The sequence below is a fragment of the Sphingomonas sp. UBA978 genome (assembly GCF_002292295.1).
GTDB lineage: Bacteria > Pseudomonadota > Alphaproteobacteria > Sphingomonadales > Sphingomonadaceae > Sphingomonas.
Map to the genome: position 1 here is coordinate 178,104 of NZ_DBBS01000021.1, position 346,782 is coordinate 524,885.

Here is a 346,782-nt window from a genome sequence, read left to right on the forward strand (position 1 = left end):
TCGATCGGCAGATAGGGCACTTCCCACAGGGCGTCGTTGCGCGCCGCCTGCGCGGCGAAGCCCTTCTTGATCGCATCCTGATGGCTGCCCGAGAAGGCGGTGAAGACAAGGTCGCCGGCATAGGGGGTGCGCGGGTGGACGGGGATGTTGGTGCAATAATCGACCGTCTTCACGATGGCGTCGATGTCCGACAGGTCGAGGTTCGGCGATACGCCCTGCGTGTACATGTTGAGCGCGACGGTCACGAGGTCGCAATTGCCGGTACGCTCGCCGTTGCCGAGCAGGCAGCCCTCGACCCGGTCGGCGCCCGCCATCAGCCCCAGTTCGGCCGCGGCGACGCCGGTGCCGCGGTCGTTGTGGGTGTGGAGCGAGATCACGACGCAGTCGCGGTTGGGGATGTTGCGGCCGAACCATTCGATCTGGTCGGCATAGACGTTGGGCGTCGCGCATTCGACCGTCGCGGGCAGGTTGAAGATGATCGGCCTGTCGACGGTCGGGCGCAGCACGTCCATCACCGCGGCGCAGACTTCGACCGAGAAATCGAGTTCGGCGGTCGAGAAGGTTTCGGGGCTGTATTCGAAATGCCAGTCGGTGTCCGGGCGCTTCGCCGCCTCGTCGCGCAGCACCTTGGCGCCCTCGACCGCGATCCGCTTCACCTCGTCGCGGGTCATGCCGAACACGATCTTGCGCCATGCCGGCGAGACGGCGTTGTAGAGGTGGACGATACCCTGCTTCGCGCCATCGAGCGAGGCGAAGGTCGTTTCGATCAGGTCGCGGCGCGACTGGGTCAGCACCTGTACGAACACGTCGTCGGGGATGCGGCCGGTCTTCACCAGCCCGCTGATGAAGTCGAATTCGGTCGCGCCGGCGCTGGGAAAGCCGACCTCGATCTCCTTGAGCCCGGTCTTGACCAGCAGGTCGAAGAAGCGGGTCTTCTTCTCCGCGTCCATCGGGTCGATCAGCGCCTGATTGCCGTCGCGCAGGTCGGTCGACAGCCAGCGCGGCGCGCGCGTGATGACGTTCGACGGCCAGCGCCGGTCGGGCAGGTCGATGGTGGGGAAGGGGCGGTATTTGGTCGATGGATCGCGGAGCATGTGTCGGTCCCGTCTTGGCGCCGCGGACCATCGGGTCACACGCGGCGGGGGTGGCGCTGAAGCGTTATCCGGCCCTTAGGGAAGCGTGCAGGAGCAATCGCCGCCCTAAGGGCGGATAAGTCGCAGCAGGGTGCAGGCGCGCTCCATAGGAGCGGGTTCATGGCCGAGCCGGTCGGACTTGTCCACCCCGGGCGACGGCACGGTGGCGGGCGCCGTAGCCGTGGTGACCAATGGTTAACCCGCCTGCGGTATCGGCAAGAGGGACGGTCGTTCGTCCCCTTAACCTGTGTTGGGAACGACTTACGATGCGGCAACTCGTCTATATCAGCAGCATACGGCGTCAGGCGGCGGTCGATCCGGCCGCGATCCTTGCCCAGTCGCGCCGCAACAATGCCGCGGCGGGGATCACCGGACTGCTGTTTTTCGACGGCAAGCGGTTTTTGCAGGCGCTGGAAGGCGAGGCGGCGGCGGTCGACGCCACCTTCGCGCGCATCCAGCGGGACGAGCGGCATCATGCGCTCGTGCTGCTGTCGAGTCGCGATATCGCGATGCGCGAATTCGGCGCATGGGCGATGGCCTATAAGGCGCCGGGCGAAGAGGACGCATCGGCGCTCGATCGCGTCGCGCATCTGACCGCCAACGCCGACCCGACGGTGCGCGCCACGTTCGAGGGGTTCGCCAAGGTCCGGCGCGCGGCGTGATGCCGCGCGCCGGCGGGGATCATTGCGCGGCGAAGGCGGCGTTGATGTCGAGCTTCACCGAATCGGCGACGACCGGCGTCGCATAGCCGAGGCCGAAGTCGCTGCGCTTGATCGTCGCGGTGCCGCGGAAGCCGAAGTTGACCTTCTTGCTCATCGGATTGGTGCCGGCGCCGACGAAGGTCGCGTCGATCGTGACCGGCTTGGTCTGGTCCTTGATCGTCAGGTTGCCGGTGATCTTCGCGGTGTCGCCGCTGGCGACGACGCCGGTCGAGACGAAGCGCGCGGTCGGATAGGTCGCGGCGTCGAAAAAGTCCTTCGACTTCAGGTGGCCGGCGAACTGCGCCGAGGTGACCGACAGCTGGTCGATCGCGAAGGTGACGTCGAGCTTGGTCGCGGCGGGCTTGGCGGGGTCGATCGTCAGCGTGCCGTTCTGCGCGCCGAACTGGCCGCTGAGCATGCTGAACCCCATGTGGTTGAGCGTCCACGTCACCTGCGTGTGCGCGGGATCGACCTTGTAGGTGCCGGCGGTGACCGGAGCCTTGCTCTGCGTGCCCGGCAGGCCGGTCTGGGCAATGGCGGGGACCGCCGCGGCGGCGATAAGGGCGGCGAGAATGAGGCGCATGGTGGAAGCTCCGAAGAATTGTTTCGAAGGTTTAGCCATGGCTTGGCGCGCTGAGGAAGCGCTAAAGCCGAAACGGATCGTTCGTGGGTGCGTCGCCCTCACCCTTCGCCGCCTTCGGCGTCTTTCCCCTCCCCCGATGGGAGAGGGAAGGAGGCGCGAAGCGGCGGGAGGGTGAGGGTGAGCGCCGATCGTCAGTTCTTGTCCTTGTCGACCAGCTTGTTGGCGCCGATCCACGGCATCATCGCGCGCAATTCGGTGCCGACCTTCTCGATCGGATGCGCGGCGGCCTGCTTGCGGCTGGCCTTGAGCTCGGGCTGGCCGGCGCGGTTGTCGAGGACGAAGTTCTTGACGAAGCGGCCCGACTGGATGTCGGCGAGGACGCGCTTCATTTCGGCCTTGGTCTCGTCGGTAATGATCCGCGGGCCGGTGACGATGTCGCCATATTCGGCGGTGTTGCTGATCGAATAGCGCATGTTGGCGATGCCGCCCTCATAGAGCAGGTCGACGATCAGCTTGGTTTCGTGGAGGCATTCGAAATAGGCCATTTCCGGCGCGTAACCGGCCTCGGTCAGCGTCTCGAAGCCCGCCTGGATCAGGTGGGTGATGCCGCCGCAGAGAACGGCCTGCTCGCCGAACAGGTCGGTTTCGCATTCCTCGCGGAAGTTGGTTTCGATGATGCCCGAACGGCCGCCGCCGACGCCCGATGCATACGCAAGAGCGACGTCATGGGCGTTGCCGCTGGCGTCCTGATGGATCGCGATCAGGCAGGGGACGCCGCCGCCGCGGACGTATTCGCTGCGCACCGTGTGGCCGGGGCCCTTGGGCGCGATCATGATGACGTCGATGTCCTGCGGCGGCTCGATCAGGCCGAAGTGCACGTTGAGGCCGTGTGCGAAGGCGAGCGCGGCGCCGGGCTTCATGTTGCCCTTGAGGTCCGCGTCCCAGATCGCCGCCTGATGTTCGTCGGGGGCGAGGATCATGACGATGTCGGCCCATTGCGCCGCTTCCTTGTTCGACAGCACCTTGAAGCCGGCGTCGATCGCCTTCTTCGCGGTCGCCGACCCTTCGCGCAGCGCGATCGCCACGTCCTTGACGCCGCTGTCGCGCAGATTCTGCGCATGGGCGTGACCCTGCGATCCGTAACCGACGATCGCGATCTTCTTGTCGGTGATGAGATTCAGATCGGCGTCGCGATCGTAATAGACTTTCATGTCATGTCCCTTTGCTATCTCTGCCTCTCCCATCGGGAGAGGATACGAAGGCTTGGCAGCGTGCTGCCTAGCCAGAGTTGGTGAGGGTAGGGGCCGCTACTGCCCTCACCCTTCCGCGACTGCGCCGCTCCCTCCCTCTCCCGACGGGAGAGGGAATCTGCTACGCCGCTTCCTTGCCGCGGCTGATGGCGACGATGCCGGTGCGGGCGACCTCGATCAGGCCGACCTCGCCCATCAGCTCGACGAACTTGTCGATCTTCTCGATCGAGCCGGTGACCTCGAACACGAAGCTGCTGGTCGTCGCATCGACGACGCGGGCACGGTAGACGTCGGCGAGGCGCAGCGCCTCGATCCGGTGGTCGCCGGTGCCGCGCACCTTGATGAGCGCCAGCTCGCGCTCGACGTGCGCACCCTGCGCGGTCAGGTCGGTGACCTTGTGGACCGGCACGAGGCGATCGAGCTGCGCCATGATCTGTTCCATCGTCGCCGGCGAGGCGCTGGTGACGATGGTGATGCGGCTGACCGATTTGTCGGCGGTGATCTCCGACACCGTCAGGCTTTCGATATTGTAGCCGCGCGCGGTGAACAGGCCGGCGATCCGGGCGAGGATGCCCGGTTCGTTGTCGACGATCACCGCCAGCGTATGGCGTTCGGAAGCTTCGGTCTTGATGTGCATGTTCGTCTCTCGCTCCCCTCCCTTGCGGGGAGGGGTCGGGGGTGGGTGGCGTCCTGGCGGTGTACGGAGAGCGGGGCGCCACGTTGCGCCGTATCGCGAGCACTCCACCCACCCCAACCCCTCCCTTGAAAGGGAGGGGCGTGTTTCGGTCAGACCAGCGCCTTGGCCTCGTCGTCCATCGTACCCGACACCTCGTTGGCCTGCAGGATCATGTCGGTGTGCGCCGCGCCTGACGGGATCATCGGGAAGCAGTTCGCCAGCTTGGCGACGCGGCAGTCGACGATGACCGGGCCGTCATGGTCGAGCATCGCGGCGATGCCATCGTCGAGCTCGCCCATCGTGTCGATGCGGATGCCCTTCCAGCCATAGGCCTCGCCGAGCTTCACGAAGTCGGGCAGGCTGTCCGAATAGCTTTCGGCATAGCGGCTCTCATAGGTCAGCTCCTGCCACTGGCGGACCATCCCCATATATTCGTTGTTGAGGATGAATATCTTGACCGGCAGCCGGTATTGCGAGGCGGTCGCCAGCTCCTGGATGTTCATCTGGATGCTGGCTTCGCCGGCGATGTCGATGACCAAAGCCTTGGGATTGCCGAGCTGCGCGCCGATCGCGGCGGGCAGGCCATAGCCCATCGTGCCGAGGCCGCCGCTGGTCAGCCACTTGTTGGGCTTTTCGAACCCGAAATGCTGCGCGGCCCACATCTGGTGCTGGCCGACCTCGGTCGTGATGATCGGATCGCGGGCGTGCGTCGCCTCCCACAGCGCGCGGATCGCGCGCTGCGGCATGATCGCCTCGCCGTTTTCCGGGAAGTCGAGGCTCTTGACCGCGCGCCAGCCCTCGATCCGGTGCCACCAGTCGCGCGTATCCGGTTTCGGATGCTGGCGCGATTTCCAGATGCGGACCATGTCCTCCATCGCATGGCCGGCATCGGCGATGATCGCGAGGTCGACGCGGACGTTCTTGTTCACGCTCGACCGGTCGATGTCGATATGGACCTTGCGGCTGTTCGGGCTGAACGCGTCGAGCCGGCCGGTGACGCGGTCGTCGAATCGGCTGCCGATCGCGACGACCAGATCGGCCTGGTTCATCGCCATGTTCGCCTCGTACGTACCGTGCATGCCGAGCATGCCGAGGAACTGGTCGGACGAGGCGGGGAAACAGCCGAGGCCCATCAGCGTCGAGGTGACCGGCGCACCGGTGATCCGCGCCAGCTCGCGCAGCAGCTGCGATGCCGCAGGTCCCGCATTGATGATGCCGCCGCCGGTATAGAGGATCGGGCGCTCGGCCGCGGCGAGCATGTCGACGACCTGCTCGATCTGCGTCTGCGGCGCCTTCACCTGCGGGCGATAGGTCTTGTGCTGGATCGGACCGGGCTTGGTGTAGCGCGCGGTCGCGACCTGCACGTCCTTGGGGATATCGACGACGACCGGACCGGGGCGGCCCGAGGTCGCGATATGGAACGCCTCATGGATCGTGTCGCCGAGCTTCGCCGGGTCCTTGACCAGATAATTGTGCTTCGAACAGTGGCGCGTGATGCCGACCGTGTCGGCTTCCTGAAACGCGTCGGTGCCGATCAGCGCGGTCGGGACCTGCCCGGTGATGACGACCATCGGGATCGAATCCATCAGCGCGTCGGTGATGCCGGTGACCGCATTGGTCGCGCCGGGACCGGAGGTGACGAGCACGACGCCCGGCTTGCCGGTCGAGCGGGCATAGCCCTCCGCCGCATGCGTCGCCGCCTGTTCGTGGCGGACGAGGATGTGCTTCAGCCGTCCCGACCGGAACATGGCGTCGTAGATCGGCAAGACCGCCCCACCGGGGTAGCCGAACACGACCTCCACGCCGAGATCGCACAGCGCCTCGACCAGGATGTCTGCTCCGCTCTTTTCGCCCACGGTTCGTCTCCACTTGTGTTGCACTGGGTTGCTGGCAGGGGCGGGTAGACGTGCTGCACCGCGGGGTCAACCCTGTCCTTGTAACAAACTTGCTATCGAAGAACGTAATTGGATTGAATCTGTCGTCCTTACCCAGTCGGACGGCGGTTGGTTGCGGAACCATGTGTACTGTCGCTTGGCGTAGCGGCGCGTGTCCAACTGCACCTGCGCGAGGGCGTCCGCGCGGGAGCAGGCGCCCGAGAGCATCGCGGCGATCGGGGGAACGCCGATCGCGCGGCGGATCGGCGCATCGGTCGTGATGTCGTCGCGGCCGAGCAGGGTAGCGACCTCCTCGACCGCGCCGCCGGCGAACATCGCTTCGCACCGGGCATCGATGCGGGCGAGCAGAGTGTCGCGATCGGGCAGCAGGATCGCAGGCGCAATCGCGATGGCATCGCCGATCCCGCCGACGCGCGCCTGCTGCCATACGCCGAGCGGACGGCCGGTCGAGCGCACGACCTCGAGCGCGCGGGCGACCCGCGTCGTGTCGGCGGGGGCGAGGCGGGCGGCGGCCTGCGGATCCTCGATCGCGAGGCAGCGGTGCGCCTCGGCAACGGGCAGCGCGCGGACCGCGGCGCGGACGTCCGGATCGATCGCGGGGACGGGGGCGATACCGTCGAGCAAGGTGCGCAGGTACAGGCCGGTGCCGCCGACGAGGATCGGCAGCCGGCCCGCCTCATGCGCCGCGGCGATGGCGGCGCGCGCCTCGGTGGCCCAGCGCGCGGCGGAATAGCCGGCGTCGGCGGCATCGACATGGCCGAACAGGCGGTGCGGCGCCTGCGCCTCCTCTACCGCGTCCGGGCGGGCGGTTAGGACGCGAAGGTCGGCGTAGACCTGGCTGGCGTCGGCGTTGATGACGACGCCGTCATGGGCCTGTGCCAGCGCGATCGCCGCGGCGGACTTGCCGCTGGCGGTCGGCCCTGCGATGAGCGCCACCGGCAATTTTGGCCCCGGTTTCGGGTGGGAGGCAGCGATGTTCACGGCGACGCTCATAGGCGATGCACTTGCCGCAGGCGATATCCCGGCGGCGGCCGATCGGCTGGCGGCGGCGGGTTGCGCGCCGGGCGCGGGGGCGTGGCTGGAGGAGGGCGTCGCCGCCGACCTGCCGTTCGCCGCCGATCTCGGCGCGGCGCGGATCGCGCTGGAGGGGGCGTTCGCGGCGGTCGACGTGGTGGTCCAGCCGACCGCGACACGACGCAAGGCGCTGATCGTCGCCGACATGGATTCGACGATGATTACCGTCGAATGCATCGACGAGCTGGCCGATTATGCCGGGATCAAGGCCGAGGTCGCGGCGGTGACCGAGGCGGCGATGCGCGGCGAGCTCGATTTCGAGGGCGCGCTCGATGCGCGCGTCGCGCTGCTGGAAGGGTTGAGCGAGAGCGTCATCGCGCAATGTCTTGCCGAGCGGGTGCAGATCATGCCGGGCGCCAGGGCGCTGGTGCGGACGATGCGGGCGCATGGCGCGGAGGCGGTGCTGGTGTCGGGCGGTTTCACCCGTTTCGCCGAACCGGTGGCGGCCGGGATCGGCTTCGACCGGGCGATCGCCAACGTGCTGCTGATCGCGGACGGCCGGCTGACCGGCAAGGTCGCCAAGCCGATCGTCGGGTCGGCGACGAAGGAGGAAACGTTGCTCGCGGCGATCGATCGCCGCGGGATCGACCCGGCGGTGTCGCTGGCGGTCGGCGACGGTGCGAACGATCTGGCGATGATCCGGCGCGCCGGGCTGGGCGTGGCCTATCACGCCAAGCCGATCGTCGCCGCCGCGGCCGGCGCGCGGATCGATCACGGCGACCTGTCGGCGCTGTTATATGCGCAGGGGTACAGGCGGTCGGAATGGGTGGCCTGACGGTCGGCGCCTGACCTTACCCGATGGGAGGGGGAGATGGGCGCGCGGGAGTCATGGCGCGACCACCACGCACGACACGCCCGACGCGGTGCATGCCTTTTGCGCCGCCGCCTTCGATGCGAAGCCGCCCGCCTGCAGGCGGATGACATTGCCCGCCTTGGCATAGACCGGCTGTGCGTTGCCGAGCTTGCCGCGGACCCGCGACCATTGCGTCTGGGCGTTCGCCTGCGTGCTGAATGCGCCGAGCTGGATCTTCCACGCGCCGCCGGTTGCGGCGGGCGCGGGTTTCACCGGGGCCGGCCGCGCCGGAGCCGGGCGCGATTCGTGCGCGGCGATGCGATCGTTGACCGGGCGGTCGGGCGAGGGCGCCGGCACGCGCTCCGGTCCGCCACGCGGCGGCAGCTTGACGGGGCGCGGCTGCGCGGCAGGGATGGTGGCGACCGGGCGGCGCGGAGCGGTGGACTCGATCGCCATCATGCCGCCGCGGCTGCCTTGCGCGGGCGCATTGCGCAGGTCGGCGGTGTAACGGCGGGTCAGCGCGGTGCCGCGCTCGCGGTCGGCGGGGGTGATATACTGGTCCATCTGCGCGAGCGTCTCCGACGCGGACTTCAGCCCCGCCTGCGACGCCAGCGTCATCAGCGCATAGGCGCGGGGATAGTCGCGCGCGACGCCGTCGCCGTTAAACAGCATCGTGCCGAGCACCAGCTGGCCGCGCGGCTCGCCGCGCTGCACCGACTTTTCCAGCCACGGCGCGGCTTCGGATTTGCGACCCGCCTGAAACAGGGCGAGGCCGTAATTGTCCTCCGCCTGCTGATGGCCCTGCAGCGCCGCCCTGCGGAACCAGCTTTCCGCCAGCGCCGGGTCGAGCGGAACGCCGCGGCCGAGCTTGTACGCCTGCCCGAGGTTGAACTGCGCATCGGCATCGCCCGCCACCGCGGGGCCGCGCCACTGCGTCACCGCCGCATTGAAGTCGCCGCGCCCCCAGGCGTCGACGCCGGCCTTGACGTTCTGTGCCGCCGCCGGCGCCGCTCCGGCGAGGCTCGCGGCAAGCACAGCGCCCGCGATCCAACCCGTATTCCGCATGCCTGTCACCCTTTCGACCGTCCCGGCCGCATCATGCCCCGGCTGTGCCCGCAGGCAAAGCGCGATCGCACGATTGCCCCCATTAACCGCTTCTTAGCCCCGCTCTGGCAGGTCTGCGTCCGGAAATAGCGATAATTTTTAAAGGGGGCCTATGCGCGTTCTCGCGATGGCATCGCAAAAGGGTGGATCGGGCAAGACGACCTTGTCCGGGCATCTGGCCGTGCAGGCGCAGCTGGCGGGGCATGGCCCGGTCGTGCTGATCGACATCGATCCGCAGGGCAGCCTGTCGGAATGGTGGAACGAGCGCACGGCGGAATATCCGGCGTTCGCGCAGACCACCGTCGCGCGGTTGCAGGCCGATCTGGAGGTGCTGCGCCAGCAGGGCTTCAAGCTCGCGATGATCGATACGCCGCCCGCGATCACCATGGCGATCCAGAGCGTCATCAACGTGTCCGAACTGGTCGTGGTGCCGACCCGCCCCAGCCCGCACGACCTGCGCGCGGTCGGCGCCACCGTCGATTTGTGCGACCGCGCCGGCAAGCCGCTGATCTTCGTCGTCAATGCGGCGACGCCCAAGGCGCGGATCACCTCCGACGCCGCGGTCGCGCTGTCGCAGCACGGCACCGTCGCACCGATCACCATCCATCAGCGCACCGACTTCGCCGCGTCGATGATCGATGGCCGTACCGTGATGGAGGTCGATCCGAACGGCAAGTCGGCGGGCGAGATCGCGCAGCTATGGACCTATGTCGCCGACCGGCTGGAAAAGAACTTCCGCCGCACCGTGTTCAGCGTGCCGACCGTCTCCGGCGGACCCGGCTTCGGCCAGCGTCCCGCGGCGAGCGGCTTCGGCCGCCGCGTGGTGGGAGGGTGAGCATGTTCGGATCGTCCAAGCCGATGGCATCGCTGTCGTCGGGTCTGCTCGCCCGCAAGGGGCAGGCGCGGCCGGCGATGCGCAGCCAGGGGTTCGGCGGCTTCGGCGGCGGCCAGGCGGCCGACGATCTCGGCTGGAACGACATGGGGACCAACGAGGCACCTGCGCCAGTCGCTGCACCCGTGGTCGCGGCACCGGTCGTGGCGGCAGGTCCGGTTTCTACCGGCCCGGTGCCGACCGTGCTCGTCCAGCGCGAATTGCTCGCCGCGCAGATCGGATCGCCCGAAGCGACCAAATCGGTGTCCGTCGCCACCGCGACGCGCATCCGGCGCGAGACGCAGCATGGCGGCAAGGCGGCTTTCACGCTGCGGGTCGATGCCGACCGGCACCTGCGGTTGCGGCTCGCCTCCGCGATCACGAACCGCTCCGCGCAGGACCTGGTGACCGAGGCGCTCGACGCGCTGCTCGGTGCCGTACCGGAGGTGGAGGCGCTCGTCGCGCAGCTGCCGCCGGCCAAGGCCGCCCGGTAACCGACCAAGATCTGGGGAAACACCCGATGACACCACGTCTGATCCTGACCTTCGGCATGTCCGCGCTGGTGCTCGGCGGCACGATGGTCGGCTGCACCGGTTCGACCGGCCGCATCGCCTCGGCGGGTGACCGCAGCGACGCGCAGGCGGCGAAGGCCGCGGCGCGCAACGCCGACAAGGCGGCGCGCGCGCTCGCCAAGCGCGACGTCGCCACTGCCGTGCGCTTCGCGGAGGATGCGGTGGCGCTGGCGCCGCGCGACGCCGGCTATCGCATGCTGCTCGGCCAGAGCTATCTGCAGGCAGGGCGTTTCCCGTCGGCGCGCGACACGTTCGCGGACGTCGTCCAGCTGTATCCGGCGAACGGCAAGGCGGCGCTCAACCTCGCGCTGACGCAGGTCTCCACCGGCGACTGGGCGGCGGCGCAGGCGACGCTGCACGCCAATGCGGCGGCGATTCCGGTCGGCGACCTCGGCCTCGCGACCGCACTCGCCGGCAATCCCGCGGCCGCGATCGAGATCCTCAACGCCGCGGCACGCGCGCCGGGGGCGAACGCCAAGATCCGGCAGAATCTTGCGCTCAGTTATGCGCTGGCCGGGCAGTGGAACATGGCGCGGGTCGCGGCGGCGGCGGACCTGTCGGCCGCCGACCTCGACGCGCGGCTGGAACAATGGGCGGCGTTCGCGCAGCCGCGGGGGGCGTCAGATCAGGTCGCCACGCTGCTCGGCGTGATCCCGGTGGCCGATGGCGGCCGTCCGGTCGCGCTCGCGCTCAACGCCGCGGTACCGGTGACGCCGGTGCTGGACGCGCCGGAGCAGGTCGCCACCGCGGCGCCTGTCGCCGCGCCGGCGCCTGCCGAAACGCCCGAGGCGCAATTCGCCAAGGTGTCGCTTGCGAAGGTGACGTTCGGGCCGCGGATCGAGGTGGTGCAGCCGCTGCCCGCGCCGCTGATCCGCGCCGCCGCCACGCCGACCCGCGTCGCGCTGGCGACGCCGGCCGCGTCCGCGCGGGTGGTGCAGATGGTGCCGGCCGCCAAGCCGTTCGTCCGCGCGCGTGCCGCGGCCGGCGGCGACTGGTTCGTGCAGATCGGCGCCTTCCGCAACGCCGCGGTCGCCCGGTCCGGATGGGACAGCGCGACACGCCGCTTCGCCACCTTGTCGGGCCACCAGCCGACGGGGACGATGGTCGCCGCGGCGCAAGGGTCGCTCTATCGTCTGTCGGTCGGCGGCTTCACCCGCGACGCGGCCGACGACATGTGCCGCGCCTATCGCGCCAGGGGCGGTGCCTGTTTCGTCCGCCGCGAGGCCGGCGACCGCATGGCGCAATGGCTGCGCACCCCGGTGCAGATGGCCTCGCGCTAGGGCCGATCTGCAAACAGCGGTTTCGCGCGCTTCCGGCGCTCACTTACCGTTAGCACGCTGCGCTCCGGGTCGCGCGAAACCACCGTTTTCGGCACGTCATCATCTGAATGGCGATCGACCCTAGGCGATCTCCCGGCCCGCCTTCCACAGCCGCAGCACGCGGCCCTGGACGGGCAGGCCGTCGAAGGGGGTGTTGCCCTCCGACCCGACGAAGGCGGTGCCGTCGATCTGCCACGGCGTGTCGGCGTCGAAGAGCATCAGGTCGGCGGGCTTGCCCGGCTCCAGCGTACCCGTGTCGAGCCCCAGCACCTTTGCCGGATTGGCGGACAGCATCGCCAGCAGCCGTTCGAGCGGCAGCAGGCCGTCGCGCACCAGCATCAGCCCGAGCGGCAGCAACGTCTCCGCCCCGGCCATGCCCGCCGCCGAATCGGCGAAGGGCAGGCGCTTTTCCTCTGGTCCGTGCGGATCGTGGCCCGAGGCGAGCACGTCGATCGTCCCGTCCTTCACCGCGGCCAGCGCCGCCTGCCGGTCGCCCTCGCTGCGCAATGGCGGCGAGAGATGGGCGTAGGTGCGGAAATCGCTCATCGCGATGTCGGACAGATGCAGATGCGCCGGCGTGATGCCGCAGGTGACGCGCACGCCGCGTCGTTTGGCGGCGCGGATCAGGTCGAAAGCGGCGGCGGTGGTCGCCTGACGGATGTGCAGCCGCGCACCGCTCTCCTCCGCGAGCATCAGGTCGCGTGCCACCGCCAGCGCCTCGGCCACCGCCGGCGCGGAGGGCAGGCCGAGCCGCGTCGCCGTCTCGCCATCGGTGGTCACCGCGCCCGCGGTGAGGCCGCCGTCCTCGGCATGCGCGACGACCGCGATGTCGAGGTCGCGGGCGTAGGCGAGCACGCGCAGCATCACGCCGCTGTCCGCGATCCAGTGCCGCCCGGTGCCGACCGCCCGTGCGCCGGCGGAGGCGCAGACCGCCATTTCCGCCATGTCACGGCCCTCGAGGCCGCGCGTCGCCGCGGCGATCGGGTGGATCCACAGGTCCGGCTTGCCGATCAGCGCGGCACGCTGGACGATGCCGGGATCGTCGAGCACGCGGTTGCCGTCGGGCATCAGCGCGACGCGGACGATGCCGCCGGCGCGGAAGGCGGCGCGATCGATCCGGAACACGCCGAGGTCGACGATGCCGGGCGCGAGCGTCCGGCCGCCGCAGTCGACGGTCGTCGCGTCGGACGGCATTTCGAACGTCCCCGATGCGACGATCGCGCCGTCGCGGACCAGCAGGCCGCCGGACGTCACGCCGCCGACCGGGCAGGCGAGGCGGGCGTTCAGGAAGGCGATCGTGCTCATGCCCAGCCCTCCACGCCGCGCGCGCGGCGGGTGAGGACATCCAGACACGCCATCCGCACCGCCACACCCATCTCCACCTGTTCCGTGATCGCCGATTGCGGCCCGTCGGCGACGGCCGAATCGATCTCCACCCCGCGGTTCATTGGGCCGGGGTGCATGACCAGCGCATCCGGCAGCTTCGCCAGCCGCTCCGGTGTCAGGCCGTAGCGCATCCGGTATTCGCGGCTGGAGGGGATGTAGCCGCCCGCCATCCGCTCGTTCTGGACGCGCAGCATCATGACGACGTCGGCACCGGCCAGCGCCGCGTCGAAATCGGTGAACGGCGTCACCCCCATCCGCTCGATCGCGGCGGGCATCAGCGTCGACGGCGCGCAGACCCGCACCTCCGCCGCGAGCGCGGTCAGCGCGAGGATGTTCGAGCGCGCGACGCGGCTGTGCAGCACGTCGCCGCAGATCACCACGTGCTGCCCGGCGATGCTGCCCCGGCGCCGGCGGATCGTCAGCGCATCGAGCAGCGCCTGCGTCGGATGTTCGTGGCGCCCGTCGCCGGCGTTGAGCACCGGGCAATCGACCTTGTCGGCGATCAGCCGCACCGCGCCCGACGACATATGGCGGATCACGATCACGTCGGCGCGCATCGCGTTCAGCGTCTGCGCGGTGTCGATCAGCGTCTCACCCTTCTTCACGCTCGACGTCGCGGCATGCATGTTGACGACGTCCGCGCCGAGCCGCTTGCCGGCGATCTCGAAGCTCAGCAGCGTGCGCGTGCTGTTTTCGAAGAAGGCGTTGATCTGCGTCAGACCGGCGAGGCGCTTGTCGGGCGCGGCATGGCTGCGGTTGGCGCCGACCCACGTCTCCGCCTCGTCGAGCAGGAACGCGATCTCATGCGGCTGAAGCCCGTCGATGCCGGTCAAATGCCGGTGCGGGAAGACGGCGCCTCCCTCGATCAGGGCGGCGGGGCGGTGGTCCGAGCGTTGCATCAAGGGCGCCGGGTAGCGCCGGGGCGGGGCGGGGGCAAGCGGGGGACGCGTGGAGTATCACTCGCGAATTCATTCTGGATAGTTGTAACCTATGATGCGATTTGACACCTGGCTTGACGGTGCACTGTGACTGATCCCACTTCCCAGCTCATAAAATCACAACCCCGAAATTGGGAAAAGGTAATAATCTCGTCATCTGGATGGATTGCCGCTGTATTCATGGGCTTTCTCAATTGTCCGGGAAAGATAAACGAGTTCCGAAAGGAGTTCCCGTCAGCAGCGGAAAGCATGGGCCTTTGGAATCCGGTGGATTACCGTTTTTCCGGGGATTGAAGTTTGGTGCAGAGCTGCGAATTTAATCCATATGAGGTTGGAAATATTGACGAAATTGAGGCCGGGGCTGAAATGCGCAGTAGTGGACTGGACGTGAGTCTCCGCTTTGAAAATAGGAAGGGCCTAGTCACGGGTGAGATTATGTCTGAGGGGCTGAGTAAACACTACGTTTTTCCGGAGGCGCAGATGAAAGGTGCTGCTTCAGGCGAAAATATTAAACTTCGTGTTTTTGACTGGATCAATGCCAAGCCAGTGACCCTAGCAACTGTAAAGTTTAGGCGCGTCAATGAAGACTGCCTATCATTCGAGTTAGTTGATGGATCAAGCAGTATTCTACCCAGAAAAGCCTATTTGACCAGGCAAACCAAAGGCTATTATCAGAGTCGTACGAGGGAAGGTGGGTTAATGCAAAACGCGCTTCGCAAAGTGATTGAAAATATTAGACATGATGAGGCATCTAAAAGCTTAACAAGTAAATAATCTCACAGATCGCGCTACACTGGCTGCCCTAGGAAAAGTCATTTTGATATTCGGTCTTTCGTATAATGGTTGCGTCAGACCATCACCAGCGCGTCGATCGCCGCCTGCAGGATATGCGCCGCGGCGAGGTTGTCGATGCGTTCGGCCCGTTTCGCGCGGCTCATGTCCTGTTCGATCATCGTCCGTTCGACCGCGACGGTCGACCAGCGTTCGTCCCACAGCAGGATCGGCAGGCCGAGGTCCTGGCAGTTCTTAGCAAAGGCGCGGGTCGACTGGCTGCGCGGGCTTTCGGTGCCGTCGAGGTTGAGGGGCAGACCGAGCACCCAGCCGCGGACGTGCTGTGCGGTCCCGAGCGCGACGAGTGCGGCCTTGTCCTGCGTGAACTTGCTGCGGCGGATGAGGTCGGCGGGGCTGGCGAAGCTCCAGCCGGCGTCGCACAGCGCGGTGCCGATCGTCTTGGTGCCGAGGTCGAGGCCGAGCAGCCGGCCACCCTGCGGCAGCGCCTCGCGGAAGACGGCGCGGTCGAGCGTTATCATCGCTTCGCTCCGAACGCCGCCAATCGGCGGAGCGCGTCGGCCCGGACGTTGGCCCAGAACAGGCTGTAGTCGTAGACGTGGTAATTGTTACCCGGCAGCACATAGCCGCCGACCTCCGGTGCCTCGCCGATCAGCAGGAAGCCGCGCGGGCCGCAGCGGGCGGGGACCTTGCCCGGCGCGATCGTCGCGGTGGTGAGGTCTTCGCTGGGGTAGAGCGTGCCCTGATTGGCGGTGGCGGGCGCGGCGGCGCCCGGCGTGCCGGTCAGCGGGTTGGTGCAGACCATGTCCGTATCCTTGCGGGGGCGGCCATCGAAGCCCTTCGTCCGGTCGTAGATATCGGTAATCATGCTCGGATCGGCGGGTTCGGCGAAGCTTTCCCACGACAGCAGGCAGCGCGGCTGGTCGGGGCGGGTGCATTGCGGCAGGCCGAGCGCGGCGAGGTCGGTGCTCGCCGATACCGGCCAGCCGACCACGTAGGCCGCGACCACCCGCTTCGCGATCGGCTTGCCGGCGATCTGTTCGCGCAGCAGGCGGGTGAGGTGGAGCGCGCCCTGGCTGTGGCCGGCGAGGATGAGCGGGCGTTTCCGGTCGACCTGCTTGACGAAGGCGGCGAAGGCGGCGGCGACGTCGCCATAGGCGAGGTCGAGTGCGCGATTGGCATCGGCGACGCTGGTGAGGAAGGCGCCGAACGTCGCCTGCCGGTAGCGCGGCGACCAGATGTCGCCGGCGGCGTTGAACGCGCTCGCCTGCCCGCGCAGGAAGATCGCGGCGCGGGCGTTGGTCTCGGCATCGTCGAGCGCCGCGTTCCAGTGATCGCGGCCGATATAGGAGGTCGGGTGGATGAAGAAGACCGCGGCTTTCGGTTTCGCCTCCGGCGTATAGCCGGCGGGGGTCCAGAGCGCGGGGTTGCCGGGAATGTCCGGGCGGGCGATCCACATCGCCTTGTCGGCATAGATTGCGGGATCGACGCCGGGCTGCGCCCTGAACGCCTCCGACGGGACCAGCGCCATGCGCAGGATCTCGGTGCCGTAGATCCGGTAGGCGAAGGCGCCGGCGATGACGAGCGCGATCAGGAACGCGAAGACGTAGAGGAATTTGCGGGCCAAGGCGTCGGGTTCCGGACGGGGCAGGGAGCGGCTCTGATGGACGAGGGGCGCCGGACTGGCAACATGCGGTTGCGCAGGGCAAGCCGCCGCTGCTAGGCGCAGCCGCATGTCCGTAGACACCGCCACCGTGAAGAAGGTCGCCGCGCTCGCGCGCATCGCGATCACCGAAGAGGATGCGACCCGCCTCGCACCCGAACTGTCCAACATCCTCGGCTGGATCGAGCAACTGGGGGAGGTCGATACGGCGGGGATCGAGCCGATGACCGCGGTCATCCCCAACCAGCTGCGGCTGCGCGACGACGTCATCAACGCCGATCCGCTGACGGGGGGTGGCATCCGCGATGCGCTGATGGCCAATGCGCCCCAGGCGGAGCATGGCTTTTTTACCGTTCCCAAGGTGATCGAATAATGGCCGACGTAACCGATCTCGGCATCGCCGGCATCCGCGATGGCGTGCGCAGCGGCGCCTTTTCCGCGGTCGAGGTGGCCGACGCCTTCGTCGTGAAGGTCGCCAAGGCCAAGCCGCTCAACGCCTTTCTGGTCGAGACGCCCGAGCATGCGCTCGCTGCGGCGCGCGCCGCCGATGCCGCGCGCGCGGCGGGCGAGACGCTGAAGCCGCTCGCCGGCGTGCCGATCGGGATGAAGGACCTGTTCTGCACCAAGGGCGTCGCGACGACGGCGGCGAGCCATATCCTCGAAGGGTTCGTGCCGACCTACGAATCGACCGTCTCGCAGAATCTGTGGGATGCGGGCGCGGGGATGCTGGGCAAGCTCAACATGGACCAGTTCGCGATGGGGTCGTCGAACGAGACGAGCGCGTTCGGCAACGTGATCTCGCCGTGGCGCAAGCTGGGCAGCAATGCCCCCCTCGCACCCGGCGGGTCGTCGGGCGGCAGCTCGTCGGCGGTCGCCGCGGGCCTGTGTCCGGGCGCGACCGGCACCGACACCGGTGGTTCGATCCGCCAGCCCGCGGCCTTCGTCGGGATCAGCGGGATCAAGCCGACCTATGGCCGCTGTTCGCGCTGGGGGACGATCGCCTTCGCCTCGAGTCTCGACCAGGCGGGGCCGATGGCGCGCGACGTGCGCGACTGCGCGATCATGCTGGAGGCGATGGCGGGATTCGACGCGAAGGATGCGACGTCACTGCAGCTCGACGTGCCGCGCTGGGAGCAGGGCCTGTCGCCGAGCCTCGCCGGCAAGCGCGTCGGCATTCCCAAGGAATATCGCGTCGACGGCATGCCCGGGGAGATCGAGGCGCTGTGGCAGTCGGGAATCGACTGGCTGAAGGACGCAGGCGCGGAGATCGTCGAGGTATCGCTGCCGCATACGAAGTATGCGCTGCCCGCCTATTACATCATCGCGCCGGCGGAGGCGTCCTCCAACCTCGCGCGCTATGACGGCGTGCGCTACGGCCTGCGCGACCTGCCCGAGGGGGCGGGGCTGCAGGATATGTATGCCGCGACCCGCGCCGACGGCTTCGGCGCCGAGGTGAAGCGCCGGATCATGATCGGCACCTATGTGCTGTCGGCGGGCTTCTACGACGCATATTATACGCAGGCGCAGAAGGTGCGGGCACTGATCGCGCGCGACTTCGCGGCGGCCTGGAAGACATGCGACGTGCTGCTGACCCCGACCGCGCCGTCGGCGGCGTTCGCGTTGGGGGAGAAATCGGCGGACCCGATCGCCATGTACCTCAACGACGTGTTTACCGTACCCTCCAGCCTCGCCGGCCTGCCCGCGATGAGCGTGCCGGGCGGGCTCGACAAGGACGGGCTGCCGCTGGGGTTGCAGATCATCGGCAGGCCGCTCGACGAGCAGGGCGTGCTCAACGCGGGCCTCGCGATCGAGCAGCGCGCGGGCTTCGTGGCGCGGCCGCAGGCGTGGTGGTAGACGATCGGGAGCGAAAGTGTTACCTCTTGTAATACCGGAGTAACGCGATGAACGCCCAAAGCTCGATCACGGAGTCGGCCGACGGTAACATGACCAGCAAGGGGCAGGTGCTGATTCCCAAGCATCTGCGCGACCATGTGGGTCTGAAGCCCGGTGGCGAAATCACGGTCGGCCTCAACGCCGATGGTGAAGTCGTCGTGCTACCGCGCCGGGCCGCCGAGACGCACGAACAGCGTAAGGTGCGCATCCGCGCGCAGATCGAGTCGGTTGCAGGAACGATCGATACCGGCTTCGTGACGACCGACGATTATATGGATTTCATCCGTCCGTGGCGGAAAGAGGATTGGTGATCTTCGTCGATACCAACGTCGTCATCGACATCTTTCGCCGTGATGCCCGGTGGTTCGACTGGTCGGCTGATCGACTGGCCATGGTGACGGAGCAGGGCGAGGTGGCCGCCAGCGCCGTCGTGATCGCGGAACTCAGCTGGAGTTTCGATAGGTTGGAGGATCTGTTGGCGACGCTTGACCGACTGTCGCTGGTCCCGCGACCCCTGCCTGCCGCCGCCGCCTTCCTTGCGGGCAAACGGTTCCAGTCGTTCCGGCGTACCCGGTACGAAGACGATCATCCCCGGGTGCTGCCGGACTTTCTGATCGGCGCGCATGCTTTTTTCGAAGGCGCATCGTTGCTGACCCGCGACCCAAAACTATACCGCCGCTATTTCCCCGACCTCACCCTCATCACGCCAGAGACCCATCCATGACCGACACCAGCTATCGCATCCAGGGCGCCACCGGCGAGTGGGAGGTCGTGATCGGGCTGGAGGTCCATGCGCAGGTCACGTCGAACGCCAAGCTGTTCTCGGGCGCCGCGACCGAATTCGGTGCGGAGCCGAACACGCAGGTGAGCCTGGTCGATGCGGCGATGCCGGGCATGCTGCCGGTGCCGAACATGGAATGCATCCGTCAGGCGGTGCGCACCGGCATGGCGATCGACGCGCAGATCAACCGCTGGTCGCGGTTCGATCGCAAGAACTATTTCTACGCCGATCTGCCGCAGGGCTATCAGATCAGCCAGCTCTATCATCCTTTGGTGGGCGAGGGTTCGATCGAGATCAGCCCGGACGACAAGAATCCGGACGCGACCAAGGTGATCGGCGTCGAGCGCATCCACGTCGAGCAGGATGCGGGCAAGCTGATGCACGACCAGCATCCCAGCCGCTCCTATGTCGACCTCAACCGTTCGGGCGTCGCGCTGATGGAGATCGTCAGCCGGCCGGACATGCGCTCCCCCGCCGAGGCCGGCGCCTATCTGCGTAAGCTGCGGGCGATCCTGCGCTATGTCGGGTCGTGCGACGGCAATATGGAAGAGGGGTCGATGCGCGCCGACGTCAACGTCAGCGTCCGCAAGCCCGGCGAGGACCTCGGCACGCGGACCGAGACGAAGAACGTCAATTCGGTCCGCTTCGTGATGGCGGCGATCGAATATGAGGCGAAGCGGCAGGTCGAGGTGCTGGAGGACGGCGGCCGGATCGTCCAGGAAACGCGGCTGTTCAACGTCGAGAGCGGCACGACGCGGTCGATGCGGTCGAAGGAAGACGCGCACGATTACCGCTACTTCCCCGATCCCGACCTGCTGCCGCTCGAGCTGGAGGAGGATTTCCTCGACCAGTGCCGCGCCAGCCTGCCCGAACTGCCCGACGCCAAGCGCAAGCGCTACGAAGCGCTCGGCATCTCCGCCTATCAGGCGAACGTGCTGACCGCGGAGGTCGAGGCGGCGCGCTGGTTCGACGCGTTGCTGGAGGCGGGCGCAAAGCCGGTCGCGGCGGCGAACTGGACGACGTCAGAGCTGTTCGGCGCGCTCAACCGGACCGGACGCGATATCGCCACGTCGCCGGTGTTGCCGACGCAGGCGGCGGAATTGCTCGCGCTGGTCGCGGACGGCACCCTGTCGGGCAGCCTCGCCAAGCAGGTGTTCGAGGTGATGCTGGAGACGGGTGACGCGCCCGCCAAGATCGTCGAGGATCGCGGCCTCAAGCAGACCAGCGACACCGGCGCGATCAAGGCGGTGATCGCCGAGGTGATTGCGAAGAACCCCAATCAGCTCGCGCAGTATCGCGGGGGCAAGGAGACGCTTTTCGGGTTTTTCGTTGGCCAGACGATGAAGGCGATGGGCGGCAAGGCCAATCCGGCGGTGGTCAACGACCTGCTCAGGAAGGCGCTCGGCTGACCGGTGACGCGGATCGAGCTGGACGCGGGCGGATGGCGGACGCGGGCGGATTTTTATGCCGCGCTGCTGCCCCGGCTGGGGGCGCCGGACTGGGTCGGCGGCAATCTGGACGCGCTGTTCGATTGCCTCGGCGGCGGCATCTGTACTTTGCCGGTGCCGTTGCGGGTGACCGTCCGCAACAGCGCGGGCATGCCGGCGGAGGAACTCGCCTATATCCGCCGCGCCGAAACCGTGTTCGACGATGCGCGTGCGGCATTCGGGCAGGACGTGTATCTGCGTTTCGCATGACGGTGGGAGCAGGGATGTGAGCGGATTGCGTTTGGGCCTAGCGCTGATGGTCGGGCTGGCGGGTGGTGCGGCGTCGGCGCAGCAGGCCGCGCCTGTCGCGGCGTCGTTGCCGCGGGTGGCGCTGGAGACGACCGCCGGGCGGATCGTGATCGAGGCCGATACGCTGCACGCGCCGGTCACCGCGGGCAATTTCCTGAAATATGTCGACGGCAAGCGGCTGGACGGGGTCGTCTTTTATCGCGCGGTCAAGGTCGCGGACCGGTTCGGCTTCGTGCAGTTCGGCACCAATGGCGATCCGAAGCGGGCGCTGCCGCCGATCAAGCATGAGCCGACGACGCAGACCGGCCTGCATCACACCGAGGGCGCGATCTCGGTCGCGCGGTTCGGCCCGGGGACGGCGACCGGGGATTTCACGATCAGCGTCGGCGACCAGCGCGCCGCGCTCGATGCCGACCCGGGCAAGCCGGGCGACAACCTCGGCTATGCGGCGTTCGGCCGGGTCGTGGAGGGGATGGATACGATCGTCACGATCCTCGATGCGCCGGTGTCGCCGACCGCGACGGTGCGCGGATCGTTCAAGGGCGAAGTGCCGGTGACGACGGTCAAGGTGCTGACGGCCCGACGGGTGGCGGCGAAATAGCATGTCCGGCCCGGCGGCCCTTGCCGTTGTAAATTGCGTGCTTGCCGTCAATTGGGCGAGTGCCGGAAACCATAGTTTCGACGGTATGGGTGTAGCGGACTAGCAGTACCGTCAGCGCGTCCATGGGTCCCGACGTTCGTCGGGATGACGGAAGAGGGGGCCGTCGGTTTACGTCGCTCCCTCTGCGTCCTCCGCGCCTCCGCGCGCAAAGAAAAGGGGCGGCCCGGGTAGGGACCGCCCCTCGGCACAGAAACAGCGCAACTATTGCTGCGTGAGGTCCTGATTCTTCACCTCGCCGCCGGTGCCGCTGTTGCCGTCGAACGCGCCGGTGTCGGTAAAGCGGACGGGTTCGTCACCGCCTTCGCCGCGGGCCACCGCGTCGGCACGCGCCTCGACCGCCTGCTGGATGTCGGAGCGTTCGTCCTCGCGCGCATCATCGGGGCGCGGATCGGCCTTGGGGTCGGTATCGCTCATCGTCAGATCTCCGCGGGCTGCGAGGTGCCGGGGTCGCCGGCGGGCGTGCCGGGCGAGGGGATGTCGATATCCGGCGCCGGCGTCGTCACCTCGGGCGGCGGGCCGTCGGGCTGGACCGGCTGGGGCGTCGGTGCGGGCGTCTCGGGTGGGGGCTGGGTGGCCATGGTCGTCTCTCCTTCATCCCGCCCAACGCCCTGAAACCGGCCGGGTTGCCTCTTTGCTTGCTAGACGACGCCACGCTGGTATAGACGCGCGCCCAAGGGAATGCCCGACGCATGTCGTGCACGCCCACGGCGGGTCCTTCGTGCGGGCGTGGCGGAATTGGTAGACGCAGCAGGTTTAGGTCCTGCCATCGCAAGATGTGGGGGTTCGAGTCCCTTCGCCCGCACCAGTCCCGTCGCCTGCGGCGCGGGGCGGCAGCCTTAAAGAATTTTCGTCAGATTTCTCAAGATTGAAGGCCGGATATGCAGACTGTCGAGACGTTGAACGAGGGCCTGAAGCGCGCCTATACGCTGACCATCACCGCGTCGGATATCGATGCGAAGGTCGATGCCGAAGTGAAGCGCGTCGCGCCGCAGGTGAAGATGCCCGGCTTCCGCCCCGGCAAGGTGCCGGCGAACCTGGTGCGCAAGATGCACGGTGAATCGCTCGCCGCCGACGCGCTCAACACCGCGATCCAGCAGGGCGTGCAGCAGATGCTCGCCGACAACGCGCTGCGTCCGGCGATGCAGCCGTCGGTCGCGCTCAACGACGATTATGCGCCCGGCAAGGACGCGGTCGTCACCGTCGAGCTCGAAGTGCTGCCGACCGTGCCGGCCCCGGCGATCGACGCGCTCAAGCTCGAGCGCCTGACCGTGCCGGTCGCCGACGAGGCGGTTGACGAGCAGCTGCAGAAGTTCGCCGACCAGTCGAAGAAGTGGGACGATGCCGACGACAAGACCGCCGCGATGGGCGATCTGGTCACCGTCGATTTCGTCGGCAAGACCGCCGACGGCGTCGCCTTCGAGGGCGGCACCGGCACCGACATGGGCGTCGAGCTGGGTTCGGGCCGCCTGATCCCCGGTTTCGAGGAGCAGCTGGTCGGCGTGACGCTGGGCGAAGAGAAGACGCTCAACGTCACCTTCCCCGAGGATTACGGTGCCAAGGAACTCGCCGGCCAGCCCGCGACGTTCGACATCGTCGTCAAGAAGATCCAGGTCGCGGCCGAGAGCAAGATCGACGAGGATCTCGCCAAGAACCTCGGGCTCGAGAGCCTCGAGCAGCTGCGCGGCCTCATCAAGGGGCAGATCGAGCAGGAGCATAATGGCCTGACGCGCACCCATATGAAGCGCAAGCTGCTCGACCAGCTCGCCGAGGGTCACGATTTCGAAGTGCCGCCGTCGATGGTCGAGGCCGAGTTCGCGCAGATCTGGCAGCAGCTGGAGCATGAGGCGACGCACGAGGAAGATCCCGCCGCGGCGCTGGCCGAGATGGAATCGGAGCGCGAGGACTATCGCAAGATCGCCGAGCGCCGCGTGCGCCTGGGCCTGCTGCTGTCCGAGATCGGCCAGGCGAACGGCGTCGAGGTCAGCCAGCAGGAGATGAACCGCCTGATCGCGCAGGCCGCGCAGCAGTATCGCGGCGAGGACCAGCAGCGCTTCATCCAGTACGTCCAGCAGGAGCCGATGGCGGCCGCCCAGCTGCGCGCGCCGCTGTACGAGGACAAGGTCGTCGACTTCCTGTTCGAGAAGGCGGACGTGACCGACCGCGACGCGACCCGCGAGGAGCTGGAAGCCGCGATCGAGAGCGAGGACGGTTTCGCGACCGGCACGCACAGCCACGATCACGACAACCACAAGCCGCGCGCCAAGAAGGCCAAGGCGGACGGCGAGGCCAAGCCCGCCAGGAAGGCGGCGGCGAAGAAGCCGGTCGCCGAGGGCGAAACCGCGACGACGGAGGCCGAGCCGTCCGCGACGTCCGACGAAGCGCCCGCCAAGAAGCCGCGCGCTAAAAAGGCCGCCGCGCCGGTCGAGGCGGAGACGCAGGTGACCGAATCGTCGCCGGTCGCTGCCGAAGCGGCTGAGGGCACCGAGGCCGCCGACGCACCGGCCAAGAAGCCGCGCGCGAAGAAGGCGGCGGCGAAGACCGAGGGCTGACACTGATGGGGGAGGGGGCGTCGTCCCCTTCCCGCCATCGTCATCCCCTCGGGAGGCGGGGATCCAGACGCGCAGCTTCCCGATGGAGCCGCAGCGTCGGCGTCTATGGATCCCGGCCATCGCGGGGATGACGAACCGGGTGGTGCGGGCGGTCCCGCACCCTTGCTGACCCAAAGAGGACGGACGTGACCCAGCCGACGATCGCCGTCCTGTTACCCTGTTACAACGAGGCCGCGGCGATCGCGCAGACGGTCGCGGGCTTCCGTGCCGCGCTGCCGGAGGCGACGGTCTACGTCTACGACAACAATTCCACCGACGCGACGGTCGCCGTCGCGCGCGCCGCGGGCGCGATCGTCCGCACCGAGCGGATCCAGGGCAAGGGCAATGTCGTCCGCCGGATGTTCGCCGATATCGATGCCGACGTTTACGTCATGGCCGATGGCGACGCGACCTATGACGCCGCCTCCGCGCCCGCCCTCGTCGCGCGGCTGCTCGGCGAGCAGTGCGACATGATCGTCGGCAGCCGGATCAGCCAGGTGCAGGACAGCTATCGCCGCGGCCATCGCTTCGGCAACGCGGTGCTGACCGGCATGCTCGCGCGGCTGTTCGGGCGCAGCTTCACCGATATCCTGTCGGGCTATCGCGTCTTCTCGCGCCGTTTCGTCAAGAGCTTCCCGTCGCTGTCGTCGGGGTTCGAGATCGAGACGGAGATCAGCGTCCACGCGCTCGAACTGAAGATGCCCTGCGCGGAGATCGAGACGCCTTATTATGCGCGCCCCGAAGGATCGGCGTCGAAGCTCAGCACCTATGGCGACGGCTTCCGCATCCTCGGCACGATCCTGACGCTGTACCGTATCGAGCGGCCGCTGCTGTTCTTCGGGGCGATCGGCGCGCTGTTCGCCCTGCTCGGCGTCGTGCTCGGCATCCCGCTGGCGCTCACCTACATGCAGACGCATCTCGTGCCGCGCTTCCCGACCGCGATCCTCATCACCGGACTGATGATTATCGCCGCCTTGTGCGTGTTCGCGGGCCTGATCCTCGACACCGTCGTGCGCGGGCGGCGCGAAGTGCGGCGTTTGGCCTATCTGGCACATCCCGCCCCTGCCAGCGGGGGTTGAACTCCCCTGCGGGAGCGCCGATGTTGGCGTCTCTAAGGGCATAAGAGAGACACCCATGCACAATCCGTTCGAGACCGGCGACTTCATGAGCCCCATCGCCCACGCCGGCCTTGGCTTGCAGCAGACCCCAATGTCCCCCGGGGCGGGTCTGGTGCCGATCGTCATCGAACAGTCGAATCGCGGCGAACGCTCGTTCGACATTTTCAGCCGCCTGCTGCGCGAGCGGATCATCTTCGTCACCGGCGGGGTGGAGGACGGCATGGCCAGCCTCATCACCGCGCAGCTGCTCTTCCTCGAGTCCGAGAACCCGAAGAAGGACATCTTCATGTACATCAACTCGCCGGGCGGCGTCGTCACGGCGGGCATGGCGATCCACGACACGATGCAATACATCCGTCCGCGCGTCGGCACGGTGTGCATCGGTCAGGCGGCGTCGATGGGCAGCTTCCTGCTCGCCAGCGGCGAACCGGGCATGCGCGTCGCGCTCACCAATGCGCGGATCATGATCCACCAGCCTTCGGGCGGGGCGCAGGGCATGGCGTCCGACATCGAGATCCAGGCGAAGGAAATCCTGCGCATCCGGGCGCGGATGAACCAGCTCTACGCGCAGTACACCGGCCAGCCGATCGACGAGATCGAGCGCCGGATGGACCGCGATACGTTCCTCGAGGCGCACGAAGCCAAGGCGTTCGGCCTCGTCGACGAGGTATTCGACAAGCGCCCCGCGCCGACCGAGGACGTGGCGAAGGCGGCGTAAGGGCGCTGATGCGCGCCCGGCCGTGTCCATTAAACACGTTTGGGCGTTGTGGTTTGCGTATCGGCCGGGCTACCATACCCGGCCTCACCGGCGGGTCCGATCCCGCGACAAGGAAGTGTGAATGACGAAACTGAGCGGTGGCGACTCGAAGAGCACCCTCTACTGCTCGTTCTGCGGCAAGTCGCAGCACGAGGTGCGCAAGCTCATCGCAGGGCCGACCGTGTTCATCTGCGACGAGTGCGTGGAGCTGTGCAACGACATCATCCGTGAAGAGACCAAGTCCGCGCTTGTCTCCAAGAAGGACGGTGGCGTGCCGACGCCGCAGGAAATCTGCGACGTGCTCGACGATTACGTCATCGGCCAGAAGCAGGCGAAGCGCGTGCTGTCGGTGGCGGTCCACAACCATTACAAGCGCCTGAACCACGGCGCCAAGGGTGCGGACGTCGAGCTCGCCAAGTCGAACATCCTGCTCGTCGGCCCGACCGGCTGCGGCAAGACGCTGCTTGCGCAGACGCTGGCGCGCATCCTCGACGTGCCGTTCACGATGGCGGACGCGACGACGCTGACCGAGGCGGGTTACGTCGGCGAAGATGTCGAGAACATCATTCTCAAACTGCTCCAGGCGTCCGACTATAACGTCGAGCGTGCGCAGCGCGGCATCGTCTACATCGACGAGATCGACAAGATCAGCCGCAAGGCGGAGAATCCGTCGATCACGCGCGACGTGTCGGGCGAGGGCGTGCAGCAGGCGCTGCTCAAGCTTATGGAAGGCACCACCGCGAGCGTCCCGCCGCAGGGCGGCCGCAAGCATCCGCAGCAGGAATTCCTGCAGGTCGACACGACGAACATCCTGTTCATCTGCGGCGGCGCGTTCAGCGGTCTCGAAAAGATCATCGGCGACCGCCTGCAGGGCAAGTCGATCGGCTTCGGCGCCTATGTCGCCGCACCGGAAGAGCGTCGTACGGGCGAGATGCTGCGTCAGACCGAGCCGGAGGATCTGCTCAAGTTCGGCCTGATCCCCGAATTCGTCGGCCGCCTGCCGGTGATCGCGACGCTCGAGGACCTCGACATCGATGCGCTGGTCAAGATCCTGAAGGAGCCGAAGAACGCGCTGGTGAAGCAATACCAGAAGCTGTTCGAGATGGAATCGGTCGACCTGGGCTTCACCGACGACGCGCTGGTCGCGGTCGCCAAGAAGGGCATCGAGCGCAAGACCGGCGCCCGCGGCCTGCGGTCGATCCTCGAGGCGATCCTGCTCGACACGATGTTCGACCTGCCCGGCATGGACGGCGTCGACGAGGTGATGATCGACAAGGACGTGATCGAAGGCCGCAAGGAACCGATCCGCGTCTATGCCGAAAAGAAGAAGGACGGGGCGGGCGCCGCCGCCTGACCGGTCCGTCTTGGAATGGGGAAGGGCGTCGCGAGAGCGGCGCCCTTTTTCGTGGCGGCGGAGACGCGCTCCTCATCCGGCGTTAACGCCGCGCGGGCGATGACGCTCGGGCAAGCGACAGGATGACGATGACAGCGACACGGATCGAACCGGCCCCGGAGATCAGTTCCGGCTGGCAGGCGGGCAGGGGACCGCTCGCCATTCTCCCGCTCGCGCTGTTCCGCGATTCGCGGCCGTGGCTCGCGATCCTGATCGGCTGGATGCTGACGATCGCCGGCAGTACGATGCTGAGCTATGCGATCGCCTGGCTGGTGCCGGACAATGCCGGGCCTGACCTCGGCGACGCCTCCGCGCCGGTGAAGCTGTTCCTGATCGCCGGTTTCAGCCCGGTGGTCGAGACGCTGCTCATGGCCGCGATCCTCGCGATCCTGCTGCGTGTCCTTGCCGGCTGGCAGGCGGCGGTCGCCAGCGCGGCGATCTGGGGCGTGCTGCACAGCCTCGCGGCGCCTTTGTGGGGTGCGGTGATCTGGTGGCCGTTCCTGATCTTCTCGACGCTCTACGTCACCTGGCGCCCGCGCGGCTTCTGGACGGCGGTCGGCATCGTCATCGCGGTCCACGTCCTCCAGAACCTCTTCCCCGCGCTCCTCATCGTCCTGGGGCACTGACGCGGCGCCCGCGGTTCGATGTGCGGATCGTGTCAAAAGGTAAACGGGTAACGCCGCCGGACCCACAACGGACCTTTCCGCGCGCCGAAGCATTGGCTTTGCGTAACGATATCGGGGACGGGCATGACCGCAACGACGAACGAGGCCATCACGCGGCAAGCGGCGCCGAAGGGCTGGATGGGGCTGCCGCTCTGGGCGATCCTGTTTCCGGCGCTGGGCGTGCCGGCGGTGTTGCTGTCGATCTATGCGATGGGCACGGTCGGTACGATCGTCGCCGCGCTGGTGCTGATCGGCTCGGTCGTCGCGGCGGTGCATCATGCCGAGGTCGTCGCCCATCGCGTCGGCGAGCCCTTCGGCACGCTGGTGCTCGCGGTGGCGGTGACGGTGATCGAGGTGTCGCTGATCGTCTCGCTGATGCTGTCGGGGTCGGGCGACGTCGCGGCGCTGGCGCGCGACACGGTGTTCGCCGCGATCATGATTATCCTCAACTTCATCATCGGCCTGTGCCTGCTGACGGGCGGGATGAAGCATGGCGAACAACGCTTCACGCTGCGCGGGATCAGCGCGGCGCTGGCGACGCTGGCGGCGCTGGTCGTGCTGTCGCTGATCCTCCCCAATTACACGACGAGCGCCGCGGGACCGACCTACGCGCCCTCGCAGCTGATCTTCGTCGCGATCGTCAGCCTCGTCCTCTACGGCACGTTCGTACTGGTGCAGACCGTGCGCCACCGCGACTATTTCCTGCCCGCCGGCGACGTCGAGCCCGAGGCGCATGCCGCCCCGCCGAGCGACCGCACCGCCTGGACCGCGTTCGGCATCCTGCTGCTCGCGCTGGTCGTCGTCGTGATGCTCGCCAAGGGCCTGTCGGCGCAGGTCGAGGAGGCGATCCTCGCGGCGGGCCTGCCGCTGGCGATCGTCGGCGTGGTGATCGCGGCGCTGGTGCTCGCGCCGGAAAGCCTCGCCGCCTATAATGCCGCGCGCCGCGACCGGCTGCAGACCAGCCTCAACCTCGCGCTGGGATCGGCGCTGGCGACGATCGGCCTGACCATCCCGGCGGTGGCGATCGTCAGTCTCGTGCTCGACCTGCCGCTGGCGCTCGGCATCGGCGCCAAGAGCATGACATTGCTCGCGCTGTCGCTGTTCGTGACGACGATCTCGCTGGGGACGGGGCGGACGACGGTGTTGCAGGGCGTCGTCCATCTGGTGATCTTCGCCGCTTATCTGTTCACCACCGTCATTCCCTGACGGTCCGGTGACCGGAGCCAGCTCCGCCAGCGCCCGCGACGTTCAGCGCGGGCGCTGGCGGCTGGCGAGCCACAGCCCGGCGGCGATCTGCGCCGCCGCATAGAGCCGCCGCCGCCCCGGCCGGTCGACGAACGGCGCGACCATCACTTCGGTGCCGAGCGCATCCTTCTTCCACAACTCGACATGGCGGCGCGGCTGGGCGAGGCCGATCAGGCCGTCGCCGACCATGAAGATCGCCGCCATTTCGGCGGTGCGGGCGACCCAATTGGCCATCATGTCCTGCTCCCGTTCGCCGCGATGCCCCGTCATTTCGCCGGCTTCTGCTCCGCCTTCCACGCCTGGAAGGCGTCGACGGCATCGTCCTGCTTGAGCAGCCGCGCCATCGGATCGACGACGACATGCGCGTCCGCCGGCACGGTGATCGTGGCGAGGCCGCCGGTCATCGGCACCGTCTGCAAGACATCGTCGACCGCCACCTCGACCGGCAGCGGGAAGGCCTTTGGCAAGGGCGTCACCCATTTCAGCGTCAGTTGCGTCGCATTGCGGTTCACCACCAGCTTGGGCAGCGCTGCCTGATAGAGGTAGACGTCGAAGAACCACTGCCAGTCCTGCCCGGTCACCTGATTGACGATCGCGATGAACTCCGGCGTCGTGCGGAACTGCGGGGTGAAATTGCCCGGTGCGGGATCGGGGCGGCCATAGACCTCGCGCCGCAGGATCTCGGCGAACGCCTTGTCGCCGACCGTATTGCGCAGCGTGTGCAGGATCCACGAACCCTTGGTGTAGATGTCGCCGCCGCGTCCGGGCGCGCGTTCGTAGACGTCCTCGGCGCTCTGCGGCTTGCCGGTCACCAGCGGCGAGGTGTTCTGGATGCCGGTGCGGCTCGCCAGCATCATCGCGGTGTAGCGCCCGTCGCCCTCGCGCCAGCGACCGTAGAGCGGCTGCATATAGGCGGTGAAGCCCTCGTGCAGCCAGAAATCGTCCCAGTTGCTCGCGGTGAGCTGGTTGGCGAACCATTCGTGGCCGAACTCGTGCTGGAACAGCCAGTCGAACCCTTCCGGCGCCTTGGCATATTCGTTGCCGTAGGCGTTGATCGTCTGGTGCTCCATGCCCTTGTGCGGGGTTTCGACGACGCCGACCTTCTCGTCCGCCCAGGGGTACGGACCGACGACGCTTTCGTAGAAAGCCAGCGTCGGGGCGAATTCAGCGAACAGCTTTTCGGCCTTGTCCTTCTCGCCGGGCAGGTACCAATAGAACATCGGTATCTCGTTGCCGAACTTGCTCTTGTAGGTGCCCTTGATCTCCTCATACGGCCCGACGTTGAGCGCGATGCCATAGAGGTTGGGGCGCTTCACCTCCCAGTTCCAGGTGCTGCGCCCGTCGTCGAACCGGTCGATGCCGAGCAGCTTGCCGTTCGACGGCGCCTTCAGCCCCGCCGGCACGGTGATGTGCAGCGTGATCTTCTCGGGCTCGTAGGTCGGATAGTCGATGCACGGCCAGATCAGGTCGCACCCTTCCATCTGCACCGCCGTCGCCACCCAGGGCTTGCCGTCGCGCGTCTTCGACCAGACGAAGCCGCCATCCCAGGGTGCGCGGACCGCGGTGTGCGGGCGGCCGCCATAGACGATCTTGACGGATAGCTTGGCGTCCTTGGCGACCTTCTTGGCGAGGGTGATGGTCATCCGCCCTTCGGGATTGGCGAAGCCCGCATCGACGCCGTCGACCTGCACCGACGTCACCGTATAATTCTTGTCGAGATCGACGACGATCCTGTTTGTCTTTTCCAGCGCGGTGAAGGCGAGGGTCGCCGTGCCGTTGATGACCTCGCGCACCGGATCGACCTCGATCTGCAGGTCGGCACTGTCGAACGTCACCTTCTTCTGCGCCGGGTCGAGCGGGCCGCCCGACATGGCGGTCTGCGGCGTGATCGGCGGCTGGCCCTTCTCCGCGGCGATCCCCGCGGTCGACAGCATCAGCAGGGCGGCGAACGGCAGGCGAAGCGACATTCTGTACTCCCGATTGGGCGTTGCGGGTTTCGGCGCAAGCGACGGGGCCGGTTTCGACGCTCGCCCCGGCGATGACAAGTCCCGCCGTGCCGTACGCGCGACGATTGATGGATGCCGTGGCATCACCATATAGTGTATCAAAGCCGCCCCGTTCGAAGCGGCACCGGAGTATCCATGACCACATTCCCCGTTCTGCCGCTGCGCGATATCGTCGTCTTTCCGCACATGATCGTGCCGCTGTTCGTCGGACGCGACAAATCGGTCGCCGCGCTGGAAGCGGCGATGGGCGCCGACAAGGAGATCTTCCTCGTCGCGCAGCTCGACCCGGCCGAGGACGATCCCGGCCGCGAGGACCTGTACGAGGTCGGCGTCACCGCCACCGTGCTCCAGCTGCTGAAACTGCCCGACGGCACCGTGCGCGTGTTGGTCGAGGGCAAGGCGCGCGGCCGGCTCGGCGAGCTGACCGAAGGCGCGGACTATCTCCAGTCCACCGTCGAGATGATGGAGGAGCGCGAGGCGGAGGGGATCGAGGTCGAGGCGCTGATGCGCTCGTCGGTCGAGCAGTTCGAGGCCTATGCCAAGCTCAACAAGAAGCTGCCGGCGGAAACCGCGGTGCAACTGTCCGAGCTGACCGATGCCGCCAAACTGTCCGACGCGATCATGGCGAACGTGCAGGTCAAGGTCGCCGACAAGCAGGCGCTGCTGGTCGAGCCCGATCCGGTCAAGCGGCTGGAGATGGCCTATGCGCTGATGGAGGGCGAACTCGGCGTCCTGCACGTCGAGAAGAAGATCAAGAGCCGCGTCAAGCGCCAGATGGAGAAGACGCAGCGCGAATATTATCTCAACGAACAGCTCAAGGCGATCCAGCGCGAGCTGGGTAACAGCGACGACGAGAGCGACGGCGACGAGATCGCCGAGCTGACGCAGAAGATCGCGACGCTCAAACTGTCCAAGGAGGCGCGGACCAAGGCGACGTCGGAGCTCAAGAAGCTCAAGACGATGGCGCCGATGAGCGCCGAGGCGACGGTGGTGCGCAACTATCTCGACGTGCTGCTCGGCCTGCCCTGGGGCAAGAAGTCCAAGATCAAGAAGGACATCGCCGCCGCGCAGGCGGTGCTGGACGAGGACCATTACGCGCTCGAGAAGGTCAAGGACCGGATCGTCGAATATCTCGGCGTGCAGGCGCGCACCAACAAGCTGAAGGGGCCGATCCTGTGCCTCGTCGGCCCGCCGGGCGTCGGCAAGACCAGCCTCGGCAAGTCGATCGCCAAGGCGACCGGGCGTGAGTTCATCCGCCAGAGCCTGGGCGGCGTGCGCGACGAGGCCGAGATCCGCGGCCATCGCCGCACCTATATCGGTTCGCTGCCGGGCAAGATCGTCACCAACCTCAAGAAGGCCGGCACCAGCAACCCGCTGTTCCTGCTCGACGAGATCGACAAGCTCGGCCAGGATTTCCGTGGTGATCCGGCATCGGCGCTGCTCGAGGTGCTCGACCCCGAACAGAACGGCAAGTTCAACGACCATTATCTCGAGATCGACATCGATCTCAGCGACGTGATGTTCGTCTGCACAGCCAACACGCTCAACTTGCCGCAGCCGCTGCTCGACCGGATGGAGATCATCCGGCTGGAGGGCTATACCGAGGACGAAAAGGTCGAGATCGCCAAGGGCCATCTGATCGAGAAGCAGATCGAGGCGCACGGGCTGAAGCCGGGCGAGTTCACGCTGACCGACGAGGGGCTGCGCGCGCTGATCCAGAAATACACCCGCGAGGCGGGCGTGCGCACGCTCGAGCGCGAGATCGCCCGGCTGGCGCGCAAGGCGCTGCGCCAGATCCTCGAGGGCAAGGTGACCAGCGTCACGGTGACGCCCGACAATCTGGGCGAGTTCGCCGGCGTGCAGAAGTATCGCCATGGCCTCGGCGAGACGGAGCATCAGATCGGCGCGGTCACCGGCCTCGCCTGGACCGAGGTCGGCGGCGAATTGCTGACGATCGAGAGCGTCACCGTGCCGGGCAAGGGCGGGATCAAGACGACCGGCAAGCTCGGCGACGTGATGAAGGAATCGGTGCAGGCTGCCTTCAGCTTCGTCCAGGCGCGCTCGCCGTCCTATGGCATCAAGCCGTCGCTGTTCCACCGCAAGGACATCCACATCCACCTGCCCGAAGGCGCGGTGCCTAAGGACGGGCCGTCCGCTGGCATCGGGCTGGTCGTGTCGATCGTCTCGACGTTGACCGGCGTGTCGGTGAAGAAGGACGTCGCGATGACCGGCGAGGTGACGCTGCGCGGCCGCGTGCTGCCGATCGGCGGATTGAAGGAAAAGCTGCTCGCGGCGCTGCGCGGCGGCATCACCACGGTGCTGATCCCGCAGGAGAACGAGAAGGACCTCGCCGACATCCCGCAGAACATCAAGGACGGGCTGGCGATCGTCCCGGTGAGCCATGTCGACGAGGTGCTCAAGCTCGCGCTGACCGAGCCGCTGGAGGCGATCGACTGGACCGATGCCGACGAACTCGCCGCTTTGCCGCCGTCAGGCGTCGCTCCGGCCGGTGGCGAGTTGCATCACTGATCGGGCAACCTTAGGATCGGGTCGTTAACGTTTTGGAACCGCTGCGCCTGCCAAGGCGCGGCGGTATCCATTGACTCCGCCGGTCCGGACAGCATTACTTGCCGTTCTGGCTTGGTAACGATTCTTCTAAAGTATACGAAGGGGGCAGTATTTCCATGAACAAGCAAGAGCTGATCGCGACGGTCGCGGACACCTCGGGCCTCGCCAAGGGCGATGCGATCAAGGCGGTCGAGGCGGTGTTCGACGCGATCTCGGCGAGTCTGAAGAAGGGCGACGAAGTGCGGCTGGTTGGTTTCGGCACCTTCTCCGTCTCGAAGCGCAAGGCGTCGACCGGCCGCAATCCGCGCACCGGCNNGGCCTCAAGGATTCGGTCAACTAAACACCCCGGGGCCGGCGAAATCCGGGCTGGACAGGCGAGGCGGCGCCCCGTAAAGGCCCGCTTCCCGACGGCGCGTGTCACGACATGGCCTAGGATCGGGGGCGCGTAGCTCAGTGGTAGAGCACACCCTTCACACGGGTGGGGTCACAGGTTCAATCCCTGTCGCGCCCACCATGACAGCCCGCCAGGTCGCCCGACCGGCGGGCTTTCTGGTCTCTGGCGCCCTTCGTAGGGCGCGGGGGCGCTGCGGCGATCCGCTGCGCCATGTTAACCGTCTGCGTCCCGTTCATGTCCGCTTTGGTCGTTGCGGATCGGGAACAATCTGCTTTGATCGGGATTAAGTCTCTCACAAATCGATCAAAGGGAGAGTGAACATGGTGGAATATACGACCGACCGTAACGGCGACCGCGTGGTGGTGGAACGCCGTGGCGGCGCGGGCCGCGTGCTCGGGATCGTCGCCATCGTCGCCGTCGTCATCGTTGCCCTGCTGTTCCTGACCGGCTTCTGGAGCGCGGACGTCAAGAAGGGCGCACTGCCCGACGTCGACATCAGCGCCAAGGGCGGCACGCTCCCCGATGTCGATCTCGATTCGAAGAAGGTCGTCGTCGGCACCAAGGAAACCACCGTCGAGGTTCCCAAGGTGCAGACCGAAAAGGAGACCGTGTCGGTCCCCGTGGTCGGCGTGAAGGACAATGGCGAGAAGTAATCGCCGATCGACATTGCTGGCCTGACGAAAGGGCGTCCCTCGCAGGAGGGGCGCCCTTTTCGCGTCCCGGATCGGGCGGTGTCACAAAATCGTCCCACGGACGTAACGAGATCGTCTCGAAACCCTCACGCAGGAGTCATGTGCCGCCCCTAACGGCGGCGTCAGGGATCGGCAGAGGGGGAGCCTTGGCCGATCGCGGACGACGCCGTCCGACCATCAGCAACGATTTCGACCCGGGAGCTTTTCGACATGGCGAGCAACATGCGTATCGGCACATTCCTCATGGCCTCGACGGCCTGCCTCGCGCTGTCGGGCTGCGGCGGTGCCGACAACGTCGCCTCGCCGGGTGCCGGCAGCGTCGTCATCAACCAGCCGATCGCCACGCCGACGCCGACCGCGCCGACCCCGACGCCGACCGCGATCACCGCGGCGCAGTTCGCCGCCGTCACCAGCGTCAACGGCATCTCGGTCACCTCCGATGAGCAGCTCGCGATCGTCAACGCCGGCACCAACAACAACGTCAACGGCACCGGCGCCACGCTCAACGGCCTCTACCCGGTCGGCACCGCGCCGCTGACCACCGCGACCGACCCGTCGTCGATCAACAGCTTCTTCACCAGCACCAACTTCGTCGGCGCGCTGAACGGCCCGAGCGACACCAGCTTCCAGGGCTGGACCTGCAATTCAACCTCCGCGGAGTTCGGCGGTTCGGGCGCGCGCTGCACCGCGGTGCCGAACGTCGGCGCCCGGGTCGCCGCCTCGGTCTGCCCGACCGGCACGACCACCAGCGACGTCGTCGGCGGGTTCCAGGGCTGCCTGATCCCGCAGAACATCACCACCAACCTGACGCTGCCGAAGATCGCCGGCGTCTATTACCGCCTGCGTGGCCAGACCGAGGTCGGCACCGATCTCGGCACCACCGGCGCGGCCGGCGTCACGCTGACGATCGAGCCGGGCGTGGTCATCGCCGCCGATTCGTCGGAGCCAACCAACGACCTGCTGCTCGTCAATCGCGGGTCGAAGATCAACGCCGTGGGCAACCGCGACAATCCGATCATCTTCACCTCGCAGCAGAATCTCGCCGTCAACGGCGTTTCGGACGCGACGCAGGGTCAGTGGGGCGGCATCATCCTGCTCGGCCGCGCGCCCGTCGGCGTCTGCGCCGCCGGCACCGGCCCGAACAACGCGGGCGGCACCTCGACCACCTGCCAGCAGGCGATCGAGGGCGTCACCGGCCGCTTCTACGGCGGTCCGACCGCGGCGGATTCGAGCGGCCAGATGTCCTACGTCCAGATCCGCTATTCGGGCATCGCGATCAGCGATGGCAACGAACTGCAGGGCCTGACGCTGGGCGGCACCGGTTCGGGCACCGTGCTCGACCATATCCAGAGCCACAATTCGGCGGATGACGGCATCGAGATCTTCGGCGGCAACACCAACATCAAATATATCGCGGTCACCGGCGCCGACGACGACGGCTTCGACATCGACAACGGCTATCGCGGTTTCATGCAGTTCATGATCGCGGCGCAGCGCACGCTGGGCGCGACGCCGGACAGCTTCTCGACCGAGATCGACTCGAACAACGCCGAGGACCTGCTGCCGCGCACCTTCTCGACCTACGCCAACTTCACCTTCATCCAGACCGCGCTGGCCCCCGCCGCGATCCGCCAGCGTGGCGGTTCGGACATGCGCTTCGTCAACGGTGTCGTGAAGACGGTCAACACGGTCGCCTGCGTCAACATCATCGCCGGCGAACAGACCAGCGGCGGTCGCTCGACGGTCCGTCCGGCCGACTCGGCGCTGCAGGACTTCGGCCCGCCGTCGTTCAACTCGGTCTACTTCGCCTGCCAGGGCCGCTGATGATCGGGGGCACGCCGCCCCCGCTCACAGCATCGGGTCCGGGGTGGCGGCAGCGCCGCCCCGGATACCTTTATAACAGCCTCTTGATCCGGGATTGACGGTCATGCCGCAGCGGCTCGCTTTCGCCACCCTTCTATTGATGTCCTCCACCCTCGTGGCGCCGGCGGTCCTCGCGCAGGCCGGAGGCACCGCGTCGCCGGCCCCCGCCGCGCCGCTGCCCGCGCAGACGTCGACGCCCGCCACCTCCGACGCCAATGGCGCGACGAACCCGCAGAGCGCGGAGCCGACCGCGAACGATCAGCAGGACGCGCCGGTCGAGATTTCCGCGCCGGGCGCAAGCGGCGACAGCGCCGATATCGTCGTCGTCGGCCGCAACATCCCCAATGTCGTGCGCGCCACGCCGCAGATCGTCGCGGTGCTGTCGAGCGCCGACATCGCCCGCACCGGCGAAGGCGACATCGCCGGTGCGCTGACCCGCGTCACCGGCCTGTCGGTGGTCGGCGGCGGCTTCGTCTACGTCCGCGGCCTCGGCGACCGCTATTCGTCGTCGCTGCTCAACGGCTCGCCCCTGCCGTCGCCCGAGCCGCTGCGCCGCTCGGTCCCGCTCGACATCTTCCCGACCACGATCGTCGGATCGGCGCTGGTCCAGAAGACCTATTCGGTGAACTATCCGGGCGAATTCGGCGGCGGCGTCATCAACCTGACGACCAAGGCGATCCCGGACAAGAACTTCATCTCGGCCGGCGCGACCATCTCGGCGGACGACGCGACGACCAGCGAGCTGGGCTACACCTATTACGGCGGCGATGCCGACTGGATCGGCTTCGACGACGGCACGCGCAAGGTGCCCTCGTTCATCAAGAACGCGCCGACCGGCACCGGCATCATCCCAGCGGCGCAGGTCGCGCAGCTGTCGAACGCCTCGACCACGCTGCTCCAGCGCAACAACCAGTTGCCGGCGAACTGGTCGGGCGAGATCAGCGGCGGCTCGGTCTACGACATCGGCGGGTCGCGTCTCGGCGTGATCGCCTCGCTCAGCGCCAGCAACACCTTCCGCACCCGCTCGGCGATTCAGCAGGATACGGTGTCGGCGGACGGCACGCTCCGCAACGATTATCGCACCCTGCTGACCGACAACCGCATCGTCGCCAACGCGCTGATCGGCCTCGGCCTCGAATTCGGCGAGAACACGATCCGCTGGACCAACGTCTATATCCACGACACGCTGAAGCAGGGCCGCGGATCGGCGGCGACGCTGTACAACAACGCCAGCGGCCTGCGTTTCCAGCAGAACACCAACTGGTTCGAGCGTCAGCTGATCGAGAGCCAGCTGGTCGGCGAGTTCAAGCTGACCGACGCGCTCAAACTCGATGGCCGCTTCGCCTATGCCAATTCGAAGCGCAACGCCCCGTACGAGCGCCAGTTCGACTATCTCTGCTCGGCGACCACGTCGAACGGCCTGCCGATCACCAGCGACGGCGGCCAGCAGGCCGAGGGCTTCCAGTGCAACGGCGCCTATCAGGTGTCGCAGCGCTTCACCCCCTTCGCCTCGATCGTGTTCAGCGAGCTGAACGAGGACCTGTTCACCGGCCAGGCCGACGCCTCGTACAAGATCGACGGCGATCGTCCGATCACGCTGTCGGCGGGCTATTTCTACCAGGGGACGGATCGCACGTCGTCGCGGCTCCAGTTCAACTACCAGACCTCGGCGGGCGGCGGCACCGCGCCGGGCTATCCCTACAACCTGCTGCGCCCGGACTATCTGCTCAGCCCGGACGTGCTCAACAACGCCTGCCCGTTGCAGGGCACCGGCGCCTGTACGATCCAGCTGCAGTTCAACACGCCGCTCGGCGCCTATGCCTATGATGCGTCGCTCGACGTGCATGCCGGCTATCTGCAGGCGGAAGCGGAGGCGTTCGATGGCCTGCGCGCGGTGATCGGCCTGCGCTACGAAACCGGCACCGAAAAGGTGACGCCGGTGCAGACCGCGACCACCCGGCTCAAGAACAATTACTGGCTGCCGGCGGCGACGCTGACCTGGAACTTCGCCTCCGACATGCAGCTGCGCGCCAGCGCCGCCAAGACGATCTCGCGTCCGCAGTTCCGCGAGCTAGCACCGCAGCAGTTCCGCGATCCTGATTCGGATCGCCTGTTCTTCGGCAACCCGCTGTTGCAGGACAGCGAGCTGTACAATCTCGAAGCGCGCTACGAATGGTTCTTCAAGCGCGACCAGCGCTTCACGCTGGCGGGCTTCTACAAGCGGATCGACAATCCGATCGAGCAGGTCGGCTTCTACACCGGCGCCGACGACCGGTTGCAGACCGGCTTCACCAACCTGCCCAAGGCGACGCTGTACGGCGGCGAGGTCGAGCTACAGAAATACTTCCGCCTTGCGGACGTGTTCCAGGGCGATTTCTTCGCCACCCGCCGCGCGCTGTTCGTCGCCAACTACACCTACACCAAGTCGAGCATCACCGCGGACGGTTCGTGCGTCCCCAACGTGCTCAACCAGACGCTGGGCGGCTGCCGCACCGGCTTCGGCCCGGCCTCGCTCCAGTTCCGCGACGGCGCGCCGCTGACCGGCCAGTCGGACCATCTGGTCAACGTGCAGATCGGGCTGGAGGACACCGCCTCGCTGTCGCAGATCACGATGCTGTTCAACTATGCCAGCGACCGCGTCACCAACCGCGGCCCGTCGAACCTGTCGGGCGTCGGCTTCCAGCCGGACGTGATCGAGCATCCCGGCATCCGCCTCGACCTCGTCGCGCGGCAGGGCGTCGAGCTTATGGGCGGCAAGTTCGAGATCAAGGCCGAGGCGCGCAACCTGACGCGCACCAAGTATCGCGAGAGCCAGACCTTCCCGAGTGGGAACGAGGTGTTCATCAACAAATACAACCTCGGCCGCGTGTTCAGCCTCGGCGTCAGCGCGACCTTCTAGGTCGCACATCCTCCCCGATACGGGGAGATGGCATCGCGCAAGCGGTGACGGAGGGGGGCTTTCCACGCGCGTGTCGCGGGTGGAAGCCCCCTTTTCATGCCGGGGAGGTCAGCCCCAGGGCAGTTCGCGATACCATTTCGTGATGACGTATTTCACCCCGGCGCGCACCTTCATTCCTTGATGAAGCGTCGCCGGATTGAGCGATCCGTCCGGCCGCCGGTTGTTCCACGCGACCAGCTTGCCCGTTTCCGGCTGAACGATCTTGTCGACTGCCTTGAAGCGGGTCGCGCCACCTGCCTCGGGGGCGTTGAGATAGACCATGACCGTCCAGGTGCGGTTGCCCGCGACAGAGCAATATCGCGCATAATCCGCGCCCTGCGGCTCGAAATAGTCGGTGTGGCCCTTGAACTCCTGCCCGACGGCATAGCGCTGGCCCTGCAACGGCTCGCCGTGCGCAGGGTCGAGGCCGGTGAACATCGCGAGCCGCCGTTCGACCGCCTGCACCACCGGGTCGCCCGCGAACAGGTCGCCCGTCTCGCTGGTCCGGAACGCCGAATCGCCATTGGCGTCGGCGATCGTCGAGGGCCGGCGCACCGCGTCGATCCGCTCGATCAGCGCCGCGCACAATTCCGGCCCGATGAAGTTGCGCGCGAGGAACAGGTCGAGCTTCGGGCTCGGCACCTTTTGCACGCCCGGTTGCGCGAGCAGGCGCGCGGCGATCGGGGCGGGGTCCAGCCCGTTGCCGAGGGGAGGTGAGTCGTTCATGCACCGCATCCTACCGCCACGCGTTCGGCGAGGGGAAGACGCCAGACTATGGACGCGTGCATCTCACCCCTTTGACGCAAAAGCGTAACATGGCATGCGTAGGCGCTAGGGTGCGGGACGGGACTGATACATGCGCTTGAACATCGACGCGCGCACGCGGCGTATCCTGCGCCGCCTGCCCGTCGTGAACGTCTATTCGCTGGCCGAGCTGCTCCTGATCGCAGGGCTGGCGACGCAATGTGCGCGCCTGTTGTGGACGCTGGTGACGCCGGTGTCGCCGCTCGGCGACTGGCGCCCGGCGGAGATCAGTGTGCCGGGCCGCCCCTATGACGTGCTGGCGGGCTTCGATCCCTTCTTCCGGCTGGGCGGCGCGCAGCCGGGCCCGGCCACCGTCACCGCGCTCCAGCTGACCCTGTTCGGCATCCGCGTCGACGAGGCGTCGGGGCGCGGGTCGGCGATCGTCGCGGGCGCGGACAACGTCCAGAAGAGCATCGCGGTCGGCGAGGAGATCCAGCCCGGCGTCCGGCTGAAGGCGGTCGCCTTCGACCATATCACCATCGATCGCGGCGGCACGACCGAGGACCTGTTCCTCGTCCAGTCCGACGCGCCGCAGGGCGGTCCGCCGCCCGGCGTGCCCGCCCCCGCTGGGGCGCTGCCGGTGGTGGGGCAGGCTGCGCCGCCGCCGATCGCCGCCAACCAGATCCGGGGCGAGATCGGTTTCATCCCGCGCATCGACGGCGGCCGCATCTCCGGCCTCGTCGTCCGCCCGCAGGGCACCGGAAACCTGTTCCGCACCGCCGGCCTGCGCGAAGGCGACGTCGTCACCGCGATCGGCGGCCGGCCGGTCACCGGCCCGCAGGACCTCGACCGCGTCACCGCCGATTTCGCCGGCGGCGGCAACATCCCCATCACCGTAGAGCGCGGCACGCAGACGCTGGCGCTCGCCATCACGATCGCGCAAAATCCATGACATTGGCCATGAAGACGCTTGTCCCCGCCCTGATGCTGTCCACCGCCGCGCTGACGCTGCCGGTGCAGGCGGTCGCGCAGACCACGCTAAACGTGCGCGATGCCGATATCCGCGCGTTCATCGCCGATGCCGCGCGGGTGACGGGCCGCACCTTCATCATCGATTCGCGGGTGCAGGGCAAAGTCACCGTCGTCACCGACCGGCCGCTCAGCCGCAGCGAATATTTCGAGGCGTTCCTGTCGACGATGCGCGCCAACGGCCTCGTTGCGGTGCCGACCGGCAACGGCGCGTTCCGCATCCAGCCGATCGACAATGCCGCCTCGCAGCCGAGCCGCGTCGGATCGGCGGGCGCCAGCCGCAACAGCTTCGTCACCGAGATCGTCCGCCTGCGCGCGATCGACGCGACTCAGGCGATCGAGACGGTGCGCCCGCTGGTCAGCGCGCAAGGGTCGGTCAGCGCCAATCGCGGCTCGAACGCGCTCGTCATCGTCGATTTCGCCGACAACATCCGTCGCATCCGCGAGGTGCTGCGCCGCGTCGACAGCGACAATGCCGCGACCCGCGTCGTCGCGCTGAAGAACGCCTCCGCCAAGGAGATTGCGGCGGCGCTGCAGGGTCTCGCCGCCGGGGTTCCGGGCGGGCAGGGGATCGGCGCGCCGGGTGGCGTCGGCAGCAGCGTCACCGCGGTCGACAGCAGCAATTCGGTCATCATCCGCGGCGATGCCAACAGCGTCGCGCGCCTCGTTGCGGTCGCGCAGGACCTCGACCAGAAGGCGAAGAACGGCACGGAGATCCGCGTCGTCTTCCTCGAAAACGCCGATGCGGCACAATTGCTGCCCGTGCTCCAGCAGCTGGTCGGGCAACAGCCGGATGCCGTACAGGAAACGCAGTTGTCGCGGTCGCAGAGCGGCTTCGGCGGCGCCAGCGGAGCGAACACCAACAGCGCCGTCCAGCAGCGCACCGTGACGCAGGCGCCCGTCGCCAGCACCGGCGGCGGCACGAACGGCAGCGGGCAGCCGGCGATCACGACGCAGGGCGGGCGCACCGCCGCGGTCGTCACCCGCTTCCAGGGCGCGAACGCGATCGTCATCGCCGCGCCCGCGGATATCCAGCGGCAATTGTCCGACGTCGTCCGCCAGCTCGACACCCGCCGCGAACAGGTGCTGATCGAGGGGATCGTCGCCGAAGTCTCCGACGCGACCGTCAACCAGCTCGGCGCGCAGTTCATCCTCGCCAACCCGTCGGGCGGGGCGTTCGCCGCCTCGACCTTCTCGAACAGCGCGCCCAACATCCTTCAGATCGCGGGCGCGATCGGTGCGCGCGAACTCGGCCGCAACACGACGACGACGATCGCCAACGGCGTCACGACGACGGTCACCACCAACAACGCCTCCGACCAGCTGACCCAGTCGGCGATCAGCTCGATCATCGGCTCGTCGGGCGGGTTCGGCGGCTTCGGCGGCCAGATCGGCGATTTCATCTTCGGCGCGATCATCAACGCGGTGAAGAGCGACACCACCTCCAACCTGCTCCAGGTCCCGCACCTCGTCACGGTCGACAATCAGGAAGCGCACAGCCTCGTCGGACAGGAAATCCCGATCACCACGGGCCAGGCGCTGTCGAACAATTTCGACAACACCTTCCGCACCACCCAGCGCGAAAACGTCGGCATCGAGCTGACCGCGCGGCCGCAGGTCAATTCGTCGGGCACGGTCAAGCTCAACCTGCGCCTCGAAGTCAGCTCGATCGCCGGTCCGGTGTCGAGCGACAACAGCGACCTGATCCTCAACAAGCGCGAGATCGAGACGACGCTGACCGTCGACGAAGGCCAGATCGCGGTGATGGGCGGCCTGCTGAGCGACGAGGAGCGCCGCACGATCGAGAAGATCCCGCTGCTCGGCGACATTCCGCTGCTCGGCAACCTGTTCAAGTCGAAGGCGAAATCGCGTAACAAGACCAACCTGATGATCTTCATCCGGCCGACGATCCTGCGCAGCGCCGCCGACAGCCGCAAGCTGGCGGAGCAGCGTTATGGCTATCTCCGCCTGCAACAGGGGCTGCAGTCGCCGAACGAGGAACCGTCGATCGACCAGCTGGTCCGCGATTACATGGGCGCCGCCCCGCCGATCCCGTCCGCGCCGATCCCCGGCAACATCGAGGACCCGCGCGTCGCCGTGCCGATCCAGACCAACACGACGAAGGTCATTCGCCCGAGGGACCGGTGAGCATCGCCCGCCACCCGCCGCTATCCCGCCGGTCATCGCGGCAAATGCGGGGACTCATGGGCGCGCCAACACGTGCGTCGACGCCCGCCAACGGCGCTCCGCAATTCTCCCACTCGTCGTCCCGGTCAACGCCGGGACCCATGGATGCGGTAAACCCGGTGTCGGCGCGCATCGCCAGCGTCCCGCAACCATGGATCCCCGCCTGCGCGGGGATGACGGGAAGGGGAGGGCACGGTCTCATGTCGCCCACGACGAGGCTGGGATGCGGCCCCACGTCGCCGTCATCCCCGCTCAGGCGGGGATCCAGACTGGCGAACCCGTTGGATCCATCGCGCCGCTTGCTCCCATGGAATCGCGCCTGCGCGGGAGTGACGGGAAGGGGAGGATGCATTCCCATGTCACCCAAGCCGTCGTGGGTAAACGGCAAGGCCGGGATGACGGCGAGAGCGGGATGCGAACCCATATCACCGTCATCCCCGCGCAGGCGGGGATCCATACTGGCGACCGTCCCGGCTCTATCGCTGGTGATGCGGGTCTCGATTCCCGCCTTCGCGCAAATGGCGATCGAGCGGAGAGGGCGCGCATGATAATCCGCCACGGCTCCGATACCGACACCGAGACGCTGCTGATCGACGTCGCCACCCCGGTCGCCCCCGAACCCTTGCCGATGCTCGCCATCCCCTATGCCTTCGCGCGCAAATTCGGCGTCGTCGTCCAGCATACCGATACCGACGCGCATCTGACCGTCGCGATGCGCGCCGGCGCCGACCCCAAGGCGCTACTCGAGATCCGCCGCTACCTCGCCCGTCCGTTCGACATCGCGATCGTCGAGGCGCCCGCCTTCGACCGCCTGCTCTCCGACAATTATGCGATGGACGGGCAGGCTAACGCGCTCGCCGCGGTCGGCATGGGCGACGAACTCGACAGCCTCGCCGAGGGGCTGCCGACCGCCGAGGATCTGCTCGACACCGCCGACGACGCGCCCGCGATCCGCCTCATCAACGGCATCATCGCCGATGCCGCGCGCAACGGCGTGTCCGACATCCATATCGAGCCCTATGAAACCGGCCTGATCGTCCGCATGCGCATCGATGGCGTGCTGCGCGAGACGCTGCGCATGCCGCCGCACGTCGCCCCCGTCGTCGTCAGCCGGATCAAGGTGATGGCGCGGCTCGACATCGCCGAACGCCGCGTGCCGCAGGACGGCCGCATGGGCCTGACGCTCGGCGGCAAATTGCTCGACGTCCGCGTCTCGACCCTGCCGAGCCGGGCGGGCGAGCGCGTCGTGCTGCGTATCCTCGACAAGGATAACGCCGGCATCGACCTCGATGCGCTCGGCATGGATGCGGGCATGTACGCGCTGCTGCGCGGCGCGCTGTCCGAACCCAACGGCATCATCCTCGTCACCGGCCCGACCGGATCGGGCAAGACCACCTCGCTCTACGGGGCGCTGCGCCTGCTCAACGACGGCAGCCGCAACATCCTGACCGTCGAGGACCCGGTCGAATATGCCGTGGAGGGCGTCGGCCAGACGCAGGTCAATCCGAAGGTCGGGCTGACCTTCGCGGCCGGCCTGCGCGCGATCCTGCGGCAGGACCCCGACGTCGTCATGGTCGGCGAGATCCGCGACCGCGAGACGGCGGAGATCGCGGTGCAGGCGTCGCTGACCGGCCACCTCGTGCTGTCCACCGTCCACACCAACGACGCGATCGGCGCGATCACCCGCATGCGCGACATGAAGGTCGAACCCTTCCTGCTCGCCTCGACGCTGCGCGCGGTGATCGCGCAACGGCTGGTGCGGCGGCTGTGTCCCGTCTGTCGCCGGCCGGTGCCTGCGGCGGGCGGTGTCGCGGCGTTGCTCGGCATCGAACCGGACGCGATCGTCCACGAGGCGGTCGGCTGCGGTGAATGCAACCACACCGGCTTCAAGGGGCGGATCGGCGTGTTCGAGGCGGTGCGCGTCGACGACACGATCCGCCGCTTCATCAACGACGGCACGGATGAAACCGCGATCGCCGCCCACGCCTTCGCCCGCACGCCGAACCTCGCGCAGGCGGCAGAAACCCTGGTGCGCCGGGGCCTGACGACGGCGGAAGAGGCGATCCGCGTGTCGAGACGCGATGCGACCGATCCGGTGGCGGATGATGCGTGATCGACCGCACCCTTCGTCGCCTTCGGCGTCTCTCCCGCTCCCGGTGGGAAGGGTGAGGGCGACCAGTCATGGCTGACTTCGACTATCTCGCCATCGACACCCGCGGGCAGGAGCAGCGCGGCCATGTCGCCGCCGCGACCATCGACGCGGCGCGCTCGACGCTCGACCGGCGCAAGCTCTACGTCGTCCGCCTCGAACCCGGCGCACCGCCCGCCACCACGACCCGACCGCTGTTCGGCATCCGGCTCGGCCGCGGCAAGATGAGCAACAAGCAGCTGACGCTCTTCACCCGCCAGCTCGCCACGCTCAACCGCGTGTCGCCGCTCGAGGAATCGCTGCGCACGATCACCCGCCAGACCGAACAGGACAGCGTCCGCACGATCGTCGCGCAGGTCCATGCCGGCGTCGTCGAGGGCCGCCGCCTCGCCGATTCGATGGCGCGCGAGGCGAAGAGCTTCCCGCCGCTCTACCGCGCGATGGTGTCCGCGGGCGAAAGCTCGGGCAGCCTGCCGACGATCCTCGACCGGCTCGCCGCGTTGCTCGAACGGCAGGCGGAAATCCGCGGCAAGCTCATCACCGCGCTCGCCTATCCGACGATCCTCGCGGTCGTCGCGCTGGGCGTCGTCACCGCGCTGATGATGTTCGTCGTGCCGCAGGTGGTCGAACAGTTCGACACCGTCGGGCAGGAACTGCCTTTGCTCACCCGCGTGGTGATCGGCCTGTCCGATATCCTCGTCGGCTATTGGTGGGTGATGGTGCTCGTCGTCGCGCTGGCGGGGGCAGGGGGCTGGTATGCGTTGCGCGATCCGGCGCTGCGCCTGTCGTTCGACACCGCGGTGCTGCGCATCCCGCTGCTCGGCCGGCTGCTGCGCGACCTCCACGCCGCGCGCATGTCGCGCACGCTCAGCACGATGGTCGCCAGTCGCCTGCCGCTGCTTGAGGGCCTCGCGCTCACCGCGAGCACGATCCACAACCGCCGCCTGCGCGCCGCATCGGACGAGATCGTCGATGCGATCCGCGGCGGCGGCAGCCTGTCGGCGGCGATGCGCCGCACCAACGTCTTCCCGCCGCTGCTGACCTATCTGGCGGCGAGCGGAGAGGCGGCGGGCCGGCTCGACGAGATGCTCGAACGCGCCGCCGATTATCTCGAGCGCGAATTCGACCGCTTCACCGCCACCGCGCTGTCGCTGCTCGAACCCGCGATCATCGTCGTGATGGGCGGCATCGTCGCCACCATCGTGCTATCGATCCTGCTGCCCATCCTCCAGCTCAACACGCTGGCCGGACAATGAGGAAAGTCATGCGTACCGACCCGAAAAAGCCGCATCGTCGCGAAGAGGGCTTCACGCCCATGAGGCGTTCCGCCGAACACGGCTTCACGCTCGTCGAACTGATGGTCGTCATCGTCATCATCGGCCTGCTCGCCGCGATCGTCACCTTCAACGTCCTGCCCGCGGGCGACAAGGGCAAGATCACCAAGGCGAAATCGGACATCAGCACGATCGAGGGCGCGCTGGAGATGTACCGGCTCCAGATGAATACCTACCCGACGACGAGCCAAGGCCTGCAGGCGCTGGTGACCGCGCCGGCCGGCGTCAACGCCGCGGAATACCAGCGCGGCGGCTATATCAAGAAGCTGCCGCCCGATCCCTGGGGCCGCCCGTACCTCTACGCCTCGCCCGGCCAGCACGGCGAGGCCGACGTCTGGAGCCTCGGCGCCGACGGCAAGGACGGCGGCGAGGGCGTCAACGCCGACATCACCAGCTGGCAATAGAATAGGCATGCGCCCGTGCCGCAACGGTTTTACGCTGATAGAGCTGATGGTGGTCGTCACCATCATCGGCCTCGCCGCGGCCGTTGCAGTGTGGAACATGCCCGACCCGCGCGGCCGGGTGGCCGACGAGGCCGCGCGCTTCGCGCTGCGCGCCCGCGCCGCGCACGATGCCGCGATCGTCGAGGCGCGCCCGGTCAGCCTGTGGGTCACCGCCGGCGGTTATGGCTTCGACCGGCGCGCGGCGGGGCAATGGACCGCGATGGCGGAGAAGCCGCTGCGCGTCGAACGCTGGTCCGATGGCACGCAGGCCGCGACCGGCGAGGCGAGCGGCAGGTTGCGCATCGTCTTCGACCCCACCGGCCTCGCCGACCGCGATGCGCAGGTGACGCTCACCCGCAACGGCGCGCGCGCGGTGATCGACATGGCTGCCGACGGCACCGTCCGGATCGCCAGCTGATGCGCCGCAACGGCTTTGGCATGTGGGGGCGTTCCGCCGAGCACGGCTTTACTTTGAGTGGGCGTTCCGCCGAACACGGCTTCACGCTGATCGAGATCATGGTCGCGCTCGCGGTGTTCAGCCTCGCCGTGCTCGCGCTGCTCCGGCTCGAGACGGCGACGATCCGCGGCGCGACGACGCTTGACGACAGCCTCGTCGCTGGCCTCGTCGCGCGCAACGTCGCCAACGACGCGATTACCGAGGCGCAGCCGCCCGTCGCCGGCCGCACCGCTGGCAGCGAGGTCAACGGCGGCAAAAGCTGGAACTGGGTGCGCAACGTCCGCGGCACCGGCAACGCCAGCATCGTGCGTATCGATGTGGCGGTGACCAACCGCAGCGGACAGGTCGTCGGCAAGACCACCGCGATCCGCCCCGCGGACACGCCGTCGTGATGCGGCGCAACCGACACGGTGTCATCGTCGGCGGGCGTTCCGCCGATCACGGCTTCACGCCCGTGAGGCGTTCTGCCGAACACGGCTTCACGCTGGTCGAAGTGATGATCGCGCTGATGATCTTCGGCATGCTCGCCGCGGCGGGGGTGGCGATCCTCACCTTCAGCGTCCGCGCGCAGACCGCGACCGGCAAGCGCTTCGACGATATCGCCGCGCTCAACCGCACCACCGCCCTGCTCTCGGGCGACCTCGGTCAGGCGATCGACCGGCCCGCGCGCGACGAGGGCGGCACCGTCCTCCCCGCCTTCACCGGCGAGGCCGACGGGCAGATCCGCTTCGTCCGCACCGGCTGGGCCAATGTCGACGCCGCCCCCCGCGCCAGCGCGCAGAAGGTCGCCTATGCCGTCCAGGACGCCGCGCTCGTCCGCATCGCCTATCCGATGATCGATGGCGCCGCGCCGCTCCCCCCCGTCACGCTGCTCGACAGGGTCGCCGGTGTCTCCGCCCGCTACCGCTACAAGGGCGCGTGGAGCGATCGCTGGGACGGCACGCAGGGCGCGGCCCTGCCGCAGGCCGCCGAGATCGTCCTGCGCCGCACCGACGGCAGCGCCTTCCGCCTGATGCTGCTGGTCGGCTCCGGCTACGGCCCTGCGCCCCAGCCCAACGGGTTCCCCGGCCCGCAACCCACCGCCACGGCCACCCCCAATGGTCCCTGAGCGCGAACGCGGCGCCGCGCTGCTCACCGTCCTGCTGCTGGTCGCGATGATCGCCGTGCTCGCCGGCACCGCGCTCGAACGGCTGCGCCTCACCACCCGCCTCGCCGGCAACGCGCTCGGCGGCGAGCAGGCGCGCGACTATGCCCGCGCCGCCGAGGCGCTCGCGACCAGCAAGGTTACCGACATGCTCGGGCCCAGCCGCGATCGCGTCACGCTGGCGGGCGGCTGGAGCAACCGCCCGTTCGGCCTGCCGCTCCCCGGCGGCGGCCTCGCCGTCGCGCGCGTCACCGACGGCGGCAATTGCTTCAACCTCAACAGCCTCGTCAGCCGCCAGGGCCCCAATGTCTACAGCTCGACGCAGAGCTTCACCCAGCGCCTCCAGTTCGTCCGCCTGATGCGGCTGGTCGGCGTGCCGGCGCAGGCCGCCGAGCGGATCGCGCCCGCCACCGCCGACTGGATCGATACCGATGCCGACCAGCAGGGCGGCGGCGCCGAGGACCCGGCCTATCTGGCCAAGGCGACGCCCTATCGCACCGCCGGCACGCTGATGGCCGATCCCAGCGAATTGCGCGCGGTCGACGGCGTCACGCCTGAGATCTACGCCAAGCTGCGCCCCTGGATCTGCACCCTGCCGGTCGCGGAAACCTCGCCGATCAACATCAACACGCTGACCCCCGAACAGGCACCGCTGGTCGCGATGCTGTTCGCCGGTACCCTATCGGTCGATGCGGCCCGCGGCATGATCCTGCGCCGCCCGCCGCAGGGCTACAAGGACGCCTCCACCTTCCTCAACTCCGCCGGCAACGGCGCCACGCCGGAGGGCGGCGCGGGCCTCGCGATCACCTCAAAATGGTTCGCGCTCGGGATCGACGTCACCAACGGCACCGCGCGCCTGCAGGAAAGAGCCTTGATCGACGCAAGCACGCTTCCCGCACGGCTCGTGGCACGGCAATGGGGCGACGAATCATGACGACGCTGCTGTTCCTTCCCGCCGCCGCCCAGGGCTATCGCTGGCTGCGCATCGCCGACGACGGTGCGATCACCGAAGGCGAGGGCGTTCCCGCGTCCACCGACGAGCGGATCGTCGCCGTCGCGCCGGCCGAGGCGATGACCCTGCACTGGGCCGAGCTGTCCGCCCGCTCGCCGGCGCAGGCGAACGCCGCCGCCCGGCTGCTGGTCGCGGAGGCGAGCGCGACGCCGCTCGCCGAACTCCACGTCGCGGTCGGTGCGGACGGGGAGGGCGAACGCCCGATCGCGGTCGTCGGCATGGGCGCGATGGCGGGCTGGCTCACCGACCTCGCGCTGCACGGCATCGATCCGGCGGCGATGCTGCCCGCGGCCTTGCTGCTGCCGCGCCCCGACGAGGGCTATGTCCGCGGTATCGTCGCCGGCGCCGCGCTGGTGCGCAGCCGCACCACCGGTTTCGCCGACGAGGCGCGGCTGACCGACATGATCGTCGGCGACGCGCCGATGGCGACGCTCGATCGCGAGGGCCTCGACATCGCGGTCGCCACCGCCGCGGCGACGCCGCCGCTCGACCTGCGGCAGGGACCGTTCGCACGGCGCCGTCGCATCGGCATCGACTGGGCGCTGATCCGCCGGCTCGCCCTGCTCGGCGCCGCGATCCTCGCGGTGACGCTGGCGATCGACCTCGTCCGCATCGCCAAATACAGCTTCGGCGCCGATGCGTTGGAGGCGCGCGCCGAGGCGCTGGGCCGCACCGGACTTGCCCGCGGCGAGACGGTGACCGACGTCGACCGCCAGCTCGACGAGCGGCTGTCGGGGGTACGCGGCCCGGGTCTGGGGTTCAGCACCACCACCGCCGCGGTCTATGCGGCGGTGCGAGCAACGCCCGGTACGGAACTGACATCGCTCGATTTCCAGTCCAACGGCACGTTGCGCATCGGCGTCGGCGCGGCGCGCGAATCGCTGCCGACCGATCTCAAGCGGACGCTGGAGGCCGCGGGCTTCACCGTCACCGCCGGCACCTTCCAGTCCGCCAACGGCAGGGTCACGGGTGAGATGACGGTGGAGCGGCCATGACCGGATTGCGCACATGGTTCGCCGGCCGCGCGCTGCGCGAACGCCGGCTGATCCTCGTCATGCTGGCGCTGCTGGCGGTGACGATCGTCTGGGGCGGGATCATCCTGCCCGTCCGCGATGGCCTGTCGAGCGCGCGCGAACGCCATGCCGATGCGGTGGTGCGGCTCGGCGCGACGCAGGCGGAGGTCGAGCTGATCCGCGCCGCCGGCCGCCGCGTGCCGCTCACCGGCAGCCTCGCCGACACGCTGCGGCTGCGCGCGGAGGCGGCGGGCTTCGCGCTGGCGAGCGTCGAGGACAGTGCCGGCGGCCGCGTCCATGCGACGATCCAGGCGGCGAAGCCCGCGGTCCTCGGCCGCTGGTTCGCCGGGCTTGAGGCGAACGGCATCCTCGTCGAATCGGCGGCATGGCGCGACAATGCCGACGGCAGCGTCGCCGCCGATTTCGTCGTCCGGGCGCGCGCGTCGTGAGGCGCATCCGTCTCGCCACCGGGCCTGCCGCGCTGTTCGGCGGGCTCATGCTGGTCGCGTTGCTCGTCTTCCTGCCGATGCGGCTGGTGCTCGGCTGGGCCGGCCTCGGCGATCAGGGGTTCAGCGCGCGCACCGTGTCGGGCAGTATCTGGGCCGGGCGGCTCAACGAGGCGCGCTTCGGCGACCTCGCCCTCGGCTCGCTCGACGCCAGCGTATCGCCCTTCGCCCTGCTGATCGGCCGCGCGCGCATCGCGCTCGACGGCGATCCCGGCCTGCTCCACGGCGCGATCACGCTCAGCCGGCACGGGCAGGGGGTGGACGACATGACCGCGACGCTGCCCACGGGCCGCGCCTTCGCGCCGCTGCCGGTGACCGAACTCGGCCTCGAGAACGTCACGGTCCATTTCGTCGACGACACCTGCGACAGGGCGGAGGGCCGCATTCGCGCGAAACTGGTCGGCGAGGCGGCGGGCGTCGCGCTGCCGTCGGAGCTGTCGGGCATCGCGCGCTGCGACGGCGGCACCCTGCTGCTCCCGCTCGCCAGCCAGGCGGGGACGGAGAGCATCGAGCTGCGCATCACCGGCGCCGGCCGCTACACCGCCGCGCTCCGCATCGCCCCCTCCGACCCGACCGCTGCCCAACGCCTCGCCGCCGCGGGGTTCGTCGCCGGGCAGGGCGGTTACCGCCTGTCGATCGAGGGCCGGTTCTAGGGCGCGCTGATCGCACGCGACATCACCCTGCGCCGCCTTCGGCGTTTATCCCTCTCCCGCCGGGCGCGCCGGGCACACAGCGCGGGAAGGAGCGGCGTAGCTGCGCAAGGGTAAGGCCAGTGCCTCCTGTGTGGCCCGTCCTTCGTTTTTCTCCTTCGCAACCCCGCCTTCCGTCTTGACGCACCGCCTCCACCCCCGCTAGGGGCGCAGCCTTCGCGGCGACCGTAGTTCAATTGGTTAGAGCGTCGGCTTGTGATGCCGGAAGTTGCGGGTTCAAGTCCCGTCGGTCGCCCCATTTTTTCACCCGATTGCATGATGTACCGCCCGACGTGGCGCCGGTGTCATCGGGACTAGCCAAAGCGGCTGCGAAATAATATTACCGCCGCTCGCAATATTCAGCCAAGCGGAGCAGGCCATGACCTCGGTGTGGGATCTTCCCGATTTCGACAGCCATGAAGGCGTCCATACCTTCACCGATCGCGAATCGGGCCTGCGCGCGATCATCGCCGTCCATTCCACCCATCTCGGCCCGGCTGCGGGCGGTGCCCGCTTCTGGCATTATGCCTCGGGCGACCAGGCGGTCACCGATGCGCTGCGTCTGTCGCGCGGCATGAGCTTCAAGAATGCGATGGCCGGCCTCGCCCTGGGCGGCGGCAAGGGCGTCATCCTCGCCGACCAACCCGGCGCGGTCATCGGCGAGGAGCGGCTGAGGGCGTTCGGCCGCGCGGTCGAATCGCTCGGCGGCCGTTATGTCACCGCGGAAGACGTCGGCATGTCCGAAGCGCGCATGAAGGTGATCGCGGGCGAGACGAAATACGTCAGCGGCCTGCCCGTCGAAAGCGGCGCGGCCGGCGGCGATCCCGGCCCTTACACGGCGCACGGCGTCTACCTCGGCGTCCGCGCCGCGGCGAAGCGCGGCCTCGGCACCGACGACATGCGCGGCGTCCATGTCGCGATCCAGGGCGTCGGCTCTGTCGGCGGCGGGCTTGCCCGCCTGCTGGCGAAGGACGGCGCGCGCCTGACCCTCGCCGACGTCGATGCGGAGCGGGCGAAGGCGCTCGCCGCGGAACTCGGCGCGGAAACGGTCGCCGCCGGTGCGATCCTCGGCGTCGAGGCGGACATCTTCAGCCCCAATGCTTTGGGCGCGATCCTCACCGAAGCGACGATCCCGACGCTGGTGGCGAAGGTCGTTGCCGGCGGCGCGAACAACCAGCTCGCGACGCGCGAGGATTACGACCGCCTCCACGCCCGTGGCATCCTCTACGCGCCCGATTACGTCATCAACGCCGGCGGCATCATCAACGTCGGCCTCGAATATCTCGGCCAGGGCGACGAGGCCGAGGTCATGGCGCGCATCGCCAGAATCCCGGCGCGCCTCGACGAGGTCTGGGACGAGAGCGAACGCACCGGCCGCCCCGCGGCGGAGGTCGCCGACATGATCGCGCAAAGGCTGATCGGCCGCGGCTAAAGCAGTCCGCCGGTTCTCCCTCGCGGAACGGGGAGAACCGGTCGCGGACAGCGCATCGAAAACGCCCTTGGGCGCGCACGTGTGGGACACTCCGTCCCGGTGCGAATTCGCGCGAAAACCGAAACGACAGTCCGGGATGGGTCCCGTCGGTGTGTTCCTGTCGCCCAGACCGGCCATCATCGTCGACCGCGACCACCAACGCAGGTGACGCCGCCCGCAAAGCTTCGTATGGCGGACGCAGCCGTGTCGACCCTTCATGCCCTTGCCAACCCTGCGCGTTTCCTCAAGCTCGCCCGTCCCCTGACGCCGGCGCTGCTGGTCGGCGGCTGGCTGCTGCTTGCGATCGGCTGCTGGGCGGGACTGACGCAGACGCCGCCCGACTATCTGCAGGGCGAGAGCGTCCGCATCCTCTACATCCACGTTCCCGCCGCCTGGCTCGGCATGGGCGGGTGGAGCGGCCTCGCGATCAGCAGCATCGCCTTCCTCGTTTGGCGCCATCCGCTCAGCCATCTCGCCGCGCGCGCGATCGCGCTGCCCGGCGCGACCTTCGCCGCGGTCTGCCTCGTGACGGGGTCGATCTGGGGCCGGCCGACCTGGGGGACGTGGTGGCAATGGGACGGGCGGCTGACCTCGATGCTGCTGCTCTTCTTCGTCTATTGCGGCTATATGGCGCTCGCCCGCGCCGATGCCGATCGCGGCGGCGACGGCCGGATCCCGGCGCTCTACGGCATCGCCGGCACCGTGCTGCTGCCGATCATCCGCTATTCGGTGATCTGGTGGAACACGCTGCATCAGGGCCCGTCGATCGGCCTGACTCGGTCGAGCATCGCCGGCAGCATCCTGTGGCCGCTGGGCTTCACCATGGCTGGCTTCACCCTGCTGTTCGCCGCCATCGTGCTGATGCGGATGCGCACCGCACTGGCGCGGGTGAAGGCCGAGGCGCGGCTGCGGCGGATGGCACGCGCATGAACGCCTGGCCGTTCATCGCCGCCGCCTATGCCGTCACGATCGGCGCCGCCGCGGTGCTGACCCTCGTCAGCTATGTCGCGATGAAGCGCATCGAGAAATGAAGGCCAAGCATCAACGGCTGACGCTGGCGCTGCTCGGCGTCGCGGCGGTGGTCGCCGCGGCGCTGCTCGCCATGTCGGCGCTGAAGGATCAGGCGTCCTTCTTCTACGCGCCCGCGGACGTGCAGCGGCAGGGCCTGCCGCTGGGCCGCGCGGTGCGGCTCGGTGGCATGGTGCAGGCCGGTTCGATCCGCCGCGCGCCCGACGGCGTCACCGTCCATTTCGTCGTTGGCGACGGCATCGCGACCACCCCGGTCACCTTCGCCGGCATCACGCCCGACCTGTTCCGCGAACGCTCCGGCGTGGTCGCGGAGGGGCAGTTCAACCGTGACGGCAGCTTTACCGCGACCAACCTGCTCGCCAAGCACGACGAAAAGTACATGCCGCCCGAACTGGCCGGCAAGATGCACGAAACCAAGACGCTGGAGCCGTGATCGCCGAGGCCGGCCTCGCCGCGCTGTGGTTCGCCGCCGCGCTCGCCGCGCTACAACTGGCGATGGCGGCTTTGGGCCTGTGGCGCGGGCAGGCCGAGCCGGTCGCCGCCGTCCGCCCGATCGCGATCGTCCAGGGCGGCCTCGCCGCCGTCGCGATGGCGGCGCTGATCGCGCTCTTCCTCGCCAGCGACATGTCGGTGCGGCTGGTGGTCGAGAACAGCCACGCGGCCAAGCCGTGGCTCTACAAATTCGCCGGGGCGTGGGGCAATCACGAAGGATCGATGCTGCTGTGGGTGACGATCCTCGGCCTCGCCGGCGGAGCGGTCGCGATCCTCGAACGGCGGCTGCCCGAACGCACGCTGATCGCCACATTGGGCGCGCAGGCTGGGATAGCGCTCGGCTTCTACGCCTTCCTCCTCTTCGCCTCCAACCCCTTCGCCCGGGTCAGCCCCGCGCCCGCCAATGGCCTCGGCCTCAATCCGCTGTTGCAGGACCCGGGTTTGGCCTTCCACCCGCCGACGCTCTACATCGGCTATGTCGGTATCTCGGTCGCCTTCTCCTTCGCGGTCGGCGCGCTGGTGACGCGCGACGTCGGCCCCGCCTTCGCCCGTGCGATGCGGCCGTGGGTGCTGGGGGCGTGGATATTCCTGACGCTCGGCATCACCGCGGGCAGCTATTGGGCCTATTACGAGCTTGGCTGGGGCGGCTGGTGGTTCTGGGACCCGGTCGAGAACGCCTCGCTGATGCCATGGCTGGCGGCGACCGCGCTGCTCCATTCGGTGACGGTGCTCGCCACCCGCGACGGCCTGCGCGCCTGGACGGTGATGCTGGCGGTGGTCGCCTTTTCGATGTCGATGATCGGCACCTTCCTCGTCCGCTCCGGCATCCTTACCAGCGTCCACGCCTTCGCCGTCGATCCCGAACGCGGCGCCTTCATCCTCGCGTTGCTCGCCATCTACATCGGCGGCGCGCTCGCGCTGTTCGCCGCCCGCATCGGCACCGTCCGCGCCGGCACCACCTTCTCCCTCGTCAGCCGCGAGGGCGGGCTGGTCGTCAACAATCTGCTGCTGTCGGTCATCCTCGGCATCGTCCTGATCGGCACGCTCTACCCGCTGGTCGCCGCCGGCTTCGGCGTGCAACTCTCGGTCGGCCCGCCCTTCTTCAACAAGGCGGCCGGCCCGATCGCGCTCGCGCTCGTCGTGGCGATGGCGGTCGGACCGCTGCTGCGCTGGCGACGCGACGATGCCGGCGCGCTGCTCGACCGGCTGATCTGGCCGATCGCCGCGGCCGGCTTCACCGGCGCCGCGCTGGTCGTGCTCGCGCCGCCGGGCGTGCTGCCGCTGTTCGGCCTGTCGCTCGCCGCCGGCCTCGCGGTCGCCAGCGTGTTGCCGCTGGTCGGGCGCAACCTGCGCCGCACGCCGCTGTTCACCTGGGGCATGGTCGTCGCCCATCTGGGGATCGCCGTCAGCCTCGCCGGCATGGCCTGCGACAGCGCCTATACCAGCGAGACTTTGGTCGCCGCCGCCGTCGGCCAGCCGGTCCGCGTCGGCCCCTATGTGGTGAAACTGGACGGCATCAAGCCGGTCGTCGGACAGAATTGGTCGGCGCTCGAGGCGCGGCTCAGCGCCAGCCGCGACGGCGAGACGATGGTTCTGCGCCCGCAGTCGCGCTATTTCTCCGACCCCGTCACCACCACCAGCGAAAGCGCGATCGCGACCGAATGGGACGGCCAGCTCTATACGGTGCTCGGGCAGGCGGACGGGCAGGGGCGCTGGCAGCTGCGCTTGTGGTGGAAGCCGTTCGTGACGCTGATCTGGTTCGGCGGCGTGTTGATAGCGCTCGGCGGGGCGCTGTCGCTGGTCGGCCGCTGGCGCCGCGAACGCCGCATCGCCGCGCGGGAGGCCTACGCATGAGGCGCTGGCTGATCTGGACGCCGCTGGTGCTCTTCGCCCTGCTTTTCGCGATCGTCGCGGGCGGCCTCTTCAAGCCCGCCGATCGCGTCGTCCGCTCGGCGCTGGTCGGCAAGCCGCTGCCCGATTTCACCCTGCCGCCGATCGCGCCGGGCAAGCCGGGCCTGTCGAGCGCCGCCTTCCGGCAGGGGCAGCCGCGCCTGCTCAACATCTTCGCCAGCTGGTGCATCCCCTGCGCCGCCGAATCGCCGCAGCTCGTCCGGCTGAAGGCGATGGGCGTGCCGATCGACGCCATCGCAATCCGCGACACCGCGCCCGCGCTGGTCGACTTCCTGCGCCGCAACGGCGATCCCTACGACCGGATCGGCGACGACCGCCAGAGCGCGGTGCAGCTCGCGCTCGGCTCGTCGGGCGTTCCCGAAAGCTTCGTGATCGACGGCCGCGGTCGCATCGTCCTCCAGCATGTCGGCGATATCCGCGCCGACGATGTCGCAACGATCGCCGCCGCGATCCGGGACGCGAAATGAGGCGGCTGTTGCTCCTGCTCGCGCTCGCTGTGGCGGCACCCGTATCCGCCGATCCGTCGACCCCGCCCGCGGCGCTCGCCTATACGCAATTGCGCGACCCGGCGCAGGAAGCACAGGCGCGCGACCTCATGGCGACCCTGCGCTGCGTCGTCTGCCAGGGCCAGTCGATCGCCGACAGCGACGCCAGCATGGCCGGCGACATGCGCGCGCTGGTGCGCAGTCGCATCGCCGCCGGCGAGACGCCCGAGGCGATCCGCGCGTGGCTGGTCGAACGCTATGGCGATTACGTCACCTATGACCCGCCGTTCGGCGCGGCGACATGGCCGCTGTGGCTGGCTCCGGTCGCGCTGCTGGTGATCGGCGCGCTGATCGCCCGGTCGAGTTTCCGGCGGACGCGGCGCTGATGGGCTGGGTGATGCTCGTCCTGATCGCACTCGCCGCCGCCGCGGCGCTGGTGCTGCTGCGCGTCAACCGGCTGTTGTGGTCGATGGTCGGGTCGGCGCTGATGCTCGGCGCGGCGGGCTATGCGTGGCAGGGTTCGCCGTCGCTGCCGGCGAGCGATGCCCGAGCCGATGCGCAGCGCCTCGCCGACGATCCCTCGCTGATCGATCTGCGCGAACGGATGCTCGGCCGCTTCACCGCCGATTCGGCCTATCTCACCGCCTCCGACGCGATGGCGCGCGCGGGCGACCGGCGTTCCGCGGTCCGCGCGATCCTTGGCGGGCTGAACCGCTATCCGCGCAGCGTCATGCTCTGGACCGGGCTCGGGACGACGCTGGCCGCGCATGACGGCAACGTCCTGTCGCCGCCGGCGCAATTCGCCTTCGATCAGGCGATCCGCGTCGCGCCGCTGCATCCAGCGCCGCATTTCTTTCTGGGTCTCGCCCATATCCGCGCCAACGACTATCGCGCCGCGCGTGGTCAATGGGCCAAGGCGCTTACGCTGTCGCCCGAAGGCGCGTCGTACCGCCGCGACATCGCGCTGCGCCTGCAACTGCTCGACCGCCTGCTTGCCGAGCAGGGCGGGTAAGGCGACGGATCGGCTTCTGTAAAACGTCCCGCCCTCACCGCATCGGCGGCAGGGGCGGGACGCCGGATCACTGACCGCGACCGGTCTTGTCCTGCAGGGCATCGATCCGCTTCGACGCATCCGCCTTGGTCAGCGTGTCGTCGAACGTCTCGCCGGCTTCCTCGCTCAGGGTCTTGAGATAGCTCGCCTGCGCGCCGGTCATCGCCTCGTCGCCGGTGGTCCAGTCGTCCGGGTCCTTCTCGGCGTTCGAAGTCGGGTGCGTTTTGGGGTTCTCGGGTTCGGACATGGTTGAAGCCTTCCTTGGTTCGAAGGCTTCAACCATCGTGTTCCTTATCCGTTCCACGCCTCGTACGGCAGCGACAGGTCGTCGGCGACCGCCTTGAACGCGATCTTGCCCTTGTAGACGTTCAGGCCGTTGGCGAGGTGCGGGTCGGCCTTCATCGCCGCCTCGGCCCCCAGATTGGCGAGCTTCAGCGCGAACGGCAGCGTCGCGTTGTTGAGCGCAAAGGCGGAGGTGCGCGCGACCGCGCCGGGCATGTTGGCGACGCAATAATGGATCACGCCGTCGACCTCGAACACCGGGTCCTCGTGCGTCGTCGCATGGCTCGTCTCGAAACAGCCGCCCTGGTCGATCGCGATATCGACCAGCACCGCGCCGCGCTTCATCGTCCGGACCATCTCGCGCGTCACCAGCTTGGGCGCCGCGGCACCCGGCACCAGCACCGCGCCGATCACCAGATGCGCATTCTTCACCGCCGCCGCGATCGCCGCCTTGCTGGCATAGGCCGTCTTGATCTGGCTGCTGAAGAACATGTCGAGTTCGGCGAGGCGATCGTTCGAGATGTCGTAGATCGTCACGTCGGCGCGCATGCCGACCGCCATCTGTGCCGCATTGACGCCCGAGACGCCGCCGCCGAGGATCGCGACCTTCGCCGGCGCCACGCCCGGCACGCCGCCGAGCAGCACGCCGCGGCCGCCCTGTTCCTTTTCGAGGTAATGCGCGCCGACCTGCACCGACATGCGGCCCGCGACCTCGCTCATCGGCTTGAGCAACGGCAGGCCGCCGCGCGCCGCGGTGACCGTCTCATAGGCGATGCACGTCGCGCCCGACTTCATCAGCCCCTCCGCCTGCGGCTTGTCCGCGGCCAGATGGAGGTAGGTGAACAGCACGTGCCGCGGTTCGAGCAGCGTGATTTCGCTCGGCTGCGGTTCCTTGACCTTCACGATCATGTCGGCGGCGGCGAACACCGCGGCGGGATCGGGCAGGATCGTCGCGCCTGCGTCGATATAATCCTGGTCCTCGAAATCGATGCCGCTGCCGGCCTTCGTCTCGACGACGACCTCGTGGCCCGCCGCGACCAGCTCCGCCACCGACGGCGGCGTCAGACCGACACGATATTCGTGGTTCTTGATTTCCTTGGGAACGCCGATGCGCATGATTATCTCCTCTTCCGCTGCGGGTCATACAGCGTGTCGCGCGGGAGAAGGTCGCAATGTGATCCAGCCGGCGACGTACCGACAGGATATCCTCGCGTCGTATATGCGTGTAGCGCGAAATCCATGCTCGACGCCCTCGACAACCGGATTCTCGCCCAGCTGCTCGCCAATTCCGACCTCACCAGTGCCGAACTGGGCGAGGCGGTCGGCCTGTCGCCCAGCGCGGCGCACCGCCGCGTCGGGTCGCTGAAGGAGCGCGGCTATATCGCCGGTTTCCGCGCGGTGCTGACCAAGGCGGCGCGCGGCAATCCCAGCGTCGTCCTCGTCAACGTCACCCTGCGCGACCAGCGCGAGGAGACGATGGCCGCGTTCGAGCGCGAGATCGCCGAGATTCCCGAAATCCGCGACTGTTTCCTGATGAGCGGCGAGGCGGACTATATGCTGCATGTCGAGGTGCGCCGCGACGACACCTTCGAACGCATCCACCGCGAAACGCTCGCGCGCCTGCCCGGCGTCACCCGGCTCGCCTCGCATTTCGTGATTCGCGAGGTGTTTAGGCGTCCCTGACCGGCACGGAACGGCCGCGCGATCGATGCGGATCAATGGCGTCGGCGTTGCTCCGGTCGTTCAGCCCATGCTAAGGCCCGCGGTTATGGAACAGGTTGGGAACAGCGCCGGTCTTCGCATCATGTCGGATCGGCCGGGCCGCTCGTGAGCGCTCCCGTACCGGCCGCGCTCCCCGCCGTGCGCAGCGAAGAGGGGGATCACGGCCACCACGACGGCATGATCAAGCTGGCGGTCGGTGCGATCGGCATCGTCTTCGGCGACATCGGCACCAGCCCGCTCTACGCGTTTCGCGAAACCTTCGCCGGGCATCACCAGCTCGCGCTCGACCCGCTGCACATCATGGGCGTGCTCAGCCTGATGTTCTGGTCGATGATGATCGTCGTGACGATCAAATACGTCGCGATCATCATGCGCGCCGACAACAAGGGCGAGGGGGGCAGCCTCGCCCTGCTCGCGCTCGTCTCCGGCCGCACCAAGAGCAAGCGCTGGTCGACCGGGATCATCCTGCTCGGTGTCTTCGCGACCTCGCTCTTCTACGGCGATTCGATGATTACCCCCGCGGTTACCGTGCTCAGCGCGGTCGAGGGGCTCGCCGTCGCCGCGCCCGCCTTCGCCGGGTTGGTCCTGCCGATCGTCATCGCGATCCTGATCGCCCTGTTCTGGGTGCAGAAGAGCGGCACGGCACGGATCGGGCTGGTGTTCGGGCCGATCATGCTGGTCTATTTCAGCGTGATCGCCGTGCTCGGCCTCATCAGCGTGGTGCAGACCCCGGAGGTGCTCTGGGCCTTCTCGCCCCACCATGCGGTCGAATTCTTCCTGCTCGATCCGGTCCGCGCCTTTCTGGCACTGGGGTCGGTCGTGCTCGCGGTGACCGGGGCGGAGGCGCTCTATGCCGACATGGGGCATTTCGGCCGCAAGCCGATCGGCCTGTCGTGGCTGGTGTTCGTCCTCCCGGCGCTGATGTGCAACTATCTGGGGCAGGGCGCCCTGTTGTTCCGCGAGGGGCAGGAAGCGCTGCGCAGTCCGTTCTACATGCTCGCGCCCGACAGCCTGCAGCTGCCGCTGGTGATCCTCGCGACGATGGCGGCGATCATCGCCAGCCAGGCGGTGATTTCCGGCGCCTTCTCGGTGACGCAGCAGGCGATCCAGCTCGGCTTCATGCCGCGGCTGCGTATCGAGCATACCAGCGCCGCCACCGCCGGGCAGATCTACATCCCGCTCATCAACTGGATGCTGATGGTGATGGTGATCCTGCTGGTGCTGTTCTTCCGCACCTCGTCCAACCTCACCTCGGCATACGGCATCGCCGTGACCGGCGCGATGTTCATCGATTCGTGCCTGCTCGGGGTCGCGCTGACCCGGCTGTGGAACTGGCCGCTCTACGCCGCCGCGCCGCTGCTGGCGTTGTTCTTCCTCGTCGACGGCGCCTATTTCTCGGCGAACCTCACCAAGGTGCCGGACGGCGGCTGGTTCCCGCTGATGGTCGGCTTCATCATCTTCACCTTCCTGACGACCTGGTCGAAGGGGCGGCAGCTGATGATGGACCGGCTGCGCGAGGCGGCGATGCCGATCAAGGTGTTCATCACGTCTGCCGCCAATTCCGCCAGCCGCGTGCCGGGCACGGCGGTGTTCATGACCTCGACCGCCGATGGCGTGCCGCACGCGCTGCTCCACAACCTCAAGCACAACAAGGTGCTGCACGAGCGCGTCATCCTGCTGACGGTGAAGATCGTCGCCCAGCCCTATTGGCCCGAGGCGGAGCGGGCGACGAACGATGCGATGGGCGAGGGCTTCTACCGCCTCGTCCTGCGCTACGGCTTCATGGAGGAGGTCGACGTGCCCGCCGCCTTGAAGCGCGTCCACGAATGCGGCGCCGACTTCAAGATGATGGACACCAGCTTCTTCCTGTCGCGGCAGACGCTGCTGCCGTCGGAACGGCCCGGCATGATGCTGTGGCGCGAGAAGCTGTTCGCCTGGATGCTGCGCAACGCCGAAAGCGCGATGGAATTCTTTCGCCTGCCCACCAACCGCGTGGTCGAGCTCGGCAGCCAGGTCGAGATTTGAGCGACGCGTCCGGGCCCGCGGCCACCCCTGTGCCGATCCCAGCGCCTATCATCGTCACCGCCGTCTTCGGGCGGCGCGATCAGGGCTGGTTCGACGCGCAGCGTGCCGCGCATTTCCCGCCCGAACGCAACCAGCTCGCCGCGCACCTGACGCTGTTCCACCATCTGCCGCCCTCCGCGGCGGGCGAGCTGAAGCATCGCCTGTCGGCGCTGACGCGCGGCGTGCGGGCGCCCAGAGCGCGCGTCGGCGGCCTGATGTCGCTCGGCCGCGGCGTCGCCTATCGGATCGAATCGCCCGAACTGGTCGCCATCCGCCGCGATCTCGCCGAGGCGTTCACCGGCCTGCTGACCCCGCAGGACGCTGGCGGATGGCGGCCTCACGTCACCATCCAGAACAAGGTGCAGCCGAACATCGCCAAGCTGCTGATGACCGCGCTCGGCCGCGATTTCACACCCTGGGACGTCGAAATCGCCGGCCTGGCGACCTGGTGGTATCGCGGCGGGCCGTGGGAGGCGCTTTCCCGTCACATGTTCGCTTGACGGACGCCGCATCCCCCACTTATAGGCGCGCCCTCACACGGCGGGGCGGAGTAGCTCAGCTGGTTAGAGCACGGGAATCATAATCCTGGGGTCGGGGGTTCAAGTCCCTCCTCCGCTACCATTTTTGGTAGTGCCGCCGTCGTGATCCGAACGATTTGGTAACGCTCGCCGTGCGAGAATCGGGACAGGTCCCGGTCGAGGCGCGACGATGTCGTATCATTTTCCCAACGAGCGCCGTCGTATCGAGCGGCGCGTCCTGCCCGCCACGGGCCATGCCGGACCCGAGCGCCGGCTGGCGCAGCGCCGCGCGACCGAGGTGAAGCTGGTCCGCAAGCCTGAACCGATGCACCGCGGCGTATTATGGGCCGCCGTGCTCATGACGATGGTCCTCGCCGACAGCGTCTTCCTTGAGGGCGCCTATCGCCACATGGCGCTGGACTGGATCTCCGCCTGCGCCGCCAGCGTGCGCGAATGGTCGGCGCACGTCTGGGACTGGGGGCACTAGCCGAACAGGCCCCAGGGGTCGTTCAGCGCCAGCATCGTATCCGCGCGGGCGAGCGCGACCAGCGTCAGGCCATGGGCGCGGGCGTGATCGATCGCGAGGCTGGTGGGCGCGGAGATGCCGACCAGCAGCGGCGTCTTCGACACCAGCGCCTTGTCGACCATCTCGAAACTGATCCGCGACGTCACCAGCGTGAATGCCGCCGGCTCCGCGCCCGCGCGATGACCGATCAGCTTGTCGAGCGCATTGTGACGGCCGACGTCCTCGAACAGCGACAGGATCGCGCCCGCATCGGACGCGGCGGCGGCGGCATGGACCGCGCCCGTCGCCGCATTCAGCCGCTGGTGGTCGCGCAGGTTGGCAAGCGCGGCGAAGATCGCGCCCGGACGCACGGCTGGGCGGGGCGGGCGGCTCGCGACGGGGCGAACGAGCTGTTCGAGGCTGGCGATGCCGCAGAGGCCGCAGCTGGTATCGCTGGTCCGGTGGCGGATGCGATCGCGGATGCGGTCGCGGCAACGGTCGGCGAGCGCGATACGGACGATCCAGCCCGCCGGCGCTTCGAAGGCATCGACGTCGATCACGTCCGCCGGCGTATCCGCCAGTCGCTCGGTCAGCATGAAGCCGGTCGCGAACGCCTCCAGATCGGCGGGCGTCATCATCATCACCGCATAACCCAGCCCGTCGACCTCGATCGCGACCGGCGCCTCGACCGCGATCTCGCGGGTGCCGGGGGCGGTGGTGCCGTCGGGGTAGAGGATGCGCGTGGGTTCGGGGCGGGACGGCGTCATAGCGCCGCCAGATCCTCCGGCGTGTTGACGTTGGCAAGCGGCACCGGCGACGGCAGCGGCAGCGCGCCGATGCTCCGCGCCCAGCCCTGCACCGACCGCCGGTCGGACGCGGCGATATGCGCGAGCAATCCGTCCGCCAGCGCCGCGGGCCAATGGCCGAGGATCGGTGCATCGACGCAATAGCTCGGCGCCCGCCGCAGCAATGCGTCGATCAGGCCGGGCGGCAGGCGCGGCATGTCGCAGCCGATGGTCAGCACCGTGTCGAAGCCGTGACGCGCCGCATGGTCCAACGCGCCCGCGATCCCCCCCAACGGCCCAAGGCCGGGGCCGGGCAGGTCGGCGACGCCGCCCGCACGCCCGACGACGATCACCGCATCCACCCGCGCGCCGACGACGTCCCGCGCATGCGCCAGCAGCGCCTTGCCATCGAGCATCGCGACCGCCTTGTCGCTGCCGAAGCGGCTGGACCGGCCGCCGGCGAGGATCGCGCCGAGGATCAGCCTGCCTTCTCCAGCCGCACCGGCACCGACTTCGCCGCCGGCACATGGCTCTGTTCGGCCTTGTGGGTGACGGGGATCAGCACGTTGCACTCCGGATAATAGCCGCCGACGCAGCCGCGCGGGATGTCGTACGGCACCACCAGCAGCTTGGCGACGCGGCGGTCGGCATTGGCACCGGCATCGCCGACCATATCGACATGGTCATGCTCGGCGAGGCCCATCTCGGCCATGTCGGCGCGGTTCATCAGCACCACGTCGCGGGTGCCCTTGATGCCGCGGAAACGGTCGTGATAGCCGTAGACGGTGGTGTTGAACTGGTCGTTCGAACGCAGCGTCATCAGCCGGAACCGGCCCGGCGCCTCGGCGAAGCCGGTGGCGTTCAGCGCGGTCGGCACGTTGAATTCCGCCCGGCCGCTCTCGGTTTCCCATTCGCGATGCGCCGCCGGCACACCCTTCCAGAACCCGCCCGGCGTCCACATCCGTTCGTTGAACCGGTCGAACTTGTCGGGATAGGTCGCCTCGATCGCGTCGCGCACCAGCCCGTAATCGCCGACCCATGCGTCCCAGTCGACTTTGGGATTGGGCGCCAGCGTCGCCTTGGCGATCCCCGCGACGATCGCGGGTTCGGACAGCAGGGTATCCGCCGCCGGCGTCGCCCGGCCGCGCGATCCGTAGATGCGGCTGAAGCTGTCCTCCATCGTCACCGCCTGTGCGCCGCCGGCCTGTTCGTCGGTCTCGATCCGGCCGAGGCAGGGCAGCAAATAACAGGTCTTGCCCGGCAACAGGTGCGTGCGGTTGAGCTTGGTCGCGATGCTGACGGTCAGCCCGAGCCGCTGCCACGCCGGCTCGATCGTCGCGGTGTCGGGGACCGCGCGGGCAAGGTTGCCGCCGAGGCCGACGAACGCCTGCGCGCTGCCGTCGATGATATGCTCGCACGCCGCCACCGTGTCCCAACCCTTTTCGCGGGGCGGTTCGAAATCGTACAGCGCCTTCAGCCGGTCGAGCGGCGCAAGCTCGGGCTTTTCGGTGATCCCGACCGTCCGCTGCCCCTGCACGTTGCTGTGGCCGCGCACCGGTCCGAAGCCCGCGCCGGGTTTGCCGACGTTGCCGCGCAGCAGCATCAGGTTCACGAGCGTGTGGATATTGTCGATGCCGTGGACGTGCTGGGTCAGGCCCATACCATAGACGCAGATGACGCGTTCGGCCTTCGCATAGACCGCGCCCGCCGCCTCCAGGTCCTGCCGCGTCAGCCCGCTCTCATGCTCGATCGTCGCCCAGTCGGTCGCGCGGGCCTTGTCGGCGAAGGCCTCGAACCCCGTGGTGTGCCGGGCGATGAAGGCGTGATCGAGGATCGCGGGCGCGCCGATCCGCTGGCACTGGTCGTCCGCCTCGATGACATATTTGCAGATGCCCATCAGCGCGGCGATGTCGCCGCCCGCCTTCACCTGATGATATTGGCTGGCGATCGGGGTCGACTTGCCGGTCGCCATCTCGATCGGATTCTGCGGATCGGTGAAGCGTTCGAGGCCGCGTTCCTTCAGCGGATTGAACACGACGATCTTGACCCCGCGCTTGGCGCAGTCCCGCAACGGGTGGAGGAAGCGCGGGCTGTTGGTCCCGGGGTTCTGCCCGAAATAGAAGATCGCGTCGCAGCTCTCGTAATCCGACAGATGGATCGTGCCGACCGGCGATCCGATCGCCGATTTGAGCCCGACCGAGGTCGTCTCGTGGCACATGTTCGACGAATCGGGCAGGTTGTGGCTGCCGTACATCCGCGCCATCAGCGCCCACATATAGCTCGTCTCGAGGCTGGCACGACCGGAGGCGTAGAAGACCACCTTCGTCGGATCATATTCTTTTAGGTGCGTGCCGATGTCGGCGAACGCCTCGTCCCAGCCGACGGCGACATATTTGTCGGTGGCGGCATCGTATTTCAGCGGATGGGTCAGCCGCCCGGCCTGTTCGAGGTCGAAGTCCTTCCAGCCGCGCAGTTCGGTGACGGTATGCTCGGCGAAGAAGGCCGGGGTGTTGCGATAGTTGGTCAGCTCCCATGCGGTCGCCTTGGCGCCATTCTCGCAGAATTCGGCGATGTGCGGATGCGCGGGCTTTCCCCAGGCGCAGGACACGCACATCACGCCGCCGGGCTTGTTCAGCCGGGTGAGTTCGCGCGCGGTCTCGGGGCCGACCTTCTCGCGAATCGAAATCTCCGCAAGGGACTTCATCGATCCCCAGCCCCCTGCCGCGCCGGTATAGGGCCGGGTATCGATCGTATCTTCGCTCACAATGCGCACCCTTTTCGTTATCGGTCCTGCAACGCTCCGCCGACGGAGCGGTTCAAATCCGCGTCGCGATCTCCTAGATCATGGACCGAATCCCTTCCTGACGACAGGCACCCGTTTCCATGACGACTCACACCACGCGCATGCTCATCCTCGGTTCGGGTCCGGCCGGGCTGTCGGCGGCGATCTATGGCGCGCGCGCGGGGATGGCGCCGATCGTCGTGCAGGGTATCCAGCCGGGCGGCCAGTTGACGACGACGACCGATGTCGAGAATTATCCCGGCTTCGCGGACGTGATCCAGGGGCCGTGGCTGATGGAGCAGATGCAGAAGCAGGCCGAGCATGTCGGCACCCGGCTGATGTGGGACACGATCGTCGACGTCGACCTGTCGCGCCGGCCGTTCCGCCTGACCGGTGACGGCGGCGACGTCTACGAAGGCGACGTGCTCGTCATCGCCACCGGCGCGCAGGCGAAGTGGCTCGGCATCGACAGCGAGGAGGCGATGAAGGGCAAGGGCGTCAGCGCCTGCGCGACCTGCGACGGTTTCTTCTATCGCGGCAAGAAGGTCGCGGTGATCGGCGGCGGCAACACCGCGGTCGAGGAGGCCCTGTACCTCACCAACCATTCGGACGACGTCACGCTGATCCACCGCCGCGACAGCCTGCGCGCCGAGCGCATTCTGCAGGAGCGGCTGCACGCGCATCCCAACATCACCGTGCTGTGGAACAAGGAAGTCCGCGAATTCGTCGACGGCGGCGGCAATGCCGGTCTGGTCGCGCTCGCGCTCGAGGATACGGTGACCGGCGAGGCGTCGCGGCTCGACGTCGAGGGCGGCTTCGTCGCGATCGGCCATCACCCGGCGACCGAGCTGTTCCGCGGCCATCTCGCGCTCGACGACGACGGCTATATCGCGGTGGAGACGGGATCGACCCGCACCAGCGTGCCGGGCGTGTTCGCGTGTGGCGACGTCGCCGACAAGATCTACCGCCAGGCCGTCACCGCCGCCGGCACCGGCTGCATGGCCGCGCTGGACGCCGAACGCTTCCTCGCCGCGGCGGAGTTCGAGGAAATGGCCGAAGCGGCGGAGTGATCTGCCGTCAGGTCAGGGCGGCCAGCACGGCCTCGTGCAACGCCCGCTGGTCCGCGTCGCGGGCGAAGCTGTGCGATGCCGTCTCGATCTGCGCCGCCGGCAGGTGCCGCGCGGCGGCGGCATAGGCCTGCGCGGTCGCATCGCCGGTCGCGAGGATGACCTGCGCGGCGCCGTCCCATGTCGCGATCGCCTCGACGATCTGCGTGGCGAACGGCTGTTGCGGGTTCTGAGATATCTTGCGCAGGCCCCTGATCGCCTTGCCGATGGCGATCCTGCCGGTCAGCAGCCGCCGCCATGCCGCCGGACTGGTCAGCCGCTGGCGATAGGTGGCCCGGATCGCGGCAGCGGGGGGCAGGTCGTCGGCGTCCGCGATCGTCCACGGGTTGGCGAGCAGCAGTCGGTCGATGCCGGAGGCGCGGCCGTGCACCGCGAGCGTGCTCGCCGCATCGCAATTGCCGAAACCGACCAGCGTCGTGACCTGCGGCGCGTGGCCGCGAAAGGCGGCGACGGCGGCGGCAAGGTCGGGACCGGCGGTCCGGAATCCGTCGTTCCGCCCCGTCGAATCGCCGATCCCGCGCCGGTCGTAGCGAAAGACGGGGTGCCCCTCCGCGGCGACCCGTTCGGCGAGCAGCGTCATGCCGCGATGCGCGCCGCAGCGGATCTCGTTGCCGCCGGACACGATCAGCAGCCCGGTGGGGCCGGGCGCGGTATCGAGCGTGCCGATCAAGGTTTCGCCCTCGCATGGAAAGGCGATCACGCTTCGCATGCTGTGACCCATTCTGCGATATCATCGGCAAGCTGTTGGACCAGAACGGGATCGGTGCCGGGCTCGGCGCGGTGCCATAAAGGCGCGGCGTCGATTCTGCGATCCGCCTTGGCCGGATCGCTGGCGAGGCGGACGACCCGATCGGCGACGCAGGGCGCGGCCGGCAGCGACGACAGCAGCGTCGAGGGCAGGTGGTTGCCCGCGACCTCGACCATGTCGCTGCGCAGCATGCCGTCGCGATCCCCGGTGTTACCGGCCGCGCGCCACGTCCGGTGCAGGTCGCGGAGCAGCGCCTCGCCCGTCTGGGGGCTGAAATGCCACCGGCCGCGATGCGGGGTGGCGTGATCGAGCAGCGCGCCGCTGCGGATGCCGAGCGCATAGGTGCGGCGGTCCGGCGCGACCACGGCGAGCGCCGCGGCCATGCGCGGCAGCGTCAGCCCGGTGAGCGGCGTCACGCTCTCGTTCTGGCCCGGTACGTCGGGCAGCAGGCCGGCGATGCCGCGTGCCGCCAGCGCGCGCAGCAGCGCGACGACGAAGGTGCGGGTGCGGTTGGCCTCCTCGAACAGCGGCAGCGCGGCGACGACCGCGGGGCCGGTGTCGGGGCCGAAGCGCAGCAGCATCTCGCGGCCGCCGCTCCAGTCGTAATGATCGATCCGCGGGGCCATGCCGAAGGCAGGCTAGACGAGCGCCTTGCCTGCGGCAAATTCGGTGAGAGCGCCGAAGGTTTCGAGCATGTCGCCGTCGACCTCGTCGTCCTCGATAAGGATGCCGAGCCGGTCCTCGATCTCGGTCAGCACGCCGGCGACCGCCATCGAATCGAGTTCGGGAAGCGCGCCGAACAGCGGGGTGGCGGGTTCGAAGGCCGCGACGCGTTCCGCGCTGAGGCCGAGCACGTCGGCGAGCACGGCGCGGACGGTCGATTCGACGTTCTGATAGCCTTCGGGAAGCAAAGCGGCGGCCCTGATCGGTTGCGGATCGCGACCCGTTAGAGGCTGGGGCTGCATTCGGCAACGGGGTGGCGCTATGAGGGACGCATGGCGCCGCCCGACCCCCGTCCCGAACCGATCGATCACCTGCTGCGCGGACGCGCCGGCGACCCGGCGCTGATCGAGCGCGTGCGGACGTGGAGCTTCGCCGAACTGGAGGCGGCGGTGGCGAGCGCGGCGGGGTGGCTGGCGGGGCAGGGGCTGGCCCCCGGCGCACGCGTCGCGACCTGGCTGCCCAAGACCGCGCTCGCCTGCGTCCTGCCGCTGGCGGCGGCGCGGGCCGGGCTGGTGCACGTCCCGGTCAACCCCGCGCTGCGCCGCGCGCAGGTCGCCCACATCCTCGACGACAGCGGCGCGGCCTTGCTGGTGACGCAACCCGCCCGGGCCGCGACGCTGGCGCCGGGCGACGTGCCGGAGCGATGCCGCGTGGTCGAGGACGCCGCGGTGCCGCTGGCCGGTCCGGGGCCGGGCGCGTCGGATCACGACCCGCAGGCGCTGGCGGCGATCCTCTACACCTCCGGGTCGACCGGCCGGCCGAAGGGGGTGATGCTCAGCCACGCCAACCTGTGGCTCGGGGCGGTGTCGGTCGCGCATTACCTGCGGATCGCGCCGGAGGATCGCGTGCTCGGCGTGCTGCCGCTGTCGTTCGATTACGGCCAGAACCAGCTCTTCTCGACCTGGTATGCCGGCGCGGCGGTCGCCCCGCTCGATTATCTGACCGCGCGCGACGTGGTGAAGGCGGTCGAGCGGGTGGCTGCGACGACGCTCGCCGGCGTCCCGCCCTTGTGGGTGCAGTTGCTCGAGGCGGACTGGCCGGCGGAGACGGCGGCGCGGCTGCGGCGGCTGACCAATTCCGGCGGCGCGCTGACCGAACGGCTGGTGCGGGGCCTGCGCGCGCGCTTCCCCGCGGCGGATCTGGTGGCGATGTACGGCCTGACCGAGGCGTTCCGCTCGACCTGGCTCGACCCGGCGCTGATCGACGCGCATCCTGACGCGATGGGCCGCGCCATCCCCTTCGCCGAGGTGATGGCGGTCAAGGCGGACGGATCGCGTGCGATCGGCGAACCGGGGGAGCTGGTCCATGCCGGCCCGCTGGTCGCGCAGGGCTATTGGCGCGACCCGGATCGGACCGCCGCGCGCTTCCGCCCCGCGCCCGACTGGTCGGCGAGCGGCGGCATGGCGGTCTGGTCGGGCGACACCGTGATCGAGGGGGCGGACGGGCTGTTCCGCTTCGTCGGCCGCGACGACGAGATGATAAAGAGCGCAGGCAACCGGATTAGCCCGCTTGAGGTGGAGGAAGCGGTGCTGGCAGGTGGGGAAGCGCGCGAGGCGGTGGCGATCGGCGTCGCCGATGCGCGGCTGGGGCAGGCGATCGTCGTGGTGCTGGCGGGCGATCCGGCGGGCGAGGACGCGCTCCGGGCACGGCTGCGCACGCTGCTGCCGAGCTTCATGCAGCCGGCGCGCTACGACTGGCACGCGACGTTGCCGCACAATGCCAACGGCAAGCTCGACCGCGCCGCGATCCGCGACGGGGTGCGCGCATGAAGCCGATGGGGCCGCTGCCCGCCGAATTCGCCGCCCAGTCGGGCATGCTGACGATCGCCGGCACGACCGCGGCGGACTGGGCGACGACGACGCCGGTCTTCGTCTACGACGCGGGGATCGTCGCGGCGCGGGTCAACCGGTTCCGCGCCGCCTTTGCCGGCGTCGACCTTCATTACGCGATCAAGGCCAATCCGCTGGCTGCGCTGCTGGAGCGGGTGGCGCCGATGGTCGACGGGCTCGACGTCGCCTCGGGCGGCGAGCTCGAAAAGGCGCTGGCGGTGAAACCCGCCGCCGCGATCAGCTTCGCCGGGCCGGGCAAGCGCGATGCGGAGCTGATCGGCGCGATCCGCAGCGGCGCCACGCTGAACGTCGAATCCGAAGGCGAGGCGGAGCGCGCGCTGCAGCTGGGCGAGGACCTCGGCGTCGCGCCGCGGCTGGCGGTGCGGGTCAATCCCGATATCGAACTGCGCGGATCGGGGATGAAGATGGGCGGCCGCCCGTCGCCGTTCGGCGTCGATGCGGTGCGCGCTGCGGCGCTGGTGCGGCGCATCGTCGCCGCCGGCGCGGACTGGCGCGGCTTCCACATCTATGCCGGCAGCCAGGCGCTCGATGCGGGCGCGATCGCCGAGACGCAGGCGGCGACGCTGGCGCTGGCGGCGCGGCTGGCGGAGGAGGCGGGGGAGGCGCCGCCCTTGGTCAATCTCGGCGGCGGCTTCGGCGTGCCCTATTTCGCCGGCGACGTGCCGCTCGACGTCGAGCGGGTCGGCGCGGCGCTGGCGGACGCGATCGCGGCGCGCGCGGACGTGCTGCGCGACGCGCGCTTCGCGATCGAGCTCGGCCGTTGGCTGGTCGCCGAGGCGGGCGTCTATCTGACGCGGATCGTCGATCGCAAGCAGAGCCAGGGCGAGACGTTCCTCGTCACCGACGGCGGGCTCAACCACCAATTGGCGGCGTCGGGCAACTTCGGCACCGTGGTGCGCCGCAACTATCCGCTCGCGCTCGCCAGCGACATCGGTGGCGCGGCGGCGGAGACGGTGTCCGTGGTCGGACCGCTCTGCACGCCGCTCGACCGGCTCGGCGACCGCATCGGCCTGCCCGCCGCCGAACCGGGCGACCTGATCGCGGTGTTCCTCGCCGGCGCCTATGGCGCCTCCGCCAGCCCCGCCGGCTTCCTCGGCCACCCGGCCGCGCCGGAGATCGTGGCCGGCTAGGGCGGGATGACATTAAACTGATCCGTCATTGCTTCGCTGCGCTCGCAATGGCGAACATTCGGATCAATCTGATGTCATCCGAGTCTAGGCTGTATCGACGTACAGGGTTCGCGCGGAGGCGCAGAGGCCGCAGAGGTGGTGCGCGCGCAGCACCGAACACGTTTCCCTCAGCGGTGGCGATGACAGGACCACGCCGACGGACGCGACACCTCTCCGCGTCCTCCGCGCCTCCGCGCGACCATCATCCTTTCATCGCAGCGCGCCGCCTCAGTCGATCGTGATCTCCGCGGTCAGCGTCTGCGCCGGCAGGTTCGCCGACATGTCCTGCACCGTCACGATCGTGCCCGGAGGCAGCGCGCCGAGGTGGTAGGTGGTCTCGACCCCCGTCGTGACCTCGCCCGGCCGGCACGCGCCCGCGGTCACCGCCGCGCCGCACAGGGCGCGGGTGGTCGACGGCGGCGCGGCCGGTGCGCCGTTCAGCCGCAGCATGCGCGCGCGGCCGATGCCCTTGCCGCGCACGACCAGCGTCACCGGGCCGCTGTGGCGCCGCGCGGTGGCGTTCTGGCCGGGCGCGATCCGCTCCGCCTGGCTGGCCGAGGTGACGGCGACGATCTGCAGGTCGGTCAGCGGCGGCGCGGACTGGCCCGCGGCGGGCGTGGCGAGGATCGTCAGGGCGAGCGGCAGGATGCGGGGCATCCGCCGATCCTAACGCCTTGTGCCGAGGGGGGAAGGGTTCCCCGGCCGGTCGTGGTGACCAGGCGTTCCTAACGCTATCTTCACCTCTCCCGCCGCATAGCGCGCTGGAAGCCCGTGCCGCGTCCAGGCGCGCCGGGCGGCCAGGAGAAGACTCAATGCGTTCCGGTGTTTCCGTCCGTGTCCTGCTTGCCGTCGGCGCCGCCGCGTCGGTGCTGTCCGGCTGTGCGGGCGGCAGCGGCCGCCCCGCACTGCCGCCCGCCTCCTATGTCGCGAGCAAGGAACAGCCGGGCGAGGAATATGTCATCGGCCCGCTCGACCAGCTCAACATCTTCGTCTGGCGCAACCCGGAATTGTCGGCGAAGATCCAGGTGCGCCCCGACGGCCGCATCACCACGCCGCTCATCAACGACATGCCCGCGGTCGGCAAGACGCCGTCGATGCTCGCCGCCGACATGAAACAGGCGCTCGGCCAATATGTGAAGGACCCGATCGTCTCGGTCATCGTCGAGAATTTCTCGGGCACCTACAGCCAGCAGGTGCGGATCATCGGCGCGACCGAAAAGCCCGCCTCGATCCCGTATCGCGCCAACATGACGCTGCTCGACGCGATGATCGCGGTCGGCGGCCTCAACCAATATGCCGCGGGCAACAAGGCGAAGCTGGTCCGGCACGACCGCGACACCGGCGAACAGCACGAATACAAGCTCCAGATCGCCGACCTGCTGAAGAAGGGCGATTCGAGCGCCAACGTCGGTTTGCAGCCGGGCGACGTCATCATCATCCCCGAATCGATGTTCTGAGGCACCCGCGGATGAACGGCCTCTACGACGAAGCGCGCCTCGCGCTGCATGCGATCTGGACGCGGCGCTGGCTGGCGCTCGCCGTCGCCTGGGGCGTCTGCGTCGCCGGCTGGTTCGTCGTCAGCCAGATGCCGAGCCGTTATGAATCGCGCGCCCGCGTCTTCGTCCAGATGCAATCGATCCTGCCCGCGTCGATGGATGCCCCCGCGCAGACGCAGCAGAAGGACGTCGACACGATCCGCCAGACGCTCATCAGCGCGGTGAACCTCGAAAAGGTCGTGCGCGGCACCGACCTCGCGCAGACCGTGTCGAGCGACCGCGACGTCGCCGACCGCGTCGCCGGCCTCGCCTCCGCGATCAAGATCGACAGCCAGCAGGACAATCTGTTCCAGATCACCACCACGGCCGCCTCGCCGAAGCTGGCGCGTGCGATAACGCAGAAGCTGATCGACATCTTCGTCGAACAGAATCTGGGCCGCGACCGCAGCCAGACGACGCAGAGCCTCGATTTCCTCAACAAACAGCTCGACCAGCTGCAGAAGCAGCTCGCCGATGCCGACGCCAAGCGGTCGGATTTCCAGACGCGCTATCTCGGCTCGCTGCCCGGCACCGGCTCGGTGAGCGACCGGATGGGGGCGTCGCGCAGCCAGATGGCACAGGTCGACGGCGATCTCGCCGCGGCGCAGTCCAGCCTCGCCGCGGTGCAGGGACAGATGGCGGGCACGCCGCAGACGGTGCCAGGCATGGGCGGCGTCGCCGCCGGGCCGGCGCGCGCCGCACTGAACGCGATCCAGGGCCAGCTCGCCGATGCACGCGCCCGCGGCTATACCGACCAGCATCCCGACGTCGTCGCGTTGAAGCGCCAGCTCGCCGCCGCGCAGGCCGCGGCGAAGGGCGAACCGATGGGCGGCGGCACGGCCGGCACGCCCAACCCGCTGTACCTCTCGCTGCAATCCATGCTCGCCGACAAGCAATCGGCGGTCGCCGCGCTGCGCATGCGCAAGGCGCAGCTGCAGGGCGACCTCGACCAGCTCAACGCCAAATTGTCGGGCGATCCCGAGGTCGCGGCGGAGCAGGGCCAGATCGATCGCGACTATCAGGTGCTGAAGGACCAGTACGACCAGCTGCTCACCCAGCGCCAGCAGATCGCGCTGCGCGGTCAGGCGCAGACGCAGACCGACAACGTCAAATTCTCCGTCATCGACCCGCCGACGATGCCGCGCGCGCCGACCGCGCCCAACCGCATGCTGTTGCTGACCGGCGTGCTGATCGTCGGGCTGGGCGCCGGCGTCGGCGCGGCCTTCGCACTGGGGCAGCTGCGCGCGACCTTCGCGACCGGTCCGCGGCTGGAAAAGGCGACGGGCATGCCGGTGATCGGCTCGATCGGCGAGGTGGTGACGCGCATCCAGGCGGACCAGCGCGCGAAGCGGCTGAAGCTGTTCCTCGGCGGGGCTGCGGGCCTCGCCGCCGCTTATGTGCTGCTGCTGGGCGTCGAAGTGCTCCAGCGCGGCATGGCGGCGTGAGCGCGGGGGAGGACGAGATGATGCACAAGCCGATCCGTCGCGATTCGCTGCTCGAGCGTGCGGCCAGGACCTATGATTTCGGGGCGCAGCTGCGCGCCCGTACGCCGCAGTACGCGCCGGTGCCGGACCTGCCCGAGCTTCGCGAACAACGCGCGGTCGTCGAGCCGGTCGAACCGGCCGCGCCCGTCGACCGGCCCGACGCGCCCGAGCTGGACCCGACCTTCCTCGCCATTCCGGCGGAGCTGCGCGCGCCGGTGGGGCAGGAGCTGCCCGATTCCTTCTACGACACGCCCGAACTCACCGACATCGCCGGGATCGACCGCGGCATGCTGGCCGAGGCGGGGATGATCGTGCCGGGCGCGCCGGTCGGGCCGCTCGCCGAGGAATTTCGCCTCATCAAGCGGCAACTGCTCATCACCCGCGAACGCATCGCCCAGGCGTCCGGCGGATCGGGGCAGGCGGACAAGGCGCGCACCGCGCTGGTCTGTTCGGCGCGGCCGGGCGACGGCAAGACCTTCTGCGCGGTCAATCTCGCGCTGTCGCTGGCGGCGGAGCGGGATACCGAGGTGCTGCTGGTCGATGCCGATTTCGCCAAGCCCGACGTGCTGGCGCAGCTCGGCATGGCGGAACAGCCCGGGATGCTCGATGCGCTGGCCGACAGCCGGATCGACGTCGAGACGCTGGTGATCCGCACCGATGTCGGCGGCCTGTCGATCCTGCCGGCCGGGACCAAGACCGCGACCGACACCGAATTGCTCGCCTCCGCGCGCACCCGTACGGTGCTGGCGCGGCTGCTGGAGGCCAATTCGCGCCGCATCGTCATCTTCGATTCGCCCCCCGCGCTGGCGGCGTCGCCCGCGGCGGTGCTGGCGATGCTGGTCGGGCAGGTGATGCTGGTCGTGCGCGCCGATCGCACGCCCGAAAGCGAATTGCGCGAGGCGGTGCAGCGGCTCGACGGCTGCGACGAGATCGCGCTGGTGCTCAACGCCGTGTCGTTCGTGCCGGGGGGGCACCGCTACGGCACCTATTACGGCCAGGAGTCTGGCAAGTGAGGGGGCTTCTGTCCATCGGCGTCGCGCTCGGCGCGCTGGTCGCCGCCACCGGGGCGCAGGCGCAGAGTCGCCGCGTGCAGGTGACGCCCTATGTCGAGGTCGGGCAGGTCCTCGACGCCGATCTCAACAGCGGCGACGTGCTGACCTATTCGACCATCGCCGCCGGCATTGACGTCGCCGCCAGCACCGCGCGGGTGACCGGCCAGCTGTCCTATCGCTACGAACGGCGCATATCGTGGGACGACGATATCGGCGACGACGACATCCACACCGGGCTGGCGCGCGTCTCGGCACAGGTCGCGCGCGGGCTGACGCTGGAGGCGGGCGGCATCGCGACGCGCACCCGTTCGGACATCCGCGGCGCGGCGCCGGGCGTGCTGGTCGGCAACGTCGACAACATCAGCCAGGTCTATGCCGTCTATGGTGGGCCGAGCTACGCCACCCATGCCGGCCCGGTCGCGGTCGCGGCGAGCTATCAGGCGGGCTATACCAAGGTCGAGAGTCCCAGCTTCGTCGCGGTGCCGGCGGGGCAGCCGCGGCTGGACTATTATGACGATTCGTTCGGGCAGGCGGCGGGGCTGAGCCTCGGCGTGCAGCCGGGGCAGATCCTGCCGGTCGGCCTGACCGCGAGCGGCGGCTGGGAGCGGGAGGATGCGGGCCAGCTCGACGGGCGGTACGAGGGCTGGCGCGTGCGCGGCGACGTGCTCGCCCCGGTGTCGCCCTACGTCGCGCTCACCGGCGGCGTCGGTTACGAACGGATCGAGACGAGCGGCCGCGCCGCGCTCACCGATGCCGCCGGCGCGCCCGTGGTCGATCGCGACGGCCGCTTCGTCACCGACGAGTCGTCGCCGCGCCGGATCGCCTATCGCACCGACGGCGTCTATTACGATGCCGGCGTCATCTGGCGGCCCAACCGCCGCACCTCGGCGGAGGCGCATGTCGGCCGGCGCTACGGCTCGACCAGCTATACCGGCCTGCTGACCTATCGGGCGTCGGAGCATGTCGGCCTCGCCGCCGACGTCTATGACAGCGTGACGACCTTCGGGCGCCAGCTGCGCACCGGCCTGTCGAACCTGCCGACCAGCTTCATCGCCACCCGCGACGCCTTCACCCAGCAGTTCAACGGCTGCGTCTTCTCGACCAGCGGCGCGACCCCGGGCGGCTGCCTCAACGACGTGTTCCAGTCGATCTCGACCGCCAGCTATCGCGCGCGCGGCGCGGATGCATTGCTGTCGGTGACGCGCGGGCGGTCGGTCTACGGCGGCGGCGTCGGCTATGCCAACCGCAAGCTGTTCAACCGCGACGACGTGCCGGGCGTGACGCTCTACGGGATCGAGGACGAGAGCTATTACGGGCAATTGTTCTTCAACCGCACGCTGACGCCGGTGTCGAGCGTCGACGCCAACCTGTTCGTCAACTATTACGAATCGGGCGTCGCGCAGTCGTTCGGCGTCTGGTCGTACGGCGGCACCGCGAGCTACGGGCACAGCTTCGGCCGCCTGACCACCACGGCGAGCGCAGGCGTTTACGCGTTCGATACCGGTGACGTGGATACCACATGGTCGGCGCAGGCTTTGCTCGCCGCGCGCTACTCGTTCTAGGGACGACAGGATGTACGACGAGCATTTCGGACTGACGGGCCGCCCGTTCCAGCTGACGCCGGACGCGCGCTTCTGGTATGAAACCGCGACGCATCGCAAGGCGATGGCCTATCTCGGCTATGGCCTCGCGCAGGGCGAGGGCTTCGTCGTCGTCACCGGCGATATCGGTGCGGGCAAGACGACGTTGGTCGGGCATCTGACCGCGCTGCTCGATCCCGCCGCGCTCAACGTCATCACCATCGTGTCGACCGCAATCCCCGCCGACGACCTGCTGCGCATCGTCGCGACCGGGCTGGGGGTCGATCCGGCGGGCCTCGCCAAGGCGCAATTGCTCACCGCGATCGAACGCGGCCTGCACGCGGTGGCGCGGTCGGGGCGGCGCACTTTGCTGATCGTCGACGAAGCGCAGGCGCTGCCGGTCGACGCCCTCGAAGAGCTGCGCATGCTGTCCAACTTCCAGGCGGGCGGCCATGCGCTGCTCCAGATCCTGCTGCTCGGCCAGCCCGAATTCCGCGAACGGCTGCACGGCTCCGAACGGCTCGAGCAATTGCGCCAGCGCGTCATCGCGATCCACCATCTCGAGGCGATGGAGCCGCACGAGGTCCCCGATTACATCGCGCACCGCCTGTCGGTGGTCGGGTGGCAGGGGCGCCCCGACTTCGTCGACGACGCGTTCGAGGCGCTGTACCAGGGGTCGGGCGGCGTGCCGCGGCGGCTCAACCAGCTCGCCGGGCGGGTGATGCTGCAGGCGGCGATCGAGGGGCTGGAGATCATCGACGGCCGCGTCGTCCGCAGCGTGCTGCGCGACCTGCATGCCGACCTGCCGATGCTGGCGGTGGATGCGCCGCCGGCTCCGGCGCCCCAACCAGAGCCCGAGCCCGAGCCCGAAGTCGAGGACACCACGGTGCGCCGTTTCGTGCCCCGTACGGTGCAATGGCTCGATCCGATCGCCGAGCCCGAACCCGAACCCGCCGCCGACGCCCCCCCCACGGCCGCCGATCCCGCGGTGACCGAGGATCGCATCGCCGCGCTGGAAGGGCGGATCGCCGAGCAGGAGGCGGCGCTGCGGCGCGTGCTGACCCTGCTGGTCGACTGGGTCGAGGCCGATCGCGGCGAGGTCGCCGCCGCCGCCTCCGCGATGGTCGCCGGCGTCGCCGAGATCACCGACACCACCGAGGACCATGTTCCGATCCGTCCTCCGGCCGCGTGGGACCATGCAGCGTAGCATGCTCAACGGCCTGTCGGTCGATGTCGAGGAATGGTTCCAGGTCGGTGCGTTCGAACGCGTCATCGCCCGGTCCGACTGGGATTCGCACGCCAGCCGCGTCGAGGCCAACACCGCCGCGGTGCTCGACCTGTTCGCCGAAAGCGGGGTAAAGGCGACCTTCTTCACGCTCGGCTGGGTCGCGCAGCGCCATCCGCGGCTGGTGCGGCGCATCGCCGACGCGGGCCATGAGGTGGCGAGCCACGGCTGGGACCACCAGCGCGTCTTCACGATGGACGCCGCCGCCTTCCGCGCCGACCTCGCCCGCGCCCGCGCGGCGCTGGAGGATGCGGGCGGGCAGGCGGTCACCGGCTATCGCGCGCCGAGCTTCTCGATCGACCCGCGCAACCTCTGGGCGTTCGACGTGCTGGCGGAGGCGGGCTACGCCTATTCGTCCAGCGTCGCTCCGGTGCGCCACGACCATTACGGCTGGCCCGACGCGCCGCGCTACGCCTTCCGCCCGCTCAAGGATTCCGCGCTGATCGAACTGCCGGTGACGGTGGCGAAGATTGGCGCGAGGCATCTGGCGACCGGCGGCGGCTTCTTCCGCCTGCTCCCCGCCGCGCTTACCGATTTCGCGGTGCGGCAGGTCAACGGCGAGGGGCATGGCGGCATCTTCTACTTCCACCCGTGGGAGGTCGATCCCGGCCAGCCGCGCGTCGCCGACGCGCCGCTCCGGTCGAAGGTGCGGCATTACGCCCGGCTCGGCGCGATGGCGGGCAAGCTGCGCGGCCTGATCGCGCGGCACCACTGGGGCCGGGTCGATGCCGTCGTCGCGCGCGAAGCGGCGCTGCTGTCGTGATGCCACTGCTGGCGATGCCGCTCGGCGTGCGCGAGGCGCAGCTGTCCGACATCGGCGACTGCGGCGCGATCGACGCCTTCGTCCGCGGCACCGCGGGCGCGACGCCCTTCCACCTCACCGCATGGAGCCGCGCCATCGAGCGCGGCTGCGGCCAGCGCGCCCGCTATCTGGTCGCGGAACGCGCCGACGGCGGCATCGCCGGCGTCCTGCCGCTGACCGAGATGCGCTCGCCGCTGTTCGGCAAGGCACTGGTATCGACCGGCTTCGGCGTCGACGGCGGCGTGCTCGGCGAGGGCGCGGACGCGCTGGGATCGGGCGCGTGGGAGCTGGCGCAGCGGATCGGCTGCCCCGGCGTCGAGCTGCGCGGCGGCCCGGCCCCTACGGGATGGGAAACGGACGACACCGCCTATCTCGGCTTCGCGCGCGATCTCGCCGCGACCGAGGAGGGCGAATTGCTCGCCATCCCGCGCAAGCAGCGCGCCGAGGTGCGCCGCTCGCTCGGCCTCGATCTGGAGGTGGTGACCGGCGGCGAACCGCTGCTCGCCGAACATCATCGCGTCTATGCCGAATCGGTGCGCAATCTCGGCACCCCGGTCTTCCCGGCGACGCTGTTCCGCCACGTCGCGGCCGCGATGGACGCCGACGTCCTCACCGTACGCCATCAGGGCCGGGCGGTGGCGAGCGTCCTCAGCCTGTATTTCCAGGGCACGGTCTTCCCCTATTGGGGCGGCGGCACCGCGGCGGCGCGGGCGTTGCGCGCCAACGACCGGATGTATTTCGCGCTGATGAACCATGCGCGCGGGCGGGGCTGTGCGCGGTTCGACTTCGGACGGTCGAAGACCGGCACCGGCGCGGCGGCGTTCAAGAAGAACTGGGGCTTCACGCCGGTGCCGCGCAGCTATGCGACGCGCAGCGCGGGCCCGGTGCGTGAGGTCAATCCGCTCAATCCGAAATATGCGCTGATGGTGCGGACGTGGCAGCGCCTGCCGCTGCCGGTCGCCAACATCGTGGGGCCGTGGATATCGCGCGGGCTGGGGTGATGGAGCTCCTGTTCCTCGCCCATCGCGCGCCCTTTCCGCCCGATCGCGGCGACCGGATCCGCAGCTATCACGTGCTGCGCCATCTCTGCCGCCGCGCGCGGGTGCATCTGGTCGCGTTCGGCGAGGGCGCGGCGGATGTCGCCGTGCCGCCCGATCTCGCCGCACGACTGGCCAGCGTGACCATCGTGCCGCGCTGCAAGCCGCAACCCGTCGCGGCGCTGGAGGCATTGGCGCGCGGCCTGCCGGTGTCGCTGACCGCCTTCGGATCGGCGGCGATGCGCGCGGCGGTGGCGCGGGTCCGCGCTGATGCGGTCTATTGTTTCTCGGGCCAGATGGCGCAGTATCTGCCCGCGGGCGTGCCGGCGGTGATGGATTTCGTCGACGTGGATTCCGCCAAGTTCGCCGGTTTCGCCGACAGCGGCACGCCGCCGATGCGCTGGATGATGCGGCGCGAGGCGCGGCTGCTCGGCGCGTTCGAGCGGCGCGTCGCCGCCGATGTGGCGGCGAGCGTCTTCGTCAGCGAGGCCGAGGCCGCGCTGTTCCGCGCCGGCGGCGCGACGGGCCGGATCGTCGCGGTCGAGAACGGCATCGACGCCGCGGCGTTCGATCCCGCCGCCGTCGCCGCCCATGGGTCGAACGCCCCCCTCGTCGTCTTCACCGGACAGATGGATTACCGGCCCAATATCGCGGCGGTGACGTGGTTCGCCGCCAGCGTGCTGCCGCATCTGCGCGCCGCGCATCCCACGCTCCGCTTCGCGATCGTCGGCCGCGCGCCGACGGCGGCGGTGCAGGCGCTCGCCGGCGATGGCGTCATCGTCACCGGCGCGGTCGCCGACGTCCGTCCCTGGCTCGCCGCGGCCGATGTCTGCGTCGCGCCGCTGAGCCTCGCGCGCGGCATCCAGAACAAGGTGCTGGAGGCGATGGCGATGGCCCGGCCGGTGGTCGCATCCGTCGCCGCCGCGGAGGGGATCGACCACGCCGGCACCCTGTGCGTCGCCGACACCGCCGCCGATCACGCCGCGCAGATCCTGACGCTGCTCGCCGATCCATGCGCCGCCGCCGCGCTCGCCGCCGCCGCCCGCGCCCGCGTCCTCACCCGCTACGACTGGGACGCGCGGCTCGCGCCGCTCGACGCGCTGCTCGGGCTCGCGCCATGACCCCGCCGCGGGCGTGGCGGCGACATGGCCTCGCGCTGGCGCTCGCCGCCGTCGCGATCCTGCTGCTGCTGCGCGACGACGTCGCGCACCTGCTGTCGATCTGGTGGACCAGCACCACCTTCGGCCATTGCCTCTTCATCGGCCCGGTGATCGCCTGGCTGGTGTGGCAGCGTCGCCGCGAACTCGCCGCGCTGACCCCGGTCGCCTGGTGGCCGGGGCTCGTGCTGGTCGCGCTGGGGGGGCTCGGCTGGCTGATGGGCGACGCCGGATCGGTCAGCTTCGCGCGGCAGTTCGGGCTGGTGGTGATGCTGCAGGGCACCGTCGTCACGCTGCTCGGACCGCAGGTGGCGCGCGGACTGCTCTTCCCGCTCGCCTATGCGCTGTTCCTCGTCCCGTTCGGAGAGGAACTCGAGCCGCCATTACAGGCAGTGACGGTGCGGATCGTCATGCCGCTGCTGCATCTGGCCGGCGTGCCCGCCACCTCCAACGGCGTGCTGATCCACGCCGGCCGCTACTGGTTCGAGGTGGCGGAGGCCTGTTCGGGCGCCAAGTTCGTCATCGCCATGCTCGCCTTCGGCGTGCTCGTCGCCAACCTCTGCTTCGTGTCGTGGCGGCGGCGCGCCGGGTTCATGGTCGCGGCGATCGTCGTGCCGGTGCTCGCCAACGGCCTGCGCGCGTTCGGGACCATCTATGCCGCGCATGTCACCAGCGTCGAGGCGGCGACCGGGTTCGACCATATCGTCTATGGCTGGGTGTTCTTCGGCCTCGTGATGGCGGCGGTGCTGGGCATCGGCTGGCGCTGGTTCGACCGCGCGCCCGATGCGCCGGCCTTCGATCCGGCGCGCCTGCCAATCGTCCGGCGCGGCCTCGTCGCCCTGCCGCTGGCGACGCTGCTCACCGTCGCCACCGCCGGCGTCTGGCCGCTGTGGAGCAGTGCGATCGCGCATCGTGCAGCCCCGCTGCCGGCACACATCGACCTGCCGCCGGTCGCCGGCTGGGCCCGCGTGCCGCTCAGCCGCGCCGCGCCGTGGCAGCCTTATTATCCCGGCGCCGACCATGTCCTGTTCGGCCGCTACGCCCGCGACGGCGCCGCGGTCGACCTCGCCGTCGCCGTATTCGGCAGCCAGGGCGAAGGCCACAAGATCGGCGCGTTCGGTACCGGCGCGATCCGCGAGGAGGATCGCTGGGTCCGCATCGCCGACGACGCGCCGATCGCCGGCGGCGCAGTATTGCGGATGACCGCCCCCGGCGGCGCCGGACGACCGGTGGAGCGCATCGTCGCGACATGGTACGTCGTCGGCGACGGGGTAACGGCGGACGAACGCGTGGTGAAGATCGAGACGATGAAGGCGAAGCTGCTCGGCGGCCCGCAACGCGCGGTCGCGGTGCATCTGTCGGCGGAGGTGGTGCCGGGCCGCGACGCGCGCGCCGATATCGCCGCGCTGGCGGCGGCGCTCGGGCCGGTTCCCGTATTGGCCGACCATCTCGCGGCACCGCGCTGATGTGCGGCATCGCCGGCATCTTCCACCCCGGCACGCCCAAGCCGGTCGATCCCGCCCGGATCGCCGCGATGATCGCGGCACAGGCGCATCGCGGTCCCGACGGCGATGGCATCTGGACCGCGCCGGGGGTCGGGCTCGGCCATCGCCGGCTGTCGATCATCGACCTCGCCGGATCGCCGCAGCCGATGCAGGCGGGCGCGCTCACCGTCACCTATAATGGCGAGATCTACAATTTCGCCGAGCTGCGCGCCGAGCTGGAGCTGAAGGGCGCGCACTTCGTCACCGCCGGCGATACCGAGGTGCTGCTGCATGGCTGGCGTGCCTGGGGACCGGCGATGCTCGACCGGCTCAACGGCATGTTCGCCTTCGCATTGCACGATGCCGACACGGGAACGCTGTTCCTCGCCCGCGACCGGATGGGGGTGAAGCCGCTCCATTACGTCGAACTGTCCGACGGCAGCCTCGCCTTCGCATCCGAACTGAAGGGGCTGCTCGCGCATCCGCTGCTGCGCCGCGTGCCGGACGTCACCGCGGTCGAGGATTTCCTCGCTTATGGCTATGTCCCCGACGATGCCTGCCTCGTCGCCGGCGTGAAGAAGCTGCCGGCGGGGACGTTCCTGTCGGTGCAGCGCTGGCAGGGCGTGCCGCGGCCGAAGCGCTGGTGGGACGTCGGCTTCGCCGACCGGGCGACGGGATCGGCGAAGGCGCTGGGCGAGGAACTGCTGGCGCGGATGCGCGACGGCGTGCGCAGCCGCATGGTCGCGGACGTGCCGCTCGGCGCCTTCCTGTCGGGCGGGGTCGACAGCTCCGCCGTCGTCGCGCTGATGGCGGAGGCGAGCAAGGCGGCGGTCAGCACCTGCACGATCGGCTTCGACGAGGCGGGCCACGACGAACGCGCCTATGCCGCCGCGGTGGCGCAGCGCTTCGCCACCGATCATCACGCGCAGGTGGTGCGGCCCGACGATTTCGGCCTGATCGATACCCTGGTGCACCATTTCGACGAACCCTTCGCCGACGGCAGCGCGCTCGCCACCTATCAGGTTGCGGCGCTGGCGCGGCAGAGCGTCACCGTGGCGCTGTCGGGCGACGGCGCGGACGAAGCGCTCGCCGGCTATCGCCGCTACCGCTTCCAGGCGGCGGAGGAGCGCGTGCGCAGCCTGCTGCCGGCCGGCTGGCGGAGCGCCGCGTTCGGGACGCTCGGGCATTATTACCCCAAGGCCGACTGGGCACCCCGCCCGCTGCGCGCCAAGGCGACGCTGCTCGCGCTCGGCACCGATGGCGACGAGGCCTATGCGCGCGCGGTGGGTGTGACGACGCCGGAGTTGCGGTCGCGACTGCTGAGCGCGGAGGCGCGGGCGGCGCTGCAGGGCCATCGCGCCGAGGACCGCTACGTCGCGGCGATGCGGGCCGCACCGGCGCGCGACCCGCTCGATCGCGCGCAATATGCTGACATCCGCATCTGGCTGCCCGGCGACATCCTGACCAAGGTCGATCGCACCAGCATGGCGGTGGGGCTGGAGGCGCGCGAGCCGCTGCTCGACCACCGGCTGGTCGAATTTTGCGCGACGCTGCCGGCCGGCATGCGGCTGCATCGTGGCACCGGCAAATGGCTGATGAAGCGCAGCCTCGAACGCCATCTGCCCCGGGACATCCTCTACCGCCCCAAGATGGGGTTCGTGACGCCGATCAGTGCGTGGTTCCGCGGCCCGCTTGCCGCCGAGGCGGCGGGGCTGGCGCGGTCGCGGACCTTGGTCGACAGCGGCTGGCTCGACATGGCGACGGTGGCGCGGCTGGCGGAGGATCATCGCACCGGCCGCGCCGATCACGGCCGGACGCTGTGGCAGTTGCTGATGCTGGACCGCAGCGCGAAGCGGCTGTTCGGGTGAAAAACCGCCGCTGAAAAACCGTCGCTGTCATCGCGGTGTCACCAAACCCTAACCCCGGGTTTACCAGCCGCGGCCTAGCTGGTGGGCATGTTCTTCGATCTCGACCTGTTGCGGGACGGCTCCGTGTCGCTGGCGGCACGACCGCAGGGCGATGGCCGCTGCCTGCCGCGCCATGCGACGCTGGCGGCGGCGATCGACCTGTTCCGCGGCTCGCCCGACCTGCGCCTGCTCGCGATCGTCGACGAGGCGCGCCGACCGGTCGGGGTGATCCGCGAAAGCGACGTCCGCAGCATCCTGTTCAACCCCTATGGCCACGCCCTGATGCAGAACCCGACCATCGGCGGGTCGCTGGACGGGGTGATCCGGCCGTGCGGCACCGCCGACGTCGGGCTGTCGATCGATGCGCTGCTGGCGGCCTATCTGCGCGCGCGCAGCGAGGGGCTGGTGCTGACGCAGGGCGACAGTTTCCATTCGGTCATGGATGCGATGGCGTTCGAACGGCTGGCGGCGGAGCGGCAGACGCAGATGGCGGCGGAGCGTGAGGCACGGGCGGCGCGGATCGACGCGGCGGGGCAGGCCTTCACCGCCGATGTCGCCGTGCTGGCCGGCGAACTGGCCGACGCCGCCGGCCGGATCGGGTCGATGGCGGCGCTGCTGGTCGATCGCGCCGGCGCCTCGCGCGACGATGCCGCCTCGGTCGCGGCGGCGACGGGGCAGATGGTCGGCGCGCTCGACACGATCGCCGGGCTCGGCCGCTCGCTGGCGGCGACGCTCGACGGCATCGCCGGGGACACCGCGGCGGCCGACGGGGTCCGCCGCCATGCGCGCGGGGCGATGCAGGGGGCAGGCGAACGCGTCGCCGCCCTCGTCGCCAGCGCCACCGCGGTCGACGACATGCTCGGCCTGATCCAGGCCATCGCCGCAAGAACAAACTTGCTCGCCCTCAACGCCAGCATAGAAGCCGCCCGCGCGGGCGACGTCGGGCGTGGCTTTGCGGTGGTGGCGAACGAGGTCAAGACGCTCGCGAACCAGACCAGCGCGGCGGCCAAGGACGTCGCGACGCGGGTCGCGGAGATGCACCACCTGCTCGGGGAAGTCGTCGGCGGACATCGCGTGCTGGACGGAGCGATGGCGACGATTTCCGACACCGGCATTTCGATCGAGGACGCGCTGGCCCGGCAGAGCGACGCGACGCGGCAGATCGCCATGAACGTCGAACAGTCCGTCGATGCCGGCGGCGATATCGGCGTCCGCGCGGCCGCGATCAGTGGTCAGTCCGCGGCGCTGGGCGCGGATGCGGCGGCGCTGGCGGAGGTATCCCGCGTCCTCGCCGAGACAACCGTGAGGCTACGGACGCGGGCGCAGGCGTTCGTGACGCTGGCCGGCAGCGCCTGACCGCTCAGCGCAGCTTGGCGATCGACAGGCCGTCAGCCTTGGCGCGATCCTTGGTCGATTCCTCGCTGCGGGTCAGCGCCTTGGCGATCGCCTTCAGTGCCATGCCCTTCTTGGCGAGTGTGTGGAGCTTCTGGATCTCGTCCTGCGTCCAGGGCTGACGGTGGCGCTCGAAGCCTTCTCCCCTGGCCATCAGAACACCGCCATCGAGGCGTGGAGCGTCAGGGCGGCGAGCGCGACCGTGGAGGCGAGATACAACATGAAGCGAGGCCCTACCCGGTTCACCGTCGCCTGCACCAGCGAATGTATCACGCGGAGGGCGACATACACCCAGGCGATGGCCGCGTTGACGCCATTCCCGGTGCCGCTGAGCGCGATGACGGTGCAGACCGCGTAGAACAGCGTCGGCTGTTCCATCAGGTGGTTGTGATTGTGCGCGATCCACTGGACGTGCGGTGGCAGTCCGCGATCGGCGTCGGCCGCCTTCGTACCGACGAGCTTGCCCAGATCGAGGCCGGCGGCTTTCATCGCCGGCAATCGGGTGGCCAGCATCCAGACGAGCATCACCAGCGTCCCGGCGATGAGCGCCACCATCGGTCGCAGGATTTCGCTGTGCATCGTGATGATTCTCCCCGCCTTTCGGCAAGGGTGCATCACCGCCCGGTGAGACACAAGCTGGTCCATGCCCCGCGGGGAGGGGGCGTGGTCGCAACGAAACGGGGCGGAGTCCCCTCCGCCCCGTGCCCTTGTATTACTTGTCGAACAGCGTGCCCCAGCGGTGGACCGGGCGGTCCTTCCACAGGCCGCGGTGATAGGCGTCGGACGCGAGCAGCGGCATCACCGAGCCGGCCTCCGCGAAGACCATCTGCTCGATACCGGTGTTGACCTTGCCCCAGCTCGCCGCTTCCTGCAGCGTCGAGGACGAGCAGGCGCCGTCGCGCACGTCGGCGACGGTGATCTGCACCGCATATTTGTGCACCTGGACGTCGTCGTGGCCGAGGATCTCGGCGCAGACGACGGTGTCCTGGATGAAGTTCTTGGGCACGCCGCCGCCGATCATCAGCAGGCCGGTGGTGCCCGCGGCGATCTTGATCTCGGTCAGCTCGCGGAAGTCCGCGACCGCGTCGATCATCAGATACGGGCGCCCTTCCTTGGCGGCATCGACCTGATGCTTGACGAGGCCGAAGCCCGCCGAGCTGTCGACGAACGCCGGGCAGAAGATCGGCACGTCATGCTCGTAGGCGAGCTTGACGAGGCTGTTGTCCTTCTTGCCGTGCTCGACCAGATACTTGCCCATCTCGCGGATGAAGGCGCGGCTGGAATAGGCGCGCGGTTCCAGGCTCTCGGCGATCTCGAAGATCGTGTGGTCGACGTTCTGGAGCGCTTCCTCGTCGATGTAGGTGTCGTAGATGCGGTCGATGTAGAGCGAGCGCAGCGTGTCGTCGTCGGGGATTTCGAGCGCCTGATAATGCTTGTGGCCGAGCCCCTCGAAGAAATCCATGTCGACGATGGTCGCGCCGGTCGCGACGATGCCGTCGACCATGTTGTTGCGCACCAGCTCGGCATACAGGTCCATGCAGCCGCCGGCCGAGGTCGAGCCCGCGATGACGAGGAAGATCGAGCAATCCTTGTCGGCGAGCATCTGGTTGTAGATGTTGGTCGCGCGGCCGAGGTCGCGGCTAGTGAAGCTCATGTCCGCCATCGCATCGACGATCGGGCGCGCGTCGAAGCTCTTGATGTCGATATGCTTGACCTGCTTCGACAGCAGTTCGGCCTTGCGATTGTCGTTGATCGGCGCGTTGGCGCCGGCGGTCTTGGTCAGCGTGTCGGTCATGGTTCGCCCTTGGCTATCCAGAACCCGTCGTCATTCACCGTTGGGGACGCGGAAACCCAAAAACCGCCCCTCCCGCGCGATCGCGGGAGGGGGGAAGATCATCGGTATAGAGCAGGCGTTACAGCTTGACGACGTTGGTCGCGCGCTCGTCCAGCCGCTCGTCCTCGATATAAACCGACAGCATCGGTTCATCCGCGACGACGACATTCTCGCTGACGCCGAAGCCGTTGAACGCGGTCCGCATCGCGGAGCCATAGGCGCCGAGCATGCCGATCTCGAAATAGTCGCCGGTGTTCGTGTCCGCGGGCAGCGGGAATGGGCCGGCCATATAGTCCAGGTCGTCGCAGGTCGGACCCCAGAAGGCGAAGTCCATGTCCCGCGCGTCGCTGTCCGGCTGACGGAGCAGCTGCACCGGATACTTCCAGCCGATATGCGCCGCATCGAACAGCGTGCCATAGGCGCCGTCGTTGATGTACAATTCGGTGCCGCGGCGCCGCTCGACGCGGACCACGACCGAGGCATATTCGGCGCACAGCGACCGGCCCGGTTCGGCCCACAATTCGGCCGAATAGCTGATCGGCAGGCTCTCGAACGCGCGATGGATCGTCTCGAAGAAACGCTCCAGCGGCGGCGGGGTCATGCCCGGATAGGCCGAGGGGAAGCCACCGCCGACGTCGATGACGTCGACCGTCACCGCCGCCTCGACGATCGCCGCGCGGGCGCGCTCCATCGCGTTGGTATAGGCGTCGGGCGACATCGTCTGGCTGCCGACATGGAAGCAGATGCCGAGCGCATCCGCGACCTGGCGGGTCGCCATCAGCAGTTCCTTGGTCTCGCCCGGGCCGACGCCGAACTTCGAGCCGAGGCTGAGCTTGGCATATTCCGACGACACGCGCAGCCGGACGCAGAGCGTCAGGTCGCTCGCGCCACGGGTGGCGGCGACGATCTTGTCCAGCTCTTCCATGCTGTCGAGCGAGAAGGTCTTCACGTCGTGGCGGAAATACGCCTCCGCGATCGCCTCCTCCGACTTGACCGGATGCATGAAGCAGCAGGTCGCATCCGGAAGGGTCGCCTTGACCAGCCGGACTTCGGCGATCGAGGCGGTATCGTAATGGGTGATGCCATTGTCCCAGAGCACACGGAGCAGGTCCGGGCTGGGGTTCGCCTTCACCGCATACATCGAGCGACCCGGAAACTTCTCGACGAAGAATCGGGCCGCGCGCGCGGCGGCGTGCGGGCGAACGAGCGTAACCGGATCGACCGGTTTGCTCCTGGCGATGTCGATGCCCCCGCGGATGTTAGCGGAACGGGCGGTCGAGAGGGGCGCTAACCCCAACGCGCTATGGTGCTTGGCCAATTCAAGGGACCTCCAATTGCCTTACGGCATACGGTGACAAAAGCTGCCTTGCGGTTGGAAGTCCCATGGGGCAGCGGAGGCGCGATCTATGGTCGCTGGCCGTGCATGTAAAGTGGCTTGGCGCACGAAAGGACGAAAAGTGACGATTCTGCGACAGCCGACACGGGCGGGGGTACGCGACGCCGCCGAGAAAATCGTCCGCATCCTGCCGCCGACGCCGCTGTATGTTAAAGAAATCAAGGCGATAGAGGTCGCATTCAAGGCGGAATCGCTGCAGCCGATCGGCGCATTCAAGATTCGCGGCGCATGGCATCGACTGACTGCGCTGGACGAGGATGCGCGGCGTCGCGGGGTGGTCGCCTTCTCGTCGGGGAATCATGCGCAGGGGGTGGCGTGGGCGGCGAAGCGGCTGGGAATCGCCGCGACGATCGTGATGCCGGCGGACGCTCCCAGGGCGAAGCTGGAGGGGACGCTGGCGCTGGGGGCGGAGGTGGTTCGCTACGACCGCGCGACCGAGAGCCGCGAGGCGATTGCGGGCCGGCTGGCCGAGGCGCGCGGCGCGACTCTGGTGCCGAGCTTCGACGATCCGTGGATCATCGAGGGGCAGGGCAGCGCGGGAATCGAGGCGGAGACGCAGATGGCGGCGCTCGGGCTGGGGCCGGTCGCGCGCGCGGTGGTCCCGTGCGGCGGCGGCGGCCTGTCGGCGGGGATCGCGCTGGGTTTGAAGGACGCGAGCATCACCGTCGTCGAGCCCGAGGGCTGGGACGACATGCGCCGCTCGCTGGAGGCGTCGTGGATCGAGCCGGTGGGGCCGAACCCGCCGCCGACCGCCTGCGATTCGCTCCAGACCCCGCGCGTATCGCCGCTGACCTTCGACGTGCTCTCGCGGCGCGATGCGACCGGCGTGGCGGTGAGCGAGGCGGAGACGGCGGCGGCGCAGCGCTGGGCGGCGGAGCATCTGCGGCTGGTGATCGAGCCGGGCGGCGCGGTCGCGTTGGCGGCGCTGCTGGCGGGCAAGGTCGCGATGGAGCGCGGACTGCTGGTGGTGCTGTCGGGCGGGAACGTGGATATCGACGCCTATGCGCGGGCGATCGGGTAGGCGTTGGTGGTTGAGCGGCGGGGGACGCGTCGACGCATGACCGGGCGGCGACGCCGGTGCGGGAAGGTCGCGATGGAGCGCGGGCTGCCGGGGAGTGGCGGACAGGAATTGCACGTTAGTACCCCGGCGGAGGCCGGGGCCCAGTTGGGATGTCGGATGTTGGCTGATGCCGGGGTCTGCCACGATGGTTCGCCCGTCTGGGCCCCGGCCTTCGCCGGGGAACTAGGTGGGAGGGTTCGGCTTCGATGCATGGCGGGGCGGCGATGCCGGCGAGGAAGGTCGCGTAAGCGCGCAGGCCGCCGGGGTAATGCCGGACGGGATTACACGTCAGTTCCCCGGCGGAGGCCGGGGTCCAGTTGCGATGTCGGATTTTGGCGGACGCCGGGGGCCGCCACGATGGTCCGCCCAACTGGGCCCCGGCCTTCGCCGGAGTACTGGGGTGGGAGGGTTCGGCTTCGATGCATGGCCGGGCGGCGACGCTGGCGGTGAAGGTCGTGTCAGCACGCGGGCTGCCGGATTACTGTCGGACGGGAATCCCACCTCAGTTCCCCGGCGGGGGCCGGGGCCCAGTTGGCATGTCGGATTTTGGCGGACGCCGAGGGCCGCCACGATGGTCCGCCCGACTGGGCCCCGGCCTTCGCCGGGGTACTGGGGTGGGAGGGTTCGGCTTCGACGCATGGCCCGGCGGCAATGCTGCCGGGGAAGGGCGCGTCAGCGCGCGGGCTGCTGGATTGGTGTCGGACGGGAATTATACGTCAGTACCCCGGCGGAGGCCGGGGCCCAGTCGGCATGTCGGATTTTGGCGGATGCCAGGGGGCCGCCACGATGGCTCGCCCGACTGGGCCCCGGCCTTCGCCGGGGAACTGGGGCGGGTTTGTGCGGCTTTGACGCATGACCGGGCGGCAATGCTGGCGAGGAACGTCGCGTCAGCGCAAAACCCACCGGGGTTACTGTCGGACGGGAAGCAAGCCACAGTGCCCCGGCGCAGGCCCCGGGTGCGACCGTCCGATGTTGGACGGTCCCGCCGTCCGCCGCGACAATGCTCCCAACCGGGCTACGGCCCTTGCTCGGAAACCGGAAAACGGCAGCGCTCGACATCCCGTACCAGGCACGGCACACTTGCCGCATGGATGGCCCGCTCGGATCGATCGCCAATGCCGCTCCCGCCATCGCGATGCTGGGGTGTTTCGCCTGCCTGATCGGGGGCGGGGCGCTGATCGCGCGGGGTGGCGACCGGCGGAAGGGCGTGTTGCTGCTGGTGATGGCGGCGGTGCTGCTCGGCAACGTCGTCATCTGGCAATTGTGAAGCAGGCCGCGCCTAGGTTGTGGACTCATAAGTTCTAAGACGGATGCGTGTTGACGCGAGCATGACGGCGGCGAGGAAGTTTCGGGCGAGCTTGTCGAAGCGGGTAGCGACGCGGCGGAAGTGCTTGAGCTTGCAGAAGTATCGTTCGACGGCATTGCGTCTGCGGTAGATAGCTGGATCGATCGAACGCTGTATCCGACGATCTCGCTGGGTCGGGATGTGAGCGCATCCGCCATGTAATCGGACGAGATCGATGACCGCCCTGGCGTCGTAGCCGCGGTCGGCGACGAGTGCCCTGGCCGGCGGCAGGCCGTCGATCAGCGCCCCGACGGCGGCCTTGTCGGAAGCCTGCCCTGCTGAGAGCGTGATCCTGAGCGGCAATCCGTCCTGATCGACCAGCGCGTTGATCTTGGTGCTCAATCCGCCACGAGAACGGCCGATGGCGTGATCCGCACCCCCTTTTTACCTCCTGCCGCATGCTGGTGGGCGCGGACGATCGAACTGTCGATCAGATGCATCGATGCAGGCGCTCCCGCCGCCAGCGTCTCGAACACCCGGACCCACACACCCGCCTTCGCCCACCGATTGAAGCGGTTGTAGACGGTCGTATGTGGGCCATAGCGGGCTGGCAGGTCGCGCCACGGCGAACCGGTGCGCAGCACGTAAAAAATGCCGTTCAGCACCCGCCGGTCGTCCACCCGCGCCACACCACGCGGCTTGTTCGGCAGCAACGGTTCGATCAGCCGCCACTCCGCCTCGCTCAGATCAAATCGCGCCATTCCAAGCCTCCTCCTCAGAAACCTTGAATCAGCCGCCTTTCATCGCCGCAACCTTTATGAGTTCACAACCTAGGGCAGCGTGAGCGTCGCCGTCGCGGCGGAGGCAGGGTCGAACCGCTCCGTCAGCGATGCCCGGATCGCCGCGGCGGTGCGCGGCACGCGGCCGGAGAAGACCTGCCGGCCGTCGACCGTGACACGGACCGGCCGGTCGAGATCGATCAGCCGATCGGACAGGCGCAGCGTCATGCCGGCCGGAACCGTGCCGGTCAGCGCGATCGTCTGCCCGTCGACCGTCGCATCGGTGCGATCGCCTCTCTTGGCCGCCGCCGCGTCGGGAATGCGCAGCCAGTAGAAGCGGTCGGCGGTGACGTCGTCCTGCACCCAGACGATGCGGCGCGGCCAGGGATCGCGGGTGAAGCGCGCCATCCACGGCACCGCTTCGGCATCGCGCCGGTTCATCCAGTGGGGCAACCCTTCGTAGATGCGCGACAGGTAGACGTAACCACCCGGATCGGCGGCGTGGAGGCGCGCGAGCTCCGCCGTCTTCTCCGCCGCCAGCCGGTTGCGGTCATAGGCGTCGTCGGCACCGCCCATCAGGATCGCGAAGGGCAGGTCGCGCAGCGGCAGCAGCGAGGCGTCGCCGGGATGGCCCGCCATCATCGCGGCCGCGGCGAACCGGTCCGCCATCCGCGGCGCCAGCTGCCAGACGCCGTCGCCGCCTGCCGAATAGCCCATCAGATAGACGCGGTCGGGATCGACCCCGTTGATCGCGACCTGCGCGTCGATCAGCCGCTGGAGCAGCGGATCGATATGAGGCTCATGCCACAGGTTCCACGTATCGGTCGGCGCGCGCGGCGCGAGATACAGGCCCTCGGCCGGCTGGTAGAGACGGATCTGGTTGTGCCACTGGCCCTCGTTGACCTCGGGCGGGGCGTTGCCGCCGCCGTGGAGCGATATCCACAGGCTGCGGCCCTGCGCGGGGGCGGTGCCGAACGTGCGGTCGCCCCATTTCATCGTCTTGCCGCCGACCGTGATCGTTTTGGCGGCGATCGCCGGGCCGTAGGCGACGCGGATCGCCTGCCGGCGTTCGGCCGCGATCCGTACCAGTGCCCGCGCCGCCTCGACCCGGGTCAGGGCCCGGGTTTCGGACGGAGCGGACCGGTGTCGTTCCGCCGGCTGCTGGGCTTGGGCAGGCGCAAGCCCGGAGACGGGGGTCAGCGACAGGCCGATAGCGGCCGATACGATCGAACGGAGCATATTGGTACCATACCAATATGTCCAATGCTGTCCATTCCCCGATCAGCGGATCGGCGAATTCGGATCCAGCCGCATGTCCAGATAGCTGTCGACCGAGCGCATCAGCTCCGGCGTCTCGTTCTCGAAGAAGTGGTTCGCCTTCGGAATCGTGTCGTGATGGATGGTGATGTGCTTCTGCGTGCGCAGCTTGTCGACCAGCTTCTGCGTCGCCCCCGGGGTCGCGACCTCGTCGGCCTCGCCCTGGATGATGATGCCCGACGACGGGCAGGGCGCGAGGAAGCTGAAATCGTACATGTTCGCGGGCGGCGCGACCGAGATGAAGCCGCGGATCTCCGGCCGGCGCATCAGCAGCTGCATGCCGATCCACGCGCCGAAGCTGACCCCGGCGATCCAGGTGGTCGAAGCCTCCGGGTGGAAGCTCTGCACCCAGTCGAGCGCGCTCGCCGCGTCGGACAGTTCGCCGACGCCGTTGTCGAACGTCCCCTGGCTTTTGCCGACGCCGCGGAAGTTGAAGCGCAGGGTGGCGAACCCGCGGCGCTGGAAGGTCTTGTAGAGCTCCTGCACCAGCCGGTTGTTCATCGTACCGCCTGCCGACGGGTGCGGGTGGAGGATCATCGCGACGGGCGCGCGGGGACGGGGAGCCGGGGCGAAACGCCCTTCGAGACGGCCTTCGGGACCGGGGAAAATGACTTCGGGCATGAGCCTCGCCGCATAAGAAGGGGCGCGCTGGTGGAGCGCAGAATGTTGCGCGCTATATAGGCGTGACGCTCCCTTGCGCAATTGGAACGAATCCTGCCCCATCGTATCTATCTGGATCATGCCGCGACCACGCCGATGACCGCCGCCGCGCGCGATGCCGTCGTCCACGGGCTGGCGCTTTGGGCGAATCCGTCCTCGCCGCATGCCGAGGGGCGGGCGGCGCGCGCGGCGCTGGAGGCGGCGCGGCGCGAGATCGCGGCGGCGCATGGCTGGCGGGGCGAGGTGCTGCTGACCAGCGGCGCGAGCGAATCGCTCGGCATCGCGCTGGGGCGGACGACGCTGCCGCGGCGGCTCATCACCGCGGTGGAGCATGATGCGGTGATGCGCGCTGGCACTGGGGCGGCCGTAGTGCCGGTCGGTGCGGACGGGATCGTCGATCGCGAGGCGCTGGCGGCGATGCTGGCGGACGGGCCGGCGCTGGTCTGCGTGCAATGGGCGAACAGCGAGACGGGCGTGCGCCAGCCGATCGCGGCGATCGCCGATGCGGTGCACGCGGCGGGCGGCATGCTGCTGGTCGATGCGGCGCAGATGCCCGCGTCGGACGAACTGGCGGCCGTCGCCGACATGGTCGCGCTGTCCGCGCACAAGCGCGGCGGGCCGCCGGGCGTCGGCGCGCTGCTGGTCCGCGATCTGCGGCTGCTCCATCCGAGCGGCGGACAGGAGCGGGGCTATCGGCCGGGCACCGAGAACCTGCCGGGCGTGCTCGGCTATGCCGCGGCGCTGGCCGAACCGGAGCCGGACCATGATGCGCTGCGCGCGCGGCTGGACGATGCGATCCTGCGGTCGGGGGGCGAGATCGTCGCCGCCGACAGCCCGCGCCATCCGGCGATCGGGTCGTACCGGCTGCGCGGTGCGGCGGCGGCGGCGCAGCTGATCCTGCTCGACGGTGCGGGCTTCGCGGTGTCGGCGGGCAGCGCCTGTTCGAGCGGCAGCATGAAGCCGAGCCACGTCCTCGCCGCGATGGGCTGGGACGAGGCGGCGGGACGCGAGGTGATCCGGGTGAGCTTCGGGCGGACCACGACCGCCGCGGAGGTCGACGCCTTCGTCGCGGCATGGCGGCAGATGGCGCGTACGACGCGGCGCGCGGCATGATCTACCTCGACTATCAGGCGACGACGCCACTCGCGCCAGAGGCGCTGGCCGCGATGCTGCCGTGGCTCGAATCGCAGCATGCCAATCCGCATTCGGCGCACCGGCCCGGGCGGGGGGCGAGGGCGGCGGTGGAGGTGGCGCGCGACCAGGTCGCGGCGCTGCTGCCGCCGGGCGGGCGCGTGATCTTCACCGCCGGCGCGACCGAGGCGCTCAACTGGGCGATCAAGGGCAGCGGCGGGCCGCTGGTCACGCTGGCGACCGAACATGCCGCGGTGCTCGACACGGTGCGGTATCTCGCCGCCAACGGTCGTGCCGCGACGGTTCGGACGGTGGACGCGTGCGGGCTCGCCGATGACGCGGCAATCGCACCCGGGACCGGGCTGGTCGCGGCGATGCTGGTCAACAACGAGATCGGCGTGATCCAGCCGATCGCGGCGCTGGCGGATGCGGCGCATGATGCGGGCGCGCTGTTCCTGTGCGACGCGGTGCAGGGCTATGGCCGGGTCGCGATCCCCGACACCGTCGATCTGGTCGCGCTATCCGCGCACAAAGTCTATGGCCCCAAAGGGATCGGCGCGCTCTGGATCCGCGACGGGGTGACGCTCGATCCGTTGCTGCACGGCGGCGATCAGGAGGGCGGCCGTTCGGGCACGCTGTCGCCGGCGCTGTGCGCGGGATTCGGCGTCGCGGCGCGTCTGATGGCGGAGAGGCGCGAGGCGGATGCGGCGCATGTCGCGTGGCTGTGGGCGATGGCCATCGAGCGGTTGCCGGGCTGGGCGGTCAACGGGGCGGTCGAGCCGCGCTACTTTGGCAACCTCAACGTCCGGCGGGACGGGCTGGATGTGGCGCGGCTGATGTCCGACTGCCGCGGCATCGCCTTTTCGGCGGGATCCGCCTGCGCCAGCGGATCGGGCCGGTCGAGCCACGTGCTGCGCGCGATCGGGCTGACCGAGGCGCAGGCGCGCTCGAGCATCCGGCTGGGGTTCGGGCGCTACACGACGGAGGAGGAACTGCGTAACGCACTCGATGCGATCCTCGCGGCGGCGGATCGGCAGCGGTCGTGATCCGGGTGCGCTTCGTGGCGGCGGACGGCGGCGTGCGCGAGGCGGCGGGCGGCGAGGGCATGCGGCTGCTCGACATCGCGCAGGCGGACGGTCAGCCGCTGGAGGGGACGTGCGACGGCGATCTCGCCTGCGCGACCTGCCATGTCATGGTGGCGGCAGAGGATATCGCGCGCCTGCCGGCCGCGGCGGAGGAGGAGGAGGACCTGCTCGACCTCGTCCCCGCCGCGACGCGGACGAGCCGGCTGGCGTGCCAGATCCGGCTGACCGCCGCGCTGGACGGGCTGACGGTGTGGGTGCCGTCACCCTGACCGGCATGGTCCGGCAGTCAGTCTGACATTTCGACAACGGCGAATTCAGGAACCGTGCATGGCCGCGGCGCGATGGTGCGTGATGCCCGGTCGCCCGGGTGCGTGAAAGGAGTATCCATCATGAAGCTGATTGCACTGTTCAGCGCCGCCGCCCTCGCCGCGGGAACGCTCATGGCGCCCGCGCCGGCCGAGGCGCAGCGGCACGGTTACGACCGGGGCTACGAACGTGGTTACGATCGCGGCCATCACCGCGGCTACGATCGCCGCTGGAACCGCGGGCCGGACCGGCGCTGGGATCGCGGCCGTCATTACGGCTATGATCGCGGACGGGGCTATGGCTACGGGCGCGGCTATGGCCGCAGCCGGGTCGTCTGCCGGGTCCAGCGCGGCTATTACGGGCCGGTGCGGCGCTGCTTCCGTGTCTATCGTTGATCTGAACGCTTGATCCCGCCGCCCGACCCCGCCATATGGCCCGCGGGAGTCGGGCGGACGTGGTCGTCGCCAACCCGGTCAGGTCCGGAAGGAAGCAGCCGCAACGATTTCGCCGCGGGTCGTCCCGGCTCCCACCGTCTCGCATCGGCAAGCCGATGCCGGCGGCGCACGGCGTTTTTCTGACGTCACGGCGTCGCCGTGACGTGCTCCCCCACCAAAACCGTTACCGCTTGAGCCACGACCGCTCGCGGAACCACTTGGTCACGATATATTTCGTTCCCTCCACCACCGCGGTGCCTTCGTGCAGCGTCAGTGCGTTCGGCGTGCCGTCCGGGTTCATGTTGTTCCAGGCGAGCAGCAGCCCGCGGCGCGGCGCGATCTTGAAGCCGGCTTGCGGGAACCAGGTGGCGCCGCCGTCGGCGACATCGTTGAGGTAGATCATCGTCGTCCACGTCCGCTGGCCGCCGGAGGCCTGCATCTGCTGCCAGTAGCTTTCGGTATCGTGGAAGTAATCGTGATGCGCGCGGAAATGCTGGCCGGGAGCGTAGCGCTGGCCCTGCATCGTCTCGCCATGGTCGGGCGCCATGCCGAGCAGGCCGGCGATCGCTTCGTCGATCGGCTGCACTTCGGGGGCGTAGCGGTTCATGTCGCAGCTGTCGCTGGTGCGGAAATCGGGATCCTGGCGATCGGACAGCAGTGACGACGGCCGCCGGTTGGCGTCGATCAGCGCGATCAGCGTATCGCACTGGGCCGCGTCGAGGAAGTCGAGATGATAATAGACCTGCACGCCGGCGATCCCGGCCGCGATCATCGCCGGATTGGCGTCGAGACGCGCGGCGACCCGTGCGCCGATCTGCTGGCGGAGCGGGGAGGCGGCGGGCGCTTTCTTGCGAGCGAACATGACGCGAGAGATGCCGTCACGGTTCGCCGATGACAAGGGGGCGATGACAGGGGCGGCGGGGGGCAGGGGAGGCCCGGCGCCGATGCCGGACCTCCCGCCAGATCAGTAGAAGATGCCGTAGACGCTATCGATGACCTGTCCGGTGCGGATGTCGACCAGCAGCGCGTCGTCGTAATAGCGCACCCAGCGATACGGGCCGTACGCCTCGGGCAGGCGATAGGTGTAGGGATCCTCGATCCAGTAGTTGCGATTGAACAGGATCGAGGACAGCGAGACGCCGACCGAGAAGCGACGATAGCCCTGACCCCAGCCCGACGGCGCATAATAGCGCGGCAGGCGATAGGCGCCGCGGTTCAGCTGGCGATTGCGGTTCCAGTCGTACCGGTTGTCGTTGCGCCAGCCGCGGTTCCACGCGCCGCTGCGGTTGTCGTAGCGGCGGCCGTCGTTCCAGTCGTTGCCACGGCCGTTACTGCTGCGCCAGTCGCCGCGTCCCGGATCGAAGTTCTGGCCGTAGCCGGGACGGCGATCGTCCTGCCGGTCGTTGCGGAAGCCGGGACGGATTTGGTCGCGTCCGTCGCGGTCGGGCTGGCGCCAGCCGTTGCCGGCCTGTCCGCGATCGCCGTTCCAGCGACGGTCGTCGCCACGATCCGGCCGGTCCTGGCGGTCGCCGCCGCGGTTCCAGTCGCGCTGGCCGCCATCGGGGCGATTGCCGTCCGCGCGGTTCCAGCCGCGGCCGTCGCGATCGCCGCGTGGCGTGTCAGGGCGGGCTTCGGGAGCCGGCTGCTGGCGCTCGCCGCGGAACTCGGCGCGCTGCGGGCGTTCGGCGCGCACCTGCGCGTCGACGCCGACCTCCGCCGATCGATCGGGGCGGTCCGCACGCTGGCCCCATTCGCCGCGACGGCCCTGGCCCCGTTCGCGGCCGTCCTGCTCCTGCGCCTGGGCGGCGATCGGCATCAGCATGGATGCCGCCAGCAGGGCCTTGATTATGCTCTTCATGACGATCCCGTCCTCAATCCGCCGGCGCACGAGCCGGCTCCGATGATGGGACCCCTCTACGCCCTCCGTCGTGTGCTGAAGCTGAATTGGTTCGTCAGCGTTCCGACAGCTAGTCGCGCGTCGTCTCGCGGGGCGGCGGCACCAGCGCGGGGACGATGCGCGCCGCGTCGGCGGGGTCGATGCCGGGCCGGGCGCCCGCCGCGATCGTCTCCTCGCCGCGGGCGGCGCGGCCCGCACGCTGGATCGCCTCGATCAGGCGGGGATAGATGCCGCAGCGGCAGATGTTGCGGATCGCGGCGCGGATGTCTGCCTCGCCGGGGTCGGCGTTACGTTTGAGCAGCACCGACGCCGCCATGATGATGCCGGTGATGCAGAAGCCGCATTGCGGGACGCTGGCGGCGATGAAGGCGAGCTGCAGCGGATGGTTGCGCTCGCGCGACAGCCCCTCGATCGTGGTGACGTACGTGCCCTCGACGCTGCCGACCGGGACCTGGCAGGACAGGACCGCACGGCCGTCGATATCGACCGTGCAGGCGCCGCAATGGCCGGTGCCGCAGCCGTATTTGGTCCCCGTCAGGTTCGATGCGTCGCGCAGCGCCCACAGCAGCGGCGTCGCGGGATCGAGGCGATATTCGACCGGCTGGTTGTTGACGGTGAGGCGCGACATGCCGCCCTCTTAGGCGAAACGCGGCGTTTCGATCCAGACGATTGCGGCGGGCGTCGATCGCGCCGACCTTGTCGTCATGACGCTTCCGACGCTGTTCGTGCCGCATGGCGGTGGCCCTTGTTTCTTCATGGACCCGGAGGGCGGCCCGCCCGATCCGATGTGGCGGCCGATGCAGGCCTATCTGGCCGGGCTGATCGGGTCGCTGCCCGAACGGCCGCGGGCGATCCTGATGGTGTCCGGTCATTGGGAGACGCAGGAGGTGACCGTGCATATCGGCGAGCGGCCGGCGTTGCTGTTCGATTACTATGGCTTTCCCGACCACACCTACCGGCTGCGCTGGGATGCACCCGGCGCGCCGGCGGTGGCGCGCCGGGCGGCGGACCTGCTGCGCGGCACGGGCCATGCCGTCGCCGAGGAGGCGGAGCGGGGGTGGGACCATGGCGTCTTCATCCCGATGATGGTCGCTAACCCCGCCGCGGACATTCCGCTCGTGCAGATGTCGCTGCGTGCCGACCTCGATCCGGCGGCGCATATCGCCATCGGCCGCGCGCTGGCGCCGCTGCGCGACGAGGGGGCGCTGATCGTCGGATCGGGAATGAGCTTTCACAATATGCGCGCCCGCGGGCCGCAGGTGACGCCGGTGGCGACGCAATGGGACGCGGCGCTGGCCGATGCGGCGACCGATCCCGACCCGGCGCGGCGGGCGGCGCGGGTCGCCGACTGGGCGTCGTTGCCACACGCGCGCTTCGCGCATCCCGAGGCGGAGCATCTGCTGCCGCTGATGGTGGCGCTCGGCGCAGGGGGCGACGGGCCGGCGGTGCGCGACTATCGCGACGTGGTGATCGGCTGGGCGGTGTCCGGATTCCGCTTCGGCTGAACGGCTTGCCAGCGGCGGTGGACGCCGCCTATGCCGGGGCAAACGATCCCGAGAGGCTGCCTTTCCTATGGCCATGCACATCGATACCAGCAATGCCGGCGCGTCGGGCGACGCGAGCCACGGCTATGACGCCCCCGACCTGCGCGTGTTCGTCATCGCGCTGTTCTTCATCTTCGGCGGCATCACCAGCCTCAACGACATCATCATCCCGAAGCTGAAGGAGCTGTTCACGCTCGACCATGCGACGTCGATGCTGGTCCAGTCGGCGTTCTTCCTCGCCTATGCGCTGTTCTCGCTGCCGGCCGCGGCGATCGTGCGGCGGGCCGGCTATATGCGCACCGCCTCGATCGGCCTCGTCACGATGATGGTCGGCTGCCTGTTGTTCATCCCGGCCGCCAAGAGCGCGACGTTCGGCATGTTCCTGGTCGCGCTGTTCGTGCTCGGCGCGGGGATCACCATCGTGCAGGTCGTGGCCAATCCGCTGATCTCGCTGCTCGGCAAGCCCGAGACGGCGTCGAGCCGGCTGACCTTCGCGCAGGCGTTCAACTCGCTCGGCACGACGATCTTCCCGCGCGTCGGCTCGGCGCTGATCCTCGGCGGCCTCGCCAGCGTCAGCGCGGCGTCGCTGTCCGGCGCCGCGCTGGTCGCCTATCGGCAGGAAGCCTCGCAAGTCATCGTCCACACCTATCTGGGCCTCGCGGTCGCGCTGGCGGTGATCGCCGCGGTGGTGTGGACCCGCCGCAACCGGCTGAACGAGGAGCAGGATCACACCGGCAGCATCTTCCACGCCTTCACCCTGCTGAAGCGGCCGCGCTTCGCGATGGGGGCGGCGTGCATCTTCCTCTACGTCGGGGCGGAAGTGGCGATCGGATCGGTCATCGTCCTCTATCTGATGCAATCGTCCGTGTTCGGGATCAGCGATCAGGCGGCGGGCAATTACGTCGCTTATTATTGGGGCGGGGCGCTGGTCGGCCGTTTCATCGGGTCGTACGTGCTGACCCGCGTCGCGCCGGGCAAGGTGCTGGCGACGGTGGCGACCGGCGCGATCGCGCTGATCCTGATCTCCGCCAACACCACCGGCGTGCTGGCGGGCTATACGCTGCTGGCGATCGGGCTGATGAACGCGGTGATGTTCCCGACGATCTTCAGCCTCGCGAGCGAGGGGCTGGGTAAGCGCGCGGCCGAGGGATCGGGCGTGATCGCGACGGCGATCGTCGGCGGGGCGATCGTGCCGCCACTGACCGGGCTGATCGCGGACATCACCGGGTCGATGCAGTTTTCGCTGCTGCTGCCCGCGGTCTGCTACGCGATCATCCTCGCTTACGGCCTGTACGCACGGCGTCCGGTGGTCGAGGCGGAGCGGGCGGCCTAAAGCCCGAGGTCGGCGATCTCCGCCGCCGAGAAGCCGAGATCGGCGAGCGCCGCGGCATCGTCGCGGGCGGTCGCCATCGCCGGCGGGACGGTGGTGCTGGCGGAATAGCGCGGCGCCGGAGCGGGCTGGGTGACGCCGCCCGCGGACGGCAGCATCGCGCGATGCCGGTTGTGGGGATGCGCTGCGGCTTCGGCGGCGTCGAGGACCGGCGTGACGCAGGCCTCGCTGCCGGCGAAGGCGGCGACCCAGGCGTCGCGGCTGCGGGTCAGGAAGCGCGCGGCGAGCGCCTCTCGCATCGCGGGCCATGCGGCGGGATCGAACTGGCGGGTCCAGAGCGGGTCGTCCAGCGCAAGGACGCGGCGCAGCGCGGCATAGAAGGCGGGTTCGATCGCGCCGACCGCGATCCATTTGCCGTCGGCGCACGCATAGGTGTCGTAGAAGGGCGCGCCGCCGTCGAGCAAATTGGTGCCCCGCGCGTCGCTCCACTGGCCCATCGCGCGAAAGCCCCAGATCATGCCCATCAGCAGCGCCGATCCCTCGGTCATCGCGGCATCGACGACCTGTCCCTCGCCGCTGCGCTGCGCATGGAGCAAGGCGGCGAGCATGCCGAAGGCGAGCAGCATGCCGCCGCCGCCGAAATCGCCGACCATGTTGATCGGCGGCATCGGCCGGTCGCCCGCCCGCCCGAAGGCGTGAAGTGCGCCCGACAGCGCGATATAGTTGATGTCGTGGCCCGGCTCCTGCGCGAGCGGGCCGTCCTGCCCCCAGCCGGTCATGCGGCCATAGACGAGGCGCGGATTGTCGGCGAGCAGCCGGTCGGGGCCTAGCCCGAGCCGTTCCATCACGCCGGGGCGGAAGCCCTCGATCAAGCCATCGGCGGTGGCGGCGATGCGGCGGACCGCGGCGATGCCCTGCGGCGTCTTGAGGTCGAGCGCGATCGACCGGCGCGAGCGGAGCAGGGGGTCCCTGGCGGGATCGCTGAAGCCGGGCTGGACGCCGCGGTCGATGCGGATGACCTCCGCGCCGTGATCGGCGAGCATCATGCCGCAGAACGGGCCGGGGCCGATCCCGGCCATCTCGACGATGCGCAGGCCGGCGAGCGGGGGCGGGGCCATGGTGTCTCTCCCAGTTTTTCGGAAAGACTAGGTCGGGTCGCGACCGAGCACAACAAATGTTATGGCTGGCGTCAATGCTGTGAAGGACGCTGGCCGCACTATGCTATCGGGACGGAACTACTCCCGTATGCCTCCCGGAATTCAGCGCCGGAGCGGGCCGGTCGGTGGCGAGGTCGGCGTCGGAAAAGCGGATCGGGGTGCGCAGACCCCTGATCGGCTCCAGGTCGAGGACCATGCCGCGGGCGACGACCTGCGGGTCGTGCAGGGCCTGTTCGACGGTGTTGATCGGGCCGGCGGGAACGCCGGCGACCTCCAGCCGGGCGAGCAGGTCGTCGCGCTCGAAGCGGCGGGTGGCGGCGGTGATCGCCGCGAACAGCGGTTCGCGATGCGCCAGCCGGAGCGCGTTGGTGGCGTAGCGCGGGTCCGCCGCGTCGAGGCCGACGACGGCGCAGAAGCGGCGGAACTGGCCGTCGTTGCCGACCGCGAGGATGAACCAGCCGTCGGCCGTCTCGAACACGGCATAGGGGCAGACGTTGACATGCGCGTTGCCGACGCGGGTCGGGGTGACGCCGCTGCCGAAGTAGTTCGCCGCCTGGTTGGCGAGGACGCCGGTCATCGTGTCGAGCAGCGCCATGTCGATCTGCTGGCCGCGGCCGGTCCGCTCGCGCATCGCAAGCGCGGCCTGGATGGCGATGACGGCATAGAGGCCGGTGGCGATGTCGGCCATGGCGACGCCGATCTTCTGCGGGGCGCCGGCGGGTTCGCCGGTCAGGTCCATCATCCCGCTCATGCCCTGCACGATGAAGTCGTAGCCGGCGCGCGGGGCATAGGGGCCGTCCTGCCCGAAGCCGGTGATCGAGCAATAGACGAGGCGCGGGTTGAGGGCGGAGAGGCTGGCGTAATCGAGGCCATATTTGGCGAGGCCGCCGACCTTGAAATTCTCGATCAGCACGTCCGCTTCGGCGGCGAGGGCGCGGACCTGCGCCTGGCCTTCGGCGGTGGTAAAGTCGATGACCCGGCTGGTCTTGCCGCGGTTGCAGGCGTGGAAGTAGGCGGCGTCCTGCGTGCCGTCCGGGTTGTCGACGAAGGGCGGGCCCCAGCGGCGGGTGTCGTCGCCGGCGGGGGATTCGACCTTGGTGACGGCCGCGCCGAGGTCGGCGAGGACCTGACCCGCCCATGGCCCGGCAAGGATGCGGGCGAGTTCGAGGACCTTGAGGCCGGCGAGGGGGTGGTCAGGCATCGGCCGGCCGCCGTTCGTCATTGCGCGCGTCGCGCGGCAATCCAGCGCGTCCTGGCTCGGCTCCGGATCGCTTCGCTTTGGTCGCAATGACGGACACAGTCAGAACGCCGCGATGCCGGTGATGGCGCGGCCGAGGATGAGGGCATGGACGTCGTGCGCGCCTTCATAGGTGTTGACCGTTTCGAGGTTCATTGCGTGGCGCATGACCTGATATTCGCCCGAGATACCGTTGCCGCCGTGCATGTCGCGCGCCGTCCGGGCGATATCGAGCGCTTTGCCGACGTTGTTGCGCTTGACGATCGACACCATTTCGGGGGCGAAGCGGCCTTCGTCCATCAGCCGGCCGACGCGCAGCGAGGCCTGCAGGCCGAGCGCGATCTCCGTCTCCATGTCGGCGAGCTTCTTCTGGTAGAGTTGGCGACCGGCGAGCGGCGTGCCGAACTGCTTGCGGTCGAGGCCGTACTGGCGCGCGGCGTGGAAGCAGAATTCGGCCGCGCCGAGCGCCCCCCAGCTGATGCCGTAGCGCGCGCGGTTGAGGCAGCCGAACGGCCCCTTCAGCCCCTCGACATTAGGCAGCAGCGCGTCGTCGCCGACCGCGACGTCCTCCATGACGATGCCGCCGGTGATCGAGGCGCGCAGGGACAGCTTGCCCTCGATCTTGGGGGCGGACAGGCCCTTCATGCCCTTGGTGAGGATGAAGCCGCGGATCGCGCCGCCATGCGCGTCGGACTTGGCCCAGACGACGAAGACGTCGGCGATCGGCGAGTTCGAAATCCAGGTCTTGGCGCCCGACAGGACGTAACCGCCCTCGACCTTGCGCGCGCGGGTGGTCATGCCGCCGGGATCGGAGCCGGCATCGGGTTCGGTCAGGCCGAAGCAGCCGATATATTCGCCGCTGGCGAGCTTCGGCAGGAAGGCGCGCTTCTGCTCTTCGGAGCCATAGGCGTAGATCGGATACATGACGAGGCTGGACTGGACGCTCATCATCGAGCGATAGCCCGAATCGATCCGCTCGACCTCGCGCGCGACGAGGCCATAGGCGACGTAACCCGCGCCGACGCCGCCATATTCCTCCGGCACCGTCGGCCCGAGCAGGCCGAGTTCGCCCATCTCGCGGAAGATGTCGGGATCGGTGTGTTCGTGCTGGAACGCCGCGACGATCCGCGGCGCGAGCCTGTCCTGCGCGTAGCTGCGCGCGGTGTCGCGGATCATCCGTTCGTCCTCGCTCAACTGATCGTCGAGCAGGAAGGGATCGGCCCAGTCGAACTTGCCCATGCCGGCCATCGCATCGTCTCCTTTTGAAGATGCGGTACGGGGGAATGGGTGAGGGGGCAAGGGGGCGCCTTTCCGTCACCCCGGACGTGTTCCGGGGTGACGGGGGTGTTCAGAGGGGCGTTACAGCCCGAAGCGGAGCGTCACGCGGATGTCGCGGCCGGCGAGCGGCGCGAAATCCTTGAGGAAGCTCGAATGGCGGCGCGCGACCACGTCGAACAGGTTGTTCGCCGAGAGCAGCAGGCTGGTCTTGCTGTCCTTGCCAAACGGGCTGATCGATGCGCTCGCGTTGACCATCGTGTAATCGTCGGTGCGCGTCTCGAATGCGGCGAGGCGGTTCTGCGGGAAGACGTGCTCGACCTCGACCCGGCCGCCGAGCCGGTCGCCCTGCGCCTCGATCCCGCCGAGCACGCGCGCGGGCGGGATACGGGGAACGGGGCCGGAATCGACGATATTGGCGTGGACATAGTCGCCGAGCAGGTCGGCGTTGATCGCATAGCCGCCGATCTGCGCGAGCCGCACCGAGGCGTCCGCCTCGAAGCCGTAATAGCGCGCGTCGCCCTGCTGATACTGGAAGCAGGGCAGGCCATCGAGTTCGTCGGTGCGGGTCAGGCAGACCGAGGGATCGACGCGGTTTTCCGAGATATAGTTGGAGAACCAGTTGTAATAGGCGGAGGCATCGAAGCTGTAGCCGTCGCCATGCGCGTGCAGCGTCGCCTCGAGACCCCATGATTTTTCGAGGCGGAAGTCGGGATTGCCGAGCTCATAGGCCTGCGTGCCGGCGTGCGGGCCGTTGGCGAGCAATTCCTCCGCCGACGGCGCGCGTTCGGTGCGCGAGCCGTTGAGGCCGATGCGGATGCCGTCGCTGATCGCGTAGGACGCGCCGATCGAGCCCGACAGCGCCTCGAAATGGCGATTGCCGCCGAAGAAGCGGTCGTTGCCGGCCGGTACGCGCCCGGCGACGTCGGTCAGTTCGTAGCGAAGGCCGCCCTCGGCGCGGAACGGACCCGCGCTATATTGTTGCAGCGTGAAGAAGCCGGTCTGGTTGGTTTCGTTCTTCGGCAGAAAGGCCTCGTCGCCGACGACGTTGAAGATGCGGTTGAAATACTGGACGCCGGACGCGCCCTGCCAGCCGCCGCGATTGGCCTGGACGACCTCGAGCCGCCCCTCGAGCCCCTTGTTGTAGAAGGCGGTGCCGACGCTGCCGTCTTCCTCCAGCTCGAAGTGGCGATAGCTTGCCTGGCCGGCGCGGATGCGGATCTTGTCGAGGAAGCCGCCGCCGGTGTTGACCTCGCCGCGCAGGTCGACGCGGTTCTGGACGACGGAGAGGCGCGGCGCCTCCTGCTCCTGCCCGACCGCGGTCGCGTAGCGGATGGGGACGCCATAGAGGCTGTCGTAATGGCTGTAGGAGACGCCGAGGTTGCCGGTGTCGGTGATGATCGACGCGCCCGCGCCCGCGGTCCACGTCTCGGCGGCCGAATTGGGCAGGCGGTTGCGCAGCGCGGCGGTGCCGGCGAAGTCGATCGGCTCGTCGCCGTCCTGCGGCAGGCCGACCTGACTCAGCGCGGCGGCGCGGGCGGCGGGGGACAGCAGATAGCCCTTGCCAGTGCGAAGGTCGTTCGCCTTCAGATACGACCCGTCGGCATGCAGGACAAGGTGTTCGCCGACCGCCACATCGCCGGCGGCGCCGCCCGAGCGTTCGTCCGCGGCCGAGCCGTAATTGGCGATGCCGTTGAGGCGATAGCCATTTTCGGGGACGCTACGCGGGATGCGGGTGTCGATGACGTTGACGACGCCGCCGACCGCGGACGAGCCGAACAGCAATGCCGACGGGCCGCGCAGCACCTCGATCCGCTCGGCGAGCAGGGGATCGATGATGACGGCATGGTCGACGCTGGTGTTGCTGACGTCGATCGAGCCGATGCCGTCGGTGAGCACGCGGATGCGATCGCCCTGGAAGCCGCGCAGGATCGGCCGCGAGGCGCTGGGACCGAAGGAGGTCGCCGACACGCCGGGCTGGCGGGCGAGCGTCTCGCCGATCGTCGGGCGCAGGTTGCGGGTCAGTTCCTCGCCGGAGATGACCGAGGTGCCCTGCAGCACGTCGCGCTCGCTCTGCGGCAGTGCGGCAGTGACGATGATGTCCCGGCCATGCGGCGCGGCGGCCGCCGCCGGCGCGGGCGGGGTGGCGGTTTGCGCGACGGCGGGACTGGCGATCAGGGCGGCGCCGGCGAGCAGGGTGAACTTCAGCATCGATACTCCGGGAAACAGGCGATTGTGCAGACGCGCTGTCTCATAACGGCGATGTTACGTTATATCAAAATGAAATCCATGTCATGTTGGGTGCAGTGCAGCACTGTGGTTTTCCTGCCACAGGCCGGAGCGTCAGAGGCTGGTGCGGACGTCGAGCAGTTCGGGGAAGAAGCGCTGTTCGACGACGCGCGCGAGATAGGGCACGCCAACGGTGCCGCCGGTGCCGGTCTTGAAGCCGATGACGCGCTCTACCGTCTTGAGATGGCCGAAGCGCCAGAGCTGGACGTGATATTCGAGGTCGACCAGCTTTTCAGCGAGTTCGTACAGGTCCCACCAGGCGGACGGATCGCCGTAGACGGTGGCCCAGCAGGCCTCGACCGAGCGCGACGGCGCGGCGATGGTAGCGAAATCGCGGTCGAGCCGGTCGGTGGGCACCGGCAGGCCGCGGCGGGCGAGAAGGCGCAGCGCCTCGTCGTACAGGCTCGGCCGGGCCAGTTCGGCGGACAGGCGGTCGCGTACCTCCGCCTCCTCGAACACCGCGACCATCGCCGGATTGCGGTTGCCCATGATGAACTCGAGCTGGCGATATTGATCGGACTGGAAGCCCGAACTGGTGCCGAGGCTGCCGCGCATCGCCGCGTAATCGGCCGGCGTCATCGTCGCCAGCACCTCCCACGACTGGATCAGCTGCGTCTGGATGCGGCTGACACGCGCCATCATCTTGAGCGCCGGCGGCAGGTCGTCGTCGGCGATGCGGCGGCGCGCCTCGCCCAGTTCGTGCAGGCACAATTTCATCCACAGTTCCGACGCCTGATGGATGGTGACGAACAGCAATTCGTCATGGACGTCGCTGAGCGGCGTCTGGACGGCGAGCAGTTCGGGCAGGCGCAGGTAGCTGCGATAGGTGATCGTCATGGCGGGCAGGTGTAGCGGAGCCGCGGTCATGTCTCCAGCAGCAGCACCTGCAGCGTCGCGGTGGTGGCGGTGGCGGTGACGACGGCGAGGTCGGCGACGAGCCGGCCGGGGACCGGCAACTCCGCCTCGGGCAAGGCGGCGAGCCATGCGGCGGGATCGGCGCCGTCGATCGCGAGGACGAGGTCGAGCCGCACGCCGGTGAAGGTGGCGCTGGACCATGGCTGCTCGGCGGCGTCGCGCAGGGCCAGTGTCACGCCATAGGGCCGCGCGTCGGCAGCCAGCGCGCGCAGCATCATCCCTGCCGCCCGGCCATGAAGCGTTCGATCCGCGCGACATTCTCCGGCCCGATCACCCGGCCGCGCATCATGTCGGTGACGAGACGCGGATCGTTGATCGACAGCCGGCCGAACTGGCTGCGCGACATGCCGGTGTGGCGGAGATAGCGGTCGATCTTGATGAGCAGGCACATCGATTCCCTCACGAGTCCATCTGTTCTGTTCGCGATCTGTTCCGGTTGATCCAACTTGTCTAGGAAAATTTCCTACGCTATCGCATCCTATGTGGAGACGATCGAACCGAGGGGCCGGTTGACGGCGCTGGCGGCGGCGCGGGGCGACAGCCTGGCGGCGCTGTCGGCCATGCTCGGGCGCAACGCGGCCTATCTCCAGCAATTCGTCGCGCGGGGATCGCCGCGGCGGCTGGCCGACGACGACCGGCGCCGGCTGGCGGACTATTTCGGGGTGGACGAGGTGGAGCTAGGCGCGGCGCCCGGGCGGCGGCCGTTCACCCTGCCGCGACTCGATATCGCCGCCTCGGCGGGGCCGGGTGCGTTCGTCGATGGCGAGATCGCGATCGGGGCGGCGGCGATCGACCCGGCGCTGGCGACGCGGCTGGGCTTGCGTGAGGGGCAGGCGGCGATCGTGCGGGTGCGCGGCGATTCGATGGAGCCGGGACTGGTCGACGGCGACCTGATCGTGGTCGACCGCGTCCGGCGAACACCCGATGCGCGCGGCGGGGTGTACGTGGTGCGGATCGACGATGCGGTGATGGTGAAGCGCGTCAGCCGCGGACGCGCCGGGTTGAGGGTAGTGAGCGACAATCCTACGGCGCCGCCGGTGCCGGACGGCCCGGTCGAGGTGATCGGCCGCGTCGTCTGGCTGATGCGCGAACCGCGCTGATTACCGACGGTGGTCGCGTAGCCAGATGGCTACCGCGCCGAGGCTGCCGATGACGAGCCCGGCGAGGAACCCGATCGTCACCTGGCCCTGCGTCAGGCCGACGACGGTGCCGCCGATCGTGCATAGCGCGATGAGGATGCCGCCCGCGGCGGAAGGAGGAGTGTCGGCCATGCGAGCGCCCTGCCACGTCCCGCCGCGGGACGCCAGCGTGCCGGGACGGGACAGGCGGCACAAGGCGGCGGTGGGCCCGGCCGCGCCGTTTACCATCGACGCCCGCCGGATGGGGGCGATGCGGTTGAAGTGGCACGGCGATTGTAGGATGAGCGGCGTCCGTATCGTACCCGGGAGTATCGCATGTCCGCCCTTTATCTCGCCGACGCCCAGCAGGTCGTCGAGGCAGCGGAGCTGATCGCGACCTTCGGCGACGAGGCCCCTATCGAGGCGGCGATCCGGGCGGGGCGGATGCGGGACATCGGCAACCATCTGCATTTCTGCCGCTGGCGCCAGACCGAACGGCTCATCGCGCTGATGGCGTCGGACGAGGCGGTCGGCACGGTGCATTGAGGGGCGGGGTGGGCACGCGCGGTTCATGGGGTGCCGTCGTGTGACCAAACCCCGACCCCGCCATTTGACGGTCGCCATGCCCGCTTGATCGGAAAAGGGTCTGATATGGGACTGTTGCGGCGGGATCGCGCACGCTAGGACCGTCGCCATGGTGGCGCGTGTGGGGTGGTTCGGGCTTGGCGCGACTGCCATGCTTCTTCTCTCCGGACCGGCCGCGGCGCAGACCATGCCCGCCGAGCCCCTTCCGCTCGACCCCGTGACGCCGCTCGATCCCAACGCGCCGCTGGCGCCGCTGCCCGATATCGGCGTCGCCTGGCCGGACCTGGGGGCGGACGCCGGCGCCACCGTCGCGACGCAGGCGACCGATGGTGCCGCCGAGACGCGCTATGCGTGGCGGATCGACGGGGTAGACGCGGCGGCGACGCCGCTGCTGCGCCAGCGCTTCGACGATCTGTCGACGCTCAACGCCAACGACGGCAGCGCCGCCAATGCCGCGCAGATCGACCGCCGCGCGCGCGAGGATGCGGACCTGCTCCAGTCGCTGCTGCGCGGCGAGGGCTATTATGATGCGCGGGTGTCGACGCGGGTCGAGCCGGGGGCGAAGCCGCTCGTCGTGCTGCAGGCGGAGCCGGGGACGCTCTATCGCTTCAAGGGCGTGACGCTGGGCGGGGTCGCGGCGGCGGAGGACAAGGCGGGGGCGCTGCGCGACGCCTTCGGCGTGAAGGCGCAGGACGCGGTCAATGCCGATGCGATCGTCGCGGGCGAGGCGCGGCTGAAGACGCGGATCGGGCAGGAGGGCTTTCCCTTCGCCGACGTCGGCGAATCGCAGATCGTCGTCGATCATGCGACCAAGACCGCGACGCTCGACCTCGCGGTGGCGCCGGGGGCGGAGCGGCGGTTCGGCAGCGTCGTCGCGCTGCCCGGCAACGGCGTGTTCGACGCGCATCACGTGCAGGAGATCGCGCGCTTTGTGCCGGGCGAGACCTATGACGCCTCGTCGCTCGACGACCTGCGGCGGGCGCTGATCCAGACCAGCCTCGTCTCGTCGGTCGTGCTGAAACCGGTCAAGGGGACGGTGCCCGGCACGGTCGATATCGGCGTAAAGCTGGAGCCGGCGCCGCCGCGGACGATCGCGGGCGAGGTGGGCTATGGCACCGGCGAGGGCGCGCGTGCAGAGCTGAGCTGGACGCATCGCAACCTGTTCCCGCCCGAGGGCGCGCTGACCGTGCGCGGCGTGGCGGGGACGCGCGAGCAGCTGGGCAGCCTCGTGTTCCGCCGCAACAATTTCGGGGGGCGCGACCGGGTGCTGACCGCACAGGTCGCCGCCGCGCACCTGCAGCGCGATGCCTATGAGGCCAACACCTTCTCGCTGTCGGCGACGCTGGAGCGGCAGACGACGATCTTCTTCCAGAAGGCGTGGACCTGGTCGCTGGGCGGCGAACTCGTCACCTCCGACGAGCGTGACGTCATCGCCGCGACCGGGCAGCCGCGGCGCCGCACCTTCTACATCGCGGCGGCGCCGACCAGCCTCAATTACGACGGCACCGACGACCTGCTCGATCCCCGGCGCGGGTTCCGGCTGGGCGGGCGGATCAGCCCCGAATTCTCGCTGCAGGGCGCAGCTTTCGGCTACGCGCGCATGCAGCTGGACGGCAGCGCCTATCAGCCGGTGAAGAGCGGGCTGGTGCTCGCCGAGCGGATCCGGCTGGGATCGATCCTGGGTGCATCGCGCGACAGCATCGCGCCGTCGCGGCGGTTCTACGCGGGCGGCGGCGCATCGGTGCGCGGCTATGGCTATCAGGCGATCGGACCGCGCGACGTCAATAACGATCCCATCGGCGGGCGCAGCCTTGCCGAATTCTCGATCGAGGCGCGGGTCAAGGCGTTCGGCAATTTCGGCATCGTGCCGTTCCTCGACGGCGGCACGATCTATACCAGCGCGCTGCCCGGGCTGAGCGACTTCCAATATGGCGCGGGCGTCGGCGTGCGTTATTATTCCAACTTCGGCCCGATCCGCCTCGACGTCGGCACGCCGCTCAACCCGCAGCCGGGCGACAGCCGGGTGGCGGTCTATGTGTCGCTGGGACAGGCGTTTTGAGCCGCTGGCTGCGGCGGATCGGGCTGGCGCTGGCGGCGCTGGTGGCGGTGTTCGCCGCCGCGCTGCTGATCGTCGACACCGATATCGGCCATCGCTGGGTCGCCGAGCGGATCGGCACGATCCGGACGAGCAACGGGCTGCGCTTCACGATCGGACGGATCGACGGGTCGCTGTACGGGCGGGCGCGGCTGAAGGACGTGCGCGTCCACGACCTCGACGGACTGCTGGTGCAGGCGCCGGCGGTGACGCTCGACTGGACGCCGTGGCTCTGGTTCCGCAACCGGCTGGAGATACGGGCGCTGGCGATCCCGCAGGCGACGCTGTTCCACGCGCCGCGCACGCGCGCATCCGCGAAGCGCGGCCCGATCCTGCCCGATTTCGACATTCGCATCGGCCGGCTGGCGATCGACCGGCTCGTGCTGGCGAAACCCGTGCTGGGCACCGAGCGGGTCGGGCGGGTCGCGGGCCGGGCGGATATCCGGCGCGGGCGGGCGCTGGTGCGGCTCGATGCGGCGGTGGCGGGATCGGACCGGCTGGCGCTGCGCATCGATGCCGAGCCGGACCGCGACCGGTTCGATATCGACGTGCGGGCGGCGGGCGCGGCGGGCGGCGTGCTGGCGCGGACCATCGGCGTCCGCCGTGCGCTGACGCTCGATATCGGCGGCGACGGCAGCTGGTCGCGGTGGCGCGGTCGCGCGGTGGGGCGGGCGAGCAAGTTTCGCGCGATCGACCTCGCGCTGGCGGCGGACGCGGGGCGCTATACGCTGTCGGGGCAGATGGCACCCGGCGGGCTGGTCGGTGGACTGGCGCGGCGGCTGGCAAGCCCGCGGGTGCTGGTGAACGGCAGCGCGACCTTCGCCGGGCGGCGGCTGGACGGGACGCTGTCGCTGCGCAGTCCGGCGATCGCGGCGGAGGCGACCGGGCTGATCGATCTGGGGGCAAGCGCGTTCCGCAACGTGCGGGTCCGGGCGCGGCTGCTGCGCCCCGCGGCGGTGATCCCGACGATGAGCGGCAGCGGCATCGAACTGCGCGGGGTGATCGACGGCGGCTTCGACACCGCACGTTTCGATTATCGGCTGCGGGCCGACCGGCTGGGCGTCGACCGGACCGGGATGCGCGGCGTGCGACTTGCCGGCAGCGGGCGGCTGGGACAGCGTGTGCTGACGATGCCGGTGCGCTTCGCCGCCGCGGAGGTGACCGGCGTCGGCAATGTCGCGGGCGGCATCCTGCGCAACCTCAGCCTCGACGGGTCGTTGACCCTCAAGGGCTCGCTGCTGACCGGGGACGCGCTGCGGCTGCGTTCGGACAAGCTGGCGGGGCGGATCATGCTGGCGGTGGATTTCGCCACCGGCCGCTATGAGGTCGGGCTGAACGGCACGCTCAACCGACTGTATATCAAGGGGCTCGGCATCGTCGACCTGCGCAGCGACCTGCGCGTCGTGCCGGGCGCGGGCGGGCGCGGCACGCGGATCGTCGGGCGCGGCACAGTGCAGGTGGTACGGCTCGACAATGGCTTCTTGCGCGCGCTGACCGGCGGCCTGCCGCGGATCGTCACCGGGCTGGAGCGGACGCCCGACGGCGTGCTCCATTTCGCGGACATGGTGCTGACCTCGCCGCGGCTCACGCTGCGCGGCAACGGGCTGCGGCGGCGCGACGAGACCTTCCATATCGAGGCGGTCGGGCGGCACACGCAATACGGGCCGGTGACGCTGAAGCTGGACGGCAGGATCGACCGGCCGACGCTCGACCTCGTGTTCGCGCGGCCCAACGACACGCTGGGCCTGTCGCAGGTGCGCGCGCACCTCGATCCGACGTCGCAGGGCTTTGCGTGGCGGGCCGAGGGCGGGTCGCGGCTGGGGCCGTTCAGCGGCGCGGGCGCGATCCTGCTGCTGCCGCCGGGGGTGGACGACGTGATCCAGGTCGACCGGCTGGCGGTGAGCGGGACCAATGCGTCGGGGCGGCTGGGAATCGTGACCGGCGGGTTCGCCGGGCGGCTGGGCGTCGCCGGCGGCGGCCTGTCGGGTGAATTGCTGTTCCGACCCGTAGGGACGGTGCAGCGGATCGAGATCCATCTCGACGCGGCCAACGCGCGGCTGGACGCCGCGACGCTGCGGCGCGGGCGGCTGGATGCGACGATGCTGCTCGATCCGGCCGGCACGTCGATCGACGCGACCGCGACGGGGCTGGGCCTGCGACAGGGGCGGCTGAGCCTGGCGCGCTTCGCCGGCAATGCACGGTTGCGCGGCGGGACGGGCGAAGTACGCGCGTCGATCGCCGGGTCGCGCGGGCGGGCGTTCGATATCCAGACGGTGACGCAGGTGTCGCCCGACCGCTATGTCGTCGCGGCGGAAGGCACGCTCGACCGGCGACCGCTCAAGCTGCTGACCCCGGCGGAGATCGTGCGCGACGGCGACGGCTGGCGGCTGGCGCAGACCAGACTGGCCTTCGCCGGTGGCGAGGGCGCGGTAAGCGGACGGTTCGGGGCGGGGGGACTCGCGGTGGATGCGTCGCTGACGCGGATGCCGCTCGCGATCCTCGACATCGGCTTTCCCCGGCTGGGGCTGAGCGGCACCGCGTCGGGCACGTTCAGCTACGACGCGGTCGACGGGCAGGCGCCGACCGGCAAGGCGAACGTCACAGTGCGTGGGCTGAGCCGCGCCGGGCTGGTGCTGTCGTCGCGGCCGATCGACGTCGGACTGGCGGCGGCGCTGTCCGCGGACCGGCTGGGCGTGCGCGCGGTGATGGCGTCGGGTGGGAAGACGATCGGGCGCGGGCAGGCGCTGCTGCGGCCGCTGGGCGCGGGCGACCTCGCCAGCCGGATCGCCGCCGCGCCGCTGTTCGCGCAACTGCGCTATCAGGGGCCGGCGGACACCCTGTGGCGGTTGACCGGGGTCGAATTGTTCGACCTGTCGGGGCCGGTCGCAATCGGCGCGGACGTCAGCGGCCGGATCGGCGCGCCGGTGATCCGCGGCGTGCTGCAGGCGAGCGGCGCGCGGATCGAGAGCGCGAACACCGGCACCGTGCTGACCAACGTCACCGCGACCGGGCGGTTCGGGGGATCGCAGTTGCAGATCGACCGCTTTGCCGCCGACGCCGGCAAGGGCGGGCGGGTGACCGGCAGCGGCGGGTTCGACTTCGCCGCGGCGCACGGGATCGGCATCGACATCCGTCTCGCAGCCGATCGCGCGGTGATGATCAACCGCGACGATATCGGCGCGACGGTGACCGGGCCGCTGACCTTTACCTCCGACGGGTCGGGCGGGCGGATCGCGGGCGACGTGGTGCTCAACCGCAGCCGCTACCGGCTGGGACAGGCGACCGCGGCGACCGCGGTGCCGCGGCTCAACATCCGCGAGATCAACCTGCCCGACGGCGGCGAGGAGGACGAGGCGCCGGTCACGCCATGGACGCTGGCGATAAAGGCGAAGGCGGCGGACAAGGTCATCGTCAGCGGCCTCGGCCTGTCGAGCGAATGGTCGGCGGACCTCGGAATCGCGGGCGAGCCGGCCAATCCGGCGATCACGGGCACGGCGACCATGGTGCGCGGCGATTACGAATTCGCGGGCCGTAAGTTCGAGCTAAGCCGCGGCATCATCCGCTTCGCCGGCGAGGTGCCGGCCAATCCGGCGCTGGATATCGAGGCGAATGCGGACAGCACCGGCCTCAGCGCGTCGATCCGGGTGACGGGGACCGCGCTGAAGCCCGAGATCGGCTTTTCGAGCGTGCCGACGCTGCCGCAGGACGAATTGCTGTCGCGGCTGCTGTTCGGCACGTCGATCACCAGCCTGTCGGCGCCGGAGGCGTTGCAGCTAGCGTCGGCGGTGGCGGCTCTGCAGAGCGGCGGCAACGGGCTCAACCCGATCAATGCGGTGCGGCGGGCGGCGGGGCTCGACCGGCTGCGCATCCTGCCGGCCGATCCGCAGACCGGGCAGGGGACGTCGATCGCGGCGGGCAAATATGTGACGCGGCGGCTGTATGCGGAGATCGTGACCGACGGTCAGGGCTATTCCGCGACTCAGGTCGAGTTTCAGGTGACGCGCTGGCTGTCGCTTCTGTCGAGCATCTCGACGCTGGGCCGACAAAGCGCCAACGTGCGGGTGTCAAAGGATTATTGAGGGGGCGGGAATGGCCCGTTCGCGCCACGCGCTATGTCATATGTGAGTCGCCACGCCTGCCGCAAATGATCCGTCACCGCGGAACGGATGCGTGGTGACGGTTAAAGGGGTGGCGGTCGTGGGTCCCGCGGCCGTACCGCGGGACCCGACGCGGTGTCAGCGCTTGCCGACGCGCTGCTTGCGGGCGGCGTAGCGGGCGTCGCGGGCGGCCTTCATCTCGGCTTCGGTCGGAATCTTGGGCTTGGCCTTGGCGGCGGCTTCGGCAGCGGCGAGCGCTGCGGCTTCCGCGGCGGCCTTCTTCTCTGCGATTTCGCGTTCGCGGGCGGCCTGCTTTTCCGCACGCTTCTGGGCGAGGGCGGCTTCCTTCGCGTCCGCCGCAGCCTTGCGCTCGGCGACAATCGCCGGGTCGAGCGGGGGCTTGGCGCGCAGTTTGTCGAGCGCGGCCTGCTTGGCCTGGGCGGAAAGGGCGGCGCGCTCCTGGAACGTCTGGGGCTTGTAGGCTGGCATGTGGGTAGTGAAGATCCTGTCGGTTTCGTGCGGCGGCCACGCGGCGTGCGTGGTCGTCCGGACCGTCCGTTAGAGCAAAACGCCCCATTCTCCAAAAACGTGCCATCGCCATGACGGATGGGGCGCGGTACGGGCCCGGTTACAGCACGAGGGAGTGACACGGGCATGACGCCGCGCGAATTGTTGGGGACGGCCGATGTGCCGGGCGGCGAGCCGCTGCGGCTGTTCCGGCGCGGGGGCGATTTCATGATCGTGCTCGAGCGCAACGAGCTGATGAACAGCCGGATGAGCGGATCCGAAGAGGCGCTGGCGGTGATGACGATCGACCGGCTGCGCACGCCCGCGCCGCATCTGCTGGTCGGCGGGTACGGGATGGGGTTCACGTTGCGCGCGGCGCTGGCCAGGCTCAGCGGCCAAGCGCGGGTGACGGTGGCGGAGCTGGTGCCGGCAATCGTCGACTGGGCGCGCGGGCCGATGGCGGCGCTGACCGATGGCTGCCTCGACGATCCCCGAGTCGCGGTGGAGTTCGCCGACGTCGCCGAGCTGATCGCGGCCGGGCGCGGCAGCTATGATGCGATCCTGCTCGATGTCGACAACGGGCCGGACGGGCTGGTGCGTGCGGCGAACGATCGGCTCTATTCCGCCCGCGGCCTCGCGATGGCGCGCGCGGCGCTGCGGCCGGGCGGCGTGCTGGCGGTGTGGTCCGCCGCCAAGGATGCCGCCTTCGCACGGCGCTTGCGCGAAGTCGGGTTCGACGTGGACGAGGTGACGGTGCGGGCACGCAGCAATGGCAAGGGCGCGATGCACACGATCTGGTTCGCCGTCGGACGGTGACGGCGATCGGCCCCTCCGCTCGAAGGGGCCGATCCCGGGGTCAGGCCGGTTCGCCGACGATCGTCTTCAGCTCCATGAAGTCGGCGATACCGTATTTGCCGCCCTCGCGGCCGTTGCCGGATTGTTTGTAGCCGCCGAACGGCGTGCCGCTGGGGCCGCTCCAGGCGTTGATCGTGACCAGCCCGGCGCGCAGGCGCGGCGCGACCCGGGCGGCGGCGGCGGGGTCGCCGGAGATGGCGGCAGACAGGCCGTATTCGGTGGCGTTGGCAAGCGCGATCGCCTCGTCCTGCGTGCCGTAGCGGGTGATCGTCGCGACCGGGCCGAACGTCTCTTCGCGCGCGATCCGCATGTCGGGCGTCACGTCGGCGAAGACGGTCGGGCGGATGTAATAGCCCGCGTTGCGGCCGTCGGGCCGGCCCGGACCGCCGGTGACCAGCGTCGCGCCCTCGTCGATCGCCGACTGGATCAATTCCTGGATCTTGTCGAACTGCGCCTTGTTGACGACGGGGCCGATGTGCGCGCCCATCTCGGCGGGGTCGCCGATCGGCGTCGCCTCGAAGATCGCCCGGGCGACCTGCGCCGCCTCGTCCGCCTGGCTTTCGTGGACGAGCAGGCGGGTGGGGGCGATGCAGCTCTGCCCCGAATTGGCGAGCACGCCCTGCAAGGTCGGTGGCAGCACCGCGGCGAGGTCGGCGCCCTCCAGCACCAGATTGGGGGCCTTGCCGCCCAGTTCCTGATGAACGCGCTTGACGGTCGCGGCGGCGGCCTGCGCCACCGCGATGCCGGCGCGGGTCGATCCGGTGAAGCTCACCATATCGACGTCGGGATGCGTCGACAGCGCCGCGCCGACGGTGGGACCGTCGCCGTTGACGAGGTTGAAGACGCCCGCCGGAACGCCGGCGTCGTGCAGGATCTCGGCGAGGATCAGCGCGCAGCTCGGCGCTTCCTCGGACGGCTTGAGCACGATCGTATTGCCGCCGGCGAGGGCGGGGGCGACCTTGGCGCAGATCTGGTTGAGCGGCCAGTTCCACGGCGTAATCATCGCGACGACGCCGATCGGTTCATGGACGACGCGCGCCTTGCCGACCTGTTCGGAGAAGGTGAATTCGCGGAGCGCCTTCACCGCCCCCATGATGTGGCCGAGCCCGGCGGGCGCCTGCGCCGCCTGCGCGAAGCCGATCGGCGCGCCCATTTCCTGGCTGACCGCCTTGGCGAGATCGGGAATGCGCGCCTTATACGCCTCGACGATGCGGTCGAGCAGGTCGGCGCGCTCGTCCGGGCTGGTCTGCGAGAAGCCGTCGAACGCCTTGCGCGCGGCGGCGACCGCCTTGTCGACGTCGGCCTGCGTGCCGAGCGTGATCGTCGTCACCGGCTGTTCGGTCGACGGGTCGATGACCTGATGGCTGCGGCCGCCCTCGCTGGGGACCCAGGCGCCGTCGATGTAGAAGTCTTGGGCATGCATCGCATCGCTCTCCATATATGTTTGCCAGCGGTGTGCGGCGCGGCGGGAACAGTTGCAACCCGAAACGCGTATGCCCGGACGAGCAAAAGGAAAAGCGGCCGATGAGCGAACGGGTAGCGCGGATTGAACGGACGGGCGGTCCGGAAGTGATCGAATGGGTCGACGTCGACCTGCCGCCGCCGGGGCCGGGCGAGGTGCGGATGCGGCATCGCGCGGTCGGGCTGAACTATATCGACACCTATCACCGCCGCGGCATCTATCCGATCGACCTGCCCGCCGGGCTGGGCAGCGAAGCGGCGGGCGTGGTCGAGGCGGTCGGCGACGGCGTCGCGGATTTTGCGGTCGGCGATCGAGTCGGCACCTTCGGGCCCGCGCGCGGCGCCTATGCGACCGCGCGCAACGTCGCCGCGACGCAATTGCTGCACCTGCCCGACGACGTCGACGACGAGACCGCGGCGGCGCTGCTGCTGAAGGGCTGCACGACCGAATTGCTGGTCGAACGCTGTGCGCGGGTCGAGGCGGGGCAGACGGTGCTGGTCTGGGCGGCGGCGGGCGGCGTCGGCCAGTTGCTGGTCGGCTGGCTGAAGGCGATCGGCGCGACCGTGATCGGCACGGCGGGATCGGCGGACAAGGCGGCGCATGCCCGCGAAGCCGGTGCCGATCATGTCATCCTGCACCGTGACGAGGATGTCGCGGCGCGGGTGCGCGAGATCACCGGCGGGCAGGGCGTCGCCACGGTGTTCGACGGCGTCGGCATGGCGACGTGGCAGGCGACGCTGGCGGCGGTCGCACGGCGCGGGCTGATCGTCAGTTACGGCAATGCCGGCGGGCCGGTGAACGGCATCGACCTGGGTATACTGGCGGCGAAGGGATCGCTGTTCGTCACGCGGCCAACGCTGTTCGACTATTACGTCACCCCCGAGGAGCGCCGCGCCGGGGTCGAGCGCGTGTTCGCGATGCTGCGCGAGGGGGCGATCCGGCCGGCCATCGGCCAGCGGTTCGCGCTGGAGGATGCGGCGGCGGCACACCGGGCGCTGGAGGCGGGGGAGACGCACGGGAGCAGCATCTTCACCGTCGATTGATCCGCCGGTCGTCAGGGCCATTGCGGGATCGCCCGACGGCTGGGATAAGCAGGAACGTTGCGTCGGCGCGGGGGTGTCGGCGCCCTGCGATGGGAGCGGCGGGACATGGGGGTCTGGGGATCGATGCGGGTGGCGGCATTCGCCGGCGCGATGCTGGCGACGGCGGGAGTCGGCGCGCAGACCGTGCCGCCGGCCGATCCCGGCGCGGCCGCCGACCCGATCGTGGTCGAGGGCCGGGCTCTCGCGGACGAGGTGAAGACCCGGGCGCTGGCCCGCGCGATCTCGCCACGCGTCGGCTTCGACCAGCCGCTGGCGCGCTTCACCGATCCGGTCTGCTTCGCCACCGCGGGGCTGCCGTTGCCGATGCTGCGGACGATCGGCGCCCGGCTGGCCGAGAATGCCGATGCGGCGGGGATCGCGCTGGCCGGGGACGGCTGCACGCCCAACATCCTCGTCATGTTCGTCGACGACAGCCGGGCGGAGGCGGAGCGGCTGATGAAGCGCAGGCCCTGGATGTTCCGCGATTACCAGCCGAGCGAGATGCGCGAGATCCTGAAGGAGCCCGGGCCGGTCCACGTCTGGAGCGTCAGCGAGGTGCGCAGCCGCGATGGCGATCGCCTGTCGCAGAGCACCGACGGGCCGCCGACGTTGCAGGTGCCGATCGCGACGCGGATCGGGCTGGCGATCCGTCGCGACATGCTGTCGACGGTGATGCTGGTCGATCGCAAGGCCGTGCTCGGCCACAGCCTGCAGCAGATGGCGGATTATGCCGCGATGCGGACGCTGGCGATGATCCGTCCCAAGGGCGCGACCGGCGGCGACACGATCCTGACGCTGTTCGATCCCGCCGCGGCGCCGCCGACGGAAATGACCGCCTTCGACCGCGGCTATCTGAAGGCATTGTACGATGGATCGGGCACGCAGCGCGGCGCGACCAAGGTGGCGATGATCGCCCGCAGCATCGTCAAGGCTGCGGATAAGGACCGGACGGACGCACCGGCCGGCAAACCCGCCGATGGCAAGGGTGCCGGGGGCAAATGACCATCGGCGCGCCGGGCCAAATGACGTCGCAAATGACGTCCCAAATGACGTCTTTGTCATCGCGATGACGTGATCGCGCCATCGGCCGCGGTGCAAGGCGGTCGGCGGAGTGTCGTCTATGTCTCAATTGCCCGTGTTCTTCGATGCCAGCGGTCGGCGCAAGCGGCGGTTCACGCTCGGCGTGGTCGCCTTCGTGCTGCTGCTGGTGCTGTCGGTCGCCGCCTTCGCCGTGTCGATCGGGGCGGTGCCGGCCGCGCCGCTGCTGCCGGTCGAGGCGGAGCACCATATGCTGCACCGGCTGTCGCCGCCGCATGGCGTGATCCGCCGCGCCAAACGGGGGCTAGACTATTATGCCGGCCGCCTGTTCGGCACCGGGCGGGGCAAGGCGGGGGCGTCGGGCAATCCGGCGCTCGCCATCGCCTTTCACACCCCATGGGACCCGTCGAGCGCGGCGAGCCTCGAACGGCATGTCGAACAGCTCGACTGGGTGATCCCCGGCTGGGTGTCGGTGACGGGCTCGGATCACCGCATCACCGTGTTCCGCGACACAGCGGGGCGGAGCATCCTCAACCGCGCGGTGCATCGGCCGGTGATCGTGCCGATGATCCAAAATGCGATCGGCGGGACATGGGACGGGGCCGGCACCGCCGCGCTGCTCGCCGACCCCCGCGCGCGGGCCGCGCTACTCGACCGGCTGGTGCCGTGGCTGGCGGCGAACCGCGCGGGCGGCGCCTTCTTCGACTTCGAGGATCTGCCGGCGGGCGCGCAGGGCAACTACCGGACGTTCCTCGGCGAGGCGCAGCGGCGGTTCGCACCGCGCGGCTGGGTGGTGGCGATCGCCGCGCCGGTTGGCAATCCGGACTGGGACCTGCCCGCCTATGCGCGGGTCACCGACAAGATCTTCCTGATGGCCTATGACGAGCATGAGACCGCGGGGCCGGCGGGGCCGATCGCGTCGCAGCGCTGGTTCGCAGAAAAGGTCGCGACCGCGGCGCGCGGCATTCCCGCGGCGAAGCTGGTCGTGGCGGTCGGCTCCTATGCCTATGACTGGCACGACAGGGGCGGCGACGCGATGAGCGTCGACGAGGCGTGGCAGGCGGCGCGCGATTCGGCGACGGTGCCGGTGTTCGACCGGGCCAGCGGCAACAGCGGCTTCGCCTATTCGGACGGCGACACGCGCCATGTCGTCTGGATGCTGGATGCGGCATCGGCGTACAACCAGATCGCCTTCCTCCACCGCGCCGGGGTCGGCAGCGTCGCGCTGTGGCGGCTGGGGTCGGAGGACCCGGGCCTGTGGGCGCTGTTCGGGCGCGACCACCGCACCCTGCCGCCGCCATCGGCGATCGATGCGATCCCCGCCGGCACCAACGTCGATATCGAGGGGGCGGGCGAGATCCTGAAGATCGGCGCGACCCCGGTCGCGGGCGCGCGCCACGCCGTCGCCGGCACGGACGGGATGATCGGCGACGTCCGGTTCCTGCGGCTGCCGTCGCAATATGAGGTCGACCGTACCGGCTATCGCCCGCGCCAGCTGGCGCTGACCTTCGACGACGGTCCCGATCCGACCTGGACGCCGCAGATCCTCGACGTGCTGAAGCGCGAGGGCGTGCCGGCGACCTTCTTCATCGTCGGCGAGAATGCGCTGACCCAGCGTCCGCTGCTCCAGCGGATGGTGGCCGAGGGGCATGAGATCGGCAGCCACACTTATACCCATCCCAATCTGGCGACGGTGTCGCCCGAACAGGTGCGGTTCGAACTCAACGCCAACCAGCGCCTGTTCCAGGCGTTCACCGGCCGGTCGCTGCGCCTGTTCCGCGCGCCCTATTTCGGCGATGCCGAGCCGACCACCGCGGACGAGATCGTGCCGGCGCTGCAGGCGCAGGAGCGCGGCTATGTCTCGGTCGGGCTGCACGTCGACCCCGGCGACTGGAAGCGGCCGGGCGTGCAGTCGATCATCGACGCGACGATCGCGCGGGTGACGAGCGCGCCCGCGCATTGCGACGGCGATTCGGATGCCGATTGCAGCCGCAACATCATCCTGCTGCACGATGCCGGCGGCAACCGCGCGCAGACGGTCGCGGCGCTGCCGGTCATCATCGACCGGCTGCGGGCGCTGGGCTACAGCTTCGTCCCCGTCTCGACGCTCGCCGGCATTTCGCGCGAGGCGGCAATGCCGGCGATCTCTTCGAGCGACCAGCTGGCGGCGCGCGCCGATCTTGCGCTGTTCACCACGCTGGGCGGGCTGGTGGTGGCGCTGCACTGGCTGTTCGCCATCGCGATTACTGTCGGCATCCTGCGCGCGCTGGCGCTGTCCGGCCTGGCGCTGGTACAGGCGCGGCGCGAGTCGCGCACGGTGTTCCCGGCGATCGATCCCGACCGGTTCGTCACGGTGATGATCCCCGCCTATAACGAGGAGCGGGTGATCGAACGCGCGGTGCGCGGCGTGCTCGCCAGCACCGATGTGCGGATCGAGGTGATCGTGATCGACGACGGGTCGAAGGACGCGACCTCCGCCGTCGTCGCCGCCGCCTTTGCCGACGATCCGCGCGTGCGGCTGCTGACGCTGGAGAATGGTGGCAAGGCGCGCGCGCTCAACACCGGGCTGGAGGTGGCGAAGGGCGAGATCGTCATCGCGCTGGATGCCGATACGCAGTTCGAACCGACGACAATCGCGCGGCTGGCGCGCTGGTTCGACGATCCGGCGCTGGGCGCGGTCGCGGGCAATGCCAAGGTCGGCAACCGGGTGAACCTCATCACCCGCTGGCAGGCGCTGGAATATATCACCGCGCAGAACCTCGAGCGGCGCGCCTTTGCCCGGCTGAACGCGATCACCGTCGTGCCGGGTGCGGTCGGCGCGTGGCGGCGCGCGGCGATCGCGGAGGTCGGCGGCTATCCGCACGACACGCTGGCGGAGGATCAGGACCTAACCATCGCGATCCAGCGCGCCGGCTGGCGGGTGCAATACGACCAGTACGCCGTCGCCTGGACCGAGGCGCCAGAGACGATGCGCGCGCTCGCCAAGCAGCGGTTCCGCTGGGCGTTCGGCACGCTCCAATGCCTGTGGAAGCACCGTTCGGCGATCGGGCGCAGCGCCCCGCGTGGGCTCGGCTGGGTCGGGTTGCCGCAGGCGATCGTGTTCCAGATCCTGCTCGCGGCGATCAGCCCGATCATCGACCTCGCGCTGCTGGTCAGCTTCCTCGTCACCTATCTCGACGTACAGGCGCACGGTTGGGCGCAGACCAGCCATGACGTCTATACGATGCTTGCCTTCTGGATCGTGTTCACCGCGATCGACCTGCTGGCGGCGACGATCGCCTTTGCGCTGGAGCGGCGCGAGCGGTGGCGGCTGCTGTGGCTGCTGATCCCGCAGCGGATCGGCTATCGTCAGGTGATGTATTATGTGGTGCTGAAGGCGATCGCGCAGGCGCTGCGCGGCCCGATGGTGGGCTGGGGCAAGTTGCAGCGGACCGGGCGGGTGACGTCGGGGTGAGGGAAGCCGCTGGCACTTGGCCCGGTGGCCGGATAGAGCCGCGCACGGGATCCCCAGCGAAAGTGCGATCATGTCGTGGAAGGCCATGCTGCTGTTAACGGGGCTGTGTGAGAGTGGCGGCCTGCAAGCGCAGGAGGCGGTCGTCGCGACCGGCGTATGCGCACGTCTCGCACCGCAGACCGGGTTGAAGCAGCAACGTGACGGAACGTGGCGCGCGAACATGCTGGGTGGTATCGGCGCCACGCTGTTCGGCGGCACGACCGGCGCGTCCTTCCTGGTCGGACCGATCGAGGGATCGACGGCGGACCAGCATTTCGAAAAGGCCTGTGCGCAGATGGGGGCCGAGATCGGCTGCAATCTGGTCGAGCCGGCGAGGATTACGATCGGGACCAAGAGTGGCAATGCCTCCGCCGATGTCGCTGCCGGGGAGACGGCGCATGTCGGCATGAAGGGGCGCTATCTGACGTGCCGCGAAGGTAACTGACTTCCGGGGCTCGCGATTCGCCGGTCGCGTTGCAGGACGGGCGCTGTATACGGCGGGATATAACCGTTCCCGTCGAGGTGCCGTCATGATCCGGTCGTTGGTGTTCGCCCTGTCGTTGTCGTTTGCCGTCCCTGCCGCAGCGCAGACGCGCGCACCGCTGGTGCTGGCGGCGGCGAGCCTGCAGGAATCGCTGACCGCCGCGGCGGAGGCGTGGGCGAAGGCGGGGCATCCAAAACCGGTGCTCTCGTTCGCGGCGTCGTCGGTGCTGGCGCGGCAGGTCGAGGCGGGGGGCGGCGCGGACCTGTTTGTCTCCGCCGATCAGGAATGGATGGACGCGCTGGCCGCCAAGCGGCTGATCGTCGCGAACACGCGGGTGACGTTCCTCGGCAACCGGCTGGTCGTCGTCGCGGCGAAGGGCAATCCGGTGCGCATCCCCGTCCGTCCGCCCGCCGCGCTTGCGCGGGTGCTGACGGCGGGGCCGCTGGCGATGGCGGACGCGCCGGTGCCGGCGGGGCGCTATGCCGAGGCGGCGTTGCGCAGCCTCGGCGTGTGGACCGCGGTCGCGCCCAAGGTGGTGCGCGGCGACAGCGTGCGTGCGGCGCTGGTGCTGGTCGAGCGCGGTGCGGCGCCGCTGGGGATCGTCTATGCGACCGACGCGCGCGCATCGAGCATGGTGCGGATCGCGGGTGTGTTTCCCGCATCCAGCCACCCCGCGATCACCTATCCGATCGCGCGGATCGCCGGTTCGCGGAACCCGGAGGGTGAGGCGTTCCGTCGCTTTCTGGTCAGCGCCAAAGGCAAGGCGATCTTCGTCCGCTACGGATTCACCGCGCGCTGATGCTGTCGGCGGAGGAATGGACGATTCTGACGCTGTCGCTGAAGGTCGGCGGCGTCGCGATGGCGGCGGTGCTGCCGCTCGCCTTCGCGCTCGCCTGGGTGCTGGCGCGCGCGCGATTCCCGGGCAAGCTGCTGCTCGATGCGGTCGTACACCTGCCGCTGGTGGTGCCGCCGGTGGTGACGGGCTGGGTGCTGCTGCTGGCGTTCGGGCCGAACGGGCCAGTCGGCGGCGTGCTCGAACGCTGGTTCGGCGTCACCGTGCTGTTCCGCTGGACGGGTGCGGCGATCGCGGCGGGGATCATGGCGCTGCCGCTGATGGTGCGTGCGATGCGGCTGTCGATCGAGGCGGTCGACCGGCGGCTGGAAAGCGCGGCGCGGACGCTGGGGGCGGGGCCGGCGCGGGTGTTCTGGACGCTGACGCTGCCGCTCAGCCTGCCCGGCGTGCTGGCGGGTGCGGTGCTCGGGTTCGCGCGGTCGATCGGCGAATTCGGCGCGACGATCACCTTCGTCTCCAACGTGCCGGGGCAGACGCAGACGCTGCCGCTGGCGATCTATTCGGCGTTGCAGCAGCCGGGGGCGGAGGCGATGGTGTGGCGGCTGTCGGCGATCTCGGTGGCGCTGAGCCTCGTCGCGCTGGTCGCGTCGGAACTGCTCACACGGCGTGTGAGGCGGGGGCTGCATGTCCTTTGACATCCACGTCGAAAAGCGGCTGGGCGAGGCCGCGGTCGCGCTCGACCTGACGGCGGGCGCGGGGCTGACCGTGCTGTTCGGCCCGTCGGGGATCGGCAAGACCAGCATATTGAACATGGTTGCCGGGCTGCTGCGGCCCGACCGGGGGCGGATCGCGGTCGCCGGGCGGGTGCTGTTCGACGCCGCGGCGGGGTTGGACATCGCGCCGGAGCGGCGGCGCGCGGGCTATGTGTTTCAGGAGCCGCGGCTGTTCCCGCACCGGCGGGTGCGCGCGAACCTGCTGTACGGCGCGCCCGACGACGGCGCGCTGGCGGCGACGGCGGCGATGCTGGGCATCGGCCACCTGCTCGACCGCTGGCCGCGGACCCTGTCGGGCGGCGAGGCGCGGCGGGTCGCGATCGGCCGCGCGCTGCTGAGCGATCCCGCCTTCCTGCTGCTCGACGAGCCGCTCTCGTCGCTCGACCGCGCGCGGCGGGGCGAGATCATGGACGCGATCCTGCGCGTCCGCGACGAGGCGGGCCTGCCGATCCTGATGGTGACGCACGACCCCGAAGAGGCGGAGCGACTGGGGACGCGGATCGTGCGGATCGACTGACCTCAGGCCAGCTCGAATTCCTTGCGCTCGCCATTGGTCGAATCGGTCGCCACCCAGACATGGAAGGTGCCGGGCTCGACCACCCACTGGCCGTCCATCCAAAAGCGCAGATCCTCGCGCGACAGCGTGAAGCGGACCTGCTTCGACTGGCCGGGCGCCAGCGAGACGCGCTGGAACCCCTTCAGTTCGCGGATCGGCCGGGTGTGGCTCGCAACGACGTCGTGGATGTAGAGCTGCACCACCTCGTCGCCGGCGCGCGTGCCGGTGTTGGCGACGGTCGCGGTCACTTCGATCCGGTCGCCCATCCGCGTCGGCACGACGACGTTCGACACGGCGAAGCTGGTGTAACTGAGGCCGTGGCCGAACGGGTACAGCGCCTCGTTTTTGGTTTCGCGATAGCGCGCCTTGTAATCCTGCGCGCCGGTTTCGGGCGCGCCGCGGCCGGTGTTCTTGTGGTTGTAGAAATAGGGTTGTTGACCGCTGAAATGCGGGAAGCTGGCCGACAGCTTGGCGGACGGATTGACCTCGCCGAACAGCACGTCGGCGATGGCGTTGCCGCTCTCGGTGCCGAGGAACCAGGTCGCGAGGATCGCGGGCGCATCCTTCACCGCGCCCTCCAGCGCGAGAGCGCGGCCGTGGCGCAGCAGGACGACGACCGGCTTGCCGGTGGCGGCGAGCGCCTCGGCCAGTGCCATCTGCGCGGGCGGCACGGTGACCGAGACGCGCGCCTGCGCCTCGCCCGACATCAATTGCGTCTCGCCGATCGCGAGCAGCACGACATCCGCCCCGCGCGCGGCGGCGACCGCCGCGTCGATGCCGCCGGGGATCGCCGCCTCGACCTCCGACCCCTTCACCACCGTCACGTTCGCCTTGCGGTTGCGCAGGCCGGCGGCGATCGAGACGTTCAGCTTTGCGTCCGACATGAATGCCCAGGTGCCAACGACATTCTCGACATCCTCGGCAAAGGGGCCGACCAGCGCGATTTTGGCGTTCTTCGCCAGCGGCAGGACGTTGCCCTCGTTCTTCAGCAGCACGATCGAGCGCGCGCCCGCCTCGCGGCTCAGCTTGAGCATCGCGGGGGTCGAGACGCTGGTCCGCTCCGCCTTCTGGCTGACCGATCGATAGGGATTGTCGAACAGGCCGACCTGTTCCTTCAGGTGCAGCACGCGGCGGACGCCCTCGTCGAGGCGTGCGATCGGCACCTCGCCCTTCTCGACCAGATCGGGCAGCCACAGATTGTAGAGGTTCGACTGCATGGCCATGTCCATGCCCGCCATGAACGCCTTCTTCGCGGCGTCGCGGCCGTCCTTCGCATAGCCGTGCGCGATCAGCTCCTCGTCCGCGGTATAGTCGCCGACGACCATGCCGCCGAACGTCCATTGCCCGCGCAGCAGGTCGGTCATCAGCCAGCGGTTGCCCGACGCGGGCACGCCGTCGATGTCGTTGAACGCGCTCATCAGCGTCGCGACGCCGGCATCGACCGCCGCCTTGAACGGCGCGAGATGCACCTCGTGCAGCGTCGACGGGCTGATCTCGGTGAAGTTGTACTCCATGCCGCCCGACACCGCGCCATAAGCGGCGAAATGCTTGGCGCAGGCGGCGACGCGGGTCGGGTCCTTGAGATCGGTGCCCTGGAAGCCTCGGACGCGGGCGACGCCGAGTGCGATGCCGAGATACGGGTCCTCACCCGATCCTTCGGCGACGCGGCCCCAGCGCTGGTCGCGCGCGACGTCGACCATCGGCGCGAAGGTCCAGTGGATGCCGAGCGCGGTGCTCTCCAGCGCCGCGGCGCGGGCGGTGCGCATCGCGAGGTCGGGATCGAAGGCGCAGGCCTCGGCGATCGGCAGCGGATAGGCGGTGCGCAGCCCGTGGATGACGTCGCCGGCGAAGATCAGCGGGATCCTGAGCCGCGTCTGCATTGCCGCGTCCTGCGCCGCCTTCGCGCCTGCATAGCCGACGCCGTTGAACAGCATGCCGATCGCACCCGTCCTGATCCGCGCGAGCTGTTCGCTGGCGCCGCCGGTGGCGAGGCCGGGATTGAACGGCACGCCGATCGGACGGATCTGGTCGGAGAAGCACGACAGCTGCCCCGCCTTTTCCTGCGGCGTCATCCGCGCGATCAGGCTTTCGATCCGGTTGCTCTGCGCGAGCACCGGGGCGCCGAGCGTCAGCCCGGCGATGGTGGCCCCGCCGCTGAGGACCTGACGGCGATCGAGGATGGCGGGCATGACGGGGTCTCCTGGCGCGTTTCTGTCGTTGCGGAAACGGCTAGACCGCGCGTCCGGTCGGGGCAACCCGCCCGGGCGCATTGCCGAGCCCCAGTTGCTGTTGCATCTGTTCCAGCGGAACGCCTTTGGTCTCCGGGAAATAGAGCAGCACGACGACGAACTGAAGCGCCATCATCGCCGCGAAGAACAGGAACGGCGCCCCGGCAGAATATGCGGCGACCGCGGGGAAGGCGGCGGCGATCACCGCATTGAGGCCCCAGTGCGTGCTCGCGCCAACCGCGCTGCCGCGGCTGCGCACCGAGGTCGGGAACACCTCCGAGATATAGACCCAGATGACTGCGCCGGTGCTGGGGGCGAAGAAGGCGATGAAGTTGATGAGAGCGGGGAGGAGCAGCCACGAGGGGATCGTGCCGAGCAGCGACAGACCGCCGACGAGCAGCGATGCGGCCATGCCGAGGCTGCCGACCATCAGTAGCGTCCGGCGGCCCAGCCGGTCGATGAGGAGCATGCCGACGAAGGTAAAGATGCCGTTGACGATGCCGATGATGATCGCCTGCACGTCCGCCGACAGTGCGGTCGACGAACGCGAGAAGATGTCGTTGAGATAATAAAGGAACGCGTTGATGCCGGAGAGCTGGTTGAAGCCGGCGACGAGCATCGCGAGCAGGATCGGCTTGCGGTGCAGGCGCCACGACAGGCGTTCGCCCACCGGCTGTCCGGCGAGGTCGGCGTGAACGCCGGCGATCTCGTCGTCCGCCAGCGTACCGGGCATGCCGATACGGGCGAGCGAAGCCTTCGCCTCCGCATCGCGGCCGTGCATGACCAGCCAGCGCGGGCTGTCGGGGATACGGAACAGCAGGCCCATGAACACCAGCGCCGGCACCGCGGAGATGCCGAGCTTCCACCGCCACGCGACGTCGCCGGGCTCGACCGCGGCGATGATCGCGTTGGAGACATAGGCGAGCAGGATGCCGAAGATCACCATGAACTGGAAGGCGGCGACGAGCTGGCCGCGGCGCGACGGCGGGGCGATCTCGGCGATATAGACCGGCGCCAGCACCGACGATCCCCCGACCGCGAGGCCGGCGAGGACACGGAACAGCACCAGCGACCCCCAGTCCCAGGCGAAGGCGCAGCCGATCGCCGAGACGACGTAGAAGAGCGCGAGGATGCGCAACGTGTCGCGGCTGCCGTAGCGATCGCCGGGAATGCCGGCGAACAGCGCGCCGACCAGCGTCCCCCACAGCGCCGCCGAGACGGTGATGCCGAGCCAGCCCGGGGTGAGCGCATATTCGCGGGTCAGCGCGTCCGTGACGCCGGAGATGACCGCGGTGTCGAAGCCGAACAGCAGACCCGCGAGCGCCGCCGTGGCGATACAGGCGAGCAGCCCGGGATTGAGGATCGAGGGCTCGCGGCCGGCTGTCTGCGTCGCCAAGGCGGGTTCCTTATCTGGTTACCGCGGCACAACGCCCGGGATCGGCGGCGGGGTCAACGGGGTTCGTCGTTCGCTGCGGGGCGGCGACGGCGGCGGCGTCCGTGCGTCCGTGCGTTGGGGGGAGCCTGTCGCGCTCGATCCGTCGCACGCGATTCGTCGCCCTGGGCTCGTTCCGGGATGACGGGTGGGGCGGGTGTCGCCGGTCAGTGCATTGCGATGCGCGCGGGGCGCGCACGCGAAAAAGGCGGCCCGTTGCCGGACCGCCCCATCGTGGCTGCATCGCATGGGCCACGCCGTTGGACGTGGACGGCTTCGCCGCCCGCGCTGCCCGCCGTGGCCGGTCCCCGGATTGCCGACGCGATCCGGGGGAGCCCGCTTTTAGCGCTTCGAGAACTGGAAGCTGCGACGTGCCTTCGCACGGCCGTACTTCTTGCGCTCGACGGTACGGCTGTCGCGGGTCAGGAACCCGGCGGCCTTGACCGGCGCACGCAGGATCGGCTCGAAGCGGGTCAGCGCCTGGCTGATGCCGTGCTTGACCGCGCCGGCCTGGCCCGAGAGGCCCCCGCCCTTGACGGTGCAGACGACGTCATACTGGCCTTCGCGCTCGGTGATGCCGAACACCTGGTTGATGACGAGGCGCAGCGTCGGACGCGCGAAATAGACTTCCTGATCGCGACCGTTGATCGTGATCTTGCCCGAACCCGGCTTGATCCAGACGCGGGCGACGGCGTCCTTGCGACGGCCGGTCGCATAGGCGCGGCCGAACTTATCGAGGATCTGCTCGCGCAGCGGCGTCGTCGGCAGGACCTGCACCGGTGCGGCGGGTGCCTCGCCGTCGGTGGTGACGGCCGGCGCCGCGGTCGTCGCCGGTGCCGGCTGCTGCGTCAGCGACGCGAGGTCGGAAAGGGACTGGCGATTGTCGGTCATTACGCGCCCACCTTGTTCTTGCGGTTCATGCCCGCGATATCGAGAACTTCCGGGTTCTGAGCTTCGTGCGGATGCTCGGTGCCCTTGAAGATGCGCAGGTTGCGCATCTGCTCGCGACCCAGCGGGCCACGCGGGATCATGCGCTCGACGGCCTTTTCGAGAACGCGCTCCGGGAAGCGGCCTTCGAGAACCTTGGCGGCGGTGACGCCCTTGATGCCGCCGGCATAACCGGTGTGCTTGTAATAGAACTTCTTCTCGGCCTTGTTGGACGTGAAGCGGATCTTGTCGGCGTTGATGACGATGACGTTGTCACCGCAATCGACGTGCGGGGTGAACGACGTCTTGTGCTTGCCGCGCAGGACATTGGCGATGATCGACGCGGTGCGGCCGACCACCAGGTCGGTGGCGTCGATAATGTGCCACTTCTTCTCCACCTCGTGCGGCTTGGCCGACTTGGTGGTCTTCATGAGCGCCTTCATGGCGTGGACCTTTCGGTTTGAAACGATGCACGCCGCCCCGAGGGACGGCGTGATTGAGTGGGCCAATGATCGAATGCGCCCGCGAAGTCAAGCAAACCGGGGGTTTGCTGACGGGTAAAATAATACCATGCGGAGCGGGTAATCCCGATCCGGGGGTGCGATCAGGCGGTGCGGCGGCCGCAGGCGTGGGCGGCGAAGACGGTGGCGATCAGCAGCAGGGCGGCATTGGCCTGATGCGCGACGGCGACGTCGATCTGCACACCGGTCATCAGCGTGGCGATGCCGAGCATGATCTGGAGCGTGACGAGGCCGACGACCCAGAAGCCCGCCTTCGACCCCGTGCGGGTCGCCGCGACCGCCAGCCAGGTGAGCGCGGCGGCGGCGGCGAAGGCCCACCAGCGATGGATGAACTGGACGACGACGGGGTTGTCGACGGCATTGCGCCACGCCGGATCGACCAGCGGCACGCCAGCAGGGAACAGCGCGTCGCCCATCAGCGGCCAGCTGGCGAAGGCATAGCCGGCGTCGAGCCCGGCGGTGAACGCGCCATAGACGAGTTGGACGAACAGCAGCGCCAGCGCCGCGACCGCGACGCGGGTGAGGCGGGCCGGGCAGGACAGCGGATTGCGATGGAGTGCGATCAGGTCGAGCGCGGTCCAGACGATGCCGGCGAGGATGGTCAATGCGGTGAGCAGATGGACCGCGAGCCGGACATGACTGACGTCGGTCCGCTCCGACAGGCCGGAGGCGACCATCCACCAGCCGATCGCGCCCTGGAACCCGCCGAGCGCGAGCAGCGCGACCAGCCGCCAGCCATAGCCCGCCGGGATCTGCCGGCGGACGGCGAACCACAGAAGCGGCAGGGCGAAGGCGAGGCCGATGATGCGGCCGAGCACGCGGTGCAGATATTCCCAGAAGAAGATGCCCTTGAACCCGGCAAGCGTCATGCCCTGGTTGAAGGCGGCATATTCGGGGATCTTGCGGTAATTGGCGAATTCCGCCTGCCAGTCCGCATCGGTCAGCGGCGGGACGATGCCGCTGATCGGTTTCCATGTGGTGATCGACAGGCCCGATTCGGTCAGGCGGGTGATCCCGCCGATGACGACCATCGCGACGATCAGCCCGGCGACGGCGAACAGCCAGCGCGCGACGCTGTGCGGCCGGGCACGGGAAAGGAAGGCGGCGCTAGGCTGGAGCATGCGAGCGCGATACACCCGCCGCCGCCACGCGCCAAGCGTCAAGCCGTGCGCAGGGGAGTGCGTGGGGGGAGAGAGAGCCGATGCTACCGGGATTGATCGCACTGATGTTGCAGGCGGCGGCGAACGGGCCGATCCCGCCACCGCCCGAGCCACCGCCGCTGCACGGCGCATCGGTGAGCATGACCTGTCCGGTGGGTGGCGAGCCGTTCAGCGCGTGGCGGGTCAGTCATTACAGCACGTTCGGTGCTCGACCCGATGGCAAGCCATACAGCTATATGCCGTTTCCGTTTCCGTTGCCGGAATGTCCCGGCAACACACTGCTCGTTTTCGGCACGTTCAGCCCGGCCGAGATCGAACGCCTGACGCCTGTCGTTGCCAGTCAGGACTATCAGCGGCTGCGGGGTGTCGAGACGCCATATTATCGCGCCGCCTGGCTCGCCACCGCCATCGGACGTCCCGAAAGCGAGGCGCTCGGACTCCTTCTGACCGCGACGTGGGAGGCCAAGGACGAACCCGGCGGGGACCCGGGACGGGCAAGGCGGTATCAGGCGGCATTCGCGAAACGGGTGGCCGCGATGCCGGATACCGGTGAGGCGAAGGATAGAGGGTGGCTTCAGGCGCGCGCCGCCAATACGTTCAGGGAATTGGGTGACTTTCGTGCTGCCGAGGCCATGCGGCAGCGGGCGATCGCGACGTTTCGCGGCATGACGGACCCGGCGGGTTGGGACGGCTTCCTCGTCGGGCTGGGGCCCGCGATCGCCCGTGGCGACGCGACCTCGGAGCCGCTCGACCTTCTCCCCAAGTCCGAGGCTGCGATGCGATGCGCGGGCGAACCCGATCATCTCAGCGCCTTCGATCGTGGTGTCTGCGCGACGCCGGCGATAGCCGACATGGTTGCCACCTTTCGAAAGAACGAGGCCGAGCGCCATCAGGCGGCGCAAAAAACAACGATGTGATGTTGTAACCTGCTGCGCCCCGGCCTAGATGGTCGCTACGGATGCCCCAGATGACTCACCCCGTACGCCGCCTCGGCTGGGCCGGCCTCGACCGCGCGGCGATTGCGCTGTCGGGGCTGTGCGTCGTCCATTGTCTGGCGAGTGCGGTGCTGCTGGCGATGCTGTCGGCGGCGGGCGGGTTGCTGCTCAATCCGCTGTTCCACGAAGTCGGGCTGACGATCGCGATCCTGCTCGGCGCGATCGCGCTGGGGCGGGGCGTGATGGAGCATGGCTATGTCATGCCGGCGGCGATGGGCGCGTTCGGGCTCGGGATCATGGCGGGGGCGATGACGCTGCCGCACGAGGGCGGCGGCGGGGCGGAGACGCTGTGGACGGTGATCGGCGTCGGCCTGCTCGCCTTCGGCCACGACCTCAACCGGCGCGCGGTCGTCTGACGCGGCTTGCCGTGGGCCGCGCGGCTCCCTAAATTTGACCTATGGCCCATGCGCATCACACCCATCACGAACCGCAGGGCGACGACCTGACCAGGGCCGCGCAGGCGACGCTGGAAAAATCCGGCGAACAATGGACGCAGATGCGCGCCAACGTGTTCGAGGCGCTGGCCGGATTCGCCAAGCCGGCGAGCGCCTATGACATCGCCGAGGCGCTGTCGAAGCGCGAGGGGCGGCGCGTCGCCGCCAACAGCATCTATCGCATCCTCGACGTCTTCGTCGCCTCCAACCTCGCCCGGAAGGTCGAGAGCTCGAACGCCTATGTCGCCAACGCGCACCCCGACTGCCTGCACGATTGCATCTTCCTGGTGTGCGATTCCTGTGGACAGACGGTGCATCTGGACGACGACGTGGTGACGCGTGGCGTCAGGAATGCCGCGCAAGCCGCTGGATTCTCTCCGGTTCGTCCGGTCATCGAGGTGCGGGGAAAATGCGCCGACTGTGGTTGATCGGGCGTTCGCCGACAATCGACACGTTCCGACTTAGCGCGTAGACGGGCCCGATGGCCGAACTACCCGAAACGCCGTTGCTCGATACCGTCAAGACGCCGGAAGAGCTGCGAAAACTGAAGCCCGAACAGCTCCGCCAGCTCGCCGACGAGCTGCGGCAGGAGACGATCTCCGCGGTCGGATCGACCGGCGGACATCTCGGGTCCGGACTTGGCGTGGTCGAGCTGACCACCGCGATCCATTACGTCTTCGACACGCCGCGCGACCGGCTGGTGTGGGACGTGGGCCATCAATGCTATCCGCACAAGATATTGACCGGGCGGCGGGAGCGCATCCGCACGCTGCGCCAGGGCGGCGGGCTCAGCGGCTTCACCAAGCGCAGCGAGAGCGAATACGACCCGTTCGGCGCGGCGCACAGCTCGACCTCGATCTCCGCGGCGCTGGGCTTCGCGGTGGCGAACAAGCTCGCCGGCACGCCGGGGCGCGGCATCGCGGTGATCGGCGACGGGTCGATGTCCGCGGGCATGGCCTATGAGGCGATGAACAACGCCGAACAGGCGGGCAACCGGCTGGTCGTGATCCTCAACGACAACGACATGTCGATCGCGCCGCCGGTCGGCGGGCTGTCGGCCTATCTGTCGCGGATGGTGTCGAGTCGCGAATTCCTGGGGGTGCGCGACATCCTCAAGAAATTCGCCCGCCGCCTGCCGCGGCCGTTCCATCAGGCGGCGCGCAAGACCGACGAATTCGCCCGTGGCATGACGATGGGCGGCACGCTGTTCGAGGAACTGGGCTTCTATTACGTCGGCCCGATCGACGGCCATAACCTCGACCATCTGATCCCGGTGCTGGAGAACGTCCGCGACGCCGAGGAGGGGCCGATCCTGATCCATGTCGTCACCAAGAAGGGCAAGGGCTATGCCCCGGCCGAGGCGGCTGCGGACAAATATCACGGCGTCCAGAAGTTCGACGTCATCACCGGCGCGCAGGCGAAGGCGCCGCCGGGCCCGCCGCAATATCAGAACGTCTTCGGCGACCAGCTGGTCAAGGAGGGGATGCGCGATCCGACGATCGTCGCGATCACCGCGGCGATGCCGTCCGGCACCGGCGTCGACCGGTTCGCCAAGGCATTCCCCGACCGCGCGTTCGACGTCGGCATCGCCGAACAGCATGGCGTCACCTTCGCCGCCGGCCTTGCCGCGCAGGGGATGCGGCCGTTCTGCGCGATCTATTCGACCTTCCTCCAGCGCGCCTACGACCAGGTCGTGCACGACGTCGCGATCCAGAACCTGCCGGTGCGCTTCGCGATCGACCGGGCGGGGCTGGTCGGCGCCGACGGGGCGACGCACGCCGGGTCGTTCGACGTCACCTATCTGGCGACGCTGCCGAATTTCGTCGTGATGGCGGCGGCGGACGAGGCCGAGCTGGTCCATATGACGCACACCTGTGCGGTGCACGACAGCGGCCCGATCGCGGTCCGCTATCCGCGCGGGGCGGGGACCGGCGTCGCGCTGCCCGAGGTCGCGCAGCGGCTGGAGATCGGCAAGGGCCGTATCGTCCGCGAGGGCAAGACGGTGGCGATACTGTCGCTCGGCACGCGGCTGGAAGAGGCGCTGAAGGCGGCCGAGGTGCTGGAGGCGAAGGGCCTGTCGACGACGGTCGCCGACCTGCGCTTCGCCAAGCCGCTCGACGAGGCGCTGATCCGCCGCCTGCTGACCTCGCATGAGGTCGCGGTGACGATCGAGGAGGGCGCGGTCGGCGGCTTCGGCGCGCACGTGCTGACGCTGGCGAGCGACGAGGGGCTGATCGACGGCGGGCTCAAGCTGCGCACGATGCGCCTGCCCGACACGTTTCAGGACCAGGACAAGCCCGAGAAGCAATATGCCGAGGCCGGGCTCGACGCCGATCACATCGTCCAGACCGTGCTGACGACGCTGCGCCACAACAGCGCGGGCGTGAGCGAGGGCGCGCGGGCTTGAGCGGACCGGTGAAGGCGGCGATCATCATCGCCTTGGCCGTCGTCGTGCTGGTGGCGCTGAACGTGCGGATGTACCGGGCGATGAAGGCGGCGACCGCGAAGGGGCGCGAAACCGAGGCGGGCGGTGACTGACCTGCCCGGCGCCGCCTCGCTCAACGAGGCGGAGCGGCGCGTGCTGGCGATGCTGGCCGAGGGGCATACCGCCAAGACGATCGCGGTGGTGCTCGGCACCAGTGTCCATGCCGTCAACGAGCGGCTGCGCGAGGCGCGGCGCAAGACTGGCGCGGCGAGCAGTCGGGAACTGGCGCGGGCGCTGGCGGCACAAGAAAATCGGGACGACAAAATCGGGGTGGCGACGACGCGGCCTGTCGAGGAGCAAGACCTGCCGCCGTCGCATGGTGCGACGGTCGGTCTGCGAAAGGGTCTTCATCCCATGACCGTCCTCATCAGCCTTGGCCTGGCGGGAGCGTTGCTCGCCGGTGTCATGATACAAAGCGGCCAAACGGCGCGGGATCCGCTGCTCGGCGACCTGGTGGTCGACAAGGGCGGCCAGCCGGGCGATCTGTACCGGCAGCTGCGTGGCTAAACGCGTGACGCCATATGGGCAGGCGAGAGCGAGGCGGCGCTGCTCAACCGCTTCGGCGGGGTTCCGGGCATTGCGAAGCTGCGCGTCACCTGTGGGGCGACGCTGTGCGAGGTCGCGGGCGCGCTCAGGCCGGGATCGTCATCGGGTGCGGCGTTGCTCGCGGTGCAGGAGATCGCCTTGCGCGGCCTGCGCGATCTGGGGTTCGCCGACGTCGCGAGCCTTGCCACGGGTGGAGAAGGGGCCGGCGATGGCGCGCCCTTCGTCGCCTATCCGGTGCGCCTGCCCGCCAACGTACCGCACGTCGTCGCCACCGTGCCGGTTGCCGGGGCCCGGATCGCACCGGGGCCCTATGTTCTGTCGGTGACGTTCGATCGGGCGATGCGCCCCGGCAGCTTTTCGTTCGTCACGCGCGATCAGGGCGCCTATCCCGATTGCGATGGCAGACCGCGTCAGTCCGCGGATGGTCGCACCTTTTCGATGACCTGCACGGCGCGGCCCGACACGGTCTATGCGATCGGCTTCAATGCCCCCCGTTTCCGCAACTTCGTGAGTGCGACCGACGGCGTCGCCGCGGAACCCGCGATGCTGTGGTTCCAAAGCGGGCGGTAGTGCCGGGTGCCGTCGGGCGCCGCTTATGGGAAGAGGCCAACGGCCGGTGATGCGAGGACCTGCACGCCGGCCTCCTGATCGACGGGCGCCCGGGAGCCGTGAACCCGTTCGCGCCCGTCGGGTGAACCGTCATCGCCCGAGGTAATGGTCCTGCGCGGCGTCGGTCGCGTTGATCGCGAGGATCGAGCGGGCGTCGCTGGCGGCACGGGCATGACCGTGGCCGTCGGTGCTGGCGGCGATGACGCGGCCGAGCAGCTCCTGCCCCTCGCGCCACCAGCCGATGCCGCTGGCGGCGTTGAGATGGCCCTGCGGCCCGGCATCGACGAAATGGCTGCCCCATTGCGCCGCCAGGCTGTGCGCGCGGTCGATGCCGATCCAAGGATCGTCGCTCGAGGCGACGACGATCGAGGGGAAGGGCAGGGGCGTCTTCGGCGTCGGCGCGAAGGTGCGCAGTTCGGCGGGCGCTTCGGGCCGGTCGACGTCCGCAGGGGCGACGAGCAGCGCGCCCGCCACCGGCCAGCCATAGGGCTGCGGGCTGAGTTCCGCCCACCATGCGACGGCCAGGCAGCCGAGGCTATGTGCGGCCAGGATAACCGGCGCCTCGGCACGCGCGATCGCCTGATCGAGCTTGGTCACCCAGGCGTTGCGGTGCGGCGTGTTCCACATGCCGAGTTCGACACGGACGGTGTCGGGGCGGGAATCCTCCCATAGCGTCTGCCAGTGCGAGGGGCCGGAGCCGCCGAGGCCCGGCACGGTCAGAATGGTCGGTTGCGCGGCGTCGAAACTGGAAAATCCGGTCATGGCTGCATCTCCCTCCGTGGCGGGAAACGTGTCGATGCGGCGGTCCGGGACACGCCGTTCCACACGTCCCTCAAGCCCCGAAGATAATCCTACCGCGATGGTAGGCAATAGCGGTTGCGCCAGTCCGATGAGCGGCAGCGGCGGACCGAATGGGGTGACGCGGCGGCATCATCCGCGATAGGGAGCGGCGATGGCAAAGACCCGCGCAGACCAGATGCTCGTGACCCGCGGGCTCGCCGAATCGAAGACGCGGGCGCAGGCGCTCATCATGGCGGGGCTGGTGTTCGCGGGGACCCGCAAGGTCGACAAGCCGGGGCAGGCGTTCGCCGACGACGTCGTGCTCGACGTCCGCGGCCGCGACCACCCCTGGGTGTCGCGCGGCGGGATCAAGCTGGCGCACGGCCTCGACCATTTCGGGTGGAATGTCGCGGATGCGGTGGCGATCGACGTCGGATCGTCGACCGGCGGATTCACCGACGTGCTGCTCACCCGTGGCGCGGCGCGCGTCTATGCGGTCGACAGCGGCACCAACCAGCTGGCGTGGAAGCTGCGACAGGACGCGCGCGTCATCGTCCACGAACAGACGAGCGCGCGCATCCTCACCCCGGCGCATATCCCGGAACCGGTCGACCTGATCGTCTGCGATGCGAGCTTCATCGGCCTCGCCAAGGTGCTGGAGCGGCCGATGGAGTTCGCTCCCGCCGGCGCGCGGCTGATGGCGCTCATCAAGCCGCAGTTCGAGGCGGGGCGCGACGAGGTGGGGAAGGGCGGCGTCGTCCGCGATCCCGCGATCCGCGCGCGCGTGTGCGACGACGTGGTCGCGTGGCTGGACGGGGCGGGCTGGACGGTAGCGGGCGTCGTCGAGAGTCCGATCACCGGGCCGGAGGGCAATGTGGAATATCTGGTCGCCGCGTCCCGAAACGAACCGTTGACGGAACGATAATCGGATCGGACGCTTTACGAAACCTGCGCGACGCGGCAAGGCGACGGCATCATGTTCGAGGAGCATCGGGTGGGCGGCATCGCATCCAGGGGTCAGTTGCGGATGTCGTTCCTGCGCTGGGCAGTGTTTACCGTACCGTTGATCCTGCTGCTCGGTTTCGCCTCGGGTCGCGCGGTGCCGTCGGGCAGCGAGAATACCTGGTACATGGCGCTGCAGAAACCGGCACTGACGCCGCCCGGCATCGTCTTCCCGATCGCCTGGACGACGCTCTACATCCTGATGGGCTTCGCGGTCGCGCTGATCCTGCATGCGCGCGGCGGCAAGGGGCGCGGGCTGGCGCTGGGGCTGTTCGCGGCGCAATTCGCGCTCAACCTTGTCTGGACGCCGCTGTTCTTCGGCATGCATCAGGTCGGCGCGGCGCTGCTGGTGATCGTCGCGATGCTCGTGCTCGCGATCCTGACCACGATCCTGTTCGGGCGCATCCGCCCGCTCGCGGCGTGGCTGATGGTGCCCTATCTGGTGTGGATCAGTTTCGCCGGCGTGCTGACGTGGCGGATCGGTCAACTGAACCCCGATGCGGAAACCCTTGTGCCGGCGGCGCATACCTCCCAGATGCTGTGACGCAACCAGACGCCGGGAAGAGAAATATGCAGTCCGACAACCGCCTGTTCGATGATTTCGTGAAGCTGGTGAACGGCGCCGCCGGCACGCTGGCGGGCGTCGGCCGCGAAGCCGAGTCCGGAGCGCGGTCGCGTGTGCGCGAATGGATCGGCGGGCTCGATTTCGTCAGCCGCGACGAATTCGAGGTGGTGAAGGCGATGGCCGTCGCCGCCCGCGACGAGAATGACGCGCTCAAGGCGCGAATCGAGGCGCTCGAGGCCAGGGCGGGGGCATCGGAGCCCGTCGGCGACCCGGTCCCCACCGCCTGACCAACTTTTCCACAGATTTATCGACACCCTTGTCCACGACGGGGTTGCCGGGGCCTTTTTGCCTCGGCAGCCTTGTCGTGCGATAAGAGGCGTAACGATGCTCGACCACGCTGAACACGATCAGGAACCCGCCGCCCCCATCGACATGCTCGAGGCGTATTACGCCGCGCATGGCTGGGAGTTCGAGCGCCACGATGATGAGATCGTCGCCACCGTCAAGGGCAGCTGGACGAGCTACGAATTGCGCGCCCTGTGGCGCGAGGACGACAGCGTCCTGCAGTTCCTCGCCTTCCCCGACATCAAGGTCACGGACGACCGCCGCAGCGCGGTCTATGAGGCGATCGGGCTGGTCAACGAGCAGCTGTGGATCGGCCATTTCGAACTCTGGTCGACCTCCGGCGTGCTGCTGTACCGGCATGCGGCGATGATCGACGGCGAGGATGAGGGCACGATGTCGCTCGGCGCGACCGAATTGCTGGTCGAATCGGCGATCGAGGAATGCGAGCGTTTCTATCCGGTGTTCCAGTTCGTCCTCTGGGGCGGCAAGTCGCCCAAGGATGCGCTGGCGGCGGCGCTGATCGAGACGCAGGGCGAGGCCTGAACCGATGCGGCTGCTGATGGTCGGCGCCGGCAATATGGGCGGCGCGATGCTGCGCCGCTGGCTGGACGCCGGCGTGGTCGCCCCCGCGGACGTGACGGTCGTCAGCCCCAGCGGTCGCACGATGCCCGAGGGCGTACGCGTGGTGACGGCGATTCCCGGCGCCGAGGAGGGTGCGTTCGACACGATCATGCTCGGCCTGAAGCCGCAGCAGCTCTCGACGCTGCGCGACGGTCCGCTGGCGGGTCATGCGCCGCGGTTGCTGGTATCGATCCTCGCCGGCGTCGAGGTCGCGACGCTCGCCCCGCTCTGCGCGGCCGCGGCGGTGGTGCGGGCGATGCCCAGCCTGCCGGTGGCGATCGGCAAGGGCGTGGTGGCGCTCCATTCGGTGACCGAGGATGCGTCGATGCGCGCGGCGCTGACGACGCTGATGGCGCCGCTGGGCCTCGTCGAATGGATCGCGGACGAAGCACGGTTCGACGACGTCACCGCGCTGGCGGGCTGCGGCCCCGGCTTCGTCTTCCGCTTCGCCGATGCGCTGGCGCAGGCCGGCGCGGCGCTGGGCCTGCCCGGCGATCAGGCCGCGCGGCTGGCGCTGGCGACGCTGGAGGGTTCCGCGGTCATGGCGGCGGCGGCCGACGTCACGCCGGCGGTGCTCGCCGATCGCGTGGCCAGCCCCGGCGGATCGACGCGGCAGGGGCTGAACGTGCTCGATCGCGACCACGCCCTGATAGCGCTGCTGACCGAGACGCTCGCCGCATCGGCGCGGCGCAATCGCGAGATGGCGGCGGCGGCACGCTGATCCTGAAGGCGCGCCGGTCCGTCAGGCCGCGCTTATCAGGACCGCAGCCCTTCGACCTGCGCGCGATCCGGTTCGGGGATCATCCCCTCCAGCACCGCCCAATAGCCCGATACCGCATCCTGGCCCGCCGCCTGATAGGCTTGCGACATCTTGATCCGGACCGATTCGAACAGATCGCTCTCCATCCGCGCGCCATCCTCGGTCAGCCGTAGCAGTCGCTGGCGACGGTCGCGCTCGCCGGGCCGGGTGGTGACCAGCTTGCGGTCGGTGAGTTCGTTGAGTACGCGGCCCAGAGATTGTTTGGTGATCGCCAGCAGATTGAGCAATTCGCTGACCGTCAGGTCGGGTTTGCGGGCGATGAAGTAGAGAGCACGATGGTGCGCGCGGCCCAATCCCTGTGCTGCGAGCCCCTGATCGACGGAGCGGGTGAGATGGCTGTGGCCAAAATACAAAAGCTCCATGCCGCGACGGAGTTCGGGCTCGCGGAGGAACTGGGCGGAAGCGGTGGGAGCTGTGGCAGCCATGTTGACCGGTTTAGACACCGCCCGTACGCATCCGCAACCCCTGATGCCTGAGAGAAATCGATGAACGCCCCTTTAACGTCCGGTTCCGCCGCTTTTCGTTTCGACCCCAGCGCGACGCCGGTCGACGCCAACGAGCGTGCCGCGCGCCTCGTCGACCCCGGTTTCGGGCGGGTCTTCACCGATCATATGGCCGTCGTCCGCTATAACGAGGCAAAGGGCTGGCACGACGCCGCGATCACCGCGCGCGCGCCGATCACCGTCGATCCGTCGACCGCGGTGCTCCATTACGCGCAGGAGATCTTCGAGGGGCTGAAGGCCTATCGGCTCGACGACGGGGCGATGGCGCTGTTCCGGCCCGACGCCAATGCGCGCCGCTTCAACAACAGCGCGCGGCGGCTGGCGATGCCCGAACTGCCCGAGGAGCTGTTCCTCGAATCGTGCCGCCAGCTCGTCACCACCGAGCGCGCCTGGTTTCCCGAGGTCGACGGCGGCGCGCTGTACCTGCGCCCGTTCATGTTCGCGAGCGAGGCGTTCCTCGGCGTCAAGCCGTCGTCCGAATATCTCTACATGGTGATCGCCTCCTCGGTCGGCGCCTATTGGAAGGGCGGCGCGCGCGCGGTGTCGATCTGGGTCAGTCAGGATTACACCCGTGCCGCCCCCGGCGGCACCGGCGAGGCGAAGTGCGGGGGCAATTATGCCGCCAGCCTGCTCGCCCAGTCCGAGGCGATCCGGCAGGGATGCGACCAGGTCGTCTTCCTCGACGCGGTCGAGCGCCGCTGGGTCGAGGAGCTGGGGGGCATGAACGTCTTCTTCGTCTTTGACGACGGATCGATGGTGACGCCGCCGCTGACCGGCACGATCCTGCCCGGCATCACCCGCGATTCGATCATCCGCATCGCCCGCGATCAGGGCATCGTGGTGCGCGAGGAGCTGTACGGCATCGACCAGTGGCGCGCCGACGCCGCCAGCGGTCGCCTGACCGAGGCCTTCGCCTGCGGTACCGCCGCGGTCGTCACCCCGATCGGCGAGGTCGCCAGCCCCGACGGCCGCTTCACGATCGGCGGCGGCGGCACTGGCCAGCTGACCCAGCGCATGCTCGACGCCCTCTCCGCGATCCAGCGCGGCCGCGCCCCCGATGCGCACGGCTGGTTGCAGCGCCTCGACTGAGCTTTTGCCGGGGTAGCGTGAAAAGACCTGTCGCCGGGGCTTTTCACGCCCGCCGACCCGGCTATAAGGCCGCCTCCGTTGGGGCGTCGCCAAGTGGTAAGGCAGCGGCTTTTGGTGCCGCCATCCGCAGGTTCGAATCCTGCCGCCCCAGCCAGTCACTGATTGCCCCAGCTAAGGGGACGGAAAACCGCGGTTTTCTGTGACTTGGCAGGGATTCAACCATCGTAGTGGCGTCAATTGACGCCAGTCGATGGAGCCAGTCCCTGATGCCAGCGATCGAGAACGTCACCCGCCGCAGCGCTGTCTATTGGTGGCGTTGAAGACTGCGTTTGGCGCCAGCGAGCGCAAAACCTATAACCGTTGTGACGATGGTCAGCCTTCTGACGAAGGATCAGCCGGTCGCGCGTCGACGCGCGGTGGCGATGACCGGGCGGAGCGAGACGGTACGTATGAGCCTGTACGAGAAGATTGAGCGTGACGGGCTGACCGCCGATCAGGCCAGTGCCGTGTTCCAGGAGGAGATGGTCCGCTACCGGAACATGCTCGCCTATCAGCATCAGTCGATCCAGCAGGACGGCGAAGGCCGCGTCGCGGAACGCTTCGCGCAGATGCGGGCCATCTATGGCGCGGCGAACCGCGATTTCGCCGACAACGGCTTCAGCGATTTTCTGGGCATCGATTATGTTGGCGGCTTCGACCGCCGCTTCGCAGACCTTGATGACGAAGCGCGGGGGCATCTTTATGCGATGTTCGGCCGAGCGCCAGACCTGCCGAAGGATCTGCTGAACGAGGCGCGGGATCTGTTAAATCGGGTGGGGATCGACGAGGTCGGCGATCGTGGTGAGGCCGCACGCCAGATCATGTGCCAAGCCCGAGCCGCAGCGGCGGCTTCCTACGCTGATCCGGCATTTTAGGACATGGCCAACCGGATGGCCGTGGCGGTGGCGATCATGCGGCCCCTCGGCGTGGTGACCCCTTCGCCTGTACAAACCGTGGCTCCGGTAGCCGCTGCCACGTCCGCGCCAACCGCAGCGAATGTCGCGGCGGACCCCGAGCAATGGAATGAGGAGGATGAGAAGGCCGAACGGCAGCGCTACGCGCGCATGAGTCCGTTGGAGGTGGTCGAGGCGTATATGCGGCGTGAAAAAGCGTGCAAGCTGTTTGTTGAGGACATCGGCGAGCAAGATGGCGTCCCCTATTTCGACATCCGCAATACCCGTGCCGGGCGGGTCAAGACCGCCAAGAGCGCCCGGAAGGTTCCCATCTGCGCAGAACTTCGCCGGCTTGGGCTGATGGATTACGTCGCCGCGATGCGGGCGGCTGGCGAAGAGTATATTTTCTGGAAATCGTGCCCGGCAAGGGCGGACGACCGTTGGGCGATGTGTTCTTCAACACCATCTGGCTGAAGATCAAGCCGCTGTTGAGGCTCCCGGTTAGGTTTGCAAATGCCGGACGAGGAAATCCGCCGATGAAGAAGTCGAGGTTCGGTGAGCAGCAGACAGCCTTCATTCTCAAGCAGGCTGAGGATGGAACGACCGTTGAGGATGTGTGCCGGAAGGCCGGCATTTCCATCCAGACTTATCACCGATGACGCAGCAAATACGGTGGGCTGATGCCGTCGGACATTAAGTGCCTGGTGGCGAACCTCAGCCTGGACAAGGAGATGCTCCAGGACGTCATCCGCCGAAAAATGTAGGGCCTGGTCGAGTCCGGGAGATCGTCGGCTATTTGCAGGCGAGCTACCGGCTCAGCGAACGGCGAGCTTGCGGCGCGTTTCCAATCAATCGATTGACCCCGCGCTATTAGTCCCGCCGCCTCGATCAGGCCGGCCTCAAGATGCGGATCGAGGAATTGGCTGCGACCCGTGTTCGTTACGGGTACCGACGTATCCGCGTGCTGCTCCGGCGGGAGGGCTGGCAGATCAACCACAAGTGTACTTATCGGCTGTATCGCGAACCCGGGCAGCAGCTGCGCAACAAGACACCCAAGCGTAAGGTAAAAGCAAAGCTGCGCGACGACCGGACGCCGGCAAAGGCGCCAAACGAATGCTGGTCGATGGACTTCCTGTCGGACCAGCTCTTTGACGGGCGCAAGATCCGCGTGCTGTCGATCGTCGACAACTTCACGCGTGTGTCGCCGGCGCTCGACGTACGGACGAGCTACCGCGGCTCTGACGTGGTCGAGACGCTCGACCGCATTGCCGCGGTACACGGTCTTCCAAAGCGCATTCGTCTGGATAATGGCCCGGAATTCATCTCGAAGGATCTCGACCTGTGCCCGTACCAGCATGATGTGGTGCTGGACTTCAGCAGGCCCGGAAAGCCGACCGACAATGCGTTCGCAGAGGCGTGCAATGGCCGAGTGCGGCTCGAATGCCTCAACGCATACTGGATTTTGAGCTTGGACAACACACGGGTAAAATGTGAGGCGTGGCGACGCGATTACAACGAGCACCGTCCGCATAGCTCCCTCGGCAACCAGACCCGATGGAGCGCGCTTTTTCGTCAGGGCAGACATGCCTGCCCTGACGAAAAGAGAGCCGGTTTTTTTCATAAAGACCGGACCAAAGACGGGGTGAGGCTCAAGAACGCCGGAAGCTCGCCTTCAACCCGGATGAGAAACCGGGGCACCGTCAGAGTAAACTAGCGCGGCGCCATGCGGATGGCACCGTCAAGGCGGACCACCTCGCCGTTCAGCATCGGGTTGGCGATGATGCTGTCGACCAGCTGGGCGTATTCGTCGGGATGGCCGAGCCGGCTGGGGTGCGGCACCTGCTGCCCCAGAGAATCCTGCGCGGCTTGGGGCAGGCCCATCAGCATCGGGGTCAGGAATATGCCTGGTGCGATCGTCATTACCCGGATGCGCAGCTGCGCCAGGTCTCGCGCGACGGGCAGCGTCAATCCGACTACCCCGCCTTTGGATGCCGCATAGGCGGCCTGGCCCATCTGACCGTCATAGGCGGCGACGCTGGCCGTGTTGATGATGACCCCGCGCTCCTCGCCAACGATCTCGGTCGTTGCACACCTCGCGGCGAACTGCGCGATCATGTTGAACGTGCCGACGAGGTTGATCTCGACCGCGCGGCGGAACTGGTCGAGCGGGTGGGGAGCGCCCTCTCGCGAGACTGTCTTGCCGACCGGGGCGACGCCGGCGCAGTTGACCAGCACGCGCGCAACGCCGAGTCGCTCGCCGACCTCATCCAGCGCCTGTCCGACGCTGTCTGCATCGCAGACGTTTGCCCGGACGAATAGGCCGCCGATATCGGCTGCGCTCGCCCGACCGACCTCTTCGTTCAAGTCCAGGATCGCGACCCTGGCACCACGCCTGGCCAGCATGCCGGCGGTCGCGAGGCCGAGACCCGATGCGCCACCCGTGACGACGGCGGTGACGTTATGCAGCTTCATGCGTGCATGCCCCTCACAATGCCTCAACGATCGTGGCGTTGGCGATGCCGCCGCCTTCGCACATGGTCTGCAATCCCCAGCGGAGGCCACGCGCGCGCAATGCGTGCACCAGCGTCGCCATCAGCTTGGTTCCGGTCGCGCCCAGCGGATGCCCCAGCGCGATCGCGCCGCCGTTCACATTCAGGCGCGCCGGATCCGCGCCGGTCGCCGCGAGCCACGCCATCGGGATTGAGGCAAAGGCCTCGTTGACCTCGAACAAGTCGATGTCGCCCAAGGCCAGCCCGGCGCGCGCCAGCACCTTGCGGGTCGCCGGAATCGGTTCCTCCAGCATCACGACCGGATCGCCCGCCGTCACTGCCAGTGCATGGATGCGGGCGATGGGGGTGAGGCCATTCACTTTTAACGCGCGCGCGTTGACGACCAGCGCGGCGGACGATCCGTCGGTGACCTGGCTGGCGTTGGCCGCGGTGATGGCGCCGCCCGCGACGATCGGTTTCACCGCGGCGATGGCGTCCAGCGACGCATCGAGGCGGACGCCTTCATCCCGCCGGTGCATGAGGGTGGTGCCGTCGGCGAGCCTCACCTCGACCGGGGCGATCTCGGCATCGAAGGCGGCCTGCGCGATCGCCGTGGCCGCCTTGCGGTGGCTGTCGAGCGCGAACCGGTCCATCGCCTCCCGATCGAAGCCATATTTGTCCGCGATCATCTGGGCGCCGGTAAACTGGCTGAACTCCGCCACGGCATAGCGCGCCTTGATGCGCTCGCTGAGCGGTCCGCTCCCCAGCCCCGCGTCGGCAGCAAGCCGGACGGGCGAACCCATCGGCACGCGGGTCATATGCTCGACCCCGCCGGCGATGACCATGTCCTGGGTCCCGGACATCACGGCCTGTGCGGCGAAATGCAGCGCCTGCTGCGCACTGCCGCACTGGCGGTCGATCGTGACGGCCGGGACCGATTGCGGAAGCAGGGAGGCGAGCACGACATGCCGGGCGAGATGGTTCGACTGTTCGCCGACCTGGCTGACGCAGCCGAAGATGAGATCGTCGACGGCGGCCGGGTCCACCCCGGTCCGCCGCAGGAGCGCATCCACGCTGACGGCCCCCAGGTCGGCGGGATGCAGCGCGGCAAGCGCGCCGTTGCGGCGGCCGCCGGGCGTGCGGAGTATGTCGACGATATAGGCGGGCTCGGTCATCACACGTCCTGGTCGGGGTTGAGGCCCGGGTCCGGGCGATCGACGCTGCACAGCGGCGTCGAGGGGATGTCCCGCTGCGGATCCGTCACCCTTGCGGCGGGGGTGAACCGGCCGTAGCCGCCGCGAAAGAACAGCAGCGGCAGTCCGTCACCGGCGACGTCCATTGCCAGCACGCGGCCGGTCGCCATCTCGTGATCGCCCGCATCGGCGATGCCATATAGTTCGCATTCGATCCACGCGACCGCGCCGTCGAGGATCGGGTTCCCGCGGGGCGACAGGCGGTGGGCGATGCCTGCGAACCTGTCGGCGTCCCTCGAGGAAAGCTTGCGGCAGACGCTTTCCTGGTCCGCGCTCAGAATGTTCACGCAGAAATGTTCGCGATCCCGCAGACGCGCCCAGCTCCGCGACGTGCGGTCCGGAAAAAAGGCGACCAGCGGCGGATCGAGCGAAACCGCGCCGAACGAACCGACGACCATCGCGATCGGCTCGTCCTCCGCCGACCGAGCAGTGACCACGCAGACTCCGGTCGGATACTGGCCGAGGACCTGCCGATACCGGAGTGGATCGATGACGGGCGGATCAGCCGTGACGGTTGCGGTGTCCATCGTCAGTTTACGCCCGTCACATCGGCGCGGGCAAGCGCCTGCGCGACGGCCGCACGGATCGCGTTGTCGTGACCGTATGCCGACAGGCCGACGGTTTCGATCACGCGGCAGGTGTGGTCACTCACCGTGTCTCTCCCATGGTTCGGAGCATATCGGCTGCCGGGGGATCGGCCGCCGGGGGAATGGATGCCGACGCGTGAAGGCCGCCGGACGTTAAAGATAATGGGCTTTCATCGCGTCACGAAGGTCGCGTTTCAGGATCTTGCCGGCCGCATTGCGCGGCAGTCGTTCGACCAGAATGATTTGCTTGGGGATTTTGAAGCGCGACAGTTGGCGCTGGCAATGCGCCATGATGTCGTCCGTGTCGGCTGGCCACCCTTCCTTGCGCACCACGAAGGCGGTCACCGCTTCGATCCATTGCGGATGCGGCAACCCGACGACCGCGACCTCCGACACTGCGGGATGGCCGTAGAGGGCTTCCTCCACCTCGCGCGAGGACACGTTCTCGCCGCCGGTCTTTATCATGTCCTTCTTGCGGTCGACGATCGTGATGTAACCGTCGGCGTCGACCGTCGCCAGGTCGCCGCTGTGGAACCAGCCGCCCGCGAATGCGGCCGCGGTCGCTTCCGGGTTTCGCCAATATCCGGTCATCAATTGCGGCGAGCGGTGAACCACTTCGCCGACCGCGCCGACCGCGACATCCGCCATGGCATCGTCCACGATCCGGGTTTCCACATGGACGGTCGGGCGCCCGGCGGACCCGGCCTTTGCCACCTGTTCGTCGGGGAACAGGATCGTGGCGACCGGGGCGATCTCGGTCTGGCCGTACAGGTTCCACAGCCGCAGCGCCGGAAACACGGTCTGCAATTCGCCCAGCACCTCGACCGGCATGATCGATGCCCCGTAATAGCCCTTTGCCAGCCTGAGCGCTCCGGCATCGGCGATGAGCGGCGATCGCAACAGCGCGATCCAGACCGTCGGCGGTGCGAAGAACGACGTGACGCCGTGCGCCGCCAGCAGCGGCAAGATGCGCTCGGGCGTGGCCGTCGCCGTGATGACGTTGAGCGCACCGACTTGCAGGGCGGGGCCGAGCATGCAGTCGAGCTGGGCGCAATGGAACAACGGCATCGCGTGGAGTGCCACCGTGTCGGGCGTCCATTCGCAATCGATGATGCAGCTCTGATATTCCCACAGCACGGCGGCATGGGTCAGCATCGCGCCCTTGGGCCGGGATTCGGTCCCGCTGGTGTAGATGATCTGCAACAGGGCGTCGGCATCGCCGGCATCGACAAAGGGTGTGTCGCCCTCCACGATCAGCGCCTCCCAGCTCAGGATACCGTCCGGAGGGGTGCTGGTTTCGCCCGGAAGTCCGAACAGGGGCGCCACGATATCGGCTGCGGCCTGCCGTCCGACGTCGGCCGCTTCCGCATCGAGAAACAGAGCGCAGGCGCCGGAATCGTCCAGGATATAGCGCACCTCGTCGGGCTGGAGCATGAAGTTTATCGGCACCAGCACGACACCCATCCGGGCAAGAGCGAAGCGCACGGCAACGAACGCGTGACTGTTGCGCGACATCATCGCCACGCGCTGGCCCGGCGCGATGCCATGGCGCGCGAGGCCATGCGCCAGCCGATCGACCAGGGCGTCCAGGTCGGCATAGGTCCAGTGCGTGCCGCCGCAGACGATTGCCGGCCGTGCAGCGTTGCGCATGCCGGTCCGGCGCAGCACCGCTCCCAGCGATTGGCGCCGCGCCGTGCCGATCAGAGGGGAATCGGCAACGGTCACCACGTACCGTCAGCCAGAGCGACCCTGTGGGTGACGGCATCGATGACGTCCTCGGGCCGCTCGAGCTTGGCGAGATGACCACAGCCTGCCACGTCGATCAGCTCCGCGCCCGACAGCGCCTGAGCGATCGGCAGTGCGTGGTCATTGCGCGGCGCGATGCGATCGTTCGACCCGACCATGATCGTGGTGGGGATGCGCAGCGCGCGGGCATCGGTCAGGGTGTCGGTCGCCAGCATCATCTCCACGGCCTGGGTGAATCCTTCCAGCGATAGCGCATCGCGCAGTGCGAAGGCGCGTTCGGCCACGACCGGGTGGGAACCGTCCGCGATCAGCAGCGACAGGAAGCTGTCCTTGTCCGCCGCGGTCACGAAGCCCGGATCCAGCAACTGCGCCCGCACCGCCGCACGATCGCTCTCCGGCAGCGCGCCGAAGCAGGTGTTGGGCGCCAGCAATGTCAGCGACCGCACCCGATCCCCCGTCGCCGCTGCGACTGCAATCGCCAGCGACGCCCCCCAGGAACTGCCGACCAGATGGACCTGGTCGACGCCAATCGCGTCGATGAGTGCCAGCACCGCCGCCACATGGCCGCTGGAGCGTCCCCCCGACAGCGGATCGCTACCGGCAAAGCCCGGAGCGTCCCAGGCAATCAGACGACGGCCCGGCGGCAACCCGGCCAGCACCGCACGCCAGCCAGCCGAACAGGAACCCAGCCCGTGGAGGAACAGGACAGGGGCACCATGGCCGCTGCCCGTTTGCCGATAGCCGCAGCGCCGTCCGTCGGCCATGACGGTGCGGAGCAGCGGCAACGGCGCGTCGAGCCCGGTGGAATAGTCCATGATCCGGCCCCTACAGCGCGGAGGCCAATGCGGCGGCGGCGGCGCGGTCGTCGAACGCGGTCATGACGTGACGGCTGAACAGTTCGACCGATTTCGTCACCTCCGCCACGCCGAGATTGCCGAAGGCGAACCACGAGACGAGATAGTTGAAGCCACCCTTTTCCGCTTCTTCCTGGACGTAGCGGCGAACGGTTTCAGGCGATCCGGCGCAGCCATTGCCGATCGCTGCCAGATCGTCCCATTCGCGCGGATAGATCGTGCCGACCAGCGGCACGTCCAGCCCGGCGTCGTTCCACAATTTCGCAAAGCTGTCGTGCCAGTGGCGATAGGCGGTGCGCGCCAGCGCGCGCGCCTCCTGATCGGTGTCGGCGACGACGATGTGCCGGCTGACCCCCATCAACGGGATCTGATCGGCTGGCTTGCCGAGTTTCGCCCATTCGGCGCGGTAGCGATCGGTGATGGCGCGAACCCCGTCGCCCAGTGCCAGCGTGACGACGTTCGCATCGTTGGCGGCGGCCCAGATGGTCGAGTCCGGGTTGAACACGCCGTACCACAGTTCCGGATGCGGTTGCTGTATCGTCTTGCCCGTCATCGGCACATTGTCATAGCTGAAATAGGTGCCGGAAAAGGTCAGCCGATCCTCGTGCAGTCCCTGCATGATGCAGGTCAGCGCCTCATCGTACTTCGCCTGCGCCTCCTTGATGTCGACGCCGAAGAAATCGAGTTCGATCGGCGAGACGCCGCGGCCCACGCCGAGCATGAACCGGCCATCGCTCATCTGATCGAGCATGACGATTTCTTCGGTCAGCCGCAGCGGGTCATAGAGGGGCAGCAGGTAAACGAGCGGGCCGAGCTTCAGTCGCGTGGTGCGCTGGGCCACCGCGGACAGGAGAATGCCGGGGGAGGGCGCGTAGCCCAGAGGCGTTCCGTGATGTTCGGCGACGTGATAGCCGTGAATTCCGCAGCGATCATAGGCTTCCGCCATGCGAAGGCGCGCCTCCAGATGGTCGCCTATGCGTTTCCCGCTATAATCCACATGATCGAATACGCCGAACTTCATGGCACCACCTCCCACGAATACTGTGTCGATCTGGAATAGGGCCGACACGATATTGTTGGTTAGATACATTTGACCAAATCGATATTGTCGACGCATGGCGTCAATTTCTTAACCGATGACGACAATGGCGAGATGTCGATTGCCGCGCCGGCTCGCTTCGTACCATCTCGATCCCATGGAGATGACTGCACGAACCGCATCGATCGAGCCGGACGCGGGCCGTGCCGTCTGGTCGGTTCGCATTCGGCCCGTCGCGATCGGCGGCGTTCTTCGCTGTCCCGCCGATCAGTCGTTGCTCGCGGTACTGGGCCCGGCGGCACATGTGCCGATCGGATGCCGGGGCGGCGGCTGCGGCGTCTGCGCGGTGCGCGTGATCGACGGAATCGTGGAGAAAGGCATTATGAGCAAACGACACCTGACGCCGGACATGGAGGCCCGCGGCATCACGCTGGCGTGTCGCACCTTTCCACGCTCCGACCTGACGATCGCGATCGCGATCGAGCGCGAGGGCGAACGGTGATCGACGCTCCGGACATCAAGAGTTTCATCGACGGCGCGATGGCGGGTGGAGCCAGACGCTTTCCCAACATCAGTCCGCAGGACGGCCGCGTGCTGGGGCATGTTCACGAGGCCACGCGCGAGGACGTGGATGCCGCGGTGCGTGCGGCCCGGCATGCGCTGCCGGCCTGGGCGGCATTGCCGCAGGACGAGCGGGTGCGGCTGCTGCATGCGGTGGCGGACGGCATCATGGCGCGGATCGACGATTTCGTTGCCGCCGAGGTCGCGGACAACGGCATGCCGGCGGCCTTCGCCCGGCGGGTCGACGTGCCGCGTGGCGCCGCCAATTTCCGTATCTTCGCCGATCTGGTGCGCAACGTGCCGACCGAGAGCTTCGCGATGACCGCGCCCGACGGATCGCCGGCGATGAACTACACCCTACGCACCCCGCGCGGCGTGATCGCGGTGGTGTGTCCGTGGAACCTGCCGTTGCTGCTGACGACGTGGAAGGTCGGCCCGGCGCTGGCATGCGGCAACACCGTGGTGGTCAAGCCGTCGGAGGAAACCCCGACAGCCACCGCCCTGCTGGCGGACGTGATCGCCGCGGCGGGCATACCCGCGGGCGTATTCAACGTCGTGCAGGGGTTCGGCGCGGGATCGACCGGAGAGTGGCTGACGCAGCATCCCGGCGTCGATGGCGTGACCTTTACCGGCGAAACCGCCACCGGCGAGGCGATCATGGCCGCCGCCGCGAAAGGTGTGCGCCCGGTGTCGTTCGAACTGGGCGGCAAGAACCCCGCGATCGTGTTCGCCGACGCCGACCTCGACCGCGCGGTCGCGACGCTGGCGCGCGCGGCGTTCGAGAATTGCGGGCAGGTGTGCCTGGGTACCGAGCGCATCTATGTCGAGCGTCCCGTCTTCGACCGGTTCGTCGCGGGTATGAAGGCGGCGGCCGAAGCGCTGGTGATCGGGCGGTCGGACGATCCGGCGACGATGCTGGGGCCGCTGATCTCGATCGGACACCGTGACAAGGTGCTCGGCTATTATGCCAGGGCGCTGGCGGACGGCGCCACGCTGGTGACCGGCGGCGGCATTCCCGAGGTGGATGCGGCGCTGGCGAAGGGCGCGTGGATCGAACCGACGATCTGGACCGGATTGCCCGACACGTCGGCGATCTGCCGCGAGGAGATTTTCGGACCCTGCTGCCACATCGCGCCGTTCGATGCGGAGGACGAGGTGGTCGGGCGCGCCAACGATACGCCTTATGGCCTGTGCGCGTCGATCTGGACCAGGGATCTGGCGCGCGCGCACCGCATGGCGGCGGCGGTCGAGGTCGGGATCTGCTGGATCAACAGCTGGTTCCTGCGCGACCTGCGCACCGCGTTCGGCGGCGCCAAGCAATCGGGGATTGGTCGCGAGGGCGGCGTTCACAGCCTGGAATTCTATTCCGAGCTGCGCAACGTGTGCATCGCGCTGTGAGCGGCGTCGACACCCCGCCGGCCGTGACGCTGGCCACCGCGGAGGTGCGCACGTGGGGCGAGCGGCTTCACGTCGCGACCACCCGCCGTATGTCGATCGCGCCGATCACCGACACGCATCCCGACATGACGATCGACGATGCCTATGCGATCCAGCTCGACCTGATCGCGCGCCGACTGGCGGACGAGAAGGCGACCGTCATCGGCCGCAAGATCGGTGTCACCTCGAAACCGGTTCAGGACATGCTGAACGTCCGCCAGCCCGATTTCGGGCATCTGCTGTCGTCGATGGTGCGCGCCGATCGCTCCGCGGTGGCGATCGCGGGGCTAATCGCGCCGCGCATCGAGGGCGAACTGGCGTTCCTGTTGCGGCGCGATCTGGCCGGCCCGGGCGTGACCCCCGCCGATGTGCTGGCCGCGACCGACTATGTCGCGCCGTGTCTGGAGATCGTCGATTCCCGCATCCGGGACTGGCGGATCGCGATCCAGGATACCGTCGCCGACAATGCCTCGTCCGGGCTGTTCGTGGTCGGCGGCGCGATCGCCGATCCGCGCAAGCTCGACCTGCGGCTGGTCGGCATGACGCTGGAACGCAACGGCCGCATCGTCGGCACCGGCGCGGGTGCGGCGGCGCTGGACGATCCGCTGGCCGCCGTTGCCTGGCTGGCGAATACGATGGGCCGGCTGGGCATCACGTTGCGCGCGGGCGAGATCATCCTGTCGGGCGCGTTGTCGGGGCTGGTCCCGGTTCAGGCCGGCGATGCCTTTCGCGTATCCCTGGGCGGTATCGGCGCCGCCACCATCTGTTTCGACGGCGGAGACGCACAATGACGCTGGCGACATCCGTAATCGACGCGCTGGCCGAACGGCTCGACACCGCGGCGCTCACCGGCCGCGCGATCGACAAGATCACCGACGACGTGCCGGACATGAGCTGGGCCGATGCCTATGCGATCCAGCGCCGGCTGCGCACGCGAGAGCAGGCACGCGGCGCCCGGATGGTCGGCGTGAAGGCGGGCCTCACGTCCTTTGCGAAGATGCAGCAGATGGGGGTCAGCGAGCCGGTGATGGGCTATCTGACCGATCGTGGCTCGCTCGGCGCGGATTGCACCGTCGTCGTGGCCGATCTGATCCATCCGCGGATCGAGGCGGAGATCGCGTTCCGCCTGCGCGCGCCGCTGAAGGGTCCGGGCTGTCATATCGCCGCCGCGCTGGCCGCGATCGAGACCGTCCATGTCGCCGCCGAAATCATCGACAGCCGATACCGCGATTTCCGGTTCGACCTGAAAAGCGTGATCGCCGACAATACCTCCGCGGCGCGCTACGCCACCGGGTCCGGCGTGGCGATGCGGCCCGGCATGGACCTCGCCGATCTGGGCATCGTCATGGAAAAGAACGGCGCGGTCGTGGCGACCGCGTCAGGGGCGGCGGTGCTGGGACATCCCGCCGCAAGCCTGGCCATGCTCGCCGATCTGGCGGCCGTGCAGGGTGAGGAGATCGCGGCCGGTGCCCTGGTCCTCACCGGCGGCGCGACCGAGGCGGTCGCGGTCGCCGCGGGCGATGTCGTCACGATCCGGTGCCAGCAGCTCGACCCGATCACCATCTACTTCATCTGAAGGAACCGGCCGATGCCGATCATGCACGTATTCATGTTGGAAGGACGCACGGAAGCGCAGAAGGCCGCCTTCATCGCCGCGGTGACGATCGCGTCCCAGCAGACCGTCGATGCGACGCCGGAATCGGTCCGCGTCATGATTACCGACCTGCCCGCGCATAATTTCGGCATCGCCGGACAGACCGCAAAGCAGAAGGGGCGGGGTCGATGACGCAGCGACGGATCAAGGCGGCAATCATCGGGTCGGGCAATATCGGTACCGACCTGATGATGAAGATGGTCAAATATCCACAGAACATGGAGCTTATCGCCGTCGTCGGCATAGATGCGGCGTCCGAAGGACTGCAGCTGGCGCGCGAGCGTGGCATCGCCACCACGCATGAGGGGATCGACGGGCTGAAGGCGATGGCGGTCTATCCGGATATCGGCATCGTGTTCGACGCCACCTCGGCCTATGCCCATCATGCACACGACGCAGTGCTACGTGCGGACGGCAAACAGGTGGTCGACCTGACCCCCGCTGCGATCGGTCCCTATACGATCCCGACCGTCAATGGCGACGCCAACCTCGAACAGGGCAACGTCAACATGGTGACCTGCGGGGGGCAGGCGACGATCCCGATGGTCGCCGCCGTATCGCAGGTGGCGACGGTGCATTACGCCGAGATCGTCGCCTCCGTTTCGTCCCGCTCGGCCGGCCCCGGGACGCGTGCCAATATCGACGAGTTCACCCGCACCACGGCGGGTGCGATCGAGAAGGTCGGCGGCGCGACGAAGGGCAAGGCGATCATCATCCTCAACCCGGCCGAGCCGCCGATGATGATGCGCGACACGGTGTTCACCCTGTCCGAGGGCGCGGACGAGGAGACGATCCGCGCGTCCGTCGAAGCGATGGTGGCGCGGGTGCAGGCCTATGTCCCGGGGTACCGGCTGAAGCAGGCGGTGCAGTTCGAGCGGTTCGGCGACAATAACCGCCTCAAGATCCCCGGTCAGGGCAGTTTCACCGGCGTGAAGACCTCGATCTATCTCGAGGTCGAGGGCGCGGGCGACTACCTGCCCAGCTATTCCGGCAATCTCGACATCATGACGGCGGCGGCCAAGGCGACCGGCGAACTGCTGGCCAGCCGGATCGTCGCGCAACGGAGGGTTGCGGCATGAGATTCGACGTCAACACGCAGAAACTCTACATCCAGGATGTCACGCTGCGCGACGGGATGCACGCCATCCGGCACAATTACGGCGTCGATCAGGTCGCCCGCATCGCCCGCGCGCTGGATGCCGCCGGCGTCGATGCGATCGAGGTGGCGCATGGTGATGGCCTGTCGGGAGCCAGCTTCAACTACGGCTTTGGCGCTCATACCGACTGGGAATGGCTCGAGGCGGTGGCCGAGGTGCTGGAGCGCGCCGTGCTGACCACCCTGATCCTGCCGGGCGTCGGCACGGTGGAGGAGCTGCGCCGAGCCTATGATCTGGGCGTCCGTTCGGTTCGCGTGGCGACGCATTGCACCGAGGCGGATGTCTCTCGCCAGCATATCCGCATTGCCCGTGATCTGGGGATGGACGTGTCGGGCTTCCTGATGATGAGCCACATGATCGAGCCGGATGCGCTGGCGCAGCAGGCGCTGCTGATGGAAAGCTATGGCGCGCAGTGCATCTACGTGACCGACTCCGGCGGTGCGCTGGACATGGACGGGGTTCGCGCACGGTTCGAGGCGTATGACCGCGTGCTGAAGCCCGAAACGCAGCGCGGCATGCATGCGCACCACAACCTGTCGCTCGGCGTCGCCAATTCGATCGTCGCGGCACAGGAGGGGGCGGTGCGGATCGATGCCAGCCTGGCGGGCATGGGCGCGGGGGCCGGCAATGCGCCGCTGGAGGTGTTCGTCGCCGCGGCCGACCGCAAGGGCTGGAATCATGGCTGTGACGTGATGGCGCTGATGGATGCAGCCGAGGATCTGGTGCGGCCGCTGCAGGATCGTCCCGTGCGGGTGGACCGCGAGACGCTCGCGCTGGGATACGCCGGCGTCTATTCCAGCTTCCTGCGCCATGCCGAGAAGGCAGCGGCCGATCACGGGCTGGATACGCGCACGATCCTGGTCGAACTGGGCCGGCGCAAGATGGTCGGCGGGCAGGAGGACATGATCGTCGACGTGGCGCTCGATCTCGTCGGCGCGGGCGCGGCATCATCCAATGCGAAGGAGGCGTTATGTTGAAAGGTGTCCTGCGGCCCGGCCATGTGCAGCTGCGCGTGCTCGATCTCGATGCCGCGCTGATCCATTATCGCGACCGGTTGGGCCTGATCGAAACCGGACGCGACGATGCGGGACGCGTTTATCTGAAGGGCTGGACCGAGGTGGACGCCTATTCGGTGATTCTGCGCGAGGCCGACAGCGCCGGTGCGGACTTCATGGGGTTCAAGGTGCTCGATGCCGCCACGCTCGACCGGTTGGCGGACGACCTGGCGAAATGGGGCTGCCCGGTGGAGCGGATTCCGGCGGGCGACCTGCCCGGCACCGGCGAGCGGGTGCGCTTCGTCGCCCCCACTGGCCATGTCTTCGAGCTATATGCGACGCGCGAACAGCCCGGCAAATGGGGCGTCACCGCGCGCAACCCCGATGCCTGGCCGGAGGGACTGCGTGGCATGGCGGCACAGCGGCTGGACCATTGCCTGTTCTACGGCCGCGACATCGACGCCACGATCCGGCTGTTCACCGAGGTGCTCGGCTTCTGGCGGTCCGAACAGGCGGTGGACGGCGATGTGACCATCGCCTCCTTCCTCAGTTGCTCGATGAAGGCGCACGACGTCGCGTTCATCCGTCACGACGAGGATGGACGGTTCCACCATGCATCGTTTCACCTGCCGAGTTGGGAAGCGGTTCTCCGCGCGGCCGACCTGATTTCCATCCACGACATCCCGCTTGACATCGGACCCACCCGACACGGGCTGACGCACGGAGAAACGATCTACTTCTTCGATCCCTCGGGCAATCGCAACGAGGTGTTCGCGGGCGGGAATTACACGTATCCCGATCACCCGCCGGTCGTCTGGACCGCCGATGAGATCGGCAAGGCCGTCTTCTATCACCAGCGTGAGGTCAATCCGCGCTTCATGACCGTCCTGACCTGAAGGAGACACACAATGGGCACCAATCAAGAGCGGCTGGAGGCGAACAAGGCTTTCGTGCTGGCATGGCTGCGCGAGCATATCGGCGGTGACTTCCAGACGGCGCTCGCGATGCTGCACGAGGATCTGGAGTTCTGGGTCCTGCCATCGACCGCGTCGTCGGGCAGTCATGACAAGGCCAGTTTCATCGCCTTGGTGGAGAAGACCAAGGAGAAGGCGCTTGGCCCGTTTACCATGGAAATCTACGATGTTCTGGCCGAGGGCGATCTCGTCAACGTCACGGCGAAGGGGCACTGCCCGTTGAAGAGCGGTCGCGTGTTCGAAACCGATTACAGTTTCCTGTTCACGATGAAGGACGGGAAGATCGCACGGATCAAGGAATATATCGACACCGCACACTACAACGACGTCCTGTTCGCGCCGGTCGCCGCCTGATCGGTTTCGTTCCCCGTACAGGCCGGAGCGGGCCAGCATCCCTGTTGCCGTCGGCAAACATGACGGACGCGCGCTTGCCCGCAGGTATGGCTTCACCAACCGGCGGCAGCGTGCGGCCGATTGCTGTCCATGCACCGAACGACATGACGCCCGAGCAGACGCGTTATTGAGCCACGCCAGGGCGCGGCGGACGGTGCCGGTGCCGGGGGAGGGGGGTATGCGATGCCCCCTCGCGCCGTTCCCTGTGCCGATAGCGTGATCGCCGGTGTGGGGACGGCGGCGTCTGCGGAAGTTCGACAGACAGTCGTCCGCCTCGACGATCCAGTCCGTCACGACCGCTGCGCGGACCGCGTCGCGGACCGATCCGCCGGGCAACGCCGCGCGGGCGTGCCTCGGCAAACCGGTCATCGCGATCGCCGGCTATTTGAACCGGAACGACAGACGGACGCCGTAGGTGGCGGGCGTTCCGGTATAGCGAACCAGCGTTTCCTGGGCGAATATCTGGTTGGTCCAGTAATAGGTATCGAACAGATTCCGGGCGAACAGCTGTGCTGTCCAGCTCTTGTCCTGCGCTTCGATCCCGAGCTGCGCGTCGATCACCGTGTAGGCGTCGATCCTGAGGCGATCGTCCTTGACGAAATCACCGTAGGACGTCGAGCGATAGGTAAGATTGCCGCCGATGAAGCCATCGATCCCGGGCGCGACGCCCGTGCGATACTCGGCGTTGGCGCCGATTTGCCACCGCGGGGTCCGCGGGAAGCCCGTACCGCGAAGTTCGGTCTGTACGCCGAAGCGGGTCGGGTTGGGGAAGCTGCCCGTCACCTTGCTGTCGACATAGGTTGCCATCGCGCCAAGTGTCAGGCCTCGCGCCGGGCGCAACGTCGCCTCGAGCTCTGCACCCTGCACGCGGGACTTCGGGATGTTCACCAGCGCCTGCAATGCCCCGAAGACCGGATCGATCGTCGTACCCTGCACCTGCTTGTCGGTGTAATCATAGTAGAACAGGGCCGCATTGGTGTGCAAAAGCCCGGGCACGATGTCCGACTTGATGCCGACCTCGTAAGCCGTCAGTCGTTCCTGTACCGCCGGAACGTATTGATTGATGAACGTCGCGGCGATACTCGAATAGGCACCTGCCTTGTAGCCGCGGCTTGCACTGGCATACAGCATCGTCCGCGCATCGGGTTTGTAATCGGCGCCGACGCGCCATGACACGTTGTTTTCGCCCAGCGAGCCGCGGAACAGGGCCGGCACGAAGCCGCTGCTCCGCAGATCCAGCGACAGACAGTCGCCGGGATTGACGAACGAGGCAGGCACGCCGAACGCCGCGAAGATGCCCTTCGGCGAGTTCAGATTGCCGCCCTGCACCGTGCAGGACTCATCCTTTGTTCGGGTATGCGTATACCGTGCGCCGGCATGGAGGGCGAACGGGCCGGTGGTGTAGTCGATATTGGCGAACGCGGCCTCGGAACGGAACCTGGTGTTCATTCGCACCGGGACGTAGTCGATCGGCCCAAGGTTGAACGGCGGACCCGTAAAGGTCAGCGCGATCGTGCCGTCGGGGATGTTGGCGGCAACCACCTCGCGCGTCGTATCGCGCTCGATGTTGCCGCCGACGATCCATTTGACGTTGCTGCCGAGGGAGCCGTCGAGGCGCGCTTCCTGCGTGAACGACTTGATGCGGCCATCGACAGTGAAGTCCAGCACCGAGAGCTGCATGCCGTCGGCGTCCAGCCCGTAGTCCTGCTTGTTCCGCGCATAACTGGTCAGCGCGGTCAGTGTCACGTCGTCGGTCAGCGTATAGTCAGCGCGCAACGTCGCCTGCCATTGCGAATTGTCGCGCTGGCGTGACCTGCCCACGACGCCGGCAGCGTCGAAGCCGGTGGCGCGATTGTTTCGTGGTGCGATCGGATAGGCGAGCACGGCCGGGCGACCGGGAATCGTCGCCAGTCGCCCGACATATTGCGGCGTCTGCGGTTCCGAGCGGTCCCGCGTCCCGCTAAGCGTCAGGCGCAGGGTAAACCGATCCGTCGGCTGCGCATCGAAGGTCAGCCGTGCGCTCGTGCGATCCAGCGCGCCGTTTCGCCGTCCCGACAGATAGTCATATTGCCAGCCGTCACCGCCGTCGTGCGACACCGCGAGCCGTGCGTTCAGGCCAGGCGCGAGCGGCCCGCTGACAAAGCCCCCCAGATTGTACTGGAGGAACCGGCCCAGTGAGGCGTCGAACCCGTATTCCGTCGTGTCGGTTGGTTTGGCTGCGACGAAATTGATCGCGCCGCCGGTCGCGTTGCTGCCGAACAACAGGCCCTGCGGACCCTTGAGCACCTCGACCCGCTCGAGATCGAGCGTCGTACCCATCGCCATCACCGAATAGGGGATCGGTGCCTCGTCCGAATAGAGCGTGACGCTGGGGCGCGCGGCGACGGAAATGTCGTCGTAGCCGACCCCGCGCAGGAAATAGATCGGCGATCCGATCTGGCTGTCGACCGCCTGAAAGCCGGAGACGATGCGGGTCAGATCGGCCGGGTTCTTGACACCCAAGGCGGCAAGGTCATCGCCCGAAACGGCGGTGATCGACAGAGGTACGCGGTTGATCGACTCCGATCGCTTCTGTGCGGTGACGATGATATCCGCGGTATCCGGCTCCGGTTGCGACGATGGCGTCGGCTCGCGCGTCGGCGGCGCCGTCTGCGCGCGCGCCACTTGCGCATATGCGCCTGTAACGACAATCGCCAGCATCGGAAGCGCCCCGATCCGCGACAGCGCATTACCCCGCCTGTCAGTTCTCGCCATCATCCCTCTCCCCAAGTCGGTTATTATTGTGAGAGATAATGTAGCGGGTTGCCGACCGATTGATTTGACCGTTCCCGTCAATCGTTGACCAATCAGCGTCTGACTGCAGGCTTGCCTTTCGAAGCGGGCCGCTGACGTCGGTCGGTGACGGGATTCCTCCCGGCGCGACCGTCAGTCCAGGGAGTGATCGCGCTTGAAGGCTTCGAAGACGCCGGCAGCGGTTGCGAAATAATCGTCGCCTTCGGTCCAGACCGTATCCGATTCCGCACTGACGATCAGCCAGCCAGTCGATGCACGCCGCAATTCCAGCATCAGCCACCCGCCGACGATGCTGCTGCGCGAGGGATGCGCGGCAGCGGACACATGGTGCGAGATGCCACCGACGCGCGCGATCGCCGTATCCCCGGTTACGTCGATCAACGATTCGCCCAGGAAGTGGTGGGACGAGGGGTAGGGCGCGAGGAACGCCGCCCCCGCGACTGCCAGCAACGGCTTTGCAATGCGGTTGTCCGCCGGCCCGTAACCGCCGTCCTCGGCGAAGAGATCCTGCCAGGCCGCGAAATTCCGGCTATCGACGTGCACCGCATAGGACGCGATGACGTGGCGGATGGCATCGCGGTCCGCGAGACGGCGCACGATGTCCTCAAGCGACTCGACGGTCATGCTGCCCGTCCCGTGAGTTCCCGTCCGTCGATCGGCTGGCCGTTCCGGCTGAGCCGCAACCCGGCAAGCCTGCCGTCGCTGCGCCATTCGGCAAGCTTGGCGTTGAAAGCGTTGATGCCCGGGGCGTAGGTTTCGGCGAAGATGCCGCCGCGCGGCGCGCCTTCGTTATTGTAATATCCCGGCGTGCAGGATTCCAGGAAGTCGTGGTTCGCCACCGCGAGCTTGCGGATAAGTGCGACCCATTTCGCCTCCGCGGCCGGATCCGCTTCCACGACCTCCGCCCCGTGGCGCCTCGCCTCCGCCACGATGTACGCGATGTGCGTCGCCTGCTCGTCATACATATGCGTCATGTTGGGGCTGAGCGCGTTCTGCGAAATGCCGATGTAGAACCAGTTGGGAAAGCCATGGGTCGAATGGCCATGCAGCGTGCTCAGCCCGCCGGCCCAATGATCGTATAGCGAGGTGCCGCCGCGGCCGTTGATGTCGAACCCGATCCCCTTGCGGAAATCGGTGATCGTAATTTCGAACCCGGTGGCGAAGACGATCAGATCGACCGGATACTCCACCCCGTTGGCGACCACGCCGGTTTCGGTGATCCGCTCGACGCCTTTGCAGAAACTGGTGTCGACCAGCGTCACATTGCGACGGTTGAAGGTCGGCAGGAATTCGTCGTTGAACGTCGGCCGCTTGCAGAAGAGCCGATACCATGGCTTGAGCGCCGCCGCGATATGCGGTCGCGACACGGTCGCGTCGACCCGCGCCCGCAACTGCTCCATTTTCCGGAAATCGGCCAGTTCGATCATCGCGGCAGGATCGTGCGAGTCGCCATTCGCCGTATCGCCGTTCGCAGCATTGTCGTCGGCAGGTGTCGATCCCATTGCCGCCAGATTGCGAAAAATGTCGGTCCAGCTGTCGTCGACCAGATCCTCCTCGAAAGGCAGGCCTTGCACGACGGTGGCGAAATTCTCGCGCCGATGCTTTTGCCAGCCAGGCTGCAACGATGCCGCCCATTGCGGGTCGGTCGGCTTGTTGCCGCGGACATCGACCGACGACGGCGTGCGCTGGAACACATAGAGATGGCCGCAATCGCGGGCCAGGTACGGGATGCACTGGACTCCCGTCGCGCCCGTGCCGATGACCGCGACGCGCTTGTCGGCCAGTTTGCTCATTCCGCCTCGCTGGTCTCCGCCCGTGACGCCGTAATCCCATCGACTGGTATGGAAACTGTCGCCCTTGAAATCCGTGATGCCGGGGATGCCGGGCAGTTTGGCGCGGCTCGCACTGCCGACCGCAGTGATGACGAAGCGCGCCCGCATCGCGTCGCCGCGGTCGGTCCGGATGATCCATCGCGCAGCCTCCTCGTCCCAGTCGAGGCTGCGGACGCGGGTCTGGAAACAGGTGCGCTCGTAGAGTCCGAACGCCTCGCCGACGCGGCGGGAGTGTTCGAAGATTTCATCGGCGTAGCTGTACTTCTCCTTCGGAATGTATCCGATTTCCTCGAGAAGCGGCAGGTAGGAGTAACTGTCGATGTCGCATTGCGCACCAGGGTAGCGGTTCCAGTACCACGTACCGCCGAAGTCGCCCGCGGCCTCGATGATCCGGAAATCGTCGACCCCTTGCTGGCTCAGCCGCGCCGCCGACAATATACCGCTGAAACCGCCCCCGATGATCGCGACCTCGATGTCGTCGGTCAGCGGTTCGCGCGAAATGCCGCGGTCGATATACGGATCGACCTCATAATAATGGGCAAACGCGCCGGTTACCTCGGTATATTGCGCTTCGTGATCGCTGCGGACGCGTTTGTCGCGTTCGGCCTGATACTTGCGGCGCAAGGCTTCCATATCGATCGCATTCGGCGCGGCGCCTGTGGCGGTGTCGTTTCTGCTCATCGCTTTTTCCTGTAAACAGCCGTCCCCTCGGGGCTTGTCATCAACGTAGAGGCGTCCGCGGCGCCATGGATCGCCAAGCCGCGACATTGACTTGCCGATTGACGACAGATGCCAGTTCGATCCGATGACCGTTTCGGGTGACGGATCGCGACAAATGCTTGACGCATTGCGACATAGGTGAGTTGGACTATGGCAGCCCGGGCAGGGACGACGCAGATTGCAAACGCCGGCTAGGCAGTGACGGACACCTTCCGATCAACAGGCCGCGGCGAGGAGATGGAAAATGGCGACCGCGCAATCGCTTGCGACACAGGGTGGCAGTCGTCCGATCATGGCGGACGCGACGGGCGCTGCCGCGCTTGCGGCGTTCGCCCGACCCGCTCCACTGGCGGATGTGGCCGTTGGCCGGGAATTGATCCGCATGGTGGAACAGCGGCTGGGTCGCGATCCGGCAAGGATCCTGGACGCGACCGATCTGGCAATGCTGCGTCGCGCGCGACCGGGCGATCAGATCGGTTCGCAGACCCTGATCGAGATGTTCGACCGCCTCGCGCAAAACACCTTTCACTTCGATCTGGGCCTTCAATTCGCCGAATGGGTCCGGATCAGCGACCTGGGTTATGTCGCGCATTCATGGGAACATTACGCGGTACTGGAAGACCTGTTTCGGGCTGCGGCGCGCTTCATCCCCATTGAAAACGCCGCGTTGACGTTTCGGCTGGAGCGCGTCGGCGAGGAAGCGCGCGCCGTGTACACGCTCGACCCGGCGTTGCGTCGCGGGGCTGAGCAATTCATGGAAACGGTCATGGCGCTCGGCATCAAGGTCGTGCGCGAATTGTTCATTCCGGGCTGGGTTCCCCTCGATGTCGAGTTCCGCCACGCTCCGCAAGCATCGCGCCATCGTCTGTTCGAATGTTTTCGCTGCCCCGTCATCCCGAGCGGCCTGGAATATGCCATTCGTTTTCGCGCATCCGACCTGCGCATCAGGCGGAACGTCCATGATGGCGTGCTGGGCGCCTTGATCGAGAGCTTTCTCGAACAGCGTGCGACCGCAATGCCGACCGATCTGTGCGCCGAGGTAAAGCGGACGATTTCCTGGCTGCTACGATCGGGCCATGCGACGCTGAACGAAACCGCGGCGATGCTGGCGATGGGACCGCGCACGCTGCAGCGAAAGTTGAAGGGCAACGGGACCGATTTCGCGACACTGCTTGCTGCTGTCCGGGCGGAGATTGCGGTCGCCTATCTGTCGCGCGACGAGAGCCAGCCGATTGGCCAGCTCGCGATCCTGCTGGGCTATTCGGAGCCCAGCGCGGTCAGTCGCTTCCTGCGCGAAACCTTCGGCCATGACGGCAGGGTGTTGCGGCAACGGCTGTCCACGGCCGCCGGTCACGATCGGCCCGATCTGTTATCGTGACCGTCCCCTTTTGACGAGGTCGTCGGTCCGGTGTCGGGCCGACGGCGTTGCTCGGACGCGGATAAGCCGGAAATATTCGCCGAGGCGTTCCGGCCCGCCGCGGCAAGACCGCGACAGGGCGGCTGTGCGTCTTCGCAGCCGACGGCCGGGTGTCAGATAGTACGGCGGCGCGCGGCTTAATATTTCTTCACACCCGACTGCACCGCGGCTTACCCGCAAGCGCATCGCGCAAAGTTCCGCGACCTCTTCTCGGCCGACGCCTATGCCTCATCGCGGCGAAGGCATCTCTCGACCAATGCCAGCCGTTCTTGCGCATCGCTGTGAACGTCTGATTTTGCTGATAGCTGCCAACATCCTTCGCTTCCTTGTCGTGAACCCACTGTTCGATCATTCGTCCTCCAGAATCGGGTCAGTCTGCTGGTGCAGCGCCGGCTTCAGGTAGAAAGCGAGCATGCCCGCGACGACCTGGACGCCGCGAGGGATGCGCAGCAGCAGATGACCGTGGAGGCGCAGGTGGATGGGACGATGTTCCTTACAGAACTGGCGGTGGACCATTTTCGCGCTGGTCCCGGCGGATTCGGCATCACCCATTTATTGTGGAAAAAGATGAGATTATTTAACTAGGAAGTTTTATGCCTCATTCCAAAAATCTTGCAATAAAGCACACCAAAAAGCATCCAGCCAAGAAGTAATACATACGGCCGCCAGTCCGCCTCCATGCCGACGAAGATCAGCATCGTGGCGCAGGCGGCGCCGGCATAGCCGAGGCCGCGCATCGTCCGGCGGCCGAATTTGAACGCGGCTACGTCATACAGGTCCGGTTGGCGTTCGACGACGCGGGCGGCGGCGAGGCAGATGCTGCCGTATTTCAGCAGGTTCGGGATGTTGACCGCGAGAAACAGAAAGGTGAGCTCCATCGGCAACAGCATGCCGACGCAGCCGAGCGTGAAGACGGCGATCAGCGCGATATGCGGGGTCTGCCAGCGCGGGTGAACCCGGCCGAGCGCGCGGGGCAGCATGCCGGCCACCCCCATCGCGTAGAGGCTGCGGCTGAACATCGCGAACAGCGCGTTGAGCGACTTGCCGATCGACAGCACCGCCGCGAGCACGATCAGCGGCGTGGCCGCCGGACCCATGAACCGCTTTGCCGCGTCGAGGATCGGCGCCTCGCTAACACCCAGCGCATCGCCGCCGAGCACACCCAATGCGACGAAGCCGACCGCCAGATACAGCAAGGTCGCCGAACCGATCGACAGCGCGATGCCGAGCGGGATGGTACGGCGGCTGTCGCTCACTTCCGCTCCGGCCTCGGTCGCGGCCTCGATCCCGAAGAACAGGCCCATCAGCAGCGGGGTCGCGGCGATCATGCCGTGGACGCCGTGCGGGAACAGCGGTTGCAGCCGTGCCGTATCGACGGCGGTCGTGCCGCCCCATGTGATGAAGACCGCGAACAACAGCAGCATGCCGACCAGCAGGATCTTCTGCACGCGCGTGGCGATATGCACGCCGAACAGATTGGCGATCAGGGCGAGCAGCAGCACGGCGAGCATCGTCGGCCTGGTCGGCAGCGGCACCAGCATCGACGCATATTTGACGAGCACCAGCGCCAGCACGACGATCGCGCCGACGTTGGCGACGATCCGCGCCCAGCCGATATAGAAGCCCCACGCCGGGTGGAGGAAGCGCGCAGGCCAGACGAAGGACGCCCCCGAAGCCGGACAGGCGGAGCCGAGAAAGGCATAGCTGACCGCGATCAGATACATCGGCAGGGCAGCGAGCAAAGCCGACAGCAGCATCGCGGGCCCGGCGATCCGCGCGGCGGGTGCGATCGCCGAGAAGATCGACACGCCGACCGCCGTGCCGAGGCCGAGCGCGACGACGCCCCACAGATCGATTCCCCTCGCGAGCTTTGCGTCGGTCAATGCGCGGCTCCGGTGGTGAGGAAGGCGCGCAGGTCGCGCATCAACAGCCGCCAGCTGGCATCGTCCGAATAGGCGACATGGCCGGCGGGATAGCGCGCGCTGTGATAACGCCCGGAGTCCAGCGTGCTTTGCGCGAACAGATAATCCGCCGCGCCGACCGTGGTGGCGAGGTCGTAGAGGCCGGTGCCGACGAACAGGCGCAGGCCGGGCGTCGCCGCCATCGCCCGTTCGAGCCGCGCCATGAACGGCCAGTCGTTGAACGGGGAATCGCCCGATCCGTAGCGCCAGTCGTCGCCGCCGCGGACGATCACGCGATAGGCGGCGGCATCGGTCACGCCGATCCGCGTCAGCTGGCCGGTTACCGCCTTGCCGTAGAGATCCGATACCGCGGAGAAGGCGTCGGGGCCGACGGTGTCGCCGGCGTCGGGCGCGCGCGGGGCGGTGTAGCGCGCGTCGTAGCGGCCGAGCACTTTCCCCTGCGTGCGAAGCAGCTCGACGCGGAAGCGTTCCTTCGAAATGCGCAGGTCATGCGCGAGATAGAAGGCGCGGGGGATGCCGGTGAGGGCTTCCAGCCTCGCGGCCACCGCCGTGCGGCCGGCGGCGTCGAGGGCCTGCCCGCGGAACAGCGCGGCGAGATAGGTTTCGGCATAAGCGGACGCCTCGCGCGCGCTGTCCTGCGGCGTGCAGGGCGCAGGCCGGACGTGGTGGTAGCAGGCGATGGCGGCCAGCGTCGGTAGCGCCACCGGATAGGTCACGACATTGTCGGGCCGCTGTGACGTTTCGATCATGTTGAGCGCCTGGCCGAGCAGCAGCACGCCACGCAAGGCCAGCACCGGGTCCTGTTCGCGCAGGGCATCGACCATCGCGGCGGCGCGGATCGTGCCATAGCTTTCGCCGAGGATGTACAGCGGCGCGCGGGTCCGGCCATGCGCGGCGAGCCATGCGCGGGCGGTCTGCGCGACCGCATCCGCATCGCCCTGCACCGAGCGATAGAAGGCCGTATCGGCATCGGCGGCGAGCGTGGAGAAGCCGGTGCCGGGCGGGTCGAGGAAGACGAGATCGGCGACGTCGAGCAGCGTGTCGGGATTGGCGGCGACATCCGCGACAGCGGGCAGGGGAGCGGCCGGGTTCTGCGGCACCTGCGCCCGGAACGGGCCGAGCGCGCCCATCTGGAGATAGGCGGAGGCCGCGCCGGGGCCGCCGTTGAAGACGAACAGCACCGGACGGTCGGCGGGGCCGGTACGGCTGTACGAGATATAGCCACCGGTCGCATCCTGTCGTCCCGGCGTGCTGGCGACCGGGATCAGGCCCACTTCGGCGGTATAGGCGAGGCGCTGGCCATGGATCCCCGCGGTCTGTTCGCTGCGCGCCTTGATCGTCGGCGCCGCCGGCAGCCCCTGGGCCGAGGCATTGGCCCCGGCGAGCAGCATCGCCAATCCCCAGACCGCCCGGACCATCATCCTATGCCATCCCCCCATTGTGTTGATCGCGGTAGCGGATCAGCCCGTCGGTCAGCGCCTGCAAGCCATAATCGACATCCGCCGGCGCGCGCGCGAAGCCGATGCGGATATGGCCGGCTGCACCGAAATATTCCCCGGGTGCGACGATGACGCCGCAGCGATCGGCAAGCCATTCGGAAAAGCGCACGGTATCGTCGATCCCGACCAGCCGGGGAAAGGCGATGCAGCCGAAGGGCGGCAGCGTGCCGGTGACGAGGCCCCGTTCGCGCCAATGGGCATGGTAGGATTCCATGATCGGCCGCGCACGGCGCATCATGTCGGCGCGATAGTCCTCGAAGACGTCGGGATGTTCCAGCACCAGCGCGGCGACGGCGTGCGACAGGTTGGAGACGCTGAAATCGATCTCTTCCGCCAAGGCACGGATGCGCGCGATCGGCCCCGGCGCGGCGACGATCCAGCCGCAGCGCAAGGTGCTGAGGCCGTGCGATTTGGTGAGGCTGCTGATGCTGATGCAGGCGGGCGACAACTGGGCCGCAGGCGGTGGGCGACGGTCTGCATCGATGTAATCGCCGTAGACCTCATCGGCGACGACATGGATGCCGTGCGCCTCCGCCAGCGCGCCGATCGCGGCGAGGGTGTCGGCAGACAGGGCCATGCCTGAGGGGTTGTGGAGGTTGGACAGGACGATCAGGCGCGTGCGCGGGGTGATTTTGGCGGCCAGCGCGTCGAGGTCGATCGCGAAATCGTCGCCGTGGCGCTGGAAGCGGTCGACGCCATAGCCATAGGTTTCGGCGATCTTGTGGAACAGGTCGAAGCCGGGGTTTTCGACCAGCACCCGGTCGCCCGGTTCCAGCAGGGCGCGATAGATCAGCGACAGCGCGCCGGTCGCGCCGGTGGTGCAGACGATCCGCTCCGCCGGCACCGCATAATGCCGCGCGAGCTGCGCGACGACATAGGGGTTCCCGCTGGTGAAGGCGCTGGTGTAGCGTGAGGTGAGCGTCTCGCCGAACCCCTCGACCACGATCCGGCGCAGCTGCTCGACGGGTTCGGGGACCGAACTGTCGAACAGCCCGACCAGCAGATTGCGTTCGGAGCGGACGGCGCGGATCACCCGGCGGACCCAGTGCGAATAGGATTCGGCGATACCCGGCGAACCGGTCGGATCACCGACCGGTTCGGGGCACAGCCCGGGCGATCGTGTCACCGCAACTTGATCCGTGCGCCCGCGTAGAAACGCCGGCCGAGAATGTCGCCGTACGCGATCTGCGGATAGGACGGATCCTTGTCGGTGAGGTTGTCGACACCGAAGCGCAGCGCGATGCTGCCCAGATCGACCTGCGCCGACACGTCGTGGACGATGTTGCGGGCGAGCACGGGATTGGGCGTCGTCTCGATCGACACGTTCGCGCCCGCCGCGGTCCGGTCGCGATATTGCAGCTGGTAGGTCAGGCGCAGCGGTCCCTTGCTCCAGGCGGCGTTGAACCGCCCGACCCAGGTCGGCGACAGATAGGTGCCGTCGGTGCGGACGAAGGTGGTGCCGGTGACCGAGGTGGTGAGCAGGGTGTTGTGCGTCGCCGAGGCGGTCAGCTGCAACCGGCCGAGATCGCCCGCGCGCAGCAGGTCGCCGAGCGCGAACTGATAGTCGACCATGTAATTCTCGCCGCGATAGCGGATCACGCCGGCGTTGAAGGTGGTCGTGGTACCGGTCGCGATCGTGCCGCCGGGGCTGAGCCCGTCGCTGGTGGCGAGGCGGGTGAAGGCGCTGCACACGCCCGCCGCCGGGTTGGGATCGTCATAGCAGGCGGCGGCAAAATCCTGCGTCGTGAAGGCGGACAGGCCGTCCCGAAGGTCGATCTCGATCCGGTCGGCGCTGATCGTCAGGCCGGGGACGACGCGCGGCTGGAGCAGGATGCCATAGGTCCAGGTGTTGGAGATTTCGTTGCGCAAGCCGGAATTGCCGCCGGTCGTGACCGTGGCGCGGGCGAAATTCTCCGACGGGTTCTGGAAGCGGGCAAGACGGGCGGCGGGACTGAGGCCCGCCCCGGTGCCGTCCGCATCGACGCCATAGCCGGGATTGGCGGTGAACAGCGCGAGGCAGCTGGCGCGGCGCTGGGCGGGGTTGGGCCCGCTGGCGATCCGGTCGGCATCGCATGGATCGAAGCCGGTCGAGTTGAGCCCGCTCGCCGAGGGGGCGAGCAATTGCGTCAGCGTCGGCGCACGGAAGTTGCGGCTGCGCGACCCGCGCAGCGTCACGCCGGGCACGACCTCCCAGCGCAGGCCGAGATCCCAGACGTTCTCATGCCCCGCATAGCTGTTGTCGACATAGCGGAACGCGCCCTTCGCCTCGAGCAGGCGGACCAGCGGCAGCTGGAAATCCTTGCCGACCAGCGGGACGATCAGTTCGGCGGACAGTTCGTCGGTGTTGTAGCCGCCCGATTGCGCCACCTGGCGGACGCCGGTGCCGAAGCTGCCCGCGCGATTGGCGTCGAGCGGGTCGAAGCGCGCCTGTTCGTCGCGATGTTCGTAGGCGATGCTGAAATCGGCATTGCCCATCGGCAGCGTCGCGAGCGTGCCGCCCAGCGTGGCGAGCAGATCGGCCTGTTCGTTGGTCCAGTCGATTCCGGCGCGGGTGCTGACATAGTTGCGCGCGGCGGCGCTGACGTTGCCGTCGCCGAACGGGTTGATCGGCGCGCAAGCGGTGTCGTTGTTGCTGGGATTGGCATCGGCGTTGATCGCGCAGACGATCTGGCCGCCGCTCGACACCGCGTTGATCGCGTTCTGGAAGCGGCTGTTGACGACCTGCCAGCTGCGCTGCGCCCCCTCCACGCGGGCGTAGCTGCCGGCGATCGACCAGTAGAAGTTGCGGGCGCCGAGGTCGAAATCGCCCTCCAGCGCGAGCGCGGCGCGATAGGTGTCGGTGCGCGTGGTCTGGTCGTTGGCGGGCGTCAGGTCGTAGAAATATTTCGAGAGGTAGAGCGGCGCGCCGCCGGCGAAGGCGGCGTTGGCGCCGCCCAGCAGCGTGCGCGCCTGCGCCGTCAGATAGGGGTTGGCGATGGTGAAGGCGATCGGGCCGTTATACGCGCCGGCGTTGAGCGTGGTGTAGCTGTTGCCTTGCGGGATTTCGGTGCCGGTGGTGCGGGCATATAGCAATTCGGTCGAGACGCTGACGCGATCGGTCAAGTCGTAATGGCCGACCAGATTGGCGGTATAGCGCTCGACGCCGGTGCGCAGGCCGGCGAGCGCCTGATATTTGAAGCCGTCGCCACCCGCCGCAAAGGGAATGCCCTGCAACACGCCGGTGTTGTAGGGAATGACGCTGCCGTCGGGCGCGAATTGCAGCGCGTTGCCGCCGCTGCGCGCGAGGAACGGGCTGACCGGCGCGGGGCGGGTGAAGATCACGCCGTTGCTGTTGAACGGCCAGAAGGCGGCGTTGAAGATCTCCTTCACCGCCGGAATGCCGTCCGCCGGGCCGGTGTCGGCGGCGTTGCTGACGGTGAGCCGGCCGAGGTTGGAGAGCGGGCGTGCGCTGAACATCAGCGTCGGCGACTTCGAATAGCCGAGGTCGATCGCGACATTGCCGCGCCCGCCGGCGAAATTGACGCCCGCGGTGCCGCGCAGGCTGTGGGTCGCATAATCGCCGCGGCTCGAGATGCCGTTCTGCGCATCGAGCTCGATGCCGGAAAAGTCCTTCTTGACGATGTAGTTGACGACGCCGGCGATCGCGTCCGATCCGTAGACCGCCGCGCCGCCGCCCTGATAGACCTCGACCCGATCGAGCAGGCCCAGGGGAATGATATTGGCATCGACGAAGGCGTTGCCGACGCCGTCCGCCGACCCGATCCCCGATCCGGTCGTCACCATGCGGCGGCCGTTGAACAGCGTCAGCGTGCGGCCCGGCCCGAGGTTAAAGAGGTTGGGCGCCTGATAGCCGGGGCCGCTGGCGTTGCCGCTGCCGTCCGCCTGGTTGAGCACGGGCGCGTTCGATGGCAGGTTGTTGAGCGCATCGGCGGCGGTGATGAAGCCGCGGTCGGTGATCGACCGGGTGGTGATCTCCGCGACCGGGGCGGCATTGTCGAGCCCGGCGCGGCGGATGCGCGATCCGGTGACGACGATCGCCTCGTCCGTATCGGCGGCGGCATCGACGCTGGTGGCGATCGACTGGTCGGCGGGATCGGCGGTCTGCTGCGCGTAGGCCGGCATCGCGACCAGTGCGGCGAGCACCGCCGTCGATGCCATCAATCCCCGGATCGTGCCGTTCTGTGCGTGCTGCATGAAGCCCCCTTCTCGTCGCCTGTGCCGACCGGTGCGGCTGCTGCCGTCTGCGATCGATCCCTGCCGCCAAGGATAGCGTGGCGTGGCAGGGATTTTTCGGCGTTGATCGGGCCGGAGCGGGAGGTTCGGGTTCGAAATGGCGCGCGCTTGCCGCCTCCGTGCAAAATTTATGCGCCAGTCCCGAGGAAGTCAGCAAGCTCGTTACCGAAGCGGCGGGTTTCGCGCGGGTCCTCATACATCATATGGCCGCCGGCATAGCAGCGCAGCGTGAATCGGCGCGACAGGCCGTCTGGCAGAACGGCGACGGTGGCGGCATTGCTGGCGCAGCTGTTGAGCGAATCGTACAGGCCGGTGGCAACCCACACGCGCAGCGCGCGATCCTTTGCCATCGCGCGCTGGATCCACGGCTGCGACGCGCTCGGCGGGCCTTCGCCGGCCATCGCGCGGGCGAGCGAATCCTTCGTGACGGGCGACTGGTCGTAGCGCCACCCGCCGCCGACGTCGTCGGCGGGCGCATCGATCCCGGCATAGCGGCCTGCCGTATAGCCGAGCTGCGTGCGGTAATAAGCTAGCGCGACCGCGTCTTCGCCGGCGGTGTCGCTTGGGGTCGTTCGGCGCATGTCGAAGATGCCGAGCGTCTTGCCCTCCGCAGCCAGCAGGCGGGTGCGGAAGTCGCGGGGCGAAACCCACAGCGTCTTCGCATCGATCGTGGCGGGGTCGAGACCCTGATAGCGGGCGAGGCCGGCGACGACGGCCGTGCGCCGGGGCGCATCCAGCGCGGCGGGGTCGGCGAGGGCGGGGGCGTAGACGGTGTCGGCCCAGCGTTGTGCTGCGGCGAGGGTGCTTGCCTGATCGCGTTGCAGGTCGGGGGCCAGCTTGCCGAGCGCGAAGGCGGTGGCGGTACGGTTGACCAGCGACAGCGCGCGGCGGCGTTCGCCATGCCGTTCCTCGCCGAGCGGGATGCCGCCGGAGATCAGCGCGACGCCGGCGACGGGAATGCGCCGGTCGACCAGCGCTTCGGCGACGCCCGATGCGCGCCAGGTGCCGAAGCTTTCGCCGACGATGGCGAGCGGGCTGGCGGTGCGGCGATAGCGGATGCGGAAGTCGCGGACGAAGGCGGCGGTGGCGGCGATATCGGCGACGGTGCCGTAAAAGGCCTCCGCCTGCGCCGGGTCGGCGGCGCGGCTGAAGCCGGTGCCGACCGGATCGACGAAGACGAGGTCGGTACGGCCGAGCGGGCTGGCGGGATTGTCGGCGAGCGCACCGTCGCGGATCAGGCGCGGGCCGATCGCGTGGAAGTGGAGCGTACGCGAATCGGCACCGGGGCCGCCGTTCCAGACGAAGCTCAACGGCCGGCGCGGCCGCCCGGGGACGAGATAGGCGGTGTAGACGATCTGCGCGTCCGCCGTTCCGACGCGGACCGGGATCGCGCCGACGCAGGCGACATAGGCGAGGCGCTTGCCGGCGATCTGCGCGCTGTGCCGCGTCTCGACCGCGTCGGGTGCGCAGGTACGCGCCGCCGCGGGCGTCGCCACCGCCGCCAGAACCATGGCCGCCAACGCCGCTCGGATCATTGCGAATACTCCCTCGGCGTCATGGGTTAGCGGCGAACAGGCGGCATATTTATGCGCAATTGGCGGGGTGCGACCGATCGATCGGCAGGCGCGGCGGGTGGCGTGTCCGAAAGGACGCAAGATCTATGCGGCGCAGTTGGGCTAGGCTGGAACGCGACAGGGGGACGATGGTGACCGACGGGGTGACACGGCGCAACGTGCTGGCGGGGACCGCGGCCCTGCCGCTGGCGGCGCGTGGCGTAGCCGCGCCGGCGATGCTGCCGGACCGGGCGAGCTTCGCGGCGATGGCGGGGACCTATCTCGATTCGGGGACGATGCATCCGGTGCCGACCGGCGCGCGCGATGCGGCCCGGGCCTATCTCGACCAGCGTGCGACGATGGACGGCTATTTCCCGACCGACGCGGTCGAGGGGCGGGTGAAGGCGCAATTCGCGCGGCTCATCAACGCGACGCCCGAAGAGATCGCCTTCGTCCAGAGCACCACCGCGGGCGAGCAGGCGATCATCGATGCGCTCGGCTTCCCGCGGGAAAAGGGGCGGATCGTCACCGACACGCTGCACTTCTTCGGGTCCTTCTACCTTTATGAGGAGCTGGCGAAACAGGGGGTGGAGGTCGTCTGGCTGCGGCCGCGCGGGAACCGGATCGCGATCGACGATATCGAACGCGCGATCGTGCCGGGAACGCGGCTGGTCGCGCTGTCGCTGGTGTCGACCCACAATGGCTTCGAGCACGACCTGAAGCGGGTGTGCGAGATCGCGCATGCGAAGGGCGCTTTGGTCTATGCCGATATCATCCACGCCGCCGGCGCGGTGCCGATCGACGTGCGTGCGAGCAACGTCGATTTTGCCGCCTGCGCCAGCTACAAGTGGCTGATGGGGGATTTCGGGCTGGGCTTCCTCTACGTCCGCGCCGACCTGCACGACCGGCTGCGACGGACGCGCTACGGCTATTACCAGCTCGGCGGGTTCGACCCGCATGTCTATCCGTTCGATCCGCCGGCGACTAAGGCGGATTACCGCATCGCCGACGTGACGCCGCGCACCGATATGGAGGGACTGTTCGCGGGCGGTACGCATGCGCATGTGGTGTCGGCGATGCTCGACTGGTCGCTTGGCCATATCCTGGCGCTGGGTGTCGATCGCATCACCGCCTATCGGCAGCCGCTGCTGCGCCGCCTGCATGCCGGGCTCGCGAGCCGTGGCTATAGCGTGGTGACGCCGTCCAACAGCCGGACGCCGCTCGTCACCTGTGTGCTGGAGGGCGCGCGGGAGCGGCTCGCCGCGCCGCTCAAGGCGGCGAAGGTTCAGATCACGCTGGCGCGCAACCGCTTCCGCGTCAGCCCGTCGGTGTTCAACACGATGGACGATATCGAGCGCCTGCTCGCCGCGCTGCCCCGCGCGTGACCTCCGAACGAAAGTCCCTGCCGATGCGCCGTCTCGCCCTTTTCGCTGCGCTGTTGCTCACGCCCGCCGCGCTCCATGCGCAGGACGAGGGCGAGGCGCCGATGTCGCCCGCCTTCCTGCGCGCGATGGAGCCGATGGTGCCGCGCGATACGGCGAGCGCGCGGGTGGTGACGACGCGGCACCGGATCACGCTGGGCGGCAAGCCCTTCGCCTATCGCGCGATCGTCAGCGAACAGCCAATGCCGGGGCCGGATGGAACGCCGGTCGCGGTCGGGGTGAGCTATGCCTATGTCGCGGACGCGCCGCGCGGCGGGGCGACCCGGCCGGTGCTGTTCGTGTTCAACGGCGGTCCCGGCGCATCTTCGTCGCCGCTGCATATGCAGGCGTTCGGGCCGCGCCGGATCGTCGGCAGCGGCGATGCCGGGCATCTCGAGGACAATCGCTTCACCTTGCTCGACGTCGCCGATCTGGTGTTCATCGATCCGGTCGGCACCGGTGCGTCGATGCCGGTCAGGGGCAAGGATGCGTCCGCCTATTTCGGTGTCGGCGGCGATGCGCGCGGCGTCGCGGCGATGATCGCGCACTGGCTGGCGGCGAACGGGCGGACGGGATCGCCGGTGCTGCTGGTCGGCGAAAGCTATGGCACGGCGCGGGCGCTGGCGATCCTCAACGAGACGATGCAAGCGAAGACGGCGCAGGCGAAGACGGCGCTGCCCGACGGCGTCGTGCTGCTGTCGCTGGCGATCGGCGACAGCGACGGGCCGGTGGTGTCGGACGTGGTGCTGTTCCCGACGCTGGCGGCGGTGGCGTGGTATCACGGGGCGGTCGATCGTGGCGGCAGGAGCGTCGCGCAATGGTATGACGAGGCGCTGCATTTCGCGCAGACTGATTATGCCGCGGCGCTGATGCAGGGACCGGCGCTGCCGCCGGTGGAGAAGCAGCGGGTCGCGGCGCGGATGGCGGCGCTGACCGGCCTGCCGGCGGCGACGATCGCGGCGAAGGATTTGCGGCTGGAGCGGCGCGACTTCATGCTCGGGCTGCTCGCGGCGAAGGGGCTGCGCACGGGGCAGCTCGACGGGCGCGCGACGCGGGCGATCGCCGACAGCCGGCTGCGCCCGCCGTTCGACGATCCGTCGATGTCGCTGGGATCGGGCACGGCGACGGTGATCGAGACCTATCTGAAGCAGGAGCTCGGCTATCCGCTGCCGGGCGCGTATCGCAGCCTGAACCTCGGCATCAACTTCGCGTGGAACTGGGACAAGGCCTATGGCGGCAGCTATCGCGCGATGGCGTTCGCGCCCTATCTGAAGGCGGCGATGGCGGCGAAGCCGACGCTGCGGGCGTTCGCCGCGGGCGGCTATTACGACATCACCACGCCGGTCTATGCCGGCCAGTTCGCGATCGAGCAGCATGGCGTACCGGCGGATCGCGTGGCGTTCCACCGCTATGCCGCGGGTCATTCCGCGTTCGAGGATGCCGGCGCACTGGCAGCGCTGAGCGGCGACCTGCACCGGTTCGTGGCGGAGGTCGTCGCGGGGCGGTGACGCTCAGAATTCGTCCATCGCGTCGTGCGCCGGGCCGGCGCCGGCCGCTTTGGGCATGGCCTTGGGCAGCGTCAGTTTGGGCGCGGCGGCGAAGGGCGTCACTCCGAACGCCGGGTAGATGTCCGACGGAAAGTAGAGCGTGCCGTCCTTCACCACCATCGCGATACGATGGAGTTCGCGCAGGTCGCGGGTGGGATCGCCGGGCAGCAGGATGAAATCGGCGAGCTTCCCCCGCGCGATCGAGCCGAGCTGCTGGTCGTGGCCCATATATTGCTCGGGCGCGAGCGTCGCCAACCGCAGCACTTCGGGGACGGGAATGCCCGCCTCGGCATAAATCTGCAGCTCGCGATGGACCGACAGGCCGGTCTGGTCGTCGGTGCCGGGCAACAGGCGGATGCCGCGGTCGTGAAGCAGTTTCAGCACCTGCTTCACCTTCGCCATCGCGCCGTCATAGGCGGCGGCGTCGGCAGGACCGGCGATCGGCGCGATTGCCTGGCGACGGCGGCGCTGCAGGCCGATCGGCAGATGGCTGATATAGTCGGCGACCGCCGGATTGGCCGCGCCGTCGCGGCCACCCATCAGCAGCTCGAGCGTCACTGCGGTCGGATCGTGCGCGATATGGGCCGCGGCCATGCGGTCGATCGTCCGCTGCACCCGCGGCGTGGCGAGGTCGAGCGTCGCGGTGCGCTTCATCGCGGTCAGCCGCAGCGGCGTGCGCGTGTCCTCCTTCGGATCGAGCACCCAGCCGAGCATCAGCTGGTTGACGTGCGTCACCTCGTCATAGCCCGCGGCGATCATCGCATCGGCATTGGTGAAGGCGGGGATATGGCCGGTCACGGTCATCCCCAGCCGATGCGCCTCGCGCGTGATCGCCGGCACCCAGGCGGGATTCATGCTGTTGTAGATCTTGACCTGTCCATAGCCGCGGGCGGCATACCAGCGCACCGCGTCGAGCGCCGCCGCCTCGCTGTCGGCGACGATGCCAAGCCGCGCGGAATAGGGGCTGCGCCCTTCGAGGAAGCCGTTGGCGGTGATGCGCGGACCGGCGACCTCACCCGCGGCGATGCGGCGGACGAGGTCGGGCAGGAAGGCATTGTCGTTGCCCATGTCGCGCACCGAGGTGACGCCGGCGGCGAGGTAGAGCAAAGCGGATTCGAGGCTGACATGCGCGTGCATGTCGTGGAGACCGGGCATCAGCGTGCCACCCGCGCCGTCGATCGACGCTTCGCCGGGGGAGGCGACGGCATCCGGCGGCTGGATGCCGGTGATGCGGCCGTCGGCGAACACCACCGACACCGGATCGCCGCGCGTGCCGGTGACGGGATCGAACACGCGGACGTTGCGGATGCGCACCGGCGCGTCGATCCGGTGGGCGAAGCGCTGTTGGAGCGCGGCATAGCGCTGCGCGGTCAGGCGGGTCGCAAGCGCGGCGAGTGCCGGCACCTCGCCTTCATGCCCCTCGCGCACCGTCGCGCCGCCGGTGTCGAGTACGGCGAACAGCGCATCGTCCTTGTCCAGCAGGATGAGGTCGGGCGACAGGTCGATGCCGCTGATCGCAAAGGCGCGATAGTCGACGCCGCCGATCGTCGCGGGGCCGAGCGGATCGAGGCGCAATCGTCCGCCGGGCAGCGCGGGCAGCGTCGCGCCTGGCGCCTTGAGCAGCGCGCGCGCATAGAGGCCGAGCGCCCAGGGGCTCGCCGATTGGCCGATATAGAGCGCGGTGCCGCGTGCGGGTGCGGTGCGGGCGCCCATCGCGTCGGTCCAGCGCGCGGTGCCGCCGTCGCGGACTAAGCGTTCGTGAACGTCGCCGCCGAACGTCGCCTTGCCGTCGAGCGTCCAGCGCTGCGGCAGGCCGTCCGCGCCGAGTTCGATCGTCTCGTCCATCGTCGGGCCGCGGCCGTTGTTCTTGACGTCGTAATGGATCGCGACATGGTCGTGGTCGCGGACCGCATCGACGCTGCCGACTTTCTCGCCATTGGCGATCACCGACAGGCGTTCGTGGCTTGCGACCGGGACGGGCGCGGCGGAGGCGAGCAGGGCGGCGAGGATGAGCATCAGCGACGCGAACTCCGATAGAGGTGTGCGGCGGCGGCGAGGTCCTGCACCGCATGGCCGAGCGATTTGTAGAGGGTGATGTCTGCAGGCCCGGTGCGGCCGCGGACGCGGCCGAGCAGCACCGCGCCGATCTCCGCGACGATATGGTCGTCGGTGACGAGGCCGGCGTCGCGCGCGACGAGGAATTCGGCGGCGGCATCGCGCGCGGAGGCGGTGCTGTCGGCGATATAGCGGCTCTTCACCACCAGCGCGCTGTCGACCTCGACCGGGCCGGGGCCGCTCGAACCGACGAGGTTGACGTGGGTGCCGGTCCGCACCCAATCGCCTAGGATCACCGGTTCGGCCGCGGCGGTGAGCGTGCAGATCACGTCGGCGGCGCGGGTGGCGGCTTCGAGGTCGTCGGCGCGTTCGCAGGGGAGGTGGGGGAAGGCGGCGACCAACGCATCGACCCTGGCCGGCGTGCGGCCCCAGATCAGCACGCGATCGAAGCGGCGCACCAACGGCAGCGCATGGAGGTGAGTATGTGCCTGCCCGCCGGTGCCGACGATCAGCAGCGTGGTCGCATCGGCGCGGGCGAGCGCGTCGGTGGCGACCGCGGTGGCGGCGGCGGTGCGGATATGCGTGATCTCCTCCGCATCGGCGATCGCGACGGGGCGGCCTTCCGTGGGTTCGAACAGCACGACGAGGCCGCGGTGGCGGCGCTTGCCCGGTGCCAGCGGGTCGGCGAAGACGCTGATCGTCTTGGTGCCGAACATGTCCTGCTCGCCGAGCGCGCCGGGCATCTGCGCGAAGGTGCGCCCCGGACCGAGCGACAGCATGGTGCGCAGCAGCTGGCGGGTGGTGCCGGCGGACAGCGCCGCCATCGCGTCCCGCACGACACGGATGCAATCGGGATAGGACAGGCCGGCGCGCACCGCGGCGCTGTCGAAGATCGCGAGGTCGTCGCGCGTCATGTCCCGTTCTCCGCCGGCGTGTCCGGCGGACAGCCTAACCCGGTGGTGCCGCAAAAGCTTGTCGATCGGGTGCGTCCGTGGTGGAATGGCCGCAAGTCCAATCCCCATTTTGCCGGAACGGTGCATAAACATGGCTGACGCCCTCGACCGCCTCGACCTCAAGATCCTCGACAGGCTGCAGATCGACGCCTCCGAATCGTCGAGTGAGATCGCCGATCGCGTCGGCCTGTCGCAATCGCCGTGCTGGCGGCGGATGCAGCGGCTGAAGGAGGAGGGCTATATCAAGGCGCAGGTCGCGGTGCTCGACCGCGACAAGTTCGGCGAGAGCATGTATATCTTCGCGCAGCTCAAGATGGGGCGGCTGAGCGACGAGGCGCGCAACCGCTTCCTGCGCGCGGTGGATGAGATCCCGGAGATCACCGAGGCGTATACCCTGTTCGGCGAGATGGACGTGATGCTGAAGGTGCTGGCGCCGAGCATGGGCTGGTATCAGAATTTTACCTTCCGCACGCTGCTGCGCCTGCCGGGGGTCGAGGACATCCGCTCGATCGCGACTCTGTCGGAGATGAAATGCACGCACCGGCTGCCGCTGCCGACGGCGTGATCGTCTGCATCCGCATAAGCTATGCGCGCGATAGCCTTTCGGCGGGCGCATCCGGCAGAAATGCGCGACCATGTCCGGCTAGGCTGATCGCCTGAACGAGGGAGGCATCATGACCCGCCGCATGTCGCGCATCTATCCGGCGATGGCGTCGCTGCTCTTGGCGACGGGGGCGGCCGTCCCCGCAACCGGCGACGGCCCGTGCCTCGTGATCCGGCTTGCCCCCGGTGCGCCCGATGCGGCGCAGCATGTCCCGTTCGTCGATGTGACGCTGATCGCGCAGGATATGCACGTGGCGGCGGGCGAGCCGCTGTTCGAACTGCCGATGGTCGCCAACACCGTCGTCACCAGCGGCAAGGATCTGCAAGGGATCGCGCTGTCCGATGCCACCGGGCCGATCGCCGTGACGACGCAGGACACGGCGGAGGACGGGTCGAACGGCACGCGGCGGTGGCGCGCGATGCGCGCGGTCGATGGTGTCGTCACCCTGCGCTATCGCGTGCCGATCGACGCCGCCGCGCCGCCGCTGGCGCTGCCGCAATATGAGATGCGGACCGAGGGCGGCACCTTCTCCGCTGCGGGTAATGCTTTCCTGCTGCTGCCGACCGACACGCGCCCGCGCCGGGTCGCGGTGGATTGGGATTTCGCTGGCTATCGGGCTGGCGGCAGGGGCGTGTCGAGCTTCGGCGTGGGCGATGTGACGACCCTGGCGGCGATCCCCGCGCAGCAGCTCGCGTCCGCTTATTACATGGGTGGGCGTCCTGGGGTGGCGGGGCCGGAGCAGGACGGCTTCTTCGCGGCCTGGCAGGGCCAGCCGCCGTTCGCGATGGCGCCGCTGATGACCTGGGCCGGGGCGCTGCACCGCTTCTACGGCACATTCTTCGGTTATACGCCGCCCCGCTTCGGCGTGTTCGGGCGGACCAACACGCGCAATCCGGGCAGCGGCATCGGGCTGACCGACAGCTTCGCCTATACCTTCAACCAGACCTCGACACCGGACGACCTGCGGACGCTGCTCGCGCACGAGATGCTGCATAGCTGGGTCAATTCGCTCGACGGGTCGATGGACGGCGCGGGCGGGCTCGACCGGTCGTGGTTCGGCGAGGGGCTGGCGGTGCATTACCAGCGAGCGCTGCCGTATCGCGCCGGCATGATCTCCGCCGACGATTTCCTGAAGGATCTCAACGAGACGGCGGGGCGCTATTACACCAATATCAAGATCGCGACGCCCAATGCCGCGATCCCCGACGGCTTCTGGCGCGATACGCGGGTGCGGGTGCTGCCCTATGACCGCGGCTCCCTGTATTTCGAGACGGTGGATGCGCAGATCCGGGCGCGGTCGGGGGACAGGCGTTCGCTCGACGATATCGTCCGCGCGATGCTGCAGACGCGTCGCGCCGGGGGCGCAATGAACGAGGCGCTGTACCGGTCGCTGCTGCGGGCGGAGCTTGGCGGCAAGGGGATCGCCGACCTGGATGCGATGCTCGCCGGTGCGACGGTGCTGCCGCCGTCGGACGCCTATGGCCCGCGCTTCCGCCGGGTGACGCGGCCGCTGCGGCGCTACGATCTGGGGTTCGACATGGCGTCGCTACAGACGAAGCCGAAGATCGTGCGCGGGCTAGTCGCCGGGTCGAACGCCGCCGTGGCGGGGCTGCGCGACGGCGACGAGATCCTCAACGGCTTCCCGCAGGACGCGCTGCAGGGCGACCAGCAGGCCTATGTGACGCTGGACGTCAGGCGGGCGGGGCGGACGGTACAGCTGCGCTACCAGCCGCGCGGGGAGGTCGTGGATGCGTATCAGTGGGTGGCGGTGGAGTGACATGACGCCCTGTGGTGGCCGTCGGTGTTGCGCATCCCGGCTCCGTCGATCGCCATCCGTGCGGGCGCGCCGCCGATCGCACTACGTTAAACGCCCTATGGGGCTGTGCGGGGAAATCATCGATCCTCGGTGACATGAGCATGCCGAACCGCGGAGCGAAAGTCCTGGGCAGGTCCCGTTGGCGTCAATGGTTTCCGGTGGCGGCGGGGGGCGTCGCGCTTCTGTCCGGTCCGGTCGGTGCGGCCGGCCAGGCGCAAGGCGTTACCGAAGACGGTACCGCGTTGCGCCGGGCCGTCGTCCTGCCGATGACGGCATTGCCGATTGCGGCGACGATCAAGGTCGGCAGGACGGCGGATTGGGTGACCATTACCGCGGACAGGGTTTGGGTCGGCAGCACGGGGCCGAACGCCGTGAACGCGATCGACCCCCGCACCAATGCCGTGTTCTCCGTCGCGCTGCCGGGCCGCCCGTGCGCCGGGCTGGCCGCCGACCGGCAGAGCGTCTGGGTCCCCCTGTGCGGCGAGACCCCGCAACTGGCCAGGGTCGATCGCAGGACCCGGCGCATCAGCGGGGTGTTTCCCGTCGGGCCGCCTGCCGGCGAAGGCGGCATCGCCATCGGTGCGGGGAGCATCTGGCTCGTGACCGACAGGGCGGGGTCGCTGGCACGTATCGATCCCGTGTCCGGCGCGGTCGTGCGCGTCATCCAGCTGCCCGCGGGATCGTACAATCCGGTATTCGCCGGCGGGATGCTCTGGGTTACCCGCGTGGACGGCGCCGAGGTGTCGGTCGTCGATCCCGCGACGAACACGGTCGTGTCCAGCGTACCCGTAGGCCCGAACCCGCGTTTTACGGCCGCGGGCGCCGGGGCGGTGTGGACGCTGAACCAAGGCGACGGCACACTCAGCCGCATCGACACGACACGCCGCGCGGCGACGGTGCAGCCGCTCGAGACGGCCGGTCGTGGTGGCGATGTGGCCGTTCAGGATGGACGCGTCTGGACGACGATGATGAAGACGCCGCTGACGGTGAGCGACGCGCGCACGGGCATGCCGTTATGCCAGTGGAAGGGGGAGGGCGGCGATTCGCTGAACGTCGGCCATGGCGCGGTGTGGCTCACCAATCTGCGCGCCGGCACCGTGTCGCGAATTCCGCTGAAGACGCTGCCGGCGGATTGCACATCGCGCCGATAGCGTGCGACACCGGCCGTGCGCACGCCACCATGCCCATCACGGAACGACCGACACGCATGACGGACGCGACCATCGAAGCCGCAGAAGCGGCCCTTGCCCGGGGCGATGCCGCGCACGCCGCCACGCTCGCCATGGCCCTGTGTCGGCAGCGGCCGGATATCCCCGACGGATGGTATCTGCTCGGTCTGGCCGAAGCCGCGGCCGGCCGCATCGCGCGTGCGCTGCCGCTGGTACAGCGGGCGGTCACCGCAGCGCCGACGCCGCAGCGGCTCGCGCAATATGCGCGGCTGCTGAGCCTCGGGCGGCGTGACGGGGAGGCGGGCCGCACCGCCCGCGCCGCGCTGGCGCTCGGTCCGGAGGATGCGTACAGCCTCGACACGATCGGCTGCGTGCTGGCGCGGCTCGGCGATCACGAAGGGTCGTTCGGCGCGTTCGCGGCGGCCGTCGATCGCGCCCCGTCCGACACGGGTTTCCGCTTCAACCTGGCGGCCGCCTGCGGATTCACGGGACGCGTTGCGGAGGCGCAGGCGCATTATGAAGCGTTGCTCGCCCGGGAGCCGGGCCATGCCCGCGCGCATTATGCCCTGGCGATCGCGAAGCGCCACACCGCGACCGACAACCATGTCGACAGGCTGGAGGCGGTGCTGGCCGGGACGACGGACATGCTCGACCAGATGCGCTTGCGCTATGCACTCGCGAAGGAACTGGAGGATATGGGCCGCGACGCCGCGGCCTATACGCACCTCGCCACCGCCAACAGCGCGCGCAAGCAGCATCTCGGCTATGATTTCGCGACGGATGCGGCGCTGTTCGACGCGATCGAAACCGCATTTGCGACGGATGGCCTGCGCGGAGCGGGGCTCGCCGGGCCGGCCCCCATCTTCGTGGTCGGCATGCCGCGGACCGGGACCACATTGGTCGATCGTATCCTGTCCTCCCACCCGGAGGTGGGGTCGGCCGGCGAATTGCAGGCGATGCCGCTGGCGGTGAAAGAGGCGGCCGGCACCCGATCGCGGATCGTGGTCGATGCCGCCACGATCCGCGCGTCGCTGGGGGCCGACCCGGCCGTGCTCGGCGCGCGCTATATGGAACGCGCGACGCCGCATCGGCCCGAGGGCAAGGCGCGCTTCGTCGACAAGTTGCCCGCGAACATCCTCTACGTCGGCCACATCCTTCACGCCCTGCCGCAGGCGCGCGTCATATGCCTCCGCCGCCATCCGATGGATACGGTATGGAGCAATTACAAAAACCTGTTCGCGCTCAGCTCGGCCTATTATTTCTACTCCAACGACCTGATGGATACGGCGCGATACTTCGCCCGCTTCGACCGGTTGATGGCCTTCTGGCAGCGCCGCTTCCCCGGCCGCATCCTCGAACTCGGCTATGAGGCGCTCGTCGCCGATCAGGAGGGCGAGACGCGACGGCTGCTGGATCACTGCGGCCTCGGCTGGGACGCGCGGACGCTCGCCTTTCACGAAAACCAGGCCGCGGTCGCGACGCCGAGCGCGGCGCAGGTCCGCCGACCGATCAATGCCGACGCGGTCGGCCGCTGGCAGGTCCATGCCGAGGCGATGGCGCCGGTCCGCCGCTTCTTCGAAACGCAGGGCATCGCCGTGGACTGAATGCCGGCCGGGACGTGCCGATCCTTACGCCGCCCGGTCGCCAAGACGGGGCTGCGCCCGGTCACGGAAGCCGCCGGCGCCGCCACGAAGGACGGCGCCGACGGTGCAGGGTCGGTTCAATAGTGGAAGCGCATCTCCACGCCGATGGTGCGCGGCTGAATCACGCCGAAACCGTAGGAGCGGATCAGGACGCCGTCATTGGCACGCGCCAACGTATAGTCGTTCGATACGCTGGCGACGGCATATTTGTCGAAGACGTTGTTGGCGAACAGCGACGCTTCCCACGCCTTCGTCTTGTAGGTGATCGAGGTGCGGCTGGTCGAATAGCCCGGGATCGCCTCGCCATAGCCGCGCAAACCGGTGGTCGAATAGGTGTTGCTGCGAGCCGCAGTGCTCCATGCCAGATCAAGGTCGGCATCGTTCGCCATCGGCACCGTATAGGTGGCGGTGATCGACCCTGCATGTTTCGAGGACCCGGGCAGCCGATCGCCGTCGAACGCGTCGCCGGCACCCGGAATGTTGAAGGCCTTGCTGATGCCGCCGATCAGGCCGGGTGCATCCTGGGTCAGTTTCGCATCGAGATAGGTGTAGTTGCCCGACAGGTTGAAACGGCCGAGGTTGAGCGACAGGCTCCCCTCCACGCCCCGGCTGCGGGCGCCACCGGCATTGGCGGTGATACCCACCGCACCGTTCGCCGTCTGGCTGCCCAGTTGCAGGTTCGTCCAGTCGATGTTGTAGACGTCTACGGTGCCCTGCAGCATGCGATGGAACAGGCTGAAGCGGACGCCGAGCTCGTAGTTCGTCGTCTTGTCGGGACCGTAGGACAGTTCGCTCGGCAGTGCGCAGACATTCTGGCCGGCGGGCAGGGGGATGATGCAGGGTGCGACGCGGTTGACGCCGCCGATGCGGTAACCGGTCGAATAGGTGCCGTAGAGCATCAGATCCGGGGAGAATGTGTAGCTGGCGTTCGCCTTGTAGACGAGGCCGTCGTCCTTGGTCGATCCGGTGCGAATCCGCGAGGGATCGAACTGGATCAGCGGATAGGGCGTGCGCCGCCGCCCGCCCGACAGCAGCGGCGTATCGGTCGCGCCCGAGATGTAGGATTTGTACTTGTAGTAGCGGATGCCGCCGGTGACCTGCAGCTTCGACGTGATCTGCCACGTCGCCTCGGCAAAGGCCGCATATTCCTTGGTATAGGTGTCGGTGAAGGAAATATATTCGAGCCCGTCCGGGCGGACGAGACCCTGATACAGCGTGCCATAGAGACTGCCGCGGCCGGTGGAGTTGGCCCGACCGAATTCGGGGAAGCCCGGAATGCGCTCCGCGCTGAAGGTGTAGCTTTTATAGTGGTTGTAGAAGCCGCCGAGATTCCAGTTGATCGCCCCGCCATGGGCGGAGGTCAGGCGCACTTCCTGGTTGAACTGCTTGGGTTTGCTGTCCGACGTCGTCGTGCCGGCAAAGGCAGGAAAGAGCTCGTAATCGTAATCGAGGTCGAGCAGCAGGTCGGCGATGTCGCCCTGGCTGTGAAGCTTTTGCCGGGAATAGGCCGTGGCCGATACCAGTTGTGCGATGTCGCCCAGATCCATCTCGATCTCGGCGGCGAAGAGGTCGAGCGTGCGGTGGGCCGGCTGTTCGACGCGCGCGCCATTTTCATATTTGCCGGTGCCGAGTACCCCGCGGCAGCCGGTGTAGACGCACCGTCCGTCCGGGAAGGGGACGCCCTTCGGATTGAGCGTATAGGTCGCCCCATATCCTCCGTTGGTCTGGGTGCCATGCGTCCTGGTATCCTGGCGGATATAGCTGAACGTCGGTCGCAGCCACCCGAAGTCGAAGCCCAGCTGCGCACGGACGGCGTAGGTCTGTTCGTCGTTCAGATCCTTGCCGCGGCGCAGGTTCGCCGCCACCGCGGCCGGATTGTTGAAATCGGGCTGCGGCAACGACACCCCGAGCTGCTGGACGAGAAACGGCGAATCGATGAAGCCGGGGTCGATGTAATTGCCGGCGGTGACGCGGAGAGCGACCTTGTCCCGGACGATCGGCAGGTTGATCGTCGCGTCGAACACGTTGCCGACGCCGTCCGAATGGGCGACGTCATAAACGCGGGTATGCGCCTCCAGCTCGAACTTGCCGAAGTTCGGGCGGTTGGGAATGTAGCGGATCGCGCCGGCCAGCGTGCCCAGTCCGTAGAGCGTACCCTGCGGCCCCAGCAGCGTTTCCACCCGGTTGATGTCGAGGAACTTGAAGTCGACATAGAGCGGAATGTCGCCGAGATAGACCCCCACCGCGGTGCTTCGGTTGGACCCGCCCGGCCCCCCCGACGTGATGCCGCGCATGACGATGCTGTTGGCGGTTCGCGGCCCGGTTTCTGGGACGGTCAGGCCGGGGGTGTACAGGCCGATATCGCCGATGTCGTCGAGCCGGTTCGCCTGCAGCGTCGCGCTGTCGATCGCGCTGATGTTGATCGGAACGTCCTGCAACGACACCGCGCGTCGCGATCCGGTGACGATGATCTCATTTCCCCCCTGCGCATCATCGGCCGGCGTTTCGGTCGCGGGTGGCTGTTGGGTCTGCGCCTGTACCGGTGTCGTCACGACCCCGGCCAGAAAGGTCGCCGACAGCAGCCGCAGTTTCGTTGACGTGCGCTTTATCATTGTCTTGCCCCCATTTTATTGCGCTTTCCGCTCGATCCGGCATCTCCCCGATGCCCTGAAGCCGGCCTTTGGCCCGTGCTCGATCAGCGTAGGCCATCAGGCTATTTGGCGAGGGGGCCACGCAATATGGGTCGTTTGACGTAGCATCCGGAAATGCCGTCCGGCGTGGTCGGCGCGTGTTCAGGGCCGCGGTTCACGGATTGCATGGGGGATGCGCGCCGGCGTAGCGGAGAAGTGACGGAGAAAATGCGTCGAACCGGTCGCGGCGGGCCGGTAATCGGGCCTCTACGTTAAACGACGTAAAGCCCGGATCGCAATCTTCGGATAGCAAAATGACGAAACTGGATTCAATCCTCTTGCGTCGAGATTGATATGAGCGGAACCGTTGCGGTCGAAAAGCCGTCCTATATGGTCAGTGCCCCGGTTACGGTGGGACTGGACAATCTTGTCAGGGTACAGGGTGGTCCGGCCAAGCAGCTATTCTTTACGCATTTCCAGCCTGCGTTCCTGATCCTGGTCGTCGCCTTTTATTATTATGCGCCGGCCGCCTGGATCAAACCATCGGTCACCCTGTGGATCGGCTATGGCGTCAAACTCTTGATGCTCGGCATGGAATGGGTCAGTCCGCGCTACAAGAGCTGGCAGCATACCTGGAAGGAACTGGCGTGCGACGTATTCTACGTCGCCATGGGCATGATGTTCGTCAGGGTCGTCTTCGGCCCGATCAACAGCGATGTCATCATCGCCTGGTTCCAGGACACGTTCGACATCAGCAAGTTCGCCTGGTTCATAGGGCTGCCGCTGCTGCTTCAGGCGTTCGCGATCTCGTTCATCGGCGACTATTTCCAATACTGGATGCACCGCGCGATGCACAATTGGTACCCCTTGTGGGTCGCGCATGCCCCGCATCACTACGTCACGCAGTTGAACGTGCAGAAGGGGAGCGTCGGCAATCCGGTCGAGATTTTCCTGATCGGCCTCGGCATCGGCGGGCTGTTCGACTTCCTGCCCCGCGCGGCGTTGCTGGCCGGCGCCTTCGGCCTCGCCGTCAGCGGCTACCAGCATTGCAATATCCGGTTCAATACGCCGAAATGGTGGTTCAGGATATTCAACACGACCGAGCACCACAGCCTGCATCACGCGCAGGATTACGACAGCACGCGCAGCAACTATTCCGGCACCTGGATCTTCATCGATCGCATCCACGGCACCTGCAGGGACGGCGAGGCGGAACTGCTGGGTCAGGAAGGCGGGCGTCGCATGTCGATCTGGGAAACGATGCACTATACCTTCTCCGAGCCCTACAAGCACCTCAAGCAGAAATGGGCTGCCCGCAGCGAGCGGGACGATCTGTTCGTCGCCCCGGCGGAATGAATGCCCGGGTCGCGGCCCATGCGGCGGGGCGCGTCGTCTGGCCCGGTCCATGCCTCGTCCGACCAATGCTGCCCGGCGATCCGGATCGTGATCGATCCCCGCGCCCCGGCCGCCTGCAAGGAATGACCCTGTGAAGATACGGTACATCGACTGGATCTGGCGGATGAGGGGCAGCGTGCCGCTGCATCCGTTTCAGTCGCCCGCCCAGACGTTCCAAGATCTCATGCCGCTGTTCGAGGAGAAGAACACGCACTACCGGATCGACGGCGACGCAATGTGCTTCACCAAGACGAAGCAATTGCCGCAGGACAAGATGTCGGTCTTCGATAGCGGGACGCTACGGGTTGCCGACGGGGCGCTGCATTACGACCTGATAAGCCGTGCCATGCTGGCCTGCTTCCTCGCGCCCCTCCTCTTCTATGCGATGGGCAGCGCCGGCGTCGCCTTCGACAAATGGCGCAACCCGCCGGAGGTGGTCAAGGCAAAGGCGGAGGCGGCTAAGAAGAGATCGAAGATCAAGGCCGAAAACGTTCCGATGAATCCCGTCGATACGTTCCTCGGCGCGCCGAAGCCCGAGAAGAAGAAGGACGGGGAAGAGGTCGGCAAACGAAACCGCAAGCCGTCGATGACCGTCGCTTATTCGATCATGGGCGTCTTCTTCATCCTGTGGATGGCGGGGCGGATACTCGAGCACAGGCTCATCCACGCCCGGTTTCGCAAGATGCTGGCGGGGGACGGCGCGCATGCCGCGGCGATGGGCCCCGTCTACCCGGCATGATGCTGCCATGGCCGCGGCGGGCGGACCGGCCGCGCGGGGGTGGCGCCAGGCGGACCGTGCTCACAGCTGACGCACCAGCCGGACCCCGGCGCGGGGCCGCCACGCGCTTCCCTCGTCCTTCGCTGCGCCGAGGCCGGCCTGCAACTGGATGCGCTGGCCGAGCCCCTGCTGGATCTGCGGCATCACCAGCGTCGCTCGCTCGCGTCCGATCCTGAGGTTGACCTCGACCCCGGCGGTGGTGGCGGGGGCGAGGTCGTAAAAGCTGGTGTGGTTGAACAGCAAGGCGCGGGTCTCGGCGCCCGCTGCACCGACGTCGCCGACGCCGATCATCGTCAGGGTGCTGGCGTCGCGGCCGAAGCGGTTGCCAACGACGTACAGCAGCGAACTCTGGAAACGGCGATGCTCGCGGTTCCACAGGCCGAGATATTGCACGCCATGGATACCGCGGCCGTGGTTGAGCAGGCCGAACGTGCCCTGCAGCCCGAGCTTGTAGTCGGTGACCCGGCGGCCTTCGAACGGCAGCTCCAGTTCGACCGCCATATTGTCGGCAAAGGCATATTCGATCTCGGGTGCCCATTCGACCGTCCGATGCGGACCGGACAGATTGCGCTGTGCGAGCGTGTTGACCTCGAGCTCGCCGCGCCGCGCACCGAGCGGGCGGACGAGGTCGAAAACCATCGGCTCGGCGATGGCGGGCGCCTCCTGTGCGGCGGCAGCGCCTGCGAGGGCGGCGGGGAGGGCGGCGAGCAGCAGCGGCCCGAAACGCAGCCGCGTCATCGCGCCGCGCCGCCCGCGAGCAGCTCCATATAGACGTCCCAGACCATGGCAGAGGCGCCGTCCCAGCTATAGGCGGCGCTTGCCTCGCGCGCGCGCCGGCCGATCGCGCGACGCCGATCGGGAAAGGTAACGAGGCGGGCGAGCGCCTCGGTGGCGGCATCGAGGTCGCCTGCGGAATAGAGGATGCCGCCGCCGCCCCGCAGCAACGCCGCGGCACTCGGGACGTCGGCGCCGACCGTCGGCAGCCCGCTCGCCATCGCCTCGAGCGTGACGTTGCCGAAGGCTTCGGTGATGCTGGGGTTGTAGAAGATGTCCGCGCTGGCGACGGCGCGACCGAGCGCGGTGCCGTCGAGGTGGCCGGTCAGCCGCGCATCCGGCAGTCGCTGCCGCAGCCATTCGCGTTCCGGCCCTTCGCCAACGACGAGCGGTTTGACGGCGATACCGGCGGCGGCCAGCCTGTCGATGACCGCGACATAGTCCGCCAGCCCCTTTTCCTTCACCAGCCGGCCGAAGAACAGGATCGCGCAGGCGTCTTCGGCGATATCGTTGACCCGTCGCCACGATGCTTCGCGGCGGGCGGGATCGAACTGCTGCCGGTCGACGCCGCGGCTCCAAAGGCGCACCGCCTCGCCGAAGCCGGCCGCGGCGAATTCGTCATGGATCGGCTGCGTCGGGACGAGCACGCGGTCGCTGCGGCGGTAGAAGCGCCGCAGGTGGCGTTCGATCGTCGGGCGGACGAGGCCGGCGCCGTAGAACTGGGCATAGGTTTCGAACCGGGTGTGCAGGCTCGCCACCAGCGGCCGGCGCAGCGACCGCGCGAGGCGCTGCGCGGCGAGGCCGGTCCAGTCGGGCGCCGAGACATGGAACAGGTCCGGCGCGAACGCCTCGACATCGGCGCGCAGCCGGGCGGGCAGGCCGAGGCCGAGCCGGTAGTCGCCGCGCCCCGGCAGACGGATCGACGGCACCGACACCAGCGTGCCGGTCGGTGCGAAGGCGGGATCGGGGGCGGTCGGCGAATAGACGCGGACGTGGGCGCCGCGCCGTTCGAGGTCGTCGACGAGGCGGTTGAGCGCGCGGTTCGCGCCGTCGCGGACATAATTGTAATTGCCGGAAAACAGCGCGATGCGCAGGGCGCGCTGCGGCGGCGCGGCCGGTATCGGGGCGAGCGGAACCGGACGCGCGCGGGTGGCGGCGATCGCCATGACAGGTATCTCCATCTCGAGAGCGAGGGATGGCCCGCCGCCGCAGCGGGGGCGGCGCGGGTGCTGGAGATCGGCTATATCCGCCGGCTTACGTGAACCTTACGCCGGGGCGATGACGACACGGGCAGGGAAGACACGGGCGGGGCAGCTGGAGTAGCCGGGGCGACCATGCGATTGTTGATGATCGAGGACAATGTCGAACTGGTGCGTATGCTGCGCCGCGTGTTCGAGGGGGCGGGGTTCGCGCTCGACCATGCCGGCACCGCGGATGACGGCCTGCTGATGCTCGAGGTCGGCCATTATGCCGCGGTCATTCTCGACATCGGCCTGCCCGATGGCGACGGGCGCGCGGTGGCGCGGACGATGCGGATGCGCGACGATCCGACGCCGGTCATCCTGCTGACCGCGCGCGGGAGCGTCGCCGATCGCATCGCCGGCCTCGATGCGGGCGGCGACGACTATCTGGTCAAGCCGTTCGCGCCCGAGGAACTGGTCGCGCGCGTCCAGGCGCTGCTCCGCCGCAGCGGGATGATCGCGCACCGCGCAGTCACCTGCGGCAATGTCGTCTTCGATCCGGCGTCGCGCGACGTCCGCATCGCCGGCGTCGTGACCGTGCTGTCGGCGCGCGAACGCAGCGTCTTCGAAGCGCTGATCCACCGGCACGAGCGCGTCGTCGCCAAGAGCCAGCTCGAGGCGCAATTGTTCGGCATGGGCGACGAACTGGGGTCGAATGCGGTGGAGGTTTACGTCCACCGGCTGCGTCGCCGTCTGGCCCAGGCGGGGGCGCGCGTGCAGATCGTGACCGTACGGGGGGTCGGTTACATGCTCGTCGCCTCGGCATGAGGATCGCCGCGCCCCGGTCGCTGCTGTCGCGCATCCTGTGGTGGCACGGGGTGGCGGTGGTCGTCACCGCGCTCGCCGTCTCGCTCGGCGTCTATCTGTTCCTCGATGCCACCGCGGATCATCTCGAACGGCAGACGCTGCGGTCGCAGGCGCTGGCGGTGCAGGGCGCGCTTCGCATCGATGGCGAGGGGCGTCCGGCCATTGCGCCGCTGCGTGATACGGTGGCGCCCGGTGCGGCGGCGGGCATGGGGTATATGGTGGTCGACCGCGCCGGTCGCGCGCTGCTGACCTCCTCGCCCGCGCCGCCGATCGCCGTCGAGCGCATCCCGCGCCGGCGCGATGCGGCCTATTTCAGCCGGCGTTCGCGGCGCAGCGTCTATGCCGGGCTGAGCGTGCCGATCGTCATGCAGGGACGGTCGCTATGGGTGGTCGCGACACAGAATCTCGACCATCCCGCCAATATCGTCGACGATATCGTGCGGCAGTTCCTGCTGTACGGCGTGCTGATCGTCCTGCCGTTGCTGCTGATCCTGCTCGGCATCGATGCGCTGATCGTGCGGCGCGCGCTGCGCCCCGTGCGCCGCGCCTCCGCGCTGGTCGGCACGATCGCGCCGACGCGGCTGGACGTGCGCCTGACCGATCCGGCGATCCCGATCGAGGTCCGTCCGCTTGCCGAGGCGATCAACGTCGCGCTCGACCGGCTGACCGACAGCCTGCGGATGCAGCGCGACTTCACCGCCGATGCCGCGCACGAACTGCGCACCCCGATCACCGTCGCGCGCATCCGCGCCGGCGAGGTCGCCGATCCGGCGCTGCGCGGCGCCCTCATCGACGACCTCGACGCGCTGGCGCGGACCGTCGGCCATCTGCTCGACATCGCCGAGCTGGATTCGTTCGACACGCTGCCGTTGGACGAGGTCGATCTGTCGGCACTGGCGCGCGCGGGCGTCGCGGCGATCGCGCCGCTGGTCTTCCGCACCGGCAAGTCGATCGCGCTGCACGACGACGGCCAGCGGTCCGTCGTGCGGGGGCAGCCGCAGTTCGTCGCCCGCGCGCTGGGGGCGCTGCTCGAAAATGCGGTGAAGCACACGCCGGCGGGGACGCGGATTGATGTCGGCGTCGGTGCGGCCAGCGTCTCGGTCGCCGACGACGGCCCCGGCATTCCGCCGGCGGAGCAGGATCAGGTCTTTCGCCGCTTCTGGCGCAGGGACCGCACCGCGACGGCCAACGCCGGGCTCGGCCTCGCGATCGTGCAGCGCGTCGCGGCGGTGCATGGCGGACGGGTGACGCTGGAATCGCAGCCGGGGCGGACGCGCTTTACGCTGCACTTTCCGGCATGACCGGGCCGCCGTGCGCCGGCGGCGGGGGGCGTTCGGCAAGGATGCCGCCGATCGACGGGTCGGAATGCGCCCTCATCAGAGTCGCGATCGCGGCGGACGGCGCGGTCGGGTGCAGGCGGACGCCCGACCGCGCCATCGTCGGTCAGCGCGCGGCCGCGGCGCCGTCCACCTGGCCTGCCTTCACCTGCGCGGTCGAGGCGGTCAGCGCGTCGCCGACCGGTTCGGCGCGGCCGCCGAGGCATTTGGCGAGGAAGTTCTCGGCGACGGCGTTGAACGCGATGTTGTTGACCGGGCGGGCGAAGCCGTGGCCCTCGTCCGGGAAGACGACATAGGTGACGGGGATGTTCTTCGCCTTCATCGCGGCGACGATCTGGTCGCTTTCGGCGACGTTGACGCGGGGATCGTTGGCGCCCTGGCCGATCAGCAGCGGCTTCGTGATCGCATCGGCATAGGTCAGCGGGCTGCGCTCCTTCAGCAGCGCCTGCCCCTCGGGCGTGCCGGGGTCGCCCATCCGGCGGTACATCTGCTGCTTGCCCGCCTCCCAATAGGGCGGGATCGTCTTGAGCAGCGTGAACAGGTTCGACGGGCCGACGATGTCGACGCCGCAGGCGAACACATCCGGCGTCATCGTCAGGCCGGCGAGCGTCGCATAGCCGCCGTAGCTGCCGCCCATGATCGCGACCTTGTCCTTGCTGGTTACGCCGCGCTTCACCGCCCAGTCGACCGCGTCGAGCAGGTCGTCGTGCATCTTGCGGCCCCATTGCCGGTCGCCGGCCTGGACGAACTTCTTCCCGAAGCCGGTCGAGCTGCGATAATTGACCGACAGCACCGCATAGCCGCGATTGGCGAGCCATTGGTGATAGCCGTTGAAGCCGTAGCCGTCGCGCGCCCAGGGGCCGCCATGGACAAAGAGCACCATCGGCACGGGGCCGGTCGCGTTCTTCGGCCGGGTCAGATAGCTGACCATCGACAGGCCGTCGCGGGTCGGGATGTCGATCGATTCCATCGCGACCAGCGGCGCGCCGACCAGCTCCGGCCGCGGCGTGTAGAGTTCGGTCAGCGCCTTCGCGCGGCGGTCGTAGAGCCAGGTGGAGGAGGGGGCGGTGACGGGATCGAAGGTCACCAGCCAGCGGTCGTCGGCATCGGTGCGGCTGCCGACGAAGAATTCGCCCTTGTTCTGCGCTTTCAGGAAGGCGAGGTCGGCCTTCACCGCGTCGCCGACGGGGACATATTCGTTGCGGTGGAAATAGACCGAATAGGCCTCGACCTTGCCGGTCCTGGGGTTGGTGAGGCCGCCGCCGACATCGGCGCGATCGTCGGCGCCGATCGTGGTGAATGTGCCCGTCGCCATGTCCTGGGCGAGCAGCGCGCGTGTGTCGCGGCCGCGTGCGTCGGTCCAGTAGAGCGTCTTGCCGTCCTGCGTGAAGCCGAGCGGCGCGGTCGAGGACGCATCCTCGTAATCGACGCTGGTGAAAGGCTTCGGCTCGACCTTGTTGTCGACGATGCGATAATAATCGACGCCGCTGTCGGGCCGCGTCTTTGCCGCGATGCGGAGCTTCAACTGATCGTCGGTGACGAAATCGGCATAGCCGTCGTTCTGGAAGACGGGGGTGAGCGTGCCGGTGGCGAGGTTGAGTTCCTGCACGTCGTGCCAGCGGGGATCGCGGTTGTTGACGCCGACGAGGATGCGATCCTTGATCGTGTCCGACGTGCCGACGATCTGGACCCGCGTCTTTTCGAACGGGGTCAGCGCCTTTTGCCGGCCGGTCGCGAGATCGACGCCGTAGAGCAGGAAGTTCTCGTCGCCGCCCTTGTCGTTGACGAACAGGATCTGGCGCGAATCGGGCGACCAGAAATAGGAACGGATCGGCCGCGTCTTCTCCGCCGTCAGCGGCCGTGCCTGACCGGGGGCGTCGACGGGCGCGACCCAGACGTTGAGCACGCCGTCGCGCGGCGCGATGAAGCCGAGCCACTTGCCGTCGGGCGAGAGCTGGCCCGCGGTGCGGGTCGGGTTGCCGAAGAGCTTGGCGCGCTCGATCAGCGCCACGCCCGATGTCGACGCCTGCGCGCCTGCGTCCGTCGTCATCAATACTGCTCCTGCCGCGGCTGCCAACCAGATCGTCTTGCGCATGTTCGGGCTCTCCCGGAAGTGGTGTGTTAGCAATACAGCACGCTTCGCGAGGATCGGCAAGCCGGCCGCTAGGGGCGATCCTGCGCCATGTCCATCATCACCACCGCCGCGGCGAGCGCGTGGGCGAACATGGCGTGCGCGGCCGGGTCCCGTGGCGCGGCGAGGCATGGCGGCAGCTGGCCGAGCGTCGCCGGATCGGCGAGCAGGCGGCACAGCAAGGCCTCGTCGCCATCGGGACCGAACGGACAGCCGCGACACAGGGGGCGGCCGAGACAGCATTCGCCCAGCGTCATGACGCTGTCGAGGACGGGCGCCAGCATGTCGTAGCCGAGCGGCGCGAGCAGCCGGTGCAACCGCTGCTGCGCCGGCTCGTGCCGATCGCGGGCGGTGCGCCAGCAGCGCGCGGCGCGCGCGATCACGGCGGCGGGGATCGTCACCCGAGCCTCGGCGGCATGCGCCGGACGGTCCGGGCCGGCGACCATGGCCGACGGAATCGGCGCCCGGGCGCGCGGGCGGTCAAAAGCGCCCCTCGAAACTGAGGCCGACGACCCGCGGATCGCTGATCGAGCCACGCCTGCGGCCGTCGAAATCGGTGTAGAAGCTGGTGGGCCGTTGCGTATCGAGGATGTTGCTGGCGATCACGAATGCGCCGAAATGCCGCCCCTGCCATCCGGCCTTCGCATTGACCAGCGTCAGCCCCCTGATGTCGCGCCGGATCTGGTCGACGTTGGTCTGGAACAATGCGCTGCGGAAATTCGCGTTCACATTGGCGATCAGGCCGTCGGTCCGGTGCCACGTCACGCCGGCCGAGGCGGTCCAGCGCGGCGACCCGCCGAATTCGTTGCCGGTGGCCGCGCCCGACGCCGTCCCGACCGGCACGATAAAGTCGAGGAACTCGGACCGGCTGTAACCACCGCCGACGTAGAGGTCGAGCGTCCGGGCGGGGCGGCCGCGCAGCTCCACCTCAAATCCGTAGAGCCGCGATTGTCCCGCGTTCACGACCTGCGAATCGAAGGTCGCACCGGGGGTCAGCTGGACCGCCACCTGCTGGTCCCGCCAGTCGATGTAATAGGCGTTGGCGTTGACGGTCAGCTTGCGCCCGAACCATTCGGAACGGAGCGCGAGTTCGTAGTTCCAGGTATATTCGGGGTCGTAGGTAAAGGCCTGCGCGCGCTGCTGGTTGATGCCCGCGCCGCCGGCACGATAGCCGCGTTGCACGGTCGCGCTGAGCGCCACGTCGCGCGCCACGTCCCATGTCGCCCCGAGCTTGGGCAGCCAGGCGTCATAGGTCACCGTGCGGACCGGTTCGACGCTGTTGGCGCCGGCCGCCGTGGCCGCGAGCAGCGCGTTGAGCCGGGCGACGACCGGCGCCAGCGCCGCGATCGGCACCGTCGCGGGATCGGGGAGCGCGCCGTTCAGGACCACCGTCTGCGTCGCCCCGCGCTGCTGGCGTTCGCTGTCGTAGCGCAGGCCGGCGCGCAGCCGCAGGCGATCGGTGATCGGGAAGGTGAGGTCGGTGAACCCGGCGAGATTGCGGGTCAGGCGCGGCTGCGACAGGCTGTTCCGGATCGACACGACGCCGCCATAGAGCGCGATCACGGCATCCACGGTCGGCTGCGCCAGCCCCAGCGCCAGCAACTGGCGATCGACGCCGAGGCGGGTGAGGTTCAGGCTCTGCGTCGCGTCGAAGCCGTAACCGCGATTGTCCTCGCGCAGGTAATAGCCGCCGACCAGCCCCTCGACCCAGCCGAGGTGGAACGCGAGCCGCAGCTCCTGTTGCAGCGTGCTGGCGGGATCGCGGGTGCGGCTGATCTGCCCGGGTTCGGGATTGCGATCCGGATCGGACAGATAGTCGGCCTGGACCTTCGAATAATTGGTGACCGAGGTCAGCGTGCCATGGTTCCCCAGATCGTAGCTGGCCTCCAGCGTGCCGATATCGCTGACGATCCGGCTGACGGAGGCGATATCCTCGGTGACGGTCCGGTCGTTGCGGTCGTAGGGCGCGTCGAATTCGTTCGCGAACGCGCCGCGTGTGTGCCGGTCGTGCAAATAGGTCGCCACCACGCGCAGGGCGGGGAGGGCGGTGGGCGTCAGCAGCAGCTTGCCGCGGATCGTCTCCGACGCGCGGGGATCGGCGTCGCGGTGCAGCGTGCGGTTGTAGAGCAGGCCGTCGGCGCGCGCGACCTCGCCCACTAGGCGGAAGGCGACCTGTCCGTCGACGATCGGGCCGCCGATCGCGCCGGCGGCGCGGCGCTGTCCGTCGGCATCGGTCATCATCAGCCGGGCGCGTCCGTTCCAGTCGAAACCGGGATCGGTGGTGCGCACGATGACCGCTCCGGCCAGCGCGTTGCGACCCTGCACCGTCGATTGCGGGCCGCGAAACACCTCGACCTGAGCGATGTCGTAGAGGTCGAGCGGCCCGTTGTTCAGCGCCGCGCGGGGCAGCACCGCGCCGTCGACATAGACGCTGGCGAGCGCCCCGTCGCCGGCCCCCGAGACGTTGAACGCATCGATCCCGCGGATCGTGAAGCTGTTGCGGTTGGCGCCGATCGCGACGTTCGGCGTGCGTTCGAGCACGTCGTAGACGTCGATCAGATTCTGTTCGACGATCGTCTCGCCGGTCGTGACAGCGACGCTGGCAGGCGTGTCCTGCAGCGTCCGATTGGCCTTTTCGCCCATGACGACGATGTCGTTGCTCGCGTCCTCCGCGGGCGGGGGCGCCGCCACCTGCGCCACCTGCGCCTCCTGCGCCGCCAGCGGCGCGGCGGACGAGCAGAGCAGCACGGCGATCGCCGATCGAACCAGAAACATCTTGACCCCCCAATGTCGTTACGGCAGCGAGCTAGTCATGATGCACATGCGAGTCAATCGCATTAGCGAAGGGGTTGAAATGCTGGCGATATTGGGGGCGGGCGGAGTCGGAACGACGGTCGGGGCGATCGTCGCCTTGTGGCGCGGGTCGGCGAGACCCGCCCGGGGACGGGTCTTTCGCGGGTTGGCGGCGATGCTCGCGATGGCTTCCGCCGCCTGCTGGATCGCGGCGGCCGGTGCCGAAATCGGCATTCCGCTGCTGCTCGAAACATGGGCGCTCGCCGGCTTCGCCTTCATCCTGACCCGGCTGGAGCGGCGACCGGACCGGGCGGCGCGCGATCGCGTGCAGGCCGGTCCGGTCGCCCGCGGCAAGGTGTCGCACGGGATCGCCCGGGTCGCGATCGCCGGGCCGCTCGGGTTCGCCGCCGCGATCGGGATCGCCGCCGCGATCGCGACCCGCGCGCCGCTCGCCGAACAGACCCGGCTGATCGGCGCGGGATTGCTGGTGCCGAGCCTGTGGGCGGTCTTCGTCGGCTGGACGCTGATGGCGCGGCGCCTGCCGATGCCGGCGGCGGGTATGGCGGTGCTGGCCGGGACCGGTTTCGGCCTTGCGCTGTTGGGGCAGGGATAGGCCGATGCGCGCCCCTTCCAACGACTTCACCCGCCGGATGCTAGGCGGCCATGGCTGGCTCGGCCTGACCTTCGGCGCGATCCTGTACGCGATCTGCCTGTCCGGCACGCTCATCGTGCTCGTCGACCAGCTCGGGCGGTGGGAGCGCCCGCATGCGCCGGTCGTGCGGGGCATGGCGACGCCCCGGCTGGCAACGACGATCGACCGCGCGTTCGCCCGGGCACGCGCCGAACATCTCGACCACGACCTGATCGTGCGGATGCCGAGCGAGGGATATCCGCGGATGAGCGTCTTCGCGATCGGGGAGGGGCCCAGCGCCGAATGGTCGGTAGATGCGGCGGGGCGGATCGGCGATCCGGTCGCCACGCCGTTCGTCGCCTTCGTCCAGCTGCTCCATTTCAACCTGACCGTACCGGGGGCGATCGGCCGCTATCTGGTCGGGATCTTCGGGACGATGCTGCTCGCCAGCCTCGGCACCGGCATCCTCGCGCACCGGCGCATCTTCAAGGACGCCTTCCGGCTGCGATGGGGCGGATCGCGGCGGCGGAGCAATGCCGACCTGCACAATCGCATCGGTGTCTGGGCGCTGCCCTTTCATCTCGTCGTGTCGCTGACCGGATCGCTGCTCGGCCTGTCGGGCCTCATCATCATGATCGTCGCGCTGATCGCCTATCGCGGCGATCAGGATAAGGCGATCGCCTCGCTGCTCGGACCGCAGCCGACCAGGGACGCCCGGCCAGCGCCGCTGCCCGACGTGGCCGCGATGATCGCGCGGGTGCAGCGCGACATCCCCGGCGCAGGCGTCACGCAGATCTTCTTCCACGAGGCCGGCCGGGCGGGGCAGATCGCACAGGTGGCGGTGGCGGCGCCCGCGCATCTCGCCCGCAACGAGACGTTCACCTTCGCGGGCGACGGCCGGCTGCTTGCCAAGGCCGGATACACCGACGGGTCGGTCGGCATGCGCGTCTACGGCATGATTACGCCGCTGCATTACGGCACCTATGGCGGGCTGCCGCTCAAGCTCATCTATGTCGTGCTGGGGGCCGGGCTGACCCTGATCGTCGCGACCGGGGGTACCATCTGGCTGGCGCGGCGGCGCGAACAGGGGCGTGCCGCGCCGCGGCTGGAGCGGGCCTGGCCCGCGGTGCTGTGGGGGCAGCCGATCGGTATCCTGCTCGCCGCGCTGGCCGGCTTCGTCGCGCTGCCCGCGCTGCCGGTCTATTGGAGCGCGACGGTCGCCCTGCTGCTCGGCGCGCAGGGGCTGCGGTCGCCGGAAATGGTTGGGGCGATCGGGCGCGGTACCGCGGCGCTGTTGGCGCTGGCGATCGGGGCGATCCATCTCGCGACGACCCGACCGGGCGATCCGGTCGCCCTGGCGATCGACGCGGTTCTGATCGCGGCGGGATCGGCCTTGCTGTGGCGGCAGCTGGCGCCGGCCGGATAGGGATCGGCGCGCGGACCAGCACGGCGCCTGCAGCGTCTCTTGCGGGAACGATTGTCAGGAATGCCGGATAACGTATTGATCCAGATCGGTACGCGGAAACAACCGCGCGTGAGGTCGTTACTCGTTGAAACAAAACGGGGCGGCCTTGTTCATAGTACATATGGCGTTGGGGGGCTGCCTTAAGGCCCCTCCGATCAACTTTGGCATCACCGCCGATTCGGGTGGTCATCTTGCCTACGTAATGGACGCCGCGCTGGCGCATGCGGCGCTGCCCACGGTGAGCCACGTCTCCATCGTCACGCGCCGGTTCGCCGATGCGCATCTACCGGTCGAGCATGACGTCTGCCGCGAGATCGTCGCCGAGCGGGTGACGATCGATCGCATCGCCACCGACAATGCGCTCTATCTCGAAAAGGAAGCGCTGGCGGCCGAGTTGCCCGCCTTCGTCCAGGCCTTCTGCACCTGGCTAGCCCGTCTTCCGGCCCTGCCCGACGTCATCCACGCGCATTTCGCCGATGCCGCGGCGGTGGCGATCGCGGCGCGGCGGCGCTTCGGTATTCCGTTCGTCTACACGCCGCACGCGCTCGCGATCGACAAGCGCGGGCAGGGGCTGGGCGATGACGGGCTCGACGCGCGGATCGCCGCCGAGCGGCAGGCGATCGCCGCGGCGGATGCGCTGATCGTCTCGACCCGCGACGAGGCGGAGCGGCAGGTGCGCGCCTATGGCGTCGCGGTCGAGGGACGAATCCACTGTATCGCGCCGGGCGTGCCGCAGCGGCTGGGCGGTGCCACCGCGCCGACGCTGGTCGATCGGCTGGGGGAGATGGTCGACCGGCCCGACCTGCCGATCATCCTCGCGATCGCCCGGCCCGTCGCCAAGAAGAATCTCGCGGGGCTGGTGCGCGCCTATGCCGGCGATGCGTCGTTGCAGGCGCGGGCCAATCTGGTGATCCTCGCCGGGCAGGACGATGGCCGCTCGTCCGACGAGGAGGGGGCTATCCGCGCGGAACTGTCCCGCCTCTGCGATACGCCGGCGCTGGGCGGGCGGGTCGCTCTGCCGCAACGCCACGACGCCGCGGACGTCACCGCGCTGTACCGGCGCGCGGCGCAGGGCGGGGTGTTCGTTAATCCCGCGCTGCACGAACCGTTCGGCCTGACGCTGATCGAGGCCGCCGAGGCCGGCGTGCCGGTGGTGGCGACGCGGTATGGGGGGCCGAGCGAGATTGTTGCGGCGATCGGCCATGGTCTGCTGGTCGAGCCGCGCGATACGGCGGCGATCGCCGCGGCCTGTCGCGCGATCGTCGGCGATGCCGCCGCGCACGCGGGGTTCCGCGCCGCGGCGCTGGCCAACCACGGCCGCTACGACTGGGGGCGCTACGCCACGGATGCGGTCGCGGTCTATCGCGACCTCCGCCGCCAGCCCGCGCTGCTCGCCTGCGACATCGACCATACGCTGACCGGCTGCACCGCGGCGGCGGCGGCCTTCGCGGGGTGGCGGCGCAGCGCATCGATCCCGTTCGTGGTCGCGACCGGCCGCTCGTTCGCCGAGGCGCGCGCGGTGCTGGCGCAATGGCAGCTGCCGGAGCCCGACGCCTTCATCACCGATGTCGGCACGCGCATCATGCTGGCGGGCGACGACGGTGCGTGGCGGGCGTGCCCGGCCTATGCGGCGGCGCTGGACGCGGACTGGAACCTGTCCGCGGTCCGCGCCGCGCTGGCGCCGCTCGGCATCACGCCGCAGGCGGAGGCGACGGCGGGGCCGCACAAGCTGAGCTTCTTCGGCAACGCCACAGATGCCGCGGCGATCCGGGCGACGCTGGCGGCGGCGGGCCTGTCGGCGCGCGTGATCTTCTCGCATGGCCGGCTGATCGACGTGCTCGCCCCCGCCGGCGGCAAGGCGGCGGCGATCGCGGCCTATGCGGACCGGTTCGGGCTGACGCTGGCCGACTGCGTCGCCGCTGGCGACAGCGGCAACGACGTCGACATGCTCGAACGCTGCGGCGCCGCGATCGTCGTAGGCAATGCGGGCGACGAACTGGCGATGCTGGCGGAACGCCCCGGCCTGTACCGCGCCGAGCGGCATCATGCCGCCGGGGTGCTGGAGGGGCTGGAGCGGCTTGGCCTCGCCGATGCTCCCGCCATCGCCGCGCCGCGGATCGCGGCATGATGCGGCCGTTCGGTTATTTCGTCCATCATCAGGGTCGCGGCCATGCCGAGCGCTGCGCGGCGATCGCGCATGCGCTCCCCGCGGAGCGGCCGCTGACGATCTTCTGTGCGCGCGACGACATCTTTCCGGACCTGCCGCCGCAGGCACGGATCGTCCGCATCCCGTCGCTGTTCGAGCCGACCGGGATCGAGGCGGCGGACGCCGACTGGGTGCCGACCCCGTCGACGCTGCATTGCGCGCCGCTCGGCTGGCCCGGCATCCGACAGGCGATGGCAAGGATGGCGAACTGGTTCGCCGAGGCCGATCCGGCGCTGATGATCTGCGACGTCTCGGCCGAGGTCGCGCAGCTCGCACGCATCTGCAGCGTGCCGCACGTCAAGGTGCTCCAGCATGGCGACCGCAGCGACGCCGGCCACCGCGCCGCCTATGACGGTGCGGCGGGGCTGCTCGCCGCCTTCCACGCCGATCTCGCACAGCCCGAATGGGATGCGGCGATGCGGCAGCGGACCTGTTTTGCCGGCGGCCTCGGTGTCGACACGCGCGTGCCGGAGCGCGAACTCGCGCGGCAGCGGATCGGCGTCGGCGTCGACGAGGAGATGATCCTGGTGATGGCCGGCGGCGGCGGCGGCGGGTTCGGCCAGGCGCCGCTCGGCGTCGGCGCGAGGAGCCGCCCGGGGGCGCGCTGGATCACGATCGGCCCGGTGGTGCGCGACTGGCATGCGACCGAGCCCGCCAATATCCAGCATCGCGGCTGGGTGGACGATGCCGCCGACCACGTCGCGGCGGCCGATCTGGTCATCGCCTCGACCGGCAACACCACCTGCCAGCAGATCCTTGCCGCCGCCCGGCCGTGGCTGGCGGTGCCGGAATGGCGCTATTTCGACGAACAGCATCGCAAGGCGGAGGCGCTCGCCGCCGCCGGCGTCGCCTGCGTGCGCCCGCACCTGCCGTCCTCCGCCGATGCCTGGACGCAGGCGATCGAGACGACGCTGCTGACGCACGACCCCGTGCGGCAGCGGGCGATGATCGCCGATGCGCCTGCCGCCGATGCCGCGCACTGGCTGGAGGCGCTTGCCGCGCGATTGTGGCCCGAGCCCGGCCTGGCCGCCGGCGCCGATCCGGCCGTTACCCAACCCCTTCCTTCGATCTGACCGGAGCCCCGTCATGTCCGTTTCCGTCGTTACGCTGGCCGGCGGCCGGCCCGATCATCTTCGCAACCTCGTCACCGGGCTGACCCGCCAGACGCAGCCGCCGGTCGAGCTGATCGTCGCGGTCATGCAGGATAGCGCCTATGACCTGCCCGCCGCGCCCTTCCCGATCCGCCAGATGATGATCGCCGGCGGCGACCTGCCGCTCGCCGCAGCGCGCAATGCCGCCGCGGGTGCCGCCATGGGCGATGCGCTGGTGTTCCTCGACATGGATTGCATCCCGACGCCGACGCTCGTCGCCGATTATGCGCGCCGGCTCGGCGAGCTCGACGGCCTGCTGATGGGGGAGGTGATGTACCTGCCCGGGGGTGCGACCGATGGCGACTGGCAGAGCGCGGCGTTCGAGGCGATCGCCGTGCGGCATTCGGACCGCCGGGGGCCGCCTGCGGACGGCATCGAATTGTGCAACGACTATCGCTGCTTCTGGTCGCTCAACTTCGCGATGCGGCGCGCCACCTTCCTCGCCGTCGGCGGCTTTCACGAGGGCTATCGCGGCTATGGCGGCGAGGACACCGATTTCGGCAAGCTGCTCGACACCGCCGGGGTGCCGATCGCCTGGATCCGGGGCGGGCTGGCACACCATCAATACCACCCGCACCATATGCCGCCGGTCCATCATATCGACAGCGTCGTGCGCAACGCCGAGCTGTTCGAGGCGCGATGGGGGTATCGGACGATGGGGCATTGGCTCTATGCGTTCCGGCTGATGGGGCTGGTCGACGATGCCGAGAATGCCCCGATCCGCATCCTGCGCCGCCCCAATGCCGACGACCTCGCGCTGACCGGGCAGCAGAGCCATCAGCCCTATGCCAACACCGCCAGCGTCATCCGCGTGCTCGAAGCGCGCGTCGGCGGCGCGGACCGCGTCGCCGCGTGAGGATCGCGCTGCTTGCGCATGTCCGCCAGCGGATCGCGCAGCCGTTCATGGGGGGCATGGAATCGCACAGCTGGTATCTGGCCGAGGGGCTGGCGGCGCGCGGTCATGACGTCGTGCTGTTCGCGGCGGGCGACAGCGATCCGCGCTTCACGATCGATCCGGTGCTCGCCGAACATTACGAACGCACCTTTCCCTGGGCGGAGCATCGCGGCTCGGCGCCGCTGATCGCGCATGTCGATGCCGGCTATGCCGCGGCGTGCGACCGGATCGCGGCGGGCGGGTTCGACGTCGTCCACAACAACAGCCTGCACCGCTTCCCGATCGAGCCGGCGCGGACCGCGCGCGTCCCCACCGTCACCTCGCTGCACGTGCCGCCCTATGACGCGCTGCACTGGTTCGTGAAGGCGAGCCCCGCGCCGACCCACCGGCTGACGGTGACGTCGCACAGCCAGTTGCGGGCGTGGTTCCCGGACGGCGCGCCGCCCGAGGCATCGGTGGTGCACAATGGCATCGATCCCGCGGCATGGCCGTTCGCCGCGACGGGCGAGGGCGCGATCTGGTGCGGCCGGATCACGCCCAACAAGGGCACGCATCTGGCGGCGCAGGCGGCGTTGCGTGCCGGCGTGCCGCTGACGCTGTTCGGATCGATCGAGGACCCGGATTACTGGGCGGCGGCGGTCGAGCCTCTGCTCGGACCGATGGTCCGCTATGGCGGGCATCTGGAGGGGGATGCGCTCGCCGTCGAGCTGGGCCGGGCGGGGGTGTTCCTGTTCACGCCGTGCTGGGACGAACCGTTCGGGCTGGTCGCGATCGAGGCGATGGCCTGCGGCCTGCCGGTCGCGGCCTTCGACCGCGGCGCGGCGGTCGAGGTCGTCGGCGAGGCCGGGCGGTTCGCCGCCGCCGACGATGTCGACGCGCTTGCCGCCGCGATTCTCGGGGCGCTGACGATCCCGCGCCACGTCCCGCGCGACCGGGTCGAGCGTTCGTTCACCCGTGACCGCTGGCTCGACCGGTGCGAGGCCCTGTATGCCGAGGTCGTCGCGGCGCGCCTGTTGCAGGCCGCGTGACCGCTACCGATGTCGTCGCGCGCCAGCAGGCGGCGCTGCTGGCGCTGTACCGCCGCCACGTCGGCCCGGGCGACCGCTATGCGCTGGTCGATTTTCCCGACCACGCCAATGTCGGCGACAGCGCGATCTGGCTCGGCGAAATCGCGATGCTGCGCCATGTGACGGGTCGCGATCCGGACTATGTCGCGAGCTGGGACAGGTTCGACATGGCGGCGTTTCGCGCGGCGAGCCCGGCGGGTGTGCTGTTCCTGCACGGCGGCGGCAATCTCGGCGATATCTGGCGGCATCATCAGGCGTTCCGCGAGACGATGCTGGCGACGGTGCGCGACCGGCGCATCGTCCAATTGCCGCAGTCGATCCACTTCCGCGATCCCGCGGGCATCGCCGCGTTCGGCGCGCTGGTGGCGGCGCATCCGGATTTCCACCTCTATGTCCGCGACCGTCCCGGCCTCGCGCTGGCGCAGCGGCATTGGGCCTGCCCGGTCGACCTCGCCCCCGACAGCGCCTTCGCGCTCGGCCGGCAGGCGCGCGGGGTGGCGGACTGCGACCTGCTGATGCTGATGCGCACCGACGACGAGCGCGTCGCGCACGATCCGGTCGCGGGTGACGCGGTGATCCTCGACTGGCTCGACGACGGTCCGCTGCCGGAGCGCCGGGCGGGCGAGACGCGGGCGGGCCATTGCGAACGGCTCGCCGCCGCGCGGGTGAATCGCGGGCTGGCGCTGCTGTCGCGCGGTCGGCGGGTCGTCACCGACCGGCTGCACGCGCATATCCTCTGCCTGCTGCTCGATATCCCGCACGTCGCGCTCGACAATGATTACGGCAAGCTGTCCGCCTATATCGCCGCCTGGACCGCGGATTCGCCGCTGCTGGCATGATCCACGTCAGCCTGCTGATCTGTACGCGCGATCGCGGCGTTTCGCTCGACCGGACGCTGGCGTCGATCACCCGCGCCGCGGCGGCGTTCGAGGGGCTCGAGGTGGTGCTGGTCGACAATGGGTCGTCCGACGATACGCCGGCCCGGCTGGCGGCGTGGCGGGACCGGCAGCGATTTGCGGTGACGCTGGTCGACGAACCGCGGCCGGGGCTGGCGCGGGCGCGCAACGCCGGTCTGGCGCGGGCGCGCGGGCGGATCGTCGCGCTGACCGATGACGATTGCGTGCTCGACTCCGGCTATTTCACGATGCTGGTCGCGCGCTTCGCCGACGTGCCGGCGCCGGTCGTCATCGGCGGGCGCATCCGGCTGGGCGATCCGGCCGACCTGCCGGTGACGATCAAGCTGGAGGATCATGCGATGGTCGCGCCGGCGGACGGCTTTCCCGGCGGGTTCGTGATGGGTGCCAACCTCGCCTTCACGCGCGACGTCGTCGCCCGCGTCGGGCCGTTCGACGAACGGTTCGGGGCGGGGGCGCCGTTCCGCGCGGCGGAGGACACCGACTTCCTGTTCCGCGCGATGGGGCACGGCATCCCGGTGCGCTACGAGCCGCATTTCACGATCCTGCATCATCACGGCCGCCGCTCCCCCGAAGCGTTGCGGGCGTTGCTGACTGGCTATGCGTTCGGCGACGGCGCGCTCTATGCGAAGCATCTGTTCGCCGACCGGCGGATCGCGCGCGTGCTCGGCCGCGACGTCGGCGACGCGGTGGCCGGGCTGTGGCACGGGCGGCCGGTGTTCCCGACGATTCGGTTCTTCCACCTGTTCCGGCTTAAGGCGCTGGTCCGGGGTTTCGTCTTCTACGGCCTGTGCGCGCTGCGGCCGCGCAACGATGCGTCAGTCGGGCGCTGATCCGGTTTCCGGGTTGAAGCGCGGGTTGGCGAAGTCGATCGGCGAGGGCGTGACCTCGGCGGGAGCGGCACCGCTTTCGGTCCAGGCGCGGCACAGCATGTCACGCAGCATCGCCGCGCCGGCGGCGGTGCGATCGTAGATCAGCGCGCGCACGTCGCGGTCGGCGAAGTCGGCGAACCCGTTCCGCTTCTCGAGCACATAGACCCGCTCCATCGCGTCGCCGGCGGTGTCGAGGAAGGCGAGCACCGCGTCGAACATGTCGCCGCTGCGATGCCCCGGCGCGCCGATGCGGGGCGCGATGTCCGCCACCGTCAGTTTCATGCCATCGACGAAGCGGCTTTCGAAGCGGCCGTGGATCGAGCTGTCGGTGGTGTATCCTTTGGGGTTCGGGCCGCGCCAGCCGTCGCTGTTGACCGAATCGTGCAGCGGCTGGGCGCCATCGCCGATGTAATGGCCGAGGCGGATGACGTCGAACGCGCAATGCTGTTCGGCGAACCCGGCATCGCGACCCGCCGCCCGGGCGGCGCGGACGTCGCGCATGCAGACGACGATCCGGTCGTAGGCCTCGATCGCGGCATAGGGGAGGGTGCCGGTCCAGCGCACGTTGGTGCGCGCGGCCGTGGCGGGATCGGTGCGCTCGATCGTCTCGTAATGCTTGAACAGCGCGATCACGAATTCGTAGCGCGACCGCGGGATCGGGCGAAGGAAGGCGAATTGTTCGCGGAACCAGCCGTGGTTCGGATCCTCCTCGATCTTCGAGAAATTCTCGGACGATCCGCGCCAGGCATCGGGCAGCGACGCCGATCCCGCGATATAATCGACGTGGGCCCGCAGGAAGGTCGGGCCGTCGTCGGGGATCGCCTCGATCGCGGCGCGGTCGATCACCGCATGCGCGGTGCCGCCCCATGCCTGCGCGGGGGCGGGGAACAACGCCGCCAACGCGCCGGCGGCGATCATGGCAAGCAGGGCAGGGCGCATCATCGGGAGGGCTCCGGAAGGATCAGGGATCGAGGGGGTCGCGCGGATCGACGCGCAGCGAGGCGGATGCGGGCTGGAATTCCAGTTCGGTCGGCGACAGACGCTGTCCGACGCGTCCCGGCGCATAGCCCAGTTCGGTGAGATTGCGCTGCGCGAAGGCGGGGCTGGCGATCATCTCGCTCTGGCCCGGATTGCAGACGATCAGCGCCGTCATGCCGGCGGGTGCGGCCAGCGTCGCCAGCATGCGGGCGGCATTGCGCAGGTTGGTCGTGGTGTGGCGCGCATAAGGTTCGACGAGGATCGCGTCCGCCGGCACGCCATAGCGGTCGATCAGCGCGGTCCGCATCTGCTCCGCCTCGGTAAAGCGGGTGGCGCGGGGATGGGCGCGACCGCCGGTAACGATGATGAACGGCATTTCGCCGCGCGCGAACCGCTCGGCGGCGAGGCGGACGTGATATTTGCCGAACGGGCTCAACGGCATGTCCGGCGTCTCCGGCCCGACACCGGTCAGGATCAGCGCGCTGTAGCGCCAGCGTTTCCAGTCGAGCGTCCCCGCGCGTCGGAACGCGGCGGCGTTCAGCCCGCCGGTCAGCGGATCGAAGGCGATCGCATCCGTCCGGTCGCTGGCATCGAGGAGCGCCAGCGCGAATTCGACGCTGCCGTCCAACGCCTGCGCCGATCCGGCGCGGGGGGTGCGCGTCAGCCATTCGGCCGCCTGCAATCGGGCGCGCGTCTCCTGCGGGTCGATCATCCCGGCGCCGTCGATCAGCGGGTAGCGCGGCACCTGGCCGAGGCCGAAGGTGCGCAGGACGACGTTGACGCCGTCGATCTCCCGCTGCGCCTGCGCCGCGGCGCCATCGTCCGCGGCCGGCGCGTCGGTCGGGATCGCGCCGACCAGCGTCGCGGCTTCGGCCGGCGTCCAGACCAGCGCCTGTGCGATGCAGGTGAGATCCTGTCCGCAGGCGGTGCGGCGGCCGGCCCGGTCCGCGAGCATCGCGGCGATGCCCGGTCGGGCGCGCAGCCGGGCGACCGCGGCCGGGTCCGCGCCGATCGCCGACAGCAGCGGGAACAGGCGGTGCGACAGAGCAGCAGCGATACGGTCGCCGACCGCCGCCGGCGCGGGTGCGGCGGGCGCTCCGATCCCCGGCGCGCCCGTAAGCATCAGCGCCGTCGCCAGCAGCACCCGCCGTAGCCTCACCACGATTTGCCGACGACGAGGCGGACGTTGCGGCCGAAGATCGGACGGCCGTAGATCGCCTCGGCATTGCCCTGGCCGCTCAGCTGGTCGGTGCGGGTGTTGCCTTCGGTGAGGCCATGCACGTTGAACAGGTTGTCGCCGACGACCTGCAACTGCCAGGTGCCGTGGCGGACGGTCACGCCGGCACCCGTGGTGCCATAGGCGGGCAAGGCGGTGTTGTTGTACAGGTCGACGAAGCGCTTCCCCATATAGGTGTAGCGACCATAGACCGAGACGGCGTTGCCGCCCAGATCGAAGTCGAAGCTGGGACGGATGTTGCCGTAGATCTTGGGCTGGCGGACGATCTGCTTGCCCTCGGCCTGGACCGGGTCGGCACCGGTCGAGCTCTGGAAGTCGCGATATTTCGGATCGCTGACCGTCAGCGCGCCGTTGAGCGAGAACCACGACGTGAGCGCCAGCGAGCCGTCGAATTCGACACCCTTCACCTGCGCCTCGCCGATGAAGGGGATGTTGACGTCGTTGCGTCCCGTCGTCGGGTCGAAGGCGAGGAACGAGGCGTTGAGCGGATCGAAGTTCGTGTAGAAACCGGTGACGTAGAGATACGAACGCCCCGCGGCGAGCTTCAGGCCGGCCTCGTACTGATCGGCGATCGTGGTGAGGATCGTCGGGTTGATGTTCATCACCGTCTGCACGCTGGGCGGCGTCTCGAGGTGCGAGGCGCGGCCGTAGACGCCGACATGGCGGCTGAAATCGTAATTGGCGCCGACCGTCCAGTTGGTGACGTTCGGCTTGCCGCGCTGGTTGACGATGCCGCCGGTGAAGGCGCGCGTCGTATCGTCGGCGAGCGTCGCGGCATTGCCGAGGTTCGCCGATCCGGTGAGCAGGGCATAGCCCTTGTAGCCATAGCGTTCGTGGCGGATGCCGGCATCGATGCGCAGGCCCGGCACGATCTCCCACGTGTCGTTGGCGAAGACGGCGATCATCTGTGCGTCCGCATTGCCGCGGGTCAGCGTCGCGGCATAGTTGAGCACGCCATTGTCGGTGACGCTGCCGATCCGCGTGCCGGCGGCGTTATAGGCGACCAGATCGAGCGTCCGCGGCTTGCCCGCAACCTCGATCAAATAGTTCTGGTAGATGGTACGGCTGTCCTCGCCGTAGAGGCTGCCATAGACGCCGAGCTTCAGATCGTGGCTGCCGATGCCGGTGTCGAACTTCTTCGCGACCGAGACATTGGCCTGGTTCGAATAGAAGCGCGAATGGATGTCGCGATACTGGCCCTGCACGACCAGCCCGGACGCGGCATAGGGATCGTAGACCGTGTTGGTGCCGGCGAGGACGTAGCCGAATGAGGCGACCGGGCCGAATGCGGTCGTCGCGCGCGTGCGGAACCCGTTGGCATAGGCGTTGGCATCGACCGGATTGGTGGTCGAATAGAAAGCGTTGAAATCGAGCTGGCCCATGGTGAAGCCGGCCTTGGCGGAGAGCAGCCAGCCGTCGAATTCGGCGTCATATTGCGTGCCGATGTTGAGCATCCGCATATGGCGGCCGTCGGCGAGGTCGCTCGCCTGATTCTGAATGACGCCGGCGCCGTTACGGTAGCGCAGGTTGACGTTACGCAGCGCGGGCGAGTTCATCGTGCCGGAGAAATAATCGATGTAGCGGTCGAGCGACACCGACGGATTGCGCGGGTCCGCGGTCGGGATCGGCAGATAGAAGACGTTGTGGTCGTTGACGTAATTGACGCTCAACCGCAGTGAGCCGTTGTCGAGGTCGTGGCGGATGTTGGCGCGGAACTGGCCGCCCTTGTCGTTCGGGAAGCCGTTGTCGCGATAGCCGTCGTGATAGCGGACGAAGCCGCCCATCGCATAATAGGTCCGGTTGCCGAGCGGGCCGGACTGGACGACGTCGGCGCGATAGAGGCCGGTGTCGCCGAGCGTCACCTGCGCCTTGCCGCGCAGCTGATCGCGGCCGGTGACCTCGATCGCGTTGACGATCGCGCCCGAATAGCTGGCATAGACGGGGGCGGGGCCGCCGCGGACGACCTCGACCCGTTCGGTCATCAGGTCGGGCTTCAGGATGGCGTCGCCGCGGAAGAAGACGCCGTCATTCTCGTGGAACAGCGGCAGGCCGTCCTGCTGGAAACTGACGAAGCCGCCGTCGTTGGGCAGGCCGCGGATGCGGTAGATGTTCTGGACCTCACCGCCGGTGATCTCGGTCTGGAAACCGGGCAGCTGGCCGATCAGGTCGGCGAAATTGACCGGCGCGATCTTCTCGATATCCGCCTGCGAGACGGTGTTGATCGCATAGGAGGCATCGAAGCGGCGCTGCGCGCGCGTCGATCCGGTGACGATGATGTCGCTCTTCGGTTCCTCCTGGGTGGTGTCCTGCGGTGTCGCCTCCGCCGTGCCGGCCGCCGCCGTGACGGGAACGGTCGTCGCCTGCGCGTGAACCGCGGTGGCGAAGGCGGGGCAGAGCGACACGATCGCGGTGCCGGTTGCGAGAACGGATTTGAGCATGGACCCCCACAGGACATTCGTGCTGCGATGCAGCGACGTCCGCCCGTTGGTATCCAATTGTTACACCTTCAATTATGCGGACGATTAAATTGGCCGGATAGGGGGCGGCGTGGGCGTGAAGGGGGTCAGCGGCCGGCCGTGGCGACCTTCATCTGCAGGATCGTGCCGCCGGCGCGGTCGATGCCGTAGAGCATGCCGGGCTGCGATTCGTCCCAGTCGATCGCCTGTCCGGCCGCCTCGATCGGGATCGTCGCGAGATGGTCGAGCACCGCTCCGCCCGCGGGCAGGGTCATGGCGTACATCTCCGGCCGGTCGTGGCCGGTCAGGTACAATCGCCCGTCCGGCCCCCAGCCGCCGCCGGAAATGCTCATCGGGGCGATCCGGTCGAGCACGGAGGGCGGCAACGCCCAGCTCTGCGTCCGTCGCCACGCGTCGTCGAAGCGGACGAGGAGGGTGTGGCGGTGGTCGCGGCCGGGTTCGGCGCCCTTGACGTCGTAGTTGGCGAACATCGCCCACCACGCGCCGTCATGCCGGTCGACCCAGGTGAGCGAGCCGATGCCCTGTCCCAGCGCCACCGTGCGGCGGTGCGCCAGCGTGACCGGATCGAAGAATTCGACCGAACTCCATTGCGGTACGGCGGGATAGTTGGACAGGGCGCAGACCAGATCGCGGGCGATGATCGCGCAGCTGTTGAGGTGGGGGAAGCGGGCCTTCTCCCCCTCCCAGACCGCGCGCCGTTCGCCGGTGGTCTTGTCGTAGCGGGCGATCCGGAAATTGGCGATCGCGTAGAGATCGCGCGGGCCGGCCGCGACGCCCTGCCGTGCCTCGACCGCGGGCAGGCGGCGTACGGTCTCCGCGCTGCCGCCAAGCATGGCGGTGGCCGCGACGATCACGCCCATCAACCGCATTCCATGCCCCCCGTCATGCCTGTCGGCGGCTGACTAGCCCCGGGCGGGTGCCGAGATCAATGCCGCGGCGATCGCATCGCGCATCGGCTTGGGACGCAGGCGCGCATCGAACGGGCAGGGGCGCTTGGGCAGGCCATCGGCGCGCGGACGGAAGCCGTTGAGCCAGCTGTAGCGGTCGCCGAGTCCCCAGCACATCACCGTCCGCGTCTGCGGATAGGAGAGCATGAGGTCGAGATAGGCGCGGGTGTGCGCGGCGATCTCGGCATCGCGGCGGCGAATGTCGCCGGGCAGCGGATTGTCGTGGACGTCGAGTTCGGTGACGAGCAGGTCGAGGCCCATGCCGGTAACCTCGTCGAGGAACGTCCGCCACGCCCGTTCGTCGAGCGCGCCGAGCCCCGTCGGGCTGTCGCTGAACTTGCTGCCGAGATGGCTCTGCAAGCCGAGCGCATCGACGGGGGTGCCGCGCTTCCTGAGCGCCTCGAGCAGCTTGAGCACGGCGGTGCGGTGGGCCCCTTCGTCGCGGCGCCAGCCCATATAGTCGTTGTAGACGAGCTGGGCCCGGGGCGCGGCGTCGCGCGCGGTGCGGAAGGCGATGTCGATCACCGCCTCCGCGCCGATCGGTTTCGACAGCGCGGTCTCGCGGAGCAGGCCGGTGTCGGAATCGATCGCCTCGTTGACGACGTCGAAGCTGTCGACGCGCGGGGCATAGCGGCCGGCGACGGTGCGGACATGATCGGTGAGCAGGCGCTCCGCCTCGGCCCGCGGATTGGCACCGAAGTCGTGCTGCTTGACCCAGTCGGGCATCCAGCGTTCCGAATGCCACAGCAACGTGTGACCGCGGACGCCGAGGTGGTTGGCGGTGGCCCAGTCGACGATCCGGTCGGCGGCGCGGAAATCGAAGGTGCGGGCATCGGGGCGCGTCGCGGCCCATTTCATCTCCGTCTCCGGCACCACCAGCGCGCATTCGCGGGCGTTGAGCGCGCGATAGGCGGGGTCCTCGAAATTGTTGAGGCCGATCGTGCTGCCGAAGCGAATGCCCTTCGCCGCGGCGATGGCGGCGAGCGTATCCGGGGTGCGTGCCGCGGCGGGCAGCGGCAGCGCGAGGGCCGCCATGCCGCCGATCGCGGTGCGCCTGCTGATCGTCATGCTCACACCTCGCCGGTGAACGGTCCGGCGATCGTGCGGTCGGGGACCGAGCGGCTGCCAATGGTGCGGAAACCGGTGACGTCGCGCAGCGCGAAGCCGATGCCGGCGGGCACCTTGACGCGGAAGGCGTCGGCGCCGGCGACGTCCTCGAACCGGAAGGCCGGGCGCGGATCGGGTGCGGCGACCGCGACCTCGACGTTGCTCAACTGCAGGTTGCGGGCGTGGCGGACGAACAGGCCGGTGGCGGGCAGGTCGCCGAACATCGTCGCCTCCGGATAGCCCAGTTCCTCCTCGGGCGGGTTCAGCCGCGCCATCGCGGCGGGGGCGCCGCCGACGTGGTGGAGGTAGACGTCGCTGATCCGCACATCCTCGATCGGATGGCCGACGAGCCCGGCGATGACCGAGGGCAGGGGCGTGGCGTTGGAGCTGACCACATTCTGGATCGAGATGCGGCGCATCGTGCCGATGGCGCGCCCCGTCGGCCCTCGCATCCGCTTGCCGAGGCGCAGGAAGATCGGCGCATCGACGATGCCGCGCATCGTGATGTTGTCGACCACGACATCCTCGATCATCGCACCGTCGACGGTTTCAAAGGCGAGGCCGCGGCTGTCCTCGAACACGCAGTTGCTGATTGCGATGTTGCGGAAGCCGCCGTTGCTCTCGGTGCCGAACTTGATGCGGCCGTGGATGGTCTTTGCGAAGGACGCGGGCATCTTCTGCCAGCTGCCGTCGATGACCGACCCGATCTTGTAGTTGCCGGTGACGAAGCAATTCGCGATCGTCAGGTTCTCGGTGATGCGCGGCTCGCCGAGCGCGTAGCTGCTCTTGGGGCAGATCGCGTCGTCATAGGGCGAATTGACCGTGCAGTTGCTGATCCGCACGTTGCGGCAGCAATCGACGTCGAAGCCGTCCCGGTTGGTATCGACCAGCAGATTGTCGATGGTCAGATTGTCGACGCCGGTCGCGAGCAGCGCGAACCAGCCGCCCTCCAGCAGTCTGAAATCGCGGAGCAGGACGTTGCGGCAATTCTTGAGCGCGATCGCCTTGTTGCCGGTGCCGGGGCCGTTGGGGTCCTTCAGCCAATTGTCCTTGCCGTCGCCGCGGCCGAGGCCCTTGCCCCAGATCAGGCCCTGACCGACGATCGCGATATCGTGCAGCCCTTCGCCCCAGATCAGGCTGTTCCTCCAGTGGCTGTGGCCGAAGTCCTGGAACATGTCCCACGGGTTCGGCTCGGCGACGTCGTAGCCGCCGCTCGCGGTCGGGGCGGCGGCGAGGATCGTCGCGCCATTGTCGAGGTGGAGCGTGACGCGGCTCTTCAGCCGGATCGTGTAGCAGGCATAGGTGCCGGCGGGGACGTGGACGGTGCCGCCGCCGCGCGCCGCGGCGGCGTCGATCGCGCGGTTGAAGGCGGGGGTGTCGATCGTCGTGCCATCGCCCTTCGCGCCATAGTGGCGGACGTCGACCCAGCCACCGGATGCGAGAGCGGGGAGCGACGGACGGACCTGTGCGCCGGCGGTGCCGGGCAGCGCGGCGAGGCCGAACGCGCCGCCCAGGATCATCGAACGGCGGTCGAGCGTCATCGGGCGGCTCCTGAAACGAGAAAGCGGGCGGAGCGGCGAGGAGCCGCTCCGCCCAGTTGGGGGACGGGTCAGAACTTCAGCGTCGCACCGAGGAAGAATTCGGTGCCGAGCACATCATAGGTCGCCGAGAAGGTGTTGGCGTTGGGACCCTGTGTCGTGATCGGGGGCTTGTTGTTGAAGACGTTGTTGGCGCCGCCGAACAGCTGGACCTGCTTGGCGATGTCGTAGCTGAACGACAGGTCGAAGTAATTCTGGTCGTCGAGCTTGGGGAAGGCGATGCTGGCGAGCGTCGGCGCGGCGGCGCTGCCCTGGCGTAGCGGCACGACGAAGCGGTCGGTGACGACCGGTCCGACGTAGCGATGGCGGACGCTGAGGCTCAGATCCTCGATGTTCCAGGTGATGCGGCTGGTCCCGCGCCAGCGCGGCAGCGGCTGGCCGCAGGTCGGGCCGAACGATCCGGCGCATTTGTTCTGGATATTGGGGAAGGCCGCGACCGGGGTCGAGGTGAATTCCGCCAGCCAGGTGTAGTTGGTGCCGAAGTCGATCGAGCTGCTGCTGCCGAAGCCGGGCAGGCCGAAGCCGAGGTTGACGCGATAGCGCGCGGCGAAGTCGATGCCGGAGGTCTTGAGCGATCCGGTGTTGGCGTTGAGGATGCGCGCAACATAGGGGTCGTTGATCTCGCCCGTGGTCGGGCTGCGGGTGATCGCGCGGCAGAACTCGCTGTTGGCGTCCTGGAGGACGTTGTAGCAGAGGTTGAACGTGTTCTGCAGCCCGCCGCCGAGCGACGACACCGCGCCGTCGAGCGTGATGTTGAAGTAATCGACGCTGAGGTACAGCCGCGGCAGCGCCGACGGCGTGATGACCGCGCCGACGGTATAGGTGTCCGAGCTTTCCGCGCCGAGGTTGGGGTTGCCGCCGAAATCGGCGGGGATGATGTTGTTGGGCTGGACCACGGCACTGAAGACGTTCGCGGTCGGCACGCCGGTCGCGACGCATACGGCACGTACCGCGGCGGTCTGTTGCGCGGCGGGGGCGCGGCTGGAGCAGGGATCGGTGGCGACGGCGACGACGCGGTTGACGCCGCCGAACAGCTCGCCGACGTTCGGCGCACGGATCGCGCGCTGGTACTGGCCGCGGAAGGCGATGTCGCGGTTGACCCGCCAGTCGAGCCCGCCGAGATAGGTCCACACCCCGCCGACGCCGCCGAGGCTGTAGTTGGAATAGCGGAACGCGCCATTGGCGACGAGGCTGTCGATGAACGGCGTGTTGTGGATCAGCGGCACGCGGACCTCGCCGAACACCTCCTTGACGGTGGTGCTGCCGCGGGTCGGCAGGCCGGGGTTGAAGCCGGCGACGTCGCCCGACGACAGGAAGCTGTCGGGGGTGAATTGCGCGCTCGTCTTGCGCCATTCATAGCCATAGGAGAAGCCGACCGGACCGGCGGGCAGCTTGAACAGGTTGCCGGTGATCGACCCCTGCGCGACCTGCTGCGTCGCGATCGTCGAATTGGTCGCGCTGATCGATATCGCCGAGGCGCAGGCGGTCGAGACGTTGGCGCCGAAGATGTTGCAGACCGGCGCGGCGCCGTTCACCGACAGCAGGTTCGCCTGCAACCGGCTGCGCGAGATGGCGTTGCGGAGCAGCAGCGTGTCCTCGCTGCGTGCGTAGGTATAATAGACGTCGTATTTGAGATCGGTCAGGACGTTTTCGCTGACGTCGCCCAGATCGCCGCGGAAACCCCAGGCGCCGCGGAAGACGTTGCGGCGTTCGCTGGCCTGACGCGCGCCGACCTCGACATAGCGGCGGCCGGCGGTGAGCACGGCGAGGCCGTCGCCCGCCACGGTGGTGCGGCTCGCGGTGCCGCTGACGACGTTGGTGGTGCCGACCTCGGCGAGGTCGAGCTGGCGGAGCACCGCCTGCAGCTGCGGGGTGAGGTACGGGTTGTTGACGTTGAACAGCGTCGGCGACCCGACGTTGGTCGGCGCGAGGCGGGCATCGACGACGTTGTTGCTGTAGTGCAGCTCCATGTAGCCGGTGATCTTGTCGCTGAAGTCGTAGTGACCGAAGCTGTTTATCATCCAGCGTTCCTGCGGCTGGATCAGGTAGTTGTCGGGGCCGAGATTGAAATCGTCCTGCGGCGTCAGCTGCGGACGGGCGGCGGTGCCGGCGTTATTGAAGGTGAAGCCGCGCGTGCCGAGCGCGCCGAGGCCGGCGGCGGCATAAGCGGCGTTGAGCCCGGCGTTCGAGCCGCCGAAGGCGGGGATGCCCGAGAAGCGGCCGTTGGGAATGTCGCCGCTGCCGCCGGCGACGAAGCCGAGCGCGCCGCCACCGGCGACGCAGCCGAGGCCGGCTGCGGGGCTGAAGGGCGTGCCGGCGCGGTCGGGGCTGACGCTGTCGCGGGTGACGCAGCCGTCGTTGAGCGAATCGAACGCGAAGCTGCCACGATCGCCGCGGGTGATCGCGCCGCGCTTCAGATAGTTGCCGGCGACGACGAGGTTGCCCTTGCCCTCGGCGAAATTGCCGCCGAGCGTCAGGTCGAAATTATAGACGGGCGTGCCGGTCGGGCGGTCCATGTTGACCTGCGCGCGGCCCTCCACGCCCTCGAAATCGTCGCGGATGATGAAGTTGACGACGCCGGTGATCGCGTCCGAGCCATAGACCGCCGACGAACCGCCGGTGACGATCTCCGTCCGCGCGACGAGGGTCGAGGGGATGGTGTTGAGGTCGGTGACCTGTTCGGGGCCGAAGATCGCGAAGCGGCGGCCGTTGACGAGCACGAGGTTCCGCGTCGAGCCGAAGCCGCGCAGGTTGACGTCGGCATAGCCGCCGGGAACGGTGTTGGAGGTCGCGCCGCCGAGCTGCGAGCCGACCGCCTGGGGCAGCTGGCTGAGCGTGCGTTCGACGTTGACGTTGCCCGACAGCTTGATGTCCTGCGCATCGACGACGTTGACCGGGGTGGAGGCGTCGAAGCCGGCGCGAGCGATGCGCGATCCGGTGACGACGATATCCGCGGCCTCGGCATCGGCGTTGCCGGCGGCGTCCGGAGTCGCGGGCGATTGCGCCTGACTGTCGGCGGGGGCGGGCGTCGCGGCGCCCGGCTGCGGTGCGGCACCCGGCAGCGGCGCGGTCTGCGCGGCGACCGGCTGGCAGGCGAGCCCGAGTGCAACAAGCATCGTTCCGCTCAGGAACTGCGCGCGACGGCGGTGGACGAAGTCCTTCATGCAATCCTCCCTGGTGCGACGACCTGCTCGTGACGGATGCCCCGGCCGGTCGTTCACAATTATTGTCGGCGGAACCCCCGCCGTCCGACCTGCCCCCTCGGCAAATCGGATGTACCATATTATGGGAGCCATTATTATAGTTGAGGATAGCGCTGTCAATAGGTAGCGTTACCATTGCCGTCTCCAAGGCGATCCCGGCGGCCTCCCGCTGTGGTCGACGGTGGGGATTTCGGCTGTTTTCGGCGGTTCAGCTATCTGGAATCGCAGAAGATAGCGCTAACGACAAAGACGACCGGGCGATCATGCCGGCGGGATGGGAGAGACGAGGATGACGGTCATCGATCGGGCAAGATGTCGGGCAGTCGCGGCCGGCCTGCTGGCGCTCGGCATCGGTGCCGCGACCGCGCCGCCGGCTGCGCCGACCTATGCCAATCCCATCCTCTACGCCGACTATTCGGACCCCGATATCATCCGGGTCGGCAAGACCTATTACATGGTCGCATCCAGCTTTCACTTTTCGCCGGGCATCCCGATCCTGACGTCGACCGATCTGGTCCACTGGACGATCCTCGGCCATGTCCTGCCGCGGCTGCCGTTCGCGCCCGGTTACGACATGCCGGGGCCGCATACGCTGACCGACGCGATCTCCAAGCCGGTCGGCGGTACGCGCTATGCCGGGGGCGTCTGGGCACCGTCGATCCGGTTTCACGACGGCCGCTTCTACGTCTATTTCGCGACGCCGGACGAGGGCATCTTCATGGCGACCGCGACCCGCGCCGATGGTCCGTGGAGCGCACCGGTGAAGGTGATCGACCAGCCGCTGCTCGAGGACCCCTGTCCGTTCTGGGACGAGGACGGCACCGCTTGGCTGGTCCATTCGCGCCATGGCGCCGGACCGCTGATCCTGCACCGCATGTCGCCGGACGGCACGCGCGTGCTCGACGCCGGCACCGTGATCGTCGAGGACAAGGCTAAGCTGCCGATCCTCGAGGGGCCGAAGCTCTACAAGCGCAACGGCTATTATTACATCCTCGCGCCGTTCGGCGGGGTGGAGAAGGGCGCGCAGGTGGCGTTGCGCGCACGATCGATCCGCGGGCCGTACGAGCAGCGCGTCGTGCTGAGCCAAGGCACGACCGCGCTGGAGGGGCCGCATCAGGGCGGCTGGGTCGAGACGCCGTCGGGGCAGGGCTGGTTCGTCCATTTCAACAGCACCGGCGCGTTCGGTCGGATCACCTATCTGGAGCCGCTGGTGTGGCGCGACGACTGGCCGGTGATCGGCGATCCCGTCGCCGGCACCGATGGCGGGCAGCCGGTGATGCGCCACGCCATGCCCGACACCGGATCGCCGCCGACCCGCGACCGGTTGCAGGATTCGGACGAGTTCGCCTCGCCTCGCCTCGGCGTGCAGTGGGAATGGAACCACAATCCCGACTCCCGTGCGTGGAGCCTGACCGCGCGGCCCGGTTTCCTGCGGCTGACCGCGGGCCGGGCCGAACATCTGGTGACGGCGCACAACACGCTGACCCAGATCCTGCAGGGACCACGGACGCGGGTGACGGCGCGACTCGACGTCGGCCGGATGACGGACGGCCAGCGCGCCGGCCTGTCGCTGTTCGGGGTGCGGCCGAGCTGGATCGGGCTGGTCCGTGACGGCGACTCGACGCGGGTGACGCTGGCGAGCGAGGGGCGCGAGACGCCGGGCGTGACGCTGACCGCGCGGACGATCGATCTGCGCGCGGAGGTCGGGCCGGACCAGACGGTCCGCTACGGCTACAGCATCGACGGCGGCCGGTCGTTCCGGGCGATGGGCGATGCGGTGAAGCTGGCGCGCTTTTCGTGGTGGAAGGGATCGCGGCCGGCGCTGTTCACCTTCACGCGCGGTGCGCCGGGCGGGTCGATCGACGTGGACTGGGTGCGGGTCGTGCGCCCGGAAGGAGAGAGCGAATGATCGACCGCCGCCTGTTCCTCGCCGCGGGTGCGGCACTGACCGTACCGGGCGCGATCCGCGCCGAAGCCGCGCCCGCCGGCGACGCACCGCGATTCGCCACCGCCAACGCGCGCTGGCAGGCGGCCTATGACAAGGCGCTGCGCATCCTCGCGGGCAATGTGCAGGTCATGCCCTACGTCAACCGGCCGGTGCTGATCGAGGGATCGGTCTATCGCGGCATCTGGCAGGAATGCGGGCCGCACGAGGCGCTGGTCTATCGCAAGTTCCGCCCCGACGTGGCGCGCGACAGCCATCTGACCTTCTTCGAGCTGCAACGCGCCGACGGGCAATTGCCGGCGAACAACAAGGAGAGCGAGACGGGGTTCGGCCAGATCCAGATGGTCGTGCCGATCGCCGCCACCGCATGGGAACTGGCGCGCGCGACCGGCGACGAGGCGTTGCTGGCGGAGGCGTATCGGGCGTGTTCGGCCTGGGACGCATGGCTGATGCGCTATCGGAACACGCGCGGCACCGGGCTGGTCGAGGGGTTCTGCACCTACGACACCGGCCACGACAACAGCCCGCGCTGGAAGGGGCTGCCCAACCAATGCCCCAACAAGAACGCCAAGGTGCACGCGCCGATCCCTTCGCTGCCGCGGCTCTGCCCGGACCTGTCGGCGACGATCTACGGCCAGCGGCTGGCGCTGGCGGCGATGGCGGATGCGCTAGGCAGGCGCGACGATGCGGACCGCTGGCGCGCAGCCGCGGCGGGACTGCGCGCGGCGATCCTCGCGCGGCTGTGGTCGGAGGAGGACGCCGCCTTCTACGACCGCGACGCGCAGGACCGGTTCGTCGCGATCCGCGGCGACATTCTCACCCGCATGTGCGGCGAGCATGTGCCGGACCAGGCGATGTTCGACCGGATGTGGCAGCGTCAGCTCGGCAATCCCAGGGCGTTCTGGACGCGCTTTCCACTGCCCTCGATCGCGGTGAACGATCCCACGTTCGTCCGGCCGATCCCCGCCAACAGCTGGGGCGGGGCGGCGCAGGCGCTGACCGCGCTGCGCGCCGGGCGCTGGTTCGACCATTACGGGCGCGGTGCCGAATTCACGACGATGATGAACCGGTGGTGCGAGGCGATCCAGGCGGACATGAGCTTCCGCCAGCAGATCGATCCAGAGACGGGCGTGTTCACCAAGGGTGCGGACGCGCCGGACTATTCGCCCTGCGCGCTGGTGATGGTGGATTATACGTGGCGGCTGGTCGGCGTGCGCGAGGAGGCGGAGGATTTGCACTGGGCGATTCGCCCGGGCCATCCCGCGGCGGCCGGCGCGACGCTGTCGATGCGGACCGACGGCGGGCGTCGCGCGGCGATTCGCTATGGTGACGGGCGGGCCGAACTGACCCTCGACGGACGGCCGCTCGCCATCGTCAGCGGCGGCAGCGTCCGGCTGGTGACCGATGCCGCCGGGCTGCCGAAGGCGGTTCAGGGGATCGAGGCCACGCCGCAGCGCGTCGAGGTGCAACTGGCGGGAGGGGCGCGCCGCCCGTTCGTCCTGCGACCCAACCAGCGGATCGCCTGGCGCGGCTGACCGCGCTGCGGCACCTTACGGAAACGCCACTTTTTTGCCGCCGCCTCTGTCCAGAACGGACAGGATTAAGGCGTTATTATCCTCTTGTGCTGCACTGCGGTCGTCAGGGGATAACAGAAGGGTGGGCATCCGCGATGCGTAAGTGGGTTTATCTGTTGGCGGCGACGGCGAGTGTCGGTGTTGCCGGGACGGGGCATGCGCAGGGACTGCGCGGCGTGGCACCGACGGCGAAGCAGGCGGCCGAGGACAAGGCGCGCCAGGCCGCCGTATCGGAGAACAGCGCGGACATCGTCGTCACCGCGACGCGGCGTTCGCAGCGCCTGTCGAACGTGCCGATCGCGGTCAGCGCCTATGGCACCAACGCGTTGCAGAATTCCGGCGCGACCGACATCCGGCAGATGGCGCAGCTCGCGCCGTCGCTGATCGTCTCGTCGACCGGTTCGGAAGCCAATGCGACCGCGCGCCTGCGCGGCATCGGCACGGTCGGCGACAATCCCGGGCTCGAAAGCTCGGTCGCGGTGTTCATCGACGGCGTCTATCGCAGCCGCACCGGATCGGGGCTCAACGACCTCGGCGAGGTCGAGCGGATCGAGGTGCTGCGCGGGCCGCAGGGCACGCTGTCGGGCCGCAATTCGTCGGCCGGCGCGATCAGCATCTACACCAAATATCCGGAATTCGAGTTCGGCGGCTATGGCGAGGCGAGCTACGGCAATTTCAACGCCGTGCGCCTCGCCGGCGCGCTGACCGGACCGGTCATCAAGGACGTGCTGGCGTTCCGCGTCGACGGCGTCTTCGCCAAGCGCGACGGCTTCTACCGCGACGTCGTCAATGCGACCGACTATAACGACCGCAACCGCTATTTCGTCCGTGGCCAGCTGTTCTTCAAGCCGACGCCGGAATTCTCGGTGCGCCTGATCGGCGACTATACCCATCGCGACGAAAAGTGCTGCGGCGCGGTCTATACCGACACGCGCGAGAAGATCGATCCGACGCCGGGCGTCGCGGGCGATTTCGCGGTGTCGCCGCAGAACCGGATCGTGTCGGTGCTGCAGAGCCTCGGCGCGATCATGCCGAGCGACGGCGATCCCTACAACCGGCGCATCACCAACACGCTGGGCCGCGCCTATGCCAACGTCACCACCGATTACGGCGGCTCGGCGCGCATCGGCTGGACGCTGGGGCAGGTGCAGCTGATCTCGATCAGCGCCTATCGCGAGTATAAGGCGGGCGGCGCGGCCGATCTGGACTATAGCAACGTCGACATCATCTACCGGCCCGACAACGGCAACGCCTATCGCCAGTTCCATACCTTCACGCAGGAAACCCGGCTGAGCGGCGGCCTGTTCGGCGGCCGGCTCGACTGGCTGGTCGGCGGCTATTACGCGCACGAGAAGCTGCAGGTCGTCGACAATCTGACGTTCGGGTCGCAATATGGCGCCTTCGCCGCGTGCCGCATCGTCGCGACGATCAACCCGGCGGCGGCGCTGCGCAATCCGGGCAACGCCGGCTGTCTTAGCGCGGTCGGGCGGCCGACGCTGACCGCCGCGGTCGGACCGCAGATCATCGCCGGGATCGATCGCCTCGGCACGATCAATTCGGTCGGCAGCCTGCGCGACGTCTTCGACCAGACGAGCAGCAACTATGCCTTCTTCACGCACAATATCGTCCGGATCACCGACCGGCTCAGCCTGACCGGTGGCCTGCGCTATACCAACGAACACAAGACGCTGGATATGCGCTTCAACAACAACAACACCGTCTGCCCGGCGCAGCAGGCGGCGCTCGGCCCGCTGCTCGGCAGCAGCAACGCGACCCTGCAGTCGCTCGCCGCTGGAATCATCACGCTGAGCTGCACGGGCAATGCCACGTCGGGGCTGAACGGCGTGCCGATGAGCGATTCGATCCGCGAGGGCCAGTTCACCGGCACCACCGTCTTGTCGTGGAAGCCGGCACCGAGCACGCTGCTCTATGCCTCCTATGCGCGCGGCTACAAGGCAGGCGGCTACAACCTCGACCGGTCGGACCTGACGCCCAACGCCTTTTCGACGCCGGTTGCGGCGGACGTCCGCAACCTGCGCTTCGATCCGGAAACGGTGCAGGCGTTCGAGGCGGGCATCAAGTACAGCGCGCGCCGCTTCAGCGCGAACCTCGCCGGCTTCCATTCGGCCTTCCGCAACTTCCAGCTCAACACCTTCAACGGCAGCAACTATATCGTCCAGAACATCAGCGCGTGCGACACCGCGCTGAACGGCGCCGATCGCGACGCGTCGTCGGTCACCGGCGCCTGTTCGTCCAAGGTGAAGGCGGGCGTCGTCACCAAGGGCTTCGAGATCGAGGCGGGCGCCTATCCGACGCCGGACGTCACCTTCAGCCTCGGCTACACCTTCGCCCACACGCAATATCGCAAGAACCTCGTCGGCAGCGAGGCCGGCGAGGCGCTGAGCGCGGCGCTGTTCCTGCTGCCGGGCAACCAGATGTCGAATGCGCCGCGGCACACCGTCACCAGCTCGGCGACGTGGACGCCGCCGATCGGCGGCAACGGCCTGTCGGGTCTGTTCTACGTCGATAGCCGGCTGACCAGCGACTATAATACGGGGTCGGACCTGTTCGCCGAAAAGCGGCAGGACGGCTTCTTCCTGGTCAACGCGCGCATCGGCCTGCGCGGTCGCGACCAGCGCTGGGCGGTGGAATTCTGGGGGCAGAACGTGTTCGACACGCGCTACGAACAGGTCGCCTTCTCCGCGCCGTTCCAGGGCTCGGGCAGCCTGTCGCAGGTGACCCGCTTCGGCGCGCCGGGCGCCGCCGTCGGCAACGCCATCACCACCGCCTTCCTCGCCGAACCGCGCACGTACGGCATCACGCTGCGCTCGCGCTTCTGATCTCTCCTTCTGCTGGCAAACGGACCGTCGAGACCATGAAGATACCGCGCAAACTGGGGCTGTCGTTCCTCGTCATCAACGCCTCTGCGGCCATCGTGATGCTGGTGTTCTTCGCCAACATCACGATGATCCAGCGGTCGACCGACCGGAGCAATTTCAGCCAGACGATCTATGCCAAGGCGTTGACGCTGGAAACGTCGATCCTGCGGCAGAACAGCCAGTTTCGCGGTTTCCTGGTCACCGGCGACCTCAGCTACCTCAAATCCTACGAGGAGGCGCGCGAGGAGTTCGATGCGACGGCGGACGAACTCGGGCGGCTGCTGACCGATCCGAAGAAGCTGGCGCAGGTGCGCGAGGCGCGGCGCGAGACGCTGGCGTGGCGGCGCAACTGGGGCGACCGGCTGATCGGCTGGGTCAGGGCGGGGCGGCGCGACGAGGCGCAGGCGGCGGTCCGCGACGCGGGCAAGGCGGTGCTGGTGAGCAAGGTGGCATTGCCGCTGCGCGACCTGCGTGCCGAGGAAACCGAGGACATGGCGCGCAGCGCCGCCAGCCAGGAAGGCGCGATCCGCATCGCGCTGATCGCACTCGTCATCGGCGGGCTGGCGCTGATCGGCATCGCGATCACGCTGGCGATGCTGCTCAGTCGCCAGATCGCGCGGCCGATCACGACGCTGACGCAGGCGATGGCCGATCTGGCCGCGGGCCGGCACGATATCGCCATCGAGGCGGCCGGGCGCAGCGACGAACTGGGCGACATGGGGCGCGCGGTGACGGTGTTCCGCGACACGGCGGCGGCGAAGGTCGCCGACGACCGCGACCGCGCGGCGGCGATGACCGCGATCGGCGGCGGGCTGCACCGCCTGTCCGAAGCCGACCTGACCGCACGCATCGCCGACGTGCCGCCGGCGTTCCGCACCCTCGCGGAGGATTTCAACAATGCCACCGCCAGCCTGTCCCGCGTGCTGGGCGAAGTGCGCGGCAGCGTGCGGGCGATCAAGGACAATTCCGGCGAGATCAACCAGGCGGCGATGGCGCTGGCGCAACGCACCGAGCAGGAGGCGGCGGCGATCCAGCAGTCCGCGGCGGCGCTCGACGAGGTGACGCGATCGATCCGCGACGATGCCGGCGCGGCGACCGGGGCGAGCGGCGCGATGGCCGAAACGCGCGCCGAGGCGGAGCGCGGCGGCACGATCGTCCGCGAGGCGATCAGCGCGATGAACGGTATCGAACAGGCGAGCAACGAGATCGCCGACATCATCAGCCTCATCGACGGCATCGCGTTCCAGACCAACCTGCTGGCATTGAACGCCGGCGTCGAGGCGGCGCGTGCCGGCGAGGCGGGGCGCGGCTTCGCGGTCGTGGCGTCCGAGGTCCGGGCGCTCGCGCAGCGTTCCGCCGATGCGGCGACCGAGGTCAAAAGCCGGGTCACGTCCGCCTCCAGCCACGTCCGTGCCGGTGCCGAGCTGGTCGACCAGACCGGGCAGGCGCTGTCGCGCATCATCGACCGCGTCGCCGCGGTCAGCACCGCGATCGAGCAGATCGCGCGCTCGTCCGACCAGCAGGCGACGAGCCTCGGCCAGATCAACGTCGCGATCGGCGAGATGGACGGGGTGACGCAGCAGAACGCGGCGATGGTCGAGGAAACCTCGGCTGCGGCACGCCAGCTGGTCGCGGAGGCGGAGCAGCTCGCGGCATCGGTCGCCACCTTCGAAATCGACGGGCCGGAACCGGCACCGGTCCGCCGCGCGCCCGCGCCGCGCGCCGCGCCGCACCGGTCCGGCCATGGCGCACCGGCGCCGCGCCGCGTCGCCAATGGTGACTGGGACGCGTTCTGAACGTGACGGCCACGGTGTCGGACGTCAGGCGGGATCCCATGGAACAGGACGATATCCTCGCGCGGCAGGGCCGGGCCGTGCGCGCGATGGGTTCCGCCTTCGTCGCGGCGATCCTCGAGGCGGGCGATCGCCAGCTGGCACGCGCGCCGCGCACGGCGGCGCTGATGGCCGCCTGGCCGCGCGACGCCGCGTCGGATGCGCTGGCGATGCGCTTCAACGCCGCCCTGCACGCGCTGGCGCGAAGCGGGACGATGCCGGCGCTCACCGCGCTCTATCGCGCCCGGGCTGGCGATTTCGACGGCGTCGTCGGCGCGGCGATGGCGGCGGCGGACGGCTTCATCGCCGACTGGATGGGCGATACGCCGCAGACCAACGAGGTGGGGCGCAGCGCCGCGATCATGGCGGCGCTGATGGTGCTGCGCGAGCGCTACGACATGCCCTGCGCGCTGTACGAACTGGGGGCGAGCGCGGGCCTCAACCTCAACCTCGACCGCTATGCCTTCGATCTCGGCGGGACGCGGGTGGGGGCGGCGGAGACGCCGGTCCATGTCGCGCCGGCGTGGTACGGCCCCGCGCCCGCATGGCGCGCGGTCGAGATCGCATCGGCGCGCGGCGTCGACCTGCGGCCGCTCGACGTCGGCGATGCCGATGCGTGCGAGCGGCTGATGGCCTATGTCTGGGCGGACGAACCGGCGCGGGCCGAGCGGCTGGCGCAGGCGCTGGCCATCGCGCGCGTCGCTGCGCCGCGGGTGGAAAGCGGCGACATCGCGCTGTGGCTACCTGAGCAGCTTGCCGCGGCGCAGGCGTCCGGCACCTGCCGCACCGTGATCCATTCGATGGCGCTGCAATATCTGGAGGCGGACGGCCGCGCGGCGGTCGAACAGGCGTTTCGCGCGGCGGGGGCGCGGGCGACGGCCGACCGGCCGCTGGCGCGGATCAGCTTCGAATGGACACCGGCGCGCGACGCGGTCCACCTGCTGCTGACGTCGTGGCCGGATGGCCGGACCGAGCATCTGGCGACCTGCCATGCCTATGGCGCATGGCTCCACTGGCATCACGGCGCCGGCGCGACCGGCTGACATCCGGCGCCCGACGGCTCAGGCCACGATCGCGCCGCGTCCTTTCCGCCGCGCCACCAGCAGATAGACGACCGGGACGATCACCAGCGACACCAGGGTCGAGGTAGCGAGGCCGCCGATGACGCAGATCGCCATCGGCTGGCGGAACTCCGCGCCCTGACCCAGTGCGAGCGCGGTCGGGATCATGCCGGCCGCCATCGCGACGCTGGTCATCACGATCGGGCGGGCACGTTCGTGACAGGCGGCGACGATCGCGCGCCGGGGGGCGTCGCCGTCGCGTTCGCACTGCATGGCGTGATCGACGATCAGGATGGAATTCTTCGCGGCGAGGCCGATCAGCATCAGGATGCCGATCAGCGAGGGCAGGTTGAGCGCGAACCCGCCGAGCAGCAGCGCGAGGAACGCGCCGGTCAACGCCGGCGGCAGCGCGCACAGGATCACCACGGGGCGCGACAGATTGCCGAGCAGCAGCACGAGCAGCAGGTAGAGCAATCCGACCGCGGTCAGGAAGACGAGCGCGAGCGAGGTGAACAATTGCTCCATCGCGCGCTGGTTGCCGAGCGCGGCGGTGTCGATGCCGGCGGGCAGGCTGCGCATCGCCGGCAGCGCGCGGATCGCGGCGGTGGCATCGCCGAATTCTACGCCCGGAGACAGATCGGATTCGATCGCGATCTGGCGGCGCTGGTCCATGCGCGTGATCTTGGGCAGCGCCGCGGCGAAATCGAGCGTGGCGATCGCGCCGAGCGTGGTCGTGCCGCCGGTACCGGTCGGGATGCGCAGGTTGCGCAGCTGGTCGAGGTCCTGCCGGTCGGATTCGGGCAGGCGCAGGCGGATGTTCACCTGATTCTCGCCATCCGCCAGCCTGGCGAGGTTGCGGTCGATGTCGCCGATCGTCGCGACGCGGGCGATCGTCGCCAGCGTATCCGCGCTGATGCCGAGCCGCGCCATCGCCGCCCGATCGGGGCGGATCACGATCTCCGGCGCGCCGGGGGGCGCGGACAGGCGGGGATCGTCGATCGCGGGCAGGCGCTTCATCTCCGCGAGCAGCCGGTCGGCGGTCGCCTGCAACAGGATCGGGTCGTCGCCGGTCAGGACGGTGACGATGTCGGGGCCGGCGGTGTCGCCGAGGAAGTTGACGCGCGCATCGGCGAGCGTGCGCAGCCTCGGGCGCAGCCGGTCGCGGAAGGCGGTGGCGCTGGTGGTGCGGTCGGGCCGGAACACGATCGTCAGCGTCGCGTCGCGCAGGTCGGCAAGGCCGCGGTCCCCGCCCGCGCCGCCGCCGATCTTGGACCCGACCTGCGCGAAGACAGTCGCGACCTCCGGCTCGTCGCGGAACAGCGCGGTGGCCGAAGCGACCGCACGATCCATGTCGACCGCGGTCGCGCCGGGCGTGCCCTGCACCTTGACGTAGATGTGGTCGGGGTCGCCCGCGGGCTGGAAACCGGTGGAGAGCAACGGCACGATCCCCGCGGTCGCGACCAGCATCGCCCCGCACGCCAGCACCGTCCACCATGGCGCCGCCAGCGCGCGATCGAGGATGCGGGCGTAGAACAGTGAGCGTGGCGGCGTGGCGTGGCTGCGCCCGGCGCGCAGGAAGCGTGCGGCCATCAGCGGCGTCAGCAACCGCGCGACCGCGAGCGAGAACAGCACCGCGATCGACACGGCGATGCCGAATTCGTGGAAGAAGCGCCCCGGCACCCCGGCCATGAACGACACCGGCAGGAAGACGACGACGATCGCCAGCGTCGTCGCCACCACGGCCAGCCCGATCGCGTTGGCGCCGTCGATCGCGGCCGCGCGCGGGGGCATGCCGGCCTGCAGCCGCTTCTCGATATTCTCGATCTCGACGATCGCATCGTCGACAAGGATGCCGATGACGAGCGTCAGCGCGAGCAGGGTGACGATGTTGAGGCTGAACCCCAGCAACGCCATCGCAGCGAAGGTCGGGATCAGCGAGGCGGGCATCGCGATCGCGGCGATCGCGGTCGCGCGCCAGTCGCGCAGGAACAGCCAGACGGCGAGGCTGGTCAGCACCAGCCCCTCCAGCAGCGCCTTAAGCGTCGCGTCGTAGCTGGCGCGGGTTTCGTCGACGGTCGAGAAGATCCGCCGGACGCGCAGGTCGGGGTGGGCGGCGGCGAGCGCGGCGACCGCCTTGCCCACCCCGTCCTCGACCGCGAGTTCGCTGGCCGCGCGGGTGCGGGCGATCTGGAAGCCGATCGCAGGGGCGCCGTTCAGCCGGGCGAAGCTGCGCGTTTCGGCGACGCCGTCGCCGACCTCCGCGACGTCGCCCAGGCGGACGGTGCGGCCGTTGCCGGCGGGGATGGTCATCGCGCGCAGGTCCTCGACGCCGACCGCGGCATTGGCGAGGCGCATCGCCTGTTCGCGTCCGCCGATCTGCGCGAGGCCGGCGGGATCGTCGCGGCTGAACCGGCGCAGCGCCTCGTTGAGCTGCGGCACCGTCAGTCCCAGCGCGGCCATCCGCGCCGGGTCGGCGATCACGTTGATCTCGCGCGCGACGCCGCCGATGCGTGTCACTTTCGACACGCCGGGCACGCGCTGGATCGCGGCGGCCACATCGTCGTCGATCAGCGTCGACAGCGCCCCGATCGACCGGCGCGACGAGGTGACGGCATAACTGAGGATCGGGATATCCTCGATCTCGACCTGCCGTACGACCGGCGGGTCGATGCCGGCGGGCAATTGCGTGCGAACCTGTTCGACCTGGGTGCGGATCTTGTCGGTCGCCTCGCGCAGGTCCTGGCCGAGGTCGAACTGGACGACGGTGGTCGAGACGCCCTGCGCGATCGTGGAGACGACGATCTCCGTGCGTGGCAGGCCGGCGACCGCCTGTTCGATCGGGCGGGTGACATTGGTTTCCATCTCGCCCGCCGCGGTGCCGGGCTGGACGACGGTGACCGAGACGGCGGGGAAGGCGATGTCGGGATAGCGTTTGACCGGCAGCGTCGCGAAGGCGACCAGCCCGGCGACCGTCAGCGCCACGAACAGCAGCACGACGGGCAGGGGGTTGGCCACCGCCCAGGACGACAGGCGGAACGCGCGGCGGGGCGGGGGCGTGGTCACTTGGCGGCGTAGACCGGGGTGACGCGGTCGCCCTCCGCCACGAACGAGGCCGCGGCGGCGAGGACGGGGGTGCCGGGCGCGGGGCCGTCGACCAGCGTGACATAGCCGCCGCCGCGCGTGCCGGTGCGCACCGCGACGCGGCGGACGCGATTGTCCTGCCCGAGCACCATGACGCTGGCGCCGCCGGTGTCATACTGGATCGCGGCCTCCGGCACGGCGCGGGCGGCGGCGCCGGTCCCTTCGAACCGGGCGGTGCCGGAGGCGCCGGGGCGCAGCTCGACCGGGCGCGCGCCGGCGACCGGGCTGAGCCGCAGGCGGACGTTGCCTTGCGCCGATTGCTGGTCGATCCGCGTGCCGATCGACGCGATCTGCCCGTCGAGCGCGGTGCCGTCCGCCAGCGTCACCGCCGCCGGCGTGCCAGTGTGCAGGGAGGCCAGCCGGTTCTCCGGCACCTGCACCTGCAATTCGATCGTGCCGCCGGGGACGATGGTGAACATCGGCTGCGGCGATCCGCTGAGGTCGCCGACGCGGACGTTGCGTTCGATCACCCGCCCGCCGACCGGCGCGCGCACCAGCAGCCGGGCGGCGCGCGCCTGCAGGTCGCGCATCTGCGCCTCCTGCACGTGCAGCGCGCCGATCGCGGTGTCGGCGCGGAAACGACGCGCCTGCACCGCCTCGCCCGACAGCACGCCGGCGCCGAGCATCGGTGCGCCGCGCGCCGCCTCCGCCTGCGCCTGCCGCACCGCGATGCGTTGCTGCGCGATCACCGCGGCCTGCTGCGCGATCTGGCTGCGGATCAGCGTGTCGTCGAGGACGGCGAGGACCTGCCCCGCCGCGACGAAGGCGCCCTCCTGCGCGAGGACGCGCCGGACGATGATGCCGGGGACGTCGCTGGTCGCGGCATAGACCTGTCGCGCGACGAGCGTGCCCGGTGCGCTGAGGCCGATGTCGCCGGTGCGGGTTTCGACCCGGGTGACGCGGACGCTGCGCGGGGGGCTTCCGGCGTCGGCCGCGTCATGGCGTGCCGCTGTCGGTGCGGCGGGGGCGGTGCAGGTGGTCAGCGCGAGCAGCACCGCAGGCAGCCACAGCCGCGACGGCGGCGCGGGCCGTTTGTGCCGGTAGAGGACGAGCGCGGTGCCGGTCATGATGCGCCGTCCCAGCCGCCGCCCAGCGCCTTGAACGCCTGCACGGAGCGGCGCAGCACCTGCACGCGGGCGCGGACCAGATCCACGTCGGCGGACTGCCACTGGCGGCGGGCGGCNNAAGGCGGCGTCGGGATCGAGCACGCCCGCCGCCTCGCCCCGCCGCATCGTCTCGTAATAGGCGCGCGCGTCGCGTTCGCTGGTGGCGATGCCGTCGCACTGGCGGTGATCGGACACCAGCCGCGCGAGGACGCTGTCCGCCTCGCCATAGGCGGTCTGCACCGATTTCTCGTAATCGCCGATCGCCTGCGCGACGCGGGCATCGCTGGCGCGCAGTTCGGCCATCAGCCGACCGCGATCGAGGATCGGCATCAGCAGGCCGATCCCCAGCGACCAGAAGCCGGTGGCGAAGCTGTTGCGCGGGCGCTCCTGCCGCTCGATGCCGATTCCGGGCGAGAGCGAGAAAGTGGGGAAGAGGTCGAGTTTGGCGAGCGCGCGATTGCCGAGCGCACCGGTCACCGCGCTGCGGGCCGCGAGCACGTCGGGGCGGCGCTTGAGCAGGTCGCCGGGTGCGGTGCGCGGCACCGGGGGCGCGTCCACCAGCCGCGGCTCGATCGGCAGCGTGTCGAGCGCCGCGGTGCCGCGGCCGACCAGCACCAGCAGCTGGCGGCGGGCGACGTCGAGTTCGGTCGACAGCGTGTCGGCCTGCAGCGTCGCCGCGCGGAGCCGGGCGCTGGCGGGGAAGCGATCCCCGGTGGGGGCGAGGCCGCGGGCGATGCGGCGTTCGACCAGCCCGGCGGCGGCGCGTTCGGTGTCGAGCGCGGCGCGGGCGCGCTCGCGTTCGATGGCGAGGCCGCGCGCGGCGAACAGCGCGTCCGCGATCGCGGCGGCGAGGCTGGCGCGCGACGCCGCCGCCTGCAGCCGGGCGGAATAGACGCGCGCACCGGCGACCGTCGCGGTCGCATCGCGGCGGCCGAAGACGTCGATCTCCCAGCTGACGTCGAAGGCGCTGTTGAACACCCTCGTGGTCCCGGTCTGGACGACGGGGACATCGACCGGCAGATTGGGCAGGTTGATGTCTCCGCTGAGCTGGCGGACGTTGCGGGCGCCCGCGTTGGCGGCGATCCCGCCCTGCGGATCGAAGCGGCGCAGCGCGCGCGACATGGTCGCATCCGCCTCCGCAACGCGGGCCTGCACGGTTTTGAGGTCGGGCGAATCGATGAGGGCGCCGGCGATCAGCGCGTCGAGCTGCGGGTCGTGGAAGGCATGCCACCATTCGGGCAGCGCGGCGGCATCGGCGGTGTCGGTGCCGGTGTCCGCGCCGAAGCGGGCGGGAATCGGCGTGGCGAGCGGGGGCGGCGCGGCGACGCGGACGCAGCCCGCCAGCACGGCCGGTGCGACGAGGGTCATCGCCAGTCTGATCGTTCCGGTCCGCATCATGCCGCTGCTACCCGTGCCGGGGTGTCGACGAGGTTAAGGGCCGCTTCGGTAATATGACGGGCGATCGTCTCCGCCTGATCGGTATCGAGCATCGCATAATGGCCGCAGGACACCGGACGGGCGCGCACCGCATAATCCGCCAGCGCGCACCAATAGGCCTCGCGCGCGGTGTCGCGGCTATCGCCGTCGGCGCGCAGATAGGTGAGCGACGGCACCCGCCCGGTCGGGCGGTGGCGGCCGGCGAGCGCGATGCCGTTGGCGACCATACGCGCGAGGTGGCCATCGGGGATATCGCGCGGCGCGACGATCGGTGCCCCCGCGTCGCAGCGGTCGGTATCGAGCATGGTCAGCGATCCGATCGGCTCGCCCGCCGCGCGCAGTTCGACCGCCATCGCATGCGCGACGAGGCCGCCGAACGAATGGCCGAGCAGATGATAGGGCCCTCTCGGCTGCACCGCGCGGATCGCGGCGACATAGCGGGCCGCCATCGTGGCGACGCTGTCGGGCAGCTCGGCGGGACCGTCGAAGCCGGCGGCCTGCAGGCCATAGACCGCGCGATGCGGATCGAGCGCGCGGGCGAGCGCGGCATAGCCGAACACGCCGCCGCCGATCGGGTGGACGCAGAACAATGGCGGTCCTTCGCCCGGCTGGATCGGCACCAGCGGGCCGGTGGTCCCGGCGACGTCTCCGGCCAGGGCCGCGCAGAGCGTCGCGACGGTCTGGTGGCGGAACAGCAGGCCGACGGGGATGTCGCGCCCGTCGTCCGCCGCAATGCCCGCGATCAACCGCAGCGCGGCGAGCGAATGGCCGCCGAGGTCGAAGAAATTGTCATGGATGCCGACGCGTTCGACGCCGAGGATCGCGGCCCAGCGGGCCGCCATCGCCTCCTCGGCCGCGTCGCGGGGCGAGACGAAGGCCACCGCCTCCGCCTCGACCGATATCGCGGGCAGGCGCGCGACGTCGAGCTTGGCATGGGCGGTGAAGGGGATCGCGTCTAGGAAGCGATAGGCGCGCGGTACCATCGCATCGGGCAGCCGCTCGGCCAGGTGGCGGACCAGTTCGGCGGGTGTCGGGGGCGCGCCCCGGCCCGGTTCGACGACCAGATAGGCGAGCAGCCGTCTTGCGGCGCCCTCGCCGCCGACGACGACCGCGGCGGCGATGATGGCGGGATGCGCGCACAGCGCCGCCTCGATCTCGCCGGGTTCGATGCGGAAGCCGCGCAGCTTGATCTGCTGGTCGATGCGGCCGGCGAATTCGAGCAGGCCCTCGGCGGTCCAGCGGCCGAGATCGCCGGTGCGGTAGAGGCGCCGGCCGTCGCGCTCGACGAAGCGCTCCGCGGTCAGATCCGGACGGCCGAGATAGCCCGCCGCCAGCGCGGGGCCGCCGATATGGATCTCGCCGGTGACGCCGATCCCGGAGATGTCGCCGTGCGGGGTCAGCACCGACAGCGCATAGCCCGGCAGGGGGCGGCCCATCGGCAGGCCGGCGGTCGCTTCCGTGCCGCTCGCCCGGTGACAGACCGCGTCGATGCAGGTTTCCGTCGGCCCGTACATGTTGAACAGCTCGACACCGGGCAGCCGCGCCTGCAACCGGGCGGCGAGGGCGACCGGGAATGGCTCACCGCCCAGCATCAGGCGCTTGAGCGGCAGGCCCGCCGGGGCCGCGTCGATCACCGCCGCCATATAGGCGGGGCCGCTGTTGATGTGGGTGATCCGCGCATCCGCGACCAGCCGCCAGAAGGCGGCCGGGGCCATGCCGGCAAGCTCGTCGGCGATCACGACGGTCGCGCCGCTGAGCAACGGCGTGACGAGCTGGCCGACGCTGACGTCGGAGCTGACGCTGAACGTCGCGAGCACGCGGTCGCCCGGCACGATCGGGTCGTGCGCCAGCCGCGCGCGGGCGAGATGCGCGAGGCCGCCGTGCGACATGGCGACGCATTTGGGCGTGCCGGTCGATCCCGAGGTGAAGATGCCATAGGCGATCGTCGTGGGCGTGGGCGGAGTGGCGGGGACGAAGCGCGCGCCGGGACCGAGGTCCTCGATCGGCACCACCGCCGCCATCGGCGGCAGCAGCGCCGCGGTTCCGCGTGCCGCGACCGCGATGCGTGCCCCCGCCGCCGCGACCGCCGCCGCCAGTCGCGCGGGCGGATGGTCGGGCATCAGCGGCAGATAGATACCGCCCGCCTTCATCACGCCGAGCGCGACGACCGACAGGTCGACCGAACGCGGCAGCATCGTCGCGACCGCGACATCGGGGCCGACGCCGCGCGCCGCGAGCGCCGCCGCCAGCGCATCCGACCGCGCGTCCAGCTCCGCATAGGTCAGCGCGACATCGTCATGCACGACCGCGGTAGCGTCGGGCGTCCGCGCCACCTGCGCGGCGAACAGCGCGGGGATGGTCGCCGGCGGGATCGGCGCGGACCCGTCGCCGCTCCACGTCTGCAGCGTCGTGCGTTCCTCCGCACCGATCATCGCCACTTGGCCGAGCGCGCAGGCGGGATCGGCGAGCGCCGCGTCGAGCAGCGTCGCGAACCCATCCGCCAGCCGGACGATCGTCGCGGCATCGAACAGGTCGGCGGCATAGCTGATCTCGCCCGCGATGCCGTTCGCGCCCTCACCGAGCGACAGCGTCAGGTCGAAGCGGGCCGGGGCGGCGGGCAGCGCGACCGGCTCGAGCCGCGCGTCGCCGAGCGCGAGCGCGTCGGCGGGCGTGTTCTGCAGGACGAACATCGTCTGGAACAGCGGATGCTGGCCGGGGTCGCGCGGCGGGCGGAGCGCCTCGACCAGTTTCTCGAACGGCACGTCCTGATGCGCGTGCACGTCGAGCATGCGGTCGCGCAAGTCCTCGACCAGCGTCGCGAAGCCGGCGGTCATGTCGATCGTCGCGCGGATCGGCAGCGTGTTGACGAACAGGCCGACCAGCGGCTCCAGCCGGCTGTCGGTCCGTCCCGCCATCGCGGTGCCGACGACGAGGTCGTCCTGCCCGCTCCATCGCGCCAGCGTCGCGGTCCATGCGGCGATCAGCACGGTGAAGACGCTGGCGTGGCGATCGTGCGCGAAGGCGGCGATGCGCGCGGCGAGCGCGGGCGGCAGCACGACGGGGTGGAGGCCGCCGCGATGGCTCTGTTCGGGCGGACGCGGGCGATCGGTGGGGAGCGCGAGCAGTGCCGGCGCGTCGGCCAGTTCCCGCGTCCAGAAGGCGATCTGCCGATCCAGTTCGGGGCCGGCGAGCAGCTCGCGCTGCCACAGCGCATAATCGCCATAGTCGATATCGAGCGGCGGCAGGGCGTCGCCCGCACCGGCATACAACGCGCCGAGCTCGGCGAGCAGCACCCCCATCGACCAGCCATCGGCGACGATATGATGGACGACGAAGATCGCCAGATGCCGCTCGTCGGCCAGCCGCAGCAGCGTGAAGCGGCACAGCGGCGCCGTGCCGAGATCGAAAGGCCGCAACGCCTCCGCCATCGCGCGCGCCTCGACGGTTTCGGCCGCGGCGTGCGACAGATCGACGACGGTGAAGGGCATCGGTCCGGCAGGCTCGACATGCTGGGACGCGACGCCGTCCCGCTCTGCGAATTGGGTCCGGAGCGCCGGATGGCGGGCCAGCAGCGCGTCCAGCGCGTCGGCGAGGCGCTGCAGGTCGATCGCACCCTCGACCCGGAACAGCAGCGGCATGTTGTAAAGCGCCGTCCCCGGCATCATCCGGTCGGTGAACCACAACCGTTCCTGCGCGAACGACAGCGGCAGCGTCCCCGGACGCGCATCGGCATGGACGAGCGGCGGCCGCGCGGCATCGCTCGCGCCGAGGCTGTCGAGCCGCGTGGCGAAGCCGGCGACGGTCGGTGCCTCGAACAGCGTGCGGATCGGCACGGCGAGCGCGTGACGATCGCGCAGCCGCGTCGCCACCTGCGTCGCGACCAGCGAATGGCCGCCCAGCCGGAAGAAGTCATCCTCGCGCCCGACCGCCGTGATGCCCAGCAGTTCCGCGAACAGGCCGGCGACGAGGATTTCGGTCGGGGTGACGGGCGGGCCGCCGCTGCTCGCCTCGTGCGCGGGATCGGGCAGGGCGCGCGCATCGAGCTTGCCGTTCGTGGTCAGCGGCAGCGCGGGCAGCGGCAGGATCGCGGCCGGGACCATATAGTCGGGCAGGCCGGCGGCGACATGCGCGGTCAGCTGCGCCGGATCGACCCCGGTATCGACCACGACATAGCCGAGCAGGCGGAGCAATCCGCGCGCGTCGGGGCGGGCGATCACCGCCGCCTGCGCGACCGCGGGGTGGCGGCGCAGCATCGCCTCGATCTCGCCGGTTTCGATGCGGTGGCCGCGGATCTTCACCTGCCCGTCGACGCGGCCGAGGAACGCGATCTGCCCGTCCTCACGCCATGCCGCGAGGTCGCCGGTGCGATAGAGACGGCCGTGGTCCGTTTCGACGAACCGGTCCGCGGTCAGTGCCGGCGCGCCGAGATAGCCGGTGGCGAGGCTCGGGCCGCCGATGTGCAATTCGCCGACATGGCCGATGCCGACGCTCGCGCCTGCCGCATCGAGGATGTGGAGCGCATAATTGGGCAGCGGCCGGCCGATCGGCAGCGCTGCCACCGCGGAGTCGAGGTCGGCGGGGACGGGATAGACGCTGGCGTCGATGCACGCCTCCGTCGGGCCGTAGACGTTGATGATCGGCGTGCCGTTCAGACGGGTGCGCAGCTTGTCTGCGAGCGCGGCGGACAGGGGTTCGCCGCCGAGCATCAGCCGGGCGAGGCGGGCGTCCGCGGGCGCAGCGTCGAGCATGGCGTTGAGGAAGGACGGCACGCTGTTGACGTGGGTGACGCGGTGGTCGGCGAGGAATGCCCAGAAATCGGCGGCGGCAAGGGTGCGCAGGTCGGGCGCGACGACGATCGCGGCCCCGCGCAGCAGCGGCAGCAGCAGCTGGCCGATCGAGACGTCGAACCCGACCGAGATCGCCGCGAGCACGCGGTCGCCCGGCCCGATCGGATCGTGATCCTGCCGCGCGACGTCCAGGTTGACGAGCGCGCGATGCGGCACGACCACGCCCTTCGGAACGCCGGTCGAACCCGAGGTGAAGATGACATAGGCCGGATCGCCGGCCGTGGGCGGCGGCGGTAGCGTTGCGTGCACGCCGTCGTCGCGGTCCACGTCGAGGCGGGGCAGGTCCGCAGGTAGGCAGGCCGCGGCGTCCATGCGGGTGATCGCGAGCCGGGCGCCGGACGCGGCGAGCATCGTCGCGATGCGCACGGGCGGATGCGCCGGGTCGATCGGCAGATAGACCGCGCCGGCTCTGGCGATGGCGAGGATCGCGGCGACGCTGGCGGGCGACCGGTCGAGCGCAACGGCGACGATGGCGCCGGGGGCGACCCCCGCCGCGACCAGCCGCATCGCGAGGCGGGTCGCGCGCGCGTCGAGCGCGGCATAATCGAGCGTGCCCTCGGCATCGATTAACGCGATTCCATCCGGCGTGGCGGCGACCTGTGCGGCGAACCGGTCGAGCGCGGTGCCGGCGGGGATCGGCACCGTCCGGCCGCGGACGAAGCGGTCGATCGCCTGCGCCTCGCCCGGGGTCAGGGGTGACAGCGCGGACAGCTTCGTCGCGGGGCGTTCGCACAGGCGTTTGAGGATCGCATCGAACCGGTCGGCGATCCGGGCGACCTCCGCGCCGCCGAGTCGTTCGGGCGTGAAGCCGAAGGCGATCGTCATGCCGCCATCGACGGTTTCGCGCATGTAGAAGGACAAGGGCGTGGTTTCGCGCTTCGCCGACGTCGGGTGCCCGATCGTCGCGCCTGCCAGCGTCGGCTCTGCGGCGTCGCCGAGCCACGGCATGATCGTCACCGCCGCGTCGAACAGGTGCAGCCGGCCCTGCGCGGCCAGCCCGAGGTCGCGGCCGAGCCGGTCGATCGGCAGGCGCGCGTGGCGCAGGTCGGCGTCGATCCCGGTGGTGATCGCCTTCGCCGTGTCGGCGAGCGTCGCGCCGGGGCGCAGCGTACAGCGGATCGGGATCATCCGCGCGAACATGCCGACGGCGTTCATCGTCGCCGGCTCGCGTCCGTGCAGCGCCATGCCGATCGCGATGTCGTCATGGCCGGCGCGGCGGGCGAGCGCGATGCCCGCCACCGCGACCAATATGCGGTGCGGAGTGGTCGCCAGCGTGCGCGCTGCGGCGGCGATCGCGGCATAGCGATCGGGCGCGATGACGAGCGGCGGCGGGCCTTCGCCGCCGGTGTCGATGGCGGGGTCGTCGTCGAACGCGAGCGCGGGCAGCGGCGTCATCCGGGTGCGCCAATAGGCGAGGTCCGCGTCGATCGCGGGGGAGGCGGCATAGGCCTGGTCGTCGGCGATGCCGGCGACGATGCCGGACGCGGCGAGCGGCGGGCGGGCGACGGGCCGGCCGGCGAGCCGGTCGTAATGCTCGGTCCATGCCCCTTCGAGCATCGCCATCGATACGCCGTCGCAGATCAGGTGGTGCGCGGCGATCTGGATGCACCAGTCGTCGGGCGCGATGCGGATCGCCTCGATCCGGAACAGGGCTGCGTCGCCCAGTGGAAAGCCCTGCCGCATCGCCGCCGCCAGATGCGCGTCGAGCGCGTCGGCGGCGGCGAGGTCGGTGAGCAGGAAGGCGTCGGTCGGGGGCGCGATGCGCTGGCGTGGCCGGTCGGCATCGATCCGCAGACGCAGCGCCTCATGGTCCGCGACCAATGCCTCGGTCGCGGCGCGCAAGGTCGCGACGTCGAGCGGCGCATGCACCCGAAGCGTGGTGGCGACGCGATAGGCAGCGGGATCGGCAAGCAGCAGCGTGTCGAGCCACACGCCATGCTGGGCGAGGCCGAGCGGATGCCAGTCGTGGTCGGTCGGCGCGGGAGCGGTCAAATCGGCCTCGTATCGGGGAGGATGGAAGCGGCACGCGCGAACGGGCCGAACAGGGGGGCGGCGCGACCCGCCACCAGGGCGAGGCGCAGCGCGCTGGTCGCGAGAATCGCGGCGACCATGCCGGCGATGCCGTGGTGGAGCGCAAGGGCGAACCCGGCGGCGAGCGGCACGGTCAGCGCCATCGTCGCGATCTGGACCACGGCCGGCACGGTGACGTCGCGGCGACCGCGCAGCGCGGCGATCAGGAACAGGCCCATGCCGTCGAGCCACAGCACCGCGCCGCTCATCGGCAGCAGCGTGGTGAGCAGCGCCTGCATCGCGGGGTCGGCGTTGTAGAGCGTGGCGACGCCGGCCGCACCGGCCGCCAGCGCAAGCGCCGGCACCGCCAGCCCGAGCGCGAGCATCGCGGCGTCGCGCAGGAGGCGGTGGCGCTCGCCCCGCGCCACGCGCAGCGTCGCGGCGTCACCATAGCCGCCGGCGAACAGCATGAACGGCAGGTTGAGCACCCAGCACGAACAATAAGCGGCGAGCGCGAGCGCGCCCTGCCAGCCCGCCATGATCGTCAGCACGATGCCGAAGACGTGCATCGCTGCGGCGGTGCCGGCGATCATTGCGCCGATCCGCCATTGCTCGCGACCGGCGGTGTCGCGCAGAACCGGACGACCCAGCAGCGGTTCGCCGAGGCGCTGCGCCGCGCGCGCGGTCATCGCGACCAGCATCGCGCACAGGGCGATGCGGACGACGAGCGTCACCAATGCGGAGCCTGTCGCGCCCATCGCGGGAATGCCCCGGCCGCCGGCGATGAACAGCGGGTTGAATGCGAGATTGGCGAGGTTCGCGACGATCACGGCGAGCGCGACGACGGGCGCGCGCTTCATCCCCTCGAGAAACACCGCGCTCGCCACCGCGACGAGCGCGAAGACGGCGCCGGAACCGTGGATGGCGACGACGCGGCCCGCGGCGGCGGACAGGGCCTCGGGCTGACCGGCGAGCCGGAACAACGGACCGGCAGCGGCGGCGAGCAACAGGCACAGCGCACCCAGCACCAGCGCGGCGACGCAGCCGCGCCGCCAGATCGCCAGCGCGGCGGCTGTGTCGCCTTTGCCCTGTGCGATCCCGAGCAGCGGCAGCGCGCCGACAAGGAAGGCGACGCAGATGTCGAGGACGCGGCCGAAGCTGCCCTCCGCCAGCGCCGCCGCCGCCAGGTCCGCCGAGCCGTGGCGGGCGAGCATCGCCATGTCGACGATGCCCATCATCGCGAGGCCGGCGCGCGAGATGATGAGCGGCGCGGTTTCCGACAGGACGGTCAGCCGCGCGGCGATCCCGCGCCGGTCGGCGCCGACGCCCGGTTCAGGCGGCATCGGCGAGCGCCGCCGCGGCGGCGCCGTCCGCCGCCGGTCCCCTGGCGCGGATGCTGCGCATCGCGACGTTGACGACCCCCAGCACAGTGCCGGCCTGGATCATCTGCATGACGGAGACGGGGCGGCCGATCTCCTGCTCCAGCGATTCCGCCAGTTCGACCGCCATCAGCGAATCGAGGCCGAGTTCTGCGAGCGCGCGGTCGGGCTCGATCTGCGCGGCGGTCGATCCGACGACGCGGGCGACCTGTTCGCGCACGATCGTCATGAGGAGGTCGAACCGTTCGTCCTCGCCCGCCGCTTCCAGCACGCCCGCCATCGATCCGCCGCCGGCCATGGCGACGTTGATCCCCTGCGGCACCAGCCGTTCGAAGCGCGGCGTGCGGGCGAGCGCGAGCGACTGGCCGAGACGGAGCAGGTTAAACTGTGCCACCGCGACCCGCGTCGCATCGACCGCGAGCATGCGGCCGAGATCCTCCAGCGCGACCGGATACGGCGTCGCGCCCATGCCGGCACGGCTCGACAGCATTTCTTCGACCTGCGCGTTGCGGGTCAGGAAGCCCGCGCCCTTGATCGCGCCCCAGCCGATCGACAACGCCGGCAGGCCCGCGGCGCGCCGCAACTGCGCGAGCGCATCGAGGAACAGGTTGGCGCCCACATAGGCGGCCTGCCCCGGATTGCCGACCACCGCACTGGACGAGGAATAGAGCACGAACTGCTCGATCGGATCGGCCAGCGAGGCGCGGTGCAGGTTCCATGCGCCCTGCATCTTGGCGGCCATGACACGATGCATCAGGTCGCGGTCGATCATGATGATCGGCGCATCCTCGATCACCGCGGCGGCATGGACGATGCCGCGGATCGGCGGCATGTCGGCACGGATCGCGGCGAAGGCGGCTTCGACCGCGGCGCCGTCGGTGACGTCGAGCGCGATCGGCTTCACCGTCACGCCCATATTGGACAGCGTGGCGATGCCGGCTTGTGCCTCTTCGGTCGCGTCGCCACGGCGGCTGAACAAGGCGAGATGCTTCGCGCCGCGTTCCGCCAGCCAGATCGCGGTCGCGAGGCCGAAGCCGCCCAGACCGCCCGACACCACATAGGTGCCATCGTCGCGCAGCCGGATGCCGTCCGCGGGCACGACCGGCGGCGTGGCAGCGGGATCGATCGTCACCACCAGCTTGCCGACATGCCGCGACTGCTGCATCGCGCGGAAGGCTTCGTGCGCACGGCCGATCGGGGTGGCGAGATGGGGTAGCGGCCGCAGCGCGCCGCTTTCCAGATGCCGCGATACCTCGGCGAATACGCGCGCGCCGAGTTCCGGACGTTCGACCAGCAGCGTGTCGGCGTCGATGCCGAAATAGCTGAGGTTCTGGCGGAACGGGCGCAGGCCGATACGGCTGTTGGCGTAGAGGTCGCGCTTGCCGATTTCCAGGAAGCGGCCGAAGGGCTTGAGCAGTTGCAGCCCCTTGGTGATTGCCTCGCCGGCAAGCGAATTGAGCACGACGTCGACGCCCTTGCCGCCGGTCAGCCGCATCACCTCGTCGGCGAAGGCGAGCGAGCGCGAGTGGAGGACATGGTCTGCGCCCATGTCGCGGACCAGCCGCTGCTTGTCGTCCGCGCCGGCGGTGGCGAAGACGGTCGCGCCCTTCATCTTCGCGATCTGGATCGCGGCGAGGCCGACGCCACCGGCGGCACCATGGATCAGGATCGATTCGCCCGGCGCCAGCCGCGCGAGATGGTCGAGCGCATACCAGGCAGTGACGAAGGTCGTCGGGATCGTCGCGCCCGCCGCGAGTTCGATGCCGTCCGCCAGTCGGGCGACTCCGATCGCAGCGGTGGTGACATGCGTGGCGAAGGTCGAAGAGGCGAAGGCGACGACCCGGTCGCCGACCGCGACATGGCCGACGCCGTCGCCGACGCGTTCGACGATGCCCGAACATTCCATCCCGATCGTCGCGCCGGAGAAGCCGTGCTCGACCGCCTCCTCGGGCAGCATCCCCATCGCCCACAGCACGTCGCGGAAGTTGAGGCCGGCGGCGGCGATGCGGATCTCGACCTCGCCCGCATCGGGCGCGCGGCGGACGATCTCGCGCAGGTGGAGCGAATCGAGCCCGCCCTGCGCCTGCGTATCGAGGCGATAGGCCGCGACCGGCGCGGGCGACGGGGCGAGCCGCGCCTGTTCGGCATGGCCGGTCTCGCGGACGCGCGCGACGTAGCGCATGCCGTCGACCAGCTGCACCTCCGGTTCGTCGCCGATGGTCAGCAGCGCGCGGGCGACATCCTGTGCCGCGGCCACGTCGTCGGGTTCGGCATGGACGTCGATCAGGCGGCATTGCAGGCTGCCGACCTCGTTCGCCATGACGCGGCCGATGCCCGCGGCGGTCGCCTGGAACGGATCGATCGGGCCGGTCGCCACGCCGCCGAGCGCGCCGCGGGTGACGATGCGCAGCTGCGGCTGGAAGTCGATATCCTCGGGATGGTCGGCGATATGCGTCTCGATCGCCTTGACCAGTGCGATCAGGCTGAACGCGCGGCCATCCTGATGGCCGAGCATCGCATCGAGGTCGGCGGCGTCGGCGCGATGCGCCCAGCCGGCGAGATGGACGAATTCGTCGGGATGCTCTTCGGCGACCAGCGCGGCCATCGCGGCATCGTCCAGCGTCGCGGGATCGACGACACGCACCGATGGCGTGCCCAATGCCGCGACCAGCGCCTCGAGGAAGGGCGTGCCGACCTCTGCTGCGGTGACGATCAGCGTGCGGCGGCGGGTGTCGGCTGTTATCGCCGGGATGGCGACGTTCGCATCCGCATCACGGCGAGCGACGATCAGGTCGGGACCGAAGGGCGACACCTCCGCCACGACTTGTTGTGCGCTGAACGGCAGCGGGTCGGCATCGCGGGCCGGACCGCCCTCGACGGGGCCGTAAAGCAGATTGGTCAGCCGGTTGGCGTGCGGGTGGAGCGCGATCAATACGCCGCCCGGCGTGAGATAGCCGGCGAGCGCCGCCGGGTCCTCCGCCGCGCCCGCGACGACGACGTCGAAGCCGCGGTCCGCGAGCAGCGCCTCGTCCCGAACCACGGCGCGGAAGTGCATCTCGCCGCCGAACCGGTATTGCGCGCGCGCGACCGACGCCTCGGACGGGTCGGTGAACAGATAGTCGCCGCGCTGCGGTGGCAACACGGGGAGCAGCGCGGCGGCGAGTCCGCCGGTGCCGCCGCCGATCTCCAGCACGCGGATACCGCGATCGGCGGGCCATGCCGCGACGACGCGGCGCAGCACGTCGGCGGCGGCGCGGTTGGCGGCGGCGCGGCTGGGTGCGCCGTCCTCCAGCGCCTCGACCATCGCGATCCCTAAGTCGGGCTCGCCGCGCAGCCGCGCGACCAGACCGGCACCCGCACGGCTGATCGCGACCAGTTCGGCGACCCAGTCCGGATGGTCGAGCATTAGCCTGCGCAGCGTCGCCCGGGTGTCGATCGCATCATTGTCGGCATTCCAGCCGAACCGCCCGGTCGCATCGTCGCGCGTCAGCGCGCCATCGGCCTGCGCCATCGCGACGAGCGCGCGCAGCAGCGGACGCTGGTCGTCCTCGACCTCGCCCGATAGCGCCAGCCCGGCGATGGTGAAGTCGTCGGCCGTATCGTCGAGCGCGCGCAGGGCGGCGACCGCGTGGCCGCCGATCAGCCGGTCGATCCCGGCGACCAAAGCCGGGTCGATCGCGTCGGCCGCGATCGTGCCGACCAGCGTATCGAGCGCCGGCAGCGCGATCGGTCCCGACACGCGCGGCGTCCAGCCGAGGTCGGGCCGCCAGTCCTCCGCGGTCCGGGTCAGCGCGACGGCGCCGAATTCGACCTTCTGGAAGCGCGCGCCGAGCAGTTGCAGCAATATCGTGCCGTCCGCATCGGTTACGTCGATATCGGCGATGCCCGAGCGTTCGCTCTCGCGGCGCAGGGTGACGCGGCAGAAGACCCGGGCTGGGATCTGCGCGAACGAGCGGACGCGGTCGACCTGCACGGGGATGGTGGCACAGGCGCGCGCATCGTTCTGGCCGATCAGCGTGATGAGCACTTGCAGACAGCCGTCGACGATCGCGGGGTGCGAGTGATTGTCGGCCAGATCGGTATCGCCCAGCCAGTCGAGTGCGACCTCGCCAAGCGCGACGCGCGTCGCGGCATCGGGGGCGGTCAGCGCGATCGAACGGACGCCCTGGAAGGTCGGGCCGTAGCGCAGGCCGCGCCTGTCGCAGCCGGCGTAATGGTTCGCCGCGGCGACCGATACCGGCAGGTCGGCGCGGAGTGCGGCGAGGTCGATCGGATCGGGCTGCGCGCCGTCCATTTTCGACAGGCGGCCCTTGCAATGGACGGTATAGTCGGTGGCGAACACGTCGCTGCGCGAACGGATGACGATCGTGCCGTCGGCGGCGTCGAGCGTGGTTTCGATCACCGGTTCGCTGTCCACCGGCAGGATGAGCGGGCGCAGGATCTCGAACGTCTCCACGTCGATCCGCTCGCTGCCCATCGTCAGGCGGCCGGCGGCGAGGCTGATCTCGATATAGCCCGCGGCGGGGAAGACCGCCGCGTCCTGGATGACATGGTCGCGCAGATGCGGTTGCAGGCTCGGCTGGATCGCATTCGTCCACAACCCCTCGGCCGTTCGCGAGCGTGCGCCGAGCAGGGCGTGGTCGCGCGTCGTGACCGGCACCGCGTCGGGCATCTCCGCGCCGCCGCGCCAGTGACGCTGGCGCTGCCACACGACGGTCGGCAGCGTCAGCGTGCGATCGACGTGCGGGAACAGCGTCGCGACATCGCCGGCCCCGGCGGCATAGACGCCGGTGATTGCGGTCTGCAGCGTCGCCAGTTCCGGTGCCGGCTTGCGTTCGGACGGGCGGCGCAGCGTCGTGCGGGCGGCGACGCCCGCAATGCCGGCGGCCTTGGCGACCTGAAGCACATAGTCCTTGAGCACCGGATGCGGGCCAACCTCGATCAGGGTGGTGATCCCCATGTCCTCGATCACCGCACGCGCGGCGGCATCGAAGGCGACCGGGCAGCGGATGTTGCGCCACCAATAATCGGCGTCGAGCGCTTCGCCGTCGATCACCGCGCCGGTGACGGTCGACACCATCGGCACGCGCGTAGTGGCAGGGGCGAGTCCGGCGAGCGCTGTGCGCAGCGGCGCCTCGATCGGGTCCATCGCACGGGTGTGGAAGGCATAGTCGAGCGCGAGGATGCGGACGAACTTGTCGCGTTCGGTGAGGCGGGCCTCGAGGGTCTTCAGCGCCACCTCGTCGCCGGCGACGGTCACCGCGCGCGGGGAGTTGACCGCGGCGATCTCGATCCAGCCGGGGATATCGGCGATCTCGCGCTCCGCCTCGGCGGGGGACAGGCCGATCGCGGCCATCTTGCCCGCGCCGCGCGTCGTCGCCTGCTGCTGGCTGCGGTGGTAGATCACCGTCGTCGCCTGCTCGAGGCTGAGCGCGCCCGACGCCCAGGCCGCGGCGGCCTCGCCGACGCTGTGGCCGAAGACCGCCGCCGGCGCGATGCCCGCCAGCCCGAGGACGCGGCACAGCGCGACCTGCTGCGCGAACAGCATCGGCTGCGCGACCTCGGTCAGCGCAATATCCGTGTCCGCCTCGTCGCGGGCCATGCGTTCGACCAGCGACCAGCCCGACAGAGGCGCGAAGATCGCATCGACCTCCTCGATCGCGGCGCGGAACGGGGGGCATTCGGCCAGCAGCTCCCGGCCCATGCCCCACCATTGCGGGCCGTTGCCCGAGAAGACGAAGGCGATCGGCGCAGCACCCGCGGCAGCGAGGCCGCGACCGCGGACCGCGCTCGACAGGGCGGGGGCTTCACCGGCGCGGAAGGCGATCAGCTGCGCCCGGGCGTCCGCGGCGCTTTCCGCCCACAGGACGAGACGATGCGCGTGCAGCGCACGCAGGCGCGCCGCGCCGGCCTTGAGGCGTTCCCATCCGGCGGTGTCGATGTCGTCGAGCTGCGCGATCCAGGCGTCGGCCTGGGCCTCCAGTGCGGCTGGCGACTGGCCCGACAGGATCAGCAGCGGGTTCCAGACGGGCGCATCCGCCGGGGTGACGGCAGGCGCCGCGACGCTGCGATATTCCTCGAGGATGAGATGCGCGTTGGTGCCGCCGAAGCCGAACGAATTGACTCCGAAGCGCAGCGGCGCGGCGCGGTCGGGCAGGGGCGTCACGGTGTCGACGACCTTGAGCTTCCAGTCGTCGAACGCGATCTTCGGATTGGGCGTGTCGAAGTGGAGATTGCCGGGCAGCGCGCGGTGACGGATCGACAGCAGGACCTTGGTCAGGCCGGCAATGCCCGCGCCCGATTCGAGATGGCCGATGTTCGACTTGATCGAGCCAATCCGGCAGACGTCGCCCGCGCCGGTGCGCGGCGTCCCCAGCACGTGGCCGATCGCGCCGCATTCGATCGGATCGCCCGCGGCGGTGCCGGTGCCGTGCGCCTCGACGTAGAAGACGTCGTCCGCCGCCACGCCGCTCTCGCCATAGACCTGCCGCAGCAACGCCTCCTGCGCCGCGCCGTTGGGAAGCGCCATGCCCATCGTGCGACCGTCGGAATTGACGCCGGTGGCGCGAATCACCGCGAGGATCGGGTCGCCGTCGCGCTCCGCATCCGCGAGCCGCTTGAGCAGGATCAGCCCGCCGCCCTCGGCCCGGACATAGCCCTTGCCGTCGGCGTCGAAGCTCTTGCAGCGGCCGTCCGGCGACAGCATCGAGGCGCGCGCGAAGCCGATGAAGGGGCGGTGGCTGGCCAGAATGTTGATGCCTCCGGCGAGCGCGGCTTCCGCCTCGCCCGACGCAAGCGCGCGGCACGCCTGATGGATCGCGACCATCGACGACGAACAGGCGGTGTCGATCGCCATGCTGGGACCATGCAAGTTGAACATGTAGGAAATGCGGTTGGCGGCGATCGACAGCGCGCTGCCGATATTGGTGTAGGCGTCGGGGACCTCGTCCTGCGCCAGATTGGCGTAATCGTTGCTGGAGATGCCGACGAACACGCCGGTCGCACTGCCCGACAGCGTGGCGGGGACGATGCCGGCGCTCTCGAACGCCTCCCATGCCAGTTCGAGTAGCAGGCGATGCTGCGGATCGATCTGCTTCGCCTCGCGCGGGGTGATACCGAAGAAGTCGGCGTCGAACGCGTCGATCCGGTCGAGGAAGCCGCCCGCCTTCGTATAGATGCGCGTGCCATTCGAGGTGCCCGCGACATGATGGCCAAGGTCCCAGCGGCTGCCGTCCGCCTCGCCCACCGCATCGACGCGGCCGATCAGGTTCCGCCACAAGGTGTCGAGATCGGGCGCCTTGGGATAGCGGCCGGACAGGCCGACGATCGCGATCGGGTCCAGCATCGTGCGGCCGGAATCCGCGGCAACGGCAGGGGTAGGGCTCGGCAAGGTCACGGGCAGCTCCGGTCGTGATGCGATGAAGACGTCGCGGCGTCGGGTATAGCTGTCATCGTTAAAATCTTGCGTACGATCGTGATCCGATCCGGGACGGCGATTGTCATTCCCCTGAAGTTAAAAGTCTAGATCGTTGAAATAATGTCATCTTTTACTGGAAAGATCGGAACGACAACGATCCGGCAACCTACTGGATAGTGATGGGCGTCATGGGATAAAGCGTCCTTTAAGATCATTCCGCTACCAAGTCGGTGCCATGACTGCAAAAATCCTTTCTCTTCAAGATGATGCGCACCATCCGCAGAGGTGTCCGCACATCGCGGGCATGATGCAGTCGCCGCCGTTGCGTACCGAGAGCCCGATCGAGTGGCGGCGTGCCGCGCCGCATCGTGCGCCCGGCGATGTCGGCCCGACCGCCGACGCGCGCCGGGTGCTGGCGCGGTTCGTCGCGGTGCCGGCGGATCGCCTGCCGTCGCGGAGCGTGGTGCGGGCGGCGCTGGAGGCGGCATTGGGGGCGGACGGGCTGGCCGCGCTTGCCGCGGGTTTCGCCGATCCTGCCGCACTCTCCCGTGGCCGGCGTCGGCTGGCGGCGGCAATCCCGCGGGGACCGCGGACGCGCTGGCCGGACGTCACCGAGCTGGTGCAGCGCGGCAATACGCTCGACGCCGATGTGCACGATGCCTTCTTCAACATCTTTCGCGGCGAGGATCATGATGCGCTGCGCCACGTGCTGACGATCGTCGACGCGGCGCTGGCGCTGCGTGCCGATCTGGAGGAGACCGAAACCACGCTCGGCGATGCTGCGCTCGCGCGGATCGGGCGGGGGATCGAGGACAGCTTCGCGCTCGCCACCGGCGTGCGGCCGGCGACGCTCGCGCTGCCGCCGGGCCGCGAGGGGCTGACCGACGATCCCGATCACGCCGCGCGACGCTGGTTGCGCGGTCATCACGTCTTCCTCGTCATCACCCAGGGGCTGGTGGTGGCGCTCGACGATCTCGCCGCGACGATGCGGCGCGAGGGAGGCGATCCCGGGACGCAGGCACGGGCACTGGCGGCGTTCGCGGCGCTGATCGACCTGTCGTCCGACACGATGAGCCTGACCGGCGATTTCGCCGCTCATATCTATGACGGCGTCATCCGCGTCGCGATGGCGCCGCCGTTTATGCCCGAGGGCTTCAGCGGCGTCTTTTCCAGCGACCATCGCCACCTCGTCCGCCGGCTACGCGAGGAGCGGCCGATGTTCGAGGCGCTGCGCCACGGCCTGCCGGGCGCGCATGCCGACGCCGTCGCCAGCATGATCCGGCTGTACGACAATCACAAACAGGTGTGCAGCCGGTTCATCGGCGTCGATCAGGGCAGCCTGTTGATGAACGCCGCCTCCGACGAGACGGCGGTCGACCAGTTGGAGAAGTTCAAGCGGAGCCGGTTGCGCAGCCTGGGCGTCGCGCCGCCGAAGACATGACGGCGATACCCGAGGGGATCGCGATCCATCGCCGCGATCTCGCGACCCAATGGTGCGACACGTGGTGGATGCCGCTGTCGCCCGGGGAACGCGATCGCGCCGACCGCTACCGCCGCGACGACGACCGGCGGCGGTCCGTGGCGGGGCGGCACGTGATCCGCACGACGCTCGCACCGTTGCTGGCATGTGCGGCGTCGGCGGTGCCGATCGCGATCGATCGCCATGGCCGGCCGGTCGTGGACGGCGCGCCTGCGTTCAGCCTGAGCCATGCGGGCGATCAGGTCGCGCTGGCGGTCGCGCCCGTCGGGGTGGCGCTGTCGGTCGGTATCGATATCGAGGTGGTTCGCGACGATATCGACCCGCTTGCACTGGGGCGGCGGGTGTTCGCCGCAGCCGAACTGACCGCGTTGCAGTCGGCGGGGGACCGGATCGCGCTATTCTTCCGCCTTTGGACGATCAAGGAGGCGCTGCTGAAGGCGGCGGGGCGGGGGCTGTCGATCGACCCGCGGACGGTCCGTATCGATGCGGAGAGCGATCCGCCGGCGATCGTGGATGCGCCGGCGGCGCTCGGTCTGCGCGGCTGTGTGGTGCTGCCGTGTCCGCCTGGCTACGCCGCCGCGCTCGCGTGGGGAACGTGAGCCGCCCGGCGTCGTGCGTCACGCCGCATTCGCTTACGGGATCAGTCGGCCGACGCGCAGGCGGTCGAACAGGGCGAAAAACGCATCGTCGGTCGGCTGATAGGCGGTGAAACCGAGCCGGCGGCTCTTGCTCATGTCGGTCACCACCTCGATCGGCCGGCCGAGATCGGCGTCGGTGTGCCAGGGCGAGGCGAGGCGGTCGATGTCCGGCTCGACCAGACCCTCGCGGGTCGCGATCTCGCGCCACAGGCCGGCATCGCCCGCCATCTGCTCTTCGAGCGGCCGGACGATGCCGTCGAACGGCGCCGCCTCGATGCCGAACCAGTCGGCGATCCGGCTCCACATCCACTGCCAGCGGAAGACGTCGCCGTTGACGACGTTGAACGCTTCGTCATGCGCGGCTTCGGTGTCCGCCGCCCAGAGGAGGTGGCGCGCGAGCTGGCCGGCATCGGTCATGTCGGTGAGGCCCGACCATTGCGCCGCCGATCCCGGGAAGAGGAACGGCCGGCCCGTCTCGCGGCACAGGGTCGCGTAGACCGCGAGCGTCGTCCCCATGTTCATCGCGTTGCCGACGGCGAGGCCGATCACCGTGTGCGGGCGGTGGACGCTCCACGTAAAGCCCTGCCGCCCGGCGGCGGTGAACAATTCATCCTCTTGGGCGTAATAGAAGTTCTCGATGTCGAGGCGGCCCTGTTCCTCGCGGAACGGCGTCTGCGGCAGCGTGCCGTGGCCATAGGCCTCGAACGGCCCGAGATAATGTTTGAGCCCGGTGACCAGCGCGACGTGGCGCTGGCCCGGGGCGGCGGGCAGGCCGGCGAGCAGGTTGCGCACCATCGCGGCGTTGACGCGGATGTTCTCCGCCTCGCTGTCCTGCCGCAGCCAGGTGGCGATGAACACCGCATCGGGGTTCACGTCGCGCAGCGCCGCCGCGGTCGAGCCGGCATCCTGCAGGTCGGTGACGACGGGCTGGACGCCGGCCTGACCGGTCGGCCGCCGTGCGAGGCCATGGACCGTCCAGCCCTCGCGCACGAGCAGATCCGCCGTCGCGCTGCCGACGATCCCGCTCGCGCCCACCACCAATGCCGTCTTCGTCATAGAAATCTCCTGATCGGCCATAGACCTAGGCATCGCTGCCCCGGGCTTCTAGACGGCACCATTCGGGTCCCCAGGCACCAGGAGGTAACCATATGCAGGCCGGAACGCCGGACGAGGAATGGCGGGAGGATTGCGCGCCGCGCCGGGTGCTGGAGCTGTTCGCGACCAAATGGACCAGCATGGTGCTGCACACCCTGCACGCGCGTCACGACGGCGTCGCGCGCACCGGCGTGCTGCAGCGCAGCCTGCCCGGCATCTCGAAGAAGATGCTGACCCAGACCGTACGGGACCTGGAGGCGAGCGGCCTCGTCAGCCGGCACGTCCGGAGCAGCATGCCGCCGATGGTCGAATATCGCCTGACCGAATTGGGCCGCCGCTTCGTCGAGCCGGTCGAGCTGCTCTACGGCTGGGGACGCGACAATGCCGACGCGCTGGACCGGCTCGTGCCGCGGCCGGGTTCGCGGCGCGGATAGATTGGAACAGGCCGCCGGTGGATCAGCGACCCGCCCCGACATGGGCATAGGGATCGGTCTGGCCGGCGAGCCACGGGTCCCTGGTCGCGGCGCGCATCGCGCGCAGGCGTTCCGCCAGCGCCGTTTTGACCGAAGCGTACGCCGAATCGGCGGCGCGGTTGACCAGTTCGCCGGGATCGCGGGCGAGGTCGTACAATTCCTCGGCAGGGCGTTTCAGATAGGCCGCCTGCGTACGCTGGCCGAGGCGCATCGCAGGGTCGGCGGCGATGGCGCGCCATGACGGGGACCCGGCGACGTCGCCCGCGACCGGATAGTCGAGCGGGTGGGCGAGGTTGAGGATATAGCTGTGCGTGCGGGTACGGATCGCGCGCATCGGATAATATTGGTTGATCTCGTGGAAATCGTGGCTGGCGAAGATCGCGTCGCGCGCCGGGTCGCCCCGCGTTCCCACGATCGGCAGCAGCGAGCGGCCCGACAACGGATAGGCGGGCGGGGCGACGCCGGTCCAGTCGAGGATCGTCGGTGCGATGTCGGTCCAGCTGACCATCGCGTCGTTGACCGCGGCCGGCCTGCCGGGCGCGTGCACGATGAGCGGCAGGTGGAGGCCGGGATCGTACAGGTTGGTCTTGGCGCCGGGAAAGGGGCGGCCGTTGTCGCTGAGGAAGATCACCAGCGTGTCGTCGGCGCGGCCGGTGGCGGCGAGATCGTCGAGGATCATGCCGACCCCGGCGTCGAGGCGGCTGAGCGACTCGTAATAATCGGCGAGGTCGCGGCGCACCGCGGGCAGGTCGGGCAGGTGCGAGGGCAGCGGCACGCGCCGCGGATCGTAGCGGACGGGCGTCACGCCGGGCCAGGCGCGATCGTTGCCGTAATCCACCGCCGCGCGATGCGGATCGCTGTAGCCGATGGTGACGAAGAACGGGCGATCGTTGGTCGAGCGGATGAAGCTGGCCGCCGCGATCGCCAGTTCGCGGACATCGCGGATGCCCGATCGTTCGGGCACCAGCTCCTCCTCATAGGGAAAGGCGCTGTCGGGGCCGACGTGCTTCTTGCCGACCAGCGCGGTGGCATAGCCCGCACGGGCCAGCATCGCCGGCAGCGTCTCGATCCCGTCGAGCAGCGACTGGTGGTGGACGTCGTGCTGGAGGCCGTACATGCCGTTCTGATGGGTGTAGAGCCCGGTGGCGATGACGGCGCGGCTGGGGCTGCACGATGATACCGCGGCGAAGCCCTGCGTGAAGCGCGTGCCCTCGCGCGCCAGCCGGTCGAGCCGCGGGGTCCGGATCGGCACGCCGTAGCAGCCGAGATCGAGGCCCTGATCGTCGGCGATCAGCAGCAGGACGTTGCGATGCCGCCTGCCCGGTTCGGACTGCGCGCCCGCGCGGGTGGCGACGACCGCGGCGGCGGCGGCGGCGGCCGTCGCCTTCAGCATCGACCGTCTATCCATGGCCCGTCCCGATGCCCGTCAACGTGAAAGGCGCCTCCGGACCGACGCGGGGCGGTATCGGTCCGGAGGGGCGCATCGTCAGAAGCTGACCGCGGCGCTGAAGCGGAACGAGCGGCCGAGGATCGGGCGCGCCAGCACCGGGCCGGCGCCCTGCGAGCCGATGATCCGCGGATTGCCCTCCGTCAGCCCGATCTCGTCGGTCAGGTTGTTGCCGGTGACCTGCAGGCGCAGCCGCTCGCTGACGTCGACCGAGACGCCGGCGTCGAGCTGGTAGAAGCTCGGCAGCAGCTGGTTGTTCTCCGGATCGGAGAAGCGGTCGCCGGTATATTGCAGCGTGGCGAACAGCGAGGGCCGGATGCTGCCGATCGGCAGTTCGTAGGCCGGCGTCACGCGCCACGTCCATTTCGGCTGGCGCTGCACCCGGTTGCCGGTGTTGTCGATCGCGCCGTTGTTGGTGAAGAAGCCGCGATAGGTGGCGTCGAGATAGGTCCCCGATGCCGACAGGCTGAAGCCGGCGAAGGGCCGGACCGCGCCCTCCAGCTCGACGCCGGTCGCCTTGGCGCCTCCGTTCGAGCTGACCGGCACGTTGTTGATGAGCGCGGTCGTCGCCAGCCCGTCGAAGGTGTTGTGGAACACCGTCGCATAGAGGTTGAGCCACTGCATCGAGACCTTCAGCCCGCCTTCGTAGGTGTCGACCTCCGCCGTCTGGGCGAGTCCGGTCTTGTTGGCGATGTTCGCCGCCGAGGCTTCGCGCAGATTGTCGAACTGCGGGAAGCTGTTGCCGCGGCTGTAGCGGGCGAAGACGCCGACGGCGCGGCTGAAGTCGTAGTTGACGCCGCCGGTCCACGACCAGGCGTCGTCGCGATAGCGGAAGGTGCGCGGCGCGCCGATCACGTTGACGGCATTGTCGTAGAGCGTGTTGGGGTTGCCATCGAGGTTGATCGTGCCGCCCGGCGTGCGCAGCCGGCCGTCGAGGTTGTGCTTCTGATAGCGGACGCCGCCGTCGACGCGCAGTTCGGGCGTGATCTGCAGTTCGTCGACGCCGTAGAAGGCGAGGTCCGACCCCTTGTAATAGGCATCGACGAGGAAGCCGTTGCCGCTGGTGAAGCCGCGCAGCGTCGCCTGCTGCGTCGTGCCTGCGGCATTGGCAAGCGTGAGATTGAGCAGCCGCGCATTGGGTTCGGCGGTCAGCAGCACCTGATTGCCCAGCGCCCAGCGGTCGCGGCTGGTGTAATCGGCATAATAGAAGCCGCCGGTCAGCTTGTTCGATCCCGCGGTCCATTCGAAGCCGGTGTCGGCGACGAACGAGGTCAGCTTCTTGCGCACGTCCCAGACGCCGGCGCGCAGCACCTGCGTGGTCGCGCCACTGGCCAGCGCCTGCCCGCCGTTGACATAGGTAAGCCCGGTCAGCCGCGCGCCGGCGCCGCCCAAAGTCACCGCCATCGCCGAGGCCGCGGTGGGCGGTTCGGCGGGGACGAGGCCGCGCGTGTTGGCATCGCCGCCGAGGTAGCTGAGGCGTTCGCGCAGACGGAAGCCATCGGCGACCTCGTAATCGAACGACAGGCCGGTGTTGATGACCTTCGCACCGCGGCCGTCCGCCATGTCGAGCGTCACGCCCTGCAGGTTGGTGGTCCGCCGCGTCTCCGGGCCGTTCAGCGTGCCGGTGCCGGCATCGAAGCCGGGATAGGCGCTGATGTCCTTGCCGTTTTGCACGACCGGGATCGGCAGCAGCCACTGGCCACGATCGTTGAGGTAGCGGGCGTAGACTTCCACCGAGCCGCGGCCATCGAAGTCGTGGTTGACGTTGGCGGTGATCTGCCCGCCCTTTTCGGCGCGGTAGCGCGGATCGCGGATGCCGTTGCCCTGCGCATAGAAACCGCCGACCATGAAGCCGGTGTTCTCGCCCAGCGGCCCCGAGATCCAGGCGTCGCCGCGTGCCTCGTCGAAGTCGGTGTAGGAGAATTTGGCGAGGCCGTGGAAGTCCTTGCCGCCGGTGCGCGGCACGACGTTGACGGTGAGGCCGGGCTGGCCGTTCGAGAATAGCGAGCCCGTGCCGCCGCGCACCGCCTCGACCCGCTGCACCGTCTCGTCGAGCCGGACGAGCTGCGAGTTTTCGAGGAAGGACAGAGTGGGGGGCGGGAAGATCGGGACGCCGCCATATTGGAACGTGACGAACTGCGCGTCGCCGCCCGAGGGATAACCGCGGACGAAGATGTTGGCGCCGTTCTGCCCGCCCGAGCTTTCGGCCATGACGCCCGGCACGGCGCGTAGCAGGTCGGCGGTGCTGTTCGGCGCGGCGCGCTCGATCGCGTCGTTGTTGAGCGTCGTCACCGCGAAGGAGGCGTCCTGCCGCCGGGTGCCGCCGCCGGCGGTGCCGACGACGATGATGTCCTCGCCCTGCGGCTCGGTCGTGTCGACGAGGCCGGTGTCGGCCTGCGAACGTTGCGCGACATCGGCGGCGGGTGCCGACGCCGGTGCGGTCTGCGCCCAGCCGGGCACGGCCAGGACGAGCGCGCCGATCGCGCACCCGGTCATCATCGCTCTGGTCATGGTCATTGCGTCCTCCCCTTCATTCGCCTGTCGAATCCGCGGCGTTCTGCGTGCCGTCGTCAGGCCATTATTGACCGGTTTTGCGGGCGGCGTCGAGCTGTCCCGTCACCCGTGCAATCACTTGACCGCATCGGCGGCCGGCCGTGTGCCGGTGTTCACCCAGCCGTGCAGCGCGGTCCAGGCGGCCTTTGTCTGCGTGGGCGTGAAGCCGCAATGCGTATAGGCCTCGATCCCGCCGACCGGCAGCGGCGCGCGCAGTGGCGGCACCGGATATGCGGCGAGCAGCCGCGTCGTGCCCGCCTTGCGCACGGCGGCGGTCAGCATCGCCTCCTGCGCATAGGGGACGAGGCTGTCGATGCTGTTGTGCATCGTCACCAGCGGATCGGCGATCCGCCCCGTCGTTTCGTGCCAGCGGGTCATATAGGCGAGCGCCGCGGGTGAGGCGGCGATGCGCTGGATATCGCGGTTGAGCGCCGCGGCCTCCGCCGGGGTCAGCGTGTCGCTGGCATAGACCTTGCCGACATTGCCATAGGGCAGGCCGCCGGCGGTCGCCGCCATGTCGTCCGCACCCAGAGCGACGGTGACGAGCGGAAAGGCGATCGAACCCGGATCGACGTCGAAGCCGCCGATCGCCGCGACCTGTTTGAGGATGCGCGCCTCGCGCCCGGCGGGGTCTTTCCGCGCGGCGTCGAACAGCGCGAGCACGGGGGTCGCGATCCGGGTCAGCTGCGTCCAGCCATAGGTCTTCGCGTCCATCGCGCTGCCCGCCGGGGGCGTCGTCGACAGCGCGGAGCGGCGGATATCCTGTTCGCCGGGCAGCGCATAGGGCGTCCCTTTGGTGAGGACGTTATAGGCGGCGCGCATGTCGTAGAGCTGGCCGAGCAACGTCTTCCAGCTGCCGACGACACCGCACCGCGCCAATCCGCCGGCAAAGGCGCCGGGCCAGGTTTCGAGCAACGTGACGACGATGCCGCCGCCCATCGAATCGCCGGTGGCATAGACGCGCCGGGCGCCGAGCCGGACGAGGAAATCGCGCAGGCGCTTGGTGTTGATCGTGCCCGTCTCGACGCCGAGGCCATCCTTGTCATAGGCGCTGTGGCCGACCGCGACACCGTCGTCGTACGCGAAGCGCATCATGCCGCCGCCGGTGCCGGGGGCGGTCGGGTCCTCGGATACCGCGACCGGGGTGCCGGGGGTCGAATAGCCGTGCGCATAGACCAGCCCGTCGCCCTTCCATCCGGCGGGCACGGCAAGGGCGAATTGGTCGCCCTCCAGTTTGCCGACCAGGGTGATGCCACCGGCGGGCGCGGGGTGGGCGACAACGTCGGTCGCGCCGTTCGCGCGGGCCTTTGCGACGAGGGCGGATTGCGCTGCGGTGAGCGTCGTGGATGCGGGCGGAGTCTGGGCCGCGCCCGGCATGGCGAGGAGCAGCGCGAGCGGAAGGGTGGCGAGGCGAAGCGGCATGCGAAGGTCTCCTGACGAGGATCAGCGGGGGCGACGGCCGAGCTGCGCGTCGAAGAAGCGGGCGATGATGCCGAACGCCTCGTCGGATTCGGGCATGTCGGGCCACATGAAGAAGGCGTGGGGGAGGCCGTCGAACAGCTGGAGCTCGCTGTGCACGCCCGCCACGGTGAGGCGGCGGTGCGCGAGCGTGAGCGCGCTGACCGCAAAGTCGCGCCCGCCCGCGAGCAGCAGGGTGGGGGGCATCGCCCTGATCTGCGCCGGGGACGTCAGCGGATAGGCGAGCGGATCGTCCGCCGCCACGCCCTCCATATAGCTGACCGGCAGCGTCGCGGGCAGGGCCGGGATCGCGGGCGGGGCGTTGCCGGCAAGCGCAGGGGCGAGATAGGGGCTGTCGCCGCTATAGGCCGCGCCGGTGCCGCAGAAGGTGCCGAGCGCGCCGGGGCGCGGCAGGCCCTGTCCGGCGATCCACGCGGTCGCCTGCGCGGTGATGACGCCGCCCGCCGAACAGCCGTAGATGCCGATATTCTCGGGCCGGTAGCGTTTGAGCAATTCCCGATAGACGGCGGTGACGTCTTCGGATGCCGCCGGGTAGCGGTGTTCGGGGGCGAGGCGGTAATCGACCGTCACGACACGGATGCGCATCGTCGCGGCGATCGGGATCGCCTCGACCAGTGCGCCGCTGCCGCTGCCCCACATGAACGCGCCGCCATGGACGTTGATGAGGACGCGGGCGGCGTTGGCAGGCGCGACGCCGGCTTGCGGCACGACGTCGTCGACGCCGACGCCGCCGATCGTGGCGTGGCGCACATTGGTGCGGAACCGGCGGCGCATCTCGGCGAGGCGGTCGTCGTTCCAGGCGCCGTAGAAGGCGCGCTGCTTCGCGACGTCGCCGGCGATCGTGGCGGGTGCGGTCGCGGCGTCCATGCGCGTCAGCACCTGTCGGGCGGCGGGGCTGAGCTGGCTGGACGGCGGCAGGCGGAATGCCGGCACCTGCTTGACCGGCCCTTGCGACACGGCGGGGGTGGCAAGCAGGGCGATGGGCAGCAGCCGGCGGATCATGACGGTTTTCCTTGCGTGCCGCCGGCCTGCGCGATGCGGCCGAGGACGTGCGCGCTGGGTTTGACGGTGCGGGTGAAGGTGGTGCGATCGACCGCGACGAGGCCGTAGCGGGGCTTGTAGCCGCTGAGCCATTCGAAATTGTCGAGCAGCGACCAGTGGATATAGCCGAGCACCGGCACGCCGTCGCGGCGCGCGGCCTCGACCGCGGCGATCGCGGCGGGGATGAAGCGGGCGCGTTCGCGATCGTCAGTGGCGTCGATGCCGTTTTCGGTGACGAGCACCGGCTTGGCGGTGGCGCGATGCGCGTAGCGGATCGATCCGCCGATCGCTGCAGGTTCGTAGGGCTTGCCGTCGGCGCGGCGCGGGGTGGCGGCGGGCGTGTCGACCGGACCGTTCGGGCCGAGGTAGGTGCGTTCGTAGGTCTGCACCCCGACGAAATCGTCGTCGCGCCCGGCCTCGAAAAAGGGTTCGTAATAGGCGCGGCGCTTGGCGGCGAGCATGGCGTCGCCGTCGACGCTGACGTCGTCGGAGATGGCGAGGCTGAGGCCGACGGGCAGGTCGCCGCGCACCGCCTTGATCGCCTCGCGCCCCAGCCGGTGCGCGCGCAGCAGGCCGGGGATCATCGGCGTCGGATCGCCGCCGTTGAGCAGGGAAAAGCGGTCCGAACCCGACGCCTTCGCCGCGGCGGCGATCATCGCCTGCGTCGCCGCCTTGGCCCGGGCGTCGGGCTGGAACCGCGACCAGGGGCCGCTGATCGACAGATTGGGTTCGTTGAAGGTCAGCGCGTGGCTGATCCCGCGGGCGAGCGCGCGGGCGACCCGGTCGCAATAGCGCGCGAACAGCGTGGGGGCGTCGCCCGCCTCCCAGCCGCCGCGCGCGGCGAACCAGCGGGGCGTGGTGAAATGATTGAACGTCACGACGGGCGCGAGGCCCGACGCGCGGCAGCGATCGACGATGCGGGCGTAATGATCGAGCCATGCCTGGCTGAACTGGCCCTCGGCGGGCTCGATCCGGCTCCATTCGACCGAGCAGCGATAGGCGTTGAGCCCCAGCGCCTTGACGATGGCGACGTCCTGATCCCAGCGATGGAGGCTGTCGCAGGCGTCGCCCGAGGGTTCGGCGAACAGCGTCGGCTTCATCTGTTCGAGCAGCCAGATGTCCGCGTTGACGTTGTTGCCCTCGACCTGATGCCCCGCGGTCGCCGCGCCCCACAGGAATGCGTCGCGCGGGGGTAGGGCGAGGGCCGGAGCCGCCATCGTTGCCGCGCCGAGCGCCAGCGCCTGTCGCCGATCGATCATCAATAGACTCCCGGTGCGGGTTTGTGGCCGCTCTCGACCCAGTCGTGCAGCGTGTTCCACAGCATTGCCGCCTGCCGCGGGTTGAAGCCGCAATGCGCCCAGCCCGTGAGGCCGGTGCCGGGAATGTCCTTTTGCAGCGACGGCGCCCATAGCTGGAACAGGTGGGCCTGGTTGCCGGCGGCCTTGACCCGTTGCCGCAGCAGCAGCGCCTGCTGCGCGAAGACGAGGCCGTCGTGGCGGTTGTGGACCGCGACCAGCGGGGTGGTGAAGCGCCCGGTCGACCGGTGCCATCGCACCGCGAAGGCGCGCGCCGGGGCGTCGGAGGCGATGCGCTGGATGCCGGCGTTGAGAGCGGCCTTTTCGCGCGAGTTGAGCAGCGGGCTGTCATAGACCTTGCCGACGTTGCCGTAGACAACACCGCCGAAGCTGGCACGCATATCCTCCATGCTGACCATCGCGGTCATGATCGGAAAGATGAAGCTGGCGGGATCGGCATCCGTCTTCGCCACCGATGCGATCCGCGCGACCATCCGCGCCTCCGGACCGGACGGGGCGGCGCGCGCGGCCTTGAACAGATCGGCCATCGTCCCGCTCATCTTCTTCAGCTGCCAGAACAGCCAGGGATTGCGGGCGAAGCCGAAGCCGGTCGGCGGGGTGGGGGAGACGCCGTTGGCGGCGATATCGTGATTGCCGGGCAGTTCGTATTCGGTGCCGCGTGCGTAATAGTTGTAGACGGCGCGCAGGTCGACGAGGCTGCCGACCTCGCTGTCCCAGTCGCCGGTGACCCCGCAGGCGCTCATCGCCCCGGCGAAGGCGCCGGGGTGCTGCTCGATCAGCGCCATGACGATGTTGCCGCCCATCGATGCGCCGCCGAGATAGAAGCGCGTCGTGCCGAGCCGTTCGAACCAGCCGCGCAGGCGCAAAGTGTTGGCGACGCCGCTCTTCACCGCCATCGCCGGCTTGTCGAAGGCGCTCTGGCCGACCGCGAACCCCTGTCTGTAGGCAGCGGTGAGGAAGCCGCCGGACGGGTCCTTCTCGACCGGATCGGCGGGCACCGACACCGGGCTGCCGGGGATTGAATAGCCGTTGGCGAACAGCACCGCCTGCCCGTTCCAGCGGGCGGGGACGGCGATGCCGAACGGGCGGCCGGCGAGCGTCCCGGCGACGCTCATCCCGCCATCGGCACGGCCGTTGGCGGCGATCGCGCCGGCGCCGGCGCGGCCCATGCGGTCGACCAGCTGCTGCTGGTCGGGCGTGATCGCGCGCCGTTCGGAGCCCGCACTGCAGGAGGCGAGCAGCAGCGCGACGAGCGCGGCGGACAGCGGCCGGCGCATCAGAAGCGATACCGCAGCGACAGGCCATATTGCGCCGGTTCGCCGTAGATCGAATTGCTGAAGCCGGAATTGTTGTAACCGGTGTTGGCGGTGATCCGGTACGCCTTGTTCAGGACGTTGGTGCCGTAGATCGCGAGATCGAGCGGCGCCCCGCGCATCTGGTTCCATTCGAGCCGCAGGTTGAGCAGGCCGTAGGGATCGATCGTGTCGAACGGCTGCGCATCCGGCGCGACGCGCTGGCGCGACTGCCACGACCAGGTTGCCCGGATCGCCATATCGCCCTCCGCCGCCGGGATCGGCAGCGCGAGGCGCCCGTCGAGGCTGAACTTGTGCCGGGCGACGAAGGTGAAGGGCGTGCTCGACAGGTCGCGCGACGGCTGCGCCGCGGTCAGCGCGGACGGGATCGCCGGGATCGGGATGGTGATGTAATCGAGGAACTTGGCGTCGTTGTACGAATAGGTGCCGCTGATCGTCAGCGGCTTGAACGGGATGACGAGCCCTTCGAATTCGAGGCCGACGACGCGTGCCTTCTTGGCATTGGCGAGGATGTCCGCTCCCGCGATCGCGGCGCGCTGGATCACCTGCACGTCGTTGAACCAGGTGTAGAAGGCGGAGATGTTGGTGCGTGCCTGCACCCCGCCGATCGTCCAGTCGCGCTTCAGCCCGACTTCGGCATCGGTCACCCGCTCCGGCTTGACCGGCGCGAGCGGATAGTCGCTGCCGAGGAACAGCGTGACGATCGGGTTGTTCGCGCCCGATTTATAGCCGCGGCGCGACACCGCATAGACCAGGGTCTGCGGATCGGCCTGCCAATCGAGGCCCAATTGCCACGTCGGCCCGTCGCTCTTGCCGCTGAACGTCGGCGAGGTGCAATTGGGATATTTGAGCGTTGGGAAGCCGCCCGCCGCAACCGCGAGGAAGGCGTCGTAGACGCACAGATCGGCGTTGAGGCCGATCACCTGCGCCGCCTGTGCCGGCGAGACGATGCCGAGCGCGGCGAGGCGGTTGAACACCTGAAAGCTCTGCGCGTCCTGATAGCTCTGGATGTCGCCACCGAAGCTGTCCCACGTCCAGCGGAACCCCGCGGTCGCAGTCAGCGTCGGCACGATTCTGTACTGCGCCTGCGCGTAGAGCGCCTTGCTGCGGCCGCGGACGGAGGCGTCGGGCTGGATGTTAAGGGCGGGGAGCAGCGGGCCGTTGACGCCGAGCAGGGTCTGCACGACGCCCGGCAGGATGATCGGCCCGCCGCCGAGGATGCCGCCTGCCTGCAACGGATTGACGGTGAGGAAGGTGAGCGGCGAGGGGCTCTTCTCGTCGAGGTAGAAGCCGCCGCCCTGCAGCGCGAAGCGGCCGTTGTCGTAGCGCGCCTGCAGTTCCTCGGTGATCGTGCGCAGGTTGTTGTTGTACTTGCCGGGAAACGCCCCGAGCAGGTCGGCGATCGGCAGCGGCGTCGAATCGCGGTCGGTGGCGCTGGTCGAGCGGCTGCGGCCGTAGCTGAAGACGTTCTTGATCGTCAGTTCGGGGACCGGATTCCACGTCGTGTTGTTGAGCACGAGCAGGTTGCGGGCCTTTTCGAACGTGTTCACGCCCGTCGAGGTGAGGCGGGGCCCGCGCGCCTGCTGCTGCGCCAGATAGGGCTGGAGCAGCGCGGCATAGGGGCTGCCCGGGCGGACCGCGAGCAGGATGCTGCCGCCGCCATGTTCGTCGACATGAATGTAATTGACCGCGGTGTAGCTGTTGATCGTATCGGTCGGGTTGAACTGCACGCCGAGGCGCAGCGAATAATTGTCGCGGTTCAGATAGTCGCGGCCGGTCAGCACGTCGCGGACGTAGCCGTCGCGCTTGTCGAACTGGCCGGCGACGCGCACCGCGAGCATGTCCTCGACGATCGGGATGTTCAGCGCGGCCTGCGCACTACGGCGGCGCAGATTGCCCAGCGTGCCCTCGACATAGCCTTCGACCGTGTTCATCTTCGGCCGCGCGGGTTCGAGCAGCACCGCGCCGCCGGTGGTGTTGCGGCCGAACAGCGTGCCCTGCGGGCCCTTGAGCACCTGAAGCGAGGCGAGGTCGTAGAAGCTGCCGGGGCCGCTCGCCGAGGAGGGCACCTCGGCGAAATAGCCGACGACGCCCGGGCCGCTGCCGGTGCCGGCGCCGCCACCGCCGCCCATGCCGCGAATGGTATAGGTTTCCTGATTACGCGCGACATTGCCGAGCACGGTCAGCGATGGCGTGAAATTCTGCAGGTCGGTGGCGGTGTTGATGCCCTTTTCACGGATCGTATTCTGCGTGAACGCCGTCAGCGACACGGGGACCTGCTGCGCCCGCTCCTCCGTACGGCGGGCGGTGACGACGATATCCTCAATGCCGCTGGCATTCTGTTCGGCGGCGGGCTCCCGTTCGGGCGTCGACGGCGCGACGGCCACGTCCTGCACGCCGGTGCTGGCGAAGGCGACGGGGCGGGTGACGGCGATCGCGCCCGAGGCGTCGCGATGCATGCGCAGCCCCGATCCCGACAGGATGCGATCCAGCGCATCGGTATCGGCGAGCCGCCCGCGCACCCCCGGCGACCGCAGCGTGCGGACCTCGTCGGAGCGATAGAGGATCTGCTGTTTCGACTGGCGCGCCCAGGCGTCGAGCGCCGCCTTCATGCTGCCGGCATCGATGGCGTAGGTGCGCAGCGTGCTGCGCGTTTCGGCCTGTGCCGCGGCCGGCACCGCCCCGACGATCGCGCTGGTCGCCATCAGAATCGCGAGCGCATGTGACTGACGCATATCCCCCCCCCCTTTGTTATGTCCCGCCGGCCTCTTCGTGCCGCCACGGGATCAGACGAACGGCTTGACGAAAGCCGTAACGCACCGTCAGGATTTTATCGTGACGCCGTCCGGATCGCTGGTGACGGTGAGGCCGAAGGCGTCGTGGAGGAGGCGGGTGAAGGCATTCAGGTTGGTTGCTTCGAACGAGCCGCCGATGCGCAGCCGCGCGGCCTGCGCGTCGCCGAACCGGATCTGGCGGCGGTTGTAGCGATTGAATTCGGCCGCCGCCTGTTCGAGCGTCACCTGGTCGAAGGTCAGCATGCCGCGGCGCCAGGCGAGCGCATCCTGCACCCGCTGTTCCGACCGGTCGGCGAGCAGCATCGACCGCCCGCGCGCGATCGCGACGTCGCCGGCGGTGATGATCGCGGCGCGTTCGGGCGCCGCGGGGTCGGAATCCTCGACCCGCACGCGCCCTTCGGCGACCGCGACGGTGACCGTGCCGCCGTCGCGGCGGACCGAGAATCGGGTGCCGAGCACGGTGACTTTCCGCCCGCCGGCGAAGACGACGAACGGGTGGCGCCGGTCATGCGCGACCTCGAAATAGGCCTCGCCGCGATCGAGCCAGACGCGGCGCTGCCCCCCGGCGAAGGCGGCGCGGAGCGTGCTGGCGGTGTTGACGGTGACCGCGCTGCCGTCGGCGAGCGCGACCTGTCGCCGCATGCCGATCGTGGTCGCGATGCGGATCGTCGGCGCGTCCCCGTCCGGACGGAACTGCCACAGCGCGAGCGCCGCCATGCAGACGAGGACCAGCGCCGCGGCGATCGCCCAGACCGGTGCCGGCAGCCACGATCGCCGTTCCGCCGCCGGGGCGCCGCGCGTCGCGGCGAGACGGTCGGCGGCACGCCAGCCGGCCTCCAGCCGCCAGAACGTCGCCTTGTGCGCGACGCTGTCGTCGAGCCAGGTCTGGAGCGCCTGCGCGCGCTCGGCGGACCAGCCGGGCTGTTCGCGCGCGACCAGCCAGTGCGCGGCCTGCTGTTCGATCTCGCGGGCGGCGCTCATCGATCGGCCTTCCGGACCAGCGCGGCGACCCGCGCCGGCGGGCGGCTGATCCGGGCGTCGCCGCCGAGCATGAAGTTCGCGAGCGCGCGCAGGCCCAGCGTCAGCTGCCGCTCGATCGTATGGTGGCTGACCTGCATGCGGTCGGCGGTTTCGCGGATGCTCAGCCCCTCGACCTTGCGCAGGCGCACGACCTCGCGGCAGCGCGGCGGCAATTGTTCGAGGCCGAGCATCGCGCGGCGCAATTCGTCGCGCGCCGTCATGTGACGCTCCTCGGCGAGCACGTCGACCTGCGCGTCGACGGTGTCGATATCGGCGATCTGTTCGAACGAGACGATCTTGGCGCGCCGCGCCCGGTCGATCAGCACGTGGCGGGCGACGGTGAAGACGTAGCTGCGGGTCGAGCGCAGGCCATCGGCCGGCGATCCGGCGAGCATGCGTTCGTACACCTCCTGCCGGACGTCGGGGATATCCGCGCCGTCGCGGCAATGGCGCGCGATGAACCGCACGAGGTCGCGCTCGAGCGGCAGCACCTCCTGCGTGAACCAGTGTTTGATCGCGGCGTCGTCCGTCATTGCCGACCCAGACGAATGGCGACGCCGAAGCCGTAACATCAGCCGGTGCCGGTGGGTGGCGGTAGCGTCACTTGCCATGTCTCGCCCTGTAGCGGATCGCCGAACGTATCATGCCACGCGGTGGCGACGCAGGTGAAGCCGTTGCGTGCATAGATGCGGCGGGCGGCGTCCAGCACCGTATGCGTCCACAGGGTGATCCGGTCGTATCCCGTCCCGGTCGCGAAGCCGATGCAGGTCCGGACCAGCGCATCGCCGATGCCGCGCCGGCGGGCGAAGGGCTCGACGTGCAGCAGGCGGAGGCGGGCCGCTCCCGCGCCCTCGTCGGTGAGGAAGACCGCGCCCGCCATGACGCCGCCAAGGTCGGCGATCCAGCACCCTTCGCGATCCGGTTTCAGGTCGCGCAGGAATGCGGCGGTCGTCTCCGCCTCCAGCGTTTCGAGCGCGCGGCCCCAGCCGTGGCTGGCGGCATAGAGGATCGACTGGCGCGCCGCGACCTGGCTGACCTCTCCGACCCGTGCCGGGCGGATCACGTAATCGACGGGCGCATCGGGATCGAGCAGCAGACGCGCTTTGGTCAGCGACTGGACGAGGTCGTCCTGTTCGGGCCCGCTCAGCGTGGCGAGGTCATGCGCGACGGCGTCCCGCTGACGCCGGTCGATCTGGTCGAACGCCGCCCGGCCTTCGCCCGTCAGCCGGATCGGGCGGGTGCGCGCATCGGCGGCGAGGCGGTCGCGCCCGATCCAGCCGCGCTTCTCGAACCGCGCGATCATCCGGCTGAGATAGCCGCGATCGAGCCCAAGTTCGGTGCCCAGCACAATCGCCGACACCGGCTCGCGCCGCGCGATCTCGAACAGCAACCGCGCCTCGGGCAGGTTGACGTCGGTATCGAGGAAGCGCGCGTCGATCGCGCCGACGTGGCGGGTGAAGAAACGGTTGAAGGCCCGCACGGATTCGATGGCGCTGTCCATCGGCGCAGCATCACCCGGATAGTTGACCAAGGCAACTGATTCGATGGGCCGTCTCGATGGGGCGCCGATCCCAGAACCGGATGGCATCGGATTGATCCGCATGTTCGTCATTGCGAGCGCAGCGAAGCAATCCAGAGCCGTACCAGGACGCCCTGGATTGCTTCGCTGCGCTCGCAATGACGGATCGGTTCGATGTCATCCCGCTCTAGCGCGCGCCCTGCGCCCATCGGGTCGGCCGGTCCGATAGCGTCAGCCGCAATTCGCCCCCGGCGACGATATCGGCCTGGCGCAGGAACGGGACGGTCAGCGGCCGGCCGTTGAGCGTCGCCGCGGCGATGTAGATGCGCCCCGGTTTCCAGTTGCGGGCGACGATCGCGAAGCGCCGGCCCCCTTCGGTGGTGATGACCCCGCGCGGCTGGTGCGGCGCGTGGAGATAATAGAGGTCGGTGGTCAGCCTGGGGAACAACCCGAGCCGGTTGAAGACATAATGCGAGCTCATCGCGCCATTGTCCTCGTCGCCCGGATAGGCGTCCGGCGTGAAGCGACGGAAGATGCGGTCGGCCCAATAGCTCGCCAGATCGGGGCGGCCGACGTCGCTGAACAGCCATGGGGTGGCGAAGCTCGGCTCGTTGGTGATGTCGATCAGGTTCGCATCCAATGCGTGGCGCAGGCGCGCGACGAACCGGTCGCGCCCGCCCATCGCCGCGATCATGCCGGGGATGTCGTGGAGCATCGCATAGGAATAGACCCAGGCCGTCCCCTCGTAGAAACCGACATTGTCGTAGGTCTTGCCGTCCCAGCCCAGCTTCGGATCGAGCGGCTGGAAGCGGCCGTCGGGATAGCGCGGCATGACGAATCCGGTGAAGCCGTCGCTCGTCGCCGCCGGGTTCCACACGTTGCGCCAGTTCCCCGATCGGCGCAGCAGCATCGCGGCATCGTCCGTCTTGCCCGCGGCGGCGGCGAGGCGGGCCGCATAGAAGTCGTTGAGCGCGAAGGCCGGCGTCGACGATCCCGATTTGCCGCGCTGGTTGTCGGGCTCCGGGCTGCGGTCGCCGACCGCGAACCAGCCCTGCACCAGATAGCGCGGGCGCCGTTCCTCGATGGCATTGTGCAGCGACACCGCCGCCGCGCGGGGCCAGTCGATACCGGTGACGCCGCGGATCAGCCCTTCGCCAAGGACGTTGTCGACCTCGTCGCCGCCCTGGCCGACATGATAGTTGCGCCCGGCGATGAAGGCGGTGTGCGCCGCGCCATAATGTTCGAACGTCCGCACGATCGAGGCGACATTGCCGCGATAGGCGTCGGGGCGGATCAGCGTCATCAGCGGGAAGCCGGTGTGATAGGTATCCCACAGGGTGTAATAATCGTCCCAGTGCGGGGTGTCGCGTTCGGCGGACGGCTGGTCGCGGGTGCGGTCGCGCGGCTGGACGGCGGTGTGGAACAGCGCGGTGTAGAAGCGGCGCTTGTCCGCCGCCCCGACGCCGTCGATCGTCGCACGCGCCAGTTCGCGGTTCCACGCCGCCTGCGTGTCGCGGCGGACCGCGTCGAAGTCCCAGCCGGGAATGTCCTCCGCCAGCAGTTCGGCGGCGCGCTCCGCGCTGGTGAAGGACACTGCGACCTTCATCATCACCGGCCGGTCCGGCGTCGCATCGAACTGCCACCAGCCGGCGAGCTGGGTGTCGGCGGGGGCGGTGGCGCGGGCCGCGCCGGGCCGGTCCTGGCCGCCGACGTGCACGCCCCAGCGGGTCGGCTTGCGGTCCAGCTGCGCGACGAACCAGATGTCGACCTCCGCCGGGTTCCAGTAGCTTCTGGCGCGGACGCGGGCGGTGATCCGGCCGGTGGCGGGATCGAGCGCGATGTCCGCACCGGCGCTGGCCAGCTCGCCGCGGATCTTGCGGGTGACGTCGAACACCATCGTCGCCGGCGCACCCGCCGGATAGGTGAAGCGATAGAGCGCGGCGAACGGCGCCGGCGTCACCTCCGCCCGGATGCCGTAGCGGGCGAGGGTGACGGCATAGGCATCCGCCGCCAGTCGCTCGTCCGCCTTCGGCGAGAGGTGCTGCGCCTCGGCGAAGACGGGATCGCCGGTCTGCGGCGAGACGAGGAAGGTGCCATAGGTGGTGCGCCCGCCCGACCCCTGCGTGTGCAGCTGCGCGAAGCCGCTGATCGGCGCGTCCTTGTCATAGCCGGCGTTGCTGCCGACCAGCGTCTGCGGGCTCGGGTGGATCGACCCCGCCGGGCGGGTGGGTCCCGGCACGGTATCGCCCTGGTCGTCGTTGCCGGTGCCGATGCGCGGATCGACGTAGCGATAGAGATCGGGAGGCGGCGCCGGCGGGGTCGCGGCGGTCGCGAGCAGCCACGCGAGCGTGGCCAGCGCCGGGCGGGCGAAGCGGGGGGTGGCGGTCATCGGCCTCTCCTGTCTGCCGCCGACCTGTCCGTCCGATCGTGCGCCCACTCGACGTAACGCCAAGCGAGTGGCATGACCAGAGCCTGCATGCCGGCGCAGACTGGCATATCCAATTGTGACGGAGATGATGATGACCCGGCGCCTGATCCCCCTGTTGCTGGTCGGTGCGGCGAGCGGCGGCACCGCCGTGGCGGCGCCCGTGTCGCTGCAGCGGACGACGATCGTCCAATATGGCCTGGGGGAGACGGGGCCGATCGTCGCGGCGATGCTGGCGGACGATCTGGTGTCGGTCGGCGCGACCCGGCCGGCGGTCGCCGCCAGCGATGCGGCGTGCCGCGACACCTGTATCGTGATCGGCCGTCATGACGATCCGGCGATCGCGGCGCTGGCGCGGGCGCATCGCATCGACCTCACAATGCTGCAGGGCGGCTGGGAGCGCTACGTCCGGCGGACGATCCGCAGCGGGGGGCGGACGATCCTGCTGATCGCCGGGTCCGACCGGCGCGGCGCGATCTATGGCGTGACCGACCTGTCGCGGGCGATCGGCGTGTCGCCGTGGAGCTGGTGGGCGGACGTCACCCCGCGGCGCCGCGCCCGGGTGACGATCGACGACGCGCCGGTCGTCTCGCGCACGCCGTCGGTCCGCTATCGCGGGATCTTCCTCAACGACGAGGATTGGGGGCTGCAACCCTGGGCGGCGCGCACCTACGATCCCGCCAAGGGCAATATCGGGCCGCGCACCTATGCCCGCGTCTACGAGCTGATGTGGCGGCTGAAGGCCAATACGCTGTGGCCGGCGATGCACAGCATCTCGACGCCCTTCTACGGCGATCCCGGCAATGCCCCGCTGGCGGACGCCTATGGCATCGTCATCGGCACCAGCCATGCCGAACCGATGATGCGCAACAATCTGCGCGAATGGGACGAGGGTTTGCGTGGCGGGTTCGATTTCACCCGCCGCCCCGATGCGATCGCGGATTATTGGCGCGAGCGGGTGGCGGCGACGCGCGCGCAGGAGGATATCTACACGCTCGGCCTGCGCGGCATCCATGACGGCCCGATGCAGGGGGCGGAGACCAATGCCGAGCGGCAGGCGGTCCTCGAAAAGGTGTTCGGCGTGCAGCAGTCGCTGCTCTCGACCACGCTCGGGCGGCCGATCGCCGACATCCCGCAGGTGTTCGTCGCCTATCACGAATTGCAGGAGGCCTATGACGCGGGGCTGACGGTGCCGCAGGACGTCACCCTGATGTGGACCGACGACAATTACGGCTGGCTGCGGCGGCTGAGCAATGCGGCGGAGCGGAAGCGGCCGGGCGGGGCGGGGGTCTATTACCATCTGTCCTATTGGGGGCGGCCGCACGATTATCTGTGGCTCGGCACCACGCATCCCGCGCTGATCCGCGAACAGATGGGCCGCGCCTGGGACACCGACGCCCGGCGGATGTGGATCGTCAACGTCGGCGACATCAAGGCGATCGAATATCTGAGCCAATATTTCCTCGACCTCGCCTTCGACGACCGGCTGTTCACCGAGCGGCCGGAGGCGCATCTGACGCGGTTCATGGCGGAGCAGTTCGGGACCGCGGACGCAGCCGAGATCGCCGCGATCATGATGCGCTTCTACGACCTGGCATGGGAGCGGAAGCCCGAGTTCATGGGCTTCGGCGAGACCGAATGGGTGACGCCGAACCGCCCCACCGGCTATGTCACCGCCGACGGCGGCGAGGCGCAGGACCGGCTCGCCGCCTATCGCGCGCTCGCCGCACGGGCGGAGGCGGTGGCGGCGCGGATGCCCGCCGACCGGCGCGACGCGTTTTTCGAACTCGTGCTTTATCCCGTCCGCGGTGCCGCTGGGCTGAACGATCGCATCCTGTCGCTCGACCTCGCCGCGCTCTACGCGCGCCAGTATCGCGCCGGGACCAACGCCTATGTCGAGCGGGCGCGGCGCGCGCATGCCGGGCTGGTCGCCGACACCGCGGCCTATAATGCGCTCGCCGGCGGGAAATGGCGTGGGATCATGGACATGGCGCCGCGCCAGCTGCCGGTGTTCCAGGAACCGGCGTGGCCGCACTGGACGATCCCCGCGACGCAGACGGGCTGCGTGCTGACGCATTGGGGCGCATGGATGGGCGACGGCAATGTCGCCGCCTTCACCCGCGGCATCCCTGGCGCGCGGCAGGTCACGCTGTTCTCGCGGCAGCCAGTCGATCTGGCGTGGCGCGCCGAGGCGCCGCCGTCCGGCCTGTCGCTGTCGGCCACCGCCGGCACGCTGACCGCGCGCGGCGATTACGAGGTGCGGCTGACGCTGCGCTACGACGGCACGGGGCAGGGCGGGCCGATCCGGCTGGGCTGCGGCACGCAGCGGCTGACGCTGCCGGTGGCGCTGCTGCCGCGCGTCGGCGAGGGCGATATCGTCGAGCAGGAGCGCCGCGTCACCATCCCCGCGGCGGCGGGGACGACCGGCGCATGGGAGCGGATCGCCGGGCTCGGCAGCCTGGGTGCGAGCCTGCGCGCGCCGCTGCGCCTGCCCGTCGATGCCGCGTCGCGTCCCGCGACCTATCGCTTCGCGACGGTGACGGCGTCCGATGCCGAACTGCGGGTGGTGGCGCTGCCGACGCATCCGGTCGATCCGTCGCGCGGCCTGCGCGTCGCCGTCAGCATCGACGGCGCGGCGCCGGTGACGCTCGACCTCGCCACGCATGGCCGCAGCGACACCTGGCGGCGGAACGTGCTGACCAACACCAGCGTCGCGACCGTGGCGCTGCCGATGCTGGCGGCGGGGACGCACCGGCTGTCGATCGCGGCGCTCGACCCCGGCGTCATGCTCGACCGGATCGAGCTGGTGCTCGACCGCGCGCGGCCGCGCTACGGCGCGGCGCGCTGAGGCGAACGAAAACGGCGCCCCGGGATGGGGGCGCCGCAGTTGGGGGAAGCAAGCCTCAGAACGTCGCGCGCGCGGTGATCGTGAAGGTGCGGCCGTCATAATCGGCACGGCGGATCAGGCGCGGATCATTCTCATATTCGACGCGGATCGCATTGGTCAGATTGTAGGCGTCGAACGAGAGCGAGATGGCGTCGTTGACGTTGTACGATGCCGACAGGTCGAGCTGCCCGCGCTGGCGCACCTGCCGCGCCGCGCCGGTGAACGTGCCGGCGGAGGCGAGGTCGTATTTGCTGCGGATGTTGTAGACCAGCCGCACGCCATAGCCGTCGGTTTCGTAATAGCCGATGGCATTGGCATTGTGCCGCGACACGCCGGGCAGCGTCGCCTGCGCGCCGGTCGCGGTCCGGCCGCTGATGTCGGTGAAGGCGTAGTTGAAGCCGCCGCCGAGATGCCGCAGCGCGCCGGGCAGGAAATCGAGCGTCTGCTGGACGTTGAATTCGAGGCCGCGCACGGTGATCGGGCTGGTCTGGTTGACGAAGCCGCTGGCGGCGACGAGGAACGGCGTCGGCACCGCGCCGCCGGTGTAGATCAGGCTGCTCTCGCACCGGTCGCCGTTGACGCGCAGCGTCCCCAGTCCCAGCTCGGACGCGTCCGCGGGGCACAGCCGGGTCGGATCGGTCACCTGCGCGATCAGCCCGGTGATCCGCTTCTGGAAGCCCGCCAGCGAGACGATGCCGCTCGGCCGGTTGTACCATTCCAGCGACACGTCGAGCGAGGTCGAATCATACGGCTTCAGCCCCGGATTGCCGAGCGTCACCGCATAGACGCCGTTGGTCGGATTGCCGACGATCGTCGACGGGGTGAACTGGCGCGGCTGCGGACGGACATAGGTGCGATACGCCGCGCCGCGCAGCAGCAATTTGTCGGTCAGGTCGGCGACGAGGATGAACGACGGCAGCAGCTTGCCATAGGTGTTGGTGTAGGTGTTGGTGCGGAAGTCCGCGGGCGAGCCGATCGTCCCGGTCAGCGAGATGCGGTCGAGCGCGTCGATGCGGTTGTGCGCCTGTTCGTAGCGCAGGCCGCCATTGCCGCGGATGCGCACTCCGCCCAGCTGTAGCTCGTATTTGACCTGCGCATAGCCGATGGCGAGATCGGTCTGGTTGGTGAAATTGTAGAGTGCGTAATTGTTGTCGTTGTAGCGGATGTTGAACCCCGCCGGCGACAACCCGCCGCCCGGATAGAGCGTCACCGGCAACAGCTTGGCGATCGCATAATCGTAGCGCGTGACCTGCCAGTTGCGGCTGTAGCTGCCCGCCTTGCCACCGAAGAAATCGTCGACCGTCGGCGAGGTTTCGAGGAAGCTGCCGTCGATGTTCTGCGTCTGGATGCCGAACGCCTGGGTGCGATAGCCCTCCGAGCGGAACTTGTTGTGTTCGAACCGGAAGCCGGCCTGGATGCCGGTCAGGACGCTGTTGGCGAAGCTGCGTTCCGCATCCCATTGATAGGCGAGCAGGTCGTTCCTGGCATAGCTTTGGGTGCCGGTCAGCTGCAGCCGGTTGGTGCGCGCCGAGGCGGTCGCCGAATTGTAGAACTGGGTCGGATCGCCGACGCCGCCCCACACCCAGGCCGGCACCGCGCTGGTGATGAGCGGATCGGGCGACAGCGTATAGGCGAGATCGTCGACGTTGCCGGCGCCGGTGCGCAGCGAACCGCTGGCGCCGTTGCCGGCCGCGGTCTGGAGCCGGTCGAAATCGATCGACGTCTCTTCCGACTGGTTGTCCGCCTTCGATGCGGTCAGCACCGTGCTGAGCCGCCAGACGTCGTCGCTCCATTCCGCCTTGCCGTTGAGGCCCCAGGCGCGCTGGCGGATGCCGAGCCGCCGGGTCGAGGCGCGCGCGTCAGGGTTGGCGAAGTCGAAATCGGTGACGACGTAGCGGCCGTCCTTCAACTGTACCGGTGTCGAGCGCGGGGTCAGCACGCTGGCGTCGTTGTTCCCGACGATCGAGAGATATTGCATCGTTTTGGGCAGGCGGCGATCGGTATAGAAACCGGTCAGACCGATCCGCGTCTTGTCGTCCGGCTTCCATTCGGCGCCGGCGGCACCGGTGTACAGGTCGCCCGGATTCTCGCGCGAATATTGGCGCAGCTGCGAATTGTAGAGGACGCCGGCGGTCGAGGTCGCGCCGGTGCACGCCGGGCAGGCGGCCGAGCGCGGGTAATAGGCGCCGAGCGCGGCGGCGTTCGCCTGCGCCTGCGCGGCGGAGAATTGCGAATAGCTGTTGTACTGCACCGTATCGCGGCGGAAGTTCTCGCGCTTGTAGGCGGCCACGCCGAAGATCGCGAAACTGTCCGAGAACAGGTGGTTGTAGCCGAGGGTGGCGGCCGGCGCGAACTTGTCGCCGAGCTGGTTGTATTCCATCGCGACCTTGGCGAACCCGCCCTCCTTGCGGCTGAGCGCGGGCGCGATCTGGAGGTCGACGTTGCCCGACAGGCCGCCCGACTGCGCGTTGGCGAGCGGCGACTTGTCGATCACGATCGCGCTGAAGATATCGGCGTTGAACGCGCCGAGCGGTGCGGCCTCGGTCAGGATCGGTTCGGCGAAGGCGACGCCGTTCATCGTCAGCCTGGCATATTCGCCGGGCAGGCCGCGCAGGTTGATCGTCGCGTTGCGCCCCTCCGCCTCGCGGTTGATCTGCACGCCGGGCACGCGTTGCAGCGCCTCGCCGACGTTGAGGTCGGGGAAACGGCCGAGCCCGTCGGACGAGATGCCGTCGGTGATCGCGATGTCGTTGCGCTTCGACCGGATCGCATCGGCATAGCTCTGGCGGAAGCCGGTTACGACGATGTCGGTGGAGGCGCCGTCATCGACGGATACAGGTAGCGACTGCGGGTCGGCGGCGGTGGTCTGGGCGGGATTGGCCGGCGTCGCGACCGTGGGGCTGGGTGGATTGCCCGGCGCGGCGGCGTCCTGCTGCGCCCAGGCCGGCGTGCCCGACAGCATGGTGGTGGCCAGCAATGCGGCGACCATCGGCCGCGCTCCGGTAACGGTAGCGAATGTCATCCTGTCCCTCCCCTGTACGAAGCCGCGGCTTCGATCGACCGGCCCTGATAAGGGTCCGGCCGCCATCGGGTCCGATCCATCGTCCGGCTTGTGCGCCGGTTAATTGGCCGTTCCTTTTGGCAAGACCAATCTGGATGAGCTCGGCTATTGTGTCAATCCATCCGTCGTGAGATTGGTTGGGGCATGAAACCGCGTCCCGAAAAACTCTACCAGCGTGTCGTCAATGCGATCGTCGAGGCGATCGACCAGGGCCGCCACGGCATCGGCACCCGCCTGCCCGGTGAACGCGAGCTGGCGGAGGAGTTCAACGTCAGCCGGCCGACGATCCGCGAGGCGATGATCGCGCTGGAAATCCGCGGTCTGGTCGAGGCGCGGCACGGGTCGGGCCTCTACGTCACCGCCGCGCCGGCGCAGCCGCCCGCGCCGGCCGAGCTCGATATCGGCGCGTTCGAATTGCTCGAGGCGCGCATCCTGTTCGAGGGCGAGGCGGCCGCGGTCGCCGCAACGATGATCGACGACGAAACGCTCGGCGCGCTGGACCGCGTGCTGGCGGACATGGCGGCGTGCGATCCCTCGGGCGCGGACGCGATGGCCGCGGACCGCCAGTTCCATCTGACGATCGCGCAATCCACCGGCAATACCGTGATCGCGACCGTGGTCGAGATGCTGTGGAGCCTGCGCGAACGCGCGCCGCTCAGCGCGCATATGTTCGCCGAAGCGCGCCGCGAGGGCGTCAACCCGCGGGTCGAGGAGCATCGCTTGATCGTCGATGCGCTGCGCGCCCGCGATTCGGCGGCGGCCCGCACCGCGATGCGCAGCCACCTGAAGCGCGTCGTCGAGGACCTGCTGGCGGCGACCGAGGTGGAGGCGCTGCGCCGTGCCCGGTCGGAGATCGAGCAGCAGCGCGGCGCGCTGGAGCGGCGGCTGCACGCCTGACCGCGCGGCGGTATCGGGTCAGCCGCCGCCCATCGGAAAGACCAGCAGCGTCGACGTCGCGGAGGCGCAGAGCCGCCCCTGCGCATCGACCAGCCGCGCCTCCGAAAAGCCGACCCGCCGGCCCAGCGAGACGAGCTTGCCCTCGGCGCGCACCGGTCCGCTCGTCTCGGTCAGCGCCCGGTGGTAGGACACCTTGAGCTCCAGCGTCGTATAGCCTTGCCCCGCCGGCAGGCTGGAATGGACGGCGCAGCCGCAGGCGCTGTCGAGCAGCGTTGCGGCATAGCCGCCGTGGACGGACCCGATCGGATTGAAGACCTTGCGCGACGGCGAGCCCTCGAACACGACGCGGCCGCGCTCCAGCTCGACCAGCGCGAATTCGAGCGTCTCGCCGATCGGGGGATGACGGTTGGCGGCCATCAGCGCCGCGAGCTGGTCGTGGCCGTCGAGATCGGCATGGTCGGTCAGCACGTTCATGCGCGGGCATCCTTTTTGGCGGCGACCGGTGTGGCGGGGGCGGGGTCGGCGGGGGCGGGGGCGTGCGGGGGTTGCGCGGCGATCCACGCGCGCGTCTCGGTCAGCATCTCGTCCGCCAGCGCCGCATCGCCGACCGCACGCGAGAGGATCACGGCGCCGACCATCGCCGACCACCGGCCGATCGCGGCGCGCCGCCGCCCGGCATCGTCCTCCCCGGCCAGGCGATCGGCGAAGCGGCGGATGTGCACGTCCAGCCCGTGCGCCATCGCGGCCCGCGCCTCCGGCGTCTGCTGCCGCATCAGGCCGGCAAGGCTCGCCGTCGGACAGCCGTGCGCCGGATTTTCGCGGTGCAGCGGCGACAGATAGCCGTCGGTCCACGCCTCGATATCCGCCATCGCGGCCAATTCGCCCGACAGCGTGTCGGCGACCGTCGCGGCGATCAGATCGTCCTTCGACCGGAAATGGCCGTAGAAGCCGCCGTGCGTCTGCCCGGCCGCCTTCATCACGTCGGCGACGGTCACCGCGGCAAAGCCGCGTTCGCGGAACAGCCGGCTCGCCTCGCGCAGGATGCGGCGGCGGTTTTCCCCCATCTGCTCGCGACTGACCTTCATAAAATTTCTCCACCTGCCCCGTTGACAGTTTCATGATGGCCATCACATTTAGCAATCATGACGCCCATCATCAATAGGGCGGTCCACACCGAAAGGGCATTTCGATGACCACGTCTACCATCCTCATCACCGGCGCCTCTACCGGAATCGGCGCGACCTATGCCGATCGCTTCGCACGCCGCGGCCACGATCTCGTCCTCGTCGCCCGCGATGCCGCGCGGCTTCAGGCGCTGGCGGCGAAGCTGACGGGCGAGACGGGTGTCGCGGTCGACGTCCTGCCCGCCGACCTGACGCAGCCCGACCAGCTCGCGCGCGTCGAGGCGCGGCTGCGCGAGGACGACCGGATCGGCACGCTGGTCAACAATGCCGGGGCGGGGCTGGGCGGCGGGTTCGTCGACCAGACCACCGATGCGATCGACCGGCTGATCGCCCTCAACACCACCTCGGTCGCGCGGCTCGCCAGCGCGGTCGCGCCGCGGCTTGCCGCGCGCGGCGAGGGCACGATCGTCAACATCGGCTCGGTCGTGGGGCTTGCACCTGAATATGGCATGACGGTTTACGGCGCGACCAAGGCGTTCGTGCTGTTCCTGTCGCAGGGGCTGGCGATCGAGCTGGGGCCGAAGGGCGTCTACGTCCAGGCGGTGCTGCCCGCGGCGACGGCGACCGAATTGTGGGGCCGGGCGGGCGCCGACGAGGCGTCGCTGCCGCCGATGATGGACGTCGGCGCGATGGTCGACGCGGCGCTCGTCGGGTTCGACGCCCGCGAAGGCGTGACGATCCCGCCGCTCCACGACGGCGACCTGTGGCAGGCGTTCCAGGGCGCGCGGCAGGCGATGCTGCCCGGCTTTGGAGAGATCCATCCCGCGCCGCGCTACGCCGCCGCCTGATTCCCGTCTGATCCAGCCTTTCCTCACCGACACGCGAAAGACCCCGTCATGTCCGAACCCAGCCTCTTCTCCTCCTACGACCTCGGCTCCGTCCGCCTCGCCAACCGCGTCGTGATGGCGCCGCTGACGCGCAACCGTGCCGGTGCGGGCCTCGTGCCGACCGACCTGATGGCCGAATATTACGGCCAGCGCGCCTCGGCGGGGCTCATCATCACCGAAGCGTCGCAGGTGTCGCAGCAGGGGCAGGGCTATCAGGATACGCCCGGCATCTACACCGACGCGCAGGTCGCTGGGTGGCGCAAGGTGACCGACGCGGTCCACGCCAAGGGGGGGCGCATCGTCCTGCAGCTGTGGCATGTCGGGCGGGTCAGCCACGTCGACCTGCAGGAGAATGGTGCGGCGCCGGTCGCGCCCTCGGCGATCCGTGCCGAGACGAAGACGGTGGTCAACAACGGCTTCGTCGACGTGTCCGAACCGCGTGCGCTCGCGCTCGACGAAATCCCCGGGATCGTCGACGACTTCCGCCGCGCCGCCGCCAATGCGATTGCGGCCGGCTTCGACGGGGTCGAGGTGCACGGCGCCAACGGCTATCTGCTCGACCAGTTCGCCAAGGACGGCGCCAACCATCGTACCGACGCCTATGGCGGCGCGATCGAGAGTCGCGCGCGTCTCATGGTCGAGGTGACCGCGGCGGTGGCGAAGGAAGTCGGGGCGGAGCGCACCGGCATCCGCCTGTCGCCCGTCTCGCCGGCGAACGGCATCGCGACCAGCGATCCGCAGCCGCTGTTCGAGCATATCGTCGAGCGGCTCGACGCGCTCGGCATCGCCTATATTCATGTCGTCGAGGGGGCGACCGGCGGTCCGCGCGACGTCGCGCCGTTCGATTATGGCGCGCTGCGCAGCCGGTTCAGCGGCACCTATATCGCCAACAACGGCTTCGACCGGACGCTGGCCGAGGCGCATCTGGCGGAGGGCAAGGCCCACCTGATCGCCTTCGGCCGGCCGTTCATCGCCAATCCGGATCTGGTCGCGCGGCTGCGCGACGGCCTGCCGCTGGCGCAGATCGATCCGCAGACATTGTATGGCGGCGGCGCGAAGGGGTATACGGACTATCCGGTCGCGGCGGCGGCCGATGCCCGGGAGCATGCAGCATGAAGGCGTTCCTCCTCGAGTCCTACGGCAAGGGACGGGCGCTGATCCCGACCGAAATCCCCGATCCGGTGCCGGCGGCGGGCGAGGTGCTGGTCGATATCCATGCGACCGCGATCAACCAGCTCGACGGCAAGATCCGCGACGGCGCGTTCAAGCCGATCCTGCCGTACAAGCCGCCCGTCATCCTCGGCCACGACCTTGCCGGCGTCGTCGTGGCGACCGGCGCGGGGGCGCACCGGTTCAAGGTCGGCGATGCGGTCTATGCCCGCCCGCGCGACGGCCATATCGGTACCTTCGCCGAGCGGATCGCGGTTGCCGAGGCGGACCTCGCGCCCAGTCCTGCCACCCTGTCGATGGCGGAGGCGGCATCGGTGCCGCTCGTCGGCCTGACCGCGTGGCAGGTGCTGGTCGAACGCGCCGGCCTGAAGCCCGGGCAGAAGGTGCTGATCCATGCCGGTTCGGGCGGGGTCGGCACGGTCGCGATCCAGCTCGCCAAGCATCTCGGCGCGACGGTGGCGACCACCGCCAGCGTCACCAACGCCGACCTCGTCCGCAGCCTCGGCGCCGATGTCGTCATCGACTACAGGACGCAGGATTTCTCGACCCTGCTGTCGGGCTATGACGTCGTCCTCAACAGCCTCGACGGCAAGACGCTGGAGCGGTCGCTCAAGGTCTTGAAGCCGGGCGGCAAGCTGATCTCGATCTCGGGGCCGCCCGATCCCGCCTTCGCCCGGGCGCAGGGGCTCAACCCCGTGCTGCGGCTGGTGATGCGACTGCTGAGCGCCGGGATCCGCCGCAAGGCGAAGCGGGCGGGCGTCGATTATTCCTTCCTGTTCATGCACGCCGACGGCGGCCAGCTGGCGCAGCTGGGCGCGCTGATCGACGACGGAACGATCAGGCCGGTGGTCGACCGCAGCTACGCCTTCGACGCGCTGAACGACGCCGTCGCCTATGTCGACGGTGGCCGGGCGAAGGGCAAGGTCGTCGTCACCCTCCGGCCGGAGGCGTCGGCATGACCGCACGCACCAGCTGGGCGTCGGTGCCGACGGAGACGATCGTCGCGGGCGACACGTCGCTCGCCTACCGTCGCCTCGGGCCGGACAGCGGCGTGCCGGTCGTGCTGCTCAACCATTGGGGGGCGAACCTCGACAATTTCGATCCGCCGATCGTCGAGGGGCTGGCCGCGGACCGGCCGGTCTATGCGCTCGACTATCGCGGGATCGGCGCATCGGGCGGCACGGCGCCGCGCACCGTCGCCGCCACCGCGCAGGACGTCATCGCCGCGATCCGCGCCCTCGGTGTCGGGCCGGTCGACCTGATCGGCTTTTCTTTCGGCGGCTTCGTCGCGCAGCAAATCCTGCTCGACGCGCCCGACCTCGTCCGCCGCGCGATCCTGGCGGGGACGGGGCCCGCCGGCGGCGTCGGTATCGAGCGGGTCGGCGCGGTGTCCTGGCCGCTGATCCTGAAGGGGATCGTCACCTTCCGCGATCCCAAGACCTATCTGTTCTTCACCGCCAGCGCCAACGGCCGGCGCGCCGCCAAAGCCTTTCTCGCGCGGCTGAAGCTGCGCACCGCGGATCGCGACAAGGCGGTCGGCCCGCCCGCCTTCCTCGCCCAGCTGGCTGCGATCAAGGCATGGGGGCTGCAGGCGCCCCAGCCAATCGAGACGATCCGCACGCCGGTGCTCGTCGCGAATGGCGACCATGACATCATGGTGCCAAGCGAGAATTCGCGCGACCTCGCGCGCCGCATCCCCGGTGCGGAGCTCGTCCTCTATCCCGATGCCGGGCATGGCGGCATCTTCCAGTATCACGACGCCTTCCTCGGCAAGGCGCGCGCGTTCCTGGCGGGGTGACGCCGTTCGATTGGGCTAGAGGAACACGCGATAGACGTGGTTCTGCCCGTGCATGTTCGATCCGAAGACGAGGCTGCGGCTGTCGGGGGTGAAGGTGACGTTCGGCTCCAGCCGGTAATCGTGCGCGGACATGTCGACGAGGCGCGCCGATCGCATATATTCGGGCGTCACCAGCGCCGGATCGTAGGCCTGCGTCTCGCCGTCGACGACCGGCTCGGGGGTCAGCAGCACGATCCATTTGCCGTCCGGCGCGTGCGCGACCATGTCGGCATCGCCGCCGTCGCCCGCGAACAATCGCCGGTCGGGCGAGACGTTGAAATGCACCGACCAGTCGTTCCGCTCGACCCGTCGCCACAGCCGCCGCCCGGTGGCCAGCTCCAGCCCCGCGACCCAGAACACCTGCCCGCGCGGGGTCTGGAGGTCGTACCACAGCCACTTGCCGTCGGGGCCGAAGAATTCATGGCCCCAGATCTCCATGTTCATCGTGCGATCGTGCGTCGCCGCCAGCCCGCTGCCATCGGTGCGGATGCGCCACATACGGGTGACGCGGTGCCACGGCCCCTCGTGCGAGAAGATGATCTGGCCCGGATCGGTCGGCGAGAATTGCGGGTGGTTGAGCCAGTCCTTCGCCGTGTGGATGACGCGGCGCTGCCCGGTCCTGAGGTCGATGACGAACAATTCCATCGGCACGCGCGCCGCCCAGCGTTGCAGCATGCGCACCCCCTTCGCCTTGGCGAAGTTGAGCGGCCGCCCGTCGGGGCCGACCGCGGCATATTCCGCCTGGCCGAAGCGGCGGTTGCGCGGGTCGGGCAGGTCGGGCTGCAACGGCGCATCGCCATAGGCGACGGTGCCGACGAACAGCGTATCGTCGGCGTTGATCGCGCCGATCTGCCCCGCCTCGATCCGCGCGATGCGGCGAGTGCGGCCGCTGTCGACATCGACCGCGAAGAAGGTGCGCGGCCGGTCGGTCGGCTGCCCGTCGCCCGGATCGGATACGCTGTAGAAGACGGTGCGCGAGCGGCGCGCGGTGAACATCAGGTCGGCCCGCGGGTCCGCCACCAGCAGCCGTCGGGCGTGCGTCTCGATATCGACCAGCACGATGCCGCGCGGGCTCGACATCGCCATCAGATCGCCCTGCGGCGTGAAGCTGTTGCGATAGAAATACAGCTTGTTGCCGCCCTCGTCGCCGGACAGGCGGACGATGCGGCGGCCGGTCTTCGCATCGGTCCATGTGCGTGGTGGGGGTGCGCCCGCCGGCCCCTGTCCGATCGCGCCTCCGCCGCCCGTGGCCCTGCCGGCCATGGCCGTGCCGGTCATCGCCGCGGCGGCCCCCAGAAACGCGCGTCGTGTCGATCCGTCCATCATCGCTCCAGTCTCAGGGTTGCGGGGTGAAGCCCTCGGCGCGGACGCGCCAGCCGCGCTGCGGGAAGCCGGGGGCAGGGCGATCCGCACCGTCCCAGCCGCCCGCCATCAGCCCGACCGCCATCAGCAGCGCGCCGTTCGAGGGGAAATAGGTTTCCGCCGCGCGCGCATAGCCCGGCCCGTCGGGATTGACCGCCATCGCGACGCCGCCCGCGCCGCCCGATTTCGGCACCAGTCCCGCGGCATGCGCATCCAGATGGACGCGCGGCGTCATGCCGGTCGCGCCCCATTGGTTGTTCTTGCCCGTCGCGAACAGCCAGTCGACCGCCTTGTCGGGCTGGCCGAGCCGCGCCGCGGTCATCGCGATCATCGGATAGTCCCAGCCCCAGGTCTGGCGCATGTCCCAGTTCGCCTCGACCGCCTGCAACGTCCGCGCCATCGTCGCCCGGTCAATCCGCGCGCCCGGTACGAAGCCATAGGCCATCAGGAACGACGGGTGATCGCGGTTGCGGCATCCCTCCGCCTCGGCATGGCGGCGACAGCGGGCGGACGCGGCGACGCGCCAGAAATCGGGGACGGAGGCGACCGGCAGGTAGAGCCCGTCGCGCACCGCCGGCGGCGCGAGGCGCGCGACCACGTTGTCCCAGTCCGCCCGCCGCGGCAGGCCGCGCCGGACGCGCCAGTCCTGCGCGATGTTCAGCGCCCAGCGGAAATATTCCAGTTCGAACGCCGGATCGCGTGTCGTCAGCGGATCGTAATTCTCCTGCGCCGGGATCAGCGGCGGGCCGAGGTGGCAGGCGGTGGCATCGCAGGTCGGCCAGCTCGCCAGCACCTCCGCCGTCGCCTCGACCAGCGGCGCGTAGCGGTCGAGTGTCGCCCGATCCTTCCCCGCCCGATCCTTCCCCGCGCGTCCGGTGCCGGCCCGGCGGATCAGCTCGGACAGCAGGATCGGGTGCGGCTGCTGCCACATGATGAAGGGCGAGATGAGGCTGGGGCTGTTGCGCCCCTCCGGCCCGACCATCTTGGGCCACCATGCGCCCTTGACCCGATGCCGTGCGGCCTCCGCCCGGGCCGAGGGCAGGGTGCGCAGATACCAGCCCATGCTGCGTTCGAGCAGGTCGGCATGGCCCCATGCCGCCTGCCACGCGCTGTGCCACGGGTGCATCTCGAGATGGAACTTGCCGAACCAGCTGTTCGAGAACAGCCCCTCCTCCTGCGGCGGCAGTGTCCCCGCGCCGTTGATCGCCGAGAGATATTGCGACAGCACTACGCGGCGTTCGAGCTCGGACGCACGGGGATCGCTGCTGCCGGTGAAATCCACCGCCGCACCGCGGGTCCAGAATTGCCGCCAGTGCGCGGCCACCGCATCGGGCATCGCCGCAAAGCCGGGCAGGCGCGGTGCCTCCGCTCGCGGGGCGAATGCGACGACCGCGCGCAGCGTCGGCGTCCTGCCGCGGATCGTCAGCCGGTCGCCGTCGCCCTGCGCGATCGTCCCGTCGGATCGTACCGTCGACCAGTAGCGGGTCGCGTCCAGCCGTCGCTCGACCCGCCATTCGCCGGGCGTCCGCGAGACGATGCGCGTCGTCTCGCCGGCGCGCGGCGTCCAGTGCGACGGATCGGGATTGATCGCGGGCGCTACGCCCGGCCATGCGACCGACACGCCGAGCGATCCGCGCGCCACCAGCGGCGACGTCACCTCGACCGCGACCGCATCGACGCCGGGCAGCACCCGCGTCCGCACCTCGACCGGCTGGCCATCGTAGCGGAAACGGCTGGTCAGCGTCCCGGTCCACATGTCGAGCACCTGCCGCGTTGCGGAGATGCGCGCGAAATCGGCCGGCCTGCCGCCGACCGTCAGCGCGATCCGCCCGAGCGAGATGCGATGCGGATTGGCGCGGAGCCAGGTGAAGGCCGGGTTCTTGTCGGCATCTCTCCACGCCCGCATCCACGGATAGGGCTGTTGCCCGCGGCCCGGCACCGCGACCATCGTCAGCCCGTCGCGCTCCGTGTAGCCTTTGGGGTTGGGGAAGCTGTGCCAGCCCCATTGCGCCATCGTCAGCAGCGGCGTCAGCTCGGCATAGAGCGCGGGGAAGGTCTGCAGGCCGGTGATGTCGGCGGTAAAGCCCAGCTCGCCGTTGCCGAGCATGACCGGTGCGTGCGGATCGGCCGTGGTGAAGGTGATCGCATGCCGTCGCACCAGCGCCTCGCGATCGATCGGCGGCGGCGCGGCGGCGACCAGCGCGCAGGCCAGCGGCAGCGCCGCGACGCGTATCGCGCGTCGCCGGGCGACGCCCTCCATCGGCCGCGCACGACCGTTCCCCCAAGCAGACCTCTCCATGTTGGACGGGTAACTTGTCATGCAACTTCGGTCAACGAGCCTGACGGAAAAATTGCCAGTCAGACATGATTTGTATTGCAACTCGTGCATGATTTGGGGCAGTTGCGGCGATGACACCGGTAGCAAAAACGGAATGGATTGAGGGGATTATGACGGTTCGAGTGGCTTTGCGTACATCTTTCCGTGCGACGGTTTCGGCGTCTGCGCTGGTGATCGGCACCGCCGCCGCGGCCCAGACGACGCCGCCGCCGGAGGCCGTTTCACCGCCGACGTCGCAGATCGCGCCGCCGTCCACATCGCCGTCGCAGGTGCAGCCCGTCGCTGCCGATCCGGCACAGGCGACGGACGCCGCCGCGGGCGAAACCGGCGACGACATCGTCGTCACCGGCTTCCGGTCCAGCCTGCAGAAGGCGCTCAACGTCAAGAAGACGGAAGCCGGCGCGGTCGACGCGATCCTCGCGGAGGATATGGCGGACTTCCCCGACCTCAACCTCGCCGAATCGATCCAGCGCCTGCCCGGCGTCACGATCGAACGCGACGCGGGGCAGGGGCGCACGATCAGCGTCCGCGGCCTCAGCGCCGATTTCACCCGCGTCCGCATCAACGGGCTGGAGGCGCAGGCGGCGGCCGGCGGCAATCGCAGCCGCGGTTTCGATTTCTCGATCTTCGCCTCCGAACTGTTCAACAGCGTCACCGTCCGCAAGACCCAGTCGGCGGAGATCGAGGAAGGCTCGCTCGGCGCGACCGTCGACCTGCAGACCGGGCGACCGCTCGATTTCAAGGCGGGCTTCGATGCCGCGCTGTCGACGCAGGGGTCGTATAACGACCTGTCGAAGAAGGTGCTGCCGCGCATCGCCGGGCTGGTCAGCTGGACCAACGACGACCAGACCTGGGGCGGGTTGATCTCGCTCGCCTATTCGGAGCGCAAGCCGACCTCGGAAAGCTTCAACACCACGCGCTGGCAGGCCGGCAACGCGGCGCAGGCCTATGGCACCAACCAGAATTTCGCCGGCTGCACGGTCTGCGCCACGCCTGCGCAGCGAACCGAATTGCTCAACGCTTATTACCCGCGCATCCCGCGCTACACCTTCGGCCAGTTCTCCGAAGACCGGATGGGCATCACCGCCTCGCTGCAATGGAAGCCGAGCGACCGCACCGAAGTGTCGATCGATGCGCTCCATTCGCGCTTCAACCAGGAATTCGAGAGCCCGAACATCGAGGCGATCTCGTTCAGCCGCTCGACCGCGACCGGCGTGCGCGAGACGATCGTGCGCGATTATGCGATCGACCCCGAAAAGAACGTCATCTCCTACGGCGTGTTCGATCGCGTCGACGTGCGTTCGGAGAACGGCTTCGACCGCAACGAGAGCCGGTTCACGCAGGTGTCGCTCAACGCCCGCCACCAGTTCAGCGACAAGCTGCGCGGGCAGCTGAAGCTCGGCAAGTCGAAGGCGGAGGCGCTCACGCCGGTGTCGATCTCCTACCAGTTCGACGTCAACAACGTGAACGGATATACCTACGACTTCCGGCAGAACGACCGACTGCCGCTGATCCGCTACGGCTTCGACGTCACCGATCCCTCGAAGTTCACGCTGACCGAGGTGCGCGCCAGCGAAAGCGGTGCGGTCTACGATCTCGCCTCGGCATCGGGCGCGCTCGCCTACAAGTTCGACGAGGTGTTCGAGCTGAAGCTTGGCGGCGAACGGCGCGGCTATGGCTTCAACAGCTTCGGCCGCCAGCGCAACCGCGTGCTGACCGCGGCGGAACAGATCGTCGGCGTCGGCAATCTGGGCAAGCTCGCCAGCCTCGACGGCAAGCTGGCGATCCCGAACGGCACCGACCTCAGCTATATCACGCCCGACATCTGGAAGACGACCGAGGCGATCGGCCTGTACCAGAATTTTCCGCTGCTCCCGACCTTCAACGGTTTCCGCGAGGTGTCGGAGACGGACACCGGCGCCTATGCGCAGCTCGATTTCGCGCAGCCGTTCGGCGGCACGACGCTGCGCGGCAACGTCGGCTTGCGCTATGCGCGGACCGAGACGGCGTCGTCGGGCTTCCTCAACACGACCTATGTGACGGTCGACAACAAGTACGAGGACTGGCTGCCGTCCGCCAATCTGGCGCTGGATGCCACCGACAAGCTCGTCTTCCGCTTCGGCGTCGCCAAGGTGATGTCGCGCCCGACGCTCAACAGCCTGACGCCGGGCGGGTCGCTCAACACCTCGGGCCAGACGATTTCCTACGGCAATCCGCTGCTCGAACCGTTCCGCGCCAAGAACGTCGACCTCGCGGCCGAATGGTATTTCGCGCCCGAGTCGCTGCTCGCCGTCGCGGTCTTCTACAAGAAGATCGATTCGTTCATCGCCAGCGACATTTCGTTCCTGCCGTATCGCGAACTCGGCCTGCCCGATTCACTGCTGACCGGCACCCCCTCGTCGCCCGACCAGCTGTTCCAGGTCACGCGCAACATCAACGGGACGGGCGGCACGCTGAAGGGCGTCGAATTCCAGTACCAGCAGCCGTTCAAGTTCCTGCCGGCACCGTTCGACGATCTCGGCTTCATCGGCAATTACACGCACGTCGCCAGCCGCGTGAACTATCGCACCGCCGCCAACCCGCTGTTCAACCGGCTGACCGGCCAGTCGAAGAACCTGTTCAACGCGACGCTCTATTACGAAGTGAAGGGGTTCAGCGCGCGCGTGTCCGCCGCCTATCGCGACGGCTATCTCGTGGCCTTCCCCGGTGGCAACGGCAACACCGAAGAGGGGATCAAGGGCGCGACCAATATCGATGCCGCGATCCGCTACGATCTGACGCCCAAGTTCAGCCTGACGCTGGAGGGCGTGAACCTGACCGATACCTATTCCGACAGGTATGCCGACGTGACGGACCGCGTATCCAACTATCGTCACTTCGGCCGCGAAATCCTGTTCGGTCTGCGTTGGCGCTACTGACCTCCCCTGGTCGGCGCCATTCTGGTGCGGAGCGTTCCGACGCTCCGCACCCCTTTTGCCCGAATGGGTGACACCGGTTAACCGCAGCGCTCGGGTTTGCCCCAAGTTGTTGCACAACTTTGACGTGCGGCCTACACAGGTGCCGCTGAAAACAAGCATGAGGAGGGGGACGCCATGCGATCGATCACGCAGCTGGCCATGACGGCGGCGATGGCGGTGGCGGTGCCGTCCGCGGCATTGGCGCAGGGGACGGGGTCGTTCGGCATGCAGCCCGAATGGCAGGTCCTGCCGCCGCGTCCGACGCTCGCTTTCGCCCCCGATCGCATCCCCGACCGCGCCGCGGTGCTGCGCGCGGCGGACTATGTCGCCGCGGCGCAGATCGCCGACCTGGCGCGCCATCCGCTGCCGCTGTCCACCGGTGGTGCGACGGATGCGGCCGCGTCCAACTGGGTCGCCGCCACCTTCTACGTCGGGGCCGCCCGCCTCGCCCGCGTCTCGCCGCGGCCGGAGACGCTGCGTTACCTCACCGCGGTCGCCGAACATTACAATTACGCATTTCGCGGTGCGCGGTCCGGCAAGACGATGCTCAACGCCGACGATATCGCGATCGGCGACCTGTATCAGGAACTCTATGTCCGGCGGCGGCAGGAGGGGGCGCTGATGCCGCTCCAGCAGCGGCTCGATTATATGATCCCGCATCTCAATCGCGCGGAGGAAACGCCGGCGCTGATCTGGTGGTGGTGCGATGCGCTGTTCATGGCGCCGCCGGTGCTGGCGCGCATGTCGGCGATCACCGGCGATCCCAAGTATCTGATCGCGATGGACAAGGAATGGCGGCGCACCGCGAAGCTGCTGTGGGACCCGCGGCAGCGGCTGTTCTTCCGCGACGCGCGCTTCCTCGACCGCACGTCGGCGAACGGCGCGCCGATATTCTGGTCGCGCGGCAACGGCTGGGTGCTCGCCGGCCTCGCCCGCACCATCGAGGCGATGCCGGCGGATTTTAGCGGCCGCGATTTCTACATCGACCTGTTCCGCCAGCTCGCCGGCCGCAGCGCGGAACTGCAGGGCAAGGACGGCCTGTGGAGCGCCAGCCTGCTCGACCGTGCGGCCTTTCCGGAGGCGGAGACGTCGGGATCGGGGCTGCTGCTCTATGGCCTTGCCTGGGGCGTCAACCACGGGCTGTTGCCGCGCGACCGCTACGTGCCGGTGGTGACGCGCGGCTGGGCGGGGCTCAACCGGCACGTGCTGCCGTCGGGCCTGCTCGGTGCGGTGCAGAAGACCGGCGACCAGCCGGTCGCGACTGCGGCGGAGGACGTCGGCCTGTACGGCAGCGGCGCCTATCTGCTGACCGCGCTCGAAGTCGCCGACCTTGGCCGACCGGCCAGCGCCCTGCCGGTCGCGCAGCCGCAACGCGACGGCGAGCCGGCGATCGTGGCGACCACGCCGCAACCGCCGGCACCGCGCAGCGTCGTCGGCGATGCGGAACGCGCCCGCCGCGCGGAAGAGATGAAGGCGACTGCGGCGCTCGCCTACGATCCCGCCGTGCTCAAGCGCCCGGCGACGATCGAGCCGCTGACGCCGCCGACCGGCGACGCCGCCCGCCCGCGCGCGATCGTCCATTATGCCCCCGAACGGCTCGACGACATCCTGTGGGAGAACGACAAGGTCGCGCTGCGCATCTACGGTCCCGCGCTGGAGGCGAAGGAGCCGCCGTCGGGATCGGGCATCGACGTGTGGGGCAAGCGCGTCCGCTGGCCGTTCATGCAACGGCAGCTGCAATTTCCCAATTATCACGTCGATCGCGGCGAAGGACTCGACTTCTACGATGTCGGCGGAGGTCGCGGGGCAGGGGCGCTCGGCATCTGGCATGCGAGCAAGCTGTGGAATTCGCGCAACTGGGCGACGCACCGCGTGCTCGATACCGGCGGCAAGGTCGCGAAGTTCGAGGTGACCTACAAGCCCTGGCCGGTCGACGTCGTCCGCCGCGTTTGGGAAACGCGCAGCTTCGCGTTGCCGATGGGATCGCACTTCACCCGCATGGTCTCGACGCTCGAATCCGATACGAAGGAGCCGTTGGTCGTCGGTATCGGCATCAGCAAGCGCAAGGGCGGCGCCGGTGCCGGCCGCGTCGTGCGCGACAAGGCGAGCGGGCGGCTGACCTTCCACGAGCCCGCCGATCCCGGCCACGGCGCGGTGTCGATCACCGTCGCCGCCGACCCGGCGCTGGTGCAGGGCTTTGCCGAGGATGCCGACAATTACCTGATGCTGGTCCGGGTCCAGCCCGGCACCCCCTTTGCTTATTACACCGGCTATGGCTGGGACCGCGGCCTCGACGTGCGCGGCGCCGCCGACTGGGACGCGCTGGTCGCGAACACCCGCTTCGATTTCGACGCCAAACACAAATGAGAACAGGAGAGAGGATGTCCCGTCTGTCGTGGCTCGCGCTTGCCGCAGCCCCCGTCGCACTGCTCGCCGTGCCGTCTATGGCAAAGGTCATCGGCCAGAACACCCCCGCGCAATCGCTGACCGCCGATCGCATCGCGGCGCTGCCGAAGGCGCAGCAGGCGGCATGGGCGGATTATCTGCGCCGTTCGCAACGCCAGCGCGCCGCCGATCGCGCCAGCCTCGCTGCCGAACTGAAGCCGGGTGAGGCGGCGCCGCCACCACCGAAGGCGGTGGGCGGCGGACAGTATAACATGCCGCTCGATCGCGATGCCGCGTGGTATGCGAGCGCAGCCGCACGCAGCGTCGCCGACACGATCGTCAGCTTCCAGACCCCCGCGGGCGGCTGGAGCAAGAACCAGAACCGCGCCGGTCCGCCGCGCCTGCCCGGTCAGCGCTACGCCAACGATGCCGAGACGATGGACCCGGACCGGTCGAACTTCGACGCGCCGGAGGATCGCTACTGGACCTTCGTCGGCACGCTGGACAATGACGCGACCTGGATGGAGATGCGCTTCCTCGCCAAGGTGGCGGCGACGCTGCCCGGTCGCGACGGCGACCGCTATCGCGCCAGCTTCGTGAAGGGCGTCCGCTATCTGCTCGCCGCGCAATATCCCAACGGCGGCTGGCCGCAGATCTGGCCGCTGGAGGGCGGGTTCCACGACGGGATCACGTTCAACGACAATGCGATGGCGGAGGCGGCGATGCTGTTGCAGGCGGTGGCCACCGAACCGCTCTACCGTTTCGTGCCCGCCGACCTGCGTTCGCGGTCGGCCGCGGCGGTGAAGCGCGGCGTCGATCTGATCCTGCGCGCGCAGGTGCGGGTGGATGGCCGGCTCGCCGGCTGGCCGCAGCAGGTCGATCCGCTGACGCTGGCGCCGATCTCGGCCCGCAATTACGAACCGCGTTCGATCGCTAGCGGCGAGACGACCGACGTGCTGATGTTCCTGATGCAGCAGCCCGCCCCCAGCCCCGCGATCAAGGCGGCGGTGACCGGCGGCATCGCCTGGCTGAAGGCCCGCGCGGTCTATGACCATGCCTGGGAACGGGTCGGCGATGAGGGCCGCAAATTCTTCCCCCGCAAGGGCGGCGGCGCCCTGTGGTCGCGCAACTACGACATCGCGACGCAGCGCCCGATCTTCGGCGACAAGGACAAATCGATCCACGACGACGTCAACTTCATCTCCGTCGGGCGCCGCAACGGCTATAATTGGTGGGTGACCGTTCCCCAGCGCGCGATCGCGGCTTATGGTCCCTGGGCAAGCAGGAACGGCGTGGCGGGTTGAGCCGCGTGGTGGGGGGATGTGAGCGGACGATGAAGATCACCAAGGCCGCGTCCCTCGCCGACGATCTGGTCCGCCAGTTCGAGGCGGAAATCCTGTCCGGCGCGCTCAATCCGGGCGAGCGCTTTCCGACCGAGATGACGATCACCGCCGAATTCGGCGTCAGCCGGACCGTCGTGCGCGAGGCGTTCGCGCGGCTGGCGGCGCGCGGCCTGCTCGAATCGCGGCGCGGATCGGGCGCCTATGTCGCGGAGGGCGCCCGCTATCAGGCGTTTCAGGTGACGGCGAACGAGCTGCGCGAGATCGACGACGTCCTCCGCCTGCTCGAAATGCGCACGGGGTTCGAGGCGGAAATGGCCTCGATCGCCGCGCAGCGCCGGACGCAGGACGATCTCGACGCGATGCTCGACTGTATGGAGCAGATGGCGCGCAGCACCGATACCGAAGCCTCGGTCGCGGCCGACACCGCCTTTCACGCCGCGATCGCGCGGGCGACGCGCAATCCCTATTTCCTGCGGTTCACCGACTTCCTCGGCATCCGGCTGGTGCCGTCGCGTCGCCTGTATCTGCGCACCGACAGTCCGCGCTCGCACGCCGCCTACGCGAAGACGATCAACAAGGATCACAAGGCGATCTACGACGCCATCGCCGCGCAGAATCCGGCGAAGGCGAGCCAGGCGGCGCGTCGCCACATGGAGAAGAGCTTCGAACGCTACAGCGCGATCGCGCGCGTCGTGGCCGAATGACGGCGGGGGCGGTCAGGCGTCCGCGTCGCGCTGGCGACGCAATGCCTCGAGCAGCAGGCTGAAGGCGGGGGAGGGCTGCCGGCGGCTGGGGTAATAGATGTAATGGCCGTCGAAGGGTTCGCACCAGTCGTCCAGCACGCGAACGAGCGAGCCGTCGGCGATGCGCGGCGCGACGTGATCCTCCAGCATGAACGCGATGCCGCGGCCGGCGACTGCCGCCTCGACCGCGAGATCGACGTCGTTGAGCACCAGCTGCCCCTCTACCTTCACCTTCAGTTCGCGGCCGTCTTTCTCGAATTCCCAGACGTAGAGGCTGCCAGCAGTGACGAAACGCAGGTTGATGCAGACGTGGTGCGCGAGATCGCCCGGGGTGCGCGGCACGCCGTGCCGGGCGAGATAGTCGGGCGATGCCGCCGCGGCCATGCGTAGCTTCGGCCCGATCCGGACCGCGATCATGTCCTTCTCCAGCCGTTCCCCGAGCCTGACGCCCGCGTCGAACCGCTCCGCGACGATATCGGTCAGGCCGGCGTCGATGCTTAGTTCGACCTGAATGTCGGGATTCTCCGCGGTCAGCCGCGCGATCACCGGCCACAGGATCGTATAGGCGGCATGTTTCGACGTGGTGATGCGGATCGTGCCGGCGGGCCGCTCGCGCAATTCGGTGAGCGAGGCGAGCTTGTTCTCGATCTCGTCGAACGCCGGCCGCAGCGTCTCGATCAGCCGTTCGCCGGCGACCGTCGGCGCGACGCTGCGCGTGGTGCGGGTCAGCAGTCGCAAGCCCAGCCGCGCCTCGAGCCGCCGCATCGCATGGCTGAGCGCGGATTGCGACACGTCGAGCCGGCGCGCGGCGCGGGTGAAGCTGCGCTCCTCGGCGACGGCGAGGAACATGGTGAGGCTGCCCAGATCCTCACGTCGCATCGTCCGGCCTTCCGATCGGTTTCATGACGAACGGTCATAGGCTCATATGAAGTAACGTGTCTAATCGATAGGCCGCGGTGACGCTATCTGGGTGGCGATACGGCAGACGTCGCCGTCGCAACGATCGGAGAAGAGCCATGCAGACACGTGACCTCGGCAAGAGCGGCCTGACCGTATCGGCGATCGGGCTTGGCTGCATGGGGCTGAGCTATGGCTATGGGCCGGCGACCGACCGTGGCGAGGCGATCGGCCTGCTCCGTGCCGCGCACGATCGCGGCGTGACGTTCTTCGACACGGCCGAGGCATATGGCCCGGGCCTCAACGAGGAGGTGATCGGCGAGGCGCTGGCACCGGTGCGCGATGCCGTCGTCATCGCGACCAAGTTCGGCTTCGCCAATGGGGTGCCGGCCGATGGCCTCGACAGCCGGCCGGAGCGGATACGCGCGGTCGCCGATGCCGCGCTGCAGCGGCTGCGGACCGATCGGATCGACCTGTTCTATCAACATCGCGTCGATCCGGACGTGCCGATCGAGGAGGTTGCGGGCACCGTCAGGGACCTGATCCAGGCGGGCAAGGTGCAGCATTTCGGCCTGTCCGAGGCGGGGGCGGAGACGATCCGTCGCGCGCATGCGGTCCAGCCGGTGGCGGCGTTGCAGAGCGAATATTCGATGTGGTGGCGCGAGCCCGAGCGAGACATCTTTCCCGTGCTGGCAGACCTCGGCATCGGCTTCGTCCCCTTCGCCCCGCTGGGCCGGGGGTTCCTGACCGGCAAGATGGACGCGACCACGACGTTCGGCGCGTCGGATTTCCGCAGCACCGGACCGCGGTTCGCGCCCGAGGCGTTGCAGGCGAACCAGGCGCTGGTCGACCTCGTCACCGAGATCGCGGCGGACACGCGCGCGACCCCGGCGCAGGTCGCGCTCGCCTGGCTGCTGGCGCAGCGGCCCTGGATCGTGCCGATCCCCGGCACGACCAAATTGCACCGGCTGGAGGAGAATCTGGGTGCCGCCGACCTCGTCCTGACACCCGGGGATCTCGACCGGATCGCGCAGGCGCTGGCGGGCATCACTATCCATGGCGATCGCTACGCCGCCTCGAACCAGCGCTTCGTCAACCGCTAGGGCCGATCGCCATGCAGCCCTGACGGCCTGCAAACGGCGGTTTCGCGCGCTTCCGGTGCTCACGTACCGAAAGTAACGCTGCGCTCCGGGTCACGCGAAACCACCGTTTTCGGCACGTCATCATCTGAATGGCGATCGGCCCTAGGCGGGGCGTGGCGGGCCGCGTATCGCCGTTCGCGGCGTGCCGGTCGTCGCATGGCGGTTGACGCGGGGGCGCAGAACGCGAAGGCGTGCGCGTCCCCGTGCGGGCATGCCATCGGCCATGCCACCACCAACGAAGTAGCTCATCCCCTTGCGGCTTTCCCTGCCATTCGGCCTCGCGTCCCAGGACATGGCCATCGACCTCGGCACCGTGAACACGCTGGTGTTCGTCGCGGGCCGGGGCATCGTCCTCAACGAACCCTCCGTCGTGGCGATCGAGACGCGCGACGGCATTCCCAAGGTGCTGGCGGTCGGCGCCGATGCCAAGCTGATGATGGGCAAGACGCCGGAGCATGTCGAAACCATCCGGCCGCTGCGCGACGGGGTGATCGCCGACATCGACGTCGCCGAGCAGATGATCAAGCATTTCATCACCAAGGTGCACGGTGGCCCCGGCAAGTTCCAGCGCCGGCCCAAGATGGTGATCTGCGTGCCGGCCGGATCGACGCAGGTCGAACGCCGTGCGATCCGGCAGGCGGCGATGAACGCCGGCGCGTCGCAGGTGCTGCTGATCGAGGAATCGCTGGCGGCCGCGATCGGGGCGGGGCTGCCGATCACCGCGCCGACCGGCTTCATGGTGGTCGACATCGGCGGCGGTACGACGGAGGTCGCGGTGCTGTCGCTCGGCGGGCTCGCCTACAGCAATTCGGTGCGCGTCGGCGGCGACAAGCTGGACGAGGCGATCGCCTCGCACATCCGCCGCAAGCACAATCTGATGATCGGCGAGGCGACCGCGGAGCGGATCAAGCACGAGATCGGCATGGCCTGTCGTCCAGCCGAGGGCGAGGACCGCGAATTGCGCGTGCGCGGTCGCGATCTGGTCGACGGCATTCCCAAGGAGTTGAGCATCGGTCAGGCGGAGGTCGCGGACGCGATGGCCGATCTGGTCGCGCAGATCGTCGAGGTGGTGATGAAGACGCTCGAACAGATCGCGCCCGAACTCGCCGCTGACATCGTCGAACAGGGCATCGTGATGACCGGCGGCGGCGCGCTGCTGCAACGGATCGACGACGTGCTGAGCCGCGCAACCGGCCTGCCGGTGATCGTCGCCGAGGCGCCGCTGATGTGCGTCGCGCTCGGCGCCGGGCGCGCATTGGAGGAGCCGGGGTTCAGCGGGGTGCTGAGCGCCAACTGAACGATGCGCCTAGCCGGAACAGGCTCCCGCGACGTGGCGGGCGGTCTGGTCGATCGTGATCGCCATCGGCCCCTTCGGCGTCTGTCCCGCCATCTTGAGCCGCCCGGTGAAGCCGGCGGCATCGTAGCTGCCGGACCGGACGATCTGCAGCGGCGGTCCCTTCTTTTGCGGACAGGAGAGCGTCTGACTGTAACGGCCGCCGGCGACCTGGACGCTGTCCACGCGGCATTTTGCCTTGGGATCGGGAGCGAGCAACGCCGCGACGCCGGCCTGTGCGGCGGCGGGCGACAGGCATTTGCGTTCCGTCTTCGAACGGCCCTTCATCATCCGCAGCATGAACCCCGGCGCACCGGGGATCACGAGGTCTACCGCCTTCGACACGACGTCCCAGCGCCCGGCCGGGATCGCCTGTGGCGCGACGTCGGCGGCGACGAGGTTGGCGGGGACGAGGACGAACAGGGGGATCAGCCAGCGCATGGCCGCGACCGTGCCGTGCGATCGCGTCGGGAACAAGGCCGCATCGTCCCGGCACCGCTCACGTTCGTTCAGTCGCCGGTTATCTGCACGCTGTAGAATGCCGGCGTGGGGTGGCGTTCCTTCATCAGGCTAGGGGCCATGCTGGCGCTCGTCGGTAGTGGTCCGGCGGGCGCGCAGACGGCCGTGCCGATCCTGCTGCAGACGCCGGAGCAGGCGCTGGTGCAGGATGCCGACGCGATCGCCGGCACGATCGGCACGTCCAGCGACGAGGCGTTGCGGCAGTTGCGCCTCCAGCAGGCGAGCGTCGCGGCGACCGACGCGATCGGCACCCGCTTCGCGACGCGGCTGGCCGGCATCGCGATCCGGCATCGGCCGTCCTTCGGGATTGACGTATTGCTCACCGGTGCGGCGCCGCAGCCCGACGAGACGCTCGATCTGGCCGGGGAGGCGGTGACCGTCCGGTTCGTCACCGGCGCGAGCGCGACGCACACCGAACTGGTGCAGGTGATCACCGCCTATCAGGCCACGATCCGCGCCAGCCTGCTCGGAGCGCCCGGCATGGGGATCGACCCGCGCACCGGCGAACTGGTCGTCATCGTCTCGCCGCGCGACATCGCGCGCGAGGGGGAGGCGCTGTTGCGAGAGCGGCTGGCGGCGCTGACGCGGGTGCCGGTGCGGCTGCGTGTCGTCGATCAGCCGACGCTCGACATGGGCGGCGTCGTCGGCGGCGCGCGGGTGATCGGCACGGTGCCGGGCGATCCGCGCCATTATCTGTGCACCAGCGGCTTCGTCGTCACCGACGGCGTCCGGTCGGGGCTGGCGACCGCCGCGCATTGCCCCGACGCGCTGAATATCCGCGATGCCGACGGACGCGACCTGGCACTGCCGTTCGTCGGTCAATGGGGCTGGGGCCATCAGGACGTGCAGATCAACGCCAGCCCCGAACCGCTCTCGCCCCTGTTCTTCGCCGATACCGCAAAAACGCTCAACCGCCCCGTGATGGGCGCGCGCAGCCGGTCGGGGATGCGCGCGGGCGACGTCGTGTGCCACCGCGGCGAGCGCACCGGCTATAGCTGTTCGCAGGTCGAACTGACCGACTTCGCGCCGGCGGGCGACCTGTGCGGCGGCGCCTGCCTGCCGACGTGGACGACGGTGTCCGGGCCGGTGTGCAAGAGCGGCGACAGCGGCAGCCCGGTCTTCCTCGGCACGACCGCCTATGGCATCCTGAAGGGCGGCAGCTATCGTGCCGACGGCAGCTGCGCATTCTACTTCTACATGTCGACCGACTATCTGCCGGCCGGGTGGCGATTGCTCACCGCGGACCCGGAATCGGGCGGTCCGGTGCCGCCGGCGGTCGTCAACGCGGCTCCGGGGCGCTAAGGTCGCGGCCTTACGTCAGGTCTGCGGAGTTACGCGTTGGAAGTCATCTCGATCGTCCTGTTCCTGTTGGTGGCCGTGGTGGTCAGTGGCGCCGCGTCGCGCATGCTGCCCCTGCCGATCCCGACACCGCTGGTGCAGATATTGCTTGGCGGCCTGATCGGGCTGTCCACCTCCTATCGCGTCGAACTCGATCCCGAACTCTTCCTGCTGCTGTTCCTGCCGCCGCTGCTGTTCCTCGACGGCTGGCGCATCCCCAAGGACGAATTGCTCAAGGATCTGCCGGTCGTCCTCGAACTGGCGCTGGGGCTGGTGCTGCTGACCGTGCTCGGCATGGGCTTCGTGATCCACTGGATGATCCCGGCGATGCCGCTCGCCGTCGCCTTCGCGCTGGCGGCGGTGGTGTCGCCGACTGATCCGATCGCGGTGTCGGCGATCGCCGCGCGCGTGCCGATTCCGCGGCGGATGATGCACATCCTCGAGGGGGAATCGCTGCTCAACGATGCATCGGGCCTCGTCTGCCTGCGCTTCGCGGTCGCGGCGGCGCTGACCGGCAGCTTCTCGCCCGCCGCGGCCGCAGCCAATTTCCTGTGGGTCGCCGGGGCGGGGATCCTCACCGGCATCGTCGTGACCGTCGCCGTCACCCGCGCCAAGGCATGGGTGTCGCGCCGCTATGGCGAGGAGACCGCCTCGCAAATTCTCGTCAGCCTGCTGATCCCGTTCGGGTCGTACCTGCTCGCCGAACATATCCACGCCTCCGGCATCCTTGCCGCGGTGGCGGCGGGGGTGACGATGACCTTCGCGGAAATCTCGCGCCAGGCGATGGCCGCGACGCGGATGCGGCGCAATTCGGTCTGGGATACCGTGCAGTTCGCCCTGAACGGCATCATCTTCGTGCTGCTCGGCGAACAGCTGCCGGGGGTGCTGGCGGGGGCGGCGCAGACGGTGCGGATCACCGGCCACGGCAATCCGCTGTGGCTGGGCGTCTATGTCGTCGCGATCGTCGCCGGGCTGGCGGCGCTGCGCTTCGCCTGGGTCTGGGTGTCGCTGCGGCTCACGCTGTTGCGCCAGCGCAAGGGCGCGGACGGCGTCAGCCCCGACTGGCGGCTGATCGCGGCGATGTCGCTCGCGGGCGTGCGTGGCGCGATCACGCTGGCCGGCGTGCTGACGCTGCCGCTGGTGCTCGACGACGGGTCGCCGTTTCCCGCGCGCGATCTCGCGATCTTCCTCGCGGCGGGCGTCATTATCGTCTCGCTCATCATCGCCAGCCTGCTGCTGCCGGTGCTGCTCAACGGCCTGACGCTGCCGCCGGAGCCGTCGATGCAGGCGGAGGAGGACAAGGCGCGGGTGATCGCCTACGAAGCCGCGATCCGCGAGATCGAGCATGCGCAGCACGAACTGGCGGAGGCGAACGGCAACGCCGATTTCTACTCGGCGGCGGGCAGCCGGATCATGGACCTGTACCGCGACCGGATCGAGAGCCGCAGCCAGGGCGCGCGGGTGGCGGCGGAGGCGCGGTTGCAGGACCGGCTGGAACGCGACCTCCGGCTGCGCGGCCTGAAGGCCGAACGCCGCGCCATTGTCGACAGCGCGCGCGACCGGCGCATCGGCAGCGCCACCGCGCAGAAGCTGATCCGCGAGCTCGACCTGCAGGAGGTGCGAACCCGCGGCTGACCGGTCAGGACGCGATGCGCAGCGACAGCCGCAGCGTGCGCGGCTGGCCCGGATAGATCCACACCGGGCTGTACGAGCTGAGCGCGTAGCGTGCGTCGAAGAGATTGTCCGCCTCCGCCCGCACCGTCAGGCGCCGGGAGAAGGCATATTCCACTGCCGCCTTGGCCTTCACATAGGCCGGCAGCACGAGGCCGCTGGCGTCGACCGCGCCCGCGCGGTCGCCGACATAGGCCGCGCCGCCGCTGACCGACACGCCGCGCCCCGCCGGATCGAGGAAGCGGCCGAGCACGAACAGCGTGCCGCTGTGCGCGGGAACGTTGAGCACGCGATCCGTCGCGAAGGCGGCATCGTCGGTCCGGGCGTGCGTCCAGGCGTAATTGGCGATGACCTGCCAGTGCGGCGCGATGCGGATCGCTGCGTCGCCCTCGATCCCGCGGCTCGACAGGCTGCCGACCGGCGCGAGGAAATTGGGGTCGGTCGGATCGTTGGTCAGGATGCCGCGCTTGCGGATGTCGAACCAGGTCAGCGCAATGTCCACGCCCGGCCAGCGACCGGCGATGCCCAGCTCGTAGCCCTTGCCGGTTTCCGGCGCGAAGCCCTGTCCGGTGCGATCGGTACCGGAGTTGAGCACGAAATTCTCGCCCCAATTGGCGTGCACCGCGACGGCATAGGTCAGCCGGTAGCGGCCGCCGACGCGGAAGGTCACCGGCTGGTCGATCGTCCGCCCGGTCAGGCCGGTGCGATTGTTGCGGATGCGCTGGCGATAGGCGTCGAGCCGCGCGCCGCCCGACAGCGTCAGCCGGTCGCCGACGTCCCACATATCCTGCACGTACAGCGTGCCGGACCAGCGCGCCTCGTCATTGTTGGTGAACGGCAGCAGGACCGGCGGCGCCTGGCCATAGACCGGCTGGAACACGTCGATCGCATAGGGGGCGGCGGCACTCGGATTGCGCCGCATCCAGCGCTCGCCGTACTCGAGGCGATAGCCCTTGATACCGATACTCGGCCGGTGCGCGCCGAGGCGCCCGGACAGTTCGAGGCGCGCGGACAGGTCGTCGACCGAGAAATCGCGCGAGCGGCGCTGCCGCCAGAGCGTCCGCCCGTCGACCAGCCGCGACTGGTCCGACGAGAATCCCTTCAGCGTTCCCGTTCGCCAGGCGATGCCGCCGTTCACCGTCCAGTCGCCGAACGTGCCGATGCCGGTCAGCTGGTGGCGTTCGTTGCGGAAGCGGGTGACGCCGTCGCCGGGCTCGCCGTAGAAGGCGCGGCGCGGGGCGGCATTGGCGTCGTTGCGCAGGGCCGGGATGCCGCGATCGAACGGCGTGTCGAAATGATTGATCTCCGCCAGATAGGTCAGGCGGACGGCGTCGACCGGCTGCCAGGTGATCGACGGGGAGACGACCCGGCGTTTCAGCGCGACGAAGTTGCGCCAACCGTCCGAATCCTCCGCGGCGACGACGATCCGCGCGGCCAGCGTCGCCGACAGCGGGCCGGTTGCATCGAGCTCGATCCGGCGCGTGTCGAACGATCCATAGGTCAGAGTCGCGCTGGCGGCGGGTGCGAAGTCCGGCGTCTTGCTGACGATGTTGACCCGTCCGGCGGGATCGATGTCGCCGAACAGCGCGCCCGCCGGCCCCTTCAGCAGCTCGACCCGTTCCGCCGTCGCGGGATCGCGGGGCGGGCCCATGCCGCGGTTCGCGAGGAAGCCGTCGACATAATATTCCGCGCCGCCATCGGGCGTGCCGAGGAAACCGCGGATTGCGAAATTGTCGATCACGCCGCCGCGATTGTTCTGGTTGCTGACGTTGCTGACCAGTTCGAGTGCATCGGACAGGCGATAGGCGCCCGCCGCGACCAGCAGGTCGCGCTCGACCGACCGGCTCGACTGCGACGTCCGTTCGGTGACGATGTCCGACGAGCTCGTCGGATCGGCCCGCGACCGCCGCGTGCCGAGCACGACGATATCGCCCTCGTCCTTTTCCTCCGTGGCGGGGGTATCCGTTTCCGGTTCGGCGACGGCGGGCGTGGCGGACAGCAACAGGGACGACAGCAGGGCAGCCGTAGAGAAACGGAGGAGCAAGGAACAGCCTTAGAAAGAGATGATGTATCATTGCAGGTGGAGGATATGGCGCGGCTCTGTCAACCGGGTAATGCGCGTATCCGGCCCGCCGATGACGCGGGGAGGCAACGAAGCGTGTGGCATCGGCGTATATACCCGCAGGGAGCACCCGCTCCGCACCGATACAGGGAGACGATGATGGCGAAGACTGCTGAAAAGCGCGGCAAGGACGAGACCGCAGCGACCGAAAAGAAGGTCAAGGCGACCGGCAAGCCCGCCGGTGGCGCGCGCGGCGGCATCACCGCCCCGGTCACGCCGTCGGCAGATCTCGCCGAGATCGTCGGCGACAAGGACCTGCCGCGCAGCGAGGTGGTGAGCAAGGTCTGGGCCTATATCAAGAAGCACGACCTGCAGGACGCCAAGGACCGCCGCCAGATCAACGGTGACGACAAGCTCGTCAGGATCTTCGGCAAGCCGTCGGTCAGCATGTTCGAGATGAACAAGCATCTGAGCGCGCATCTGACCGCCAAAAAGGCCTGATCCGCCCCGACGAGGGGATCGGCGTGACCGATACCCTCGTCGTGCGTGGTTAGGATATCCTCTACCTTTCCGCGCTACGTCGGCGACCATGTCGTCGCCCCGCCAGGAATCTGCCGAGCCCGATCGGGTTGCCAACGTGCTGGCGGACGCGATCCGCGGCTGTCGCCGGCACCTGATGTTCGCCGCCCTGTTTTCCGGGCTGGTCAACATCCTGTACCTCGTGCCGTCGATCTTCATGTTGCAGGTCTACGACCGTGTGGTGCCGACCCGTGGCGGCGCGACGCTGCTGCTGCTGACGCTGATTCTGGTCGTATCGCTGATCGTGTTCGCGATCCTCGACATGATGCGGATGCGGCTGTTGCTGCGCGCGAGCCTGCGACTGGAGCGGCGGGCGGCGCCCGGCATCCTGCTGCGCATCCTCGGTGCCGACGATGCGACCGGCGGGCAGCGCAGTCAGGCGATGCGCGATTTCGACACGATCCGCGGCACGCTGACCGGGCCGACGATCATCGCGCTGTTCGACGCGCCCTGGGCGCCGATCTATATCGGCATCGCCTTCCTGCTCCATCCGTGGATCGGCGTGCTCTCGCTGGTGAGCGCGCTGCTGCTCGGCGGGATCGCGATCGCCAGCGACCGGGTGACCGCGCGTGCCGCACGGGACACGCAGATGCGCGCGACGCTCGCCACGCGCGAACAGGATGTGTCGATCCACGGGTCGGAGGTCGTCCGCGTGATGGGCATGCGGAATGCGGTCATCACCCGGCACCTGCTGGAGCGCGCCGAACTGGTGCGGCGCCAGTCCGCGCTGGCGGGAACGGCGGGGCAGTTCCTCGCGGTCACCAAGTTCCTGCGCCTGCTGCTGCAATCGCTGGCGCTGGCGCTGGGCGCGTGGCTGGCGATCCGGCAGGATATCTCGGGTGGCGCGATCTTTGCCGCCTCGCTGCTGCTGGGGCGTGCCTTGCAGCCGGTCGAACAGATCCTCGGCGCGATGAAGCCGCTGGTGGCGGCGCGCAACGCATGGCGCGACCTCGACGCCTTCTGCCGCCGGCCGGGTCCCTCGGCGCATGCCACCGCGCTGCCCGCACCGGTGGGGCGAATCGACGTGCGCGGCGTCACGGTGCTTGCCGACAACAGCGACCGTGCGCTGCTGTCCGACATCGCCTTCTCCGTCGAGCCGGGCCAGATCGTCGCGCTGGTCGGCCCGAGCGGGGCAGGCAAGTCGACGCTGCTGCGCGTGCTCTCCGGCGCCCTCTCGCCCGACAAGGGCGAGGTGCGGATCGACGGCGCCAGCCTGAGCGACTGGAACCGCGAACAGCTCGGCAAGCATATCGGCTTCATGCCGCAGACCCCGTCGCTGTTCCCGACGACCGTCCATACCAACATCTCGCGTTTCCAGTCGGTGCTGTCGGGCGAGAGCGAGGCGCTGGATGCCGCGGTCGTGCAGGCGGCGCAGGCCGCGGGCGCGCATGAGGTGATCCTCGGCCTGCCCAAGGGCTATGCGACGATGCTGAGCATGGCGGAGGGATCGGGCCTGTCCGCCGGCCAGAACCAGGCGGTCGCGCTGGCACGCGCCTTGTTCGGGCTGCCGACGATCCTGCTGCTCGACGAACCCAATGCGCACCTCGATAGCGAGGGCGAGGCGCGGCTGGTGTCGACGCTGGAGGCGATGCGCCGTCGCGGCGCGACGATCGTCGTGTCGACGCACCGCACCGGCCTGTTGCAGGTGTCGGACAAGATCATGGTTCTGCGCGGCGGCACGATCCAGCTGTTCGACGAACGCGCCAAGGTGGTGCGACCGACGAGCCCGACGGCGGTGCCCGCAGCCGCAGCGGGAGGCGCACGATGATCCACGCCGATCTCGCCATGCCCGAACCGGACGCCGGCCGTCAGAGCATCGCGCAACGCCTGCATCTGGACGATTCGCCGCGCGCCGCCATTCTCGGCGGAGCCATCGTCGCGATCCTGTTCTTCGTCGTCGGGCTCGGCTGGGCCGCCTTCGCGCGGCTCGACGCGGCGGCGGCGGGCGAGGGGCAAGTCGTCGTCGCGGGCAATCGCCAGACGGTGCAGCATCGCGAGGGCGGCATCGTCGCCGCGCTGGCGGTGCGCGACGGCGATCACGTCCGGGCCGGCCAGATCCTCTTCCGTCTGCAGGGTGCCGACGTCGCTGCGAGCGAACGCGCGCTTGCCGCCAGCGTCATCGATCTTCAGGCGCAGCGCGCCCGGCTGGAGGCGGACGTCCGCGGCAGCGCAATCGTCTGGCCGGCGGAGTTCGCCGCCGCGACCGGCGACGACCTGCGGCTGGTCGAGCGGGCCAAGGCGTTGCAGGCCGCGCAACGCGCCGCCCGCGCCTCCGCGCTCGCCGCCAACGGCGCAGTGCTGCGCCAGCAGGAGGCGGCGGTCGCGCAGCAGGGCAGCGGCTATAGCGCGCAGGCGCAGGCGACCGCCCGGCAGCGCACCTCGCTGCGCCAGCAGCTGGAGAGCACCCGTGCGCTCGCCGACCAGGGCTATGTCTCGCGCAACACGGTGCGGGCGATCGAACGCTCGATCCAGCAGCTTGACGGCACTGACGCCGATTTCGTCAGCCGCTCCGCCGCGGCGCGCGAACAGATCGGCCAGACCCGGGCTGAGGTGGTGCAGAACCGCCGCAAATATGTCGAGGACAGCGCCACCCTGCTGCGCGACACCCAGTTCCAGCTCAACGAGATGCTGCCCAAATGGCTGGCGGCGCGCGACCAGCTCGCCCGCACGATCATCCGCGCGCCGGTGACCGGGCGGGTCGTCGGCCTGCGCGTGTTTTCGGTCGGCGGCGTGATCCAGCCCGGCCAGCCGATCCTCGACATCGTCCCCGATGCCGCGCCGTTGGTGGTGCGGGCCAATTTCGCGCCGGGCGACATCGACGGCGTGTTCGCGGGGCGCGAGGCGGAGGTGAAGTTCCTGTCGCTGCACGAACGCGACCTGCCGATCCTGACCGGCACCGTCCGCAACGTGTCCGCCGACGCGTTGCGCGACGAACAATCGGGCCACAGCTATTTCAGCGCGGAGATCGCGGTGCCGCGCGACCAGATCGCGCAGATCGAGGCGGTGCGCGGCGGCGATACCGGCATTCGCGCCGGCGTGCCGGTCACGGTGCTGGTCAAGCTGCATTCGCGCACCGCGCTCGGCTATCTCCTCGATCCGTTGACCGAGGCCTTCTCACGGTCGCTCCATGAACGGTAAGCTGCGCCTCGCCCTGATCGTCGCTTTCGGCCTGTCCGCCGCGGCGGGCGCGCAGGAGAGCGACCCGCCGTCGATCTATGTCGAGGCGAAGCTGCCGCCGGAAACGCTGGGGCAGGCGATCGCCGATGCGTATCGCAGCAACCCGGCGCTGGAGGGGCAGCGGGCGCAGCTGCGGGCGCTGGACGAGCAGATCGTGCAGGCGAGCTCGCCCTATCGGCTCAACGCAGGCATCAACATGTCGCTGCAATATCGTTCGCAGGAGCAGCGCGGGCTGCTCGGCGAATTCGAGACGCTGCGCGCGCGCAACATGGGCGCGACGCTGACCGTGTCGCAGATCCTGCTCAACGGCGGCCGCACCGCCGCGCAGGTGTCGGCGGCGGAGGCGACGGTGCTCGCCGGGCGCGAGCGGCTGCGTGAGGTCGAGAATGCGATCCTGTTCGAGGTGGTCGATGCCTATGTCTCGGTGCGCCGCGACCAGGCGCTGGTGACGATCCAGCAGCGCTCGCTCGAGTCCTACGGTCGCCAGCTGACGCAGGCGATCGCGCGCGAGCGCGGCGGCGACCTGACCCGTACCGATATCGCGCAGGCGCGGGCGCAGCGCGAGATCATCCGGGCGCAGCTGGCGCAGGCGATCGCCAACCTGCAGGCGAGCCGCGGGCGGTTCGCGGCGGTGGTCGGGCGCAATCCCGGGACACTGATGACGCCGCCGACGCTGCCCGGGCTGCCGGCCTCGCTCGAGAATGCGTTCGCGATCGTCGAACAGGAAAGCCCCAGCCTGTGGCAGGCGATCATGGCGACCAAGGCGGGCGATGCGCGGATCGCGGCACAGCGGGCCGAGCGTGCACCGATCGTCGCGCTGACCGGCAGCTACGGCTATACCAGCCCCTATTCCTATCAGTTGCGCGACGCCGGGCCGGCGGCGACCGGCGGCGTCACGCTGACGATGCCGCTGCTGACCGGCGGCGTGATCGGATCGCGGGTGCGCGCCGCCATCGCCGAACGCCAGCAACTGGGGTTCGAGGTGGAGACGACGCGGCGTTCGGCGCTGGTCACCGCGCAGAATGCCTGGAACCAGGCGGTCGCTGCGGGCGAGCAGATGGATGCGGGCCGGCTGGCGACCGAGGCCGCGCAGGCGGCGCTGACCGGGGTGCAGCGCGGGTTCGCCGAGGGCTTCCGGTCGAATTTCGAGGTGCTCGATTCCGAACAGCGGCTGCTGACCGCGCAGCTGGTGGAGACCAACGCGACCTATGCCGCCTATGCCGCCGAGGCGCGGCTGCTGGCGACATTGGGGCGGCTGCAGGCGGCGGCGATCGACCAGGCGGTGCCGGCCTATGATCCGGTCCGCAACACGCGGGCGGTCCGCCGGCAGAGCTTCGGGCCGTTCGATCCGGTCCTCGCGCCGATCGACCGGGCGCAGATGCCGGGCAGTGCGGCGCGACCGGCGCCGGTGCTGCCGGTCGCAACCGACGTCCGCATCCGGCCGGCCGCGGTCCGGGCGGTAGCGGGACCGACCGGGCGGGCGCTGCCGATCGGGCCGGTGCTGCGCGGGCCGGTGGCGGACGACCTCAACGATACGCTGGTGACGGGCGGGTCGTAGGGCCCGCCGTTCCACCTCGGAGCGGTCTGCTCAAGCCGACAGAAGATTGGTTCGCGCGGAGGCGCGGAGGACGCGGAGGTGATTCGCTTGCGGCAGCGTCTCCTTCCCATCGGACGGTCCGCCGGTCGGGCGAACGGAGGGACGGGCCGCTGTCGCGGCAAGCGCGACACCTCTGCGTCCTCCGCGCCTCCGCGCGAACCCGTTCTTCTACCGCTGATGCGCGCCGACCGGCCACCGCTCACTCGCGGTCGACCAGTTCCCGATAGAGGCGGCGGTAGGCGCCGATGATCGTGTCGTGATCGTAGTCGCGATGCACCCGTTCGCGCATCGTTTCGCCCATCGTGCGGCGCTTTTCGGGGTCGCCGGCGATCGCCAATATGCCTGCGGCGGTCGCTGCCGGATTGACCAGCGGGGTGACGATCCCGCCATGGCCGACGTCGCCGTCGCCGCGCCCCTCGATCATCTCGCGGCAGCTGCCGACGTCGGGCGCGACGACGGGGATGCCGCAGGCGCCGCCCTCGAGAATCACCAGCGGCTGCGCTTCGGACAGGCTGGTGAGGACGAGCAGGTCGATCTTCGCCATCCAGTCCTCGATCCGGACGCGGCCGGCGAAGTCGAAGACGGGGGCGAGCCCCAGATCGTCGACCAGCCGGGTGCATTCGTCGGCATATTCGGGGTCCTCGTCGGCAGGCCCAAGCACGGTGAAGCGGATGTCGGGGCGCTCGGCATGGACGATGGCGGCAGCGCGGATGAAGGTCTTGATGTCCTTGATCGGCACCACCCGGCCGAGCAATGCGACCAGCGGATGCGCCGGATCGCGGGCGTCGGCCATGCCGGTGAAGCGACCCGAGTCGATGCCATTGGGAATGACGCGGACCCGGCCCGACGCCGCGCCGAGCCGGCGCTGGACCATGGTGTTCTCACCATAGAGCGCGACGATCGGGTCGCAGGCATCGTAGCAGGCGGTGCCGTAGCTGGTGAAGGCGCGTACCCAAAGGTCGCGCAGGTCGCGGACGCTGCGTTCGAGTTCGAGGCCGGTATCGACCTGATCGCCGATCCAGTCCGCCATCATCACCTCGATCTGCCGTTCGAGCAGGTAGATGCCGTGTTCGGTGATGAACGCCGGGCGGCCGGTCTGGCGCGCGGCGCGGGCGGCGAGCAGGCCGGCGAAACCGGTCGAGATGGTGTGGTAGGCGCGGGCGCGCGGCAGCGGCGCGGTCAGCACCGCGAGCAGGCCGCCGAGCAGCACGCGCATTGCCCAGAAATAATGGTGGAACGACGCCTTCGGCAGCATCGCCTGATAATGACGACGCAGGCGCGCAAAGACGGCGGGATGCGACAGGATGTCGCCGGTCGCCGGCGGGCGACGCAGGCCGCCGATCAGGTCGATGAGCGCGGCGAGCCGTTGCGCGTCGCCGGTCGCGACGAAGGCGACCAGCGCATCGGCGATCGGGATCGCGATGGCGTCGGCGAGCGGGCGCGGCATCGCCGGTTCGGGCGCAAGGCCGATTTCGGTGACCGATATGACGTTGGGCGGCGGCGTGAGGCGGAAGGGGGCGGCATCGGCGCCCGGCTTGATCGCGGCGATGGCGAAGCGGACGTCGGGCAGGTGGGTGATGAGATCCTGCAGCCAGCCCGACACGCCGCCGATGACATAGGGATAGGCGCCCTCGACGATCAGGCAGACGTCGGCCTCGGGTGTGTCGGCGTGGGTCACGCCGCGGCATGCTCCTGCCACCAGCGTGCCACCGTCAGCGCCTCGGGGCTGGTCGCCTCGGGCCCGGCGGCGAGCGTGTCGGCCGCCATCACGTCGATCGCGGCATAGTCGCCGGCCGCCCATAGCGCCTCGATCGCCAGCGCTTGTCGTGCGGGGTCGGTCGCCGGCATCATCGCCACCGCATCGTCGCGCAAATGGCCGCGCTGCGAATCCGACAGCAGCACGTCGGCGCGGGCATGATCCGCGAGCAACGCGACGAGGCGCGAGGCCGCCTCGGGATCGTCTGTGCGCTCCGCCAGGGTGGCGCGGGTCAGCATCAGATTGTGCGCGACGCGCGACGATGCGGCGGCGGCGAGCGCGCGGATCGTCTGGTCGCCGTCGGTCAGCGCCAGCGCGATCAATGGCGACAGCGACGGTTCGAACGAGCGGACGACGGTTTCCAGCGCGCGCCGCCGCGCGCCGACATCGCCGTGGCGGAGAATCGTGACCAGCGAGCTCAGCGTCTCGGGGCCGGCGTGGTGGACGCGCCCGTCCAGCATCCGCGCCGCGGCAAGGCTCGCGCCGCGCTGGCCGACGCGGACCGCGGCCGGGCCGAAGATGGCATCGTCCGTCTGCGCGGCAGGCGCCGTGCGGCGGCGGACCAGCGGCAGGGCGACGGCGATCCCGACGGGCCCCAGCACGCCGAGGATCGCGGCGGCGAAGCTCAACATCGGACCGCTGCGCAACCAGAGGACATAGCCGAGCGCGGTGAGCAGCGCATGCGCGCCGAGCGCCCAGCCCGGGGCGATCCCGCCGACCGCGGACAGGCTCCACAGCGCAATGTCGAGGATCGCGAGCGCCGCGAGCCGCGCGGTCATGCGACCAGCCCGGCCGGCCTCGGCGATCGCTGCGCCGCGCGCGACGCATCGGCGAGCAGCGGCGTCAGCCACGTACCGACCTCCGCCAGCTCCGCGACGCGGGATGCGTTCAGGGCGGCGAAGGGGAGGGCATGGAGGATCAGGCATCCGACCAGGTCATCGGTCGCGGGGTCGCAGAGCGGGACCGCGGCGACGCCGATGCCCTCCAGCGCCGCCCGGTCGCTGCGCCGCGCGACGTGGAGAATGCCGCGCCGGCGCAGCAGCCGTTCGATCAAGGCGGTCGGCAGCACGTCGCGACGCACCGCGGCCTGTGCGCCCCGCAGCCACGCCCGCGCCTCGTCCCCGGCGATGCGATAGCAGGTGAAATCCTCGGTCCGGGCGGCGAGCGCGGTGAGACGCACGATCGCCTCGCGCCGGTCGGCCGGATCGGCCGACGACAGCCGGGTCGCGGTGTCGATGACATGGCCCAGTGTCGCGCTCTCGGTGGCGATCTGGACCTGCAGCCGCCGGTTGGTGCGCGAGAGGGCGTCGAACGCCTCGGTCATCCGCGCGAGGTTGCGCCGGGCGACGCGGTCGCGTCGTTCGAGCCGGGCGTGGCGATTGGTACGCAGGATCGTCACCTCGCCGATCGCCACCGCGGCGACGAACCAGAGCAGCGGCGGCAGCGACAGATGGAACAGATGATCCAGATAGTCGCGCTCGCCGCCGTTCTCATGCGCGTGGAGCAGCCACAGGCCGGAGGCGATGGCGGCCGCGATCACGCCCGGCGCGGTGCCATAGGCGAGCGCCATCACCAGCACCGGCAGCCAATAGGGGCTCGGCTGGATGGCGGCGAAGCCGGTGCCGCCGGTCAGCCACCAGTCGAGCGCGACGAGCGCGGCGAAGCCGAGCGCCAGCTCGACCGCGATGCGGACCGGCCGGCGCCAGGGGGGAGGAGGCCCCGGCGTCATCGCGCCTCGCCCAGACTACGGGTCAGCTGCGCGCGCGCGAACAGCTGGCGGCCGGAAAAGCCCGCCCGCGCGATCGAGGTGATGCCGCCGCTGCCCTCGATCCGCCAGCCGATGCCGATCGGCGCCGCGACGCCGAGGCTGGCGGTCGGGCCGTCGCCGCCGAAGCGGTCGACCGTCCATCCGGCAAGGCCGGTCATCTGAACCACGCCGACGCTGCCGCTGACCAGTCCCTGCAGCGTATGGTTCTCGCGCGTGGCGAGCGGCACGATCGGAATGGCGTCGGCGCCGCGGCGCATGCGCTGGACGTATTCCGCCTCGTAGCGATAGGTGAGGCCGAGCGCGGGGAACTGGCGCCGGATCAGATAGTCGACGCCCGCGCTGGCGACGATCGTATCGCTCGCGCCGGGCAGGCCGGCGAGACCGTAGCGGTTGGCGCCCGCATCCGCCTGCACGACGACGCCGGGGGTGAGGCGATAGGTGACGCCGACGAGGGCGCGCGACAGATAGCCGCCCGCCAGCACCTGCGCGGCGGTAGAATAATCGGGCATGTGGCGTAGCACGGTCGCGCGGAACTGCGCCTCTGCCGGGCCGGCGACGAGGCGGACGCCGCCGCCGGTGACCGCATCGTCGAGCGCCGCCGATGCGAGCAATTGCACGCGGACCGTCTCCTCGATCGTCGTCGCGACCGCGGCGTCGGCGACGGTCGCGCCCGCGCGCTTGCCGCCGGCGACCCGGCTGACCAGATGACGCACGCTGCCGCCGGCGGTCAGCCGCGCGCCTATCGCGGCATCGACCCGCGTACCCAGTTCGACCTGCGACAGGTCGCTGCCGTCGCGCGCGGTGACGGTAAGGCTCGCGGTGCCGGGCTCCGCCGCGATCGCCCGGCGTGCGGCGCGATCGTCGGCGCCGAGCGCGCGATAGTCGCGCGCCGCGCCGCGCGAATCGCCATCGGCCGAGCGCGTGTCGGCGAGCAGTCGGGCGACGCTCTTGTCGTTCGGGTAGCGCGTGGCGAGCGCCGCCGCCCGCCGTCGTGCCGCGCCGGTATAGCCGGCGGCGGCGTCGGCCTCGATCGCCGCGATTGCCGCATCGCGCGCGGTGTCGCCCTCCGGTGCGGATGGCGCGGCGACGGGGGCGGATGGCGTGAAAGCGACCGATACGGTCGTCCCCGCCTGGCGCCACGTCATCGTCCATCCCGGCGCAGGGCGCAACACGAGGCTGTCGTCGTTCCAGCGCAGGTCGCCGATCGCCTCGCCGGCGGCGCTGCGGAACGCATCGATCCGCTCGGCTGCCAGCGGCCGGTCGAAGCGGGCGACCATCTCGCCCTCGGCCTCCTCGATCCGCACGTTCGAGCCGTCCGGCCAGATCAGCAGGGGGGAGGGCGCAATAACGCGCGCATCGGCGAACACCGCTGCCGGAACCGACAGGACGGGGGGCTCCGCCAGACCGAGCAACAGCGCGATCATTGCGCGAGCACCGTGCGGGCGCGGCCCGGTTGACCGCCCGCGATCAGCAGACGGGCGTGGAGGGCGGCGAGTGCGCGATCCTGCGGCGCGGCGGCGCGCAAGCGTTCGACCATGGCGATCGCCTCCGCCCGCCGGCCGAGTCGGTCGAGCAGTTCGGCGCGCACACGACTGTCCGGCGGGGTTTGCGCCAGCGCGCGTTCCAGCCACGGCCGCGCCGCCGCCGTACCGCCGGTTCGCGCCTGCGCGTCCGCCATCAGCCGCAGCGCGGCTGCATCGTCGGGTGCGGTCGCGAGATGATCGCGCAGCCATTTCACCGTCCCCGCGGCATCGCCGGCATTCCATGCCGCCCAGGCAAGGTCGATCGCATCGCGCGGCCCGGCGATGCCTGCCGCGATCCGTCGCCGGGCGAGCGCGCCCGCCGGCACCGCATCCGCCGGCGCCGTCGCGGCGAGGGCACGCAATTGCGCGGGGCTGAGGTCGCGCCCGTCGAGCAGGGTGGCCGCCAGCTTCGGTGCGGCGGCATCGTCGCCGGCGGCACGCGCCAGCGACAGGCGGGTCAGCATCACCTCCGTCCGCGCCGCGAGCGGGTGGCGCGAGAGGAAGGCTGCGGCCTCGGCCGGGCGATCACGCTGCGCGTAGAGCGCGAGCCAGTCAAGCTGGTCGGCCGGCGTGCCACGCGTCGCCTGTTGCCGCAGCCACGCGAGATCGTCCGCCGCCGGGCGCGGTCCCATCAGGTAGAGCAGGCGCTGCGTCGCCGGGCTGGCGACCGGTTGGTCGGTTGCGGCGCGGCGCAGCATCGCGCGGGCATCGTCGCGGAAGCCCGCCGCCAGCAACTGTTCGGCGATCGTCTGCACCGGTGCGCCGGTCGCAGCCGCGCGGGTGAGCAGCAGGCGGCGCAGGCCGTCGCGGTCGCCCGCGCCGGTCATGATCGTCTCGCGCGCCGCGTCGCGCTGGTCGGCGGGCAGCCGGTCGGCGGCGCGCAGCGCGGCGGCGGTGTCGCGGGAGCGGGTGGCGACGCGGATCGCCAGCCACGGGTCGGCGCTGCGCCAGTCGGCCCGCGTTGTGCGGTCGAGCATCACGATCAGGTCGCTGCGGCCAGCCTTGTCGGCGCGCCGCGCGAGATCAAGTGCCAGTTTCGGGTCGGGTGGCGGGATCGCGCCGCGGGCGGCGGCGGCGATCACCAGATCGGGCCGGTCGATGGCATAGGCCGCGGCAATCAGGTCCGCCGGTTTGACTCCGCCGCGGCCGTGGGCGGCGTACGACACCAGCGCTGCGGCTTCGTCGGTGCGGCCGGCCTGTCGCAGCAGATCGACGTGGAGCGCCCAGGTCGCCGGCGCGGCGCCGTCGGGGCGTCGCCGCAGATAGGCGAGCGCGACGGCGGGTCGCTTCGCCGCGACCAGATCATAGGCGACCTGCGCCGTCGTCACCGGTTGCCCGTCGGCGACCAGCTGCGCGGTCAGCGTGGCGAGCGCCGCCGCGTCGGCGGTGGGGATGGCGGCCGCGATCGATGGCGGCGCCGGCAGCAGTGCGTCCGGCCGCGCCGCGATCGCGGCGGACGCGGGCGGTACGGACAGGTCGACCGGCTGCGCACGCCGTTGCGCGTGCAGCACCTCGCGCCGGCCGGGCAGCAGCAGTAGCCCGCCGGCAAGGAGGCCCAGTCCGGCCAGCACGGGAATGGCGACCGCCAGCCAAGCGTGTTGACGCTTCGCGCTCATCCCGTCGGCTCGGGAATCAGGCGGTCGAGCGCCAGCGTCGCGACATAGGGGCGGAAGCCCGCCGCGCGTTCGCGGGCATAGAGGCCGGCGATCTGCCGCGGCGCGGACGGGTCCCAATAGTCCAGAGTCGTGAGGGTCAGCGCCGGATTGCGCGCCTTCGCCGCGCGCAACCGGTCCGCCTGCCATTGCCAGTCGCTGTCGCTGAGCAGCTCGTAGCGCTTCGTGGTGAAGTTCCAGCGCGACGCCATCGCCTCGCCCAGCACGATGTCGATGCTCGTCGCGACGTCCGGCAGCATCGCATAGCCGCGGTTCAGCATCATCCGCATGTTCGGGAAACGGGCGCGCAACTGACCGATCAATGCGGCCCCCGCCGCGACCATGCCCTTGTTTGCTATCGGATTCTGCTGCTCCATCGCTTCGACGCTATCCATCGTATCGATGAAGATTCCGTCATAGCCGAGCGCAAGAACCTCGGGCACGATGCGGTCGATCACCGCGCGGCGGGCGGCCTCGTGGCGCAAGTCGAGCATGCGCGCATCGGGCCAGTTCGGATTGGGCGGGCCGAGTGCGCCGGCAGCGTCCAGCGCCGCGAAATAGCTGCGGTTGCGCTCCACCTCGCCCAGGCTGACATAGCCGAGCAGGCGGCTGCCCGGTCCGCGCAGCGGCGCGATCGGGCGGGCGTGATGCGGCTCTAGCACCAGCAGGCGATAGCGGCGGGCGTTCGCGGGATCGCTCGCCGGGCCGTAATCGACCGCCCAGTTCCAGTCTCCTGCGGCGGGCAGCGCGCGTTTCTTCGCCGCGGCGTCGATCGGCGCCTTGAGCCCCAGCGTTAGCCCGACCGCACCGAGCGTCAGCATCCTGCGTCGTCCCCAATGGACCTGATCCGTCACAGCAACCGCCCCCCATGCCCGACGACCGACGGATTGTTACCGACGAACAACAGATAGGTGAGGTTGACCGTCGCCTCCGCCACCAGCGCCAGCCCGACCGACGCGCCCACCACGGCGCCGGCCATATAGCCCCAGCCGAACGCTGCGAAGCCCTGATCCCATTGCAGGAGCGTCGCGATCGCGCTGCCGATCGCGAACAGACTCCAGGTCATCAGGATGCGGCCGAACAGGTCGTAGTAGGCGAGCACCACCGTCGCGGCGATTGCGACGAGGTGGAACACCGCGCCGAGCGAGGTCTGGCGGAAGGCGAAGATCGCGCGCGCATCGGCGCCGATCCAGTCGAACAGCGGCACCGCCAGCACCCAGGACAGTGCGGCGGCGAGCGCCTGGACGAGCACGAGCAGCCGCAGCCCGTCGAGCAGCGTGGCGGCGACGTCCCGGCGTGCCTCCTCGATCCGCTCGAGCGTCGAGGTACCGGTGCAGCGCGCGATCAGGTCGCCGAACGCGCGGTCGAAGCGGGTTTCCGCGACGATCAGGATCAGCGTCAGCCCCGGCACCATCGTCAGCAACCCCAGGAAGCTGCCCTGATCGTTGATCGGGTTGAGCCGCAGCAGGCCGACCGCGGCGATGCTGTCGGGGCCGACCCACAACAGCCATTTGTCGATCCAGATCGCCGCCACCGCGGCGACGCCGGCCGCGGCGACGATCCGGGCGAGCTGGGGGGCGATGGCGTCGCGCGGCGGCAGCGTCGCGATCGTCGCGAAATGACCGCGGATCACCCGGACGATCGCGGCCAGCGTCAGGCCGATCCCCGCGGCGATGACCGCCAGCGCCGACGTGATGCCGGGATGCGGCAACAACAGCAGCGCGGTCGCGGCGAAGGCGATGCCGAGAAGATAGGCGAGCGGCACGGCGCGGTAGCGGCGCAGCGCGGTGAGCAGCGGGGCGGCGATCCAAATCTGGGTGAGCCAGGCGAGTATGATCGTCGCGATCGTCGCCTGCAGGAGCGGCAGTCCGGCGAGGAATCCGAAGACCAAGGCGCCGACCGCCAGCGCGAGCGCTCCGCCCGCCGCCAGCGCGACGATCACGATACCGGTGACGCCCGCCGCGTCGCGCGCGAAGATCCGGTCGGCGGCCATGCGGGTGGCGAGGATGCCGATCGGTGCCGCAGCGAGCGCGGACAGGCTGAAGGCGTAGACGAGCACGGTCTGGACGACGCGGCCGCCCTCGCTGCCGAGGTGGCGCAGCGACCAGCCGTCGAGCAGCGCCATCGCCACCGCGGTGATGAGCCATGGGCCGGCGCTGATGATCGCACCGAACGCGGCGGCGCCGACGATACCGCCGACGCCGCCTTCGCGAGCGGTCTTCGCAAGTTGGAACCCTATGCCGGCCATGACGTCGACCGCGTCATCACACGATCACATGAAGAAGTCGTTTGCAGTCAAAGCGTGATGGCCGAGCAAGGCGACCGAGAAATCGGCGGCGGAACCGGAGTCGGTGTTGCCCTCGACGATCGTATATTCCTTGCCGCTGATGATCTGGTAGCTGTAGCGGAGCTGGCCGGGGGCGGTGAATTTGGTGCCTTGGCCGATGAAGTTGAACGCTTGGTCGCCGCGGGCGAGCAGCGAGGTGTTGGCGTCGATCGCCGAGAGGTCGATCCGGTCCTCGCCCTGCATGAAGTCGCGGATGATGTCGCGCGTGCCGAGCGCGGCGCCGCTGTCCGTCGTCGCCTCGAAGCGGAAGATGTCCCGCCCCGCGCCGCCGGTCAGCAGGTCGACGCCGCGACCGCCGGTGAGGATGTCGTCGCCCGCGCCGCCGTCCATCGTGTCGGTGCCGTCGCCGCCCAAGAGCGTGTCGTTGCCGTCGCCGCCGTTCAGCGTGTCGTTGCCGAGCCCGCCGATCAGGCGGTCGTTGCCGCCCAGACCGTTAATGACGTCATTGCCCCAGCTGCCGTCGAGCACGTCCTGTTCGCTGGTGCCGGTCATCGTTTCGGACAGGATTGACCCCGTCTTGGTGATGCCGACCACGTCGGTGACGCCGATCGTCAGCGTCTGCGTGTCGATCGCGCCGCGCGCGTCGGTGGCGACGACCGTCACCGCATAGACATTGTCGCGATTGGCGTCGGTCGGCGCCTCGTAATCGGGCGCAGTGATGAACTTCAGCACGCCGGTGGTCGCGTCGATCGTGAAGTTGCTGCCGTCGCCGCCCGCCTGGATCGAATATTTGATCGAATCGCCCCAGACCATATTGGCGTCGGTCGCGGTGATCGTGGTCAGCGCGGTGCCGTTTTCGGCGATCGACAGCGCACCCGTGGTGCCGCCGCCGAACGAGGTCAGCACCGGGCCGACGTTCGCCTCGTGCCCGACCTTGACGTCGTGGGTGCCGATGGTGCCGATGTCGATCGTCAGGATCTCGCCGATCTGGCTGGCGATCTTGCCGCCGGTGACGGTGACCCAGTCGGTGCCGGGGGCCTTCACGTCGACGACGACCTTGCCCTCGCCCTGTACGGTGAACGACAGGTCGCGGCCGTCGCCGCTCAGCGCGGTCAGCTCGGCGCGCATCGGCAGCGCGGTGATGTGGGTCACGTCGTCGGCGACCGCACCCATGGTGATCGTATAGGTGCCGCCCGCCTTGGGCAGGAACACCTTGTCCGCGTCATAGGCATACCAGCCCGCGACGCTCTTGATGACCTGTCCCTTGCCCTGGCCGTCGATGTCGAGGCTGAAGGTGCCGGTGGTCGCGCCGACCGTCGCGGTGATCGTGTCGCCGACGACCTTCGTCGTGATCGTCGTGTTCTGGAACGCGCTGATCCGGGTCGCGAGATCGGCGAGGGTCACGAATTCGAGGTCCGCCTTCGCCGCCTGCGCGATGAAGTCGGTGAACATCTGCTTGGTGTAGCCGCTGACGGTGCCGTCGCTGGTCCACATCGTCGGGCCGTAATCGTGCCATGGCCAGACGACGACGGGGGCGTCGCCGCCCGCGGTCAGCCCGGCCAGTTCCTTCGCCCAGACCGCGCTCGCCTCGGCGACGGTCTTCTTCTGGAATTCGATCAGAGAGAAGTCGAACGAGGTGTTGGGCGCGATATAGACCTTGTCGTCCGCGGCGTTCTGCGGGGTCATGAAGCCGAAGGCGTTGGGATAGCCCGCGCCGACGCCCGAATAGCCGCCGCTGAGATAGGTGACGTACTTCAGGATTTCCTGGCTGGTCGCGATCTGTTCGGGCGCACCGGGCACCGCGGCGCCGCCGACCGTCACCGTCTTGCCGAGGAAGGCGCTGAGCTGCTTTTCCAGCTCGGCGCGCGACTGGCCGAATTCGAACTTGATCTGTTCGTCGGTCAGCAGGTTGGTGTTCTCGGGATGGGTATAGCTGTGCGAGCCCAGCTCGTTGCCCATGTCGAGCAGCTGCTTGTAATAGGGCAGCGACACCGCCCAGTCGGTCGACTGGCCCGTCGTCGGGCTGTTGCCGACGTTGACGTAATAGCTGCCGACGAAATTGTAGGTGTTCTTCCACTCGGTGAGGATCGGCAGCAGCTTGTCGTAGATGCCGGGCGCGTTGTTTGCGGGATTGACCTCCTCGCGCTCCTGGCTCTGGTCCATGTCGACGCGCGAGGCGAACATGCCGGCTTCGCGCGTCATCTGCACGCCGACCGACAGGCCGCTGCCATGGACCGAATAGTCGATCGCCTTCTGGAGCAGATTGTCGTCCGCCATCACCGCTTCGGACGAGAAGATGACGTTGCGGCCACCGGTCTGCGTCGCGATCGCGGCGGAATAGGTCTGGCCGTTGATCGTCTCGGTCGCAATCGTCGTGCCGGTGCCGCTCTCGCTCTTGAACGCATTCCAGCCGACGCCCGCATATTGGCGCACGACCTGGCCGTCGGCATAGCCGTCGAACACGGTGCCGGCCGCGTCGGTCGCCTTGATGGTGACGTCCGCCGGGAATCCGCCGGTGACGCGGGTCGCGTCGAACAGCAGCTTCATGCGCGCATAGCTGTCGCCGGGAAGCGCACTGTTGTCGGCGGCGTTGGTCATGAACTCGCCCGCTGCGACGAGGCCGATGCCGAACTGTTTGGTCGCCTGTTCCAGCGTCTGCGCGATGAGGTCGGCCTTGCCCGCCTCGACGTTGCGGAATGAGGGAAAGACGATCGAATCGTATTTCGCCAGCGTCGCGAGGCTGGTGAGGTCGCTTTCGGTCAGGATGTCGAACGGCACGCCGGCCTGCATCGCCTGGCTCTGCGCCGCCATGAACAGCTGCGAATAAGCGGTCTTGCTGAAATAGTTGTTCGCGGTGGTTTCCGACCAGACGATCGCGATACGGTGATCGGCGGCGGCGGTGACGCCGGTGTCGTTGAAGACGGTGAACGGCGCGGACGAATAGCTGCCGGGCAGGTAGACGCTGTCGTTGACGTCGTAGATCGTGTCGATCGCCTGCGGATTGCCGACCGCCACCTTGGGCACGCGAAATTCCACGGTCGTGCGATCGGCGTTCCACGCCGCCTGCAGACCGCCCGCGACGAGGGTTTCGCCGGCGCCGCCACGATAGAGCGAGACGGTGCCGTCGGCGGCGAAGTTGACGTTATATTCGGCGCCGCCGGCAAAGCCGAACACCTGATAGCCCGTGGTCGCGTTGCGATCGGTGTTGAGCCAGGCGGTGGTGTTGGCGCCGATCGCCGTCGGTGCCGTCATCGCGAAGACGAAATCGACCCCGTCCGCCTTGGCGTAGATCGCATAGCCTGCGGGCAGGCCGCGATCGATCCGGTCCGCCGAGGTCCATTCGTTCAGATTGCCGTCCAGAATGACCGGTGCCGCGTTCGCCATGCCGAAAGATTCCCCGTTAACCATCAGATGGCCTGCCGGAGGCCCCCGTTGCTTCGCCCGTAGCAAGATGCGCACAGATGTCGAAGGGGGATAAAACAGAAGAGAGCACAGGATGTTGTGCCAATGCGGCACCATGCCGGCCCCGGTGATCGGACCGGGACGTTAACCGCATATCTTTACTTGCCGACATATCTTTACGTGCCGACGGGCGATCGGCGCGCGGCGCGATTGCCTTGCGCGACCACGGCGGGCAGGGAGGGGCGGTCGGCATGCCCCGCCGACGCATCGCATCGCCGACGAAGCGGAACATCGCCTGCTCCCTCGCGCTATGCCGTCAGATCCGCGATCCGCGGATCATATCAATGCAAAGAGGTTTTCTATGGCCGCAGACAAACTCGACATCGACATCGCCACCGTGCTCGACAATCCGAACGAGCGGCAGGTGGAATTCTCCGGCGAAGTCGATGCCGAAGAGTTGCAGTTCGCCGTGCAATATGACGTGCTGGAAGCGCTGAGCGGCGATGCCCCCGAAGAGGATGATGCGGTCGAGATGTTCAACCGCTTTTCGGACGAGATCGCCGAGGCGGGGCTGGCGGCGCTGGCACGCAATCCGGACCAGTCGCTGATCGTGATAAGCGAGAACGACCTTGAATAAACGGGTCCGGGAATAGACGGGTCTGAGAAGAGCGGGGCGGCGCCGTCGAACGCCGCCCCGCCGATGACGTGACGATTATTCGTCGACGCCGAGCGTTTCCTTGGCGGCCTGCAACGCGGCCTTGCCGCCCTTGCGCACCGTCTTGACCGCACCGGCAGCCGACTGTTCGACCTTTTCGCCGGCCTTGCGGCCGAGGCCGATCGTCTTGGCCATCGCGCTGCGGCTCTCGCTGTAGGACGGCGCGACCATCGGATAGTCCGCCTTCAGGCCATAGCGCTGGCGATATTCGTCCGGCGTCAGGCCGTGCGTCGTCAGGTGGCGACGCAGCGTGCGATAGGGCTTGCCGTCGATCATCGAAATGATGTGATCGCGCGAGGCGAGCGACTTGCGCGCCGACACGGCCGGGACATGCTCCTGGGCGGTCGCTTCGGTCTCGCCCGCTTCGGGATTCGCCAGCTTGCCGACCGCCGCGAACATGGATTGCAGGAATGCGGGAACATCATCCGCCGACGTGCGCGTGTTGGGGTTGCTGAGCCATGCAATGGTCAGCTCGGTGGCAAGCTCGACGGTATTCGTCTCTTTGTTCATTCGGGTTACTCGCTTGGTCGGACGGGGTCATGTCGATACCTGGGGGAGGATCGACATTGCCGTAAAAGACTTTTGCCGGGATAAAGTCAAAAGAACAATTTCGGCTGATGTCATCGGCGCAGTCGATCAATTGTGGTTATGTGACGGTGAACCGGAATAACGGTGCCGCGCGAAGAATCGGCCGGTCTAGTCGAAGTTCCTTCAGGCGGCGCGATCCCTCATCCGGCTGCCGTGGGAGTCGGCGGGCACCGCCGGGCGGCGGGAACGGAGCGCTTCGCTCAAGTGTATTGTTTCAAGGGCTTACGAGACGGGATATTCATGGCGCTAACTCCACGTCTGTCCGGGCAGGTGGCGGCGCGCGCGCACCATTCGCCCGCGGCGGCGATATTGCAGAAGATCGAACCCTTTTTCGCGATCGGGCAGATTTCCGGCGGCCCGCTGCTGATCGCGACGCTGATCGCGCTGGTCGTGGTCAATTCGCCGATCGGGGCCGAGTACATCCGGCTGTGGGATCGCGGGGTGCGGATCAGCTATGGCAGCTGGTCGTTCGCCCGGCCCGCCGCCGAGTGGATCAACGATGCGCTGATGCCGCTGTTCTTCCTCATCATCGGGACGGAGGTGAAGCGGGAGTTCGTCAAGGGATCGCTGTCGTCGCTGCGCACCGCGGTGTTTCCGATCGTCGGCGCGATCGGCGGGCTCGTCGTGCCGATCGCCATCTATCTGGCGTTCAACCTCGGCACGCCGTCGCAGCATGGCTGGGGCGTCGTCGCGGCGATGGACACCGCGTTCAGCCTCGCGATCGTCGCGATGTTCACGACGCGGCTGCCGGTGGCGGTGCGCGCGGTGCTGCTCGCCTTTGCCGCGATCGACGACGTGTTCGGGCTGCTGGTGATCGCGGTCGCCTATACCGCGTCGATCGACCTGTGGTTCCTCGGCCTCGCCGGCGTGGCCTATGCCGGTATCCTCGGCCTGTTGCGGCTGCGCTGGGTCGCGCCGATCCCCTATGTGCTGCTCGGCATCGTCGTATGGATCGGCGTGTTCGGCTCGGGCGTGCATCCGACGATCGCCGGGGTCGCGGTCGGCCTGCTGCTGCCCACGCGGTCGCGACTGTCGGAGGGGCGGTTCGCCGAGCGGGTGCAAAAGCCCATCGACCAGTTCAAGGCAGCGCATGCCGCGGCCGAACGGACCGACGACCCGGCGGAGGCGGAGGAACAGCGGGACAGCGCGCAGCGGCGGCTGGGCTATATCCACGAGATGGCGGCGGCGACCGACGAGGCGGCCGAACGGCTGGTCCGGGTGCTGACGCCCTGGGTGTCCTATATCGTGCTGCCGCTGTTCGCGCTGTCGAACGTGCGCATCCATTTCTCCGCAGACCTGATCGCGGAGGCGGTGCAGGCGCCGCTCGCCATCGGCGTCGTCGCGGGTCTGGTGATCGGCAAGCCGCTGGGATTCCTCGCCGCGACCTGGGCGGCGACGCGGGTGGGGGCGGCGTCGCTGCCCGAGGGCGTCAACTGGCGGATGGTGCTGGGCATCGGCGGCGTCGCCGGGATCGGCTTTACCATCTCGCTGTTCATCGCCGAACTCGCCTTCACCGACCCGGTGCAGACCGAGCTGGCGGCGCTCGCGATCCTCGTCGCCTCGGTCGTGTCGGGCGTGTTCGGTTACGTCATGTTCTGGAAGGCAGCCGGGCCAGTGGGGGACGATCGGCAGGTTTAACGGAGAATGGGTTCGCGCGGAGGCGCGAAGGGCGCGGAGATGGACCGCTTGAGGCGGCGTGGCCCTCTCATCTTCGACGTTGGATAGAAAGGGACGTGGATGCGGTGGGCGCCACGCCTCTGCGTCCTCTGCGCGACCCATTGACGTGGAAGGTCGCGTCAGACCAGCGTGGCGTGGGCGATGCCGGTTTCCAGTCCGCGCAGTTCGGCGAGGCCGCGCATCCGGCCGAGCAGCGAATAGCCGGGATTGGTGTGCTTGCCGAGGTCGTCGAGCATCTGGTGGCCGTGATCGGGGCGCATCGGGATGCTGCGGCCGGTGCGGCGCTGCAGCCGCTGGACCGCGGCGACCACGGCGGGCATCCGCGCGTCGCCGCCGAGATGCACCGCCTCGTGGAACGCGCCCTGCGGCTCGCGCTGGACGGCGCGCAGGTGGAGGAAGCCGATCCGGTCGCCGAGCCGGTCGACCATGCCGGGCAGGTCGTTGTCGGCGCGCACTCCGAACGAACCGGTGCACAGGCACAGCCCGTTCGACGGATTGGGCACGGCCGCGAACAGCGCCGCGACGTCAGCCTCGGTGCTGACGACGCGGGGCAGGCCGAACAGCGGGAAGGGGGGATCGTCCGGGTGGACGACCAGCTGCACGCCCGCCGCGTCGGCGACGGGACAGACCGCCTCGAGAAAGGCGACGTGGTTGGCGCGCAGCCGGTCGGCGTCGATGCCGTCATAGGTGCCGATCGCTTCGAGGAAGGCGGCAGCGGTGAAGCTTTCCTCGCTGCCCGGCAGGCCGGCAATGATCGTGCGTTCGAGCCGGTGCCGCGCATCGGCGTCGAGCGCGGCGAAGTGGCGGTCGGCGGCGGCGATCATCTCCGGCGAATAGTCGCGCGCCGCGCCCGGGCGGCGGAGGATGTGGAGGTCGAACGCCGCCACCGCCGCCATCTCGAAGCGCAGCGCCAGCGCGCCGTCGGGCAGCGGCCAGGCCAAATCGGTCCGCGTCCAGTCGAGCAGCGGCATGAAATTATAGGTGACGACGCGGATGCCGCAGGCGGCGAGATGGCGCAGGCTGTCGCGATAGGCGTGGATCAGGCGATCCCAGTCGGGCCCGCGGCGCTTGATCTCCTCATGCACCGGCAGGCTCTCGACCACCGTCCAGTCGAGCCCCGCCGCCTGCACCATCGCCCGGCGCGCGGCGATCGCCTCCTGCGGCCAGACCGCGCCGTTGGGGAGGTCGTGCAGCGCGGTGACGACCTCGCGCGCGCCCGCCTGGCGGATGTCGCGCAGGCTCACGGGGTCGGCGGGGCCGAACCAGCGCATCGTCTGCGTCATCATCACGGGCTCACCGGCCATCACATCGCCTCACGTCGTTCCATCGGCTGCCGGGAAATGGCACCGAGGCTGACGCTTAACGGGTGAAATTTGGCCTGTCCAGATTGGTATGACCACCTGCGACAGCGATAAGCGTTTGCGTTATCGGCGCGGCCCCAGCGTGCGCCGTACCGCATCCCGCCAGCCGGCGACGAGCGGCGCGCGCGCCTCCGCCGTCATGTCCGGCTCGAAGCAGCGCTCGCGCGACCACAGCGTCGACAGATGGTCGAGCCCCGACCAGACGCCGGTCGCGAGGCCGGCGTGGAAGGCGGCGCCGCGGGCGGTCGTTTCTAAGTCGTCGGGGCGCTCGACCGGCGTGTCGATCATGTCGGCGAGGAAGCCGCACAGCCAGTCGTTCGCCGCCATGCCGCCGTCAACGCGCAGGATCGCGGGCCGGCCGCCGCCGTCCGCCGCCATCGCCTCGACGAGGTCCATCGTCTGGAACGCCACCGCCTCCAGCGCCGCGCGCGCCAGATGCGCCGCGCCCGCGCCCAGCGTCAGGCCGTAGATCGCGCCGCGCGCCTCCGGGTCCCAATGCGGCGCGCCGAGGCCGGCGAAGGCCGGGACCATATAGACGCCATGATTGTCGGGAATGCGGGTCGCGAGGTCGTCGGTCTGGCTGGCGTGGGTGATGACGCCGATACCGTCGCGCAGCCACTTCACCGCCGCACCCGCGACGAAGATCGACCCCTCCAGCGCATAGGTCGTCCGTCCGTCGAGCCGGTAGGCGGGGGTGGTGAGCAGGCGATGCTGCGATTCGACCGCCTCCTCGCCGGTGTTGAGCAGCATGAAACAGCCGGTGCCATAGGTGGATTTGGCCATGCCCGGATCGAAGCACGCCTGCCCGAACAGCGCCGCCTGCTGGTCGCCGGCGATCCCCGCCACCGGCACGGCCGCGCCGAGCAGGGCGGGGTCGGTGGTGCCGTAGAGGTGCGCATTGTCGTGGACCTGCGGCAGCATCGCCTCGGGCACGCGGAGCAGGCGGCACAATTCGGCGTCCCAACACTGGCGGTGGATGTCGTAGAGCATCGTCCGCGAGGCGTTGGTGATGTCGGTCGCGTGCACAGCACCCCCGGTCAGCCGCCAGAGCAGGAAGCTGTCGATCGTCCCGAAGGCGAGGTCGCCGCGCTCGGCGCGGGCGCGGGCGCCGGCGACATGGTCGAGCATCCAGGCGATCTTGGTCGCGGAGAAATAGGGGTCGATCAGCAGCCCGGTCCGCGCCCGCACCAGATCCTCGGCGCCGTCCGCCTTCAGTTCCTGACAGCGCGGCGCACCGCGCCGGTCCTGCCAGACGATCGCGCGATGGATCGGCTCGCCGGTCGCCCGGTCCCAGACGACCGCCGTCTCGCGCTGGTTGGTGATGCCGATCGCGGCAAGGTCCTGCGCGGTCAGCCCGCTCGCCGCCAGTGCGTCGCGCGCCGTAGCGAGCGCGTCGCGCCAGATGTCCTCTGGGTCGTGCTCGACCCAGCCCGGCTGGGGATAATGCTGCGCGAATTCGGCCTGTGCGATGCCGACCCGCCGTGCCGCGTGATCGAAGACGATGCTGCGCGTCGACGTGGTGCCCTGATCGATCACCAGGATATGCGTCTTGGCCACGTCGCCTCTCCCATAGTATTTCGCTCGAAAGTTCGGATCGTTTCGAACGAAGGTCAAGTGTTTCGGTTCGTCGCGGGATGCGTTAGGCTCGCCGACGACAACGAAGGGTGTAGCACGATGGAGCGATGGCCGGACGACCCCCTGGACCTGCTCATCGTCGGCGGCGGCATCAACGGCACCGGCATCGCCCGCGACGCCGCCGGACGCGGCCTGTCGGTGCTGCTGGTCGAGCAGGACGATCTCGCCAGCCACACCTCCTCGGCGTCGACCAAGCTGATCCACGGCGGGCTCCGCTACCTCGAATATGGCGAATTCCGGCTGGTGCGCGAGGCGCTGATCGAGCGCGAACGGCTGTGGGGCATGGCGCCGCACATCATCTGGCCGCTGCGCTTCGTCCTGCCGCAGACCCAATCGCCGCGCCCCGCCTGGATGGTACGGCTCGGCCTGTTCCTCTACGATCACCTCGGCGGGCGGAAGCGCCTGCCGGGCACGCAGAGCGTCGCGCTCGCCGCCTCGCCGCTGGGGGCGGGGCTGTCGCCGCGGGCGGGCAGGGCGTTCGTCTATTCGGACTGCTGGGTCGAGGACAGCCGCCTCGTCGTGCTCAACGCGCTCGACGCGGCGGAGCGTGGCGCGACGATCGCCACCCGCACGCGCCTGATCGCCGCGAGCCGGACGGGCACGGGCTGGACCGCCGATCTGGAACAGGCGGACGGCACCCGCCGGCAGGTCGCGGCGCGCGCGCTGGTCAACGCCGCCGGGCCGTGGGTCGCCGACGTGATCGGACGGACAGCGGGCGCACGCAACGACCGGTCGGTGCGGCTGGTCAAGGGCAGCCATATCGTCGTGCCGCGCCTCTACGAGGGCGATCACGCCTTCATGCTGCAGAATGCCGATCGCCGCATCGTCTTCGCCATCCCCTATGAGGGCGCGTTCACGCTGGTCGGCACCACCGACGAGCCATGGACCGACCCGCCCGGCCGCGCGACGATCGACGCGGAGGAGACGCGCTATCTGCTCGACACCATCCGCCATTATTTCGCGCGCCCGGTGGCGGCGGCGGATATCGTCTGGAGCTATTCGGGAATCCGGCCGCTCTACGACGACAAGGCGGCCAATGCCTCCGCGGTGACGCGCGACTATGTCCTCGATCTCGACGCGGACGAGGGGCGGGCGCCGATGCTGAGCGTCTATGGCGGCAAGATCACCACCTATCGCAAGCTCGCCGAACATGCGCTGCGCGATCTCGCGCCGCTGTTGCCCGACGCAGGTCCGGCGTGGACCGCGGGCGCGCCGCTGCCCGGCGGTGACATGCCCGATGCCGATTTCGGGCGGTTCGCGGACGCACTGGCGGCACGCCATCCGCAATTGCCGCCGGCGCTGCTGCGCCGCCTCGCCCGGGCCTATGGCACGCGGGTGGAGGCGATCCTCGCGAGCGCCGCGACCGTGGAGGACCTTGGCCCCGATCTCGGTGGCGGGCTGCATGCGGCGGAGGTCGATTATCTCGTCGCGCACGAATGGGCGCGCACCGTGGAGGACGTGCTGTGGCGCCGCAGCAAGCTCGGCCTGCACGTGCCCGCCGGCACCGCGGAGCGGCTGGCGGCGTATCTCGCATGAGCGACGCGGACGTGCCGACGCGCCATGCGCGCATCGTCGATCTCGCGCGGCAGGCGGGGCGCGTCTCGGTCGAGGGGCTGGCCGATACGCTCGGCGTGACGCCGCAGACGATCCGAAAGGACCTGACGTCGCTCGAACGCCGCGCCTTGCTCACCCGCGTCCATGGCGGTGCGGTGCCGGGTTCGGGGACCGACAATCTCGCCTATGCCGAGCGGCGCGGTATCGCCGTCGCCGCAAAATCGGCGATTGGCGCGGCCGCGGCGGCGCTGGTCCCGGACGGGGCCAGCCTGTTCATCAACATCGGCACCACCACCGAGGCGATCGCCCGCCATCTGGTCGACCGGACCAGGCTGATGGTCATCACCAACAACCTCAACGTCGTCGACATCCTCGCCGACCGGCCGGGGATCGCGGTGATCGCTGCCGGCGGTCGCGTCCGCCCGAGCGACCGCGCGGTGACCGGCGGCATCGCGATGGACTTCATCCGCGGCTTCAAGGTCGATATCGCGCTGATCGGCGCATCGGGGATCGAAGCCAATGGCGACTTCCTCGATTACGACGTGGACGAGGTGCGCGTGTCGCAGACGATCATCCATAACGCGCGTCAGGTGATCCTGGCGATCGACGCCTCCAAGCTCGACCGGCCGGCGCCCGTGCGCATCGGCACCCTCGACGATATCGACTGGCTGGTGACCGATCGCGCGCCACCGGCGTTGCGCGCCGCCTGCGTCGCGGCGGGCGTCCGTATCGCCGAAACCGATGCCGACCGGGGTGGCACTGCCGCGGCGTGACACGCACGGGCGACGTTGCACCTGCGAAACGGCTTTCGTCCGGGTGGCGGGTCGGCTAGGGGCGCGCGCATGGTACACAAACGCAACGTGATCGCCGCACGACTGCCCCAGCCCGAATTCGACGGCCGGTGGGGCCTGCGTTCGGCGCTGGACGGCCGGTGGCTGCCGGTGGTCTATGCCAGCGAGGCGGAGGCGAGCGCCGCCGCCAGCGGCCTTCGCGCGTCGCCCGTCAACGACAATGGCTCGGTGCCGTCCGCGCGGCTGTCATGGGGCTGACACAGCGCTGAGCTAAGGGTCGCCTCCGTCATCCGGAGGTCGAAATCGTGAAGAGTGCCAGCCCGTTGATGGCCGACGAACTGGTCGCCTGCGTCGCGAGCGGCATCCCCGCGACGCCGGCGCAGGTCTCGCATCTCGCGGCGCGGATCTGGGCGGAGGCGGCATGCCACCGCTCCGCCTTTGCATGGGGCGACCTGCCGCCCGGTGCGGCGGACCGGACGTTCGCCCTGCGATCGGCGACGTTGGCGCTGAACGGCGGCTGATCGAGAGCCGTTCGCGAGGGACGCGAACTTTTTTGGGTTCGGGCCGGGTCAGGCGACCATGGCTTCGCCGGCATGAATGACGTCTGAGCGGGTTTTCGACGGTGATGGGTTTCGACTTCGCCGCGCGTCGCTGCCGATGGCTGTGACAGCCGCCGCTGGTGACCCCTACGAGAATCGAACTCGTGCTTACGCCGTGAGAGGGCGTCGTCCTAACCGCTAGACGAAGGGGCCATGTGCGGTGAAGCGCGCTCCTAAGCGGCGGGCGGTGGGGCGTCAAGAGACTTCTCTCGACGCCCCACCGGAAACGCGTCAGGCGGCGGCCCGGCGGCGCTCCGCCATTTCCTCGTTGAGCATCTCGGCGAGCAGGAACGCGAGTTCCAGGCTCTGCCCCGCATTGAGGCGCGGGTCGCAATGCGTGTGGTAGCGGTCGGCGAGCGACTGTTCGGTGACGTCGATCGCGCCGCCGGTGCATTCGGTGACGTTCTGGCCGGTCATTTCGGCATGGATGCCGCCGGCATGCGTCCCCTCGGCGCGGTGGACGGCGAAGAAGCCGCGCACCTCGGCGAGGATGCGGTCGAACGGCCGCGTCTTGTAGCCGGTCACCGCCTTGACGGTGTTGCCGTGCATCGGATCGCAGCTCCACACCACCGGATGCCCCTCGAGCGTCACCGCGCGCACCAGCTTCGGCAGATGCGTTTCGATCTTGTCATAGCCGTAGCGGGTGATGAGCGTCATCCGCCCCGGCACCCGGCCCGGATTGAGCGTGTCGAGCATGCGCAGCAGATTGTCCGGCTCCAGGCTGGGGCCGCACTTGACGCCGATCGGGTTGCCGATGCCGCGCAGGAATTCGACGTGCGCCGAGCCCTCGAAACGGGTGCGGTCGCCGATCCACAGGAAGTGCGCCGACGTGTCGTACCAGTCGCCGGTCAGCGAATCCTGCCGGGTCAGCGCCTGTTCGAACGGCAGCAGCAATGCTTCGTGGCTGGTGTAGAAATGCGTCTGCGCGAGCTGCGGCACCGTCTCGGGATCGATCCCGCAGGCGGCCATGAATTCGAGCGCCTCGCCGATCCGGTCCGCCGTCTCGGCATATTTCTTCGTCCACGGGCTGCGGCCCATGAAGTCGTGCGTCCAGCGATGGACCTGATGCAGATTGGCATAGCCGCCCTGCGCGAAGGCGCGCAGCAGGTTGAGCGTCGCCGCCGATTGCGAATAGGCGCGGATCATCCGCTGCGGATCGGGGATGCGGCTTTCGGCGGTGAAGGCGATGTCGTTGACGTTGTCGCCGCGATAGCTCGGCAGTTCGACGCCATCGATCGTCTCGTTGGGCGCGGAGCGGGGCTTGGCGAACTGGCCCGCCATCCGGCCGAGCTTCACCACCGGCAGCTTCGAGGCGAAGGTCAGCACGACCGCCATCTGCAGGATGACGCGGAAGGTGTCGCGAATGTTGTTGGCGCTATGTTCCGCGAACGATTCGGCGCAGTCGCCGCCCTGCAGCAGGAACGCCTTGCCCTCGGCGACCTTGCCCAGTTCCGCGGTCAGGTTGCGCGCCTCGCCGGCGAAGACGAGCGGCGGAAACGTCTCCAGCGCGTCGGTCGCGCGGGTGAGCGCGGCGGCATCGGGATAGTCGGGGAGCTGGCGGGCCTCGGCCTTGGTCCAGCTGTCGGGGGCCCAGTTCGCGGCCATAATCATGTCGTCCTTCGGGGTGTAAACGCCGGGCGACATGCGCCCAAAACGGTCTTTGCGCAATGAAGGAACGCTTGGGGGTGGCGATGGTCATGGCGTGCCGGCCCCGCTAGAGGAGCGCGATGAGCAAGCTGACGATGCGCCTCGCCCTGGTTGCGCTGGCGACCGCGACCCCTGCGATCGGCGTGGCGGCGGACGACACCGCCGCGACCTTCGACGCGCTGCGCGCGGTGGACGGGCGGATGGCGGGGATCGCCTATCGCCTGACGACCGCCAATGCGACGCTGTGCCGCGACCGGGCGCCGACGCCGGGCTGGGCGATCCATGCGATCGGGCAATATGACGCCGGTTTGCGCGATCAGGCGCGGCGCAGCTTCGGCTTCGAAACGCCGATCGCTGTGGAGACGGTGGTGCCGGGCTCGCCCGCCGCGAGCGCCGGCGTGCGCGCCAATGACGGCATCGTGTCGGTCGACGGCCGGCCGCTCGACGCCGTACCGCCGGCGAAGGGGGCGAGCAGCGCCGGCCGCGACGCGGCGGTGGACGCGATCGCGGCGCTGCCGGCCGACCGCCCGCTCGACATGGTGCTGCGGCGCGACGGGCAGACGCGCACCGTCCGCATCCCCGCATCGCCGGGGTGCCGCAGCGCGTTCGAGGTGCTGCTCGGGCCGGGGATGGAGGCGTCCGCCGACGGCCGGATCGTCCAGATCGGCGTCCGCTTCTTCGAACGCTACAGCGACGACGAGGTCGCGGTGGTGGTCGCGCACGAGCTGTCGCACAATATCCTGCATCATGCCCGCCGGCTCGACGCGGCGGGCGTCAAGCGCGGGTTGCTGGCGGAGGTGGGGCGCAACGGCCGGCTGTTCCGGCTGACCGAGGATCAGGCGGACCTGCTCGGCATGTATCTGCTGCGCAACGCCGGCTACGATCCGCAGATCGCGGTGCGCTTCTGGCGCGATCACGGCGGCGACGTCGACGGCGGGCTGTTCCGCAGCCGCACGCACCCCTCGTCCACCGCGCGCGCGAAGGCGATCGAGGCGGAGATCGCGCGGATCCCGGCGGGGGCGGGGCGGCCGTACGTGCCGCCGCTGATCGCCGACGCGGAACGCCCGCTTCAATAGCCGGATGCGAGGTCGGCGACGTTGCGCATCGGCCGGCCGGCGACGAAGGCATGCGCGTTTTCGAGGAACAGTGCGGCGCCGCGCTGGAACATCTGGGTCTGGCTGCGGCCGGACATGTGCATGGAGATCATGCAATTGGGTGCGGTCCACAGCGGGTGGCCGGCGGGCAAAGGTTCGGGATCGGTGGGATCGAGGAAGGCGCCGGCGATGCTGCCGTCGGTAAGCGCAGCGTGGAGCGCCTGCTGGTCGATCATGTCGCCCCGGGCGATGTTGACGAGCCATGCCGAGGGCTTCATCGCCGCCAGCTCCTGCGCACCGATCAGCGCCTTGGTGGCGTCGGTCGAGGGCGCGGCGAGCACCAGCCAGTCATAGTCGCCGAGCCGTTCCACCCAGGCATCGGGCGTCAGCGTGCCGTCGCGCCCCGACCGGGTGACGCCGGTCACCTCGACCCCGAACGCCGCCAGCCGGTCGCCGATCAACCGCCCGATCGTGCCGTAGCCGACCACCAGCGTTTTGGTGCCGTCGAGCTCGATCTTGCCCGGCGCGTCCTTGAGCCAGTCCTGCCGGTCGGCGGCGCGGAGCACCACGTCGAGCCGCTTCGCCGCTGCCAATATGCCGAGCACCGCATATTCGGCTACCGTGACCGCGTTGATCCCGGCGCCGTTGGTCAGCGTCACATCCCGGTCGCGCAGCAGATCGAGCGGGAAGGCATCGAGGCCGGCATAGATGGTCGACACCCATTTGAGATCCGGCCCCGCCGCGCGGATCGCGTCGGCGACCAGCGCGGTCGGTTGCATGTCGACCCAGGCGATCGCCGCATCCGCGATCATCGCGTTCGCTTCCGCGGGCGTCGTGAACCACGCCGGCGCGATGGCGGCGGGCAGATGCGGTTCGAGCAAGCCGCGTGCGACGGCGGGGAGCACTGCCTTCATGATATGACCTTCCAGTCCCAGCCCAGCGGATCGCCGTCCATCACCTCGACGCCCAGCGCCGCGAGTTCGTCCCGGATCGCGTCGGAGCGCGGGAAATCCTTCGCCGCCCGCGCCTCGCGTCGTTCGACCAGCCGCGCGGCGACCCCCGCCGCGTCGATCCCGGCATCCTTCGGTCGCACACGCAGATCCTCGCGCGACAGCGTCAGCAGGCCGAGCCCGAGCACCGCGTCGAAATCGGCCAGCGCCGCCAGCCGGTCGGCCGGACCGATCCGCTTGTCGGCGAGCAGTTCGTCAAGCACCGGCAGGGCCTTTGGCGTGTTGAGATCGTCGGACAGGGCCGCATCCAGCCGCTCGGCATAGGGTTGCGCGGACGCCGCCCCCTTCGCCTCGCCGCGGGCGCGCAGCGCCGCGACCGTCTGCACCAGCCGCTTCAGCCGCGTCTGCGCCGCCGCCAGATTGTCCCACGAAAATTCCAGCTCGCTGCGATAATGCGCCTGCAGGCACATCAGGCGATAGGCGAGGGGGTGGAAACCGCGCTCGACCAGCGCCGGCAGGATCAGGAATTCGCCCGACGACTTGGACATCTTGCCCGCCCGGTCGACGAGGAAGTTGTTGTGCATCCACACCGTCGCGCCGCTGTCGGCGGTGCCGCTATAGGCCTGGTTCTGCGCGATCTCGTTGGGGTGGTGGATCTCGCGATGGTCGATGCCGCCGGTATGGATGTCGAAATGGGGCCCAAGATACTGGCGGCTCATCACCGAACATTCGAGGTGCCAGCCCGGTGCGCCGCGGCCCCAGGGGCTGTCCCATTCCATCTGCCGGTTCTCGCCCGGCGCGCTCGTCCGCCAGATCGCGAAATCGGCGGCGTGGCGCTTGCCCTCGACCGTCTGGATCCGCCCCTCGACCGGCCCCTCGTCGCGCACGCCCGCCAGCCGGCCGTAGTCGGGCACCGTCGAGGTGTCGAAATAGAGCCCGTCCGGCAAGCGGTAGCAATGCTTGTCGGCGATCGCCTCGCCGAACGCGATCATCCCCTCGACATGGTCGGTCGCCAGCGGAAAGCGCGCCGGATCGCGGACGTTGAGGTCCCTGAGGTTCGCCTTGAACGCCTGCGTATAATGGTCGGCGACCGCCCAGATATCCTGGCCGCTCGCCTTCGCCGCCGCCTCCATCTTGTCGTCGCCGGCATCGGCGTCGCTGGTCAGGTGGCCGACGTCGGTGATGTTGATGATGTGGGTGAGGCCATGGCCCTTCCACGTCAGCGTCCGCCCCAGCGTGTCGGTGAACAGATAGGCGCGCAGATTGCCGAGATGGGCGTAGTGATAGACCGTCGGCCCGCACGAATAGATGCGCACGTTGGCCGGATCGGCGGGCTGGAACAGCTCGAGGCTGCGGGTCAGGCTGTTGTAGAGCGTCAGCGGCGTCATGCCGTATGCCTTAGCCCGCCCCGCACGCCGCCGCCAAGGCTTAGCGCGCCAGTCCGATCAGCGCGCTGCCGGTATAGCCCGCCGCGACGCTGCCGGTCAGCGTCGGGATCTGCTGCGCCAGCTGCGCGGCGCTGTTGTCGCCGAACACATTGTCGCTGGACAGCGACACGCGGGCGAAATTGGTCGCGCTCGACGGATAGGTCGCGGTGTCGGCATAGACCGTGCTGCACACCGCCGCCGGGATCGCCAGCTGCGACACCAGCGAGGCGTAGCGGCCGCTGGTGGCGGTCGACAGGCTGGAGAAGACCTCGAAGTGGATGTGCGGCCAGCGGCCGTCGTAACAGCCCGGGACGATCATCGTGAACGTCACCTGCCCGTTGGCGTCGGTGACCTGGATACCGCGCAGATAGCTTTCCGCCGCGACCGTATAGAGCGAATAGCGGCCCTGCCGGTCGCAGCACCAGATGTAGACCGCATAGCCCGCCAGCGGCGCGCAGCTCGCGTTGACGTTCACCACGGTCAGCGTCAGCGTCAGCGTGACGCCGGTGGCGACCGTGTTGGTGCCGAGGAAACTCGACCGGATGTCGCTGCGGACGATCCCGCTCGCGGTCAGCGCGTTGCTGGTCGATCCCGACGAGGTGTTGGTGCCGTCGGCGGGGTAGGGGCCGTTGGTTTCGGTCGGATCGACGAGGCAGCCGGTCGCCGTCGCTGTCGCGGTGGGCGTGGGTGTCGCCGTCGTGGTGGCGGTCGGGGTCGGCGTGGCCGTGGCGGTGCCGCTGACCACCGCGACGCTGCCGCTCTCCGATCCGCTGCCGCCGCAGCCGGCGACCAGCGCCGCGGTACCGGCGCCCGCGAACCATTTCAGCGCCCGCCGCCGCGCTACCTGCGCCTCGAGCAGCGGCAGGTCGTCGGCGAGGCTATGACCGTGCGCATGGGGGCCGTGCGCATGGGAACCGTGTGCATGGGGGCTGTCTGTATCGTGATGCGGCATGAGGGTTCCTCCCGGTGATGTGAGGGAAGGCATGTCGCAGCCAGATCACCGCGATATGTCCGGTGCGGCTGGTTTTGTTTCACCATGTTGCAGCGGCATCGCCGGCAGGCGTCCGGCGCGACGCGCGTGGTCGCCGCCCCCGACCGATCCCGAGGTCGCGCCTATCGACGAGCCTCGCGCCGAGCCGGATCCCGTCATTGCGAGCGCAGCGAAGCAATCCAGAGCCGGACCCGGACGTCCTGGATTGCTTCGCTGCGCTCGCAATGACGGATGGGTGGAACAGCCACCCGATCATGCTGTCCCTGTCTGCATTCGTGGGTGACCGATGGGCTGCACGAACCGGCAGATAAGACCGGACGGTTGCATCTCGATGCCGAACCGCCGGGCAATCCCCAAACGAAAAAAGGCGACGCCGCAGCGTCGCCCTTATCTGGTGCGAATTGACACTTGTTAACTGCCAGACCGCGATCTCTGAGAACTCGGAATGCCTTCTCCGGTAGATGTCGTCAAGTGGCGATTGCTCCACGTCGGTTCGATCCGGACGCAGATCCTGCTTGACGTCGATAGAGCAGCTTGCACGATGGCAACGAACACCGGGGGTTACAGACGATGGGACAGGATAATCGGCCATGGCGCCTTGGCGTCGACCTCGGCGCGAATTCACTCGGCTGGGTGGCGATCGAACTCGATGCGCCGGTCGATGGCAAGCCCGTATCGATCCTCGCCGCCGGTTCTCGCATCTTCAGCTCGGGTGCGAACGGGGCCGGCCGCGACGCCAAGTCCGGCGAGTCCCTCGCCGTCGCGCGCCGTGACGCACGGGCGATGCGACGGCGTCGCGATCGGTTCCAGCAGCGCCAGCGCGGGCTGCTCAAATATCTCGTCGCGGACGGCCTGTTCCCCGCGGAGGAGGAGGAACGCAAGGCGCTGGCCGCGCTCGATCCCTATGCGCTGCGGGCCCGCGCGCTGGACGAGGCGCTGACCCTGCCCGAACTCGGTCGGGCGCTGTTCCACCTCAACCAGCGTCGCGGCTTCAAATCGAACCGCAAGGCGGATCGCAAGGCCGACGACGACGCCGGCAAGATCGCGGTCGGGATCGATCGCACCCGCGAGGCTATCGCCGAGGCGGAGGAAAAAGCCGGTGCCGAACCGGGCAGCTGGACCTACGGCAAATGGCTGCACGAACGCCGCGCCTCGGCGAGCGATGCCAACGCCATCCCGAGCGTCCGCACCCGCCTGCGCCCCGAAACCGGCGAGGGCGCGAAGGGCGACGGCTACGACTTCTATCCCGGCCGCGCCCTGATCGCGGAGGAATTCGACGCAATCTGGCAGGCGCAGGCGCCGCATCATCCCGACGTGCTGACCGACCAGGTCTATGCGCGCCTGCACGAGATCGTCTTTGACCAGCGCCCGCTGAAGGCGCCGCAGATCGGCATGTGCACGCTGATCGCCGGTGACCGCCGCCTGCCCAAGGCGCACCCCTTGTTCCAGCGCCGCCGGCTGCTGGAAGAAATCAACGCGCTGATGATCGTCCGTCCCGGCGAGGTCGCGCAGCGCCTGACCCGCGAGGAACGCGACCGGCTGTACCTCAAGCTCAAGGACAAGGCGAAGGTCACCTTCCTGAGCCTGCGCAAGGAGTTGAAGCTCGACCCCGACGCCCGTTTCAACAAGGAGAGCGAGAACCGTCCCGACCTGAAGGGGGACGAGGTCGCCGCCGTCATGCAGGCGAAGACGCGCTTCGGCACGCGCTGGCTGCATCTGTCGGTCGAGGAGCAATGGGCGGTGATCGAGGCCCGCGAACAGGTCGAGAGCGATGCCGAGGATGCGACGTTCCGCGAGTGGCTTGCGGCGACCTACGATCTGACGCCGGAGCAGGCCCGCGCCATCGCCAACGCGCCCCGGCCGCAGGGCTATGGCCGTTTCGGGCAAACCGCCACCGAACGCCTGATCGACGCTTTGCGCGACGGCGAACGCGACGGGCGCGTGCTCGTCTACAGCGAGGCGGTGGCGGAGGCGGGGCTGGGGCATCACAGCGATCACCGCACCGGCGAGGTGTTCGAGGATGGGCAGGGCCGCCCGCAATTGCCCTATTATGGCGTCGCGCTGGAGCGGCATATCATGCCGGGCACCGGCGATCCCACCGATCCCGAGGAAATGCGGATCGGCCGCCTGACCAACCCGACCGTGCATATCGGGCTCAACCAGCTGCGTCGCGTCGTCAACCGCCTGATCCGGGCCTATGGTCCGCCGGCGGAGATCGCGATCGAACTCGCGCGCGAACTCAAGCTGACCGACGACGACAAGCAGCGGCAGAATCGCGAGAACAACACCAACCGCATCGCCTCCGAGCGCCGCTCCGAAAAGCTGATCGCGATCGGCCAGCCCGATACCGGCGGCAATCGCGCATTGTTGAAGTTGTGGGAAGAACTGAATGCCGACAACGTCCTCGACCGGCGCTGCGTCTATAGCGGCGTGCGGATCTCGATCGACATGCTGTTTTCCGCTGCGGTCGAGGTCGATCACATCCTGCCGTTCAGCGCGACGTTGGACGACAGCAACGGCAACAAGATCCTCTGCACGCGGGAGGCCAATCGCGACAAGCGCAAGCGCTCGCCCTATCAGGCATGGGGCCATACCGACCGCTGGGACGCCATAGCCGCCCGCGCGGCGCAACTGCCGCGCAACAAGCGCTGGCGGTTTGAACCGGACGCGATGGAGAAGTTCGCGGACGCCAGCGGCTTTCAGGCCCGGCATCTGGTCGACACGCAATATCTGGCGCGGCTGTCGCGCGAATATCTGGCGACGCTCTATCCGGGCAAGGGCGAGGGGAGTGGCCATGTCTGGGTATCGCCGGGTCGGCTGACCGAAATGGTGCGGCGCAAGCTCGGCCTCAACGACCTGCTGCCCGACCACAATTATGCGGGCGGTGCGGATCAGGCCAAGAACCGGCGCGATCATCGCCACCATGCGATCGACGCCGCGGTGGTCGCGATCGTCGACCGCGGGCTGCTCAACGAAATGTCCCGCGTGTCGGGGCAATTGGGTGCCGAGGGCCGCGAGAGGATCGAGGTGCCGCTGCCGTGGCCGAGCTTCCGCGACGACCTGCGCGATGCGATCAACGCCATCACCGTCAGCCATCGCACCGATCACGGCACCGTCTCCAAGGCCGGGCTCGCGAAGGGCAAGGACGCGACCGCCGGGCGGCTGCACAACGACACCGCTTACGGCCTGACCGGGGAGACGGACGCCAAGGGCAACAGCATCGTCGTCCGCCGGGTGCCGCTGGCCTCGTTCAAGAAGCTCGCCGACCTCGACCGGATCCGCGACACGGACCTGCGCGCCGCGCTCTATCGCCAGCTGGAAGGGCTGGAGGGCAAGGCATTCGAACGGGCACTCGCGGAATTCCCAGACCGCGATTGGCACCCTTATGGACGCATTCGCCGCGTCCGCGTCGTCGAACCGCTTGCCGTCATCCCGATCCGTGACCGGAATGGACATATCTACAAGGGCTATAAGGGCGATTCCAACTATCGTTACGACGTGTGGGAATTGCCGGACGGGAAGTGGGTGACGAGCTGGAAGGATCGCGAGGGCAAGGCGGTGTCGAGCGTCGTGTCGATGTTCGACGCGCACCAGTCCGCCGACCAGCCGCGACCGCATCCGGCCGCGCGCAAGGTGCTCAGCCTGCATCAGAACGACCTGCTCGCGATCGAACGCGACGGCGAGGCGCGGCGGCTGATGCGCGTCGTCAAGTTCGGGCAGAACGGGCAGATCACGCTCGCCGAGCCGCAGCAGGCGGGCGACCTCAAGCGTCGCGATGCCGCGTCGAACGACGACGATCCGTTCAAATATATCGCGCCGACCTGCGGCGGTCTGAAGAGCGCGCGGGCGCGGCAGGTGCGGGTCGACGAGCTCGGCCGCGTGCTCGATCCCGGGTTCCCGGCACGCACCGCCCGACGCGCGTCGCGGGGCTGACGGGCCGGGGAATGGAGCGGATCGTCGATATCGCCACCGACGGCCGCCATCTCTCCGCGCACCGCGGCTTCCTGATCGTGTCGGACAAACGCGTCGAGGTCGGCCGCATCCCGCTCGACGATATCGCCGCGATAATCGTGAATGCCCACGGCATCACCTGGTCCACCAACGTCGTCGTTGCGCTGGCGCAGCGCGGGGCGGTGATGCTGCTGTGCGGCTCCAATCACGCGCCGGTGGCGGTGTGCCTGCCGCTCGACGGCCATCACGCGCAGAACAGCCGGATGCGTGCGCAATGGGAGGCGGGGCGGCCGCTGTCCAAGCAATTGTGGCGACGGATCGTCATCGCCAAGATCCGCTGGCAGGCGGCGGCGCTGGAGGCGAACGGCGTATCCGCGACCGCCTTCGACTTTCTCGCGCGGCGTGTCGGATCGGGCGATCCCGACAATGTCGAGGCGCAGGCGGCGCGGCGGTATTGGCCGTTGCTGATGGGCGAGGGGTTTCGCCGCGATCGCGATGCGGACGACGTCAATGCCCTCCTCAATTACGGTTATACGGTGCTGCGTTCGCTGTGCGCACGGGCGGTGGTCGCGTCCGGGCTGCATCCGTCGATCGGCGTCCACCATGCCAACCGTACGAACCCATTCGCACTGGCCGACGACCTGATCGAGCCGTTCCGGGCGCTGGTCGACCTGCTCGCGGTGCGGCTGGTGGCGCGGGGTGTGACGACGCTGACCCCCGCGGCGAAGCACGCCTTCGCCGGGTTGATCGCGCTCGATTTGCCCGGGACGGATGGGACGACCACGGTTGCAGGCGCCGCCAACCGCGCGGCGCAAAGCCTCGCGCGTGCGTTCCAGAGTGGGCAGGCGGCCGACATCGTGCTGCCCGTCCCCCCGTCCGCGCTGGAACTGGCCGGGCTCGATACATTGATCGCGGCGTGACCGCGATCCAGCTCAGCGGATATCGCCTGATGTGGATCTTCGTGATGTTCGACCTGCCGGTGACCACGAAGGACCAGGCCCGCGCCGCCACCAAGTTTCGCGAATTCCTGCTCGACGAGGGGTTCGAGAAGAGCCAGTTCTCCGTCTACGCGCGCTTCTGCAACGGCAAGGAGCAGTTCGAGACGTATATGCGGCGGGTGGAATCGCATCTGCCCGATCGGGGCGAGGTGCACATCCTCAGTTTCACCGACCGGCAGTATGAGAATATCGTCCGCTTCTCGGGGCAGAGCCGCCGCAGGCCGCGGACGAATCCCGGCCAGCTGGCGCTATTTTGATGGATGCGGGGTGTTTTTTGGATTGGCGATCGGCCGCTATCGTGTTGAAGATCAATACGATAGCGGCTGATGCACTATAGCCGCTCAGAGATCGCGGTCTAGCGGCAACAGCTTCTGCGCGCCCTTCCACTTACGGGGCACTATAGCCGCTCAGAGATCGCGGTCTAGCGGCAACTGCCCGTTCCATCCGGCCCGCGCCACGCGACTATAGCCGCTCAGAGATCGCGGTCTAGCGGCAACTCAATCGCCGCTCGTTGTTGAGCTTGTGGTACTATAGCCGCTCAGAGATCGCGGTCTAGCGGCAACTGATCTGATACCGGCCAACGGACGCCGACAACTATAGCCGCTCAGAGATCGCGGTCTAGCGGCAACGCTACGACCGTTACGGCGCTCCCAAGGACCACTATAGCCGCTCAGAGATCGCGGTCTAGCGGCAACTCGTGGCTGGAGCCGTATGTCTATATCCAGCACTATAGCCGCTCAGAGATCGCGGTCTAGCGGCAACGATCGCACGCCTCGGCGAGGTGTTCGAGCAACTATAGCCGCTCAGAGATCGCGGTCTAGCGGCAACTGGGCGGGTTGCAGCACGAGGACGTGACGGACTATAGCCGCTCAGAGATCGCGGTCTAGCGGCAAC

Annotated in this window: 282 protein-coding genes, 6 tRNA genes, 1 other RNA gene, 1 pseudogene and 1 CRISPR repeat array; of the genes and pseudogenes, 167 read left to right on the forward strand and 123 right to left on the reverse strand. The window is 69.1% G+C overall.

Features of this window, described 5'->3' with window-relative positions; all coding sequences use genetic code 11:
* Positions 1–1,094, reverse strand: a 1,094-nt coding sequence (locus B2515_RS15840; RefSeq protein WP_414711413.1) for a 2-isopropylmalate synthase, incomplete at its 3' end; no start/stop codon positions are given.
* 305 nt (positions 1,095–1,399) lie between these two features.
* Between B2515_RS15840 and B2515_RS15845 the strand changes: the two genes are divergently transcribed.
* Positions 1,400–1,795, forward strand: coding sequence for a BLUF domain-containing protein (locus B2515_RS15845; protein WP_293877980.1), 396 nt, complete (start codon positions 1,400–1,402; stop codon positions 1,793–1,795).
* 19 nt (positions 1,796–1,814) lie between these two features.
* Here B2515_RS15845 and B2515_RS15850 read toward each other — a convergent pair whose 3' ends face one another.
* From B2515_RS15850 to miaA, 5 genes are all read right to left on the reverse strand, one after another.
* Positions 1,815–2,417: a YceI family protein gene (locus tag B2515_RS15850; RefSeq protein ID WP_293877982.1), complete on the reverse strand. Its 603-nt coding sequence runs from the start codon at positions 2,415–2,417 to the stop codon at positions 1,815–1,817.
* A 191-nt stretch (positions 2,418–2,608) separates the two neighbouring features.
* Entirely contained in the window at positions 2,609–3,628 is a 1,020-nt protein-coding gene (gene ilvC / locus B2515_RS15855) for a ketol-acid reductoisomerase (protein ID WP_163958189.1), read from the reverse strand.
* 160 nt (positions 3,629–3,788) lie between these two features.
* Complete coding sequence (ilvN, locus tag B2515_RS15860) at positions 3,789–4,304, reverse strand: acetolactate synthase small subunit (RefSeq protein WP_293877987.1); 516 nt, start codon at positions 4,302–4,304, stop codon at positions 3,789–3,791.
* A gap of 149 nt (positions 4,305–4,453) precedes the next feature.
* Positions 4,454–6,199, reverse strand: coding sequence for an acetolactate synthase 3 large subunit (locus B2515_RS15865; RefSeq protein ID WP_293877989.1), 1,746 nt, complete (start codon positions 6,197–6,199; stop codon positions 4,454–4,456).
* Positions 6,200–6,265: 66 nt separating this feature from the next.
* Positions 6,266–7,213: a tRNA (adenosine(37)-N6)-dimethylallyltransferase MiaA gene (miaA, locus tag B2515_RS15870; RefSeq protein WP_293878498.1), complete on the reverse strand. Its 948-nt coding sequence runs from the start codon at positions 7,211–7,213 to the stop codon at positions 6,266–6,268.
* On the opposite strand from miaA, the gene serB reads away from it, so the two are divergent.
* Complete coding sequence (gene serB, locus B2515_RS15875) at positions 7,212–8,087, forward strand: phosphoserine phosphatase SerB (protein WP_293877991.1); 876 nt, start codon at positions 7,212–7,214, stop codon at positions 8,085–8,087. The genes miaA and serB overlap by 2 nt on opposite strands.
* Before the next feature lie 51 nt (positions 8,088–8,138).
* Here serB and B2515_RS15880 read toward each other — a convergent pair whose 3' ends face one another.
* The gene (locus B2515_RS15880) at positions 8,139–9,170 is read right to left on the reverse strand and encodes an SPOR domain-containing protein (protein ID WP_293877993.1); all 1,032 of its coding nucleotides are present in this window, start codon (positions 9,168–9,170) and stop codon (positions 8,139–8,141) included.
* 151 nt (positions 9,171–9,321) lie between these two features.
* Between B2515_RS15880 and B2515_RS15885 the strand changes: the two genes are divergently transcribed.
* The 3 genes from B2515_RS15885 to B2515_RS15895 are packed head-to-tail and all read left to right on the forward strand — an operon-like array spanning position 9,322 to position 11,932.
* Positions 9,322–10,044 (forward strand): ParA family protein, encoded by a 723-nt coding sequence (locus B2515_RS15885; RefSeq protein WP_293877995.1) that lies wholly within the window; start codon positions 9,322–9,324, stop codon positions 10,042–10,044.
* Between the two features lie 2 nt (positions 10,045–10,046).
* Positions 10,047–10,574, forward strand: a complete 528-nt coding sequence (locus B2515_RS15890; protein ID WP_293877997.1) for a hypothetical protein — start codon at positions 10,047–10,049, stop codon at positions 10,572–10,574.
* A gap of 26 nt (positions 10,575–10,600) precedes the next feature.
* A complete protein-coding gene (locus B2515_RS15895) occupies positions 10,601–11,932 on the forward strand; it encodes an SPOR domain-containing protein (RefSeq protein ID WP_293877999.1) in 1,332 nt (443 codons plus the stop codon).
* 120 nt (positions 11,933–12,052) lie between these two features.
* Here the strand turns inward: B2515_RS15895 and B2515_RS15900 are convergent, their stop codons facing one another.
* On the reverse strand, positions 12,053–13,276 hold the full coding sequence (locus B2515_RS15900) for a dihydroorotase (protein ID WP_293878001.1): 1,224 nt from the start codon (positions 13,274–13,276) through the stop codon (positions 12,053–12,055).
* Positions 13,273–14,256 carry an aspartate carbamoyltransferase catalytic subunit gene (locus tag B2515_RS15905; protein ID WP_293878003.1) on the reverse strand — a complete coding sequence of 328 codons (984 nt, stop codon included), beginning with the start codon at positions 14,254–14,256 and terminating at the stop codon, positions 13,273–13,275. Before B2515_RS15905 ends, B2515_RS15900 begins: the two co-directional genes overlap by 4 nt.
* A 339-nt stretch (positions 14,257–14,595) precedes the next feature.
* On the opposite strand from B2515_RS15905, the gene B2515_RS15910 reads away from it, so the two are divergent.
* On the forward strand, positions 14,596–15,069 hold the full coding sequence (locus tag B2515_RS15910; RefSeq protein ID WP_293878005.1) for a hypothetical protein: 474 nt from the start codon (positions 14,596–14,598) through the stop codon (positions 15,067–15,069).
* A gap of 74 nt (positions 15,070–15,143) precedes the next feature.
* On the opposite strand, the gene ruvX is transcribed toward B2515_RS15910, so the two are convergent.
* Positions 15,144–15,605 (reverse strand): Holliday junction resolvase RuvX, encoded by a 462-nt coding sequence (gene ruvX, locus B2515_RS15915; RefSeq protein WP_293878007.1) that lies wholly within the window; start codon positions 15,603–15,605, stop codon positions 15,144–15,146.
* Positions 15,602–16,711 carry a DUF3089 domain-containing protein gene (locus B2515_RS15920; RefSeq protein WP_293878009.1) on the reverse strand — a complete coding sequence of 370 codons (1,110 nt, stop codon included), beginning with the start codon at positions 16,709–16,711 and terminating at the stop codon, positions 15,602–15,604. Before B2515_RS15920 ends, ruvX begins: the two co-directional genes overlap by 4 nt.
* A 106-nt stretch (positions 16,712–16,817) precedes the next feature.
* Here B2515_RS15920 and gatC point away from each other — a divergent pair, with 106 nt between their 5' ends.
* Genes gatC through B2515_RS15955 form a run of 7 tightly spaced genes read left to right on the forward strand, consistent with a single transcriptional unit; the run spans position 16,818 to position 21,758 of the window.
* Positions 16,818–17,120 (forward strand): Asp-tRNA(Asn)/Glu-tRNA(Gln) amidotransferase subunit GatC, encoded by a 303-nt coding sequence (gene gatC / locus B2515_RS15925; protein WP_293878011.1) that lies wholly within the window; start codon positions 16,818–16,820, stop codon positions 17,118–17,120.
* Complete coding sequence (gene gatA / locus B2515_RS15930; protein ID WP_293878013.1) at positions 17,120–18,601, forward strand: Asp-tRNA(Asn)/Glu-tRNA(Gln) amidotransferase subunit GatA; 1,482 nt, start codon at positions 17,120–17,122, stop codon at positions 18,599–18,601. The genes gatC and gatA overlap by 1 nt, the downstream gene beginning before the upstream one ends.
* 47 nt (positions 18,602–18,648) lie before the next feature.
* The gene (locus B2515_RS15935; protein ID WP_293878015.1) at positions 18,649–18,951 is read left to right on the forward strand and encodes an AbrB/MazE/SpoVT family DNA-binding domain-containing protein; all 303 of its coding nucleotides are present in this window, start codon (positions 18,649–18,651) and stop codon (positions 18,949–18,951) included.
* Positions 18,948–19,364 (forward strand): type II toxin-antitoxin system VapC family toxin, encoded by a 417-nt coding sequence (locus tag B2515_RS15940; RefSeq protein ID WP_293878017.1) that lies wholly within the window; start codon positions 18,948–18,950, stop codon positions 19,362–19,364. The genes B2515_RS15935 and B2515_RS15940 overlap by 4 nt, the downstream gene beginning before the upstream one ends.
* The gene (gatB, locus tag B2515_RS15945; RefSeq protein WP_293878019.1) at positions 19,361–20,830 is read left to right on the forward strand and encodes an Asp-tRNA(Asn)/Glu-tRNA(Gln) amidotransferase subunit GatB; all 1,470 of its coding nucleotides are present in this window, start codon (positions 19,361–19,363) and stop codon (positions 20,828–20,830) included. The genes B2515_RS15940 and gatB overlap by 4 nt, the downstream gene beginning before the upstream one ends.
* A 3-nt stretch (positions 20,831–20,833) precedes the next feature.
* Complete coding sequence (locus tag B2515_RS15950; protein ID WP_293878021.1) at positions 20,834–21,118, forward strand: barstar family protein; 285 nt, start codon at positions 20,834–20,836, stop codon at positions 21,116–21,118.
* Positions 21,119–21,164: 46 nt separating this feature from the next.
* Complete coding sequence (locus B2515_RS15955) at positions 21,165–21,758, forward strand: peptidylprolyl isomerase (protein ID WP_293878500.1); 594 nt, start codon at positions 21,165–21,167, stop codon at positions 21,756–21,758.
* Between the two features lie 261 nt (positions 21,759–22,019).
* Here B2515_RS15955 and B2515_RS15960 read toward each other — a convergent pair whose 3' ends face one another.
* Together B2515_RS15960 and B2515_RS15965 are read right to left on the reverse strand one after the other, a co-directional pair.
* The gene (locus B2515_RS15960) at positions 22,020–22,232 is read right to left on the reverse strand and encodes a hypothetical protein (protein ID WP_293878023.1); all 213 of its coding nucleotides are present in this window, start codon (positions 22,230–22,232) and stop codon (positions 22,020–22,022) included.
* A 2-nt stretch (positions 22,233–22,234) separates the two neighbouring features.
* Positions 22,235–22,396, reverse strand: coding sequence for a hypothetical protein (locus B2515_RS15965; RefSeq protein ID WP_293878025.1), 162 nt, complete (start codon positions 22,394–22,396; stop codon positions 22,235–22,237).
* 142 nt (positions 22,397–22,538) lie between these two features.
* On the opposite strand from B2515_RS15965, the gene B2515_RS15970 reads away from it, so the two are divergent.
* From B2515_RS15970 to B2515_RS16000, 7 genes are all read left to right on the forward strand, one after another.
* Positions 22,539–22,623, forward strand: a tRNA-Leu gene (locus B2515_RS15970).
* A 73-nt stretch (positions 22,624–22,696) separates the two neighbouring features.
* Positions 22,697–24,367, forward strand: a complete 1,671-nt coding sequence (tig, locus tag B2515_RS15975) for a trigger factor (RefSeq protein WP_293878027.1) — start codon at positions 22,697–22,699, stop codon at positions 24,365–24,367.
* 185 nt (positions 24,368–24,552) lie between these two features.
* A complete protein-coding gene (locus tag B2515_RS15980; RefSeq protein ID WP_293878029.1) occupies positions 24,553–25,485 on the forward strand; it encodes a glycosyltransferase family 2 protein in 933 nt (310 codons plus the stop codon).
* A 55-nt stretch (positions 25,486–25,540) separates the two neighbouring features.
* Complete coding sequence (locus B2515_RS15985) at positions 25,541–26,242, forward strand: ATP-dependent Clp protease proteolytic subunit (RefSeq protein ID WP_293878031.1); 702 nt, start codon at positions 25,541–25,543, stop codon at positions 26,240–26,242.
* 121 nt (positions 26,243–26,363) lie between these two features.
* Positions 26,364–27,635: an ATP-dependent Clp protease ATP-binding subunit ClpX gene (gene clpX / locus B2515_RS15990; RefSeq protein WP_293878033.1), complete on the forward strand. Its 1,272-nt coding sequence runs from the start codon at positions 26,364–26,366 to the stop codon at positions 27,633–27,635.
* A gap of 128 nt (positions 27,636–27,763) precedes the next feature.
* Complete coding sequence (locus B2515_RS15995; RefSeq protein ID WP_293878035.1) at positions 27,764–28,300, forward strand: hypothetical protein; 537 nt, start codon at positions 27,764–27,766, stop codon at positions 28,298–28,300.
* A gap of 123 nt (positions 28,301–28,423) precedes the next feature.
* Positions 28,424–29,545, forward strand: a complete 1,122-nt coding sequence (locus B2515_RS16000; RefSeq protein WP_293878037.1) for a calcium:proton antiporter — start codon at positions 28,424–28,426, stop codon at positions 29,543–29,545.
* Between the two features lie 42 nt (positions 29,546–29,587).
* Here the strand turns inward: B2515_RS16000 and B2515_RS16005 are convergent, their stop codons facing one another.
* Complete coding sequence (locus B2515_RS16005) at positions 29,588–29,821, reverse strand: hypothetical protein (RefSeq protein WP_293878039.1); 234 nt, start codon at positions 29,819–29,821, stop codon at positions 29,588–29,590.
* 29 nt (positions 29,822–29,850) lie between these two features.
* The gene (locus tag B2515_RS16010) at positions 29,851–31,551 is read right to left on the reverse strand and encodes a M1 family metallopeptidase (protein ID WP_293878041.1); all 1,701 of its coding nucleotides are present in this window, start codon (positions 31,549–31,551) and stop codon (positions 29,851–29,853) included.
* 174 nt (positions 31,552–31,725) lie between these two features.
* On the opposite strand from B2515_RS16010, the gene lon reads away from it, so the two are divergent.
* From lon to B2515_RS16040, 6 genes are all read left to right on the forward strand, one after another.
* Entirely contained in the window at positions 31,726–34,119 is a 2,394-nt protein-coding gene (lon, locus tag B2515_RS16015; protein WP_293878043.1) for an endopeptidase La, read from the forward strand.
* 155 nt (positions 34,120–34,274) lie between these two features.
* Positions 34,275–34,607 (forward strand): HU family DNA-binding protein, encoded by a 333-nt coding sequence (locus B2515_RS16020; protein WP_293878502.1) that lies wholly within the window; start codon positions 34,275–34,277, stop codon positions 34,605–34,607.
* Positions 34,598–34,672: transfer RNA gene (locus B2515_RS16025), tRNA-Val, on the forward strand. Before B2515_RS16020 ends, B2515_RS16025 begins: the two co-directional genes overlap by 10 nt.
* 200 nt (positions 34,673–34,872) lie before the next feature.
* Positions 34,873–35,205, forward strand: coding sequence for a hypothetical protein (locus tag B2515_RS16030; protein WP_293878045.1), 333 nt, complete (start codon positions 34,873–34,875; stop codon positions 35,203–35,205).
* 261 nt (positions 35,206–35,466) lie between these two features.
* Positions 35,467–37,068, forward strand: a complete 1,602-nt coding sequence (locus B2515_RS16035; RefSeq protein WP_293878046.1) for a hypothetical protein — start codon at positions 35,467–35,469, stop codon at positions 37,066–37,068.
* A gap of 103 nt (positions 37,069–37,171) precedes the next feature.
* Positions 37,172–40,006, forward strand: coding sequence for a TonB-dependent receptor domain-containing protein (locus B2515_RS16040; RefSeq protein ID WP_293878048.1), 2,835 nt, complete (start codon positions 37,172–37,174; stop codon positions 40,004–40,006).
* 108 nt (positions 40,007–40,114) lie between these two features.
* Here the strand turns inward: B2515_RS16040 and B2515_RS16045 are convergent, their stop codons facing one another.
* Positions 40,115–40,771 (reverse strand): prolyl hydroxylase family protein, encoded by a 657-nt coding sequence (locus B2515_RS16045; protein ID WP_293878050.1) that lies wholly within the window; start codon positions 40,769–40,771, stop codon positions 40,115–40,117.
* A 130-nt stretch (positions 40,772–40,901) separates the two neighbouring features.
* Between B2515_RS16045 and B2515_RS16050 the strand changes: the two genes are divergently transcribed.
* The 20 genes from B2515_RS16050 (at position 40,902) to B2515_RS16145 (ending at position 59,152) form a co-directional block, all read left to right on the forward strand.
* Complete coding sequence (locus tag B2515_RS16050; RefSeq protein ID WP_293878052.1) at positions 40,902–41,741, forward strand: type II secretion system protein N; 840 nt, start codon at positions 40,902–40,904, stop codon at positions 41,739–41,741.
* 8 nt (positions 41,742–41,749) lie between these two features.
* The gene (gspD, locus tag B2515_RS16055) at positions 41,750–43,966 is read left to right on the forward strand and encodes a type II secretion system secretin GspD (RefSeq protein WP_293878054.1); all 2,217 of its coding nucleotides are present in this window, start codon (positions 41,750–41,752) and stop codon (positions 43,964–43,966) included.
* Between the two features lie 667 nt (positions 43,967–44,633).
* Entirely contained in the window at positions 44,634–46,118 is a 1,485-nt protein-coding gene (locus B2515_RS16060; protein WP_349676260.1) for a GspE/PulE family protein, read from the forward strand.
* A gap of 68 nt (positions 46,119–46,186) precedes the next feature.
* Positions 46,187–47,410, forward strand: coding sequence for a type II secretion system inner membrane protein GspF (gspF, locus tag B2515_RS16065; RefSeq protein WP_293878058.1), 1,224 nt, complete (start codon positions 46,187–46,189; stop codon positions 47,408–47,410).
* Positions 47,411–47,418: 8 nt separating this feature from the next.
* Positions 47,419–47,892 carry a type II secretion system major pseudopilin GspG gene (gene gspG, locus B2515_RS16070; RefSeq protein WP_293878060.1) on the forward strand — a complete coding sequence of 158 codons (474 nt, stop codon included), beginning with the start codon at positions 47,419–47,421 and terminating at the stop codon, positions 47,890–47,892.
* A 7-nt stretch (positions 47,893–47,899) separates the two neighbouring features.
* Positions 47,900–48,349 (forward strand): GspH/FimT family pseudopilin, encoded by a 450-nt coding sequence (locus B2515_RS16075; protein WP_293878062.1) that lies wholly within the window; start codon positions 47,900–47,902, stop codon positions 48,347–48,349.
* Positions 48,350–48,402: 53 nt separating this feature from the next.
* A complete protein-coding gene (gene gspI / locus B2515_RS16080) occupies positions 48,403–48,780 on the forward strand; it encodes a type II secretion system minor pseudopilin GspI (protein WP_349676255.1) in 378 nt (125 codons plus the stop codon).
* Positions 48,781–48,842: 62 nt separating this feature from the next.
* Complete coding sequence (gene gspJ, locus B2515_RS16085; protein WP_293878066.1) at positions 48,843–49,496, forward strand: type II secretion system minor pseudopilin GspJ; 654 nt, start codon at positions 48,843–48,845, stop codon at positions 49,494–49,496.
* Entirely contained in the window at positions 49,486–50,466 is a 981-nt protein-coding gene (gspK, locus tag B2515_RS16090; RefSeq protein WP_293878068.1) for a type II secretion system minor pseudopilin GspK, read from the forward strand. The genes gspJ and gspK overlap by 11 nt, the downstream gene beginning before the upstream one ends.
* Positions 50,463–51,539 (forward strand): type II secretion system protein GspL, encoded by a 1,077-nt coding sequence (gene gspL / locus B2515_RS16095; protein WP_293878070.1) that lies wholly within the window; start codon positions 50,463–50,465, stop codon positions 51,537–51,539. The genes gspK and gspL overlap by 4 nt, the downstream gene beginning before the upstream one ends.
* A complete protein-coding gene (gene gspM, locus B2515_RS16100; protein ID WP_293878072.1) occupies positions 51,536–52,006 on the forward strand; it encodes a type II secretion system protein GspM in 471 nt (156 codons plus the stop codon). The genes gspL and gspM overlap by 4 nt, the downstream gene beginning before the upstream one ends.
* Entirely contained in the window at positions 52,003–52,716 is a 714-nt protein-coding gene (gene gspN, locus B2515_RS16105; RefSeq protein ID WP_293878074.1) for a type II secretion system protein N, read from the forward strand. The genes gspM and gspN overlap by 4 nt, the downstream gene beginning before the upstream one ends.
* Before the next feature lie 218 nt (positions 52,717–52,934).
* A tRNA-His gene (locus B2515_RS16110) sits at positions 52,935–53,011 on the forward strand.
* Positions 53,012–53,131: 120 nt separating this feature from the next.
* Entirely contained in the window at positions 53,132–54,184 is a 1,053-nt protein-coding gene (locus B2515_RS16115) for a Glu/Leu/Phe/Val dehydrogenase family protein (protein ID WP_293878076.1), read from the forward strand.
* A gap of 243 nt (positions 54,185–54,427) precedes the next feature.
* Positions 54,428–55,153, forward strand: coding sequence for a heme ABC transporter permease CcmC (gene ccmC, locus B2515_RS16120; protein WP_293878077.1), 726 nt, complete (start codon positions 54,428–54,430; stop codon positions 55,151–55,153).
* Positions 55,154–55,250: 97 nt separating this feature from the next.
* Entirely contained in the window at positions 55,251–55,685 is a 435-nt protein-coding gene (ccmE, locus tag B2515_RS16125; RefSeq protein WP_293878078.1) for a cytochrome c maturation protein CcmE, read from the forward strand.
* Positions 55,682–57,598, forward strand: a complete 1,917-nt coding sequence (locus B2515_RS16130) for a heme lyase CcmF/NrfE family subunit (protein ID WP_293878080.1) — start codon at positions 55,682–55,684, stop codon at positions 57,596–57,598. The genes ccmE and B2515_RS16130 overlap by 4 nt, the downstream gene beginning before the upstream one ends.
* Positions 57,595–58,122: a redoxin family protein gene (locus B2515_RS16135; protein ID WP_293878082.1), complete on the forward strand. Its 528-nt coding sequence runs from the start codon at positions 57,595–57,597 to the stop codon at positions 58,120–58,122. Before B2515_RS16130 ends, B2515_RS16135 begins: the two co-directional genes overlap by 4 nt.
* Positions 58,119–58,526 carry a cytochrome c-type biogenesis protein gene (locus B2515_RS16140; RefSeq protein WP_293878084.1) on the forward strand — a complete coding sequence of 136 codons (408 nt, stop codon included), beginning with the start codon at positions 58,119–58,121 and terminating at the stop codon, positions 58,524–58,526. The genes B2515_RS16135 and B2515_RS16140 overlap by 4 nt, the downstream gene beginning before the upstream one ends.
* Positions 58,526–59,152, forward strand: a complete 627-nt coding sequence (locus B2515_RS16145) for a tetratricopeptide repeat protein (RefSeq protein WP_293878086.1) — start codon at positions 58,526–58,528, stop codon at positions 59,150–59,152. Before B2515_RS16140 ends, B2515_RS16145 begins: the two co-directional genes overlap by 1 nt.
* Positions 59,153–59,219: 67 nt before the next feature.
* Here the strand turns inward: B2515_RS16145 and B2515_RS16150 are convergent, their stop codons facing one another.
* Both B2515_RS16150 and ald read right to left on the reverse strand, forming a co-directional pair.
* Positions 59,220–59,438, reverse strand: a complete 219-nt coding sequence (locus B2515_RS16150; protein WP_293878088.1) for a DUF3072 domain-containing protein — start codon at positions 59,436–59,438, stop codon at positions 59,220–59,222.
* A gap of 44 nt (positions 59,439–59,482) precedes the next feature.
* The gene (gene ald, locus B2515_RS16155; RefSeq protein WP_293878090.1) at positions 59,483–60,589 is read right to left on the reverse strand and encodes an alanine dehydrogenase; all 1,107 of its coding nucleotides are present in this window, start codon (positions 60,587–60,589) and stop codon (positions 59,483–59,485) included.
* A gap of 123 nt (positions 60,590–60,712) precedes the next feature.
* Between ald and B2515_RS16160 the strand changes: the two genes are divergently transcribed.
* The 5 genes from B2515_RS16160 to B2515_RS16180 all read left to right on the forward strand — a co-directional run bounded on the left by B2515_RS16160 (position 60,713) and on the right by B2515_RS16180 (position 64,264).
* On the forward strand, positions 60,713–61,156 hold the full coding sequence (locus B2515_RS16160; RefSeq protein WP_293878092.1) for an Lrp/AsnC family transcriptional regulator: 444 nt from the start codon (positions 60,713–60,715) through the stop codon (positions 61,154–61,156).
* A 216-nt stretch (positions 61,157–61,372) separates the two neighbouring features.
* Positions 61,373–63,220: a potassium transporter Kup gene (locus tag B2515_RS16165; RefSeq protein WP_293878094.1), complete on the forward strand. Its 1,848-nt coding sequence runs from the start codon at positions 61,373–61,375 to the stop codon at positions 63,218–63,220.
* 29 nt (positions 63,221–63,249) lie between these two features.
* A complete protein-coding gene (locus B2515_RS16170) occupies positions 63,250–63,759 on the forward strand; it encodes a 2'-5' RNA ligase family protein (RefSeq protein WP_293878095.1) in 510 nt (169 codons plus the stop codon).
* 44 nt (positions 63,760–63,803) lie between these two features.
* Positions 63,804–63,880 (forward strand) — tRNA-Met (locus B2515_RS16175).
* Positions 63,881–63,967: 87 nt separating this feature from the next.
* Entirely contained in the window at positions 63,968–64,264 is a 297-nt protein-coding gene (locus B2515_RS16180) for a hypothetical protein (protein WP_293878096.1), read from the forward strand.
* Here B2515_RS16180 and fdhD read toward each other — a convergent pair.
* The 3 genes from fdhD to B2515_RS16195 are packed head-to-tail and all read right to left on the reverse strand — an operon-like array spanning position 64,261 to position 67,831.
* The gene (gene fdhD / locus B2515_RS16185) at positions 64,261–65,049 is read right to left on the reverse strand and encodes a formate dehydrogenase accessory sulfurtransferase FdhD (RefSeq protein WP_293878098.1); all 789 of its coding nucleotides are present in this window, start codon (positions 65,047–65,049) and stop codon (positions 64,261–64,263) included. The two genes, B2515_RS16180 and fdhD, sit on opposite strands and share 4 nt — an antisense overlap.
* A complete protein-coding gene (gene mobA, locus B2515_RS16190) occupies positions 65,046–65,549 on the reverse strand; it encodes a molybdenum cofactor guanylyltransferase (RefSeq protein WP_293878504.1) in 504 nt (167 codons plus the stop codon). Before mobA ends, fdhD begins: the two co-directional genes overlap by 4 nt.
* Entirely contained in the window at positions 65,546–67,831 is a 2,286-nt protein-coding gene (locus B2515_RS16195; RefSeq protein ID WP_293878100.1) for an FdhF/YdeP family oxidoreductase, read from the reverse strand. The genes mobA and B2515_RS16195 overlap by 4 nt, the downstream gene beginning before the upstream one ends.
* A gap of 119 nt (positions 67,832–67,950) precedes the next feature.
* Here B2515_RS16195 and trxB point away from each other — a divergent pair, with 119 nt between their 5' ends.
* Complete coding sequence (gene trxB / locus B2515_RS16200) at positions 67,951–68,919, forward strand: thioredoxin-disulfide reductase (RefSeq protein ID WP_293878102.1); 969 nt, start codon at positions 67,951–67,953, stop codon at positions 68,917–68,919.
* Between the two features lie 7 nt (positions 68,920–68,926).
* On the opposite strand, the gene B2515_RS16205 is transcribed toward trxB, so the two are convergent.
* The 3 genes from B2515_RS16205 to B2515_RS16215 are packed head-to-tail and all read right to left on the reverse strand — an operon-like array spanning position 68,927 to position 70,635.
* Positions 68,927–69,685 (reverse strand): hydrolase 1, exosortase A system-associated, encoded by a 759-nt coding sequence (locus B2515_RS16205; RefSeq protein ID WP_293878104.1) that lies wholly within the window; start codon positions 69,683–69,685, stop codon positions 68,927–68,929.
* Positions 69,673–70,350 (reverse strand): hypothetical protein, encoded by a 678-nt coding sequence (locus B2515_RS16210; protein ID WP_293878106.1) that lies wholly within the window; start codon positions 70,348–70,350, stop codon positions 69,673–69,675. The genes B2515_RS16205 and B2515_RS16210 overlap by 13 nt, the downstream gene beginning before the upstream one ends.
* 12 nt (positions 70,351–70,362) lie before the next feature.
* Complete coding sequence (locus tag B2515_RS16215; RefSeq protein WP_293878506.1) at positions 70,363–70,635, reverse strand: acyl carrier protein; 273 nt, start codon at positions 70,633–70,635, stop codon at positions 70,363–70,365.
* An 84-nt stretch (positions 70,636–70,719) separates the two neighbouring features.
* Between B2515_RS16215 and B2515_RS16220 the strand changes: the two genes are divergently transcribed.
* Entirely contained in the window at positions 70,720–72,216 is a 1,497-nt protein-coding gene (locus B2515_RS16220; RefSeq protein WP_293878108.1) for an AMP-binding protein, read from the forward strand.
* The gene (locus B2515_RS16225) at positions 72,213–73,427 is read left to right on the forward strand and encodes a pyridoxal-dependent decarboxylase, exosortase A system-associated (RefSeq protein WP_293878110.1); all 1,215 of its coding nucleotides are present in this window, start codon (positions 72,213–72,215) and stop codon (positions 73,425–73,427) included. Before B2515_RS16220 ends, B2515_RS16225 begins: the two co-directional genes overlap by 4 nt.
* A gap of 267 nt (positions 73,428–73,694) precedes the next feature.
* Here B2515_RS16225 and B2515_RS16230 read toward each other — a convergent pair whose 3' ends face one another.
* Entirely contained in the window at positions 73,695–74,123 is a 429-nt protein-coding gene (locus B2515_RS16230) for a DUF4879 domain-containing protein (protein ID WP_293878112.1), read from the reverse strand.
* A gap of 155 nt (positions 74,124–74,278) precedes the next feature.
* Between B2515_RS16230 and B2515_RS16235 the strand changes: the two genes are divergently transcribed.
* The 11 genes from B2515_RS16235 (at position 74,279) to B2515_RS16285 (ending at position 88,145) form a co-directional block, all read left to right on the forward strand.
* Positions 74,279–74,923 carry an XrtA/PEP-CTERM system exopolysaccharide export protein gene (locus B2515_RS16235; protein ID WP_293878114.1) on the forward strand — a complete coding sequence of 215 codons (645 nt, stop codon included), beginning with the start codon at positions 74,279–74,281 and terminating at the stop codon, positions 74,921–74,923.
* Between the two features lie 11 nt (positions 74,924–74,934).
* The gene (locus B2515_RS16240; RefSeq protein WP_293878116.1) at positions 74,935–76,446 is read left to right on the forward strand and encodes an XrtA system polysaccharide chain length determinant; all 1,512 of its coding nucleotides are present in this window, start codon (positions 74,935–74,937) and stop codon (positions 76,444–76,446) included.
* Between the two features lie 17 nt (positions 76,447–76,463).
* Positions 76,464–77,498 carry an AAA family ATPase gene (locus B2515_RS16245; protein ID WP_293878118.1) on the forward strand — a complete coding sequence of 345 codons (1,035 nt, stop codon included), beginning with the start codon at positions 76,464–76,466 and terminating at the stop codon, positions 77,496–77,498.
* Positions 77,495–79,099: a hypothetical protein gene (locus B2515_RS16250; protein ID WP_293878119.1), complete on the forward strand. Its 1,605-nt coding sequence runs from the start codon at positions 77,495–77,497 to the stop codon at positions 79,097–79,099. The genes B2515_RS16245 and B2515_RS16250 overlap by 4 nt, the downstream gene beginning before the upstream one ends.
* 10 nt (positions 79,100–79,109) lie before the next feature.
* Positions 79,110–80,324 carry an ExeA family protein gene (locus B2515_RS16255; protein WP_293878120.1) on the forward strand — a complete coding sequence of 405 codons (1,215 nt, stop codon included), beginning with the start codon at positions 79,110–79,112 and terminating at the stop codon, positions 80,322–80,324.
* Between the two features lies 1 nt (position 80,325).
* Positions 80,326–81,165: an XrtA system polysaccharide deacetylase gene (locus tag B2515_RS16260; RefSeq protein WP_293878508.1), complete on the forward strand. Its 840-nt coding sequence runs from the start codon at positions 80,326–80,328 to the stop codon at positions 81,163–81,165.
* Positions 81,165–82,205 (forward strand): FemAB family XrtA/PEP-CTERM system-associated protein, encoded by a 1,041-nt coding sequence (locus B2515_RS16265; protein WP_293878510.1) that lies wholly within the window; start codon positions 81,165–81,167, stop codon positions 82,203–82,205. Before B2515_RS16260 ends, B2515_RS16265 begins: the two co-directional genes overlap by 1 nt.
* A complete protein-coding gene (locus B2515_RS16270) occupies positions 82,205–83,362 on the forward strand; it encodes a TIGR03087 family PEP-CTERM/XrtA system glycosyltransferase (protein ID WP_293878122.1) in 1,158 nt (385 codons plus the stop codon). The genes B2515_RS16265 and B2515_RS16270 overlap by 1 nt, the downstream gene beginning before the upstream one ends.
* Positions 83,359–84,864, forward strand: coding sequence for an exosortase A (xrtA, locus tag B2515_RS16275; protein WP_293878124.1), 1,506 nt, complete (start codon positions 83,359–83,361; stop codon positions 84,862–84,864). The genes B2515_RS16270 and xrtA overlap by 4 nt, the downstream gene beginning before the upstream one ends.
* Positions 84,864–86,750: an XrtA/PEP-CTERM system amidotransferase gene (locus B2515_RS16280; RefSeq protein ID WP_293878126.1), complete on the forward strand. Its 1,887-nt coding sequence runs from the start codon at positions 84,864–84,866 to the stop codon at positions 86,748–86,750. Before xrtA ends, B2515_RS16280 begins: the two co-directional genes overlap by 1 nt.
* An 87-nt stretch (positions 86,751–86,837) precedes the next feature.
* A complete protein-coding gene (locus tag B2515_RS16285) occupies positions 86,838–88,145 on the forward strand; it encodes a methyl-accepting chemotaxis protein (RefSeq protein ID WP_293878128.1) in 1,308 nt (435 codons plus the stop codon).
* A gap of 4 nt (positions 88,146–88,149) precedes the next feature.
* Here B2515_RS16285 and B2515_RS16290 read toward each other — a convergent pair whose 3' ends face one another.
* From B2515_RS16290 to B2515_RS16305, 4 genes are all read right to left on the reverse strand, one after another.
* On the reverse strand, positions 88,150–88,335 hold the full coding sequence (locus tag B2515_RS16290) for a hypothetical protein (RefSeq protein WP_293878130.1): 186 nt from the start codon (positions 88,333–88,335) through the stop codon (positions 88,150–88,152).
* A complete protein-coding gene (locus B2515_RS16295; protein WP_293878512.1) occupies positions 88,335–88,760 on the reverse strand; it encodes an MAPEG family protein in 426 nt (141 codons plus the stop codon). The genes B2515_RS16290 and B2515_RS16295 overlap by 1 nt, the downstream gene beginning before the upstream one ends.
* Positions 88,761–88,893: 133 nt before the next feature.
* Positions 88,894–89,976, reverse strand: coding sequence for a 1,9-bis(guanidino)-5-aza-nonane synthase (locus tag B2515_RS16300; protein ID WP_293878132.1), 1,083 nt, complete (start codon positions 89,974–89,976; stop codon positions 88,894–88,896).
* Between the two features lie 118 nt (positions 89,977–90,094).
* Positions 90,095–91,333, reverse strand: coding sequence for a type III PLP-dependent enzyme (locus B2515_RS16305; protein WP_414711414.1), 1,239 nt, complete (start codon positions 91,331–91,333; stop codon positions 90,095–90,097).
* A gap of 139 nt (positions 91,334–91,472) precedes the next feature.
* On the opposite strand from B2515_RS16305, the gene B2515_RS16310 reads away from it, so the two are divergent.
* Both B2515_RS16310 and B2515_RS16315 read left to right on the forward strand, forming a co-directional pair.
* Positions 91,473–92,432 carry a threonine ammonia-lyase gene (locus tag B2515_RS16310; protein ID WP_293878134.1) on the forward strand — a complete coding sequence of 320 codons (960 nt, stop codon included), beginning with the start codon at positions 91,473–91,475 and terminating at the stop codon, positions 92,430–92,432.
* Between the two features lie 1,126 nt (positions 92,433–93,558).
* On the forward strand, positions 93,559–93,738 hold the full coding sequence (locus tag B2515_RS16315) for a hypothetical protein (protein ID WP_293878136.1): 180 nt from the start codon (positions 93,559–93,561) through the stop codon (positions 93,736–93,738).
* Positions 93,739–93,750: 12 nt separating this feature from the next.
* On the opposite strand, the gene B2515_RS16320 is transcribed toward B2515_RS16315, so the two are convergent.
* The 3 genes from B2515_RS16320 to B2515_RS16330 all read right to left on the reverse strand — a co-directional run bounded on the left by B2515_RS16320 (position 93,751) and on the right by B2515_RS16330 (position 96,473).
* Positions 93,751–94,517 (reverse strand): IS5 family transposase gene (locus tag B2515_RS16320; RefSeq protein WP_293878138.1). Its coding sequence is split into 2 segments (ribosomal slippage): positions 93,751–94,193 and positions 94,193–94,517, totalling 768 coding nucleotides; the frame shifts between segments, so codons are not numbered across the junction.
* 69 nt (positions 94,518–94,586) lie between these two features.
* A complete protein-coding gene (locus B2515_RS16325; protein ID WP_293878139.1) occupies positions 94,587–95,774 on the reverse strand; it encodes a hypothetical protein in 1,188 nt (395 codons plus the stop codon).
* Between the two features lie 42 nt (positions 95,775–95,816).
* The gene (locus tag B2515_RS16330; RefSeq protein WP_293878140.1) at positions 95,817–96,473 is read right to left on the reverse strand and encodes an alpha/beta hydrolase; all 657 of its coding nucleotides are present in this window, start codon (positions 96,471–96,473) and stop codon (positions 95,817–95,819) included.
* Between the two features lie 135 nt (positions 96,474–96,608).
* Between B2515_RS16330 and B2515_RS16335 the strand changes: the two genes are divergently transcribed.
* The 5 genes from B2515_RS16335 (at position 96,609) to ffs (ending at position 99,568) form a co-directional block, all read left to right on the forward strand.
* Entirely contained in the window at positions 96,609–97,625 is a 1,017-nt protein-coding gene (locus tag B2515_RS16335) for a cysteine desulfurase family protein (protein WP_414711417.1), read from the forward strand.
* Entirely contained in the window at positions 97,622–98,689 is a 1,068-nt protein-coding gene (locus tag B2515_RS16340; protein WP_293878516.1) for a cysteine desulfurase family protein, read from the forward strand. Before B2515_RS16335 ends, B2515_RS16340 begins: the two co-directional genes overlap by 4 nt.
* On the forward strand, positions 98,686–98,997 hold the full coding sequence (locus tag B2515_RS16345; RefSeq protein WP_293878143.1) for a 2Fe-2S iron-sulfur cluster-binding protein: 312 nt from the start codon (positions 98,686–98,688) through the stop codon (positions 98,995–98,997). Before B2515_RS16340 ends, B2515_RS16345 begins: the two co-directional genes overlap by 4 nt.
* A 120-nt stretch (positions 98,998–99,117) precedes the next feature.
* Positions 99,118–99,429: a hypothetical protein gene (locus B2515_RS16350; RefSeq protein WP_293878145.1), complete on the forward strand. Its 312-nt coding sequence runs from the start codon at positions 99,118–99,120 to the stop codon at positions 99,427–99,429.
* Positions 99,430–99,470: 41 nt separating this feature from the next.
* Positions 99,471–99,568, forward strand: an RNA gene (gene ffs / locus B2515_RS16355) — signal recognition particle sRNA small type.
* Between the two features lie 84 nt (positions 99,569–99,652).
* Here ffs and B2515_RS16360 read toward each other — a convergent pair.
* The 3 genes from B2515_RS16360 to B2515_RS16370 all read right to left on the reverse strand — a co-directional run bounded on the left by B2515_RS16360 (position 99,653) and on the right by B2515_RS16370 (position 101,993).
* The gene (locus B2515_RS16360; RefSeq protein ID WP_293878147.1) at positions 99,653–100,330 is read right to left on the reverse strand and encodes a prolyl hydroxylase family protein; all 678 of its coding nucleotides are present in this window, start codon (positions 100,328–100,330) and stop codon (positions 99,653–99,655) included.
* 102 nt (positions 100,331–100,432) lie between these two features.
* Complete coding sequence (locus B2515_RS16365) at positions 100,433–101,326, reverse strand: RcnB family protein (RefSeq protein ID WP_293878149.1); 894 nt, start codon at positions 101,324–101,326, stop codon at positions 100,433–100,435.
* 109 nt (positions 101,327–101,435) lie between these two features.
* Positions 101,436–101,993, reverse strand: a complete 558-nt coding sequence (locus tag B2515_RS16370) for a (2Fe-2S)-binding protein (protein WP_293878151.1) — start codon at positions 101,991–101,993, stop codon at positions 101,436–101,438.
* A 76-nt stretch (positions 101,994–102,069) separates the two neighbouring features.
* Here B2515_RS16370 and B2515_RS16375 point away from each other — a divergent pair, with 76 nt between their 5' ends.
* Both B2515_RS16375 and B2515_RS16380 read left to right on the forward strand, forming a co-directional pair.
* Positions 102,070–102,870: a DODA-type extradiol aromatic ring-opening family dioxygenase gene (locus B2515_RS16375; protein WP_293878152.1), complete on the forward strand. Its 801-nt coding sequence runs from the start codon at positions 102,070–102,072 to the stop codon at positions 102,868–102,870.
* A gap of 67 nt (positions 102,871–102,937) precedes the next feature.
* A complete protein-coding gene (locus B2515_RS16380) occupies positions 102,938–104,242 on the forward strand; it encodes a sugar MFS transporter (RefSeq protein ID WP_293878154.1) in 1,305 nt (434 codons plus the stop codon).
* On the opposite strand, the gene B2515_RS16385 is transcribed toward B2515_RS16380, so the two are convergent.
* The 7 genes from B2515_RS16385 to B2515_RS16415 all read right to left on the reverse strand — a co-directional run bounded on the left by B2515_RS16385 (position 104,239) and on the right by B2515_RS16415 (position 111,515).
* Positions 104,239–105,357, reverse strand: a complete 1,119-nt coding sequence (locus tag B2515_RS16385; RefSeq protein ID WP_293878156.1) for a CaiB/BaiF CoA transferase family protein — start codon at positions 105,355–105,357, stop codon at positions 104,239–104,241. The two genes, B2515_RS16380 and B2515_RS16385, sit on opposite strands and share 4 nt — an antisense overlap.
* Before the next feature lie 103 nt (positions 105,358–105,460).
* Complete coding sequence (locus tag B2515_RS16390; protein ID WP_293878158.1) at positions 105,461–106,597, reverse strand: CaiB/BaiF CoA transferase family protein; 1,137 nt, start codon at positions 106,595–106,597, stop codon at positions 105,461–105,463.
* 99 nt (positions 106,598–106,696) lie between these two features.
* Complete coding sequence (locus tag B2515_RS16395) at positions 106,697–107,881, reverse strand: acyl-CoA dehydrogenase (RefSeq protein WP_293878160.1); 1,185 nt, start codon at positions 107,879–107,881, stop codon at positions 106,697–106,699.
* Positions 107,882–107,992: 111 nt separating this feature from the next.
* Positions 107,993–110,119: a TonB-dependent receptor gene (locus B2515_RS16400; RefSeq protein WP_293878162.1), complete on the reverse strand. Its 2,127-nt coding sequence runs from the start codon at positions 110,117–110,119 to the stop codon at positions 107,993–107,995.
* Between the two features lie 132 nt (positions 110,120–110,251).
* Complete coding sequence (locus B2515_RS16405) at positions 110,252–111,034, reverse strand: tryptophan 2,3-dioxygenase (protein WP_293878164.1); 783 nt, start codon at positions 111,032–111,034, stop codon at positions 110,252–110,254.
* A gap of 26 nt (positions 111,035–111,060) precedes the next feature.
* A complete protein-coding gene (locus tag B2515_RS16410) occupies positions 111,061–111,330 on the reverse strand; it encodes a hypothetical protein (RefSeq protein WP_293878166.1) in 270 nt (89 codons plus the stop codon).
* Complete coding sequence (locus B2515_RS16415) at positions 111,327–111,515, reverse strand: hypothetical protein (RefSeq protein ID WP_293878524.1); 189 nt, start codon at positions 111,513–111,515, stop codon at positions 111,327–111,329. The genes B2515_RS16410 and B2515_RS16415 overlap by 4 nt, the downstream gene beginning before the upstream one ends.
* Positions 111,516–111,594: 79 nt before the next feature.
* Here B2515_RS16415 and B2515_RS16420 point away from each other — a divergent pair, with 79 nt between their 5' ends.
* The gene (locus tag B2515_RS16420) at positions 111,595–112,212 is read left to right on the forward strand and encodes a S24 family peptidase (RefSeq protein ID WP_293878168.1); all 618 of its coding nucleotides are present in this window, start codon (positions 111,595–111,597) and stop codon (positions 112,210–112,212) included.
* Here the strand turns inward: B2515_RS16420 and B2515_RS16425 are convergent, their stop codons facing one another.
* A complete protein-coding gene (locus B2515_RS16425; protein ID WP_293878169.1) occupies positions 112,213–112,383 on the reverse strand; it encodes a hypothetical protein in 171 nt (56 codons plus the stop codon).
* Positions 112,384–112,566: 183 nt separating this feature from the next.
* Between B2515_RS16425 and B2515_RS16430 the strand changes: the two genes are divergently transcribed.
* From B2515_RS16430 to B2515_RS16440, 3 genes are all read left to right on the forward strand, one after another.
* Positions 112,567–112,776 (forward strand): hypothetical protein, encoded by a 210-nt coding sequence (locus B2515_RS16430; RefSeq protein ID WP_293878171.1) that lies wholly within the window; start codon positions 112,567–112,569, stop codon positions 112,774–112,776.
* A 148-nt stretch (positions 112,777–112,924) separates the two neighbouring features.
* Positions 112,925–114,874 carry an autotransporter assembly complex protein TamA gene (locus B2515_RS16435; protein WP_293878172.1) on the forward strand — a complete coding sequence of 650 codons (1,950 nt, stop codon included), beginning with the start codon at positions 112,925–112,927 and terminating at the stop codon, positions 114,872–114,874.
* Positions 114,871–118,989 carry a translocation/assembly module TamB domain-containing protein gene (locus tag B2515_RS16440; protein ID WP_293878174.1) on the forward strand — a complete coding sequence of 1,373 codons (4,119 nt, stop codon included), beginning with the start codon at positions 114,871–114,873 and terminating at the stop codon, positions 118,987–118,989. The genes B2515_RS16435 and B2515_RS16440 overlap by 4 nt, the downstream gene beginning before the upstream one ends.
* A 156-nt stretch (positions 118,990–119,145) precedes the next feature.
* On the opposite strand, the gene B2515_RS16445 is transcribed toward B2515_RS16440, so the two are convergent.
* Entirely contained in the window at positions 119,146–119,496 is a 351-nt protein-coding gene (locus B2515_RS16445; protein WP_293878176.1) for a DUF6481 family protein, read from the reverse strand.
* A gap of 165 nt (positions 119,497–119,661) precedes the next feature.
* Between B2515_RS16445 and B2515_RS16450 the strand changes: the two genes are divergently transcribed.
* Positions 119,662–120,330 (forward strand): spermidine synthase, encoded by a 669-nt coding sequence (locus B2515_RS16450; RefSeq protein ID WP_293878178.1) that lies wholly within the window; start codon positions 119,662–119,664, stop codon positions 120,328–120,330.
* 40 nt (positions 120,331–120,370) lie between these two features.
* Here the strand turns inward: B2515_RS16450 and B2515_RS16455 are convergent, their stop codons facing one another.
* Positions 120,371–121,792 (reverse strand): aldehyde dehydrogenase family protein, encoded by a 1,422-nt coding sequence (locus tag B2515_RS16455; RefSeq protein WP_293878180.1) that lies wholly within the window; start codon positions 121,790–121,792, stop codon positions 120,371–120,373.
* A 101-nt stretch (positions 121,793–121,893) separates the two neighbouring features.
* Between B2515_RS16455 and B2515_RS16460 the strand changes: the two genes are divergently transcribed.
* The 7 genes from B2515_RS16460 to B2515_RS16490 all read left to right on the forward strand — a co-directional run bounded on the left by B2515_RS16460 (position 121,894) and on the right by B2515_RS16490 (position 130,011).
* Positions 121,894–122,874 carry a quinone oxidoreductase family protein gene (locus tag B2515_RS16460; RefSeq protein ID WP_293878182.1) on the forward strand — a complete coding sequence of 327 codons (981 nt, stop codon included), beginning with the start codon at positions 121,894–121,896 and terminating at the stop codon, positions 122,872–122,874.
* A gap of 105 nt (positions 122,875–122,979) precedes the next feature.
* Positions 122,980–123,915 (forward strand): hypothetical protein, encoded by a 936-nt coding sequence (locus B2515_RS16465; protein WP_293878184.1) that lies wholly within the window; start codon positions 122,980–122,982, stop codon positions 123,913–123,915.
* Positions 123,916–124,033: 118 nt separating this feature from the next.
* Complete coding sequence (locus B2515_RS16470) at positions 124,034–127,405, forward strand: polysaccharide deacetylase family protein (RefSeq protein WP_293878185.1); 3,372 nt, start codon at positions 124,034–124,036, stop codon at positions 127,403–127,405.
* 85 nt (positions 127,406–127,490) lie between these two features.
* Positions 127,491–127,889, forward strand: coding sequence for a hypothetical protein (locus B2515_RS16475; RefSeq protein WP_293878186.1), 399 nt, complete (start codon positions 127,491–127,493; stop codon positions 127,887–127,889).
* 85 nt (positions 127,890–127,974) lie between these two features.
* Positions 127,975–128,727, forward strand: a complete 753-nt coding sequence (modA, locus tag B2515_RS16480; protein WP_293878187.1) for a molybdate ABC transporter substrate-binding protein — start codon at positions 127,975–127,977, stop codon at positions 128,725–128,727.
* Complete coding sequence (gene modB / locus B2515_RS16485) at positions 128,727–129,416, forward strand: molybdate ABC transporter permease subunit (RefSeq protein ID WP_293878189.1); 690 nt, start codon at positions 128,727–128,729, stop codon at positions 129,414–129,416. The genes modA and modB overlap by 1 nt, the downstream gene beginning before the upstream one ends.
* Positions 129,406–130,011 (forward strand): ATP-binding cassette domain-containing protein, encoded by a 606-nt coding sequence (locus tag B2515_RS16490; RefSeq protein ID WP_293878191.1) that lies wholly within the window; start codon positions 129,406–129,408, stop codon positions 130,009–130,011. The genes modB and B2515_RS16490 overlap by 11 nt, the downstream gene beginning before the upstream one ends.
* A 2-nt stretch (positions 130,012–130,013) precedes the next feature.
* Here B2515_RS16490 and B2515_RS16495 read toward each other — a convergent pair whose 3' ends face one another.
* The 5 genes from B2515_RS16495 to B2515_RS16515 all read right to left on the reverse strand — a co-directional run bounded on the left by B2515_RS16495 (position 130,014) and on the right by B2515_RS16515 (position 136,279).
* Complete coding sequence (locus B2515_RS16495) at positions 130,014–132,239, reverse strand: glycoside hydrolase family 3 N-terminal domain-containing protein (protein ID WP_293878193.1); 2,226 nt, start codon at positions 132,237–132,239, stop codon at positions 130,014–130,016.
* 40 nt (positions 132,240–132,279) lie between these two features.
* Positions 132,280–133,674, reverse strand: a complete 1,395-nt coding sequence (locus tag B2515_RS16500) for a sugar porter family MFS transporter (protein ID WP_293878195.1) — start codon at positions 133,672–133,674, stop codon at positions 132,280–132,282.
* 378 nt (positions 133,675–134,052) lie between these two features.
* Positions 134,053–134,601 (reverse strand): 30S ribosomal protein S9, encoded by a 549-nt coding sequence (rpsI, locus tag B2515_RS16505; RefSeq protein ID WP_293878197.1) that lies wholly within the window; start codon positions 134,599–134,601, stop codon positions 134,053–134,055.
* Positions 134,601–135,080 carry a 50S ribosomal protein L13 gene (gene rplM / locus B2515_RS16510; RefSeq protein WP_293878199.1) on the reverse strand — a complete coding sequence of 160 codons (480 nt, stop codon included), beginning with the start codon at positions 135,078–135,080 and terminating at the stop codon, positions 134,601–134,603. Before rplM ends, rpsI begins: the two co-directional genes overlap by 1 nt.
* Before the next feature lie 161 nt (positions 135,081–135,241).
* Positions 135,242–136,279 (reverse strand): COX15/CtaA family protein, encoded by a 1,038-nt coding sequence (locus B2515_RS16515; protein WP_293878201.1) that lies wholly within the window; start codon positions 136,277–136,279, stop codon positions 135,242–135,244.
* 92 nt (positions 136,280–136,371) lie between these two features.
* On the opposite strand from B2515_RS16515, the gene B2515_RS16520 reads away from it, so the two are divergent.
* From B2515_RS16520 to B2515_RS16550, 7 genes are all read left to right on the forward strand, one after another.
* Positions 136,372–137,235, forward strand: coding sequence for a hypothetical protein (locus B2515_RS16520; RefSeq protein ID WP_293878203.1), 864 nt, complete (start codon positions 136,372–136,374; stop codon positions 137,233–137,235).
* Positions 137,236–137,285: 50 nt separating this feature from the next.
* The gene (locus tag B2515_RS16525) at positions 137,286–137,669 is read left to right on the forward strand and encodes a MerC domain-containing protein (RefSeq protein ID WP_293878205.1); all 384 of its coding nucleotides are present in this window, start codon (positions 137,286–137,288) and stop codon (positions 137,667–137,669) included.
* Positions 137,670–137,710: 41 nt separating this feature from the next.
* Positions 137,711–138,175 carry a Fur family transcriptional regulator gene (locus tag B2515_RS16530; protein ID WP_293878207.1) on the forward strand — a complete coding sequence of 155 codons (465 nt, stop codon included), beginning with the start codon at positions 137,711–137,713 and terminating at the stop codon, positions 138,173–138,175.
* A gap of 53 nt (positions 138,176–138,228) precedes the next feature.
* Complete coding sequence (gene dxs / locus B2515_RS16535) at positions 138,229–140,154, forward strand: 1-deoxy-D-xylulose-5-phosphate synthase (protein ID WP_293878209.1); 1,926 nt, start codon at positions 138,229–138,231, stop codon at positions 140,152–140,154.
* The gene (locus B2515_RS16540; protein ID WP_293878211.1) at positions 140,151–140,285 is read left to right on the forward strand and encodes a hypothetical protein; all 135 of its coding nucleotides are present in this window, start codon (positions 140,151–140,153) and stop codon (positions 140,283–140,285) included. The genes dxs and B2515_RS16540 overlap by 4 nt, the downstream gene beginning before the upstream one ends.
* Positions 140,278–140,739, forward strand: a complete 462-nt coding sequence (locus B2515_RS16545) for a helix-turn-helix domain-containing protein (protein ID WP_293878213.1) — start codon at positions 140,278–140,280, stop codon at positions 140,737–140,739. Before B2515_RS16540 ends, B2515_RS16545 begins: the two co-directional genes overlap by 8 nt.
* 153 nt (positions 140,740–140,892) lie before the next feature.
* The gene (locus B2515_RS16550; protein WP_293878215.1) at positions 140,893–141,348 is read left to right on the forward strand and encodes a hypothetical protein; all 456 of its coding nucleotides are present in this window, start codon (positions 140,893–140,895) and stop codon (positions 141,346–141,348) included.
* A 129-nt stretch (positions 141,349–141,477) separates the two neighbouring features.
* On the opposite strand, the gene B2515_RS16555 is transcribed toward B2515_RS16550, so the two are convergent.
* Positions 141,478–142,149, reverse strand: a complete 672-nt coding sequence (locus B2515_RS16555) for an RBBP9/YdeN family alpha/beta hydrolase (RefSeq protein WP_293878217.1) — start codon at positions 142,147–142,149, stop codon at positions 141,478–141,480.
* A 190-nt stretch (positions 142,150–142,339) separates the two neighbouring features.
* Here B2515_RS16555 and B2515_RS16560 point away from each other — a divergent pair, with 190 nt between their 5' ends.
* The 5 genes from B2515_RS16560 (at position 142,340) to B2515_RS16580 (ending at position 145,421) form a co-directional block, all read left to right on the forward strand.
* Entirely contained in the window at positions 142,340–143,092 is a 753-nt protein-coding gene (locus B2515_RS16560) for a TlyA family RNA methyltransferase (protein WP_293878218.1), read from the forward strand.
* A 51-nt stretch (positions 143,093–143,143) separates the two neighbouring features.
* A complete protein-coding gene (locus B2515_RS16565) occupies positions 143,144–143,713 on the forward strand; it encodes a TspO/MBR family protein (protein WP_293878220.1) in 570 nt (189 codons plus the stop codon).
* A 26-nt stretch (positions 143,714–143,739) separates the two neighbouring features.
* The gene (locus B2515_RS16570) at positions 143,740–144,021 is read left to right on the forward strand and encodes an accessory factor UbiK family protein (RefSeq protein WP_293878222.1); all 282 of its coding nucleotides are present in this window, start codon (positions 143,740–143,742) and stop codon (positions 144,019–144,021) included.
* Between the two features lie 97 nt (positions 144,022–144,118).
* Positions 144,119–144,622 (forward strand): YbjN domain-containing protein, encoded by a 504-nt coding sequence (locus tag B2515_RS16575; protein ID WP_293878224.1) that lies wholly within the window; start codon positions 144,119–144,121, stop codon positions 144,620–144,622.
* A 4-nt stretch (positions 144,623–144,626) separates the two neighbouring features.
* Entirely contained in the window at positions 144,627–145,421 is a 795-nt protein-coding gene (locus B2515_RS16580) for a pyrroline-5-carboxylate reductase family protein (RefSeq protein WP_293878226.1), read from the forward strand.
* 35 nt (positions 145,422–145,456) lie between these two features.
* Here B2515_RS16580 and B2515_RS16585 read toward each other — a convergent pair whose 3' ends face one another.
* Complete coding sequence (locus tag B2515_RS16585) at positions 145,457–145,945, reverse strand: MarR family transcriptional regulator (protein WP_293878228.1); 489 nt, start codon at positions 145,943–145,945, stop codon at positions 145,457–145,459.
* 60 nt (positions 145,946–146,005) lie between these two features.
* Between B2515_RS16585 and B2515_RS16590 the strand changes: the two genes are divergently transcribed.
* The 5 genes and pseudogenes from B2515_RS16590 to B2515_RS16610 form a co-directional block, all read left to right on the forward strand.
* Complete coding sequence (locus B2515_RS16590) at positions 146,006–147,112, forward strand: branched-chain amino acid aminotransferase (protein ID WP_293878230.1); 1,107 nt, start codon at positions 146,006–146,008, stop codon at positions 147,110–147,112.
* 79 nt (positions 147,113–147,191) lie between these two features.
* Positions 147,192–147,266 (forward strand) — tRNA-Gln (locus B2515_RS16595).
* A gap of 214 nt (positions 147,267–147,480) precedes the next feature.
* Positions 147,481–148,026 (forward strand): hypothetical protein, encoded by a 546-nt coding sequence (locus B2515_RS16600; RefSeq protein ID WP_293878232.1) that lies wholly within the window; start codon positions 147,481–147,483, stop codon positions 148,024–148,026.
* Positions 148,027–148,029: 3 nt separating this feature from the next.
* Positions 148,030–148,518 (forward strand): hypothetical protein, encoded by a 489-nt coding sequence (locus B2515_RS16605; protein WP_293878234.1) that lies wholly within the window; start codon positions 148,030–148,032, stop codon positions 148,516–148,518.
* A 62-nt stretch (positions 148,519–148,580) separates the two neighbouring features.
* Positions 148,581–149,593: pseudogene (locus B2515_RS16610) on the forward strand (IS3 family transposase); the annotation flags it as partial.
* Between the two features lie 161 nt (positions 149,594–149,754).
* On the opposite strand, the gene B2515_RS16615 reads toward B2515_RS16610, so the two are convergent.
* The 6 genes from B2515_RS16615 to B2515_RS16640 form a co-directional block, all read right to left on the reverse strand.
* Entirely contained in the window at positions 149,755–150,516 is a 762-nt protein-coding gene (locus B2515_RS16615; protein WP_293878236.1) for an SDR family NAD(P)-dependent oxidoreductase, read from the reverse strand.
* A gap of 13 nt (positions 150,517–150,529) precedes the next feature.
* Positions 150,530–151,708 carry an acetyl-CoA C-acetyltransferase gene (locus B2515_RS16620; RefSeq protein WP_293878238.1) on the reverse strand — a complete coding sequence of 393 codons (1,179 nt, stop codon included), beginning with the start codon at positions 151,706–151,708 and terminating at the stop codon, positions 150,530–150,532.
* A complete protein-coding gene (locus tag B2515_RS16625; protein ID WP_349676256.1) occupies positions 151,708–152,313 on the reverse strand; it encodes a flavin reductase family protein in 606 nt (201 codons plus the stop codon). Before B2515_RS16625 ends, B2515_RS16620 begins: the two co-directional genes overlap by 1 nt.
* 213 nt (positions 152,314–152,526) lie before the next feature.
* Positions 152,527–154,098, reverse strand: a complete 1,572-nt coding sequence (locus B2515_RS16630; RefSeq protein ID WP_293878240.1) for a fatty acyl-CoA synthetase — start codon at positions 154,096–154,098, stop codon at positions 152,527–152,529.
* A complete protein-coding gene (locus B2515_RS16635) occupies positions 154,095–154,934 on the reverse strand; it encodes an alpha/beta fold hydrolase (protein ID WP_293878242.1) in 840 nt (279 codons plus the stop codon). Before B2515_RS16635 ends, B2515_RS16630 begins: the two co-directional genes overlap by 4 nt.
* A 10-nt stretch (positions 154,935–154,944) precedes the next feature.
* Entirely contained in the window at positions 154,945–156,090 is a 1,146-nt protein-coding gene (locus B2515_RS16640) for an LLM class flavin-dependent oxidoreductase (RefSeq protein WP_349676257.1), read from the reverse strand.
* A gap of 79 nt (positions 156,091–156,169) precedes the next feature.
* Here B2515_RS16640 and B2515_RS16645 point away from each other — a divergent pair, with 79 nt between their 5' ends.
* The 9 genes from B2515_RS16645 to B2515_RS16685 all read left to right on the forward strand — a co-directional run bounded on the left by B2515_RS16645 (position 156,170) and on the right by B2515_RS16685 (position 163,144).
* The gene (locus tag B2515_RS16645; RefSeq protein ID WP_293878246.1) at positions 156,170–156,514 is read left to right on the forward strand and encodes a 2Fe-2S iron-sulfur cluster-binding protein; all 345 of its coding nucleotides are present in this window, start codon (positions 156,170–156,172) and stop codon (positions 156,512–156,514) included.
* Between the two features lie 38 nt (positions 156,515–156,552).
* The gene (locus B2515_RS16650; RefSeq protein ID WP_414711418.1) at positions 156,553–157,971 is read left to right on the forward strand and encodes a 2-hydroxymuconic semialdehyde dehydrogenase; all 1,419 of its coding nucleotides are present in this window, start codon (positions 156,553–156,555) and stop codon (positions 157,969–157,971) included.
* Between the two features lie 89 nt (positions 157,972–158,060).
* Entirely contained in the window at positions 158,061–158,801 is a 741-nt protein-coding gene (locus tag B2515_RS16655) for a fumarylacetoacetate hydrolase family protein (RefSeq protein ID WP_414711419.1), read from the forward strand.
* Complete coding sequence (gene dmpH, locus B2515_RS16660) at positions 158,798–159,586, forward strand: 2-oxo-3-hexenedioate decarboxylase (RefSeq protein ID WP_293878252.1); 789 nt, start codon at positions 158,798–158,800, stop codon at positions 159,584–159,586. The genes B2515_RS16655 and dmpH overlap by 4 nt, the downstream gene beginning before the upstream one ends.
* A gap of 12 nt (positions 159,587–159,598) precedes the next feature.
* Complete coding sequence (locus tag B2515_RS16665; protein ID WP_293878253.1) at positions 159,599–159,796, forward strand: tautomerase family protein; 198 nt, start codon at positions 159,599–159,601, stop codon at positions 159,794–159,796.
* Positions 159,793–160,743 carry an acetaldehyde dehydrogenase (acetylating) gene (locus tag B2515_RS16670; protein ID WP_293878254.1) on the forward strand — a complete coding sequence of 317 codons (951 nt, stop codon included), beginning with the start codon at positions 159,793–159,795 and terminating at the stop codon, positions 160,741–160,743. The genes B2515_RS16665 and B2515_RS16670 overlap by 4 nt, the downstream gene beginning before the upstream one ends.
* Positions 160,740–161,798: a 4-hydroxy-2-oxovalerate aldolase gene (dmpG, locus tag B2515_RS16675; RefSeq protein WP_293878256.1), complete on the forward strand. Its 1,059-nt coding sequence runs from the start codon at positions 160,740–160,742 to the stop codon at positions 161,796–161,798. The genes B2515_RS16670 and dmpG overlap by 4 nt, the downstream gene beginning before the upstream one ends.
* Positions 161,792–162,712, forward strand: a complete 921-nt coding sequence (locus B2515_RS16680; RefSeq protein ID WP_293878257.1) for a catechol 2,3-dioxygenase — start codon at positions 161,792–161,794, stop codon at positions 162,710–162,712. The genes dmpG and B2515_RS16680 overlap by 7 nt, the downstream gene beginning before the upstream one ends.
* A gap of 12 nt (positions 162,713–162,724) precedes the next feature.
* Positions 162,725–163,144 (forward strand): nuclear transport factor 2 family protein, encoded by a 420-nt coding sequence (locus B2515_RS16685; protein WP_293878258.1) that lies wholly within the window; start codon positions 162,725–162,727, stop codon positions 163,142–163,144.
* A 420-nt stretch (positions 163,145–163,564) separates the two neighbouring features.
* On the opposite strand, the gene B2515_RS16690 is transcribed toward B2515_RS16685, so the two are convergent.
* From B2515_RS16690 to B2515_RS16700, 3 genes are all read right to left on the reverse strand, one after another.
* Positions 163,565–165,883, reverse strand: a complete 2,319-nt coding sequence (locus tag B2515_RS16690; RefSeq protein ID WP_293878259.1) for a TonB-dependent receptor — start codon at positions 165,881–165,883, stop codon at positions 163,565–163,567.
* 225 nt (positions 165,884–166,108) lie between these two features.
* Positions 166,109–166,600: a nuclear transport factor 2 family protein gene (locus tag B2515_RS16695; RefSeq protein WP_293878260.1), complete on the reverse strand. Its 492-nt coding sequence runs from the start codon at positions 166,598–166,600 to the stop codon at positions 166,109–166,111.
* A complete protein-coding gene (locus B2515_RS16700; RefSeq protein WP_293878262.1) occupies positions 166,597–168,489 on the reverse strand; it encodes a flavin-containing monooxygenase in 1,893 nt (630 codons plus the stop codon). Before B2515_RS16700 ends, B2515_RS16695 begins: the two co-directional genes overlap by 4 nt.
* Before the next feature lie 283 nt (positions 168,490–168,772).
* Between B2515_RS16700 and B2515_RS16705 the strand changes: the two genes are divergently transcribed.
* Positions 168,773–169,906, forward strand: a complete 1,134-nt coding sequence (locus B2515_RS16705) for an AraC family transcriptional regulator (protein WP_293878264.1) — start codon at positions 168,773–168,775, stop codon at positions 169,904–169,906.
* A 387-nt stretch (positions 169,907–170,293) separates the two neighbouring features.
* Here B2515_RS16705 and B2515_RS16710 read toward each other — a convergent pair whose 3' ends face one another.
* The 6 genes from B2515_RS16710 to B2515_RS16735 form a co-directional block, all read right to left on the reverse strand.
* Entirely contained in the window at positions 170,294–170,497 is a 204-nt protein-coding gene (locus tag B2515_RS16710) for a hypothetical protein (protein WP_293878266.1), read from the reverse strand.
* A 29-nt stretch (positions 170,498–170,526) separates the two neighbouring features.
* Positions 170,527–171,828: an APC family permease gene (locus B2515_RS16715; protein ID WP_293878268.1), complete on the reverse strand. Its 1,302-nt coding sequence runs from the start codon at positions 171,826–171,828 to the stop codon at positions 170,527–170,529.
* The gene (locus B2515_RS16720) at positions 171,825–173,288 is read right to left on the reverse strand and encodes a S10 family serine carboxypeptidase-like protein (RefSeq protein ID WP_293878270.1); all 1,464 of its coding nucleotides are present in this window, start codon (positions 173,286–173,288) and stop codon (positions 171,825–171,827) included. The genes B2515_RS16715 and B2515_RS16720 overlap by 4 nt, the downstream gene beginning before the upstream one ends.
* Before the next feature lies 1 nt (position 173,289).
* The gene (locus B2515_RS16725; protein WP_293878272.1) at positions 173,290–174,492 is read right to left on the reverse strand and encodes a pyridoxal phosphate-dependent aminotransferase; all 1,203 of its coding nucleotides are present in this window, start codon (positions 174,490–174,492) and stop codon (positions 173,290–173,292) included.
* Entirely contained in the window at positions 174,489–177,560 is a 3,072-nt protein-coding gene (locus B2515_RS16730) for a TonB-dependent receptor plug domain-containing protein (protein ID WP_293878274.1), read from the reverse strand. The genes B2515_RS16725 and B2515_RS16730 overlap by 4 nt, the downstream gene beginning before the upstream one ends.
* Before the next feature lie 167 nt (positions 177,561–177,727).
* Positions 177,728–179,110 carry a S10 family serine carboxypeptidase-like protein gene (locus B2515_RS16735; protein ID WP_293878518.1) on the reverse strand — a complete coding sequence of 461 codons (1,383 nt, stop codon included), beginning with the start codon at positions 179,108–179,110 and terminating at the stop codon, positions 177,728–177,730.
* A gap of 149 nt (positions 179,111–179,259) precedes the next feature.
* Between B2515_RS16735 and B2515_RS16740 the strand changes: the two genes are divergently transcribed.
* Positions 179,260–180,537, forward strand: coding sequence for an aminotransferase class V-fold PLP-dependent enzyme (locus B2515_RS16740; RefSeq protein WP_293878276.1), 1,278 nt, complete (start codon positions 179,260–179,262; stop codon positions 180,535–180,537).
* A gap of 23 nt (positions 180,538–180,560) precedes the next feature.
* Positions 180,561–182,081 carry a S10 family serine carboxypeptidase-like protein gene (locus B2515_RS16745; RefSeq protein WP_293878278.1) on the forward strand — a complete coding sequence of 507 codons (1,521 nt, stop codon included), beginning with the start codon at positions 180,561–180,563 and terminating at the stop codon, positions 182,079–182,081.
* 3 nt (positions 182,082–182,084) lie between these two features.
* Here the strand turns inward: B2515_RS16745 and B2515_RS16750 are convergent, their stop codons facing one another.
* Both B2515_RS16750 and B2515_RS16755 read right to left on the reverse strand, forming a co-directional pair.
* Positions 182,085–184,136 carry an amidohydrolase family protein gene (locus B2515_RS16750; RefSeq protein WP_293878280.1) on the reverse strand — a complete coding sequence of 684 codons (2,052 nt, stop codon included), beginning with the start codon at positions 184,134–184,136 and terminating at the stop codon, positions 182,085–182,087.
* Positions 184,136–185,089, reverse strand: coding sequence for an ornithine cyclodeaminase family protein (locus B2515_RS16755; protein ID WP_293878282.1), 954 nt, complete (start codon positions 185,087–185,089; stop codon positions 184,136–184,138). Before B2515_RS16755 ends, B2515_RS16750 begins: the two co-directional genes overlap by 1 nt.
* Positions 185,090–185,219: 130 nt before the next feature.
* Between B2515_RS16755 and B2515_RS16760 the strand changes: the two genes are divergently transcribed.
* The 4 genes from B2515_RS16760 (at position 185,220) to B2515_RS16775 (ending at position 190,321) form a co-directional block, all read left to right on the forward strand.
* Positions 185,220–185,693 carry an Lrp/AsnC family transcriptional regulator gene (locus tag B2515_RS16760; RefSeq protein ID WP_293878284.1) on the forward strand — a complete coding sequence of 158 codons (474 nt, stop codon included), beginning with the start codon at positions 185,220–185,222 and terminating at the stop codon, positions 185,691–185,693.
* A gap of 109 nt (positions 185,694–185,802) precedes the next feature.
* Entirely contained in the window at positions 185,803–187,509 is a 1,707-nt protein-coding gene (locus B2515_RS16765; protein WP_293878286.1) for a peptidase M61, read from the forward strand.
* A gap of 134 nt (positions 187,510–187,643) precedes the next feature.
* Positions 187,644–188,699, forward strand: coding sequence for a hypothetical protein (locus tag B2515_RS16770; protein ID WP_293878288.1), 1,056 nt, complete (start codon positions 187,644–187,646; stop codon positions 188,697–188,699).
* A 56-nt stretch (positions 188,700–188,755) separates the two neighbouring features.
* Complete coding sequence (locus B2515_RS16775) at positions 188,756–190,321, forward strand: tetratricopeptide repeat-containing sulfotransferase family protein (protein ID WP_293878290.1); 1,566 nt, start codon at positions 188,756–188,758, stop codon at positions 190,319–190,321.
* A gap of 116 nt (positions 190,322–190,437) precedes the next feature.
* Here the strand turns inward: B2515_RS16775 and B2515_RS16780 are convergent, their stop codons facing one another.
* Positions 190,438–192,972: a TonB-dependent receptor gene (locus B2515_RS16780; RefSeq protein WP_293878292.1), complete on the reverse strand. Its 2,535-nt coding sequence runs from the start codon at positions 192,970–192,972 to the stop codon at positions 190,438–190,440.
* Between the two features lie 372 nt (positions 192,973–193,344).
* Here B2515_RS16780 and B2515_RS16785 point away from each other — a divergent pair, with 372 nt between their 5' ends.
* Positions 193,345–194,346 (forward strand): sterol desaturase family protein, encoded by a 1,002-nt coding sequence (locus B2515_RS16785; protein WP_293878294.1) that lies wholly within the window; start codon positions 193,345–193,347, stop codon positions 194,344–194,346.
* Between the two features lie 163 nt (positions 194,347–194,509).
* Complete coding sequence (locus tag B2515_RS16790; protein WP_293878296.1) at positions 194,510–195,124, forward strand: hypothetical protein; 615 nt, start codon at positions 194,510–194,512, stop codon at positions 195,122–195,124.
* 60 nt (positions 195,125–195,184) lie between these two features.
* On the opposite strand, the gene B2515_RS16795 is transcribed toward B2515_RS16790, so the two are convergent.
* On the reverse strand, positions 195,185–195,901 hold the full coding sequence (locus tag B2515_RS16795; RefSeq protein ID WP_293878298.1) for a hypothetical protein: 717 nt from the start codon (positions 195,899–195,901) through the stop codon (positions 195,185–195,187).
* On the reverse strand, positions 195,898–197,103 hold the full coding sequence (locus tag B2515_RS16800; RefSeq protein WP_293878300.1) for a glycosyltransferase family 4 protein: 1,206 nt from the start codon (positions 197,101–197,103) through the stop codon (positions 195,898–195,900). The genes B2515_RS16795 and B2515_RS16800 overlap by 4 nt, the downstream gene beginning before the upstream one ends.
* Positions 197,104–197,271: 168 nt before the next feature.
* Between B2515_RS16800 and B2515_RS16805 the strand changes: the two genes are divergently transcribed.
* Together B2515_RS16805 and B2515_RS16810 are read left to right on the forward strand one after the other, a co-directional pair.
* Entirely contained in the window at positions 197,272–197,946 is a 675-nt protein-coding gene (locus B2515_RS16805; RefSeq protein ID WP_293878302.1) for a response regulator transcription factor, read from the forward strand.
* A complete protein-coding gene (locus B2515_RS16810; RefSeq protein ID WP_293878304.1) occupies positions 197,943–199,286 on the forward strand; it encodes an ATP-binding protein in 1,344 nt (447 codons plus the stop codon). The genes B2515_RS16805 and B2515_RS16810 overlap by 4 nt, the downstream gene beginning before the upstream one ends.
* Positions 199,287–199,428: 142 nt before the next feature.
* On the opposite strand, the gene B2515_RS16815 is transcribed toward B2515_RS16810, so the two are convergent.
* The 3 genes from B2515_RS16815 to B2515_RS16825 all read right to left on the reverse strand — a co-directional run bounded on the left by B2515_RS16815 (position 199,429) and on the right by B2515_RS16825 (position 204,228).
* A complete protein-coding gene (locus tag B2515_RS16815) occupies positions 199,429–201,372 on the reverse strand; it encodes a S9 family peptidase (RefSeq protein WP_293878306.1) in 1,944 nt (647 codons plus the stop codon).
* A gap of 113 nt (positions 201,373–201,485) precedes the next feature.
* The gene (locus B2515_RS16820; RefSeq protein ID WP_293878307.1) at positions 201,486–201,899 is read right to left on the reverse strand and encodes a hypothetical protein; all 414 of its coding nucleotides are present in this window, start codon (positions 201,897–201,899) and stop codon (positions 201,486–201,488) included.
* Between the two features lie 34 nt (positions 201,900–201,933).
* Positions 201,934–204,228 carry a TonB-dependent receptor gene (locus B2515_RS16825; protein WP_293878308.1) on the reverse strand — a complete coding sequence of 765 codons (2,295 nt, stop codon included), beginning with the start codon at positions 204,226–204,228 and terminating at the stop codon, positions 201,934–201,936.
* A gap of 193 nt (positions 204,229–204,421) precedes the next feature.
* On the opposite strand from B2515_RS16825, the gene B2515_RS16830 reads away from it, so the two are divergent.
* The 8 genes from B2515_RS16830 to B2515_RS16865 all read left to right on the forward strand — a co-directional run bounded on the left by B2515_RS16830 (position 204,422) and on the right by B2515_RS16865 (position 213,408).
* Positions 204,422–204,859: a hypothetical protein gene (locus tag B2515_RS16830; RefSeq protein ID WP_293878310.1), complete on the forward strand. Its 438-nt coding sequence runs from the start codon at positions 204,422–204,424 to the stop codon at positions 204,857–204,859.
* 4 nt (positions 204,860–204,863) lie between these two features.
* Positions 204,864–206,303, forward strand: a complete 1,440-nt coding sequence (locus B2515_RS16835) for a PepSY-associated TM helix domain-containing protein (RefSeq protein WP_293878312.1) — start codon at positions 204,864–204,866, stop codon at positions 206,301–206,303.
* A 160-nt stretch (positions 206,304–206,463) separates the two neighbouring features.
* Entirely contained in the window at positions 206,464–208,470 is a 2,007-nt protein-coding gene (locus B2515_RS16840) for an HAD family hydrolase (protein WP_293878520.1), read from the forward strand.
* A complete protein-coding gene (locus B2515_RS16845) occupies positions 208,467–209,621 on the forward strand; it encodes a glycosyltransferase (protein ID WP_293878314.1) in 1,155 nt (384 codons plus the stop codon). Before B2515_RS16840 ends, B2515_RS16845 begins: the two co-directional genes overlap by 4 nt.
* A gap of 13 nt (positions 209,622–209,634) precedes the next feature.
* Positions 209,635–210,555, forward strand: a complete 921-nt coding sequence (locus B2515_RS16850) for a glycosyltransferase family 2 protein (RefSeq protein ID WP_293878316.1) — start codon at positions 209,635–209,637, stop codon at positions 210,553–210,555.
* A complete protein-coding gene (locus B2515_RS16855) occupies positions 210,552–211,622 on the forward strand; it encodes a glycosyltransferase (RefSeq protein ID WP_293878318.1) in 1,071 nt (356 codons plus the stop codon). The genes B2515_RS16850 and B2515_RS16855 overlap by 4 nt, the downstream gene beginning before the upstream one ends.
* Entirely contained in the window at positions 211,619–212,500 is an 882-nt protein-coding gene (locus B2515_RS16860; protein ID WP_293878320.1) for a polysaccharide pyruvyl transferase family protein, read from the forward strand. The genes B2515_RS16855 and B2515_RS16860 overlap by 4 nt, the downstream gene beginning before the upstream one ends.
* On the forward strand, positions 212,497–213,408 hold the full coding sequence (locus B2515_RS16865) for a glycosyltransferase family 2 protein (RefSeq protein WP_293878322.1): 912 nt from the start codon (positions 212,497–212,499) through the stop codon (positions 213,406–213,408). Before B2515_RS16860 ends, B2515_RS16865 begins: the two co-directional genes overlap by 4 nt.
* On the opposite strand, the gene B2515_RS16870 is transcribed toward B2515_RS16865, so the two are convergent.
* The 7 genes from B2515_RS16870 to B2515_RS16900 all read right to left on the reverse strand — a co-directional run bounded on the left by B2515_RS16870 (position 213,394) and on the right by B2515_RS16900 (position 224,955).
* Positions 213,394–214,389, reverse strand: coding sequence for a nuclease (locus B2515_RS16870; protein WP_293878324.1), 996 nt, complete (start codon positions 214,387–214,389; stop codon positions 213,394–213,396). The genes B2515_RS16865 and B2515_RS16870 overlap by 15 nt on opposite strands.
* A 19-nt stretch (positions 214,390–214,408) precedes the next feature.
* Positions 214,409–215,584: a YdcF family protein gene (locus B2515_RS16875; protein ID WP_293878326.1), complete on the reverse strand. Its 1,176-nt coding sequence runs from the start codon at positions 215,582–215,584 to the stop codon at positions 214,409–214,411.
* Positions 215,581–218,100 carry a TonB-dependent receptor gene (locus B2515_RS16880; protein WP_293878328.1) on the reverse strand — a complete coding sequence of 840 codons (2,520 nt, stop codon included), beginning with the start codon at positions 218,098–218,100 and terminating at the stop codon, positions 215,581–215,583. Before B2515_RS16880 ends, B2515_RS16875 begins: the two co-directional genes overlap by 4 nt.
* Before the next feature lie 125 nt (positions 218,101–218,225).
* Positions 218,226–218,999 carry a hypothetical protein gene (locus tag B2515_RS16885; RefSeq protein ID WP_293878330.1) on the reverse strand — a complete coding sequence of 258 codons (774 nt, stop codon included), beginning with the start codon at positions 218,997–218,999 and terminating at the stop codon, positions 218,226–218,228.
* 42 nt (positions 219,000–219,041) lie between these two features.
* A complete protein-coding gene (locus B2515_RS16890; RefSeq protein ID WP_293878332.1) occupies positions 219,042–220,154 on the reverse strand; it encodes an endo-1,4-beta-xylanase in 1,113 nt (370 codons plus the stop codon).
* A 2-nt stretch (positions 220,155–220,156) separates the two neighbouring features.
* Positions 220,157–221,734: a rhamnogalacturonidase gene (locus B2515_RS16895; protein ID WP_293878334.1), complete on the reverse strand. Its 1,578-nt coding sequence runs from the start codon at positions 221,732–221,734 to the stop codon at positions 220,157–220,159.
* Positions 221,735–221,802: 68 nt separating this feature from the next.
* Positions 221,803–224,955 carry a TonB-dependent receptor domain-containing protein gene (locus B2515_RS16900; RefSeq protein ID WP_293878336.1) on the reverse strand — a complete coding sequence of 1,051 codons (3,153 nt, stop codon included), beginning with the start codon at positions 224,953–224,955 and terminating at the stop codon, positions 221,803–221,805.
* Positions 224,956–225,283: 328 nt separating this feature from the next.
* Between B2515_RS16900 and B2515_RS16905 the strand changes: the two genes are divergently transcribed.
* The 5 genes from B2515_RS16905 (at position 225,284) to B2515_RS16925 (ending at position 234,267) form a co-directional block, all read left to right on the forward strand.
* Positions 225,284–226,903: a glycoside hydrolase 43 family protein gene (locus B2515_RS16905; RefSeq protein ID WP_293878338.1), complete on the forward strand. Its 1,620-nt coding sequence runs from the start codon at positions 225,284–225,286 to the stop codon at positions 226,901–226,903.
* Complete coding sequence (locus B2515_RS16910) at positions 226,900–228,474, forward strand: MGH1-like glycoside hydrolase domain-containing protein (protein ID WP_293878340.1); 1,575 nt, start codon at positions 226,900–226,902, stop codon at positions 228,472–228,474. The genes B2515_RS16905 and B2515_RS16910 overlap by 4 nt, the downstream gene beginning before the upstream one ends.
* A gap of 134 nt (positions 228,475–228,608) precedes the next feature.
* The gene (locus tag B2515_RS16915) at positions 228,609–231,353 is read left to right on the forward strand and encodes a TonB-dependent receptor (protein ID WP_293878342.1); all 2,745 of its coding nucleotides are present in this window, start codon (positions 228,609–228,611) and stop codon (positions 231,351–231,353) included.
* A gap of 35 nt (positions 231,354–231,388) precedes the next feature.
* Complete coding sequence (locus B2515_RS16920; RefSeq protein WP_293878344.1) at positions 231,389–233,188, forward strand: methyl-accepting chemotaxis protein; 1,800 nt, start codon at positions 231,389–231,391, stop codon at positions 233,186–233,188.
* Between the two features lie 38 nt (positions 233,189–233,226).
* Positions 233,227–234,267, forward strand: a complete 1,041-nt coding sequence (locus tag B2515_RS16925) for a DUF2332 domain-containing protein (protein ID WP_293878346.1) — start codon at positions 233,227–233,229, stop codon at positions 234,265–234,267.
* A gap of 18 nt (positions 234,268–234,285) precedes the next feature.
* On the opposite strand, the gene B2515_RS16930 is transcribed toward B2515_RS16925, so the two are convergent.
* The 5 genes from B2515_RS16930 to B2515_RS16950 form a co-directional block, all read right to left on the reverse strand.
* Positions 234,286–237,348 carry an efflux RND transporter permease subunit gene (locus B2515_RS16930; protein ID WP_293878348.1) on the reverse strand — a complete coding sequence of 1,021 codons (3,063 nt, stop codon included), beginning with the start codon at positions 237,346–237,348 and terminating at the stop codon, positions 234,286–234,288.
* On the reverse strand, positions 237,345–239,900 hold the full coding sequence (locus tag B2515_RS16935) for an efflux RND transporter periplasmic adaptor subunit (protein ID WP_293878350.1): 2,556 nt from the start codon (positions 239,898–239,900) through the stop codon (positions 237,345–237,347). Before B2515_RS16935 ends, B2515_RS16930 begins: the two co-directional genes overlap by 4 nt.
* 26 nt (positions 239,901–239,926) lie before the next feature.
* Positions 239,927–246,808, reverse strand: coding sequence for an amino acid adenylation domain-containing protein (locus tag B2515_RS16940; RefSeq protein ID WP_293878352.1), 6,882 nt, complete (start codon positions 246,806–246,808; stop codon positions 239,927–239,929).
* On the reverse strand, positions 246,805–248,169 hold the full coding sequence (locus B2515_RS16945) for an MATE family efflux transporter (RefSeq protein WP_293878354.1): 1,365 nt from the start codon (positions 248,167–248,169) through the stop codon (positions 246,805–246,807). Before B2515_RS16945 ends, B2515_RS16940 begins: the two co-directional genes overlap by 4 nt.
* On the reverse strand, positions 248,159–255,550 hold the full coding sequence (locus tag B2515_RS16950) for a type I polyketide synthase (RefSeq protein ID WP_293878356.1): 7,392 nt from the start codon (positions 255,548–255,550) through the stop codon (positions 248,159–248,161). Before B2515_RS16950 ends, B2515_RS16945 begins: the two co-directional genes overlap by 11 nt.
* 376 nt (positions 255,551–255,926) lie before the next feature.
* On the opposite strand from B2515_RS16950, the gene B2515_RS16955 reads away from it, so the two are divergent.
* Together B2515_RS16955 and B2515_RS16960 are read left to right on the forward strand one after the other, a co-directional pair.
* Positions 255,927–257,063 (forward strand): hypothetical protein, encoded by a 1,137-nt coding sequence (locus tag B2515_RS16955; protein WP_293878358.1) that lies wholly within the window; start codon positions 255,927–255,929, stop codon positions 257,061–257,063.
* A complete protein-coding gene (locus B2515_RS16960; protein WP_293878360.1) occupies positions 257,060–257,701 on the forward strand; it encodes a 4'-phosphopantetheinyl transferase family protein in 642 nt (213 codons plus the stop codon). The genes B2515_RS16955 and B2515_RS16960 overlap by 4 nt, the downstream gene beginning before the upstream one ends.
* 33 nt (positions 257,702–257,734) lie before the next feature.
* On the opposite strand, the gene B2515_RS16965 is transcribed toward B2515_RS16960, so the two are convergent.
* Positions 257,735–258,796 (reverse strand): SDR family oxidoreductase, encoded by a 1,062-nt coding sequence (locus B2515_RS16965; RefSeq protein ID WP_293878362.1) that lies wholly within the window; start codon positions 258,794–258,796, stop codon positions 257,735–257,737.
* A gap of 92 nt (positions 258,797–258,888) precedes the next feature.
* Between B2515_RS16965 and B2515_RS16970 the strand changes: the two genes are divergently transcribed.
* Positions 258,889–259,269 carry a winged helix-turn-helix transcriptional regulator gene (locus B2515_RS16970; RefSeq protein WP_293878364.1) on the forward strand — a complete coding sequence of 127 codons (381 nt, stop codon included), beginning with the start codon at positions 258,889–258,891 and terminating at the stop codon, positions 259,267–259,269.
* A gap of 22 nt (positions 259,270–259,291) precedes the next feature.
* Here the strand turns inward: B2515_RS16970 and B2515_RS16975 are convergent, their stop codons facing one another.
* From B2515_RS16975 to B2515_RS17025, 11 genes are all read right to left on the reverse strand, one after another.
* On the reverse strand, positions 259,292–260,701 hold the full coding sequence (locus B2515_RS16975; protein ID WP_293878366.1) for a sulfatase family protein: 1,410 nt from the start codon (positions 260,699–260,701) through the stop codon (positions 259,292–259,294).
* Positions 260,702–260,794: 93 nt separating this feature from the next.
* Positions 260,795–263,272: a TonB-dependent receptor gene (locus tag B2515_RS16980; protein ID WP_293878368.1), complete on the reverse strand. Its 2,478-nt coding sequence runs from the start codon at positions 263,270–263,272 to the stop codon at positions 260,795–260,797.
* Positions 263,273–263,383: 111 nt separating this feature from the next.
* The gene (locus B2515_RS16985) at positions 263,384–264,730 is read right to left on the reverse strand and encodes a hypothetical protein (protein ID WP_293878370.1); all 1,347 of its coding nucleotides are present in this window, start codon (positions 264,728–264,730) and stop codon (positions 263,384–263,386) included.
* 21 nt (positions 264,731–264,751) lie between these two features.
* Positions 264,752–265,789: an alpha/beta hydrolase gene (locus tag B2515_RS16990; RefSeq protein WP_293878371.1), complete on the reverse strand. Its 1,038-nt coding sequence runs from the start codon at positions 265,787–265,789 to the stop codon at positions 264,752–264,754.
* Positions 265,786–267,087 carry a family 1 glycosylhydrolase gene (locus B2515_RS16995; protein ID WP_293878372.1) on the reverse strand — a complete coding sequence of 434 codons (1,302 nt, stop codon included), beginning with the start codon at positions 267,085–267,087 and terminating at the stop codon, positions 265,786–265,788. Before B2515_RS16995 ends, B2515_RS16990 begins: the two co-directional genes overlap by 4 nt.
* Positions 267,087–268,421, reverse strand: coding sequence for an alpha/beta hydrolase family protein (locus B2515_RS17000; RefSeq protein ID WP_293878374.1), 1,335 nt, complete (start codon positions 268,419–268,421; stop codon positions 267,087–267,089). Before B2515_RS17000 ends, B2515_RS16995 begins: the two co-directional genes overlap by 1 nt.
* Positions 268,421–271,192 carry a TonB-dependent receptor domain-containing protein gene (locus tag B2515_RS17005; RefSeq protein ID WP_293878376.1) on the reverse strand — a complete coding sequence of 924 codons (2,772 nt, stop codon included), beginning with the start codon at positions 271,190–271,192 and terminating at the stop codon, positions 268,421–268,423. The genes B2515_RS17000 and B2515_RS17005 overlap by 1 nt, the downstream gene beginning before the upstream one ends.
* A gap of 87 nt (positions 271,193–271,279) precedes the next feature.
* Positions 271,280–272,233: a FecR family protein gene (locus B2515_RS17010; RefSeq protein ID WP_293878378.1), complete on the reverse strand. Its 954-nt coding sequence runs from the start codon at positions 272,231–272,233 to the stop codon at positions 271,280–271,282.
* Positions 272,230–272,805, reverse strand: coding sequence for an RNA polymerase sigma factor (locus B2515_RS17015; protein ID WP_293878380.1), 576 nt, complete (start codon positions 272,803–272,805; stop codon positions 272,230–272,232). Before B2515_RS17015 ends, B2515_RS17010 begins: the two co-directional genes overlap by 4 nt.
* Before the next feature lie 38 nt (positions 272,806–272,843).
* Positions 272,844–273,773 carry a bifunctional helix-turn-helix transcriptional regulator/GNAT family N-acetyltransferase gene (locus tag B2515_RS17020; protein ID WP_293878382.1) on the reverse strand — a complete coding sequence of 310 codons (930 nt, stop codon included), beginning with the start codon at positions 273,771–273,773 and terminating at the stop codon, positions 272,844–272,846.
* A gap of 205 nt (positions 273,774–273,978) precedes the next feature.
* Positions 273,979–276,180, reverse strand: coding sequence for a GH92 family glycosyl hydrolase (locus tag B2515_RS17025; protein ID WP_293878383.1), 2,202 nt, complete (start codon positions 276,178–276,180; stop codon positions 273,979–273,981).
* A gap of 130 nt (positions 276,181–276,310) precedes the next feature.
* Here B2515_RS17025 and B2515_RS17030 point away from each other — a divergent pair, with 130 nt between their 5' ends.
* The gene (locus tag B2515_RS17030) at positions 276,311–279,064 is read left to right on the forward strand and encodes a glycosyl hydrolase 115 family protein (protein ID WP_293878385.1); all 2,754 of its coding nucleotides are present in this window, start codon (positions 276,311–276,313) and stop codon (positions 279,062–279,064) included.
* A 55-nt stretch (positions 279,065–279,119) separates the two neighbouring features.
* Here B2515_RS17030 and B2515_RS17035 read toward each other — a convergent pair whose 3' ends face one another.
* Positions 279,120–282,125: a TonB-dependent receptor gene (locus B2515_RS17035; protein WP_293878387.1), complete on the reverse strand. Its 3,006-nt coding sequence runs from the start codon at positions 282,123–282,125 to the stop codon at positions 279,120–279,122.
* Between the two features lie 183 nt (positions 282,126–282,308).
* On the opposite strand from B2515_RS17035, the gene B2515_RS17040 reads away from it, so the two are divergent.
* Positions 282,309–283,061 carry a FadR/GntR family transcriptional regulator gene (locus B2515_RS17040; protein ID WP_293878389.1) on the forward strand — a complete coding sequence of 251 codons (753 nt, stop codon included), beginning with the start codon at positions 282,309–282,311 and terminating at the stop codon, positions 283,059–283,061.
* An 18-nt stretch (positions 283,062–283,079) separates the two neighbouring features.
* On the opposite strand, the gene B2515_RS17045 is transcribed toward B2515_RS17040, so the two are convergent.
* The gene (locus B2515_RS17045) at positions 283,080–283,535 is read right to left on the reverse strand and encodes a PaaI family thioesterase (RefSeq protein WP_293878391.1); all 456 of its coding nucleotides are present in this window, start codon (positions 283,533–283,535) and stop codon (positions 283,080–283,082) included.
* On the reverse strand, positions 283,532–284,146 hold the full coding sequence (locus B2515_RS17050; RefSeq protein WP_293878393.1) for a TetR/AcrR family transcriptional regulator: 615 nt from the start codon (positions 284,144–284,146) through the stop codon (positions 283,532–283,534). The genes B2515_RS17045 and B2515_RS17050 overlap by 4 nt, the downstream gene beginning before the upstream one ends.
* 104 nt (positions 284,147–284,250) lie before the next feature.
* Here B2515_RS17050 and B2515_RS17055 point away from each other — a divergent pair, with 104 nt between their 5' ends.
* The 4 genes from B2515_RS17055 to B2515_RS17070 are packed head-to-tail and all read left to right on the forward strand — an operon-like array spanning position 284,251 to position 288,040.
* On the forward strand, positions 284,251–285,033 hold the full coding sequence (locus B2515_RS17055) for an SDR family NAD(P)-dependent oxidoreductase (RefSeq protein WP_293878395.1): 783 nt from the start codon (positions 284,251–284,253) through the stop codon (positions 285,031–285,033).
* Between the two features lie 48 nt (positions 285,034–285,081).
* The gene (locus B2515_RS17060) at positions 285,082–286,188 is read left to right on the forward strand and encodes an alkene reductase (protein WP_293878397.1); all 1,107 of its coding nucleotides are present in this window, start codon (positions 285,082–285,084) and stop codon (positions 286,186–286,188) included.
* Entirely contained in the window at positions 286,185–287,201 is a 1,017-nt protein-coding gene (locus tag B2515_RS17065; RefSeq protein ID WP_293878399.1) for an NADP-dependent oxidoreductase, read from the forward strand. The genes B2515_RS17060 and B2515_RS17065 overlap by 4 nt, the downstream gene beginning before the upstream one ends.
* Positions 287,198–288,040 (forward strand): alpha/beta fold hydrolase, encoded by an 843-nt coding sequence (locus tag B2515_RS17070; RefSeq protein ID WP_293878401.1) that lies wholly within the window; start codon positions 287,198–287,200, stop codon positions 288,038–288,040. The genes B2515_RS17065 and B2515_RS17070 overlap by 4 nt, the downstream gene beginning before the upstream one ends.
* A gap of 15 nt (positions 288,041–288,055) precedes the next feature.
* On the opposite strand, the gene B2515_RS17075 is transcribed toward B2515_RS17070, so the two are convergent.
* Together B2515_RS17075 and B2515_RS17080 are read right to left on the reverse strand one after the other, a co-directional pair.
* On the reverse strand, positions 288,056–289,342 hold the full coding sequence (locus B2515_RS17075; RefSeq protein WP_293878403.1) for an oligogalacturonate lyase family protein: 1,287 nt from the start codon (positions 289,340–289,342) through the stop codon (positions 288,056–288,058).
* Positions 289,343–289,415: 73 nt separating this feature from the next.
* Positions 289,416–291,740, reverse strand: a complete 2,325-nt coding sequence (locus B2515_RS17080) for a hypothetical protein (protein WP_293878405.1) — start codon at positions 291,738–291,740, stop codon at positions 289,416–289,418.
* Between the two features lie 308 nt (positions 291,741–292,048).
* On the opposite strand from B2515_RS17080, the gene B2515_RS17085 reads away from it, so the two are divergent.
* The 4 genes from B2515_RS17085 to B2515_RS17100 all read left to right on the forward strand — a co-directional run bounded on the left by B2515_RS17085 (position 292,049) and on the right by B2515_RS17100 (position 299,168).
* Positions 292,049–294,697: a TonB-dependent receptor gene (locus B2515_RS17085; protein ID WP_293878407.1), complete on the forward strand. Its 2,649-nt coding sequence runs from the start codon at positions 292,049–292,051 to the stop codon at positions 294,695–294,697.
* A 174-nt stretch (positions 294,698–294,871) separates the two neighbouring features.
* A complete protein-coding gene (locus B2515_RS17090) occupies positions 294,872–297,103 on the forward strand; it encodes a glycoside hydrolase family 88 protein (RefSeq protein ID WP_293878409.1) in 2,232 nt (743 codons plus the stop codon).
* Positions 297,104–297,117: 14 nt separating this feature from the next.
* On the forward strand, positions 297,118–298,425 hold the full coding sequence (gene pelA, locus B2515_RS17095; protein WP_293878411.1) for a pectate lyase: 1,308 nt from the start codon (positions 297,118–297,120) through the stop codon (positions 298,423–298,425).
* 29 nt (positions 298,426–298,454) lie between these two features.
* Complete coding sequence (locus B2515_RS17100; protein ID WP_293878412.1) at positions 298,455–299,168, forward strand: FadR/GntR family transcriptional regulator; 714 nt, start codon at positions 298,455–298,457, stop codon at positions 299,166–299,168.
* A gap of 12 nt (positions 299,169–299,180) precedes the next feature.
* Here B2515_RS17100 and B2515_RS17105 read toward each other — a convergent pair whose 3' ends face one another.
* Entirely contained in the window at positions 299,181–300,086 is a 906-nt protein-coding gene (locus tag B2515_RS17105; protein WP_293878413.1) for a LysR family transcriptional regulator, read from the reverse strand.
* Positions 300,087–300,223: 137 nt separating this feature from the next.
* Between B2515_RS17105 and B2515_RS17110 the strand changes: the two genes are divergently transcribed.
* Both B2515_RS17110 and B2515_RS17115 read left to right on the forward strand, forming a co-directional pair.
* Positions 300,224–301,207 (forward strand): aldo/keto reductase, encoded by a 984-nt coding sequence (locus tag B2515_RS17110; protein WP_293878415.1) that lies wholly within the window; start codon positions 300,224–300,226, stop codon positions 301,205–301,207.
* A gap of 292 nt (positions 301,208–301,499) precedes the next feature.
* On the forward strand, positions 301,500–302,543 hold the full coding sequence (locus B2515_RS17115; RefSeq protein WP_293878417.1) for a rod shape-determining protein: 1,044 nt from the start codon (positions 301,500–301,502) through the stop codon (positions 302,541–302,543).
* A gap of 9 nt (positions 302,544–302,552) precedes the next feature.
* Here B2515_RS17115 and B2515_RS17120 read toward each other — a convergent pair whose 3' ends face one another.
* Positions 302,553–303,020 carry a DUF3617 domain-containing protein gene (locus B2515_RS17120; protein ID WP_293878419.1) on the reverse strand — a complete coding sequence of 156 codons (468 nt, stop codon included), beginning with the start codon at positions 303,018–303,020 and terminating at the stop codon, positions 302,553–302,555.
* Positions 303,021–303,158: 138 nt separating this feature from the next.
* On the opposite strand from B2515_RS17120, the gene B2515_RS17125 reads away from it, so the two are divergent.
* Both B2515_RS17125 and B2515_RS17130 read left to right on the forward strand, forming a co-directional pair.
* Positions 303,159–304,400: a hypothetical protein gene (locus B2515_RS17125; RefSeq protein WP_293878421.1), complete on the forward strand. Its 1,242-nt coding sequence runs from the start codon at positions 303,159–303,161 to the stop codon at positions 304,398–304,400.
* A gap of 36 nt (positions 304,401–304,436) precedes the next feature.
* The gene (locus tag B2515_RS17130; RefSeq protein WP_293878423.1) at positions 304,437–306,071 is read left to right on the forward strand and encodes a Na+/H+ antiporter; all 1,635 of its coding nucleotides are present in this window, start codon (positions 304,437–304,439) and stop codon (positions 306,069–306,071) included.
* A gap of 4 nt (positions 306,072–306,075) precedes the next feature.
* Here the strand turns inward: B2515_RS17130 and B2515_RS17135 are convergent, their stop codons facing one another.
* Positions 306,076–308,151 carry a TonB-dependent siderophore receptor gene (locus B2515_RS17135; RefSeq protein ID WP_293878425.1) on the reverse strand — a complete coding sequence of 692 codons (2,076 nt, stop codon included), beginning with the start codon at positions 308,149–308,151 and terminating at the stop codon, positions 306,076–306,078.
* A 177-nt stretch (positions 308,152–308,328) separates the two neighbouring features.
* Between B2515_RS17135 and B2515_RS17140 the strand changes: the two genes are divergently transcribed.
* The 4 genes from B2515_RS17140 (at position 308,329) to B2515_RS17155 (ending at position 313,483) form a co-directional block, all read left to right on the forward strand.
* The gene (locus tag B2515_RS17140) at positions 308,329–308,670 is read left to right on the forward strand and encodes an SWIB/MDM2 domain-containing protein (protein WP_349676259.1); all 342 of its coding nucleotides are present in this window, start codon (positions 308,329–308,331) and stop codon (positions 308,668–308,670) included.
* Positions 308,671–308,758: 88 nt separating this feature from the next.
* Positions 308,759–310,516, forward strand: coding sequence for a type I secretion system permease/ATPase (locus B2515_RS17145; RefSeq protein ID WP_293878426.1), 1,758 nt, complete (start codon positions 308,759–308,761; stop codon positions 310,514–310,516).
* Entirely contained in the window at positions 310,513–311,886 is a 1,374-nt protein-coding gene (locus B2515_RS17150; protein WP_293878428.1) for an HlyD family type I secretion periplasmic adaptor subunit, read from the forward strand. The genes B2515_RS17145 and B2515_RS17150 overlap by 4 nt, the downstream gene beginning before the upstream one ends.
* Positions 311,876–313,483 carry a TolC family outer membrane protein gene (locus B2515_RS17155; RefSeq protein WP_293878430.1) on the forward strand — a complete coding sequence of 536 codons (1,608 nt, stop codon included), beginning with the start codon at positions 311,876–311,878 and terminating at the stop codon, positions 313,481–313,483. The genes B2515_RS17150 and B2515_RS17155 overlap by 11 nt, the downstream gene beginning before the upstream one ends.
* Before the next feature lie 238 nt (positions 313,484–313,721).
* Here B2515_RS17155 and pelF read toward each other — a convergent pair whose 3' ends face one another.
* The 8 genes from pelF to B2515_RS17195 are packed head-to-tail and all read right to left on the reverse strand — an operon-like array spanning position 313,722 to position 325,892.
* Positions 313,722–315,200 (reverse strand): GT4 family glycosyltransferase PelF, encoded by a 1,479-nt coding sequence (gene pelF / locus B2515_RS17160; RefSeq protein ID WP_293878432.1) that lies wholly within the window; start codon positions 315,198–315,200, stop codon positions 313,722–313,724.
* Positions 315,197–316,057: a hypothetical protein gene (locus tag B2515_RS17165; protein WP_293878434.1), complete on the reverse strand. Its 861-nt coding sequence runs from the start codon at positions 316,055–316,057 to the stop codon at positions 315,197–315,199. Before B2515_RS17165 ends, pelF begins: the two co-directional genes overlap by 4 nt.
* The gene (locus tag B2515_RS17170) at positions 316,054–317,007 is read right to left on the reverse strand and encodes a hypothetical protein (protein WP_293878436.1); all 954 of its coding nucleotides are present in this window, start codon (positions 317,005–317,007) and stop codon (positions 316,054–316,056) included. The genes B2515_RS17165 and B2515_RS17170 overlap by 4 nt, the downstream gene beginning before the upstream one ends.
* Positions 317,004–318,470 carry a hypothetical protein gene (locus B2515_RS17175; protein WP_293878438.1) on the reverse strand — a complete coding sequence of 489 codons (1,467 nt, stop codon included), beginning with the start codon at positions 318,468–318,470 and terminating at the stop codon, positions 317,004–317,006. The genes B2515_RS17170 and B2515_RS17175 overlap by 4 nt, the downstream gene beginning before the upstream one ends.
* A complete protein-coding gene (locus B2515_RS17180; protein WP_293878440.1) occupies positions 318,467–320,185 on the reverse strand; it encodes a hypothetical protein in 1,719 nt (572 codons plus the stop codon). Before B2515_RS17180 ends, B2515_RS17175 begins: the two co-directional genes overlap by 4 nt.
* On the reverse strand, positions 320,182–321,042 hold the full coding sequence (locus B2515_RS17185) for an endo alpha-1,4 polygalactosaminidase (protein WP_293878442.1): 861 nt from the start codon (positions 321,040–321,042) through the stop codon (positions 320,182–320,184). The genes B2515_RS17180 and B2515_RS17185 overlap by 4 nt, the downstream gene beginning before the upstream one ends.
* A 29-nt stretch (positions 321,043–321,071) precedes the next feature.
* On the reverse strand, positions 321,072–322,469 hold the full coding sequence (gene pelG, locus B2515_RS17190) for an exopolysaccharide Pel transporter PelG (protein WP_293878444.1): 1,398 nt from the start codon (positions 322,467–322,469) through the stop codon (positions 321,072–321,074).
* A 24-nt stretch (positions 322,470–322,493) separates the two neighbouring features.
* Positions 322,494–325,892: a M10 family metallopeptidase C-terminal domain-containing protein gene (locus B2515_RS17195; protein WP_293878446.1), complete on the reverse strand. Its 3,399-nt coding sequence runs from the start codon at positions 325,890–325,892 to the stop codon at positions 322,494–322,496.
* 379 nt (positions 325,893–326,271) lie between these two features.
* Here B2515_RS17195 and B2515_RS17200 point away from each other — a divergent pair, with 379 nt between their 5' ends.
* Positions 326,272–326,547: a DUF1488 family protein gene (locus B2515_RS17200; protein ID WP_293878448.1), complete on the forward strand. Its 276-nt coding sequence runs from the start codon at positions 326,272–326,274 to the stop codon at positions 326,545–326,547.
* 75 nt (positions 326,548–326,622) lie between these two features.
* Here B2515_RS17200 and B2515_RS17205 read toward each other — a convergent pair whose 3' ends face one another.
* The gene (locus B2515_RS17205) at positions 326,623–327,135 is read right to left on the reverse strand and encodes a MucR family transcriptional regulator (protein WP_293878450.1); all 513 of its coding nucleotides are present in this window, start codon (positions 327,133–327,135) and stop codon (positions 326,623–326,625) included.
* Between the two features lie 318 nt (positions 327,136–327,453).
* Here B2515_RS17205 and nhaA point away from each other — a divergent pair, with 318 nt between their 5' ends.
* Positions 327,454–328,851, forward strand: a complete 1,398-nt coding sequence (gene nhaA, locus B2515_RS17210) for a Na+/H+ antiporter NhaA (protein WP_293878452.1) — start codon at positions 327,454–327,456, stop codon at positions 328,849–328,851.
* Between the two features lie 158 nt (positions 328,852–329,009).
* Here nhaA and uxuA read toward each other — a convergent pair whose 3' ends face one another.
* Together uxuA and glpK are read right to left on the reverse strand one after the other, a co-directional pair.
* Positions 329,010–330,194 carry a mannonate dehydratase gene (gene uxuA, locus B2515_RS17215; RefSeq protein ID WP_293878454.1) on the reverse strand — a complete coding sequence of 395 codons (1,185 nt, stop codon included), beginning with the start codon at positions 330,192–330,194 and terminating at the stop codon, positions 329,010–329,012.
* 120 nt (positions 330,195–330,314) lie between these two features.
* A complete protein-coding gene (gene glpK / locus B2515_RS17220) occupies positions 330,315–331,808 on the reverse strand; it encodes a glycerol kinase GlpK (protein WP_293878456.1) in 1,494 nt (497 codons plus the stop codon).
* A 117-nt stretch (positions 331,809–331,925) separates the two neighbouring features.
* Here glpK and B2515_RS17225 point away from each other — a divergent pair, with 117 nt between their 5' ends.
* The 4 genes from B2515_RS17225 to B2515_RS17240 all read left to right on the forward strand — a co-directional run bounded on the left by B2515_RS17225 (position 331,926) and on the right by B2515_RS17240 (position 334,752).
* Complete coding sequence (locus tag B2515_RS17225) at positions 331,926–333,422, forward strand: glycerol-3-phosphate dehydrogenase (RefSeq protein WP_293878458.1); 1,497 nt, start codon at positions 331,926–331,928, stop codon at positions 333,420–333,422.
* The gene (locus B2515_RS17230; RefSeq protein WP_293878460.1) at positions 333,419–334,213 is read left to right on the forward strand and encodes a DeoR/GlpR family DNA-binding transcription regulator; all 795 of its coding nucleotides are present in this window, start codon (positions 333,419–333,421) and stop codon (positions 334,211–334,213) included. The genes B2515_RS17225 and B2515_RS17230 overlap by 4 nt, the downstream gene beginning before the upstream one ends.
* 69 nt (positions 334,214–334,282) lie before the next feature.
* Complete coding sequence (locus B2515_RS17235; protein ID WP_293878462.1) at positions 334,283–334,489, forward strand: hypothetical protein; 207 nt, start codon at positions 334,283–334,285, stop codon at positions 334,487–334,489.
* A 47-nt stretch (positions 334,490–334,536) separates the two neighbouring features.
* The gene (locus B2515_RS17240) at positions 334,537–334,752 is read left to right on the forward strand and encodes a hypothetical protein (protein WP_293878464.1); all 216 of its coding nucleotides are present in this window, start codon (positions 334,537–334,539) and stop codon (positions 334,750–334,752) included.
* A 156-nt stretch (positions 334,753–334,908) separates the two neighbouring features.
* On the opposite strand, the gene B2515_RS17245 is transcribed toward B2515_RS17240, so the two are convergent.
* Positions 334,909–334,983 (reverse strand) — tRNA-Glu (locus tag B2515_RS17245).
* A 78-nt stretch (positions 334,984–335,061) separates the two neighbouring features.
* Positions 335,062–336,435 carry a class II 3-deoxy-7-phosphoheptulonate synthase gene (locus B2515_RS17250; RefSeq protein ID WP_293878466.1) on the reverse strand — a complete coding sequence of 458 codons (1,374 nt, stop codon included), beginning with the start codon at positions 336,433–336,435 and terminating at the stop codon, positions 335,062–335,064.
* A 122-nt stretch (positions 336,436–336,557) separates the two neighbouring features.
* On the opposite strand from B2515_RS17250, the gene B2515_RS17255 reads away from it, so the two are divergent.
* Positions 336,558–337,553, forward strand: a complete 996-nt coding sequence (locus B2515_RS17255; protein ID WP_293878468.1) for a M48 family metallopeptidase — start codon at positions 336,558–336,560, stop codon at positions 337,551–337,553.
* On the opposite strand, the gene B2515_RS17260 is transcribed toward B2515_RS17255, so the two are convergent.
* From B2515_RS17260 to B2515_RS17270, 3 genes are read right to left on the reverse strand one after another with little or no spacing between them, the layout of a single operon-like run.
* Positions 337,547–338,485, reverse strand: coding sequence for a D-2-hydroxyacid dehydrogenase (locus B2515_RS17260; RefSeq protein ID WP_293878470.1), 939 nt, complete (start codon positions 338,483–338,485; stop codon positions 337,547–337,549). The genes B2515_RS17255 and B2515_RS17260 overlap by 7 nt on opposite strands.
* Entirely contained in the window at positions 338,482–339,909 is a 1,428-nt protein-coding gene (gene cysS, locus B2515_RS17265; protein ID WP_293878472.1) for a cysteine--tRNA ligase, read from the reverse strand. The genes B2515_RS17260 and cysS overlap by 4 nt, the downstream gene beginning before the upstream one ends.
* Positions 339,910–339,949: 40 nt before the next feature.
* Complete coding sequence (locus B2515_RS17270; RefSeq protein ID WP_293878474.1) at positions 339,950–340,900, reverse strand: intradiol ring-cleavage dioxygenase; 951 nt, start codon at positions 340,898–340,900, stop codon at positions 339,950–339,952.
* 609 nt (positions 340,901–341,509) lie between these two features.
* Here B2515_RS17270 and cas9 point away from each other — a divergent pair.
* From cas9 to cas2, 3 genes are read left to right on the forward strand one after another with little or no spacing between them, the layout of a single operon-like run.
* The gene (gene cas9, locus B2515_RS17275) at positions 341,510–344,872 is read left to right on the forward strand and encodes a type II CRISPR RNA-guided endonuclease Cas9 (protein WP_293878476.1); all 3,363 of its coding nucleotides are present in this window, start codon (positions 341,510–341,512) and stop codon (positions 344,870–344,872) included.
* Positions 344,873–344,883: 11 nt separating this feature from the next.
* On the forward strand, positions 344,884–345,810 hold the full coding sequence (cas1, locus tag B2515_RS17280) for a type II CRISPR-associated endonuclease Cas1 (protein ID WP_293878478.1): 927 nt from the start codon (positions 344,884–344,886) through the stop codon (positions 345,808–345,810).
* On the forward strand, positions 345,807–346,145 hold the full coding sequence (cas2, locus tag B2515_RS17285; protein WP_293878480.1) for a CRISPR-associated endonuclease Cas2: 339 nt from the start codon (positions 345,807–345,809) through the stop codon (positions 346,143–346,145). The genes cas1 and cas2 overlap by 4 nt, the downstream gene beginning before the upstream one ends.
* Positions 346,146–346,218: 73 nt before the next feature.
* A CRISPR array of direct repeats spans positions 346,219–346,782; the repeat unit is 36 nt; unit sequence ACTATAGCCGCTCAGAGATCGCGGTCTAGCGGCAAC.

Excerpts from the sequence above, each read along its gene's own strand:
- B2515_RS16810 (WP_293878304.1), top strand. The coding sequence starts at position 197,943 with ATGAGGATCGCCGCGCCCCGGTCGCTGCTGTCGCGCATCCTGTGGTGG.
- B2515_RS17185 (WP_293878442.1), bottom strand. The coding sequence starts at position 321,042 with ATGCTGACGCTCGGTGCGGTCGGGCTAACGCTGGGGCTCAAGGCGCCG.
- B2515_RS17155 (WP_293878430.1), top strand. The coding sequence starts at position 311,876 with ATGAACGGTAAGCTGCGCCTCGCCCTGATCGTCGCTTTCGGCCTGTCC.
- B2515_RS16915 (WP_293878342.1), top strand. The coding sequence starts at position 228,609 with ATGCGTAAGTGGGTTTATCTGTTGGCGGCGACGGCGAGTGTCGGTGTT.
- B2515_RS16710 (WP_293878266.1), bottom strand. The coding sequence starts at position 170,497 with ATGGGTGATGCCGAATCCGCCGGGACCAGCGCGAAAATGGTCCACCGC.
- B2515_RS16685 (WP_293878258.1), top strand. The coding sequence starts at position 162,725 with ATGGGCACCAATCAAGAGCGGCTGGAGGCGAACAAGGCTTTCGTGCTG.
- B2515_RS16060 (WP_349676260.1), top strand. The coding sequence starts at position 44,634 with ATGCTCGCCATCCCCTATGCCTTCGCGCGCAAATTCGGCGTCGTCGTC.
- B2515_RS17145 (WP_293878426.1), top strand. The coding sequence starts at position 308,759 with ATGTCGTCGCCCCGCCAGGAATCTGCCGAGCCCGATCGGGTTGCCAAC.
- B2515_RS16955 (WP_293878358.1), top strand. The coding sequence starts at position 255,927 with ATGATGCAGTCGCCGCCGTTGCGTACCGAGAGCCCGATCGAGTGGCGG.
- B2515_RS16770 (WP_293878288.1), top strand. The coding sequence starts at position 187,644 with ATGAGCATGCCGAACCGCGGAGCGAAAGTCCTGGGCAGGTCCCGTTGG.
- B2515_RS16990 (WP_293878371.1), bottom strand. The coding sequence starts at position 265,789 with ATGATCCGCCGGCTGCTGCCCATCGCCCTGCTTGCCACCCCCGCCGTG.
- xrtA (WP_293878124.1), top strand. The coding sequence starts at position 83,359 with ATGACCCCGCCGCGGGCGTGGCGGCGACATGGCCTCGCGCTGGCGCTC.
- B2515_RS16960 (WP_293878360.1), top strand. The coding sequence starts at position 257,060 with ATGACGGCGATACCCGAGGGGATCGCGATCCATCGCCGCGATCTCGCG.
- B2515_RS17165 (WP_293878434.1), bottom strand. The coding sequence starts at position 316,057 with ATGACCGCGCGGCTCGCGGCGCTCGCGATCCTCGACATTGCGCTGTGG.
- B2515_RS17100 (WP_293878412.1), top strand. The coding sequence starts at position 298,455 with ATGAAGATCACCAAGGCCGCGTCCCTCGCCGACGATCTGGTCCGCCAG.
- B2515_RS16995 (WP_293878372.1), bottom strand. The coding sequence starts at position 267,087 with ATGATCGATCGGCGACAGGCGCTGGCGCTCGGCGCGGCAACGATGGCG.
- B2515_RS17035 (WP_293878387.1), bottom strand. The coding sequence starts at position 282,125 with ATGACATTCGCTACCGTTACCGGAGCGCGGCCGATGGTCGCCGCATTG.
- B2515_RS16755 (WP_293878282.1), bottom strand. The coding sequence starts at position 185,089 with ATGACGCGCGACGACCTCGCGATCTTCGACAGCGCCGCGGTGCGCGCC.
- serB (WP_293877991.1), top strand. The coding sequence starts at position 7,212 with ATGTTCACGGCGACGCTCATAGGCGATGCACTTGCCGCAGGCGATATC.
- B2515_RS16300 (WP_293878132.1), bottom strand. The coding sequence starts at position 89,976 with ATGACCGACACGCTGACCAAGACCGCCGGCGCCAACGCGCCGATCAAC.
- B2515_RS17020 (WP_293878382.1), bottom strand. The coding sequence starts at position 273,773 with ATGGACAGCGCCATCGAATCCGTGCGGGCCTTCAACCGTTTCTTCACC.
- B2515_RS16430 (WP_293878171.1), top strand. The coding sequence starts at position 112,567 with ATGTCCGCCCTTTATCTCGCCGACGCCCAGCAGGTCGTCGAGGCAGCG.
- B2515_RS16385 (WP_293878156.1), bottom strand. The coding sequence starts at position 105,357 with ATGGCCCCGCCCCCGCTCGCCGGCCTGCGCATCGTCGAGATGGCCGGG.
- B2515_RS16780 (WP_293878292.1), bottom strand. The coding sequence starts at position 192,972 with ATGATAAAGCGCACGTCAACGAAACTGCGGCTGCTGTCGGCGACCTTT.
- B2515_RS17090 (WP_293878409.1), top strand. The coding sequence starts at position 294,872 with ATGCGATCGATCACGCAGCTGGCCATGACGGCGGCGATGGCGGTGGCG.
- B2515_RS16690 (WP_293878259.1), bottom strand. The coding sequence starts at position 165,883 with ATGCTGGCGATTGTCGTTACAGGCGCATATGCGCAAGTGGCGCGCGCG.
- B2515_RS16210 (WP_293878106.1), bottom strand. The coding sequence starts at position 70,350 with ATGGCCCCGCGGATCGATCATTACGACTGGAGCGGCGGCCGCGAGATG.
- B2515_RS16165 (WP_293878094.1), top strand. The coding sequence starts at position 61,373 with ATGATCAAGCTGGCGGTCGGTGCGATCGGCATCGTCTTCGGCGACATC.
- B2515_RS16455 (WP_293878180.1), bottom strand. The coding sequence starts at position 121,792 with ATGCATGCCCAAGACTTCTACATCGACGGCGCCTGGGTCCCCAGCGAG.
- B2515_RS16680 (WP_293878257.1), top strand. The coding sequence starts at position 161,792 with ATGTTGAAAGGTGTCCTGCGGCCCGGCCATGTGCAGCTGCGCGTGCTC.
- B2515_RS16925 (WP_293878346.1), top strand. The coding sequence starts at position 233,227 with ATGGAACAGGACGATATCCTCGCGCGGCAGGGCCGGGCCGTGCGCGCG.
- B2515_RS15890 (WP_293877997.1), top strand. The coding sequence starts at position 10,047 with ATGTTCGGATCGTCCAAGCCGATGGCATCGCTGTCGTCGGGTCTGCTC.
- B2515_RS16845 (WP_293878314.1), top strand. The coding sequence starts at position 208,467 with ATGATGCGGCCGTTCGGTTATTTCGTCCATCATCAGGGTCGCGGCCAT.
- B2515_RS16555 (WP_293878217.1), bottom strand. The coding sequence starts at position 142,149 with ATGACCGGATTTTCCAGTTTCGACGCCGCGCAACCGACCATTCTGACC.
- B2515_RS16225 (WP_293878110.1), top strand. The coding sequence starts at position 72,213 with ATGAAGCCGATGGGGCCGCTGCCCGCCGAATTCGCCGCCCAGTCGGGC.
- B2515_RS16815 (WP_293878306.1), bottom strand. The coding sequence starts at position 201,372 with ATGACGACGGACGCAGGCGCGCAGGCGTCGACATCGGGCGTGGCGCTG.
- B2515_RS16670 (WP_293878254.1), top strand. The coding sequence starts at position 159,793 with ATGACGCAGCGACGGATCAAGGCGGCAATCATCGGGTCGGGCAATATC.
- B2515_RS16830 (WP_293878310.1), top strand. The coding sequence starts at position 204,422 with ATGCTCGCGATGGCTTCCGCCGCCTGCTGGATCGCGGCGGCCGGTGCC.
- gatC (WP_293878011.1), top strand. The coding sequence starts at position 16,818 with ATGTCCGTAGACACCGCCACCGTGAAGAAGGTCGCCGCGCTCGCGCGC.
- B2515_RS16220 (WP_293878108.1), top strand. The coding sequence starts at position 70,720 with ATGGCGCCGCCCGACCCCCGTCCCGAACCGATCGATCACCTGCTGCGC.
- dmpG (WP_293878256.1), top strand. The coding sequence starts at position 160,740 with ATGAGATTCGACGTCAACACGCAGAAACTCTACATCCAGGATGTCACG.
- B2515_RS16575 (WP_293878224.1), top strand. The coding sequence starts at position 144,119 with ATGCTCGACCACGCTGAACACGATCAGGAACCCGCCGCCCCCATCGAC.
- B2515_RS15905 (WP_293878003.1), bottom strand. The coding sequence starts at position 14,256 with ATGCAACGCTCGGACCACCGCCCCGCCGCCCTGATCGAGGGAGGCGCC.
- B2515_RS16970 (WP_293878364.1), top strand. The coding sequence starts at position 258,889 with ATGCAGGCCGGAACGCCGGACGAGGAATGGCGGGAGGATTGCGCGCCG.
- ilvC (WP_163958189.1), bottom strand. The coding sequence starts at position 3,628 with ATGAAAGTCTATTACGATCGCGACGCCGATCTGAATCTCATCACCGAC.
- B2515_RS16075 (WP_293878062.1), top strand. The coding sequence starts at position 47,900 with ATGCGCCCGTGCCGCAACGGTTTTACGCTGATAGAGCTGATGGTGGTC.
- B2515_RS17195 (WP_293878446.1), bottom strand. The coding sequence starts at position 325,892 with ATGGCGAACGCGGCACCGGTCATTCTGGACGGCAATCTGAACGAATGG.
- B2515_RS16005 (WP_293878039.1), bottom strand. The coding sequence starts at position 29,821 with ATGATGGCCAATTGGGTCGCCCGCACCGCCGAAATGGCGGCGATCTTC.
- B2515_RS16790 (WP_293878296.1), top strand. The coding sequence starts at position 194,510 with ATGAGGGGCAGCGTGCCGCTGCATCCGTTTCAGTCGCCCGCCCAGACG.
- B2515_RS16515 (WP_293878201.1), bottom strand. The coding sequence starts at position 136,279 with ATGCTCCAGCCTAGCGCCGCCTTCCTTTCCCGTGCCCGGCCGCACAGC.
- ccmE (WP_293878078.1), top strand. The coding sequence starts at position 55,251 with ATGAAGGCCAAGCATCAACGGCTGACGCTGGCGCTGCTCGGCGTCGCG.
- gatB (WP_293878019.1), top strand. The coding sequence starts at position 19,361 with ATGACCGACACCAGCTATCGCATCCAGGGCGCCACCGGCGAGTGGGAG.
- B2515_RS16805 (WP_293878302.1), top strand. The coding sequence starts at position 197,272 with ATGCGATTGTTGATGATCGAGGACAATGTCGAACTGGTGCGTATGCTG.
- B2515_RS16720 (WP_293878270.1), bottom strand. The coding sequence starts at position 173,288 with ATGATGGTCCGGGCGGTCTGGGGATTGGCGATGCTGCTCGCCGGGGCC.
- B2515_RS16760 (WP_293878284.1), top strand. The coding sequence starts at position 185,220 with ATGGCTGACGCCCTCGACCGCCTCGACCTCAAGATCCTCGACAGGCTG.
- B2515_RS17070 (WP_293878401.1), top strand. The coding sequence starts at position 287,198 with ATGACCGCACGCACCAGCTGGGCGTCGGTGCCGACGGAGACGATCGTC.
- B2515_RS16280 (WP_293878126.1), top strand. The coding sequence starts at position 84,864 with ATGTGCGGCATCGCCGGCATCTTCCACCCCGGCACGCCCAAGCCGGTC.
- B2515_RS17225 (WP_293878458.1), top strand. The coding sequence starts at position 331,926 with ATGGAGCGATGGCCGGACGACCCCCTGGACCTGCTCATCGTCGGCGGC.
- B2515_RS16010 (WP_293878041.1), bottom strand. The coding sequence starts at position 31,551 with ATGTCGCTTCGCCTGCCGTTCGCCGCCCTGCTGATGCTGTCGACCGCG.
- B2515_RS16700 (WP_293878262.1), bottom strand. The coding sequence starts at position 168,489 with ATGAGCAGAAACGACACCGCCACAGGCGCCGCGCCGAATGCGATCGAT.
- B2515_RS16655 (WP_414711419.1), top strand. The coding sequence starts at position 158,061 with ATGTCGATCGCGCCGATCACCGACACGCATCCCGACATGACGATCGAC.
- cas1 (WP_293878478.1), top strand. The coding sequence starts at position 344,884 with ATGGAGCGGATCGTCGATATCGCCACCGACGGCCGCCATCTCTCCGCG.
- B2515_RS16040 (WP_293878048.1), top strand. The coding sequence starts at position 37,172 with ATGCCGCAGCGGCTCGCTTTCGCCACCCTTCTATTGATGTCCTCCACC.
- dxs (WP_293878209.1), top strand. The coding sequence starts at position 138,229 with ATGGCCGAACTACCCGAAACGCCGTTGCTCGATACCGTCAAGACGCCG.
- B2515_RS16205 (WP_293878104.1), bottom strand. The coding sequence starts at position 69,685 with ATGCGAAGCGTGATCGCCTTTCCATGCGAGGGCGAAACCTTGATCGGC.
- B2515_RS16885 (WP_293878330.1), bottom strand. The coding sequence starts at position 218,999 with ATGGGCGTGATCGTCGCGGCCACCGCCATGCTTGGCGGCAGCGCGGAG.
- B2515_RS15845 (WP_293877980.1), top strand. The coding sequence starts at position 1,400 with ATGCGGCAACTCGTCTATATCAGCAGCATACGGCGTCAGGCGGCGGTC.
- B2515_RS17060 (WP_293878397.1), top strand. The coding sequence starts at position 285,082 with ATGTCCGAACCCAGCCTCTTCTCCTCCTACGACCTCGGCTCCGTCCGC.
- B2515_RS16785 (WP_293878294.1), top strand. The coding sequence starts at position 193,345 with ATGAGCGGAACCGTTGCGGTCGAAAAGCCGTCCTATATGGTCAGTGCC.
- cas9 (WP_293878476.1), top strand. The coding sequence starts at position 341,510 with ATGGGACAGGATAATCGGCCATGGCGCCTTGGCGTCGACCTCGGCGCG.
- modB (WP_293878189.1), top strand. The coding sequence starts at position 128,727 with ATGCTGTCGGCGGAGGAATGGACGATTCTGACGCTGTCGCTGAAGGTC.
- B2515_RS17250 (WP_293878466.1), bottom strand. The coding sequence starts at position 336,435 with ATGGCCGCGAACTGGGCCCCCGACAGCTGGACCAAGGCCGAGGCCCGC.
- B2515_RS16370 (WP_293878151.1), bottom strand. The coding sequence starts at position 101,993 with ATGTCGCGCCTCACCGTCAACAACCAGCCGGTCGAATATCGCCTCGAT.
- B2515_RS15960 (WP_293878023.1), bottom strand. The coding sequence starts at position 22,232 with ATGAGCGATACCGACCCCAAGGCCGATCCGCGCCCCGATGATGCGCGC.
- B2515_RS16375 (WP_293878152.1), top strand. The coding sequence starts at position 102,070 with ATGACGCTTCCGACGCTGTTCGTGCCGCATGGCGGTGGCCCTTGTTTC.
- rpsI (WP_293878197.1), bottom strand. The coding sequence starts at position 134,601 with ATGACCGACAATCGCCAGTCCCTTTCCGACCTCGCGTCGCTGACGCAG.
- B2515_RS16890 (WP_293878332.1), bottom strand. The coding sequence starts at position 220,154 with ATGACGATCAGCAGGCGCACCGCGATCGGCGGCATGGCGGCCCTCGCG.
- B2515_RS16030 (WP_293878045.1), top strand. The coding sequence starts at position 34,873 with ATGGTGGAATATACGACCGACCGTAACGGCGACCGCGTGGTGGTGGAA.
- gspG (WP_293878060.1), top strand. The coding sequence starts at position 47,419 with ATGCGTACCGACCCGAAAAAGCCGCATCGTCGCGAAGAGGGCTTCACG.
- B2515_RS17175 (WP_293878438.1), bottom strand. The coding sequence starts at position 318,470 with ATGATCGCGCTGTTGCTCGGTCTGGCGGAGCCCCCCGTCCTGTCGGTT.
- B2515_RS17255 (WP_293878468.1), top strand. The coding sequence starts at position 336,558 with ATGAGCAAGCTGACGATGCGCCTCGCCCTGGTTGCGCTGGCGACCGCG.
- B2515_RS17125 (WP_293878421.1), top strand. The coding sequence starts at position 303,159 with ATGCTGGCGCTCGTCGGTAGTGGTCCGGCGGGCGCGCAGACGGCCGTG.
- gatA (WP_293878013.1), top strand. The coding sequence starts at position 17,120 with ATGGCCGACGTAACCGATCTCGGCATCGCCGGCATCCGCGATGGCGTG.
- B2515_RS16895 (WP_293878334.1), bottom strand. The coding sequence starts at position 221,734 with ATGACGCTCGACCGCCGTTCGATGATCCTGGGCGGCGCGTTCGGCCTC.
- B2515_RS16920 (WP_293878344.1), top strand. The coding sequence starts at position 231,389 with ATGAAGATACCGCGCAAACTGGGGCTGTCGTTCCTCGTCATCAACGCC.
- B2515_RS16750 (WP_293878280.1), bottom strand. The coding sequence starts at position 184,136 with ATGCTCATCCTCGCCGCCCTGCTCGCCTCCGCCGCGCCCGTCCCGGTC.
- B2515_RS16360 (WP_293878147.1), bottom strand. The coding sequence starts at position 100,330 with ATGTTCGCTCGCAAGAAAGCGCCCGCCGCCTCCCCGCTCCGCCAGCAG.
- clpX (WP_293878033.1), top strand. The coding sequence starts at position 26,364 with ATGACGAAACTGAGCGGTGGCGACTCGAAGAGCACCCTCTACTGCTCG.
- B2515_RS17005 (WP_293878376.1), bottom strand. The coding sequence starts at position 271,192 with ATGCGTCAGTCACATGCGCTCGCGATTCTGATGGCGACCAGCGCGATC.
- B2515_RS17055 (WP_293878395.1), top strand. The coding sequence starts at position 284,251 with ATGACCACGTCTACCATCCTCATCACCGGCGCCTCTACCGGAATCGGC.
- B2515_RS17065 (WP_293878399.1), top strand. The coding sequence starts at position 286,185 with ATGAAGGCGTTCCTCCTCGAGTCCTACGGCAAGGGACGGGCGCTGATC.
- modA (WP_293878187.1), top strand. The coding sequence starts at position 127,975 with ATGATCCGGTCGTTGGTGTTCGCCCTGTCGTTGTCGTTTGCCGTCCCT.
- B2515_RS16740 (WP_293878276.1), top strand. The coding sequence starts at position 179,260 with ATGCGGCGCAGTTGGGCTAGGCTGGAACGCGACAGGGGGACGATGGTG.
- B2515_RS15885 (WP_293877995.1), top strand. The coding sequence starts at position 9,322 with ATGCGCGTTCTCGCGATGGCATCGCAAAAGGGTGGATCGGGCAAGACG.
- B2515_RS16950 (WP_293878356.1), bottom strand. The coding sequence starts at position 255,550 with ATGCTGGACCCGATCGCGATCGTCGGCCTGTCCGGCCGCTATCCCAAG.
- B2515_RS16260 (WP_293878508.1), top strand. The coding sequence starts at position 80,326 with ATGCTCAACGGCCTGTCGGTCGATGTCGAGGAATGGTTCCAGGTCGGT.
- B2515_RS16825 (WP_293878308.1), bottom strand. The coding sequence starts at position 204,228 with ATGTTTCTGGTTCGATCGGCGATCGCCGTGCTGCTCTGCTCGTCCGCC.
- rplM (WP_293878199.1), bottom strand. The coding sequence starts at position 135,080 with ATGAAGGCGCTCATGAAGACCACCAAGTCGGCCAAGCCGCACGAGGTG.
- B2515_RS17000 (WP_293878374.1), bottom strand. The coding sequence starts at position 268,421 with ATGCGCCGGCCGCTGTCCGCCGCGCTCGTCGCGCTGCTGCTCGCCTCC.
- B2515_RS16975 (WP_293878366.1), bottom strand. The coding sequence starts at position 260,701 with ATGCTGAAGGCGACGGCCGCCGCCGCCGCCGCCGCGGTCGTCGCCACC.
- B2515_RS16665 (WP_293878253.1), top strand. The coding sequence starts at position 159,599 with ATGCCGATCATGCACGTATTCATGTTGGAAGGACGCACGGAAGCGCAG.
- B2515_RS17260 (WP_293878470.1), bottom strand. The coding sequence starts at position 338,485 with ATGAAGGCAGTGCTCCCCGCCGTCGCACGCGGCTTGCTCGAACCGCAT.
- ilvN (WP_293877987.1), bottom strand. The coding sequence starts at position 4,304 with ATGCACATCAAGACCGAAGCTTCCGAACGCCATACGCTGGCGGTGATC.
- B2515_RS17045 (WP_293878391.1), bottom strand. The coding sequence starts at position 283,535 with ATGAACGTGCTGACCGACCATGCCGATCTCGACGGCCACGACCAGCTC.
- ald (WP_293878090.1), bottom strand. The coding sequence starts at position 60,589 with ATGCGCATCGGCGTTCCCAAGGAAATCAAGAACCACGAATATCGTGTC.
- B2515_RS16600 (WP_293878232.1), top strand. The coding sequence starts at position 147,481 with ATGGTCAGCCTTCTGACGAAGGATCAGCCGGTCGCGCGTCGACGCGCG.
- B2515_RS16425 (WP_293878169.1), bottom strand. The coding sequence starts at position 112,383 with ATGGCCGACACTCCTCCTTCCGCCGCGGGCGGCATCCTCATCGCGCTA.
- B2515_RS16350 (WP_293878145.1), top strand. The coding sequence starts at position 99,118 with ATGAAGCTGATTGCACTGTTCAGCGCCGCCGCCCTCGCCGCGGGAACG.
- B2515_RS17075 (WP_293878403.1), bottom strand. The coding sequence starts at position 289,342 with ATGGCCGGCAGGGCCACGGGCGGCGGAGGCGCGATCGGACAGGGGCCG.
- gspK (WP_293878068.1), top strand. The coding sequence starts at position 49,486 with ATGGTCCCTGAGCGCGAACGCGGCGCCGCGCTGCTCACCGTCCTGCTG.
- B2515_RS16230 (WP_293878112.1), bottom strand. The coding sequence starts at position 74,123 with ATGCCCCGCATCCTGCCGCTCGCCCTGACGATCCTCGCCACGCCCGCC.
- B2515_RS16525 (WP_293878205.1), top strand. The coding sequence starts at position 137,286 with ATGACTCACCCCGTACGCCGCCTCGGCTGGGCCGGCCTCGACCGCGCG.
- B2515_RS16635 (WP_293878242.1), bottom strand. The coding sequence starts at position 154,934 with ATGGACTATTCCACCGGGCTCGACGCGCCGTTGCCGCTGCTCCGCACC.
- B2515_RS16640 (WP_349676257.1), bottom strand. The coding sequence starts at position 156,090 with ATGCGTCGACAATATCGATTTGGTCAAATGTATCTAACCAACAATATC.
- B2515_RS17150 (WP_293878428.1), top strand. The coding sequence starts at position 310,513 with ATGATCCACGCCGATCTCGCCATGCCCGAACCGGACGCCGGCCGTCAG.
- B2515_RS16180 (WP_293878096.1), top strand. The coding sequence starts at position 63,968 with ATGTCGTATCATTTTCCCAACGAGCGCCGTCGTATCGAGCGGCGCGTC.
- B2515_RS16240 (WP_293878116.1), top strand. The coding sequence starts at position 74,935 with ATGAACGGCCTCTACGACGAAGCGCGCCTCGCGCTGCATGCGATCTGG.
- B2515_RS16910 (WP_293878340.1), top strand. The coding sequence starts at position 226,900 with ATGATCGACCGCCGCCTGTTCCTCGCCGCGGGTGCGGCACTGACCGTA.
- ruvX (WP_293878007.1), bottom strand. The coding sequence starts at position 15,605 with ATGATAACGCTCGACCGCGCCGTCTTCCGCGAGGCGCTGCCGCAGGGT.
- B2515_RS16620 (WP_293878238.1), bottom strand. The coding sequence starts at position 151,708 with ATGACCGAGCCCGCCTATATCGTCGACATACTCCGCACGCCCGGCGGC.
- B2515_RS16880 (WP_293878328.1), bottom strand. The coding sequence starts at position 218,100 with ATGCTCAAATCCGTTCTCGCAACCGGCACCGCGATCGTGTCGCTCTGC.
- B2515_RS16570 (WP_293878222.1), top strand. The coding sequence starts at position 143,740 with ATGCAGTCCGACAACCGCCTGTTCGATGATTTCGTGAAGCTGGTGAAC.
- B2515_RS15965 (WP_293878025.1), bottom strand. The coding sequence starts at position 22,396 with ATGGCCACCCAGCCCCCACCCGAGACGCCCGCACCGACGCCCCAGCCG.
- B2515_RS17200 (WP_293878448.1), top strand. The coding sequence starts at position 326,272 with ATGGCCGCAGACAAACTCGACATCGACATCGCCACCGTGCTCGACAAT.
- B2515_RS16705 (WP_293878264.1), top strand. The coding sequence starts at position 168,773 with ATGGCGACCGCGCAATCGCTTGCGACACAGGGTGGCAGTCGTCCGATC.
- B2515_RS16590 (WP_293878230.1), top strand. The coding sequence starts at position 146,006 with ATGAACGCCCCTTTAACGTCCGGTTCCGCCGCTTTTCGTTTCGACCCC.
- B2515_RS16775 (WP_293878290.1), top strand. The coding sequence starts at position 188,756 with ATGACGGACGCGACCATCGAAGCCGCAGAAGCGGCCCTTGCCCGGGGC.
- B2515_RS16530 (WP_293878207.1), top strand. The coding sequence starts at position 137,711 with ATGGCCCATGCGCATCACACCCATCACGAACCGCAGGGCGACGACCTG.
- B2515_RS16045 (WP_293878050.1), bottom strand. The coding sequence starts at position 40,771 with ATGAACGACTCACCTCCCCTCGGCAACGGGCTGGACCCCGCCCCGATC.
- B2515_RS16140 (WP_293878084.1), top strand. The coding sequence starts at position 58,119 with ATGAGGCGGCTGTTGCTCCTGCTCGCGCTCGCTGTGGCGGCACCCGTA.
- B2515_RS16495 (WP_293878193.1), bottom strand. The coding sequence starts at position 132,239 with ATGCCCGCCATCCTCGATCGCCGTCAGGTCCTCAGCGGCGGGGCCACC.
- B2515_RS16605 (WP_293878234.1), top strand. The coding sequence starts at position 148,030 with ATGGCCAACCGGATGGCCGTGGCGGTGGCGATCATGCGGCCCCTCGGC.
- B2515_RS17110 (WP_293878415.1), top strand. The coding sequence starts at position 300,224 with ATGCAGACACGTGACCTCGGCAAGAGCGGCCTGACCGTATCGGCGATC.
- B2515_RS15955 (WP_293878500.1), top strand. The coding sequence starts at position 21,165 with ATGGTCGGGCTGGCGGGTGGTGCGGCGTCGGCGCAGCAGGCCGCGCCT.
- B2515_RS15935 (WP_293878015.1), top strand. The coding sequence starts at position 18,649 with ATGAACGCCCAAAGCTCGATCACGGAGTCGGCCGACGGTAACATGACC.
- B2515_RS16745 (WP_293878278.1), top strand. The coding sequence starts at position 180,561 with ATGCGCCGTCTCGCCCTTTTCGCTGCGCTGTTGCTCACGCCCGCCGCG.
- B2515_RS16235 (WP_293878114.1), top strand. The coding sequence starts at position 74,279 with ATGCGTTCCGGTGTTTCCGTCCGTGTCCTGCTTGCCGTCGGCGCCGCC.
- B2515_RS16295 (WP_293878512.1), bottom strand. The coding sequence starts at position 88,760 with ATGCACAGCGAAATCCTGCGACCGATGGTGGCGCTCATCGCCGGGACG.
- B2515_RS16965 (WP_293878362.1), bottom strand. The coding sequence starts at position 258,796 with ATGACGAAGACGGCATTGGTGGTGGGCGCGAGCGGGATCGTCGGCAGC.
- B2515_RS17030 (WP_293878385.1), top strand. The coding sequence starts at position 276,311 with ATGACCCGGCGCCTGATCCCCCTGTTGCTGGTCGGTGCGGCGAGCGGC.
- cysS (WP_293878472.1), bottom strand. The coding sequence starts at position 339,909 with ATGACGCCGCTGACGCTCTACAACAGCCTGACCCGCAGCCTCGAGCTG.
- B2515_RS16625 (WP_349676256.1), bottom strand. The coding sequence starts at position 152,313 with ATGGACACCGCAACCGTCACGGCTGATCCGCCCGTCATCGATCCACTC.
- B2515_RS16905 (WP_293878338.1), top strand. The coding sequence starts at position 225,284 with ATGACGGTCATCGATCGGGCAAGATGTCGGGCAGTCGCGGCCGGCCTG.
- B2515_RS16850 (WP_293878316.1), top strand. The coding sequence starts at position 209,635 with ATGTCCGTTTCCGTCGTTACGCTGGCCGGCGGCCGGCCCGATCATCTT.
- lon (WP_293878043.1), top strand. The coding sequence starts at position 31,726 with ATGACCACATTCCCCGTTCTGCCGCTGCGCGATATCGTCGTCTTTCCG.
- B2515_RS16565 (WP_293878220.1), top strand. The coding sequence starts at position 143,144 with ATGTTCGAGGAGCATCGGGTGGGCGGCATCGCATCCAGGGGTCAGTTG.
- uxuA (WP_293878454.1), bottom strand. The coding sequence starts at position 330,194 with ATGGCCGGTGAGCCCGTGATGATGACGCAGACGATGCGCTGGTTCGGC.
- B2515_RS16390 (WP_293878158.1), bottom strand. The coding sequence starts at position 106,597 with ATGCCTGACCACCCCCTCGCCGGCCTCAAGGTCCTCGAACTCGCCCGC.
- B2515_RS16820 (WP_293878307.1), bottom strand. The coding sequence starts at position 201,899 with ATGGTCGCCGGCCCGGACCGTCCGGCGCATGCCGCCGAGGCTCGGGTG.
- B2515_RS16340 (WP_293878516.1), top strand. The coding sequence starts at position 97,622 with ATGATCTACCTCGACTATCAGGCGACGACGCCACTCGCGCCAGAGGCG.
- B2515_RS16945 (WP_293878354.1), bottom strand. The coding sequence starts at position 248,169 with ATGCCGCCTGAACCGGGCGTCGGCGCCGACCGGCGCGGGATCGCCGCG.
- B2515_RS16985 (WP_293878370.1), bottom strand. The coding sequence starts at position 264,730 with ATGCCGCTTCGCCTCGCCACCCTTCCGCTCGCGCTGCTCCTCGCCATG.
- B2515_RS16395 (WP_293878160.1), bottom strand. The coding sequence starts at position 107,881 with ATGGCCGGCATGGGCAAGTTCGACTGGGCCGATCCCTTCCTGCTCGAC.
- B2515_RS16585 (WP_293878228.1), bottom strand. The coding sequence starts at position 145,945 with ATGGCTGCCACAGCTCCCACCGCTTCCGCCCAGTTCCTCCGCGAGCCC.
- B2515_RS17015 (WP_293878380.1), bottom strand. The coding sequence starts at position 272,805 with ATGACGGACGACGCCGCGATCAAACACTGGTTCACGCAGGAGGTGCTG.
- B2515_RS17140 (WP_349676259.1), top strand. The coding sequence starts at position 308,329 with ATGGCGAAGACTGCTGAAAAGCGCGGCAAGGACGAGACCGCAGCGACC.
- gspF (WP_293878058.1), top strand. The coding sequence starts at position 46,187 with ATGGCTGACTTCGACTATCTCGCCATCGACACCCGCGGGCAGGAGCAG.
- B2515_RS16000 (WP_293878037.1), top strand. The coding sequence starts at position 28,424 with ATGACCGCAACGACGAACGAGGCCATCACGCGGCAAGCGGCGCCGAAG.
- pelA (WP_293878411.1), top strand. The coding sequence starts at position 297,118 with ATGTCCCGTCTGTCGTGGCTCGCGCTTGCCGCAGCCCCCGTCGCACTG.
- B2515_RS16980 (WP_293878368.1), bottom strand. The coding sequence starts at position 263,272 with ATGACCATGACCAGAGCGATGATGACCGGGTGCGCGATCGGCGCGCTC.
- B2515_RS16330 (WP_293878140.1), bottom strand. The coding sequence starts at position 96,473 with ATGCCCGAAGTCATTTTCCCCGGTCCCGAAGGCCGTCTCGAAGGGCGT.
- B2515_RS16145 (WP_293878086.1), top strand. The coding sequence starts at position 58,526 with ATGGGCTGGGTGATGCTCGTCCTGATCGCACTCGCCGCCGCCGCGGCG.
- B2515_RS17105 (WP_293878413.1), bottom strand. The coding sequence starts at position 300,086 with ATGCGACGTGAGGATCTGGGCAGCCTCACCATGTTCCTCGCCGTCGCC.
- B2515_RS16365 (WP_293878149.1), bottom strand. The coding sequence starts at position 101,326 with ATGAAGAGCATAATCAAGGCCCTGCTGGCGGCATCCATGCTGATGCCG.
- B2515_RS16840 (WP_293878520.1), top strand. The coding sequence starts at position 206,464 with ATGGCGTTGGGGGGCTGCCTTAAGGCCCCTCCGATCAACTTTGGCATC.
- B2515_RS16900 (WP_293878336.1), bottom strand. The coding sequence starts at position 224,955 with ATGAAGGACTTCGTCCACCGCCGTCGCGCGCAGTTCCTGAGCGGAACG.
- B2515_RS15880 (WP_293877993.1), bottom strand. The coding sequence starts at position 9,170 with ATGCGGAATACGGGTTGGATCGCGGGCGCTGTGCTTGCCGCGAGCCTC.
- B2515_RS15995 (WP_293878035.1), top strand. The coding sequence starts at position 27,764 with ATGACAGCGACACGGATCGAACCGGCCCCGGAGATCAGTTCCGGCTGG.
- B2515_RS16050 (WP_293878052.1), top strand. The coding sequence starts at position 40,902 with ATGCGCTTGAACATCGACGCGCGCACGCGGCGTATCCTGCGCCGCCTG.
- B2515_RS16115 (WP_293878076.1), top strand. The coding sequence starts at position 53,132 with ATGACCTCGGTGTGGGATCTTCCCGATTTCGACAGCCATGAAGGCGTC.
- B2515_RS16735 (WP_293878518.1), bottom strand. The coding sequence starts at position 179,110 with ATGGTTCTGGCGGCGGTGGCGACGCCCGCGGCGGCGCGTACCTGCGCA.
- B2515_RS16035 (WP_293878046.1), top strand. The coding sequence starts at position 35,467 with ATGCGTATCGGCACATTCCTCATGGCCTCGACGGCCTGCCTCGCGCTG.
- B2515_RS16470 (WP_293878185.1), top strand. The coding sequence starts at position 124,034 with ATGTCTCAATTGCCCGTGTTCTTCGATGCCAGCGGTCGGCGCAAGCGG.
- B2515_RS16795 (WP_293878298.1), bottom strand. The coding sequence starts at position 195,901 with ATGACGCGGCTGCGTTTCGGGCCGCTGCTGCTCGCCGCCCTCCCCGCC.
- B2515_RS16800 (WP_293878300.1), bottom strand. The coding sequence starts at position 197,103 with ATGGCGATCGCCGCCACCCGCGCGCGTCCGGTTCCGCTCGCCCCGATA.
- B2515_RS16160 (WP_293878092.1), top strand. The coding sequence starts at position 60,713 with ATGCTCGACGCCCTCGACAACCGGATTCTCGCCCAGCTGCTCGCCAAT.
- B2515_RS17080 (WP_293878405.1), bottom strand. The coding sequence starts at position 291,740 with ATGGAGAGGTCTGCTTGGGGGAACGGTCGTGCGCGGCCGATGGAGGGC.
- nhaA (WP_293878452.1), top strand. The coding sequence starts at position 327,454 with ATGGCGCTAACTCCACGTCTGTCCGGGCAGGTGGCGGCGCGCGCGCAC.
- B2515_RS17050 (WP_293878393.1), bottom strand. The coding sequence starts at position 284,146 with ATGAAGGTCAGTCGCGAGCAGATGGGGGAAAACCGCCGCCGCATCCTG.
- B2515_RS16285 (WP_293878128.1), top strand. The coding sequence starts at position 86,838 with ATGTTCTTCGATCTCGACCTGTTGCGGGACGGCTCCGTGTCGCTGGCG.
- B2515_RS16335 (WP_414711417.1), top strand. The coding sequence starts at position 96,609 with ATGACCGCCGCCGCGCGCGATGCCGTCGTCCACGGGCTGGCGCTTTGG.
- B2515_RS16765 (WP_293878286.1), top strand. The coding sequence starts at position 185,803 with ATGACCCGCCGCATGTCGCGCATCTATCCGGCGATGGCGTCGCTGCTC.
- B2515_RS16245 (WP_293878118.1), top strand. The coding sequence starts at position 76,464 with ATGATGCACAAGCCGATCCGTCGCGATTCGCTGCTCGAGCGTGCGGCC.
- B2515_RS16460 (WP_293878182.1), top strand. The coding sequence starts at position 121,894 with ATGAGCGAACGGGTAGCGCGGATTGAACGGACGGGCGGTCCGGAAGTG.
- B2515_RS16870 (WP_293878324.1), bottom strand. The coding sequence starts at position 214,389 with ATGATGCGCCCTGCCCTGCTTGCCATGATCGCCGCCGGCGCGTTGGCG.
- B2515_RS16405 (WP_293878164.1), bottom strand. The coding sequence starts at position 111,034 with ATGACGATCACCTATCGCAGCTACCTGCGCCTGCCCGAACTGCTCGCC.
- fdhD (WP_293878098.1), bottom strand. The coding sequence starts at position 65,049 with ATGACGCCGTCCCGCCCCGAACCCACGCGCATCCTCTACCCCGACGGC.
- B2515_RS16835 (WP_293878312.1), top strand. The coding sequence starts at position 204,864 with ATGCGCGCCCCTTCCAACGACTTCACCCGCCGGATGCTAGGCGGCCAT.
- B2515_RS16435 (WP_293878172.1), top strand. The coding sequence starts at position 112,925 with ATGGTGGCGCGTGTGGGGTGGTTCGGGCTTGGCGCGACTGCCATGCTT.
- B2515_RS16270 (WP_293878122.1), top strand. The coding sequence starts at position 82,205 with ATGGAGCTCCTGTTCCTCGCCCATCGCGCGCCCTTTCCGCCCGATCGC.
- B2515_RS15900 (WP_293878001.1), bottom strand. The coding sequence starts at position 13,276 with ATGAGCACGATCGCCTTCCTGAACGCCCGCCTCGCCTGCCCGGTCGGC.
- B2515_RS16380 (WP_293878154.1), top strand. The coding sequence starts at position 102,938 with ATGGCCATGCACATCGATACCAGCAATGCCGGCGCGTCGGGCGACGCG.
- B2515_RS16490 (WP_293878191.1), top strand. The coding sequence starts at position 129,406 with ATGTCCTTTGACATCCACGTCGAAAAGCGGCTGGGCGAGGCCGCGGTC.
- B2515_RS16150 (WP_293878088.1), bottom strand. The coding sequence starts at position 59,438 with ATGTCCGAACCCGAGAACCCCAAAACGCACCCGACTTCGAACGCCGAG.
- B2515_RS16730 (WP_293878274.1), bottom strand. The coding sequence starts at position 177,560 with ATGCAGCACGCACAGAACGGCACGATCCGGGGATTGATGGCATCGACG.
- B2515_RS16410 (WP_293878166.1), bottom strand. The coding sequence starts at position 111,330 with ATGATGCTGCGCGCGCTGGCTGCCGACGCGCGGCCCTATGGCGTGACA.
- B2515_RS16615 (WP_293878236.1), bottom strand. The coding sequence starts at position 150,516 with ATGAAGCTGCATAACGTCACCGCCGTCGTCACGGGTGGCGCATCGGGT.
- gspL (WP_293878070.1), top strand. The coding sequence starts at position 50,463 with ATGACGACGCTGCTGTTCCTTCCCGCCGCCGCCCAGGGCTATCGCTGG.
- B2515_RS16400 (WP_293878162.1), bottom strand. The coding sequence starts at position 110,119 with ATGCTGAAGTTCACCCTGCTCGCCGGCGCCGCCCTGATCGCCAGTCCC.
- B2515_RS16450 (WP_293878178.1), top strand. The coding sequence starts at position 119,662 with ATGACGCCGCGCGAATTGTTGGGGACGGCCGATGTGCCGGGCGGCGAG.
- B2515_RS15850 (WP_293877982.1), bottom strand. The coding sequence starts at position 2,417 with ATGCGCCTCATTCTCGCCGCCCTTATCGCCGCCGCGGCGGTCCCCGCC.
- B2515_RS17180 (WP_293878440.1), bottom strand. The coding sequence starts at position 320,185 with ATGAGCGCGAAGCGTCAACACGCTTGGCTGGCGGTCGCCATTCCCGTG.
- B2515_RS17270 (WP_293878474.1), bottom strand. The coding sequence starts at position 340,900 with ATGCCGCATCACGATACAGACAGCCCCCATGCACACGGTTCCCATGCG.
- B2515_RS15985 (WP_293878031.1), top strand. The coding sequence starts at position 25,541 with ATGCACAATCCGTTCGAGACCGGCGACTTCATGAGCCCCATCGCCCAC.
- dmpH (WP_293878252.1), top strand. The coding sequence starts at position 158,798 with ATGACGCTGGCGACATCCGTAATCGACGCGCTGGCCGAACGGCTCGAC.
- tig (WP_293878027.1), top strand. The coding sequence starts at position 22,697 with ATGCAGACTGTCGAGACGTTGAACGAGGGCCTGAAGCGCGCCTATACG.
- B2515_RS17170 (WP_293878436.1), bottom strand. The coding sequence starts at position 317,007 with ATGACGCCGGGGCCTCCTCCCCCCTGGCGCCGGCCGGTCCGCATCGCG.
- B2515_RS16695 (WP_293878260.1), bottom strand. The coding sequence starts at position 166,600 with ATGACCGTCGAGTCGCTTGAGGACATCGTGCGCCGTCTCGCGGACCGC.
- gspM (WP_293878072.1), top strand. The coding sequence starts at position 51,536 with ATGACCGGATTGCGCACATGGTTCGCCGGCCGCGCGCTGCGCGAACGC.
- B2515_RS16645 (WP_293878246.1), top strand. The coding sequence starts at position 156,170 with ATGGAGATGACTGCACGAACCGCATCGATCGAGCCGGACGCGGGCCGT.
- B2515_RS16650 (WP_414711418.1), top strand. The coding sequence starts at position 156,553 with ATGGCGGGTGGAGCCAGACGCTTTCCCAACATCAGTCCGCAGGACGGC.
- B2515_RS17235 (WP_293878462.1), top strand. The coding sequence starts at position 334,283 with ATGGTACACAAACGCAACGTGATCGCCGCACGACTGCCCCAGCCCGAA.
- B2515_RS16135 (WP_293878082.1), top strand. The coding sequence starts at position 57,595 with ATGAGGCGCTGGCTGATCTGGACGCCGCTGGTGCTCTTCGCCCTGCTT.
- B2515_RS17025 (WP_293878383.1), bottom strand. The coding sequence starts at position 276,180 with ATGACCGCCACCCCCCGCTTCGCCCGCCCGGCGCTGGCCACGCTCGCG.
- B2515_RS16255 (WP_293878120.1), top strand. The coding sequence starts at position 79,110 with ATGTACGACGAGCATTTCGGACTGACGGGCCGCCCGTTCCAGCTGACG.
- B2515_RS17040 (WP_293878389.1), top strand. The coding sequence starts at position 282,309 with ATGAAACCGCGTCCCGAAAAACTCTACCAGCGTGTCGTCAATGCGATC.
- B2515_RS16315 (WP_293878136.1), top strand. The coding sequence starts at position 93,559 with ATGGATGGCCCGCTCGGATCGATCGCCAATGCCGCTCCCGCCATCGCG.
- gspD (WP_293878054.1), top strand. The coding sequence starts at position 41,750 with ATGAAGACGCTTGTCCCCGCCCTGATGCTGTCCACCGCCGCGCTGACG.
- trxB (WP_293878102.1), top strand. The coding sequence starts at position 67,951 with ATGACGACTCACACCACGCGCATGCTCATCCTCGGTTCGGGTCCGGCC.
- B2515_RS16865 (WP_293878322.1), top strand. The coding sequence starts at position 212,497 with ATGATCCACGTCAGCCTGCTGATCTGTACGCGCGATCGCGGCGTTTCG.
- B2515_RS16290 (WP_293878130.1), bottom strand. The coding sequence starts at position 88,335 with ATGGCCAGGGGAGAAGGCTTCGAGCGCCACCGTCAGCCCTGGACGCAG.
- B2515_RS17205 (WP_293878450.1), bottom strand. The coding sequence starts at position 327,135 with ATGAACAAAGAGACGAATACCGTCGAGCTTGCCACCGAGCTGACCATT.
- B2515_RS16475 (WP_293878186.1), top strand. The coding sequence starts at position 127,491 with ATGCTGCTGTTAACGGGGCTGTGTGAGAGTGGCGGCCTGCAAGCGCAG.
- B2515_RS16325 (WP_293878139.1), bottom strand. The coding sequence starts at position 95,774 with ATGCTCCGTTCGATCGTATCGGCCGCTATCGGCCTGTCGCTGACCCCC.
- B2515_RS17010 (WP_293878378.1), bottom strand. The coding sequence starts at position 272,233 with ATGAGCGCCGCCCGCGAGATCGAACAGCAGGCCGCGCACTGGCTGGTC.
- B2515_RS16265 (WP_293878510.1), top strand. The coding sequence starts at position 81,165 with ATGCCACTGCTGGCGATGCCGCTCGGCGTGCGCGAGGCGCAGCTGTCC.
- B2515_RS17120 (WP_293878419.1), bottom strand. The coding sequence starts at position 303,020 with ATGCGCTGGCTGATCCCCCTGTTCGTCCTCGTCCCCGCCAACCTCGTC.
- pelG (WP_293878444.1), bottom strand. The coding sequence starts at position 322,469 with ATGGCCGGCATAGGGTTCCAACTTGCGAAGACCGCTCGCGAAGGCGGC.
- B2515_RS16465 (WP_293878184.1), top strand. The coding sequence starts at position 122,980 with ATGGGGGTCTGGGGATCGATGCGGGTGGCGGCATTCGCCGGCGCGATG.
- B2515_RS16445 (WP_293878176.1), bottom strand. The coding sequence starts at position 119,496 with ATGCCAGCCTACAAGCCCCAGACGTTCCAGGAGCGCGCCGCCCTTTCC.
- B2515_RS16560 (WP_293878218.1), top strand. The coding sequence starts at position 142,340 with ATGGCAAAGACCCGCGCAGACCAGATGCTCGTGACCCGCGGGCTCGCC.
- B2515_RS15895 (WP_293877999.1), top strand. The coding sequence starts at position 10,601 with ATGACACCACGTCTGATCCTGACCTTCGGCATGTCCGCGCTGGTGCTC.
- B2515_RS16580 (WP_293878226.1), top strand. The coding sequence starts at position 144,627 with ATGCGGCTGCTGATGGTCGGCGCCGGCAATATGGGCGGCGCGATGCTG.
- B2515_RS17230 (WP_293878460.1), top strand. The coding sequence starts at position 333,419 with ATGAGCGACGCGGACGTGCCGACGCGCCATGCGCGCATCGTCGATCTC.